This window comes from Tritonibacter scottomollicae, from assembly GCF_032924845.1.
GTDB lineage: Bacteria > Pseudomonadota > Alphaproteobacteria > Rhodobacterales > Rhodobacteraceae > Epibacterium > Epibacterium scottomollicae.
In genome coordinates this window covers 2,340,023-2,789,125 of sequence record NZ_CP136704.1, presented here as the reverse complement: position 1 = coordinate 2,789,125, position 449,103 = coordinate 2,340,023, and the positions used below count along the sequence as shown (strand labels likewise).

The window sequence follows — 449,103 nt, the reverse complement described above, 5'->3', positions numbered from 1 at the left end:
GTTGTCCGTGACCGCCCCCAGTGACGTAACATCCAGCATCGCGGTATTTGCGCCAGCATCGGTGGGTGCGGATTGAGGACCGGGGGCTGTGATCACCGGCACTTCACTATCCGTCACGGTGACCGTAAAGCTCTGCTGCGCCGCCGCATTGCCCGCCCCGTCAGAGGCATCCATCGTCACCGTGGTCACCCCAATCGGAAAGGCATGAGCCCCGGAAAGAGGCGTGCCGCCAATGGCATAAGTAATGGTTGGCGTGGTGCCGCTATTGTCCGTGACCGACCCCAGTGACGTGACATCCAGCGTCGCGGTATTTGCGCCAGCATCGGTGGGCGCGGATTGCGCACCGGGTGTTGTGATCACCGGCGGCTCTGTGTCGGTGACGCTTATTGAGATATTTAGTGTACCTTCAGTGTAGAATGGAGAAACCGCTGGCCCGGTCGCAACAGCATTGCAGGTTCCGACACCCACCATATTCAGTGTTAACCCAGACGCCGTACACACGCTGGATGTATTGCTGGCCAATGAGGGCGTCACCCCAGACGGTGTCACCAACGCAAGCGGGACAGAGCTGCCTTCAGCTGCCGTGGTCGGTGCGCTACCACTTGAGAAATACGGTGTGTTGGGGCTCGGATCGGCGGCGGACACGTTGTAATACAACGTGATCGAGCTTCCCGTCGTGAGCGTAATGGTACCCGCCGCCGTCACCGATGTGTCACCCGCTGTTGTGGTATAAGTGCCGGTGCAGGTAATGGTCGAATTGAGACCAGCACTTGTGGGAGAGCAGCTAAGCATCGGCCCCACACTATTGGATACACTCACTGCCGAGACCGCGGAATTGTGGGTATTTATCGCCACCGTAAAGGTAATCGTCTCACCAGATCCGGAAAAATTACTCGGTGAAGCTGTCTGGCTGGTTATGTATTGTGCCTGAGCAGGTGCGCAAAAAATGAGCACGACCCACAGTGCTGCCAACTGACTAACGCGCCAGAACGATTGAAAAATCGACATTGATAAATTCACTTATTGTCCTCACCTGAAATCATGCAAGAGTGGCGTGTTGTTTGAGTTGAGCAGTAAAAACCCCAGTGCCGCTTGCCTGCTGATCGTGTTTCATTTTGTGCGTTGGCTCTCTCCCATGACCGATCCGGCACGCTGCATTCGCACACAGCGTTTGGTGGTCCTTGACCAGAGCGGTCGCGCGCAATGGTTCTGAGGAGAGCATTAGAGATCGGCTTGAGAACAGGGCCGCAAGCCTGAAGGCGACCCAAGGCTCCACCTGCGAAGATGCCTTGATCCCAAAACCGAGTATGAATCTTAATTCCGTCCAAACTGACAACCCTGCAAAGCATATGGATCCGCCAATAGCGGAAGCACAAACCAAACAGCCTGTTGTCTGCGCCGACACGGATCTCTCCGCAGGATCATCCCAAGGGTCAGCATCTATGTGGTGCGGCTAATTTTACACCACGTCTTCTCAGACTGTTGCCAGAAAAGCCAAACAGCGTGTGCTATGTCAAAACTGTGGCATCAAAAATTTTCTGACAGTTTTTCGGAGCTGCATTTTTACAACACGAAAGCTATTCAGAATAACTTGACCGAAAGTAGCCGCATATACAGCACTGAGCTAGTCCACTATGAGCGTGCATCAGCGATGAACGATAGGAAAGCGATTTGCGGTTGCAGAAATTCGAAGGTGCAGTCAACTACAGCTATGAGCCGGTCAAGCCCTCGGGCCTTGCTGGCCGCTCCGGCCCTGCAAAGCTCACTTTCTGCGCTGCAACTGGTGCTAGCCGTAGCATTCCGAGCAATGCGCTAGGTCGTCTGAGCGTCTGCTGACGGTGAGAACTCCAGAATTTTCGCACGCGCAGTATCGTTGAACTTGGCGTTCTTTGAGTTTCCGCTAATGGGATGTACCGGCTGCTTCACCCAGCAGGTTAGGCTGAGCCTATTTCACCTGCAGATAGGAGAAGTAGCATGGCGAAGACAGATTTTGACGAGTTGATGTCGATTGGAATCGATATCGGCAAAGATACGTTCCACCTTGTTGGCTTTGACCACGATGGGCAGCGTGTCCCGCGCAAACAGATCAAGCGATTGGCGTTGGTAGCAACATTCGAGAAGCTGCCGCGCTGTATTGTCGGCATGGAGGCGTGTTTGAGCGCCCATTTTGTCAGCCGCACATTACGGCAGATGGGGTTCGAACCTTGGATTATTCCTGCGATCTATGTGAAACCTTTCACCAAGGGTCAGAAGAATGACTACAACGATGCAGAAGCTATTGCCGAGGCGGCGCTTCGGCCCAACTTGCAAACCGTTTCCGAGAAGAGCCAGGAGCAGCTTGATCTACAAGCTCTACATCGCGTCCGGTCGCGGCTTGTGTCTCGCCGGACAGCGACCATCAATCAGATCCGCGCCTTCTTGATTGAACAGAGCATCACTGTTCGCAAAGGTCTGCGCGCTTTGAGGAACTCGTTCGAGGCGATCCTCGCAGAGCGTAAAGGCGAGATATCGCCGCGAATGCGCTCGATTTTGATCGGCCTTTACGGCGATTGGGTGTGGATGGACGACCGCATCGACAAGATGTCGGCAGAGATCGAAGAAATTAGTCGAACCGAAGAGAACTGCGTCAACGTCATGTCGGTGCCGGGCATTGGCCCGATGATCTCGACGGCGATGGTTGCAGCGATCGGTGAAGGAGAAGCGTTTGATCGCGGGCGCGACTTTGCGGCGTGGGTGGGTTTGGTCCCCAGGCAATACAGCACCGGAGGACGAACGGTCCTTGGACGCATATCGAAGCGCGGCAGCAGGTATCTGAGGATGCTGTTCGTTCAAGCGGCGAAGATCATCATGATGCGACCGCATCGTTGGCCGGACTTCAGCTTCGGTGCTTGGCTGGCACGAGCTTGCGAACGCATGCATCGCAACAAGGCCGCCGTCGTCCTCGCAAACAAGTTGGCGCGGATGGCCTGGAGCATTCTGAGACACAAAACGGTGTTTGATGCGCCGAGAGATGAGGTTGCCATCGGCATTTAGCGTCCCAAGGCAATCCAAAGGAGTTCGCGATAGATCGAAAGCATGGAACGGAAATAATACGCCCCCAGAATCTGACAGCCCGAATGGTCATAGTCGACCTGTCCGCTAATGAGATCACGGCGCGTGCGTAACCCCAACAAGGCCACGACCCGCGTGTCGACCAACAGGCCGGATACATATCTGCGACTTCCGAGAACATGCCAGAAATCATTTGCGAATAGCAGCCGGTACATACATTGGGCTGGCTGGCGTCATCCAGTGGCTCGGTTGGGGTGTGACCTTGCTGCGCCCCTGCCGCCGCACCGCCGCAAGGCCGTTCTGAGCCCAGTTCGAGCGATGCTGCACTATGCACGGATGACCAAATGTTGCGCAAAACTGCCGTTGGCGGCGCAGGTCAACTCAGCTCGTTGATTTTCTGCAGTTGCGGACGAGAAGCGTCACTGTTCCGCTAAGCCGCCATCCAGCGCGAAGGTCATGAAAATTCATTGGCGGCCCATAAGCTTTTGAAAAACCGGCCATTCGTTGAAGGTGCTCCCCTGGATGGTTGCCCTGAGATTTCACGCCGAACGCGATGCTAGAACGACGTTGGCGCTATGGGGGAAACGAAGCGCGGAACCATCATACCAAGTTCCGAACCCCTTTAGGATATCGTCGTGCAGTGTCGCTCTGTCAGCGGGGGTCATTGCCGCTATGCGGTCGGCAACCGGAGTGGCCATCATCAATCCGTTCACAAATGCGGACCCATCTTCAGCTTCAAGATCAAGAACAACTTTCTCAACGGCGACCTGCCCGAAACCTGCGCCTTCGAATACAGACCGCATCTCATCGGGATCAGGAAAGCCACAAACGGCACGGATCGCTCCGGTTGTTTCTTCGCCAAAATGCCTGCCAAAGGCGGTAACCTGTGCCTGCATTAAAGGATTTTCCTCCAACCCACGCGCCGTGCAAAACACAGCCTGGCCACCTGGCTTTATGACCCGCAAACACTCGGACAGCGCGCCGAGCTTGTCTGGAAAGAATTGAAGGCCTTGCTGACATATGACAACATCAAAACTTTCATCATCGAAAGGCAGGCGTTGTGCATCTGCCGAATGGAACGTTGCGTCCAGCCCTGCCGAGCGTTCTTTTGCCACTGCCAACATGCCAAGATTGATGTCACCGCCAGTCGCCGTGACACCGGATTGTGCTGCCAGTCGCGCGACAATGCCTGTTCCGCACGCAAGGTCGAGAAGACTGTCGCCGGAGGCAAGGTCGGCGCGCACAATTACGTCGTTGGCCCACGGCGCAAAAATGACGGGTACGAGGTATTCTTCGTATCGTTCGGCCATGTTGCCGCTGAGTTGCCATTCCGTGTTTGTCATGTTCTGCCCCTCTCAGCTCTGAACATTCAAATTTTCTTCGCATTGTCTTTTTGCAGCCATGCATTCTGCCATCAGATGAAGTGAAGGCTGTGTCCTATCTCTGTTGGGTGGCTTCTTCCTGCCAGGCGTCCGCCCTCTGCCGGACTTCATCCGGAATGTCCGCTGCTCTGCGTGTTTCCAGACTCAGCATCACACATTTGAACACTGTTTCAAACGCCGTTGCATCGTCTTCGGACCTTACAAGCCGGTGCCGGAAAGTGATGGATTTGGCACCCATCTCAATGATCGATGTCTCCAGCCGAATTGCATCACCTGCAGACAGCTCGGATCGAAAATCGCTTTCGGCATGTACGACTGCAAACGACAGCCTGCGACCCGAGTGCATGTCACTGGCCGTCAACCCCATCTCTGATTGAATGGCGAAAACACCGTCTGAACAGGCGGCAAAGTATCTCGAAACATTCATGTGACCCAGAAAATCACAATCTGCAGGATCAACGACAGAGCGGAAGGAAGTCATCGCAGCCATCCCATAGTTCCTTTCTGTTTTGGCAGATAGTTTTACACGTAGAAACATCATATGTCATGTTGCGTGCCAGACGATCGTTCAAATGATCGATCTCCTGCGAGACCACAAACAATGGAGAAGGCGATGCCATCCATCGATATCCAAGTTCTAGAAGGTGTATTTTCGGCGGAGGAGAAAGCCGAGATCATCCGAAAGGTGACAGACGCATTTGGCGAAGTCGCGGGTCAGACCATCAGGGCCGGGACGTCCGTCCGCGTACATGAAGTGAGCAGCGGTTCGTGGGGTTACGCCGGAAATATCCTGACAACCGAAGATGCTTTGGAGATGCGCGCACGCGATTGAACGGCCGCTTTCCTTACTGCGACGAAGCAAACCAAGGTTGCTGAAGTTGGTCACACAAGATCACGAAGTGGATCTTTCATAGGTAGCGATGTCGCAATGCGCTTAAACCAGCCATTGGGCGGGCAAGACACAATGACTGGTCAGTCCGCCCTGCCGACCTTCATCCTCCGAAAATGCTGCGCGATGGACGAATGGCCGGTCTAGTGAAGCTGCGGCGCGGCGATCAGCCAGGGATTGAAAGGCCGGTGTGGGCCGTTCACCCCATCAAGGTGGCCCTGCTGCATGGACTTTGCAAAGGTCACTAACTGCGCTTCGCGGTCACTCGTGCCTGATGCAGCATCAACCAGGTCCGCCACCGGCTGCTGAACGGCGGCTTTCGGGGAGCTTTTCTCACTTGCAGCAGAGACTTCGCCGCGCCTGGTTCGAATGTCGCGATTGGGCTGACAGCGGAAATCTAGCGTCTGGAAACTGGTGCGGAAACGCTGCGACACTGCTGCCGCACCGCCGCATGTCGGGTTTGAGCCCAGAGCCACCGATGCTGCGCGGCGCACGAATGGCCGCTGCCCATTTTGGCGTATTTCAGCGCAAATTTGAACCGATCAAGTCAGTAGCGGCCTGTTTCGCTTGCATGTCCGCCAGCATCCGAACGCGCGGTTCATGGCGCTTGCGATACAGAAATCCAGCCCAGAGTGCGAAGGCCCAAGACATCCAGCCCGCGTCGATTTCAATGACGTCACGCAGCCGGGACCCCGATGGCTGCGGTTCGACGGTTAGCGTGTGGCACCACGCCTTGACGCCTGCGCCCTTTTCGAAAGACCTTAGTATCATGGCGTTATCATCGCATTCCAGGACTTCCATGAAGTACGGCTGAGGTGGCAACTTGCCGAACAGCGACACCTGCACAGTGATATTCTGTCCCTGATGCACGCGACCGCTCGGCAAGCCTTCGAAGGTGACAACGCCTTTCATGATCTCTTTGAGAACATCGAGGTCCGTTGCCAACGCCCAGACAACCTTTGCCGGGGCAGCGTATTCGTGCTCTAGGGTCACGGTCTTCATAGAAGCTCCAATAGCCTATTAAGTTTTGCCTGCTTGATAAAACGAAACCGGGCATCGACGCAACGAAGTGGATGGCTTCTTTGTCCGCTCAGCTGACCTTGACCTCCGGTCTCAGTGCCAATTTGGTGTGCTGGCGAGGCGAGCGGCGGGTGAGAGCCCAGAGTGCAAGAGTTCTGCATTGCGGCTAAGGTCTGCTAACGAACAACTCGCAATACAACATTCGAACTTGAGCTGGCGATAAGATCACTCGCCCCGATTTTGTCGTTGAGACGTGTCAACGCTGCTACGTCTTGAACGATACATCTGACCAATGCGTCTAACTCGCCTGACAAGGAAGTCACTTCCTGAACACCTTCGAGAGAAGCCATCCAACTTAGGGTCAGGACACATAGCCAGAAAATGACGGTGGCAGCGAGCGCGATGGCGGACAGAAAGACCTTCGGACACCTGTCGTAGCGAGTTGCGAAGCGTCGCCAGTCCTTGAGCCTTCCGAACATGATCTCGGTTCGGTTGCGGCGTTTGTATCGCCGTTTGTCATACTTGACGGGTGTTTTACGTTGCTTTCTCCCTGGGATGCAGGCGCGTATCCCCTTGTCTTCCAAAGCTTCTCGGAACCAATCAGCGTCATAACCGCGATCCCCGAGCAACCATTCGGCATCCGGCAGGCTGCTTACCAATGCCCGTGCTCCGATGTAGTCGCTGACCTGTCCAGCAGTTACGAACAGGTTGATTGGGCGTCCCTGGCTGTCGCAGATGGCGTGCAACTTTGTGTTCATCCCACCCTTGGTGCGACCGATCAGGTGTCCGCGCCCCCCTTTTTGACGCCCATGCTGGTCGCGGTGCGGTGTACCTTCAGGTAGGTCGCGTCGATCATGACGGTCTTCTCTTCGCTGTGTTCAGCCGACAATCCAACCATCATCTGAGCGAAGATGCCCTTGTCGCTCCATCGTTTTCAGCGGTTGTACAGGGTCTTGTGCGTCCCTCCAGCGCAACCCATTGCGGTTGATGAAGATAATGCCGCTCAACACACGCCGATCATCGACGCGTGGCTTGCCGTGGGACTTTGGGAAGTAGGGCTCAAGACGCGCCATCTGCGCGTCGTTCAACCAGAAGAGATCAGACATGTCACCGCTCGTTTTTCGAACGCTGACTCAAGCCACAAGACGGAAATCAATGGGTCCTGACCCTAAATACAGGGCCTGACAAAGAGGGGTATGCGGGAGTTTTGGTATACTCGCCGAGTCTGGCACAGCTGGAAGAAGGTACATTTGGGGACTATAAATAACAGCCATTACTATTATCACCCGGTCGTTCCACCCAGATGCCAACTTCGGCGCTGGCGGCCTTGGATTTGAAGGCGATGACCGCGACTTCTCATTTGACAAGAATGTGACGGCTCGAATTTACCATATTATGCCCATCATCAGGCCGTAGGCGCAAAAGGGGGGCCGCCGAAGCAGAGACTTGGCCATTCAAGTGGTGCCGCGCTCGCCCGGTGAGTTGATCCGTGTCAGCCGCGCGCCAGGACCTGATCCATATAGGTCATCATCTGCCCGACCTCCTGCTGCAGGTCGCTGATGAAGGCGCGGCTGACCATCGAAGGGGTGGCATAGCCGGGTGTCAGGATCGAAACCCCGGCTGATACCCTTGGCCGGAAACGGCGGATCACCAACTGGTCTGCCTCCGGAGCCTGCAAGATGTGGCTGTATGCGGTGATCATGTCGCAGATCATCCCGCAGGCTCCCGCCGCTACGAAGGTCAACCCCGGCAGAAACGTGCGCAGTTCGAACCGCTTGTTGAAGCGCACGCCCGCCTCGCGGAATACGGTCTCGGTGCGCAGGGCAGTGCCGTGATGGTCGAACAGCGCCGCCATCGGGCGGCCGTCCAGATCCGCTGGTGTGATCACCTCGGCGCTGCGCAAGGGATCACCCGCAGGCAGGATGCAGACGCATTCCAGCTCATAGTTCACCTGGTTGATCGAGGCCCTTGGCGCAGGCGTTTCGGCAAAGCCCATGTCGAACTGCTGCGAGGCGATCATATCCTCGATCACGTCCGACGACCGCATGATGAGCGACACCTGCAGATCGTCCTTGCCAACTAGAAAACGGGTCAGCAGGCGCGGCAGGAACACGCTGGAGGCTGCCGGATGGCAGGCAATCTTCAGTTTGCCGGACTGGAGCGCGCTGACCCGTTCGAGCGTGCGTTCGGTGCGCTCGACCCGGCTCAGGATATCCTCGCATTCTTCCAGAAAGAAATAGGCCTCCGGCGTCGGCGTCAGCTTGCCATGGGTACGCACAAACAGCGCGAAACCCAACTGGTCTTCCAGCGTCTGCACCATGGTGGAGACCGCCGGCTGGGTGCGCCCGACGGTGCGCGCCGCCTGGCTGATGGAACCGGAGCGCATGACCTCGCGAAACGTCGTCAACTGGCGCAGAGAGAGGGGCATTTGGCATAAGCTCAATTGATGGACCTAAAGATATTATCAAATTGATTTTATCCACACTGTCCAGTGTGATGTCCCGAAACCGCACAGACGGCGCAGCAACCGGGGGACACATGGACACATTTGCCAAATATCTGCTGACCGCATTGATCTGCCTCGTGGCACTGGGGCAATTCGTGCAGGTCATCACCCGCTATGTGCTGCAGGTGCCGGTGATGGGGCTGGAAGAAACCATGCTCTATCCGACCCTGTGGCTCTATATCCTCGGCTCGGTGAACGCCTCGCGCGAGAACACCCATATCCGCGCCAACGTGCTGGAGATCTTTGTCACCTCGCAGCGCGGCCACACCATTCTCGCCATCATCGGCGAGGTGATCAGCCTCATCGTAGGTCTGTGGCTGCTGTCCTGGGCCTGGGAGTACACCCGCTACGCCTGGCGGGTCTGGCGTGAGAGCCCAACCCTCTACATCCCGACCTTCTATTCCGACGTGGCCCTGCTGGCCGGTCTTGCCCTGATGATGGTCTACACCGCCTGGCACCTCTGGGGCCACATTCGCAGCCTCAAGTCCGGAGACACAGCATGATCGAGATCGCGCTACTGGCCATTGCCCTTCTGGTGATCACGCTGACCCTGGGGGTGCCGCTGCCCTATTGTTTCGGCGCGGCGCTGATGGTGATGTATCTGATCGGCGACGTCACCATGAAGGGCATGATGCTCTGGGGATTCCAGCAGATGGGCAATCCGGTGCTGCTCGCGATCCCGCTCTTCGTGCTGGCCGGAACGATCATGTCCGAAAGCGGCATTGCCGCCTCGCTGCTGCGTTTCGTCAATGCGTTCATCGGCCATGTGCGCGGTGGCCTCGGTGTCGTGGCGGCGGTGTCCTGCGCCGTTATCGGGGCAATCTCCGGCTCCGGCCTTACCGGGATTGCGGCGATCGGCCCACTGCTGATCCCGGAGATGGAGAAGCGTGGCTACCCGCGGGCCTATGCCACCGCCCTGATTGCCAACTCCTCCATTCTCGGTCTGCTCATCCCGCCCTCGGTCACGATGATCGTCTACGGTTGGGTCACCGACACGTCGATCCTGGCCTGCTTCCTCGCCACGCTTGGTCCCGGCCTGCTGATCATGACCGCCTTCTCGATCATCAACCTGGTGATGTCGCGCAACTTCGATCTGGTGCTGGATGACAAGCCGAGCTTTACCGAACTCTCCGGCGAGGTCGCCCGGCGCGGGTTTCACGCCTTCCCGGCGCTGTTGATGCCGGTGATCATCCTTGGTGGCATCTACGGCGGCATCATGACCCCGACAGAGGCCGCCGCCGTGGCCGTGATCTATGCGGTGCCGGTGGGGTTCCTGATCTACAAGGGCCTGCGCTGGGACAATTTCTTCTCTGCCGGCAAGGAAGCCGCCACTGCCGTGGGCGCGATCATGATGATGATCCTGTTCTCGATGATCCTGAGCCAGATGTTTGTCTACGAAAGCATCCCGCAACAGCTGGTGCAGGGCATCTTTGCGATCACCGAAAACAAGGTGCTGCTTCTGATCCTCATCAACATCCTGCTGTTCCTGGTGGGCATGGTAGTGAATGACGTGACCGCCATCATCCTGATCGCACCGCTGCTGTTGCCGCTGATGCAGGCGATCGGCATCAGCCCGGTGCAGTTCGCCGCCATCATGGGCGTCAACACCGCCATGGGCGGGGTTACGCCGCCCTATGCCTCGATCCTCTATCTCGGGGCACGCATCGGCAAGGTGAAGGTCACAAAGGTGATCCCCCCGGCGATGAAGCTGATCCTGTTCGGTTATGTTCCAGTGGTCTTCCTGACCTCGCTCTGGCCCGATCTGTCGCTCTTTCTGCCGCGCCTGTTCGGCTACGACATCACCCCCTGATCCCTCAAATCGCACGCAACCCGACATTCAGAAATCAACACGGAGGACACCCTATGAAACATGCATTCCTGACCACTGCCGCGGCAGCGCTGATGGCGATCGGCACCCACACGAGCGCCGAAACCCTCAAGATGAGCCATGTGCGCCCGCAGGACACCACCATCGACACCGAACTGCGCGCCTTCGCCGCCGCTGTTTCCGACGCCACCGGCGGTGACCTGAGCGTAAAGCTGTTCCCGGCCTCCGCCCTGGGGGACTATACCACCGTGCAGGAGCGCATCAGCGTCGGTGCCATCGACATGGCGACGCAGCCAGCTGCCACCGCCGCCGACCGCCGCATGCAGATCTCCTCCTTCCCCTATCTTGCGGGCAACTGGGAACAGGCACGCGCGGTCTATGGCCCCGGTGGGGCCGTGCGCGAGGTGATGGCGGAGCTTTACGCCGAGCAGGAGATTACCATGCTCGCCGCCTATCCGGTCTATTTCGGCGGCATTTCCCTCAACGTCGAAAACCCCGCCGCCGGTTCAGTCGAACCCAACGGCATCAAGGTGCGCGTACCTGGTATCAAAAGCTTTCAGCTGACCGGAGAGGCGCTTGGCTACATCCCCGCGCCGATCCCCTTCTCCGAGGCCTTCACCGCGGTGCAGACCGGGGTTGTGGACGGGGTCATCGGCTCTGGCGCCGAAGGCTACTACGCCTCCTTCCGCGATGTGACCAAGACCTACATCCCCGCCAATACCCATTTCGAGGTCTGGTACATGATCATCTCAAACGAGAGCCTCGCCGGCCTGTCGGATGAAGATCAGTCCGCGTTGATCGAGCAGGCTCAGGCCTTTGAGGCGACCCGCTGGGATGTGGCCGAGGCCGACCAGCAGCGCAGCGAACAGCGGCTCGTGGACGAGCTGGGCGCCACCGTGATCAGCCTCAGCGACGCGGAGCTGGCGGCAATGGCGGCCAAGGTGCGTAGCGATGTCTGGCCGGCAGTGCTGGAGGATGTGGGCGCCGACTGGGGCCGCGCGATCCTCGACAAGGTGGCCGCGGCCGCCGAGTGATCCGCGCTGCCCGCGCCTGACCCGCAGGGGACAGGAGACGCAGAGCCACAGTTCGGGCGGGGAGAGAGCGTCCCCGCCCGGCCTCCCCCTTTGACCCCAAGACCTGGAAAACGAGCATGGACAGCGATTACGCGATCATCGGCGGCGGCATTGTCGGCCTTGCGGTGGCCTGGGGCCTGTTGCGGCGCGGGCTGACGGTCACGGTGCTGGACGGCGATGACGGTTCATTTCGGGCCAGTCGCGGCAATTTTGGTCTGGTCTGGGTGCAGTCGAAGGGGATGAAACAGCCCCGCTACGCCCGCTGGTCACAGAGTTCGGCGCGGCTTTGGGCCGAGTTTGCCGCCGAGCTGGAACAGAACACCGGCGACGCGGTGCCGCTGGAGCAGAACGGCGGGTATGACCTGCATTTTTCCGAAGACACGCTGCAGGCGACTGTGGAGAAATACGAAATCCTGAAGGCGGAGCTGGATGGCGACTACCCCTATGATGTGCTTGGCCACAACGCCCTGCGCAAGGAAGAGCCGCATATTGGACCCAAGGTGGTCGGCGCAATCCTGCATCACCAGGACGGCCACGCCAATCCGCTGAAGCTGCTGCTGGCCCTCGCTCGCGACGTGCGGCGCCGAGGCGGGCGGGTCCTGACCGGCAAGACCGTGACCGAGGTGACCCAGCCGGATGGCTTTGAACTTGCCTGCGCCGATGGCACGCGGGTCCGCGCTGCCAAGGTCGTGCTGGCTGCGGGGCTTGGGGCCGCGCGCCTCGGGCCGCAGATGGGGTTCAAGGCACCGATCCGCCCGCAACGCGGGCAGGTGCTGATCACCGAGAAGCTGCCAAAGCTGATCAACCGCCCCTCCCTGATTGCTCGGCAGGTCGATGAGGGCGGCATCCAGATTGGCGCCACCAACGAGGAGGTCGGCCACAACGATGGCGTCACCCAGTCCGGCCTCTCCGGCCTTGCAGCCGAGGCGATCGCTGCATACCCGGCGCTGGCGCGGGCACAGTTGGTGCGCAGCTGGGGCGCGCTGCGGGTGCTGTCACCCGACGGGCTGCCGATCTACCAGCGCAGTGCCGAAATGCCCGGCGCCAGCCTCGTCACCTGCCACAGTGGCATCACCCTTGCTGCCGCCCATGCGATGCTCCTGCCGGACTGGCTGGAGGGCACCGCGGCGGCTCCCGACCTGGAGGTGTTCAGTGAATCCCGTTTTGCCATTTCTTGAGATCGAGGCCAGCAGCGCCCCTCGGGTGGAGGTCCGTTTTGATGGCGCCCCCTTGCTGTTGCCGCTGGGGGCAAACCTGGCCGCTGCACTGCTGGCCGCCCGAATTGAGCGCTTTCGTGACACGCCGGTGTCCGGCGCCCCTCGTGCGCCCTTTTGCATGATGGGCGCCTGTTTCGACTGTCTGGTGGAGATCGACGGCGTGCAGCGACAGGCCTGTATGATCGAGGTTGCCGAAGGGCTTCAGATTGCCCGAGCCGGTAGCCCGGAGGTCCGTCATGTCGCATCGTGATCTTGTCGTCATCGGGGCGGGTCCCGCCGGGATGGCCGCCGCAACCGAGGCCGCCAACGCGGGCCTCAGCGTGACATTGCTGGACGAGCAGCCCCGCGCCGGGGGGCAGATCTACCGCGATGTGGATCATGTGCCGGATCGCCGGGCCGCGCTGCTTGGGCCCGACTATACAGCCGGTCGCGGCCTCACTGTCGCGCTTCGGCGCAGCCCGGTCGAACATGTAACCGGAGCAGTGGTCTGGTCGATCGAGCCGGGATTTTGCCTGTCCTACTCGCGGGATGGGCGCGGCGCGCAGCTGACCGCCGACCGGGTGCTTCTGGCCACCGGCGCGTTGGAGCGACCCATGCCGCTGCCGGGCTGGACCCTGCCCGGAGTGATGACGGCCGGGGCGGGGCAGATCCTGTTGAAGCAATCCGGCGTGCTGGCCCGGTCCGCGGTGCTGGTAGGGGCGGGGCCACTGTTGTACCTGATCGCGGTTCAGATGCTGCGCGCCGGCCAGCCGCCCCTCGCGCTTGTCGAGACACAAACCGGCCGCAACCGCCGTGCCGCCCTGCGCCATCTGGGCGGCGCCCTGCGCGGTTGGCCCTACATGGCCAAGGGGCTGCGGATGCTGGCGGAGCTGAAACGCGGAGGCGTGCCGCGCTACATCGGCGCTCAGGACATCCGGATCGAAGGCGACACCCGCGCCGAGGTGCTGTGTTTCAGCCATCGTGGCCGGACCCGGCGTCTGGCGTGCGAGACCATATTCCTGCATCACGGAGTGGTACCAAATACCCAGGCTGCGCGCGCACTTGGGGTCGCCCATCGCTGGAGTACGCAGCAGCAATGTTTCGTCCCGACGCTGGATTGTTGGGGGCGCAGCGATGTGCCCGGAGTCTTTGTCGCCGGGGACGGCGCGGGCATCGGCGGGGCCAAGGCCGCCGCCCTGTCGGGCCGTGTTGCCGCGCTGGCCATCGCCTGCGACGCGGCGCGCCTTACGCCGGATGAGCGGGACCGGCGGGCCAGACCGCTCAGATCTGCGCGCGCCCGCGAACAGGCCCCGCGCCCCTTTCTGGATACCGCCTATCCGCCCTGCGCGCAGGCGCTGTCGCCAAGGGATGAGACGTTGGTCTGCCGGTGCGAAGAGGTGACCGCCGGTACGGTCCGCGACCATGCGCGCGCCGGATGCCTCGGCCCCAATCAGACCAAGGCCTTTGGTCGCGTCGGCATGGGGCCATGCCAAGGGCGCTATTGCGGATTGACAGTCACCGCCCTTCTGGCCGAGGCAACTGGGCAGACGCCGGACCAGACCGGCTACTATCGCATTCGCCCGCCACTGAAGCCCGTGACCCTGGGTGAGTTGGCATCACTGAAGACCCCACCCGCCACCGGGAAAAACTGAGGACAGACCAATGATCGAACGTATCGAAACCGGCCAGCGCATGAGCAAGATCGTCAAGCACAATGGTGTTGCCTATCTCTGCGGACAGGTGGGCGATGGTGCTACCGTCGCGGAACAGACTCGCGAGTGCCTGTCGCGGGTCGAGGCACTGCTGGAGACCGCGGGCTCCTCACCCGAACAGATCTTGCAGGCTATCATCTGGGTCGCCGACATGGCGGATTTTGCGGAGATGAACGCAGTCTGGGATGCTTGGGTGCCCGAGGGCCACGCCCCCGCCCGCGCCTGCGGCGAAGCAAAACTGGCCCGTCCGGAGCTGAAGGTGGAGATCATCGTCACCGCCGCCTGCTGAGCCCTGGTTGAACTCGTTGCGACCGCCGGGTGTCACCGGCGGGCCTCCGCCATCGCCCGTGCCGCCCCGTTGCCAGGCCGGCACGCTCCGCTACGGTAGGCCCAAGCCCTCGCCACCGGAGACCTTCGTCATGCCCCGTTCAGCCCTGTGTCCGACCCTCGCATTGATTGCGATGATTGCCTTGCCCCTCGCGCCCGCAGCGGCGGAGGAGGCCGGGCACGGGCCGGACTGGCTGGAGGTTACGGATATCACCACCCGGCTGCACATTCGCACTGCGCCTTCGGCCACGGCATCCCATCTGGGCGCGGTTGAAAATGGCACCGTGCTGCGCAACCTCGGCTGCCGCAGCGATTGGTGTCAGGTGGAACTTCCCGACGGCAGCGCGGGCTGGGCCGCCGCGCGGTACCTGCGCGAGGGCATGGGCCCGGATGCGATCCCCGCCCCAGAGCCGAACTATGACGCCACCGGCCGACTTCCCTGCTCGCTGCGCTATGGCCAGCCCACGTTCCAGTGCGATTTCGGCGTCACGCGGATGGGCGCGGGCGACGCCGACATCACGATTTTCTGGCCCGGTGGCAGTGGGCGGCAACTGGCGTTTCGCGAAGGCATCCCAGCGGTTGGCGGGATCGAGGTTGAACGCCGTGGCGACCTCACCGTGATCGAGCTGGATGAGGAGCGCTATGAGATTCCCGATGCCGTCGTGTTCGGAGGCTGATGGTCATGACCCGAGTTGCGTTTCGCGTCGTTGATGAGCTTTGTTGATGGCGTATCCTACCCACCGTTTCAGCTGCAATTCAATGTGGGTCAGAGTGTTCCAAGCTGATAGCTCTCAAAAGAGGCTTTGCAGCTATGACTGTCGGCAGCCGAATGCGGCCAAACTATTCCGTTGGCCGCAATTCAAAATTTCTGAGACGCTCTGGTACCACATGAATTGATTTAGCGTACAAGAGTTTCAGGCTCGCCCGACTAAGTCTGGGTCTTGCAATGCCTGTCGACCATTCGCTGAACCATAGGCGCAAAATGCCAAAAATCTGGTGTTACCATATCCGGTCGCTTTCCTGCGTCATCTAGATAGCGGACGGCAATGATCTGCTCCAAATTCTCATTCTGCTCGAATACAGCGACTTCTTTGGCATCCATCGGGCCGCCCTGAAGGTTGAGCGAATGAACGGAGGCATCTGACAGGCGGCGGAAATACTCAGGCCGTGTCGCACAAAGGTATCGTTTGGCGGCGACATGATAGCGTACGCAATCTGTAATCACGCTGGGGAAAAATCGCTCCAGTACCTCTGCGCCCGCGTCTTCGTGGTGGCGGTCTTCGGTGTCATCCATGGTGAATGTCCCGAATTCACTGGTGAAATGCCCAATGTCATGCAGCAGCGCACCGACGATGATCTCCTCGGGCTGGTCGTTCTGTTCGGCAATCGTTGCCCCCTGCAACATGTGCTGCCCCATGTTCACCGGTTCGCCCAGATACTCTTCATCCCCGCGTCGATCAAAAATGGACCCGATGAATTCCACGATGGTGTCACGGCTCAGGTTGTTGATGTCCGGCTTCATTCTGCGGCCTCCAAGTCGGGTTTGCGGCACAGTGCGTCATAGGTCGACCTCAACCCGTCCTTGTCTGCGTAACACCCCTGCAGCCAGCGCGTACCCTCGCCGGAATAGCCCTTACGAGCATGGAGAACCCGAGTGTTGTCGACAATGAATGCCTCACCGGGGTTCAGGCGGAAGGTGACTTCCATCGCGGTGTCGTCGATGATTTCGCCAAGGCGGCGATATGCAGCGTAGTAGGTGTCCATCTTCTCAAAGGGGACATCTGTTACGGCAGCCAGGGATCGGTTGTTCAACCGCACTCCGATCAGTTCTCCATCGGGGGCAAGTTCGATCATTGGACGGCGTGATGTCAGGCAAACGCCTGCTTCACCGGCATACTCGAAACGGGCGCAGTGATCTGCCAGCACGTTGAAATATGCCTCGTTTTCATCCCGCAGGCGTTGTGCGGCGGCAAAGCCATCCACCACCATGTTCTCTCCGCCCGCAGCCGAGCTTTCGAGACAATAAAGCACCTGCACCGTGGGAACTGGATCACGGTAGGGGTTGTCTGTATGCGCTTGCAGCCCAAGCCCGGTAAAGGCGAGGTTGGTCGGATTGACTTCAGTGCGAACCTCAAAGTGCCGTCCGTAATTGGTTTCCCGCACAAACCCGAACAAAGCGACCAAATCGAACAGGGCGCCGTCTTTCGCCGGGCCATTCACCACTTTGCCAAACCCAAACCTGCTCACCAGCCCTAACCAGTCGCGCAGGGCGGCATCATTCTGAGACAACTGCTCAAAATCCCCGGTGGGAACATTCCCCATCAAGCCTGAATCCCAGGTTTCAGTTATGGGGGGCGTCCATCCGCGCTCAGGACTTTGTTCGACGTCATAGGCATGGGCATCGAGCCAGCCGAGGTCATAAACGACCTCTTTGTTTTCGGGAGCAAACGTGACCATTAGGGTCTGGCCCTGCACGTCGGCAGAGCGAATGGTTGTGTCCGCGGGAATGTCGCGCAGCGAAATCAGACGCTGGCCATTGGCGGCGGCGCGCGTCTCAGCGTCACTTGCGTTATCGCGCAGCCAGATCGCGTGAAAGCGTTTTACAGACTGGCCAGAGGTGAGTGTTAGGTGAGTGCCCGCTGAGGCGACAGTGACTGACATTATGGGGCTGTCCTTGTGATGGCGTATTTATGGCGACACCATCGCGTCTGCATGGCATAAGATCAAATTAACAATAACGTCCCTGAGGTGGCGATCTCCTAATGTCAGTTAGCCCTTTCAAAACACCCCCACTGGAGTGGATACGTGCATTCGAAGCGGCTGCTCGCTGCGGCAGCTTTACGGCGGCGGCGGCTGAAACCGGATTAACCCAATCCGCCATCAGTCAGCGAATTGGTCAGCTTGAAAAGCAACTTGGCACCAACCTGTTCTTCAGGCGCGCACGCGCCATCGAACTGACGGTGGATGGCGAGGCCTGGTTACCCCATGTGCGATTGGCGCTCACAACTCTGCGCGATAGTTCAGAAGCATTGTTTGGCTCGGGGCGCGGGCAGATGGCCATCTCGGCGAGCCAATCGATCATTGAGCTGTGGCTTCTGCCACGTCTTGAGAGGTTGGGCCGTATTGCTGAGGGGCAATTGAGCATCCAAACCATGGTGCTGGGGGCTCATGAAGCGGATGTCGACGATGTCATCCGCATTAGGTACGGCGCGGGCGACTGGCCGCATGATCACAAGTTGAAATTGTTCTCGGAGAAGATAGCCCCGCTCGCCTCGCCTGAATTGGCGGGGCGCGAGGGCCATTGGACGGACTGGCCCCGTATCGCCTGTTCTGGGTCACGCCCAGGCTGGAACAGCTGGGCCACGCGCTTTGGTATTGCAACAACTCCGGTGCCGCATCTGCGGTTCGACACATTCCTGTCTGCCCTTGGTGCCGCACGAGCCGGTATGGGAGTTATTCTTGCATCATTGCCACTTTGTGAAAGGGACATTCGGGAGGGGCGGCTCGTCCGGCTAAGCGACGAAACGATGGATCATCACGAAAGCTATTGGGCAATCGCAGGGTCGGATGCAATCGCCCGGTCCCAATGGAGTGAGCTTGTCAAAGTGCTTGCCTGAAATTCAGCTTCATCTGCATACCGAAGCTGGAGGGTTCGAACGGTTAAGCAACCAGCTGCACGCAAAAATGCCGTTCACTCATCGGATGACCTGATTTGATGAGGCGCAGACTTTATCTTGGTATGAGACGAAACGTTCGGAGTACGACATGTGACCCCGCGACAGGCTGCGATGGCCGCGCAATTTCTGGGACGCTCGGATGCGCGGATCACAGCATCAGTCTATGCTGGATACAGCCCGGAACACTTGCAGGCAGCAGCAGACGCTTTGAAGTTTGACTAGCCTTAGGTTCGACGAACCTCAGAGCATTGTGTGAAAAACAACAAAGGCGCCCGAAGGCGCCTTGTTTTATTGGTCGGAGCGAGAGGATTCGAACCTCCGGCCCCTGCCTCCCGAAGACAGTGCTCTACCAGGCTGAGCTACGCTCCGACCGTGGCGCGTGGATTATACTTGGTCCCGGGCTTTTGCAAGCCCTATTCGGGCGTATTGTCGCCAGATGTTCGCTTCATGAAAAATGAAACATTGAGACCGCTGCTCAGGACCGCGCGGCTGCGCGTTTGCAAAACCGGTGTGTTGGAAGACCGACCGCCACGGGCCTCGCGCAGGACAATGAAAACGCCGCTTGCAATGATGATACCAGCACCAACCAAGGTAAGAAGATCCATGTTCTCGTCAAAGAGCATGACGCCAAAGATCGTCGCCCAGATGATCTGTGAATACTGCATCGGAGCAACAACGGCCGCTTCGCCAAAGGAATACGCGTAGACCAACAAGAGCGTCGCGCAAAATCCAAAAACAGAAATGACGGCAAGCCCAGCCAACTCAGCACCGCTGAGCGGGACATATACAAATGGCAATGTCAGCCCCATGATGACCACTGTCGTCAACATCGGGAAAAGCATCAGCACCACACGCCGTTCCACGTTGCTCAGTTTGCGCAGGATCACCGACTGAAAGGCGTTGCCAAATGCCGCCAGCAATGCGGCGGCATGTCCGAAGCCAAGTTCCGTTTCTCCGGGGCGCAATACGACCATAACGCCAGCAAACCCCACAACGACGGCTGCCATGCGTGGCAGACCGACCTTTTCGCCCAGGATGGGAATGGAGAGAATGGTGATGAGCAATGGGGTCGCGAACAGCAATGCATAGGTTTGGGCCAAGGGCAGCACCGAGAACGCGTAAAAGGCTGCGGCAGGCACCACTGACATCGATAGCGATCGCAGCGCAATCCAGCCTGGGTGCTTTGGGCGCAAGGTGCCAGGGGTGGCGTCGCGGACCATCATCATGGTCAGCAGAGGAAAAGACAGAAGGCTCGAGAAAAAGACAATCTGAAAGGCAGATATTTCAGCGCTGACGTATTTTACGATCACGTCGTGAGTGGAGAAAATCACGTAGGCCAGCAGGGCCAAGATAGCTGCTTTTATATTCATTCTGTCACCGAGATGGCTGAAAGCGGCGTCAAAGCGCCATTCCTATAGCGCTAACGCCGAGGAGGGGCGTCTTGCAAGGGGCTTGCACGGGGCCGACCGGGTTTTGTGAACGGCTGAAAATGCATCAGGCCGGGGAAGATCCCGGCCTGATGAAGTAAAATAGCTATATAATCAGAGGCTTGCGTCGAGGGCGTTCAGAATTGCATCGCCCATTTCCGAGGTGGTGACCGGGGTCACGCCTTCTTCGCCCAGAAGGTCCGCGGTGCGCACGCCATCGGCGAGAACTTTCTCGACGGCTTTTTCCAGGCGGTCAGCCTCTTCGCCCAGATCAAAGCTGTAGCGCAGCGCCATCGCAAACGACAGCACGCAGGCGATGGGGTTGGCCTTGCCCTGACCGGCAATGTCTGGTGCGGAGCCGTGTACGGGTTCATACAGTGCCTTCGGGCGGCCATTCCCCATCGGTGCGCCAAGCGAGGCGGAGGGCAGCATGCCAAGCGAGCCGGTCAGCATTGCGGCGGCGTCGGACAACAGGTCGCCGAACAGGTTGTCGGTGACGATCACGTCGAACTGCTTGGGCCAGCGGCAGAGCTGCATGGCGCCGGCGTCGGCATACATATGCGACAGCTCGACCTCGGGGTAGTCCTTGGCCACCTCGGTGACGACTTCGCGCCACAGGATGCCGGACTCCATCACGTTGGCTTTTTCCATCGAGCACAGTTTCTTGCCGCGACGCATCGCCAGTTCAAAGGCGGAGCGCGCTACACGGTCGATCTCGCTCTCGGTGTAGCGCTGGGTGTTGATGCCGACGCGTTCGTTGCCTTCCTCGATGATGCCGCGTGGCTCGCCGAAGTAGATGCCGGAAGTCAGCTCGCGCACGATCATGATGTCGAGGCCAGCGACCACGTCCTTTTTCAGCGAGGAGAAATCCGCCAGCGCGTCAAAACATTGGGCCGGGCGCAGGTTGGAAAACAGATCCATTTCCTTGCGCAGGCGCAGCAGGCCGCGTTCGGGTTTCACCGAAAAATCGAGCGCGTCGTATTTCGGGCCGCCGACGGCGCCCAGCAGGACAGCGTCGACTTCTTGAGCCTTGGCCATGGTGTCGTCATGCAGCGGGGTGCCGTGGGCGTCATAGGCCGCGCCGCCGACCAGATCGTCGCTCACATCGAACTGAAGGTCGCGCTTTGCGCCATACCAGGTGATGACTTTCTTGACCTCGGCCATGACCTCGGGGCCGATCCCGTCACCAGGCAAAATCAGAATCGATGGGTTGGACATCTCAAAACTCCTTTGACGTATCGCCAAAGGGCGTAGCGGGCTGCTGTCGCCGGGTCAATAATCCGGGCGCAATTATGCTGGGTATCAGGGTGGATCAGCGGCGGATGTCGATCCAGGCCAACCCGTGGCGACTGCCTTTGCCGTGTATGATGCCAGACGCGGCCACCTGAAGCTCTGCCGACGGCAGCGCATAATCCACCCGCATCGGGCCGGTGCTTTCCCAGATGACGGTGTGCTGCAAGCCGTTTTCATCGGTGGGAAGCGTGTCCTGTAGGCGCGGATCGGTCAGGAGGCGGGACAGGGCGTCCTTGTGCCCCTCGCCGCGCGCCGGGTCGTTGTTGGCATCGCCCAGCAGAACAAAGGGCGGGGTGGGACGGGGGCCCAAGGTGCCATCCAACAGGTGCAGCCAGATCAGAAGCTCATCGGCGTTGCGTCGGCCGTTGCGGTCCTCTGGTCCATCAAAGACCGGTGGTGCGGCGTGAAAGCTCATGACCCAGAGAGGCATGTCATCAGGCAGCATGACAGGCACGGCCCAGTGGCTTGTTGATGAAAGGCGCAACATCTTTGCCGTTTCCGCATCAGGGTAGGGCAGCCCGTCTTTTGTCACCGGCATGCGATGATCGGGCACCTCGTGCCACAGCAGCCCTGTGAGGTCGATCGCCTGTTCAGTCGTGATCGGGTATTTCGACAGCAGCGCGATGCCGCTTTGCCCGGTGAAGCGTCCCCAGCCCCAGGCATCTTCCGGCTCTCCCAGGCGACCGTCACCGTCGAGATCGTGGCCAGAGGCGATCCCTGCATTGGGTTTTGGTGCAAAGCGATATGGGTAGTGCTGACCAGCCTCGGCCAGCCGGAGTTGCAGGGCCGCAAGCGCCGCGGTGTCATAGTCCCAGTCGATGCTCTGCAGGGCCAGTATGTCGGCGTCTGCCCTGCGGATCGTGTCGATGACCGCATCAATCTGTGCATTGTCGCGTTGCAGATCCCGCAGCAGCAGCCCCGGCCCCTTGCGGCTCAGGTCTGTATTGAAGGTGGCAAGGCGAATGGTCTCGGCGGTGAGAGCTCCGGGTAGACCCGAGAGCAGAAGCAGCAGCAAGAGGGCTGCCGACCATCTCATACGGCTTGTAGGTTCTTGTCGTGATCAAAGGATCTGCGCTTCTGCTCGATCAGATCTGCCACGCGCAGGCGGGCCATGCCGCGTGTTATCATGCTGGCCGGGATCATGGCCCAGCCGGTCACGCACCAGATCAGCAGTTGCGGATTGCCAAGGAGGGCGGGGTCAAACACGCTTGCGCCCATCTGAATGAGCGCGGGAAGCAGGAAGGGCAGGAGCACCCCGGCGATGATGTGTAGCTTTGCATCACGTTGCAATCGTGTGACCACATCACCTCCGGTAGTGGGGTCAAACAGCGGGAGATTGACCCAAACGTTAAAGGCGCCGCTGGACAGTGGCCAGTTCAGCAAGCGGATCACGATCGCGAAATAGGCAACGCAAAGCAGAGAGATCAGATGCGCAAGCCCAGCCGCGGCCCGCACCAGATCTACCGTATATTGCGGCACGTCAGAGGGCATCATCAGCCGGGTCAGTTGCACAGGCGAATAGGCGAAATCCAGAGCGTCGCCGACCGTGAATGCAAGCTTGTGTACCAGGGCGCTAAAGCCGGTGGGCTGGAACGGATGGCCAGCCAGAATGCTCAACAGGATCATGCAGAGCGCTGCGAAGACAAAGCGGCTGCGGTTCAGTGGAGGCGCATCGCGGAACTCTACAATGCTGGGGCTGTGTGAAGAGTACTCGGCAAAGATCAGGCCACCAGCCAGCAGGGCCATGAACGCCACGATTTCCGGAGATTGCGTCGCTGTGACCGGCAACAGCAATGACGGCAACGCCACGAGAAGCGCCACCAATAATCCGCGAATTGCCGCGCTTGTCATGCGTGCAAGCACTGTTCGTTCCCTTCACCCTGGGGTCTTCCGGTTTTTTGGTGGAATGACCCGGTATGAAGCACCCCAGAATCTGCCAGGTTGCTCTGCCTCATTTTTGCCCCAATCCTGCACGGCGTCGCCTGTTTTCTCAAGCGCAGGGTTAAGGAAATGCATCAAATTTGAATGACCGGCACTCAAGTGGTGCTGACATGCATCAATCTTAATTCGTCAAATCATCGACTTATCGGCGCGCAGGGGGCGGGAGCCTGCTCGCATGGAGCGTAAAAAATGCGCAAGGTCGCCTGTTAGGCAATTGGGCGGAAATGTGCACCGGATCTCTGCGGCGCGCTCATGAAAGTCAAAAAAGGCCGCCCGAAGGCGACCTTTGAACATGTTGATGCTGCTCCGGCAATCAGACCCAGGGACGTTCCTGCGCGGCCTTGGCCTCAAAAGACTGGATCGAATCCGCCTTTTCCAGCGTCAGGCCGATGTCGTCGAGACCGTTCAGCAGGCAATGCTTGCGGAAGGGGTCGACGTCGAACTTGATCACGTCGCCGTCGGAGGTGGTGATCTCCTGCGCTTCGAGGTCGACGGTCATGCGGGCGTTTTCGCCGCGCTCAGAGTCCGACATCAGCAGGTCGACCTGCTCCTGCGGCAGCACGATGGGCAGCATGCCGTTCTTGAAGCAGTTGTTGAAGAAGATGTCGGCAAAGGAGGTGGAGACCACCACCTTGATGCCGAAATCTGCCAGTGCCCACGGCGCGTGCTCGCGCGAGGAGCCGCAACCGAAGTTGTCGCCTGCCACCAGGATCGAGGTTTCGCGGTACTTGGGCAGGTTCAGCACGAACTCGGGGTTTTCGTTGCCCTGCCGGTCGTAGCGCATCTCGTCAAAGGCGTGCACGCCAAGGCCGGAGCGTTTGATGGTCTTCAGGAACTGCTTGGGGATGATCATATCGGTGTCGATGTTGACCAGCGGCATCGGCGCCGCAATCCCGGTGAAGGTTTCGAACTTGTTCATGTGTGTTGTCCTTCAGAGCTCGCGGATGTCGGTCAGCTTGCCGGTGACAGCAGCGGCTGCGGCCATGGCAGGGGACACCAGATGGGTGCGGCCCTTGTAGCCCTGACGGCCCTCGAAGTTGCGGTTGGAGGTGGAGGCGCAGCGTTCGCCTTCGCTCAGCTGGTCCGGGTTCATCGCCAGGCACATGGAGCAGCCTGCCAGACGCCACTCAAAGCCAGCTTCGGTAAAGATCTCGGCAAGGCCTTCTTCCTCGGCCTGGGCGCGGACGAGACCGGAGCCCGGAACCACCATGGCACGCATGCCGTCCTTGACCTTCTTGCCCTTCAGCACATCGGCCGCGGCACGGAGATCCTCGATGCGGCCATTGGTGCAGGAGCCGATGAAGACCGTGTCGATCTCGATATCGGTCAGCTTCATGCCCGGGGTCAGGCCCATGTAGTCCAGCGCGCGTTTCGCGGCCTCGACCTTGCCACCGGCAAAATCTTCGGGTGCGGGCACATTTGCGGTGATCGGCAGCGCATCCTCGGGCGAGGTGCCCCAGGTGACGGTTGGCGCGATGTCTTCGCCGCGGATGGTCAGCACCTTGTCGAAATGGGCGTCATCGTCGGAATAGAGCGTCTTCCACCAGGCGAGAGCGGCTTCCCACTGGGCGCCCTTCGGCGCGTGCGGGCGGCCCTTGACGTAGTTGAACGTGGTCTCGTCCGGGGCGATCAGACCGGCGCGTGCGCCGCCCTCGATGGCCATGTTGCAGATGGTCATCCGACCTTCCATCGACAGTTCGCGGATCGCGTCACCACAATATTCGATGACATAGCCAGTGCCGCCACCGGTGCCGGTCTCGCCGATGATGGTCAGGACAATGTCCTTGGCGGTCACGCCGGGGCTGAGGGTGCCGGTGATCTCGACCTTCATGTTCTTGGATTTCTTCTGGATCAGCGTCTGGGTGGCCAGCACGTGTTCCACCTCGGAGGTGCCGATGCCATGCGCCAGCGCGCCGAATGCGCCATGGGTCGCGGTGTGGCTGTCGCCGCAGACCACGGTCATGCCCGGAAGGGTCCAGCCCTGCTCGGGGCCGACGATATGCACGATGCCCTGACGGATGTCGCTGACCGGGTAGTAATGCACGCCGAATTCACGCGCGTTGGTGTCCAGCGCCGCGACCTGGATGCGGCTGTCTTCGGGCATCTGGTCGGGATTGTCGCGCCCGGCGGTGGTGGGGACGTTGTGGTCCGGCACCGCGATGGTCTTGTCTGGCGCGTGCACCTTGCGGCCCGCCAGGCGCAGACCCTCAAAGGCCTGCGGGCTGGTCACTTCGTGCACCAGATGGCGGTCGATATAGAGCAGGCTGGTGCCGTCCTCGGCTTCATGCGCCACATGCGCATCCCAGATCTTGTCATAGAGTGTTTTGGGGGACATGAGGTCCTCTCCCGTATGTTCGGTAAATGTGCTGGCGTAACTGGTCTGGCAACGCAGCCTTATAGGCGCGCGAGAACCGTGCGGGCGGCACCGAAGAACCGTTCGCGCAAGCGCGCGCGGTCCTGAAGGGCAATTGTCTGAGCCAATACGTGAGTCATGGTGAGTTGAATATAGACGCACCTTCCGACAATCAAGATTCGTTCGCATGCACGCGGAACGTGGCGGGGTGCTTTTCCTTGCATCAAGCCGCGCGCGCGGGACATGCTGGCCGGGAAGGAGGGTCGGAATGGACCAAGACGTACTGCCCGAGGCGATTCAAGGCACGCTGCAATATCTGATCGCGCAGGCGCAGGCATACTGGGAATTGGCAGTGACCCCGGGGTGGCGCCAGAATCAGGTGCTGATTGTTCTGGGGCTCATTGTTGCCGCGATGCTGCTGCGTGGCGTGACCCATGCCCGTTGGGAAAGCTGGGCGCGGTCACGGGAAGGCTGGCCGAAGTGGCGTTTGCGGCTTCTGGTTCAGGTTCTGCGGCGATTGTCGTTGATCTATTTCACGGTCATGTCCTGGGGTGTCTACACCGTGATGCGAGAGGTAACCTGGCCATCGCGCAGTTACCTGATCGGAGCCGCGGCGAAACTTGCGGCCGCCTGGTTGGTCATCGCCTTGGTCTCGCGTTTTATTGCCAACCCAACCTTGCGCAGGCTCGCCACCTGGCTGCTTTGGATCTACGCAACTTTGGCGGTCTTCAATCTTGTGGACGACGCGGCGCAGGTGCTCGATTCCATCGCGTTCGAGCTGGGCTCCGTGCATCTGTCTCTGCTTGTTGTGCTGAAGGCGATCGTGTTGGCGACTGTGATGCTGATGATGGCGCGCATGGGCTCTGGTTTGGCGGAGCGTGGGTTGCGCGGCAATGATGACATCTCTCCGTCGATGCAGGTTCTGGCAGGGAAGGCCGTGCAGGTCCTGCTGTACGGGGTCGCCTTTGTCATCGTGATCCGCTCCATCGGTTTTGACCTGACGGGGCTTGCGGTTCTGTCCGGTGCGGTTGGTGTCGGCATTGGGTTTGGCCTGCAGAAAGTGGTCTCCAACCTCGTGTCCGGGATCATCATCCTGATGGATCGCTCCATCAAGCCGGGCGATGTGATCTCGCTGGGGGAAACCTTCGGCTGGATCAACTCATTGGGCGCTCGTTACGTGTCGGTCGTGACCCGTGATGGCAAGGAATACCTGATTCCTAACGAGGATCTGATTACCTCGCAGGTGGTGAACTGGTCACATTCAAACCGCTTCGTGCGGCTCGATATCAATTTCGGCACCAGCTATGACGATGATCCGCATTTGGTCCGCAAGGTGGCCATTGCTGCCACAATGACCGTTGACCGGGTGCTGGCGCGCGACGGGATGAAGCCTGTGTGCCATATCGTCGGCTTCGGCGACAGCAGCGTGGACTATGTCCTGCGGTTCTGGATTACCGATCCGACAGGGGGGCTGACCAACATTCGTGGCAATGTGTTTCTGGCGCTCTGGGATGCATTCAAGGCCGAAGGCATTTCGATCCCCTTCCCGCAGCGCGAACTGCGTCTGCTCAATGATCGTTTGCCGGTGCAAATGGACGAAGCACCCCCCGAAGATATGGGCGCGACGGGCGCAGAGTCACAGTCGCGCGGCGATGCGGCGAAGCTTGATTGAAAAGCCGCTGCACAGTTGCTACATTTAAGGGGACCCCAGCGCCGGGGGTCTGTCGGCGCGCAGCAAGGAGGACAATGTCCTGGCACCCCAACCTCAGGCGGCAGTTGCCGCCCCGTCCGGAGCAGCCGTGATGGCCGCGTCCGCACCGCAATATTCCAGCGAAGATCTGCTGGAACGCATCCTTTCCTCGCTTGATGAAGACAAGGCCGAAGATGTCACGAAGATTGATCTTCGCGGCAAGACGTCGATTGGCGACTATATGATCGTGGCCTCTGGCCGATCAACGCGTCAGGTCGCCTCCATGTCGGCAAAGCTGGCAGACAAGCTGAAGCATGAATTCGGCATTGGCTGCAAGGTCGAGGGCAAGGATACAGGTGACTGGGTTCTGATCGATACCGGTGATGTGATCGTGCATATCTTCCGTCCGGAAGTGCGCGAGTTTTACCAGATCGAGAAGATGTGGCTGCCCGCAGGTGCAGTCGCCAGTTAAGACGGTCGACACCGAGGCCCGTTGCGGGTCGGGCATTGCCTGACCCCTCTCGGGCTTTTGGTTGCCGGTTTTGCCGCAACTGCCCCTGTTCGCGGGGCAGGTCGGGCAAAGCCCGGTATTCCGATAGCCTAAAGGCCCGGCATCCTGCCTTTCCAGTTTCCCAACGTCAGGACATATCTGCATGCGCGTGCACATCTGCGCGGTCGGGCGTTTGCGCGCTGGGCCGGAAAAGACGCTGATCGAAGACTACCTGCAGCGCTTTGACCGCAGCGGGCGGGCGCTGGGCCTTGGCCCTGCGCGGGTGATCGAGGTCGAGGACAAGAAGAACGCCGGCATGGGCGCCGAGGCGGACCTGCTGCGCAAGGCTCTACCCAAGGGGGCGCTGATCTGCACACTGGACGAGCGCGGCAAGGTGATTTCCTCGCCTGATTTTGCCGACCGACTGGCGGGCTGGCGCGACATGGGGCGGCAGGATCTGGCGCTGATCATTGGCGGTGCGGACGGCATCGACCCCAGTCTGCGGGCAGAGGCGGATTTTGCGCTGTCCTTCGGCAAGATGGTCTGGCCGCATATGATGGTGCGGCTGATGGTGGCCGAACAGATCTATCGCGCGGCCACCATTCTCTCCGGAAGCCCGTATCACCGGGTCTAAACCGCTGGAACCTGACCGCTTCTGTTCAAGGCAGATCGAATACCACCGCCTCCGCGGCCCAACCATCCATATTGCAACGGGCCTGGATCTGCACCTGCGTGGTGCCGTCCGGAAGGGCGACGCCGCTCAGGGCGCGGGTGAAGGGCTGCTCATCAACATGTGGATGCGCCAGGACCCGAAGACCCAGCTCGTTGCCGTCCATGTCCAGGACCCGCCAGCCATCGGCATAATGGTCCCAACCGCTGTCGGGATGCGACAGGGTGACGGAGAAGCTCCAGCTGCCACCGTTCTGGCGGGCGGTAACGTCTTCGATGACGGGGTCATCTGCGAAGGCAGCCTGCGGCACGACCAGGCACAACAGCGGGATCAGGACATATCTCAACATGCGGCAACCTTAGCCGGAGTTTCCGGTGGCTGTCGTCACAATTTGGTGGGGGCGACGGTCTTGGGCTCTGACTGCATCAGGATGCGTCGAGAGCGCGAGATGAACTCCCGCCGGTAGAGCACGCCGAGCGTGACGATGGTGGCGATTATGAGCGCCTCTGCTCCAACGAGCCAGGCCAGGGCAGCCAGCGAGAAATACGTCGCGCGCAATCCGCGATTGAAGCTGCGCGCGGCGGTAATATTGATCTCGGCAGCCTGCCGCGAGCGCGGATAGGCACGCGGGTCGCTGGCTTCGTTTGGCACTGCTGCCATCAAGACGGAGCAATAGCCAAACAGGCGGTGTGACCAGACAAAGGCGAGGAAGGCATTTGTCAGGCTCGCCAGCACCAGAATGATCTTGATCTCCCAGACAAACACCGGCGTTTGCTCCAGCGCCAGATCTTGCGCCACACCCGCGAGCTGTTCGGTGTTGCCAATCAACGCAAGCCCGGCGCCAAGAGCCAGCATCGTCGCGGAGGCAAAGAATGCGGTGGCCTGTCTCAGCGACGAAATCACCTGAGAATCAAATATCCGTGGCGAGCGGGTGACCATCTCTTTCATCCACTCTCGTCGGAAGTCCGCCATGAGAGCAGAGACAGATGGCCGCTTGGGATTGGGGTTTTCGATCCGCCAGCCAATCCAGAACCAACCGGCCGCAAAACAGGTCAGGGCTATGAAATCCCACGTTGAAAACAACTCGAGGCGGTCTAACCATATCATGCTGAGACCCTAGACCAGTCAGTTGGTCCTTGCCAGCGATCAAAAATTGGTAATATTATATTACCAAAGAGGAGAGCCCGCATGGAGATGCCATCCCCCAATGCCGCCATCCTGGCCCGCAAGGACGAGCTGTTGCGCCGGTTGCAGCGTGTGCTGCCCGCCGACGCCATCATCTCGGATGTGGCGGAAACCCGTGCGTATGAGTGTGACGCGCTGACGGCCTACAAATGCCCGCCGATGCTGGCGGTGCTGCCGCGCTCCACACAAGAGGTCGCGGAAGTCTTGCGCATCTGTCACGCGATGGGGGTGCCGGTGGTGCCGCGCGGCGCGGGCACGTCGCTGGCCGGTGGCGCGCTGCCAACGGAGGATTGCGTGATCCTCGGGGTGGCCCGGATGAACGAGGTGCTGGAGACCGACTACGACAACCGCATCATCCGGGTGCAGAGCGGCCGGACCAACCTCAGCGTCTCCGGCGCGGTGGAGGAGGAGGACTTCTTCTACGCGCCTGACCCCTCGTCGCAGCTGGCCTGTGCGATTGCCGGCAATATCGCCATGAACTCCGGCGGCGCGCATTGTCTGAAATATGGCGTCACCACCAACAACCTGCTGGGCGTCACACTGGTGATGATGGACGGCACCGTGGTGGAGATCGGCGGTGCGCATCTGGATGCGGGCGGGCTGGATCTTCTTGGCGTGATCTGCGGGAGCGAGGGACAGTTGGGTGTGGTGACCGAGGCCACCCTGCGCATCCTGCGCAAACCCGAAAGCGCGCGCCCCGTTTTGATCGCCTTTGACAGCAACGAGGTGGCGGGCGCCTGTGTCTCCGACATCATCAAGGCAGGTGTCCTGCCCGTCGCCATTGAGTTCATGGACCGCCCCTGCATTGAGGCCTGCGAGGCCTTTGCCAAGGCGGGCTATCCGATGTGCGAGGCGCTTTTGATTGTGGAGGTCGAAGGCTCCGAGGCTGAGATTACCCATCAGTTGGGATTGATCACCGAGATTGCTCGCCGCCACAATCCGGTGGAGCTGCGCGAGGCAGGTGATGCCGATGAGGCCGCGCGGATCTGGCTGGGGCGCAAATCCGCCTTTGGCGCCATGGGCCAGATCAACGATTACATGTGTCTCGACGGGACCATCCCGGTGTCCTTCCTGCCGCTGGTGCTGCGCCGGATCGAAGAGATGAGCGCAGAGTTTGGCCTCAAGGTGGCCAATGTGTTCCATGCCGGGGACGGCAATATGCATCCGCTGATCCTGTTTGACGCCAACAAGCCCGGCGATCTGGAGCTGTGCGAGGCGCTTGGGGCCGAGATCCTGAAGCTCTGCGTCGAGGTGGGCGGATGCCTGACCGGCGAACATGGCGTGGGCATCGAGAAACGCGACCTGATGCTGCATCAGTATGAGGCCGCGGACATCGAGGCGCAGCTTTGGGTCAAGGATGTGTTCGATCCCAAGTGGCTGCTGAACCCGGCCAAGGTGTTCCCGCTGTCAACGACGGCCGGGCGTCGAAGTGTTGATCTGGCCACGGAGTGAGGCGTCCCTCATCTCCGAGCTGGGGGCTTTGCCCCCAGACCCCCAAGGATATTTGGAAAAAGATGAAATGATGACACCGCAGAGCGAGGCTGAGCTGGCCGAGATCATTGGAGGCGCGACTGGGCCTCTGTGCATTCAGGGTGGCGGCACCCGGGGGATTCATGGTGATGGCGCGGTGCTGAGCACGCGCGGCTTGTCCGGGGTGACGCTCTATGAGCCGGAGGCCCTGACGCTGGTGGTGCAGGCGGGAACGCCGGTGGCGGAGGTGGAGGCGCTGTTGGCCACTGAGGGCCAGCAACTGGCGTTTGAGCCGATGGACCACCGTGCCCTGATGGGCACGTCGGGTGAGACGACGATGGGTGGTGTTTTTGCGGCCAATATCTCTGGTCCTCGGCGCATTCAGGCCGGGGCCGCGCGGGATTTCCTGTTGGGGGTGCGGTTTGTCGACGGGCAGGGCGCAGTCCTGTCCAATGGTGGTCGGGTGATGAAGAACGTCACCGGCTATGATCTGGTGAAGTTGATGGCGGGCGCGCATGGCACGCTGGGGGTGCTGACCGAGGTGTCTCTGAAGGTGCTGCCGGTGCCAGAGGTGACCGCGACGCTTGCGCTGCGCGATGTGGACCTTGCGAAAGGTATCAAGTCGCTGTCTGCGGCGCTCGGATCGCCCTTTGACGTCACAGGGGCCGCATATGACCCCGAGGTGCAGACCGCATATGTGCGGCTGCAGGGGTTTGAGGCTTCGGTTGCCTATCGCGCCGGGGAGTTGGCCCGCACGCTGGGAGGTTTGGGCGCGGTCGAAATGCTCCCCGACAGCGCGGCGCTGTGGCGGGATATTCGCGATGTCAGACCCTTTGCCGATGCGGCGGGCGATGTCTGGCGGATCTCGGTCAAACCCACCGATGCTGTGGATCTGATCCCGGCGCTGGGCGCAACCCGCACCCTGTGTGACTGGGGCGGCGGGTTGATCTGGGCGCTGATGCCTGCGGGCTGCGATGTGCGGTCCATGATGACGGTGCCGGGCCATGCCACGCTGGTGCGGGCTGGAGCGCGCGCGAGCCTGCCGCGCTTTCACCCCGAGCCTGCGCCACTGGCCGCGATCTCCTCCGGGCTCAGAGCTCAGTTCGATCCAAAAGGGATCCTCAATCCGGGGTTGATGGGATAACAAGATGCAAACCACATTTACCGAAGACCAGCTCCGCGATCCGGGCACTCAACGTGCCAATGAAATCCTGCGCTCCTGTGTGCATTGCGGGTTCTGCACCGCCACCTGTCCGACCTATCAGGTGCTGGGGGATGAGTTGGACAGTCCGCGCGGGCGCATTTACCTGATCAAGGACATGCTGGAAAACGAGCGGGTGCCGGATGAAAAGACGGTCAAGCATATCGACCGCTGCCTGTCTTGCCTGGCCTGCATGACCACCTGTCCGTCAGGTGTGCATTACATGCATCTGGTGGATCATGCGCGCGCGTATATCGACAAATACTACAAGCGACCTTTCAGTGACCGTGCGCTGCGCTGGGTGCTGGCCCGCATCCTGCCTTATCCGGGGCGCTTCCGGCTGGCCTTGCTGGGGGCGAAACTGGCGCGCCCCTTCAAGGGGCTCATGCCGGATGCCCGTCTGCGGGCGATGCTGGAGATGGCGCCAAAAGTGATCCCGCCGGTCAGTCGCAACGATGATCCGCAGAGCTTTGCCGCCGAAGGCAAACCGGTAAAGCGCGTGGCGCTGATGACGGGCTGCGCGCAAAAGGCGCTCAACACCGATATCAACGACGCCACCATCCGCCTGCTGCGCCGATTGGGCTGTGAGGTGGTGGTGGCAAAAGGTGCGGGCTGTTGCGGCGCGCTCACCCATCACATGGGGCGCGAGGACGAAAGCCACGCGACCGCGGCAAAGAACATCCACGCCTGGATGGCGGAGAAGACGGGCAAGGGGCTGGATGCGATCGTCATCAACACCTCCGGCTGCGGCACCACGGTGAAGGACTACGGTCATATGTTCCGCAACGATGCGCTGGCGGCGGACGCCGCGACCGTCTCGGATCTTGCGATGGATATCTCAGAACTTCTGATGCAGCTCGACCTGCCGGAAGGCGCGGACCAAGAGCTCACGGTCGCCTATCACGCGGCCTGTTCGCTGCAGCATGGCCAGCAGATCAAGACCCACCCAAAGACCTTGCTGAAGCGTGCCGGTTTTACGGTGGTCGAACCCGCCGACAGCCATCTGTGCTGTGGCTCCGCCGGCACCTACAACCTGCTGCAACCCGAAATCTCGGCCCAGTTGAAGGCCCGCAAGGTGCGCACGCTTGAGGCCAAATCGCCCGATCTCATTGCGGCGGGCAACATCGGCTGCATGATGCAGATCGGCTCCGGAACCTCACTGCCAATCGTGCATACGGTGGAGCTTTTGGACTGGGCGACCGGTGGCCCGAAACCGCCGGCGCTGCAGGCGGATCGCAGCGCGCCTTCGGTTCCGATCTTGCGCTGAGCTGCCGCAACCGGCATCACAAAGGGGCGCATGGAATCGCCGCCGCGCGCCCAAATTTTGCCCCAGGTGCTGGCTACTCTGCTGCATGTGGGATGTGGAGTGTGCCTGTGCTGCCTTTCAAGCAATTGATTTCAAGCGCTTTGTTCTGCGCGCTGTCCGGCCTTGCGCAAGCCGGATCAGATCTGCGCGCCGATGACAGCCGTCTCAAAAGCCTGGAGACCACAGATGCGGGCCGCGACTGGGAAGCGGTCGGACGGCTGGATCGCCTTGGCGAGGGGTTTTGCACCGGGGCGTTGATCGCGCCCGATCTGGTGCTGACGGCGGCGCATTGTCTCTATGATCGCGATACGCTGGAGCAGATCGACGCGACCTCGATCGAGTTTCTGGCCGGCTGGCGCAACGGGCGGGCCTCGGCCTATCGCTCCGTCAAACGGGCGGTGCTGCATCCTTCCTACGTTTACGATGGCACGCTTTCGGCGACGCGGGTGCGCAACGATATCGCCTTGCTGCAACTGCAGCGCCCGATCCGCAACACCACTGTGACCCCGTTCGAAACCGATGTGCGCCCCCGCAAGGGCGCGCGGGTCGGGGTGGTGTCTTACGCGCAGGACCGATCCGAAGCGCCGTCGTTGCAGGAGGTCTGCACCGTGATGGCACGTCAGGACGGCGTGCTGGTGATGTCCTGCGATGTCGATTTCGGCTCCTCCGGCGCGCCGGTGTTCTCCTTTGAGGGCGAGCGGCCGCGCATTGTTTCTGTGGTGTCGGCCAAGGCAAGGGTGGAGGGCAATCCGGTCTCGCTCGGCGCCTCGCTGGCCGATGAGCTGGCATTGCTGGAAGCCCAGCTGACTGGCACCCATGTGGGCAGCCAATTGCCGCATGGGGTCAGCCGGGTGCAGGTGGGTGAACCCCGCCGCCGTGACATGGGCGCAAAATTCATCTCAAACTGAGGGGGCAGCCTCTTGAAACTGCGGAGCCCCTTCATAAATCGGAGGGTGTCTGGGGCGCCACTGATTGGGTCCCGGCGCAGAACCGCCCGTCCCGTTTGGGAGGGCTCCATAGCAGTTATCGCTCAACGATGAGGATGAACCATGCGTACGTTTGATTTTGCTCCGCTGCACCGCGCAACCGTTGGTTTCGACCAGATTGCCGACCTGATGGACCGGGTGATGAGCTCGGATATCCAGCAGCCCAGCTACCCCCCTTACAACATCGAAAAGACTGCGGATGATGCCTATCGCATCTCCATTGCCGTGGCCGGATTCTCGGAAGAGGAACTGAACGTCGAGGTGAAGGAACACGCGCTGATCGTCTCCGCCCGCAAGGGTGAGGAGAGCGAAGCGCGCAGCTATCTTCACCGTGGCATCGCGACCCGCGCATTCGAGCGCCGCTTTACCCTCGCAGATCACGTGCGCGTCGAAGGCGCCAGCCATGCCGATGGCATGCTGCACATCGACCTGGTGCGTGAAGTGCCCGAAGCCCTGAAACCACGCCGGATCGAAATCGCCTCGGCCAATGGATCGCGGCCGAAGGAAATCGCCTCGACCGTGAACTGATCCCTCCCGGGGCGCTTGCGCCCTGTTATCTCGCCCCCGGTGCCTTTGCCGGGGGCGATTTTATTGTTGGGTTTGCGCGTCCTTACCACGCGGTAGGTTGTGCGGCGGCACGACGCCTGCCTTAATGGCGGCATGAACACATCTCCCCCTCAGACCACCCGGTTCCAGTTGATCCGCAGCGCCTGTCGCCTGTTTGCCGCGCATGGCTATGCCGGGGCGTCGATTTCGGCGATCGCGCGCGAGCTGGGCCTGAGCAAACAGGCGCTGCTGCATCATTTCGGCAGCAAGGACGCGCTTTATGCATTGGCGGTGGAGCAGACGGCGGCGGAGATGGTGCAACTCCTGTTCGACGCGATGCAGGATGACCGTCCGCCCGAGGATCAGCTGGAGGCGTTCTTTGCCGCCTTCATGGCGCAGATGCAGGCCGACCCGGCGCCGACCCGTCTGCTGATCCGCGCGATGCTGGATCACGCCGCGCTGCCAACCGCCAAGGCGGGACCATCGCTTCATACGCTGTTCGAGGGGCTGGTGGCGACGGTGCAGGCCACGCAACGCTGGCAGGACGCGGGCATGCCGCGCGCGCTGGTCGTGGTGACGCAGCTTCTGGGGGCCGCCTCCCTCATGGAGACCACCGGCACCTCGCTGGAGGTAATGTTTGGCCGCGCCGCCCATGATGGCGCGCGCGACCAGAATGCGGTGATACTGGCAGAGCTTGTCTCAGGCACCCTGCGCGGCTGAACCGGGCCTCGTCCGCACCTCATGCGACAGCAGATAGGCGCTGGCCACCAAGATCAGCGCGGTGCCGAGCCACATGTTGCCGTCCGGCAGGAAGCCAAACACAAGCGCCCCAAGGCCGACGTTGAACAGAAGTTTCAGATGGTCGAAGGGCTGCAGGAAGGCCGCATCCGCCAGCGTATAGGCCCGCACCAACGTATGCTGCGCCAGTGCCGTCAACAGCCCGGCCCCGATCACCAGCCAGAGCGTGCCCTCGGGCAGAGTAAAACCGCTGCCGGCCGCAAGCAGCGCATTGGCGGGACTCAGCAGCAGCAGCAGGTAGATCGTCACTGTCTCGGTGCTGTCGCGGTGGGTCAACTGCTTGGTCACCACCGAACTGGCAGCCCAGAGGGCCGCTGCCGCCACCGGCAGAAGTGCCGCGATCTGAAAATGATCCGACCAGGGCGACAGGATCACCATGCCGCCGATGATGCCGACAATCACCGCGCCCCAGCGCTGAAGCGAGACCTCCTCGCGCAGGACCAGCCCCGCGCCGATGGTGACAAAGAAGGGCGACAGCAGGATCAGGGCGATGGCCTGCCAGATCGGCACATGCGCGAGCCCCAGTGTCCAGAGCTGCACGCCGCCAACCGCCAGCGCCACACGCAGGACATGGGCAAGGATTTGCCGCGTGGTCAGAACAGCCAGCCGGTTGCGCCAGATCCACGGGATGTAGAACAGCAGCGCGATCAGATATTGCCAGAAGGTCACCGTGGGGGCCGATGCGCCATGCAGCATGGTGGCCGATTGCAGCCCAATGTTGACTAGCGCAAAACAGGCTCCGGCGAGGACCATCAGGCCAGCCGCCTTGAGCGGGGTGGGGAGGGTTTGAGTCATCTGCGTTTCGTCCTTTCCTCAGCACGCATGTGACCCAAGGCAGACGAACAGACCCAGACTCCCCCTGTTCACAGGCGGCGGCACGGGTCTCTCCATTCTCTTCCATCCGGACTGTGACCGTCGGCCCCGGAATTGCGCCGGGTCTGCTGACACCTTCGCCATGGGCAAAGGCCGCTCGTGGGCTGTAACCACCGGTAGGGAGTTTCACCCTGCCCTGAGAATAGGGCTTCGTACCCTTGCCAGCGCGCAAAACAAAGCCCCTTCGCGCCCGTTCTCCCGTGTTTTCCGATCGACCCTTCTTCTAACCGGCAATATCCTGGGGTGAATGGACCGCAAGGCAATAGGGGCAAGGCCCTTGATAAACACGTCTCGAAACAAAAAGAGGGGCCCGCCCGGGCCCCTCCAATGTCAGATCGTGATCGAGGTGTTATTCGACCTTGAAGGACCAGAACATGGTTTCGCCAGAGCTGTCGTCGACGCCGTCGTTGTCGGTGGAGACCCAGGCTGTGCCGTCTTCCAGGATCGCGAGACCTTCGACCTTGTCGAGCACATAACCGCCGGTGGATTTCAGATCCGGCAGCAGGTCGCGAACCTCTTCCTTGGTCACAACCGGCAGCTCACCGCCGAGCGGAGCAGGTACCATCTCGGAGAGGGCGACGCGGTAGATTTTCTTGGTGACCGCACGGTGATCGTTCTGGTTGTCGCGTTCGATGATGTAGACGTAGTCACCATGGGCGGTGATCTCGGAAAGACCCACCCAGCCGGTGTCCGGCTCGGCCTTGGGGTAGTGCACCGCGCCCCATTCCTTGGTCTCGATATTGTAGGAGACCAGTTTCACGAGGTTCTTGGGGTCGTCCTTCCATTCGCGCTGAACGGCCATCCACAGGGTGTCGCCCACCTTGGTGATGCCTTCAAAGCCAAAGCGCTTCTCGACGTTCATCAGGGCCGGCGGGATGGTGATCTCGCCCTTGTTGGTCTTGATCAGACCGTCCTTGGTGACGTGGTAGATCGCATGCGGAATGGCGCGCTCGGTGCGTCCTTCGGAGGCGACGTAGAAGCCGCCGTTGCCGTCCAGCGTGATGCCTTCCAGGTCCAGTTTCTGCGCCGCGTCACCGTTGGCGCGGTGGATGCGGATCACATCGATGATACGGGCAGGGGTCTGCGACGGGTCGATCTTGAAGATCGAGGGCTGGAAGCCATAAAAGCTGTCGTTCACCGCATAGATCATGCCGTCAGCATCCGCCACCATGCCGGAGATCGCGCCCCAGCCGGTCAGCTCGTCCATGCCTTCGGAGGTCAGATGCGGGTAGACCGCGGGCGCGTCCTGCTGTTCAAACAGCATGACATGGGCGCGGGCGCCACCGTCCTCGATCAGGTCTTTTTCATTGGCAGAGACCAACAGACCCCGCTCTGGGATGGTCACATAGCCTTCGGGACCGGTGCCGGAGGGCAGCAACTGGGTCAGGACCGGGTTGGCCGGATCGGTGACATCATAGACCCCAACAACAGACGCGCGCTCGGCGCCGACAAAGACATAGGGCGTGCCGTCAAACTCGCCAAAGGTCACCGATTCCGGCTCGACACCCTTGGCATCGGAGCGTTTGTCCGGGTAGTGGCCGATCTGGATGATCGCGTGTTCGAACTCGACGCCGGAGTCATAGACCACGGTGCCATCCTTGTTGAAGATCGTCCAACCGCGCGACCCGCCGTTGTAGTCCCCTTCGTTGGCGGTGGCAAAATGAGTGTCGTCGATCCAGGTCACCGCGTCGGGCTCGCGCAGGCGGCCTTTCTGGCTCTCGGTGAAGATCATCGCGCCGCGCTCGTCGGTGGCGTCAATCCCGTCGAGATCAACAGCCCCCGCGGAGAAGTGGTCGAGCACGTCGCCTTCCTTGGAGACGACAACCATGTGGTTGTTTTCCTGCAGGGTGATGACGGTTTCGCCAAGGCCATTGATGGAGACATATTCCGGCTCGGGATCAGACCCGGCGATCTCGGCCAGACCGGTCAGGTCGACCATCTTCATCGATGCACAGTCGAGACCGCCGTCCGTTGTGTTGACCATCACGAGGTTGCCGGCGGGCAGTTGTGGAATCACGCCGTCGTTCAGGTCTTCGTCACGCTCGTTCTCGATCGCGACTGAGAGGAAAGCGCCGTCCTTGGATTTGGCAAGCGAGTCGGGCTGGCCGCCGATGTCGCAGGCGCCGAGCTCTGCGCCGGTGGCCGTGTCAAAGGCCATCAAACGGCCGGAGGGCTGGGTGTAGCTTTCCGAGGTGTTGACGCCAACATAGGCGATGGCGCCGATGACCGCGACCGAGGTCGGCTCACCGGGTAGCGCGATGTTGCCCTTCGGGGCCGGTTTGGTCGCGTTGGAGATGTCGATCAGGCCAAGCGCGCCCAATGGGCTGTCGGTATAGACCAGCGTCATGCCATCGGCGGTGACGTCGATGATCTCGGGTGAGCTTTCGCGTGTGGTGTCTTCGCCCTCGGCCATGTTCTTGACGACGGGGAAGGAGGCAATGCGATTGAAGGATTGATCTGCCTGCGCAAAACCGGTGGTCAGCGCGAGAGCAGATGTAAGGCACACAAGGCGCATGGACATCGGCAGCTCCTGGAATTTGAATATCAGTGCCTTGGCATTGCCGACGAGTCACAAAACATTTGTGACAGATTTTTATAGATTTGGTGATCTCCCGGTAAGGAGCGCTTCACCAGTTGCGCCTAAACTATCTCCAGTATTCCGCATGAAATCCGCGTATCGGTAAGGGGGGCGCCGCGATGGGCATGGCGATTTTGCACCAGATCGACGGCCAGCTCGTAAAAGGCAGCTTTGGCACGGTTTTCGCCCGAAAAGCGGCGTTGATGGACAAGTTCTACGAGTGTCTCTTTCTGGAGATACCGGATGCACGCGCCCTGTTCACCAAGGATTTCTCGCGTCAAAAGGACATGTTCGCACAGGTGCTGGCCTCCGCTATGAAAAGCCTCGGCGACGGCAGTGATCTGGCTTCATTGGTGGACAGGGTACTGCTGCAACACAGACATCTCGGCCTGACCGCCGGTCACATGTACATGGCGCAGCGAGCCTTGTTGATGGCCTTTCGCAAGGTGCTGCGCGATGAGCTGACGGCTGCGGAACTCTCGGCCTGGAATGCGGCCCTGCGGCGCCTGTGCCAGAGTTTGGCGGCGGGGATCGAGACCCCCGCCACCTGAGCAGGCGTCCTCAGACGGCCATGCAGAGGTATTTCATCTCGAGATAATCCTCGATGCCGTGGTGGCTGCCTTCGCGGCCCAGACCGGATTGTTTCACACCACCGAAGGGCGCAACCTCGGTGGAGATGATGCCGGTGTTGATGCCGACGATGCCATATTCCAGCGCCTCGGCCACCTTGTAGACGCGGCTCAGGTCCTTGGCATAGAAGTATGACGCAAGGCCAAAAATGGTGTCATTGGCCATCTCGATCACCTCGTCCTCGCTCTCGAACTTGAACAAAGGCGCCAGAGGGCCAAAGGTCTCGTCCTGGGCAAAGGCCATCTCGCGTGTCGCGCCGGTGACGATGGTGGGCTCAAAGAAGGTGCCGCCCAGCTCGGACGGATTGCCGCCGAGGATGACCTCCGCGCCCTTGTCTTTGGCGTCGGCGATATGGTCCTCGACCTTTTTCACCGCCGCGGTGCTGATCAGCGGGCCGAACTGGGTGCCGTCGTCCAGACCGTCGCCCACCTTCATCGCCGCAACTGCCTCTTTCAGCTTGGCGGCGAAGGCGTCGTAGATGCCGGCCTGCACGTAGATCCGGTTGGCGCAAACGCAGGTCTGGCCGTTGTTGCGGAATTTGCACATGATCGCGCCTTCGACCGCTGCGTCGAGATCGGCGTCATCAAACACGATGAAAGGCGCGTTGCCGCCCAACTCCATGGAGCATTTCATCACCTGATCCGCCGCCTGCCGCAGCAGGATGCGTCCGACGTTGGTGGAGCCGGTGAAGGTCAGCTTCTTCACGATGGGGTTCTCGCAGAACTCCTTGCCGATGCCCGCCGCATCCGAGGCCGGAAGGACGCTGAACACGCCTGCGGGCAGGCCAGCGCGCTCGGCCAGAACCGCCAGTGCGGTGGCCGACAGCGGTGTTTCGGAAGCCGGGCGCGCCACGAAGGCACAGCCTGCCGCCAGCGCGGGGCCTGCCTTGCGGGTGATCATCGCATTGGGGAAGTTCCACGGCGTGATCGAGGCGGCAACGCCGATCGGTTGCTTGATCACGGTGATCCGTTTGTCCCGCTGATGGCCGGGAATGGTCTCGCCATAGATGCGCTTGGCCTCCTCGGCGAAGAACTCGATGAAGGACGCACCATAGGCGATCTCGCCGCGCGATTCCGCCAGGGGTTTGCCCATTTCGGCGGTCAGGATCACTGCCAGATCCTCCTGGTTCGCCATCATCAGGTCGAACCATTTGCGCAGCACGCCCGCGCGCTCCTTGCCGGTCCACTTGGCCCAGTCCTTCTGCGCGGTATTGGCCGCCTTGATTGCCTCGCGCGCCTGCATGCGGCTGACGTCTGCGACCTGGGCGATCACATCGCCACGCGCCGGGTTGGTCACCTCAAACGTGCCCTCGCCATCGACAAAAGCGCCGTTCACATAGGCGCGGGTTTCCAGAAGGGAGGGATCCTTCAGGAGCGATTTCAGGTCCGTCGTTGCATCGAGCATCTTATCCTCCGCAAATTCGTGTCTCGCAAATGCAAAGCACTTGCGCCTAATGTTGTCCAGTGACAGCGATAAGTCCAGAAACTTAACACATTAAGAGATTAGCATGGAACTCGACGATGCCTACGCAAACGGAGCCTATATTGAAGGGGCTTCAGATTACCCGCCGCGCTGGGCGGCTTCTGCCGAGGACTTCCGCAACAGCCTGCACGAGCGCGCCTGTCTAGACCTGCCATATGGCGATGGAACGCGGCATCGCTTTGATTTGTTCCTGCCGGAAGAGCCCCCCAAAGGCGTGTTTGTCTTTGTGCACGGGGGCTACTGGCTGAACTTCGATAAATCGAGCTGGTCACATCTCGCTGTGGGGGCGCTGGCCAAGGGGTGGGCGGTAGCGATGCCGTCTTATGACCTTTGTCCGGATGCCACGATTGCCGAGATCACGCAGCAGGTGGCGCAGGCGGTGCAGGCCATTGCGCAGGAGGTCGAGGGCCCCATCGCACTGGCCGGTCATTCCGCCGGCGGCCATCTGGTGGCGCGGATGCTCGACAGGTCGGTGCTGCCCGATGAGATCGGCGCACGCATCCGGACCGTGGTGCCGATCTCACCCCTGTCGGATCTGCGCCCCTTGCTGCGGACCTCGATGAACCAGAAATTCGGCATGACGGCCGAGGAGGCCGCAGCCGAAAGCCCGGTGGAAATGCAGGACCGTCACGCGGCCGAAGTAACGGTCTGGGTCGGCGGATCGGAGCGTCCGGCCTTTCTCGATCAGGCGATCTGGTTGGTGGAAGCCTGGGAGGCGGATCACGTCATCGCCTTTGATAAGCACCATTTCAACGTGATCGAGCCGCTGGCCGATCCCGACAGCGATCTGGTCGCGGTGATCACCGGCTAAGTCGCGCGCCGCGCGGTGTCGGAGGGCGGCTCCGCGCGGAATACCGACAAAATATGCTTGCCTCAGCGCTGATTCCGCCTCATCTTCCGGGCGGAACCTGCGATGGCGTCGCGCGTGGGAACACCCATGGGTTCCACATCCAAAACATCCTGAACGCCGGGATCTTCTTTTTTGAAAAGGAGGGTCCAGCATGACTGCTCGTCCTGAATTCTATCGCTTTCACAACGGTGAGAAGGCGCCGCTGCAATTTGCCGTGGCCGAATATGAGGCTCGCATCGCCGGGCTGCGTCGCATCATGTCTGATCTTGGGGTGGGGGCCGCGGTCTTCACCTCCATGCACAACATCTCTTACTACTCCGGCTTCACCTATTGCGCCTTTGGCCGACCCTACGGTTTGGTGGTGACAGCGGAACAGGCGGTCACCATCAGCGCTGGCATCGACGCGGGCCAGCCCTGGCGCCGTTCCTTCTGCGACAACATTACCTATACCGACTGGCAGCGCGACAACTTCTGGCGCGCGATCCTGTCGGTGACCGGTGCCGGGGCCACCATCGGCTACGAGAGCGACCATCTGACCCTGCTGCAAAAGGGCAAGCTGGAGCATTTCCTCAAGCCGTCATTCGTGGTGGATCTTTATGAGCCCACCATGGTGCAGCGGATGCACAAATCCGCCGCCGAACTGGAGCTGATCCGTGCCGGCGCGGCGGTGGCGGATGTCGGCGGCTATGCCATCCGTGATGCGGTCAAGGCGGGCGCGCGCGAGATCGACGTGGCCATGGCGGGCCGGGACGCGATGGAACTGGACATCGCCACGCGCTTTCCGGATGCGGAATACCGCGACAGCTGGGTCTGGTTCCAGTCCGGCCTCAACACCGATGGCGCCCATAACCCGGTCACCGCCCGCAGGCTGCAGCGCGGCGATATCCTGTCGCTCAACACATTTCCGATGATCTCGGGCTACTACACCGCGCTGGAGCGGACGATGTTTGTCGAGGAGGTCGATGCCGAGAGCCTGAAGATATGGCAGGCCAACGTCGCCGCGCATGAATATGGTATGTCGCTGCTGCAACCGGGGGCCAGCTGCGCCGAGATCACCAACAAGATCAACGACTTCTTTGAGGAGCGCGACCTTCTGCAATATCGCACCTTCGGCTATGGTCACTCGTTTGGCGTGCTGTCGCACTATTATGGGCGCGAGGCTGGGCTGGAACTGCGCGAGGATATCGACACGGTGCTGGAGCCGGGCATGGTGATCTCTATGGAGCCGATGCTGACCCTCGCCGAGGGTCAGCCGGGTGCCGGAGGTTACCGCGAGCATGACATTCTGATCGTCACTGAGGATGGCAACGAGAACATCACAAAGTACCCCTACGGGCCGGAGTTCAACGTGGTTGGCTGACGTCGCGGCTCCTGAAACAGCTTGACCGGCACGCGCGGGACCTGCATCCAACGCGTGCCGGTGCTTGGAGCTGTGACGCTCCTCGGGTCGCGTTGGAATTTTGGCCTAGGTCATTGTTTTTGGGCGCAAGACGTCCGACATTGTGCTCAGGTGTACGGAGTGTGAAGGGGGCGACATGGCCTATGTGAAGTGGATTTTCTTTCTGACCTTCTGGCTTTTTGTCGGTGGTTTCCTGCACTACACCCTGCCGCAAAATGACGTGGTGCGCATCGTCAACACCTATGAGGAGCGCAAGGAGCTCGGCGATTGGACCCGCATGTTCTGGTCGACGCCCGATACGCAGAGCGCCGGCCTGTCAAACCGGGATGTGCAGTTCATTCAGGCGGTGCGCCCGAATGGTCGCGCGATCGTCTATCGGAATGAGGATACCGGGTGGAGCTGGCCGCCCTATTTTAAATTCGATACGGCCAATCTCTACACCGAGGCAAACGACGCGATCTCAACCAAGGATAAACCCGAGTGGGTGCGTATCATGCACTACGGGTGGCGCAGTGAGCTTTTGTCTTCCTTTCCCAATGCAGTTTCCATCTCGCCAGCGACAGGGCCTGATGACAAGCCAGTCAATTGGATCTCCATCATCATACTGGTGCTGCTGGCGGCGATTTTCTGGGCTATTCTTGTGCGCCTGCGCAGGTTCAAACGGAACCGTCTCGATCCCCTTTTCGACAACGTCGAGGACGGGTTCTACGCGGCCGGAGATGCCATTGACGACCGCACGCGTGGCGTGCGTCGCTGGTTCCGGCGTAAACCCTGACACGGCGACGACAGCGCACCCAAAACGCGAATGTTGCAGTACGATTTGCTCAAAATTATTGAAGGTCCAACCGAATTTTATTGAGGACTTATCGGCTGGAAACCTGCGTGACATAAACCTCTGGTAAGGGCAGGGGGCTACACTCCGTCGGTGTGAAACGCACCTAATTTCGGAGAGAAACCATGAAGACGCTGCTGGCCACTCTTGGCCTCGTAACTCTGTCCTGGACACCTATGGCTCAGGCGGCGGAACCGCTTGTGGTCGGTGTGGAAGACACCGAATATCTGCCGCACTACAATTGGGATGGAGAGACTTATTCCGGCTTTGGCGCGGATATTCTGAACCGATTTGCCGCGGATGAGGGGTACGAACTGACCTTCCGCGCACTGCCAGTTTCGCGCCTGATGCAGGCGGTGATAAACGGTGATGTGGACCTGAAATACCCTGACAATGCCTATTGGTCGGCTGACCTTAAGGAGGGCACCGACTTGGTTTACTCCGAGCCTGTGGTCGAAGCGATCGACGGTGTGATGGTCGAACCCGCAAACAAGGGAGCTGGGGTCGAGCAGATCAAACGCTTGGGTATCGTTTTGGGGTTCACCGCCTTTGCTTGGTTGGATCGGATCGAAAGCGGTAGCGTTGCTCTGACGAAAAATTCCAGCCTCACCGGAATGGTGCGTCAGGCGCTCGCGGGTCGTATTGATGGTGCCTATGCCAATCTTGACGTCGTGCGTCACGTGCTTGTGGAGCTGGGGCACGAACCCGATGCTCTCGTCTTTGACGAAAGCCTGCCGCATTCCGTGTCGAACTATCACCTCTCCACAAGCACGCATTCAGATGTCGTCGCTGCCTTTGATGCTTGGATGGATGCCAACCCCGAGGTTATCGCGGAGCTGAAGGCGAAACACGGGCTGAACTGAGGCCTGCCACTCTGCGGCGGCGTGATGCTGCACGGGAGCGTTGGCGAGGCACTACGTGCCTCTGCCTCAGTCCGCGAACAGGTGCGGCGTGCGTGCGACTTCCAGCGCGGTCTCATAAGGCACGTCGAGGAAATGCGCTACTGCGGTGGCGTTTTCACTCTCAGACGCGCGCTCCATGACGGCCCAATGTCGCGCGAACCCTGCATCGCGGATCTGATCGATTTCGCTGGCGATGTCATTGCGTATTGTCGGTAGCAGCCGCTCCAACATCGCCTTTGGGGCGTGCTGTCCAGCGAGGCCGACCCGATGGGCGTGGCCGATCAGATAGTCATCGGAAAAACTGCAGTCTATTCTGAGTAGCCGCGCATGAGACCGGTCTGAAAAGAAGTCATGCATGAGATCCAACGCTGATGGATCCATGCAGATGATCAGGCGATCCGTCTCATAGTAGTCAAAGAGCATCCGCGTGAGCGCCCGGCGATGGCGCGTGCGCTTCTCCAGCGTGCGTTGTATCCCGCCCAAATCCGGCAACGGCGTGGTCTCTTCGTGAAACAGATACTCGATCGCCGGTGTATTGGTCAGTTTGCGGATCTGGTCCAGCATGCGCTTGGCCACATGCCATTTTTTGCAGGTCAGGATCAGCAGCTCTCGCTCGCGGCCCAGGCTGCTTTCGGTTTCCCAGAAACGGGGCGCAAACCGTTGTCCGGTGCGGCCCCGTGCCGACAGGAACTTGTAGAGGTTCGCGCCTTCGTTTGAGATCTGAAATTCCACATCACGGGCCGCATACAGCCGTCCCAAGCGGGTTTTCAACTCCTGCGCATCTGAACTGATCTTGCGGGCGAACAAAAAATCCTGACGCAGCAGAAGGTCGTAGTGGTCGTTGTGAAAGTTCACGGGCATGCCGTAGTCGCTGAACATCAGAAATGTCAGGGTGCGGCATTCGATTTCATCTTCGGGGATCAAGTGACGTACGAGTGTCTGAAAAAAAGTCTCGTCCGGGATCCAAGTTGAGGCGAAGAAGCGCGTCACGTCACGTCGCTTGCGCACCATTTTCAGGATCGCTTCGACGGTGCGGCGGCGCAGGCACCACCATTGGCTGCCAATCTGGACCTCGATGTCGGCAGGCACGTCTCGGGTCAGCCCGAGCTTTTGCTGCAGTTCATAGGCAAGGTAGAACAGGCGCGGCTGGCTGCGCTCGTTGAAATAGTGTCGATAGATCAACCGGTCATCTTTCATGCCGGTTTTGATCCAGTCGCTTTCGAAAAAATCAAAGCTCTCAACGAAATCCTTGTCATTGCGGTCAAGAAAGTCACGCGCATATTCGGCGGTCTTGATCGCCATGCAGTCGCCAGAGAGCATGTAGAAATGGGTGGCGCGCGGGAACGTCTCGACCGCGGCCTGCAGGGTGTTCAGTGTGGCGCGCACCAGCGACCATTCCCCCCAGCCGCATTTGACCCTGCGTCGGGCAAAGGTGACGTTGGGGTTGTCCGCCAGCGCGGTTTGGATGGCGCTATAGTCCTGCGTTCGGGCGCGCGCGTCGAAATGAATTGCCATGTAGTCGCCGGTCGCAGTGAGACGCTCGGCCTGCTCGATGATCGCAGCCGGGTCTTTGTGGCAGAGCAGAATATAGGCGATTTTTGCCATCTTCGGGATGCAATACCCTGTTTTATAGGATTGTTTCCTTGATAAAGAGGAAACTGGCGTGAATAAACCAGATTGTTTTGCAATTGCGGCCAGAGCGGGCATTCTGGCCCCGAATGAAGAGCGAAGGACAGCGAAAGATGGGATTTCCCGGCACCTGGATGACGGAGAGCGAAAGCGTGGTCTATCGCGTGGTGCCCAAATGCGCCTGCTCTACCATTGGCCAGATCATGTTCTATTCCGATCACGGGCGCTTTTTTGACGGCGATATCCACGATTCCACCGCCGGGCTGCACAAATGGGCGCAGGAGGACAGCAAGCCGCTGATCGAGGCCAATGTGACATCGCACGGCGCTTATGCCTTCACTTGCGTGCGTAACCCCTACACTCGAATACTCAGTTCGTTTTTCGACAAGATCTGCGGCATTCAGCGCAACGGACGGCGCTACCGTGGCAACCTGGTGCCCAAGCTGATGTATGAATATGGCATCGAGGTCGGCGGCGAGGATGGCAAGCAGGAGTTTGACCAGATCAAGAGCTTCCGTCGGTTTCTGCTATTTGCCCGCGACACCATCCGCTGGAGGCGCCCGATGGATCCGGACATTCACTGGTCGGCGGCTTCGGGGCATGTGTCGACCTTCATCGTGAACGGCGGGCGCTACGACAAGGTGGTCTGGACCGAGAAATTCAACGACGGCATGCAGGAGGTGCTGGATGCCATCGAGACACCGCATCAGGTGGATCTGGCCTCGATCCCGCGCTTCAACGAGAGCGAAGGCCATGGCCCAAAGCGCGCGCATCCGGTCGAGGACTATTTCGACGATCTGTCGATGCATCTGGTCTACGAGATCTACAAACGCGATTTCGAATTGTTCAAATATGATGTCGAGAACCCGGGCAACAAGCTGCCCATCGGCGAGATTGATCTCGACGAGATCCACGCCAAGCTTGGCGACTGACGGAACTATGAGATCAGGGCGCAGGGGAGGCTCCCGCCCGGCTTGCGATCATTGGAAATGATCTGACCCGGTTGGGCCGGGCGCCGGGCTGGCGCCCGGCGCGGTGCTTGAGGCATCTGTTGCGGTGCCAGTGTAAAAGCCTGCGTTTGGGGCAGGTGGGAAGAGCGGGATCTGCTGAGAAGCGGTTCAGGGGCGGGTCTGCCCTGAACGCGCCTTGTCCAGTTTCGTGAAAGCTGGGCGCGTCAAGGGTGAACCGCGCCTGCGCGCGGCGGCAGGACCGCCCTTGACCCGGGTCGCTGCTGTTGCGGCTCCCAAGGTATCGATGGCAAGACGTCGGACACAAAAAAGGCCCCTGCGACATGACAGGGGCCTTTGATCTTTTGGGTCGGGGTTATTCGTCCTCGGGCACCTGACGCACCGCGCCCTTGGCCGCCGAAGTGGCGAGCATGGCATAGGCCTTCAAGGCGGTGGAGACCTTGCGCTTGCGTTTGACGACCGGCTTCCAGCCCTTCTCGTCCATCGCGGCGCGGCGGGCGGCCAGGGTCGCCTCATCCACTGCCAGGTTGATCGTGCGGTTGGGGATGTCGATCTCGATGGTGTCGCCCTGTTCCACCAGGCCGATGGTGCCGCCCTCGGCAGCCTCGGGCGAGACATGGCCAATCGACAGACCGGATGTGCCGCCCGAGAAACGGCCATCGGTCAGGAGCGCGCAGTCTTTGCCAAGACCTTTGGATTTCAGGTAGGAGGTCGGGTAGAGCATTTCCTGCATGCCGGGGCCGCCACGCGGGCCTTCGTAGCGGATCACCACCACGTCGCCGGCGTTGACCTTGCCGGTCAGGATGTCATTCACCGCCTGATCCTGGCTTTCGCAGACGTAGGCTTTGCCGGTGAACTTCAGGATCGAGGCATCCACACCGGCCGTTTTCACGATGCAACCATCGAGCGCGATATTGCCGAACAGGACCGCAAGGCCGCCGTCCTGGCTGAAGGCGTGTTCCTTGGCGCGGATCACGCCGCCGGCGCGGTCGGTGTCCAGCTCCTTGAACCGGTTCTCGGTCGAGAAGGCCTGGGTGGTGCGCACGCCCCCGGGGGCGGCCTTGAACAGGGAGACCGCGTCGGGGTTGTCGGCGACGGTGATGTCCCATTTGGCGATCGCCTCGCCCATCGAGGCCGTGTGGACCGTCGGCACATCGGTGTGCAGCAGGTCTGCGCGGGACAGCTCGCCCAGAATGGAGAAGATGCCGCCGGCGCGGTGCACGTCTTCCATGTGGACGTTCTCGGTATTGGGCGCGACCTTGCACAGGCAGGGCACCCTGCGGCTGAGCCGGTCGATGTCCTGCATGGTGAAATCGATCTTGCCCTCATGGGCGATCGCCAGCAGGTGCAGCACCGTGTTGGTGGAGCCACCCATGGCGATGTCGAGGCTCATGGCGTTTTCAAACGCTTCGAAGGTGGCGACTTCGCGCGGCAGCAGGCCTTTTTCCTCGCCCTCGTAATGGCGCTTGGTGATCTCGACGATCTTGCGCCCGGCCTCAAGGAACAGGTGCTTGCGGTCCGCGTGGGTTGCCAGGGTGGAGCCATTGCCCGGCAGCGCCAGACCCAGCGCCTCAGCCAGGCAGTTCATCGAGTTGGCGGTGAACATGCCCGAACACGACCCGCAGGTGGGGCAGGCGTTTTCCTCGATGTGCAACACTTCCTCGTCGGTCAGCTTGTCGCTGGCGGCGGCCACCATCGCATCGACCAGATCGACCTTTTTGGCATCAAGGGATTCGATGTCGATCTTGCCCGCTTCCATCGGTCCGCCGGAGACGAAGATCACGGGGATGTTGAGCCGCATTGCGGCCATCATCATGCCGGGAGTGATCTTGTCGCAGTTGGAGATGCAGACCATCGCGTCGGCGCAATGGGCGTTGACCATATATTCGACGCTGTCGGCAATCACCTCGCGCGAGGGCAGGGAGTAGAGCATGCCGTCATGGCCCATGGCGATGCCGTCATCCACCGCGATGGTGTTGAATTCCTTGGCCACACCGCCAGCGTTTTCCACCTCGCGGGCCACCATTTGGCCCAGATCCTTGAGGTGGACGTGGCCGGGCACAAATTGGGTGAAGGAGTTGACGATGGCGATGATCGGCTTGCCGAAATCGCTTTCGGTCATGCCTGTGGCGCGCCACAGGCCGCGGGCGCCGGCCATGTTGCGACCGTGGGTGGAGGTTCTGGATCGGTACATCGGCATTATGCTGGTTCCCTATATTTTTGCCCACAGGGACACTATTCGCGCAGTAAAGGCAACATGTCGGGGCGGTTTGAGGTCACGAAATTACTCTTGCGGCGGGTCTCGCGTGGTTATTGCGAAACCGGGTGTGGATCGGGCTCTGCGGTCCTTGGTGCCGCTGGGCGCAGCAGGTGGGTCACGGCCAGTCCCATCAAGAGCGCCCAGAAGGGGGCGCCTATACCAAGGAAGCTGACACCGGAGACGGTCATCATGAAGGTGATCAGCGCCGCCTCGCGCCCCCGGCTGTCGGCCAATGCGGCCGAGAGGCTGTTGCCGATGGTTGACAGCAGCGCCAGCCCGGCCACGGTAGCAATCAGCGCCTTGGGTGCGATCAGGAACAGGCTGATCACCGTCGCGCCGCCAAGTCCCACCAGACAGTATAGCACACCGGCAACCACGCTGGAGAGATAGCGGCTTTTTGGGTCCACGTCCGCCTCTGGTCCGGCGCAGATGGCGGCGGTGATGGCGGCGAGGTTGAAGGCAAAGCCACCAAAGGGCGCGAGGATCAGCGAGGCCAGGCCGGTGACGGTCAGGCTGGCGGAGACAGGCGGCGTGTAGCCCGCCCCGCGCAGGGTGACGACGCCGGGCATGTTCTGCGAGCACATGGTCACGATATAGAGCGGCAGGCCAACGCCGATCAGAACCGGCAGCGAGAACGCGGGCGCCACGAACTCTGGCAGGGCAAGGCTCAGGTTCAGCGCTTCGAGATCGCCAAACGATCCGGCCCAAGCGGCCCAGAGGCAGCCGACCAGCAGCACTGCGGGAATGGTGTAGCGCGCAAACCAGATCCGCCCAGCCAGGAAGGTCGCCCCCATGAGACCCACCAGGGCCACATCGGTGCCAAGAGCGGTGAAAGCCGAGAGGCCGAACTGGAACAGGATTCCGGCCAGCAGCGCATTGGCCAGCGCATCCGGGATCAACCGGGCCAGCCTTGCAAACCAGCCGGTGAGACCGGTAAGGGTCAGGAGCGCGCCGCAAAACAGGAAGGCACCGACGGCCTGCGACAGCGGCACGCCGTTGAGGCCCGTGGCCAGCAGCGCGGCCCCCGGCGTGGACCAGGCGGTGAGGATCGGCATGCGGAACCACAGCGACAGGATCAGGCTTGTCAGCCCCATGCCCAAACCCAGCACCACCAGCCAGCTGTTGGCCTGCGCCTGCGTCGCGCCCACCGCCTCGATGGCCTGAAAGATGATGGCGACAGAGCTGGTATAGCCCACCAGCACCACGATCGCGCCCGCCGCCAGATGGGAGAGTTTCAGTCGGCTCAGCATGCGGGTTTTCCTCGGGCAATGGCTGGGATAGGTGTTGTGCGTTATAGCGCACGATACAGGTTGTGCGCTATAACGCACAAGCCCTCATTTTGGGGATGCCCAGCGGGCAGCAAAGGTTCGGGAAGACGGGATGGCTACGGTATGAGCGACGACAGTATCACCTTGAACTTGCGGGAAATCCGCGCGGCCTCGGGGTTGAGCCTGTCGCGCGCCGCCGAGGTTACCGGCGTCAGTAAGGCCATGCTGGGTCAGATCGAACGGGGCGAATCAAGCCCGACGATTGCCACCCTGTGGAAGATCGCCAAGGGGTTTCATCTGCCGCTCACCGCGCTGATCGACGAAGGCTCCCGTCCCTCTGGCATCGGGGGCGAGGTCTATCGGACCGTGCAGTTTCCCGGCAGCATCACGGTGAAGATCGTCTTTCCCTTTGACCCCAACTTGGGGGCGGAGACCTTTCACGTCAGCCTGAAGCCAGGGCAAAGCCACGAATCGCAGCCACATGACAGCGGCGTCACCGAAGAGGTCTTTGTGCTGGAGGGGGCGATGGAGGTGCTGCGTGACGGTGATTGGGTGGCGCTGGAGCCGGGGCAGGGGCTGCGCTTTGCCGCCGACCAGCCACATGGCTATCGCAGCCTGCACAGCGGCGCGGCGTTCCTGAACATGCACCACTATCGCCACGCGGCGGGGTTGCGCGCGGCCGATTGACGCCACCGGCTTGTCCTGCCCCTACCGCAGAGCGTACCACTGGCGGCAAGGCAATTTGATCCGGGACATTTGCAATATGGATAAAGACACCCTGCGCGGCAGCCTGCTGATGGCTCTGGCCATGGCCGCTTTTGCGATCGAGGACATGATCATCAAATCGGTAGCGGGCGCGATGCCCACGGGGCAGGTGCTGATCGTCTTCGGCCTGGGCGGCATGGCGATCTTTGCCGTCGTGGCGCGTGCGCAGGGGTCTTCCTTGTGGCACCCGGGCTTTTGCACGCGCCCGCTGCTGTGGCGCTGCGTCGCGGAGGTGGCGGGGCGGCTGTTCTTCACCCTGGCGATCGTGCTGGCACCGCTGTCGCTGGCCTCCGCCATTCTGCAGGCCACACCGCTGGTGGTGACCGCAGGCGCAGTAGTGTTCTTCGGTGAAAAGGTCGGCTGGCGGCGCTGGCTGGCGATCTGCGTCGGCTTTGTCGGTGTGCTGATGATCCTGCGTCCGGGCATGAGCGGCTTCGAGGCGACCTCGCTTCTGGCGGTGGCGGGCATGCTGGGCTTTGCCGGGCGCGACCTGGCCACCCGGGCGGCGCCCAAAACCATGAGCAACGCCCAGCTTGGGATCTTTGGCTTTGCCATGCTGGTGATCGCGGGTGTCATCCTGCTGGCCTGGACGGGGGGCGCGGTTTGGCCCACGGGCCAGCAAAGCGGCGCGCTGGCAGTTGCGATCGCGGTGGGTGTGCTGGCCTATATGGCGCTCACCGGGGCGATGCGCACCGGCGAGATCTCTGTCGTGGCGCCGTTTCGCTACTCGCGGTTGGTATTCGCGATGGCTCTGGGGGTTTTGGTCTTTGGCGAACAACCCGACCTGATGACCATCCTCGGGTCGGTGGTCGTCGTGGCAAGCGGCATTTTCACCCTGTTGCGCAGCCAGAAAACGGCCTGAGAGGGCAGCTGGGAGGGGCGCAGGTGGCACAGGTCCCGTGATTTGTGTCGCAGGTGATCTTGCGCCCGCCTGCATGGCGACTTACATCTGCGCCCCATGGCCCAAGCAAAGACAGACCCGAACTACAAAGTTATTGCCGAAAACCGCCGTGCGCGGTTTGACTACGCGATCGAGGAAGACCTCGAATGCGGCATCATGCTTGAAGGGTCGGAAGTCAAATCCCTGCGGGCCGGTGGCTCCAATATCGCCGAATCCTATGCGGCGGTGGAAGAGGGCGAACTGTGGCTGGTGAACTCCTACATCGCCCCCTACGCGCAGGCGAAATCCTTCAAGCATGAGGAACGCCGCCGCCGCAAGCTCCTAGTCTCGCGCAAGGAAATGGCGAACCTGTGGAATGCGACCCAGCGCAAGGGCATGACGCTGGTGCCGCTGGTGCTGTATTTCAACCACCGCGGCATGGCGAAGATCAAGATCGGTATCGCCAAGGGCAAGAAGAACCACGACAAGCGCGAAGCGGCAGCCAAGCGCGACTGGTCGCGGCAGAAGCAACGCCTGCTGAAGGATCACGGCTGAGGCCGATCCGCGAAGTTTGGGACACTCTTGACGAAGAAAAGGCCCCGTTTGGGGCCTTTGTTCTGTTTGAAACCGATCTTTCCGACGCGGAGACCGTTCAGGTCATCGCCCGCAAATCCGCGATCATCTTGTCGATATCTCCGCCGTTGCGGTCGATAATTGCACCGATTTCCGTGCGCTCTGTCAGCAGCAGGTTCACGCCTTCGATGAACATGTTGAAGAACAGGTCCTTGCCGGAGCGGTTCGACACATGGAACGTCACCTCGAAGGGCGATTGTCCCCGCAGATAGGCGACGCAGGAAACCTCGTACCACTTCTTAACTTTTTTCACGCCGGTCACTTCCAGGCGGCCACCGATGAACTCACGGAACCGGCTGCCATATTTCTTGGCGATGTAGCCCTGGAAAGCATCGGAGAAGGCGCGTTTTTGGGCCGAGCTTGCCCGGCGCGCGTCGACGCCCATGGCGTAGGCTGCAATGTAGGAGGTGTCGCTGTAGCGCTGGAAAATGCGCTCGAAGTCGCCATACATCGACCGCTCGCTCTTGCCGGATGCGATCACCTTGTTGATGTCGGTGACGAGGCGCGTGATCAGATTGGATGCGGAGCTTTCATTGAGCGCAAAGGCCGGAAGCGCAGCAAAGGACGCCCCTATGGCACCCAGAGAAGCAAGGAATTTACGGCGAAGCATGGTTTAGAACCCTCCGGTATCTAGTTCGAACGGATCGATTTCAGAGCCGGCATCTTCCTGGCCCAGCTCGAACCGCCGGTTTTGCAGGTAGATCTGGCGACCCTGCGCATAACTGTCAGCGCTCTCGTAGAGAATCGAGTCGATCGTGTCGGAATATGTACCGCGATTTCCCAGTTGGTCCACGATCTCTGCCGGAATTTGCAGGTCTTCGGCGGGATTGTTCTCAAGCTGGCTGAGCGGATTGGTGAAAAAATCAACAACAATGCCCACGGCATCGCGGGTGGTTGAGGGCCCATAGGCGGGCAATTCCACATATGCGCCTTCGCCGGCACCCCAGACATGCAGGGTTTCTCCAAAGTCGGTGCGAGCTTCCGCCATCTTGAAGTCAGACGCCGGGTCGCCAAGGCCCCCGATGCCCAGCACCGTATTCACCGCAAACCGACCAAGCGCCTGTCCCGCGCCCTTGATGTTGCCTTGCAGCAGGTAATTCACTGCATCGCCGGGCTTTGACAGGTTTTCCGCGAAATTTCCGAAGGCCGTCACCATGTCCGGAGGGACGACCGCGACATATCCTTTTGACGCCGGACGGAATGCATATCGGTCCAGCCCCTTGTTGAACTGGTGAACCGAACGATTGGTATTTTCGTAGGGATCGAAGATCTCTCCCGCAGCTTTCGCGGCCGGATCCTGCGTGGCACAGGCGGAGGTCAGTACCGCAGTGGAAAGGACCAACGCAGTTGCGGATTTTTTCAACAAAGCAATCATGTCTACCAATTCTTCAGTTGCGGTCGGCGCACGGGCCCCCGTCACCTAGGGGTCACTTAGCAATCTCTGCGGTTCTTCCCAGCCCATAACCACAGCAAGACCAAATTATGTGACAGATTTGGAACATATGCCAGTCACTCTTTGAAAAGGGCTTCGGGGCTTTATAAGGGGATCAGGGCACGCTCTACTAGGACGATATGAAGAATACATTTGCAAATGCTGGCCGGGACGAACTTCTGGCGATCCGCCGCCGGAGCCGAGGCCTTTTTTGGGCGGTCGCGCTGCTGAGCGCTTTCGTGAACATGCTGATGCTCACGGGGCCGCTCTATATGATGCAGGTCTATGACCGGGTATTGGGCAGCCGGTCCGAAGCCACATTGTTGGCGCTGACTCTGTTGGTGGTCTTTCTCTACGGCATGATGGGACTGCTGGACGCGGTGCGCGGTCGGATCATGCGGCGGGTTGCGGCCCGGTTTCAGGCTGGTCTGGACCGTCGCGTCTTTGATGCAATGATCCGACGTTCGGCGGTGTCTGGTGATCCCGAGGCGCAGACCGGGCTCAGTGATCTTGAGAGTATCCAGAAGCTGATTGCTTCCCCTGTCGTCATGGCGGGGTTCGATCTACCTTGGACGCCGATCTTCCTGGCGGGCATCGCACTTTTTCACCCCTGCCTTGGGATACTGGCGATTTGTGGCGGTGGCGTGCTGATTGCGATTGCGGTGATCAATCAGATCCTCAGCACGGCGCCTGGCAAGGCTGCCATGGTCAGCGGACATCAAGCCATGGTGCAGTCCGAGGAAATCCGCACCGAAGCCGAAATGACTCAGGCCATGGGAATGCGGCAGGCGGCCTTTCAACGCTGGCGCGTGGCGCGCGACAAGGCGTTGGCCGACAGTGTTTCCGCATCGGATGTGACGGGCACTTTTGGCACTTTGACAAAAACGCTGCGCCTGTTCCTGCAATCCGCGATGCTCGGTTTGGGGGCCTATCTGACACTGCAGGGCGAGGTCAGCCCCGGTGCCATGATCGCCGGGTCTATCCTTCTGGGGCGCGCGCTGTCCCCGATCGAGGTTGGGCTGGGGCAATGGCCGCTGGTACAACGAGCCCGGAAGGGCTGGCAGAACCTCGAGAGCTTCTGGGCAAGACACCGCCCGAAGCCGCGCGCACAGCGCTGCCGGAACCGCGCGCGTTGCTCGAAGTGGAGGCGATTGCCGCCACGGCGCCGGGCGAGTCGCGCCCTCTGCTGCGCAATGTCACCTTTCGGGTCGATCCCGGCGAAGCGATCGGGGTGATCGGCCCGTCGGGCTCCGGCAAATCCACTCTGGCGCGGGTTCTCACCGGGGCCTGGCGCACGGCGGCTGGAACCGTGCGCCTCGATGGGGCGGCGCTGTCGCAGTACGATCCTGCAGTGCTGGGCGATCACATTGGATACCTGCCGCAACGGGTGCAGCTCTTTGACGGCACGATTGCGCAAAATATCGCGCGCCTTGCCGAAACGCCCGATGCCACCGCGGTGGTGGAGGCGGCCAAATCTGCGGCTGCGCATGATATGATCGTCAAGTTGCCCGACGGCTACGACACCCGTGTGCGTGCTGGTGGCGGACGTCTCTCTGGTGGTCAGATGCAGCGTATCGGTCTGGCGCGGGCCTTGTTTGGTAAACCGGCCATCGTGATTCTGGATGAGCCCAACTCGAACCTCGACAATGAAGGGTCCGTCGCACTCAACAATGCAATCAAACGGCTGAAGGCACAGGGGAAATCGGTGCTCATCATGGCGCACCGTCCAGCGGCCATCCAAGAGTGCGACAAGCTATTGGTTATCGATCAGGGCACCATGACCGCCTTTAGCCCCAAGGATGAGATCCTGCGCAAGATGGTGACCAATCACCGCGACATTCAGCAGGGCGGCACGGCCCGCCCGCCTCAGGGTGCAGCCGGTGGCGGAGGAGCGACGCGATGAACGAGGCGAAAGACAGCAGTTGGCCGGTGCGCGGCGCTCTGTTGGTTGGAGTACTGGGGATCGCTGTGCTTCTCGGCGGGTTTGGCACCTGGGCGGCGTTTTCCAACATTGCCGGTGCGGTTGTGGCCTCCGGTCAGATCGAGGTGGATCGCAATCGACAGGTTGTTCAGCACATCGACGGCGGTGTGGTGGCAGACATTCTGGTGGATGAGGGCGATCTGGTGGCAGAGGGGCAGACCTTGTTGCGTTTGGATCCTGCCGATTTGCGGTCGGAACTGACCATCACGGAAGGTCAGCTGTTTGAGCTGATGGCCCGTCGCGGGCGGTTGGAGGCGGAGCGTGACGAAGTAGACGACATCACGTTCTCAGAAGAACTGTTGCAGCTGGCCCAGACCCGGCCGGAGGTCGCGGAGCTGGTGGAGGGGCAAAGCCGCCTGTTCGAGGCCCGGCGCGAATCGGTACGTCGGGAAGTCGAGCAGCTTGAAAAACGCGCCTCGCAGATCGAAAATCAGATTGTCGGGATTCAGGCGCAACAGGCTGCCACCCGCGAGCAATTGCAGCTGATCAAAGAGGAGCTGGGCAACCAGCAATCGTTGTTTGATCGCGGGTTGGCACAGGCTTCGGTCGTCTTGAACCTACGCCGCAACGAAGCCAATCTGCAGGGAACGCTGGGCGAGCTGATTGCGTCGGAGGCGCAGGCCGAAGGGCGGATCACAGAGCTGGAGATCGAAACCCTGAAGCTGAACACCCAGCGCCGCGAAGAGGCCATCACCCGCGTGCGCGATCTGCGCTACCAGGAACTGGAATTGATCGAGACGCGGCGCTCTTTGCGGGACCGGCTCAGTCGTCTTGAGATCACCGCGCCGGTGTCCGGCATTGTCTATGGCATGACGGTTCGAACGCCGCGCTCCGTGATCCGGCCGGCCGACCCTGTGCTCTACCTCGTGCCACAGGATCGCCCGCTGGTGATCGCGGCACAGGTGGCCCCCACGGACATCGACCAGCTCCATGTGGGGCAATCCGTGTCCATCCGACTGCCCGCACTCGATCAGCGGCAGACGCCGGAGCTCTTCGGCGCGGTCACTCTGTTTTCGGCGGATGCGTTCCGTGATGAGGCGACGGGACGATCCTACTACCGTGCTGAAATCGAACTGAACGAAGGCGAAATGGACCGTCTGCCCGGCGGCACAGTGCTGATCCCGGGCATGCCGGTCGAGAGCTATATCCGCACTGCAGACCGTTCGCCGCTGGCCTATCTGGTGAAGCCGCTGGCCGACTATTTCGTCAAGGCCTTCCGCGAGCGCTAAGGGCGGCGCGCAAACCATGGCCGAGCCGCCGCAATTGCCTCTTTCCCGAAGGAACCTTCCGCTGTAGCGTCCGCGGCAAAGACAGACGGACACTGGCAAAGGAGCCCGACCATGAGCGTTGACGCGAAACTTCAATCCCTCGGCCTGACACTTCCCGACGCCCCGGCGCCTGCGGCAAATTATGTGCCCTTCGTGGTCTCGGGCAACATGGTCTATGTCTCCGGTCAGATCTCGGCGGACGAGAATGGTCTGATCACTGGCACCTTGGGCGATGATCTTGACGTGGACGCGGGGCAGGCGGCGGCCAAGCGCTGTGCCTTGTCTTTGCTGGCTCAGGTCAAAGCCGCCTGTGGTGGCGACCTTGGCAAGCTGAAGCGGGTGGTCAAGCTGGGGGCCTTCGTGAATTCCACAGCCGATTTCACCCAGCAGCCGCAGGTCGTGAATGGGGCCTCTGATGTTCTGGTTGAAATCCTTGGTGACGCAGGGCGTCATGCACGCTCGGCTGTCAGCGCGCCTTCGCTTCCAATGGGAGTCGCGGTCGAGATCGACGGTATTTTCGAAATCGAGAGCTGATCTGATGTCGACACCGGCTCTGCCTGCAGCATTTCTGCAGCGCCCAATCGCTCACCGTGCGTTGCATGGACAACAGGAACACTGCCCCGAGAACAGCCGCGCTGCGATCCGCGCGGCGGTCGAGGCAGGCTATGGGATTGAGATTGACCTTCAGCTTTCGGCGGACGGTCGGGCGATGGTTTTTCATGACGAACAACTGGAGCGTTTGACCGACGCGGCGGGGCCAGTGCGCGCGCGCACGTCAGCTGAGTTAGAGGCGATCCCGCTCAAGAACGGCGATGGCGAGTGCATTCCAACGTTTCGCGAAGTGCTGGATATTGTCGCCGGGCGTGTCGCGCTCTTGGTGGAAATCAAGGATCAAGACGGTGGGATGGGGCCCAATGTTGGCCCGTTGGAGGCCGCCGCCGTTGCCGATCTGGCCGGTTATGACGGGCCGGTGGCCCTGATGTCGTTCAACCCGCACAGCATCGCAGAGGTTGCCCGGCTTGCGCCTCATTTGCCGCGCGGTCTTACCACCTGCGCCTATGATCCGCAGGAGTGGGCACCGCTTGCTGCTGAAGAGTGTGACGCCCTGCGCGCGATCTCCGATTTCGACCGTGTCGGCGCCTGTTTCATCAGCCACGAGGCGCGCGATATCACCCGTGCCCGGGTGCAGGCCCTGCGGGCAGATGGTGTGCCGATCCTCAGCTGGACCATCCGCTCACCCGGCGAAGAGGCTGAAGTGCGCCGCTTCGCCGACAACGTGACGTTTGAAAATTATCTTTCTGCTCTAGGCGCTTGATCGGGCGTAACCTGCGCCCAAATAAGGGGGAGGCAGTGAGAGGCGGAATGGATCAGGCGCAAATTGAAATTCAGGTGCTTGGCAGCCTGACGCAAATCGATGCGTCGGACTGGGACGCCTGCGCCTGCCCCGAAGCTGCTGAGGGCAGACGCCCCGATGATCCCTTTACCACCCACCGGTTTCTGAGCGCGCTGGAGGTGAGTGGCTCTGTCGGGCCGGGCACCGGCTGGCAGCCACAATACCTGGTCTGCTACCTCGACGGGCAGATGATTGCCTGTGCGCCGCTCTACGCGAAGGGCAACAGTCAGGGCGAATATATCTTCGACCACAACTGGGCGCATGCCTATGAGCGGGCAGGCGGCCGTTACTATCCAAAGCTGCAGATTGCTGTGCCCTTCACTCCGGCGACGGGGCGGCGCTTTCTCGTGCGACCTTGCTACGAGGAAATCGGCGTGTCGGCCCTGGTGCAGGGAGCGGTGCAACTGGCGACGGATAATCAGTTGTCCTCGATGCACGTGACCTTTTGCACCAAACGGGAGGCAGAGATCGGCCGCGCGCTTGGTCTGATGCCGCGCAGCACCCAGCAGTTTCACTGGTTGAATGACAGCTATGAGAGATTTGACGATTTTCTTGCGGCGCTTTCCTCGCGCAAGCGTAAGAACATCCGCAAGGAACGACGCCAGGCGCAGGGTTTTGGCGGGACCATCGAAACCTATACTGGCGCGGATTTGCGGCCGGAGCATTGGGATGCCTTCTGGCGGTTCTACCAGGACACGGGCAGCCGCAAATGGGGCACGCCCTATCTGACCCGTGAGTTCTTCGACATCGTACATCACACGATGGCGGATGATATGGCTCTGGTGTTGGCTGAACGGGACGGTGCTCCGGTGGCGGGGGCGCTGAACTTCATCGGACATTCTGCGCTTTATGGCCGATACTGGGGGTGCACCGAGCATCACCCCTGTCTGCATTTTGAGCTGTGCTACTATCAGGCGATCGACCTTGCCATCGAGATGGGCCTCGCGCGTGTCGAGGCAGGCGCGCAGGGCGAACACAAGCTGGCCCGGGGCTATCTGCCGACCGAGACTTCCAGTCTGCACTGGGTGGCAGACCCAGGATTTCGCACTGCGATCGAACAGTATCTGGACGCGGAAGGCGCCGCCGTGGACGAGGAAATCGAAATCCTCACCAGCTATGGCCCTTTCAAGAAAACCCAAGTGGAGGAACAAGAATGACAGAAAAGCTCTCCGAAGAGACCCGTGGACCACTTCTGAAGCCGTTGTTTGATACCGGATGGGAGATGGAGGACGGACGGGACGCGATCCGCAAGACGTTCAAGTTCTCCAACTTTGTCGAAGCCTTTGCCTTCATGACCAAGGCGGCGATCTGGGCCGAGAAATGGGACCATCACCCGGAATGGAGCAACGTCTACAATACTGTGACGGTGGTGCTGACCACTCATGACGTGGACGGGCTGAGCACCTTGGACGCCAAACTTGCCCGCAAGATGGATGGTCTGGTCTGAGCGGTGCAGGTCGAGGCAATAAAGCTGAGGCGGGCCATTGGCAGGGCCCGCCTTAGGTCATCTGTTGCAGCAGCCCCCGGTTGCGGTCGACACGGGCCGCGGCGCTTTGGGACAGCTCGCCGTATGGCAACGCATGTTGAGCAAAACGGCGGTCAATAGAGCGGCAACGTCTCCGTCGCACGCCACATCTTCTGTAGCCGCTTGTGGTCAAGACCGACGCCGGCCTCTTTGGCCTTGATCAGCTCATTCGCGATATGATGCTCTGGCGAAGCGGCATCCATGTCTTTCATCAGATCTTCAAGCCGATCCCGCACAGCGCTTGCATCGCGTGCGGCAACCATGGAATCCAGTAGTTTTTTCAACTGCTTGAGAAACGCTTTGGTTTTCTTGGATGAGAACATCACCTGTGTGAACTCTGCCGTTGCCCGTAGTTTGCGCAGGCTCTTGCGGAAACTGTCGCGGGCCTGACTGTCCAGGCGTTTCAGCGTCTCACCATGTTTCAGGGCCTGGTTCAGGCGCAGTTCCAGCGTTTCATGGCAGAGAGCTTCCAGCTTCTCCTGACTTCCCGCAGCCGGGCGCCAGAACTCGGGATCACTCATATCACGGCCTCGCGCCATCATTTCGACGACCCGCTCCCCTTCAAGGAGCTCGCGCAGGGCAGCACGCTCGCTGTTAATCCGTTCCAGCGCCCGCACCTCCAGCGACTGCAGCGCTGTATTGTCGGGCAATGCCACCCGTGCAGGGGTCAGCGTATCCTGCCACAGCAGGTACAGATCGCGCAGGCGGGTGACCTCCGCGCTGAGCCATCGCGCGTCGTCCAGCAGCGCCTTGTTATGATCGGGGGGCAGCAGCGGTCGGAACAGGGTCAACCCGCTGCGCAACCGCCTGAGCGCAACGCGCAAGGCCTGCGCGCTGTCAAAGGCATCGTCTCGCGCCACAAAGGCGCGAGCGGTGTCGATTTCTTCCATGACCTCCGCCATGATGCTGGCGGGGTGGTTCGCAGGGCTATGCGGATCAGTCATTCGTCTGTGTTCAAGGCCTTGGCTGTATGGGCAGAAGTGCACTGTGACAGATTACAGCGCATCCAGCAGCCCTTCGCCAGCAGACACTTCACAGGTACCCGGACTTTCTTCGAGGTGCAGGATTTTTACCTCACCATCTTTTACCACCATGGCATAGCGTTTGGACCGACCGATCAGACCAGCGGGTGGTGCGTCAAACCGCATGCCGATGGCGTCTGTAAATGTGCATTCCGCGTCCGCTAGCATGGTGATGCCTGCGTCCGCAGCGCCGGTGGCCTCGCCCCATGCTTTCATCACGAACGGGTCATTGCCTGCGATACAGATGATTTCGTCGATGCCCTTGGCCGCCAGCTGATCCTTGGTACGGATGAAGCTCGGCACATGCGCAGAGTGGCAGGTGGGGGTGAACGCGCCGGGTACGGCAAAAATCGCCACCGTGCGCCCGGATGTCAGATCTTGGAGTGCGACCGGTTCAGGGCCTTCCTCTCCGATCCGGGTCAGTGTGGCGGCGGGCAGCTTGTCTCCAACGGATATCATCGGGCGGTCCTCTCTGTGGTTTTCGAACGGGCTCACGACGGGTTTGGGCAATTGCGTCACGACAGCCCCTGCATGTAGTGTCCCGCGCAGACGGTATAAGAACTGCATCAGGAGACAAGAGGGCACATGACTCATATCGCGGTGATTGGCGCGGGCCAGGCAGGGGCGTCCCTGGTGGCAAAGCTGCGCAAGAGCGGGTTTGACGGTGATATTACCCTGATCGGGGCCGAGGAGGCATTGCCCTATCAGCGCCCGCCGCTGTCCAAGGCCTATCTCTTGGGAGAGATGGAGGTGGAGCGCTTGTTCCTGCGCCCCGAGAGCTTTTATGCGGAGAACAACATCACACTCCGCCTTGGCGCCAAGGTGGACGCGATCGACCCGGCGGCAAAGACCATTCGCATCGGCGAGGAGATCATCGCCTATGACCAGCTGGCTCTGACCACCGGCTCGCATCCGCGCCGCCTGCCGGTCTCCATTGGTGGGGATCTGGGAGGCGTGCATGTCGTGCGCGACCTTACTGATGTTGATGCCATGGCCCCGGCGGTGACCGACGGTGCTCGCGCGTTGATTGTGGGTGGAGGATATATCGGACTGGAGGCGGCCGCAGTCTGCGCCAAACGCGGGGTGTCGGTGACTTTGGTTGAGATGGCAGACCGCATCTTGCAACGAGTCGCAGCCCCCGAGACCTCGGATTACTTTCGCACGCTTCACACCGGCCACGGCGTCGACATCCGCGAAGGTGTCGGCCTCAACCACCTTGAAGGCGAGGACGGCACGGTGACGCGCGCGGTGCTGAGCGATGGCAGTACGCTGGATGTGGATTTCGTGGTGGTTGGCGTCGGCATCGCTCCGGCCTACGAGCTGGCAGAGGCCGCAGATCTTGAGATCGAGAACGGCATCCGCACCGACGCACATGGCCGCACCTCTGATGCGTCGATCTGGGCCGCCGGCGATTGCGCCTCTTTTCCCTATAAGGATCACCGCATCCGGTTGGAAAGCGTGCCCAATGCCATCGACCAAGCGGAAGTGGTGGCCGAAAACATGCTGGGTGCGGAAAAAACCTACGTTGCCACGCCTTGGTTCTGGTCTGACCAGTATGATGTGAAGTTGCAGATCGCCGGTTTGAACTCTGGGTATGACAATGTGGTCACCCGTCAGGGCGAGGGCGCTACGATCTCTTTCTGGTACTACACCGGCGACCAGCTGGTGGCGGTCGACGCGATGAATGACCCCCGTGCCTATATGGTGGCGAAACGTCTGATCGAAGCGGGCAAAACCGCAGACAAGACCGTGGTGGCCAACCCGGATGCGGACCTGAAGCCGCTTTTGAAAGCGTGAGGATTATTGCTGGCGATTTCCGCGGTCGCGCTCTTGCGGCCTTGGGCAAAGGCGATGCGGCTGCTCATCTGCGCCCGACCACGGATCGGGTGCGCGAAAGCCTGTTCAACGTGCTGTCTCATCGGGTCGAGTTCGAGGAGGCGCGTGTGCTGGACGTTTTTGCCGGCACCGGCGCGCTGGGGCTCGAAGCTCTATCGCGCGGCGCGGCTGCGGTTGCGTTTGTGGATGATGGGCGCGTGGCGCAAGGGTTGATCCAGAAGAACATCGACATCTGCCGCGCCAAACCGCACTGCCACCTGCACCGCCGGTCCGCGCTCAAGCTTGGCGACAATCCTGACCCGTCATTTGATTTGATCTTCCTCGATCCCCCATATGGCAAGTCACTCGGGCAAAAGGCGTTGACCGCGCTCAGTCTGGGCGGCTGGATTGCCCCGGGCGCGCTTGTGGTCTGGGAAGAAAACGCGCCGATGGATGCGCCCGAAGGCTTCATGCTGGAGGATACTCGCAAATATGGCGACACGCATATCACGTTGCTTTGGGCGCAGCATGAGGCGCGCTCTTAGATAAACCTCAGATGCGCCTGCGGTGACAGTCGACCCGGCGCTGCAGTCTGCATGGAGGATCCGCATGCCCACGACCTATCCCAGACCTGCGCTGGTGATCTTTGATTGTGACGGAGTTCTGGTGGACAGCGAGCGGGTGTTCAACGCGGTGCTCGCGCGCAACCTGGCGGGCCATGGTCTGACCCTCGACACAGATCAAAGTATGACCACATTTGCGGGTCTTGCCATGCCGGAGGTTGCAGCCAGTGCAACCCAGATGGGGGCCACCTTACCGCAGGATTGGATCGACGAAGTCTATGGTGAGGCCTATCAGACCTTGCGTGACGGCGTGCCGCTGATCCCCGGCGTCATGGAGGTCATCGCCCGTCTCGATCACGAAGGTATCCCCTGCTGCGTTGTGTCCAACGGGAGCGAGGAAAAGATGCGGATTACACTCACGCCGCATGGTCTCTGGGATCGGTTCCACCCCAACGCCATGTTTTCGGCCCATACGCTGAAGGTTGCTAAACCTGACCCGGGCATTTTCCTTGCGGCGGCCGCCCATTTCGATGTGCAGGCGCGGGATTGCGTTGTGATCGAGGACAGCGCCACGGGTGCGCGTGGGGCAGCCAGGGCGGGCATGCAGTGCTTCGGCTACGCCGCGCATGACAACGGTGCCGCACTTGTCGCCGAGGCGGCAGAAGTCTTCCACGACATGAAGGATCTGGCGCGCCGTCTCGGCCTGAGCTGACGCGCGGGGTCATCTGAGAGAGGTGGCTGAGCCGACTGGTCGCGTAGTCGGCAGACAGGGGCAGGAGGGGCCTCGCCCTCCGCCTTGATCAGTCGTTCTTATAGGTCGGGTGGAACAGCCCGGCAGGCGACAGGGTGAAGATATCCACCCCATCCGCCGTCACACCGACAGAATGTTCGAACTGCGCCGACAGTGATTTGTCGCGGGTCACGGCGGTCCAGTCATCTGCCAGTACCTTGGTTTCGGCGCGGCCCAGGTTCAGCATCGGTTCGATGGTGAAGAACATGCCTTCTTCCAGCACCGGCCCGGTGCCTGGACGACCATAGTGCAGCACGTTGGGCGGTGCGTGGAACACCTGACCCAGCCCATGGCCGCAGAAATCGCGCACCACGCTCACCCGCTGGCTCTCGGCATAGGACTGGATCGCATGGCCGATGTCGCCAAAGGTATTGCCGGGCTTCACCACCTCGATGCCCTTCATCAGCGCATCATGGGTGATCTGGATCAGCCGTTCGGCCTTGCGCGGCAGCTTGCCCGCCACATACATGCGGCTGGTGTCGCCGAACCAGCCATCGACGATCACGGTGACGTCGATGTTGAGGATATCGCCATCCTTCAGCTTCTTGTCGCCGGGGATGCCATGGCAGACCACATGGTTGATCGAGATGCAGCTCGCGTGCTGATAGCCCTTGTAGCCGATGGTGGCCGAGGTCGCGCCCGCGTCCTCCACCATCTGGGTGATGATGCGGTCAATCTCGCCCGTGGTCTGGCCGGGGAAGACATGCTGGGCGATCTCATCAAGAATCTTCGCCGCAAGCGCACCGGCTGCGTGCATGCCCGCAAAATCGGACTGATCGTAGATGCGGATACCGTCTTTGGTGGTGCGGCCGTTCTTGGATCTCATCGGGGCATGCTCCGTCGCGTGTCGTTTGCCAGCTATTTAGGGGTTTCCACCGCAAAGGGCCAGAGGCGGCAGGGGTCTTTGTCGGAACCTTCGCCAGGGTCGCGCGTTTTAGGGCGAGAAATACATAAAGAAACGCCAAAAGGGACGCGCAATGGAAAGTTTAAACACACTTATGCAGACCGAGATCTACGACGGCAAGGCGCTGACGGATCTGGTCACGCTGGAATTTCTGGCCCAGCTCCTCGGCAATGTGCTGGCGGCTGCGTTTATCCTCATTGTCGGCTTCATTGTTGCGAGTTGGGCAAAGCGGCGTGTCGTTGCCCTCAGTGACAGCCATATGCGTCTCGACAACACTCTGTTCCACTTCCTCGGCAATGTGGTTCGTTACATCATTCTGGGCTTCGCTCTACTGTTCGTGCTGAACACATTCGGCGTTCAGACGACCTCCATCATCGCTGCCATCGGTGCGGCGGGCCTGGCCATCGGTCTTGCCATGCAGGGCGCGCTGTCGAATGTGGCGGCGGGCGTGATGATCATCCTGTTCCGCCCCTTCAAGCTGGGTGATTTCATCGACGTGAACGGCGAGATGGGCACGGTGAAGGAGATCAGCCTGAACAATACCGTCATCGCCAGCCTGTCCAACGTGAAGGTGATCATCCCCAATGCCGAGGTCTGGGGCAATACGATCTCCAACTATTCCGTCTACGACACACGTCGCGCCGAGTGGAGCTTTGGCGTGGGCTACGGCGCAAATCTTGCGCTGGCCGAACGCACAATCCGCGACACCATCATGGCTGATGACCGCTCGCTCAGTGATCCGGAGCCGTTTATCCAGGTCAATAACCTGAACGATAGCTCTGTCGATTTTCTCGTTCGGGTCTGGGTCAATTCTGCGGATTATTTTCAATATCAGGCGGATATGAAGCGCAAGGTGAAGGAAGCCTTGGACGGTGCCGGTGTGGATATTCCTTTCCCGACACGTACTCTCGTGCAGCCCGACAACCCGCAAGACGAAGAGCGCGACGCGGCATAATGTTATTCGGTCATCCCGCGAAGGGGTGGCCGACTTCCACACCATCGGGGGTGATCTGGGTTCCGATGACCAGCCGTTCGACGCCCCGTGCCTGCGCTGCATCGAATTCAGCTGCGTAGGTCGGGTCAATGTCGGAGGCCAGCTGGAAACCTGTGCAATCCGTACGTTGCACCAGATAGAGCATCACCGCCCGATGACCGGCGTCTGCCATTTTGGCAAGCTCTCGCAGATGTTTTGCTCCGCGTGTGGTGACACTGTCAGGGAACTCGGCCAGCCCGGGTTTGCGCGAGAGCGTCACGCTTTTGACCTCGACATAGGCATCGGGCAGGCTGTCGCCACTCAGTAGGAAATCGATGCGGCTGTTCTCGCCATATTTCACTTCGGCCCGCAGGGTGGAATAGGCGGCGAATTCTGCAATCTTGCCGGCCTCCAACGCGGCCTTGAGGGCACGGTTCGGCACCGACGTATCGACACCGGTGAAATGCCCGTCCGCATGTTCCACCAGTCGCCAGCCGTATTTCAGCTTTTTCTTCGGGTCGTCATTGGGTTCCAGCCAGATCCGCATGCCGGGTTCTGCCAGTCCCATCATCGAGCCGGGGTTGGCGCAATGGGCGGTCACTTCGCGCCCGTCCTCCAGTCGGCAATCAGCCAGGAAGCGTTTGTAGCGTTTGATCAGCGTGGCGGGGATCAGGGGCGTTGGAAACTGCATGCCACCGGTCATGCGCCAGAAAGCGCCGCCTGTCAAAGCCGGGACCGTGCCGGGCGCGCGAACGTGGTTGCACCGGCTGTCGGGGAAGCTATCCTCTGGCGGAGCCTCGAAAAACACATCCGCATGAAATTCAGGAGACGCGCCATGCCCAATCCCACCGCTGCAATGCTTGTGATCGGGGATGAAATTCTGTCGGGGCGCACGCGCGACTCCAACATGTATTTTCTCGCCGGAGAATTGAACAAGCTCGGCGTCGACCTGAAGGAAGTGCGCGTGGTGAGCGATGAGGCCGACGCCATCGTGGCCGCGGTTACGGATCTGTCGAACGGCTATGACCATGTCTTCACATCCGGTGGTATCGGCCCAACGCATGACGATATCACAGCCGATTGTATCGCCCGTGCCTTCGGGGCTGCGATCGACGTGCGAGCAGATGCCCATGCCATCCTCGAGGAGCATTATGCCAAGACCGGTGCGGAGCTGAACGAGGCGCGTCTGCGCATGGCCCGTATCCCTGATGGTGCGACGCTGATCGACAATCCGGTGTCCCGCGCGCCCGGCTTCACACTGAACAACGTGCATGTGATGGCAGGGGTGCCTGCGGTGTTTCAGGCCATGGTGGCCACGGTCCTGGCGACACTGGCAGGGGGGCAGCCGCTTCTAAGCCAAACCCTCCGCGTGGACCGGGGCGAGGGCGAGATCGCGGCGATCCTGTCCGCGCTGGCCGAGAAATACAGCGACCTGTCGATCGGCTGTTATCCGTTCCAAATAAACGGAGCTTTTGGCGCCAATGTGGTGGTGCGCGGCACGGAGGGCGCGCGTTTGGATGCGGCGATGACTGAACTGGCACGGGATCTTGGCCTGTGAGCACCACCGCGGTGACCGATCCGAAGTATTACGACGTGGTGGAGGCGACATGGCCGTGTCTGCGCAAGGAAGAGCTGGGCGCCATCACCCTGCGCGTGGGGGCAGGCGGTGGCAGCCGCGTTTCGGCCGCAACTGCCGAGGCCGAGGTCAGCGACGACCAGATCGCCGAGGCAGAGGCCGCCATGCAGGCGCTCGACCAGCCGCGCCTGTTCATGATCCGCGATGGGCAGGTCGATCTTGACGCTCAGCTCGATCGTCTCGGTTATGTTGTGATGGATCCGGTGGTGCTTTGGACCTGTGCGCCCTCTGTGCTGACGGATGTGCCGATCCCGCGTGTCACCACGTTTGATGTTTGGGAGCCTTTAGCGATCCAGCGCGAAATCTGGGAGACCGGCGGCATCGGCCCCGCGCGCCTGGCGGTGATGCATCGGGCCGTGGCGCCAAAGACGGCCTTGCTGGGGCGCTGGGACGACAAGCCTGCGGGGGTGGCCTATGTCGGGCTGCACGGTGACATAGCCATGCTGCATGCGCTTGAGATCCTGCCGCATCAGCGCCGCAAGGGCATGGGCGTCTGGATGATGCGTCAGGCCGCCGTCTGGGCAGAACAGCACGGAGCGGCGGAACTTTCTGTTCTCTGCACGCGCGCCAATGTCGCTGCCAACGCGTTATACAGTGGCCTCGGCATGACGGAGGCCGGAGGCTATCACTATCGGATCAAACATTGACCAGCAGTCGCCGGAGGAGGGCGCCCGCATGACACAGATAAAAGAACCCACCGCGCTCGACCTGCCGATGACGGACCCGCTGCCACCTGAAACGCAGAAGTATTTCGACATCTGTCAGGATAAGCTGGGCATGGTGCCCAATGTGCTGAAGGCGCATGCGTTTGACGTTGAAAAGCTCAATGCCTTTACCGCCATGTACAACGACCTGATGCTGGGCGACAGCAAGCTGACGAAGCTGGAGCGGGAAATGATTGCCGTCGTCGTCTCCTCCATCAACAAGTGCTTCTACTGTCTCGTCGCGCATGGGGCCGCGGTGCGACAATTTTCAGGCGATCCGCAGCTGGGCGAGATGCTGGTGATGAACTACCGTGTGGCGCCGCTGGATGCACGGCAGCGCGCGATGCTGGATTTCGCCGCAAAGATGACGCGCGCCAGTGCTGAGATCGAAGAGGCTGATCGCGAGGGTTTGCGCGTCAACGGTTTCGATGATCGCGACATTTGGGATATCGCCAATGTGACGGGTTTTTTCAACATGACCAACCGTGTCGCCAGTGCCACCGCAATGATGCCCAACGCTGAATACCACGGGCAGTTCCGTTGAGCCTGCGGCGGCTTCTCCCTGTTGCGCTGGCGCTTGGACTTGGTGGGCATGCGGCACTTGCTGCGCCGATCCAGATCCCGCTGCCTGACGGCGAGGAGCTGCTGCGCGAACAGGAAACGCCACTTGATACGCTGCTTATTCCCACCGGACCGGTTGCCGGGGATGACGTGCCGGCCCGCGCGCTGGAAGGGCGCGTTTATCGGCGCAGCTGGCGGGTCAGTGGCGATTGGAGCACGCTGCAGGTTCTTGCGCCGATCCGGAGCGCGCTGCACGAACAGGGATTTGAGACCATCTACAGCTGCACGGCGCGCGCCTGCGGCGGGTTCGGATTTCGGTTTGGAATCGAGGTGATCCCGGCACCGGACATGGCGGTGAACCTCTCGGATTATGAATTCCTGTCAGCCCAGCACCCGGAGACAGGCGCGGCGGTGTCGTTACTGGCCTCCCGCACCGCCGGATCGGTCTATGTGCAGCTGTTGGAGCGGTATGACCCGGCACATCGCGTGCGTCCCCCCTCGCTTCCTGAGGCGTTGTCGTCGCCAGATGCCGAGAGTTCTGACGATGTGACAGATGGCAATACCGCCCTTTCGGCATCAGCAGAGCAGGCCCTGCTGATAGACGCCGTGAAGAAGGGCGGCAGCCTGTCTACCGGTGCGATCAAGGACCTGCTGGTGTTGCAGGGACATGTGCCGCTTCTGGATCTTGATTTCGATACTGGCTCGACCCAGATGGGGGAAGGGCCGTTTGATACGCTGGAACAGCTGGCCACATTCATGCGCAGCAACCAGAGCGCCGTGATCCTGCTGGTGGGGCATACCGATACGGTTGGTGCGTTGGATGGAAATATCGCGATCTCACGCCAACGGGCCGCCAGCGTGCGCGCGCGGCTGGTCTCCAAGTATGAGATTGCCGGGGATCGCATTCAGGTCGCCGGGGCTGGCTTTATGGCCCCGCTGGCACCCAATACCACCGAGGCTGGGCGCGAAATCAATCGCCGGGTGGAGGCGGTCCTGGTTCAGCCGTGAACGCCCCGGTCTCAGGCCAACAGGATCCAGACCGCGACACCAAACAGCATCAGGGCGAACCCTTTGTTCAGCAGTCGCGCTTGTCCGAGGCTGGAGAAGACGGTGCCAAGCCGATCACCGACCAGCGTCCAGACTGTAAATGCCAGCAAGTTATTGAGTGTGAAGACGGTTGTGATCAGGATGACCAGCCCAGCGTTCTCCCGATCCGAGGGCGGCAGGAACTGGGTGAATATCAGGGCGATGATGACATAGGCCTTTGGATTGAGAATCAGCAGCATCACCCCATCACTGAACCGGGCCGAGGACGCCGCTATGGTGACGCCGGTGTGGCTGGCCTGCAGGAACCGCCAGGCGATCCACAGTATATAGAGGCCACCCAACAGTTTCAGAGTGCCAAACACCGCTGGCGCCTGCGCGATGATCGTCAGGCTGCCAAAGCCGATCATCAGGGTGATGCCCCATGTTGCAAGGTGATATCCGGCCGAAGCCGCCAAGGTGCCACTCGCCCCAAACCGGGCTCCCGCCGCGGCAAAATACAGGTTGCCGGGACCGGGGCTATAGGCCAGCGGGAACAAGAACATCAGCAAGGCAAGTATCATGATGGCTCTCCTCGGGGGGCAGGATGTGAGCCCTAGAGATGTACGGCAATTCACTTCTATCGCGACCCGAAGCCTGCGCATCGGAGGCACCCGACAGACGTTCTGCCCCTCGCGGAAGGCGCAAGGGGCAGAACGTCTGGCAGGGCCGTGAATGGCTGTGGGGTCAGCGGGGCAGAACCGGGGCGCGCCCTACCAGGTTTCCATGCCTTTCTGAGCAAAGGCATGGACGAGGAAATCGATAAAGGCGCGCACCTTCGGTTGGGTGAAACGGCCCGGCGGGTAGACGGCATAGACGCCAAGGGTTTCGACCGGCAGCGCGGGCATGACATCTTCGATCAGCCCCTCGGCCTTGGCCTCGGCATAAAGATAGCTCGGCAGATAGGCGATCCCGAGACCGGAGATCGCCGCGTTCAGCAGCGATTGCCCGTCGTTGACCGACAGCCAGCCGGTGGAGCGCACCTGGCGCTTCTCGCCGGAGGGGGCGGTCAGCTTCCAGACGTTGCCGCTGGACTGGTTGGAGTAGTGCAGGAGCTTGTGTTCGTTGAGGTCGTCGATCTTCTGCGGGCGACCGTATTTCTCAAGGTATCCGGGCGAGGCCACCATCCGCTTGGTGGTCTCGGTCAGCTTGCGGGCCCGCAGGGAGCTGTCTTCCAGCTCGCCAATGCGCAGCGCCATGTCGAACCCTTCGGAGATCAGCTCCACAAAGCGGTTGTTCAGCACCATGTTGACGGTGATGTCGGGGTAGTCACCGAGAAACTCCGACAGCACCGGCGACAGGTGGTTGACGCCGAAATCGGTGGCGACCGAGATCCGCAACAGTCCCGAGGGCGCGGTCTGCATGGAGGTCACCAGGGCATCCGCCTCGCCGGCGTCGTTCAGCACCCGACGGGCGCGGTCATAATAGGCGAGACCGATTTCGGTGGGCGACACGCGGCGCGTGGTCCGGTTCAGGAGACGGGCGCCGAGGCGGGCCTCGAGGCTGGACACATGTTTGGAAACCGCCGACTTGGAGATGCCCATCCTCTTGGCGGCGTCGGTGAAGCCACCCTGATCCACCACATTGGCAAAGGCTTCCATCTCGGTCAGTCGGTCCATTTCACAATCCTCGTCGCACATTCTGTCTTGCGTCCTTCCTGCGGGGGAATTCGGGCAAGAACGGGGCGGGCTTGGGATAATTGCAGGGTTTTCGCCGGATCGTTCAGGCTGGGGAAACAAGCGATGTGCAACAGTTCGCTCCACACCGAAGCCTTGTGAGATGCGGGCAGGGTATCATGAGAGGTCATTGAAAACACGAGGACTCCTGCCATGCTGACCTGCATCATCCGCTACCAGATCGACCCCACGAAACAGGCGCAGTTCCGCCAGTATGCGCAGACCTGGGGGCAGGCCATTCCCCGCAATGGTGCAGACCTGATCGGCTATTTCGCCCCGCATGAGGGCTCCTCGACACTGGCCTATGGCATCTATTCGATACCGTCTCTGGCCGAATATGAAGCCTATCGCGCGCGTTTGGCAGCCGATCCGCTGGGGCGGCAGAACTATGAATTTGCGCAGGCGGAAAAGTTCATTTTGCGTGAAGACCGCAGCTGGCTCACACTGGCCTCGGCACCCCATGGCACCACAGGAGAGGCACAGTGATCGCAGTCATATTCGAAGTCATCCCGGCGGAGGGCAAACAGGACGCCTATCTGGAACACGCCGCCGCGCTCAGGCCGCTGTTCGAGGGTATGGAAGGGTTCATTTCGGTGGAGCGGTTCCAGAGTCTGACCACGCCGGGTAAGCTGCTGTCGCTGTCGTTCTGGGAAGATGAGGACGCATTGGCGCGCTGGCGGCAGCTGGAGAAGCATCGCGCGGCACAGAGTAAGGGGCGCGACGGCTATTTTGCCGACTACCGCCTGCGGGTTGCCGGGGTGATGCGTGACTATGGCATGACGGAGCGCGCGCAGGCTCCGGCAGACAGTCGCGCCCTGCATGACAGCTGAAAGGTGGTCGGCAGACCTCCCGCCAGTCGGGGTTGCATTCAAATGCCACCCTCCTGTTGGGCCGCGCAGCGCGCCTGCGGCGCGCTGCGGTCGCGGGGCACGCCAACGGTGCGGCTGACCTGACCGGCGCCGGGTCAAGGGCCGCATCTGCGGCCGTGCCGCAGGCACGGTTTATCCTTGAGGCGGCAGAGGTCTCGTAAACTGCAAAAGGCGCTTCAGGAGCAGATCTGCCCCTGAAACGCCTCTCAGCGGATTTTCCTTCATCGCGCAGCGATGCCCGGCCCAACGCCGCCAGCCGGTTCCGGCAAAGCCGGGGCAGGCGCGGGGGCGGGAGCCCCACCGGCCGTATTGCTGCGACCTTTCCGGCTCAGGCGGCCTTTCGCTCGTGACGACCTTCTTCGATCTCTTCGACAATCTTTGCTACAAAGGCGTCGAGATCGTCGGGTTGACGACTGGTTACAATACCTGCGTCCGCCACGACTTCGGCATCCTGCCATTTGGCGCCTGCGTTGACGATATCGGTCTTGATCGACCCGTAAGAGGTCATATCGCGTCCTTTGACGATCCCGGCTTCGGCCAGCACCCAAGGCGCATGGCAGACCGCGGCGATCACTTTACCTTCGTTGTGGAAATCCTTGACCCGCTTGATCACATCCGCCTCGACCCGCAACAGGTCGGGATTGATCTGGCCACCTGGAATGACCAGCGCGTCGTAGTCGAAGGTATTGGCGTCCGCTATCTTCAGGTCGGCTTCGGCCTCACCCTTCCAGTCCGGGCCTTCCCAGCCCTTGACCGGCTTGCCGTCCAGGGTGGCGACATGGACCGTGGCGCCCTTGGCGCGCAGCTGGTCGCGCGGCACTTCAAGCTCGGATTTCTCAAAACCATGCGTCGAAATGATGAGGACTTTTGCGTCGGAAATCTTTGGCATGTCGTGTCCTTTCCTATCTGCGTTGAGATCGCGTCACCGCGGTCTCGTCACCCAGAAAACGAAGCCCCGCCCAGATTGTTCCGGACGGGGTCGATCTTAGATCGGCTGACGCGACGTGAAGCGTCTAGAGTGTCGCCGCCAGGCGAGTGCCCTGATTGATGGCGCGTTTGGCGTCCAGCTCGGAGGCCACATCGGCCCCCCCAATCACATGGGGCGTGATGCCCTTGGCCTCCAGCGCATCCGCCAGAGAGCGTTCGCTGACCTGCCCGGCACAGAGCACGATGGTATCGGCGGCGATCACGGTGGGATTGTCCCGCGTCTCGCCAAAGCTCACATGCAGGCCCGCGTCGTCGATGCGTTCGTAGTTCACGCCGCCGACAAACTCGACCTCCTTCATCTTGAGCGCGGCTCTGTGGATCCAGCCGGTGGTCTTGCCGAGCCGCTTGCCATGGCGTTCGGCCTTGCGCTGCAGCAGGGTGACCTGACGGGCGGGGGCTTCGGGCTGGGGGCCTTCAGGAGCCAGGCCGGAGCGATGCTCCGCAGGGTCGGTGACCCCCCACTCGCGCATCCACAGCGGCAGGCTTTCGGTGGGGCTCTCGCCTTCGTGCAGCAGGTATTCGGAGACATCAAACCCGATGCCGCCAGCGCCGATCACGGCCACCTTATCGCCCACGGGTACCTTGTGGCGCAGCACGTCGATATAGCTCACCACGGACGCGTGGTCCTGTCCCGGAATGCCCGGATCGCGCGGCAGGACACCGGTGGCGATGATCACCTCGTCGAACCCGCTCAGGTCCTCGGCACCGACCCGGCGGCCCAGCTGCAAGGTGATTCCGGCCTTGGCGACCATGGTGCGGTACCAATCCACCAGCCCCCAGAACTCTTCCTTGCCGGGGATCTGCTTGGCCATGTTCAGCTGGCCACCGATCTCCTCGGCGGCATCAAAGAGCGTCACCGCATGCCCCCGTTCCGCCGCCGCCAGCGCGGTCGACAGGCCCGCAGGTCCGGCACCGACGATGGCGACGGATTTTGTCACCTCGGCCTTGTTCAACACCAGCTCGGTTTCATGGCAGGCGCGGGGATTGACCAGACAGGAGGTCAGTTTGCCACCGAAGGTATGATCCAGGCAGGCCTGATTGCAGGCGATGCAGGGCGCGATCTCGGTCCCGCGCCCCTCTGCGGCCTTGGCCACGAAATCTGCATCTGCCAGCATCGGGCGCGCCATCGACACCATGTCGGCGCAGCCCTGCGACAGCACGTCTTCGGCCACCTCCGGCGTATTGATACGGTTCGAGGTGATCACTGGGATCGACACATGACCCATCAGCTTTTGCGTGACCCAGGCAAAGGCTGCGCGCGGCACCGAGGTGGCGATGGTCGGAATGCGCGCCTCATGCCAGCCGATGCCGGTGTTGATGATGGTGGCGCCCGCAGCCTCCACCGCCTTGGCCAGCTGCACCACCTCCTCGAAGGTCGAGCCATTTGGCACAAGGTCAATCATCGACAGGCGGTAGATCAGGATGAATTCGCGCCCCACGGCCTCGCGTACCCGGCGCACCACCTCGATCGGCAGGCGCATGCGGTTTTCATACGACCCGCCCCAGCGATCCTCGCGCTTGTTGGTGTGGGTGACGAGGAACTGGTTCAGGAAATATCCTTCGGAACCCATGATCTCGACGCCGTCATAGCCGGCCTCCTGCGCCAGACGGGCGGCGTTCACGATATCGGAGATCTGCTTCTCGATACCCTCCTCGTCCAACTCCGCCGGCGGAAAGGGCGAGATCGGCGATTTCACCGGGCTGGGCGCGACGCATTTCGGCCCGTAGGAATACCGGCCCGCGTGCAGGATCTGCATCGCGATCTTGCCGCCAGCCTCATGCACCGCAGATGTGACCACCGCATGATTGGCGACATCCTTTTCCGTGGTCATCATCGCCGCCCCCGGCAGCACTGATCCTTCGAGGTTCGGACCGATGCCGCCAGTGACCATCAACGCCACGCCGCCACGGGCGCGCGCCGCGTAGAATTCCGCCACCCTTGGCCAGTCGCGGGTCTCCTCCAGCCCGGTGTGCATGGAGCCCATCAACACCCGGTTCTTCAGCGTGGTGAAGCCCAGATCCAGCGGGGCCAGCAAATGTGGGTACGCAGCCATGACACTCTCCCTCCATGTCCGTTGGGCCACCGCACGGCGGCCCCTTTGGGCGACAAGATCGCGCGGCTGCAGCGGATTGTCACCCGTCAACGCGGCGTCACCCCCTTGCGTGCCCCGGCGGCACACGGTCTAAGGTGGCGACACCTGGATCAACGCGGAGCCCGCATCTGATGAGCAAGACGCCCCCTAAAGCCTTCAGCGCCGCGCAAATTGCCGCGCTGCCCTATCGCCCCAATGTCGGCGTGATGCTGATCAACGGCGCGGGCGATGTTTGGGTCGGGCAACGCATGGACCGGCACAAGGAGGCCTGGCAAATGCCTCAGGGGGGCATCGACAAGGGCGAAGATGCCCGCGCCGCCGCCCTGCGCGAGCTGGAAGAAGAAACCGGCGTCACGCCCGAGCTGGTGGAGATCATCGCCGAAAGCGACGGCTGGTTGCCCTATGATCTGCCGCAAGAGGTGGTGCCGCATTTCTGGGGCGGCAAATACCGTGGTCAGGAACAGAAATGGTACCTGATGCGCTTTGTCGGGCAGGACGCGCAGATCAACATTCAAACCGACGATCCCGAATTCTCCGCTTGGTGCTGGCAGCCGGTCGCCGAGCTGGTGGAAAAGGTCGTCCCCTTCAAGCGAGAGGTCTATGCCCGTGTGGTCGAGGAATTCAAAGCGCATCTCTAAGGCGCTGCTGTCGGGTGCGCTGGCCCTGTTCTGTGCCACGCAGGCACAGGCGCTCAGTTGTCTGCCGATGGGGCCCGGGGACGTCTACCGGATCGTCTCCAAGAGCGAGGACCCCTTCGTGATCATCGAGGGTCGTGTAACCTTCGACGAGGCGCTTTTGCCGACATATTCCGAGGCTGCCCCGCAGGCGACCAAAGAGCCGGTCGAAATTCCGGCGCAGGTTTCCGGGCTGATGCTAGGGGATCGCATGTTTGATCAGCCGGTTGAGGGCGAAATCACCCTGGAGGCGCATTGCCTGGGCCCCTGGTGTGGCGCGTTGGTCTCAGACGCGCGCTACCTGTTCTTTGCCCGCCAGCAGGAGGGCCGGGTGGTGGCGGTGGTCGAACCCTGCGGCGGGTTCTTCTTTGATGCGGAAGATGGCAGCGCTGGCGATACCGTGCTGCAATGCCATCGGGGCCGGGCCTGTCCGTCGAAACTGCCTGATACCCTGGAGGGCGCGCAGCAGGTGCCCGCCCTCGATTAGAGTCTAGCGGGCCGCGATATTCGGCGCAGGGGCCGCAGTGTGCGCGGCGGACGCTTGCGCAGGGTGCGGGGATTTCTGTTGCCCCAGCCAGACACTGAACAGCGCAACCAGCGCCCCGGCGGCTTGCAGCGCGGTGAAGCTCTCTCCTGCAAATAACGCCCCAAGGGTTACAGCCGTCAGCGGGCTGAACACCCCAAGGAGCGAGATCTGCGCCGGGGCGATGCGCCCAATGCCGCGGAACCACAGGATATAGGTCAGGGCGCCGCCGATCAGGCTCATGTAGGCCAGCCCGAGCAGGTTGCCCGCGGTCAGGGTCGGCCAGGCTGGCAGGGCGATGATTGCCACCGGAATCAGCAGCAGCCCCCCGGCGGTCAGTTGCCAGGCGGTAAAGGTCAGCGCCGGCACACCGGGCTGCCATTTGCGGGTCAGCACCACGCCGGTGGCCATCGACAATGCGCCGCCCAGACCCGCCACCACGCCAAGCGGATCGAGCGTTGCTTCCGGCCCCAGTACCAGCAGCCCGACGCCGACAATGCCGAAGAGCGCCGCTGCCACTCCCTTGCCATGGATCCGGGTGCCCAGCAGTGCTCCGGACAAGCCGAGCACAAACAGCGGCTGCACCGCGCCAAGCGTCGCCGCCACCCCGCCGGGCAGGCGATAGGCCGAGAGAAACAGCAGCGCCCAGAATACCGAGAAATTGAGCGCGCCCAGCACGAAGATCTTTGGCAGCAAGGCCAGAGGCGGCAATTGCCGAACGAACAGCAAGAGTAAAAGGCCCGCTGGCAGGGCGCGCAGCAGCGCCACCAGATAAGGGGACTCGCCGGGCAGGAAGGTGGTGGTCACGATATAGCTGCTGCCCCATATCGCGGGCGCAAGCGCCGCCAGGGCCAAGTCTTTCGAGGGAATCATGGTGGGCTCCTATATATCTTGACGTCGAGGTAATGCGATAATGCTTCGACGTCAAGATAACCTCGTAGATTGACCTCTGCCCCACCACGTCACATTACTGCGGCATGGATCATGTGGAATTTATATTGGATCAGTGGCGCCGCGAACGCCCGGACCTCGATGTGACGGCGATGGGAGTGGTCGGTCGGGTGGGCAGATTGAGCCTCGCCTATCTGAAACCGATGGAGAAGACCTTCGCCCGCTTTGGCCTCAACGCGGCCAAGTTCGACGTGCTTGCCACTCTGCGGCGGGCCGGGGCGCCGCATTGCTTGTCTGCTGGCGCATTGATGAAGGCGACGATGGTGGCCTCTGGTACCATGACCAACCGGATTGACCGCCTTGAGGTGGACGGGTTGGTCAGTCGCACCACCAACCCCGAAGACAGCCGTAGCTTTCTGATCGCCTTGACGCCCGAAGGGCGCGCGCTGATCGATCAGGTGGTGGAGGCACATGTGGCCACCCAGGCCGACCTGATCGAGGGGCTTTCGGCGGAGGACGTCGCGCAACTCAGCGCGCTGTTGGCCAAGGCCCTGAACGCATTGGAGAGCAACTGAGGGGCAGCTGCTCTCCTGACATCTTGAGGGGAGGGGCTGGCCCAGCCCGGAGCGCTAGAAGTCTTCGTAGTAATTGAGCGCCGCGCTGCCCTCGCTGCCGTGGGCCGTCGGTTTACTGGGCGTTGCATCACTGCTGTTGTCCGAGGTGTCCCAGCCCTCGTCAACGTCCCAGCTGTCGTCGGCATGGGCGGTTGGGGCCGGGGGGGACGTCCGCGCAGTGGGGGCCGCTGGTTTGCCCGCAAGCCGGAAGTTCGCCACCACGCCGCCCAGTTCGGATGCATCGCTGTCCAGCATCTGGCAGGCAGCGGAGGCTTCTTCGACCATGGCGGCATTCTGCTGCGTCACCTGATCCAGCTGCACCATGCCTGTGTTGATCTCTTCGATGCCGTTTGACTGTTCCGCCGCGCCCTCGGCAATGCCAGAAATCAGCTGCGAGATATGGTTCACCCGCTTTGTGATCGTCTCCAGCGCCTCGCCGGCCTTACCGACCAGATCGACGCCTTGATCGACCTGCTTGGAGCTTTCACCGATCAGCGCCTTGATCTCCATCGCGGCGTCGGAAGACCGCTGTGCTAGACCGCGCACTTCGCTCGCGACCACGGCAAAGCCACGCCCGGCCTCGCCCGCCCGGGCTGCCTCGACCCCAGCGTTGAGCGCCAGCAGGTTGGTCTGAAAGGCGATGTCGTCGATCACAGAAATGATCTGTTCGATCTTTTTGGAGGACTGCTCGATCTCGGTCATGGCGGTGACCGCATTCTGCACCACCTGACCGCTCACTTCGGCCTCTTGCTTGGCCTCTCCTGTGATCTGTTCGACGCTGCGCGCGCCGTCTGCTGCCGATTTGACGCTGGCGGTGATCTCTTCCAGCGCAGCGGCTGTTTCTTCCAGTGTTGCAGCCTGACTTTCGGTGCGATGCGACAGATCATCCGATGACTGATTGATCTCCGCGGCGCCGTTGCGAATGCGCTCGATCGCGGTCACCACCTGACCAAGTGTATCGTTGAGCTTGGTCACGGTCGTGTTGAAATCGGTACGCAGTTTCTCGTGCTCGCCGGAGAAGGGCGTATCTATCGTGGCCGAGAAATCCCCCTGCGACAGGCGCAGAAGACCTGTGCTGAGATTTTCCACGACGACCTCCTGCTCGCGCTGCTGTTCGGCGCGGCCCTCTTCGGCGGTGCGCGCCACGCGCAAGTCATCCTGCAGCGACAGCAGCGCCTTGCCGATGTCGCCAATCTCGTCGCCGCGCTGCGCCTCGGCAACTTCGGTTGAGAGATCGCCAGCAGCCACCGTGTTCATACCCTTGGAAATATGATGTAGCGGTCGGGTGATCGAGCGCGCGATACGCCAGCCGAAAACGGACATGACCCCACATATTGCCAGCCCGATCAGAGCCAGCATCCAGGCTTGCTGGCGCAATGGCGCCATGATGTCAGTGACGTCTTGTTCCACAACCAAGGCCCAGTTGGCGACGTCCAGACCAAGAGGCTGCGAATAGGCATAAACCGGATGACCCGAGATCCCGGTTGCAGCATCCAGAAAGTGGCGCTCGCCATCGAGCGCCAGCGCCACCTGTTCATTGTCCGGCAGCGCCTCGAGAACTTGGAAACCGTCTTCAAACCGGGACGTGGTCCGCGTTTTCCGGTCTGCGCCCAGAAGGTAGACCTGCGCGGTTTCGCCAAGGCCGTCGGCGTTGTTGGTGATCAGACCCAAAAGATCAACCGGCACCTGCAATGCAACCACACCAAGTGGCGTGCCATCCTGGGCCGAAACCGGGGTGGCCAGGAAGGCGGCCGCCGCTCCGTTGCTGGGGGCATAGGGTTGCATATCGGCAAAGATCACCTCGCCGACCTCTGCTGCATTCGCCGAACGGAACGCCTCTGCCAAGTTGGAATTCGCATAGCTGCCATCGATCAGATTTGTGGCGTAGTCCATTTCTTTGAAAACGGAGTAGACAATGTCGCCCGCTGGGCTGATCAGGAAAGCATCATAGTAGCCCTTGGTCTCGATCAGCGTGCGAAGCCCGGTATGAAAGGTTTCATGGGCATCATGATAGGTCGCGTCCCCGTCCGCTCGCAGTAATTTATGCTTCTCGCCGGACGGGTGGCTGTTGTCCGCGATGTAAGCGCGTTGCAGCGTGGTGTCCGCGTCAGATCCCAACGCGGCCCAGCTCTCTTCAAAGGCAGCCAGGGCTGAGGTTGTGGCAGGAGAGCGCGCCAGCGACACTAGGTCCGCCTCTATCCCGTTCATCATTCGACGGATTGATGCACTTCTGTCCGCCAGCAAGGACGCCATTTGGCGCTCTGTGGTGTCTTTGGCAAACCCCCTGAATGCCAAGAGCGAAGCAGCGATCAGTAGAGCGCCGGTAACAGCACAAAAGCCTGCGAAGAAGAGGGGCAGCTTGCGAGAAATCTTTATGGTGTTGGTGCGAAACATGGTGCGATCCTGTCGGAGTGGCGTAACCTGCAGGATAGAAGGCGCTGGCACCATTTAAGATTTCGCAAATATGTGGGAGGCTGCATGTCTTTTGGGCACAACCTGGCTTTTGCGGCAGTTTTTTGTGCGTCTTTCCCGCCAGTGGTGGCCGGTTCTCGCAATTTATTGTTTTTCAATGGGATAGGTGATTCGTTTCGGTGGGTGAGATCCCGTCCCTCCTCAGGTTCTCGAAATCACATTGCTGGGGGTTGAATTGATTTTTTGAATACAAGCGAGGGTGTAGCGGATCGAAGCGGGAGGGGCGGGGGCGAGCAAAGCCCGCCCCGCCATTTGAAATAGCCAAAAACGGATCAGGCGTTGATCAGGCCTTGGGCTTGCAGCAGGCTACGCATATCAGTCTTGGGACGCGGCCCGATATGACTGATGACCTCTGCGGCGCAGGTGTTGCCGATGCGTGCGCAGGTCGCAAGGTCACGGCCCGAGGCAAGACCGAACAAGAACCCGGCTGCAAATTGATCCCCTGCGCCGGTGGCGTCCACAGGCACGACCTTGGTCACGGGGATGTCGATGCGGCCTTCCTCGCTGACCACTGTCACCCCGTCGCCAGAGCGGGTGCAGACCACCAAGGGGCAGATGGCCGAGGTCTTTTGCAGCGCCTCTTCGAGGTCATCGGTCTCGAACAGGGATTTGATCTCAGCCTCATTGCCGATCACGAAGTCCAGTTCGCTTTCGATCAGCTTCAGGAAATCCGCGCGGTGACGTTCGACGCAGAAGGGATCGGAGATCGCGATGCCGGGCTTGCCGCCGCCGGCCTTGCAGTCCCGCGCGGCCTCCATGAAGGCTGTTTTGCCCTTGTCCTTGTCGAAGAGATAGCCCTCGAGGAACATGATCTGCGCCTGTCCGGCCACCTCATTGGGCACGTCGTCGGAGCTGACTTCCGAGGAAATCCCGAGGTAGGTATTCATGGAGCGTTCGCCGTCGGGCGAGACGAAGATCATCGTGCGCGAGGTCGGCAGCTCGCCGCCTGCGACGGGGGCATTGACGAAATCGACACCCTCGTCCTGCATCGCGCTGGCGTAGAACCGGCCGATGGCGTCGTCATGCACCCGGCCGATGAAGGCGGAGGTGAGGCCAAGCGCCCCGGCCCCGGCGATGGTATTGGCGACCGAGCCGCCGGGCGTTTGCACCCGGTCCTTCATCGCGGCAAACAGCACTTCGCTGCGATCCCGCTCGATGAGCTGCATGATGCCCTTTTCGATCCCCATATGGTCGAGAAAGCTGTCATCGCATTGCGAGATCACATCGACAACGGCGTTGCCGATGCCCACGAGTTGATAGGTCTTGGTCATAAAGTTTTGTCCTCGTACTGACAGAGGTCTCGGATGATGCAGGTGGGGCACATGGGTTTGCGCGCCTTGCAGTGATAGCGGCCGTGCAGGATCAGCCAGTGATGGGCGTGGAGCTGGAAATCGACGGGGATGTTGTCCTCGATGGCACGCTCCACCGCGTCCACGGTCTTGCCCGGCGCGATGCCGGAGCGATTGCCGACGCGAAAGATATGGGTGTCCACAGCCTGCGCCGGATGGCGCCACCACATGTTCAAAACCACATTCGCGGTCTTGCGGCCGACGCCGGGCAGGCTTTCGAGCGCGGCGCGGGAACAGGGCACCTCGCCGCCGTATTGCTCGACCAGAATGCGCGAAAGCTTGATGACGTTCTTGGCCTTGTTGCGGTAGAGGCCGATGGTCTTGATATGCGCGATCACGCCCTCTTCGCCCAGATCCAGCATCTTTTGCGGCGTGTCGGCGATCCTGAACAGCTCCTTGGTGGCGCGGTTCACACCGGCATCGGTGGCCTGCGCCGACAGCGCCACGGCCACGACAAGCGTGTAGACATTGACGTGATCCAGCTCGCCCACGGGGGCTGCATCGGCATCCTGAAACCGCGTGAAGATCTCGCGGAGGGTATGATAATCGAGTTGCTTGGCCATCGGGCGCTGTTGTGCCTGCTGGGGCGCGGGGGCGCAAATCAAAAACACCGGGCATTTGTCCGGCCTTTGCGGGTGCGGTGCAAAAGTCGCGGTTTCACGTGCCGCTGAGGGGAACGCCGGAGGGGTTGCGCTGCGCCTTGCGCATCGCGGGGGGCGGGGGCCGCGCCTTGCAGGCGCGGCCCCCGCCCGGCCCAACGCTTTGGACGGTGGCTTTGCCACAGGTCAAAGGGGCGGGAGGGCTACGGTCGTGTGGCAAGACATTAGGACAGCACAGCTGCCCTAATGTTTCGCGCGCGAAACAATGGGTCAGGACAGGCACCACTTTTTATGGGCGTTGCCGGTGCACCGACCGCATAAATCTGGCTGCGACGCAACAGCGGCCACCGCAGGAGGCTACGGTGTCCCCAAGCCCGCGCTGTGGTCGCTCAGGAAGGCTTCGGGATCGTCTACCTCCTGCAGCTTGCGGCCCTTGATCCACCAGAAGCGATTGCCGACGTTGCGCAGGAACTGCCGGTCATGGCTCACCAGCAGGCAGGAGGCGTCATGTGCGACCAACTCGGCTTCCAGCGCCTCCTGTCCCTCGATGTCCAGATGGTTGGTCGGCTCGTCCAGCAGATAGAAATTGGGCTCCCTCAGTCGCAGCAGCAGCATGGCCAGCCGGGCTTTCTGGCCGCCCGACAGGCTGTCGATGCGCCGTTCCTGCATCTGGATGTCGATGCCGGCCCCGGCCAGGACTCCACGGGCGCGCTGGTCGCCAATGGCGCTTTGTGCCGTCACCATGGCAAGCGGCGTGTCGGGGCCGGGCAGTTGGCTCAGCTGCTGATCCGAATATGCCGGAACCAGCGAGGCGGCACATTTCACCCGGTCATCCACGCCGCTCAGAGCGTCTGCGATCATCCGGATCAGCTGCGTCTTGCCAGCCCCGTTCTGACCCAGCAGAACAACCCGGTCGCCCCGACACAGCCATTTCTGCCCGGTCTTGTACAACAGTCGTCCGTCCGGTGTTTCCACCGCGATGTCGTCCAATGTGATCAGGGCCCGCGCGTGGGTGCCGCTGTTCGCCAGTTTGATATCGCCCGCCGATCGCTCCCTGTGCGCCGGTTTTGCCGCCTCCTCCAGCCTGTCGGCGCGGTCGCTCAACTGGCGGGTCTTGGTCAGCAACAGGTCGGAGCCGGAGTTGAGGCCGACGTTCTTCAACTTGGACGCCTGACGGCGCAATTGTTTGGCCTTGTTCAGATCATTGGTCAGACGTCGGGCATCTGCCGCATCCGCCTCGTCCAAAGCCGCGCGAGCGGCTGAAAAAGGCAGTTGGAACACGCGGGAGGCCTCCGCGCGCAGGAACAGGGTGCGGTTGGTCGTGGCATCCAGAAACGCGCGATCATGCGAGGTGATCACCACCGGCACGTCGCGGGGCAGCGTTGCCAGCCAGGCCTCGAGAAGGGAAATGCGGTGGAGGTCCAGGTGGTTGGTGGGCTCGTCCAGCAGCAGCAGATCCGGCTCACAAACCCAAGTCGCCGCCAGCATCGCGCTGCGCTGCCAGCCACCGCTGAGATCTGCCAGCGGGGTGTGAAAATGCGCGTAAGGGATTTGCAGCGTGTCCAGCACGACATCCACGCGCCAGCCTTCGTATTCGGCCTGCTCGGCCGGAAGCGCGGCCAGAACCCAGTCATATAAACTGTGCGACAGGGCCTCGGGCGGGACATCCTGTTTGACATGGCCGACCCGCAGGCCACGGGCGCGGGTGATCTCGCCGCTGGTCTGCTCCCGTTCGCCGGACAGGCAGGCCAGCAGAGTGGATTTGCCGCGCCCGTTGGCAGCCACCAGACCGATGCGGTCGGATTTGGAAATAGTCAGGGTGAGGTCGGCAAACAGCGGCTCACCAAGGGTCACGCCCAAAGCGTTTGTATTGAGAAGGGACATCTGAAACTCGGATCAAAAGGGTATGGCCGCAGCGCGGCTATGAGCAGACCTGTGATGAGAGTGTTCTCGAGGTCAGCCCTGCAAACGGATTTACAGGGCGAAACGGGGACCATGCTGAAGTCGGCGGATGATACGCATGTTCAGCTGATGCCCTCCCATTGTTGCATGTGACCTTTGCCCCCAGAATAGGAGGCCTTGAAAATCTTGGCAAGTGTCTTGTCCGATCATGTCGGAGCCAGCCCGGTCATGCCCGTGATCCCCTGAAATCGCAGGTTCCGGGTCGCGCCGAGGCGGGGGGCTCGCTACGGTGGAGGAAACATGATGACGGATGATCGGGGACAGCAACCATGCAACGGGATGAACAGGCCTATCACTACGGGGTGATCCGCCGCGCCATCGAGTTGATCGATGCCGGTGGCGCAAACCTGTCGCTGGAGGAGCTGTCGGCCCAGATGGGCATGAGCCCGGCCCATTTCCAGCGTGTTTTTTCCGCCTGGGCCGGGGTCTCGCCCAAGCGCTACCAGCAGTATCTGCGGCTTGGCCACGCCAAATCCCTGCTGCGCGAGGAACTGCCCCTGCTGGAGACCGCGCATGCGGTGGGCCTGTCCGGCTCCGGGCGGCTGCACGATCTGTTCCTGCGCTGGGAGGCGATGAGCCCGGGTGAATATGCCCGTCGGGGCGAGGGGCTGACGGTGCGTTGGGGCTGGTTCGACAGCCCCTTTGGTGCGGCGCTGGCGATGGGCACCGAAAAGGGGCTTTGCGGTCTGGCCTTTGCCGCCGAAGTGGGCGCGGATCAGGCGTTGGCGGACATGCGGGCGCGCTGGCCCAACGCGGCTTTTGTCGAGGATGGGGGCGCCTTGCGCGCGCCGGTGGAAGCGGCCTTTGCCCGCAAGGGAGAGGCGCGGCTGCATCTGATCGGCGCGCCGCTGCAGATCAAGGTTTGGGAAGCACTGCTGACCATCCCCGAGGGCAGCGCCACCACCTATGGCGAGATTGCCGAGGTGATCGACAGCCCCCGCGCGGTGCGCGCCGTGGGCACCGCGGTGGGGAAGAACCCGCTGAGCTGGCTCATCCCCTGCCACCGTGTGTTGCGCAAGGGCGGTGCGATGGGGGGCTACCACTGGGGGCTGCCAGTCAAACGCGCGATGCTGGCGTTCGAGGCCGCGCGCGCAGATGCCGCACATGAGAGCGCCGCGTGAACATCCGCGCGATCAGGGTCCGCAGTGGCAACAGCAGCGCCTTGCGGCGGGCCTGTCGCAGCGCGGTCTGATGCTCGGCGGTGGCCTGCCAGGCCTCCTCTCGTTCGATCTCATAAGTGGTGCGCGGGCGGCGTGGCGTGTCCCAGCGGTCGAGGCCGAGGGTGACAAGGACGATCCAGTCGTAGGACAGCATGGGAAATCTCCTCTGCGGGCTGTGTGATGCCCCATCAAAAGCAGAGTACTGCTGACACCCTGTTGTCAGTGGTGCGTGCTAGAGTGGCAGCAGGATGTCACTCGACATGCCACCCGCCCTGCCACCGGAGGTTCCCATGACCCGCAGCAACCGGCTGTTCGAATTGATCCAGATCCTGCGCGCCGCCGCGACACCGATGCGGGCCGAAGATCTGGCGGCGCAGCTCGAAGTCTCCAAGCGCACGATCTATCGCGATATTGCCGCGCTGCAGGCGATGCGCACGCCGGTCGAGGGCGAGGCGGGCATCGGGTATATGCTGCGCAAGGGCTATGATCTGCCGCCGCTGAACTTTGACGAGGAAGAGATCGAGGCGCTGCATGTGGGATTGGCGATGCTGATGCGCACCGGCGACGGTGCGCTGCAGCAGGCCGCCGCGCGGGTCGGGCGCAAGATCTGCGACGTACATGCCAGCGCTGAATGGCTGCAGGTCGCCCCCTATGGCGCGCCGCTGGATGATCCCGACAATGGCTGCGTGTCCAAGGCGATCCTGCGACAGGCGGTCCGCAGCGCACAGAAGTTGCGTCTGGTCTATGTCAATGAAGCCGAGGAACAGAGCGAACGGATCCTGCGACCGCTGGCACTGATCTATCACGTGGACTGCACGCTGCTGGCCGCGTGGTGCGAATTGCGCCATGGATTTCGCCATTTCCGCACGGATCGTATGCTGGCTGCGGATCTGCAGGATGACCATTTTGTCGAAGAAGCGCCGCTCTTGAGAAAACTCTGGCAGGAACAAGAACGCGATACGTTTGTTTATAACCTGTAATGTGGCTTGGCCGAGCGGGGCGAGAGGTGCGCGGCAATCCGCCGAACGCGCGGGGGGACCGCTTGCTGTGCCGGTCGATGCATACAATATCTACACGTAACGTCTCACTCTGGGGCTGACCCCAGATACGTTGCGAGACAGGTTTGAGGAAGAAAAGGTAGACTGTAATGTCTTTTGCAAAACTCCCCGCCCTTGGCGTTCTGGCCGCTGCCGTGGCGCTGAGCGCCTGTGACGATCCCGCCTCCTATGGCGCTCCCGGCGGAACGAACCGCTCTCAGAACGGGGCCATCATTGGTGGTTTGATCGGCGCGGGCCTCGGTGCAGCGACGTCGGATGACGACAAGGCAGAAACCATCATCGGTACGGCTGCGGTGGGGGCGCTGGCAGGTGGTCTGATCGGACGCCAACTGGACAAGCAGGAAGCGGAACTGCGCCAAAATCTCGACAATGACTCGATTTCCATCGTGAATACTGGCGACCGTCTGATCGTGTCGCTGCCCAATGATCTGACCTTTGCCACCGACAGCTCGGCGATCTCTTCCCTTGTACGCAGCGATCTGCGCAAGGTGGCGGGCAGCTTGCAGCGTTATCCTGGCAGCGTGGTGCAGGTGATCGGTCACACCGACAGCGACGGCGCGGCTTCCTACAACTATTCCCTGTCCGAGCGCCGCGCCAATGCGGTGGCGGACGAGATGGCTGCTGGCGGCGTGTCCTATAGTCGTATGCGCATCATCGGTCGCGGTGAGGAGCAGCCGGTGGCGAGCAACCTGACTGGCGAGGGCAAGGCCCGCAACCGCCGCGTGGAAATCGTGATTATTCCGCAGGCAACCTGACGCCATCCATTCAGACACGGGAAAGAGGCTGCGCTTTGTGCGCGGCCTCTTTTCTTTTGGCGCCTTAAGATCCGTGCCCTGTGAAGCAACGCACAGGGCGTCTGCGGTGACAGGTGTTGGTTTGCACGCTGGCGCACCCTAGCTTTGTTTGTGACACAGCACATACTACAGGAGAACGACCATGGCCGACCCCGTATTGCTTATTCTGTCCGGCTCTCTGCGCAAGGAGGCGACCAATCGCAAGCTGGCCCGCGAGGCCGCGCGACTGTTCGGTCCCGCCGAGGTGGTCGAGGGCGATCTGAACCTGCCGCTCTATGACGGTGATGTGGAGGCCGCATCTGGCATCCCGGCGGAGGTGCAGATGCTGGCGGATCAGATCGCGCGGGCGGATGCGGTGGTGATCTCCACCCCGGAATACAACAAGGGGCCCTCCGGCGTGTTGAAGAACGCGTTTGATTGGGTCAGCCGCACCGAGGGCACCCCTTGGCAGGACAAGCCGGTGGCGGTGATGTCAGCGGCGGCGGGGCGCGCCGGTGGCGAGCGGTCGCAGATGATCCTGCGCAGCTTTCTCGTGCCGTTCCGCCCACAGGTTCTGCCGGGGCCCGAGGTGCATTTGGCCGGGTCGAGCAAGGAGTTCGATGACGCCGGGCGACTGACCAGCGAGATCTACACCAAGACGCTGACCGAGCTGATGACGCAGCTCCGCGCGGCAGCCACCACTGCCCGATAGGGTTGGAAACAGCGCGGGAGGGGCTCCCGCCCCTTTGACGGTGCCCCTGGCGGGACCCCACAAAGCGTTGGGCCGAGCGGGGGCCGCGCCCGCAGGGCGCGGCCCCCGCTCCACCGCGATGCGCGAAGCGCAGCGCAACCCCTCTGGCGAAGGCGGCGCGGCGGTGTGACAGGTCAGAGGTTGTCCGTGACCCGAAACCCTTCCGGGATGGCGTCGTGCCCCTCCAGCAGCAGATCGGCCATCACCTCGGCGATCTTCGGCGCCATGCCGAAGCCGATCTTGAAACCACCATTGGCAATGAAATGCCCGGCGCGCCCGGGGTAGGCGCCCAACATCGGCGCGCGGGAGCGGGCGCGGGGCCGCACCCCGGCCCAGCGGTCTAGCACACCCACACCCGCTAGCTGCGGCATCGCGGCGACCGCTCGGGCGATCACGTCGTCGAGCTGGCTGTCGGTCTCATCGGGGCGGCCAAACTCCCGCTCGCTGGTGGAACCGATGGCCAGCGTGCCATCCGCATGCGGAATGATGTGCAACCCGTCCGCGTAGAGCTGCGGCACCGCGCCGGCATCATGGGCCAGGAGCGCGGCCTGCCCCTTGACGCCGCCCCCCACAGTGCGCGGTGATAGTGCGTTCAGCTCCAACAGCCCCTGATAGCCGGTGGCATGCAGCACAAGCCCCGCCTCCCGGCCATCGCCGCTGACCTCAACGCCACCGGCACGCAGCGCGGCCACCAGCGCGGCGCAGGCGCGGCGGGGGTGCATGCGGGCCGAGAGCGTGTCGTGGATCACCTGACCCGTGGCGCTGGGCGGGCACCAGTCGCCGAAGTCCGAGGCTGGTCGGACCTGCCAGGTCGCCTTGCCCTGCCACAGCTCCGCCGCAGTCTGGCACCGTGCCTCGGCCAGCTCCAACGTGCGCGCATCGGCGATCGGTTGCAGGCGGCCCAGGCGGCCATAGCCTGCCGACACGCCGCCCGTCGCCTCGACATCCTGCCAGAAGGCCTCGGCCATCAGCAGGCTTTCAAGCTGGAACGCCTTTTTCGGGTTCCAGTTTTCCGGCACATGCGGGGCGAGGGCACCGACGACACCACCGCTGGACCCCGCGCCCGGTCCGGCGGGGTCGATCACCTGCACCCTTGCGCCGCGCCGGTGGCAGATCCAGGCGATCGACAGGCCAAAGATCCCGGCTCCGCGCACCGTAACATCGACCGTGATATCAGCAGTTGCCATTTCTGTGACCTTTCGTCAGGTTCGCCCTCGTACCACGCTCCACCTAAAGGAAATCGCGATGGCAGACCAGCAGGCACGGCTGAGCTGGCGTGAGGGGGATCTGCCCGTCTCCGACCAGTTTGATGACCCTTATTTTTCATTGCACAACGGCCTGCTGGAGACCGAGCATGTGTTCCTTGCGGGCAATGATCTGCCGGCGCGGTTCGCTCCCGGGTTTCACATTGCCGAACTGGGCTTTGGCACCGGGCTCAACATGCTGGCGGCCTGGCGCGCCTGGGAGGAGAGCGGGCAGACCTCGCCGCTGCGGTTCACCAGTTTCGAGGCCTTTCCGATGGTGCCTGCCGACATGGCCCGCGCGCTGGAGGCCTTTCCGGCCATCACGCCATGGGCGGAGCGGTTTCTGGCGCAGTGGCGCGGCGGCGGGCGTTGTGATCTTGGCAACCTGCAGCTGGAGGTTGTCATCGGCGACGCACGCCTGTCGCTGCCAGAGTGGACAGGGCAGGCGGACGCCTGGTTTCTGGACGGATTCTCACCCGCCAAAAACCCGGAGCTGTGGCAGGAAGACCTGATGCAGGCGGTGGCGGATCACACCCGTCCCGGCGGCACAGCGGCGACCTATACCGCGGCTGGATTTGTCCGTCGCGGGCTGGAAGAAGCAGGTTTCACCGTGACGCGCACACCGGGATTTGGACGCAAACGACATATGACGCAGGCAATTTTGACGCGCGAATTGAAAGGCTGAACCATGGATCAGGTCATGGCCAAGAACGACACCAAACTGGGCATTCTGTTGATGATCGGGGCCACCATCGTCTTTGCCCTGCAGGACGGGGTCTCGCGCCATCTGGCGAGCGAATACAACGTCTTCATGGTGATCACCATTCGCTATTGGTTCTTCGCTGCCTTTGTTATCGCGCTGGCGCTGAAGCAGACCGGCAGCCTCCGGGCCGCCGCGCAGACCAGCCAGAAGGGGGTGCAGATCTTCCGCGCCTTTGTGCTGGTGGCGGAAATCTGCGTCATGGTGCTGGCCTTCACCGTGCTGGGACTGGTTGAAAGCCACGCGGTCTTTGTCTGCTACCCGCTGCTGATCGCGGCGCTTTCCGGACCTATTCTGGGCGAGCAGGTGGGCTGGCGACGCTGGGCGGCAATCGGGGTGGGCTTTCTCGGGGTGCTGATCATCCTGCAGCCGGGATCGGGCGTGTTCCAGGTGGCGGCCCTGATCCCGCTGCTGGCGGCGTTGATGTTCGCGCTTTACGGACTGCTGACGCGTTACGTGGCGCGGCGCGACACCACCGCCACAAGTTTCTTTTACACCGGCGTCTACGGCATGCTGTTCATCACGCCCCTGGGCCTGTGGTGGTGGGAGCCGATGACCGCGCCGGACTGGGGCTGGATGGCCACCCTCTGCGTGACCGGCGCCCTGGGGCATTGGCTGCTGATCAAATGCTACGAGATGGCCGAGGCCAGCGCCGTGCAGCCCTTTGCCTACATGCAGTTGCCCTGGGCCGCGATGATCGGGCTCACGGTATTTGGCGAGGACATGCGCACCAATGTGGTGATCGGCGCCGGGCTGGTGGTGGCGGCGGGTCTATTCACTTTTTGGCGCGAAAACCTGAAGCGTTCGGCCCGCTAGCTCGCGCGTAAACGGCACCGGCAGGGGTGTCTGCCCCAGTCGGGCGCGGTAGACCGGCAGGCTCTCGGTGACCCGCATCACGTAGTTGCGGGTCTCGTTGAAGGGGATGTGCTCGATCCAGTCGATCACATCGACCTCCGCGCTGCGCGGGTCGCCGTAGCGCTCCATCCAGGCGGTCGGACGGTGAGGCCCGGCGTTATAGCCTGCGGCCATCAGCACCACATTGCCGTCGAAGTCGCCCGCCAGTCGCGCCAGATAGGCGGCACCGAGCGTGGCATTGTATTGCCAGTCCTCGGTCAACCGTGCGGTTTTGTGATCGTCGATGATGTCCAGCTCGCGGGCCACCAGCTCGGCGGTGGCGGGCATCACCTGCATCAATCCGCGCGCGCCCACATGACTGATGACCACCGGGTCGAACTCGCTTTCCCGCCGGGCGATTGCCAATACCATCTCGGACGCCATCGGAAGACTCATCTGGGTGACCGGGTGCAGCGGGTAGTAGGCGCCCGCCAGTTCCAGCCCATCTTGGGCCGCACGTTTGGAGATCATCACTGCCAGATGTGGCTGCTCACGATCCACCGCCATCTGCCCCAGTTGCAGCGCTTCATCCGGCGGTAGGGTTTCAACAAGATGGGTCAGGAAGCGTTCACCGAGCGACAGGTCGCCCGCCTCCAGCAATGCAATGCCCGCCTTGTAGACCGAGGAGGTAAGGAACGGCGCACCCTTCCAATCGGGCGCGTCCGGCGTGGTCAGACGCGGGTCAAAGCCGCGCCCCAGCGCCTGTGCCGACAATAAACCATAGTAGGAGCTCTGGAATTTCGCCCCCAGTCGATAGGCCGCGTGGGCCTTGTCGATCTCGCCCATCTGCGCATAGGCGCGGCCCAGCCAGTAACCGGCGCGGCCCACAGAGATCGGGCTTTCGACTGCCGCAAGGAAGCGGGTGAAGTGATAGACCGCCAGTTCGGCGTCATCGAGTTTGCGCAGCGCCACATAGCCCGCGATCCATTCATTGTCGGCGTAGCCATAGCCATCCTCGGGGCTGGCAAAATGATAGGCGGCCAGCTTGTAGGCGCGGGTGTTGTCATTGTCGCGCATCAGTTGACGGGCAAAGTCGCGGCGCCGGGTCAGCCATTTGGACGGCTCTCCCAGAGCCTCTGCCGAGGTGGAGCGCTCCAGCATCATGGCGATGGCGTCATCCTGCCGCCGCTTGGCATCACGCCAGGCAAAGCGGTCATAGGCGAGGCCAGAGTCATCCTGCAGGCTGTCGGGCACCGCGGCAATCGCCGCATCGACGCCATTGGCCTGATCCTGCAGCGCGATGCGCGCCTCGGCCAGCTTGCGGGCACCTGCGCTGACCAGATCCAGCATGCGGCGGGAAGAAACCTTGTGCCCGTCCCACAACAGCCGGGTCAGCCGGGCCTCATGATGTTTGGCCAGGAGCGATTTGTGACGGGCGAGGAAGTCGGTCTGGGTTTCGTCCGTCATGGCCATGCTGCGCCAGGCGCGGATCAACTCGGCCTGTCCGGCCTCGGTCTGGCCAGAGGCAATGAGCGCTTCCCCGAGGCTCAGCGCGCCTTCGGGGGTCTGGGCTTGGCCATCCTCGCCGTAAAACGCCAGAATGGTGGCCTGTCCGGCCTTGGCGATCGCCTCTTCGCTCTGGCGGCGCAGGTATTCCATGCCAGGCCAGTCGGCGCGGCGCTCAATAAAGGACATCACCTGGCGCGCCGATCCCTTGCCAGCCCGCAAATGGTGCCATTGGATCACGTCGTGCGGGATGGAGCCTTCCTCGCCAGCGTCGATCAGCGCCTCCTGCCACTGGCCGTCGCGCATCAGCGGCAGCGCGGTTTCCAGCCCGCGGGCCAGGGCAGGGGCACCAAAAAGGGTCGCACAAATCAGCAACGAGCAGGCAAGTCTGCGTGTCATCTCTTGCATTTTCCAGCATTCCGGGGATACAGCCTGTGACGATAGTGCGTGTGGACCCGGGTGCAACTCAATTTCCCGCCAGCACGTGCGTCCGGGCAAGGAATTGCCCGCAAGAAAATCTCGAATTGGAGCGTTCCCATGTTCACAGGCTCTATGCCAGCCCTCGTCACCCCGTTTCGCAATGGTGAGTTGGATCTGGATACGCTCAAACACTTGGTGGAATGGCATATTGCCGAAGGTTCGACCGGGCTGATTCCCGTCGGCACCACTGGCGAAAGCCCCACCCTGAGCCATGAAGAGCATGAACTGGTGATCAAGGTGGTGGTGGAAACCGCCGCAGGTCGCGTGCCGGTGATTGCCGGCGCCGGGTCCAACAACACCGTCGAGGCGATTCGTTTTGTCGAGTATGCCGAGCGAGTTGGTGCGGACTGCGCATTGGTCGTGACCCCCTATTACAACAGGCCGACTCAACGTGGCATGATCGCGCATTTCACCGCGCTGCATGACTGCGCCGATATTCCGATCATCATCTACAACATCCCGCCGCGCTCGGTGGTGGACATGACCCCTGCCACCATGGGTGAGCTGGCAAAACTGCCGCGCATCATCGGTGTCAAGGATGCCACCGGCAAGCTGGAGCGCGTCAGCCAGCAGCGGGCCTCTTGTGGTGCGGATTTCATCCAGCTGTCCGGCGAGGATGCCACCGCTCTGGGCTTCAACGCCCATGGTGGCGTCGGCTGTATCTCGGTCACCGCAAACGTGGCGCCAAAGCTCTGCGCCGAATTCCAGGCGGCGACGCTGGCGGGCGACTACAAGACCGCGTTGGAGTATCAGGACCGCCTGATGCCTCTGCATGAGGCGATCTTTATCGAGCCGGGCCTGGTGGGTGCGAAATACGGCATGTCGAAGCTGGGTCTGTGCTCCGAGGAAGTGCGCTCGCCGCTGACCGGGCTTGAGGACAGCACCAAGGCGAAGATCGACGCGGCCATGGTGCATGCCGGTCTGCTCTGAGCTCTTCTCTTTCGTCGTCTGATACCAGCAGCCCCGGTTCGTCCGGGGCTGTTTGCGTTTTGGCAGATCTCCCATCTGGTCGACAGGCCGGACAGCGCCTGAGCCTCCCCCGGGAGGGCGCTGTCCTCAGCCCTGCAGTTGCAGGGCCGCCGCCAGATGTCGGGTCTTCTCCGGGTTGCGGATCACATAGACTTTCGTGATCCGCCCCTCGCGGATTTCCAGCGCGGTGGCCTGCACCAGCCCTTCCGGTTCCAGGCTGAGGATCGCAGGCAGCCCGTTCAGCATGGCAAACCGCCAGCGCGGCGGCAGATGTGCGCCGGACTTGCGCGCCAGCCCCTCGGCCAATCGCATGACCTTGGCGCGCCCGTAGATCGGGTTCAGGGTTGCCAGAACCTTGCCGCCGCCATCGCTGACCAGCTCCACATCCTGCGCCAAGAGCTGCGTCAGCGCCGCCATGTCGCCGGTCTTGGAAGCGCGAAAGAAGGCTTCGGTCAGGGCGCGCCCCTCTTCGGGCGGGACAGATGTGCGGGGACGCTCCGCCTGCACGTGGCGGCGCGCGCGTGACACCAGCTGGCGACAGGCGGCAGGGCTGCGATCAAGCGCCTCGGCCACCTCGTCGTGGCTGTTGCCAAACACGTCATGCAGCAGAAACGCGGCGCGTTCCAGCGGGGTCAGCCGCTCCAGCGCCAACAGCAGCGCCACCGAGACATCATGGTCCAGCCGCTCGGTCGGATCCTCGGTCAGCAAGGGTTCCGGCAGCCAGGCGCCGGTATAGGACTCGCGCTTCACCCGCGCCGATTTCAGCTGATCGAGACAGAGCCGCGTCACCACCCGCACCAGATAGCCGGTGGCATCGCGGACCTCGTCCTGCGGCGCGGACTGCCAGCGCAGGAAGGCCTCCTGCAGCACGTCCTCTGCATCCGCAACGCTGCCCAGCATGCGGTAGGCGACCGCGAACAAACGCGGCCGCGCGGTCAGGAACACATCGGCTCCCATATCCTGTGGCTTGTGGCTCACGCGGCGTTGGTCTCCTTGGTCACAGGATGCGGCGTGCGAAAGCCGATGGCAATGCGGTTCCAGGCGTTGATCGCGCCGATCAGCAGCGTCAGCGCCACCTGTTCTCGTGGCGAGAACTGCGCCTCCACCAGCGCGTAGTCTTCATCGGGGGCGGCCGTCTCCGCCACCAGGGTCAGCGCCTCGGTCCAGGCAAGGGCGGCCTGTTCGCGCGCTGAGTAAAGAGTGCTTTCGCGCCAGGCGGGCAGCAAATGCATGCGGTCCTCGCTTTCGCCCATCTTGCGGGCGTCATGGGTGTGCATGTGGATGCAGAAGGCACAGCCATTGATCTGGCTGGCACGCAGCTTCACCAGTTCGATGATGGTCATGTCGAGGCCGGAGGCCTTCAGCAGCTCTTCCTGCTCCATCATCGGTTTGAAGAGATCACCGGCAGCGGCAAACTGGTCGAGACGTTGGGTCATGGGTCCTGTTCCTTTCTCAGTCAGAGGGGACGCAAACAGGACGAGCCAGCCCCGCGCGCTGTGACACGCGGGGTGAGATTTTTCAGCGTTTGCCGTAATAAAGCCCGACCACATGTTCGGCTTCGGCAAAGAACAGCCAGCGCGTGCAGGCGACACCGATGATATGGGACAGCACGGCAAGGCCCGCGAGGGCGTGTTTCAGCGCCAGTCCACCAACCGGCAGCGCCAGGCACAGGAGCGGCAGCACGATCGCCAGCACAAAGCCGATCACCCGCAGCCGGGTGGCATGCTTGCGGCCGAGCTGATGCACAAATTCGCGCAGCAGGTAATTGGTGCCAGTATGGGGCGGCTCAAGCGCGCGCACCTGACCACCGGTGCCGAGGCCGGTGGCGCTGGCCATCGTCGTGCCGGAGCTGTCAAAGGCGCGATCCCCCTGATGCCAATGGGCCAGCAGGGTAAGCCCGGCGAGCACCAAAAGCCCCGTTGCCTTGCTCTCTTGCCCGGCCAGCAGGGCGCCCCCGGCAAGCGACAGGGTCAGGAACAGCGCCGGGGTCAGCGGGATCATGTTCCAGCGCGGCACGGTCCTGAGCTGGGCGTAGATCATCGAGGTGGTGAAGACGGTGGCGATGCTGAGCGCTGCGCCAAGCGCGCCGATGAGCGGCCAGTGGGTTTCGAGGAAGATCGCCCCAATAGCGTAGAGGCCCATGGTCAGCAGAGCCGCCACCGCGCAGCAGCCCTCACGCGAGAGCCAGCTGCTGCGCCATTGCGAAAACGCTTTCCATGCCCGTTCTGGACGTCCGAGGTGCAAGGTGGAGGCCAAGAGCCCGCCCACTGCCAGTGCATAGGCGATGGCGTAGAATACAAAGGCCACCCAGCCGGTGACCGCAGGCAGGCCAAGGCCGAGGGAGAACAACAGGCCGAAGCCAAGCCCGGAGAGGGTGGTGAAGGCGATGACGGAAGGGGCCGGGTGCATCAGTTCTGTCCTCCGGGCAGTTTGTCCAAGGCGCGGTCGAGCCAGCCGAGAAAGCCTCCCGCCTCTTCGGTGACGGGGGCCAGCAGGGGCGCGAGGAGGTCGATGTCGCCCGCGCCCTGTTCCATGCCCTGCGCGGCGAGCGTGTCCTTGGGGCGGGGCGGCAGGTATTTGTTCACCGGCTTGGTGCCCTGTTCGGGCATCAGGTCCATGCCGCCGCGCTCCGCGACCAGTTGCGAGACATCCGACGTCGGGTCGCCGAGATCGCCGAAATGGCGCGCGCCGGCGGGGCAGGTGCGCACGCAGGCGGGCACGCGGTCCTCTTCGGGCAGGTTTTCGTTGTAGATCCGATCCACGCAGAGGGTGCATTTCTTCATCACCCCGGCGGCAAGATCGAGTTCGCGCGCCCCGTAGGGGCAGGACCAGGCGCAGAGGCCACAGCCGATGCAGTCGCTCTCGTTGACCAGCACGATGCCGTCTTCCACCCGTTTGTAGCTGGCGCCGGTGGGGCAGACGGTGACGCAGGGGGCATCTTCGCAGTGCAGGCAGGATTTCGGGAAGTGGATCAGCTGGGCGGCGGGGGCGGGGTCTGTGCCGCAGGCCTCTGGCTGTACCTCGTAGGAATGCACACGGTTGAGGAAGGTACCCGAGGGATCGGCGCCATAGGCGTCCTGATCGGAGAGCGGCGCGCCGTAGTTTTCGGTGTTCCAGCCTTTGCAGGAGATCACGCAGGCATGGCAGCCGACGCAGGTGTCGAGATCGATCACCAGACCCATCTTGCGGGTGGTTTCGGTGGGGAGGTCGGTCATCGGGTCGGGCCTCCGTCTGTGAGGTGGGTGCAGGACCGGGGCGCTGCCCCGGACCCCGAGGTATTTTCAAAAAGATGAAAGGGTTTGGAGGTCATTTGCCGACCTTCCATGTGAGGGTGCCGGGGCCTGCGCCGACCGGGGAGGCTTGGGGAGGGGTCTCGGGCTGGCTTTGGGTGAGGTCCTTTGGCGGGGCGGCTTTTTCCAGTTTGACCTTGAGGTCGAACCAAGCGGCCTGTCCGGTAACGGGATCGGAATTGGCCCATCTGAGCCCGTCGCCCTTTGGCGGCAGCAGCTCGTGGATCAGGTGGTTCATCAGGAAGCCCTTGGTGGCCTCGGGGGCATCTTCGGTGAGGGCCCAGGCGCCCTTGCGTTTGCCGATGGCGTTCCAGGTCCAGACTGAGTTTTCATTGAGGGCTGCCATTTCCATCACGGGCACGGTGATTTCGCCATGAGGAGAGGTGACGCGGGCCCAGTCGCCGTCTTCAAGCCCTGCGTCCCGCATCAGTTTGGTGGGCACATAGAGCGGGTTGTGGCCATGCAGCTGGCGGAGCCAGGCGTTCTGGCTGCCCCAGGAATGATACATCGCCATCGGGCGCTGGGTGAGGGCGTTGACGGTGAAGCCGTCGTTGCCTTGTTGGTCGGTGTCGTACCAGATTGGCAGCGGCGTCATGGTGTTTTGGATGCGGGCGCGCAGGTGGTCGGGGGGCTGACGCTCGCCGTGGCCTTCGGCGGCCAGCTGGAACTTGCGCAGCGGCTCCACATATAGCTGGAACAGATAGGGTTGCGGCGCGTCGAACAGGCCGAGCTCCACCGCCCAGTCCTGATAGGCCATGTTCCAGGGTTTGTAGTAGCTGGCCTCTTCGGGGATGTGTTTGAGGAAGAAGCCGCCGTTCTCGATATAGCGGTCGAGCTGGTCCGGGTTGGGATCGCCGCGTCCTGTTTCGGTGCCGTCGCCGCGAAAGCCCGCAAGCGGGCCGATGCCGGGCTTGCGCTGGTGGTTGACGATATAATCGGCGTAGTCGTGATATTTTGCGCTGCCGTCCTCATTGGTGAAGCCGGGCAGCTTCATCCGGTTGGCCAGGTCCACCAGCACGGATTGAAAGCCACGCACGTCGCGGTCCGGCTCCACCACTGGCCAGCGGATCGCATCCGCCGCGCCGTCCGCCTCGCAGATCGGGCGATCCAGGAGCGAGATGCAGTCGTGGCGTTCCAGATAGGTGGTGTCGGGCAGGATCAGATCGGCATAGGCGACCATTTCTGAGCTATAGGCATCCGAGTAGATGAGATGCGGGATGACATAGTCGCCGTTTTCGTCAGTGTCGGTCAGCATCTCCATGACACCTTGGGTGTTCATCGAGGAGTTCCATGCCATGTTCGCCATGTAAAGGAACAGCGTGTCGATCTTGTAGGGGTCACCTGCATGGGCGTTGGAGATCACCATATGCATCAGCCCGTGGCTGGACATCGGGTTCTCCCAGGTGAACGCCTTGTCGATGCGGGCGGGGCTGCCGTCATTCAGCAGCGCCAGATGCTCCGGGCCCTGCACGAAGCCCAAGTGCGGGCCGTCCAGCGGTTTGCCCGGCGTGACGCGGCAGTGGGGCGGTGGATGTGCGGTGGCGGGTTTGGGATAGGGCGGTTTGAAACGAAAGCCGCCGGGGACCTCCACCGTGCCCAGCAGGATTTGCAGAACATGCAGCGCCCGGCAGGTCTGAAAGCCGTTGGCATGAGCGGAGACGCCGCGCATCGCATGCATGGAGACGGGCCGGCCGCGCATGGTCTTGTGGGTCTCGCCACGGAAATCGGTCCATTCACGGTCCAGCTCGAACGCTTCGTCAAAGGCGACGCGGGCGATTTCGGCAGCGATGGCGTGGATGCGCGGGGCAGGAATGCCGCAGCGCTCTGCCACCGCCTCCGGGGCGTAGTCGTCTGACAGATATTGCTCCGCCATCAACCGGAAGACCGAGACATGGGTGACATCGCCCATCTGGAAACTGCCATTGAGGTCGGGGCGCACGCCATGCATGTCGAAGGGTGCCAGCTGGCCGGTCTTACGATTGATCACCAGCGGTGCGCCGTGATCATCGCGCAGGAACAGGCCGTAGTCGGCGCTGTCCTTGTCCTGGTTTACCAGCACCGGCGCGTTGGTGTAGCGGCTGAGGTAGTCAAGGTCGATCTTTCCCGCCTTCATCAGCACATGCACCAGCGACAGGATGAAAAGGCCATCAGTGCCGGGGGTGATGCCGACCCAGTCGTCGGCCACAGCGTTATAGCCGGTGCGGATCGGGTTGACGCCGATCACCCGTGCGCCGCGTGCCTTGATCTTGCCGATGCCCATCTTGATCGGGTTGCTGTCGTGATCCTCGGCAACGCCAAACAGCAGGAACAGTTTGGTATGATCCCAGTCGGGCTGGCCGAACTCCCAGAAGGCACCACCCATGGTGTAGATGCCCGCCGTGGCCATGTTGACGGAGCAGAACCCGCCATGCGCCGCGTAGTTGCAGGTGCCAAAGTTCTGCGCCCAGAAGCTGGTGAAGCTTTGCGATTGGTCACGCCCCGTAAAGAACGCCAGCTTTTCGGGGTGATCCTTGCGCAACGGCTCCAGCCAGCCCTGCGCGATGTCGAGTGCTTCGTCCCAGGAGATTTCCTCGAATTCGCCGGACCCGCGCGGGCCCACACGTTTCAAGGGCGCGCGCAGACGGGAGGGGGCGTTGTGCTGCATGATCCCGGCAGAGCCCTTGGCGCAGAGCACGCCCTTGTTGACCGGATGGTCGCGGTTGCCCTCGATGTAGGCGACCTTGCCCGCCTTCATGTGCACATTGATGCCACAGCGACAGGCGCACATGTAGCAGGTCGTCTTGCGGATCTCGTCAGAGACCGGCGGCGAGGTGTCCACCTCGGGTTGCTGGAATGTCATCTGGCCTCCCTTCAATTTCGCCCCTCAGGTCAAAAGCGTGATCCCTGTCAGTATGACCCCGGCAATAAACAATGTTTCGACAATCAAGAGCGCGATGGCAGCACCGCCGACAGAGAGCACCTGCTTGAGGTTGCTCTTCATGCCGACGGCGGCAATGGCGATCAGCAACAGCCAACGCGAGCAGGCGCTGAGGAAATCGCTCAGCGCGGGCGGAATGAGACCGAAGGAATTGAGTGCGGCCAGCGCGATGAAGGCGATGACGAACCCGGGCAGCAGCGGGGGTTGCTTGCCATCCGACGGTGCCTCTAACCGGCTGCGGATCATCAAGGAGGCCACCAGCACCACCGGCGCCAGCATCGACACGCGGATCAGCTTGACCAACGTTGCGGTGTCGCCGGTCTCCTCAGAGATGGAGAAGCCCGCGCCGACCACCTGCGCCACATCGTGGATAGTGCCGCCGAGGAAAACCCCGGCCTGGATGTGGTCGAACTCCATGAATCGGGCGAGGATCGGATAGGCGATCATAGCAACAGTCGACAGGACGGTGACGCCCATGACGGTGAAGATCAGCCGCTGTTCGCTGCGTTCGTCGCGCGGCAGGATCGCGGCGATCGCCATCGCTGCCGACGCGCCGCAGATCGCCACAGATCCGGCTGTCAGCAGGGCAAAGCGCCAGCCGTGGCCGAAGAACCGCGCGATCAGGAGGCCAAAGCCGATGGTGGCCACCACGCCGCCCGCGGTCAGCAGGATCAACGGCAGGCCAAGGCCCGCCAGCACCATCATCGACACCCGCACGCCCAGTAACGCCACGCCGAGCCTAAGCAGCGTTCGTGCTGAAAACGCCACGCCGGGCACGGTGCGCCCCTCTTCGCCAAGGAAGCTGACCGCAATCCCCAGAAGCAGCGCCAACAACATCGCAGGGGTCGCGTAATGCTCTGCCAGAAACTGTGCGGTGACCGCGACGATGATCGAAACTGCAACGCCGGGAAAAAGCGCCTTCGCGGAGATACGAAAGGTCTGGATCGTGGAAGACAGGCGGGCGGGCAGGAGGGTGTCGGTCAAGGGATGGCCTTCGGGATGTAATGTGCGCAAGCGCAGGTAGGGAATTGGTGTATCATTTGTGTAGCAATTTGCGCCGCCCTCGCAAGGTGAACCAATTGGCTAATTTACCTGCCATAAGTGGTAGTTCTGTTCTGCGTTTTTGAAAAGAGGAGGACATTTGTTTCGCCTCTCATTGGGTGTCAGCGATCAATGCGCGCGCGTGCATGGCGATCTGGCGTTCCTCTTCTGCGGGCACGATCCAGGCGGAGGGCTGACTGTCTGCGAAGGTCAGGCAGGCGGCGTTTTCGGCATTGCGGTGCGGGTCCGGGACGCAGCCGAGCCATGAGAACCCGTCTAGAATCCGCGCCCGGATGGCGCTGGCATTTTCGCCGATACCGCCGGTAAAGGCGATGGCGTCACAGCCGCCCATGGCTCCGATCAGGCTGTGTCCATGCCGGATCGCCCAATAGCAGAAATGCGCGATGGCAAAGCGTGCCTCCGGGGTGTCGGCCTCCTCCAGCGCGCGCATGTCGGAAAGCCCGCCGGACAATCCGGCAAGGCCGGATTTGCTGTTCAGCAGGGTCTTGGTCTGTGTGAGGCCGATCTCCTCCACCAGTCGCAGGGTCGCATTGGCGTCCAGCGTGCCGACCCGCGTGCCCATCGTCAGGCCTTCGAGTGGGGAATAGCCCATGGTGGTGGCCACTGACTGACCGTGCTCAATGGCGCAGATGGAGGCGCCATTGCCGAGGTGAAAGGCCAGCAGTCGTGTGGGCAGTGGCGTGCCGGAGATCTCCGGCAGGCGACGACACAGCGCCGCATAGGACAGCCCGTGAAATCCGTAGCGGCGCAGCCCCAGCGCCTCGGCCTCGGGCGGCAGGGCGTAGCGTTGCGCCACCTCCGGCGCAGTGGCGTGAAAGGCGGTGTCGAAACTGGCATATTGCGGCACTTCGGGTGCGAGATGGTCGAGGGCATCAATCGCGGACAGCGCATGTGGGTTGTGCAAAGGGGCCAGTGGCACGCAGGCGGCAATCTGCGCGCGGACCTCGGGTGTGATACGTGTCGGGGCGGTCAATTGGGTGCCGCCATGGACCACGCGGTGGGCGACCACGCGCAGCGCTTCAGGGCCGATGCCGTCGTGTGCCAGCCGCGTTAGCACCGCCGACAGCGCATGGCGATGATCGGGCAGGGCCACGGCCTCGCCTTCAGCGCCAATGCGCAGCTGGCCGGCACCGCCGATGCCATCAGCGACACCGCTGAGCCGTTCTTGCAGCTGCGCATCGAAGACCGCGAATTTCACCGACGACGAGCCGGTGTTCAGCACCAGAATATCCGATGGCGCGGTCATAGCGCCACCTTCAGAATGTTCAGCGCTGCAAGCGTGGCCAACAGGATCACCACCTTGCGCCGGAACCCGGCCGGATTCGCGCGCGCAAACCCCTGGCTGCCAAGCCAGACCCCTACGCCGAGAATGGGAAAGGCCATCAGCGCCGCCACTGCCGTCTCGTCAGTGACCAGCCCGTGCGCCGACATGGTGGGTAGCGCCATCAGGTCGATGCCGGTCAGAAATACGATCATGGTGGCACGAAAGCTGGCGGGGCTCATCGCCTGCGCCGACAGGAACGCCGCCGTGGGCAACCCGCCGACCCCGGCGGCATTGGCGGTGCCGGAGATCACGCCGACCCCGGTGTGACCCAGCGCGCCGATGGGGCGTTTGAGTTGCCAGCCGCTGAGCAGGATCAGGCTGAGCAGCAGGATCAGCGCCGAGACTGCCAGCCGCGCCTGCATGGGATCAAGCCGCGCCATGATCGCCACGGCGGGGATGACCGCCAGCGCCGCGCCCAACAACAGCGCGCCTGCCCGGCGCCAGTCCACATGGGCGCGGATGCCGCGGGCCTGAAAGGCAGTCATGGCGATTTCGCAGGAAAACACCACCGGGATCAGTGGCAGCGGGTTGGTGGTCAGCGCCGCCAAGACGATGAAGATGGCGGAAAAGCCAAAGCCGGAATAGCCCCGGATCGCCGCCGCGCCCAACAGCGCGGCCGCAAGGAACAGGCCCTGTCCAGTGGTCAAGTCAAAGGGCAGGGCCAGCGTCATTGGCGTCAGGCGCCTTCCTGCGGGCGCATGTCATCGGCGGAAATGCCCGCGACCTCAACCGGGTTCTTCATCGCATCGCGACGGAACGGCTCGCCCAGTTCCTGGTTGATCAGCGCCTCGATCAAGGTGGTGATGCCGTTCTTCTGGTCCTCGATGGCCTGATGCAGGGCGGAGGTCAGCTCGTCCATGCTTCGGGCGACAACGCCCTTGAGGCCGCAGGCATTGGCGATCCCGGCGTAGGTGACCTTGGTGTCCAGCTCGGTGCCGACAAAGTTGTCGTCGAACCACAGGGTGGAGTTTCGCTTTTCCGCACCCCATTGGTAGTTGCGGAACACCACCTGGGTGATCGCGGGCCATTCCTCGCGACCGATCGCGGTCAGCTCGTTGACCGCAATGCCGAATGCACCGTCGCCGGCAAAGCCCACAACCGGCGTGCCCGGGCAGCCGATCTTGGCCCCCATGATGGCGGGCAGGCCGTAGCCGCAGGGGCCAAAAAGACCCGGTGCGAGGTATTTGCGCCCCGCCTCAAACGACGGGTAGGCGTTGCCGATGGCGCAGTTGTTGCCGATGTCGGACGAGATGATCGCCTCTTTCGGCAGGGCGGACTGGATCGCGCGCCAGGCCATGCGCGGGCTCATCCAGTCGGGCTTGTCGGCGCGGGCGCGCTGGTTCCAGCTGGTGCCGGGATCGTCGTCCTCGTGATCCATCGAGGCCAGCTGCTGTGCCCAGCGGGATTTGGTCTCGGCGATCTTGGCCTTGCGGGCGTCGCGACCGGCGTCGCCCGCAGTGTCAGACAATTGGCCCAGGATGCCGGTGGCCACCTTGGCCGCATCGCCGATGATGCCGACTGATACGGTCTTGGTCAGGCCGATGCGGTCCGGGTTGATGTCGACCTGGATGATTTTGGCCGCCGCGGGCCAATAATCCATGCCATAGCCCGGAAGGGTCGAGAACGGGTTCAGACGGGTGCCGAGGCAGAGCACCACATCGGCCTCCTTGATGAGGTCCATGCCCGCCTTGGAACCGTTGTAGCCCAGAGGACCCGCAAACAGCGGGTGCGAGCCAGGGAAGGCGTCGTTGTGCTGGTAGCCGACGCAGACCGGCGCATCGAGCCGTTCCGCCAGCGCCATGGAGGCGTCGATGCCGCCCTTGGACAGCACCACACCGGCGCCGTTCAGGATCACCGGGTTTTTGGCGTTCGACAGCAGGTCGGCGGCTTGCGCAAGGGCGCTTTCGCCGCCGGCGGGACGTTCGAACTCGACGATGGCGGGCATCACCACGTCGATGACCTGAGTCCACATATCGCGTGGGATGTTCAGCTGTGCCGGGGCGGAGGCGCGCTTGGCCTGCATAATGACGCGGTTCAGAACTTCGCACACGCGGGACGGGTCGCGAACCTCTTCCTGATAAGCCACCATGTCCTCGAACAGTTTCATCTGCTCGACCTCTTGGAATCCACCCTGACCGATGGTCTTGTTGGCGGCCTGCGGGGTGACCAGCAAGAGCGGCGTGTGGTTCCAATAGGCGGTTTTGACGGCGGTGACGAAATTGGTGATGCCGGGGCCGTTCTGGGCGATCATCATCGACATCTTGCCCGTCGCCCGCGTGTAGCCATCGGCCATCATGCCGGCGCTGCCTTCATGGGCGCAGTCCCAGAAGGTGATCCCGGCCTTGGGGAAGAGGTCGGAGATCGGCATCATGGCAGAGCCGATGATGCCAAAGGCGTGTTCGATGCCATGCATCTGCAGGGTTTTGACAAAGGCTTCTTCGGTGGTCATGCGCATGATGCGGTCTCCCGTTTGCCCGGCGGTCCGATGCGGCCGGCGCTGATCGTCTTTATTCCGGTTTAGGCGGCGCCGGAACGCGGCGTTAGGGCCAGTTCTCCGGTGCCGTAGCTCCAGCGGCTGGTCTGCCCGGGATTGGGGCTGAGCAAAGGCCGTGATAGCGGGGGGCTCCCGCCCGTCCTCCATGGTCCTGGCGGACCATATCGTCCCGTTGGGCCCTGCGCGGTGCATCTGTGATGCGCCGTCGAAGGGGCGGGAGCGCCCCCCTTGCCGAGGTGCTCACGGGCGGGCGTTGCGGATTGCCTCTGCCACATGGGCCACCCCTTGCGGGATGCGCTCGCTGGCGATGGAGGAATAGCCGAGCCGGTAGAAATTATGTCGCCGGGTCTCGGTAGAGAAGAAGGGCGCGCCGGGTTCGATGATCACGCTGTTGGCGCGCAGGTCTTCGGCGGCGCGGCCCATGTCGACATGCGCTGGCGCCTGCATCCACAGCGACGAGCCACCGTAGAGGCTGCGGTTTGCAGGGATCAAGCCGTGGCTGGAGATCGCCTCCTCCAGCACCGCGCGCCGTTCCTGCAGCACCCGCGCCATGCGGCGGATCTGCGCGTCGTAGTGACCCAGTGATAGGAAATAGGCCACCGTGCGCTGGATATGACCGGGCGGGTGGCGCAGCACATTGGCCCGCAGCGCGCGGGCCTGACGGATGAAGGGCTCCGACCCCACGAGGTAGCCCAGCCGCAGCCCCGGAAACAGCGATTTCGAGAAACTGCCGAGGTAGATCACCCGCCCGTCGCTGTCGATCGACTTGAGCGCGGGCGAGGGCGGCGCGCGAAAGGACATCTCGAATTCGTAGTCGTCTTCGACCACGATGGCGTCGATCTCCTTGGCGCGGCTCAGCAGCGCCTTGCGTCGCGCCATCGGCATGGTGGCCGTGGTCGGGCTCTGATGGCTGGGGGTGGTGAAGATCACATCCGTGTCCGCCGCGATCTGTTCCGGCGGCAGGCCGTCGCTGTCCACCCCGATTACATCCAGCGCGCAGCCGGTGTGGCCCAGCTGGTCGCGCAGGGTGTAGTAGCTGGGATCCTCGATCGCCGCCTTGCGCCCCTGCTGCAATAGCAACTGGACCACGATCCAGAGCGCGTTTTGCGCCCCCAGCGTGATCAGGATCTCCTCCGGGCGGGCGATGATGCCGCGGCGCGGCAGGGTGTGGCGGGCGATATATTCGATCAGCAGCGGGTCGTCCTGGTCGAAGTAGTCGCCGGTCATGGCGGCAAAATCCTTTTGCCCCAGTGCCCGCAGCGCACAAAGCCGCCAGTTGGCATGGTCGAACAGCGTGGCATCCGCCTGCCCGTAGATGAACGGATAGCGGTAGCTGCGCCAATCCTTGGGCTTGCGCGGGGTGTCGCCACCGGTGAACTGGCGGGTGATGGTGCCGGCCCAATCGACTGTTTCCTGCCCCTTTTCGGTCGGCGAAAAGGAGGGCGGCACCGGAGCGGTTCCAGAGACAAAAAAGCCCGACCGTCCCCGCGCGGTCAGGTAGTCGTTGGCCACCAGTTCCGTATAGGCCAGCGTCACGGTGATGCGGCTGACCCCGAGATGGGCGGCCAGCTTGCGCGAGGAGGGCAGCTTTTCTTCGGCGCGGAACCGACCCGAGAGGATGCCGGCGGCGATCATCTCCTGGATCTGCGCCTGCAGCGTGCCCTGTGCGTCCGGGTTGAGGAAAAAGGTTTCGACGGAAATAGCCATCGCCAGAGCCTATTCTGGACTTATGTGCAAAGCAATCTGGACCGTGCGGATGCGGGCAGGTTTTTGCGTCGGCGCCAATTCCTGCCGCAAAGACAGCGGGGTAGGCGGGCAGACCTGGCGGTATGGATTGCCGCTTGCGACATGCCCTATAAAACCATAAAACTAGTTTTATCGAATCGAATGAGGAGATCCGACATGGATCCATCACTTGCCGCGCAGGGATTTTCTGCGATGGGGTCCGAGGCCCGCCTGGAGGTGCTGCGTGTCCTGGTACGCGCCGGGGAAGCCGGGTTGACGGTCGGAGAGATCCGCGACCGCACGGGCATCGCCGCCTCGACATTGGCGCATCACCTGAAATTCCTCGCCGCCGCCGATGTGGTGGCGCAGGAAAAAGCCGGGCGCAGCACGATTTGCCGCGCCAATTTCACACATCTCGAACGCCTTGCGGGCTTCATCCTCAGCGAATGCTGTCAGGATGCGGATGCAGGGCTTGCCGGAAGGGTTGCCAACGATGGCTGATACATCTGTTTCACAACGTCCGGCACGCATCGCTTGGAGCTGGCTGCAAAGCCCTTGGACCATCGGGGCGCTGATCCTGCTGGCGGTGGCGGTGCTGGATATGGCGAATTTCGTCCCCGTGCTGAGCTTTGCCGCCGCTGCACTGCTGTCGACCTCGAAGTACATTCTTTTTGCGGTGACACTGCTGGCCTATCTCAAGGCCACCGGGGCCGAGGCGCTGGTGGCGCGGGCCTTTGTCGGGCGCGAAACACGGATGATCTTTTTTGCCGCGCTCCTGGGCGGGCTGGCGCCGTTCTGTTCCTGCGAGGTCATTCCCTTCATCGCCGGGCTTCTGGCGCTGGGCGCACCGCTTGCGGCGGTGATGGCATTCTGGCTGTCCTCGCCCCTGATCGACCCGCCGACGCTGCTGATTACAGCTGCGGCGCTGGGCTGGCCCTTTGCGATCGCCAAGGCAGTGAGCGCGGTGGCGCTGGGCCTGTTCGGCGGCTTCATCATCAAGGCGCTGCGCAGTGGTGGGCTGTTTGCCCAGCCGTTGAAAAAAGCGCCGGTCAAAAGCTGCTGCGGCAGTGGCACGCCCAAGATTGAGCAGCAGCCCAACTGGAGGTTCTGGCAGGAAGAGGATCGCCGTGCGACCTTCCGCAAGGAGTTCATTGAGAACGGGCTGTTCCTGCTGAAATGGCTGGCCTTCGCCTATGTGCTCGAGGCGCTGCTGGTGACTTACGTGCGCCCCGAGTGGATTGCCTCGCTGGTGGGTGGCGAGGGCATCGTGCCGATCGCCACGGCCGCGTTGGTGGGCATGCCGGCCTATCTGAACTCCTATGTCGCGCCGCCGCTGCTGGCGGGGTTGATGACCCAAGGCATGAGTGCTGGCGCGGCGCTGGCCTTCATGGTGGCGGGCGCGGTCAGCTCGATCCCGGCGATGGCGGCGGTCTGGTCGCTGGTGAAACCGCGGGTGTTTGCGATGTATCTGGGGCTTGGGGTCTCCGGCGCGATCCTGTCGGGGGTGGTGTTCCAGATGATCTGACGGGACGGCTCGGCGGGCCGCGCGCCTTCGGCGCAGGAGCTGCCGAGATGGCTCTGAGGGGCAGGTCTGCCCCTCAGAGCCGTTTTCCATTTTGGGATGGGAAAGCGCGTCAAGGACAAGCCGCCCGAACGGGCGGGGCCTTTCGGCCTCCCTGACCCGCATGTGCTGTCAGCGGGCTGCCATATGGGCAAGGTTGGCGCGCACCATGGGCCATTCGGCGGCGGTGATCGAATAGACGGCGGTGTCGCGGAGGGTGCCATTGGGCAGGATGCTATGCGCCCGCAGAATGCCGTCGAGCTTTGCGCCAAGGCGTTCGATGGCGGCGCGGCTCTGGCGGTTCAGCACATGGGTGCGAAACTCGACCGCGATGGCGTCCTTTGTGTCAAACGCATGGGAAAGCATCAGCTGTTTGATCGCGGTGTTGAGGCCGGTGCGCTGCACTGATTTTCGATACCAGGTGGAGCCGATCTCTGCCCGGTGATTGGCCTGGTCGATGTTCATGAAGGTGGTCATGCCCACCGCGCGGCTTGATGCGTCGAGGATGGCGAAGGGGACCATGCTGCCGGCCTCCTGCAAGGCCAGACGGCGGCTGATTTCGGCCGCGATCCCGTCGGGCGCGGGCACGGCGGTGTACCAGAGGCGATGCAGTTCGCCATCGGCTGCGGCCTCGGCCAGATCCGGCGCGTGATCGTGGGACAGGGGTACGAGGCTTGCGATCTCGCTCTGCAATTGGGTCGGGGTCATCCACATGGGCCTGGCCTTTCGAAAGAATATCTCTCCCGTCCAGATGCAGAAAAGGTGGCCCCATCTAAAGGGCCACCTTTCGCAATTCTTGCCGATCCAATTTGCGAGATCAGCCAAAGACCGTGGTCAATGCCTTGTCCACCGCATCGGTGATCTGGTCGATGTCGTCTGCGGTGGCGATCAGCGCGGGGGAGAAACACAGCGTGTTGTTGCGCCCCGGCACCGACCGGTTGGTGACGCCGATGATCACCCCGTGGTTGCCGCATTCGGCCACCACTTTTTGGGCCAGCGTCTCGTCCACCGGCTCCTTGCTGTCGCGATCCGAGACCAGCTCGACGCCGAGGAACAGCCCCTTGCCGCGGACATCGCCGATGACCGCGTGTTTTTCCTGCAAGGCCTGCAGGTTGGACATCATGCGCGCGCCCATGGCGGTGCAGTTTTCCAGCAGGTTCTCGTCCTCGATGATGCGCATGTTCTCCAGCGCCGCCGCCGGGCCTGCGGTGCAGCCGCCAAAGGTGGAGATGTCGCGGAAATAGTTCATCTTGTCCGACGGGTCGTCCTTGAACAGGTCAAAGACCTCCTCGGTGGCGACCATGCAGGCGATGGCCGCGTAGCCGGAGGCGACGCCCTTGGCCATGGTCACGAAGTCGGGCTTGATGCCGTAATGCTGGTAGCCGAACCAATGGGTGCCGGTGCGGCCGATGCCGCAGACCACTTCGTCGATGTGCAGCAGCACGTCATATTGCTTGCAGATCTCCTGCACACGCGGCCAGTAGCCCTCGGGCGCCTCGATTACGCCACCGCCTGCGGTGACCGGCTCCAGGCAGAGCGCACCGACAGTGTCCGGGCCTTCACGCAGGATGACCTCCTCGATCAGGTTGGCGGCGGCGATGCCGAACGCCTCACCGGACAGATGTTCCAGCCCCAGCTCGTGCTTGCGGTATTCCATGCAATGCGGCACGCGCACAAAGTCCGGCGCGAAGGGGCCGTATTGCGCGTTGCGCTCGTCCTGACCGCCTGCGGACATCGCCGCCAGGGTGGAGCCGTGGTAATCACGGTCGCGGTAGAGGATCTTGGTTTTCTTGCCGCCATACTTCTTATGCGCGATCTGGCGCACCATCTTGAAGGCTTTCTCGTTCGCTTCCGAGCCGGAGTTGCAATAATAGACCCGCGACATGCCGGGCATCTTCTCGATCAGCTTCTCAGCATAGAGCGCGCCGGGGACCGACCCCGCTGCTTGTGCGAAATAGCACATCTTCATCATCTGATCGTAGACCGCCTTGCAGATGCTTTCGCGGCCATAGCCCACGTTGACGGTCCAGACCGCGCCGGACACCGCATCGAGCCATTCCTTGCCGTTTTGATCCCAGACGCGCATGCCCTTGCCCTCGACAATGATGCGCGGATCGGAGGATTCAAACGGCTTGTGCTGTACCAGATGGTGCCAGACATGCGCCTTGTCGGCGTCGATCACATGGCTGAGGTCGTTATCGGTGAACGTGCCGTGCATGACATGTTCCTTTCATTCTGGAAAAGCGGTGAGAATCGTCCGGCTGGCGGACACACTCTGTCCTTGAACAGCAAAGGACAATTCCGCCATTCGGAATAGGTCCAGTTGACCCTGAGGTTTGAGGCCACAGGTCCGGGCTGCAATTGTGACAGGGAAGATGAGTGCGAAAGAACGTTTGTGCTGCGCTGTGCTGCTTGAGCACATACGTGCGAAGGGTCACAGTCGGTGCGACACACAGGGGCTCTGGCGATGATGACCGGCTGGGGCAGATCGGTAAGGGGGCCGGAACGATGGTGGAATTCACGATGATGGTCGCCCCGAACGGGGCGCGACGGGGCAAGGGGGATCATCCCGCGCTGCCGGTGACAACGGCTGAGATCGCCGAGACCGCGCGGGCCTGCCATGTGCTTGGCGTGCAGACCCTACACCTGCATGTGCGGGACGGTGAGGGCGTGCATTCGCTGGATGCCGGGCGCTACCGCGCGGCCATCGCGGCGGTAGCAGAGAGCGCACCCACCATGGGCGTGCAGATCACCACCGAAAGCGCTGGTCTTTTTGACGTGCCCGCACAACTGGCCTGCCTTGAGGCGCTGCGCCCGGCGGCGGCGTCTGTATCGGTGCGCGAGATGGCACGCGATGCCGGACTGGCGGCGCGGGTCTATGCGCTTTGTGCCGAGGCGGGCACTGAGGTGCAGCACATCCTCTATTCACCCGCCTGCGTGGCGCAGCTCAAGGCATGGTATAAGGAGGGAACTGTGCCGCTGCAGATGCGTGACGCGATCTTGGTGCTTGGCCAATATGCCACCAGACAGCCCGCACGCCCCGCGATGCTGCCTGCGTTTCTGAAGGAGATCGCGCCGTTACAGCTGAGGTGGACCCTCTGTGCCTTTGGTCCCGAGGAACACGCCTGCCTGCTGGCCGCCATCACGGCGGGAGGACAGGTCAGGATCGGCTTTGAAAACAGCCTTGGCGCACAGGATGCCGCGCCATGGGCGGACAATGCAGCTTCGGTCACGGCTTTTCTCAACCTGGCAGAGGCGCAGGGTCATCGCCTTGTTCCACTGGCCGCTACCCCGGACACAACCCTGCGAGATTTCTCATGAGCCATGTCTTTCCCCGTCACAGCACATCCGACCTGCCCACCGCCGTCGCGGGCGAGGGCTGCTACCTCATTGACGCCAATGGCAAACGCTACTTTGATGGCTCTGGCGGCGCGGCGGTCTCCTGTCTGGGGCATTCCGATGCTGCGGTGATCGAAGCGGTCAAGGCGCAGGTTGAGACGCTGGCCTTCGCCCACACTGGATTTATGACATCGCAGCCGGCAGAGGCTTTGGCGGATCTGTTGATCTCCAACGCGCCCGGCACGCTGGACCGGGTCTATTTTGTCTCCGGCGGGTCGGAGGCCACGGAGGCGGCGATCAAGCTTGCCCGCCAGTATCATCTCGAACGGGGGGAGCCGCAGCGCCGTCATCTGATTGCGCGGCGGCAGAGCTATCATGGCAATACGCTTGGTGCGCTGGCGGCGGGGGGCAATGCGTGGCGACGGCAGCAATTTGATCCGCTGCTGATCGGCGTGTCGCATATCGCGCCCTGTTATGAATATGTGGACCGCACCGAGGGCGAGAGCAGCTTTGACTACGGCCAACGGGTGGCCAATGAACTGGAGGCGGAAATCCTGCGGCTGGGGCCGGAGACGGTCATGGCCTTCATGGCGGAACCGGTGGTCGGGGCGACCCTGGGTGCGGTGCCGGCGGTCGACGGCTATTTCAAGCGTATCCGCGAGATCTGCGATCAATATGGCGTGTTGCTGATCCTGGATGAGGTGATGTGCGGCATGGGGCGCACCGGGCACCTGTTTGCATGCGAGGCGGATGGGGTCGCGCCAGATATCCTCTGCATCGCCAAGGGGCTTGGCGCGGGCTACCAGCCCATCGGGGCGATGCTGTGTTCGGCGGCGATCTACGATGCCATCGCGAGTGGCTCGGGGTTCTTCCAGCATGGTCACACCTATATCGGTCATCCGGTGGCGACTGCGGCAGGGCTGGCGGTGGTGACCCAGATGCAGGAACGCGATCTGGTTGCCCGCTGCGCCCGCATGGGTGAGGTGCTACAGGCGGCTCTGGTCGACCGGTTTGGTCAGCACCCTCATGTCGGGGACATCCGGGGCCGCGGCCTGTTCCGTGGTTTGGAACTGGTGGCGGATCGCGACGACAAGACTCCGTTTGATCCTGCGCGGGGCTTGGCCGCGCGTGTGAAAAATGCAGCGCTGGAAGCCGGTTTGATCTGTTATCCGATGGCTGGCACGCGGGATGGTCGCAACGGGGATCATATCCTCTTGGCGCCGCCGTTCATTCTCAGTGAGGCGCAGATCGGTGAATTGACCGATAAGCTGTCAGATGCGCTTGGTCGGGCCTTGTCAGCAGGGTGAGGCCGTTGTGCGACCTTTAAGCCGGGAGGGTCAAATGCGCAGGTGAAGGCAGGGCTGGATTGTACTTGCAACGCTGGCAACCATTGCACCTTGGCGGGCCTTGGTTTCAATATGCGGCCAAAGCGGAATGCGCCACCGGTCACGGTCGGGGCGAGAGCAAAAGGACGATGACCATGAGCCAATATTCACAAACGCCCGGAGCAAATATTGCAGAGGTGATCTGTGATCTGCGCAGCGACACCGTGACCCGCCCGGATGCTGCCATGCGCGCGGCGATGGCGGCAGCAGAGGTCGGTGATGACGTTTATGGCGAGGATCCAAACGTCAATCGGCTGGAGTCAGCTCTGGCCGAACGCTCCGGCAAGGAGGCGGCGCTGTTCCTGCCCACCGGCACCCAGAGCAACCTTGTCGCCCTGCTGGCCCATTGCGGGCGCGGCGAGGAGATCCTCACCGGGCGCGGCTATCATGTCTACAAATACGAGGCCGGCGGCGCCTCGGCGCTGGGCGGGATCGTGCTGGATCCTCTTGGAGTGTCCGAGGATGGCGGTCTGCGCCCGGCGGATATTGCAGCGGCGGTGAAAGAAGATGATTCCCATCATCCGATCACCCGCCTGCTGTCGCTGGAAAACACCCACAACGGCAAGGCGGTGTCTCTGGCGCGGCTGGACGAGTGCATCGCACCAGTACGGGCTGCCGGGCTGTCGGTGCATCTGGATGGTGCGCGGGTGTTCAACGCGGCGACAGCATTGGGCTGTGAGCTGACGGAGATCGCCGGGCGCTTTGATACGGTCTCGATCTGTCTCTCGAAAGGGCTGGGCGCTCCGGTGGGCTCGGTTCTAGTGGGGCCTGCGGATCTGATCGACCGGGCCCGCCGCTGGCGCAAGATGGTCGGCGGCGGCATGCGGCAGGCCGGTGTTCTGGCCGCAGCGGGGCTGCATGCGTTGGACCACAACGTGGCGCGACTGGCCGAAGACCATGCCCGGGCGGAGGCCCTGGCCTCCGCCCTGCGCGACCTCGGGGCAGGATCTGTGGAGCAGGATACCAACATGGTGTTCTTCACGCCCTCAACGGGCGAGAATGTCGCGCTTGGCATGGCGCTGGCCAAACAGGGCGTGGTGATCTCCGCCGGGGGCACGGGGGCAATCCGCATGGTGCTGCACAAGGATGTCACCGACGACGGGTTTGCCGCCACTCTTGCAGGGCTCAAGGCGCATCTCAGCTGAGGTTTTGCGAGCTGTGATGGGGAGGGTCTCCCGCCCCCGGTTGATGCAGCACAGCTGCCCCGCCCGGCGTTGGGCCGGGCGCCGCGCCTGTGGCGCGGCGCGCATCGCGTGCCCCTTGGGCACGCGATGCCACCCCCAAGGGGGTGAGATCGCCAGATCGTAAACGCGCGGGAGCGTCTCCCCAGCCTGAGCCAGATACGGCCCGGGGGCAGTTGCCTAGATCTCCTTGCGCGCCCGGAGGGCTGCGGAAATCGTTCCGTCATCGAGGTAGTCCAGCTCGCCGCCGATCGGCACGCCCTGCGCCAGCGAGGTCAGCTTCACCCGTCCTTCCAGCTGGTCGACGATGTAATGCGCCGTGGTCTGACCGTCGATGGTGGCATTGAGCGCCAGGATCACCTCGCTCACCGCTTCGGTTGCCACCCTGTCCACCAGCCGCGGGATGCGCAGATCTTCCGGCCCCACCGCGTCCAGCGCAGAGAGCGTGCCGCCCAGCACGTGATAGCGGCCCTTGAACACACCGGCGCGCTCCATCGCCCAGAGATCGGCCACATCCTCCACCACGCACAGCTCGCCATTGGCGCGGGTCTCATCCTCGCAGAGCGCACAGATGTCGCTGGTGCCCACGTTGCCGCAGTTCAGACACTCGCGCGCGGTCTCCGCCACCCGGCTCATGGCGTCTGCCAGCGGTGTCAGCACCAGCGCGCGCTTGCGGATCAGATGCAGTACCGCGCGCCGGGCGGAACGCGGGCCCAGCCCCGGCATCTTTGCCATCAGGGCGATCAACGCCTCGATATCACTCACGTCATGCTCGGCCATGGAATTGTCCTGTTCTTCTTATGTTCGAGTAGTGCGCATCATCCGCCGCAGTGCAAGCCCCATGTCGTATACGCCCCGCATATCACATGGGCCTATTACATGAAAAAAGGCGACCCAAAGGCCGCCTTTCGTTCGTCTGAGCGCAGCGGATCAGAACGGCAGCTTCATGTCCTTTGGCAGGCCGAGGCCTTCGGACAGCTTGGTCATCTCATCCTGCGCGCGTTCGGCCGCCTTGGCCTGCGCGTCCTTCACCGCGGCGAGGATCAGGTCCTCGACCACTTCCTTGTCGTCGCCGTTGAAGATCGATGGGTCGATGTCGAGCGATTTCAGATCGCCTTTTGCAGATGCGGTTGCCTTCACAAGGCCCGCGCCCGCTTCGCCCACCACCATGATGTTATGCAGCTCGTCCTGCATTTCACCCATCTTGGATTGCATTTCCTGGGCTTTTTTCATCATCCCGGCCATATCGCCGAGGCCACCTAGGCCTTTGAACATATCCTATCACTCCTGATGTCAGGTTTGCCCTGTTAGATACGTGCGCCACCCCGCGCAGGCAAGGGCAAAGCCCAAATGCAGGCCGCAAACCGCAGTCCATTTGGGCCGGTTCAGCTCATGGGCGTGCGAAACCGGCTGCGATACGCCCCGGGGGTGAGGCCGGTGATGGATCTGAAGGCGCGGGCAAAGGCGGGCACATCACGGTAGCCCACGTCCCAGGCGATCTGGGCGATGCTGGCCTGGCTGCGCTCCAGCGCGCCGCGTGCCTTCTCGACGCGCAACGCTTGCAGGTAGCTCGCGGGCGGGGTGCCGGTGGCGGCAGTGAACCGCCGCACGAAGGAGCGTTCCGACAGGCCGGCCACAGTCGCCAGCACTGGCACCGTGAGCGCGGTGCCAAACTGTTGATCCATATGCCGCTGCGCCAGCAGCACCGCCGCATCGCCATGCTGACGGGGTGGGGCGAAGGTGGAATAGGCCCGCTGCTCCCGCCCGCCGGGGTCGACCAGCAGGTGACGCGCCAGACGCGAGACCATCTCGGCCCCGTACCAGCGTCCGGTCAGATGCAGGCCGAGGTCGGTCCAGGCCATCAATCCGCCAGCGGTGATCACGTCGTGGTCGTCCACGAGGATATGCTCCGGTGCGAGGCGCACATCCGGGAAGCATTGGCGAAACTCCTCCTCCAGTGCCCAATGGGTGGTCGCGGGACGCTGGGACAGAAGCCCCGCCTGACCCAGCCAGAATGCCCCCGCGCAGACCGAACAGGCCAGCGCCCCCTGCGCGTGCTGTTGCACGGCCCAGGCGACCAGCGGATGATCGGGCACGGGCCGTGTGCCTTCGATGGAGGGGGCGAATACGAAAGCCGCCACTGGCGCCTGCGGGAGCGCGTCCGGTGCAAGAACGCGCACATCCAGCGGTGTGCATGTGGGATCCAGTCTTGGAACCAGCGCAAAGAGATCCTGCAGCCCCCAAAGCGCCGCGCGCTGCGCACCCGGCGCGTCCAGCAGGATGATCGGTAGGTTTGGCGTATTTTGCATGATGTTCGGCATATGCGCCAAGTGCAGTGGTAGTCAACCTGCGCCAATCTCGCCGGGACAGATCAGACAAAGGAGTATGACCATGCCAAGGACGGCACTGATCCTAGTGGATATCCAGAACGATTATTTCCCCGGTGGCGACTGGGAGCTGCACAAGATGGACCCGGCCAGCGCCAATGCGGCGCGCCTGCTGGCGGCGGCACGGGTGAACGGTGACCCTGTGGTGCACATCCGACACGAGAACCCGTCGTCCGAGGCGCCGTTTTTCCGTCCTGGCACGCCGGGCGCTGAAATCCATGCCTCAGTTGCGCCCATCGAGGGCGAGAGGGTGCTGACCAAGCACCGGCCCAACAGCTTTTATGAGACGGGTCTGCTGGAGCTGCTCCGCGACGCCGGGGTGGAGGCCGCTACCCTCTGCGGTGCGATGAGCCAGATGTGCATCGACGCCACCGCCCGCGCTGCGGCGGATCTGGGGTTTGCTGTGACCGTGGTCGAGGATGCCTGCGCCGCCCGCGCCATGGAGTTTGGCGGTGTCACGGTCCCGGCTGAACAGATGCATGCCGCGTTCATGGCCCCCTTGGCGATGAGCTACGCGACGGTCACGCAGACCGCCGCCCATCTCGCATAGGGCGAGCAGACCACGGCTGCCCGTCCAGCCCCGCGAAATCTACGCCGAAGCCTTCGCGGGGCTGATCTCATTCCTCAAACGGGTCCCATTCGTCCTCGACCTCGGGCAGGGCCTCGGCCTGCACTTCGGCCTCCAGCTCCTCGGGGGTGCGGATCTTGGTGATCTTGGCGCTGGGAAAATTCTTCAGAACCGCCTGCACCAGCGGATGGGCCGAGGCCTCCTTGCGCAGGGCGTTTTCGGCTGCATCCCGCAGCTCCGCAATGGTCGGCGCGTCACCGTCCGAGGCGATGGAGACCACCCAGCGGCTGCCGGTCCAGTTCTGCAGCGCCGTGCCTAGGCGGGCTGCCAGATCTTGCGGAGCCTTCGCAGCAGGGGTGAATTCGATCCGCCCGGGTTGGTAGGACACCAGCCGCACGCCGCCTTCGACCTCGACAAGCAGTTTCACGTCGCGGTGTTTGCGGATCAGCTCGATCACATGTTCAAAACTCGGATACCGCGCCAATGCACTGTCGAGGCGCGGGGCCACTGCGGCGGCCTGCCCGCCACCTGCCGACATCGTATGCCCGCCATTGGGTCCACCGCCGGGGGCGCCCTGCGGCGGGGCGGAGGCGTAAGCCGGAGCCCCGCCCCCCCCGCCCGCTGCAGGCGACCCCATGCCCTGCATGGGGTGTCCGCCGCCTGGACCCGGCGGCGGAGGCGGCGGTGTATCCTGCAGCTTGCGCACGAGTTCTTCGGGCGAGGGCAGGTCGGCGACATGGGTCAGGCGGATGATCGCCATCTCTGCCGCCATCATCGCATTGGGTGCGGCGGCGACTTCTTCCAGCGCCTTCAAGAGCATCTGCCACATGCGCGTCAGTACCCGCATCGGCAGGCGGCTGGCCATGTCCTGACCTCGCGACCGCTCATCCGGGCTGATGGTTGGATCGTCGGCGGCATCGGGCGTGATCTTCACCACCGAAACCCAATGGGTGATCTCGGCCAGATCGCGGAGCACCGCCATCGGGTCGGCGCCCTCGGCATATTGCCCGGACAGCTCCGTCAGTGCCGCCGCCGCGTCGCCGCGCAGGATCATGTCCATCAGATCCAGCACCCGGCCCCGGTCGGCCAGCCCCAGCATCGCCCGGACCTGTTCCGCCGTCGTCTCACCCGCACCATGGCTGATCGCCTGATCCAGCAGGGAGGTCGCATCGCGGGCCGAGCCTTCGGCGGCGCGGGTGATCAGCGCCAGCGCATCCTCGGCGATTTCGGCACTCTCGGCCCCGGCGATCTTGCGCAGCAGCGCGATCATCACCTCCGGCTCGATCCGGCGCAGGTCAAACCGCTGACAGCGCGACAGCACCGTCACCGGCACCTTGCGGATCTCGGTGGTGGCAAAGATGAATTTCACATGCGCCGGTGGTTCCTCCAGCGTCTTCAACAGCGCGTTGAAGGCGGAGGTCGACAGCATGTGCACCTCATCGATGATGTAGATCTTGTAGCGGGCCGAGGCGGCGCGATAGGCGACGCTGTCGATAATCTCGCGGATGTCGCCAACCCCGGTGCGCGAGGCGGCGTCCATCTCCATCACGTCCACATGGCGCCCCTCCATGATCGCCAGGCAATGCTCGCATTTGCCGCAAGGCTCCGTGGTGGGGCCGCCGGTACCGTCCTCGCCGATGCAGTTCATGCCTTTGGCGATGATCCGCGCGGTGGTGGTTTTGCCGGTGCCGCGAATGCCGGTCATGATGAAGGCCTGAGCGATGCGATCCGCGGCAAAGGCGTTCTTCAGCGTGCGCACCATGGCGTCCTGACCAACCAGATCGGCAAAGGTCTCGGGCCGGTACTTGCGTGCCAGAACCTGATATTGTCCGCCTTGCGGGGCGGGGGCGGTCTCGGGGCTATGCTCGCTCATGAGGGCCTTTCGGATGGTCTTTGAGGGGCGCTGCCCGGATTCGTGGACGGCGCCGAAATGATCCCGTGCAAACTAAGCGGCACCGCGCGCTTCGTCCACCGCTGTTGCGCGGCCTGCGTGTTTCAAGGCGCACACTGAGCAGGGTGAATCCGGCCGCGTGCAAAAAAGGCTACCGATCAGCTGCTTGCCGAGGCTATGGTATCTTGTACTGTATCGCGGGTTTAGGGTCGCGCCTCCCGGGGGGGAGATTAAATGGTGAGTGCTTCTGAACTGCAGCCGCACCCGGCTGCGCAACCTCTTGTGCTTCATGCGCTGTCGATTGGTGACGGCATTCTTGCGCTCAGCCAGGCACCTGGGGCAGGGGGCGATTACGCTGGTGATCTTCGACTGATCGGAGAATGGAAACCCTCGATCGTAATCTCGATGACCACCCGCGTGGAGCACGTCATCCTGGGGGTCGAGAATATCGGCAGCGATCTTCAGGGGCTCGGCAGTCGTTGGTTCCACTTGCCTGTGGATGATTTTCAAACCCCTGGCGATGACATGCAGGATCGCTGGGCCGATGTCAGCGCGTTGGCGCGTCAGGCGATGTCGGGTGGCGGTCGAGTGCTGGTGCATTGCAGGGGCGGCTGCGGGCGCTCCGGTATGGTTGCCCTGCGATTGATGATCGAGAGCGGGGAGCGCCCGGATGCAGCATTGGCACGATTGCGGGCGCAGCGCCCCTGCGCTGTGGAAACCGATGCGCAGTTGATCTGGGCCCAAGGGCCGCGCAGCGCCCCCTAGTCGCGCGATGGCAGCTGTAGCTGATCGGCAGGGCTGGATGTTCGCGTGGAGCGGCAGGCGCTCTGGCCGGGTCGCGGGAGGTTACATCGGTACAATGGTTTCGGCGCGTGTCAGGCTGAGGGGCCGGGCTTCACCAAAGGCGCGCGGCACCTCTGCCGCACTGCGGGCCGGCAGATCGGCCATGTCCGGCGACAGCATGGCATCGGCAAACCGGTCCAGTGTTTCGGTCTCGGTGCTCGCCGAGACATCACAGAACACCCGGATGCGATCATGACTGGCGGCGAACCGCGCCGGACAGGCTTTTTCACAGCCGTCGAGCTGGCTATCGCCCGAAATCTCAAAATCGTCACGGGTGACGGCTCGTGCGCGGTCAAGCGCTCCGGCAAGGGCGCGCAACATACGCTCTGCCGCCGGGCAGGGGCGGCCCAGATGCATACAGGTTGTCGCCACAAAATCATGTGTCTGTTCGGGATTTTCCATCAAAGTGCCCTCCGCACAAAGTATCATGTCGGGGCGGTGCGGCAGGAGAGACCGTTGGCAGCGGGGATGCAGTGAACCTGCGGTGTGCCATCAGACCTCATCCAGGACACCCCGCCCGGTTTCAGGTTCTTTCGGTGATGGCAGGTCTCCTGACTTGCGGGTCGCTGCGTGCCGGTCCTTCCCGGTCCAACTGGCCGCCTTGGCCTCTGGAACCAGTGGTCACACCGGGTTGCTCGCCGCTTACAGTTGCGGGGGCAGTCATGGACTTGGGTCTGGGTCTGTTGCCCATCGCCTCACCATGTTCCCTTTTCATTCCAAACAGCCAAAGCGGGCCAGTTGGAAACCATCACCAATATGGGTAGCGAGCTGCCCGCCGAGTCGTCAACGATGTTATCGCTGCAGCTGCATAATACTCGCACGCAGGCGGGCGAGAGATACGGCGGGGTCTTCTAAACACAAAACCCCGCCAATGGCGGGGCTTCGTGAAGTGAGAGGTTGGACATCGACCCAAGCGGGGCTCGTTGTGGCTGCTTCCTTCCGGACCTGACCAGGTTGGCGAGGCGCTTGCCCGCGCCAACCCCTCGAATCCCGATATAGGGAAATGATGGAATGATGACAACCCGGCGCCGTGGGATTCCTGGTAGCTCTGCCGTGTCCGTTCAGAGATCCAGGGTCAGCGACAGGAAGCCGCTTTCCATCGCCGTGGCACTGGCGGCGACGTGGTCCGGCAACTCGTAGAGGAAACTGCGTGCGCCGGGGCCGGTGATGGCGACCGCCTGCACCCCTAGGTCAGGACGGAGCTGCCAGGGGTAGGGAAGTGTTGCCAGCGGGTCCTTTTGCACTGCACCGGTCACATAGGCCGTGACCGCATCCCGGATCATCATCGGCGCAAGTTGCAAGGTCGGAGCGTCCCCCAGCATGCGAAAGTTGCCCCCGCCACTGCTGCGATAGCTGTTGTAGGCAACGGCAAACAGTTGGTCCTGTCGCAGGGGCGACCCATTCCAGCGCAGGTTTCGGACACGTCCCGGCGCATCGCTGACCGGTCGCCCATCCGCATCAAAACGCGCGGGGGCGGTTGGGTCGATCTCATACTCCAGCCCAAAAATCACATCGAAATTATGCCCCGCACGATCCGGGTTGGCCAGCAGGGTCCCTGGCATATCCGGGGTGAGCTGATTGAACAGCCCGGCCGACATTTCCAGCCAGTCCGTCAGCTGGGCACCGCTGACAATCACGCAGCGCAGCTCGTTCGGGTAGATATAAATGTCGGCGACATGGCGTCGGGACACCTTGCCAGCTGGTACATGCGTATAGTTAAGCGGCCCGGCCCGCCCGCCGAACTTTGCCGGCGCCACAGCGGAAAGAAGCGGCAGCCCAGCATGCGGTGAAGCTGCGAGAAGTGGGCGAACCGCAGCGGCCTGCGCTTGTGCCGTCAACGCCAGAGCCCGATCCTCTCCAAAGAAGGTGAAGTAGGAATGATGCGGCTTTGACAAGGTGCCAACCGGGGTTGCCATATCGGCGCGGGTACGGGTGTGCGCCGTGGCAAGGCCTGCGACCATCTCTGGCGCTTCGGGCACGAGCGGCTGCAGACCTTTTGACGAACGGGTGCTCACCGCGCGCAGGTCACAGGTCGCATGCTGCACCTGCCAGCCGTCCGCGGTCTGCTCCAGAAACAGATCCACCACGCCGAGGTGAGAGCCGCTGGAGCCGGGCATCACAACAGGCACGCCCAATCCGTCCTCGGAACCATTGGCCGAAGGCAGCAGCAGATGCGTGTGCCCGCCGACCGCAGCATCGAGGCCTGGCAAGTGTGAGAGCGGGCGCAGGGCGTTCTCCATACCGCGCGCGGCCTGGGCTGCCGCAAGCCCGGTATGCGCCAAGGCGATCACCACGTCAGCGCCCGCTGAACGAAGCGTTGCAATGGCGGTGCGGGCGCTGTCGACCATATCGTCGATGCGCACACGCCCCGCGAGGTGGTCGGCATCCCACAACAGGGTTTGCGGTGGCAGGACGGAGAACAGGCCGACGCGCACCTCGGGCGCATCCGCCGCAGCGCCCGGAATACGGCGCGACAGGATCAGGTGCGGTTCCACATGCAATGCAACGTCAGGCGCGCAGGGGTGTACGTTGCTGCAAATCGCAGGGCACGGCAGCGCGCGCAATGCGCGGTTCAGCGTGTCCAGGCCAAAATTGAACTCGTGATTTCCCAGTCCGACTGCATCATAGCGCAGTATACCAAATGCGTGGATGGCAGGCGGAGGTGCGTCGGGGTTTGCGGCATCAGTTTCCGCCAGTGGTGAGCCCTGAAGCCAATCGCCATTGTCGACAAGCAAGTCGATGCCGCCTTCTGCCGCCACTTCGGCACGCGCCTGGGCGATCAGACTTCCAGTCCGGCTCAGACCGATGCCCGGATGAGGGGTGTCCGCATAATAATCATGGCCAAGGAGGTGACTGTGTACATCAGACGTCGCAAGCAGTCGGAGGCGCGCTGGCACCTCTGTCACGTCTTCATCGGCCCCATTCGTCCCTGTGGGGCCTTGGTCGGATCCAGTCATCATGCGCCATTCATCGCCAGTCGTCGGCACCGTTTGCCACCATGTCCGGGGCGTTCCGGGGCTTCTCGAATTAGTTAACGTCGAGAAGAGCAGGCTTAAGCGTTGCGCGGAACCCTCACGTCGCGCTTTTTTCGAGTTTTTGTGAAGCGTGGCATTTTTGCTTGAGTCGCTTCGGGGAATGCGGCATCGCCTGTGTAAAACACCGTGTTATCGCCGTTGCCTCGTATCGAGGCAGGGCGCGAGAACCCGGTGTGACATGCAAACAGCGAGGCAGGTATGAAACGGGCAGAGCAAGTCACATTCGGCGGTAGCGGCCTGGATCGCGCAGCCCATCTGCGGACCGTTCCCGAAGAGCTGGATCGGATATGGTCGACAGCGGAGGCGTTGGTTATGCTCTTGTGGCGGGGCAAGCCGCTTTGTCTGCATGATACCGGACAGGATCATGCGGCGGGGTTAGCGTTTCTGCCGACCAGCCACCCGCTGGTGGCGCAGCGGCGGGCGGAGGCGCTCTTTCTCGGGCGCGGTGCGCAGGCCGCGGGGTATTTTGCGCTCGATCTGGGAGAGTGGGAGCCGGAAGAAACCGACTTGTCTACGCTTGATACGTTTCTCGATCCCAGCGAACAGCGTCACCCTGATCTGCCATCGACCCATGTTTTTGCAGAGCTGCGGGCCGTGATGACACGGCTTACACCGCGAGAGGCGGAGCTGGCGGCGACCGCGAAGGCCTTGCTGGGTTGGCATGCAACACACGGGTTTTGCGCCTGCTGCGGTGCGGCCAGCCGGGTCGAGCAAGCCGGGTGGCAGCGTCGGTGCCCAAGTTGTGGCGCCGCCCATTTCCCGCGCACTGATCCCGTGGTGATCATGCTGATCACGCGGGGGGATCGCGTGTTGCTGGGCCGTTCACCTGGCTGGCCAGAAGGGATGTATTCGCTTCTGGCAGGGTTCGTCGAGCCGGGGGAGACGCTGGAGGCCGCCGTGCGGCGCGAGGTTCTGGAAGAATCCGGCATCCAGGTTGGCGACGTCGGGTATCTTGCAAGCCAGCCGTGGGCATTTCCCATGTCATTGATGTTCGGCTGTCACGGCGTGGCCCTGAATGATGAAATCGCCATTGATCCGTCAGAAATCGAAGATGCGATCTGGTTGACCCGTCAGGAGGTCATGGATGCGATCGCCGGCGACCATCCAAAAGTGCGCGCGCCACGCAAAGGTGCAATTGCGGGGTTTCTATTGGAAAACTGGGTTGCGGACACACTCGGGTAACCGACATAGTTTAGGAATGTTTGACGGTCGCACTTGCGGCTGGTTGTATCGTTACGGAGCTCCATCGCTTATGCATTTCGAAACCAAAGAAGACACAGATTGCCCGATCCAGGACCTGTTCGTGGCAATTTCGGATTTTGAAAGCTTCGAACGCTCCGCGATTCGGCGTGGTGTTGATGTGCAACGCCATGGCGACACTGCCGCGCCACGCGACGGGTTGTACTGGGATGTCACTTTTAACTTTCGCGGGTCAGAACGCCGGGTACGGATTGATGTCGCCGACTACGACGTTCCGAACACGATTTCCTTTGCAGCGGTCGGGAACGGCATGAGCGGTGATCTGAAGGTGGACTTGATGGCGCTGTCTGCGCAACGGACGCGGATGACCGTCCGCGTGGACCTGAAGCCCAAGACACTGGCGGCACGCCTTTTGCTGCAATCGCTAAAACTGGCGCGGAACAAGTTGAACCGCAAATTCCGCACGCGCGTGGCCGAATTTGCAAGGCAGACCGAAGAGCGTTTGGCCCGATCTGCTTGATGTGCAAAAGAAAACACCCCGAGCGTGCAGAGCGACCTGCGCTTAGGGCAATCGATGTCCTCGCGAGATCAGATTTCGGAGCTTGGGAAACAGACCGGTTTGAGCCAGCAGTAAGCTATATTTGTAAGCATTTTTTACGCCTTTCCTCGGTATACTAGAGCATTTGTTAAGTAGCTTGCCTCAGGGTCGGAGCATGGACGGCACGGCCTGAGGAAACAAAAATGTACCGCTTGTTGGACTGCATCACGCAGGAACACCACTATGGTCTTGTCGCGGTCGCGGCCCTGATCTGTATCGTCGGCTCGGCCCTGTCCGCGCATATGTCAACAAGGTTGACCCAATGGACCGGAAAACGGCGTCTGGTGCAGCTGCCCTTGGCCGGTTTGGTCACGGGTGCCACAATCTGGTCGACCCACTTCATCGCGATGCTGGCCTATGAGCCGGGCTATGACCACGCATATGAGCCGGTACTGACCGGGGTGTCGCTTCTGGTCGGAGTGTTGGGCTCGCTAGCCGCCAACGCGGGGCTCGCCTTCGCGCGCGGTGCGGTTGGACCGATCTTGGCGGGCGCGGTCGTTGGGCTGACAGTCTCGGCGATGCACTACGTGGGGATGCAGGCCTATCAGCTGCCCGGCACCATCGACTGGCGCTTGGGAACCGTCGTGGTGTCAGTGCTTCTGGGCATCGGGTTCGGGGCGGCGTCCTATTGGGGGATCGCCAGACAGCGGAGCGGACTGCGCGGGCGGATTTTGCCTGCGCTGCTGATGTGCGTAGCGATCTGTCTCATGCATTTCACCGGCATGAGCGCGATCGAAATACGCCTGGATTCTGCTGTCGAGGTGCCGCCAAAGGCCATGTCTGAAGCGGCAATGGCGATGCTTATCTTCGGGGTCACCGGGATCATCCTGCTGATTGCGGTCGCCTCCGCCAGCATCGAGGTGAATATGGAGGACGAGACCCGCAATCAGCTGCAACTTGCGGCGATGCATGATCCGCTGACCGGCTTGCGCAATCGCATGTGGCTTACCCGCAGGCTGGAAGCCCTCAAACTCCGGCTGAACGAGAACGAAGTCGCACGGGTTGCCATCATGACCATCGACCTCGACCTCTTTAAGGAGGTGAATGATGTCTATGGCCATGCTGTTGGCGATACCGTGCTGATGCAGGTCTCGCAACGCCTGACCCGGCAGCTGAGCGAGGGGGAATATCTTACCCGAATTGGGGGCGACGAGTTTGTGGCCATAAAAGAGGGCTTTCGCCGTATCGAAGAGGTGCTGAGCTTTGCCGAGCGTCTGCATGCTGAGATCATCGAGCCGATTGATCTTGAGGAGGTCTCGCTGCGGGTCGGTGCGTCCATCGGAATTGCCACGACGCTGGAGGATGGCCGCGATCCCGAAGGTTTGCTGTATAAGTCCGATGTCGCCATGTATCGGGCCAAATCAGAACCGGACACGCCCATCTGCACGTTCAACGCAGAGATGGATCGCAGTAGTCGTGAAAAGACCCAGATGGTGCATGATCTACGTCTGGCACTTCAGGGGGATGAATTCGAGCTGGTCTATCAGCTGCAGAATGCGCTTGAGACGTTGGCGCCCGTTGGGTTCGAGGTGCTGCTGCGCTGGAACCACCCGGTGCGTGGTCGGATTGCGCCGGATGAGTTTATTCCGGTCGCAGAAGAAACCGGGCTTATTCGCGATATCGGCCGATGGGTGCTGCGCGAAGCCTGCCGTGAAGCCGCCAATTGGAGTCGCCCCTTCAGTGTTGCCGTGAACGTGGCGCCACAACAATTGGTGCAGCCGTCCTTCATCGAGGACGTGATGGATATCCTGATGGAAACCGGCGTCAGCGCAGAGCGGCTGGAGCTGGAGATCACGGAGGCAAGTATCATCGACGATCAGGCGCATACCCTAAAGGTCATGCACAAGCTCAAGGCGCTTGGTATCCGCATTGCCATGGATGATTTCGGCACAGGGTATTCATCGCTTGCCACGTTGCAGGCCTTTCCGTTCGACAAGATCAAAATCGACCGCAGCTTTGTGCAGGATGTGCACAAGGACGCGCAGCGGGCCGCTATCGTACGCTCAACCCTGCTTCTTGGCGCGGCGCTGGACATTCCGGTACTCGCCGAAGGGGTCGAGGTCGAAGACGAGCTGCACTTCTTGCGCGGCGAAAGCTGCGCCTCCGTGCAGGGCTTTTACTTTGGTCAGCCTATGACACGCGATGATATGCGTTTGATCGCCTGCGAGCAGAATGAGGATACTGAGACGGCGACGCATGTGGCCTGACGCCTTTGTTTAAGAGGACATCGGGCCTGATCTGAATGTGGCTTGGTCTTCACATCCTGTCCACATCCGGCATGCGCGGTTGCGCCAGGCTGGCGGGAGGCCTGCACTCGGAAATTGGGCCTCGCGCGGGCCTCCTGCGTCGTTGCAGATCGCACTCACAAGAGCCGATGTCACTGAGGGTTCGGCGCGCGCTACAGGACCGTCAGTCCAAGTTGGCCCAGCAGATCAGCGGCCTGTCGCTTTGAGATCACGGCTCCTGCGAAACGTCGGGCATCTGTGAGCTTTACACCACCCAGATCGGCGCCGCGTAGGTCGGCACCCTCGAACCGGCACTCAGGCAGATGGGCATCGCGCAGCGAACTTGCCTCGAAAACAGCATCACGGAAGTCACAGCCTCTGAGGTCGGCCTCCGTGAAATCCACGTCCTTCAAGGTTGTTTTGCGAAAGGACAGCTTCGGCAGGATCGCAAATCGCAATAGCACCGCTTCCAGTCGAAGCCCGAGCGTACGTGCATCGGTGAAATCCGCGCCTGTCATCTTGCATTGGCGCAGTCCGGCAGAGGTCAGCGTCGCTCCTCTGAAGTCGGTGTTGCTGAAATCTCCGCCTTCGATTTCGGCCTCCTGCAGGGAAGCGTCGATAAAGCTGCTGCCACCAGCCCGGCAGTTGGCGAAACCGGCCTCCTCAAGCTGTGCGCCATTGAAGGATACTCGGCTCAGGTTGCATCGCACGAATTGCCAGCCGGAGCATTCAAGCCGCGCCAGATCAAGTTCGGAGAGATCACAGTCTTCGAGGCGCGCGACCTCGCCGGTCTCTACGATGCGCTCCAGGTCGGAACGTCGGAGATTTTGATTGGAGACTGTCGTTTCGGTTTCCATGTCATGCCTAACAGCTCTACCGCGCCGATTGGATTTGCCGCTCCATTTCTGGAGGCAGTCCGGTCAACGGATCTGATCGGCAGGGTAGACGCCAAGAACCTCTATGTTGGTGGTGAAATAGGCCAGTTCATCCATCGCACGCTTGACGTTCTCGTCCTCTGGATGGCCGTCAATGTCGGCGTAGAACTGTGTCGCTGTGAAAGAGCCGCCGACCATATAGCTTTCCAGCTTGGTCATGTTGACGCCATTGGTCGCAAAGCCGCCCATGGCCTTGTACAGAGCGGCGGGAATGTTGCGGACCTGAAAGACAAAGCTGGTGATCATGCCCTTGTCGCCACGTCGACTGAGATCAGCTGTGCGGGACATTGTCAGAAAGCGCGTGGTGTTGTTGCCCTGATCCTCGATGTGGCGCGCCAACACGTTGAGGCCGTAGATCTCGCCCGCCAACTCCGAAGCCAGCGCGGCATGGGTCACATCGGCGCGTTCAGAGACTTCGCGTGCGGCACGGGCGTTGTCGGGACTGACCCGGCCGCGAATGTCATGCTCGCGCAGGAAGCCCGCGCATTGCGGCAGCAGGACCAGATGGGAATGGGCCTCCTTGATATCCTCCAGCGTCGCACCGGGCACGCCAAGCAGGTTGATGTGAACCCGCACGAAAGCCTCATCAATGATCCTCAACCCGGAATGCGGCAACAGCCGGTGAATATCCGCAACCCGCCCATATGTGGTGTTTTCCACCGGAAGCATCGCAAGTTCCGCTTCGCCGGAGCGGACAGCATTTATCGCATCCTCGAAACCACGGCAGGGCAGCACCTCCATATCGGGGCGCTTGTTGCGGCAGGCTTCGTGGCTATAGGAACCAAGTTCGCCTTGGATCGCGATTTTCTGTCTCATGGTTGCGTCATCTTTGCAAAAACTTGAGGAAATGGTCGTTTAGTCGCGGTGTCTATACCTTGCCAGTTGTCAGGGGAACCCTTACACAGCCTGCAAGACAGCTGAAATGGACTCGCTATCATGTTTGACACGATGACACTCACCAAAGCGACTGCAGGCTTTTGCGGCGCGTTCCTTGTGTTCCTCTTGGGCAAATGGGTTGCCGAGGAGCTTTACCACGTTGAAGCACACGGCGAGGCGTCCTACGTCATCGAAGTGGCCGATGCTGGCGCTGCGAGCGACGAACCCGAAGTGGACTTTGCAACGCTGATGGCTGAGGCAGATGTCGACAAGGGTTCCAAAGTGTTCCGCAAGTGCTCGGCTTGCCACAAGGTTGATGGCACCGACGCAACGGGTCCGCATCTTGACGGAGTCGTCGGTCGCGACATCGCGTCGATCGGTGGATTTAGCTATTCTGGCGCGCTGGTCGGGCTCGAGGGAGCTTGGACGCCAGAAGAGCTGAACGAATTCCTGACCAAGCCTTCGGCCTATGCCTCCGGCACAACCATGTCCTTTGCAGGTCTGAAGAAAGTTGGTGATCGGGTAGATCTGATTGCCTATCTTGAAAGCTTGGGGAACTGATCGGATCAGTCTCTAAATCCAGTCAGAATATCGGAATATTCTCAAAAGGCCGCAGCTTCTGCTGTGGCCTTTTTGCATTCGGATGTGGCGCATGAATTGCACCACCCAAGTCGCGCCGGATTCCAAGGCCATTGGGTGGTGGTGGTATTGAAATGCTTCGTTGCTGCGCCACATCGGCGGTGATCTGCTTTCAAATCAATGCGAGCGCGCATTCTCGGCTTGAAAACAACAGGTCCGGACATTTAGCTTCGACGGTAACAGAACAAGGCACCGGGACCACAGAGCCCCGATGAAGAGGTGCCGCATAAGAAGGGTTAGGCAGATGACGATCAGACGCGTGCATGTGACGACAACAGTGACTGCGAAATCCCGCGACCGATCATGGATCAAGCCTCTGGCCAGTGCGGCGCTCCTGTCTGCCGCGGCGCTCCTGACCTCCGCGGTGACCGCCCGCAGCGCTGACGAGACGGATGTGATCACCAGTCATGGCTATTCCTTCTATGGTAACCTCGACTACCCGGCAGATTTCACCCATTTCGACTATGTGAACCCGGAGGCCCCGAAGGGCGGCGAGCTGGCGATTCCCTTCATCGGCACGCTCGACAGCATGAACCCCTATTCGGGTAAGGGCCGGGCGCACGCGTTTTCCGTCTACCCTTATGAGAGCCTGCTGGCCGATGCCGCGCCTGCGGATAAATACGGCCAGTCCTACTGCCTGCTGTGCAAAAGCGTGGAGTACCCGGAGGACAAATCCTGGGTGATCTTCCACATGCGCCCGGAGGCAAAGTTTTCTGATGGCACGCCGGTCACCGCCCATGACATCGCCTTCAGTCATAACCTTCTGCTGGATCAGGGGCTGAAATCCTATGCCGACGCGGTGCGCAAACGTATCCCGAAGGTGGAGGTGATCGACGATCACACCATCAAGTTCTACTTCGCCGACGGCATCTCCCGGCGCAGCCTGATCGAGCAGGTGGGCGGGGTGCCGGCCTGGTCGAAGAAATGGTTTGATGAAACCGGCCAGAAGTTGAGCGAGAACTGGATTGAAGGCCCGCCGGGCTCCGGCCCCTATATCATTGACGAAATCGACCTGTCCCGCCGTCTCGTGCTGAAACGCAATCCGGACTACTGGGGCAAGGATCTGCCGGTGAACCAAGGGCGGCACAACTTTGACACGCTGCGGGTGGAGATCTTTGCCGATGACACCGCTGCATTTGAGGCGTTCAAGGCGGGCGAATATACCTTCCGCGCCGAGGGCGACAGTAAGAAATGGGCCAGCGGCTATGACTTTCCCAAGGTCGACAGCGGTGCGGTGAAGCTGGAGGAACTGCCCAATGGCGCGCCGCCCAGCCCCTCAGGCATCATCTTCAATCTCGCGTCGCCGGATTTCCAGGATAGGCGCGTGCGAGAAGCACTGGCGCTGGCCTTCAATTTTGAATGGTCCAATGAAAGCCTGCTCTATGGCCTGTTTGAACGCCGTGCCTCCTTCACCCAGAATTCGCCATTGATGGCCACAGGGGTGCCGGAGGGCGCGGAGCGCGCGTTTCTCGACAGCCTCGGCGATCTGGTGCCGTCGGAGATGCTGGAGGAAGAAGTCTATGTGCCCGTGACCTCCGAGCCGTCCCGCCTGTTCGACCGCCGCAACGCCCGCAAGGCCGCCGCGCTGCTGGAAAAGGCCGGATATCCCGTTGGTAGCGATGGCAAGCGGGTGACGCCGGAAGGCGCGCCGTTTGAACTGGACTTCCTGTTCTCCTCGTCGTCTTCGCCAACCACGCGCGGGGTGATGGAGAATTTCGTCAACAACCTCGAAAGCCTTGGCGTCGCTGTGAACTTCGAGGTGGTGGACACCGCCCAATACACCAGCCGCGAGCGTGCGCGGGATTATGATCTGGTGGTGGACTCCTATACCTCCTTCCTTGGTACCGGCACCGGGTTGGCGCAGCGTTTCGGCTCTGAGGCGGCGGAATACTCGCTGTTCAACCCCGCCGGGTTGGCCTCGCCGCTGATCGACAGCATCATCGAGGAATCCCTCCGGGCGGAGACCCGCGAAGAGGAGGTCGCCATCATGACCGCGCTCGACCGGGCGCTGCGGCACGAATTCATCATGATCCCGCTGTGGTACAATCCGGATCATTGGGTGGCCTATTACGACCAGTTCGAGCACCCGGCGGTAATCCCGCCCTACAGCCTCGGGTATCTGGACTTTTGGTGGTATAACGAGGACAAGGCCAAAGCGCTGCGCGATGCTGGCGCGCTGAGGTAACTCCCTGATGCTCAACTATATCCTGCGGCGCCTTCTGCTGGTGATCCCGACGTTGATCGGGATCATGGTGGTGAACTTTGCGCTGGTGCAATTCGTCCCCGGTGGTCCGGTCGAACAGATGATCGCGCGGCTTGAAGGCGGCGGCGATGTCTTTAGCGGCTTTTCCGGGGCGTCCAATGACGCGGGCGCCGAAACCGTCGGTCAGGCCGAAAGCCAATATGCCGGGGCCCGGGGCCTGCCGCCGGAATTCATCGAGGAACTGGAGCGTGAATTCGGCTTTGACAAGCCGCCGCTGGAACGCTTCCTCAACATGCTGTGGAGCTACGTGCAGTTTGATTTTGGTGAGAGTTATTTCCGCAATATCAGCGTTATAGATCTGGTATTGGAAAAGATGCCGGTGTCGATCTCGCTGGGCCTGTGGTCGACGCTGATCGCCTACATGATCTCAATCCCGCTTGGCGTGAAAAAGGCGCTCCGCGATGGCAGCCGCTTTGACAGCTGGACCAGCGGCGTCATCATCGCGGCCTATGCGATCCCCGGCTTTCTGTTTGCGATCCTGCTGCTGGTGCTGCTGGCGGGGGGCTCCTACTGGCAGATCTTCCCACTGCGGGGGCTGACCTCGGAAAACTGGGAGAGCCTCAGCCTGATGGGCAAAATCGGTGACTACTTCTGGCACATCGCCCTGCCTGTGCTGGCCTCCACCATCTCGGCCTTTGCGACGCTGACGCTGTTGACGAAGAATTCCTTCCTCGACGAAATCAAGAAGCAATATGTGATGACCGCCCGCGCCAAGGGTCTGACCGAAAACCGGGTGCTTTATGGGCATGTGTTCCGCAACGCGATGCTGATCGTGATCGCGGGGTTTCCGGGCGTGTTCATCTCGATCTTCTTTTCCGGCAGCCTGATCATCGAGACGATCTTCTCGCTCGACGGGCTGGGCCGTCTCGGGTTCGAGGCCGCAGTGGCGCGGGATTACCCGATCGTCTTTGGCACGCTGTTCATCTTTGGCCTTATGGGGCTGGTTGTGGGGATCCTGTCGGACATCATGTATGTGCTGGTTGATCCGCGCATCGACTTTGAAAAGCGGGAGGGCTGAGGCGTGATCTTTGACCGACCTCTTTTGAACTGGAACCCGACCGCGACGGCGGGAGGCGGGCGCGGGATGTCCCGTCTCGTGCCCGGACACGACTCACTTCGGACACAAACCCAGAGGGAAACCTGACGTCATGGCTCTCTCTCCCCTCAACCAGCGCCGCTGGAACAACTTCCGCCGCAACCGCCGCGCGCTCTGGTCGCTGCGAATCTTTGTGGTCCTGTTTGGCCTGTCGCTCCTGGCCGACGTGCTGGCCAACGACAAGCCGATCTTGGTGAATTACCGCGGCGACTACTTTACCCCGATCTGGAACTTCTACCCGGAGACCGACTTCGGCGGCGATTTCCAGACCGAGGCGGTCTATCGCGATCCAGAAGTGCAATGCCTGATCGCGTCGGGTGGCAGTCTTGATTGTTTTGATGCCCCCGAGGACATCCTTGCGCAGATCGACGCCGGGGCCTACGCGGGCGAGGATTTTGTCGAGGGCTGGTCGCTCTGGCCGCCAATCCCCTACAGCTTTGACACGCCGGTGAACCGTTCTGGTGCGGCGCCGCTGCCGCCCAACTCCCAGAACTGGCTGGGCACTGATGATACCAAGCGTGACGTGCTGGCGCGGGTGATTTACGGATTTCGCCTGTCGATCGTCTTCACCCTGATCGTCACGGCGGCGGCCAGCCTCATCGGCGTTGTTGCCGGTGCGGTGCAGGGCTTTTTCGGCGGCTGGCTGGACCTGATCTTCCAGCGCCTGATCGAGATTTGGTCGGCGACGCCCTCGCTGTACGTCATCATCATCATGTTCGCGATCTTGGGGCGCGGTTTCTGGCTTCTGGTGTTCCTGATGATCCTGTTCAGCTGGACCGCGTTGGTGGGCGTGGTGCGGGCCGAATTCCTGCGCGCCCGCAACCTGGAATATGTCCGCGCGGCCAAGGCATTGGGCGTGGGCAACATGACCATCATGTTCCGCCACATGCTGCCCAACGCGATGGTGGCGACGCTGACCATGCTGCCCTTCATCGTGACCGGCACCATTGGCACGCTGGCCAGTCTCGATTTCCTCGGTTTCGGTCTGCCGTCCTCGGCTCCGTCGTTGGGCGAGATGACCTTGCAGGCCAAGCAGAACCTGCAGGCGCCCTGGCTTGCCTTCACCGCCTTCTTCACCTTTGCCATCATGCTCTCGCTTCTGGTCTTCATCTTTGAGGGCGTGCGGGATGCGTTTGATCCGAGAAAGACCTTTTCATGACGTGTGCAGACATGAGGTTTGAGAACCGTTCGGCAACCGGCCGGGGCAGGCAAGGCCAATGACGCAGTCCCCCATCCTTCAGGTCAAGGACCTGCGCGTTGCATTCAGTCAGGACGGCCAGTTGACCGAGGCGGTCAAGGGCGTCTCCTTCTCGCTGTCACGCGGTGAGACCGTGGCGCTGGTGGGCGAATCCGGCTCCGGAAAATCCGTCTCGGCGCTCTCCACCGTACAGCTCTTGGGCGACAGTGCGCATGTGTCCGGGTCAGTTACCTACGACGGGCAGGAGATGATCGGTGCAAATGAGCGCACCCTGCGACAGGTACGGGGCAATGACATCTCTTTTATCTTTCAGGAGCCGATGACCTCGCTCAACCCGCTGCATACTATCGAAAAACAGCTGGGAGAGGCGCTGGCGCTGCATCAGGGCGTGATGGGCGAGGACGCCCGTGGTCGCATTCTCGACCTGCTGAACAAGGTCGGCATCCGCGACGCCGAAAGCCGCCTTGGCGCCTATCCGCACCAGCTGTCGGGCGGGCAGCGCCAGCGGGTGATGATCGCCATGGCCTTGGCCAACAAACCCGACGTGCTGATCGCGGACGAGCCCACAACGGCGCTTGATGTGACCATCCAGGCGCAGATCCTGGACCTGCTGGCCGAGCTGAAAGAAAGCGAGGGCATGGGGCTCTTGTTCATCACCCATGACCTGTCCATCGTACGCCGCATCGCGGATCGGGTCTGCGTGATGAAATCTGGCGAGATCGTCGAAGAAGGCCCTACGGCGGAGCTGTTTGCCAATCCCAAGCACGCCTACACGCAAAAGCTGCTCGCCGCTGAACCTTCGGGGCGACCGGGGCCGGTGCCGCAGGACGCGCAGGAGCTGGTCTCGACCAAGGACCTCAAGGTCTGGTTCCCGATCCAGCGCGGTTTTCTGAAACGCACGGTGGGACATGTGAAGGCGGTGAACCCGATGTCGCTCTCGGTTCGGGCGGGAGAAACGCTTGGGATCGTGGGGGAATCCGGGTCCGGCAAGACCACGATGGCGCTGGCGATCATGCGGTTGATCGCGTCCGAAGGCGAGGTGCGCTTTCAGGGGCAGGATCTGCGCCAATGGTCGACGCGCAACCTGCGCCGTCTGCGCAAGGACATGCAGATCGTTTTTCAGGATCCCTTCGGCTCGCTCTCGCCCCGGATGACCTGCCAGCAGATCATCTCCGAAGGGCTGGCGATTCACGAGGTGGACCAGCACCGCAAACCGCGCGAACTGGTGGCAGAGGTGATGGAGGAGGTCGGGCTCGATCCGGCGGCCATGGACCGCTACCCGCATGAGTTTTCCGGCGGCCAGCGCCAGCGCATCGCGATCGCCCGCGCCATGGTGCTGCGCCCCAAACTGGTTGTGCTGGATGAGCCCACCTCAGCGCTTGACATGACGGTGCAGGTGCAGATCGTCGACCTTCTGCGTGACCTGCAGGCGCGTTACGGGCTGGCCTATCTGTTCATCAGCCACGACCTCAACGTGGTGCGTGCCATGTCGCATGAGATCCTGGTGATGAAGGCCGGGGATGTGGTGGAGCAGGGCCCATCGGAAGAGGTCTTTGCCAACCCGCAACAGGAATACACGCGGCATCTGTTGTCGGCGGTGACAGGGACGCCTTAGAACGCGGGTCGCCCTCGGCTGAGCTATGATGTGTCGAACAGTCTCGCAGCTGCGCCCTGGACACGGCGCCAAGGGCAGGGGGGAGGCTCCCGCCCGTCCACGCTGCATTGAAAATGCAGCCCGTCCCGTTGGGCCGGGCGCCGCTGACGCGGCGCGGGACCGGCTGCAGGCGTCAGATGGCCGAGCTGTGGCCCGCCTTGCTGAGATCGTAGGCGTCGAAATGGCGCGCGATCATTCGGGTCAAAGGCTTTCCCTCTGATCGGATGCGCAGGCCATCCGCCGACACGTCCAGCATGTCCGGGAAGGCGGCGGCGACATCGCGATACATCGCGCTCAGTTCGGCTTGGGTAATCGCAAACCGGGACAAGATGTCGTCGGATGAGATCGCGAAATCACACATCAACGCCTCGATCAGGCGGCCACGCAGCCGATCCGCGGCGCTGAACATATGACCGCGCGTGGTTGCGAACTGCCCGTCTCGCACTGCCTTTGTATAGGCGGAGGTGGACGGCGCGTTCTGTGCGTAGCCCTGCGGGAAGCGGGAGATGGACGATGCGCCAAGCCCGACCAGCACGTCGGCCCGGTCGTCTGTGTAGCCCTGAAAGTTGCGCCGCAGGTTGCCGGTGCGCTCTGCCATCGCCAGCCCGTCATGCGGGGCGGCAAAGTGATCGATCCCGATCTCGCGGTAGCCATCCCAGAGGAACAACCGCCGCGCGGTTTCGAACAGCTTCAGGCGGTCTTGTGGCGTGGGCAGGCTGTCGGTCGGGATCATGTTCTGCCGCCGCGCCATCCACGGCACATGAGCGTAGCCATAAAGAGCCACCCGATCCGGCGAGAGCGACAGAAGTTTCTGCACGCTTTCGGTCATCGACATGACGGACTGATGCGGAAGTCCGAAGAGGATATCGGCGTTAAGGCTGGCAATGCCGCGCGCGCGGATCATCTCGACCGCGTCATGTGTCAGATCGAAGGACTGAATGCGGCCAATGGTCTCCTGAATGTCCGGATCAAAATCCTGAACGCCAATGGAGGCGCGGGTCATCCCCGCTGTCGCCAGCGCATCGAGACGCGCGGCGTCGATCTCGTTCGGGTCGATCTCCACTGAAAATTCGCCACCCTTGGCCATCGGCACCACGGCAAAGATCGCCTCGGCCAACTCTGTCATCAGATCCGGCGTCAGCAGTGTCGGCGTGCCGCCGCCCCAGTGCAGGCGCGACAGGGTCACCCCCTCGGGCAGGTGTTGCGCCAGCAGGGAAAGTTCCTGCTTCAGCACCTCCACATAGGCCCGCACGGGAGAAGCCGATTGCGTGCCCTGCGTGCGGCAGGCGCAGAACCAGCACAGCCTCCGGCAGAATGGCACATGCACGTAGAGGGAGATCTCTGACCCGGGCGTGATCGAGCCGATCCAGGATGCAAAGCGGTCGGCACTCACGTCATTGTTGAAGTGAGGCGCGGTGGGATAGCTTGTGTAGCGGGGCACCTTTGCGTCGAATAGTCCGAGCTGGGCCAATTGAGATTCCTGTGTCATGCGCATAAGGTAGGGGCGACCGAAAGTTTCGGCTTTGACACAGATCAACCAGAGGCGCGCATGACCCTTGCAGAGTACAAATTGACCGACTGCGCGGATTGTCCGATTCGCCATCGGGCTGTCTGCGCCCGGTGCGAGAGCGACGAATTGGAAGCTTTGGATGCGATCAAATACTATCGCAGCTATGAAGCTGGCCAGGCCGTGATCTGGTCAGGCGACCAGATGAATTTTGTCGGATCCGTCGTCTCTGGCATCGCGACTTTGACCCAGACGATGGAGGACGGGCGCACCCAGATGGTGGGGCTGTTGTTGCCAAGCGATTTTGTGGGGCGACCGGGGCGCGCGGGAGCGGCGTATAACGTCGTCGCCACGACAGACGTGGTCATGTGCTGCTTTAGAAAGAAACCTTTCGAGGATCTGCTGGCGAAGACACCGCATATCGCGCATCGCCTGCTGGAAATGACGCTGGACGAGCTCGATGCGGCGCGTGAGTGGATGCTGGTGTTGGGTCGTAAGACTGCGCGCGAAAAGATCGCCAGCCTGTTGTCGATCATCGCGCGGAGAGATGCGTCTCTCAGCACCGATCCATCCTCCGGCGCAGTGAGCTTTGATCTCAAGCTGACGCGGGAGGCGATGGCGGATTATCTCGGCCTGACGCTGGAAACGGTCAGTCGGCAGATTTCGGCGCTGAAGAAGGCTGGCGTGATCTCGCTGGAGGGCAAGCGGCATGTGACAGTGCCAGATATGCGCCGCCTGATCGAGGAAGCGGGTGATGACAGTGATGGTGGGTTGGTCGGCTAAACGTCCGCTGCCCGCTCGGCGAATTGTCGGACCTGTTTTGTTGAGGGCGGCTTAGTCGAGGGCGGCCAGGTTCTCGAAACCCGCTGAACAATGGAGGTTCTGCTCTCGTTCGTGAGGCCAGCGCGCTGACTGCACTATTTCGCGGCCGCGCAGACCCAGCACCCGTGGGATGCTGAATTGCGTGCCCGTCGAACCGCTGCGGGATGGCAACGGTTCGGTCAGCCGAGGGGCGAAAGGCCACCCCAACGAGATGGAGCGCCTGAAACGCACGGGGATGCAGCCGCAAGCCGCGCGCGCCCGGCTATCAGGGTCAATGTGCCATCAGCACCGGCAGCTGCGCGTGTTCCAGCATATTGCGGGTGGTCCCGCCCAGGATCGACTCGCGGAACCGAGAGTGGCCATAGGCCCCCATCACGATCAACTCTGCCTCGGTGTCGGTCGCGTGACGGCTGAGCACATCCGAGACCCGCGGCAAGGTCTTGCTGAGCACATCAATCTCGCAGGCCACGCCGTGTCGCGCCAGCATCTGGCACAGCAGACCACCCGGATCAGACCGTTCCGTGCCATGTTGCGGCGGGTCAATCACCGCGATCCGCACCAGATCTGCCGCCTGCAGGACAGGCAAGGCCTTGCGCACGGCAACCAACGCTTCAATGCTTTCGTCCCAGGCTACGACCACGGTCTTGGGAGACGCCGGCAAGCTGCTGTTCTCCGGCAGGACGAGGACCGGCGTGCGGGCATCGAACAGCGCCGCTTCGACGATCGGTTCCACTTCCGGTCCCTGACCATCACCGTAGGGCAGCTCCATCACCACAAGATCGCTGAAGCGTGCGTGATGTGCCATGACGCGGGTAATGTCGCCGAGCGGAGTGATCGCGTTGGAGATTGTGTAAGGCACATCGGTGGCTTGCAAATGTCGGGTGGCGGCTGCTTCGGTGGCCTGCATATCTTCGCGCGCGCGCTCGATCATTGTGTTGATTGCAATCGCATTTGCGCCACCGTCGTAATACCCGACTCTGGTGCGGTCGACGCCGAGGCACAGCACATCGAGATGGCCGTCATTGCGGCGCACCATAGCTTCGGCCTGATCCAATGCGGTTGTGGTGCCATCGGGCGTGGTGCGGACGGTGAGAATTGTTTTGTATGTCATGGACTGACCCTTTCCCAAATCAAATGGTTCCGGCGAAGGAGTGTGGCATTGCAACAGTCGCGTGCCAGGTTTTCCCCATGAGGTGACATGACACATCCCATAGGAGAGCATCTTGATGCAGATCAATGTTTTAGAGTGATGGCTCTGGCATCAGAGTCTTAGAAAACAACGCCCGACCTCTGCCTGCATGGGATGTGAAAACGGGTGAACCATTCAAAGGGGCATGAAATGTCTAATTATCTCAAGCTGTTAGTGCTTGGCGTATTGACGATCTTCTTCATGGTCGCCGCCGGCTACGCCAGAGATCTGGCCTATCAGGTGCATGCTGTGATTCTGATGTGCGTCGCAGCGGGGCTGTTTCTGGCAACCCTGCGCAAGACGGATGAACCGGTTCCAGTTCCGGTAACTGGAGAATATCTCGACGGAGTTGTGCGTGCGGGTGTTGTCGCAACCGCATTCTGGGGCGTGGTCGGGTTCCTCGTGGGGACCTTTATCGCGTTTCAGCTCGCCTTTCCGGTATTGAATTTCGACTGGTCCGAAGGGTTTGCGAACTTCGGTCGCCTGCGGCCACTTCACACCTCGGCGGTGATTTTCGCCTTCGGTGGCAACGCGCTGATCGCGACGTCCTTCTACATCGTGCAGCGGACGTCCGCGGCGCGGCTCTGGGGCGGCAATCTGGCGTGGTTTGTGTTCTGGGGGTATCAGCTGTTCATCGTGCTGGCAGCCACCGGTTACCTGCTGGGCGGCACGCAATCCAAGGAATATGCGGAGCCTGAATGGTATACCGACTTGTGGCTCACAGTGGTCTGGGTCGCATATCTGGCGGTCTTCCTGGGCACGATTATTCGCCGCAAGGAGCCGCATATCTATGTGGCGAACTGGTTCTTCTTGGCGTTCATCGTGACCGTGGCCATGCTGCATGTGGTCAACAACCTGACCATTCCGGTGTCGATCTGGGGTTCCAAGTCGGTGATCGTCTGGCCGGGTGTGCAGGATGCCATGGTACAATGGTGGTATGGCCACAACGCGGTGGGCTTCTTCCTGACGGCGGGCTTCCTTGGCATGATGTACTACTTCATCCCGAAGCAGGCCAATCGTCCGGTCTACAGTTACAAACTGTCGATCATCCACTTCTGGGCGCTGATCTTCCTTTATATCTGGGCCGGTCCGCACCACCTGCATTACACGGCCCTGCCTGACTGGGCTTCGACCCTTGGCATGGTGTTCTCGATCGTGCTGTGGATGCCCAGCTGGGGCGGCATGATCAACGGTCTGATGACGCTGTCGGGCGCCTGGGACAAGCTGCGCACCGACCCCGTTCTGCGGATGCTGGTGATTTCGGTCGGTTTCTACGGCATGTCCACGTTTGAGGGTCCGATGATGTCGATCCGCGCCGTGAACTCGCTGAGCCACTACACCGACTGGACCATTGGTCACGTGCACTCTGGTGCGTTGGGCTGGAACGGTATGATCACCTTTGGTGCGCTTTATTACCTGACCCCGGTTCTGTGGAAGCGCGAGCGCCTCTACTCCCTGAGCCTGGTCAGCTGGCACTTCTGGCTCGCCACCATCGGCATCGTGCTCTACGCGGCGTCCATGTGGGTGACTGGTATCATGGAAGGCCTGATGTGGCGTGAAGTGGATGCAAACGGCTTCCTCGTGTGGTCCTTTGCCGACACCGTTGCTGCGAAGCTTCCGATGTATGTGATGCGTGGTTTGGGCGGGGTTCTGTTCCTCTCCGGGTCGCTGGTCATGTGCTACAACCTCTGGATGACCGTTCGTCGGGCGCCGGCCAAAGAGGCCAGCCTGTCCGTCGCGGTCCCGGCTGAATAAGGAGGGCCGGAGAGATGGCAATTCTCGACAAGCATAAAATCCTCGAGACCAACGCGACGCTTCTGCTGATCTGTTCCTTTCTCGTTGTCACCATCGGTGGCCTGGTTCAGATCACCCCGCTGTTCTATCTGGAAAACACCATCGAGGAGGTGGAGGGCATGCGTCCCTACACCCCCCTCGAACTGGCGGGGCGTGACATCTACATCCGCGAAGGCTGCTACGTCTGTCACAGTCAGATGATCCGCCCGATGCGCGATGAGGTCGAACGCTACGGTCACTATTCGCTGGCGGCGGAGTCGATGTATGACCACCCGTTCCAGTGGGGGTCCAAGCGGACCGGGCCGGATCTGGCCCGCGTCGGCGGTCGCTACTCTGATGACTGGCATGTTGATCACCTGCGTGACCCGCAGTCGGTGGTGCCGGAATTGGTGATGCCGAAGTATGACTTCCTCGAACGCACCCGCGTTGACGGAAAATACATCGGCGATCTGCTCGCCACAAATGCCATCGTCGGCGTGCCGTATACGGACGACATGGTAGAGCAGGCTCAGCGTGACTTCCTGGCACAGGCGGACCCTGATCGTGACTATGACGGGCTGCTGGAACGCTATGGGGAGAACGTCAATGTGCGTAACTTTGACGGTCAGCCCGGTGTCTCGGAGGCAGATGCGCTGATCGCCTATTTGCAGATGCTCGGTACGTTGGTCGATTTCTCGACCTTCACGCCGGACGCAAACCGTTAAGCGGAGGATAGAGCCATGGAAACATATTCCCTGCTGCGCCAGTTCGCTGACAGCTGGATGCTGCTGTTCCTCTTCCTGTTCTTCGTGGGTGTCATCATCTGGGCCTTTCGGCCCGGATCGACCAAGGCCTACGAGGACACAGCCAATATCCCCTTCCGCAATGCGGACAAGCCGGCGACCGAGAGCGCCGCTCAATCGGAGGCCCAGAAATGAGTGATACGGGCAAAGACAACAAAGTCGAAATCCAAGAAGGTGATCCCAACACCACCGGCCATGAGTGGGACGGCATCACGGAGTTCGACAACCCGATGCCACGCTGGTGGCTCCTGGTCTTCTACGCCACCATCGTCTGGGCGGTTGGCTATACCATCGCCTACCCCGCGTGGCCGATGGTCAGCGAAGCAACCTCTGGCATGCTGGGCTGGTCCTCGCGCGCCAAGGTCGAAGCAGAGATCGCTGCGGTTGAAACCGCGAACGCGCCCATCAACGCAGAGCTGGAGGCGCTGGAACTGGCCGCGATCCCGGGGCATCCGGAGCTTGAGGGCTACGCCGTTTCTGCTGGGTCTGCTGTGTTCAAGACGTGGTGCGCCCAGTGCCACGGCTCCGGCGCGGCGGGGGCCAAGGGCTATCCGAACCTGCTGGATGATGACTGGCTTTGGGGTGGTACCATGGAGGATATCCACACCACCGTCTCCTACGGTATTCGCAACGAGGAAAGCGACGACGCGCGCTACTCCGCGATGCCGGCCTTTGGTCGCGATGAGCTGCTGGAGAAAGAGCAGGTCAGCCAGGTGGTCAACTACGTGATGTCGCTGTCGGGCACGCCTGATGATGCCTCCGAAGTACAGGCCGGTGCAGTGGTGTTTGAGGAAAACTGCACTGCGTGTCACGGCGAGGATGCGTCCGGCGACATCTATCAGGGCGCGCCGAATCTGAAGGACGCGATCTGGCTCTATGGCGGTGACTACGACACCCTCTACGAGACGGTGTGGAACTCCCGCTTTGGCGTGATGCCGAACTGGGACACACGTCTGAGCGAGGCGGAAATTCGCGCGGTCAGCGCCTATGTGCACCAATTGGGCGGCGGCGAGTAATCGCGCGAGATTGTCCAAACGTAAATGACCGGCCGCTCCCATCGGGGGCGGCCTTTTTCGTTGCTGTCGGCGCCGGTGATAGCGTCGAAAACGCGCCTGGATTGATTTGCATCAAGGCGACGGTACCCGACTGCTGGCAAATTTGACCTAAGACGGGGTCAGGCCATGGTTGGGAAGACTATCGTGTCAGGTCTGAACCCCGCTTCGTCTCGCCCCCAATTTGAGGGCGGGCGCGTCTGGCACCGATCCCCTGCTTGTTTGTGCGTTTCCCGGGAGATCGGTGCCAATACGTCTCTCAATATCATCGTGTCTCTATTTGCACGGCGCTGCCATGGGCTCGCAAGGCTTGGGCGGTGTGACCAGAGGGGACCGAAGCGCCGTCAGCCGGCGCCACACACGCCGCAGCAGGCCGGGGGCCGCGGGCGGAGTGCTGTAGGCCTCGGGCAGTGGGCGTTGTGGCAGATCGCTGTGACGGGTCGCGTTCAGCATCGTACGAGCATAAATATCAACTAACATGGGCGCTCTCCTTTTCGGCGGATCCACACGCTGGATCTGCGCTCATACTTGCCTGATGGCCTTGGTTATGCGAGTCAGGAAGAAATCCAACATGTAAGGATGGCTTACATATGCAATGGCGTGACATGCCCTCGCTTTCCGCTCTGCGCGCTTTTGCGGTCTTTGCCGAAAGCGGCACGCTGCAACAGGCTGGCGTGGCTTTGAACGTCAGCCACGCTGCGATCAGCCAGCAATTGCGGCAGCTGGAGGCGCATATGGGCGTGCCGCTGCTGGATCGCTCTGGACGGGCGCTGCGTCTGACGGTCGAAGGCGAGCAGCTGGCACAGGCATTGACGCTGGGGTTCGGTGCCATTCGGGTCGCGGTGCAAGATCTGACAACGCGCGGGGCGGGGCAGCCGCTGCATGTCACCTGCACACCGATGTTTGCGACCCATTGGTTGATGCCGCGACTGGCTGGTTTCCGACAGGCCTACCCGGCAGTGGATCTGGTCATCGACCCCACTGGCGAGGTGGTGCAATTGACGCCGGGCGGGATCGACGTGGCGCTGCGCTACGGGCATGGCAACTGGCCGGGCCTTGAGGCCGAGATGCTGCTGCCCTCGCCAATGGCGGTGGTCGCTGCGCCCGGGCTGCTGGACCAGCGGCGCGTGAACCGGCCTGAAGATTTGCTTGATCTGCCCTGGCTCGAGGAGATTGGCACCAACGAGGCCTCCGTCTGGCTGCGTTCACGCGGGGTTGAGGACGGGCTGAAGGCGGGACGAGTCGTGTTGCCGGGAAACCTTCTGATGGAGGCGCTGCGAGGCGGGCAGGGGGTCGCCGTCTCGGTGCGCGATTTCGTCGCGCCGGACGTCAAGGCAGGCCGGCTGATCGAGCTTTTCCAAGAAGAACAAGGGCGTGGCTACCATATCGTGCACCGTCCCGGCGTGTTGCGCCCCGGTGCGCGGCATTTCGTCAACTGGTTGCGCCGAGAGCGGGCATCTACCGCTTTGAGCTGACTGCACAAACCGAGTGCGGTCTCCCGGCTGGCCGCGCGACTTGTGCGAAATGCACATTTGGGATGCGATTTTTGATCCACGTCAAAGTCTCGACCCGCGGCCTCTGGGAGAACACAATCAGACCTGTCACAGGATCGGAGCCAGAAGTTGAGCGATTCGAGCCAAACCCCCAGCCTCTATGCCGCGCGGGAGCCTATCTTTCCTCGCCGGGTGTCGGGAAAGTTCCGCACTCTCAAATGGGTGATCATGGCGGTCACCCTGGGTATCTACTATCTGCTGCCATGGATACGCTGGGATCGCGGCCCTGAGTTGTCGGATCAGGCGGTGTTGCTGGATCTGGCCGGGCGGCGGTTCTATTTCTTCTGGATCGAGATCTGGCCGCACGAATTCTACTTTGTTGCCGGCCTGCTTATCATGGCGGGCCTTGGGTTGTTTCTGTTCACCTCGGCACTGGGTCGCGTCTGGTGTGGCTATGCATGCCCACAGACTGTCTGGACTGACCTCTTTATCTTGGTGGAGCGCTGGATCGAGGGCGACCGAAACGCCCGACTGCGCTTGCATCGGCAGAAAAAACTGGACTTCAAGAAGATCCGCCTGCGGCTGACCAAATGGGTGGCCTGGCTGTTTATTGGTCTCGCCACGGGCGGGGCCTGGGTCTTCTACTTTGCCGACGCGCCGACCTTGCTGCAGGATCTGGTGACCGGGCAGGCGCACCCCGCAGCCTATACCACCATGGCAATCCTGACTTTCACCACGTTTTTCTTTGGCGGGTTTGCCCGCGAGCAGATCTGCATCTATGCCTGCCCCTGGCCCCGCATCCAGGCTGCGATGATGGACGAAGACACGCTGACCGTTGGCTACCGCGACTGGCGGGGCGAGCCACGCGGCAAGCATCGCAAGTCGGAAGAGGCGGAAAACCTGGGCGATTGCATCGATTGCATGGCCTGCGTCAATGTCTGCCCGATGGGCATCGACATCCGCAAGGGTCAGCAGATGGAGTGCATCACCTGCGCGCTCTGCATTGATGCCTGCGACGACATCATGGACAAGGTGGGCAAGCCGCGCGGTCTGATCGACTACATGGCACTGTCGGATGAGACAAACGAACGTGCGGGCAAGACACCGCGCCCTGTTTGGAAGCATGTCCTGCGCCCCCGCACCGTGATGTACACTTTGCTTTGGGGCGGCGTGGGGTTGGCGCTGGTGTTTGCGCTGTTCATCCGCGCTGACATCAACATGACCGTGGCTCCGGTTCGCAATCCGACCTTTGTGACCTTGTCGGACGGCACCATCCGCAACACATATGACGTGCGTCTGTCGAACAAGAATGGCGAGGCCCGGATGTTCGAGCTGTCATTGGTCGGCGATCAGTCGTTGGCGGTCTCGCTCGAGGGCGAAGAGGGTGTTACGGTTGAGGTGCCCGCCGATACCGCCAGCCTGCAGCGGGTCTACGTCACTGCACCGCGGGGCACGGCACCTGCTGAGGCGGATACGACCGCTTTGCGGCTTTGGGTCGAGGACCTGAGTTCGGGCGAGCGCGCCTATCGCGACACCACATTCAACGGGCGGGGGAACTGACCCATGACCACTGAGACACCGGCGAAGCAGCGTGAATTTACCGGCAAGCACATGCTCGCTCTCTGCGTCGGCTGCTTTGGGATCATCATCGCGGTGAATATCTACATGGCGGTGAGTGCGGTGCGGACATTTCCGGGGTTGGAAGTGAAGAACTCCTATGTCGCCAGCCAGGAATTCGATATCCGCCGCGCGGCACAGGAGGCGCTGGGCTGGTCGGTCTACGCTTCCGCCGTCGGGGATCGGGTGAAGCTGGAGATCACGGATCGCAACGGCGCACCGGTGGAGGCGGCCTCCCTGACCGCAACGCTGGGGCGCGCGACCCATGTCAAAGACGACCAGACACCTGCGTTCGTCTTTGACGGGGATGCCTATGTTGCCCCGGCGAAACTGGCGCCGGGCAACTGGAACATCCGCATGGTTGCGCGGGCCGAGGACGGCACTGAATTTTCCCAGCGCGTGATCCTGCATGTGCAGAAATGAAACCAATGCTGATGCTGAAGGCTGACGAACGGGTACGTCCCCTGTTTGGATGGGGTGTCTTCAGCGACCTGCCATGTGAGAGTGTGTTATGACCACCGTGCTGCGCCATCAGACTGCCGTGTGCCCCGGCTGCGTGGCGGCCCCGTCCGAGGCGGTTGAGACTGCCCCGACCGAGGCGCGCCTCGCCATTTCCCTGCCCACGATCCATTGTCAGGCCTGTATCGCTACGGTCGAGCGCGGCCTGTCACAGACGCCCGGAGTGCGCTCCGCGCGCGTCAATCTGACACTGAAGCGGGCATTGGTGGAGGCCGAGCCGGAGATGTGCGCCAGCGACCTGATCCCGGTCTGTGAGGGCTTGGGCTTTGAGGCGCACGAACTTGATCTCGCGGCCCTTGCCGCGACAGAGACCAATCGCGCTGGACGAGAACTGCTGTTGCGGCTGGCGGTCGCGGGCTTTGCCTCGATGAATGTGATGCTACTGTCGATCTCGGTCTGGTCCGGGGCGTCGGATGCCACCCGCGATATGTTCCACTGGATCTCGGCCGCGATCACCTTTCCCGCGATCCTCTATTGTGGTCAGCCGTTTTTCCGCAGCGCCTGGAGCGCGCTCCGAGCACGGCGCCTCAATATGGATGTGCCGATTGTTCTGGCACTGTTGCTGGCGTTGGTGACTTCGCTGTGGGAAACCTCGCTGTCGGGAGAGCACGCTTATTTTGACGCGGCGCTGACGTTGACCTTCTTCCTGTTGGCGGGCCGCTATCTCGATCACCGCACGCGTGCGGCGGCGCGGTCTGCCGCCGAAGAGCTCTCCGCGCTGGAGGTGCCCCGCGCCTGGCGTCTGGACGCTCGGGGGCAGGAGGAAGAAGTCTCGGTTGCGGATCTGGCCATCGGTGATCTGATCCGCGTGCGACCGGGCGGCCGCATGCCGGTGGATGGCGAGATCGTGGAGGGGCGCTCTGAACTGGATAGGTCTTTACTGACCGGGGAAACCCTGCCGGTTCTGGGCGAACCCGGCGCGCAGGTTTCCGCAGGGGAGGTCAACCTGACCGGCCCGCTCACCATTCGCGCCTTGGCAGTCGGAGAGGAGACCTCGCTGCATCGTATGGCCGATCTGGTGGCCATCGCCGAGTCGGGCCGTTCGCGCTATACTTCACTGGCCGACAGCGCCGCAAAACTCTATGCGCCGGGGGTGCATATCCTCTCCGCACTCGCTTTTGTGGGCTGGTATCTTTACACGTTCGACATGCGCACGGCGCTGAACATCGCCGCGGCGGTGCTGATCATCACCTGTCCCTGTGCGCTGGGGCTGGCGGTGCCAGCGGTGACCACGGCAGCTTCTGGGCGGCTGTTCCGCGCCGGGCTGCTGGTCAAACATTCCACCGCACTGGAACGGCTGGCACAGGTCGACACGGTGGTGTTCGACAAGACTGGCACCCTGACTGCAGGCACGCCCGAGGTGGTGAACCTTGGCGATCTTGACGCCGATCAACTGTCTGTGGCGCTGGCACTGGCCGAAGGGTCTTCGCATCCGCTGGCACTGGCGCTGAGTCGTTCGGCGCGTGAGGCAGGCGTAGCAGCAGCCCCCGTGCAGGATCTGCAAGAGGTGCCCGGCTACGGCACCGAGGCGACGCTGGCGGGCGTGCGCGTGCGTCTGGGCCGCGCGGCCTGGGTCGGGGCAGAGGCGCAGCTGACGCAAACCGCGACCTGGCTGGATCTGGGCGCGGGCGTGCCGCCGGTGGCTATCCGCTTTGCCGACGCCCTGCGCCCCGGTGCCGCAGAGGTGGTGAGCGCCCTGCAGGACAGCGGCAAGAAGGTGATCCTGCTATCTGGTGACACAACGGCGGCGGTGGAAGACATGGCCAATCGCCTCGGTATTCAAAACTGGGTGGCGGACGCGCTGCCCGAAGACAAGGCCGCGCGGGTGGCGCAACTGACCGAGGAGGGCCGCAAGGTTCTGATGGTCGGTGACGGGCTCAATGATACGGCCGCACTGGCCGGCGCGCATGTGTCGATCTCTCCTGCCTCGGCGCTGGACGCGGCGCGGGTGGCCTCTGATATCGTTTTGCTGGGCAAGGATCTGACCCCGATCGCCGAGGCCTGCGGCGTGGCGGAACGTGCCACCCGGCGCATCCGCGAGAACTTTCGCATCGCCACGCTTTACAATATCATCGCGGTGCCGCTGGCGATTGCTGGTCTGGCGACCCCGCTGATTGCGGCGCTGGCGATGTCTACCTCTTCGATCACCGTGTCTCTCAACGCGTTGCGCCTGCGCTGAGGGGCAAAGGAGCTCCACATGACCGTCCTGTCCTATCTCATCCCGATCTCCCTGATCCTTGGCGGGGCAGGGCTGATCGCGTTTATCTATACCGTGCGCTCTGATCAGTATGATGACCCGGAAGGGGACGCGCGGCGGATCCTGAGCGACGAATGGGATGATCACCCCAAGCCGTGACAAGCGGGCGGGCGACTGCCCTGCCGCAACAAGCGCAACGCGTTCGAGGGTTTTCCTCAGCGCCAAGACACAAAAAGGGCCCGATGCCGTGATCGCGGCACCGGGCCCAATTGTCGTTACGCATCTTGAGCGCGCTCGCAACCACCGAAACAGGCGCTCCGGTGGGCTGCGCATTTCGTCAGGTCACGATGCCGGACCCAGAGTTTCACAGGTCACATTGCGCGAGTTCAGGCGACGGCAGGCAAGCGCTGCACCCTCCTTGGTCATACCGAGGAAGTTGGCGTCAAATCCACGCGGGTTCTGTACGACCTTGCGCAGGGACCCATCGAGCGTTTCCATCTCTGCCAATGCGGTGCGCAGCAGAACCTTTTCCGCCTGGAAACGGTTGGGGTAGCGACCGACGTTGATGCCCCAATAGCGCCCTCCGGAGGTCGAGAGGCGTGTCACGACAACGGGCTCTTCCTCGACTGAGGCGACCTGGGTCTCCAGCGACGACGGGCGGACTTGTGGACGTGGGCCGGTGTAGCGACGTTGGGTTGGCGTTGGTGCGGACACAGCCTTGGCAACAGCGGTGCTGATCTCGGCTTTGAGAGCGTCCTCACCCTCGATGTCCGACTGCCGACTGTCAGGGCGGGCAACCGGCTGAATGGCGGAGACCTCCGAGACTTCGGTAACCTCAAGAAGCGCGCTGGTGATCCCGGATTGCAACGCGTCCGTGTCCAGTGCTGCCACTTGGATGTCTTCGACCTCTTCGGTGGCGTCCTGTTCGGGCACGACGGCTTCAGCCACCAACATTGCAGGATCAACCTCCGGAACGGGGCGGGCCCGAGGACGCAGGGTTTCCGAAATTACACCACTGACGCGAATGGTCTTGCCTGCAAGGCCATGGCTGTCTTCCTCTGCAAGACGGACCCCCAGGCCACTGTTGCCCGTGTAAGGCGGCAGCGACGGTTTCTGCAGTTTCGCGTAGGCCGGGGCCCGGCGGAAGCCGAGGTCGAGAAGTTCAGCGATCTTGGCGTTGCGTGCTGCAGTCGAGGTGCCGCCAAAGACGGTGGCTATGATGCGTTCGTCGCCGCGTTTTGCCGAGGACACGAGGTTGAACCCAGCGGCGCGGGTATAGCCGGTCTTGATCCCGTCAGCACCTCTGTAGGCAGCCAGAAAGCGCCGGTTGGTGTTGTAGACCACCTTCATTCCCGCATTGGTCGATCTGCGCGAGAAGAGGTTATAATATTCGGGATAATCATAGAGCATATGGCGCCCAAGAAGCGACATGTCCCGGGCCGTTGACAGGTGCCCGCTGGCGGTGAGGCCATGGGCGTTCTTGAAGGTGGTGCGCGTCATGCCCAGGGCCTTGGCCGTGCGGTTCATGCGGCGGGCAAAGGCGGCTTCGGAGCCAGAGATCGATTCGCCGATGGCGGTGGCCGCGTCGTTGGCGGACTTTACCGCTGCGGCACGGATCAGGTAACGCAGTGCGATCTTCTGCCCCCGGCGCAGGCCCAGCTCTGAGGGCGGCTCTGCCTCGGCGTTGCGAGAGACGGTGATCATCGTGTCGAGGTCGATCTCGCCGTTCCGTACCGCCTCAAAGGCGATGTAGAGCGTCATCATCTTGGTCAGAGAGGCGGGATGCAGCCTGGTGTCGGCGTTGCGCGAATGCAGCACCTCGCCGGTGCGCGCGTCCATCACCATCGCCGCATAGGGCGCGGCCCGCGCCACTTCGGGCTGCAGGGCCACCATGCCGACGGCAAGCGCCAGTCCCTGAGCGGCCCGCCTGCATGCGCGCGTCGCTGTTTTGAGAATCGTTTGTCCTGCGTTTCGACGTTTCACGCGATCAAGACCCGCCCAAAAGGAGGAGGGACGACCGCCATCGACCTGAAAAATCACTGCCATGTCTGCCTCGTGTCGCCGGTTTTCCGGCTGACCTTTTGTCTGCTCTGATAAGCGTATCATAGCTGGTATGCTGACGAAACCAGTTGTGAAGGAACAAAATACGCCACGCGTCGTTCTGCGATATGCAGACGTTTTTGTGTGACGAGATGTAGTGGTTTGCAGCAGCCCGTTCGCTATATTCAGAGGCGCGACATCGCGGAGGGCGCGTAATTTTCTGTCACAGGCTACCGTGCTCGGCAGCAGTCTAGGCCATGTTTTCCTAACAGATGAGGCCTTCTGACCACAATAGTGAACAAACGGTTAACAGGAATCGCCCGGATCGGCGGGAGTTAGCCGAGGCGCGCGACAAGCGAGGGCAACGCGCCCAGATTCGGAATTTCGTGAAACCTGGCGCTGTGAGCGGGGGCTTCGGCGTGTTCGACCTCCCACACCAGACCGTGAGGCACATAGACGCCATGACCGCCGGCCTCGACCACGGGGACCACGTCCGAGCGCATGGAGTTTCCGGCCATCAGCGCATGTTCCACCCCGTTGCCGTGTCGATTGAAGATGTCGACATAAACCTGCGGCGTCTTTTCCGAGACGACTTCGACGGCGTCGAACAAATCACCCAACCCCGATTGCGCCAGCTTGCGCTCCTGATCCAGCAGATCGCCCTTGGTGACCAGCACCACGCGGTAGTCCTCGGCCACGGCCTCGACCGCAGTACGGGCATGGGGCAGCAGCTCGATCGGGAAGGACAACATCATCTGCCCGGCTTCCAGAAGTTCCTTGATGACCGCGGCAGGCACGCGCCCCTCGGTGACGTCGATCGCGGTTTCGATCATCGACAGGGTAAAGCCCTTGACTCCATACCCATAGGCGCCAAGCTTGCGTTTTTCTGCGTCCAGCAGCTTGCGCTCCAGGGTGTCGGGACCCATGTCATCAGGTGTGTGATCCATCAGCAGTTCGGCAAAGCGGTCCTGAGTGACGCGAAAAAAGCGTTCATTGTGCCAAAGTGTGTCGTCAGCATCAAAACCGATAGTGGTGAGCGCGCGTGACATTATCCTGACCTCAATCTCTTTTCCTTACTGTCTCTTCCTCTATATAAGCCGGTGAAGAACGCAGATGCACGACTGGAAACTTACGATCCCATGCTAAAGCACCCCGTGATGATGTCGGACAATCCGGATGACGAGAGCGACCTTGGTGTTCTGACCAAGACCCGCCCGCGGACGCAGCGGCCGCCGCGCTACAAGGTGCTGCTGCTCAATGACGACTACACACCGATGGAATTCGTTGTCATCGTGCTGGAGCGGTTCTTTGGCCTCAATCACGCGCAAGCCTTTGAAATCATGCTGACTGTGCATAAAAAGGGTCTCGCCGTTGTAGGTGTGTTCAGCCATGAAGTGGCAGAAACCAAGGTCGCGCAGGTGATGGATTACGCCCGGCGCCACCAGCACCCTCTGCAGTGCACAATGGAAAAAGACGACTGATCGCGCCCCCTGCGGAACAGTCCATGAAAGGTCCAAACCGATGTCCCAACGCCTGAGCCTTGCGGTTCAATCGGGCGATTTCGCCGTTCCTGAAACGGGACGAATCGCCGTTTTCCATCCGCGTGAAGGCCATGACCTTTCTGCGTTGCCACAGGCGCAGGTGGAGATCATCCAACCGTTGAAGCCAGAGTTCGACAGCTGGACCAGTCGCGGTTTCGCGTGCAGTGCCGAGGGAGATGCGGATGCACGCTACGCGGCGGCGGTGGTGTTCATTCCACGTGCCAAGCCGCAGGCGCGACAGTTGGTGGCTCAGGCGGCGGCTGTGACGGACGGGCCGATTCTGATCGATGGGCTGAAGACAGTCGGCATCGATTCCATGTTCAAGGAATTGAAGAAGCACACCACGCCCTCGGCTGCGCTCTCCAAGGCGCACGGCAAGGCGTTCTGCATCGACGGTAGGCTGGACCTGTCAGGCTGGATCATGGGCGCGCAAGAGATTGCTGAAGGGTATGTTACCGCACCCGGTGTGTTCTCGGCAGATGCGGTTGATCCGGCCTCGCGCCTGCTGGCGCAGGCGTTGCCCGCCAAACTGGGCAAGGAGATCGCCGATCTTGGCGCCGGATGGGGGTATCTGGCAGCACAGGTCCTGACCCGTGACAGCGTCGCAACGCTGCATCTGGTGGAGGCCGACCATGTTGCGCTGGCCTGTGCGCGACGCAACATCGATGATGCGCGCGCACAGATCCACTGGGCGGATGCCCGTGATTGGGGCGCCAAGGGCAGTCTCGATGCGGTGGTGATGAACCCGCCGTTCCATACCGGTCGCGCGGCAGAGCCATCGCTGGGGCAGGCATTCATTGCCAATGCGGCGCGGCTGCTGAAACCGTCGGGGCAGCTGTGGTTGGTGGCCAATCGGCATTTGCCATATGAGACCACAATGGATGAGCTCTTTGCCACTGTGGAAGAGGTCACGGGCGACAACCGCTTCAAGATTCTGCGTGCAGCGCGCCCCCGCCGAAGCCGCTAAATATCGAGGTCTCGCCGACGCTCTATGCGCCGTGCAAAACCTGTTCTATTCTCCGTTTCTTCCGGCTATCGTCGCCGGGACGCGTGGCCCTGACCGGGCCGCCGATCTGCAACCTGGCCCAAGGAACAGGCGCGACGCCTGACGCAAGCAAGGATCTTTCCCATGAGTTTTTCCATCTCCGGCAAAACCGCCATTGTGACCGGCGCGGCCAACGGCATCGGTCTGGCGATCGGGCGGCAATTTGCGCGCGAAGGCGCCAATGTTATGTTTGTGGATCATGATGAGTCTGCGCTGTTGCAGGAACTCGGCAGTGATGTGGAGGACAGCAATATCCGGCACTTTGCCGGGGATTTGCGTGAACGCCTGACCATCGCCAATCTGCTGTCGGCGACGATCGACGCCTTCGACCGGATCGACATATTGGTCAACGGGGCCCGCAGGGTCGTCCCGAGTGACCCACTCAACCCCGATGATGACAGTCTGGACTTCCTGCTGAATCAGAACCTGATGTCCACACTGCGCCTATCGCAACATGTGGCGAAGCGGATGATCCGTCAGGGCGAAGAACGCGACGACGAAGGCGCCAACGGGGCTATCATAAACCTGTCGTCGATCGCCGCCCGCCGCACCCACCCGGACCTGATGGGCTATTCCGTGACCTCTGCCGCGCTGGACCAGATGACCCGCTCGCTGGCGGTTTCGCTGGCACCGCACAAGATCCGGGTGAACTCCATCGCCTTCGGGTCGGTGATGAGTGCCTCGATGCAACTCACACTGAAGGGCAACAGGTCGCTGCGTCAGGACATCGAGGAGCACACGCCCCTGAACCGCATCGCGCCGCCAACCGAGTTGACCGAGACGGCGCAGTTCCTGGCCTCCGAGGCCTCTGGCTTCATGACCGGACAGGTGCTGACGCTGGATGGTGGCCGCACCCTGCTTGATCCCGTCACCGCGCCGGTGCATTGAGGGCGCGACCCGAATTTCGATCCCATTCAGGAGGCCCAGATGGCGGAGAACACGACAGAGATGCGTGCGGAAAAGGCACGCGCGGCGGCCTGGTTCCGCGAGTTGCGTGACCAGATCGTCGCCAGTTTCGAGGGGCTGGAGGACAGCCACGCCGAGGGCCCTTTCACAGAGATGGACGCGGGCCGGTTTGATGTGTCCGAAACCAAGCGCACAGCTGAAGATGGATCGGACGCGGGCGGCGGTTTGATGAGCGTGATGCGCGGCGGTCGGGTGTTCGAGAAGGTCGGGGTCAATATCTCCGAGGTGTACGGCACCCTTGGGGAGCGTGCGCAGAATGCGATGGCCGCACGTAAGGGCCTGCCGGGCATGAAGGATGATCCGCGCTTCTGGGCGTCGGGGATTTCGCTGGTGGCCCATATGCGCAACCCGCATGTGCCTGCGGTGCATATGAACACCCGGATGTTCTGGACGCCGCATGGCTGGTGGTTCGGCGGTGGTTCTGACCTCAATCCCTGTATCGAATATGCCGAGGACACCACGCATTTTCATGGCGTGCAGCAGGCGCATCTCGATCCGCATGGCGGCGATCTCTACCCGCGACTGAAGGCCTGGGCGGACGAGTATTTCTACATCCCGCATCGGGGCCGTGCGCGCGGTGTCGGGGGCATTTTCCTCGACGATCACAACACTGGTGACTGGCAGGCGGATTTTGCGCTGATCCAGGACATCGGCCGCGCCTTCCTGCCGGCCTATGTGCCACTGGTGGAGGCGCGTCGCGGCATGGCGTGTGATGATGCGGACAAGGATGCGCAGCTGATCCACCGGGGGCTCTATGCGGAGTATAATCTGGTCTATGATCGCGGCACCAAATTTGGTCTGGAGACCGGTCATGACGCCAACGCGGTGCTGATGAGCCTGCCACCCCTGGCAAAGTGGGTTTGATTGTCGCATCGGTGTAATCCCGCGCATTCTGCTCGGTTGGGGCGTGTCGGCCTCATTCTTCGTTGAAGAAACTGCCTGCCTTCGGCTCTATGAAGGCAGGCAGTGTTCTTTGGCAGGTATAAGATGACATTCCGTCGCATTTTTGGATTCGGACTTTTGGCTGTACTCACGGCCTGTGGCAGCACAACGCGCGAACCGGTGCCGCCACCGCCGTTGGAGGGGCAGGTTGAGCGGGTGATCGACCCGGTGTTCTCCCGAGCCTATGCGGCGCTGGCGACCTTTCCGAAATACGGCGACAATGACCCCCACGATTGGGACATGCGAGAGCCCTGGGCCTATCCGATCCATGGTATCGACGTGGCCCGCTATCAGGGTGATATCGATTGGAGCGCAGTGCGCGGGGCGGGCGTGTCCTTTGCCTGGATCAAGGCGACCGAGGGCGGCGATCATTTGGACCCGGAGTTCAAGTCGAACTGGCGCGGCGCCCGTCGCGCGGGGATGCGGCGCGGGGCCTATCATTTCTACTACTTCTGCCGCACACCGGAAGAGCAGGCGCGCTGGTTTATCCGAAATGTCCCCAAGGAGGCGAGCAGCCTGCCGCCGGTGCTGGACATCGAGTGGAACCATGCCTCGCCCAGCTGCAAACGGCGTCCTTCCGGTGCCGAGGCCCGGCATGAGGCCGAGCGGTTCATCAAGAAAATCACCGCCCACTATGGCCGCCGCCCGGTGGTCTACACCACGGTGGATTTCTACCGCGACACTGACATCGGTCGGCTGAAGGGGGTGGATTTCTGGCTGCGCTCGGTGGCCGGGCACCCGGAGCAGGTCTATCCGGGTGCGCATTGGGCGTTCTGGCAATATACCGGCACTGGGTCGGTGCCGGGGATCAAGGGCAATGTGGACCTGAACGTCTTCGGTGGCGGTGCCGAGAACTGGCTGCAATGGCTGGGCTATCGCAAGTATCTGCCACTTGAGGCGCCCGCAGGCGGCGAGGCGCAAACGGTGGCGGTGTCGAACTAGGCTGCAAGGACACTAGGAGGTTTTGCGCTCCGCTTGCGCGGAGCGCCGCCCCTGCCGGGCCCAACGCTTTTGGGGGAGCCTCTGACTCATCCACAAAGGGACGGGAGCGCGCCCGCCAGCCGAAACCCGACAGCACTGAAGGCGGATAGGCGTTGTCGCGGTATGGTCGGCCTCGATCCGGGGTCAAGTCGAGCCCGTTGCGATTCGCAGGCGGTTGGTCTCCCGGCTGATCAGCCTCCGCGCGCGAACTTTGGGAGCTGCCAGCTGGACACATGATTGACCATGTGATGCGCGAAAAATCCTTCACCTGATTTGATGCCAGCACCGCCCGGGCGAAGCGGCATAGACGCCGCGCAAGCTCTGAGGCTGTCTTTGATGTTTTTGCCGCGCCATGTTTGGCGAAAATGCACCAGCGGAAGCCGCACAGTGGCCGGGTCGGGCCGGGCCACAGTTAGAAGGCCAGCTCATTTGACTGCCAGCTTCAGTACATTGAGTTCAATCAACGCATGCCGTCGCAGGGGCGTGCCCCGAACGTGCTGGCCGGTCAGTCTCGCGGGCGTCGGACGCGCGGGCCCCGGCGTCAGTGGCTGAAAAAACCGTCGCCCGCCCGCGCCCGCAGCGCCTCGCCCATGCCGCGACCGAGGTCAGCGCCATCCTCTATGGCACAGCTCTGGTCATCCGCCAAAGCCTCGGACCCATCGGGGCGCAGGATTTGGCCGCGAAGACGCAAGGTCCCGCCGGACAACTCTGCCAGCGCCGCGATCGGGGTTTCGCAAGACCCATCAAGCGCGGCAAGGAAGGCCCGTTCGGCAGCCAGCCGTAGGCTGGTCTCGGCGTGGTGGATCGCCTCCAGCATGGTGGCGGCTGTCACATCGTCGCTACGCCGTTCGATGCCGATGGCGCCCTGTGCCACTGCGGGGAGCATGTCTTCAACCTCGATGGGGGTCGCTGGGACCTCTTCGGCCATGTTCAGGCGGCGCAAGCCGGCCATGGCGAGAAACGTGGCGCTGGCAACGCCGTTGTGGAGCTTCTGCAGGCGGGTCTGCACATTGCCGCGAAACTCCACCACCTGCAGGTCCGGACGACGGTTCAGAAGCTGCGCACGGCGCCGCAGGGAGGACGTGCCCACCACCGCGCCGGTCGGCAAATCGCCAATGCTGCGGATCCCGGGTGAAACAAAGGCATCGCGCATGTCCTCGCGCGGCAGATAGCAGTCCAGCATCAGCCCCTCAGGCTGCTCTGTCGGCATGTCCTTCATCGAATGCACGGCCAGGTCGATGGCGCCGGAGGTCAGCGCCTCTTCGATTTCCTTGGTGAACAGACCCTTGTTGCCGATCTCCTTCAGCGGCCGGTCCGCGTCGATCATGGCCCGGTTGTCGCCGGTGGTCTTGATCACCACGATGTCAAAGGCCGCGGGCTCCAGCTCAAAGGCACGGGCCAGCCGGTCGCGGGTCTCATAGGCCTGGGCCAGCGCCAGCGGCGAGCCGCGAGTGCCGATCTTCAGGGGCGAAGCGGGAGAGGGCAGGGTCAGGTTCATGGGCACAGGATTAATCGCGACATTATGCCGTGGCAAGCACTCGACGCGCGAAGAGGGGCGAGCCTTGACAATTTGCCGCTGAGGCTAGACCTCAGGGGGACCGCAACGAAAGGGGCAGAGCATGGGCCAACAGAAGACGATCCTGCGCGCATTGGCAGGCGAAACACAGGATGTGCCGCCAATCTGGATGATGCGTCAGGCGGGCCGCTACCTGCCCGAGTACCGTGCGACGCGGGCGCAGGCCGGTGATTTCCTGAGCCTGTGCTACAATCCGGAACTGGCCGCCGAGGTGACGCTGCAGCCGATCCGCCGATACGGGTTCGACGCGGCGATACTGTTCGCGGATATCCTTCTGGTGCCGCAGGCGCTGGGCGCGGATCTGTGGTTCGTGACCGGCGAGGGCCCGCGGCTGTCCACCATCACTTCGGAAGCGGATTTTGCCAAGCTTGGTCCCGCCAGCGATGTGCACGAGACCCTGAACCCGATCTACGAGACCGTACGCATCCTGTCGCGGGCGCTGCCGTCTGAGACTACACTGATCGGCTTTGCCGGCGCGCCCTGGACCGTGGCCACTTATATGATCGCCGGTCGCGGCACCCCCGATCAGGGGCCCGCGCACGCGCTGAGAATGGAGAATACCGCCCTGTTCGAGGCACTTCTGTCGCGCATCACGCGAGCCACCATCGCCTATCTGTCCGCCCAGATTGAAGCGGGCGCTGAGGTGGTGAAGATATTCGACAGCTGGGCCGGATCTCTGAAGGGCGACGCGTTTGAGAAATACGCGCTGGAGCCTGCCCGCGAAATCACCGCGGCGCTGAAGGCGCGCCATCCCGGCATTCCGATCATCGGTTTCCCGCGCGAGGCGGGTGAGAAATATGTCGGCTTCCACGCCGCCAGCGGTGTGGATTGCGTGGCGCTTGATAACTCCGTGGACCCGGAATGGGCAGCGGCACATGTGCAGGTGGATGGCTGTGTGCAGGGCAATCTTGCGTCGCGTCACATGGTCACTGGGGGTGACGAGCTGGTGACGGATACGCGCCGGATCGTGAAAGCGTTTTCCAAGGGGCCGCATATCTTCAACCTCGGTCACGGGATCACGCCGGATGCGGATCCCGAGAACGTGCAGCTGATGATAGACACCGTGCGCGAAGGCGCGGTCGGGTAGGTTTGGCAACCTATTTGGCGTAATCCAGCGGAGCGCGGGCCTGTCGGCCCGCGCGCAGATGTTTGGGGGGAGTTCGACGGGGCGATGCCCCCTCAAACTCCCCCCGAGCGGTTGCGCCGCGAGGCCTCAATCATACGACGGAAAACGCTGGGCGAGATCTTCGAGGATCTCGGCGCGATTCTGATCCCGGGCGGGCACCGGCCCCGGCGTGGAGGTTTTCCTGTCAAAACGTGGTGCCGGGGCAGCCTGCAGATGACCGCCTTGGCTGATCCAGGTGTTGCGGTCATTCATCGGGTCTAGCGCAGCCTCTGATGGGGACAGCACCGGTGCGACACAGGCATCCGAACCTTTAAAAAGCGCCGTCCAGTGATCGCGTGGGTGTTCAGCAAAGCGCCCCGCAAGGCGGGCGGTCAGTTCGGGCCAGAGAGGTCTTGCGAATTGTTGGGCAAAATCCGTGTCCTGCGAAAGGCCCATCCTGTCGAGGAAGATTGCGTAGAACTTCGGCTCCAGACACTGCACCGAAATGTGCCCGCCGCCGCGGCAGGCGTAGGTGCGGCTCCAATGTGGGCCGTCGAGCAGGTTCTCGCCGCGCCTGTCGCCAAAACCGCCCGCCTGACGGATCGCCATCAGCAGGTTCATCATATGCGCAGAGCCATCGTAGATCGCCGCGTCGACCTCGGCGCCCACGCCGGTACGCGCGGCGCGCAGGAGACCCGCCAACATCCCGGCGACAAGGTAGAGCGCGCCGCCCCCGATATCGCCCACCAGTGTGGGCGGCGTCAGGGGCACATCGCCCGGCGCTGAGGCGGACCAGAGCGCGCCCGACAGCGCGATGTAATTGAGATCATGGCCCGCCTGTGCAGACCGCGCACTGTCCTGCCCCCAGCCTGTCATGCGGCCATAGACCAGGCGCGGGTTCAGCGCCTTCATCTCCTCCGGTCCAAGGCCGAGCCGTTCCATCACGCCGGGGCGGAAGCCTTCGATCAGCCCATCGGCGGTGGCGATCAACGCGCGGGCAGTGCGGGCGTCATCGGCGTCCTTGAGGTCCAGCGCAATGGAGGATTTGCCGCGATCCAGCAGCGAATGCTCCGGCATCCCGGGGGTCACACCGCCGCCCTTGCGGTGGATGCAGATCACCTCGGCGTCCAGATCGGCGAGCATCATGGCGGCAAAGGGCGCCGGTCCCAGCGCCTCAATTTCAATGATGCGGATACCGTCGAGCATGGCTGTTCTCCTTATGGAGCTTGGGGGGAAGGACGCCGTCCATTCGCGCAATTTGAGGGCCGGTCTGTCAATCGCGCCTGGTCTCGTTGACGCGGCGTTACTGCGTTTGCTGCGGCAGCGCGATGTCCGTGCTTAGTCGTGGGTGCCGTCCATGGTCCTTGGCAGTTGCTGCCAAATGGGGCTAGGTGTGAACAACCCAGAGTGAGACAGAGGGAGATGCGCCATGCAGATGAGTGATCAGAAGGAAATTGCGGCGGATCCCGCCCGTGTGTACGCGGCTCTTCTGACCGCGGACGTGTTGCAGGCCTGTGTGCCGGGCGCGCAAGACGTGACCGGCTCGCCCGAGGAGGGATACGAGGCCAAGGTGACCCAGAAGGTTGGGCCCGTAAAGGCGACGTTCACGGGCAAGGTGACGCTGTCGGACATGGTTGAGAACGAAAAACTTACCATCACCGGTGAGGGCAAGGGCGGTGCGGCTGGTTTTGCCAAGGGCGGCGCTGTGGTCACGCTGACGCCGAGCGAGACCGGTACACTACTCTCCTATGATGTGGACGCAAAGGTGGGCGGCAAGCTGGCGCAGCTTGGCAGTCGGATCATCGACGGCTTTGCCAAAAAGATGGCGGATCAGTTCTTTACCAACCTGCAGGACACACTGGCCCCCGAGACAGCCGAGGCTGCGGATGAGGAGGGCGCTGACGCGGGTGCCGAAAAGCAGGGCTGGTTCAAATCGCTCACGGGTAAAAAGTCCAGCGACGACGGATAACCTGCGGCGACTGCAGGGAATTGCTGCGGGTGAGTTCAAGACTGCACCCATGCACATGGGCCTGCGCGGGGATTGGGGGTGGTCCCGCTACCCTTGCGCCGTTACCACTAACATAATGCGTGAACTGTTTTGTTCACCCGTCATCTGTCCCTATACGCGCACTATCCGAACCGGAGGCCGCATGAGCACCATCCTGTCCATTTCCGATCTGCGAAAGTCCTACGCAGGTGGGTTCGAGGCGCTGAAAGGCGTGAACCTCGAGATCGAGGAAGGCGAAATTCTTGCGCTCCTTGGTCCCAACGGCGCTGGCAAGACCACTTTGATCTCAACCATTTGTGGCATCACCACGGCGACCTCCGGCAGTGTGACCGTTGGGGGGCACTGCATCGAGACGGAGTATCGCGCGGCGCGCGCCATGATCGGTCTGGTGCCGCAGGAAATCAATCTTGAGCCCTTTGAGACCGTGTTGAGCACCGTCAGGTTTTCGCGCGGTTTGTTCGGCAAGCCAAAAAATGAGGCGCTGATCGAGGACATCCTCAAGAAACTGTCGCTCTGGGACAAGCGCAGCAGTCAGATCAAGGAGCTCTCCGGCGGTATGAAGCGCCGGGTCTTGATCGCCAAGGCGCTGAGCCACGAGCCGCGGGTTCTGTTCCTCGACGAGCCGACAGCAGGTGTTGATGTGGAGCTGCGCAAGGACATGTGGGAGGTGGTGCGAGAGCTGCGCGAGAGCGGCGTCACCATCATTCTCACCACCCATTACATCGAGGAAGCGGAGGCCATGGCCGACCGCGTCGGTGTCATTGCGGGAGGAGAGATCCTGCTTGTGGAGGAGAAATCCGACCTGATGGCCCGCATGGGCAAGAAGGAGCTGCAGGTGATGCTGACCGAGCCGATCAGCACGGTGCCGGCGGCGCTTGCGGAACACGACTTGAGGTTGGGCGCCGATGGGCAGTCGCTGGTTTACACATATGACGTGACGGCCGAACGCACCGGCATCACTGCGCTGTTGAACGATGTGGCGGCGGCGGGGCTGGTGCTGTCGGATGTGGCGACGCGACAGTCGAGCCTCGAAGACATATTTGTCGATCTTGTTTCGGGAGAAGACGCATGAACTGGACAGCTGTTGCCTCAATCTACAAGTTTGAAATGGCGCGCTTCTTCCGCACGTTGGCACAGAGTTTCCTGTCGCCAGTGCTGTCAACCTCGCTTTATTTCGTGGTCTTCGGTGCCGCCATCGGCAGCCGGATCGATCAGGTCGAAGGCGTGTCCTACGGGGCCTTCATCGTGCCGGGGCTCATCATGCTGAGCGTGATCACCCAAGGCATCTCCAACGCGTCCTTCGGGATCTACTTTCCAAAGTTCATCGGCACCGTCTACGAGTTGCTGTCGGCGCCGGTGAACTTCCTCGAAATCGTGTTGGGCTATGTGGGGGCGGCGGCCACCAAGGCGCTGTTCATTGGGGTGGTGATCCTGGCCACGGCGCATCTATTTGTCGACATCACCATCCTGCATCCGCTGGCGATGGTACTGTTCCTGGTTCTGACCTGCGTGAGTTTTTCGTTGCTGGGGTTCATCATCGGGATCTGGGCGAAGAACTTTGAACAATTGCAGCTGGTGCCGCTGTTGATCATCACGCCGCTGATCTTTCTGGGGGGCTCGTTTTATTCGATCTCGATGCTGCCGCCGGTGTGGCAGACGATCACCCTGTTCAACCCGGTAGTCTATCTGATTTCGGGGTTCCGCTGGGCCTTCTTCGGGGTGTCGGATGTGCCCGTGGGCTTCAGCCTCTTGGCGATCGCTCTGTTCACTGGCCTGTGCCTTGCAGTGATCGGCTGGATCTTCCGCACCGGCTGGCGTCTGCGGTCGTGATCTTGCGCGGGCGGGGCGGCTCCCGCCCGGCGCGCCTGCATTGAAATGCATCCCCGCCCGTTGGGCCCGGCGCCGCCCCCTCCCTGAGGGGGCGGCGCGGTTGCGTTCGGACGCAGGACGGGCGTCATGTCCTCAGCCGGAAATGCGCGGGGCGCGTCGCCAGACGTTGCATAATTACCCGCCGGATGCCGCCAAAGGTAACATCGCAAGAATTCCTCCGTGCCGATACCTTGTTTCCGGGGGGTGGGCATTCTACATCGGCGCCATGAGTATCAGATTGCCCTTCAAGAAACGCCCGCCCACCGTGGCGGTTGTGCGCCTCTCCGGAGCCATCGGCATGACCGGCCGTGGCAGCCTCAATGACACCACATTGGCGCCGGTGCTGGAGCGCGCGTTCAAGAAGGGCAAGCCCAAAGCCGTGGCGCTTGAGATCAACTCTCCGGGTGGCAGCCCTGTGCAAAGCGCGCTGATCGGGGCCCGCATTCGCCGTTTGGCCGAGGAGCACGACGTCCCGGTTATCGCTTTTGTCGAGGATGTGGCGGCGTCGGGCGGCTATTGGCTGGCGGCAGCCGCGGACGAGATTTTCGCCGATGCCAGCTCTGTTGTGGGATCCATCGGAGTGATCTCTTCCGGATTTGGGGCGCATGTGTTCCTGGATCGTCAGGGATTGGAGCGGCGGGTTCACACGGCAGGTGAGAGCAAGAGCATGCTCGACCCATTCCGACCGGAAAACGAAGAGGATGTGGCGCGCCTGAAGGTGCTGCTGAATGACATCCATACGAATTTCATCGACCACGTGACCGAACGGCGCGGGCAGAAACTGTCGGGTGAGGAGAAGCTCTTCACCGGCGAAGTCTGGCTGGCGCGACGCGCTGAGGCGCTGGGTCTGATCGATGGGATCGGTCACTTGAACCCCGTGCTGGAGGCGCGCTTTGGCAAGAAGGTTCGCCTGCGCCGCTATGGTGTCAAAAAACCGTTCCTGAGCCGCTTTGGCCTGTCGCTGGCCAATGATGCGCTTGGGGCGGTCGAGGAACGCGCGCAGTTCGCGCGGTTTGGCCTCTGACGTGATTTTCAAGATTGTATCCTTGTTTCTAGTGGCCATGGCCGTCCTGGCCATGTTCGGACGTTTGCGTTTCCCGGGACAAAAGAAACTCAAATCAGCCCGCTGCCCGTCCTGTGGACGTTTCAGGATCGGCAAAAGCGGCTGTGACTGTGGACGAGGAGGTCCCAAGACATGATGCCCTGGCTGTTTTCTGCCCTAGGCCTGGTAATCCTGTTGCTGGCGGGTGATGCGCTGGTGCGTGGTGCCGTGAACCTGAGCCTGCGGATTGGTATCCCCGCGCTGATCGTCAGCCTGACCATCGTTGCTCTTGGCACATCTGCGCCGGAACTGCTGATTGCGGTGCAGGCGGTACATGAGAACGCCGATGGCATCGCACTGGGCAACGTGGTGGGCTCGAACACCGCGAATATCCTGCTGGTGCTGGGGTTGCCTGCAATGATGCGCGCCCTGCACACCAGCGAGTGCAACACGCGCAAGAACTACATCTTCATGATTGCCGCGACGGTGCTGTTCATCGCGCTGGCCTTCTTTGGCACATTTACCTGGGTGTCCGGCGTGATCCTGCTGCTGGCCCTGTTTGCGGTGTTGTTTGTCGCCTTTCGCGAGGCACGAGCCCATCGCGCCGCGGGGGTCGAGGACGACCTTGAGGACATCGAGGAAGCCGATCCCAACATGCCCTACTGGCGCATCGGGATCTATCTCGTGCTCGGCTTGGCCGGGCTGCCGCTCGGGGCGGAGCTGCTGGTCGAAAACGCCACCATCATCGCCCGCATGTATGGTCTGAGCGAGACTGTGATCGGGCTGACGCTGGTGGCCATTGGCACCTCCTTGCCGGAGTTGGCAACCACGGTGATGGCGGCCCTGCGTCGTCAGGCCGATGTGGCGCTTGGCAATGTGATCGGGTCGAATATGTTCAACCTGCTGGCGATTATTGGCCTTACCACATTTATCGGGCCAATTTCAGTCGATCCTGCGTTCTTGGAGTTCGATCTGTGGGTGATGCTGGCGTCATCGCTGATCATCATCCCCTTTGTGTTCTTGCGACAGGACATCACGCGCCTCTGGGGTTTCGTTCTGACGGCGCTTTATGTGGTCTACATGTGGTTGCTGCTCTAAGTCTGGTTCAAAGCAAAACGGACTAAGGGGACGGACATGCGAGCACTGGTGACTGGCGCAGGGAAACGTCTGGGAAAAGCAATCGCGCTTGCCCTGGCCGACGACGGGTACGATGTTGCGGTGCACTATGCGTCCTCCGAGCAGGCGGCGGTGAATGTCGTCGCTGAGATCGAGGCGCGCGGGCGGCGGGCCATTGCCCTACAGGCGGACCTGTTGCAGGACGCGCAGACCGAAATGCTCCTGCCCCGCGCGGCGGAGATGTTGGGTGGGCCGATCACATGTCTCGTGAACAATGCGTCGATCTTTGAAGCCGATGATCTGGCAGGCATGACCCGTAACAGCTGGGATCGCCACATGCAGAGCAATCTGCGCGCCCCTGCGCTGCTGTTGCAGGCGCTTGCGGCTCAGGACCTGCCAGACCTCAGGGATGCAGCCGGAGAGCCGCTGTCGGCGGCCGTCGCCATCAACATGGTGGATCAGCGCGTGCGCAAGCTGACGCCGCAATTCATGAGCTACACACTTGCGAAATCCGCGCTTTGGACACTGACACAAACAGCGGCCCAAGCGTTGGCGCCGCGGATCCGTGTCAATGCCATCGGGCCGGGTCCGACACTGGCTGGCCCCCGTCAGACGCCGCAGGACTTCGCTGCGCAGCGTGGCGCCACGCCGTTGCAGCGCGGAGCGGGAGAAGCGGATATCACGGCTGCCCTGCGATATCTGGTGACGTCTCCTGCCATTACCGGCCAATTGATCTGTGTCGACGGGGGGCAACATCTGGCCTGGCAGACCCCGGATGCGCTGCTGCCGGAATAGTTCAAAATTCCGGGGTGCAGAGCGGCAATCGTGCTGAAGTCGTTCCAACTTATGCACGAGAGATGGGACCGTCACACAAGCGTTACAGAAACTCTAATACTTTCAATCATTTGCAGGGTGTATATGGAAATATTGAAAAAAATCAGCCCCTTGACGGTTCGCTTAAAATTTAGGCAATTCAGCGAAGTCGCCAAATCTAAAAGGAAATTCCAAACAAGCCCAAAGTTATCAGAGCAGTTATCCACAGGAACGGTGGATTCATCACAGCTTGAAATCCACGCCCGAAGATTGCAGCGGTGACGCCAGAATCATATGTCAGATACCATGGATGAACCCAGCGCAGAATCGCCCGGCCCTGCCGAGGTCCCCCGTACCGGCTACGGGGTAATTCAGGACTACCTGCGGACGCTCGACTCCTCGCCGGGGGTCTATCGGATGCTGGATAGCGAAAGCCGCGTGCTTTATGTCGGCAAGGCCCGCAACCTGCGCGCCCGGGTGTCGAACTATTCCCGTCCCGGTCACAGCCCGCGCATCGAAAAGATGATCTCGCTGACCGCGACGATGATGTTCCTGACCACCCGGACGGAGACTGAGGCGCTGCTGCTGGAGCAGAACCTCATCAAGCAGCTGAAGCCGAAGTACAACGTGCTGCTGCGCGATGACAAAAGCTTTCCCAATATCCTTGTCGGCAAGACCCATGACTATCCGCAGATCAAGAAGCATCGCGGCGCGCGCAAGGAGAAGGGGAGCTATTTCGGCCCCTTCGCCAGCGCCGGTGCCGTCAATCGGACGCTCAATCAGCTGCAGAAGGCGTTTCTCCTGCGTAATTGTTCCGACAGCATGTTCGAGGCCCGCTCACGTCCCTGCCTGCAATATCAGATCAAGCGCTGCTCCGGCCCTTGCGTCGGGCTGATCTCGCGTGAGGAATACGCCGAAAGCGTGCGTGATGCCGAACGCTTCCTGTCGGGCCGCTCAACCAAGATCCAGGAGGAGCTGGGCGAGCAGATGATGGCGGCCTCCGAAGCGATGGAGTTTGAGCGTGCCGCTGCCCTGCGGGATCGGATCAAGGCGCTGACGCAGGTGCAGTCGGCCCAGGGCATCAACCCGCGCGGCGTCGCCGAGGCCGATGTGATCGGCCTGCATATGGAGGCCGGGCAGGCCTGCGTGCAGGTCTTCTTCATTCGTGCCAATCAGAATTGGGGCAATCAGGACTTCTATCCGCGCGTTTCGGCGGACATGTCCCCGGCCGAGGTCATGGAGGCCTTCATCGGCCAGTTCTACGACAACAAGGATGTGCCGCGGCAGTTGATCCTGTCCGACGACATCGAGAACACCGACCTGATGAGCGAGGCCCTGGGCAACAAGGCCGACCGCAAGGTGGAGATCGTGGTGCCGCAGCGGGGCGAAAAGACCGAGCTGGTCTCTAGCGCCGTGCGCAACGCCCGCGAAAGCCTCGCCCGTCGCATGGCCGAGAGCGCCACGCAGGCGAAACTGCTGCGCGGCCTTGCGGATGCCTTTGGACTGGAGGGGCCGCCGCAACGGATCGAAGTCTACGACAACTCTCACATTCAAGGCACCAACGCGGTGGGCGGCATGATCGTGATGGGCCCCGAGGGGCTGATGAAGAACGCCTATCGCAAGTTCAACATCAAGGGCGACGAGCTGGTCCCCGGCGATGACTTCGGCATGATGAAGGAGGTTCTGAACCGCCGCTTCTCACGCCTGCTGAAGGAAGACCCGGACCGCGATAAGGGCATGTGGCCCGACCTGCTGCTGATCGATGGCGGTGCAGGGCAGGTTTCGGCGGTGGCGGAGATCATGCAGGAGCATGGGGTGATGGACATACCCATGATCGGTGTGGCCAAAGGCGTGGATCGCGACCATGGCAAGGAGGAGTTCCACCGCCCCGGCGAGAATGCCTTTGCCCTGCAGCGCAATGATCCGGTGCTCTATTTCATCCAGCGGATGCGCGACGAGGCGCACCGGTTTGCGATTGGCACGCACCGCGCCAAACGGGCCAAATCCATGGCCGCCAACCCGCTGGACGAGATCCCTGGCGTCGGCGCCCGGCGCAAGAAGGCGCTCTTGACTCATTTTGGCAGTGCCAAGGCAGTGAGCCGGGCCAATCTGTCGGATCTGAAGGCGGTCGAGGGGGTCTCGGGGGCGCTGGCGGAAACCATCTATAACTATTTTCAGGACCGCTGATGAGACCGGTTCAGGATTGTGGGGCGCTGCCCCTCAAACTCCCCGAGATATTTGGCAAAAGGTGAAGGGCCAAGTGGCGGTTCGGGACGAATTGACCCTTCCCGACCCGCGCGGCAGCCTGTAGGTATGCGCTCATGATCTGGAATTTACCCAATGTCCTCACAGTCCTGCGGTTGCTGGCGGCGCCAGCACTGGCAGTGATGTTCCTGTTCTTCTCGCGCCCGCATGCAGATTGGTTTGCGCTGATCCTGTTTGTCAGCGCGGCAGTCACTGATTGGTTCGACGGCTATCTGGCGCGCAGCTGGAAGCAGGAGACCAAGATGGGGGCGATGCTCGACCCGATCGCCGACAAGGCGATGGTGGTGATCGCGTTGATGATCCTGGTGGGCTATGCCACCTCGCATTGGACGGCTTGGCTGGTGCTGCCTGCGACGGTCATCCTGTTCCGCGAGGTCTTTGTCTCGGGCTTGCGTGAGTTCTTGGGCGACACGGCGGGCACGCTGAAGGTGACCAAGCTTGCGAAGTGGAAGACCACGGCCCAGATGATTGCCATCGCGACCTTGTTCTCTCAGGGCATCTTTGAACATCATCTCGGCATGGGTGGCTTTGGCATGGATCGCCAGATGGTGCAGGATGTGCTGTCCGGCGCGGTCGAAGATACACAGGGGCTGCGGTTTTATTACGAGGGCATGGTCTGGTCCGGTCGGCTTGGGTTGTGGCTGTTGTGGATTGCCGCTGCGCTGACGCTGATCACCGGCTTTGACTACCTGAAGAAGGCCCTGCCACACCTGAAGGAGACGCGCTGATGGAGGTTCTGTATTTCGCCTGGGTGCGCGAGCGCATCGGCCTGCCGAAAGAGCGCGTTGAGACGTCTGCCGTAACCGTTGCGGAATTGGTCGAGGAACTGAAGGCGCGCGAAGAGCGCTATGCTGCCGCCTTTGCCGACCTTTCCGCCCTGCGGGTGGCGCTGGACCAGGAGCTGGCGGAGTTTGATGCGCCGCTTGCGGGCGTACGTGAGGTGGCCTTTTTTCCACCAATGACCGGAGGCTGAGGCCATGCGGGTCGCTGTGCAGGAGGCGCCCTTCGATTTCGGTGCAGAAGCCGAGACCTTTGCCCGCGGGGCGGGGGGCGCCGGGGCCGTTGTGACGTTTACTGGCGTGGTTCGAGAGGCCGACAGCGGCGCCATGGCGTGTATGGAAATTGAGCATTACCCCGGCATGACGCAAAAGGCGCTGGAACAGATCGCAACAGAGGCGATCAGCCGCTGGGATCTGACGGATGCGCTGGTGATCCACCGCTACGGGCGGCTTGCGCCCGGCGCGCAGATCATGATGGTCGCCACCGCCGCGCGCCACCGCGTCGCCGCCTTTGATGCGGCGGAATATCTGATGGACTACCTGAAGTCCCGCGCTCCGTTCTGGAAGAAGGAAATCCTTCGGGACGGCAGCGCCGACTGGGTTGCGGCAAAGGATGCCGATGAGGACGCGCTCCGTCGCTGGTGAGACGCCGTTGCAGGCCGACCAGTGGAGAGGCGCTATGAGCCGTGACGCCCGGCCGCTTTCTATCCCAAGTTTTATATCGCTTCCTGATCCCGACGAGGGAGGCTCCCGCCCGTTGCAACTGCATTGAAAATGCAGCCGCGCCCGTTGGGCCGGGCGCCGCGCCTGCGGCGCGGCGGGGCCGACTGTGCCGAAGGGGCGTGCAAATGCTCCGGTCCTTCAATGAGGGGGCGGAATGGCTGCAATTCTCGCCTGGGGCGAGGCCAGCTTCAAAAGCTATGGGTGCGCAGCTAATCTGGCTCGATCATCATGGCACATTCGCGCCGATGCTGAGCTTAGTTCGGCGTCGGCTCTGAGGAAGCGCGCTGTATTCCATCGCGGGTCTCGGGCAGTGCGGGGGTGTCTTGGCTGAAAATGTTGATCCAGCCCGCGCCCCGGCGTTGCCAGATGGAGCTGACGAACATCACCTCCGGGCTCTGGCGGCCAGTTCGCTGAAACGACGCGCGATAGCTGAGCAGGCCGTGGCCCGCCCCCAGTGCCCGCGCCTGCAGCTCAGTAAGGTCGTAGGCCTCTACTGTGGGGCCGTGGTGTAGTTGTGCGCGGTGGTCGGCTCGATCTGCGAACCCGCTCGAATAGACCCCGAGAAAACTATGGCAGAGCAGGGCGGCATCAGCATCGGCATCCCCCCGGACCAGCGCGTCCCAGACTGCCCGCTCACAGGCGGATAGCTCTTGCCGCAGCACATCGGGGTCCTGAAGAGCGACCACGCGGGTCAGCCCGCGCCATGCAGCTGATTGCGCAGCTCTTCCGCCTCGTGACGCGCCTCGCGCAGCCCATCCATGGCGGCGCGCAGCTCGGCCTCGGTCTGGCTCAGCTGGTTGGTCAGTTCAGCTTCGCGCTGCTGCAGGTAGGTGATCGCCTGATCGCGGGTCTCTTCCGCCTCGTGCAGCTCCTGGCTCATGCGGTCCAGATCGGCCACGTCGCTCTGCCGCACACGGGTAAAGCGATGCATGAGCCAATTGGCAAACCATCCCATCGCAAAGGCGACAAAGAGGATGATGGCTGTCGTGAGGATGAACTCTGTTCTGTTCATTATCCGTCGGTCTCCTCGTTGGTGCCGGCGTCAGTGGAATCGGCTTCGGCGTCGTCAGACTCTGCCGTATCGTCTGTCTCTGGGGCTGCGTCGCCGCCGCTGGCCTCGGGCAGTTCGCTTTCAATCAGGCGGAACTCGATGCGGCGGTTTGCCTCTCGGCCCTCTTCGGTGTCATTTGTGGCGATAGGGGTGTCTTCGCCATAGCCCTTGGCGACAAAGCTACCGGTCAGAATGCGCCGGGCGCGCAGTGCGTTCAGCACCGATTGCGCCCGTGCCTGGCTGAGGTTCTGGTTCATTTCCTCGCGGCCCTGACTGTCGGTGTGGCCCTGGATTTCCAACGGGATTTCGCCACATTGCTGCAACAGCTTGGCGATCTTGTCGATCACGCGGGCGCTGTCGGCGGCGACGGTGGCAGAGCCCGGTTCGAATGCGATCTTGTCCGCCCGCTGGATCGCGGCCAGTTCGGCCTCGCAGAGGGCGGGTGCCATCAACCGGTCTTCTGGCTCGGGAGGCGCCTCATAGGTGATGTCCAGCTCGTAATCCTCGGCCTCGCCCAGCTTGGCCGACAGCATGCGCGAAATCTCGGCGCTGGCGTTTTCCAGATGGGTCATGCCGCGCACGGTCACCAGATCCGGTGTCACGGTGACTGCGCCACGTTCCAGCTGTGCCAGCGCATCCAGTGCGGCCAGCACGCGGATCGGCCAGGCAGCTGGCAAATCGGGCACGTTGCGGGTGGCCAGATGGATGGCACCGGTGCCAAACCGGGCCTTCGCGTAGCTGTCAACGGTGCGCCGCTGGGCATCATCGCTCAGTCGCCCGCGCAGCTGTACCTGTCCTTCGGGGCTGAGGGTGGCGGAAAACTCCGGGGTGGCATCGGATGTCTGTTCCTCGGGTTCCGGCAGCACGGCGTGCAGCACGAAGACCTGCGGCAATGCATTCTCCAGCTCGCCCACCACATGGTCGAACCTTGCTTGCGCCGTGCCTTGTGCGGCCACCAGCGTCACCTCGCCGTTGGAGTAGGTGATCGAGCCCTGACCGAGCTCTTTGAGTGCCGAAAGGCCGACCTCAACTGCACGAGACCAACTGGCCGACGGGACGCCAAGGCCAATGGTGCATTCTGTCTCCACCCGCAATTCGGCGTCTTTTGCGGCTTTCAGAATACGGCGACGGCTGTCTTCGCTCTCGGCCGAACAGGCGTCAAAACGCCCCCCTTGCGGGCCGAGGACATAGCGCAGGGTGAACGGAGAGATGACCGGGCGCGGGGCGGCGATATCAAGTGTGACATGCACATTCGGGGGCAGCATCCGGTTCAGCTCGGTTTCCAGCTGTTCCTTTGCCTCTGGGCTGTCCGCAATGGCGGTGATGCGCACCGCGCCCGCCTCGACCGAGATCTTGGTCCGCGGCAAAAGCGCCAGTGCCTTCAATGCATAGGCCATCGCGTCGGCCCAGCCTTTGGGCATCGGATGGTCGGCTGTTTCGACAAAATCGGTGACCTGCGGAGTGCCGCGAATGGCGCTCAGGCGCTTGATCAGCGTGGCGTGATTGCTGGCGGCAGGGATCAGGCCGATGATTGAAATGCCTGCATCGTTGCGCAGGATTTCGGTCGAAAACCGGGGCGGCGCGATGCCCTTCGATGGGGTGATTTCCATCATGTCGATGATCCGCGTCGCGTCGACCACTGCACCCACACGCGAAATCGCAGTAAATCGCTTGGCCTCGTCCGGGGCCACGCCTGAAAGCTCTACCCGCAACCCATCCGCGACCACTTCGGCCCAGGACAGTCCGGCCTCGTCGAGGGTGCGGCGGACCACGATTTCCGAATTGTCCTCCAGTGCGGTCGCTGCAAACCCCGCCACCACCAGACTAAGACCGGCTGCACCGGCAAAAGCGGCGGTAGAGAGCAGAAGCGAAGATAAGCGCATGAGGTAAGGAATTCCGGCAGTTTTGATGTTAACGGTCTTACAAGGGCACCCGCGAGGGATCAATCACAAGGCAGCGCGCAGTCAGGCAAACAGAGCCAGACCAAGGAATATGAGCGGAATCAAGCCGGTGTCACGGTTGAGGCGAAACAGGGAAAGCAACCTGTCGTTGTTTTCCGCATCAAAGGCGCGCAACTGCCACGTCATGTGCCAGCCCATCGCCCATGGGGCACAAAGTGCCAGAGCAAGCGCCAGAACCGATCCTGCGGGCTGCACCGCCATGAGGATTGCCAGTCCCATCAGGCTGACGGTGGCCACGATAAAGCGGCGCAGCCAGGTCGGAGAGCGCTCCCCAAACAGCCGCGCGGTGGATTTTACCCCGATCAACGCGTCGTCCTCGGTGTCCTGATGGGCATAAATGGTGTCATAAAACAGCGTCCACGCCATGCCCGCCACATACAGCACCACCGCAGGCCACTCCAAGCGACCACTATGGGCAACCCAAGTCAGCATCGCGCCCCAGTTGAAGGCCAGGCCAAGGAAGATCTGCGGCCACCAGGTAAAGCGCTTGGCAAAGGGGTAAATCGCCACCGGGAACAGCGCGAGGATGCCCATGGCAATGGCAGCCTGATTGAAGGTCAAAAGTATGCCGAAGGCCAGCAGACACTGCAGTGCCATCCAAGTCAGAGCGCCCTTTACGGAGACCTGGCCGGAGGGAATGGGGCGAGAGCGCGTGCGCTCCACCCCGCCATCGATGTCGCGGTCGGTGATGTCATTCCATGTACACCCCGCCCCGCGCATCAGCCACGCACCCAGTCCGCAGCCGACAAAGATCCACAAATCCTCCCAGCGCGGATTCTGCCCTGCGATCATGGCCAGCGCCAGCCCCCACAAACAGGGCAGCAACAACAGCCAGGTGCCGATAGGGCGGTCGGCGCGGCTCAGGCGCAGATAGGGGCGGGTCCACGCTGGGGCATAGATGTCGACCCAATTGTCTTTTACCGCATCCGCGACACGTCCATCTGGTGTTGGCGACTGGCCTTGCATATGTAGGACCTCATGAATGCTAAAGTCAGACTGTATGTAGATCACCCCTTGGGGGCAGGGCAAACGGTTCCTCTGGACCGCGATCAGGCGCATTATCTCTTTGGGGTGATGCGGCTGGCCGTTGGCGCGCGGGTGGCGCTGTTCAACGGGCGCGACGGGGAATGGCAGGCCGAGGTGGCCGAGGCGAGCAAGCGCAGCGGCGTGTTGAGCTGTGTGGAACAGTCCAAACCCTTGCAGGTGCCGCCCGACCTCTGGCTGATCTTTGCGCCGATCAAGAAGGCACGCACGGATTTCATCGTCGAGAAGGCCGCCGAGATGGGGGCTGCGCGAATCTTGCCGGTGGGGACAGAGTTCACCAATTCCGAACGAATCCGCCAAGACCGCCTGCAGGCCCACGCGGTGGAGGCCGCAGAGCAATGCGGCGGCACCTATGTACCAGAGGTCGCGGATCTGCAGAAGCTCTCCGGCCTGCTGGATCACTGGCCCGCCGAACGTCAGCTGATGTTCTGTGACGAGGCCGAGGTGGGGCAGCAGTTGTTTCTGGATGTGACACAGGGCGAAGGTCAGGCCTGGGCGATTCTCATCGGGCCGGAGGGCGGGTTCTCGCCCGCCGAACGCAAGCGCCTGCACGGAATGGCACAATCGCATGTGGTCAGTCTCGGCCCGCGCATCCTGCGGGCGGATACCGCCGCAGTGGCCGCGATGACCCTGTGGCAACAGAAACTCGGAGACTGGTAAGATGTGGCGCGCCGCAGAGCCTTCTGACCTCGGTTGGATCGAGGCACTGCTGTTTGCCCATATCGAAGGGTCGATGTTCCTGATCGGCAACCTGCGTACCCACGGGTTTACGTCGAGCCATCCCAATGGGCTGACCCTCTGGGCGCGGGAGGGGCGGGACGGGGTGTTTGGCATCACCAACGCAGGCTCGGTCCTGATGATGGCGCCGGGCTCTACGCCAGAAGACTGGCATGCTGCGGGCCAGCTATTGTGCGGGCGCGACGTGACGGCGGTGCTGGGCAATGCCGCGCAGGTGCGGGGTTTTCTGGCCGCCAATGGCCTGCAGGATCATCCACGCCAGCTGGACAGCGATGATCCGGGCTTTGTGCTCGACATGGCGGATCTGCAAGTCGAGGTCCGCGCCGGCGAGGACATCATCCCTCTGGGAGATGCGCCGCGCGCCCTGGTCGAGGAGTGGCGCACTGCCTATGAGATCGAGGCGCTGAACATGGCACCGGAGGCCGCCCGCAAAAAGGCCGCGAAAGATATCGCGACCTTCATTGCCAATGACAGCCACCGGGTGTTGCTGGCAGAGGGGCAGCCGGTGGCAATGAGTGGTTACAACACCGCGTTTGACGAGGCGGTGCAGGTGGGCGGGGTCTACACGCCGCCTGCGTTGCGCGGAAAAGGCTACGCGCGCCGCGTCGTCGGTCGGCATATGGCGCAGGTGCGCGCTCGCGGCGCGAGGCAAGCGGTGCTCTTTGCCGCCAGCGCAGCCGCCGCGCGTGCCTATACCGCCGTTGGCTTCTGCCCGGCAGGGACATTTGCATTGGTTCTGTTTTCCAAGCCTGCGCAGATACGCGCAGCCTCTGTGGAGGGACGCACATGAATTTTATCCGACCGGAGGCGCGCGCTGCATTGTGGCGCTGGCGAGAACTTCTGGGAGCTTTGGCTCTGTTGGCGCTGGGGCTGCGCTGGGCGCTTGGTGGGGTTGGTTTTATCCAGATGACCGGCTGGGCCTGTGTCGCGCTAGCGGTGATTCTCGGCGTGGTCGGTGCGCAGAGGATGCGCTTCCGGCTCGGCTCAGGTGGGCCGGGGGTGGTGCAGGTCACCGAAGGCCAAATCAGCTATTTCGGGCCTCTTACTGGCGGTGCGGTCGCCCGTTCAGAGATCGAAACGCTACGGCTCGATCATACCGCACGGCCCTCGCACTGGGTGCTGGAGCAGCCCGGTCAGCCGCCGCTGGCAATCCCGGTCACGGCGACCGGAGCGGAGGCGCTGTTTGATGTCTTTGCCAGCCTGCCGGGGTTGAAAACAGAACGCATGCTGAGTGAACTACATCACAAAGGTCCTCACCAGGTCGTGATATGGCAGAGATCACCGGAGCCGCGCAGCCTGCACCGCCTGCATTGACACCGGGCGCGTTTCGCAGCACCAGTTTAACCTCGGGCTTCGGGCCCTTTGTCAGAAATGCCACGCCTGCCTTTGGCGGCGACCTACGAAGGGGGCCTACCCATGTCCATTCCCCAGTCCGGCGGCGGACCGATCGAAAGCCATGCGCAGCTGGCGGAATATATGGAAGCTGGCTGCAAGCCCAGCGATGACTGGCGCATCGGCACCGAGCACGAGAAATTCGGCTACTGCAAGGACACGCTGGCGCCGCTGCCTTATGCGGGGAAACGCTCCATCCAGGCCGTTCTGGAAGGCCTGCGCGACCGTCATGGCTGGGATCCGGTCACCGAGGGCGACAAGCTGATTGGCCTGACCAAGGGTATGGGCAATGTCAGCCTGGAGCCGGGTGGCGCGCTTGAACTGTCGGGCGCACCGCTGGAGACCATTCACGAGACCTGTGACGAGGTGAACACTCACCTGCGCGAGGTGAAGGACATCGCCGATGAGATCGGTGTCGGCTTCATCGGTCTGGGCGCGGCTCCGATCTGGCAGCATGACGAAATGCCGCTGATGCCCAAGGGGCGCTACAAGCTGATGAACGACTACATGGAGCGCGTCGGCACCATGGGGCGGTCGATGATGCGCCGCACCTGCACGGTGCAGGTGAACCTCGATTTCGCCTCCGAGGCGGACATGGTGCAGAAACTGCGCGTGGCGCTTGCGCTACAGCCGGTGGCCACGGCGCTCTTTGCCAATTCGCCTTTCTTCGAGGGCAAGCCCAACGGCATGAAATCCTGGCGCAGCCACATCTGGCGGCATCTGGATGATGCCCGCACCGGCATGCTGCCGTTTGTCTTTGAGGACGGCATGGGGTTCGAGCGCTACGCCGACTATGCCCTCGATGTGCCGATGTATTTTGTCTATCGCGACGGCAAATACATCGACGCGCTGGGCCAGTCCTTCCGTGACTTCCTGAAAGGCCAGCTGCCGGCACTGCCGGGTGAAACGCCGACGCTGAGCGATTGGGCCGATCACCTGACCACCGCCTTTCCGGAGGCACGGATCAAGAAATACATGGAGATGCGCGGCGCCGATGGTGGCCCCTGGCGCAGGCTCTGTGCGTTGCCGGCGTTCTGGGTCGGTCTGATGTATGACCAGAGCGCACTGGATGCGGCCTGGGATCTGGTCAAGGGCTGGGATGCGGAAACCCGCGAGGCGCTCCGCGTGCAGGCCGCCATCGGCGGGCTGCAGGCCGAGGTCGGCGATGTGAAAATGCACGACCTGGCCCGGGAGGTGCTCGCCATCGCCGAGGGCGGCCTCAAGGCGCGGGCCCGTCAGGGGGCCGGTGGACTGGTGCCGGACGAGACCCATTTCCTCAATGCGCTGAAGGAAAGTGTCGAGAGCGGCAAGGTTCCGGCAGACGAGCTGCTCGAGCGTTACAACGGTGACTGGAACGGCGATCTGAGCCGCATCTACGCCGACTACAGCTACTGAGGGACCGCGTCAGCCGGACCGCGCAGTCAGACCGAGAAGGGGGCGCCGCTGAGACGCCCCTTTTTGCTGCGCGCTGGGGAAGTGCGGCGCCCGCGAGGCGTGTGGGCGCCGTGAGGGTGGCTGGCGCGCAGATTGCGATCCTGATGCGCGCGGCGGATCTTTCCCCGCAGCCTGCGCTTGCCCGCTGTTCACCGGCGCCTTAAACGCGCGTCTTCACACGCTCCGAAAGGTACTGTCATGGGCAATTTCTTTATCTCTGCATTTGAAAAACTTGTTGGTCTTGTTGTTGTGCTGCTGCTGCTCGCGGTGGCGGTGGGCGCGGTTTTCGCCCTGTTGGAGCCGATGGGTGGTGGTCTTCTGCCGGCGCTTCTGGTGCTGGTCGGCGGCTCGCTCTACGTCATCCTGATCGGCGGTTCGCTGTATCTGGCGCTGGGGATCTACAACAACACCAAGCGCACGGCCGAAGCGGTCGAGCGTCTGGCCGCAAAGTAAGTCGCATCCCGAGCGGTGCGGCACCTGAGATCTAAACGACAAACCGGCGGCAGAAATCTCTGCCGCCGGTTTTTATTTGTGAGCCGTGAGTGGCGGGCAGCAATTACTGCAGCAGTTCGGCCGGTTCGGCGCCTTCGATTTCGTCCCAGTTCACATCGGCCTTCTCAATGTAGCCCGGGATGTCGGTGACCCAGCGTTCCTGAATGTCCTTGGACAGGTTCAGATACAGCACGTCATCGACGATCTTCCACTGGTTCGGGTCGCCATCGAACTTGAAGCCCATCGCGGCACCAAAGGCGCAATAGCCGCCATAGGCCGGGACATAAGCTTCCGGGTTGGCCTCGAACAGCGCCTTGTTCTCTTCGGACGCGAACCAATAGGTGGCCTCGTCATGAGTGGTGGTCAGCTTGTAGCTGCCCTTGTTTGCCTCGCCTTCGGTGAAATAGGCCACCGGGTCGTAGCCCTGCATCGCGAGGCCGGTGGAGGAGGCGTTGATCTCGACACCTGCTGCCAGTGCGGACGTTGCCAGGGCAACGGAGAGGGCGATGCCGCCCAGGAAAGAAGTGGTCTTGGTCATCGGTTTGAACCTTTCAATCAGCCCGGGCGAAAATGCACCCGGTGTGGAGGGGGACTATGAACAGATGTTCGAAATCCGGACTTGGTGTGGTGGGTGAGTGCCGCCACGATGCTGATCTGGGGAGGCCGCGCATCACATGCAAAACAACTCCTTTTGTCTGTGCAGAAACGCGGAATACCCCTGCGCAGGTGCGGTGAAACGATCCCGTGAGCCAAATGTGAAACGCCCCGCCGGATGGGGCGGGGCGTTTGAATTCAACAGGTTGTTCGGGATTCGGGTCGCGCTACTTCTGACCGATCTTTGGCTCGGTGCCAGCGCGCAGCCGTGCGATATTGTCCTTGTGGCGCCACAGGATCACTGCCGCGAGAGCAACGGCGAGAAATATGACAGGCTGGTAGCCGAGCAACAGACACCACAGCGGAGCGCTCACCGCCGCTGTCAGCGCGGCCAGCGAGGACATCCGGCGCAGCAGCGCCATGGCCAGCCATGTCAGACAGCAGGCGATGCCGACGGGCCAGGCGAGCGCCAGCATCAGCCCGAGGAAGGTCGCCACCCCCTTGCCGCCTTTGAACCCCAGCCAGACCGGAAAGCAATGGCCAACAAAGGCCAGAAGCCCGGCCAGCTGTGCCGCATCCTCGCCCGCCAGATCTCCGGCCAGCGCGCGCGCCAGCAGGACTGCCACGGCGCCCTTGCCGCCATCAAGGATCAGCGTCGCCGCCGCCGCTGCCTTGCTGCCGGTGCGCAGCACATTGGTGGTGCCAATATTGCCCGATCCGATCTCGCGCAGATTGCCAAGACCAAAGGTCTTGGTGACCACCATGCCAAAGGGGATGGAGCCGAGAAGATAGCCGAGTGCGCCCCATAGGAGCAGGAGCGGCAGGGCGGTCTCGATCACGGGCAGCATCAGTTGTCCTTTCGGTAGACGGGTTCACCCGCAACATAGGTCGCCAGCACCCGACCTTGCAGACGCTGGGTGTCAAAGGGCGTGTTCTTGGATTTCGACTGCAACTTGAACCGGTCCAGCACCAGCGGCGCGTCCGGGTCAAACAACACCAGATCCGCGGGCGCGCCGTCGCTCAGACGCCCGGAGGCAAGGCCAAGCCGCTTGGCCGGGTTCAGCGACATGGCGCGGAACAGGGTTGGCAGGTCCAAAAGCTCCGCATGATAGAGCCGCAGGGCCGCGGGCAGCAGCGTTTCCAGCGCCACCGCACCTGCGGCGGCTTCTTCAAACGGCAGACGCTTGCTCTCTTCGTCTTGCGGCGTGTGCATCGAGGAGATCACGTCGACCAATCCGGTCCGCACCGCCTCCACCACTGCAAGGCGGTCGTCCTCGGAGCGCAAGGGCGGCTTCACCTTGAAGAAGGTGCGGTAGTCGGCCACGTCCAGCTCGTTCAAGGTCAGATGGTGGATCGAGGTGCCAGCGGTGATGTCGAGCCCGTTGGCCTTGGCCCGTTCCAGCGCGGGCAGGGCGCGGGCGGTGGTGATCTGGTCGGCATGGTAGGCGGCACCGGTCATCTCCAGCAATGCGATGTCGCGGTCCAGCCCCATGCGTTCGGCCATCGGCGACACCGAGGGCAGCCCTCGGAGGGCGGCGAACTTGCCGGAGGTCGCGGCGGCGCCTGCGGACAGGCCCGGCTCCTGCGGATGGGCCATGACCAGCGCGCCGAGGCTGCGCGCATAGGTCAGCGCGCGCGAGAACACCTTGGTGCTGGTCACCACATGATCGCAGTCGGTAAAGGCCACGGCACCTGCATCCATCAGCAGGCCGATCTCGGTCATCTCGCGCCCGTCGCGACCCTTGGTCAGCGCGGCCATCGGCAGCACATTCACTGGCGCGTCGACCTGAGCGCGGCGGGTGACGAACTCCAGCGTCTCGGGGCTGTCGATGCACGGGGTGGTGTCGGGACGGGTCACGATGGTGGTGACGCCGCCCGCCGCTGCCGCAAGCCCTGCGGACTTATAGCTTTCCTTGTGCCGCTCGCCCGGCTCGCAAACCTTGACGCCAATGTCGACGATCCCCGGCGCAAGGCATTTGCCGCCGCAGTCCACCACCTGCACATCAGCCGCCGCGAGGCCATGGGCGGCGAGGATCGTCTCCACACCCTCGTCGCCGTTGGTCCGGGCAACGATCTGGCCGTGCCGTGTGAGAAGGCTGCCAAGATCATCTGTCCCCGCCTCCGGATCGATCAGGCGCGCATTGATGAAGAGAGTGGACATCTATCGGTTTCTCCGTTGTCGCGGGTATTGAGCCTTCGCCTGAATATCGCACAAAAGCCGGTAGACCTTATGGCCTTCGGAAATGCGTTCAAACCCGATTTTAAACGATACCTCTTGACCATCGCGTCTATCGACCCCGGTGGCGAAGTACACTGTTTGCAGAGCGCCATCGACAAGCGCAATCTCGTTTTCCGTCGATATGGGGTACGTGTCCAGCCGTCTGTGCAAAAGCGGAACCGCGGTTGCGATCATGGCGCGTTTCTGGGTCAGCGTGTACCAAGTGTATTTTTGCAGGTAGGGCGGCCAAACAGTCGCGCCCGCAATCATACTGAGCCCGGCAGCGAGGAAAGGCAGCCCGAGCATCCATAAAAGCACCTTGTCCATAGATACCATGATCGTGATCGTGAACCAGGCGCTACCTGAGAAGACCAATCCAAAGACGAACATCGTGATGGTGCGCGCGGCCAGTGTGAAACCGGGCACCGGCTGTCCCTGCCAAGGAACGGTTTCGCCCGGCTCAAGAATGCCGTCCCATCCATCGCGCGCCGTCATCAAATGCCTCCCCCAAATGTCGCAAGGCGACCGATCAGGCGGGCCTGGAGCTGAGAGACACCAGTGCCCAGACGCCTCCGGGTGGCCGGCATCAGGTCTGAGAGAAATAACCGGCGATATATGATGGCATGGCCGCAGGAGGCCGGGCTGGTATCAGTCATCTCCGCCTCACCGAAGCAGAAGAAAAAGAACCAGCGCAAGCAACAGTCCCATCACGATTGCAAAAAGCGTACTGCCTATACGCCGGGCCCGGTTGCGGGCCTCGCGCGGGGCGACGCGCAGCTTGGGTTGGGCAGCGTCACTTCGCAGCGACGTTCCCGCGCTCCAGTCGGTCCGGGATTCCCCAAGACGCGCTACCAGTGTCAGGCTGTCGGCCGGTGTCAGCCGGGTCTCCGCGCCATCAAACGCGCGGGCGCGCAGCACCAGCACCCAGCCCGTGATCCCGTCAAGCGCCATGCCATGCTCGGACAGATCCGCCTCGGGCACGCCGAGCCCCTCGCGCAGATATCCCAGCAATCCCAGCCCTTCGAGATCCTCAACCGGGAAGATTTCGGCCTGCTCCATGTCGAGCTCCGCAAGGCCCAGCACCTGCGCCAGCGCACCGTCTTCCTCGCGCAGGAACCGGGCCTGCTCGGCGGGCATGTCGAGGGCAAAGACCAGCACCTGATCGCGCGCGCCTTTCGGGATTTCGATCACATCCACCATCGCTCAGGAGGCCTCCGCCTGCCGGGCACTGCGCAGGTTGCGGGCCAGCAGGTCCATCGCGGCCATGCGTACGGCGACGCCCATTTCCACCTGCTCCTGGATGACGGAGCGTTTGATGTCGTCGGCGATGGTGCCGTCGATCTCGACACCGCGATTCATCGGGCCGGGGTGCATGACGATGGCGTCCGGTTTCGCCTGTGCCAGCTTGTCGGCATCCAGGCCGTAGCGGTAGAAATACTCGCGTTCGGACGGGATAAAGCCGCCGTCCATCCGTTCCTTTTGCAGGCGCAGCATCATGACCACATCGACGTCCTTCAGGCCTTCGTGCATGTCGTCGTAGATCTCCGCGCCGAATTCGGCAAATTGCTGCGGTACCAGCGTCGGCGGGCCGATCAGGCGGATGCGGTTCTCCATCTTGCCCAGCAGGATCAGGTTCGAGCGCGCCACGCGGCTGTGCGCGATGTCGCCGCAGATGGCGATATTGAGCCGGTGCAGCCGCCCCTTGGCGCGCCGGATCGTCAGCGCATCCAGCAGGGCCTGGGTCGGGTGCTCGTGGCGGCCATCACCGGCGTTCAGCACCGCGCAGTTCACCTTCTGCGCCAACAGATCCACTGCGCCGGAATGCGGATGGCGCACCACCAGCAGATCCGGGTGCATCGCATTCAGCGTCATCGCCGTATCGATCAGCGTTTCGCCCTTTTTGATCGAGGAGGCCTGCATCGCCATGTTCATCACATCGGCGCCAAGACGTTTTCCCGCCAGCTCGAAACTGGCCTGCGTGCGGGTGGAGTTCTCGAAGAACATATTGACCTGGGTAAGCCCCGCCAGCGCATCAGAGTGCTTTTCCGTCTGGCGGTTCAGCGTCACGTAATCATCGGCCAGATCCAGAATGGCGGTGATCTCATGCGGGCGAAGCGGCTCTATCCCGAGGAGGTGGGGCTGGTCGAAAGAGGGGGGCTGCATGGGCGAACTCCGCGCTGTTTCGGCCCTTATAGGAGGGCGGCGCTTTTGGGGCAAGCGGTGGGCGCGCTCGCCGACCAGCGCGGAGTGTGGCGGAGGGTGGGATTTGGATATTTGCAGGAAGCTGAAAGCGTTAAAGGGGCGTTTTCCTTTGTGACGCAGGGGGCTACTGTAGCCGGATGGAATCGGAGCTGGATTATTGGGGCGCCAAGGCGCTGTTGGATTGGCAGGTGGAGCTTGGCGCCACCGAGGCCATGCTTGACGCGCCCATTGATCGCTACGGGTTGCAGGATCAAAAACCCAAGCCTGCGCGCGCCAGCGATGCGCCGCCCCCTCCGGTGCGGCCAAAGAAAATCGACCCGATTGCCGAGGCAACCAAGGCCGCGCGCGCCGCAGATGCGCTGCCCAGCCTGCGCGCGGCGATGGAGGCATTCGAGCATTGCGACCTGAAGCGCGGCGCGCGCAATCTGGTGTTTGCGGACGGTCAGGCAGGCGCGCGGGTGATGATCATCGGCGAGGCGCCGGGGCGGGACGAGGATCTGGAGGGCAAGCCCTTCGTGGGCCGTGCCGGGCAGCTTTTGGACAAGATGCTGACGGCCATCGACCTCAGCCGTGACAAGAACGTCTATATCACCAATGTGCTGCCTTGGCGGCCGCCGCAGAACCGCGACCCGCTGCCAGCGGAAATCGCCATGCTGGTGCCCTTCGTCGAGCGTCACGTGGCGCTGGCGCAGCCGGATGTGCTTGTTTTGATGGGCAATATCTCCTGTCAGGCAGTGCTGGGCAAACGCGGTATCACCCGCCTGCGCGGCACTTGGGCTGAGGCATGGGGCAAGCCGGTGTTGCCGATGTTCCACCCCGCCTACCTGCTGCGGCAAGCACCGGCAAAGCGGCAGGCCTGGGCGGATCTGCTGGAGTTGCGCGCCCGTCTCAACAGTCTGAACTGATCCTTGCGGCCCGATCCCTAGAAAAGGACCCACGCCCATGAAAATCCTCGCGTTTTCCGACCTGCATCTGGTCGAGGAGCTGGCCGCCGATCTGGTCTCGGCCAGTGTCGAGGCTGATCTGGTGATTGGCGCCGGGGATTTTTGCAACACGCGGCAGGGGTTACCACGTGCGATGGAGATGCTGGCCGGCATCGCCGCACCGATGGTGGTGGTGCCCGGCAATGCCGAAAGCGCCGAGGAGCTGCGCGGCTGTGCGCTGGCCTCGATGACCGTTCTGCACGGGCAGGGCGCCGAGGTGGAGGGGCTGCGGATCTTTGGCCTTGGTGGCGGTATTCCGGAAACGCCCTTTGGCGACTGGTCCTTTGATCTGTCGGACCGGGCGGCGGCGCGCGAACTGGCGCAGGCGGGCGAGATCGACCTGTTGGTGACCCACTCGCCGCCCAAAGGGGCGGGCGATACCACCTCTGCGGGGTTGTCGATCGGGTCCGACAGCATTCGCGCCGCCATCGAGACTCTGCAGCCCAAGCTGGCCGTCTATGGCCATGTGCATGACTGCTGGGGGTATCGCGGCCAGATCGGTGCCACGCAATGCGCCAACCTCGGCCCGACGCCGAACTGGTTCGAGGTTGCGCCATGATCGCGCTGTCGACGCTGGTGGCCTTCGTCCCGGCTGCCCTCGCGCTCAATATTACCCCCGGAGCGGACATGATGTTCTGCCTGGGTCAGGGGTTGAAATCCGGCCCGCGCCCGGCCGTGGCCGCCAGTCTCGGCGTGGCGGCGGGCGGCATGGTGCATGTGGCGCTGGCGGGTCTTGGGGTGGCTGCCGTGGTCGCGACGCAACCGGGGTTGTTCGACATCATCCGCTGGGTCGGTGTGGCCTATCTTCTTTATCTGGCGTGGGGTGCGATCATGCATCCGGGTGGACCCGAGGCCCCGGGGCAGGCGGTGCCAGCCAGACGTGCATTCCGCGCCGGGTTGATGGTCAGCCTCACCAATCCGAAGGTGATCCTGTTTGTGCTGGCCTTCGTGCCGCAATTCATCCACCCCGAGGCCGGATCGGTTCTGGGGCAGTTTCTGATCTTCGGGGCCATCATCGGATTGGGCGGCGTGCTGATCAACGGCGGCGTGGGTGTCTTTGCCGGCCGCGCCCGCAGCCTGTTTGCTGGCGGTGGCGCTGCCGCGCGCTGGATGAGCCGCATCACCGGCGGCATATTTGCAGGCCTCGCCCTGAGGCTCGCGTTCTTGGAAAGGGCCTGACAGCCATGTCCCGTATCGACGACAGCAAGGACTTCATCCCGGTCCGTATTGCCATTCTCACCGTTTCCGACAGCCGCAGTCTTGACGAGGATCGCTCCGGTCAGGTGTTGGTGGACCGGCTGCAGGCGGCGGGTCACAGCCTTGCAGATCGCAAGATCCTGCCGGACGAGCGGGACGAGATCGCAGGCCAGCTGCGCGCTTGGTGTGCTGACCCGCAGATTGATGTGGTGATATCCACCGGCGGCACCGGGCTGACAGGGCGCGATGTGACCGTGGAGGCGCACCGTGATGTCTATGAGAAGGAAATCGATGCCTTTGGCACCGTGTTCACCATCGTGTCGATGCAGAAAATCGGCACCTCGGCGGTGCAAAGCCGTGCCACGGGGGGCGTCTCACAGGGCACCTATCTCTTTGCATTGCCCGGCAGCCCCGGCGCCTGCAAGGACGCCTGGGACGAGATCCTGCTCAAACAGCTCGATTTCCGTCACCGTCCCTGTAATTTCGTCGAAATAATGCCCAGGCTTGACGAACATTTGCGACGGAAGTGATCCGGTGGCACGTATAAAGACGTAGTATAGACAAACCGTGCTATGGTCGCATGTGGCTCCGTGACCTCAGGCCAAGGCGAACGGAAGAGGATTTTCTATGCGATTTCTGCGACATAGCGTGATGGGATTGTTCCTGCTCGGACTGGCGGCAGCGCTGGCGCTGTTCGCGGTGCAGATGATCACATCCGCCGTGCAGCAGAGCCTGTCCGAGGAACGCCGTGCACCGCCCGCGCGCGAGCGTGTTTTTGCGGTCAATGTGGTCACTGCGACATTGGGATCAGAACGTCCAGAGTTGGTGGGGTTTGGCCGTGTCGAAAGCCGCCGCACGCTGGAGCTGCGGTCGGCCGTGTCCGGTCGGGTGATCGGGCTGGCGGATGGGTTCCAAGACGGCGGCAGAGTGTCCGCAGGCGATATTCTGGTGGAGATCGACAAGGCGGATGCCCGTGCTGCGCTGGAGCGGGCCGAGGCGGACCGAATGGATGCACAGGCCGAAAGCCGAGATGCCGGGCGGGCCCTGGGCCTTGCGATGGACGAACTGGAAACAGCCCAGATGCAGGCGGAACTTCAGCAGCGCGCCTATCAGCGTCAGGTAGACCTGAAAACCCGTGGCGTCGGGACCGAAGCGCTGGTGGAGGCGGCGGAGCTGACCGCCACGCAGGCCCGCCAATCCGTGTTGACCCGCCGCCAAGCCGTCAGCCAGGCCGAGGCGCGGGTGGATCAGGCCCAGACGTTGGTGGCACGCGCACAGATTGCGCTCGACGAGGCGCAGCGCGATTTCGAGGACACCACCGTCACCGCGCCCTTCACCGGAACTCTGCAATCTGTGACGCTGGTGGAGGGCCGTCTGGTTTCCGCCAACGAGATCCTGGCACAGCTGGTGGATCCGGACCGGCTGGAGGTCGCCTTTCGCGTCTCCACCACCCAATACGCGCGGCTGCTGGATGACGCGGGCGGTCTGATCCCGGCGGAGGTCACGGTAACGCTGGACGCGGCAGGTGCGGGGATCAGTGCAGAAGGCACGCTGGCGCGCGCCAGCGGGGCCGTCGGGGATGGTCAGTCCGGGCGGTTGATCTATGCCCGGATGGACAAGGCCGCTGGTTTCAAACCCGGCGATTTTGTTACCGTCACCGTGCGCGAACCGGCCATTCCCGGTCTTGCACGTCTGCCCGCCTCTGCGATGGATTCACGCCGGACGGTGCTGGCGCTTGGCCCGGATGACCGGCTGGAAGAGCTGCAGGTGGAGCTGGTGCGCCGTCAGGGGGATGATATCCTCGTGCGGGGCGAGGGTCTTGCGGGCAGGCAGGTGGTGACCGGGCGCACGCCGCTCTTGGGCGCGGGCATCAAGGTGCGGCCACTGTCCCAGGGTGCCGACAATGCCGCAATCGCCGAGCCGACCCTGATCGAGTTGACCGAGGAACGCCGCGCCCGCCTGAAAGCCATGGTGACCGACAATGGCCGCATGCCCCGCGAGGTGAAAACCCGCATGCTGGCACAGCTCGACCAGTCCCGCGTCCCTGCGACGCTGGTGTCTCGCATCGAACAGAACAAGGGGGGCTGAGGCCCGGCCTTCGCCCCATTACATCGTCCCGCCCGCCGCGCTGAAGCTGCGGCGCGACAGCCACAGGTGAATTCTCATGGCGACGTCTCCGATCCAGAAGGCCAGCGGTATCCTGAGCTACTTCACCCGCCACCGCACGGCGGCGAACCTGCTGCTGATGCTGCTGCTGATCCTCGGCGCGGCGGCAATCCCCAACATGCGGGCACAATTCTTTCCCGATGTGATCGTCGAATCCGTCGATGTCAGCGTGGTCTGGGAGGGCGCCGGTCCCGAGGATGTGGACAGCGCCATCGTGCAGGTGCTGGAGCCAGCGCTACTGGCCGTCGACGGGGTGGAGGAGACGCAATCCTCCTCCCGCGAGGGGCGCGCGGTGATCGACATCGACTTCGAACCGGGCTGGGACATGGCCCGCGCCACCGATGACGTGCAGAATGCGGTCGATGCGGTCACCACCCTGCCCGAGGACGCCGAGGACCCGGAGGTTGAACGCGCAATCTGGCGTGACCGGGTCACCGATATTGTCATCACCGGCCCGGTTGGCGCGCAGCAACTGGGGCTTTTGGCGGACGAGCTGATCCTGCGGCTCTTTGAGGTGGGCGTCACCCGCACCACCATTCGTGGCGTGGCCGCGCCGCGCACCATCGTCGAGGTGCCGTCCAACCAGCTCATTGCCCATGACATCACCATGGCCGAGATTGCATCAGTGATCGCCGCCGAGGTGGAGATCAATCCGGCGGGCGAGGTTGAGGGCGCCAATGCCCGCGTGCGCACCGGCACCCAGAAACGCACGCCCGAGGAACTGGAGGCGGTGGTGCTGCGGTCCGAGGCGGACGGCTCGGCGCTGACCATTGGCGATGTGGCCTCTATCCGGGTTGAAGGCGTGGACCGTCAGCGCAGCTATTTTGTCGGCGAAAACCGCGCCATGTCGATCCGTGTGGACCGCTCTGACAAGGGCGACGCGATCAACATCCAGCGCCAGGTCGAGGAGGTGGTGGCCGACATGAACCTGTCGCTGCCGCAAGGGGTCGAGGTGTCCCTGATCCGCACCCGCGCCGAGGCGATCACCGGGCGGCTCGACATCCTCGTCGACAACGGGCTGATGGGGCTCGGGCTGGTGCTGATCCTGCTGTTCCTGTTTCTGAATGCGCGCATCGCCTTCTGGGTGGCGGCGGGTATTCCGGCGGCGATGTTTGCCGCCATTGCGCTGATGTATCTCGGCGGGCTGACGATCAACATGATCTCGCTCTTCGGTCTCATCATCACGCTGGGGATCGTGGTGGATGACGCCATCGTGGTGGGCGAACACGCCGATTTCCGCGCCCGCCGATTGGGCGAGCCGCCGATGGTCGCTGCGGAAAATGCCGCCCGGCGCATGGCAATGCCGGTGTTTGCCGCCACGCTGACCACCGTCATCGCGTTTTTCGGGCTGGTGTCGATCGGGGGGCGCTTTGGCGAGCTGATCGCCGACATTCCGTTCACCGTGATCGCGGTGCTGGCCGCGAGCCTGATGGAATGTTTCCTGATCCTGCCCCACCACATGGCCCACGCGCTGACCCACACGCAAGAGCAGCATTGGTACGACGCGCCGAACCGCGTGGTGAACCGAGGCTTTCGCTGGTGCCGCGACCGGCTGTTCCGCCCGCTGATGGTGGGGGTGGTGCGTGCCCGCTACGTGGTGGTTGCCGGGGCATTTGTCCTGCTGGCCAGCCAGATGGCGCTGTTTATCAAGGGCGATGTCACCTGGCGGTTCTTCAACGCGCCGGAACGCGCCTCTGTTTCGGGTAACTTCGCCATGGTCGAAGGGGCCACCCGCGCCGACACGCTGGCGCAAATGCGCGAGTTCCAGCGCGCGGTGGAGGAGCTTGGCGCCGAGTACGAGGAACGCCATGGCCGCAATCCGGTGGATTTTGTGATGGCGGAGGTCGGTGGCAACACCGGTCGCGGTCTTGCAGGCACCGACACCAAGGACCGTGACCTGTTGGGCGGCATTGCGATCGAACTGATCGACGCCGATCTGAGGCCCTATTCCAGCTTTGCCTTTGTGGGCGAGCTGCAGGAACGGGTGGTGCAACTGCCTCTGACCGAGGTGGTCTCCTTCCGCGGCTGGCGCTCCGGTCCCGGCGGCGATGCGCTCGATGTGCAGTTCTACGGCGCCGATGTCACCACGCTGAAGGCCGCTGCCGAGGATCTCAAGACCGCCATGACTCGCTATCCTGAGGTCTCGGCGGTGGAGGACAACCTCGCCTATGACAAGGAGGAGCTGGTGCTCGACCTGACCCCGCAGGGGCAGGCGCTGAACTTCACCATCGAAAGCCTCGGTCAGGCATTGCGGCGCCGTCTCAACGGGATCGAGGCCGCCACCTATCCCGACGGGCCGCGCTCCGCCCAAATCCGGGTGGAGCTGCCGGAGGGAGAGCTGACGGCGGATTTCCTCGGTCGCACCCAGATGCGCGCGCCCTCGGGCATCTACGTGCCTCTGGCCGATATCGTCACCGTCAGCCAGCGCACCGGGTTTTCGACCGTCAGGCGCGAAAACGGCGTGCGGCTGATCTCGGTGACGGGCGACATCTCCGAGGATGATCCGGTGCAGGCCGAGGCCATCATGACTGCTCTGGAAACCGAGATCCTGCCGAAGATCGCCGAGGAGCGGCAGGTCGAAACCCGTCTCTCCGGCCTCAGCGAACAGGAGGACGAGTTCCTCACCGATGCGCGCAACGGTTTCGTGCTTTGCATGGCAGGGATCTACCTGGTGCTGTGCTGGGTTTTCTCCAGCTGGACCCGGCCCGTGGTGGTGATGGCGATTATTCCCTTCGGCCTGGTCGGCACCATCTGGGGGCATCACCTGTGGGAGCTGCCGATGAGTATGTTCACGGTGGTGGGGCTGTTGGGCATGACCGGCATCATCATCAACGACTCGATCGTGCTGGTCTCCACCATCGACGAATACGCCACAGAACGCGGGCTGGTGCCCTCTATCATCGACGGCGCGGCGGACCGGCTGCGTCCCGTGATGCTCACCACCCTGACCACGGTTTTGGGGCTGGCTCCCCTGATGTACGAATCCTCGCAACAGGCGCAGTTCCTAAAGCCTACAGTGATCACGCTGGTCTATGGCCTCGGTTTTGGCATGTTCCTGGTGCTGCTGGTGGTGCCGGCATTGGTGGCGATCCAGGCGGATATCTCCCGCCCGATCCAGTCGCTGAAAAGGGCGCTGGCGGCGGGGGAACACGCCGGTGCGCGCCGTCTGCGGCTGCTGATGGGGCTGAGTGGCGCGGCGCATCTTGGCTGGCTGGCGGTGACGCTGGGCCAGACCATGGCCACCGGCATCCTGCCTGCAGCGTTCCGGCAGATGCTGCCGGACCTGGCCGATATGGACCCGGTCCGCGCGGCGCTCGTGCTCTGTCTGCTTGGTTTTGCGGTGCTGTCGTTCCTGACCTATGTGATCGGTGCGATGGGGGCGCTGCGCGGCTCCTGGCGCCAGCGCGCCTGAGCCAGCCGCGCCAGCTCCGCCACCCGGTCCAGAAGGTCGAGGCCAAGCGCCTCGATCCGCGCCACTGGCACCCAGCGGGCCTCCAGCGCGTCATCATCGGGCACCGGCTGGCCGGATACATAATGACACAGCGTTGCCACCAGGAAGTACTGCCCGCCAACCACACCATCCGCATCGCGTGGAATCACATCCAAGGTCATCAGCTGCGCGCCTGGCTCTGCGATCACGCCGGTTTCTTCCTGCAACTCTCGCGCCGCGGCTTCGGCGGCAGTCTCGCCCAGCTCCACATGGCCGCCGGGAAAGCCCCAGGTCCCTGCGTTTGGCGGGTTCCTACGCTTCACGAGGATCACGCAATCCTCCCCCTCTACATGCGCACAAACCACCCCAAGGGCACCAAGGATCGGGCGACGTGGCGGGGCTGTGGGGGAGGTGGTCATCTGGACGGGCCTTCTGTCGAGAATCTGTCGGAGCAGGGGGCGGCGGCGACATCGATGCGGCATGAATTCAGACGCTTAGCCTGATGTGCAGCCCCGGATGTCCACCGCATGAGATGTTCCCAGCACCGTAAAGCGCAGAGCGGAGCGGTCAACCGCAACCGGGCCGTCACGTGCAGGCAAAAGCTCTGCCTCAGCCACCAATTCAGATCCTTCGCGCCAGGATTTGGTTTCGGTGGCCACCAGGGCTGCGCCCCCGCCCTCGATCACGGCGTATTCTTCCGCGCCGGCGGAGGGCATGGAAATCCGGGCCGATACCTTCATGCCATAGGGGGTCGGCGACAGGTGGCAGGTGACACCGCGCACCCTTGCCTCGGACGCGGAGTATGGTCGGGCCGCCAGCGCAGCGGCAATCGCCGGGTGGCGACCGGCCGCAAGATCGGCACGGTGATCAAAGCGCAATTCGGAAGGAATGCAGACATCCTTGCACAGGCCCAGTTCCATGCGCCCCTTTAGACGGATCGGCTTGCCGGGGCTCTTGGGCGTGATCTCGATCGGCAGCACCAACTCGTCGTGATAGCCAATGGTGCGCATGCCCGAGGTCAGGAAAACCTCTGGCGTTGGCCATGTAATGCGCAGATCGGCGACGTTCCGGGAGCCTTGCCAGTGAAATTGGGGCGGAATGCCCGCATCGCCCGGCGCGCGCCAATAGGTCTTCCACCCGTCTTCAAGTCGCAGATGCAACGCACCGAGATAGCGCCCGTCCGCAGTCGGGCCGCCATCCAACACGTTGATCGTCGCCACATTGTCCCAGTTGTTGCCGGCCATCGATGGCACGGCACCAGAGGTCAAAGACGCCAGCGCCAGTGCGGCAGACGCCAGAAAAGATCGCAGATTTACACTCATGTCAAAGCTATCGCCGGAGGCTCCGTAAAAGCCAAGTCACATCCGGGCGAGGCTACCGTAATGTCACCGAAACGTGACAGGCGGCGGCGGCGAAGGGGGGCAGGGCGGAGGGTTGCAACTGCTGTTTCCGCGCGTCATGCTGGGTGCAAAGGCCGCGCGCCGCAACAGAGGCAGTCATATGGAACTGACAGGTAAGTTGCTGATCGCAATGCCGGGAATCGGCGATCCCCGGTTTGACAACTCGGTGGTATTGCTGTGTTCGCACGGGGATGAGGGGGCAATGGGCTTGATCATCAACAAGCTCGCCCCGGGTGTTGTTCTGAAATCGCTGTTTGACCAGTTGGAGATAGAGACGCGGCCCGCCGCAGGACACACGCCGGTCTATTTCGGCGGCCCGGTGGAAACCCAGCGCGGGTTCGTGCTGCATTCCGATGAATACATTTCCACCGTGAATTCGCTCCCGATCAAACCGGGGGTCTCGATGACCGCCACACTGGATGTGCTGGAGGAAATCGCCGAGGGGCGCGGCCCGGAGCAATATCTGGTGATGCTTGGTTATGCCGGTTGGGGGCCAGGGCAGCTGGAAGACGAGATTGCCCAGAACGGCTGGCTCACCGCAGATGCGCAGCCGGAGATGATCTTCTCCGACACCGCCGATGACAAATGGGAGGCGGCCCTGGCCAGTATCGGCGTGACGCCGCTGAACCTGTCGATGGACGCGGGGCACGCCTGAGCAGGCCCTGACGCAAGACGGTAAATCTGAGGCGCCCGACAAGGCCGGGGCGCTCCCGCCCGTCGCATCTGCATTGAAAATGCAGACACTCCCGTTGGGCCGGGCGCCGCTGGCGCGGCGCGGGAGCCATCCTCCCCTTCATCTTTTCAGAAATATCTCGGAGCGCGAGGCAGAGCCTCGCATCAAAGAGCGGTTCCAGGTGCAACCCTACCGTGGGGCCGCCGCCCGTCGCAGCCGGTCGTTGATCGCGACGCCCAGGCCAACCTCTGGCACCGGTGCCACGGCGATCGGCATGCCCCGCGCATCCAGCGCATGCAGGTGACCAAACAGGTTTGCAGCCGCCTCCGCAAGATCTCCATGTTCAGAAAGGTTGAGGTCAAAAATGCCGCGCCCAAAGCCCAGGGAGACCTCGCCCGGGTCATACTCCGTCGCGTTCAGTCGCACGCTGGCATTCGGGGCATAATGCGACAGCAACTGTCCCGGTGCGGTCAGCGGGTCCATTGCATCGCGATCCGCGACGGGGTGGCCGAGCACCGACCTGATGTCCTCCGCCGCCAGACCACCGGGGCGCAGCAGCACCGGCATATCGCCCGCCAGCCCAAGGATGGTGGATTCCACGCCGACAGCGCAGGGTCCATCATCCAGGATCGCGGCGATCTTGCCGCCCAGGCCGACCCGCACATGTTCGGCAGTGGTTGGACTGATCCGACCCGACGGATTGGCCGAAGGTGCGGCCACCGGACCATCCACTGCGGCCAGCAAGTCGCGTGCGCAGGCTTTGGCCGGCACCCGCACTGCCAGAGTCTGAAGCCCGGCAGTCACTAGCGGTGACACGTCATGGCCCTCCCGCAGAGGCAGCACCAGCGTCAGCGGACCGGGCCAGAAGGCCGCCGCCATCGCCTCGGCCCAATCATTCCATTGCACCAGCTTCTGCGCCGCGGCCACATCTGCCACATGGGCGATCAGCGGATTGAACGAGGGGCGCCCCTTGGTGGCATAGATCGCCGCCACGGCCGCGCCATTGCGCGCATCGGCGCCAAGCCCGTAGACCGTCTCTGTCGGAAACGCCACCAGCTGACCGGCCCGCAGCAGTGCGGCGGCGTGATCAATGCCCGCACGCGAGGGCGTCAGCGCCTCGGTCTCTATTCTGGTCTCGCTCATCGGTGCATGTCCCGGCGTCATATTCCGTTTGGTCGCTCCGTCACATGGCTCCTGACGCGGCGTTCTGATTGCGCGGACACCGGAGCTGTTTACCTAAATGACCAAGGCACAGTAGATAACGGGTAGCGGACCGGATGCCAAGGTACTCCGCACCCCGTCGATGTGCTCCGTATGAGACGCCCGCCCGATCACAAGAGGTCCCGCCCGATGAGCTACCGCGCCCCCGTTTCCGAATATCAGTTCCTGCTGCAGGATATCCTCGGTTACCAACAGATCACCGCCACCGACCGGTTTGCCGAGGCAGATTCCGATGTGGCCAGCGCCATCCTGACCGAAGCGGGCAAGATGTGTGACGAGGTGCTGGGCCCTTTGCAGCGCAACGGCGATCTGGAACCGGCGCGGTTGGAAAACGGGGTGTTGCGGACCTCCTCCGGGTTTGGTGACGGCTACAAGGCCATTGCGAGTGGCGGCTGGGTCGGCATGAGCGCAGACCCCGAGTATGGTGGCATGGGGCTGCCGATGTCGCTGACCACCGCCGTCAACGAGATGATGTCCGGCGCCTGCCTGTCGCTGCAACTGGCGCCCCTGATGAGCCAGGGCCAGATCGAGGCGCTGGAACATCACGCCTCGGACGCGATGAAAGATGTCTATCTGCCCAAGCTGATTTCCGGCGAATGGACCGGAACCATGAACCTCACGGAGCCGCAGGCAGGATCTGATGTGGGCGCGCTCTCGTCTAAGGCAGAGCCGAACGGTGACGGCACCTATGCGGTCAGCGGTCAGAAGATCTATATCTCTTGGGGTGACAACGACTTTGCCGAAAACGTCTGCCATCTGGTGCTGGCGCGATTGCCGGACGGGGTGGCGGGCACCAAGGGGATCTCGCTGTTCCTGGTGCCCAAGTACATTCCGGACGAGAACGGCAATCCCGGCAAGGCGAATGACCTCAAGGTGGTCAGCCTTGAGCACAAGATGGGCCTGCACGGCTCTCCCACCTGCGTGATGCAATATGATGGCGCCACCGGCTGGCTAGTGGGCAAGGAACACGGTGGCATGGCGGCGATGTTCACCATGATGAACAATGCCCGCCTTGGTGTGGGCGGGCAGGGCGTCGGCGTCGCCGAAGGGGCCTATCAGCACGCGCTGACTTATGCGCTGGACCGTAAACAGGGCAAGACGCCGGTCGAGGGCGGAACAGGTACCATTGTCGACCACGCCGATGTGCGTCGGATGCTGATGGAGATGAAGGCGGATGTTTATGCGTCGCGTGCCATCATGCTGGCCTGCGCCGGTGCCATCGACATGGGCACTGCAACCGGCGAGGCGGAGTGGAAGACCCGCGCCGCGTTCCTGACGCCGATCGCCAAGGCCTTTGGCACGGAAACCGGCATCCGTGTGGCAGAACAGGGCGTGCAGGTGCATGGCGGCATGGGGTTCATCGAGGAAACCGGTGCCGCGCAGTTCTACCGCGACGTCCGCGTGACGGCGATCTACGAGGGCACCAATGGTATTCAGGCCATGGATCTGGTGGCACGCAAGATGATGGACGGCGGCGAGATGGCGCATCGGCTGATCGACGAGATCGAGGAACAGGCCGAACGGGCCCGCCCCACCCATCCCAATATGGCCGAGGCGGTCTGGCAGGCCTGCGAAACCCTGCGCGAAGCCACCGAATGGCTGGTCGAGGCGGACATGCAGGATCGCTTCGCCGGAGCAGTGCCCTATCTGATGGCCTTCGCGCGGGTTCTGGGCGGCCACTACCACCTGGCCGCAGCCCTCGCCGACAAGGGCGGCGCGCGCGAGAAACTGGCGCGTTTCTACATCAAGCGGATGCTGCCCCAGCACGCGGCCTATCTGGTGCATGCGCAAGAGGGCGCGGCAGGCGCCTTTGCCCTCACCGCCGAAGAACTGGCGGGCTGAGTCAATGGCCTCTGTTCCCGAAGTCGCCCCGCGCACGCCCTGGCAAGAACCGCCCGCAAAGGGAGAGGCCATCGAGGTCGCCGAAGGTGTCCTGTGGATGCGCTTGCCGCTGCCGATGAAGCTCGACCACGTCAATGTTTATGCGCTGGATGAGGGCGATCATTGGACCGTGGTGGACACCGGCATGTCGTCAAAAACGACCCGCCGCATCTGGGAACAGCTGATGGCCGGGCCCTTGGGCGGCAAGCCGGTAGGGCGCGTGGTGGTGACCCATCATCACCCCGACCACATCGGCAATGCGGGCTGGTTCCAGTCCGAACATGGCGCGGAACTGGTGACCACCCGCACCGCCTGGCTGTTTGCGCGCATGCTGACGCTCGATGTGCAGGAGGAATGGCCCGAGGAGACTCTGGCCTATTACCGCAGCGCCGGCATGGACCCGGACACCTACGCCACGCGCAAGGCAGAACGGCCCTTCAACTTCTCCGACACGGTCTACCCGATGCCGCTGGGCTTCACCCGGGTGCAGCAGGGCGATGTGTTCCGCATGGGCGGGCGCGACTGGGACGTGCATATGGGCAATGGCCACGCGCCGGAGCACGCAACATTCTGGAGCCGGGACGACAATCTGGTGCTGACTGGCGATCAGGTGCTGTCGTCCATCAGCCCCAACATTGGCGTCTATGCGACTGAGCCCGAGGCCGATCCGCTGGCCGAATGGCTGGAAGCCTGCGAGCGGCTGGCGGCGCTGGCCCGTCCCGACCATCTGGCGCTGGGCGGTCACAAGCTGCCCTTCACCCGACTGCCACTGCGGATGCGCCAGCTCATCGACAACCATCATGGTGCGCTGGAGCGACTGCTCGACCACCTCGATACCCCCAAAAGCGCCGCGGAGTGTTTCCCACCCCTGTTCAAGCGCAAGATCGGCCCCGGCGAATACGGCCTCGCGCTGGTGGAGGCGGTGGCCCATGTCAATCACCTCTACCGCACCGGCCAGGTCTCGCGCACGCGGCGCGATGATGAGGCTTGGGTTTACCAACGGCGTTAAGCCTGCCACCTTGGTTGAAACTTTGACGACCCGGGGATTTTCCAATGGATGACAAGATTTCAACCAGCGCCGAAGTGGCAGAGGCGGCGGCGCTGCCCTGCCATCGCGAGGTTCACACCGATCCGGATGCGCCTGAAGCGCTGAAGGATGTCCCCGCACCTATGCAGAAGGTGCCGTCGCCGGAGCAGAAGAGCCCGGCGCGTTGGGCCTATGAACGCATGATCCTTTATATCCAGAACTTCGAAAAGACGCTGGATGGCGAACACGAGGTCGCCATGGGCTTTGCCGGCGGTGATGCCGGCGTGCTGCGGATCGAAGGCATGGGGTATTTCGACCCGGACATCGTGACCTTTTACGGCAGCGATTCGCGGGGGGCCAAAACGCAGTTGGTGCAGCATGTGAGCCAGCTCAACGTGATCTTGCGGGCAATGCCCAAACCCAAACCGGAAGAGCCAGCCAAACGCATTGGCTTCCGTCTGGTGGCAGAACTGGAAGATGTGGCCTGACAACCGTTCCCAATGAGGTGCCACGAGACAAGGCATGCTCAAACGGCTCTGCTTTGTTGCGCATCGCGCGACGGGGCAGGGTCCGTTGCCGGCGGATGAGCGGCACCTGAACGAGAATTTGAAAAGCCTTGTCATGCCTATGGCCCGTTGCAGCCCCATTGCGTCTGTGGCGCGATAGGGGTGGTGACAGCGGTTTGGAAATCCAGTATCACCAGCTTCAAGTGAACAGATGCGAACAGGATCTCGAGAAATGGCTGAACACAAGCACGGCAGCATGGACTATAGCGTTCAGGAAAAAACCTATGCGGGTTTCATGACCTTTGTGACCCGCGTTACCATCGCTTTGGTGGTCTTTGCGCTGTTCCTGGCAGTTTTCGCCACCTGACCCGATCCATAGCACCGGAGCTTAGCTGCATGCGGACGCCTATCCTGATTCTTGCGCTCTGCGCAGCTCTCGCGGGGTGCGCGGCACCTCAGCGCCCGGATGCTGACCCGGACACAATTGCGCGCGTCGCCTATCGTGACGCGGGCAACCCGTCGATGTCGCTGGTCACGGTGGTCAACAACCGGACCGGGCAGGGCGGGCATACGGCGCTTATGGTCAATGCCTCCGAGCGGGTGATCTTTGATCCGGCCGGATCGTTTTATGCCGATGTGGTGCCGGAGCGTCAGGACGTGCTCTACGGTATCTCGCCGAGTGTCTTTCGGGCCTACCGCAGCGCCCACGCGCGCTCGACCTTCCATGTCGTTACACAGACTGTCGAGCTGACGCCGGCGCAGGCCCAGACGGCCTATCAGTTGGTCACCACCAACGGGCGGGTGCCGGGGGCCTTCTGTGCCAATGCAACCTCTTCCATTCTGCGACAAATTCCGGGTTTCGAGGGCATCGACGTGACCTATTATCCGGTCAAGCTGCAGGAACAGTTTGCACAGGTGCCCGGCGTGGTGACGGACAAATACTACGAAGATGACAGTGATGATCTGCAATCCGGCCTTGCGGCGGGGAATGTCACCTTGAATGCCGAAGCGGACTCGTGACGCATCTGACCTCGCAGGCCTCAGGGCGGGCGTTGATCTGAGAGACCTGATTTTGTGATCCGGGCGCTGGCAACAGCGCCCTTTTCTATTGGCCGCGCGCTGATTTGAATGCCAGTCACTGAAATTAGCGTGACCGCAGAGGTTGGCCCAACCGTTTAGCCAAACAGATACATCAGCGACCAGAGGCTGCAGGCACCGGTGATCATGGCGAGCAGCACGTTCTTGGAAAACACGGCGACTGCAAAGGTCAGGGCCGCAGCGGCAAAGTGGATAAGGCTCGGTTCGCCATCCGTGGGCGCAGGCCAGACCACCAGCGGCGCTACCAGCGCGGGAATGATTGCAACGGCTGTATAGCGCAGGTGGCGCATCAGCCAGTCCGGCATCGCCTTGTTGCCCACCAAGCCGATGAAGGCAAATCGCAGCGCGTAAGAGCCAATCGCCAGCCCGACGATCACGATCCAGAGTGTGCTGCGGTCAAATGTCATCTCTGTGCCGTTCATCCTTCGGCCTCCTCCGTGCGTGCCGTGCGACGCTCAAACCACAGCTCGGCCTGCGCACCCGCCATCATGCCTGCCAGCCCTGCGATGATCAGGCCCAGATTATAGGGCATCAGGGCTGCCGGAAGTGAAACCGCGCAGGCGGTGAAACAGGCCACTACATGAGCTGGCGTGCGCAGCATCGGGCCGATCATCGCAAGGAAGGCGATCGGCAGGACAAAATCCAGTCCCAGGCTGTCGGGGATCGACGCGCCAACCAGCGCGCCGGTGATGGTGGCCGCCATCCAGGCGGGGGCCACCAGCCCGTTGGTGCCAAAGAAATAGGCCATGCGCTCGGATACGCCCCAGTCCGCGCGACGCTCGAATTCGATCATCGACAGCGCATAGGCCTGATCCACCGTAAGATAGGCCGCACAAGCGCGTTGCCACAGTGGAGCGCCACCCAGATATGGCGTCAGCGAGGCCGAATACATTGCCACCCGAAGATTGACCGCGAGTGCAGAGACCAGCACGATCAGGGTCGGAGTCTGTTCCTGCATCAGTTGCAATGCGGTAAACTGCGCCGATCCGGCAAACACCGCCAACGAGAAAGACGTGGCCTCAAGCACGTTCAGGCCTGCCTCGGCGGCAAGGACGCCAAACAGCAGTCCAAAAGGCCCGGAGACCAGAACAAAGGGCGCGCTGTCGCGCATGCCCTTCCAGAAGGCGGATTTCACGGTGGAGATTGTCATGGCCGGGCCTTAGGTTACGTGACACATGGCTACGAGGGTTGGAGGAACTTGGCAATTGTCAAAGCTGCAAAAAAAGTCTGGGTACCTGATCGCCCCCGCTCCCGGCAACCCGCGGCTGACCCGTGCGGTGACCGGTACCGATCATCTGGGACAGCAAACCGAGATCGCGGTGGTCGAGGAGCGCCCGCTCACGATCTACCTCAATCGTCAGGAAATCGTCACCGCAATGACGATCGGTGACTACCCGGGGTATCTGGCGCTTGGGTTCCTGAAAAATCAGGGCATGCTGTTGCCTGACGATGTGGTGACCCGTGTCGATTACGACGAAGAAGTCGAAACCGTGGTCGTACGCACCGAGATCGAGACCTCGCATGAGGAAAAGCTGCAGAAGAAGACTCGCACCTCCGGCTGCGCCGTGGGCACGGTCTTTGGTGACATGATGGCGGGACTTGAGAACGTGAGCCTGCCCGCGACCCCGGTCAAGACCTCCTGGCTTTATGCGCTGGCGCATGAGATCAACCGTACGCCCTCGCTCTATCTGGAGGCGGGGGCCATTCATGGCACAGTGCTGTGCCATCAGGATCGTCCGCTGGTTTATATGGAGGACGTGGGCCGCCACAACGCGGTGGACAAGATCGCCGGCTGGATGCTCTCCGAACGCGTCGAGGCGGCGGACAAGATCCTCTATACCACCGGGCGGCTGACCTCGGAAATGGTGATCAAGACCGCGATGATGGGCATTCCGGTTCTGGCCTCGCGCTCAGGCTTTACCGCCTGGGGCGTGGAGATCGCGCGGCAGGTTGGATTGACACTGATCGGCCGCATGCGCGGACAGAGGTTTGTCTGTCTGGCAGGTGAGGAGCGGCTGCTGCGGGATGTGGACCCAAAGGCAATGCCGGAAGAAGAGCGCAAACATCGCAGGAAAAGCGCGCAATGAACGGGGCGGGCAGGGGCGCACCTCGGGGCCATCGAGGCCCACTCGGCGCGCGTCGCGGCGATACCGCTCTGGGCGCACGCCGCAAGGGAGACATGACATGACCCAACCTCTCGGTGTGATCCTCGCCGGTGGCCTCGCCACGCGGATGGGCGGGGGCGACAAGGGCCTGTTGCGCCTTGGCGGGCAAAACCTGATGTCGCGTGTGATCGACCGGCTGTCGCCGCAGGTCTCCGGGCTGGCGCTGAACGCCAATGGCGATGCGGCGCGGTTTGCGGATCTGGGCCTGCCGGTGATTGCCGACAGTATCGAAGGTTTTGCCGGACCCTTGGCGGGGGTGCTTGCTGGCCTCGATTGGGCGGCGGAGGAGGGCGCGGATGAGATTGTCACAGCTGCAGCCGACACGCCGTTCTTTCCCACCGATCTGGTGGCGCGGCTGGATGCGGCCTCAGACGGGCAGGCGCATCCGCTGGTGCTTGCCACCACACCCAAGAGCGGCGCGGAGGTGTTGAAGTCCGGTGGCAAGAGCCGTGTGAACCGCCACCCGACCTTTGGCCTCTGGCCGGTGGCCTTGCGTGATGATCTGCGTGCGGCGCTGCAGGGCGGCCTGCGCAAGGTGGTTTTGTGGACCGATCAGCACAATGGCCGCGAGGCGTTGTTCGAGGCGGAGCCGTTCGATCCCTTCTTCAACGTCAACACGCCGGAGGATCTGGCTCAGGCCGAAAATCTGGCTCAGACAGGGGCGCGGTTGTGATGAAACTCTACGGTGTCACCGGCTGGAAGAACAACGGCAAGACCGGCTTGATGGAGCGGTTGGTGGCGGAGTTCACGGCGCGCGGCCTGACGGTTTCCACCCTCAAACATGCCCATCACGCCACGGATGTAGACCAGCCGGGCACCGACAGCTTTCGCCATCGCACGGCAGGCGCGGCGGAGGTGGTGCTGGCCTCGCCGAACCGCGTTGCCATCATGCAGGAGCTGCGCGGCGCGGCTGAGCCGTCGCTGACCGAGTTGCTGGCCCGCATGCGCCCGGTGGATCTGATCCTGATCGAAGGCTTCAAACGCGAGCCCCACCCGAAGATCGAGGCGCATCGCACCGAGGCTGGAAAGCCGCTGATTGCGCCTGATGATTCTACCATCCGCGCGGTGGCTTCTGACACGCCGCTGACGCTGGATCGCCCGGTGTTTGATCTGGACGACACCGAGGGGGTTGCCGATTTCATCGCTGTGGAGCTGGGCCTCTGACACCCTTTGACACCTTTGCCATGGTGGACTGGTCCGGCGGCAATGACACCGGCGCCCGCCCGCGCAAGGATGCGATCTGGGCCTGTGTGGTGCGACAGGGGGTGGCTGAGGATCCGATCTATCTGCGCAATCGCGCCCGGGCAGAGGACTGGCTGGCGACGCTGATCGAGGGTGAGCTGACCGCCGGGCGCAGGCTGGCGCTGGGGTTTGATTTTCCCTTCGGGTATCCAGCGGGCTTTGCGGAGGAGTTGACCGGCAGGCCGGAGCCGCTCGCCCTGTGGCGCTGGTTTGCAGAGCGTGTCGAGGATGCGCCAACCGGCAACAATCGCTTTGATATTGCAGGCATGCTGAATGAACGCTGGGGCGGCAACGGGCCATTCTGGGGGAACGGGCTGAAGCGCGACATAACCGGGTTGCCGCGTCGCAAGACCTTCTATCATAACCCTTTTCCTGATCGTCGGCAGGTGGAACATCGCGCCAAGGGCAGTTTTACCTGCTGGCAGATGTCCGGTGCGGGCTCCGTCGGCGGGCAGGTGATGATGGGGCTGCCGGTGCTGCATCGCCTCCGCGCGCGGTTTGCGCCCCATATGGCGGCCTGGCCGTTCGAGCCGCTGGACGCACCGGTGGCGCTGTTGGAGATCTGGCCGACGTTGCTGGCAGGACCGGCACCGGAGGGCTGGATCAAGGATGCCTGGCAAGTGCACCGCGTCGCACTGGACCTCGCCTCCCGCCCTGTGGCAGACCTGAGGCAGATATTGACCGTGACCGCCCCTATCGCATTGGAAGAGGGCTGGATTCTCGGCGTGGAGCCTGACCGATGACCCTAACCCCGCCCCCTCTCAGCAACGACTGCTTCGCCCTGCCGCAGGGGGTGGATTGGACGCCGGTCGATGACGCGCTGGCGTTGTTGCGCGACCGGCTGGGTCCGGTGACCGGGGCAGAGCGCGTGGCCTTGGCCGAGGCGCTGGGGCGGGTGCTGGCAGAAGACGCGGTGGCGCTGCGCTCCAACCCGCCGCAGCCGAATACGGCGGTGGATGGCTACGGGTTTGCCGGTGAGCGAGCCGAAGGCGCACATATGCTGCCGTTGATCGCGGGACGCGCGGCGGCGGGGGTGCCGTTCGATGGTGTGGTGCCAGAGGGCCAGGCGATCCGCATCCTGACCGGCGCGGCCTTGCCCGAGGGGGTCGACACTGTGATCCTCGAGGAAGATGTGCGCACGGATGGGGAGCAGATCGCCTTTAACGGGCCGCTCAAACAGGGTGCCAATACGCGCAAGGCCGGCGAAGACGTGGCGGCGGGCGATGTGATCCTACCCATGGGCCGGGTGGTGACACCGGCGGATCTGGCGCTGGCCTCGGCCACCGGGCTGTCACAGCTTGTGGTGCGCAAACCCTTGCGCGTGGCCGTGGTGTCCACCGGAGATGAGCTGGTCGAGCCGGGGCAGCAAGCGGGACTGGGTCAGATCTATGACGCCAACCGACCGATGCTGCTGGCACTGATGCGGCAGTTCGGGTTTGAGGCCGTAGACATGGGCCGCATCGCCGATGACCGCGAGACCCTGCGCTCGGCGCTGGATGATGCGGCGTTGCGAGCGGATGTCATCCTGACCAGTGGCGGTGCCTCGGCGGGGGATGAGGATCATGTTTCGACCCTGTTGCGGGATGCAGGCGCGATGCAAGAATGGCGTATTGCGCTGAAACCGGGCCGTCCGCTGGCACTTGGCATGTGGGATGGCACGCCGGTCTTCGGCCTGCCGGGCAACCCGGTAGCGGCGCTGGTCTGCACGCTGGTCTTTGCTCGCCCGGCGATGGGGCTGATGGCAGGTGCGGGCTGGGCTGCGCCGCAGGGCTTTGACGTGCCTGCCGGATTTGCCAAGCGCAAGAAGCCGGGGCGGCGTGAGTATCTGCGGGCGCGGATGCGGGACGGGCAGGCAGAGGTGTTCAAGTCCGAGGGCTCCGGCCGCATTTCAGGCCTCAGCTGGGCCGAGGGGCTGGTGGAATTGCCCGACGGTGCGGCAGAGATTGCACCGGGTGACCCGGTGCGGTTCATCCCATACGCAAGCTTTGGCATGGGCTGAGGCTTGGCCGCTGGGGCGGGGAGGCTCCCGCCGAGCGCGGCGGCATCACAGATGCCACCACCCCCGTTTGGGCCCGGCAGCACGCCTTGCAGGCGCGCTGTGGGTGGCGAGACAGGCGAGGTTATCGATCACCTGTCCGGAGGTGTTTCACGCGCCCGAAGGGCGCGCGGCCCAACGGGAGGGACGGCATTTTCAATGCAGGTCCGACGGGAGGGAGCCCTCCCCCTATCCGGGGTCCGAGTGCCCTCCACGGTGGGGTCACAAGCCGCGGGCAAACACGTCGTTCTGATAGGCTTGATCGTCGATGCGGAAATCACTTGTCCCGATCCGGCTGAACCCCTGCGCCAGATAGAAGGCGATCGCCGGGGTGTTCTCGGAGTTGGTGCTCAGCCAGAGGGTGGAAGCGCCGTCCTCTCGTGCAGCCTCCATGCCGGCGTGAAGCAACGCACGGCCAAGACCTCTGCCGTGGTGGCGCGGCTGGACGTAGAGCGAGGCGACCTCGGTCTGGTGATCTCCCGCCACCGGATCAGGACTGTCCCGCAAAAGACGGATATAGCCGTCGATGCCATCCCGGTTCTGCGACACGATCAGCGTCTGGCGCTCGTCCTTGATCCGGTCCAGCATGCGTGCAGCCGTAAAGTCCGCCAGCACATGGTCGGCAAAATAGGCCGAGATGCCCTGACGCAGGTAGGTGCCGATCCAGACCTCGAGCGACAGGGCCGCGAGGCTGGAGGCATCCGATGCCTTGGCCCGGCGCAGGCTGGGCTCCGTCACGGCGCATGCCTCTGAAGGGAAACCCCCAGCCACGGCCCGGTTCAGTCGAAGGTGCCCGCCACCCGGCCCAGCAGCATGAAGGCGCGGGCGGTGCGGGTGTCGCTCAGGGCGGAGATTTCCGCATCCGTGGCCTCGGCCTCGAAACGGGTGAACATCTGGTCGAAGCAGCGCAGGAAGTGATGGGCACTGTCGCGAAACAATGGATCCTGCTTCATCCGCGCCGACGAAAGCGCCAGCGAGGAGCGATCACGCACGCCCCCAAGGGCGGCGACCGCGCGACCACGGGCGCCATTGGCGAACTGGCGCCAGATATCGGGACGGGCCCGGTCCGGGCGCAGGTCATCCATATAGATGCCCTCCTGGCTCAGCAGCGTCAGCACGTCCTGGGCCGCGCGGATCACCTGTGCGGTATTCCGGTCCTTCAGCGCCAGACGCAGCGACACAAACCCTTCTTCGTCCTCCGCCGATTCCGGGAAGTTGAGGGCGCGCACAAAGTGCTCATTCGAGAGCGGCGGCGACAGGTCTTCGGCCGAGGTGCCCAATTCGAGCGAGCCCTGTTCCGTCACGGCTTCCATCGCCTTTGACGGGATGGCCAAGCGCGTCGGCGCGCCACGGGTGGACTGAAAGGTGGCCAGCACCGTTTCCGTCTTGCGTGCAGTTTCTGCGATCTCGTCCAGCTTTTTGGTGACCGAGGGTTCTGTCACGACCGCCGCGGCCTGCGTGTGTGCCAGATACATGTGGCGCAGACTTGAGATCGCCCCGTGCAGACGCTCGGTCTCCTCACGCATGCTCCGGGCAGAGCGCAGGGCAATGGCGGCCACCAGCAGCATCAGCACCGGCAACATCACCGCCAGAATGCGCACCAGTGGCGCATTCCACTCGGTCGCGAGAGCCATCTCCGGGGCCATGAGGTAGACGGCCCCGACCACCAGCAGCCACAATACGCCAAGCGCCATCGCAACAACTTCGGCCAGACCCAGCGACATGCGCGGGCTGCTTTCCAGTTCCGGCAATGCCAAACCGGACTGCCCGTTGGCGGCCGGCTGGTCCTTTTGACTGACGTCGCTGGTCATTGTCTGCCCGCTCTGTTGCTTTGGAATGCCTGGCGTTGTCTCAGGCGTAGTCGATCTTGAGGATCTCGTAGGACCGCACTCCGCCGGGCGTGCGCACATCCACACTGTCGCCTTCTTCCTTGCCGATCAAGGCGCGCGCGATGGGGGACTTCACGTTCAGCAGGCCGGCCTCAATGTTGGCTTCATGCTCGCCGACGATCTGCCAGGTCTTTTCCTCGTCGGTATCTTCATCGACCAAGGTGACGCTTGCGCCGAATTTGATCGCGCCGGACAGCTTGGCCGGGTTGATGACATCGGCGAGCGACAGCACGCCTTCAAGTTCCTTGATGCGGCCCTCGATAAAGGACTGCTTTTCGCGCGCGGAGTGATATTCGGCGTTTTCCGACAGATCCCCAAGTTCACGAGCTTCGGCAATGGCTTGGATGATAGCGGGGCGTTCCACGCTCTTGAGGGTTTTCAGCTCCGTTTCGAGGGCCTGAAAGCCCGCAGGCGTCATCGGGATCTTTTCCATGGTCTTGTCCGCTTTCGTGGTTCGTTCTTTTATTGTTTCATGTCTTATGAACGCCGCCGCCCCGCCGCAAGGAGCAGCGGGGCGAACCGTCGTGTTGGCAAATACCTGACCCAATCGCGGACGCAATTGCAAGGGGGGCTGCAATCCTTGTGCAGGGTTTTGCTGGCTGTTGCGGGTGTTTAACGCAGCCATGCCGCGCGCAAGGGCAGCGGGGCGGACAGGCTGGGCTGACGCGGGTGATTTGTACGATGGCGTCGACCAAGGCCGAAATCACGCAGCCCGCGTGGACCCTGGGCGGCCAGAAACAGCAGATCAATCATATTGAACGAGCTCATATTCCACCCCCTCCTCGTCGTGAAAGTAGAACCGCCGTCCCGGTTCGTAGTCGCCGTGGTTCATGGGCGCATATCCAGCCTCCTTTACGGCGACCTCTGCGGCATCAAGATCATCGACGATCACGGCCAGATGGTTCAATGCGCCCTTGGTGGAATACGGTTTCGGGGCTTCCGCCAGCTCTTCGGCCGGGGAGTAAAGCGCGAGGTAGCTGGACTTTGATCCCACATGCACGGTGTAGCCGCCGTTCAGTGCCGGGCCCTGCCAGCGGATATGCCATCCGAAGATTTTCTCCATCCATGCGGCGGTCTTGTGCGGATCACTTACACAGAGATTCGCGTGTTCGAGCGTTGCGGTCATGGCTGTGGTTCCTTTCGATTTTGCTTGCCCGTGACCTTGGTAATTTCTAAACCTAACTTTAGCTCAAGAGGCTTTTTTGACCGACGCGCAATTTTTTCCGCTTGGGCTTCGCTGTGCGGCGAGGGCGACACGACGCGACAAGACAGGAGGCACATATGCCCGCATCACATGGACTGTCGATCGGATATCTGGCGGAGCGCACCGGCCTCGCGGTCTCGGCGATCCGCTACTACGAGGCGCAGGGCCTGCTGGAACCCTGGCGCAATGCCGGCGGCCAGCGCCGGTTCCACCGCGCCGACATAAGGCGGCTGAGCTTCATCATGATCGCACAGAAATTCGGCTTCACCCTGCCGGAGATCCGCGAGCAGCTGCAGAGCCTGCCCAACAAGCGCACCCCCACCAAGGACGACTGGTCGCGTCTGTCGGCCGGGTTCCGCACCCATCTGGACGCGCGAATCGCAACCCTTGAGAAACTGCGCGATGATCTGGATGGTTGCATCGGCTGCGGTTGCCTGTCGCTGCCCACCTGCGCGCTCTATAATGCGGAGGATAAGGCCGCAAAAAACGGGCAGGGACCGCGTTATCTGATGGGGGATCGACCCGAAACTTGACACTCCTGTCGATTAACGCCGTTATTTGCGCTTCGGGTGACGAAATCCGGCGCGCCCTATGTCGCATTTCCGGGTCTTTCAGGGATCCTACGTAGGGTATGGATTGACCTCTCCATGCTGCAACCGCTAAGCAACCGCGCAAGAATGTTGCGCCCAACCGCCAGCGCATGCCGCATGCGCCCACCAGCCAAGGACCAGACGCGCGGGTCCGTACGATAGCCAAGGAGCACCTCGAATGGCCGAGATTGAACGCGAAGCAATGGAATACGACGTTGTGATCGTCGGGGCCGGTCCCGCCGGTCTGTCGGCCGCGATCCGTCTAAAGCAACTCGACGCCGATCTGGACGTCGTGGTGCTGGAGAAGGGATCCGAGGTCGGCGCGCATATCCTGTCCGGCGCGGTTCTGGACCCCTGCGGTCTGGACGCGCTGATGCCCGACTGGAAGGAAAAGGGCGCGCCACTCAATGTCGCCGTCAAGGACGACAATTTCTACATGCTGGGCGAAGCGGGCCAGATCCGCATCCCCAACGCGCCGATGCCGCCGTTGATGAACAACCACGGCAACTACATCGTCTCCATGGGCAATGTCTGCCGCTGGATGGCGGAACAGGCCGAGGAGCTGGGCGTCGAGATCTTCCCCGGCATGGCCTGCTCTGAACTGGTTTATGGCGACAAGGGCGAAGTCAAAGGCGTCGTTGCCGGGGTCTTTGGCCTTGAGGAAGACGGCTCTTACGGTCCCAACACCGAGCCAGGCATGGAGCTGCACGGCAAATACGTCTTCCTGTCCGAGGGCGTGCGCGGGTCGCTCTCCAAGGAAGTGATCGCCAAATACGGTCTGGCTGATGGCAAGGAAGTGCAGAAATACGGCCTCGGCATGAAGGAAATCTGGGAGATCGATCCCGCCAAGCACAAGGAAGGCTCCGTCACCCACACCATGGGTTGGCCGCTGAATTCCAACGCGGGCGGCGGGTCCTTCATCTATCACCTTGATAACAATCAGGTCTATGTGGGCTTCGTGGTGCACCTCAACTACAAGAACCCGCATCTCTACCCCTATATGGAGTTCCAGCGCTTCAAGCATCACCCGATGGTGGCGGAGCTGCTGAAGGGCGGCAAGCGCGTGGCCTATGGTGCCCGCGCCATCACCGAGGGCGGCTATCAGTCGATGCCGAAGCTGACCTTCCCGGGCGGCGCGCTGTTGGGCTGTGCTGCTGGCATGGTCAACGTGCCGCGCATCAAGGGCAATCACAACGCCATGCTCTCGGGTAAGGCGGCTGCGGAGTCCGCCTATGCGGCGATCCAGGCGGGCCGCGCCTCGGACGAGCTGACCGGCTACGAGGACGACGTGCGCGATGGCCCCATCGGCAAGGACCTGAAGATGGTTCGCAATGTCAAGCCGATGTGGTCCAAATGGGGCCTCACCGCGTCGCTGGCGCTGGGTGGCTTCGACATGTGGACCAACAACCTCTTTGGCCTGTCTCTCTTTGGCACCCTGGGTCATGGCAAAAACGATGCCGAGGCGACGGAACCGGCCGAGAAGCACAAGACCATCGACTACCCGAAACCGGATGGCGTGTTGTCCTTTGACCGGCTGACCAACGTGTCCTTCGCGGCGACCAATCACGAAGAAAGCCAGCCCTGCCACCTGCATCTGGGCAACAAGGACACGCCGATCTCCGTGAACCTGCCCAAATACGACGAACCGGCGCAGCGCTACTGCCCGGCGGGTGTCTATGAAGTGGTCGAAAAGGACGGCAAGGCAGAGTTCGTGATCAACTTCCAGAACTGTGTCCACTGCAAGACCTGCGACATCAAGGACCCGAGCCAGAACATCAACTGGACCACGCCACAGGGTGGCGACGGGCCGAACTACCCGAATATGTGACGGGCAGATTTGCCATGATGATCGTTTTGATGGGGCGGCCTGCGGGTCGCCCCATTGCGCATTGAGAATCCGGGGTCTACGCTCGCCTCCAGTTTTCTTGTGATCATGCTGGGGAGGCCCCTTCGTGCCAGTATCCTATCTTCGTTCCCTGACCTGCGCAGCAGCGCTTCTTCTGACCACGGGCCCGATGGCCGTGGCGGACGGGCTGGCTGGGTCCTATCTGGCCGGGCGGGCGGCGACTTACGATAGCGACTTTGCCGCTTCGGCCAAATATTACACCCGTGCGCTGGTCCGCGATCCGCAGAACGTCACGCTGATGGAAAACCTCGTCTACGCACAATTGGCGCTGGGGGATGTGAAATCCGCACTGCCGGTGGCGCAGCGGATGTGGGGCGCAGGCGTGCGCAGCCAGGTGGCCAATATCGTCATGGCGGGCAATCTCGCCCTGCAGGACGACTACGATGGGCTACTGGCCCGCGATTCCGAACAATTTGAAATCAGCCCGCTGGTCGATGGGCTGCTGGACGCATGGGCCTATATGGGCCAGGGGGCGGTCTCGCAGGCGCTGGAGCAGTTCGACGCGGTCGCACAGCAAGATGGGCTGCGCTTCTTTGCCATGTATCACAAGGCCTTGGCGCTGGCCTCCGTCGGCGATTACGAGGGTGCGGAAGAGCTCTTTGCCGCCAACGAGGGCCAACTGGGCCGGTCATCCCGCCGGGCCGCGATCGCGCGCGTGCAGGTGCTGTCGCAGCTGGGGCGCAGCGAACAGGCATTGGAGGTGCTCGTCGAGAGTTTCGGCGAAGGGTTCGATCCGGCGCTGAGCGATCTGGCCGACCGACTGGCTGCCGGAGAGACTGCAGCGTTCTCCATCGCCCCGACGCCGCGCGATGGTATGGCGGAGGTCTTCTTCAGCCTCGGTCAGGCCCTGTCGGGCGAGGCGGCCAATGACTACGTGCTGATGTATGCGCGGATGGCCGCGACCCTTAGCCCGGCGCATGTGGACGCCATTCTGCTCAGCGCCGGTCTGCTGGATCAGATGGGACGCTACGAGCTGTCGATTGCCACCTACAAACAGGTGCCGCGTGATCACCCCGATTTCCATGCCGCCGAACTGGGCCGCGCCGAGGCCCTGCGCCGGTCCGCCAACCCGCAGGCCGCGGCCGAAGTGCTGGAGCAGCTGGTGCGCGACTTTCCGCAGCACATCGCGGTGCATATCGACCTCGGCGATCTGATGCGCCAGCAGGAAGATTATGCCGGTGCAGTCAAAGCATATGATCGTGCGCTGGAGCTTAGCCCGGAGGGGGCGAACAATCGCTGGTTCCTGCTCTATGCGCGCGCCATCTGCCACGAACGTCTCAAGAATTGGGATGCGGCAGAAGCCGACTTCCGCGCCGCGCTGGAGATCGACCCGGACCAGCCGCAGGTGCTCAATTACCTCGGCTATTCGCTGGTGGAGCGGCAGGAGAATCTCGACGAGGCGCTGTCGATGATCGAACGCGCCGTCGCCGCACGTCCAGATAGCGGCTACATCGTCGACAGTCTCGGGTGGGTGCTTTACCGGCTTGGCGACTATGAGGCGGCAGTTGGTCACCTGGAGCGCGCGGTGGAGCTGATGCCGGTGGACCCTGTGGTGAATGACCATTTGGGCGATGTCTATTGGGCCGTTGGGCGCAAGCTGGAGGCAGAGTTTCAGTGGAAGCGCGCGCTGTCCTTCGTCGACCCCGATGACGCGGATGCCGAGGCCGATCCAGAGCGCATCCGGCGCAAGCTGGATGTCGGTCTGGACGTGGTGCTGGCCGAAGAGGGGGCGCAGCCCCTGCAGGTCGCCAATGACGACAGCTGAGGTCTTTGCCCCGGCCAAGATCAACCTGACCCTGCATGTGACCGGTCGCCGCGCGGACGGGTATCATCTGCTCGACAGTCTCGTGGCATTTGCCAATGTCGGCGACCGGTTGCGGCTGACCTCCGGCGCGGATTTATCGCTGTCTGTCACCGGACTGTTCGCCAGGGGCGTGCCCGAAGACGGGCGCAATCTGGTCTGGCGTGCGGCTGAAGGGGCGGGTTGGCGCGGCCAGATTGATCTGGAGAAGAACCTGCCGCATGGGGCCGGCATTGGCGGTGGCTCATCCGATGCCGCGGCGCTGCTGACCGCACTACAGGGGCAGGGGGTGCCTGTGCCGGCAGACTTGCTGCTGTCTTTGGGCGCGGATGTGCCTGTGTGCATGGCAGCACGTGCTGCGCGCATGCAAGGCATCGGGGAGGAGATCATCCCCGTGTCCCTGCCGAAGTTGCCAGCATTGTTGGTCAATCCTGGTGTCGAGGTGCCGACAGGCGCTGTGTTCTCGGCGCTGGAAGAACGTGAAAATACCGCCATGCCCGCCGATATGCCGCTGTTCGACGGTGTCGAGGATTGCGCCGAATGGTTGGCGGCGCAGCGCAACGATCTGGAGCCTGCCGCCCTCACCGTCGCCCCGCTGATTGAGCGGGCGCTAGGGGATTTGCGCAGCTCGCGCGATGCGTTGATGGCGCGGATGTCGGGCTCTGGCGCGACCTGTTTCGCGCTCTACCCAAGCCTGAAGGCCGCGCATTTCGCTGCCTATGAGATCGGCGCAGAGCACCCCGACTGGTGGTGCGTGGCCACGGAGCTCGGATAGTTTCCAACGACATCCCCTGCCGCACAGAGCGCGGGGATGTCTGGCTGATCGGCCTCTCGGATCAATGCAGCCGCGACACCACGTAATCGGCCAGATCAATCAGCATCGTGCGGATCGGGTGCTCTGGCAGGGCTGTCAGTGCGGTCTTTGCCTTTTCGGCCCAGGCGACGGCATCCACGCGAGTGGCCTCCAGCGTGGCGTATTTCGCCATCAGCTCCAGCGCGTGTTCCAGATCGCCGTCCTGCTGGCGCCCCTTGGCGATGGTGCGCTCCCAGAAGGCGCGCTCCTCATCCGTAGCCTGCGCGATCGCCTTGATCACCGGCAAGGTCAGCTTGCGCTCGCGGAAATCATCGCCGACATTCTTGCCGGTTTTTGCCGCATCACCCTGATAATCCAGCAGATCATCGGCAATCTGGAAGGCGATACCCAGCGCGTCACCATAGTCGAACAGCGCCTGCACCTGCGGCTCGGGCGCGCCTGCGATGACACCGCCCACTTCGGTCGCGGCGGAGAACAGCGCCGCCGTCTTCCCACGCACCACCTGCAGATAGATGTCTTCGGTGGTGCCCAGGTCGGTGGCCGCCGTCATCTGCAGCACTTCGCCCTCGGCAATCGTGGCCGAGGCATTGGCGAGGATATCCAGCACCCGCAACGATCCGGTATCCACCATCAGCTGGAAGCTGCGGGCAAAGAGGTAATCCCCAACCAGGACCGAGCTTTTGTTGTCCCACAGCAGGTTGGCGGTGGGCCGCCCCCGGCGCTGCGCGCTCTCGTCGACCACATCATCATGCAGCAGCGTCGCGGTATGAATAAACTCGACCGTTGCTGCCAGTTTCAGATGGTGATCGCCCTCGTAGCCACACATCCGCGCCGCCGCCAACGTCAGCATCGGGCGCAGACGCTTGCCGCCTGCCTCGACCAGATGCGCGGTCACCTCGGGAATGCGGGGCGCATGTTTCGACGCCATCCGCTCGCGGATCAGCAGGTTCACGGCGTCCAGCTCCTCGGCGAGGGTGGCAGCCAGCATTTCATGGGGTTTCTGCGTCATCACCTGGTTCATCACATTCCCGACTGATAGGCTCGACAAGACCCCGGTCTTGCCCTTAGATCCATGATATGAAGGAACTTTTGCGCAGCACAGACCCTACGGTCATCGCCTTTGCCTCCGCTCTTCTCGACGGAGAGGGTATAGACTGCTTTGAAATGGACGTAAATATGAGCGTGCTCGAGGGTGGCATAGGAATTTTCCCCCGCCGCCTGTTGGTGCATCCCGATGACCTGGAGGATGCGCAGGTGGTGATGCGCGACAATGATCTGCCGGTGTCCGACCGTGGCTGATGCGGTTGGGTTTACCGACGCGGAGCTGAGCGCGGACGGTTTTCTCGGCGGAAAAATCACGCTTTTACAACCCCGATCCGGGTATCGCGCGGGGGTGGACCCGGTGTTTCTGGCCGCCGCGGTCAATGCCCGGGCTGGGCAGCGGGTTCTGGAGCTTGGCTGTGGCGCTGGTCAGGCGCTGCTGTGTCTGGGCGCGCGGGTGCCCGATCTGGCGCTCAGCGGGGTGGAGCTGCAGGCGCCTTATGCGGATCTTGCGCGTCGAAATGCCGCCGCCAACGCGGCGTCAGCCCGCATCTGGACCGCCGATCTGACTGCGCTTCCGGCAGAACTGCGCCAGCAGAGCTTTGACCATGTGATTGCCAATCCGCCCTATTATCGCGCCGGGGCTCATAGCCCCGCCCAGGATGCAGGTCGGCGCACGGCACTTGGCGAAGGCACGCCGCTGGATCTCTGGTTCGAGACGGCAGCGCGGCGGCTGGCCCCCCGAGGGTACCTGCATATGATTCAGCGGGCAGATCGTCTGCCCGACATGATCGCGGCCGCGCGCGGGCGGCTTGGCTCCCTCGAGGTCTTGCCCTTGGCCCCGCGTGTCGGGCGCGCGGCTGAGTTGGTGATCCTGCGGGCCCGCAAGGGCGGACGAGGTGACTTCTGCCTGCATCCCCCGCTGATCCTGCATGAGGGTGCGGCGCATGAACGGGACGGCGAGGATTACAGTGCGCCGGTGCGTGCGATTCTACGCTCCGCAGCGGAGCTGCCTTGGCCCGGCAGCTGATACGGTGGCCGTGGAACAAGGTGGTCGTGACAATTTGCGCTGGTGTTGTGGTCGGCATGTGAGAATTCGGACAGGACCTGCCTAATCGCCCGCCAGTATAGGCGGGAACTAGCCAAAAGTTACAAATTGTCCAAAAGAACCATGCCGAATTGTGCGCCTGCAGCGTGACAGGTTGAAAGAAGCATGCTCCAATCCCCATGTAGATTACTCAAGCTTTGTAGAAGGAGGAATGACATGAGCCTCAGCTCGCATCTCAACCAACTGAAGAAGAAGCACGAGCATCTGAGCTTTGAAGTAGAACGAGCAGAGAAATCCCCGGCCACCGACCGAATGCACATCAAATCCCTTAAAAAGGAGAAGCTGCGCCTGAAGGATGAGATCGAACGCCTCCATCACGCCTGATGGCAAGAGCGGCGCGGGGGCGACTGCACGTCCAGCACCGTCCCCGGCGCCAAGTCCCGTAAGCCCTCCGTGGTTTAACGCGATCCAGGGGCAAAATTTGACCCCGAGACAGCCAAGGCCCTGCAATCCGCAGGGCCTTTATTTATTTCAAAAGTTGGAAACTGCTGCCGGCCTACCGTAATGTGCGATTTATCGATGGTTTCACGCGCGCGGTGCCCGATGCGCGTGCGGCCAGCAATGCACCGCCGGTGATCAGCGCTGTTGCCAGTGCCAACCCCCATGAGGGGGCCGCGATCCCTGCAGCGACCAGAATCAAGGTCGACAAAAGAGGCGCCGCGTAGGAGCTGGTCCCCAACATTTGAATGTCCCCCTGCTTGACCCCGATGTCCCAGACATAAAACGCCAGGCCGACGGGTCCGAGGCCGAGCAACAAAGCAGAGGTCCAGCCAAGCGCGCCAATGGGCCAGACGGTATCTTCCACCAGCAGGTGCAGCAGTCCGGAGGCGACCGCGCTCAGAAGGCAGAACACCGCGACAGATGCGGTCGGGGCGCTGCCCAGCAAGCGAGAGCCGACAGAATAGCTCGACCAAAACACCGCACAAAGCAAGGCGAGGCCGTAGCCTGGCAGGTGTTGCGCTTGAAAGCCGACGCCGCCGCCCGTGATGATGCAGGCCGCCCCGGCAAACCCCAATAGCGCGCCGACAGAATGCCCCAGGCGCAACCGCTCACCCGGAAGGAGGCCGGAAAACAGCACGATCAGCAGCGGCCAGAGATAGGCGATCAGACCGGCCTCCGCAGCCGGTGCCGCGCGCAGGGCAGAGAAGTAAAGCGCGTGGTACCCGAACACCCCGATGGAGCCAAAGGCATAGACCCGCAGTGGCACCCGGCACAGCTGCGCCCAGCTGCCGGTCACTTGCACCCAGATCAACCCGATAATACCGCCAATGGTGAAACAGATCGTGTTCAGCAGCAGCGGTGGCGTCGGGCTGGACCCCACAGTCAACAGCGCCAGAAGCGCCCAGAGCAGGACGGCGACAAAGCCGATGGTGGTGGCGCGAGTGCGGGACATTTTAAGTCAGAGATCCTTGGCGGGGATGATGTCGAAATCGTCCCACATATGCGCAGTTTTCTCAATTTCTGCAAAGAACCATTCGCGAAAGGCTTTGATCTGTGGGCGGTCCTTGGTGCTTGGCAAACACAGGAAACGGAAACGCGCATCGGTTTCGATGGCGACCTTGAAGGGCGCCACGAGGCGACCTTCCTGTACGTCCTTGATGATCATCGGGCGTCGTCCCAGCGCCACGCCCAGACCGGCGCAGGCCGCATCAATGGCATGATCAGCGTTGGAAAAATGCGTGCCGGGGCCGGGGGTGAACTCCCATCCAACGGCGCGGAACCACGTCGGCCAATCGCAGGGCGGGGTGAGAAAACTGATGCTGTCATCGTAAATCAGCGGCGCGTTGCGCAGGCTGTCCGGGGTGGGGTATTGCGCAAAAAGCTCTGGCGTCATCACCGGCGTCAGCCATTCGGCGCGGGCCTCCTGCGAGACCAGCCCTTCGTCATCGCCATAGCCGAATCGAATTGCGACATCGACACTGTCACGCCGCAGGTCGACCCTGCGCAGGCCGGCTGACAGGCGCAGGTCGATCTCCGGATGGCTTCGGGCAAATTCATAGAGCCGCGGTGCCAGCCATTTTGCCGTCAACGCAGGCCCCGCCGTCACCGTGAGCGAGGTGGTGTCCAGCACACGCCGGGCCTGCTGCCAGGCTGCGGCCAATGCCCGAAACCCCTCATCCGCGCCCGGCGCCAATGCGGTTCCGGCCTCCGTTAGCTCCACCGCGCGGTTCAGGCGGCGAAACAAAGGCGCCCCCAAGTGCTCTTCCAGCGACTTGATCTGAAACGACAGGGCGGCCGGTGTGACATTCAGTTCGTCCGCAGCCTTGGCAAAGGACATATGTCGCGCCGCAGCATCAAAGGCGCGCAAAGCGGTGAGTGGGGGCAGGTTGCTGGACATGTATCACTCAAGAATAATTTAATTGAAGGTCTCAAAACTCTCGTTTGTCGTCAATGCTACAAATGCGCATATTGATGTCACAACAGAGACGCTAAACCGAAAGGTGGCCAGGATGATTGAATATGCTGCGACAACCGAAGTGAAACAGGGCATGGCCCGGGCTCACGAAGCGCGTGCGCAGGTCCTGCGCGACGCGATCTCATGGATCTTTGCTCGCCGCCGGACTTCGGCCCCGGGCATCCGGGTTTCCCGCTGGGCCTGAGCGCGCGCGAGCTCAATGCAGGCACTTACGGGATGAGATAAGGGCCGGCTCGAGATGAGCCGGCCCTTGCTGTACCTGATGTCGTCGAAATCAGCCGTCAGGAGAAGAACTGACCGCCGTTCGCCGAGATGGTGGAGCCGTTGATGAACGATGCCTCGTCCGAGGCGAGGAAGCCCACGCAGCGGGCGATTTCTTCGGGCTCACCCAGACGCCCGGTGGGGATCTGGCCGATGATCGCGTCGCGCACCTTTTCCGGCACCGCCATCACCATTTCGGTGGCGATATAGCCCGGGCAGACTGCATTGGCGGTGATGCCCTTGGCCGCACCTTCCTGTGCCAGCGATTTCACGATGCCGAGGTCCCCGGCCTTGGTCGCGGCATAGTTCACCTGTGCGAACTGGCCCTTCTGACCGTTGATGGATGAGATCACGATCACCCGGCCAAAGCCGCGCTCTCGCATCCCCGGCCAAACGGGGTGTACGGTGTTGAATACCCCGGTCAGGTTGGTGTCGATCACTTGCTGCCATTGCTCGGGCTGCATCTTGTGAAACGGTGCGTCGCGCGTGATGCCTGCGTTGGCGACCACGATATCGATGGGGCCAAGATCGGCCTCGACCTGCTGAATCCCGGCCTTACTCTCCTCATAGCTGGCCACGTTCCACTTGTAGGTCTTGATTCCGGTTTCTTCGGTGAACTGCGCAGCCGCTGCGTCATTGCCGGCATAGGTCGCGGCAACATTGCAGCCCTGTGCCTTGAGCGCTTTGGAAATTGCGGCGCCGATACCGCGTGATCCGCCGGTAACAAGGGCAATACGAGCCATATGAGAGTTCCTCCAACTTCTTTACTTCACTTGTAATCTTATTGCACGCGAGGTGATTGCGTAGCAATAAAATTTCATCACCAACGTGCTGCACCATCCTGATGCCGCACGCTGGCCGATGAGGTAACACTAAACCGGAGATTGTAACGTGAGAACGAAAAAGAAAAGGGCGCCCGAAAGCGCCCCAAGTCTTGCTGATATTCTAGTCACTTAATCTGCGTTGTCCCGGGTTCAGGGCCGTTCAACACACATAGCGACGCCCATGCCGCCACCGATGCAGAGCGTGGCAAGACCCTTCTTGGCGCCGCGGCGCTTCATCTCGAACAGCAGCGTGTTCAGTACGCGACACCCGGATGCGCCGATCGGGTGGCCGATGGCGATGGCGCCGCCGTTCACATTGACGATCTCGGGGTTCCAGCCCATGTCCTTGTTGACCGCACAGGCCTGCGCCGCGAAGGCCTCGTTAGCCTCGACCAGATCCAGATCATCCACGGACCAGCCAGCTTTATCCAGCGCTTTGCGGGACGCGTAGATCGGCCCCACACCCATGATCGACGGGTCCAGACCAGCAGTGGCATAAGAAGCGATGCGGGCCAGTGGCTCGATGCCACGCTTTTCGGCCTCATCAGCGCTCATCAGCAGGGTGGCGGCGGCACCGTCGTTGAGGCCGGAGGCGTTGGCTGCGGTCACCGAGCCGTCCTTGGTGAAGGCGGGGCGCAGTTTCTGCATTGCGGCCATGGTGGCGCCGTGGCGGATGTATTCGTCCTGATCCACGGTGATGTCGCCCTTGCGGTGCTTGACGACAAAGGCGGCGATCTCATCGGCGAATTTGCCCGCCTTCTGCGCCGCCTCGGCCTTGTTCTGCGAGGCGACGGCGAATTCATCCTGCATATCGCGGGAGATCTGCCATTTTGCGGCGACGTTCTCGGCGGTCTGGCCCATGTGGTAGCCGTTGAACGCATCCCACAAGCCGTCGCGGATCATCGTGTCGATATACTGCATGTCGCCCATCTTGTGACCGGCGCGCAGGTTGGCGGCATGGGGGCTGAGGGTCATGTTTTCCTGACCACCTGCGGCGACGATTGACGCATCACCAAGCTGGATGTGCTGGGCCCCGAGTGCGACGGCGCGCAGGCCGGAGCCGCAGACCTGGTTGATGCTCCAGGCGGCGCTTTCCTGCGGCAGGCCAGCGTTGATATGGGCTTGGCGGGCAGGGTTCTGCCCCTGAGCGGCGGTCAGCACCTGGCCGAGGATGGTTTCCGAGACCTCGGATTTGTCGATGCCGGCGCGGGCCACCACGGCCTCCAGCACGGCGGCGCCCAGGTCATGGGCGGGCGTGTTGGCGAACGCGCCGCCAAAGCTGCCGACGGCGGTGCGCGCGGCGGATGCGATTACTACGTTGGTCATTCGGTCAGTCCTCTGCATGTTCTGCGGAAACGCCGACGCGGTGGGGTGCTTAAGCGTCACCCGGCTTGTGCGACGTCTCCTCCCTTCCGCCATGGAATAGCCCAACCGTGCACCTGCAGCAACTGTTCCGAGTGCGGCAGCGTAACACCCGCGCAAAAAGGCGGCGTTGCACGGCATGGGCTGTGATGGTTCAGACACCGCTCCCAGACGGCACAGACCGCTGGTCGCATAGGGTGCAGATCAGGGACGCCTTAGACCCATCCAGAATAACAGAATGGGTCTGACGCGTTCAGGGCAAGAGTCGCGAATCGGTGCTTGGGGCGACCTCAGGCGCGGGCGCGCGCGTCGTTTTCCGCCTGCCAGGGTGGGGTGATTGTCGGAGCACCATAGAGGAAGCCTTGCAAGCAATCGGCACCCGCCTCGATCAGGAATTCGGCGTCCTCTTGTCGTTCGACGGATTCGGCAACGATGAACATGTCGAACTGCTTGGCGATCGCGATCAGGGCGCGGATCACGGCCTGATTGTCGTGGTTTGCATGAACGCCCCGGACAAACTGCCCGTCGATCTTCACCGCATCGAAGAAGAACTCGCGAAAATGTCCGATTGCCGTGGTGCCGGCGCCGAAATTATCCAGTGCAAAGGCAATGCCGTGTTGCTGCATCTGGTCCATGAAGTCGATCACCAGCTCTGGTGCCGCCATTGCGGAGGCTTCGGAAATCTCCAGCACCAGCCGTTCGCCAAGGAATTCGCTGTTTTCGAGAAAGCGTTCCAGTACCTTGTTCCATTGGCTGTAGCCGATGGAACGGGCGGACATATTGACGGACATGCGCACGTTTGGATTGCGCTGCAGTACCCGGAGGCTCTGCTCCAGTGCCAGACAGTCGAGCTTGCGCCCCAACTCGCGCTCTTCGATCACGCTCATGAATTCCCGTGCCGGGATGATGCGGCCCGTGGCGTCCATCACGCGGATGTAGCCCTCGTAGAAGGCGATCATGTCTGTCGCGTGGCTTTGTACAATGGGCTGATAGGCCAGAAGGGTCTGGTCGTGTTTGACCGCCTCCGCCACCATGTCCACGACGTTGCGATCCCGGGCCACTACGGCTGCAGAGAGCGGGTTTTCCGCCCCTTCCGGGATGTCGGTTTTCCAGAAATGCCTTTTCTTCACCTTCAAAACCCCATCGGTTTGCGGCGACCGGGCGGTTGTGGACGCCGATCGAGTTGTCCAATGACCCTACAATCTTCCAAAAGAGTTGCATGGGGATTAAGAACGGCATTTTATCTAGCTGCCCTCTCGCGGGACGAGAGGGCAGGGCAGTTGCAGTCAGGAGCCTGCCACCAATGCACCGATCACGGCGCGGGCACTGTCGGAATTCCAGTCCGCTTCGCCCCGCAACCGGGCGATTTCATTGCCTTCTGGGTCCAGAATGACGGTGATCGGCAGGCCCAGCACCGCCATGTCGCGGGCTACGGCGCCCTTGGGGTCCTGATGGCGCGGCAGGTTGGTCACGCCGATCTCGTCAAAGAACTTCTTGATTCCGGCGGGATTGTTCCGCCCCGTCGCCAGCGTCAGAACTTCGAAATTGTCGCCGCCGAATTCGTCCTGCAGGGCCGAGAGCATCGGCATTTCCTTGCGACAGGGCGGGCACCAGGTGGCCCAGAAATTCACCAGCACATATTTGCCTTCATAGTCAGACAGATGCGCCTGACCGGCATCATCTGCCAGCTCGAAAGCCGCATCAGAGGCCGGTTTGGCCTCGCTGTGGAAAACCAATTTCTGCATGTCGCCCTCGCGCAGGGCCTCGACGGTGCTCAGATCGGCGGCGAAGGCGGCATTTGCACCGAGGGCAAGGGCCATATAAAGGGAAAGCTGACGAACAAGACGCATAGTATCTCCAGGGTTGGGCCATGACAGACAAGACCTCGAACCAGATGTGGGGCGGCCGCTTTGCCGCCGGACCGGACGCGATCATGGAGGCGATCAACGCCTCGATCGGGTTCGACCAGCGCATGGCAGCACAGGACATCGCGGGCTCTCGGGCTCATGCGGCGATGCTCGCCGCGGCCGGTGTGATTACGGATAATGATGCCGAGGCGATCCGTGAAGGCCTGCTCACCGTTTTGTCAGAGATTGAAAGCGGTCAGTTCCAGTTCTCTACCGCGCTGGAAGACATCCACATGAACGTGGAATCGCGCCTGAAGGAGATCATCGGCGAACCGGCGGGCCGTCTGCACACGGGCCGCTCGCGCAACGATCAGGTGGCGACTGACTTCAAACTCTGGGTGCGCGACCAGCTGGACGCCGCCGCCAAGGGGCTGGAGGCTCTGATCGCCGCACTGGTCGACCAGGCCGAGGCGGGAGCCGACTGGGTGATGCCGGGCTTCACCCACCTGCAGGTTGCACAGCCGGTGACCTGGGGCCACCACATGATGGCCTATGTCGAGATGTTTGGCCGTGATCTGTCCCGTGTCCGCGATGCGCGCGCCCGGATGAACGAATCGCCGCTTGGCTCTGCCGCGCTCGCCGGGACCTCCTTTCCGATCGACCGCGACATGACCGCCAACGCCTTGGGCTTTGACCGCCCCACCGCCAACTCGCTGGATGCCGTGTCGGATCGCGATTTCGCGCTGGAGTTCCTGTCCGTCGCCTCGATCTGCGCCATGCACCTCAGCCGCTTTGCCGAGGAGCTGGTGATCTGGTCGTCGGCCCAGTTCCGTTTTGTGACCCTGTCGGACCGCTTCTCCACCGGCTCCTCGATCATGCCGCAGAAGAAGAACCCCGACGCCGCCGAGCTGATCCGCGCCAAGGTGGGCCGGATCTTTGGCGCCAACACCGCGCTGATGATGGTGATGAAGGGGCTGCCGCTGGCCTATTCCAAGGACATGCAGGAAGACAAGGAGCAGGTCTTTGATGCCGCCGACAACTGGATGCTGGCGCTGGCGGCGATGCAGGGCATGGTCAAGGACATGAGCGCCAACCGCGACAGTCTCGCGGCGGCGGCTGGGTCCGGCTTCTCCACCGCCACCGATCTGGCGGATTGGATGGTGCGGGTGCTGAAAGTGCCGTTCCGCGATGCCCACCATGTGACCGGCGCGCTGGTGGCGATGGCCGAGTCGCGCGGCGTGGATCTGCCAGATCTCAGCCTTGAGGACATGAAAAGCGTGCATGACGGCATCACCGAGGATATCTTTACCGTGTTGGGTGTGGAGAATTCGGTGAATTCACGCACGTCCTACGGGGGCACCGCGCCCATTGAAGTGCGCGCGCAGGTCGCCCGCTGGAAAGAGATCCTGGGCTGAGGCCCGCCTTTAGGAGACCCCTATGACCCGTGTTCTGATTGCTCTCGGTCTTGTTCTGTCGCTCACCGCCTGCGGTGTGGACGGCGAGCCCGTGCGCCCGAGCCTGAATGCGGGTCTCGGGATCTCTGGCAGCGGCGTCCATCTGGGCGGCGCGGTGGGGGTCAGCAAAGGCCCCGTTTCCGTGAGCATCGGCCTATGATCCGCACTGCATTGATCCTGTGTCTGGCCGTTGTGGCAGGCTGCGACCACGCTGGAGCGCCCCTGAAAGAACGCTCGGAGCCAACAGAGCCGGGCATTCATATCTCGGGCGAAGCCCGCGTGGGCGTTGTTCTGGGCGACTGACATGGCCTGCCTCGCGTCCTGCCGGTAACGATGAACCACCGCCATCCCTCTCGGTAAAACGGCAGGTCCAGCCCGCAGCGGCTGCAAAGACTGTACCCGCACATTGGAATCATTTGCCCAAGGGTCTGTTTTTGCCCTAAACGCGGGCCATGGATCATTTTCTCTATCGCGATGGCGTTTTGCACGCCGAAGATGTCCCCGTAGCCGAGATTGCCGCTACGGTGGGCACGCCGTTCTACGTCTATTCCACCGCGACGTTGCTGCGCCATTTCCGCCTGTTCGATGAGGCATTGGAGGGCACCGACCATCTGGTCTGCTACGCGATGAAGGCGGCCTCCAATCAGGCCATCCTGAAGACGCTGGCCGAGGCGGGCGCGGGCATGGATGTGGTGAGCGAGGGCGAATACCGTCGCGCCAAAGCCGCAGGCGTGCCGGGCGACAAGATCGTCTTTTCCGGTGTTGGCAAGACGGCTGACGAAATCCGCTACGCGCTGAGCGGCGGCATCCGCCAGTTCAACGTCGAGTCCGAGCCGGAGATGGAGGTGATCAACGCCGTCGCATTGGAGCTGGGAACGACCGCGCCGATCACCGTGCGGGTGAACCCGGATGTGGACGCCAAGACCCACGCCAAGATTGCGACCGGCAAGTCCGAGAACAAATTCGGCATCCCCATTGCGCGCGCCCGCGAGGTCTACGCCCATGCCGCCAGCCTGCCGGGGCTTGAGGTCATCGGGATCGACGTTCACATCGGCTCTCAGCTCACGGATCTCGACCCGTTCCGCCTTGCCTATCAAAAGGTTGCGGAGCTGACGCAGGCCTTGCGCGAGGATGGCCACGACATCCGCCGTCTCGATCTTGGGGGCGGGCTGGGCATTCCCTACACGCGATCAAATGAGGCCCCGCCGCTGCCGGTCGAATACGGCCAGATGATCAGGGAAGAGCTGGGCCATCTGAACTGCGAGATCGAAATCGAGCCGGGACGGCTGATTGCCGGCAATGCGGGTTTGATGGTGTCCAAGGTGATCTACGTGAAACACGGCGAAGGTCGCGATTTCCTGATCCTCGACGGTGCGATGAATGACCTGATCCGCCCCGCGATGTACGAGGCCTACCACGATATTGTGCCCGTCACCGAAGCCACGCCCGGCGTTGAGCCGCAGCCTTATGATATCGTCGGTCCGGTCTGCGAAAGCGGCGACACCTTTGCCAAGGCGCGGCTTATGCCGCCATTGGAAGCGGGGGATATGGTCGCCTTTCGCAGTGCCGGGGCCTATGGCGCGGTGATGTCGAGCGAGTATAACTCCCGCCCGCTGATCCCCGAGGTTCTGGTGCATGGCGATCAATTTGCAGTCATTCGGCAACGCCCGACCTTTGACGACATGATAAATCGCGATACCATCCCGGAGTGGCTCTGACCGTCACGGCAGTCCCGACCGCGCATGTGAAGCCACACATGCGGTCGGGCCTCCGGGGGCACTGGCCACACGACAGGCGGCCCCGTCTTTGCCGGGCCGCGCGCGGAGGCAGAGCGGTATGACCGAGCACATCCCCCCCGACACAGCTGTCGAGGAGCACCCGACCCACAGCACGGCGGCGCTGGCACCGCTGCGCCGTGCATTGGCGTTTACGCGTCTGGGTATGGTGGCAGAGCGGATCTGGCGCGCCTTCTGGCCGCTGGCCACGATCCTGTTTCTGGCGCTTGGTCTGGTGCTGCTGGGGATACTCGACTGGATCCTGCTGGAGGCCGTCTGGACACTGGCTGTTCTGGTGGCAACAGGCGCCGTCGCCGCGCTGATCTGGGGAGCATGGCGTTTTCGCTGGCCGACTCGGCACGAGGCGCTGTTGCGACTGGACGAGACCCTTCCGGGCCGCCCGATTGCGGCGATTCTGGACACCCAGGCCTCCGGTGCGCGGGATCCCGCCTCCATCGCGCTGTGGCGCGCCCATCAGGATAGAATGGCAGCCCGCGCGGCGCAGGCCGAGGCGCCGGCGCCCAACCTGCGCATCGCGGATCGTGACCCCTATGCCCTGCGCTACGTGGCGCTTCTGGTGCTGGTGACCGGGGCGCTGTTCGGCACTGCGTGGCGCACCGGGTCGGTCGCTGATCTCATGCCGGGCAGCGGCACCGCGGGCCTCTCGGGGCCGACGTGGGAAGGCTGGGTGGAGCCGCCGCGCTATACCGGTCTGCCAACGCTTTACCTCGGGGATATGACGGACCCGTCGCTGCGCATTCCCGACAACAGCCAGATAACCCTGCGGTTTTATGGCGAGGTCGGTGATCTGACCCTGGCCGAGACCATCTCCGGCCGCACCGGAGAGCTGCCCTCTGCCTCCGAACCCGAGCAGAGCTTTGTGGTGACGCAGGCGGGCAATCTGACCATCGACGGCCCCGGCGGGCGCGATTGGCAGATCGAGGTGATCGAGGATGAAGCCCCGCGCGTGTCCATCGCCGGGGAGCCGGACCTCTCCGCAGATGGCACCCTGACGCTGCCATTCAGCGCCTCTGATGATTACGGCGTGGTGGGGGGCAGTATCGTGATCACGCTTGATGAGGACGCGTTGGACCGCCGCCACGGCTTGGCCACCACGCCCGACCCCCGCGCGCCTGTCGAGCTGGCCTTGCCCCTCTCCCTGACAGGGGACCGCCGTCTGTTCAGCGAGGCGCTGGTCGAGGAGTTTTCGGCGCACCCTTGGGCGAATATGCCGGTAACCTACAGCTTCAGATCCGAGGATGCGGCCGCGCAGCAGAGCACGCCTGCAACCCTGTCCGCGCCGCTGACCGCCCGGCGTTTCTTCGACCCCATGGCGGCGGCCCTGATCGAACAGCGCCGCGATCTTCTCTGGGCGCGCGCCAATGGCTCACGTGTGGCGCAGATCCTGCGCACACTCACACATCGGCCCGAGGACGTCTTTCACGACATGGGCAACTACCTGCAACTGCGCACCATTCTGAAGCGGCTGGAAGGCTATACCACCGAGGCAGAGCTGAGCGTCGCGCATCAGGACGAGATTGCAGCGGCTCTCTGGGCTCTGGCGAACCAGCTTGAGGATGGCGATGTCGGCGACGCGCTGGCGCGCATGCAACAGGCCCAGGAACGTCTGAGCCAGGCAATGCGCGATGGTGCCAGTGACGAGGAAATCGCGCGCCTCATGCAGGAGCTGCGCGAGGCAACGCAGGATTACATGCGCCAATTGTCGCGTCAGGCCCAGTCCGAGGCAGAAGGGGAGGACGGGCGCGAGAGCCGGGACAACGCCATTCAGCTCAGCCAGTCGGATCTGCAGGCGATGATGGACCGCATTCAGGACCTCATGGAGCAGGGCCGCATGGCTGAGGCAGAGCAGGCGCTGCGCGAGTTCCAGCAGATGATGGAGAATATGCAGGTCACGCAGGGCGAGGCCGGAGAGGGCAGCAATCCCGGGCAGGAGGCGATGGAAGGGCTCGCGGATACATTGCGCGAACAGCAGGGCCTCTCCGACCAGGCATTCCGCGACCTGCAGGAACAGTTCAATCCCAATGCGCAACGTGGCCAGAGCCAGGGCAACGAAGGGCGCAATGGTGGCCTTGGTCGCGGCGACAGCCATGAGGGCGGCGGCGAAGGGGGCGAGGGCAGCGATGGCCAGTCCCCCGGCCAGCAGCAGGGGCAACAGCAGGGCGAGGGTGGACAGGGATCGGCCGGTGGCAACAGCCCCGAGGATCTGGCGCAGCGTCAACAGACCCTGCGCAACGAACTTCAACGCCAACGTGACGGCCTGCCTCTGGGCGGCGCCGAGGGCGAGGCCGCGCGCGACAGCCTGGATCAGGCCGGTCGGGCCATGGAGGGCGCCGAGGAGGCCCTGCGCGGAGGCGATTACGCCGAAGCCATCGACCGCCAGTCCGAGGCCATGGAGGCCATGCGCGACGGTATGCGGGCATTGGGCGAGGCCATGGCAGAGCAACAGCAGCAGGGCCAGCAACCCGGCACTCAGCAAGGGCAGGGCAATCGACAGGGCAACGCGCTCGACCCTCTGGGCCGGGATCGTGGGGGGCAGGGCGGTGATACCTTGCGCTCGGATACCATCGGCAACGGGCAGGCCTATCGCCGCGCTTGGGATCTGCTGGAGGAAATCCGTCGCCGCGCCGGCGAACGTGAGCGCAGCGAAGGCGAACGCAACTACCTGCAGCGGCTGCTCGATAAGTTTTGATGCGGAGATGCCGACGCAAAAGCCGCGCAACCCGGAAGGGGATGCGCGGCTTTGCTCCGTGGTCTTGATCGCGTTATTCTGCGGCCAGCGCCTTGGCTTGCGTATCCAGCCACAGCCTCCACTGATCCACCCAGGCCACGTAGCCGCTGATATAGGGATCGGCCTGCGGCAGCCGCTCGGCGATCAGCGGCGCATTTGTGTAGACGAGGATCGCCGCCACCATCAGAAGAATCACCAGCAGGAACCCCCGCGAAAACCCGCTCTTTCGCGGGGCGGGGCGCTCCGCGTCCACGGGCGGTGGCGCAGCTTTCGCCTCTCCGGGGCCGTTGGTGTTGATCTCTTCGATATCTGGCAACAGGCCGCGGCGGGATGTGACCTCCGGCGCGGGGCGGTCGGGCGGCGGTGACGGTTGTCCCTGCATCCGCGCCACGCGATCCTGTGCTTCACGGGTCCGCCGGGCGGTTTCATCTTCGGCCGGGGTCTCAAGACCCAGCTCCGTCTGGGTTTCAAGCCCCTCTCCACCAGACCGCAGGGCTTCCTCGCGCATCGCCTCTTCGCGCAACACGCGCGAAACCTCCGGATCGAGCCGCCGCCGTGGCGCCGCCTCTGCGGTTGCCGGAGGCGGGACCGCCATATGAGACGGCGCCTCTGCCGCGTCGTCCTCTTCGTCGCCCTCTTCGTCGTCGTCATCCGAACCGTCATCCGCGGCATTGGCGGGGCTGTCCGCAACCACGGAGGGCTCCTCCTGCGGCGCCTCGGAGCGCGCAGTCTGTACCTCCGGCTCTGGCGTGGGCGGCCAGGGGTCTTCTGGTTCCGACTCGGGCACTTCCTGCGGGGTGGGGGCTGGCTGTGGCTCAGGCTGTGGTTCAGGGATTGGCTGTGGTTCCGGGGCGGGCTGCTGCTCTGGCTCGGCTGGCGGAACAGGGTCCGGTTCACGTTCTGGCGCGGGAGAGGGCGCGGCCTGCACCGGTGCGCTGTCCTCTTCCGGGGCTGCTTCCGCCTGTGCCTGCATCTGAGCGGAGGGTTGGAACCAGGTATCGCCGCAATTGGAGCATTGCACATCGCGCCCGTCGTCCGGGATCACGTCCTCGGGCACCTCATACTGTGCGCCGCAATTGGGGCAAATGAGTCTCATCCGGTCTCCTTGGTGGGCCTTCTGACCGCGAAAAAGTGAATTCACCCGTAATCATAGTAACTTCCTGAAAGGCAAGAAAGAGCCAATCCCCCCGCAGATGGCAGTTTGAGCCCATCTGAGCGACCTGCGCACCATTGAAACTGCCGCAATGCTCGTGCAAAACATCGCGATGGAACGCGGGACGACCGCAATACACCGGGCTGGGATGCAATCGTGATCGAACTCGAAGATGTGGGCTATAACTATGGCGGGGGAGAGCTGTTCAGCAACCTCTCGGTGCAGCTGGCGCCCGGCTCGTTCCACTTTCTGACCGGCCCCTCCGGCGCGGGCAAGACCACGTTGCTGAAGCTCTGCTACGGCTCCCTGACCCCCACCGCGGGCCGGGTGCGCGCCTTCAACATGGACGTGAAGGGGTTGGATCGCGACCAGATGGCCTACCTGCGCCGGCGTGTCGGCGTGGTGCATCAGGACTGCCGCTTTCTCGATCACCTGCCGGTGGTGGAAAACATCGCCCTGCCGCTGACGGTCTCGGGACGCGGGCTGACCGAAGAGCAGGCCAACCTGAAAGAGCTGATGAACTGGGTCGGCCTCTCCGAACGGATGGACGCGCTGCCCCCGGAGCTTTCGGGCGGCGAGCGTCAGCGGGCGGCACTGGCCCGCGCGGTGATCCTCAGCCCCGATGTGATCATTGCCGATGAACCCACCGGCAACGTCGACTGGGAAATGTCGCAGCGCCTGCTGCGGCTGCTGGTCGAGCTCAACCATATGGGCAAGACGATCCTTGTGGCGACCCATGACCTGCCGCTGATCCGTGCCGCCAAGAACCAGGTGCAGGCGCGGGTGCTGCGATTGACGAACCGACAGATCGTCTCGGCGGGAGCGGACCTATGAACGCGCTGCGGGCCCTTGTCATCGGCGATGCGCAGGCGGACCGTGTGGTGCCGCCTTCGGGCTTTACCGCCCAGCTGACGCTGTTTGTCTCCGGCGCCATGGCGTTTCTCTGTGTTTTTGCGCTGGCCCTGTCGCTGGCCTCTGGCCGGGTGGCCACACGCTGGTCGGACGAGCTGGCCCGCGCCGCGACCCTGCGCATCAATGCCCCTGCCGAACAGCGCGTCGCCCAGACCGAGGCGGCATTGCAGATCCTGCGCCAGACCCCGGGCGTGGCCAAGGCCCGCGCCCTGACAACGGACGAACAGGCCGCGCTGCTGGCGCCCTGGTTCGGGGCGGGGATCCCGCTTGATACCCTGCCGGTGCCGCAGCTGATCGAGGTAACAGAAGACGATCCCGGCTATGATGCCCAAGGTCTGCGCCTGCGCCTGCAGGCCGAGGTGCCAGGCGCGGTGCTGGATGACCATGCCCGCTGGCGGCGCCCTCTGGTGGAGGCCGCGATTGCCCTGCGCCGTCTGGGCGTGGTGTCGATTCTGCTCATCGGCGGGGCCATGGGCGCGATGATCACGCTGGCCGCCAATGCTGCCCTGGCCGCCAATGCGCAGGTCATTGAGGTGCTGCGGCTGGTGGGCGCGCAGGACAGCTACATCGCCCAGGCCTTCGTGCGTCGCTTCACCCTGCGCGCCCTGACCGGGGCCGCCGCGGGGGTGGCTCTTGGCATGATCGGGGTATTCCTGATGCCCGAAGCCTCGGAGGAGGGCGGTTTCCTCACCGGGCTGGGCTTTCAGAGCTGGCGCTGGCTGCTGCCGCTCATCATTCCGCCAGTCGCGGCGACAGTGGCCTTTGTCGCCACCACCCGCGCGGCCCGCAAACGTCTCGGAGAACTCGCGTGACCCTTGGTTTTCAATATCTGCGCTCGCTGCTCTACATCTTTCAGATCTATGTGGCGATGCTGGTGCTGGGCATCGTCTTTGCGCCTTATGCACTGCTGTCAAAGAACGGCGCGCGCCAAGCCTGCAAGACCTACGCCCGCTGGGCGATCTGGTCGGCGCGCTGGATGGTTGGCATCCGCTCCGAGGTGCGCGGGACCGTGCCCACGGGCGAGGTCATCATCGCCGCCAAGCATCAGAGCTTTCTCGATATCCTGATTATCTTTAACGCGTTGCCGCAGGCCAAGTTCATCATGAAACGAGAGCTGATGTGGACGCCGATCATCGGCGTCTATGCCAAGCGTCTCGGCTGCATCCCTGTTGATCGCGGCAAGCGCGGTGCGGCGATCACCCAGATGGTGCAGGATGTGGCGCGAGAGTTTTCCGAGCCCGGCCAGCTGGTGATCTACCCACAGGGCACCCGTGTCGCGCCGGGCGCGCAGAAGTCCTACAAGGTCGGCAGCGGCGTGCTCTACGTCGGACTGAAGCAGCCTTGCGTGCCGGTGGCGACCAATGTGGGTCTGCTGTGGCCGCGCAGCGGCATTCTGCGCAAACCGGGCTTGGGCACGGTGGAGTTTCTCGACCCGATCCCGCCGGGAGAGCCGCGGGACGTCTTTATGACCGAGCTGGAAACACGCATTGAAGCCCGGTCAGATGCATTAATGGCAGAACTGGGATTTGACAAAGATGAACTTCGTCGCATCGATTGAGGACCTTGAGGCGCTCTACGGGACACCGGGAGCGCCTTCTTTACGAAAAGTGGCGCGGCAGATGACGCCGCTCTATCGCAAATGGATCATGGCTTCGCGTCTGTGCATGCTGGCCACTGTCGGCCCCGAGGGCACCGACGACAGCCCGCGCGGTGATGACGGCCCGGTGGTGCTGGAGCTTGACCCCGGCACGCTGGCGCTGCCGGATTGGTACGGCAACAACCGCATCGACAGTTTGCGCAATATCCTGCGCGACGGGCGGGTGTCCCTGATGTTTCTGGTGCCGGGATCAAACAATGTGGTGCGGGTGAATGGCACCGCCAAAGTGACCGCCGACCTTGACCTGCTGCAGCGGTTTGACAAAGCGGGCAAACTGCCGCGCACGGTCATCGTGATCTCGATCCGGGAAATCTACAGCCAATGCGCCCGCGCCCTGATGCGGTCTCGGATCTGGACCTCTGGCAATGAAAGCGACGGCCTGCCCTCGATGGGGGACATCCTCGCCGAGCAGACGGCTGGCGAAGAAGGCGGTCACGCTTACGATGAGGAATGGGCGCCACGTGCGGCACAGACCATGTGGTGATGCGTGACTACTGGAGCGGTGCGGAGCGCAGCAAAGGACGGTTTGGCGCCGCGAACATGAGAATGCTGCCTGCGCTATCACCCCAATCGGGAAAGGCGAAATGCGCAATCCCCCACCGCTCCGGGGAGTACACCGCCCCCAAGAACCACCCTTTGGAGAGGGCCTCATCGCCCATTTTGGCCATAGGATCATAAGCCAGTTGTGGGAAATCTACGCTGACGATTTCCTCAATCAGTGGCAGTAGGGCCTCCGCATCTTGGTAAAGAAGGGGGTGTGGGTCGAAGGTGGAAATCTCACACCGCCGCTTTTCGCGTTCAACTAAGCTCATAGATTGAGGATCAATCCAAGCTTTTCCCCCCAAAATATCATGTGTCCTTGTCAGCCCCGACAGCAGCGCGTCGGGACTGTCTCCGGTCAGTATGGGGGCAAGACAGATACCATAAAACAGTTCGGCAATACGTTCCGCGCGTGATTGCTTTGGCCAGATCTGCGATGCCGCGCCAAGCCCTATCGCAAACCCTGCGACGACGATCCAGAACAGAATGCGTTTCTTCAAAACACAGCCCCAAAAATCCGCCGGTGACCTGTTTTGGCCACCAGTGCGCTTGCCTCAGCTCATCAGCAACTCGCCCACAAGGATCTGCGGACGGATGTTGGTGAAATTGGCCACATCATCAATGATCACGCCGCCCTTGTCCCCCATGGCCGTGTCGAGGGCCTCCTGATCGGGAAAGGTGATCGTGGCGATCAGCAGGTAAGGAGGAGGCACATCCGGGCCACCGGCCAGCCCGCGCGAGGCCTCGACCGTTTCCATCAGATCTCCCCAGTGTTCCTCGATCAGGGGCAGATGGGTCTCGGTGTAATAATCATAGTCAAACGTCGCCTCGTCGGAGGCGGGGTAGAGCACTTGCAGGCTGATGGTCATTGGCATGTCTCCTGAGTAGGACGCAAACGGCCCGCCAAGAGGCGGGCCGCTGGTGATGGACGCGCCAGGGCGCGTTGCCCGAGTTGGGCTTAACTGTGGATCGCGCCGTCGCCGCAGGCAAGGGCGGCTTCGCGTACGGCCTCGGAATAGGTCGGGTGTGCGTGGCAGGTCAGGGCCAGATCCTCGGCAGAGGCGCCGAATTCCATCGCTACGCAGATCTCGTGGATCAGGTCGCCGGCGCCGGGGCCGATGATCGCTGCGCCCAGAATCCGGTCTGTTTCCTTGTCCGCGATCAGTTTGACAAAACCGCCCTCGGCCTGATGCACGGCCTTGGCGCGCGCATTGCCCATGAACATGAACTTGCCGGTTTTGATCTTGCGGCCCTCGGCCTTCAGCGCGTCCTCGGTGGCACCCACGGTGGCGACCTCAGGCGTGGTGTAGACCACACCCGGAATGACACCATAGTTCACATGGCCATGCTTGCCCGCGATCACCTCGGCCACCGCCATGCCCTCATCCTCGGCCTTATGCGCCAGCATCGGGCCCTCGATGACGTCGCCGATGGCATAGACGCCTTTGATATTGGTGGCCCATTGCGCGTCGGTGGCGATCTGGCCGCGTTCGGTCATCTTCACACCCAGCGCATCAAGGCCGAGGCCCTCGGCATAGGGTTTGCGACCCGTGGCAACCAGCACCACATCAGCGTCGAGGGTCTCTTCCTCGCCGCCTTTTTTCAGCTGGTACTTGACCTTGCCCTTGGTCTTGGTGGTCTCGACGCCCTGCACGGCGGCGCCCATGATGAAGTTGAGACCCTGCTTTTCCAGGATGCGCTTGAAGCCGCGCTGGACGTCCTTGTCCATGCCGGGGCAGACCGCATCCATATATTCGACCACGGTGACCTCGGCGCCGAGGCGCGCGTAAACCGAGCCCAGCTCCAGACCGATGACGCCTGCGCCGATCACGACCATTTTCTTTGGCACCTTGGGCAACTCCAGCGCGCCGGTGCTGTCGACCACGATGCCCTTGGCGTTGTCCACCTCGACGCCCGGCAGGGCGGAAGGAACGGAGCCGGAGGCGATCACGATGTTCTTGGCCTCATGGGTGTCGTCGCCGACCTTGACCTTGCCCGCCTCGGGGATCGAGGCCCAGCCTTTCAGCCAGTCGATTTTGTTCTTCTTCATGAGGAACTCAACGCCGCCGGTGTTCTGACCGATGACATCATCCTTGTAGGATTTCATCTGATCCCAATCGACCGAGGGGCTTTTGCCCTTCAGGCCCATGGCGCCGAAGTTATGTTCTGCCTCATGCAGCATATGGGTCGCGTGCAACAGCGCCTTGGAGGGGATGCAGCCCACGTTGAGGCAGGTGCCGCCAAGGGTTTCGCGGCCTTCGACGATGGCGGTCTTCAGGCCCAGCTGGGCGCAGCGAATGGCGCTGACATAGCCGCCGGGGCCTGCACCGATGATGATGACGTCATAGGATGCCATGGGTCATGTGCTCCTTTGGAGTTGAGCGGGGAGGGGGCGCTGCCCCCGGCCCAAATGGGCCTCCCCCGAGGTATTTGTGAAAAGATGAAGATGCGCCCGATAATGTCCAGAGCGAATTTGTTCGATCTGAAGGATCATCACAGCGCCTCGACGATGGTGATTGGGGTTCCGTTTGGAACAAGCGACCAGATTTCGCGCATCTCGGTATTCGTGACCGCGATACAGCCGTCGGTCCAGTCCCGCATCAGGTGCAGTGCGCCCAAGGCCCCCCAGCCGTTGGGCAAGCCGTGGATCATGATATTGCCGCCGGGATCGCGCGCGGCGGCATTGGCTGCGGCCTGGTCTGCGGCATTGGGGTAGGAGATATGCAGGCTCAGATGCGCGACGGAGTTTGGATTGCGCCAGTCGATTTCATAGCGGCCTTCGGGCGTGCGTTCATCGCCCTCGGACTGTTTGTGACCTGCGGGTGCAGCGCCAAGCGAAATATCGTAGCTGCGGATGGTTTTGCCCGCACGGCGCAAGTGTAGCGCGCGGGTGGATTTGATCACAAGGATCTCATCTGCCTGTTCGTGGGCTTCGGCCATCGTCGGCGGTGTGCCCGAGCCCGCGCGCGCCATCAGCTTGGTATAGCCGAAGGTGGCCACGCCAAGCCCAAGAACGAGCACGGTCGCCCGCAGGATATGCCGGGCAAGTCTCACAGCAGGGCGGCCACCAGCATGGCGGCTGTCGCCAGATACCCCGCCGCCCAGATGAAGCTGCGCCAGGGCACCCAGCCAAAGGCATAGGCCGGGATGTAGAGCACACGCGCGCCGAGGTAGGCAAAGGCGCAGACGGTGGTGACCGGGGAGGAGGCTTCGGTCAGAGTAACCACCACGCAGGCAATCGAGAAGAGGATCAGCCCCTCAAAGTGGTTGTTCATCGCGCGATAGAGCCGTGCGGTGCGTTTGGAGACCTGATCCTGCAGATCGCCGCCAAGGCGGTCGCGGTCGCGCGGCGACAGGGTCTTGCCCTGGCCGAGTTCCAGGTTGGCCGGCACTGCCATCAGGGCGATCTGGATGACCTGCAGGAGTGCGGCGAGGGTGAGAGCAGTGAGTTCGGGGGTCATTTTACCTCGACATATCGCGAAATAGCTCTGTCAATTCTTGTGCAGTCATTTGCTGCTTTCCACTTGCCCGGCATCGCCGGGCAGCGCCCGACCCTCCCCACGGGAGGGCGCTGCCCTGATGTTGCTTACAGATCCATCAACAACCGGCGGGGATCTTCCAGCGCTTCTTTGACGCGCACGAGGAAGGTCACAGCGCCTTTGCCGTCGACGATGCGGTGGTCATAGGACAGCGCCAGATACATCATCGGGCGGATTTCCACCTTGCCGTTGATCGCCATCGGGCGGTCCTGGATCTTGTGCATGCCGAGGATGCCGGACTGCGGCGGGTTCAGGATCGGCGAGGACATCAGCGAGCCATAGACGCCACCGTTGGAGATGGTGAAGGTGCCGCCTTGCATTTCCGCCATCGACAGCTTGCCGTCACGGGCGCGCGCGCCTTTCTCGGCGATCGCCTTTTCGATACCGGCAAAGGACATCGCATCGACGTCGCGGATCACTGGCACCACAAGGCCGGTTGGCGTGCCAGCGGCAATGCCCATATGCACGAAGTTCTTGTAGATGATGTCAGTGCCGTCGATCTCGGCGTTGACTTCCGGCACTTCCTTCAGGGCGTGCGCGCAGGCCTTGGTGAAGAAGGACATGAAGCCCAGTTTCACGCCGTGCTTCTTCAGGAACAGGTCTTTGTACTCGTTGCGCAGTGCCATGACCTCGGTCATGTCGACCTCGTTATAGGTGGTCAGCATCGCGGCGGTGTTCTGGCTGTCCTTCAGGCGACGGGCGATGGTCTGGCGCAGGCGGGTCATCTTAACCCGTTCTTCGCGCGAGGCATCATCGGCAGAGACCGGTGCGCGCGGCGCGGCCGGAGCCGAGGTGGTCGCAGCAGGTGCGGATTTCGCTGCGGAAATCGCGCTTGCGACGTCTTCTTTCATGATGCGGCCATCGCGGCCCGAACCCTTGACCTGATCCGCGGAGAGACCGGCTTCGGCCATCGCCTTTTCCGCCGATGGCGCATTTGCGACGTCCTTGGACGCGGCGGCAGGCGCTTCAGCGGCCGCAGGCGCAGCAGCCGGGGCCGCCGCTGCCGTTGCGCCAGCGCCTGCAGAGATCACGCCCAGCTTGGCGGACGCCTGCACGGTTGCGCCTTCTTCGGCGCTGATCTCGGTCAGGGTGCCTGCAGCGGGGGCGGGCACCTCGACAGAGACCTTGTCGGTTTCCAGCTCACACAGCATTTCGTCCTGCGCGACGGTGTCGCCGACCTTCTTGAACCAGGTGGAAACGGTCGCCTCAGAGACGCTTTCGCCCAGGGTGGGCACCATCACGTCAACGGCGGCCTCTTCGCCGCCCGATGCGGCGGCAGCGGGAGCCTCCTTGGTCGCAGCCTTGGGTTCCGGTGTTTCCTGCCCGGCCTCGCCAGCGGCAGAGATATTGGCCAGCAGGGCATCAACGCCAACGGTTTCGCCTTCCTTGGCGACGATCTCGGCCAGGGTGCCGGCCGCCGGGGCGGGGACCTCGACCGTGACCTTGTCGGTTTCCAGCTCGCAGAGCATTTCGTCCTGCGCCACGGCATCGCCGGGCTTTTTGAACCAGGTGGCGACCGTTGCTTCGGTCACGGATTCGCCCAGGGTGGGCACGCGCACTTCGGTGGTCATGATTTCAATCTTCCTCAGATGCTCAGCGCTTCGTTCACAAGCGCCGCTTGTTGGGCTTTATGTTCGCTGGCCAGACCCGTTGCGGGTGAGGCCGAGGTGGCACGACCGACATAGGCCGGACGGGTATGTTTTGCTTTGATGCGGGTGAGAACCCATTCGATGTTGGGCTCGATAAAGGTCCAGGGACCCTGGTTCTTGGGTTCTTCCTGACACCAGACCATCTCCGCGTCCTTGAACCGCTCCAGCTCCTTCACCAGGCTGATCGCCGGGAAGGGATAGAACTGCTCGATGCGCATGATGTAGACATCGTCGATGCCGCGGGCGTCGCGCTCTTCCAGCAGATCGAAGTAGACCTTGCCGGAGCACAGCACGACCCGTTTGATCTTCTTGTCCTCGACCAGCTTGGTCTCGGACGCACCGGTTTCGGCGTCATCCCACAACACGCGGTGGAAGGAGGAGCCGGTGGTGAACTCATGCGCCTTGCTGACGGCCAGCTTGTGGCGCAACAGTGATTTCGGCGTCATCAGCACCAGCGGCTTGCGGAAGGTGCGGTGCAGCTGACGGCGCAGGATGTGGAAGTAGTTCGCGGGCGTCGTACAGTTTGCCACGATCCAGTTGTCCTGACCGCACATCTGCAGGAAGCGTTCCAGACGCGCGGAGGAGTGCTCCGGCCCCTGACCCTCAAAACCATGCGGCAAGAGGCACACAAGACCGGACATCCGCAGCCATTTGCTCTCGCCCGAGGAGACGAACTGGTCGAACATGATCTGCGCGCCGTTGGCGAAATCGCCAAACTGCGCTTCCCAGAGCGTCAGCGCGTTGGGTTCCGCCAGCGAATAGCCATACTCAAAGCCCAGAACCGCATATTCAGACAGCGCCGAGTCGATGACCTCGTATTGGGACTGACCCTCACGGATGTTGTTGAGCGGGTAGTAGCGTTCCTCGGTGTCTTGATTGACGATGCCGGAGTGACGCTGCGAGAAGGTGCCGCGGGTGCTGTCCTGACCGGACAGACGCACCGGATAGCCCTCGGAGAGCAGCGAGCCGAAGGCCAGCGCTTCACCGGTGGCCCAGTCAAAGCCTTCACCGCTGTCGAACATCTTTTTGCGCGCATCAAGGAAGCGACCGATGGTCTTATGCACCGGGTAGCCCTCGGGCAGGGTGGTCAGACCCTTGCCGACTTCCTCAAGCGTCTCGGGCTTGATGGCGGTTTCGCCACGCTGATAATCCTCGTCCTTGCGATCAAGATGCGACCAGCGCCCATCCAGCCAATCGGCCTTGTTGGGTTTATAGGTCTTGCCGGTTTCAAACTCCTCATTGAGGTGCGCCTGAAACGCCGCTTTCATGTCCTCGATCTCGCCCTCGGGGATCAGACCGTCCTTCACCAGACGTTCCGTGTACAGGCTCAGGGTCGTCTTGTGGCCCTTGATCTTCTTGTACATCAACGGGTTGGTGAACATCGGCTCATCGCCTTCGTTGTGACCAAACCGGCGGTAGCAGAAGATGTCGATGACCACGTCCTTGTGGAACTTCTGGCGGAACTCGGTTGCGACCTTCGCCGCATGCACCACCGCTTCCGGATCGTCACCGTTGACGTGGAAGATCGGGGCTTCGACCACCAGCGCGTTGTCGGTGGGGTAGGGCGAGGAGCGCGAGAAATGCGGCGCCGTGGTGAAACCGATCTGGTTGTTCACAACGATATGCATGGTGCCGCCCGCGCGGTGTCCGCGCAGACCGGAGAGCGCAAAGCACTCGGCAACCACGCCCTGACCCGCAAAGGCCGCATCGCCATGCAACAGGATCGGCATAACTGCCGTGCGGTCCTTGTCGTTGAGCTGGTCCTGCTTGGCGCGGACCTTGCCCAGAACAACCGGGTTCACCGCCTCCAGGTGCGAGGGGTTCGCGGTCAGCGACAGGTGGACCTTGTTGCCGTCGAACTCACGGTCCGAGGAGGCGCCGAGGTGATATTTCACATCGCCAGAGCCATCCACATCTTCAGGTTTGAAGCTGCCGCCCTGGAATTCGTTGAAGATCGCGCGATATGGCTTCTGCATCACATTGGCCAGAACCGACAGGCGGCCCCGGTGGGGCATGCCGATGACGATATCCTTGACGCCCAGACTGCCGCCACGCTTGATGATCTGCTCCATCGCGGGGATCAGGCTCTCACCGCCGTCCAGACCAAACCGCTTGGTGCCCATGTATTTGACGTGCAGGAACTTCTCAAAGCCCTCTGCCTCGACCATCTTGTTCAGGATCGCCTTGCGGCCCTCGCGGGTGAAGCGGATTTCCTTGTCATAGCCTTCGATGCGCTCTTTCAGCCATGCGGACTGCTCCGGGTTGGAGATATGCATGTACTGCAGCGCGAAGGTGCCACAATAGGTCCGCTTCACGATGTCCACGATCTGGCGCATCGGCGCGACCTGCAGGCCCAGCACGTTGTCGATGAAGATCGGGCGATCCATGTCGGCGTCGTTAAAGCCGTAGGTCTTCGGATCCAGCTCCGGATGCGCCGTCGCAGCGCGCATGCCCAGCGGATCCAGATCAGCGGCCAGATGGCCCCGGATGCGATACGCGCGGATCAGCATGATGGCGCGGATCGAGTCCAGCACCGCGCGCTGGATCGCCTCGTCAGAGACCTCAACGCCCTTTTCCTTCGCCTTGTCCGCGATCTTCTTGCCAGCCGCCTTGGCCTCGGCCGGGGCGGGCCATTCACCGGTCAGCGCCCCGGTCAGGTCGTCTTCCGGTGCGAGGGGCCAGTCCTTGCGCGCCCAGCTGGGGCCTGCGGCTTCGGCTTTGACATCCGGTTCAGCGTCGCCCATGGCGCGAAAGAACTCGGCCCATGCAGCATCCACCGCATTGGGATCATTGGCGTATTGGGCATAAAGCTGCTCCAGATACTCCGCGTTGTGCCCCTGCATGAAGGAGGACGCATGGAAGATGTCGTTGGGGCTCTGTTCGGTCATTTGAGTGCCTCATATGGGTTTGGACCGTAAGCGATCAGCCTGTTGTCTGGGACTGAAAGCCCGAAAGGGCGAAATGTTCCGTGCCAAGGTCTTGGCGGATCTTGCGGCGAAGGCGGCCAGAGGGCCGCATCGGCAACAGGATCCCTGTGTCTGCACTGCAAGCGCAGAAGCGGGGTGGGCGCAAAGCGCCCGCCCCTCAGATCATCTGGTGATCTTTTGCTATATGACGGATGCGGTTGCATCAGCCGTTTGCGATCGCTTTCTGAACCGCTTCGCCCAGAGTGGCCGGGCTGTCGGCAACAACGATGCCTGCGGATTTCATTGCTTCGATCTTGTCATCTGCGCCGCCTTTGCCGCCGGCGACGATCGCGCCCGCGTGGCCCATGCGGCGGCCCGGAGGCGCCGTGCGACCTGCGATGAAGCCTGCGATCGGCTTCCAACGGCCTTTTTTCTTCTGCTCGGCGATGAATTCCGCCGCTTCTTCTTCGGCAGAGCCACCGATCTCACCGATCATGATGATCGATTGGGTCTCAGGATCGTCGAGGAACATGTCCAGCACGTCGATATGCTCGGTGCCCTTGATCGGGTCGCCGCCGATACCCACAGCCGAAGACTGGCCGAGACCGATGTCAGAGGTCTGCTTCACGGCCTCATAAGTCAGGGTGCCGGAACGGGACACAACACCGACCGAGCCACGCTTGTGGATATGGCCGGGCATGATGCCGATCTTGCAGGCGTCGGGGGTGATGACGCCGGGGCAGTTGGGGCCAATGAGACGCGACTTGGAGGATTCCAGCGCGCGCTTCACTTTCATCATGTCCAGAACCGGGATGCCTTCGGTGATGCAGACAATGAGTTCCATTTCGGCGTCGATCGCCTCAAGGATGGAATCAGCGGCAAACGGCGGCGGCACGTAGATCACGGAGGCATTGGCCTCGGTCACATGCTTGGCTTCATGCACGGAGTTGAAGACCGGCAGGTCGAGGTGGGTCTGACCACCTTTCCCGGGGGTCACGCCGCCAACCATCTTGGTGCCATAGGCGATGGCCTGCTCGGTGTGGAAGGTGCCCTGAGAGCCGGTGAGACCCTGACAGATAACTTTGGTGTTTTCGTCGATGAGGACTGCCATGATGTCCTTTCCTTTCGATTATGCGGTTTGTGCCTCGGCGGCACGCGCCGCGCTGTCGTCGGTGAGCGCCCGATCCGCAAAGGTGACCCGCACAAGCCGTGCGCGTCCCGAGATCAGGCGAAGGAGGTGCAGGGGCAGGGCGCGCAACTCGGCCATGCCCCGCAGGCGTTTTTGTTTACGGTAGAGTGCACCTTGGGGCTTGCGCTGCGCATGGCCCAGAAAAGTGCCCTCTTCAGGAGGGGTGTTGCCCTGTGTGACGAGGGCAGGCGTGATCTGATAAGGCCGAAGTGAATTGGCCAAAGGAGAGATGAGCGGATTGAACAACAGCTGATCGATCGAGACCGCAAATGGACGTGACGCCAGCAGCGCCTCGGCCCCCTTGCGCGTGACCAGATAGCCCGCAGATCCGGGGTTGCGCGACAACATCGGCGCCACCTGTCGTCCCAGGTGCTGCGCGATGGATGTGCCCAGCATCACCTTGAGGCTCTCACTGCGCCAGAACTCCAAATTCACCAGCTCGCAGCCTTGCGGCCACCAGCTCAGATCTTCGGTCCATTGGCGCAACTCCGGCGAGATGAAGACGTCATCCTCAAAAATGAGGGCAACATCCGCATCCGACGCCAGAAACTGCTCCCAAACCTTGGCGTGGCTCAGGGTGCAGGCCATGTTGCCATGGGCAAACACCCCCCAGGGGCCAAAGCTCTTGCACTGCTGCAACAGCTCCGCTTCCGAGGTTTCGGCCAGATCCACGGCCTCGACAAACTCAGCCTCTATACCCGCCTCCGCCAGCGTCGCACGCATCTGCGCATGACGCCCTTTGGCACGGGTCAGAGAGATGATATAAGTCGAAAGCTTCATCGGGTTCAGTATCTCTGCTCAGATCACACTATGGCTGCCGGCCGACGACCATGAAATCTGCGGGCGGGTGAGGCCCTGACAGATGACTTTGGTGTTATGGTCGACGGGGACTGCCATCTTGGAAGTTTCCTTAGAGAAATTTGTGTTTCGCCGCGCCGAGCGGTGCGCTCAGCAATTTGCGATCAATCCACTTTCATGCCTTCCGCCAGCGTCCACGTGTTTTCACCGTCGTTGCAGGACACTGGTCGACCCGTTGAAAGTGATTGTTCACGCATTGCTTCAATGTCTGGCCCGTTAGGGCATGAGATTTTGATCGGTTCACGTTGTGACAAGTCTGGCGGTGTCTGCTCACTCTCGAGGGGCGCGTTTCGGACGCATCCGGCGAGTGAAGCAACAAGGAACAGAAAGCAGACGCGAGACATCAGCCCTTCACCGCTTTCACGATTTTCTCGGCCCCATCGGATAGATCATCCGCGGCAATCACGTTCAGGCCGGAGGTCGCGATGATCTCTTTGCCCTTCTCGACGTTGGTGCCTTCCAGACGCACAACCAGCGGCACCTCTAGGCCCACCTCTTTCACGGCCGCGATCACGCCTTCTGCGATCACGTCGCAGCGCATGATGCCGCCAAAGATGTTCACCAGGATGCCTTTGACGTTCTTGTCGGAGGTGATGATCTTGAACGCTTCGGTCACTTTCTCTTTGGTGGCGCCGCCGCCCACATCGAGGAAGTTCGCAGGCTCGGCACCATACAGCTTGATGATGTCCATGGTGGCCATCGCCAGACCCGCGCCGTTCACCATGCAGCCGATCTCACCGTCGAGCGCGATGTAGTTCAGGTCGTACTTGGAGGCTTCGAGCTCTTTGGGGTCTTCTTCGGTCTCGTCGCGCAGGGCGGCGATGTCGGCGTGGCGGTAGATCGCGTTGCCGTCAAAACCGACCTTGGCGTCCAGCACCTTGAGGTCGCCCGCGTCGCTGACGATCAGCGGGTTGATCTCCAGCATCTCCATGTCCTTCTCGATGAAGGCTTGGTACAGTTGACCCATCAGCTTGACGCACTGCTTGACCTGCGCGCCCTCAAGGCCGAGCGAGAATGCAACGCGGCGGCCGTGGTAGGCCTGATAACCGGTGGCCGGATCAACAGAGAAAGACAGGATCTTCTCCGGCGTCTCGGCGGCGACCTCTTCGATGTCCATGCCGCCCTCGGTGGAGCACACGAACGACACGCGCGAGGTCACGCGGTCCACCAGCAGCGCCAGGTAAAGCTCGGTCTGAATGCCGGAGCCCGCCTCGATGTAGATGCGGTTCACTTTTTTGCCGGCCGGGCCGGTCTGGTGGGTCACAAGCGTGCGGCCCAGCATTTTCTTGGCTTCTTCGGCGGCTTCTTCGACCGATTTGGTCAGGCGAACGCCGCCTTTGTCACCGGCGTCGGCCTCGTTGAAAGAGCCCTTGCCGCGACCACCTGCGTGGATCTGGGCTTTCACGACCCAAAGCGGGCCGTCCAGCTCGCCGGCTGCGGTTTTGGCTTCGTCGGCTTTCAGCACCACGCGCCCGTCGGAAACCGGAGCGCCGTAGCTGCGAAGGAGGGCCTTGGCCTGATATTCGTGGATGTTCATGAGAAACTGTCCCGTCTGGCTGCAATTGTCCCTTGCTAGTACGCCTATATCAAACAGGAGGTTAAAGGCTTTTCTGTTACGAGAGCGATAAATGATGAAGTTTTTCCGATTTTGTGATCACAGGGTTGAGGCGTGTGATCACATATCGAAAGCGACTAAATTTTAGCGATTCGCGCAATCCTTGGCGGCGCGTTTCGGCTTTGCTGCAGCGCGTCAAGAGCCTTCCAGCGACTGGAGGTCATTCTGTTTCATCCCGCATCCATGACCTTGTCCGAGGCTGAGCGGGCTGTCTTGGAGTGATCGGTAGCGGTGTGGGCGAGGCGCAAGTCTGACTATGGTCCACCGGGTGTGGCGCCGTTCTCACAAGGGGCCGATCCCGCCTTAGGTTTGCGGCAGGCGATAGACGTCGACCTCACGTTCGCAGGTCGCGTCGATTGTGCGGCGGTCAAACACCATGCCAAGCTTTTGCATGATACGTGCCGAGGCGCTGTTCCCGCGCTGAGTGATGCTCACGATATCTGTGAGCCCCAGTCTGTCCGTGCCAAAGGCCAATGCGGCCGCAGCCGCTTCGCTTGCGTAACCTTGCCCCCAGCTTGGTCTTGAGAACCGCCAGCCGATCTCGACGGCGGGCAAGACCTCCGGCAAGAAGTCGGGTCGGGAAAATCCGGTGAACCCGATCAGATCACCAGTTCCCTTGGATTGAACAGCGAACAGTCCAAAGCCGCGCTCTGCCCATTGGGTCTGAAAGGATGTGATGTTCGCTGCCGCTTGGTCTGCCGTCCGGGTCGCGCCATTGCCGATGTAGCGCATGACCGCCGGATCACCGCAGATCGCTGCAAAAGGGGCGTGATCTTCGGGCGTCCAGCCTCGGAGCAGCAGGCGCTTTGTGTTGAGTTCGGGCGGTGTCATGGCGTGGTTTAAGCATGTAGAGCGACCGCAGCAAAGCGCGCAGTGCACACATGTCTTCAGGCGGGCGGGCGGTCTGGCGGCGCCGACATCTGCCATGAAACGAAAAAAGCGCCCCGTGTGGGACGCTTTTGATTTTTGAAATATGTGCGGTGTTTATGCCAGCGAGCTGTCGATGCCCTTGCAGGCCTCGACGAGGCCTTTCACGGCTTTGACGGATGCATCGAACATTGTCTGTTCGTCCGCGTTCAGCTTGATGTCCACCACGCGCTCGATACCACCAGCACCGATCACGGTGGGCACGCCGACATACATGCCGTTGAGGCCCAGTGCACCGTCCACATATGCGGCGCAGGGCAGCACGCGCTTCTGGTCTTTCAGATAGGCTTCGGCCATCTCGACCGCCGAGGTTGCCGGGGCGTAGAAGGCAGAGCCGGTTTTCAGCAGGCCAACGATTTCTGCGCCACCATCACGGGTGCGCTGTACGATGGCGTCCAGCTTGTCTTGTGTGGTCCAGCCCATCTGCACCAGGTCGGGGAGCGGGATGCCGGCGACGGTGGAGTAGCGCACCGACGGCACCATGGTATCGCCGTGACCGCCCAGAACAAATGCGGTGACGTCTTTCATGGAGACTTTGAATTCCTCGGCGAGGAAGTGACGGAAGCGTGCGGAATCCAGCACACCTGCCATGCCGCAGACTTTTTCATGCGGCAGGCCGGAGAATTCGCGCAGCGCCCAGACCATCGCATCGAGCGGGTTGGTGATGCAGATCACAAAGGCGTTCGGCGCGTTGTCGCGGATGCCTTCGCCAACGGATTTCATCACCTTGAGGTTGATGCCCAGCAGGTCGTCGCGGGACATGCCCGGCTTGCGCGGAACACCTGCGGTGACGATGCAAACGTCGGCGTCTGCGATATCTGAGTAGTCCTGCGTGCCCTTCAGGCTGGCGTCAAAGCCCTCGGAAGGACCGGATTCGGCAATGTCCAGCGCTTTGCCTTCAGGGGTGCCTTCGGCAATGTCGAACAATACGACGTCGCCAAGTTCCTTGAGGGCTACGAGATGCGCGAGGGTGCCACCGATCTGACCTGCGCCGATAAGGGCGATTTTGGGTCGTGCCATGGGATAATCTCTCCGGTCCGGTTGATTTCTGACCAGATGCCTAAGACGTTCGGTTCCGCTTCGCAAGTGTTCTGCGTTGCAGCATCCGCGCGGTCTGAGCCTGTTTTACGTTCGTTTGCGACAATCCTTGCAGTTTTAGCGAAGGATGCTTTGGATATTGAACAGGCATGCACGTCTCGCACGCCGGTTCGGTATTGCCGTGACCGTGGCCTGCGGAGCGGATGTCAGCAGTCATTTCCTGCGGTTGCCGGTCCGACAAAGACGTGGACCGGCGAATCAGGGTGCGCGAAAGGGATACGGTGCTTTTGCGGCGCAGGCCGGTGCATTTCGATGCCCGCCTTCAGCCAGCCTGGGCCCCGGATATCCAGGGGCCCGGATATGCGTCGCGTGTCCTGCGGGACGGAACGCGATAGATCAGGCGTCAGTATCCATCACGGGCAGCGCTTCGGCCAGGATTTCGTAGGACTGTCCGGAGGCCACGAGGCAGGTCATGCCGTTCGGATTGGTGACAGTAATCGTCCAGGATCCCGTCTCGTCAGAGGCAAAGGTCTCCATGACCATGCCCTGTTGACCCATGCCGATGCTCTGGCGGCTTTCGCCATATTTCTCGGCCAGGCGCTGAACGACCATATCGCGCGGTGCGCAATTCTGGCTTTGAGCGGCCGCCATCTGGGTGGTCAGCACAAGGGCGAGGCCCGCGGAGAGTTTCAACAGCGTCTTCTTCATAGGTTTTACCCCTTTCGGAACGGCGTCCCCAGCAGGGGGCCGAATGGGCACCCCGGTGACCTGGGGTGGACCGGTTTTGGTGACGAAATCATGACGACGAACCCAAGGTTCGCGGGGCGCCAGATGGTAACAGTCTTCGAAAAGAGGGCGCCGGTAGGACTCAGAGTGCCATAGAGGTCCAAAGAACTGGTTAATCGCGCGTTCTCTTGTGAAATCAAAGGTTTGAAAATGTGAATGATGGAGGGTGATGGATGATTTCTGCATTGCGGCGAGATATAGCTTGAAATCAACGGCATGTGATTGTAGCGATTTGGGTAATATTATGTCCCACTCAATCCTCTTGGAGGCTGCCCCCATGGACCCGCGCTCCCGCCCCTGTCGTTCTGTTCTCTACATCCCCGGCTCCAAGCCGCGCGCATTGGACAAGGCCCGTACTCTGCCCGTTGATGCGATCATCTTTGATCTCGAGGATGCGGTATCGGTGGAGGAAAAAGACAATGCGCGCGCCACGCTGGCAGAGGCGCTGACGCAGGGTGGCTATGGGCCGCGGCTGAAGATCGCGCGGATCAACGGGCTCGACACCGCATGGGGGCGTGCGGATGCAGAGGCGGCGGCTCATATGGGATGTGACGCGATCCTCTTGCCGAAGGTGTCTTCGCCGGCTGATCTGGACGCGCTGGCAGAGATCACAGGTGACGTGCCGCTCTGGGCGATGATGGAAACGCCGCGCGGCATGCTGAACGCGGGCGCCATCGCCGCACATCCCAGGCTGCAGGGCATGGTGATGGGCACCAATGATCTGGCCAAGGACATGCAGACCCGGTTCCGCGCCGACCGCCTGCCGCTGATGCCGGGCCTCGGGCTGTGCCTCCTGGCGGCCAAGGCCGAGGGCAAGGTGATCGTCGACGGGGTCTACAACGCCTTCAAGGATGACGCGGGGCTGGCGATGGAATGTGAGCAGGGCCGCGACATGGGCTTTGACGGCAAGACACTGATCCACCCGGCGCAGGTGGACGTTGCCAATGCCGCCTTTGCCCCCTCAGAAGCGGAACTGGATCTGGCTCGCCGTCAGATCGCCGCGTTCGAGGCCGCAGAGGCCGCGGGCCAAGGGGTCGCCGTGGTAGAGGGCAAGATCGTCGAGAACCTGCATGTGGTGACCGCACGTGAAATCATCGCGAAAGCGGATGCAATTGCCCGGATCTCCGGCTAGTCGTTGAGGCAAGCACCCGTCTGACGTTGGAGAAAGACATGGCACTTCTGATATTTGGCATCATCCTGTGGTGGGCCGCCCACCTGTTCAAACGCCTCGCCCCGGCGCAGCGCGCACACCTCGGCACGAAGGGCAAGGGACTGGTGGCGCTGGCTCTGCTGGCAAGCGTCGTGCTGATGGTGATCGGCTATCGCGGCACGGAGTACATCCACGTCTGGGCGCCGCCGTCCTTCCTGGTGCATGTGAACAATTCCCTGATGGTGCTGGCGCTGTTCTTTACCAGCCCCGGACCGCGCAAGGGGCGGCTGTTTCGCAAGATGCGCCACCCGATGCTGTTCGGCTTCTCGCTCTGGGCGGTGGCACACCTGCTGGTCAACGGCGATCTGGCTTCTGTCATCCTGTTCGGCGGGTTGCTGGTCTGGGCCGGGGTCGAGGTTCTGGCGATCAATCGCGCCGAGCCCGAGTGGAAGCCGGGCCCCAAGGGCACCACTGGCAAGGGGCTGATGTTCCTGGCGATTTCCTTCCTGCTGGTCGGTGTGATCGGCTATATTCACGGGCTCATCGGGCCCTCACCATTTCCGGGGTAAGACATGAAACTTTATCGATTCCTGAGCGAGGATGACACTTCGGCCTTCTGTCACAAGGTGACGGATGCGCTGAACAAGGGCTGGGAGCTATACGGCAGCCCGACCCAGACCTTTGACCCGGTCAAGGGCATCATGCGCTGCGGCCAGTCGGTGGTGAAAGAGGTGGACGGCACCTACACCCCCGACACCAAACTGGGAGCGCACTGACATGGCCAAGACCAACCGCGGGCGTTTCTTCGAGGACTACAGGCTGGGTGAGGTGATCCGCCACGCGGTGCCACGCACCGTCTCGGGCGGCGAACGGGCGCTCTATCATGCGCTCTACCCGGCCCGGCATGCGCTCTATTCCTCGGATGAATTTGCCCGCTCGGTTGGTCTGGTCGCTGACAAAAAAGGCGCGCCGCTGGATGATCTGGCGGCGTTCCACATCGTCTTTGGCAAGACTGTGCCGGATATCTCGCTCAATGCGGTGGCGAACCTTGGTTATGCCGAGGGGCGCTGGCATCTGCCGATCTACGCAGGCGATACGCTGCGCGCCGAGAGCGAGGTGATCGGCCTCAAACAGAACTCCAACGGCAAGACCGGGGTGGTCTGGGTGCGCACGCGGGGGCTCAACCAACGCGATGACTGCGTGCTGGAGTATGTGCGCTGGGTCATGGTGCGCAAGGGCAACCCGGAGGCAGAGGCGCCCGAAACCCACGTGCCGGAATTGCAGCCAGTGTTGACGGCGGATGATCTTGCCCTGCCTGCGGGGCTGGATTTTTCGACTTATGATTTTGAACTGGCGGGCGAGCCGCATCGCTGGGGCGACTACGCCATCGGCGAGCAGATCGACCACGTCGATGGCGTCACGGTAGAGGAGGCCGAGCATATGCTGGCCACCCGCCTGTGGCAGAACACCGCCAAGGTGCATTTCGACAGCACCGCGCGCCCTGATGGCACACGGCTGATCTATGGCGGTCATGTGATCTCCATGGCGCGGGCGCTGTCGTTTAACGGGCTGGCCAATGCGCAGATGATCGTCGGGCTCAATGGCGGCGCGCATGCAAACCCCTGCCTGTCGGGCACCACCATACGGGCCTGGTCCGAGGTGCTGGACAAGGCGGAAACCGCAGCGCCCGGGGTGGGGGCCATCCGGTTGCGGCTGGTGGCGACATCGGGGGGCGCGCCGTTCCAGCTGAAGGGCGAGGACGGGAAATACCTGCCGGAGGTTCTGCTGGACCTCGATTACTGGGCCTTGATGCCTCTGTAGTGGGCGGGGCCGCGTTGTTGGAGGGGCCGCGCTGTCTCTTCGGGGCGTTTGGCTCTCATCGCCGCATCTTGGTGGGGCAAGACTGCAAAGCTTGGGTCTGGCGTGGTGACATCTGCGCGAGGCTGCAGTCGCAGCATGGCTTTGATCTTGCCGAGAGGTCCGCGTCGCCGCAGTCTTTACCTCATGCGTCGCCTGTTAGTCACAGCTCTGTGTGGTCTTTGTAGCCTGATACCGGGTGGCCTGCGCGCGTGTGACCTGGCGCTGGTATTAGCGGTGGATGTGTCCGGATCCGTCGATCCAAAGGAATACCGGTTGCAGATGGACGGGCTGGCCCGCGCACTGCGGGATCCCCTGATCAGCGAAGCGCTGGTGCAGGCCCGTGCCGAAGTGGCCCTGGTGCAATGGAGCGGCACATCACGGCAGGTGGTGTCGGTGCCCTGGACCTCAATTCCCGATTTCGCCGCGCTCGACGCCTTTACGCAGGCGGTGGAGGACACCTCGCGTAAATGGCGCAATTACTCGACCGCGATCGGCGAGCTGTTGGGGTATGTTCTGCCTATGTTTGACGCGGTGCCGTCCTGTCAGCGTCGTGTGGTGGATGTTTCGGGCGATGGCCCGTCAAACGAAGGGATCAACCCGGAGACGCTGCGGTCGCGGCTGACTGCTGCTGGTGTCACCGTGAATGCCATCGCGATCGAGGCCAGCGAGGAGGATCTGGCCGCCTATTTCTTTGAGCATGTGATCCACGGTCCGGGCGCCTTTGTGGTCTATGCGGCGCGTTTCGAAGACTACCCCGAACAGATCCGCAAGAAGCTGCTGCGCGAAGTCGTGAAGCAGACAGCAACCCTTTCGCGCTAAAAGCACATGCGACTCACTGAGGGTTTGCGAGTTTGTTTCTGACTATTCCGCTAGGGATACAGTTTGTGATCACAGCGATCTGGCTTGTGATCACAAGGTGAAGAAATTGCAACAAACTGCGACGATAACAGGTGATTTTTACCACTCGTTTGCGTGACAGTGCGCAAAAATAAGCTAAAACGAGACCAGCTAACCGGAAAGGAGCCAACATGGCCGATGTCAATCGGGGCAATCGCCCGCTTTCGCCGCATTTGACCATCTACCGCCCGCAGCTCACCTCCCTGTCGTCAATCATGGTGCGTATCACCGGGATTGCGATGCTGGGGGCCTCGCTGCTCGTGGTGTGGTGGCTGCTTGCCGCTGCAACCTCCGAGAGCGCCTTTGCCTTCATCGACGGGCTGTTGCGCAGTGTGCTGGGCAATATCGTCCTGCTCGCGGCGACTTGGGCGATCTTCTATCACATGCTGGGCCGTCTGCGCCACGTGGTCTGGGACTTCGGCTACTGCCTCGAGGTCGCGATCTCGGAGAAGATGGGCATTGGCATGTTCGTCGGTGCAACCATCCTGACCGTCCTTGTGGCGATCGTGGTGTAAGGAGCAGAGACATGAATTATCTGACCGACCGCAAACGTGCCGAAGGGCTTGGTGCAGGACGTGCGGGCACGCATCATCACTGGCAGATGATGGTCAGCTCCATCCTTCTGGTGGTGCTGGTTCCGGCCTTCGTGATCACCTTTGGCCTTGGCCTCGGTGGCACCTACGAAGAGGTGCTGGCCTATTACGGACGCCCTGTCCCGGCGATCATCACCGGCCTCACCCTGGTCGTGGGCATTGTCCACCTGATGCGCGAAACATTGGTCGCGGTTGAGGACTACATGCACGGGCTAGCCGAAAAGCTGACGCTGATTGCAGTGTCGGCCTTTTCCTACACGATGATTGCCGCGGGGCTCTTTGCCCTCGTCAAACTCGCCCTGTGATCCGGCGGTAAGGAACAAAGACGATGACAGCAGCATATGAATATGAAACCCACGATTATGACGTGGTGGTTGTCGGTGCTGGTGGCGCAGGTCTGCGCGCCACGCTCGGCATGGCAGAACAAGGCCTGCGTACGGCCTGTGTGACCAAGGTGTTCCCGACCCGCTCGCACACGGTTGCAGCACAGGGTGGCATCGCGGCGTCGCTGGGCAATATGGGCCCGGACAGCTGGCAGTGGCACATGTATGACACCGTCAAAGGCTCCGACTGGCTCGGTGATACCGACGCGATGGAATACCTCGCGCGCGAGGCCCCCAAGGCGGTCTATGAGCTGGAGCACTACGGCGTGCCGTTCTCGCGGACCGAAGAGGGCAAGATCTATCAGCGTCCCTTTGGTGGCCACACCACCGAGTTTGGCGACGGCCCGCCGGTGCAGCGCACCTGTGCCGCGGCTGACCGGACCGGCCACGCGATCCTGCACACGCTCTATGGTCAGAGCCTGAAGAACAACGCTGAATTCTACGTCGAGTATTTCGCCATCGACCTGATCATGTCCGACGATGGGCAGTGTCAGGGTGTGGTGTGCTGGAAGCTTGATGACGGCACCATGCATGTGTTCAACGCCAAGATGGTGGTGCTGGCGACCGGCGGTTATGGCCGCGCCTATTTCTCGGCAACCTCCGCCCATACCTGCACCGGCGACGGTGGCGGCATGGTGGCGCGCGCAGGCCTGCCGCTGCAGGACATGGAATTCGTGCAGTTCCACCCCACCGGCATCTACGGCTCCGGTTGTCTGATCACCGAAGGCGCACGCGGCGAAGGCGGTTACCTGACCAACTCCGAAGGTGAGCGGTTCATGGAGCGCTATGCGCCCAACTACAAGGACCTCGCACCGCGCGACTATGTCTCGCGCTCGATGACCATGGAGATCCGCGAAGGCCGCGGTGTGGGCGCAGACGGCGATCACATCCACCTGAACCTCAGCCACCTGCCCGCCGAGGCACTGGCAGAGCGTTTGCCGGGGATTTCCGAGTCTGCAAAGATCTTTGCGGGCGTGGACGTCAACAAGGAGCCGATCCCGGTTCTGCCCACCGTGCACTACAACATGGGCGGCATTCCCACCAACTACTGGGGCGAAGTGCTGAACCCGACCGAAGACAACCCGACCGGCGTTGTTCCCGGCCTGATGGCCGTGGGCGAGGCGGGCTGTGCCTCTGTGCATGGTGCCAACCGTCTGGGCTCCAACTCGCTGATCGACCTGGTGGTCTTTGGCCGCGCGTCGGCCATTCGTGCGGGCAAGGTGGTGGACCCTGAGGCGCCGAATCCGGTGCTCAACCAGGCCTCCATCGACAAGGCGTTTGATCGCTTTGATGGTTTGCGCAACGCCAAGGGCGGCACGCCGACGGCGGAGCTGCGTCTGGAAATGCAGCGCACCATGCAGGCGGATGCCGCGGTGTTCCGCACCGACAAGACCCTCAAGGAAGGCGTCGAGAAAATGGGCGCGATTGCCGCCAAGCTCGACGATCTCCATGTCACCGATACCTCGCTGGTGTGGAACTCCGACCTGATGGAGACGCTGGAGCTGACCAACCTGATGCCCAATGCGCTGGCGACCATCGTCGGGGCCGAGGCCCGCAAGGAAAGCCGCGGCGCGCATGCGCATGAGGATTACTCCACACGCGATGACGAGAACTGGCGCGTGCACACCGTGGCCCGTGTCGAGGGCAACGAGACCACGCTCAGCTTCCGTCCGGTCATCACCGATCCGCTGACCAGCGAAGGCGAGGGCGGTATCAGCCTGGAGACCATCGCGCCCAAGGCCCGGACCTTCTAAATGAGCTCTGCGCCTCCCCGGATCTTATGCGTCGGCACGCATCACAAGACGGGCACCGTCTGGATGCGGCGTGTCTGGCGTTTGATCGGGGAGGCGCTCGATATTCCTTTTGTGCCGGTGCATAACCCGGCGAAATGGGACAAAATTCCCGCAACCGGTCGGGTCATTGTGGTGAACTGGGCCAGTGCCTTTGCGCCGGACTTGTTCGAGCAGCCGGATGCTCGGTTTTTGCATATCATTCGCGACCCGCGCGATGTTCTGCTGTCTGGCGCGCGCTATCATGAGAACAGCCCCGGTCGGCAGGAACGGTTTCTGCATGGCCCCCGCGACGATCTGGGCGGAAAGAGCTATCAGCAACACCTGCAGGCCTTGCCCACGCAGGAGGCAAAGCTGGATTTCGAGATGCAGAACATGCATCTGCAGGTCGTGAAAGAAATGCTGGCCTGGCCCTATGGGCATGCCCGCGCCATGGACCTGCGCTACGAGGATCTGATCGAGGACCACGACTGCGCGCTGTTCATCGGCGTGCTGCGGTTCTTCGGCTTCGATCAGGCCGAGATCGAGGTGGCCCGGCAGATCTACTACGACAATTCGCTCTTTGGTGGCCTGTCCCCCGACGGCGGCACCGGGCGTACGGCAACGCATGTGTCCTCGGGCAAGGCGGAGCAATGGCCTGCGAAACTGCCGCGAAACACCGCGGAGCGCTATCTGGAGCGTCACGGCGATGACCTGATCGCGCTGGGATATGAACGCGACACCTCCTGGTTGGCGCGCCTTGCGCCTGTGGAGGAGACCGCCAGCGATGATGGCGACGGCCTGACAGCACCACAGCAAAGCGAGAATGTCGCATGACCGTTGCTGTTGCACTGATCTCTGCGCCGCGCCGATGTGGCCCTGCCGCGTTTCATCAGCCTGCCGGATTTCGACGGGGAGGCCTTGATGTGACCTCCCGTCCCAACCCTATGCGCAAGTCTTGCGCCAGAAATGACGCCCGGAGCATTCCGGGTCCAGCCCTCTACCCGTCCGTGCTGCCGCTGGCAGCGGCGTCGGGCAGCTAAGCAAGGAGACACGATCATGGTCGAATTCGCACTTCCGAAAAACTCCAGGATCACCACGGGGAAGACGTGGCCCAAGCCCGAAGGCGCGACCAATGTCCGCAAGTTCCAGATCTATCGCTGGAACCCGGATGACGGGAAGACGCCGCAGGTCGACACCTATTTCCTGGACATGGACAAATGCGGTCCCATGGTTCTGGACGCGCTGATCAAGATCAAGAACGAGATTGATCCGACGCTCACCTTCCGCCGGTCCTGCCGCGAGGGCATTTGTGGCTCCTGTGCGATGAACATCGACGGCATCAACACGCTGGCCTGTATCTATGGCCTCGATGAGGTGAAGGGCGATGTGAAGATCTACCCGCTGCCGCATATGTCGGTGGTGAAGGATCTGATCCCGGACCTTACGCATTTCTATGCCCAGCATGCCTCGATCATGCCGTGGCTGGAGACCAAGACCAACCGCCCCGCCAAGGAGTGGAAACAGTCGATCGAGGACCGCAAGAAGCTTGATGGTCTGTATGAATGCGTGATGTGCGCGTCCTGTTCGACCGCGTGCCCGAGCTACTGGTGGAATGGCGACCGCTACCTCGGCCCCGCCGCGCTGCTGCACGCCTACCGCTGGATCATCGACAGCCGTGACGAGGCCACGGGCGAGCGTCTCGATCAGCTGGAAGATCCGTTCAAGCTTTATCGCTGCCACACCATCATGAACTGCGCCAAGACCTGCCCGAAGGGTCTGAACCCCGCCAAGGCGATCGCGCATATCAAGGAAATGATGGTCGAGCGCACAGTTTGATCTGAACAGTTTGATCTGAACGGTTTGATCCGAACAGTTTGATGTGTGCCGCAAGGCCACGTGATTTGCCCCGTAGCCGATTGGCTGCGGGGTTTTCTTTTGTGCTCTGATATGCAGAGCAACCGTCAGCGGCCCCCGTGTCTGGGGGGGGGCGGTGTAGCCCCTCCTGTGGGGAGGGGCAGGGGGCTGTTCGGCCTGTCGGCCAAACGGGGCCTCCTCGTCGATATCAAAAATAGGCGGCCGCCCATTGGGGCGGAGGATCGGATGGGGGATGAACCCCATGCCCGAAAATGAGCTCGGATCGGACCCAGCCTGCACCCAATGAGGGGGTGGTCTTTGGCGGGCCGGTCTCCTGTGGTCAGTGTGTCGCGACGGCAGCAGTCTCGCACAGTGACCTGAAATCACCGTCAACCGAGCGCACGCCGGGGGCGCAACATGGGCGTGATCGGCAAGGGCAGAGTGGCGGGTCGATCAAAGGGTTGAGACCTGCGATGGGTGCTTGCAGAAAGCGCATAGCGTCGTTGCAAATCTGTAGGATGCGGCAGTGCAGCATCGGGCATAGATTATGGCCCGAGGGAGGCGACGACACTGATATGATGAGACACATCCGATGACCGACCTGATTTCCATTCCGCAGATCCCCTCCGAAGCCGCCGTTGCCGCGCCTGTTGATGCGCTTGCCGTGCTGGACGAGGCCTGGGCCTACTACACCCCCGAAGCGCCCGTCGTGACCCGAGAGTTCGAAGCGCAGGACGCTGTGTTCGCCTACTATGAAGCGGCCTGAACGCGCGCAGACGAACTGATGCGGCGTTGCGCTTGAACCGCGCGACGCCACTGGATAGATGCAGGTCATGCCGGTTCTCCTGATCCTCCTGCTGCTGGGCACGCTGACCTACCTGTACTGGCAGCGAAAAACCACCACGCTGACCCGTGACTGCCGCTGGCGGCGCAACCGCAGTTCTGATGGCTGGCACTGTGCCTATTGCGGTGCGGTAGAGGCAGGCGAGGGCGCCCCAGTCGATTGCAAACGAAACCAGCCCCGCCGCTGACGCAGCCGGTTTGCAGGCGGCAGGATTTGTGGGTTTTTGAATACGACCCTGTCCCTGATCTGCCATGCACAAAACAGATATCTTACTTGCAGAAATTGGTGCTTGATCGACTCGGGTTTTTGCCTGATACGCGCGCTCAAGACGCCAACGCACGCGCCTCTGTCGAAAGGGTTCAGATCCCTAGGGTTACGTAGCGACGGTAACGTCTCTGATGGAACTGAGCGGTCATATATGGCCGGGTCTTTTGGAGATGACCATGAATGTAAATGTGACCGGACCGGATGTCCGCGACGACGCGCACCCTGTCCCCCGCCACCTCACCTACATTGCCAACACCTGTTTTGAGCGCCCGACGCTGGTCATCGACAGCGAGTCGGTGGCGCGTCAGTACATGGGGCTTGCCCGTGGTCTGGGCCGTGCCCGCATCCACTATGCGGTGAAGGCCAACCCGGCGCCTGAGATCCTGCGCCGGCTGTGCGCGCTGGGCTCGAACTTTGATGCCGCCAGCCGCGCCGAGATTGAGATGTGCCGCGCCGCCGGGGCCGCCGCCCATCGCATCACATTCGGCAATACCATCAAGAAACCCGCCGACATTGCCTTTGCCCATGGGCTGGGCATCACCCACTACGCTGCCGATGCGGTAGAAGAGCTGGAAAAGCTGGCCGAACATGCGCCCGGCGCCCATATCTGCATTCGCATTCTGGTCGAGAGCTCCTCTGCCGACTGGCCGCTGAGCCGTAAGTTTGGCTGCGCGCCGGAGATGGCGGCGGCGCTGATGGACCGCTGTGTGGCACTGGGACTGGTGCCGCATGGGCTGTCGTTCCATGTCGGCTCGCAGACCCGCCAGCCGGAGATGTGGGAGCCGATCCTCGATCAGGTGGCGGATGTCTGGCAGGGCGCGCGCGCCGCGGGGCATGACCTGAAGCTGTTGAACATCGGCGGCGGATTTCCAGCGGGCTACCGCAGCGCGGTGATGGCGCCACAGGACTATGCCGCCGCGGTGATGACACGCGTGAATGCGCGCTTTCCCGATGCCGCCGAGGTCATGGCAGAGCCGGGACGGGGGCTGGTGGCCGAGGCGGGTGCCATTGCCGCCGAGGTAATGCTGGTGTCGCGCAAACACGACAGCGACCTGCACCGCTGGGTCTATCTCGATATCGGCAAGTTCTCCGGTCTGGCCGAAACCATGGACGAGGCGATCCGCTACAGGATCACCACCGACCGGGATCACGAGACGATGGGCGCCTGCGTGCTGGCTGGCCCCTCCTGCGACAGCGTCGATGTGCTCTATGAAAAGCAGCCGGTGCAGCTGCCGCTGGGGCTGAAATCCGGGGACCGCGTGGTGATCCATTCCTGCGGAGCCTATACGTCGACCTATGCCACGGTCGGCTTCAACGGGTTTCCGCCGCTGGATGTGGTGGTGATCTGACCCAAGCAATCTGAATTGGCTTGAAATAACCGCGTCGGGATCTCGTCCCGGCGCGGTTCATCTGTTTGACAGGGCAGGGTGACAGCAGGTTAATGGCCGCTGATGACCTCAGACGCTTTTTGGCTGAGGGCAGCGCCCGACCGGGTGGGGCAAAGCCCCTGCCTTGGGGCGGGCGGGGGCTGTCCGGTCTGTCGACCGGACACTGGGATTGCGTCTGATCCCATGGCCTTTTCCAATACCGAAACGCAGGGAGACCACCAAAGAATGCCCGACGCCCATTTCCCCATTCCTCACGATGCAGAGGCCCGCCGCGCCGTGCCACCGGTGATCTGCTACCCCAACGAGACCCTGCCGACACCGAACCTGGACCTCTATCGCAGCGCGCGGGTGGGCGCAGAAAAGATCGCCGAGGTCACCGTGCCCCCGCGCGAAGCCGCCACCTTCGAGGTCGCCGCCGGGCAGTTTTTCCGCATCTCCTCCATCGAGGGGCCGCAGGTGGGGGACCTGAACCTGTGGAACCGCAATGATATTTCCGAGCGGTTCTTCTCCGGCAAGACCCGCGCCCTGCATGGCACCCATGTCACCACCGGAGAACGTCTGTGGTCGAACCTGCCGTCCATGCGGCCGATCGCGACGATCATTGCTGATACTCTGGAATGGTACGGGATCGACGCCTATGGCGGCTCCGTACATGACGTGATCGGCACGCGGTGCGATCCCTACACCGGCAACCTGTTGCAGGGCAGCCAGTACCATCACTGCTGCCATTCCAATCTGACACGGGCGCTGGCGGATCACCTCGGGGTGTCGCTGGCGGAGGCGGAACCGCATGTGCATGATGTGCTCAACGTCTTCATGTGCACTGGCTTCACCCGGGACACTGGCCAGTATTTCATGAAAGCCAGCCCGGTGCGCCCCGGGGACTATCTGGAAGTCTTTGCCGAGATTGACCTTTTGGGCGCGATGAGTGCCTGTCCGGGGGGCGATTGCTCGGCAGAGCATTCCAGCGACAGCGCCGCGTGTCATCCTATGCTGGTGGAGGTCTTCGCCCCAGCGGAGGGCGCGCTGGACGGTTGGCAGAGCCCACCGCTGAATGGCTATGACCGCAGTCACGGGCGCTGAGATGTGAAAAAGGGCCGCCCGGAGGGGCGGCCCTTTTGATTCTGTGTCCGGCAGGGGCTGGTGAGTGGAGCAGCCCCGGTCCGGCTATCAGGCAAAGGCGGCGGCGAGGGCGATTTCAACCATCTCGCCAAAGCTGCGTTCGCGGTCTTCGGACGGAAGCGCCTCGCCGGTCTGCAAGTGATCAGAGACGGTCAACACGGCAAGCGCGCGACGTTGATACCGCGCAGCCAATGTGTAGAGCTCTGCCGCTTCCATTTCGACGCCGAGGATACCATGGCGAACCATCTGTTCGTTGAGGTCAGGTCGTTCGTCATAGAACACGTCGGAGGAGTAGATCCCGCCCACATGCGGGGTGAGACCCTGTGCCTCGGCGGCCTGCACCGCATTGCGAGTCAAAGACCAATCGGCTGTCGGCGCAAAGTTCACGTCCTTGAAAATGGTGCTGGAGGGCGTGTTCACGCTGGCTGCCGACATTGCGATAATGACATCGCGCACCTTTACGTGAGGTTGCATGCCCCCACAGGATCCGATGCGGATCAGGGTTTGTGCATCAAAATCCCGGATCAATTCGTTAGCGTAGATCGACAGGGACGGCATTCCCATGCCGCTGCCCTGTATCGAAACCCGATGTCCATTCCATGTCCCGGTAAACCCGAGCATGCCGCGGACTTCGTTGACAAGGCGCACATCGCTCAGAAACGTTTCCGCCGCCCATTTCGCGCGGTAAGGATCCCCGGGCATGAGGACGGTCTCGGCGAAATCGCCTTTCTCTGCTCCAATATGAACTGTCACTTATTAATACCTCGGGTCAGATTTCGAGGTCGGAAATGTCGACACCATTTTTGAGTGCAGCGTGGACCCAATGCGGTTTGCGGCCACGGCCTGTCCATGTTTCGTCTGGATTTTCCGGATTACGGTATTTCGGACTTGCTTTGGATTTACGCACAGCACCCTTTGCCGGGTTGGCGAAAACTTCATCCAGAGAGAATCCGTATTCTGCGGCTGCTTGTTCCGCAGCTTTCAAGGCTTCGGTGCGTTCGCGCACTTCGGCATCTTTCAGTGCTTTTTCAACATCTTTATGCAGTTGAAGCAGCTCTTTTCGGGACATTTCGGTGAGGTCGATGGACATAGTGTTACTCCGTAGAATTCAGCCACGGCAAAAATTCCGGGCTGATGACCCTATTAGCCCGAAATTAGGATGCTGTTCAGCATCTATTTTTCATTAACTGTATTTTTTGGCGAAATTCAGCGTAGCGAATTAAACTGATGTGTCTGTTTTCGCAAGTTCAACGATATCCTGCATGATCGCGTTCAGCTCGAAGTTCTTTGGCGTGTAGACCCGCGCGACGCCCATCTGCAAAAGCATTTCTGCGTCAACATCCGGTATAATTCCCCCTACAATAACCGGGATATTTTCCAATCCGGCGCCGCGAAGTTGCGTCAGGGTGTCTTTCACCAGCGGCAAATGACTGCCGGACAGAATCGAAAGACCGACGACATGGGCCTCTTCCTGACGCGCAGACGCGACAAGCTCCTGCGGGGTGAGGCGAATGCCGTCATATGTAATGTCCATTCCGCAATCGCGGGCGCGAAACGCAATTTGCTCTGCGCCATTGGAATGACCGTCCAGGCCGGGCTTTCCCACCACGAATTTCAATCTGCGCCCCAATTGATCGGAGACCGCGTTGACCGCTTCGCGCAACTCGTCCAAGCCTTCGGTCTTGTTCGAGATCGAGGCCGAAACGCCGGTGGGGCCGCGATAGGTGCCATAGACCTTGCGCATCTCTTCCGCCCATTCGCCGGTGGTGACGCCCGCCTTGGCGGCCTGCACGGAGGCAGGCATGATGTTATCGCCGTCACGCGCAGCTTGGCGCAGGGCCGCGAGGGCGGCGGCCACCTCTGCCGAGTCGCGGCTTGCGCGCCAAGCGTTCAGGCGTGCGATCTGATCGGCCTCGGCAGCGGGATCGGCGGTCATGATGCCGCCATCCTCGGTCTGCAGCGGCGAGGGCTCGCCCTCTGTCCATTTGTTGACGCCGACCACCACGGTCTCGTTGCGTTCGATCCGGTTCAGCCGTTCGGCGTTGGAGTCCACCAGCCGCGATTTCATGTATTCGATCGAGGCCACCGCGCCGCCCATGCTGTCGAGCGTCGCCAGTTCTGCACGGGCGCCCTCCTTCAGGGCTTCGACCTTGGCATCGACCACCGGGTTGCCATCAAAGAGGTCGCCGTATTCCAAGAGGTCGGTCTCATAGGCCAGGATCTGCTGCATGCGCATCGACCATTGCTGGTCCCAGGGACGCGGCAGGCCGAGCGCCTCGTTCCAGGCCGGCAGCTGCACCGCGCGGGCGCGGGCGTTTTTTGACAGGGTTACGGCAAGCATCTCGATCAGGATGCGGTAGACGTTGTTTTCCGGCTGCTGTTCGGTGAGGCCCAGCGAGTTCACCTGCACGCCGTAGCGAAAGCGGCGGAACTTCGGATCCTCGACACCGTAGCGGGTGCGGCAGATCTCGTCCCAGAGGTCGACAAAGGCGCGCATCTTGCACATCTCGGTCACGAAGCGGATGCCGGCATTGACGAAGAAGGAGATGCGGCCGACCAGCGCCGGGAAATCCTCCGCTGGGACACGGGGCTGCAGCTCGTCCAGCACCGCCTGCGCGGTGGCCAGCGCAAAGGCCAACTCCTGCTCGGGCGTCGCGCCCGCCTCCTGCAGGTGGTAGGAACAGATGTTCATCGGGTTCCACTTGGGCACGTTCTCGTAGCAGTATTCCGCCACATCCGCGATCATCTTGAGGCTGGGGGCAGGGGGGCAGATATAGGTGCCGCGGCTGAGGTATTCCTTGATCAGGTCGTTTTGCACCGTGCCCTGAAGTTTGGAGACGTCGGCGCCCTGTTCCTCTGCCACTGCAATATAAAGGCTCAGAAGCCAGGGCGCGGTGGCATTGATCGTCATCGAGGTGTTCATCTGTTCCAGCGGAATTTGATCGAACAGGCTGCGCATGTCGCCCAGATGGCCGACCGGCACGCCGACCTTGCCCACCTCGCCACGCGCCAGAACGTGGTCGCTGTCATAGCCGGTCTGGGTCGGCAGGTCGAAGGCCACCGACAGGCCGGTCTGCCCCTTGGCAAGGTTGGCGCGATAGAGCGCATTGGAGGCCGAGGCGGTGGAGTGGCCTGCGTAGGTGCGGATCAGCCAGGGCCGATCCCGGCTGGGGGCCTCTGGGCGATTGTTCTGCATCTGCGACATGGTGGGCCTCGTGAATCACGTTTGGGTAATTTTGTTTCGTCATGTGGATGTAAACTGGAATTATGCAACCTTGTCAATTCGCCGCGTTGCGGCAATTTCTGCGTTGCGACTTTTGCACCTGCAGAAGGCGCGCGGTTCCAGTTGTGTCGCGGCGCGTGCAGGGTAAGACTGCGAGCATGACGCAGACCGTGGAACTTCCTCTTTGGGCCTTTGTGCTGATCCTGCTGTTCGCGGCGGTCACCTTTGCCTCGCATTTCCTGTTTCCATCGGTGCGCTGGTTCTTCCGGCGGCGGTTGGAGCGGGCGGTGGCGCAGCTCAACCAGCGGCTGGAGCGGCCGATCGAACCGTTCAAGCTGGCGCGGCGTTACGACATGATCCAGCGGCTGATCTATGATCCGCAGGTGGCGCAGGCGGTGTCGGACCACGCGGCGGCGCACGGCATCCCGGAGAACGTCGCGTTCGAGGACGCCCGCCGCTATGCGCGCGAGATCGTGCCGTCGTTTTCCGCCTTCACCTATTTCAGCTTTGCCATCCGGGCGGCGCGGCTGTTGTCGAATGCGATCTATCGGGTGCGGCTGGGCAGCTATGACGAGGGGCTTCTGAAGGCGATCGACCGCGACGCCACCGTGGTGTTCGTGATGAACCACCGCTCCAACATGGACTACGTGCTGGTGACCTATCTGGTCGCCAAACGCTCGGCCCTGTCCTACGCGGTGGGGGAATGGGCGCGGGTCTGGCCGCTGAGCCTGTTGATCCGTGCGATGGGGGCCTATTTCATCCGTCGCAAATCGCAAAACGGCCTCTACCGGTCGGTGCTGGCGGCCTATGTGCGGCTGGCGACGCGGGCGGGGGTGACGCAGGCGATGTTTCCCGAAGGCGGCCTCAGCCTGACAGGTGCGCTGGCGCCACCGAAGCACGGGCTGTTGAAGTATATCGTCGATGGCAGCGCCGAGGTGAGCAAGGACGTGGTCTTCGTGCCGGTGGCGCTGAACTACGACCGGGTGCTGGAGGACAAGATCCTGACCAAGGCCGCCCGCACAGGAGAGCGGCGCTTTCGGGCCCGGATCGGCACGGTGATGCTGCGGCTCCTGCGCCATTTGTGGTTGTGGATGACCGGGCGCTACCAGCACGCCGGTCAGGCCGCGGTGAGCTTTGGCCGCCCGCTCAGCGTCAGCGAATTGCCTGCGGGCGAGGGGCAGGACCGGGCGCGGATACTCTCTGCCGAATTGATGCGCCGCATCGGCGAAGTTGTTCCCGTACTGCCGGTGCCGATGGTCAGCTACCTGTTGTTACAGCGGGGCGCGATGAGCGAGGCCGCGCTGGTGCAGGCGCTGGCGGAGACGGTGGCGCGGATGCCGCAGGCCTCCATCCATATGCCGGAGCATGCGCATGGGGCCGCGGTGCAAAGCGCGGTGATGCAAATGCGCCGCCGTGGGCTGATCCGCACCACGGGCGGCGTCATCACCCCGGAGCTGAGCCAGATCGACCTGTTGCGGTTCTACGCCAATTCCATCGCTCATCTGGTGCCCATCGCGCTGGAACCGCCCTCGGATCCCGGCGAGAGTTCTGCGAGTGCGAAGGCAAATGCTGCATCCGCTGGGTCATAAAATTACAAATAGTGCACAAATGGGGTTGCTATATTACTCAGTCGTTTTTACTCCTTAGGAGAGACGGCACGATTCTGCATCGCAGAATGCTTGCGCCGACATAGATCCAGACCAAGGGAGGCCGGCATGGCTTTGGACACGCAGGACGGCATCATGACCTACGACGCACCGCAGAAAGATCTCTATGAAATGGGGGAAATCCCCCCGATGGGCTATGTGCCTCAGAAGATGTACGCTTGGGCGATCCGCAAGGAACGCCATGGCGAGCCGGATACGGCGATGCAGCAGGAAGTGGTGGATGTGCCTGCGCTCGACAGCAACGACGTGCTGGTTCTGGTGATGGCGGCGGGCGTGAACTACAACGGCGTCTGGGCCGCGTTGGGTCAGCCGATCAGCCCCTTTGATGGCCACAAGGCCCCCTATCACATTGCTGGATCGGATGCCTCGGGCATCGTCTGGGCGGTGGGCGACAAGGTGAAACGCTGGAAGGTCGGCGATGAGGTGGTGATCCACTGCAACCAGGATGATGGCGATGACGAGGAATGCAACGGCGGCGACCCGATGTATTCTACCAGCCAGCGGATCTGGGGCTACGAGACGCCCGATGGGTCGTTCAGCCAGTTCACCCGCGTGCAGAGCCAGCAGCTGATGCCGCGGCCCAAGCATCTGACCTGGGAGGAAAGCGCCTGCTACACGCTGACGCTGGCCACCGCCTACCGGATGCTGTTCGGCCATGAACCGCATGACCTGAAGCCCGGCCAGAACGTTCTGGTCTGGGGCGCCTCCGGCGGGCTGGGCTCCTACGCGATCCAGCTGATCAACACCGCCGGGGCCAATGCGATCGGGGTGATCTCGGACGAGAGCAAACGCGAGTTTGTGATGTCGCTGGGCGCCAAGGGGGTGCTGAACCGCCGTGACTTCAACTGCTGGGGGCAATTGCCCACCGTGAACACCCCGGAATACGCCGAATGGTTCACCGAGGCGCGCAAGTTCGGCAAGGCGATCTGGGAAATCACCGGCAAGGGCAACAACGTCGACATGGTGTTCGAACACCCGGGCGAGGCAACCTTTCCGGTGTCCACCTTCGTGGTGAAGAAGGGCGGCATGGTGGTGATCTGCGCCGGCACCTCCGGGTTCAACTGCACCTTCGACGTGCGCTATATGTGGATGCATCAGAAGCGCCTGCAGGGGTCGCATTTTGCCCACCTGAAGCAAGCCTCGGCGGCCAACAAGCTGATGATCGAGCGGCGTCTGGATCCCTGCATGTCCGAGGTCTTCACCTGGAAGGACCTGCCGGCGGCCCATATGAAAATGCTGCGCAACGAACACAAGCCCGGCAATATGTCGGTTTTGGTTCAGGCCCCGAAGACCGGGTTGCGCACGCTGGAAGAGGTCATTCACGGCTGAGACGCCACAGGTTTAAACGCAATTGCCTGCATGTCACTCGACCGCCTCGCGGTCGGGTGATTTGTGCTATCTTAATACGATCTGATTAGGCTGGTCGGAGCGTTCTGCATTGGGGCGCGCGGGCCTTGTGAATTGAAGTCGAGGGGAGGGCGTTCATGACGTGCTTAATAAGTCGGGAGAGATCCCGGTCCCTGCCTATTTGCAGTGGCGATCAATCTGCCCCGGTCACATGAGCGAGCATTGCGTTATCGCGCTTTATGGTTTGAAATCGTGGTGTTGACCCGTCTCTTGTCTGGTTGGAGGAGTTCAAATGTTGCCGATTTGGCTGAATTTACCCGAGGATTCAATTTGAGTGACAGACAGCCGCTATTCTTCGACACGGCCAACGCAAAGATCCCGTGACGACGCGTCTGAGAGTATCTTTCGAGAGTGAGTGCAAGACTGAATGCCAAGACGTCAAAAGTTGAATGCAATTCTCGAAATGATCGAGAGTTCTGCCAATCTCGAAGAGATTGGTGCGGTGATGACACAGCTTCGAAATCTTCTCGAGGTCGATCATGTATTTTACCGTTGGGTGGATCGGTCCGACGGTATGAGTGGCTGCTCGACATTGCCGCGCGCCTGGCAGGATCGCTATTCGGAGATGGGGTATCATCGGGTCGATCCAGTGGTGATTGGCTGTTACAAAGCCGTTCATCCCGTGGATTGGCGGGATCTTGATTGGTCGTCGCGTTTGGCCGCGGCCTATCGTCGGGACGCTCTGGCCTTCGGTCTCGGCAATCAGGGCTTTAGCGTGCCAGTGCGCGGCCCATCGGGGCAATACGCCGTGTTCAGCATTACCAAGACCTGTGATGATGTGAGCTGGGACAAGTTCACTCGGCAGTACTGCCGGGACCTGATCCTGGTGGCGCATTATGTGAACCGGCGGGCGCTTGATTTCGAAGTCTCGTTCCGCGCGCTTCCAGAGCAGCCCCTGTCGATGCGCGAAACCGAGGCGTTGAGCTTGCTGGCGGAGGGGCATAGCCGCGCCCGCGCGGCCGAGACGCTGGAGATTTCCGAACATACCTTGCGGGTCTATATCGAAGGCGCGCGCGGCAAGCTGCAGGCGCAAAACACCACCCATGCGGTGGCCCGCGCAATCTCCATGGGGCTGATCGCGGGCTGAGTGCTGCGGCAGGCCTGCCACGGTGAGTGCGGCTGAGCGAAAGAACCGAACAGCCAATGGGTCGATGCCACTGGTGCCCTCTGATCTGCGGATGTAATGTCGCGCCATGACACAGGCCACGACCCCGGCGCCCGCGCTGCAATTCTCCGATGATCAGGCGCAAGCCTTTGATGCACTGACCGAACAACTGCGCAAGGCGGGGGTCGATCTGGGCGAAGATCTGCTGCATCCGCCGCGTGGCGAGACCGGCGTCAGCGCCGTGATCGGCAAGGCGGGGTCCGGCAAAACACTGCTTCTGGCGGAGTTCTACAAGGCGCTGGCGGCCGCGGGGGTCGAGGTGGTCTCAGGCGATTATGAGAGCCGTAAGAAGAGCGAAGACAAACGCACGCTGGCGATTCTCGCGCCCACCAACAAGGCGGCCAGCGTGCTGCGGTTGCGCGGGGTGCCCGCAACCACCATTCACCGCATTCTTTACACGCCGGTCTATGACCCGGAATACGAACGCATCGCCGACTGGCTGGCGGGCGAGGGCGAGCAGCCCGAGATCGAAGGCTTGCCCGAAGACGCGCTGGCGCGGGCTGCGGCATTTTACGCCAAGAACAAATCCATGCCTGGTGCGCTGGCGGCGGCGGGTCTGCGTGGCTCGGACTTCATCACCGGCTGGAAGCGGCGCGAAGAGCCGCTGGATATCGGCTTTGTCGATGAAGCCTCGATGCTGGACAACCGCCAGTTCGAGGATCTGAAGGAGATTTTCCCGACGCTGGTGCTGTTTGGCGACCCGGCCCAGCTGGCGCCGGTCAATCAGTCCGGCTCCATGGTGTTCGAGGACCTGCCCGAGGACCGCCAGCTGATCCTCAACCGCATTCACCGGCAGGAGGCGGACAACCCGATCCTCGATCTGGCGCATGCGCTGGCCGACCCGCAGCTGGGGTTTGAGGATTTCGAACGCATGGTCGAGGACAAGGCGCGGCAGGATGATCGCGTGGTCTGGGGGCAGCGGGTGGAGGTCGACCTGATGGCGCGCTCGCCGGTGCTGGTCTGGCGCAACAACACCCGCATCCGGCTGATCAACGCCTTTCGCGCCGTGCATGGCGCGCCGGAGGATCAGCTCCTCGAAGGCGAACCGCTGATCTGCGACGGGTTGGAGCTGCCGTTGAAACACCGCAAGAAACGGCTGGATCTGGAGGCGCGCGGCCTCATCAAGGGCGCGCAGGTCATCTACCTCGGCCCCGGTCGCAAGCCCGGGTTTTCGCGCCTGCATGTGATGGGCGCAGAAGATCCGCAGGTCTCGGCCGCCTCGATCGTGAAGATCGAGAAACCCGATGAGGAAGAGCCGTTCATTCCCTTCGCCGCCCGCATGGGGGCGACCTTTCTGCATGGGGCGGCGGTGACGATCCACAAGGCGCAAGGCAGCCAATGGGACACCACGCAGGTCTTTGCCCCCGACATCTATGCCGCTGCCCGCATGGGGCGGGTGGAGGCGGGGCAGCCCTTGTGGAAACGTCTGGCCTATGTGGCGATCACCCGCGCGCAGGAGCGGTTGATCTGGGTGGTGCGCAACCGATTGGCCAAACCCACCGGCGCGCTGCGCGTTGATGATTTGCGTCAGGTGGCGGCCCCCACACTGACACTGGAAACCCAGGAAGAAGAGGCCCCGGTATGACAAAATCCATCCTCATCACCGGCGCCAGTTCCGGTATTGGCCGCACAGTCGCGGAGCTGTTCCTCGCGGAGGGCTGGGTGGTCGGCCTGTTGGCACGGCGTTCAGAGGTGCTGGCGGAGATCGCCGCGGGGCATCGCCGTGCCGTGGTGCTGCCTGCGGATGTCACCGAGCCCGCGCAGGTCGAGGCAGCGTTTGATCGCTTTTGCGCGGAGGCCGGGTCTCTGGATGTGCTGTTCAACAACGCCGGTATCTTTACACCGCCGGGCACCATCGACGAGATCGCGTTGGAGGATTGGTTCCGGGCGGTGAATGTGAACCTCAACGGCATGTTCCTCAGCGCCCGGGCGGCTTTTGCCCGGATGCGGGCGCAGCAGCCGCAGGGGGGCCGTATCATCAACAACGGCTCCATCGCGGCGCATGTGCCACGGCCCAAGAGCGTGCCTTATGCGGCCACCAAGGCGGCGATCACCGGGCTGACAAAATCCCTGTCGCTGGATGGGCGCGCCTTTGACATCGCCTGCGGTCAGATCGACATCGGCAATGCCCGCACCCCGATGGTCGAAGACCTGGCGCGGCGGCAGGCAGAGGCCAATCCGGACACGGCGCCAATGGATAGTTTCGACGTGGCCGATGCGGCGCGCTCTGTGCTGCATATGGCGAACTTGCCGCTGGAGGCCAACGTGCAGTTCATGACGGTGATGGCGACCAAGATGCCCTATATCGGGCGCGGCTGACCGTTGAACTGGCGCCGCCGTGGCGGCGGCGCTCCCGCCCGTTTACCCTGCGCCTGACGGCACCTGGCCTCCGGTTGGGCCGGGCGCCCGTACTTACGCATGGGCGCGGCGGCGTCCGGGATCAGCGGTCGCGCAAAAGCTGGAACCCGGCGGCGGCGCCCCAGCCGGAGATCGCGGCGATCAGCAGCGCCAGCAGGCCATAGATGGCGGGTTGTTCGCGCGAAAGGTTGAACAGGAACCGTTCCATCCCGACCTTGTTCACCTCGATCACCGTTTCATACTGCGAGACCACCTGACCCGCGCGGGTCAGGAAGATCCGGGTCTGATACTTGCCCTCGATCAGGTCTGCGGGCATGCGCAGCGCCGTGCGGAACAGGGTCTGTTCATCCAGGGCAACCGCGTTTTCCTGCAGCGTGTAGAACCCCTTGTTCTCACGGATCCGCATCAGCGACTCGGTAAAGGCCTGCGACCCTTCGACCGTGGAGCCCACAGAGCGGATCGCGCGCTGGATGGAGACCTTGTGGCGCAGATCCTCGGTATCGCTCAGCGCCTCTTTGAACGGGGCGGAGGTTGCCACGGCGTAGAAACTGGGCGCGGAATCGACGACAACGCCTTCGGTATTGATCCAGATCCCCAGCTCGCGTTCCTTGCGCCGCACCATCACGGGTTCACTTGGGCCGGATACGGTGACCACCACCTCCAGCGGCGCCTGTGTCGGGATGGGGGTTTCGCGCTTCACCGCGCCAAAGATCAGGATCTCAGAGCCGTCAAAGGTGGCTGTGATGGCGACACGGTCCTGGCTGAGACCGAGCACGACCTCTTCGGCGCTGACATATGTCGCCAGCACGATGGACCAGACGGATAGGAACAACAGGCGCAGGGGGGACATCAGTTGGCCTCCCTGATCGGGTTCAACGAGTAGATCTCGCTGGGTTCCAGAAGCAGGTCCAGCGCCAGTTTGGCGCAGACGAGGATGACCAGCAGTGCCAGCAGGATGCGCAGCTGCTCTGCCTTCAGCAAGGTGCCGATGCGGGTGCCGAACTGCGCGCCGATGACGCCACCGACCAGCAGCAGCACCGCCAGTACGATGTCCACCGTCTGGTTGGTGATGGCATGCATCATGGTTGTGGCTGCGGTCACGGTAATGATCTGGAACAGAGAGGTGCCGACCACGACCTTGGTCGGCATCCCCAGCAGGTAGATCATCGCCGGCACCATGATGAAGCCACCACCGACCCCCATGATCGCGGTCAGCATCCCCACGAAGACCCCCACAGCCACCGGCGGAATGACAGAGATATAGAGACCCGAGGTGCGGAACCGCATTTTGAAGGGCAGTGAATGCACCCAGCCGCGCTGCTTGCGCTTGGGCGGAGCGCCGCGCTTGGACTTACGCAGGGCGTTGACGCTTTCGATGAACATCAAACCGCCGACGATCCCAAGGAACACCACGTAGCAGAGGGTGACGAACAGATCGACCTGTCCCAATGATTTCAGGTAGTTGAAAATCGCGATCCCGGCGATTGCGCCGATCAGCCCTCCGGCCTGCAACACAGCGCCCATCTTCAGGTCCACGGTGCGGCGACGCAGATGCGCCAGCACGCCAGAGACCGAGGAGGCCACGATCTGATTGGCCCCTGTCGCCACCGCCACCGCAGGCGGGATGCCGATGAAAAACAACAGCGGCGTCAGCAGGAAACCACCGCCCACCCCGAACATGCCCGACAGCACGCCAACCATGCCGCCCAGTCCCAGAATGAGGAACGCGTTCACGGCCACTTCGGCGATGGGGAGGTAAATGTTCATGGCCCTGAATAGTCTTTTATTGGCGGGTGAAACACTAGGATGCTGCTGTGCAGCGTTCACGAGGCTGGGTTTTCATGAAGTGTAGAACAGGGAGATTTTGAAAGCGACTGCCTGTGAAAGAAAAACCCCGTCGCGCACTGATCTGAGGCGAAGGCGCTACAGAAGGGCGGGGCGGACGGGCACAGATGCGGCGCAAACCAAAACGCCCGACCTATTGGCCGGGCGTTCCAGGTTTTCAATCAATGTCTCTCAGGCGCAGGTGTCAGCGTTCCTTGACGTAGGGCTGGCCACCGGCGCGCGGTGGGATTGCCTTGCCGACAAAACCTGCAAGGATCACCACGGTGAGGATATAGGGCAGGGCGTCCATCACCTGCACGGGGATCGACACGCCACCGAGCTGGATGCTCTGGAACCGCAGGGCCACCGCTTGCAGCAGGCCGAACAGCAGGCAGGCGCCAAGCGCGTGCCAAGGCCGCCACTTGGCAAAGATCAGCGCCGCCAGCGCGATATAGCCACGCCCGGAGGTCATCTCCTTGACGAAACCCGCCTGCAGGCCGGTGGCGAGATAGGCCCCGGCGATACCGCAGAGCACGCCCGCGATGCCGATTGCGGCAAAGCGCAGGCCACGCACGGAGACACCGGCGGTGTCGACCGCGGCGGGGTTTTCGCCCACCGCCCGCAGGCGCAGGCCAAAGCGGGTGCGGAACAGGATCCACCAGGTCAGCGGCACCGCCAGAACGGCGACATAGACCAGGATGGAATGACCGGAGATCAGCTCGGAGTAGAGCTGCTGGATCACGTTGGCTTCTTTGATCAGCTCGCTCAGCGGTCGGTCGGCGGCCTCGGCCTCGGAGGGGCCGATGGCGAAGGGCAGCTCGATCCCGTTGAAGCGCCCTTTGGTGAACAGCGACGGCGTGCGGCCGCCCTGCTGAAACCAGCTTTCGGCAATCAGCACCGTCAGACCGGAGGCGAGGAAGTTGAGCGCCACGCCGGAGATCAGCTGGTTGCCGCGGAAGGTGATCGAGGCCAGACCATGCAGGCCGGAGAGCAGCATGGAGGAGCCGATCCCGGCCAAAAGGCCAAGCCAGACATTGCCGGTGACGGCGGCGACGGCGGCGGAAAAGAACGCCGCCATCAGCATCTTGCCCTCAAGGCCGATGTCGAAGATGCCCGCACGTTCGGAGAACAGACCGGCCAGACAGGCCAGCAGCAGCGGGGTCGCCATGCGCACGGTGCTGTCGAGCACCTGGATCAGGGTCAGGAAATCCATCAGGCGTTCTCCTTCCGGAAGGCGAGGAAGATCTTCTCGATCGGGATGCGCACCATATTGTCGAGCGCGCCGGTAAAGAGGATCACCAAGGCCTGAATGACCACGATCAGCTCGGACGGGATATTGGTCCAGAGCGCCAGCTCGGCGCCGCCCTGATAGAGGAACCCGAACAGGATCGCCGCGAGGAACACCCCAAACGGGTGGTTGCGGCCCATCAAGGCCACCGCGATCCCGATGAAGCCGGCGCCCTCGGTTGCGTTCAGCACCAGACGTTCGGCCTCGCCCATGACGTTGTTGGTGGCCATCAAGCCGCAGAGCGCGCCAGAGATCAGCATGGTGATCATCACCGTGCGCACCGGCGAGATGCCCGCGTAAACCGCGCCGCGCTCGGATTTGCCGAGGGCGCGGATCTCATGGCCGAGCGGCGTGTGCCAGATCAGTCCCCAGATCACCACACAGGCGGCGAGGCCGACGAACAGCGTCACATTGGCCGGAGCGGATTTGGAGAACTCTATGCCCAGCGGCGCTAGGATCTCGTGCAGCGAGGGCAGCTGTGCGGTTTCGGGGAACTTCGCCGTGGCCGGGTCCATCGCGCCCTTGGGCTTCAGCACGCTGACAAGCATGTAGTTCAGCACCGCTGCCGCGATGAAGTTGAACATGATGGTGGTGATGACGATGTGGCTGCCGCGCTTGGCCTGCAGATAGGCCGGGATCGCCGCCCAGGCTGCCCCAAAGAGACCGGCCCCAACGGCTGCGACCATCAATGCGATCGACCAATGCGGAAAGGGGATGTAGAGACAGACAATCGCCAGCCCGAGGCCGCCGATCATTGCCTGTCCTTCGCCGCCGATGTTGAACAGCCCGGCATGGGCCGCCACTGCCACCGCAAGGCCGGTGAACAGGAAGTTGGTGGCATAATAGAGCGTGTAGCCCCAGCCGTAGGTGGACCCCAGCGCGCCGGTGACCATCAGGTCCAGCGCCTCCATCGGGCTTTCGCCGATCAGCAGGATCACGATTGCGGAGATTATCGCGGCCAACAGCAGGCTGATCACCGGGATCAGCACCACATCGGCCCATTTAGGCATCTTTTCCATTTACGCGGCCTCCCCCGCGACGCCGGCCATCAACAGGCCGAGTTCTTTTTCATCGGTCTGATCCGCGGGGCGTTCGCCCATGATCTTACCGTCAAACATCACTGCAACCCGGTCGCTGAGCGACAGGATCTCTTCCAGCTCCACCGAAACCAGAAGGATCGCCTTGCCCTGGTCGCGCAGCGCCATGATCTGCTGGTGGATAAATTCGATGGCGCCGATATCGACGCCACGAGTCGGCTGGCCGATCAGCAACAGGTCGGGATTGCGCTCAATCTCTCGTGCCACCACGATTTTCTGCTGGTTGCCGCCGGAGAAGCTCTTGGCCGCCAGCCAGGGATTGGGCGGGCGCACGTCGAATTTTTCCATCTTGGCGGCGGTGTCGGCGCGCAGGGCGGCGTTGTCGAGGAACAGGCCCTTTTGGTATTCCGGTTCCCGGTGGTAGCCAAAGCCGACGTTCTCCCAGGCGTGGAAATCCATGATCAGGCCTTCACGCTGGCGGTCCTCCGGCACATGGGCGATGCCATCGTGACGCCGCGACCGCGCGTCGGACCCGGCACCGGACAGGGGCAGGGGCTGGCCGTTGATGCGAATGGCACCGGTGCCCTCGCGCATGCCGCCGAGCACCTCCAGCAGTTCCGACTGGCCATTGCCGGCCACGCCTGCGATTCCTAGGATTTCGCCCGCGCGCACGGTGAGGTCGATGTCCTTCACCCGCTGTACCCCGGCGCTGTCCACCACGGAGAGCTTCTCGATCTCCAGGATCGGCTTGCCGGGGGTGGCGGGAACCTTGTCCACACGCAGCAGCACCTTGCGGCCCACCATCAGCTCTGCAAGCTGTTCCGGGCTGCTTTCGGCGGTCTTCACGGTGGCGGTCATCTGGCCGCGTCGCATCACCGAGACGGTGTCGGTATATTCCATGATCTCGCGCAGTTTATGCGTAATCAGGATGATGGTTTTCCCTTCCGAGCGTAGCCGGTCGAGGATGCGGAACAGCTGGTCGGCCTCCGCCGGGGTCAGAACGCCGGTGGGCTCGTCGAGGATCAGGATCTCCGCCTTGCGGTAGAGCGCCTTGAGGATCTCGACCCGTTGCTGCATGCCAACGCCGATCTCGTCGATGCGTTTGTCGGGATCAACATATAGCTCGTATTCCTCCTCCAGCTCCTTCAGCTCCTTGCGAGCACGGGAGAGGGAGGGCATCAGCAGGCCGGAATCCTCGGCGCCGAGCACGATGTTTTCCAGAACAGTGAAGTTCTCGACCAGCTTGAAATGCTGGAACACCATGCCGATGCCGGCAGAGATGGCGGCGAGGCTGTCGGGGATTTCCGTGCGGGTCCCCTTGATCCAGATCTCGCCTTTGTCGGCCTTGTAGAACCCGTAGAGAATGCTCATCAGCGTGGATTTGCCCGCGCCGTTTTCACCGATGATCCCGTGGATGGTCCCGGGTTCAACGCTGATGGAAATGTCCTTGTTCGCCTGGACTGGGCCAAAGGCCTTTGAAATGCCTTTGAGTTCGATTGCTGGTGCCGTCATCGGGGCTCCCCTGTCACCTCATCGCCGGTTCATCCGGATGCAGCCCATTCAGACTGCATGTTATGATCTCATAAGAAGAGGACCGGGACGGGAAAAACCAAACCCGGAGGACACGCGCGGCGCGACCTCCGGGCCATATGCAAACGCCCCGCTCGCCGGGCTGGACTGCCATGGGCGAACGGGGCGCGGATCATGTCGATCAGAAGTTCAGAACCGGGCAGCTGTCGTCGCTGGCGTAGTTGTGTACTTCGATGTCACCGGCGATGATCTTGGCCTTTGCGTCTTCGACGGAGGCCTGCATCTCTTCGGTGATCAGATCGGCGTTGTTGTCATCCATCGCGTAGCCGACGCCGTTGTCAGCCAGGTCGAGGGTGATCTTGTCCACTTCGAGGTCCGCACCATCCTTGAGGATGTTGTAAACCGCGACGTCAACGCGCTTCAGCATGGAGGTCAGAACCTTGCCCGGGTGCAGGTGGTTCTGGTTGCTGTCGACGCCGATGGACAGGATGCCCTCATCCGCGGCGGTTTGCAGAACGCCCACGCCGGTGCCGCCAGCCGCGGCATAGATCACGTCCGCGCCCTGAGAGATTTGCGCCTTGGTCAGCTCGGAGCCTTTGACCGGGTCGTTCCAGGCCGCCGGGGTGGTGCCGGTCATGTTGGAAATGACGGTCGCATCCGGGTTCACGGCTTTGACGCCTTGCGCGTAGCCGCAGGCGAATTTGCGGATCAGCGGAACATCCATGCCACCGATGAAACCAACGGTGCCGGATTCGGACGCTTCGGCTGCCAGCATGCCCACAAGGAAGGAGCCTTCGTGCTCGGAGAAGCTGACCACATGCACGTTGGGGGCGTCGACCCAGCCGTCGATGGTGACGAATTTGGTGTCCGGATAGTCACCGGCCACATCGGCCAGCGGGGCGCTCATGGCAAAGCCGGTGGTGATGATCGGGTTGGCACCGGATTCGGCAAAGCGACGCAGCGCCTGCTCGCGCTGGGCTTCGGACTTCATTTCGATCTCGAGGTACTTGCCGCCGGTCTCATCCGCCCAACGCTTGGCGCCATTATAGGCGGCCTCGTTGAAAGATTTGTCGAACTTGCCGCCAAGGTCGAAAATAAGCGCCGGGTTGGCCAGAGCCGCGCCCGCTGTCAGCGCGACTGCTGCTGCCGCGCCCATGAGCGATTTCATCAGGGTCATTCAGTTACTCCCAGTTTTTCTTTTTCTGCCCCGCGTGGCGGGCGTGTCCGTTCGAAAAGGTGGAGCGATTTAGCCTCTTGCGCTCGGCCTGGGTCAACATTTTTTTGACCACCCGGTCGAAAAACAGCATCTTTCCTTAGGGAAACACGCGTTTCATGAGCAAAGCATCCGCCGCTGCCGCCTCTGGTCGCGGATAATAGGCCTTTCGAATCCCGACAAGGCCGAATCCGCAAGTGGAGTATAGCGCCTGAGCGGCGGTATTGTCTTGTGCGACCTCAAGAAAAGCATCCTCGACCCCACGTTCTGCTGCCTTGGCCATCCAGTCCGCCATCACCTGTCGGGCACGGCCCTGGCGCTGGTGATCCGGATGGGTGGCGATGGTCAGAAGCTCTGCCTCGCCTGCGACCTCGCGCACAACTGCAAAGGCCCGTGCATCCCCCGTGAGATAGGTGAAGCGGTCGGCCAGAAGGTCGGCGAATTCTTCGGCGGACCAAGGGCGTGACTGGGAAAAGGCCGCCGCATGGGTCGCGGCGAGCGCGTTGGGGCTGCGGCTCTCAGTCATCCAGAAGCGCGGGCGGCGTGTCCCGGGAGGGGGCGGCATCGGCCTCGCGCAGATAGAGCGGCGCCGGGGGCGGCACGTCAACCCGGCCAAGGCGGGTGGCGGCCACGCGGCTGATGGCCTCGGCCACCGGGTAGCGCGCTGTCGCGACAGTGCCCGCGCAAAGGGCCGCGACCTCTTCAGCACGGTGGCCGAGGCAGGTCGGCTCTGCGCCTGCGGGAATATCTGACGGCAGCGTGTCGAGTGTGCAGTGGCCGGGCTGTGATCCGGTTAGCGTTCCGAACACCTGCACATAAAGCCCCTCGCGTCGGGCATCGAGGCTGGAGACCACGACACCTGCGGTGCCAAAGGCCTGCGCCTCAAGGCTGGAGACGCCAATGGCAGGCACGCCCAGCCCCAGCGCCAGACCGCGCGCGGCAGAGACGGAAATGCGAATGCCGGTGAAATTGCCGGGGCCGATGCCCACGGCGACCGCGTCAAGGTCAGCCCAGGTGGCGCCGCCTTCGGCGAGTGTCTCTTCCAGCAGGGGCATCAGCCGTTCGGCCTGACCCCTGGCCATGTCCTCCTGATGCTGGACCAGGATCTCAGTCCCACGCAGCAAGGCCACCGCGCAATGGGGGGCGGAGGTATCAAATCCCAGGATCAGGGGCGCGTCAGAGGGCATTTCGGGTCAATCGCTGTTGTCGGTGGCTGCGGGTAGGAAGTCTTTGGCAGAGCTTCCGGTCTGTGGCAAGCCACCGGGCAGATGCGCCGAGAGACGATCCGACAGGGGGGATCGACCCGCGTGCCCGTGCGTCGTCAACGACTGCGTCATATGCTTTGCGTGGCAGGGCGCGAAACGTAAGCTGCGCCCCGCCACGCTGACGGAGGTCTGAACGGAGCGTGCGGTGCCTCAGACGGCGACCGGGCGCACCTCGGTCACTTCGGGGATGTAGTGGCGCAAGAGGTTCTCGATGCCCATCTTCAGTGTCAGTGTCGATGACGGGCAGCCGGCGCAGGCGCCCTGCATGTGCAGATAGACAACGCCGCGGTCAAAACCGTGGAAGGTGATGTCGCCACCATCCTGTGCCACTGCGGGGCGCACGCGGCTGTCCAGCAGTTCCTTGATCTGATTGACGATTTCGCCGTCTTCGCCGGTGTGTTCGGCATGGCCGGAGGCCTGCTGGCCGCCTTCGTCGATCACCGGCTGGCCGGATTGGTAATGCTCCATCACAGCGCCAAGCACGGCGGGTTTGATGTGATCCCACTCAATCGAATCGTCTTTGGTGACGGTCACGAAGTCATTGCCAAAGAAGACGCCGGTGACGCCGCTCACGGCAAAGATACGCTGCGCCAGAGGCGACTTCGCGGCGGCCTCGGCTGAGGGGAAATCAGCGGTGCCAGCGTCCAGAACAGTCTGGCCGGGCAGGAATTTCAGGGTCGCCGGGTTCGGCGTGGATTCGGTCTGGATAAACATCTCGGTTCTCCGTCAGGCTGGCCTGGTGCGTGTGTAGTGCATATGCGCGCCCGACCGGGGTCTGTCAAGTTTTGGAATGATTCTAAATTAGCGGCTGCGGTGCGAATTGCAAGGCATCCGCACCAGTTGGGCACGTCAGATCACGACGCAAGGGATGTAACAGGCGCAAACCTCTGGTGTTGCGCAGGTTTGCGATGTGGGGCTCTGGGCGACCGTCGCTGGTGGCAACAGGCTATGTTTGAGCGCGTTGAAGGCCGTCAGGTGATGGCTTCCAGCTGTTCTTTCGACATGTCGCCGGGAACGATGGTGATCGGAAAGGGCAGGGAGCCCGCTGTCCGTGTCAGCTGGGTGACGATCGGGCCAGGCCCCTTGCGGTCGCTGGCGGCCCCAAGCACCAGAATGCCGACTTCGGGGTCCGCTTCGATTTGGGCCAGGATTTCGGGGACGACCTCGCCCTCGCGGATCACCAGTTCCGGATCGACGCCCTGCCGGTCGCGCATCCATTTGGCGAAGACCTCGAAATGGGCATGGATGCGTTCGCGGGCTTCCTCGCGCATGACTTCACCAACGCCGATCCAATGGTTGAACTCATCCGGAGGAATGACCGAAAGAATGACCACGCCTCCCCCGGTGTTGGCGGCGCGCATGGCGGCAAAACGCATGGCGTTCAGACATTCGCGGCTGTCGTCGAGGACGACCAGGAACTTGCGCATTAAAACCTCTGCTGTCGTGTCCGAAGCATATTGGCCGATGCAACCACCCCGCGCAATAGATCTGTGCGGGTGCGATGTGTCGCATCCGCACAGATGATCTGGCAGGGGCGCTGCTGTAGCTGTGGTCGCGCGGCTGTGGGTCAGTGGCCGGATTTGGCCCAGTCCCAGTACATCTCGCGCACCCGGCGGGTGATGGGGCCGTGCTGGTAGGTGACATCATCAAAGGCGGTGACCGGGGTGACCTTGGACATGTTGCCGGAGGTGAAGACCTCATCCGCCGCCTCGAAATGCGCATAGGTCAGCACGCATTCATGCACGGTGATTCCATCGGCGCGCAGGTTGCTGATGTGGCGCGCGCGGGTGATGCCCGACAGAAAGGTGCCATTGGCGATCGGGGTGAAGACCTCACCGTCCTTGACCATAAAGATGTTGGCGGTGGCGGTTTCTGCCACATTGCCCATCACGTCGCAGGTCAGCGTGTTGGTGAACCCTTTGGCGCGGGCCTCGCGCAGCATGCGGGCGTTGTTGGGATAAAGGCACCCAGCCTTGGCATTGACCACCGAGGATTCCAGCACCGGGCGGCAGAAGCTGGTCCGCGTGAGCGTGGCGGAAGCGGCTTCGGCGGGCATCGGGATTTCTTCGAGGCAGAGCGCGAATTGCGTCGCCTCCGGGGCGGGGGCAATCAGGGTCTGGTCGCCCTCGGTGGCCCAGTACATCGGGCGGATGTAGACCGCACTGTCGGCGGAGAACCCGGACAGGCCCTCGCGGGTGATCTCGACCATCTGATCGGCGGGAACCGTGGCAGCCATCATCAGCGCTTCGGCCGAGGCATTGGCGCGGGCGCAGTGTTTGTCGAGGTCGGGGCTGACGCCATCGAACCAGCGCGCGCCGTCAAACACGGAGGACCCGAGCCAGGCGGCGTGGTCTGCGGCGGACATGATCGGCACATCGCCGTCGTGCCACTGGCCGTTGAAATAGGTGCGGATCGTTTTGCCGACAGCCATGGGAACCTCGGATCTGGGAATGCGGATTGGATACGATCGGGACGTTATGCGGCGGGCCCGGCAAGGTCCAGAGCCAATGCCGCCTCGTGTCCGTTCCGCTCCTGCGCGTGTTATTCGTCGTAGCTGACCACCAGGTGATCGGTCAGCGGGTAGGACTGGCACGACAGCACAAAGCCCTTGGCGACCTCGTCATCCTCCAGCGCGTGGTTGGCGGCCATCTCGACCTCGCCTTCCAGCACCCGACAGCGGCAGGTGGAACAGACGCCGGCGCGACAGGACCACGGGGCATCCATGGCGTTGTCCAATGCCGCTTCTAGCACGCTGGTATTGCGATCCAGCGTCACCGAGCGGGTGGCCCCATCCAGCGTGATCGCGGCGGTGACCGGCGCGCTGGCGGCAGCATTTCCGCTGGCGGCTTTTTTCGCAGCACGTCCGGGCTGGTTGGAGGCGAAGAGTTCGAACTTGATCTGCGCGTCCGAGAGGCCCGCCGTGCGCAGTGCCTCGGCAATGCCAAGCATCATCGGCTCGGGCCCGCAGATGAACGCGGTGTCGATACTTTGGATCGGAACCCAGCGCTCAAACAGCTGGGCGCATTTCTCCTGGGTGACCAGGCCGGTGAAGAGATCCACCTCCTGCGCGTCGGCTTCCAGCACATGGATCACCGACAGACGCCCCATGTAGCGGTTTTTCAGGTCCTCGATCTCCTCGCGAAACATGATCGAGTTGATGCCTTTGTTGGCGTAAACCAGCGTAAAGCGGGACTGAGGTTCAGCCTGCAGGGTGGTTTTCAGGATCGACAGCACTGGCGTGATGCCGGAGCCACCAGCAAAGCCGAGGTAGTGTTTTTCGGCAGCCGCGTCGAGATCGGTGAAGAACCGCCCCTGCGGTGGCATCGCCTCGACCGTGTCGCCCACCTTGAGGTCGGTATTGGCCCAGGTCGAGAAGGCGCCGCCATCGACCCGTTTGATGCCGACTTGCAAGACGCCATCTTCCTTGCCCGCACAGATCGAATAGCTGCGGCGCAGCTCGGTTCCGTCGAAATCGCGGCGAAAGGTCAGGTATTGGCCTTGGGTGAAGTCGAACTCAGCCGCGGCGCCATTGGCGGGCTTCAGCGTGAGCACCACCGCGTCGCGGATGGTGTGCTTGATGTCGGTGACTTCGAGCGGGTGAAAGCGGGCCTGCGCGCGGGTCATCAGCGAGCCTCCTCAGATGCATTTGAAATAGTCGAAAGGTTCCAAGCAGGCGGTACAGCGCCAATGGGCCTTGCAGGGGGTAGAGCCGAACTGGCTCACGCGGGTCACATCGGGGCTGCCGCAGCGCGGGCAGTGGTCGGGGCCGCCAGCGGGGGAGGGGGGCGCGATGCCGTATTCCTCCAGCCGGGCGCGGCCTTTGTCCGACAGCCAATCGGTGGTCCAGGGCGGGGCGATCTGGGTCTTGATCTCCACGCGCTCAACCCCGTGGGCGGCCAGCGCGGTTTCCACATCCAGACGAATGATCGAGGTCGCCGGGCAGCCGGAATAGGTGGGCGTCAGGGTGACGATGAGTCCGTCATCGCTCCACTGCACATCGCGCACGATGCCGAGGTCGACGAGGGAAATTACCGGGATTTCCGGATCGGGCACCGCGTCGAGCCATTCCCAGATCTGCGCGAGAGAGGGCTGGTTGGATTGCGTGTCGGTCACGATGAACCTCCGGTCCGGCCGATAGGCCGGGCCACGCCCATGCCGGAGGCAGACTGCCAGTCTGACCCGCCCCCCACGGGGCGGGCGTTCCCCGCCCACCCCGCCGGGCCGGACGTGGCCCTCTGGGCAAAAGGACAGGGCAGCAAAAACATCACCACGTCGCTCCCGGATAGGCGCGCTGCATCCATTGCATGGTGGTCAGCAGGTGCCCGAGGTGTTCGGTGTGCATCTTGCCATCACGGCCACCACCACGGGCGCGGCGAGCTTCGGGGAGTGTCAGAGTTGCCTCGCCCAAAACACGGGCGAGTGTTTCATCGAACTCCGCACGCAAACTCGCGGGATCGGGGGCAATTCCGGCCTCGGCCAGCATTGTATCCACTGCGTCGGTCAGGAACATCTCGCCCACGTAAGGATAGAGGTAATCAAGCGCGGCTTGCATCCGCGCATGGCTTTCCTCGCTGCCGTCCCCCAGCGCCACCACGGTCTCGGCAGAGCGGTCCAGATGGTAGGTCGCTTCTTTCACCGATTTGGCGGCAATTGCGGCGACACGTTCATCGGTAGACTGAGTTAGCGCCCGCAGCTGCAGAACGTGCCACGCATCAAACACGAACTGCCGCATCAGGGTCTGGCCAAAATCGCCGTTTGGCATTTCGACCAGCAGCAGATTGCGGAAGTCCCAGGCGTCGCGCAGGAAGGCCAGATCATCTGCGGTCTTGCCCTCGCCCTGCACCTCTGCCGCGAGGCCGAGCCACATCTGGGTCTGACCGATCATGTCGAGCGCAGTATTGGCCAGCGCGATGTCCTCTTCCAGCACCGGGGCATGGCCGCACCATTCGCTGACGCGGTGGCCGAGGATCAGCGTGTTGTCCCCCATCCGCAGCAGGAATTCATAAAAAGCAGCGTCGCGCGACATCACATCGCCCCCACGTCATCAGGAATGTCGTAGAAGGACGGGTGGCGGTAGACCTTGCTTTCGGAGGGCTCGTAGAGCGGGCCTTTTTCCGAGGGTGAGGAGGCGGTAATCTGCTCTGCCTCGACCACCCAGATCGACACGCCCTCATTGCGGCGGGTGTAGACGTCGCGGGCGTTCTTGATCGCCATTTCCGCGTCGGGCGCATGCAGGCTGCCGACGTGACGGTGGCTGAGGCCATGCTGGCCGCGAATGAAGATTTCCCAAAGGGGCCATTCGGTTTTCATGTGGGGGGTCCTCCTGATCGGGGGCAAAATCTGCGGTCTTTTGCTATTCGGCGGCGACTGCGCTGCAACGCGCGCTGCGCCAACGGGTGGCGGCGGGCAGGTGGCTCCAGCCGAACGCATGGTCACTGTCGCCGTGGGTGTTCAGATGCTGCAACCGGGCCATGGCCTCATCGACGGTGGGGCGTCTGCCCGGCTCAACGTGCCACATGGCAAAATGCATGCTGTCCAATACGTTGAACCATTCTTCGCGACGCTGGTAGAACTGGCGATGCACCGTGCCCCAGACAAATGTCTCAAGCGCCTCTACCCCATCCCAGACCGAAACATTCACGATGACGCGCGGATCATTCATGACCCGTGTTTCGGTGGCATTGCCGCTCTCATCAATGTGGCGCCATTGAAAGCCTTTGCTGCGTTCGGCGATGCCGTTGACCAGATCGAGGGCGTTCATGAAGTCCGCAACGCGATCATCGTCAGCGTCATGTTTCAGTCGGGCAATGTTGATTTCTGCCAGATGCATCATTCCGCCGCCATCTTGCGGGCACGTTTCTTGGCGGCATGCGCCATCATGCCCTCGCGCACCCAGGCACCATCGTCCCAAGCCTTATTGCGGGCCGCCAGACGGTCGGTGTTGCAGGGGCCGTTGCCCTTGATGACCTCAAAGAACTCCTCCCAATCGGGTTCGGAGAAATCGTAGCCGCCCTTTTCCTCGTTCCACTTGAGGTTTTCGTCCGGCACAGTCAGGCCAAGGTATTCTGCCTGCGGTACGGTCTGGTCGACGAACTTTTGACGCAGCTCGTCATTGGTGTTCATCTTGATCTTCCACGCCATCGACTGCGCTGAATGGACCGAGTCCTTGTCGGAGGGGCCGAACATCATCAGCGCCGGATACCAGAAGCGGTTGAGCGCATCCTGTGCCATCGCCTTTTGTTGAGCATTGCCCTGCGCCATCTTCATCATGATGTCGAAGCCCTGACGCTGGTGGAAGCTCTCTTCCTTGCAGACGCGGATCATGGCGCGGGAATAGGGGCCAAAGGACGTGCGCTGCAACGGCACCTGGTTCATGATCGCTGCACCATCGACCAGCCAGCCCACCGCGCCCATATCGGCCCATGTCAGCGTCGGGTAGTTGAAGATCGACGAATATTTCATCCGCCCGTCCAGCAGCATCTCGGTCATCTCGTCGCGCGAGATGCCCAGCGTTTCCGCCGCGCAATAGAGGTAGAGCCCGTGGCCCGCCTCGTCCTGCACCTTGGCCAAGAGGATCGCCTTGCGTTCCAGCGTCGGTGCGCGGGTGATCCAGTTGCCCTCGGGCAGTTGGCCGACAATTTCGGAATGGGCGTGCTGGCCGATCTGGCGGATCAGCGTCTTGCGGTAGCCGTCGGGCATCCAGTCCTTCGGTTCGATCTTCTCGCCCGCGTCAATACGCTCCTGAAAGGCGCGGTCCTCAGGGCTCATCTCGTCAAGGGATTGCACTCCCGTGCCGGTCGATTTGACCATCTGCGCGTACATGGCTGGCTCCTCCGGTTGTAACCCGAATAACTTGGCAAAGGCCGGACCTGGATCTGTCCGTCTGACCTTAATCTAGGCCTCCGTGCGATTCGGCTCAAGTCAAATGTAACCGAAATAGTCACATTTGTGAAAATGTGTAACGCATGGCTGGGTGGGCATGTCACCCGACCGCTATCACACCGTAAAAGCTGGCAATTTGCAGCGGTTTCGAGACTCGGCCGTGTCGTCTCGGCCATGATGGAAGACTGGGGGTGAGTCGCGAACGCGCCATGCCCTGTCTGCAATTCTGAGTGGAAGGGGCTGCAAGCTGGCTGAAATGGACAATATTCTGCGTATCGGAGGGGCTTGTGGCTACTGGGGAGACGACGCACAGGCCACGTCACAGGTGTTGGCGGCAGGTCATCTGGACGTTCTGGTCTATAATTACCTGGCTGAGCAAACGATGGCACATCTTGCCAGAGCGCGGGCGCGCGAGGCGAAGTCCGGCTATATCGCGGCGTTCATTCACGATGCTCTGACCCCAAACCTTGCGCAGATTGCCCGTCAGGGGGTGACGGTCATCGCCAACGCGGGTGGTATGAACCCGCAGGCGTGCGCGACGGCGGCGGAGGCCGCGATAGACCGTGCCGGGCTCGCCCTCAGGGTGGCGGTGATCACCGGCGACGACCTGACGGCGCGGGCACAACAGATGGCAGCTGAGGCACCACGTGACATTCACACGGGCGCGCAGTTCCCCTCAACCGAGACCATCGCCAGCATCACCGCCTACCATGGCGCGCTGCCCATTGTCGCGGCGCTGGAAGAGGGTGCGGATATCATCATCACCGGCGGCTGCGCGGGCAGCAGCCTGACATTGGCGGCGGCGATCCATCACTTCGGCTGGTCCAAGGGGGATCTGAACTACCTCGCGGGCGGCAGCCTCGCCGGGCATGTGCTGGAATGCGGCGTGCAGGCGACCGGCGGCACCTTCACCGATTGGGAAGAGGTCGCGGACGATATCGAAAGTCTGGGCTATCCGATTGCCGAGATCGCGGGCGACGGCAGCTTTGTCGTGACCAAGCCCGAGGGGACCGGCGGGCTTGTGAGTTGCGGCACGGTGGGCGAGCAGATCCTCTACCAGATCGGCAACCCCCGGGAGTATGTGTTGCCGGATGTGATCTGTGATTTCTCCGACGTGAGGCTGGAGCAGATCGGCCCTGACAGGGTGCAGGTGCTGGGCGCGCGTGGTCGGAGTGAACCCGGCACCTACAGGACCTGCGTGGCCTGGGCGAATGGGTTTCGCACCGGGGAGTATTTCACCTTTTATGGCGCGGATGCGGAGCGCAAGGCGGAGCGGTTTGCGGAGGCGACACTGGCCAGAGCCTCCGCCCAGCTTGCGGCGCGCGGCATGGCGCCCTTCACGCAAAGCAGTGTCGAGATCCTTGGCGCCGAGAGCCAGTTCGGCCTGTTGCGCAGCAGTGAGGCTGCGCGCGAAGTGGTCGCCAAAGTGGCGGTGCGTCATCCGGACGCCGCCGGAGTTCTGACCTTTCACAAGGCCGCCAACGGGCTTGGGATGGCTGCGCCGCCGGGTCTCAGCGGGTTTGTAGGGGGCGGTCCGCGCCCTGCGCCAGTGCTGTCGCTGTTTTCCTGCCTGACGCCAAAATCTGATGTGCCACTGATGGTCCGGATCGGCACGCAGTTGGAGCGAAAGGTGTCGGTGCCTGCGACGGGGGTGGAGCAGAGCGACCAACTGCCCGCGCCGCATGCAGCGCCGAAACCACCTGTGAAAAAGGGGCCGGTGGTGACCGTCCCATTGTCCCGGCTGGCCTTTGCGCGCAGTGGCGACACTGGCGACATGGTCAATATCGGGGTGATCGCCCGCCGTCCTGAACAGTTGTCTTGGATCTGGGCGGGGCTGGATAGGGAGCATCTGGAACGGGTGTTTGGTCACGTTCTGGCGAAGGGGCAGATCACGCGCTACGTTCTGCCCGGTATGTCGGCAATGAACATCACGCTTACCGGCGTGTTGGAGGGAGGGGCCGCGTCCTCCTTGCGCAATGATCCGCAGGGCAAGGGATTTGCGCAGCTGCTGCTTGCCGTCCCCTTATTGGTAGATTGGTCGCTGCTGGGGGCCGGTGGCGCGTAACACGCGTTGCTTAGACCGAACGGGAGGCTGGAGACGCCGTCGTCCTGGCGCGCAACTGCCCGACCGATGCGTGTCTGTCCCGTAACTGATCGGTTCCACACTCAGGCCGTCGTGCCACGGTGTCCGCCTGCGCGGTCTTCTGGCCATCCCCTTGCGGCCTGAGTTGCCAAGCCTGTCCTTGCTGCCGTAAGCAGGCACACAGGCAACAGGAGACGGGCATGGCCGGGCAGACGGAGACGCTGATTGCAGCGATCCTCGAGGATATCGACGCCGGGCGGTTGGCGCCGGGACAGGAGATTGACGAGGCCGCGTTGGCCAGCCGCCATGGCGTGTCGCGCACGCCGATCCGCGAGGCCTATATCCAGCTCGAAGCCTTCGGCCTGATCCGCCGCCTGCCGCGCAAGGGGGCGGTGTTGTTCAAGCCGACGCTGGAGGAATTCCTCGCCATCCAAGAGGTGCATGCGCAGCTGGAAGGGCAGGCGGCAGGACTGGCGGCGCGGCGCATTTCGCCTGCGTTGCGCGCCCGGCTGGAGGCGGCTGTGACCGCCTGCGAGGCGCATGCGGCGGAACAGGGCGACAGCGATCCGGACGGCTATTACCAGCTGAACCTTGTGTTTCACGAAACCGTGGCGCTGGGCGCGGCCAATCCGTTTCTGGTCGAAATGATCAAGACCAATGCCCGCAAGCTGATGGCCTATTATCGCGCCCGCTACCGCTATCCCGGCGCCATTGCGCAATCGGCGCAAGAGCACCGCGAGATCGCGACGCTGATCCTGTCGCATGACCGCGATCGTGCCGAGGCCGCGATGCAGGCGCATGTGCTATTTGATCAGGTCACGGTGATGGATCTGCTGGCAGCCTTGGGTTAGCCGACGCGCGCAGCTTCGAAAAACCGTGCGATGGCTTCTGCCAGGGCCGGTTGGTCGGCCTGTTCCTGAAGGCTGTCGAGGGCGCGGGCGTGCACTTGGGGCTCCATGTCAGTGCGCAGCTCTTCGGTCAGGGCGCAGATGAAGTCATGGGTCATTTCCGGATGGTGTTGGGTGGTGGCGATATGGCGCCCCAGCGTAAAGCCGGTGCTGTGCCCGTCGCGGGTCATCAACGGATCGGCCCCTTTCGGCAATTCGTGCACATATTCCACGTGAGAGCCGTAGATTGAGACCACATCCGGCAGCTCAGCTGCCCACTCCGGGCGCGCAACAAGGTGATTCTCGGTGCGCCCGTGCACCCAACCGCCGGGCAGATCGTCGACGCGTCCGCCCAGGGCGAGGGCAATCGCCTGATGGCCAAAACAGGCTCCGAACAGCGGTATTTTGCGATCATGGATCTGCCGGATCAGCGCCAGAAGCCGGTCCACCCAGGGCGCGCCAGAGCGGGTGGAGGCGGGGCTGCCAGTGATCATCACCCCGTCATAACGGCTTATATCTTCGGGAAAAATATCGTCCTTCACCGCGAAAACGTCACAGGACCAGTGGGGCCGCGCCATCTGCACCAGCGCGGTGAACTTTGCGCCATCTTTCGGGTGCCTGTGTGCAAAGGCGCTGTCGTCCGTATTGGTCATCAAAATCGCAATGCGCATGTTCAGGCTTCCCATATGCATATTTACAGTGCTTAATAGTATACATGTGAAGCAAGCCAAAGGAAGCCCCGCCATGACGATCTGGACCCCGACCGATGATGGATACGTGGACCTGTCGAGCCATGACGCCTTTGCCGGTGGTGCGCCGCATAACACCTTTGCCCGGCTCCGGCGTGATGACCCGCTGCATTGGACAGACTACCCGGACGGGCAGAATTTCTGGTCGGTCACGCGCTATGACGACATCACCAGAATGAACAAGAACACGGAGGTGTTTTCCTCGGCGCGCGGCATCCGCATGGAAGACCAGACCTACGAGGAATACCTCGCGCGGCGCACCTTTCAGGAAACCGATCCGCCCGACCATTCACAGGTGCGGATGAAACTGCTGAAGGCGTTTTCCAAGACCACCATGGCGCAATATGAGGACGACATCCGCGCCCTCTGCGCCGAAATTTTAGATGCGGCACTGGCAAAAGGCACCTTTGACGCCACCAAGGAGATCGCCCGGCAATTGCCGATGCGGATGCTGGGGCGCGTGGTGGGCCTGCCGGATGCGGATCTGCCGTGGCTGGTGGAGAAAGGCGATGCGTTGATCGCCAATACCGACCCGGATTTCACCTCGCATGTGCTGGACAAGATGGACACGGATGAATTCCGCATGATGCCCTTCAACTCTCCGGCGGGTGCCGAATTATACATCTACGCCAAGGAGTTGATGGAAGCGAAGGAGAAGGCGGGCGACACCTCGGGCGTGCTCAACATGATCCTGCAGCCGGCCCGCGACGGATCGGTCATTACCGAAACCGAGTTTCGCAATTTCTTCTGCCTGCTGGTGGCGGCGGGCAATGACACCACGCGGTATTCCATCGCGGCTGGAATTCAGGCGATGTGTCATCAGCCGGAGCTTCTGGCGCAGATGCAGGCGGGCGGCGCGGTCTGGGAGACGGCGGCGGATGAGATCATCCGTTGGGCGACGCCCGCGCTCTATTTCCGCCGCACCGCGACGCAGGATGTAGAGATGCACGGCAAGACCATCCGCGAAGGCGACAAGCTGCTCTATTGGTTCATCTCCGCCAATCGCGACGACAGCTATTTTGACGACCCGTTCCGGGTGAACCTGATGCGCAATCCCAACCGGCATCTGTCCTTTGGCCAGTTCGGCCCGCATGTCTGCCTTGGTATGTGGCTGGCGCGGCTGGAGGTCACTGTTTTGTTTCAGGAGCTTGCCAAGCGGATCAAGTCCATTGAGCCAGCCGGTGCGCATAAATTCCTGCGCTCGAATTTCGTCGGCGGCATCAAGGAATTGCCGGTTCGGGTGGAAGCCGCGTAGGCTCAACAGAAGACCCGTTCGGGCGGTCGCCCGGACAGCGCCCGACCTCCCCCATGGGAGGGCGCTTCGCACCCACCCGAGGTCGGCCACTGCCCTCTGTTGGGACCCAATCTGGGCCAAGACGCACGCCAAAGATGCGCAGGCCGCCAACAGGAAAGGAAGCCAAATGAAAACCCGCCTGCGTGCGCTTTTCTGCGACCATCTCAGCATCATGCGCGGAAAATACCTGCCGCATTCCAAGATCGGAGACGATAACACCCGGTTCTGCCGCTCCGTCTTTGGCACGCACTACGACCGCGATCTGCTGGATGCGCCGGGGTCGATGGTGAAACAGGGCCTGCCGGATATGGAACTGCGTTGGCGCGGCGAGGAGATCCGCGACAGCTGGCATGCCTCGACCAAGATCGTGTTGGGCGATCTCTATGACGATGCGGGCGAGCTGCTCACGCTGTGTCCGCGGGGCGCGTTGAAGCGCGCGGTGGCGGGCTGGCAGGCCAGGGGGCTCACTCCCAAGGTGGGGATCGAGCTGGAGGCCTTTGCCCTGCAGCCGGACGACTATGGCCGGTTGGTGCCCTATGATGCGCCGGGTGGCGTGGTCTATGGCACCGGACCGTTTGCGGACCCGTCGCGGTTCAATGACCGGATCTGGGCGATGGCCGATGAGATGGGCTTCTCGCTCGATATGATCACCGCCGAGTTTGACAGCCCGCAGTTTGAATACACGCTGACCTTTGGCGATGCGGTGAAGGCAGTGGATGACATCGTGTTGTTCCGTCTGATGGCGCGGGAGATTGCGCTGGAATATGGCATCGTGCTGACCTTCATGCCCAAGCCGGTGGCGCAGGCCGGTGGCTCCGGCATGCATGTGAACCTGTCATTCACCGATGAGGCTGGCGGCAATGCGCTGTCCTCCGGGCCGCGTGGTGGGCCGGAGCACATGAATGATCTGGCACGCGGCTGCCTTGCCGGGTTTCTGCATCACCACAAGGGCTTGGCGGGTTTGATCGCGCCCACCGCCAACAGTTATATGCGCTTGCAACCCGGCAGCCTGTCGGGCTTCTGGCAGAACTGGGGCGGCGATCATCGCAATGTCACCACCCGGATCAGTTCCGAGGGCGGTGCAAAGGCGCGGCTGGAACATCGGATGGCGGATGCCTCGTCGAACCCCTACACCACGGTGGCCGCGCTGTTGCAGGCGGCGCTTCTTGGGGTGGAGCAGGGCTATGCGCTGGGGCCGATGGAGACTGGCGACGGGTTTGACCGCACGGATACCCGCGAAAGCACCGCAATGACGTTGAAGGGCGCGGTGGCGGATCTGGAGAAAGACGTCGCGCTGACACAGGCCGTAGGGCCGGATCTGATCGCCAACCATGTCTACATGAAACAGAAAGAGGTCCGCAAAACCCGTGATCTGGAAGGGGATGCGCTGCGCGATTTTTACGTATATTTCGTCTGACGGATTGTCTGAACTGAGACACAGATAGTGGCTCTTGCGCAGGCCCGCTGTGGCCTGCGCTTGCTTTTTGGCGCGCGGCAGCGCCAGAGTGTCGGCACAATCAACTCAGGCGAAATGAGCAGAACATGTCTGATACAGAAGTGGCGTCGACAGCGATGACGTCAGATGCAGCCCCGCTGGTGACGCGGGAGGTCGCAGCCACATGCCTTGGCGTGAAGGTGCCGCAGTCACCCTTCTTGACCGAGACGCGGATCGAACGGATCAACGCGGCGCGCTATGAGGGCCAGGAAATTGCCGGAGCCCTGCATGTGGTGCGTGAAGACGACCGGGTGCTGGAGGTCGGAGCGGGCCTTGGCGTGGTGGGTGCGGTGATCGCGATGAATGCCAGGCCCGAGAAAGTGCTGTCCTTCGAGGCCAATCCGGAGCTGGTGCCGGTGATCACGGCCCTGCACGAGATGAACGAGCTGGGCGGTCGGGTGGAGCTGCGCAATCAGGTGCTTTTCGCCGGGGCGGGCCGCCCAGAGACGATGGAATTTCACCTGCGCAACAGCTTTCTGGGTTCTTCACTGCTGAACGAGGGGGGGCGGCCCTCGCGGGTGGTTGAGATCCCGACCGTGGATCTGGCCGAGGTGGTGGCAGAGCTACAACCGACCGTGCTGGTGATGGATATCGAGGGCGGCGAGCTGGCGCTGCTGGAGGCGATGGATCTCAGCCCCTTCCGCGCCATCGTGATCGAATTCCACCCGGAGGCCTATGAGGTCAAGGGCATGCGCCGCTGCAAGACGATCCTGCGCGAGGGTGGTTTTCAGAAGATCGAAGATGTCTCCAGCCGCACTGTCTGGACCTGCATTCGCGAAGATGCGGTGTCCTGAGCCACAGGCGCGACCGCGCCGCGTCAGCGGCGCCACCGAAAGATGCGCGCCCGAAGCCAACGGCTTCGGACGCGCCATGGTATCCGGTGGCCTCCGCGCCCCAATTGGGCACGGAGGCGGTGGCGCCCGGACGCCGTGTCAGCTCACCGCCGCAAAGCCTGCATCAAGCGCCGAGAGGATCTGGCTCACGTCCGCCTCGGTCAGCACCAGTGGCGGCGACAGGATGATGTTCGGGCCCGAGACCCGCACCATGGCGCCGTTCTGATAGGCGACCTCCTGGATGGTGTTGATGGTCTTCTTGTCGATGGTAGCCTTGGTGGCACGGTCGCTGACCAGCTCCAGCGCATTCATCAGCCCATGGCCACCGCGCACGTCGCCGATCAGGCCATAACGTTCTTGTAGTGCCGCCAGCCCCTCATGTACCTGTGCACCGCGCGCCGCCGCATTTGTGGGCACATCGAGCCGTTTGGTCTCTGTCAGGCAGGCCAGCGCCGCCGCAGCCCCAACCGGATGGCCGGAATAGGTGTAGCCATGGCCGATGGCGGCCTTGCCACTCTCATCCTTTTCAAACACCTCGACCAGACGTTCGGAGATCATCAGAGCGCCGAAGGGGAAATAGCCATTGGTGATCGCCTTCGCCGTGCACATCATGTCCGGCTGCACACCCCAATGCCGCGATCCGGTCCAGGAGCCGCAGCGGCCAAAGGCGGTGATCACCTCATCCGCGATCAGCAGGATGCCATGCTTGCGGCAGATCTCGGCCACCCCGGGCATGAAGCTTTCATGTGGCGGGATCACGCCCCCGGCGCCTAGGATCGGCTCCATGATGAAGGCCGCAATCGTGCCGGCGCCCTGAAAGGCGATCTCATCCTCCAGCGCGGACAGACAGAGCTGCGCCAGCCGCTCCGGGTCGGTTTCATTGAAGGGGTTGCGATAGGTATAGGGGGCTGGGATGTGGTGGCAGCCTGCCAGAAGGGGTTCATAAGCGGTGCGGAAATTGGCGTTGCCGTTGACCGATGCACCGCCAAAATGGGTGCCGTGATAGCCCTTCTTCAGGCTCAGGTATTTCACCCGGGACGGCTCCCCGCGCACCTTGTGATACTGCCGCGCCAGCCGCAGGGCGGTTTCCACCGAATCGGAGCCGCCGGAGGTGAAGAACGCGCGGCTGAGACCGTCGGGGGCAAAAAACGTCCGTAGCTCTTCGGCCAGCTGGATCACCTGATCGTTGGTGGTGCCGCGAAAGATTGAATAATAGGGCAGCACATCCAGCTGCGCGGCGATCGCGTCCTTCACCGGCTGACAGGAAAACCCGAGGTTCACGTTCCACAGGCCGCCCACAGCGTCGACCACCTCATGCCCGTCCACATCCTTGATGCGCACGCCGGAGGCGCCGGTCACGATGGTCGGCGGATTGGCGAGGCTGTCGCCGGGATGGGCCATCGGGTGCCACAAGCTGCGGGCATTGTGTTCTTTCAGGAAATTGGCGTCAGGCTGATGTGCGGTCATGGGGCGGACTCCTTGTCGCGGCGCGGCGCTCAGGCCGCGATGTCGGTGGGAAACTCGGGCGGGCAAGCGCCGCCGATACGTTCGGTAAGGGCCAGACCGGCCAGACGCAGGGCGCGGGGAATGGCGGTTTTCTGATCGTCGCTCATGCGGGAGGTCGGCGCGGCCACCGCCAGCGCCCCCAGCACCACTTGGTCCGGGCCAAAGATCGGCACCGCGTGGGAATGCACCTCCGCCTCGTAGCCGCCGATGGATTGCGCCAGCCCGCTGCGCTGGATCGCTGCCAGCTCGGCGCGGATGGCGACCGGGTCGGTTTGGGTCTGGGCGGTGCGCGCCTCCAGTGGTTGCGCCAGCACGGCGTCGACAAAGCCCGGATCGGCAAAGGCCAGCACCGCAAGGCCGGAGGCTGTGCCGTGGAAGGTCAGCACCTCGGCGTCCTCCATCATCACCTTGGTGGCATTGCGCGGCGCATAGGCGTGGCTGAGGGATGCGAGCTGGTCCCCCTGCAACAGTGACAGGTGGGTGGTTTCGCCGGTTTCCTCGGACAATTCCCGCAGCACCCGGCGCGACGCCGACAGGATCGGCACGCTGGCCTCGCGCAGTGCTGCCAGCCGCAACACTTGCGGGCCAAGGCGGTAGGCGCGGTCGCCATCGACCTGTTCGACGAATCCCGTCGCCTGCAATTCGCTCATCAGCCGATAGACCGTCGCCTTGTTCATGCCGGACAGGCGCGTGAGGTCGCTCAGCCCGATCACCAGCCGCCCGTGGTTGAAATGGGTCAACAAATTCAGTGCTTTGGAGACGGTTCCCATGGGTGGTCGCAATCCTGATCTGCCAGATTTCTCAGCGCCTCTGCCCCTGAGTGGAAGGCGCTCTTTCATTTTTGTTGACAGATTGACCCCATGGCTGTCAATCTAAATTCAAACCAGCGGTTCGAATAATGAACCGACAGCGGCGACTACATGCGAAGATCAACCGAGCGGCGGACAACGTCGCCATTTGACCAACGGCAACTTGAATGGCGAACAGGGAGACAGCCAATGACCGTGACATCTGTACTCAAGGGATGTGTGGCCGCAGTGGGCCTTGCACTGACAGCGGGAGCCGCTCTGGCGGAGTATCCCGAAAAACCCGTGAACTTCATCGTGCCCTGGCCGCCCGGCGATCTTGAAGACGTGCTGACCCGCATGATCGCCGAGGATTTCCAGGAGGAATACGGCGTCGCTGCCGCGGTGGTGAACAAGCCCGGCGGCGGTGGCGGACCTTTCCCCGGTGCCATCGAGGTCGCCAATGCGCCGGCTGACGGCTATACGGTGGGCTCCTTCGTGATCGGCGTGCCGGTGATGGGCCATCAGATCGACATCCCGCCGCTGACGCCGGAGAAATTCGACCCGCTTGGCATTTTCCTGACCTATCCCTTCGTCATCGCGACCTCGGGCGATGCGCCCTATTCCTCGATGGAGGAGCTGGCAGCGCATGCGCAGGAGAATGACGTGGTGCTGGGCCATTTCGGCGATGTGCTGACGCCGACGCAGGTCACCAAGGCCTATGCCAAATCCGCCGGGTTCGAGTGGGGCGCGGATGCTGCCTTTGATGCGCTGGACTGCAATACGCTGGCCTCGGGCGATGCGGATGTGATCAACACCACGCTGCAACTGATCCTGCCTTGTCTGGACGATGTGAGGGTGCTGGTCTCCATCACCGACAGCCGCATCCCGCTGGTGCCTGACGCGCCGACCATTGGCGAGTTGAACCCGGACCTGGACATCGCGCTGTGGAATGGCCTGTTCGTGACCAAGGACACACCGCAGGACGTGCGCGATAAGATCGTCGCCGTGGCGCAGAAGACCGTGATGAGCGACCGCGCACAGGCGGTGGCGGCGGAAACCGGCGCGCTGGTCTATTGGCAGGATGCGGACACCAGCACCGCCCGCGTGGCCAATGACATCGAGACGATGGCGCGGATCAGCACCGCGCTGGAGTAACCTCCCCGAGCCTTCCGCCGGTGCCATCCCGCATGGTCCGGCGGATTTTTCGGCCTCATCTTCTGCAGACCTCTGCCCCCCTCCTTCCCAGCCAGAGACCCCAATGCAAAGCGAACGCGAACGCAGATTTGCCGGCCCGCGCCGGGGACAGCTCTTGTTTGTGCTGTCGTTCCTGATCCTGTCGGTGCTGCTGTTGTCCCAGATCACTCAGCAGACGGCTTGGGTGAACAAGACCGGCCTTTTTGCCCAGCCTCGGTTCTGGCCCGCGGTGGGTGTCGGCGGCATGGTCTTTTGCACCGCGCTGCACCTGTGGCGGCTGCCGTTCCGCCGTATCGAGCGCGCCGACCTGCGCGAGGCGCTGCGCTGGGTGGCCGCGCTGGAATATGCGCTGTGGTTCATGGTCTACGTGATGCTGGTGCCGCTGATCGGCTACCTGCCGATGACGCTGATCTTCGTGCCGCTGTTGGCCTGGCGGATGGGGTATCGCAGCGCGCAGATGATGGCGATCAGCGCCGCGTTTGCGGTGTTTATCGTGCTGTTCTTCAAGGGTGTTCTGGCGGTGCGTATCCCCGGGGCGGTGCTCTATGACTATCTGCCGGATGCCTGGCGCAGCTTTGCCATCCTCTATCTCTGAGACTTTTTCCAAGGAAGACGCGCGCGCATGGACCTGATCCTTTCTGCCCTCGACATCCTGATGCGCTGGGACGTGGCGCTGGCACTGCTGGCGGGGTCGGTCGGCGGCGTGCTGATCGGCGCCATCCCCGGTGTCGGACCGGCGGTTGCCATCGCGATCCTGCTGCCTGCGACCTTCTCGCTTGATCCCATCGTCGGGCTGACGGTGCTGTTGGGCATCTATGGCTCGTCCATGTATGGCGGGGCGATCCCGGCGATCCTGATCAACACGCCCGGCACCGCCGTCAACGCGCTGACCACCTATGACGGCTATCCGATGACCGCCCGGGGCGAGCCGCGCCGCGCCCTCAGTCTGGCCTATTCCGCCAGCTTCTTTGGCGGCGTGTTCTCGGTGATCTGCCTGATCCTCTTTGCACCTGTACTGGCGAAAATCGCGCCGCTGTTTGGTGCCCGGGAAATCTTCCTCGCCGCGCTTCTGGGCCTGCTGCTGGTGGTGGTTGCGCACCGGGGACAGGCGCTGATTGCGGGGGCGCTGGCCTGTCTTGGGATCTTTCTCAACACCATCGGCATGGAGCCGGTAAAATACACCCAGCGCTACACATTCGGCACTGATGCGCTCGGCTCCGGCATCAACCTGATTGTGGTGGTGCTGGGGCTGTTTGCGATCTCGCAGGCCTTTGTGCTGCTGACCGACGAGGACGAGAAAATCCGCCTCACCAAACTGCGCGGCGGCATGTTTCAGGGGTTGCGAGAGCTGGCGCGCCACCCGCGTGTGGCGACGGTTTCGGCGGGCTTTGGCGTTGTCATGGGCATGATCCCCGGCGTCGGCGAGTTCACCGCGCAGTTCATGTCCTACACCTACGCGCAGAAATCCTCGAAACGGCCGCAGGATTTCGGGAATGGCTCTTCCGAGGGGCTGATCGCCGCCGAGACCGCCAACAACGCCGTGCCCGCCGCCGCCATGGTGCCGCTTCTGGCGCTTGGCATCCCGGGCGAGGCGCTGACGGCGATGATGCTGTCGGTGTTCTACGTGCACAACGTGGTGCCGGGGCCGGGGTTGTTTCAGAACCAGATGGATTTTGTTGTAGCCCTCTATCTGGCGCTGCTGATCCTCAACGTGCTGGTGCTGATCTTCCTCCTGGGCGCGACCAAATCGCTGATCCAGGTGGTGCGCATACCCAACCGTTTTCTCGGCGTGGGTATCCTGACCCTCAGTTTCGTCGGGGTCTATTCCCTGCGAAACTCTGCCACCGACTGTTTTATGGCGGCAGGCTTTGGCCTGTTTGGCTTCGTGCTGAAGCGTCTGCAGCTGCCTGCGGTGCCGATCATCCTCGGCATGGTGCTGGGCGGCATCATGGAGGTGAAGCTGCGCGCCGCCATGGCGCGGGTGAAGACGCCCTTTGATTTCATTGATCGCCCGGTGGCGTTCATCCTGTTTTCCATCATCATTATCGTGCTTGCGACGCATGTCCTGCGCATCCGCAGGGAAGCGCGCGAGCTGAAGGAGGCCGAATGGCAGACCAAGACCGCATCAACACGCTTCGGCGCACTTCTGTTGCGCCGCAGAACCTCTTTCTTGAAGGAGCATGGACGGAAGGTGAGGGCGCGCCATGCGAAGCTGCTTCGCCGATTGACGGATCTGTTCTGACCACATTGGCCACGGCCACGGCAGCCGATGTGGATCGCGCTGTGGCCTCCGGGCGGCGGGCGTTCGAGGATGGCCGCTGGTCAGGGCTGGCCCCGGCCGCGCGCAAGAAGGTGCTGCACCGGATTGCAGATCGGATCGACGCTGAGGCGCTGGCGCTCACGGTTCTGGGCGTGCGCGACAATGGCACCGAGTTCAACATGGCGCTGAAGGCCGAGGCCGGATCGGCGGCGGGAACCTTCCGCTACTACGCTGAGGCGCTGGACAAGGTCGCAGGCGAGGTCGCCCCCACCGCGCCAGATGTGCTGGGGTTGGTACAGCGCGCGCCGGTGGGGGTGGTCGGTGCAATCGTGCCGTGGAACTTCCCGCTGATGATCGGCGCATGGAAGCTGGCGCCAGCCCTGGCGATGGGCAATTCCGTGGTGTTGAAACCGGCAGAGACCGCGTCGCTGTCGCTGCTGCGGCTGGCAGAGATCTGTTCAGACTGCGGCCTGCCCGATGGGGTGCTGAACGTGGTGACCGGCCCCGGTGCGGTGACCGGCGCGGCGCTGTCCGAGCATATGGATGTGGATGTCCTGGTCTTCACCGGCTCTGGTGCCACGGGGCGACGCTTGCTGGAGGCCTCGGCGCGTTCGAACCTGAAACGCTGCTATCTGGAGCTGGGGGGCAAGTCGCCCAACATCGTCTTTGCGGATGCCAAGGATCTGGACCACGCGGCCAAGGTCTCGGCCATGGGGATTTTTCGCAACTCCGGCCAGGTCTGTGTGGCGGGCTCGCGCCTGCTGGTCGAGGCGTCGATCCACGATGAGTTCGTGGCGCGGATTGTCGAACATGCCGAGGCGTTGAAAGTCGGCGATCCGCTGGATCTGGGCAGTCAGATCGGGGCGGTGAATTCCGAAACCCAGTTGGCAGCGAACCTCGATCACGTGGCGCGCGCGGTGACCGAGGGCGGCGATGTGCGCTGTGGCGGCGGGCGTATTCTGGCGGAGACCGGCGGCACCTATATGGCGCCAACTGTGGTGACAGGCGTGCGCGAACAGTCGAGCCTGTTCCAACGCGAGGTTTTTGGGCCGGTTCTGTCGGTGACAGCCTTTGAGGGCGAAGACGAGGCGCTGCGGTTGGCCAATGCCACCGACTATGGCCTTGCTGCCGGGGTCTGGACGCAGGATCTGTCGCGGGCGCATCGCTGTGTTGCGGGCATTCGGGCGGGCGTGGTGCATGTGAACACCTATGGCGGGGCCGACAATACGGTGCCCTTGGGCGGGGTTGGTCAGTCCGGCAACGGGCACGACAAATCCCTGCATGCGCTGGACAAATACGTCGATTTGAAAACCGCCTGGATACAGCTGTGACGGGAGCGCGATCCTAGCTGCGCGAGGACCGCGCGGCCTCCGGCGGAGGTATTTGAAAAAAGATGAAGACGGGCGCGGGAGGCGCTTGCGGGGAGGATGAGATGAGCGGTGAAAAGACGATCCTTGTGGCCGGGACCTGGGACACCAAGGATGATGAGCTGTCCTATCTGTCGGAGGTGATCCGGGGGCAGGGCGGTCAAGTGCTCAGCATGGATGTGAGTGTTTTGGGCGACCCCAAGGTGCCCACGGATGTGTCAAAACAGGAGGTGGCCGAGGCGGCGGGCAGCTCCATTCAGGTCGCCATTGACAGCGGGAATGAGAACACCGCGATGCAGATCATGGGGGCGGGCTCGGCCCGGCTGGCGTTCGATCTGTGGCGGGCGGGGCGCATTCATGGTGTGATCGTGTTGGGTGGCACCATGGGCACTGATCTGGCGCTGGATTTATGTGGTGCGCTGCCGCTGGGGGTGCCGAAATATGTGGTCTCGACGGTGGCGTTCTCGCCGCTTCTGCCGCCGGAGCGCATTCCGGCCGATGTGCAGATGATCCTCTGGGCCGGGGGGCTTTATGGGCTCAATGATATTTGCAAGGCGTCGCTCAGTCAGGCGGCGGGTGCGGTGCTGGGTGCGGCACGCGCGGTGGAGACGCCGCGGTTCGAGCGGCCGATGGTGGGGATGACGTCCTTTGGCAAGACGGTGCTGAACTACATGGTGGCGCTGAAGCCGGCGCTGGAAGCGCGTGGCTTTGATGTGGCGGTGTTTCATGCCACCGGCATGGGTGGGCGGGCCTTCGAGAGCCTCGCGGGTGCGGGCGCCTTTGCTGCGGTGATGGATTTTGCACCGCAGGAAGTGAGCAATCATCTGTTTGGCGGTCTGTCGGCGGGCGAGGGGCGGATGACCCATGCGGGCAAGGCCAGCGTTCCGCAGATGGTGGCGCCGGGCTGCTATGATCTGGTGGATTTTGTCGGCTGGCAGGAGATGCCTACTGCATTGCAGGGACGGGAGTGTCATGCGCACAACCGTTTGCTGACCGCGGCCATGCTTGAGGCGGGGGAGCGGCGCACGGTGGCGCGCGCGATCTGTGAAAAGCTGGCAGGTGCGACGGGGCCGGTTGCGTTTTTCCTGCCCACCGGGGGCTGCAACGAATGGGACCGGGCTGGCGGAGAGTTGCATGATGCGGAGGGGCTTGCCGCATTCTGTGACGAGATGCGCGGCGCTGTGCCGGAGACGGTCGAGTTGCAGGAGCTGCCCTGTCACATCAATGACAGGGACTTTTGCGAGGCGGTGCTGGCGCAGTTCGACGCCTGGTTGGCGGCTGGCGTGATCTCCCGGTAACGGCCGGAGCGCCCGGACTGGCCATCGAGGCCACCCCGGGCGCGATGTCTTCCCATTGGGGAAGACATCAGGGGCTGGACCTTGCAGGCGGGCTGGGCAACAGTCCCGCCGTGTTTTCGCCATTGAAGGACGCCGTGATGGCATTTGATCCAGATCCGCAAGACCCCAGCCATCGTCTGATATCCGATCCCGGCTGCCAGCAGCTTGTGGGTTACGACACGCGCTTCGATGCCACCGGGGCCTGCAGGGTGACGCTGGAGGTGGGGGCACAGCATCTCAATCGACACGGCATCCTGCATGGCGGTATGGTGGCGACCGTGATGGATGTGGTCTGCGGCAACACCGCGGCGCAATATTTCGATCCTGAGGGGCACGCTGCAGTGGTGACTGTGGCGCTGAACCTCTCCTACATTGCGGCGACCGGGCCGGGTCCGGTGACCGCTACCGCCGAGGCGACAGGGGGTGGCAAAAGCACCGCCCATGTGACGGGAGAGCTGAAGGATACCGAAGGGCAGTTGTTGGCAACGGCAACGGGGATCTTCCGCCGGATCCGCAAGCGCTGATGCGCCGGGCCGTATGGCCCGGCGCCCGGCCCAACGGGGCGGCAGGCATTTTTAATGCAGGCCGGACGGGCGGGAGCCTCCCCCCCCCGGCGGGTCAGGCTTGATTGGTTTTTCTCAGTCTGCGGTCAGGACGCAGTTTAGGACCCGGTCGCGGCGGCGCGGATGTTGCGGATGTTGTCGCCATAGACCTGCGGCGTGTCGACGGAACCGCCGCGGAACACCGCAGAGCCCGCCACCAGCACATCGGCGCCTGCCTCGGCCACCAGCGGTGCCGTGGTGGTGTCGACGCCCCCGTCGATCTCGATATGCACCGGGCGGTCGCCGATCATCTGACGCAGGGCGCGCACCTTGCTGGTCATATCGATGAATTTCTGCCCGCCAAAGCCCGGGTTCACCGTCATCACACAGATGAGGTCGGTGAGATCCAGCAGATGCGCCACCGCCTCGGCCGGGGTGCCGGGGTTAAGCGCCACGCCTGCCTTCATGCCGGCACCGCGAATGGCTTGCAGGGTGCGGTGAATATGCGGGCCGGCTTCTACATGGGCGGTGAGCACATCTGCCCCTGCTTCGGCATAGGCATCGATATAGGGATCGACCGGCGCGATCATCAGGTGCACGTCCATCACGGTCTTCACATGCGGACGGAACGCCTTCACCGCGGCCGGGCCAAAGGTGAGGTTGGGCACAAAATGCCCGTCCATTACATCCACATGCACCCAGTCGGCGCCCTGGGCCTCGATGGCCTGGATCTCCTGGCCGAAATTGGCGAAATCCGCCGACAGGATGGACGGGGCAATCTTGATGGAACGGTCAAAGGTCATCGGCGGGGATCCTTGGCAGGGGAGCAGGGAGGTGTGAGTCTGTAAAAACTGCGCGCGGTATAGCGCCTAGGGCCGCTGCTGCACAGGGTGAGTCTGCGCCCGCCCGAGCGGATGACCCAGAGCCCCGCGCCATCCACGCGATAGAAATGCGGAGCAATGGGGCCAGATGCGCGGATGCGGCTGTCGCCGAAATCTTACCGCTGTGTCACGAAAATCGGGGCAAGTTACAAAAGTTTTATATCGATGACACAAATGATTTGGTGATCATGCGTAGGCAGTCGCGGAACCAAAGGGGGCCGCACGTGCTGCGTATCAACAAACTGACCAAGAGATTCGGCGACAAAACGGCTGTGGACGCCGCGACGCTCGATATCGACAAACCCTGCATGCTGGGCATCATCGGACGCTCGGGTGCTGGCAAATCCACTCTGCTGCGAATGCTCAACCGTCTTGGCGATGCGACCGAAGGGTCGATCACCTTTGAAGGCCGCGACATCACCAGGCTGAAGGGCAAGGACAAGCGCGCCTGGCAGTCGGATTGCGCGATGATCTTTCAGCAGTTCAATCTGGTGCCGCGCATGGATGTGGTGTCGAACGTGTTGCACGGAACGTTGAACCACCGCTCCACGCTGGCGACCATGTTCAACCTCTATCCGATGTCGGACATCCACAAGGCGATCGACATTCTCGACCGTCTGGGCATCGCCGATCATGCACCGAAGCGGGCCGAGGCCCTGTCCGGCGGGCAGCAACAGCGTGTCGCCATTGCCCGCGCCCTGATGCAGGACCCCAAGATCATTCTTGCGGATGAACCCATCGCCTCGCTCGACCCGATGAACGCACAAACCGTGATGGAAGCCCTGCGCCGCATCCACGAGGAAGACGGCCGCACCGTGGTTGCAAACCTGCACACGCTGGATACGGCGCGGCGCTACTGCGACCGGGTGGTCGGCATGCGCGACGGTCGCATCGTCTTTGATGGCCTGCCGGAGCAGCTGACCACCGGCGTTGCCCGCGAAATCTACGGCGCGGGCGCGGATTTCTCCGAGGCCGCCACCTCCACCGCAATCGAAACCCTGGAGCAGACAGAGGCGGTTCGCACCGCCGAAGCCTACGTCTGACCCTGACCCCTTTCATCATCCCGGGGCCAGTATGGTGTCGGGCCAACCCACAACCGGAGTATTCCACGATGAAACACCTGATCCTTGCCGCACTGGCCTCCACCGCCCTGACCACACCCGTCATGGCCGACGACATCTCTGAATTCCGCATTGGCATCCTCGGCGGCGAGAACGCCCAAGACCGTCTGAACTCCAACGAATGCCTGCGCGCCAAGACAGAAGAACTGCTGGGCGTTGAAACCAAGCTGTTCGCCCCTGCCGACTACAACGGCGTGATCCAGGGTCTGCTGGGTGGCACCATCGACATGGCATGGCTGGGTGCATCCGGCTACGCAAAGACCTATCTCTCCGACCCCGAAGCGGTTGAGCCGGTTCTGGTCAAGGTCAACGTGGATGGCGGCTACGGCTACTACTCTGTTGGTTTCGCGCATAAAGACAGCGGCATCGAGGCACTGGAAGACGTCAAGGGCAAGGTCTTCGGCTTCGGTGATCCGAACTCCACCTCCGGCTACCTGATCCCCTCCATCGAGATCCCGCAGGCCACCGGCTCCACCATGCAGTCCGGCGACTACTTCGGCGAAGTGAAATTCACCGGCGGCCACGAGCAGACCATCGTTGCGGTTGCGAACGGCGACATCGACGCAGGCGTGACCTGGGCCGACGGTCTGGGCAACTGGGAAGACGGCTACAACTCCGGCGCGCTGCGCAAGGCGGTTGATGCCGGCCTGATCGACATGAACGATCTGGTCCAGATCTGGCAGTCCAAGCCGATCCCCGAAGGCCCGGTTGTGCTGCGCAAGGCCCTGCCCGAGGACGTCAAGGTCAAGATGACCGCGCTGATGGCTTCCATGCCGGCGATGGACTACGACTGCTACTATTCCGTGGCAGCGGGTGAATCCAAAGGCTTCCAGCCGATCTCCCACGACGCCTACGAAGTCATCATCGAAGCCCGCAAGCTGAAGTCCAACTAAGCGCGCGTTTCCATGTCTTCGCGGGGTTCGGATCACGATCCGGGCCCCGCATTTTTGGCCCCTGGTCTGCGGCTGTCCCGCAGCGGACCCGGAACAGGGCCACACCCATGACCCAGGACGAATTTAATGGCTGATCTGACCGCTCACGCCCCCAGAACGGTGGATGAGATCCGGACGCAATATGCCGATCTCACCCGACGCAAGCGCCTCTATGGCGGGGTGCTTCTGGCATTGTTTATCGCGCTGATGGTGGCGGGCTTCCGCACCGCCGATGACCGCAACGCCGGCTCTTTTGCCGACGGCTACCAGCGGATCTTCGACTACCCGGCCGAGGTGCTGTCCGAAGCGGCAGAAAAGGCGGCGGAACTGCCCGGCCATATGGTGCATTTCTTTCCCGCCCTGATCGAGACCCTGAACATTGCCGGGGCTGCCACACTGTTGGGGGCCATCTTTGGCATTCTGCTGTCGCTGTTGTCGACACGCGGCATGGCACCCTGGCCAGCGCTGATCCCGCTGTTTCGCCGGATCATGGACATCTGCCGCGCGATTCCGGAAATCGTGATTGCGCTGGTGCTGATCTTTCTGCTGGGCGGTGGTCCGGTTCCTGCAATGATCGCCATCGCCGTTCACACCGCCGGCGCATTGGGAAAACTGTTTTCCGAGGTGAACGAGAACGCCTCCCTGAAACCCGTCGAGGGGCTCAGTTCTACCGGGGCCTCCTGGGCCCAACGCATGTGGCTCGGGGTGATCCCTCAGGTGGGTCCGAACTACGTGTCCTATGCGCTTTTGCGATTTGAAATCAACATTCGCGCCTCTGCGATCCTGGGCTTCGTGGGCGCCGGAGGCATCGGCTACGAGCTGAAGAACTCCATGTCCTGGGGGCAGGGCAAATACGACGAGGCAGCAGCGATTTTTGTTCTGCTGTTCGCAACCATTGTTGTTGTCGACCAGATCTCCGGTTCGGTGCGCGATCGCCTGACCCACGGCAACCGGAAAGGGGCCTCCGCATGACCACCATGGACCTCAACACTGGCCCGCTGAAGGGGCAGATGGACAAGCTGTTCCTGAAGAAGAAGCTGATGAACTTCGGCCTGCCTGCGGTCGTGCTGGCCTATTTGACCTATGTTTTCTTTTCCTTCGATGTGCTGGGCCTGTGGGAACGTGCATCAATGGAGAACGCCCGCACTCTGGTATCCGACACCTACAGCTACAAAACCCATGTCACCCGCGACAATCGCACGGGCGACGTGACCTATGCGGTTGAGGGCGAGCGCAAGGGCGAATACCCGGAGGGCATGAGCCCGGACTGGGTGACCCCGGCGGCTGCGGCGGGCGGAACAACGGTGATCGACCTGACCGGCGGCCATGTGGTGCGCTTTGGTCCCGAGACCATCGAATACGATATTCCCGGCTACGGACTGGTCTCCGCCACCCCCTCGCGCAGTCAGGGCGTGCAGGCGGTGCTGCCCGAGGGCGAGGTGCCTGACTGGATCAACCTCTCCAAGAACCGGCTGGCGATCACCACCGATGCGGGGCGCCTGTCGGTAACCCGGAATCGCTCTGAAGTGTTTCGCTATTTCCTGGGGTGGGAATTGTTTTTCTTCACCCTCGACAGCCCCTATCACGGGGCCGGCATCGGGGAGTTGGCCAGTCGCGCGGTTTCTGGGGAGGCTGGCGCAATCTGGAACGACTTCTGGAACAACAAGATGTGGCGGCACAACGATGTGGCCTGGGCCATCGGCGAGACCATCCTGATGGCGTTCCTTGGGACGTTTGGCGCGGGTCTGGTGGCACTGCCGCTGGCATTCCTCGGTACGCGAAACTTCATGCCGATCCGGGTCATACGATTTGCGACGCGGCGGGTGTTTGATTTCGTGCGCGGAGTGGACTCGCTGATCTGGACCGTGGTGCTGGCGCGCGCATTTGGCCCCGGCCCGATGACCGGCGCGCTGGCAATCCTGATCACCGATACTGGCACCTTCGGCAAGATCTTCTCTGAGGCGCTGGAAAACGTCGATGAAAAACAGATCGAGGGCGTCGCCTCCACCGGTGCCAAGCCAATCCAGCGCTACCGTTTCGGAGTGATCCCGCAGATCACGCCAGTGCTTCTGTCGCAGCTGTTGTATTTCCTCGAATCCAACACCCGCTCGGCCACCATCATCGGTGCAATTACTGGCGGAGGCATCGGTCTGCTGCTGACCCAGGCGATCATCACCCAGAAGGACTGGGAAGAGGTGAGCTATTACATCGTGCTGATCATCCTGATGGTGATGATGATGGACTGGTTCTCCGGCTGGCTGCGCAAGCGACTGATCAGCGGCAGTGAGGGCGGGCACTGATATGTCGGCCTGATCTCTGGGCAGGGCTGACCCCTGTCGCATCAAGGCCCTCACCCGTTCCGGGTGGGGGCTTTTTACGTCTTCCACAGATGCGAAACCCATGGCCTGACGAGCGGCGGTAAATTATACTTTGTCTAGTTGTATATTGAATCTCGACAAGTTCCGCATGGGCCAGTCAAGGCCGGACCCTTGCAGACGGAAAGCAGGCAAGACATGGCAAAACTCTCTCCGACAGAGCCGGTGATCCACCCCGGTTGCGACGTGGCGCACAGCAGCTTCGGGGCCTATACGGAGATCGGCGCAGGCACCCGCGTGGCCAACAGTCATTTCGGCGACTACAGCTATTGTGACCGCAGCTGTGACATCGCCAATGCGGAGATCGGAAAATTCGCCAATATCGCCAGCTTCACCCGTATCGGCGCCACTGATCACCCGATGGAGAAGGCCTCTCTGCATCATTTCCTCTATCGCTCGGCCAGCTACTGGGAGGATGCGGAGGATGATGCGGAGTGGTTTGCGCACCGCAAGAGCCGCCGCTCAAGCATTGGGCACGACACATGGATCGGCCATGGAGCGATGATCAAGCCGGAGGTGACCATCGGTCACGGGGCCGTGGTTGCGTCGGGGTCCGTGGTGACCAAGGATGTGGCGCCCTACACCATCGTGGGTGGCAACACAGCGCGGTTGATCCGGCGGCGCTACCCGGAACCGGTGGCGGAGCGGATGATGGCGCTGGCCTGGTGGGAGTGGGATCATGCGTCCCTGCGAGCGGCGCTGCCGGATTTCCGGGCGTTGGGGGCAGAGGCCTTTCTGGAGAAGTACGAATAACGGACGGCGCAACGCGGGGACGGGGGCGCTCCCGCCTCCGCAGGTGCCTTGCCGGCGGCAAGCCCCCTTGGCGGAGTTGGGCCCGGCCGCGCGTCCCCCTTGGGGGGCTGCGCGGCGCAGCGATCCGGCGCCGGGCGGGAGCAGCCCGTCGTGCGGTCGCGTCAGTCGTCGCCCACCGTCAGCGTCACCCGGTCACCGGCAAACCAAGTCCGCCCGAACTCGATCGGCACACCCTGCAAATCGTCTGAGATCCCCGTGGTGCGCAGGATCGGCGCACCTTCCGATGTGCGCAGGTGCAGGGCTTGCGTTGCGGTTGCAAGCTTTGCGGTGATCCGGGTTTCGCGACGGGTATAGTCCTCGACGCCGCAGGCTTTCAGCGCGGCGGTGATAGACTCATGCGCCTCCAGAGCCTCCATGATGCCGGGCAAGCGGTCTGCCGGAAACACCGTCCGCGCCAATGCGACCGGATGGTCATCCGCGTAGGACAACCCCTCGTAAACCACCACCGGCGCCCCGGGCTCCAGATCCAGGGCATCGGCTTCGCGCCCATCGGCGGCCAGCACCTCCAGCCGCAGCACTTTCTTGCTTGGCGCGCGGCCCGCGCGGCGGATGTTCTGGTGAAAGCGAATGCGCTTGCCGACCGGATAGTCAGTGGGTTTCGCCGCCACAAACACGCCCGCACCCCGGCGCGCATGCACCAGACCCTGCTGCGCCATATCCGCCAGCGCCCGGCGCACCGTGTGGCGATTGACGCCAAAACGCTCGGCCAGCTGTGCCTCTGCGGGCAGCTTGGTGCCGGTGTCGTAGCGCCCCTGGGCGATGTCATCGGTCAGGGTGATGGTGATCGACTTCCAGACCGGAGTGCGAGAGGGGGATTTTGCCATGTCATCAAACCTTCACGATCAGGTGGCTTGCGCCGCTGAGGGCGACTCATGTAGTATTTGTCTAGTTGTATAGGACATGTAGACAATCCTGCCAAGGGGCGACCAGAGACATGACACAAGAAATAGCGCCAGAGGCACGCAAAGGCTGGATGAGCCTTTTGGCCTCGGCAGCGGAGGGCCGCCTTGTCGCGCTCTTCGACACATTGGAGGCGCAGCCTGACCACGACTGGCTGCGCGCGCCGGAAACCGGCGGCGTGATGGTGCGGGGGCGGACCGGCGGCACCGGCGCGCCTTTCAACCTCGGGGAAATGACGGTGACTCGCTGCACGCTCAAGATTGCCGACGGCACCGTCGGGCATGGTTATGTGCAGGGTCGCAGCAAGCGGCAGGCGGAACTGGCCGCCAAGCTGGACGCGATGATGCAGACCGAAGCCGCTGCCGAGGTCGAGGACAAGATCCTGACGCCACTGCGCCAGGAGAAAGCTGCCGCCCGCGACGCCCGCGCCGCCAAGGCCGCCGCGACCAAGGTTGATTTCTTCACCATGGTGCGAGGAGAGGACTGATGACCCAACTCGATATCTATTCCGGCGGTTTTTCCGATCCCGCAGTGGCCGCGGCGCATGGCTTTCGGGCCGCGATGGACGTAATGGCGCGTCCGGGTGAGATCCGCACCCTGACCGGCGGCGAAGCGCCAGAGGGCCTCGGCGTCGCGGCCGCCAGCCTGCTGCTGACCCTGTGTGATCCGGAAACCGGCATTTATCTGGCGACGGATGTGGACAGCGCGGGCTTGCGCGGCTGGCTGACCTTTCACACCGGCGCGCCGATTGTCCCCGCAGCGGAGGCGGATTTTGCCGTTGGCGGCTGGGCCGCACTGATGCCGATCGATCAATACCGCATCGGCACCTCGGAATACCCGGACCGCTCCGCCACGCTGGTGGTTGAGGGGGGCGATTTGGCCGCCCCGAATGCGCGTCTCACCGGGCCTGGCATCAAGGACAGCGCCCAGATGTACCTGCCCGACGTGGCCCTGATGCAGCGCAATTCCATGCTCTACCCGCTTGGGGTGGATTTCTTTTTCACATCCGGATCGCAAGTGGCTGCCCTGCCACGGTCGAGCCAGATCCAGTCGGAGGGCTAAGCGCATGTATGTAGCCGTAAAAGGTGGCGAACGCGCCATCGACAATGCCCATGCCTGGCTGGCGGAGGAGCGCCGTGGCGACACTTCCGTCGCCGAGCTGTCACTGGCCCAGATCCGCGAGCAGCTGAAGCTGGCGGTGAACCGCGTGATGGCCGAAGGCTCGCTCTATGATCCCGACCTTGCGGCGCTGGCGATCAAGCAATCGCGCGGTGATCTGATCGAGGCGATTTTCCTGATCCGCGCCTATCGCACCACGCTGCCACGCTTTGGCACCTCACAGCCCGTGGAGACCGCCGACATGGCCTGCGACCGTCGCGTCTCGGCCACCTTCAAGGACGTGCCCGGCGGGCAGGTGCTTGGCCCGACATTCGACTACACCCACCGGCTGCTGGATTTCAAACTGGCCGCCGAAGGAGAGCTACCCGAGGCCCCCAGTGGCACACCACGCCGCGAGCCGACCCCGCATGTGACCAGCTTCCTGCGCGGCGAGGACATCATCGAGGAACAGCCAGACAGCGATGCCACGCCCAAGGATATCACGCGCGAGCCGATGTCCTTCCCGGCGGATCGCGCCACCCGTTTGCAGACTCTGACCCGGGGCGACGAGGGGTTCATCCTCGGCATGGCCTATTCCACCCAGCGGGGCTATGCGCGCAACCACGCCTTTGTGGGCGAGCTGCGCATCGGCTCCGTCGCGGTGGAGATGGACATCCCCGAGCTGGGCTTTGCCATCGAGATCGGCGAGGTGGAGCTGACGGAATGCGAGACGGTGAACCAGTTCAAGGGCTCCAAGACCGAGCCGCCGCAGTTCACCCGGGGCTATGGTCTGGTGTTTGGCCAGACCGAGCGCAAGGCGATTGCCATGGCGCTGGTGGACCGGGCGCTGCGCTGGCGCGAGCTGGGTGAGGACGACGTCGGCGCCGCCGCGCAGGACGAGGAATTTGTCCTCAGCCATTGCGACAACATCCAGGCGACCGGCTTTCTCGAACATATCAAGCTGCCGCATTACGTGGATTTCCAGTCCGAACTGGAACTGGTGCGCAAGCTGCGCCGCGAGGCCGAGGCCGCGCGCACTGAGGCCCAGCAAGCGCGGGAGGCGGCGGAATGAAGCACTCCATCATGAGGGCAGAGACTGCCTGGGCGGGCGTGCATGTGCCTGCCGGGGGGCAGGCAGGCGCAGCCCGGGCCGCAAGCGCCCCGGGCGAGAGAGCCGCACCCTTGTTCACCCATTCCCGATCCCTTCGAGCGACCGAAAGGACTCGATATGTCTGACTACAACTTTGCCTACCTCGACGAGCAGACCAAGCGGATGATCCGTCGCGCGATCCTCAAGGGGCTTGCCATACCCGGCTATCAGGTGCCCTTTGCCAGTCGCGAGATGCCCATGCCCTACGGCTGGGGCACCGGCGGCGTGCAGGTTTCCGCCGCGGCGCTGACGCCGGATGATACCCTCAAGGTGATCGACCAGGGCGCGGATGACACCACCAATGCGGTCTCCATCCGCAAGTTCTTTGAACGCACCGCCGGCGTGGCGACGACGGAGGAGACCGAAAAGGCCTCGATCATCCAGACCCGCCACCGCATCCCGGAAGCCACCCTGCGCGACGACCAGATCATCGTCTATCAGGTTCCGATCCCCGAACCCCTGCGCTTTCTGGAACCGCGCGAGACGGAGACCCGCAAGATGCATGCGCTGGAAGAATACGGCCTCATGCATGTGAAGCTCTATGAGGACATCAGCCAACATGGCTCCATCGCCACCTCCTATGCCTATCCGGTGAAGGTGGAAGGGCGCTATGTCATGGATCCGTCTCCCATTCCGAAATTCGACAACCCCAAGATGGAAATGGCCGCGATCCAGCTCTTTGGTGCGGGGCGGGAGCAGCGTATCTACGCGGTTCCCCCCTACACCAAAGTGGTCTCCCTCGATTTCGAGGACTACCCGTTTGAAGCCACCAAGGCCGACCATGCCTGCGATCTCTGCGCCGCCGAGGACAGCTATCTCGACGAGGTCATCATGGATGATGCAGGGGGGCGGATGTTTGTCTGTTCCGACACTGATTATTGCCGCGCGCGGCGCGAGGAGGGCCATGTGGGCCGTCTTGGCTCCGACGCACCCCTCACCACCGGACCGGAGGCCGCGTGATGCAATCTCTTTTGCAAGTCAACAACATCCAGAAGATGTACGGCCACCGGATCGGGTGCACCGATGTCTCATTTGATCTCTATCCGGGCGAAGTCATGGGTATCGTGGGCGAGTCGGGCTCCGGCAAATCCACGCTGCTGAACTGCCTTGCCGGGCATCTGGAGCCGGACGCGGGCGAGGTGATCTTTGACACCCGTGATCGCGGCCCGGTCGATACCGTCACCATGTCGGAGCCCGAGCGCCGCATGCTCAGCCGCACCGACTGGGCCTTTGTGCACCAGCACGCCCGCGACGGGCTGCGCATGTCGGTTTCGGCGGGTGGCAACATTGGCGAGCGGCTGATGGCCGTGGGCGACCGCCACTATGGTCAGATCCGCGACCGCGCCGTCGACTGGCTCGACCGGGTGGAGATCGAGGAGAGCCGGGTGGACGACCGCCCCACGGCGTTCTCCGGCGGTATGCAGCAGCGTCTGCAGATTGCCCGCAACCTGGTGACCGGCCCGCGTCTGGTGTTCATGGACGAACCCACCGGTGGGCTTGATGTCTCCGTACAGGCGCGACTGTTGGACCTGCTGCGCGGATTGGTGCGCGAAATGGGGCTGTCGGCGATCATCGTTACCCATGACCTCGCCGTGGTACGCCTGTTGGCGGATCGCCTGATGGTGATGAAATCCGGCCATGTGGTGGAAACCGGCCTCACGGATCAGGTGCTTGATGATCCGCAACACGCCTATACTCAGCTTCTGGTCTCGTCCGTGCTGCAGGTGTGAGCAATGTTCCGTGCCTGCGCGATGATACAAGTTGCACGCGACAGCATTCTCTTCTTCCGTTGGAAAGGCTGGCTATGACCGCTTCTCACACTCCCATGATCGACATTCAAAATGTCTGCAAAAGCTTCACCCTGCACAATCAGGGCAGCGCCACCATTCCGGTGATGGAGGGCGCGACGCTCTCTGTCAGCCCTGGCGAATGCGTCGGGCTGGTCGGCGCCTCGGGCGCGGGCAAATCGACCCTCATGCGGCTCATTTACGGCAATTACCTCGCGGCCTCCGGTCATATCCTGATCGGCGGGCTGGATGTGGCGCAGGCCGAGCCGCGTGAAATCCTGGAACTGCGCCGCAAGACGCTGGGCTACGTCAGTCAGTTCCTGCGGGTGGTGCCACGGGTCTCCACGCTGGATGTGGTGGCAGAGCCGCTGCTGTCCGTCGGCACCCCGGTGGAAAAGGCGCGCGACCGCGCCGCATCGCTGCTGGCGCAGCTCAATATCCCCGAGCGTCTGTGGAGCCTCAGTCCCACCACCTTCTCCGGCGGGGAACAGCAGCGGGTGAACATCGCGCGCGGATTTGCCTATGACTATCCGGCGATGCTCTTGGACGAGCCCACCGCCAGCCTCGATGCGCAGAACCGCGCCACCGTGCTGGGCCTGATCGAGACCGCCAAGGCACGCGGTGCGGCGATCATCGGCATCTTCCACGACGAGTCCGCGCGCGAACAGGTCTGTGATCGGTTCATTGATGTGTCGGCCTTCTCTCCCAAGGTCGCCGCATGAGCGTGTCTGCCGACATCAGCCCCGCCAAAGGACCGGTGATCGCGGTTGTCGGCCCTTCGGGTGTCGGCAAGGACAGCGTGATGAGCGGCCTTGCGGTCGCCGATCCACGCCTGCGCAGCATGCGCCGCGTCATCACCCGCGCGCCCGACGCGGGTGGTGAAGACTATCAACCGGTGTCCGAGACCGAATTCGAAGCGCTGGTGCAGGCGGATGTTTTTGCCTTGCACTGGCGCGCGCATGGGCTGCGGTACGGCATCCCGCGCGACATCGAGAAACTGCGCATTGGCGCGTCCGGCGTGCTGGTGAACCTGTCGCGTGCGGTGCTTCTGCAGGCGCAGGAGGTGTTTGACGACTTTCGCGTGATCTCCGTCACCGCCGACCCGGAGGTGCTGGCGCAGCGCTTGGCCGGTCGCGGGCGCGAGGATGCCGAGGAGGTGCAGCGCCGTCTGGCCCGCGCCAGCCTCGCTCTGCCGGACGGGCTGCGACAGGTCTATGAGGTGGACAACAGTGGCGCGCTTTGTGCCGCCATTGTCCAGGCTCAGGCGATCATTCAGGCCGAGAGGGCATAGCGTTGGATCAGGTGAAAGCGCCCATCCTCTGCCTCGCCCATCAGTGCCAAGTCGTTGATCACGAAGGGCTGAGGCAAAAGCGGCGCCAGCTCGGACGCGAGGTAATCCTCGACCGCGGGAAGATCGCCCTTCGGCAATTTTCCGGTGAGGGTGATGTGAAAGCGGAACTGGTCCAGCACGTAGGGGTAGCCCCATTCGACAAGGTTTGTGTCCTGCTCGGCACTGAGGCCCGCCGCGCGGCGTTTCGCGACCTCGCCCTCTGGTGCCGGCGCGCGAAAGGCATCCAGCTCGGTCACGCAGGCCGCTGCCAGTGCGTTCAGGGCGGTGACGTCCCCAACCGGGCGCAGCGCCAAAAACCGGCCCAGCCGGTCGATCTGCAACCCGTCCAGCGTGACGGGCGTACGGGTGGCTGCCAGCGCGGCGCAGGCGGCGCGCAACTGCGCCTCATCGGTGCCCGTCGCCAGACGCATCGGCGGTTTCATCGTCGCATGCAGCCCGTATTTGCGCGGCGTTGCGGTGATTGCCGCCACATCCAATGCACCGGCCTCGGGGGGGGCGGCCTCACGGCCCGCTTCCATATCCCAACCGAGCCAGCCGGTTGCCCATTTGCTCCAACCCGCATCGGCGGGCGGAGCGTAGTAAATCGCGTATCGCGTAAATGTCACATTGGCCTCCTAAGACGTGGGCCTTCTCTAGCTCGAAAGACGTGAAATTCAGATGACACAAGAGTTGATCCTTGCCAATGCCACGCTGATCCTTGCCGGTGAAACCCGCAGGGGCAGTGTCAAAATCACCGATGGCCTGATCGCCGAGATCGCCGATGGCAGCGCCGTGCCCACCGGGGCGATGGACCTGGAGGGGGATTACCTCAGCCCCGGCCTGATCGAGCTGCACACAGACAATCTGGAGCGCCATATCGAGCCGCGCCCCGGTGTCGACTGGTCCCATGCTGCGGCATTGGTGGCGCATGATGCGGAGCTGGCCTCCACCGGTATCACCACCGTATTTGATGCCATGCGCGTCGGGTCCATCCCGAGCGGCAAGGGGCGCTATGTGAAATATGCCCGCCAGTTGGCGACCGAGATGCTGGAGCTGCGCGCCAGGGACATGCTGAAGATCAGTCACTTCCTGCATTTGCGCGCAGAGGTCTGCTCGGAAACCCTGGCCGAGGAGCTGTCTGAATTCACCGACGAGGATCGTGTTGGCCTGGTCAGCCTGATGGACCACACGCCAGGCCAGCGCCAGTTCCGCGACATCGCCAAGCTGGAGCAATATGTAAAGTCCAAGCGCGGCATGTCCGATGAGGAGTTCATCACCCATGTGGCCAACCTGAAGGACCTGCGCGCCCGTTTCGGCGATGCGCATGAGGCCGCCACCGTGGCCGAGGCAGCACGCTTTGGCGCGGTACTGGCCAGCCATGACGACACCACCGCCGAGCAGGTCGCGACCTCGGCCGGTCACGGCATCCGTCTGGCCGAGTTCCCCACTACGGTGGAGGCCGCACGTGCCTGCCACGCGCATGGTATTGCGGTGATGATGGGCGCGCCGAACCTCATGCGGGGGGGATCCCACTCCGGCAATGTTGCGGCGAAAGAGCTGGCGGAGCTGGAACTTCTGGACATCGTGTCGTCGGATTACATCCCGGCAGCGCAGCTGCAGGCAGCGGTGAAGCTGGGCGAAATCTGGGGTGATCTGGCCCGTGGTATGGCGACGGTGACCTCGGCTCCGGCGGCCGCGGTCGGGTTGACGGATCGCGGTGTGCTGGAAGTCGGCAAGCGCGCCGATCTGATCCGCTTTGCCATTGGCGACGGCACCCCGATGCCGCGCGCGGTACTGTCTCGCGGTCAACGCATCGCCTGATCCTGCGGGATCGGCGGGCTGCAAAGCGGAGCGCGTCCCCCAAAAGGGGCCGCGCGCAGTGTTGGTAGTTTGGAAAGCCGCCAGGCGACGCTTTGGTCGCGTATGAAGGGCCTTGTTGCGGTGACGCTAGATATCAGCGCGCGTCGGTCTGGTTACGCCCATAAAAAGTATCAGACATGCTGCCGCATTGTTTCGCGTGCGAAACAATGCGGCAGTCAGATTGACCTGTCCTGGGTGTTGCGTTTCGGCGCAGAGGGAGCACTCCCGCCCCTTTATGGTTGAGGCAGAGCCTCCCCCAAAAGCGTTGGGCCGAGCGGGGGCCGCGCCTGCGGCGCGGCCCCCGCTCCCCCGCGATTTGCAAAGCAAAGTGCAAAACCTGAGAGCCGCGACAGCGGCTCTCCTTTGAGGTTGAAAGTGGGTGAGTTCGAAAATAGGCGAGTGCGAAGGTGGGCTTCGAAGGGCCGGTGCGTTTAGCCGGCGCGATAGAACATGTAGCGGCCTTCGGGAATGCCCGCCGGTCCGTCGACCTCGGTGAAGCCCACCAGCGGCTGGCCGGAGATGATCAGACCGCCCGTTGCCATCACCTGAGAAAGCGCTGGCGACAGTTTCGCCGCCTCGGCCACGTCCTTCTCCTTGACGCCAAAGCCCAGATCGTAATGCGCCAGCGCCAGACGGTGTCCGCCCTCGGCCAGTCGGGCCAGCATCGGCTCCGCTTCGCCTTGCAGGAAGTTCTCCTCCGGCGGCACGCAGGATGGATGGCATTGCAGCACCCGGTCGATGACCCAGATGCGCCGTTCGGCCAGAACCTCGCGCAGGTGGTCATAGGTGCGCCCGTTGCCCAGTCCGAGGTCGAGCACATCACCGGCAACGTCGGAAATCGCCTCCGCAGCCCAATTGAGCCCGTCGCGTTGGGCGGTGAGGCGGCGCAGCATGCTGTCCAGTCGGCTCATCTCAGCTGATCCTTTCGTTGAAGCGCCAGGGATGCGCGGGACCGGCCAGCAGGCGGGTCAGGAGGGTTTCGCAGAACTCCCACACCTGATCATCATGCACAAGGTGATGTGTCAGCAGGCCCAGCGGCTCTGCGCGATCCTGCGTACCGGCGCGCCGGGCCTCAAGGTGTGCCACCAGCCGCGCGAGGATCTCATCTTCGGCGGCCAGACCCCGGCTGCCCTTCCAGTCGATCGGGTCCACATGAGTGTTGATCTGCATCAGCCCCGGCGCAGCCTGCACCCGTTTGCGCGGTCCATAGGTGGAGAGCGCGGCAAAGCCCAGGCCCGCCAGCCAGGGCAGCATCGCGGGCGAGATCCGGTTCCAGGGCGGTACGAACATCGGCTGCAGGGAGGCTCCGAACAGCTGTTTCAGCCGCTCCATGCCGTCTTCGGCATCCGCAAGCGCCTGATCCACTGGCCGGGTGCTCGGAAATTCGCATTTCTTCTTATCGGCACCGGCGTGGTTTTGATGGGCCCAGCCATGCACCACCGGCACCAGATGGCTCGATTGCTGCACGGATGACACAAGATCACCCACCGCGCCTTCGGGGATCACCGCAAGATGCACCGGCAGATCAAGCTGCGTGGCCAGGGCCTCCAGCCGGACCAGCGCGTCGCTGGGGGCGATCGCATCGTCATCCCGCCACCAGAGCGGCAGGCGCAGGTCCTGCGCGGTCCAGTGTTCCAGCTCCGCGTCCAGCGCGTTCCAGCCGTGTGTCATCCGATCTCCCCCGTTTGCGCTCAAGCGCGCTGCCTCCCCAGCAGCGATGCCGCAATCTCCACGCTGCGGCGCGCCCCGTCAAATTCAAACCCGTCAAGGCTGCGTTGCGTGTCCTGCATGACTTGGTGCAGGGCGGCGCAGAGGCGATCCGGGGTGAGGGTAGCGGCGGGTTCGACCGCAAAGCCGGGCAGGGGAGCGAGGCTTCGGGCGCGCAGGGATTGCTCTACCTCCTTGCCCGCATCAAAGGGCACCAGCACCGCAGGGGTGCCCGATTGCAGCAGGTCGAGGGTGGTGTTGTAACCGCACATGCTGACCGAGGCCGCTGCATGGGGCAGCATGGCGCGGAAATCGGGGCGGGCCGGTTCCAGAAGGGCGGGCGAGTTTGGGTCCGATAGCTGAGTGATGCGCGTCGCCGCATCTGATCCGCCGACCAGAATGCGCCAGATATGGTCCGGCATCGCCTTGGCCGCCTGTACCGCGCAGGCATAGAGCGCATCCCCCACGCCGCCGCCACCGGCGCTGACGAGAATCTCCCCCTTGCCGGCGCCCTCCGGATGGGGCGTGGCAGCCGGGGGCGCAACATAGCCGGTGTAGTGCACCTTGCCCGCCAGCAGGTCGGAAACCGGCCAGCTGGTGTCCAGCGTGGTGGCTTTTGGGTCCGAATGCACCAGCACGCCGTCGTAGTAGGCTGCGATCATGGCGTCTGCGTCCTCGGCCTTTTTCGGCTTTGAGGGCGGGGCAAGAATGTCACGGATCGAGGACAGCACCAAGGGGCGGCGGGGCAGGTCCTTGGCGGCCTCCAGCAGGGCGCGGAATTCAGCGCGCAAGGAGCGGCGGCCGAAGGGATAGAGTTCGGTGATCAGCACATCCGGCTGCAACGCTTGCAGCAGGGTATTCAGGTGATTGCGGCGAGCGCTGTGGTAGGCGTCATCGGCCACGGCGCCGTCCTTGTCCAGCAGGCGGGCGAAGTCCACGCCGTCAGAGCGCAGCGGCGGCAATTGTTCGAAGGCAAGCCCGTGGGTGGAGAGTTGCGGTGCGGGGAAGCCGCCAGAGGCGACGGTGACGTGATGGCCAGTCTCGACAAAGGCCCGCCCCAGCGTCAGCGCGCGGGACAGATGGCCGGTGCCCAACAGATGCGTGACAACGATCAGGACATTCATGACGTGCGCTTTTCCAACCTGACGGGCTCGTGCCAGGGGGTCAGCACGGCCCCGTCGACCTCCACCACGAACAACCGGTTGCGTTTGACCTGAAACGGCGCCGGGCCGTCGAAATTCCAGCTATGGGCGCGGGCGAGGATCATACGCATGATGCCGATATGACAGACCGCGACGCTGTCGCGCTCCAGGCAGGCGATCCAAGGGCTTAGACGGTCCCAGACCTCCGCCGGGGTTTCGCCGCCGGGGGGGCGATAGTCCCAGCCCCAGTATTCGATGTCGCGAAAGCCGCTGCCTGGGTCGGCGCGCAGGCGGGTTCCGTGCTGGCCCTCCCAGTCGCCCCAGTTCATCTCGATCAGGGCGGGAGAGGTGCGCGGGGCACGGCCCGTGACCAGACGTGCGGTCTCTTCGGCGCGCTGCAGCGGGCTGGACCAGAGGTCGGCCTCTTGCCAGTCCTTGGGCAGGGCCTGGGCGGCCAGTTCCGCGCGGGCAGTGTCATCCAGCGCGATGTCGCTGCGGCCCTGGATGCGCCCGGCGCGATTCCAGGCGGTATGGCCATGGCGCAGGAGAGCGAGGCGGATCATGCCGGATGATCCAGCAGCGGCGTCAGCGCTGACCACAGCGTGTCGCGTGCGGCGGGTCTGAGGTGGCGCGTGGCGATATGATCCCGCGCCCGCCGCCCCAGATCGGCGCGCCCTGCTGCGCTGTCGAGAAGGCGCGCAACCTCCTCCGCCAGCGCCCCCGCACCGGCGTGCGGGGCGGGGTAGGCGCCGGGCAGCAGCACGTCGCGCAGGCCGGGGCGGTCCTGCGCCACCGCCGGCAGCCCGTGCGATTGGGCTTCGAGATAGACCATTCCGTAGGCCTCATTGACACCGGGCCATAGGAACAGCGAAGCGCTGCTGTAGGCCTCTGCCATGGCCGCGGCATCGAGCTGACCGAGGAAGCGCACGCGATCGCCAAAGGGGGCGACAAGCGCCTCGACCTCGGCGCGCGCGGGGCCGTCGCCCGCAATTTGGAGTTGCCAGTCGACCGCGCGCCCTGTTGATGCCTTGGCATCAAGTTGGCGCAGTGTCTCGGCGATAAGCGCATAAGAGGCCAGCTTGTCCCCCTGCCGCATCATCCCCGCCGCCAGCATCGGCCCGTCCAGCGTGCCGGGGTCTGGCAGATCGCTGCGCGACAGGAAGGGGCGCAAATGTACCAGCTGCTGATCCCCGGCGCGATCCCGTTCCAGCGTTTCGCGGTCCTGATCGGTCAGGTAGAAGATCACCGCCGCCTGATCCGCGGCCGCATGGGCGGCCTGGGCAAATTCGGCCCACGGCCCGATCAGCCGTTTGGCCGCGCGGGTGCTTTCGATCTGGACGTAAGGGATGTCGCGGGCGGCGGCCACGACGGGGCCGATCAGGTCGGGCGCCTTGTAGTAATTGTGATAGGTGACCCAGAGGTCGATCCGGGGCAGTTCCTCGACCAGGCGGCCCACCTCATCGGCGGCGCGCTGTTGCAGGATCTGCTGGTGGACCGGGTCGCCAAGCTTGTCGTGCAGGCGCAGGTCAGAGGCCAGCACGACCTCCGCGCCGCCCTCCTGCAGCAGCCGCATCAGGCTGCGGCCCATGGCCCGATCACCGGAGGGCGTGGCGTGGCTGGGGGCCTTCATCGGCGCGTAGAAGGCAACGCGGTGCTGTGTCATTCTGCGGTCCCGAGCATGGCCGACAGGCGCGTGTTCAGCTGCGCGATGCCGGGGGGCATGGTGAACTCCGCACGCAGGCGCGCCAATGCGGCATCCGCCATGCGGGTTGCCTCTTCCGGGGCGTGGGCAAAGCGCAGCATGGCATCGGCAAGGGCGGCGGGCGCGTCATCGGACAACAGCCCATGGGTGCCGCTTTCGATGAACTCCGGGATGGCGGAGACCGGGGTGGAGAGGATCGCCAGCCCCTGCGAGGCGGCCTCCATCAGCACGTTCGGCAGCCCGTCGCGGTCGCCATCGGCAGCCACGCGAGAGGGCAGCACAAAGAGATCGGCGGCGCGCATGGCGGCGATCACCTCGGGCTGGTCGCAGGCACCGCGCCAGGTGATGCGGTCCGCAACACCTGCATCCTCGGCCATGCCCTGCAACAGATCCCTCAGGCCGCCGCCACCGATATGGGTCCAGTGCCAGTCCAGGTCTGCGGGTAGCAGCGCCAGCGCGGCGATCAGCCGGTCAAAGCCCTTTTTCTCCACCAGCCGCCCCACCGACATCATATGAAACGGGGCATCGGGCGTGCGCGGGATACGCTGCGGCGGCGCGGGAAAGCGGGACAGGTCGAGGCCGTGATAGATCAGGTCCACCGGGGTCCCGTCGGAGAGGTCCTGCAGGTGTTTTGCACCAAAGCCGGTGCAGGTGGCACCGAAGGCTGCACCATGGGTCTCGGTCTTGAGCTTTTCACGCAGCTCCCATTCGGGCGAGGTCCAGATGTCCTTGGCATGCGCGGCAAAGCTCCACGGCAGGCCGCGCATGATGGCGGCGTAGCGCGCCACGGAGGACGGCGTGTGCAGGAAATGCGCGTAAAGACCACGGACCTCGGCGGGCAGTTCGCAGGCCAGCACGCAGGCCTGACCAAAGCGGCGAATGCGGTTGTGGCTGGGATCGCGCCGCAAATCCGCGCGCCAGACCGCGTAAGCGGTCGCATAGCCGGGCAGGGTGCGCGCAGTTTCTCGCGCGCGGGCGACGCGGGCGGGGGCATCGTGCAGATATTCCGGCAGGTAGTGTACCGGCGCCTGCAGGCGGTCGTGCAGCGGATGGGTCTTGGTGTCGGTGGGATGGCGTAACGACCAGATTTCAAAGGGTTGGCCAGCCTCTTCGAGCGCCACCAGCTCCTGGGCGATGAACGTCTCGGACAGGCGCGGCCAGCCCTTGACCAGCACGGCAAGCGCCGGGCGATGTGATGTCATTCTGCGGCCTCACGCGGCAATTGGTGCAAGAGAGTGTCGACGCGCCCGGTCACGTAGTCGAGCCCGTCCAGAAGCCCGTCGGAGATCGCCTGCGACGGGCGGGGTTGCCGCTCCAGCGCACGAATGGCACCGATCATGGCCTGCGGCGTCCAGCCGTCGCGGGTTTCGTCAAGCATGGTGACAAGTCCCAGTTCTTCGGCGCGGCTGGCGCGGATCCATTGTTCGAGACGCGGCGTTGTGCGCGGCACGATCACCGCCGGTTTGTCGAACGAGAGAACCTCGCAAAAGGTATTGTAGCCGCCCATGCAGATCACCCCCTGCGCGCCTGCGAAGAGCGTTTCGATCTCGCTCTCGAAGCCGACGGCGGTGACGCGCCCGTCCAGTGCGGCCACACGATCCTCGAAGGCCGCGCGTGTCTCGCCGGACAGGAACGGCCCGTAGACCAGCACCGCGCGCGGCATCAGATCGGGGTCACGTTCGTAGGCGGAAATCGCAAGGTCCACCATCATGGCGCCATCGCCACCGCCGCCCGGAGTGATCAGGACATAAGGTCGCTCGGGCGGTTCGCCCACGGTGCCAAGATCGCGGCGCAGGTATCCGGTCCAGTGCATCCGCGCCTGAGCCGCCGCGCTCAGATCAAGCCCGGCGGTGGGGTCGTAGACATCGCGCAGCCCGTACACCCAGATTTCATCGTAGAATTGTTCCGCCGCCGCCAGGGCGCCCTTGCGATCCCATTCGGCGCTGAGCACCTCGGGTTCGTCCAGCACGTCGCGCAGGCCGAGCACCAGCTTGGCCTTGCCCTGCTGTTGCAGCAGTTCAAGCGTGGGCAGCAGCTCGCCGCGAAAGCCGCAGGGTTCCTTGTCCACGACGAGGATGTCCGGGGCAAACTGTTCGGCGGTGGAGCGGATCAGCCCGGCACGCAGTTCGGTGGTTTCCTCGATATTCATGCCCATGGTGCGGCTGGCGTAGGACCCATCGGAGCGTTTGATGACGCCGGGTAGACGCATGTGATCGACCCGGTTCGGGAAAGCAAAGCGCCCCGCCACCGGCGAGCCGGTCAGGATCATCGCAGAGGCGGTGCGATCCGCAGAGGTGATCGCGGCGGCCAGGGCACGAGAGCGGCGCAGATGTCCCAGCCCGAAGGTGTCGTGGCTGTAGAACAGGATGCGCGGTCCGCGTCCCGAGGGGCCCAATCGGGCGGGGGTGCTGGCGCTCATAGGGGGACTCGCTTGCAAGTGGGGGCCGGGCGTGGTGATGGGCGGTGTCCTCCTGCGGAGGTGGTCCCATGCCACGAGGCGGCGTGGCGCCGCGTCGGGAGGGATGTGCAGCACCCGGATCGGGTGATGCAGTGCGTCTTGGCCATATTCCGCCCCAACGTCATGCGGGCGCACTCCTGATCAGCGGCGGAGCGCGGCCGGATTTCCCATGCCTCTGCGCCGGGTCTGCTATGGCGCGGTGAACACGCAGCGCCGACAACCCGAGCAATTAAACACGGGTGATATAGCTTGGCTGGCGCGCTCATGCAATCAAACCAATGAGATCCGGGCGTCATCCGATACGCAAAAGCGATACTTGCCGCCCGTTTTTGCCTAATGTGGTGAGAAAATCACCCAAGGAAAGGGGACGCGACGCATGCCAAGCCTGATGATTGTTCTACGCGCGTGGCTGTTGACGGCCATGATGAGTCTGCTTGTCGTCGGGGCGGCGCAGGCGCAGGACAGTGTTGCCGTCGAGGGGGATGGACTGGCAGAGGCCATCCGCCAAGCCTCCGAGGCCGGGGTTGGTGTGGTGATCCTGGACGGTCGCGGGCGTCCGCTGAGCGAAGCCGCTGCGCGCGCGGACGCCGAAGCGGAGATGGCGACGGAGCCTGGCGTCATGGGCGGCGCATCGACGATGATGAAGGCCCAGACCGAGGTGCGCGATTTCCGGGCCAAGCTCAACGAGCGTCTGGCAGCGCTGCCCAACTCCTACAATGAGATGGCCTATATCCTGCGTGCCACCAGCCCCGACGGGCGCATCATGACCTTTGTCGAGGTGGTGATTGTTACCACGGTGCTCCTGCTGATCGGGCGCTGGCTGTCGACTGAAATTTACGGCAAGCGGCTGATCAAGCGCTTCGTGGTCAGCCGGATCGAAGACGCGCCAGAAGGCTACGCTGGCAAGATGCCCTTCCTGCTGATCCGCTTTGGCGCCGGTCTGGGCGCGACGCTGTTCGCGATGATCTTCGCGCTGCTGGTGACGCTGCTGGTCTTTGGAGCATCCGGTGATGTTTCGGTCGAGTTCACCTCGCTTGCGGTCTATCTGACCTTCTTTGCCGCGCGCACCCTCTCTGATCTGTGGCGCATGGTGCTGTCGCCTTATCTCAGCCAGTATCGTATCCCGTCGCTAGGGGACCGGGAGGCGCGGCGGCTTTATTTCTGGCTGTCGGGGTTGGCGACCTTTGATTTCGCCGCGGTCATGGTTGCAACCTGGGTGCAGGACTTCGGCCTCAACTACAACATTTACGCGCTGACCTATGCCATTCTGATGCTGGCGTCTTCTGTGCTGGCGATCCTGCTGGTGCTGTTCAATGCCCGGGCCATCTCCGGCGCGATCATGGGCTCCGGCCCGCGTGCTGCCGTGGCCTGGCCGATCCGCCTGTTGTGCTGGATCTGGGCGCCGCTGGTGATCCTGTATGTTGCCTTCGGCTGGCTGGCTCTGACCTTTGATCTGGTCCTGGAGAACCCAAGCCCGGTGCCGCCCACTATGGGGCTGTTCGCGGTGATGACCTCGATCTTGGTGGTCTACGGACTCACCAATTATGTGATCGAGCAGTTCGGCACGCACCGTCGGGTTGTTGTAGCGGAGACGGCCTCCGATGACTGGGATGATCGCGTTGACGAGGGCGGGGCCCCTGCGCATGAACGACCAAAGCACCCGATCGCAACCTTTCGGGATCTTGCCCGCCGGGCGGCTGGCATATTGGCGTTTCTCGTCGGTGCGGTGTCGCTGATCTATGTCTGGGATCCCGAGTTCTCGCTGCAGGATGCTCCGCGGCTGGACCGGGTGATCGACGTGCTGGTGATCCTGTTCATCGGCTATCTGGTGTTCCATGTCGCGCGCATCTGGATCGACAGCAAGATCGAAGAGGAAACGCAGGATCAGCCGGAAGGGGAGCTAGGGGATGAGGGCGGTGGCAGCAGCGCCAGTCGGCTGGCGACCCTCTTGCCGCTGTTCCGTGGGGCCATTTTGGCCGTGGTGGTGGTGACCATCATCCTGATTGTGCTGATGGAGATCGGCATCAATGTCAGCCCGTTGTTCGCCGGTGCCGGTGTGGTGGGGCTGGCAGTTGGCTTTGGCTCGCAGACCCTGGTGCGCGATATCTTCTCGGGCGCTTTCTTCCTGATCGACGATGCCTTCCGGCGCGGCGAATACATCGACATCGGCAGCGTCAAGGGCACGGTGGAGAAGATCTCGGTGCGCTCGTTCCAGCTGCGCCATCACCTGGGCGCCCTGCACACCATCCCGTTTGGCGAGATCCAAGTGCTGACCAATTACTCTCGCGACTGGGTGATCATGAAGCTGCCGCTGCGGGTGACCTATGACACCGATGTGGAGAAGGTGCGCAAGCTGATCAAGACCCTCGGCAAGGAGCTGTTGCAGGATGAGGTGATCGGCCACAACTTCATCCAGCCGCTGAAGTCGCAGGGCGTGATCGAGATGCAGGATTCGGCGATGATCATCCGGGTGAAGTTCATGACCAAACCCGGTGATCAGTGGCTGGTGCGCAAGAAGGTGTTCCAGGAGATCCGTGACCTGTTCGAGCGCGAAGGCATCAAGTTCGCCCACCGCGAGGTCACCGTGCGCGTGGTCGACGACAGTGGCGAGAAGGTCGCCCCGGCCAAGCGCGATGCAGCGCTTGGGGCGGCGCAGGCGGCGATCGAGGATGATCTGATGGATGCCAATGATGGCGGCGGCGACGACCGCTGACGCTAGCGCAGAAGGCATGCCGGGGGCGCTCCCGCCTGCCATGCTGAATGCGCAGGTGCCCTGCGCCTCGCTGGCAGTTGGGCCAAGCGCCGCGCGCGCCCCGAATGGGGCGCGCGCGGCGCGGGTCGCTTCGGGCTTTGCCCGAAGCGAAACATCGCTTGATCCTTTGGGATAGGTCGGCAGGCTCAGAAGTGGGGTGCGGGCCAGTCGGCGGCGTGGGTGCCGCTCGGGGTGGCGGGCAAGCTCCAGCCCATGTGGCAGCCCGCGAGCGACAGAGGCGCGCGCAGGCGGCGGGCAGGCCCCCAGCCGCTGTCCTCATGATCGTTGTAATCAGCCTCATCCGCCGATGTGATCTCCCTCCCGGCCGGCGACTTGGGCAGGGTGACCAGCTCCTCGGCCATGCGGGCCAGCGACAGGCGGGCCACGGCGGTGTCCGCACCGCGGGCCGCTTGTGTGAGCGCAGTCAGTACAGCCGCCGCCATCATGTATCCGGTGGCGTGGTCCAGGGCCTGTACCGGCAGTGGCGTGGGTTTGTCGGCCCCGGCCCAGACACGGCCCGCATCGGCAAGGCCCGAACTCATCTGCACCAGGCTGTCAAATCCGCGCCGTCCCGCCCAGGGGCCGGTCCAGCCATAAGCGTTCAGCGTCACCTCCACCCGGTTGGGGGCGATCGCGTCGCGGGTGGCGATGTCCAACCCCAGCGCATCCAGCGCACCGGGGCGGTAGCCATGCACCAGCACATCGGCGCGGGCCAGCAGCACCTTCAGCCGCTCGCGGCCTGACGTCCCGCGCAGGTTCAGCTGCGCCATATGCTTGCCCAGGGTGATGTCCTGCAAGACGCCCGGCTCGTCCCAGCCCGGCGGGTCGATCCGCAGCACATCGGCGCCGAACCCGGCCAGCGTGCGGGTGCTGACCGGACCGGCCAGCACGCGCGTCAGATCGAGCACCCGCAGCCCCGCCAGCGGCCGGGCGAGACAGGCGGCGGGGCGGTCGCGCAGCACCACGCGGCGGGGTTTGATCCAATCCACCAGCGGCTCCTGCGCCACCGCCTTGCCCTGCGGATGCGCCATCCAGTCGGCGCGGCTGCGCATGGCAGCAGCGACACCGCCGGCCTCGACGACCGCGCGCTCCAGTGCATCGCCGTCCCAGCGTGCCACCGCCGCGGTCACCGCATCGCGATCCTCGGTGCAGTCCAGCACCGAGAGGGCGGCTGCGCGGTGGTGCGGCAGGTTGGTGTGCAGGCGGATCCAGCCATCGGCACAGGCATAATCCCCGGCGATCAGGTCCCAGAGCGCGGGCATCTCCCAGCCCTCGGGACGGAAGGAATAGCCAAACCACAGGGACGCCAGCCGCTGGTCCACCGTGACCTCCGGCGCTGTCGGCGCGAGGTTCAGCGCGGCGATCAGATCGGCCAGCGCCAGACCCACCGCCCCAAGCGCGGCATTGGCCAGTTCCGAGACCGCATAGACACTGGGGCGGTGGCCGGTGCCGGTGATGTGGTAGCGATCAGCAGCCGGGAGAGAGCTGAGAAACGTCATTGCTGATAGGGGTCCAAACTGTCGCGCAAACCGTCGCCGAGGAAGTTGAAGGCCAGCACCACCACGATGATCGGCAGCATCGGGATCGCGGTCCAGGGGTAGATCTCGATATTGGCGAGGTTCTGCGCGTCATTGAGCATCACGCCCCAGCTGACTGCGGGCGCGCGCAGTCCAAGCCCGAGAAACGACAGAGCCGTCTCGCCCAGGATCATTGCCGGGATCGACAGGGTGGCCGAAGCGATGAGGTGGCTCATGAAATTGGGCAATAGGTGCTTCTTGATCACCCGGCCCGACGAGGCTCCCATCATCTCGGCGGCGCGGACGTATTCCTCTTCGCGCAAGCTGAGGAATTTGGCCCGTACCGAGCGCGCCAGCCCCGGCCAGTCCAATATGCCGAGGATGATCGAGATGATGAAGAACACCGCCACCGGAGACCAGGTGGAGGGCACCGCGGCGGAAAGCGCCAGCCAGAGCGGCAGCTCCGGCAGGCTGCGCAGGATCTCGATCACCCGGTTGATGACCCAGTCGATCTTGCCGCCGAAATACCCCGCCACCGAGCCAAAAAAGATGCCCAGAACAAAGGACACGGTGATGCCGATCAGACCCACCGTCAGCGACAGTTGCGCGCCAAACAGGATGCGGCTGAAGATGTCGCGGCCCAGCCGGTCAGAGCCCCAGAGGAACAGCGTAGCGCCCTCGGGGGCGCAGAACAGATGGGTATCGGCGCGGATCAGCCCGGCGAGTCGATATTCTGCCCCCTCGCAGAAAAACTCGATCTGCCGGGGATTGTCATAATCGGGCTTCACCACCCATTGAAAGGTCTCAAGATCCGCCTCCGAGGTCAGCGGATAGATGAACGGGCCGAGGAATTCCCCCTCGTGAAACAGGTTCACCGATTGCGGCGGCGAATAGAGGTGTTCGGCATCGCGTTCGTTTGGTCCGTAGGGGGCGATGAAGCCGACAAAGGGCAGCATCACATAACAGAACAACAGGAACACGCCGGAGATCAGGCCCAGACGGTGAGTTTTGAACTTACGCCAGATCAGCACCCAGTTGGGGGCGTCGAGATCCTTGCGTTCCAGCTCGCGGATCGAGGCGTTTGCATCATAGGGCGCATCGTCGACGTAGCGGCCATCGGGGTATTCCTGGCTCATGTATCGCGGCCCTCATAGCGGATGCGCGGATCCAGAAGAACCAGCAGCACGTCGGAGATCATGGTGCCGATCAATGTCAGCAGCGCCACGAACATCAGCACAAAGCCCGACAGGAACATGTCCTGCGATTTCAGCGCCTGCAGCAAGACCGGGCCGATGGTCTGCAGACCCAGCACCACCGAGACCAGAACCGAGCCTGAGACCATTGCGGGCAGCAGGTTTCCGATATCGGCCACAAAGGGGTTGAAGGCCACCCGCAGCGGATATTTCGCCAGCATCCGCGAGGGGCGCATGCCCTTGGCCACAGCGGTCTCCACATAGGGTTTGCCCAGTTCGTCGAGCATGTTGGCGCGCAGGCGTTGCATCATGGCCGAGGCCCCGGAGGTGCCGATCACGAAGGTCGGCACGATCAGGTGGATCAGGATTGATTTGACCTTGTCCCAGCTCATCGGTTCACCCTCGAACTCCGGTGCCATCAGCCCACCGATGGGAAGGTCGAGGTATTGATGCCCGTAGTAGAACAGGATCAGCGCCAGCAGAAAATTCGGGGTGGCCAGACCGAGATAGCCGATGAAGGCCGCCGTATAGTCGATCATGGTGCGGGACTTGGCGGCCGCCAGAACGCCCAAGGGCAGCGCCACCATATAGACAAACAGCACGGCCGCGAGGTTCACCAGCACGGTGAGCCAGAGGCTGTCGCCGACGATCTCGGACACCGGGCGGTCGAATTCGAACGACCAGCCAAAGTTGCCCTGCAGCATGCCGGAAAACCCGTGCGGGCCGGGCAGCATGCCCATCCAGATGAAGTACTGCTGCCAGAGCGGCTTGTCCAAGGCGTATTCGCGGCGCAGGAATTCGGCCTTGGCGACGCCCGCCTCCTGACCGGTGGCGCGCAGCTCCGCGATCTGGTTCGACAGGAAATCCCCCGGTGGCAGGTTGATGATGAAGAACACCAGGACCGAAACCAGCAGCAGGGTCAGCAGCATGGTGCCGAACCGGTAGATCGCGTAGCGGAGGATTTGCATCAGCCTTCGCCATCCTCAAAGAAAAACTCATCCATCCGGTGCACGCCGAAATGCGCCCCCGGATCCCAGGCCCAGATCGCGGTCTTGGGTACGTTGCGCAACCGGTCGGAGACCACCACCGGCTGCGGCGCACCTGCGACCAGACCGATGGCAAAGACATTGTCAGCGTGAATCTGCAGCATCTCGCGCCAGGCCTCGGCGCGCATGGTGGCATCCGTGGCGAGGTTCCAGTCGTGCAGCAGCTCCATCAGGCGCTCACCGGCGGGCAGATCGGGGGCTTCACCCACGGAGCCACCCGTCTGATAGAACTGACCCCATTTCGGCCAGGACAGGAACACCTGATCGGTGGGGGCGAGATAGGCGGGCGAGGTATAGCTTTGCGGCAGCCCGTTGTCCCAGCCGTACCAGACCGAGGCCATGGTGGTGCCGGAAAACACCCGGTTGCGCAGGATGTCGCGGTCCAGCGGGCGCATCACCAGTTTCACGCCCACGTCGCGCCAGTCATCGGTGATGATCTGTAACGCGTTCTCCACCTCCTGGCGTTCGCCGGCGGTCTCGATCACCAGCTCCATCGGGCGGCCATCGGGCAGGCGGCGGATGCCGTAGCCGTCCCGTTCGACCAATCCGGCCTCGTCCAGCAGCGTGTTTGCCAGATCCGGGTCATACTGCGCCCAGGCATCGCGCAGGCTCTGGTCGAAGAACGGGCTTTGCTCCAGCACCGTCATGGCGCCGGGTTTTGCCAGTTTGAAATAGAGCGATTTGTTGATCGCGGCGCGGTTTATGGCCACCGACAAGGCCCGGCGCACGCGCACGTCGCGCAGGGTCTGGCGCCAGACCTCATCGCCGGAGTTGAGGTTGGGGTAGATGGCGATCTGCGAGGCGGTGCCGGAGGACCAGAGCTCGGTGCGATAGCCGCCATTGGCCTCGCCTTTGCGCAGGATCGGGATATCGCGGAAATCTAGGCCCCGCGCCTGCAGGTCGGCCTCGCCCGCGTTGGATTTGGCCGCAACCAGCCCGCCGGAGACGATCTCCATCTCCACCGTGTCGATATAGGGCAGCTGCAGACCGTTCTCGTCGATGCGGTGGTAATAGGGGTTGCGCACGAACTGATGGCGGATCTTCTTGCCGGCGGTGGCGTTGAGCCAGGGCTGCAGAGTGGGCAGGTCCGGGTTGTCGAACTTGTCCATATTGTCGCGCTTGTTGTGCAGTGCGGCCCAGCTCTTGACGCGGGCGTAGTCGATTTCCTCCTGCAGCGCTTCTGGCTCGGCAAAGTCCTTGTGGAACTGCTTCAGATAGGCGGAGGGGCGATAGATGAAGGGCGGCGCGGCCTGCGCCAGAACCTGCAGAAAGCTGGGGTTCGGCCGGCTCCATTCAAAGACAACCGTGGAGGCGTCCGGGAATGTCACCTCTGGCAGCTCGTCTTCGACGCGGACGAAATCCGGCGGGCCGGTGGGGTTCAGCTCGGCGTTGTTGGCGATGTGTTTCCACCAGTATTCGAAATCGGTCGAGGTGAATGGATCGCCGGAGGACCACTTGTGCCCCTCACGCAGGTTCAGGGTGAAGATACGGTTGTTTTCATTCTCGAAGCTTTCGAGGATGTCGGGCACCAGGTCATAGGCCTCATTGTAGCCCACCAGCCGGGCATAGCCGTAGACCACCATCTGGCGGATGTCCTTGGAGCGGGTGACCATGGTGTTGAGCGTGCCGCCCTGAACGCCGGGCGTGCGCCCCTTGGCGGCGACGTTCACTACCAGTGGTTCTGCCGGGACACGCTCGGACACGGGGGGCAGGTCACCGGCCTCGACTTCATGGCTCCAAAAGGCGCTTTCCTGCAGGGCGGGCTGGGCAAGGGCGGCAAGCGGCAGCGCCACGGCGAAGGCCAGCGCGGAGGTGAGGAAAAGCGGGGTTCGGGCGTTAAACATGGCAGCGCACCTTATGTCCGGGGTCCAGTGGCATCAGCGGCGGCGCGTCCTGTCCGACAAAGCGGAAGGCCTCCGGCCAGCTTTCGGGCGCACCGGCGCCCTGAGCCACGAGTTTGAGGTTGATGGGCCGGTCCACGTCCGGAATCGGCTGAGCGGCGATCAACGCCTTGGTATAGGGGTGTTTGGGGTCATGAAACAGCACTTCCGGCGGGGCTTGCTCGACGATCAAACCCCGGCGCATCACTGCGACCTCGTCTGCGATGCGGGCGACCACGGCGAGGTCGTGACTGATGAAGAGATAGGACAGCTGGCGGGCGTCGCGGATGTCTTCCAGCAGGGTCAGGATCTGCTCCTGCACCGAGACATCCAGCGCCGAGGTCGGCTCGTCGCAGACCAGCAGCTTCGGGTCGAGCATCAGCGCACGGGCGATCGACAGGCGCTGGCGCTGGCCGCCGGAAAACGCATGCGGAAAGCGTGTCAGCATATCCACGGGCAGGCCGACCAGACGCAGCATCTCGGCGGCGCGGGCCTTGTGCTCGGCGCGGTTGCCGATGCCGTGGATCTCCAGCGGTTCGGCCAGCGTGTCGAGGATACGCTGGCGTGGACTGAGCGAAGAATACGGGTCCTGAAACACCATCTGCGCCTGTTTCTGAAACAGGCGGCGGAGGGCGCGATCCATGTCATGGACCTTCAGCGGTGCAGCACCGGGGGCATTGCGAAACAGGATCTCGCCGCCGGGGTCCACCGTCTCGGCGCCAAGCGCGATGCGGGCGGCGGTGGTCTTGCCGGAGCCACTTTCGCCGACGATGGCCAACGTCTTGCCGCGCGGCAGGGTCAGGTCCACGTTCTCGCAGGCGCGCACCAGCGTCGGTTTGCTCCAGCTCTTGCCGGACCGCATGGTGAAGGTCTTGGTGACGTTGCGCATCTCCAGGATCAGATCCTCGGTGCCGTCGCGCAGGGGGCAGATTGCCTCGGGGATCTTGGGGGCGGCGTTGAACAGGTGCTGGGTGTAGGGATGGGCGGGCGCGCGCAGGATCGGCTCGGCGGGGCCAGCCTCCATCACGCGGCCCTTGTGCATCACCACCACCTGTTCGGCCATATTGGCCACCACGCCGAGATCATGGGTCACCAAGATCATCGCCATGCCGGTTTCCTGCTGCAGCTCCTTCATCAGCCCCAGCACCTGTGCCTGAGTGGTCACGTCAAGCGCCGTTGTCGGCTCGTCGGCGATCAGCAGGTCAGGCTTTGCGACCATGGCCATGGCGATCATCGCGCGCTGGCGCATGCCGCCCGAGAGTTCAAACGGATAGGAGCGCCAGGTGCGCTCCGGGTCGGGAAAGCCGACGCGCTCGAAGCACTCCAGCACCTCGCGCTTGGCGTCGGCCTCGGAGGTGGAGCGATGCAGGTGGATCACCTCGACCACCTGATTGCCGATCCGGTGCAGTGGCGACAGCGAACGCATCGGTTCCTGAAAGATCATCGCGATGCGGTTGCCGCGCACGTCGCGGCGCATCTGCCGTTCGCTGATACGCGCCAGATCAAGGTCGCCGTCGCTGCCGCTCAAGATCATGCGGCCCGAGTGCAGGCGCGCGGTGCGCGGCAGAATGCGCAGCACGGCGCGACAGCTGATGGTCTTGCCAGAGCCGCTCTCGCCGACAAGCGCCAGCGTTTCGCCGGGGTTCACCGCGAAATTCACATTCCGGACAACCGGTGTGTCCTTCCCGAACCCAATACTGAGATCTTCAACCGACAGAAGGGGGCGCATTCAGATGCTCCCGTCATGCGGCCGCTGCGCAGGACTTGTGATGAGTGTTCTCCCTAGTTTTTCGCCATACCTTCGCGCGGGCAGGCCCTTGTAGTCAAATGTCATTTGCCCAACGGCCACCGTCTCAGAGTGAAATGTGACACTGCGGCCCATTCCCGCGGCGCAGCGGGGCGACGACACGGCTGATAGGGCGCGGTTGCAACACTAACGCGACAAACCGCGTGCCGGTTCCGCCGCGTCTGGCGCCCGGCGTGGGGCGCGACATGCGGTGTGGGCGCGGCGCCATGCGCGTTTTGCGCAGGCCCTTGTGCCTGGACGTGACGTTTCTTCTCTCCGACGGTGCTCATCCTGTAGCCTGTGGTCAGACTCAAACATATCAGCAGGAGATCCGCATGATCTTTTTCGATTGTTCCACCGCTCCCAATCCGCGTCGGGCGCGGATGGTGCTTGCCGAAAAGGGTCTCACCCCGGAGGTGCGTGAGATCTCCATCGCGAAGGGCGAACAGCTGAGTGCTGAGTTTCGCGCCATCAACCCGCACGGCATGGTGCCAGCGCTTGAGCTGGACGACGGCACGCTGTTGACCGAGAACCTCGGGATTGCGGCCTATGTGGAGGCGCTACAGCCAGAGCCGCCGCTGCTGGGCTGCGACGCGCGGGAAAAGGGCCTGGTGATGATGTGGAACGCCATTGTCGAGCAGCAGGGCGGCCTGCCCATCGCCGAGGCACTGCGCAACAGCCATCCGGCGTTTGAGAACCGCGCGGTGCCAGGCCCTTTGGACTGCCCTCAGATCCCGGCGCTGGCGGAGCGGGGCCGGGCGCGAGCAGAGGCGTTTTTTGGTTTATTGGAGGCGCGCTTGCAGCAGGTGCCCTATCTGGCGGGCGAGAGCTTCAGCTTTGCCGATATCACCGCCTTTGTCTTTGTCGATTTTGCCCGCGTTATCAAAATGCCGGTGCCACAGTCGCATGAGGCGACGCTGAATTGGCAGGCCCGTATTGCGGCACGGCCCAGTGCGGCGCTTTGAGTGCCGGCGGCGGGCGGCGTGGCTTGCGCCGACGGACGGGGCGGGGCACTGTGCCTGCGCGCCGGACGTGCGCCTGATTGACCCGAGGGCCTGATGACACCGAAACCGCTGCTGCACCGCGATGATCCCGAGGCCGCGCCCCTGGTGGGCAATATCAAGGTCACCCGTGACGACTGGCTCAACATCGGTCTGGACGTGCTGATCCGCGACGGGGAGGAGCGGGTGAAGGTGTTGGCGCTGGCCGAGGCGATGGGGGTCTCGCGGTCGTCCTTCTACTGGTATTTCAAATCGCGGCAGGACCTGCTGGATGCGCTGCTGACCCGCTGGGAAGAGACCAATACCGCCGGTCTGATCGCCCAGGCGGCGGCGCCAGCAGAGCGGATTACCGGCGCGGTTCTGAATATCTTTCGCTGTATCGCCAACCCGGCGCTGTTCAACACGGCGCTCGATTTTGCGGTGCGCGACTGGGCCCGCCGCTCGGATGCGGTGCTGGCACGGATGCGGGACGGGGATGCGGCGCGGGTGGCGGCGCTGACGGAGATGTTCGCCCGCTACGGATGCGGCGAGCGGGAGGCGGTGACCCGGGCCAAGGTGCTCTATTACATGCAGTTGGGCTATGACATGGCGGAACCGGAGGAGAGCCATGACTATCGTCTGGAGATGACGCCGGAGTATCTCAAGGTGTTCACCGGACAGGCCCCGACCGCAGATGAGTTGGCCGAGTTTTCCGACTACAGCCGACAGTTCTGGCAGGATCTGTCGCGCTGATTATCCCCGTTGCCCAGTGGGCGCGCTGACGCGCGGCAGGTTTGAGCCTTGCCCCCTGCGGGGGGCAAGGCGGTGGCCTCCGGCGGGAGGTATTTTCAAAAAAGGTGAAGGAGGTCAGCCGCGCAGGGCTTCGACCTCTGCCTTGACGGTTCGGGCGGCCTCTTCGCGCACCGGGCCGTAGCCGCGGATGTCCATCGGGGCGGCGAGGATTTGCGCCATTACGTCGGGGGCTTGGGCCGTCGGATGGGCGGCGATATCTTCGATGATGTCCATGAACCAGTCGCGCAGGTCGCGGTGCATCCGGGCCTCGCCGTGGTAGGCGAAGGGGTTGAGCGGTGTCTGCCGCAGGCTCTTTCCCTTGGCCAGCAGGGTCAGCAGTGGTGACATCCATGCCCCCAGCGCGCGTTTGGCGGGGCGGCCACGCGCATCGGTTTTGAAGTTCAGCAGCGGCGGCGCCATGTGGTATTTCACAGTAAAATCGCCGTCAAATTCGCGCTCCAGTTCGGCCTTGAAGCTGTCGGCGCTCATCAGGCGGGCGACCTCGAATTCATCCTTGTAGGCCATCAGTTTGAATAGGCTGCGCGCCGCATGGGTCGTCAGGCTGTCGGCCTGATCGCGGGGCAGGGCGGCGTGCAGGCGAGCCAGCTGGTCGCGATAGTCCTGCGCGTAGGCGGCGTCCTGATACTGGGTGAGGAAGGCGGCGCGGCGGTCGATCAGCTGTTGCAGGGTTTCTTCTTCGGGCGTGTCCTCGGAGTATTGTGCGGCGAGCCGGTCCGGTGCGGCGGCCAAGGTGCGGCCGATGGCAAAGGCCAGCTGGTTTTTCTCGATGGCGACGCCGTTCAGCACGATGGCCTGCTGCAGCGCGCTGAGGCTGACGGGCACCAGTCCCTGCTGCCAGGAAAAGCCCAACATGATGACATTGGCCAACACCGCATCGCCGAGCAGCGTCTCGGCCACCGCATTGGCGTTGAGCGCGGCGACGTTCTCGGCCCCCACCACCGAGGCCACGGCGCGGGCGCGGGCGGGGATGTCGAGGCTGGCGTCGCGGCGCAGGACGATGTCGCCGGTTGGCATTTCGGCGAGGTTCAGGGCCACTTGAGCACCGGCGCGATAATGCGCCGAGGCCTTGGGCGCGGAGGACACCACCGCGTCACAGGCGATGACCGCATCCGAGGAGCCCTGATCGGTGCGCACCTGATGCACGTCTTCGGGGGTCTTTGCCAGGCGGATGTAGCTGAGAACCGTGCCGAATTTCTGCGCAAAGCCGGTAAAGTCGAGCACCGAGGAGCCTTTGCCCTCCAGATGCGCAGCCATGGTGATCAGCGCGCCGACGGTGACAACCCCGGTGCCGCCCACCCCTGTGACCAGCAGGTCGAAGGGCCGTGAGAGCGTGGGCAGCTCTGGTGTTGGCAGATCGGCTGTCAGGCGCTGGGCGTCCAGATCGGCGATCTGTTTCTTGCGGCGCGTGGCGCCTTCGACGGTCACGAAGCTGGGGCAGAAACCGTTGAGGCAGGAGAAATCCTTGTTGCAGCTGGAGAGGTTGATCTTGCGCTTGCGTCCGAAGGGGGTGTCCTTCGGCTCGACACTGAGGCAGTTGGATTCGACCGAACAGTCGCCGCAGCCCTCGCAGACCAGATCGTTGATCCAGGCAAAGCGCTTGGGGTCTTCCATGGTGCCGCGCTTGCGGCGGCGGCGTTTTTCGGTGGCGCAGGTTTGTTCATAGATCAAGAGGGTGACGCCCTTGACCTCGCGCAGCTCGCGCTGAACCAGATCGAGGTCTGCGCGATCATGAAACGAGGTGCCGACGGGAAAGTCACTGCGGGTGAATTTGTCGATGTCATCCGAGATCAGCGCGATGCGGTCCACCCCTTCGGCGCGGCTGGTCTGGGCGATACCCGCAACCGAGACCGGACCGTCCACCGGCTGACCACCCGTCATGGCAACCGCGTCGTTATACAGCACCTTGAAGGTGATATTGGCCCCTGCCGCCACCGCCTGTCGGATCGCGAGCGAGCCGGAGTGATACCAGGTGCCTTCGCCCAGGTTCTGGAACACATGCTTGCCGCCGTTGTATTTCGACGCCACCAGATGCGGCACGCCCTCGCCGCCCATCTGGGCATAGCCTGCGGTGTCGCGGCCCATCCAAGAGGCCATGACGTGGCAGCCGATGCCGGAGTTGGCGGTGGAGCCGTCGGGGATCTTGGTCGAGGTGTTGTGCGGACAGCCCGAGCAGAAATAGGGCGTGCGGGTGGCGCCAGTGATGTTCAGCAGGTTCGGGGGCGTGTCGGTCAGGGCGCGGGCCTTGTCCAGCAGCTTTAGCTCGGGGAAGAACCGGTCCAGACGTTCGGCCACAAGGGGCACCAGCATCAGGGGGCTCAGCTCGCCGACCCAGGGGATCAACGGTTCGCCCGCGGCGTGGTATTTGCCGACCATCTTCTTGGGCTTGTCGCCGGGCCAGTCGTAGAAATACTCCTTGAACTGGCTTTCAATGATGCCGCGTTTTTCTTCGACCACCAGCACCTCTTCCTTGCCGTTCACGAAACGCAGCGCCTCGGCGCGGGCCAATGGCCAGACCATGCCGACCTTGTAGATGTCGATGCCAAGGTCGCGGCAGGTGGCCTCGTCCAGATCCAGCAGACGCAGGGCTTCCATCAGGTCGAGATGGCCCTTGCCGGTGGTGACAATGCCAAAGCGAGCCTCTGGCAGATCATAGATGCGACGGTCGATCGGGTTCGCTTCGGTAAAGGCACGCACGGCCTGCAGTTTGGCGCGGATGCGGGTCTCGATCTCGGGGCTGGGCAGGTCGGACGACCGGATGTGCAGCCCACCGGGATAGTCAGGCAGGTCGGGCAGGGTGAACTGGCGGTCCTTTGGCAGCTCTACCGAACGGCCACTTTCCACGGTTTCCGACACCGCCTTGAAGCCAACCCAGGTGCCGGAGTAGCGCGACAGTGCAAACCCGTATTCGCCAAACGTCAGGTATTCGCCCACATCCGCCGGGTTCAGCACCGGCATGAACCACGACATGAAGGCGACGTCTGACTGATGCGGCATCGAGGAGGACACGCAGCCGTGGTCGTCACCTGCCACCACCAGCACGCCGCCCTTGGGCGCGGAGCCGTAGGCGTTGCCGTGTTTCAGCGCGTCGCCAGAGCGATCAACGCCGGGCCCCTTGCCGTACCACATGGAATAAACGCCCTCGACCTCGCAATCGGGGTCGAGAATGGCCTGCTGCGCGCCAAGCACGGCGGTGGCGCCAAGATCCTCGTTCACCGCGGGCATGAAGTCGATGCCGGCATCCTTCATCCGGTCGCGGGCGCGCCAGAATTCCAGATCGACACCGCCAAGGGGAGAGCCGCGATAGCCGGAGACAAATCCCGCCGTGTTCAGCCCGGCGGCGCGGTCGCGACGGGACTGGTCCAGCATGATCCGGGCCAGCGCCTGGGTGCCGGTGAGGAACACGCGGCCTTCGGTGCGGGCATAGCGGTCCTCCAGCTGGTAAGTCTGAAACGCATGGGACAGCTCGGTCATGATGGCTCCTTAAAGTGGCTATCGGTTGGGGAAATGGATGAAGTGGCTGAAAGTGTAATTCGAAAGATGTGAAAAATCTTGCCAGAGCATGCGGAAATTGGCAGTTATTCGGAAATCTGAACCAGATATTCCGGATTTTGAGGAGCAAAATTTCAACATGATGCAGTTGGATGAACGTGATCGCCGCATTCTGAAGCTGCTGCAGGAAGACTGTCGCATGTCCAACGCAGATCTCGCGGACGCCGTCAGCATGTCTGCATCGGCGTTGTGGCGCAGGGTGCGCGCGCTCGAGGAGGCAGGTGTCATCTCTCGCTACGGGGCCCGCGTGGTGCCAAAGGCCATGGGACTGAAGTTCGAGGCGCTGGTACAGGTCAACCTGACGCGCCACGCGCCCGAACACCTGACGGAATTCATCCGTGCGGTGGAGACCAATCCCCATGTTGTGGAATGTTATGCCACCACGGGGCAGGCGGATTATCATCTTCGTGTGCTCGCGCCGGATTTAGAAGCCTATAATCAGTTTCTCGAAGGTTTCCTGTTCCAGTTGGCGGGTGTTGCAAGTGCGCAGACCCATGTGATCCTGAAGACGGTGAAACGGGACACGCCGGTGGTGCCCTGAGCGGCTGCGCGGCCGCGATGGATTTTTGCCAGATCGGTGGAATTCTCGGTTGTCCGACTCAGTTGTTCACTTTATGTTCTTGCTTGAGTGGTGGCGAAGGAGAGGGGTGACATGACCAAAGTGGCAGTGCTGCTGACGCAGGGGTTTGCGGATTGGGAATACGGGGTGCTGTGTGGCCTCGGGCAGGGTTATTTCGGGCTGGAGATCCGCTTTGTCACACCAGTGCCGGGCGAGGTGACCTCCATGGGTGGTCTGATGGCGCGGGTGGTTGACGGGCTTGACCTGCTGGAGGCCTGGGCGCCGGATGCGCTGGTGGTGATCGGCGGCACGATCTGGGAACGCCCCGAAGCGCCGGATGTCGTCGATGTCCTGCGGGCAGCGCATCAGCGTGGTGCAGTTGTGGCGGGCATCTGTGGTGGCACCCTGGCGTTGGCCCGGGCCGGCCTGTTGAACGCGGTGCGGCATACCTCGAACGATGCGGCCTTCCTCGGCACCCATGCGGACAGCTATGCGGGCTCAGCAACGTATCTGGAACAGCCCACGGCAGTCTCTGATGGACGCGTGGTGACAGCGGCGGGCACTGCGCCCGTCAGCTTTGCCGCCGAGGTCATGGCTGCGCTGGATGTACCGGCCGAAACGGTGCATCAGCTGAAATCAATGCTGGGCGGCGAGCATCGCCCGGGGCATCGTGATGCGGCCTAGCGCCCCCGCCGCGCGTCAGCGCGGCGCTGGGCCCAACGGGGGAGGGGGCATTTCAATGCAACCGACACGGGCGGGAGCCTCCCCGCCGCGGCGCTGTGGCAGACCACCGGCACGGTATGGATCAGAGAGAGACCATCGCCCAGGCGGCAGTCATGCCGATGTATGTCAGATGATGCAGCAGCTGATCGGTGCCCATGGCACGCCAGAACGCGCCCTGGGTCGGGTCCAGCTTGTTACACTCGGTATGATGCGCCTTCCAGTAGTCGATGTTGAAATGGATCAGCCATTCTGCGGCGCAGATCACCGCAATGAACCAGGGCGGGCTGCCGACGATGAACAGGACCACCACCGAGGCCATCGCATGCACGCCTGCATGCTGGGCGCGACCGGGATGAAAATACTGACAGCGGCCTGATAGCATCTTTTTGGTCTGCAGGTAGAAGTCGGCAAACATATGCTTGACCTCGAACAGGCAGATCAGCAGCAGGACGATACCGACATTCTCTGGCAAAACAGATGTTCCTCTTGCAGTTGCAACGTGCGGCGGGCAGGTCACTCGCGGACCTTACGGTGTTTTCTCTATATCGCAAATATCGCATTGGATTGTCTGTGACATAGCTCACAGACGTAACAGGGCCAGCTTTCTAGGCTGCGCCCACGTCATGTCTGCGTCATTGCCTGAGAAGGGCAAACCGCGCTAATCATGGGGAAATCACGTCAATTTCCTTGTTAAACCACGCGGGCCGGTGCCCAGCCGCAAGATCTTCGGAGTCCTTCCCATAGAACGCACGCTTTTCCAATTCATCTGGAAGTACTCCAAGCGTGACCAGCTGATTCTCCTGCTGGTCACCGCCTGCCTGTTTCCGCTGCTCTATCTGACGCTGGAGCTGCCCAAGCGCATCATCAATGACGCCATCGGCGCCCAGTCCTCCACCGTCGAGGTTTGGGGGCAGCAGTTCGACCAGCTCACCTATCTGTGGATCCTATGCGGGGCCTTCTTGCTGGCGGTGCTGGCGCATGGCCTGACCAAGATGCGCATCAACACCATGAAGGGGGTGCTGGCCGAACGCATGTTGCGCCGTTTCCGCTACAGCCTGATCGCCCGTGTCCTGCGATTCCCGCAGCCCTATTTCGAGCGCACCAGCCAGGGCGAGCTTGTCTCGATGATCACCTCCGAATCCGAGCCCATGGGCGGGCTGATGGGAGATGCGGTCAGCCAACCGGTGCTGCAGGCGGGTCAGATGCTGACCATCCTCTATTTCCTGTTTGTCCAAAACCTGTGGTTCGGGCTGGCGGCGGTGGCGCTGATCCCGCTGCAGGGCTGGCTGATCCCAATGCTGCAGCGGCGCATCAACCTGCTCAACAAAAAGCGCATCCAGCAGGTGCGTGCATTGGCCTCCGAGATTGGCGAAAGCGCGGCGGGGGCATCGACCCTGCGCGTCAACGGCGGCTGGCGCTACCGCATGGCGCGGGTGACGGATCGGCTGGGGCATCTCTACGAGATCCGTTTCGACATCTACCAGAAGAAATTCTTCATGAAGTTCCTCAACAACTTCATCACCCAGCTGACGCCGTTCTTCTTCTATGCGGTGGGCGGTTATCTGGTGCTGGAGGGCAAGGTCTCGCTCGGCGCGCTGGTGGCGGCGCTGGCGGCCTACAAGGATCTGGCCTCGCCGTGGAAGGAACTGCTGACCTATTACAACCAGACCCAGGACATGGGGCTGCGCTGGGAGGTGATCCTGGAGCGGTTCGCGCCGCCGGACATGGTGGACGAACGCCTGATGCAGGGCGAGCCGGAGGAGCTGCCGCATCTGGCCGGCGACATCGTACTGGACGGCGTCAGCGTGCGCGACGCCGACGGCAATCTGGTGCTGGAGGAACTCTCCGCGACCTTCCCCAAGGGCGAGCTGATCGGCATTGCCGCCCCGTCGGAAGAGGACCGCCGCGCCCTGGCCGAAGTGCTGACCCGCGAGGTGCTGCCCGCCTCCGGCACGGTGACGCTGGCGGGGTACGGCATTCGCGACCTGCACCAGATGGTGCTTGCCACTCGTATCGGGCATGCGACTTCGCGTCCGGCGCTGTTTCAGGGGTCTTTCGGGGAAAACGTATTGATGCCGCTGCGCATCCGGCCACTGGAAGATCCCACCGATCCGCGGGCGCAGCGCGACGCGATCCGGGCGGGCAACAGCGCCGATCCGTTTGGGGTGAACTGGGTCGATCCGACGATCGCCGGTTTTGAAAAGGCTGAGGAGCTGCGCGACTGGTGGCTGCGCATCGTCGAGGGCATTGGTTCGGACACCGCGCTTCTGCGGCGCGGCATGGATCAGGTTTTTGTGAGCAGTGAGCATCCACAACTGGCCAATGCGCTGGTCAAACTGCGCCCAAAGGTGCAGCAGGCCCTGATGGACGCCGGGCTGGATGCCTTTGCCCATTTCAACAACCGTGAATATTACAACCCGACGCTGCCGGTGGTGGAAAACCTGCTTTATGCGACGCGCTCTGTGCCCATCACCTTTGAACTGCTGCGCGACCAACATGACTTTTTGCAGACCGTGCGCCGCATTGGACTCGACACCGATCTCGTCAACCTGGCGCAGGACGTGCTGGAGATGCTCCGGCAGATCTTCGGCATGGATGGTACGGTGCATCCCCTCTTCCGCAAGCTGGGGCTGGAAGCATCGGATTATGAGGCGGCATTGCAGCTGTTGCAGAAGGTGAAATCCAAGGGCGCGGAGGCGCTTGACCCGGAAGAGCTGGCGCAGATGATGATCGTGCCTTTCTCGATCTCTGCCGAGGCGCTGGGACCGGCCTTCAGTACCGAGATCGAGGATCGCATCCTGTCCTTGCGTGACAGTCATGGGCGTGAATTGCTGGACACGCTTGATGACATCTTCGTGCCGCTCAGCAAGAGCGAATTTGCCCCCGGTTTCACGGTGTTGGAGAATGCCATCTTCGGCAAGATTTCCGACAGCGCCGGGGCGCGCGTCGAGGATCTGCGGCGCGCTGTCGCCGAGGTGATCGACAAGGCAGGCGTGCGCGAAATGGTGGTGGAGCTGATCTTCGAGCTGCCGGTCTCCGTTGGCGGCCAGGGGTTGGGGCAGAGCTTTGCCGAGCCGCTGGCCTTCTGCCGGGCCTCAATCAAACGCCCGGACATCCTGATCCTCGACAGTGCCTTGGCCAGCTTTGATCGCGACACCCGCCGGGCGATGCAGGACAACCTGCGGGACCTGCTGCCGGACACCACGCTGATTTTCCTCGAACCTGCCTTTCGCGACCCCGACCGGTTCGATCACTACTTCGAGATGCGCCAAGGCCGCCTGAAGGACGAACGTGCCGATGTGCGTGAGGCTGTCGATGAGGACAGCGCCGCGGCGGCGGACCTGTCGCGCAAGTTGCGCGCCTTGGAGAGCACCGAACTGTTCTCCGGTCTCAATCGTCGTCAGCTGCGCCTGCTGGCCTTTGGGGCGCGTTGGTTCGAGGCCACGCCGGGCACGGCAGTTTTCCACAAGGATGATGCGGCCACCGACGGCGCTTATATGATCATCGAAGGGGAGGCGGGGCTCTACCTGCCGGCCGAAGACGAGGGCGCGGAGGGGCAACTGATTGCCAAGGTCGGCCCCGGCCGCCTGGTGGGCGAGCTGGGCCTGATCCGCAAGGAACCCCGCGCCCTGTCGATGATCGCCGAAAGCGACCTCACCTGCCTGCGGATCGGTGAGGAGGAATTCCTCGCGGTGGTGGAGAACGACGCCAACACGGCCTTCAAGCTGCTGCAGGTGGTTGCGGGCTACGTTTCCAGTTAGCCTGCAGGCAGGTGATCTGCCGATCCGACCGCGCCCGATGGTGCGGCGGATCGGCGCGATATTTTCAGGGAGAGAGCATATGAAATTGTTTCGGTACCGCACGGCGGACGGGGTGAAGCCGGGTCTGATGGATGAGTCGGGCGTGGCGCGGGATCTGTCGATCCACGTGGGAGATGTGACGCCGGAGACGCTGAACCCGTCGGTGTTGGCCGGGATCCGGGCGCTGGATGCCAGCGCCTTGCCGGAGCTGTCGGGCGAGATTGACTACGCCCCCTGCATCGGTTCGGTGGGCAAGTTCCTCTGCATCGGACTCAACTATTCCGATCATGCGGAAGAGGTGGGTGCAACCGCCCCCGAACACCCCATTCTTTTCATGAAAGCAAATTCATGCATCGTCGGGCCGAATGACGAGATCCGCATTCCAAGGGGGTCGACCAAGACAGACTGGGAAGTCGAGCTGGGCGTTGTGATCGGAACTGCGGCGAAATACGTCACTGTGGAAAGCGCGCTCGATCATGTTGCGGGGTACTGCGTCGTCAATGATGTCTCAGAGCGGGATTTTCAGATGCAGCTGACCGGACAATGGACCAAGGGCAAGAGCTGCGACACTTTTGGCCCGATCGGGCCGTGGCTGGTGACGGCTGATGAGGTGGCTGATCCGCAGGCGTTGGCTCTGTCCTGTGACGTGAATGGACAGCGGATGCAGACCGGAAACACCGACAAGATGATATTTTCGGTGGCCGAGGTCATCAGCCACCTGAGCCAGCTGATGACGCTCCACCCGGGCGATGTGATCGCAACGGGCACGCCTCCGGGTGTCGGGATGGGGCAAAAGCCCAATGCCATCTTCCTGCGCGATGGTGACGTGATAGAACTTGAAATTCAAGGGCTTGGGCGTCAGCGACAGCCTGTGCGCGCGGACGACTGATCGCAGAAGAAGGCGAGACCCGGTCGGTGTTTTCCGGGTCTCAGCGGCAATAGATTTCGTGCAGGCTCTCGAGGATTTTGGTCGCCGGTCCGTCGGCCAGCGAATAATAAACTGTCTTTCCAGAACGGCGTGCCACCACCAGGCGGTCTTCGCGCAGGCGTGACAACAACTGGCTCACGGCGGCCTGCCGTTTATCCAGCAGCTCTTCGAGGGCGCCGACCGAGAGTTCCTTTTCCCCGGCCAGATAGCACAGGATCATCAACCTCCCCTCATGCGCCAGGGCTTTCAGCAGTGCTGAGGCTTCCGATGCGTTATCCGCCATGGAGGCTACAGGCATGTCCAGTGTGTCAGTCATCATATAGGGTCTTCTTTCGCAGCCGTCTGGATTCCTGGGGAGCAGGAAGGAATGCATCAGAACAATCACTGACGCTTAATAGAGTAAGGCCACGGATCTCCGTGGCCTCGCAAGAGTTTCGATAAAAATTTATTCTTTTTAGCAAACCTTTGCTTACGCTTTTCTTCTCGCCCTCACTTTATATAGGGAGGCGGTTGGTGTGTTTTCAACCCTTGGCAGGTGGTGCGCCGCCCTCAAATGCATTGCCGTTCGCGTAATCACAGGGCGCTTCCTGCATGTTCAGATGCAGGTCATCCCCGGTGAAGGGGTGGGCGCGGGCCAGGTCCTCGTCGACGTCAATACCCAGGCCCGGCGCGTTGGGTGGGGTGATATAGCCGCCCTCGACTGTGATGCTGCTCTTGATGAGCGCGCTGTGGAATGGGGTCTCGATACATTCGGCCATGAGGATGTTGGGGATCGAGGCGGCGAACTGGATGTTGGCGGCCCATTCAACCGGTCCGGCGTAAAGATGGGGCGCCATCTGCGCGTTGAAGACCTCCGCCATGGCGGCGACCTTCTTCATTTCCCAGATGCCACCGGCCCGACCCAAGGCGGGTTGCAGGATCTCCGCGGCACCCGCGCGCAGGATGGCGCCAAATTCCGCCTTCGTCGCGAGCCGCTCTCCGGTGGCCACCGGGATGCGCACGCCACGGGCGACACGGGCCATGTCCTCGACCATGTCGGGAGGCGTGGGCTCTTCGAACCACAGGGGGCTGTAGGGCTCCAGGGCCTGGCCGAGGCGGATGGCACCGGCGGTGTTGAACTGGCCGTGGGTGCCAAACAGCAGGTCGGCGCGGTCTCCGACTGCCGCGCGGATGGCCTTGCAGAAGGCAACCGACTGGGAGATGTCGGACATTGCGGGCATATGGCCGCCGCGGATGGTATAGGGACCGGCGGGGTCGAATTTCACTGCCGTATAGCCGCGCGCGACCGCATCGGCGGCGGATTCTGCAGCCATCTCGGGCGAGGTCCAAAAGGCGCTGATGTCATGCTCGGGCAGCGGGTAGAGGTAGGTATAGGCGCGGATGCGATCGTTCATGCGGCCGCCGAGGAGCGCATGCACCGGGCGGTCCCGCTGCTTGCCGAGGATGTCCCAGCAGGCGATTTCCAGCCCCGAAAACGCGCCTATGACGGTGGGGTCGGGGCGCTGGGTGAAGCCTGAGGAATAGGCACGGCGGAACATCAGCTCGATGTTTTCCGGGTTTTCGCCCTGCATGTGGCGGCCAAAGACATCTTCGATCACGGCGGTCATGGCCTTGGGCCCGATGGTGGACGCGTAGCATTCGCCCCAGCCGGTGATGCCGGTGTCGGTGGTGACTTTGACGAGGATCCAGTAGCGCCCGCCCCAGCCGGGGGCCGGGGGCGCGGTGATGATGATGTCGAGGTCCTGGAGTTTCATGTCTCTCGGTCCTTTGAGGCTTGGCAATCGGGTGGAGGGGGAGCGCGCGCCGGGGCCATCGAGGCCCCGGCGCGCGCGGGTCCGGGCCAACGGGCCCGGATCCCGGCGTTCTGGTGCTGGTCTCAGCGGTTGAACAGGATCACATTGCGTTTGGCGCTGCCGGTCTTGGTGTCGGCGATGGCCTCGTTGATCTCCTCCAGCGACCAGCGGCCGGAGATCAGCTCGTCAAGTTTCAGACGGCCCTGCTGGTAGAGGTCGACGATCCAGGGCACATCGCGCTGGATCACCACATCGCCCATCTTGGAGCCCTGCAGTCCCTGACCAAGGGCGGCCATGACCACAGGTTCATACTGCGCGGTCTGCCCGGAATGCGGCATGCCGATCATCACCGCGCGTCCACCAGGGCCAAGGTAGCGCGGCGCCTGGTCATAGGCGGGGATGGCGCCGACGGTGATCAGCACCACATCGGCGCCCTTTCCGCCAAGCGCCTTGTATGCGCCGCGCCAGGGTTTGGCCTCGGTCGCCAGCACCCCGTGAGTGGCGCCAAATTCGCGCGCAATTTCCAGCTTCTCCGGGCTCATGTCCACGGCCACAATGCGGCGGGCACCTGCGATGCGCGCGCCCTGAATGGCGTTGAGACCAACACCGCCGGCACCAATCACCACCACGTCCTCGCCGGCGCGCAGCTTGGCGGCGTTCACCGCGCCGCCGATGCCGGTGATGACGCCGCAGGAGATCAGCGCTGCCACCTCCTTGGGCAAATCGGCAGGGATCTTGACGATCTGGCGGGCGCTGACCACCACCTTTTCGGCAAAGGCGCCGCATGCCATGGCCTGAAGCAGGGGCTGGCCCGCTGCGGTGGACAGCGGCCCATCAAGACCATCATAGGGCGTGGTGCAACTCACTGGCTGGCCACCGGCGCAGGTGGGGCAGCTGCCGCAGGCGCGGATCAGCGTGACGATGACGTCATCGCCGTGGTCGAACCCTTCCACACCAGCGCCGATAGCGGAGATGCGCCCGGCGGCCTCGTGCCCGTAGACGGCGGGCAGGTGGCCACCCCAGGCGCCTTCGGCAAAGGAGATATCGCTGTGGCAGATGGCAACCGCGTCCAGGGTGACTTCAACCTCGCCCTGTCCGGGAGGCGCGATCTGAATGTCATCGAGTGTCAGTGGTGCACCAAATGTGTGGCACACGGCGGCTTTGATGGTTTTCATGGTCGGTCTCCCCGTCGTTCTTGTTCAGGGTGACGTTGCCCACTGGGCACTGCAATGTGGAAAGCGGCGCGGATCTGTCGGTTTTACGCCACGGCATGTCAGGAGAGTGCAGCGGTGATGCATCGGGATTGCCGCCTTGGACACTCCGCCGGCTGTCTGTTGGGTGCCGGTTGCGGGGTGTGGCGTGACGGCGCTATCGGGTGAACGGAAGGGCAATTTGGTCGACCAGTTCTGCCAGTGGACCGGGCTGCGACAGGAATGGCGAATGCGAACTTTCGAGCATATGTACATCCTTCTGCGGCCAGTCGGCGCACATGCTGCTCTGATATTCCGGCGGGATGGTGCGGTCCTGAGTACAGCGGATATAGGCCTTGGGCAGCTCCGCCCAGGCCGACGGCACGGTAAGCGGCGTGGCCTGTGGCGGGATCGGCTGCGCGCAGAGGTGTTCCAGCGCGAAGGAGACCGCTTCGGGCGGGCAGTCGTGATAGAACAGCTCCGGCGCGGCGTTCGGGCGGATCGTGTAACTGTGGCCGTCGTCCGATTTCACGGCGGCATCGCCGATGGTCTGGCGTGGACCCGCCTTGCGCATGTCGATCAGGGAGAGGCCGGAGACTGGCACATAGGCGCAGAGGTAAATCAGGGCGCGCGGACGTGCGTATGCCACAGCGCCGGTGATCGGAAAGCCGGCCCAGGAATGGCCGAGGACAATGGTCTCGGGCGTGATGTGATCTGCGACGGCCCGGCAGGTCTCATCAAGCGTCACGGTTTCAGGCGCGCGGTCATCGCGGTGGCCGGGGAGGTCTATGGCGCGCACAAAATGACCACGGGCGGCCAGCGCCGGGGTCAGGTCGCGCCAGCACCATGCTCCGTGACAGGAGCCGTGAACGAGAAGGATATCAGCCAATGTGTCCAACCTCTTGCAGGAATTGAGTGAGCCGCGCGCCGTAGGCTTCGGGCTGGTCGATGGGGGGCACGTGGCCGCTGCGCCGCATCAGCGCAAACTGCGCGCCGGGGATCAGGTCGATGGTTTCACGCACCAGATCGGGCGGGGTAGAGCCATCCTCTGACCCGGCGATGCCAAGCGTGGGCAGGCGGAGGCCGGAGGTGGGCGTGTAGAAATCGGTGCCCGCCACCGCGGCGCAGCAGCCAAGGTAGCCTTCGACACTGGTGCCTTCGACGATCGCCTCCGTCGGGGCATGGGCACCGGACTTCAGATAGGCGCGGGGAAACCAGCGCTGCATGGTTTCGGCGCCGATGGCGGCAAGGCCATCGGCGCGGATCGCCGCCATCCGGCGCTGCCAGATCTCCGGCGTGCCGATCTTGGCGGCGGTGTTGGACAACACCAGCGCGCGGATCAGGTCGAGCCGTTTCACCGCCAGTCCCTGCGCAATCATGCCGCCGATGGACAGGCCGACAAACAGGCTGTCGCGGATCTCGCAGAACTCCATCAGCCGTTCCGCGTCGCGCACCAAAGCGCCCATCGAATAGGGGCCCTCGGGCACCGAAGACCCGCCATGGCCGCGCAGGTCGAACGTCAGAATACGCAAGCCGTCGGGCAGCGTCGGGATCACCCGGTCCCAGATGCGCTGGTCGGTGCCAAGCGCATGCACAAGGACCACGGGCGGCGCCTTGGCAGGGCCATGCAGGGTGTAGTTCAACTGGACATCGCCAAGGTCTGCGAGGGGCATGGGCGGGCTCTTGCTATCTGTTGCCGCGCGACCATAGACAGATGCGTCGCGAGAGGCCAGCGATGGGAGAGGCGAAGGGGGCTTCCCCTTCGCGCTCACCGGAATGTTGCCGGTTGAAGGACCACTCAGGAGAAGCGGCTGAGTGCCTCGACAAAGGTATCCCGGTCCACATTGCCGCCGGTGGCAACAGCGATCATCGCATCGCCTTCGATCTGGTCGCCATGGAACAGCGCGGCGGCGAGGGCGGCAGCACCACCGGGTTCCAGCACGATCTTCAGCCGTTGGAAGGCAAGCGCCATGGCGTGCTGGGCTTCGGTGTCGGTGATGGTGAGGCCGGGCCCGCAAAGGCGCGACAGGATCGGCCAGGTGATCTCGCCCGGGGCCAGGGTCAGGATGGCGTCGCAGATGGAGCCAGTGGGGGCGGCGTTGCTCTCGATCCGGCCCGAGGCCTGCGAACGTGCCACATCGTCGAAGCCTTCTGGCTCTGCCGGGCGCACACGCAGCCCCGGCGCACGGTCCTGCAGGGCCAGCGCGATGCCCGAGGTCAGTCCGCCACCGCCGCAGCAGACCAGTACATCGCCTTGGGTGACGCCCTGTTCGGCGGCCTGTTCGGCGATCTCCAGCCCGGTGGTGCCCTGGCCCGCGATCACTTCCGGCTCGTCATAGGGTTTGATGAGGGTGAGGCCGCGGCTCTCGACCAGCGGCGCGGCGGCGGCTTCGCGGCTTTCTCCAGCTGCGCGATCATAGAGCACCACTTCGGCACCCAGGGCGCGGGTGTTGTCGATCTTGAGCCGGGGCGCATCAGCGGGCATCACGATCACCGAAGGCGCGCCATGGGCCTTGGCCGCCGCGGCGACACCCTGCGCGTGGTTGCCCGAGGAATAGGCGATGACGCCGCGTTTGCGCAGGTCGGGGTCCAGAGCCGACAGCGCCGCCCAGCCGCCGCGGAACTTGAACGATCCGGTGTGCTGCAGGCATTCGGCCTTCACGAACAGGCGCCGACCGGCGATCTCGTCAAGGAAGGGCGAGGAGAGGAGCGGCGTGCGGCGGGCGTGGCCCTTGAGGCGCGCGGCGGCGGCCTCGATCATGGCGAGCGTGGTCATTGGGCGTCTTTCAATACATCGTGGATGAGGGCGAGGGCGGCCGGTTCGTCAAGGAAGGGGATATGGCCGCGATCCGGCAGTTCCACGGCGCGCAGGGCGGGCAGGCGGCGCTGCATCTCGGCATAGGTCTCTGCCGACAGGATATCGGAGTGTGCCCCCCGGATGACCCCGGCGGGCAGCCCGTCGAGGGCGGCAAACCACGGCCAGAGGCTGGGTTTCTCCTCCATCTCGGCCAGGGCAGCAGCCTGGGCCAGCATGGCATCGCGCAGGCGGGCGTCATAGCGTAGCTCCAGCCCGTCCGGCGTCTCTTTGTAGAAAGTCTGCGCCTCTTCCAGCCAGCGTTGCGACGGAACGCCGGGGAAGGCTGGCGCCATCACGGCCTCCAGCGTCTGGGCGGCCTCGGCATGGGTTTTCGCGGAAGGGCGGCGACCGAGGTAGTCGAAGATGCGGCCCAGACCCTCCTCGGCGATATCGGGGCCAACGTCGTTGAGGATCACCGCCGACAACCGGTCGCGGGCGGTACCGGTTATCGCCATCGCCACCAGCCCGCCGCGCGAGGTGCCAAGCAGGGCCGCGCGAGCCAGCCCGAGGTGGTCCATCAAGGCGATCACATCCCCGGCCTCGGTCAGGATGTTGTAGCTGGACGGATCTTCGGCATAATCCGACCGCCCGCGCCCACGCAGGTCCAGCAGGATGACGTGATAGGCAGAGAGATGCGGCAGCGCATAACGGAAATCCTGCCCGTCGCGGGTCAGGCCGGGCAGGCAGATCAGCGGCAGCCCGTGGCGATTGCCGTGGGTCTCATAGTAGAGCGACAGCCCATCTGGGGTGGTGAAACGGCTCATGAAGATGTCTTTCTCAGGTGGTGTAGCGGGCAGTGCATCAGGCGGTGGCGGCGATGTCCGGGATCGGGGTCAGGTCGCTCAGGACATGCGCCGGGCGCCAGGGCAGGCGGTCCACCGGCTCATCCGCGCGATTGACCCATGCGGTGGTGAAGCCATAGCCGGTGGCGCAGCCCGCGTCCCAGCTGTTGGAGGAGACAAACAGCACCTCGGGCCGTTCATCGCCAAATCGCTGGCCGACCAGATCATAGACGGCCGCCGCGGGTTTGAAGATGCCGACGCTTTCGACCGAGAGCACATCATCGAGCATGTCGCCAAGCCCGGCGGAGTCCACAGCCCCGGCCAGCATCTGCGGCGACCCGTTCGACAGGATGGCGGTCTGATAGCCCGCGTCCTTGAGCGCGCGTAGCATCGCGGGCACCTCCGGGTAGGCGGCAAGTTCCCAGTAAAGGTCCAGCAGCCGTTGGCGCAGGGCGGGCTGAGCATCAAGACCGGCGGCCTCCAGCGACCAGTCAAGGCCGTCCTGCGTGACCTGCCAGAAATCCGTATGCGCCTCGGTGACGGCGCGCAGCCAAGTATATTGCAGCTGTTTCAGCCGCCAGGTTCGTGCCAGTGTCGCCCAATTGTCCGAAAGCTGCGGGAATTCCGGCTCTGCTGCGGCCTGTCGGGCGGCGGCGGCGACGTCGAACAGCGTGCCATAGGCGTCGAAAATGCAGGTCTTGATCGTCATTTGGAAGGCCTCCGTGTTGGCAGCGAAACTGCCACAAGCGGGGCCGGGTTCAATGGGCTAAATTGTGTTGGTACGGGTTTACTCTGCTGCCATGAGCGTTAGGGTGGCCTCTTATCATTCGGGCCCTCGGCCCAAAAACACACCTGAGAACCCGAAAGGGGGTCATCATGACCGCGGTAAAAAATGGCGACACGGTTCGCATCCACTACACCGGAAAGCTGACAGACGGTACCGTCTTTGACAGTTCCGAAGGGCGTGATCCGCTCGAATTCACTGTTGGCGCCGGCCATGTCATCAAGGGCATGGATGATGGCATGCTGGAGATGGCCGAGGGCGATTCAAAGACGCTGGAGATCGCTTGCGAGGACGCCTACGGGCCGATCAACCCCTCTGCCCGTCAGGCCGTGCCCCGCGAGGGCATCCCGGAGGACATTCCGCTGGAAATCGGCACCATGCTGCAGATGCAGACCCCCGAGGGTCAGGTGCTGCCGGTGACCGTGGTCGAAGTGGACGAGACCAATGTGACGCTTGATGCCAACCACCGTCTGGCGGGCCAGGATCTGGTCTTTGACGTGGAGCTGGTGGCGATCGCCTGAGGGCGGACCACGGCTGAAAACGCGGGCCGGCGGGGGAGATCTCCCGCCCGCTCGCAGACGCGAATACGCGTCCCTCCCGGTTGGGCCGGGCGCCGCGCCTGCGGCGCGGCGCGGTCCGTTGCGCCAGTGTTGGGGCCCTTAGGGGGCCAAACTGTCATGTGATCGGGGCATCAAAACCACCCAAAACTTGTCTAAATTGCGCGACGCATTTTCGAGGCGACCCGAGGCGTCTTCATCTGGTGTTCATTTCTCCCGGCGACGCTTGCGCCAGCCCTGCTGCATCTTTGGGGCGGTGGGTGGAAAAGTTAAAACCGGAGTTTTAAAATATGCGTAATCTGCTTCTCAGCACTGTTCTGACCATGGGTGCCACCATGGCGCAAGCTACTGAATATTTGAATGTTTTCACTTGGGATGGATATGTTCAGCCGGATGAGGTTGCCGCCGTCAACGACATCCTTGCGTCCGAAGGCTATGATATTGAGGTTCGCGTGCTGGACACTCTGGCCGAAGGTCCGGAGCAGATGTTTGACGTGATCCGTTCAGGCGATGTGGATGTCTCTTTCCTGACGCTGAACTACATCAACATGGAAGGCTTTCCGTTCTCCAACCTGCTGCAGCCGATCGACACGTCCTCGCCCCGTCTGAGCAATGCCGAGGCACTTCTGCCGGAGCTGAGTGCGATCCCGATGGGCATGTCCGACGCCGGTCCGCTGTACCTGCCGTTTGGCGGTGGCTCCTACGGGATCTGGGCCAATGACGACGTGGTTGCAGAGCATCCGACCTCGGTTGCGGATCTGCTGAAGCCCGAGTGGAAAGGGCAGATCTCGCTGACCTCCGGCCAGGTGCAGCCGAATGTGGCATTGGCGTTGATGTCCATGGGGCAGTCGCCCTTTGCGGTGCAGGATGCCTCCGGTGACCGCAAGAAAATGGCGGCGCTACAGAAAGCCGATGGTGAGTTGCAGCAGACGATGAACGCGCTGCACGATCAGGTCGGCTTCTTCTGGAGTGCAGGCCCGGAATTCCGCGACGACCTGGCCTTTGTGGCCTCCTACGGTCCCGGTGCAGCGGCTCATGTGGCCTCCGGTGGGAACTGGAGCATCGTGAACTTCGACGAAGGCAACACCGTCTGGCTCGACACCATCAACTTTTCCAAGAAGCTTGAGGGTAAAAAATTGGAAGCGGCCGAGATCTTTGCCAACTACTTCATCGGCAAGGACGTGCAGGAGCGCATCGTGAACGGTCTTGGCATGGTGGCGGCGACCACGCAGGTGGATGCGAATCCGATGCTGGATGACAACCCGGAGTTCTTTGCTGAAGAGCTGTTCTGGCCGCCTTATACCAAGCTGGCCAACAACGTGATGAACATGTTGTCCAAGCGGGCGTCGGAAGCGGGTAGCTGACCGAAACCGCCAGTGTGAAAGCTAGAAGAGAGGGGGGGCGCTGCGGCGCCCCTTTGTCGTGGTCGTGGACAGGGAGGCGAAACGCTGTCGCTAGCAACGTCGTCTGCACGGTGCGGGATGCGGCGGGCCCTGCGCCGACCGTCAGTGCTGCAGCAGCAGTGAGATACTGCGGGCTGCGCGCTGCGCAAAACGGCTTAGATCCGCGGGATCGGTGCCCGCCCGCACCCGCAGACCCAGCGAATGCAGTGTGGCAGCCGCCAGTTCAGCTGCGGACTGACGGGTGTCCTCCGTCGCGTCTGGTGCCAGGTGGTTAAGCAGGCGACGGAACTGAGCGTCAGTCTGCGTGACCCGCTGCATCAGTCGGCTGCGGATCTCCGCATGCAGGGGGGCGGCTGCGACGGCGGTGGAGAACACGAGGCAGCCGCGCGCCTGCTCAAGGGGCTCGTCACGATAGATTGTAAGCATCGCCATGTAGATGGCCCGTAGCGCCTCTTCCGGCGTGGCATCGCGCGGGATCTGCCGTGCCAGATCGCCCTGCACACGGATGACAAAATCATCCATCGCGCGTAGGAACATCGCTTCCTTATTTCCAAAGGCGGCATAGAGGCTGGGGCGCACGAGGCCGGTGGCCTTTGAAAGGTCATCCAGCGAGGTCGCCGCATAGCCCTTCCGCCAGAAGGTCTCCATGATTGTCTGGCGCACCGCACGTTCATCGAACTTACGCGGGCGGCCCCGACCGCGTGTCTGCCCCACCTTGCTCATTCGGGGAAGTCCGCCCCGTGCATCACATCGCAGAAATGCGGCTGGTGAAAGCCTGGCACATGGCGATGGGCCACGTCGGCACCAAAATTATGCATCGCTGTCATGGGCTTGGCTTTGTAGATCCGGGTGAGTGCTTGTTCCATGGCCTTTTTGAAACCGAGACGGGGGTAGGCGTCAAGCACCTGTTCCATCACCTCCGGGGTGATCTGATCATGCGGGATGACGCCCACATCCAGACCTGCGCCGATCTGCACCAGCGCGGCCTCGGGTGATTTTTTCTGCGGGATCGAAAATGTGGTGTGCAGCGCAATCGCGTCCCAGACCCGGTCGATGCGCGATTGTTCGACGTTTTGCGCTGCTAGGAAGGAGGCGGCGGCTTCGGCGGCGTCCACCTCAAACCGGTCATCCGCCATATATTGCTCGGTCAGGCCGAGGTCATGCAGCATGGCGGCGATGTAAAACAGCTCCGGATCATGTTGCATGCCTGTTGCCCGAGCGGTGAGGGCGCCAAAGACAAATGACCGGCTGACGTGGTTGTAGAGAAACGGATCGCTGGCCATCCGCGCCATCTCCTCGGCAGCGGTGCAGAGCGCGGTGTCGGGCGGGGTCACAAGGTCGGTGAGAAGCATCTGAGATATCCTGATTAAGACGGCTTCTCTTTTATTATGCGATTCGGTACAAAATAAAAGAACCCAAGCTCAAGATGACCTGAGGCAAAAAGAAAAGGCGCCCCGAAGGGCGCCTTAACTGTCTGATATGTAATATTAAATCAGATGTGGTCTTGCTGCGGCATGCCGAGGATATGAAAGCCGCCATCGACGCGGATGATCTCGCCGGTGGTGTAGGCGCCGGCGTCCGAAGCCAGATAGACCGCTGTGCCACCGACCGCTTCCAGCGTCGCATTGGACCGCAAGGGGGCGTTCTGCTCGGTGTGCTTATAGGTCTTGCGCGCGCCGCCGATGGCGGCACCGGCTAGCGTTTTCATCGGGCCTGGGGAGATCGCATTGACACGGATGCCATCGGGACCGAGGTCGTTGGCCAGATAGCGCGTGGTGCTTTCCAGCGCGGCCTTGGCCACGCCCATCACATTGTAGTTCGGGGTCACCCGGTTCGAGCCGCCATAGGTCAGCGTCAGCATGGTGCCACCGCCGTTTTCCTGCATCATCGGATAGGCACGACGGGCCACCTCGATGAAGGAATAGGCGGAGATATCCATCGAGTTCTTGAAGTTGGCGCGGCTGGTGTTGATGAACCGGCCGGTCAGCTCCGTCTTGTCGGAATAGGCGATGGCGTGAACGATGAAATCGATCGTCGGCCAGCGCGCGCCCAGCTGTTCGAATGCGGTGTCGAGCGACGCATCGTCGGTCACATCCACATCCACCATGAAATCGCTGTCGACCGAGGCCGCCAGCGGCTCCAGACGTTTGCCGAAGGCCTCGCCCTGATAGGTGAAGGCCAGCTCGGCCCCGGCCTCATGCATCGCCTTGGCGATCCCCCAGGCGATGGAGCGGTCATTTGCCACCCCCATGATCAGGCCCCGTTTGCCGGCCAATACTCCTGTCACGTTGTCAATCCTTGTACTTGCTGAGAACCATGGACCCATTGGTGCCGCCAAAGCCGAAGCTGTTGGTCATGACACTGTCGAGCCCTGCGTTTTCAACATATTGGGTCGCCACTTCGCCGTCCTCGATACCCTCTGCGAGGGTTTCGACGTTGATCGAAGGGGTGATGAAATCATTGTCCAGCATCAGGAGGCTGAAGATCGCCTCCAGCGCGCCTGCCGCACCCTGCGCGTGGCCGGTCATCGACTTGGTGGAGGAGATCGGCGGCACCTGACCGGCGCCAAAGACGCGGCGGGCGGCTTCGACCTCGCCCACGTCCCCAACCGGTGTCGAGGTGCCATGCGCGTTGATATAGGAGACCTTGCGACCTTCGGGCAGGGTCTGCAGGGCCAGACGCATCGCGCGCTCGCCGCCCTCGCCAGAGGGGGCCACCATGTCGTGCCCGTCGGAGGTGGCGGCAAAGCCGGTCACTTCGGCATAGATCTTGGCACCACGCGCCAGCGCATGCTCCAGATCCTCCAGCACCACGATGCCGCCACCGCCGGAGATCACAAAACCATCGCGGTCCTGATCGAAAGCGCGGGAGGCTTTTTCCGGCGTGTCGTTAAACTTCGAGGACATCGCGCCCATGGCGTCGAACAGGCAGGACAGGGTCCAGTCCAGTTCCTCGCCGCCACCGGCGAACATCACGTCCTGCTTGCCCATCATGATCTGCTCTGCGGCATTGCCGATGCAGTGCAGCGAGGTGGAGCAGGCAGAGGTGATCGAATAGTTGATGCCCTTGATCTTGAACGCGGTCGCCAGGTTGGCGGAGATCGTCGAGGACATGCATTTCGGCACCGCGAAGGGGCCGATGCGCTTGGTGGCGCCGGTCTTCAGCACGGTCTGATGCGCGGTCAGCATCGAGGAGGTGGACGGCCCGCCGGAGCCTGCGATCAAGCCGGTGCGTTCGTTCACCACCTGATCCTCGCCCAGACCGGAATCGGCAATCGCCTGTTGCATGGCGATATGCGCATAGGCGGCGCCGGGGCCCATGAAGCGCAGGGTGCGCTTGTCCACGTGTTCGGCGGGGTTGATTTTCAGCGTGCCTGCAATCTGGCTGCGGAACCCATGTTCCGCCATCTCTTCGCTGGCGGTGATGCCGGACTTGCCGGCCTTCAAGGAGGCAATGACCTCTTCGGCAGTGTTCCCGATGGAAGAGACGACTCCCAGACCGGTGACGACGACGCGACGCATGATGCGTACTCCTGTGTACTCGTGTGAAAGGGGGCTGGCCCCGTTCCTGTGCCCGTGTTCCTGTCGTGGCGACCCGCGGTGCGGATCAGCTCTCGGAGAGGGCCACTTTCATGTCCTTGACCTGATAGATCACCTCACCATCCGCTTCCACGATCCCGTCTGCGACGCCCATGGTCAAGCGGCGGGTTTGCAGGGCTTTGGTGAAATTGATGCGATAGGTCAGCATTTTACGCTCCGGGCGCACCATGCCGGTCAGTTTGACCTCGCCAACGCCAAGCGCATAGCCACGCCCCTGCCAGCCGCGCCAGCCCAGGTTGAAGCCGGTGAGCTGCCACAGGCCATCAAGGCCGAGGCAGCCGGGCATGATCGGGTTGCCGGGGAAATGGCACTCGAAGAACCACAGGTCCGGGGTGATGTCGAATTCCGCGATGATATGGCCCTTGCCATGCTCACCGCCGTCGCTGCTCACCTCGGTGATGCGGTCCATCATCAGCATCGGGGGCGCCGGCAACTGTGCATTGCCGGGTCCAAACAGCTCGCCTCTTGCGCATTTGAGCAGGTCTTCCTTGTCAAAGCTGCTGGGATATTGGGCCATGTGCGGGGCAACTCCTGCCTGTGGGTCTCAAAATAGGTTCAACGACCCCATTAGCACCGCGTTTACATGTCCTGCAAGGGCAGCGCGATGCTGCATGTGCGAGGGTGAGGTGAGGTTTTATCCGGTCTGTGCCGGAAGAACGGGCGGCTGTCTTTGCAAATCGGATTGAAAACGGGCAGTATTCTGCCATATAGAACGCCAGTGGATGTGAACAGTAGGAAGGTGATCATGACGCCGACCCATGAAGAGAACGCCAACAAGTGGCTGATGGAGGCGGGCCTGCGCCCGACCCGCCAGCGCGTGACGCTGGCCTCTCTGCTGGTGGGCGATGGCCAGCACCGTCACGTCACCGCTGAGAGCCTGTTTGATGCCGCCAAGGACGATGGTGCAGCCGTGTCACTGGCGACGGTCTACAACACGCTGCGTGCCTTTTGCGAGGCGGGCGTGCTGCAGGAGATCACCGTTGATGGCTCCAAGAGCTACTTCGACACCAATGTGCATGACCACCCCCACTACTACTGGGAAGGCGAGGGCCGCGTCAGCGATGCCCCGTCCGAGGAGCTGGTGATCCAGTCCCTGCCGCAGCCGCCCGAAGGGATGGAGATCGCCTCGGTCGATGTAGTCATCCGTCTGCGTAAGAAGTAAGCACCTCAACTTTCTGAAGAATTTCCTGTCAGAGCCGAGGTGAGCGCCGTCATGGCCTGTGCGGTGGGCGAGCCGTCCGCCGGTGTCGCATGGCAGGTCAGCACCACTGGTTCCCGGGCATGGGTATCGCGGATCGGACGCGCGACGAGCGGCATGCCGTCGTAGGTGAGGTCGCCGGGCGGAAGGCTGTAGGCCAGTCCGATCCCTTCGCCTCGGGCCGCCAGACTGCGCAGCAGCTCCAGCGATGCGGCCCGATGCGCCACCTCCGGCACCAGTCCCAGTGCTTTGAACAGCCGCATCATATGGGCGATCGACAGGCCCTCACGCGACAGGATCAGCGGCGCCCGGGCCAGTTCGGCAAGGCTGATATCCTCCTGCGCGGCCAGCGGGTGATCTGGTGGCATCAGCGCCTTAGGTGTGATGTGGTGCAGGTCCTGCCGGGTGAAACTCGAATCAAGTCCGAGGTCATAGGTCAGCGCGAGATCGCAGCTGCCCGCCCTGAGGGCCGTGATCAGATCCTCAAAGTGACCCTCAATGATATCGAGCCGGACCTGCGGCAGAGTGGCGCGCAGGGTGGCGAGGGCGCGTGGCAGCAGGAAGGGCGCAAGGTCGCTGAAACAGCCGATGGTCAGGTGCTGTGCGGCCTGAACGGCGGTGCCTGCGCGCTCCAGCTGGGCCGCCTGCACCAGCAGCGCCTCCGCCCCCGTGACAAAATCGCGCCCCTGCGGTGTCAGTTCCAGCGGCGCGCCCTTGCGGCGCAGGAACAGCACCCGGCCCAGATGCGCTTCGATCCGCGACAGCGCCGCCGACAGTGCCGGCTGGCTGACATGCAGGGCGGTCGCCGCGCCCGACAGACTGCCGTGATGGGCAATGGCGGTGACATATTCATAGTGGCGTAGTGTCAGGTATAACATCAGCGGAATGGTATCTTAGAAAGATATGATTTGAAACTATGTACGCCGCCTGAGACGGTCAGAAGAACAGATAGTCAGAGGGAGTAGGGACATCATGGTACATCCGTTGCTGAGCGAAGATCAGGTCGAGGCCTACCAGCGCGACGGCGTGGTGATGATAAAGGGGCTGTTTCGCGATCAGGTGGAGCTGCTGCGCAAGGGGGTGGCGGCCAATATGGCGGAACCCGGTCCCTATGCCTCCAATAACGACAAGCAGGGCGAAAGCGGTCGTTTCTTCGATGACTACTGCAACTGGACCCGCATTCCGGAGTTTGCCGCCGCCATTGAGGCCTCGCCGGTAGCGGAGGTGGCCGCGGATCTGATGGGTTCGGATCTGGTGCAGATGTTTCACGACCATGTGCTGGTCAAGGAGCCGGGCACCTCGATGGCGACCCCCTGGCATCAGGACGGACCCTATTATTTTGTCGAGGGTCAGCAGACCGTCAGCTTCTGGTCGCCGCTCGACCCGGTGCGGAAGGCGAGCCTGCGCTGCGTGGCCGGATCTCATCACTGGGAGAAGGAAGTGCTGCCCACCCGCTGGGTCTCGCAAGAGGGTTTTTTTGCCGATGAAGGGCAGTACATGGCGGTGCCGGACCCGGACGCGGAGGGCATGCGGGTGATGGAGTGGGAGATGGAGCCCGGCGATGCGGTGGCGTTTCACTTTCGCACCCTGCACGGCGCACGCGGCAATACCTCTGACATGCGCCGCCGGGCGTTCTCTTTGCGGCTGGTGGGGCAGGATGCGCGGTATGTGGAGCGTCCGGGGCCGACCTCGCCGCCGTTTCCGGGCCATGACATGACCCCGGGCCAGCGTCTGCGCGAGGATTGGTTTCCGTTGTTGTTGCAACGCTAGGGACGCGGGGCAGGGGGCGTTGCCCCCTCGGCGCCAGGGCGCCTCACCCCCGAGGTATTTGGGGAAAAGATGAAATTGACAGGCGAGGGGCCTGCACCGTTTTGTTCATAGCTCGGCCGGAGGTCAGTTTCGCGGATGCGGGGTGTTCAGAACCACTGGCCGGGCTCCATCAGGCCGAGGTCGAGGAGCTGGCGCGAGTGCCATTCAAACGGCGTGGAGTTGTGCCATTTGAAGCTCTGGATTTCGAATGTGGAACCGGGGTTGCGCTTCAGCGCCTTGGCGGCGCGAAAGGAGCAGATCGCTGCGGTCAGGTTGTGGTGCCATGGGCAGGCGTAGGTATTGTATTCCTGTTCGTTGAACGTGTGATCGGCGCGCAGCTGCAAGCCTTTCCTGGCGCGAAACAATGCGATGCGGTCGATCTTGCGGCTTGCGTCGGGGATGTGTTCCTCGTGTCGCCAGCGGATGCCGCCGAAGAAATCCAGCTGCCGGTCGCGCGGATCACCGGTAATGGGGTCCTTGCGTCCCTGCGCATAATAGCCGGAGCGATCCAGGCAGGCGTCCTCGATCGAGACCGCGTTGGGGTGGGTCTCCAGATCGCCGGCATAGAGGTCGATCACATAGGTCAGCATCGCATCGCGCCGTTCCTCCGCGTGGAAGGTCAGCATCTCGGTTACTGTGCGCGACTCGCAAAACGGGTAGAAGAGGTATTCGGCGTTATAGCAGTAATAGAGCCAGCAGCCCGGGCTGGCCGCCGCGATCACCCTGTTGACGCCTTCCACTACCGCCTCGGCCGGGCCGCAGTCAAAGGGCACGCGATGCACCCTTTCCGCCACGTCGCCGGGCAGGTCGAAAGCATTGGGCATCAACGCCACTACGGCCTTGAAGCCGCAATCCAGGTGATGACGTAAGCTGGTGCCGATCTCCACCTCATCCTCGACGAAGATTAGCGCCACCGGTCCTTTGGCGAGCACCGATTTGCCGGTCTGCAGGAAATCCTCCAGCGAGGCATAGATCATCGGGCCTGTCCTTCTGCTCCGCCCCGGTTGTGCCCCGGTGCCTTGTCTGGTGTTCGCGGGTAAAATCGGGTAATTGCCCTGCCATTGCAAGCGGCCACAATTCGCGCTATGCGCTGCCGCTGTTCTTTCGCCTTGCTCCCCGTCGCTAGAAGGTAGCCCCGCCATGACCGCGCCCAAGAAGCTCTATATCAAGACCTATGGCTGTCAGATGAACGTCTATGACAGCGAACGCATGTCGGAGGCGCTGGGCGGTCAGGGCTATGTGGAAACGCAATCCCCCGACGACGCGGACATGATCCTGCTGAATACATGCCACATTCGCGAAAAGGCGGCCGAGAAGGTCTATTCCGAGCTGGGCCGCTTCAAGGGGCTGAAGGCCGATAAGCCGGATCTGAAGATCGGAGTGGCGGGCTGTGTCGCCCAAGCCGAAGGCGAGGAAATCATGCGCCGCCAGCCGCTGGTGGATCTGGTAGTTGGTCCGCAGAGCTATCACCGCCTGCCGGAGATGGAAGCCAAGGCGGGTGCGGGTGAAAAGGTGCTCGACACCGATTTCCCCGAGGAAGACAAGTTCGAGCAGCTGAAACGCCGCCCCAAGGCCAAGCGTGGCCCCACCGCATTTCTTACCGTGCAGGAGGGTTGTGACAAATTCTGTGCCTTCTGCGTGGTGCCCTATACCCGCGGTGCCGAGGTGTCCCGCCCGGCTGACCGCATCCTGCGCGAGGCGGAGGATCTGGTGGAACGCGGCGTGCGCGAGATCACCCTGCTTGGGCAGAACGTCAACGCCTATCACGGCGCGGGTGCCGACGGTGACACGACGCTGGCGCAGCTGATCTGGCAGCTTGACAAGATCGACGGGCTGGAGCGCATCCGCTTCACCACCTCGCACCCCAACGACATGATGGATGATCTGATCGAGGCGCATGGCACCTGTGCCAAGCTGATGCCCTATCTGCATCTGCCGGTGCAGGCGGGGTCGGACAAGATCCTGAAGCGGATGAACCGGGCTCATACAGCCGAGAGCTATCTGCGCCTGATCGAGCGCATTCGGGCAGCGCGGCCCGATATCTTGATTTCCGGCGATTTCATCGTCGGCTTTCCCGAAGAGACCGAAGCAGATTTCCAGGCCACGCTCGATCTGGTGGAACAGGTGAAATACGGCACCGCTTATTCGTTCAAATACTCCACCCGTCCGGGCACACCGGCTGCAGAACGTGCGCAGGTGGACCCGAAGGAAGCCGACGACCGGTTGCAGCGGCTGCAGGCCCTGCTGACCCGCCAGCAGCGCGAGGTGCAGGACAGCATGGTGGGCCGCGAGGTTGGCGTGCTGTTCGAAAAGCCCGGGCGCTTTGCAGGTCAGATGGTGGGCAAGTCCGATTATCTGCACGCGGTTCATGTGGCTGACTGCGATGCCGCCGTGGGCGACCTGCGCCGGGTGCGGATCCTGTCCTCCGGGACCAACTCGCTGGCTGGCGAGCTGATCGGCTGAGCGCGATAGCGGCTGCGTAGGCGGACTAGGCGTCTGGTTGATGTGCAGCCCGCGCACAATTCAGGTGTTGAAGGCTGGGACCGCCAGAGCGCTGTGCGACTCGGTGGTGGCGGCTGGGCAGAACTTACTTTCACATTCTGAAGGGCTGGCGGCCTCATTGATCGCGGTGCGTCAGCAATAAGTCGCCAAGTGCGGGACTGTTTCGCATGCGCGCTGTGAACGCCGCGAAATTCCCCATGGAGTGGCCTCATGTTCAGGGAAAATTAGTGTAAATTAGGGACATACATAAGACACGGAAGGTTCAGAAAGGATCATTCCCAAGTGGGCCAATTGAAGGATGCCTGTTGTGTTTAATCGAATATTAAGCAAAGCCTGTGCGCCTCTTGCCTGCGCCGCGACCGTCGTTTCGCTCGCTCTGGCCGCACCCGTTGCCGCGCAAGAGACCGCCCCGCTGCGTGGCGAACGATATGTCCCAACCATCTGGGTTGATCCAGACGGGTGTGAGCACTGGGTCATGGATGATGGTGCCGAGGGCTACATGACCACGCATATGACACCGGACGGTAAACCTGTTTGCCGCCGAGGTCAGCTCTGCGGCATGATGCCGACCGATCAGTTCTTTGCCACCGACGGCAGCGCCATTAATGCCGCAGGGCGCAAGCGCCTTCAGGAGTGGTTTAAGTCCACGATGCCGGGGACCCGTTACTTTGTCGTCGCCGGTCATACCGACAGCCGTGCCTCGGATGAATACAATATGGCCCTCTCCAAGCGTCGCGCCGACGCGGTGGCGCAGGTTGGTCGTTCGGTCGGGGCGCGTATCAGGGACATCCGGGCCTATGGCGAGCGCAGTCCACGCGTTCCCAATCGTGGGGCTGCCAACAGGGCGCAGAATCGCCGAGTCGAAATTTACTGCGTAAGCCGCTGAGGGAGCTGGAGTATGAAGATTATCAAAGGGGTCTCAGTGATCACGCTCGGGCTTGTGCTTGCAGCATGTGGCGATGTGTCTGACAAGACCCGCGATCAGAACTTTTTTGACGGTGGTGATGGCGACCTTGCCGGTCTGACGGCGGGCATATGGGTTGATCCGCAGGGGTGCGAACACTGGATCGTCGATGATGGCGTAGAGGGCTATCTGGATCCGCGCATGACTCCGGACGGCAAGCCGGTCTGCAACAGTGAGTTGCCGCGCAATGTTGCGGTCGGCCCCTTCAAGAGCGGGTCGTTGTTCACCGACCCGATTTGATCCGATTGCTTTGGCAGATGTCCAGGCGGTGCCTCACGGCGCCGCCTTTTTCGTGCTGGGCGGGTCTTTTGCGCGGTGCCTTGCCGGTCCAATGTAGCAGTTGCGTGAAATCCGGCGTTTCCCAGTGGGCTAGCCCTTGCGCGGGCGCGCGCGGAGATGCAGACTGAAGGTGCAATTTGACAACAGGAGAGCCGTTTGGCCACTAGTGTTCTGCCCCCGTCCTCCGAGCACGCCCCAGCACCCGAAGTGCTGCTGGAATTTCCTGACAACCGACTTCTGATAGAGCTGTGCGGCGAGTTCGACCGTCACCTCGCCGAGATCGAGCAACGCCTGGGCGTGCAGATCATCCGGCGCGGCAACCAGCTGATCGTGCATGGCGATCCTGAGCTGTGTCAGCAGGCTGCGGAGTTGCTGTCTTTGCTTTATGAACGCCTGGAGAGCGGGCGTCCGGTTGAGCGGGAAGACATTGATCGCGAGCTGCGTCTGGATCGTTCGGATGAGGAGGCTGCGGCCTCTGGTCCAGACAGCCAGATGGAGATGTTCACCGGCGGCAAGGTGGAGATCAAGACCCGCAAGAAACTGGTCGAGCCACGGACCGACGCGCAGAAGGCCTATGTGAAGAACCTCTATGAAAACGAGATGGCATTCGGCATCGGGCCCGCGGGCACCGGCAAGACCTATCTGGCAGTGGCCGTGGGCGTGTCGATGTTCATCCAGGGCCATGTGGACAAGATCATCCTCTGTCGGCCTGCTGTTGAGGCGGGAGAGCGGCTGGGCTTTTTGCCCGGTACGCAGGAGGAAAAGGTCGATCCCTACATGCAGCCGCTTTACGACGCGCTGAATGATTTCCTTCCGGGCAAGCAGCTGGCCAAGCTGAAGGAAGAAAAGACCATCGAGATCGCGCCGCTGGCCTTCATGCGCGGGCGCACGCTGTCGAATGCCTATGTGGTACTTGATGAAGCGCAGAACGCCACCACCATGCAGATGAAGATGTTCCTGACCCGTCTGGGTGAGGGCTCTCGCATGGTGATCACCGGCGACCGGACTCAGGTCGACCTGCCGCGTGGCGTGCAATCCGGGCTGCAGGATGCCGAACGTTTGCTGGCGCCGATCCCGAAGATATCGTTCAATTATTTCACTGCCAAGGATGTGGTCCGCCACCCGCTCGTGGCCGCGATCATCGAGGCCTATGACAAGGACGAAATGACGGGGTGATCTGCCTGGTCTGACACTCGTCCTGTCGCCGGATTGGGTGGTAGGGGCCGACGCAGGAGCCTCCGGCGGAGATATTTATGAAAAGCTGAAGTTGGGCCAACGCGTAAGGTCGAGCGGCAGGGCAGCGCTTTCGGCATGCTGTGCTGCGCCGTCCAGTGGTCTTTGTTCAACGGCCCCCCGGCGCACTTCGCGTTAGAGCAACCGCCCCTAGCACCGGCGGGACGGCGGATGTTCGCCGCCTGGGCTGCGCTTGCTCGCCACTGACTGCGAGATCGGTCAGGCGCAGCGGGCGGATGACGGTGCTGGCGGGATCTGTCAGTGCGGCGTCGCATCTTCGGTGCTTTTGTTCCGATTAAGGTCGAGGTAAGGCGGGGTGATGATACTGGATGTTGTGATCGAAGATGGCCGCTGGGAAACAGTGGCGCTGGAAAAACAGGCGGAGGTCGCGATCGCGGCCACGCTGGACTGTCTGGGTCTCGGGGGCGAGGACTGGGAGGTTTCCATTCTTGGTTGTGATGACCCGCGCATCGCCGAGCTGAACGCGGACTTTCGTCAGAAGTCCAAAGCCACTAATGTCCTTAGCTGGCCGGCGCAAGAGCTGGCCGCCGAGGAGGCGGGCGCGACGCCGCGAGAGCCGGAGATGGATTTCATGGGAGATGCGGCGTTGGGCGACATCGCGATCTCATATGACACCTGCATGGCCGAGGCGGCCGCAGCGGGCAAAGATCCGCTGCATCATGTGCAACATTTGCTCGTTCACGGAACGTTGCATTTATTGGGCTATGATCACATTCGTGACAGCGACGCCACGGTCATGGAAACATTGGAGGTCAGGATACTTGGCAAACTGGGTATTCCTGACCCATATATCTTGGAGGACGGGCCGTGAGCGGCCACTTTGGAATGGAACAATGGGCGATATAGAAGGCAGTTCTAACGCAGCGCAGAGCGCGCTGCAGGACATTGAAGCGATGGAACCAACGTTGAACGGGGCGGAGACGCCCGGGTTCCTGAGTAAGATTTTCGGGAGTTTTTCCCAAACCACCGAGGATGACGCGCCGGAGCAAGATGGCGGTGAAATCCTCGCGGACCCTCCACCGGGCATGATGAACCTCCGCCGGCTGCGGGTCGAGGATGTCGCAATTCCGACCGCCGAGATTGATGCCGTGCCCGTGACGATCGCACGCGAAGAGCTGGTGCAGATGTTTCGTGACACTGGTTTCACCCGCGTTCCGGTCTACGAAGGCACACTCGACACGCCACTGGGATTTGTGCACCTCAAGGATTTTGCCCTGACCTATGGCTTCGATTGTGAGCGCGAAGGGTTTGATCTTGCCAATATGTTGCGGCCGCTGCTCTTCGTGCCGCCGTCCATGCCGATTGGTGTCTTGCTGACAAAGATGCAGGCAGAGCGCCGCCATATGGCGCTGGTGATCGACGAATATGGTGGCGTCGACGGCCTGCTGACGATCGAAGACCTGATCGAGCAGGTGGTCGGCGAAATCGAGGATGAGCACGACAGCGGAGAGGATCAGACCTGGGTGCAGGAAAAGCCCGGCTGTTATGTTGCGCAGGCCCGTACACCGCTGGTCGAGTTCGAGAGTGAGATCGGCATTCCGTTGACCCGTCACGAAGATGTGGATGGCGAGGAAATCGATACCCTCGGCGGGCTGGTCTTCATGCTCTCGGGACGCGTGCCCGCGCGCGGCGAGGTGATCCAGCATCCAGAAGGTCCGGAGTTCGAGGTGGTCGATGCTGATCCCCGCCGGATCAAGCGCCTGCGTGTGCGCCTGCCCGGTATCGTCGCGGAATGAGTTTGCCGCCCGCGCTTGGTCGGTTTGGCCCCTATGGGCTGGCCTTTGGTGCGGGTGCGCTGATGGCGCAGGGATTGGCGCCTGTGTCCGCGGTCTGGACGACGCCGGTGGCATTGCTGATCGTTGCGCTCTTGTTCTTGCGCTCGGACCAGCCGCGTCGCGCAGGCGGGATAGGCTGGCTGTTTGGCTGCGGCTATTTCGGTTTTGGTCTCAGCTGGATCATGGAGCCGTTTCAGATTGACGCGGCCACATTTGGCTGGATGGCGCCCTTTGCGTTGGTGCTGATGGCGGCAGGTTTGGCATTGTTCTGGGCGCTCGCCTTCTGGGCTGGCGCAAGGATGTCTCGCGGTGATTGGCGGGTGTTTGCGTTGGTGGCCACATGGAGTTTGGCCGAGCTGGCCCGTGCCTATGTTCTGACGGGCTTTCCGTGGGCGGGTTTTGCGCAGCTGGCATTTCCACGCGATCTGGTCTTGCGGGCGGTGCCCTGGGTTGGATCGCATGGGTTTGCGGTGCTGCTTTTGCTGGCGGTGCTGCCTTGCGTGCTGCTGGCCCGGCGTCCCCTGTTTGCAGTGCTGCCCATCGGCCTGATGGTGATTGCGTCAGGCTGGCTGCCCGATGGACGTCCGTTTGGTGGCAATCTGCCGCTGACCAGCCAGACCGTGCGTCTGGTGCAGCCCAATGCGCCACAGGCTGAAAAATGGTTGCCCGAGAAACGCTGGATGTTCGTGCAGCGGATGCTCGATTTTACCGCCGCCGCTCCGGCCCAGGCCGGAAGCGGACGTCCGGATCTGGTGATCTGGCCAGAGACGGCGATCCCCACCTTGCAAAACTACATCGACGAGGTGCGCCCGGCATTGGTCGAGGCCGCGCGAGGGGCAGAGGTGATCTATGGCATCCAGCGCGAGGAAAACGGGCGCTACATGAATTCTGCCGTGGTGATGAGTGCGGAAGGTGAGGCGCTCGACATCTATGACAAGGTGCATCTCGTGCCCTTCGGCGAATACATGCCGCTCCCGAAGCTATGGGAGAGGTTCGGCGTCTTCGGCCTCGCCTCCCGCGCTGCCGGTGGCTATGCGCCCGGGACGCAACGGCGGCTGCTGGACACGATCGCAGGCCGGGCGCTGCCGCTGATCTGCTACGAGGGCGTGTTTGCGCAGGATGTGAATGCCACGCCCTCTCGGCCGGATTATCTGGTTCTGATCACCAATGATGCGTGGTTCGGCAACTACTCCGGCCCCTATCAGCATCTCGTTCAGGCACAGTTGCGCGCCGCCGAGCAGGGTTTGCCGATGCTGCGGGCTGCAAATACCGGCGTCTCGGCGGTCATCGATCCCTATGGTCATGTCCGGGACAGTCTTGCGCTCAATACCGCAGGCTACCTTGACGCACGCTTGCCCCGCCCCTTGCCGCCGACGCTCTACAGTCGCAGTGGCGATTGGCCGGCGCTGTTCGTTTCCCTGCTGCTGCTTTGTGTCGTCAGTCTGCCACGGCTGGGCATGAACCGGCGGCGAACACTTGCTTAATCTGTTGAAGCTATAGATTGACCCAAGGAGTGAGCGCGCCTACTGCGTTCTACATCGCCGCCACAACGGCTTCCTGACGTGGCGGACTTCATTTAGCGGAGCACATCTCTTATGAGTCGAAATAACTACACCTTCACCTCGGAGTCCGTATCCGAGGGTCACCCGGATAAGGTCTGCGACCGGATTTCCGATGCCGTCCTCGACGCGCTGATCGCCGAAGAGCCGGAGGCGCGCGTTGCCGCAGAGACCTTCGCCACCACCAATCGTGTGGTGATCGGGGGTGAGGTTGGCCTGGCGGACCAGGACAAGCTGAAGGACTACATGGGCAAGATCGACGAGATCACCCGCGCCTGCATTAAGGACATCGGCTACGAGCAGGACAAGTTTCACCACGAAACGGTTGAGATCACCAACCTGCTGCACGAGCAATCCGCCCATATCGCGCAGGGTGTCGACGCGGCTGGCGACAAGGACGAGGGGGCGGGCGACCAGGGCATCATGTTCGGCTTTGCCACCGATGAAACCGATGCGCTGATGCCTGCGCCGATCCAGTTCTCGCATGCAATTCTGCGTCGCCTTGCCGAAGTGCGCAAGAACGGCACCGAGCCGGCACTTGGTCCGGACGCCAAATCGCAGATCTCTGTGCGCTATGAAAACGGCCAACCGGTCGAGGTGTCGTCGCTGGTGCTGTCGACACAGCATCTGGACGAGACACTGACCTCCGCCGACATCCGTGCCATGGTAGAGCCGTATATTCGCGAGTCTCTGCCCGAGGGCTGGCTGACCAACAACACCGTCTGGCATGTAAATCCGACCGGCAAGTTTGTGATCGGCGGTCCCGATGGTGATGCGGGCCTGACCGGGCGCAAGATCATCGTGGACACCTATGGTGGTGCCGCACCGCATGGCGGCGGCGCGTTCTCCGGCAAAGACCCGACCAAGGTGGACCGCTCTGCAGCCTATGCCGCGCGCTACCTGGCCAAGAACATCGTGGCTGCCGGTCTTGCGCATAAATGCACGCTGCAGCTTTCGTATGCGATTGGTGTGGCTGCGCCGCTGTCGATCTATGTGAACACTCATGAGACCGGTGTCGTGCCGGACGAACAGATCGAGCTTGCCGTGCGCAAATGCATGGACCTGACACCGCGCGGCATCCGCACGCATCTGGGTCTTAACAAGCCGATCTATCAGCGCACCGCCGCATACGGCCACTTTGGTCGTGCACCGGAGGACGATGGTGGCTTCTCATGGGAGCGCACTGACCTGACCGGCGCGCTGAAGGGCGCGGTCTGAGCGCGGCACTTCAATCACGTCACGCAGAATCACGGGCGGGGGAACCCCTCGCCCGTTTTTGTATCGGCCATCTGGAGCAGATCTCGCGCAGGTCCGCCGGACTGGCCGATGCAACTGACAGGTATTGCCCGCCGTTGCGCGAGGCCCGCCCGCGCTGTCTATGACAGAGAGGCCGCGCGAGCTGGGCCGCTCATATGCTCATCTTTGCCTAAGTGATATCGCAGGGCCGTTCTGTTGATCTCTTTTTCTTGAACTGCAGAACGGGTTTGCTCCTTATACCCTTCGCCCGCTATTCAAGGGGGCGTAGCAGATCGGGCAAGGGGGCCAATATGGCGATACTGGGATACAAAACGGGGCCAGTCAGGGCGTTGCTGAGCCTCGCGGCCTTGATCTTGGCCGCGCCGGCATCGGCACTGGACGACGGGGCGGGCCGTCTGTTCGTGGATGGCAGCACGCTGTCCTTTGATACCGAGGCGGTTGCGGACGACCAACCCGGCGAGATCGTGATTTCCGATATCGACCTGTTCCGCAGCCTTCTGCAGGAACATCCGGACGTCAGCACGCTGCAGCTTAACTCCAGTGGTGGCAGCATTTACGCCAGTTCTGAAATCGCGTGGATCGTATCGGATTATGGTCTGAACACGCAGGTGGATGGTGAATGCGTCAGTGCCTGTGTCGACGTGTTCCTCGCAGGCGCGCGTCGCGAAATGACGCTGGGCTCGAAGATTGGATTTCATCGCCGTTCCTGGTCGCCGCAGGCGGTAGAAGGCTACTATGAAGATCTGCGCGAAAGCCGTGGCTGGGCCACACCGTTCGTCTTTGGATCCTGGATCTACACCGACACGCAGCGCGAGATGTTTGAGTACCTCAGCTACATGGTCGACAACGGCGTAGAGCCGGGATTTGCGATCCAGACGTTGCAGGTAGACTCGGGTGACGAATGGTATCCCACCCGCATGCAGCTGATCGAGGCAGGGGTGTTGCGTGACGAAGCGCCCTGAGCGCACCGGTCGGGGTCATTTGCGCTGCCCGCCGCAGGCGGGGCAGGGGGGAGGCTATCGCAATGTATGAACAACGGCATGTGCCGCCGCTCTCGCGCCCTCGCTTTCTGCGCCGCCTGTGGTGGCATGTCCTGACTGCGGTCATGCTGCTGGCCGTTTCGGTCTTTGCAGGTGCAGTGGCGCTGATGCATCTTGAGACGCTGCCCTTGTCCGAGGCGATCCTGCATGCAAGCACGCTGATCAGTGGGTTGGGACTGGCCGAGATGCCCCGGACGGGGGCGGGGCGTCTCTTCACCAGTCTGTTCGCGCTCTACAGCGGGTTCGTGGCTTTGGCTGTGTCCGGGATCATGATTGCGCCGGTGGCGCATCGTATGCTGCATTGTTTTCATTGGGACGGCGAGGATGCCACGGGATCACGCCGCACCGGGCCGTCCGACTGAGCGTCGCCGGTGTCGTGCCGCTTGACCTTCGCGACTGACTGCGGCAGAGGGGGGCGCCTTGCGTGGCCGTCGATGGCGCGTATTTCAGTGAGTTTACCAGAGGAAACCCGCCCCAGATGTCCGATGACAACGCCCGCACTGCTTTCACAGAGGCTGGAACCGGCCTTGATGCTGAGGGCAAACATGCCTCCGGTGCGCCTTGGCGGAACTTCTATGGCCGCTTCAAGGGCAAGCAGCTGAAGCCAAATCAGGTGCGTGACCTTGATGAGATGCTGCCCGGTCTGAGCCCGGGTGCGGTGGGGTGGGATGAAAACCCCGACCGGCTTCCGCTCGATCTTGAGGCGCTGTTTGGCGGGCGTGACGTCTGGCTTGAGGTTGGCTTTGGCGGTGGCGAGCATCTGGTGCATCAGGCCACGGCAAATCCGGACGTGGGCATCATTGGCGCGGAGCCCTATGTGAACGGCATTGCCATGCTTCTGGGCAAGCTGCGCAAGTCATCGGTCGAAAATGTGCGTGTTCACCCGGGGGACGCGCGGGATCTGATGGATGTATTGCCCGCGCAGAGCTTGTCGCGTGCCTTCCTGCTCTATCCGGACCCTTGGCCAAAGGCGCGTCACCACCGGCGCCGGTTTGTGACCCAAGAGCATTTGGCGCCGCTGGCCCGTGCCCTGAAACCCGGTGCGATCTTCCGCGTGGCGACGGATATTCCCGACTATGTGCGCCAGACGCTGGAAGAGGTGCCGCAGGCCGGATTCGAATGGCTGGCTGAGGGGCCGACCGACTGGCGCCAGCCATGGCAGGACTGGATTTCCACCCGCTACGAACAAAAGGCCCTGCGTGAGGGGCGCACGCCGCACTACCTCACCTTCCGCCGCACGGGGTGAGTTCGTGCCGCTCGCAACCGTTCGGCCATCGCCAACTGGAGAGCTGTACCACAAAGAGGGAAGCCTCCCGCGCGCCTAATCTGCATTGAAAATGCAGCCTGGCCCCTTGGGCCCGGCAGGCCGCGCCAGAGGCGCGGCCTGCGTCACCGCACTCTACAAGGGCGCGTGCGCCCCTCAAGAGGCGGCCAGACGGTCGGACAAGGCGCGCTTGGTGATGGACGACAGCGCCGTCTTGCGCTAACAGCCTTGCGACCGACTGAGAAGAGGAACCGCCCATGTCCGGACACGGCACGCCCATTCCGATGACCTCCCGCCGCGCCAGCCCGCTGAAAGGCGAGGCCCATGTGCCCGGCGACAAGTCGATCTCGCACCGTTCGTTGATCCTTGGTGCCATGGCCGTGGGCGAGACAAGAATCTCCGGCCTGCTCGAAGGCGAGGACGTGCTGGATACTGCCAAGGCGATGCAGGCCTTTGGCGCTGAGGTCACCAACCACGGCGGCGGCGAATGGTCCGTCTTCGGCGTTGGCGTCGGCGGTTTTGCCGAGCCGGAGAATGTCATCGACTGCGGCAACTCCGGCACCGGCGTGCGGCTGATCATGGGCGCCATGGCAACTTCGCCGATCACTGTGACCTTCACCGGCGATGCCTCGCTGAACAAGCGTCCTATGGCGCGAGTGACCGGTCCGCTGGCGCTGTTCGGGACCCAATCCGTGGGCCGCGAAGGGGGCCGCCTGCCGATGACCATCGTCGGCGCCGCAGAGCCGGTGCCGGTGCGCTACGAGGTCCCGGTGCCCTCGGCGCAGGTGAAATCGGCGGTGCTTCTGGCCGGGCTGAATGCACCCGGCAAGACCGTGGTGATCGAACGCGAGGCCACCCGCGATCACTCCGAACGTATGCTGGCGGGCTTTGGTGCCGAGATCACCACCGAGGACACCGACGAAGGTCGCGTCATCACCCTCACCGGTCAGCCCGAATTGCAGCCGCAGGTGATCGCTGTGCCGCGCGACCCCTCTTCCGCCGCCTTCCCGGTTTGCGCCGCGCTGGTCACCCCCGGCTCGGACGTGCTGGTGCCGGGCATCGGCCTCAACCCCACCCGTGCGGGCCTGTTTTACACGCTGCAGGATATGGGAGCGGATCTCACCTTCGAGAACCCACGTGAAGAAGGCGGCGAGCCGGTGGCCGATCTGCGGGCCAAATACTCCCCCGACATGACGGGCATTGACGTGCCGCCCGAGCGCGCGGCCTCGATGATCGACGAATATCCGGTGCTCTCCGTCGTGGCCTCTTTCGCAACCGGCACCACCATGATGGCGGGGGTGAAGGAATTGCGCGTCAAGGAAAGCGACCGCATCGACGCCATGGCCCGCGGGTTGCGCGCCAATGGCGTCACCGTCGAGGAGGGCGCGGACTGGTGGAGCGTCGAGGGCTGTGGCCCGGATGGCGTCAAGGGCGGCGCCACCTGCGAGAGCTTCCTCGACCACCGGATCGCCATGTCGTTCATGGTGATGGGCATGGGCGCGCAGGCGCCGGTCTCGGTGGACGATGGTGGCCCGATCGCCACATCCTTCCCGATCTTCGAACGCCTGATGAGCGATCTTGGCGCCCACATCAGCCGCGACAACACGTGAGCCCTTTCATCTTTTCAGAAATATCTCGGGGGTGAGCGCCTTTGGCGCGAGGGGGCAGCGCCCCCTGTGACCAGACCAGCCACAAGGAGAGACATCATGGCCTTTACCATTGCGATCGACGGTCCCGCGGCGGCGGGCAAGGGCACCATCTCGAAGGCGGTGTCGGATCATTTCGGCTATGGGCATCTGGACACCGGTCTGCTGTACCGCGTGGTCGGCGCGCGTATGCTGGACGGAGCGGAGCCGGTCGCGGCTGCCGAAGCTCTCGAGGTCGTGGATCTGGAGCGCGACGACCTGCGCACCGCCGAGGTGGCGCAAGCCGCCTCCAAGGTGGCGGTGATCGCCGGGGTGCGTGCCGCTCTGGTGGACTTCCAGCGTGCCTTTGCCCGTCGCTCCGGCGGCGCGGTCATGGACGGGCGCGACATCGGCACGGTGATCTGCCCGGAGGCGGAGGTGAAGCTGTTCGTGACCGCCAGCGCCGAGGTGCGCGCCACGCGGCGGTTCCTGGAACTGACCGGCAAGGGCAGCATCATCACGCTGGAGGAGGTGCTGGCGGATGTCCGCGCCCGCGACGAGCGTGACATGAACCGCGCCGAGGCGCCCTTGAGGCCGGCAGAGGATGCCGTGACCATCGACACCAGCAGCCTGAGCATTGAAGAGGCCATCGGCCAGGCCGTTGCGGTTGTCGAAGCCCGTCAAAAAGGCTGATATCTCGCAACGAATGGCATGAGGCCTGAGCGGCGCCCCAAGCGGGGCGCCGTTGTTTTTTCACGATCTGTAGGGGCAGGGGTTGCAGTCGTAGGCTTCGATGTCTACCTAAGTCTCGACGTCGAGATAAAATAACTTGAACGATCCGGTTCAGTTGTTAAATGACTGCATGCGAGACACACTGAAAGGACCTTCCCGATGTTTCTGGATAAGCTGAACTGGCGCTATGCTGCCAAGAAGATGGACCCTGCCAAACCCGTGCCGGAAGACAAGGTCGCCCGGATCGTCGAGGCGGTCCGCATGGCCCCCACCTCCAGCGGCGTGCAGCCGTTCGAGCTCTTCGTGATCCGCAACACCGCTCTGCGCGAGGCGATCCGGCCGGTGGCCTGGGATCAGGCGCAGATCACCGACGGCTCGCATCTGTTGGTCTTTGCCGCCTGGGACAATTACACCGAGGCGCGCATCGATGCGGTGGTCGAGCAGATGGTGGCAGAACGTGGCGATTCCGACATGCTGCAGGGCTATTTCGCTAACCTCAAGGAGATGCTGTTGCCGCGCTCGGCAGAGGTGAACCACGCCCATGCGTCCCATCAGGCCTATATCGCACTGGGGTTCGCCCTTGCCGCGGCGGCGGAACTGGGCGTCGACAGCACTCCGATGGAGGGGTTTGACCCCGACCAAGTGGACGAGATCCTCGACCTGAAATCCAAGGGGCTGCGATCCAAGGTGCTGCTGCCATTGGGCACCCGCGCCGAAGAGGGCGACTGGCTGCTGCCGATGCCAAAGGTGCGCAAAACCAAGGCGGCGCTGGTCACCGAAGTCGACTGATCTGCGCGAATGCGCGCCGGACGAAGAGGGGGGCGGAGCCAAGAGGCTCTGCCCTTTTTCATGGCTGGCTGGCGGTCGACCGCCGCGGCGCGGCACTTCGGATCAGTCGAACGTGATCTAGTCGAGCTTCCTTGCATCAAACTCTGCAACCCGCTGCGCTGAGGGGCGCGCTTCGCAGCGTTCGATCCACGCCTTGATGGCAGGATGCTCGGCGGCTTCGTGATTGAACCAGGTGAAGGGCGAAACCAGCAACAGGTCGGCTGCCGTGAACGTGTCGCCCATCAAAAAGGGCGCATATTCGAGGGCATCGGCCAAACGGCGGGTCATGTCTGGCACGCCCCTGAATGTGGCATCCAGAATCGGGTGTGACAGGTCCGCAGCGCCGCAGACGATGACCGGTTCAACCACATTGCCGTACCAGGCCAGCCAGCTGAGATAGCGTCCGCGCAGCGGATCACCGGCAACTGGTCCCGCGCCTGCACTTGGAAAAAGATCGGTGAGATAGAGAATGATGGCATTTGATTCCCAGATCTCGACACCTTCGTGAACCAGCAACGGCACTTTGCCTTCGGGATGCGGGTTCGCAGGGTCGTGCCCGCCGGTCCCATCCTGCCGCGTGACTTCGACGATGCGAATGTCGATCTGGGACCAGATATCCAGTTCATCTATCAGGCGGACAATGCGCGACGACCGCGAGCGCGGCGAATGATACAGGGTGAGCATGGTGGCGACTTCCTTGTTTGGTTTGAATCGGAAGTCGGATATACAGAGAACATACTGTCAGTTTCCGTCAGGAAGTCATGAGCCGACCCGAACGTCTTTTCCGCTTGATGAATGCCTTGCGCGTTTTACCCAAACCTGTGACCGCAGCCCGGCTGGCACTTGAAACCGAAGTGTCGGAACGCACCCTCTATCGAGATATCGACAGCCTTCGGGCGAGTGGGGCCCTGATTGATGGCGCGCCGGGGCTTGGCTATACGCTGACCGAAGATCCGGCCTTGCCGCCGCAGACGTTTGACCGGATCGAGATGGAAGCGCTGGTGGTGGGCTTAAGCGACGTGCGCCAGCGCGGTGATGCGCAGCTGGCTCAGGCAGCAGAATCCGCGCTTGCCAAGATCGCCGCGACCATGCCGGAGCGCTTGCAGCGTCAAATCGTTCACGCAACACATATGGTCTATCGCTATCAGGCGCCGACCACCGTGGCGCCGGATATGTCCCGGATAAGGACGGCATGCTGGGACGAATGCGCGCTCGACATTTGTTACCAAGATGCAGCTGGCGCGATCACGCATCGGCGGGTCTATCCGCTGGCGATCGTGTACATTGATCGGGGTGCCGCGCTACTGGCATGGTGTTGTTTGCGGCAGGAGTTTCGAAAGTTCATGATGTGGCGCATGGAAACTGCCGAGCCGACCGACGAGAGCTTTCGGCCAAACCGGGTCAGGTTGTTGCGTGATTATATCTCCCAGATGTCGAAGGCATACTCCGAAGATGCGCCGCGCAAAGCGTGACACTGTTCGAGCGTGGAGAAATGCATTCGGGGTGCTTTGCCGCCCTGCACGATGCCGGGCACGAGCCCCCTTGCCAGCAAGGCCAAAACCGCCTATAAACCGCCCTGTCAACAGAGATGCGTAAACGCACCAGGACAGTCGGAGCAGGGTCGGGGCATACCTCGGCCCTTTGTGTTTGTTTGTTGCTCCCGCACTGTCAGCGATTCGCGTCCTGAACCGACCAACCCTGTTCAGACCGGTGGAGACAACCACACGGCCAGCAAAACTCTGTAAAGGAAACCTGAGACCACATGGCTCAAACAACATCGATGGAGGAATTCGAAGCCCTCCTGCAAGAAAGCTTCGAAATGGACACCCCCGAAGAGGGTTCCGTAGTCAAAGGCAAGATCATTGCCATTGAGGCCGGTCAGGCCATCATCGACGTCGGCTACAAGATGGAAGGTCGCGTCGAACTCAAAGAATTCGCAAATCCCGGCGAAGCGGCTGAAGTCACCGTTGGCGACGAAGTCGAAGTCTACCTGCGCGCGGCTGAAAACGCCCGTGGCGAAGCTGTCATCTCCCGCGAGATGGCGCGCCGCGAAGAAGCATGGGACCGCCTGGAAAAAGCATACGCAGACGATCAGCGCGTCGAAGGCGCGATCTTCGGCCGCGTCAAAGGCGGCTTCACTGTCGACCTCGGCGGCGCCGTGGCCTTCCTGCCCGGTTCGCAAGTCGACGTTCGCCCCGTGCGCGACGCTGGCCCGCTGATGGGTCTGAAGCAGCCGTTCCAGATCCTGAAAATGGACCGTCGTCGTGGCAACATCGTTGTGTCCCGTCGCGCAATCCTCGAAGAGTCCCGCGCCGAGCAGCGTGCCGAAGTCATCGGCAACCTGTCCGAAGGCCAGGCTGTCGAGGGTGTGGTCAAGAACATCACCGAATACGGTGCGTTTGTTGACCTGGGCGGTGTTGACGGGCTGCTGCACGTCACCGACATGGCATGGCGCCGTGTGAACCACCCCTCCGAGATCCTCGCCATCGGCGAGACCGTCAAGGTTCAGGTGATCAAGATCAACAAAGAGACTCACCGTATCTCCCTCGGCATGAAGCAGCTGCAGGACGATCCGTGGGATCTGGTTGGCGCCAAGTACCCGCTGGCCTCCGTGCACAAGGGTCGCGTCACCAACATCACCGATTACGGTGCATTTGTTGAGCTGGAGCCTGGTGTCGAAGGTCTGGTCCACGTCTCCGAGATGTCCTGGACCAAGAAGAACGTGCACCCCGGCAAGATCGTTTCCACCTCGCAGGAAGTGGACGTCATGGTGCTGGAAATCGACGGCGCCAAGCGTCGCGTTTCCCTTGGTCTCAAGCAGACCATGCGTAACCCGTGGGAAGTCTTCTCCGAGACCCACCCCGAGGGCACCGAAGTCGAAGGCGAAGTCAAGAACATCACCGAATTCGGTCTGTTCATCGGCCTCGAAGGCGACATCGACGGCATGGTTCACCTCTCCGACCTGTCCTGGGACGAGCGCGGCGAAGAAGCCATCCAGAACTACCGCAAAGGCGACATGGTTTCGGCCGTTGTCTCCGAAGTGGACGTCGAGAAGGAGCGCATCTCGCTCTCCATCAAGGCACTGGGCGGTGACAAGTTCGCAGACGCCATCGGCGGCGTGAAGCGTGGCTCCATCGTGACCGTGGAAGTGACCGCGATCGAAGACGGTGGCATCGAAGTGGAATATGAGGGCATGAAGTCCTTCATCCGCCGCTCTGACCTGTCCCGTGACCGTGCGGACCAGCGCCCCGAGCGCTTCTCCGTTGCGGACAAGATCGACGTGCGCGTCACCAACATCGACTCCAAGACCCGTCGTCTGGGCCTGTCGATCAAGGCACGCGAGATCGCAGAAGAGAAAGAGGCCGTCGAACAGTATGGTTCCTCCGACTCCGGCGCGTCCCTCGGCGATATCCTTGGCGCGGCACTGAAGAGCGAGTAATCTCTCTTTAGATCGACATTAAGAAGCCCCGCAGGAGCAATCCTGCGGGGCTTTTTTGCGTTCGATGCCTTGGGTCGAGGGAGGTTCGAGGTGTGGCGCCTCGAGCGGAGGCGCCACCAGGAGGTCCTAGGACGTCTTAGTGCGCGAGCATCTCGTGCAGGATGTCCTCGCCGCTGAGGTCGGCGGGGTAGTAGGTCGGCCAGTTGGTCAGCTCTTCCAGGACCTTGGCGCGGTCGTCACCCCAGTAAAGATGGTAGTGACCGACGGTTTCCGGCGCGATGTGGTGGTCGCTGAACTGGATGAAAGCGGGGGCCGCCTCAGCGCCGCTGTCTTTCTTGAAGATATAGCGCACGCCACGGTTGCCCTTCTTGTAGTTCAGGATCTCGTAACCGTCGGACACATATTCGCCGCCATAGCTCTCGCCGTTAGCGGTGAAGGTCACGGTCTGCCCGTCAAAGCTGATCGCGTCCACATCGGTGGCGTAGCCGGTGTTGTAGTAGGCGCGATATTCTTGAGCGGTCTTGTCGCCATGCTCCGCCTTATGCGCCATCACCGGATCCAGCGTGCCATCCGCAAGATAGGGGTAGACCGATTGCCAGTCGCCCTGCCAGTCGGCGAGGGTGCGGGGCTGGATCTGTGCGTCGTCGAAATAGCCCTTGTAGACCTGCTCGTCATGTTTGTGCGCGTGGTCATGATCGTGGTCGTGGTTGCTGCCAGCGGAAGCCGGGGCGGCGAGGCACAGGGTGGCGGAGGTCAGAAGCGCCAGCGCGCTGCGGGACAGGGATGTCATCTGAAAGGTCCTTTGATTCGGTATGTAATAACGTAACAGTTATTGAAGGTGGTGACGCGCCGCAAGAGGGGGCGGGCAGGCGGGCGGGTGCTCCGGCCGTTAGCCGAAGACCGACCAGCCGGTGGCTTGGGCAAACCGCTCCACTGCCAGCGTGCCGAGCTTGGAGTTGCCGTGCCGGTTCAGCCCCGGCGACCAGACGGCGATGGAGGCCCGCCCCGGCACGATCACCAGGATGCCGCCGCCCACGCCGCTCTTGCCCGGTAGGCCAACACGATAGGCAAAATCGCCGGAGCCATCATAATGTCCGCAGGTCAGCATCAGCGCATTGATCCGCCGTACTCGGTCGCGCGAGATCATGCTGGGCAGATCCGGGGAGCCGACGAGGAAGCGCCCTGCCATCGCCAGCTGATGCGGGGTCATTTCGATGGCGCATTGGTGGAAATAGGTGCCGCATGTCAGCTCAGGGCTATTCTCGAAATTGCCATGGGCCGCCAGGAAATGCGACAGCGCCATATTGCGGTCGCCGTGCTCGGTCTCGGAACGGGCCACCGCATCGTCGATATGGATATCATCGTCGCCGGCAGCGGCGCGCACAAAGCGCAGGATCTCGCCCAGCACCTCGCGCGGGGCGTTGCCGGCGAGGATTGCATCGGTCACCACCAGGGCTCCGGCGTTGATGAAGGGATTGCGCGGAATGCCGTGTTCATGTTCGAGCTGCAGGATCGAGTTGAACGGCAGGCCCGACGGTTCGCGCCCGACGCGACGCCAGAGATCCTCGCCCAGACGTCCCAGTGCGAGGGCGAGGGTGAAAACCTTGGACACCGACTGGATCGAAAAGCGCCTGTGCGAATCTCCCACCGCAAAGCTGCGCCCATCCGCCAGCGCCACCGCCATGCCAAACTGGTTCGTGTCGACGGAGGCAAGCTCCGGGATGTAGCCTGCGGCCGTTCCACGCTCCGTTTCCGCCTGCATGTCGGTTGCGATCTGCTGCAATATGCCTTCGAAATCCATGATACCTGCGTCCCGGTGCCTCATCCCATCCTTTGACCAGCCATAGGCCAGCCCGGAGGCGGAGGCAAAGTCTGTTTCCGCTCACATCCTGTTTACGTTGGCATGAGACAAAGGGCGGTGATGAAGCTCGGTGTCGCCTATAGCGGTGGACCTGTGCAAGGCACGCGGCCGAGGCGTTCAAGACCTGACCTGACACGACTAGTGGAGAGACCGATGCGCTATATGATCCTGACCCTTGTGATGCTCTCAGTCGGAGCGTGTTCGGGGACCATTGATCGTGATCATATGGGCATGAACATGTCGCGGCAGGGCGAGAATTACGCGATCTCCGGACGCTATGGGCCAGGTTGGTCCGAGAGTGATATACGCAGTGAGGCCGAGGCTGCCTGCCGCGCCCGGTCGATGCGGCTCAGCCGATTTGAAGGCCAGCCCTATTCCAAGGCACGTGGGACACAGTTTTCGGCGAAATGCAGTTCCAAGCATTGAGGCGCGGTCCTGTTAAGGCTTCCGAATCAATGACTTTGCTGCCGCAGCATTTTCGCGGTCGCGCCTGAAACTTGGGCAGGGCGGGACTAATGGACGCAGAAATGCGGTGTATTCTCTGCCCTATTTGCCCCTGACACGCGGATTTCAGCCATGAGTGCTTGCCTAACCTGTTTCCGCAGAACAACTTTCTTCCTATAGTTAATCTACCCTATGTGTCAGACACGGGCTTTGGGAGGGCCATTACATGATCCGTTCGGAACTGATCCAGAAGATTGCAGACGAGAACCCGCACCTGTATCAGCGGGATGTGGAGCGGATCGTCAACACGGTCTTTGAAGAGGTCACCACCGCCATGTCGCGTGGGGATCGGGTTGAACTCAGGGGGTTCGGCGCCTTCTCGGTGAAGAAGCGCGACTCGCGCGTGGGCCGCAACCCCCGCACCGGAGAGACGGTCCATGTGGAGGAGAAGCACGTGCCGTTCTTCAAGACGGGCAAGCTGCTCCGGGATCGATTGAACGGAAAAGAAGAGTAAATGCGTTACATCCGCTATGCAGTCTGGGGCGTTTTGGCCGTGGTTCTGGTCTCCGTGTGCCTCGCCAACCGCGGTCTCGTGAACCTGAAGCTGATGCCAGAGGCCCTCGCGGAGCTGGTGGGGTTCAACCCAGCGATCACACTGCCCTTGTTTGTTGTGGTTTTGGGCGGGCTCGCCCTTGGTGTGGCGCTTGGCTACGTGCTGGAATACCTGCGCGAGCACAAGCATCGCCGGGAGGCCCGCGTGAAACACGGTGAGGTGAAGAAACTGTCGCGCGAGGTGAAGCGCCTCAAGCGCCAGAAACACGAAGGCAAGGACGAAGTGCTGGCGCTTCTCGACGATGCCTCCTGACATGACTGCGATCCGGTCCAAGATCTGCGGCATGAAGACGCCCGAGGATATCGCGGCGGCGGCTGAGGCCGGCGCGGCCTATGTGGGGCTGAACTTCTTTGCCAAATCCGCGCGTTCGGTCAGCATCGCCCAAGCGGCAGTGCTGGCATCGGGCGCGCCGGTGGGCTTGGCGAAGGTTGGCCTCGTGGTTAATCCGACGGACGCGGAGCTGGATGCTATCACCGGCGCGGTGCCGCTCGACATGATCCAGCTGCACGGCGCCGAAAGCCCCGAGCGCGTGGCCGAGGTCAAGGCCCGCTATGGCCTGCCAGTGATGAAGGTCATTGGCGTGGCAGAGGCGGCGGATCTCGACCCCATCGACATCTATTCCCAGGTCGCTGATCAGATCATGATCGACGCCAAGGCCCCCAAGGGCGCGGTGCTGCCGGGCGGCAACGGCGTGGCCTTCGACTGGCAGCTGCTGGCGGGCAAGAAATACTGGCAGGCGCCCTGGATGCTGGCCGGTGGGCTGACGCCGGACAATGTCGCCGAGGCGATCCGCAAGACCGGCACCCGTCAGGTCGATGTGGCCTCCGGCGTTGAAAGCGCGCCCGCGCAGAAGGACCCGCAGCTGATGCAGGCCTTTGTGGCGGCCACGCGCGATCTCTGACACGCGCCTCAGGCGTTTGGTCTCCCGCAATAGGACCCAATCCAGCGCAGCAGGCGCAACCAGCGCAGGCGGCGCTTGCGCCTGTGATAGGAGCGGAGCCGCCGGCGGGCGAGGTCGCGCTCCCGTTCCCAGCTGCTGACGAGGGGAGGCGGAGAATGGGACTGCAGGTGTGCGCACATCCGATGACCTTTCATTTTTGCCAAGGTTCTTGCAGTCTCAGGTACGAGGCCTGCCCCGTTAAGCGGGTGTTTTTGCAAGGAGGCTTTCATAAATGAAACATGCTCCGTCTCTGGATGATCTCGAGCTGTTTGCGCTGGTGGGGCAGGCAGGTGGGCTGGCGCCGGTGTCGCGGCAGCGCGGTGTGAGCGTGCCGACGCTGAGCCGTCGCATGAGAGCGCTGGAGGGGCAGCTCGGCTGGCAGCTGTTCGAGAGGGGGCCGCAGGGCTATAGACTGACGGCGCGCGGGCGCGCGCTGCTGGACGAGACCGAAGGCCTGCGGGCGGAGGCGCGGCGGGTGCGGCAGCTGGCGGCGGAGCCAGCACCGGTGGAGGTGCGGATCACCGCGGGCAGCTGGACCTCGGCCTATCTGGCGGCACAGCTGCCGCGGTTCTGGCAGGTGCAGGCGGGTTGGCGGCCCTCCTTCCTGGAGGCTTCGGCTCGACTGGACATTGCCCGGCGCGGTGCGGATATCGGCATCCGCAACCAGCGACCGCAGCAAAGCTGGCTGGCGGGACGGCGCACGGCACGGATCAGCTATGCGGAATACGCGCTGCGTGACAGCGTGCAGGGCTATGTGGCGTTGCGGGAAGGCGCGGTGGAGACGCCCAGTTCGGCCTGGGTGCGGGCGCAGCATGGCGAAGACATCACGGTGACCGCCAGCACGCCGCGGATGCTCGCGGATCTGGCCTGTACCGGAGCGGGGCGTGTGGTGCTGCCGAGGTTTGCAGCTCTGTTGTTCCCGGTGCTGCAGCAGGTGAGCCCGGAGATCGGCGCGCTGGCGCATGAGGAATGGCTGGTGAGCCACCACGAGGCGCGCCACGACCCGCCCCTGCGCGCCGCGCTGGACAGTCTGGCGGCGGTGTTGACGGATCCGGATCTGCGGAGGGGTCTTGTCGCGCCGGATTGAAGCGAACAGCAAGAGCGTGATGGGACAGGGCAAACGGGCCGGGCGGCTCCCGCCCGCTCTTGTGCCCCCTTGTCAGGGGACCCGTCGATCCGTTGGGCCAGGCGCCGCGCGCGCCCAACGGGCGCGCGCGGCGGGTCGCGTAAGGCTCTGCCTGACGCGAAAACCCTTCTCGAGCCGGGCTTTCGGCAGCATGTACGGTGAATTTACCGAGAAACCTGTTTCTCTTGCCCTAAATGCGCTTTAGAACCAGCGCATACGGAAGACGGAGACAACCCCATGGCCGATGATCTCATCAACAGCTTCATGAACGGACCGGACGAGAATGGCCGTTTTGGCATCTTTGGCGGCCGCTTTGTCAGCGAAACGCTGATGCCGCTGATCCTGTCGCTCGAAGAGGAATATGAACGCGCCAAGGTGGACCCGGACTTCTGGGCCGAGATGGACGATCTGTGGAAGCACTACGTTGGCCGCCCCAGCCCGTTGTACTATGCGGAGCGCCTGACCGAGCATCTGGGCGGCGCCAAGGTCTACCTGAAGCGGGACGAGCTCAATCACACCGGCGCCCACAAGGTGAACAATGTGCTGGGTCAGATCCTGCTGGCGCGGCGCATGGGCAAGACACGCATCATTGCCGAGACCGGTGCCGGCCAGCACGGTGTGGCCACAGCCACCGTCTGCGCCAAGTTTGGTCTGAAATGCGTGGTCTACATGGGCGCTCATGACGTGCGTCGCCAGGCGCCCAACGTGTTCCGTATGCGTCTGCTCGGCGCAGAGGTGATCCCGGTGACCTCCGGTCGCGGCACGCTTAAGGACGCGATGAACGACGCCCTGCGCGACTGGGTGACCAATGTGCGCGACACGTTCTACTGCATCGGCACGGTGGCGGGTCCGCACCCCTATCCGGCCATGGTGCGTGACTTCCAGTCGGTGATCGGCAAGGAGGTGCGCTGGCAGCTGGCGGAGCAGGAAGGCGAAGGCCGTCTGCCTGATACGTTGATCGCGGCGATCGGTGGCGGCTCCAACGCCATGGGCCTGTTCCACCCGTTCCTTGACGATCCCAGCGTCAACATCATTGGCGTCGAGGCCGGCGGCAAGGGCGTGGACGAGAAGATGGAGCATTGCGCCTCGCTCACCGGCGGTCGTCCAGGCGTGCTGCATGGCAACCGCACCTACTTGCTGCAGGATGACGACGGGCAGATCCTCGAAGGTTTCTCGATCTCTGCAGGTCTCGATTATCCGGGCATCGGGCCGGAGCATTCCTGGCTGCATGAAACCGGGCGCGCAAAATATGTCTCCATCACCGACAAGGAGGCGCTGGAGGCGTTCCAGCTCTCCTGCGCGATGGAGGGGATCATTCCGGCGCTGGAACCGAGCCACGCGCTGGCCCATGTGACGAAGATCGCCCCCGAGCTGCCCCGCGACCATATCATCGTGATGAACATGTGCGGGCGCGGTGACAAGGACATCTTTACCGTGGCGCGTCACCTCGGATTTGACATGTCCGACACCGAGGAAGGCCGCGATCTGGAGGAGTGACCTCCGCGCAGCTGAGCGCCGACAATACACCGATAAAAAGGCGCGCCCCGTGGGGTGTGCCTTTTTTTATATGGCGATGCTCTAGTGCTGTGGAGCCGAGAACACTCGGCAAGGACCGCTTTCTTAACGGCATGTTATAGGCTTGTACCCCATTCTGAGGCTGTTTTTTAACTGGTTTCAGGTTCTCCCATGCAGGATACGACTTTGCAGGCAGTGCAGGAGCTGCAGCTTGCCGCTGATCATTTGTGGACGATCATCGCAGCGGCACTGGTGCTGATGATGCAACTGGGGTTTCTGCTCGTCGAGGCCGGGATGTCGCGGTCGAAAAACAGCATTAACGTCGCGCAGAAGAACATCACCGACTTTCTGGTCTCCGTCAGCGCATTCTATGTGCTTGGCTTTGGGCTGATGTTCGGCACCTCGCGGACGGGTTGGTTTGGTACGGATACCTTCGCGATCAAGCAGGCGGACGACTGGCATTATACCTTTTTCGTCTTTCAGGCGGTGTTCGCAGGTACGGCCGCGACAATCATGTCCGGGGCCGTCGCTGAGCGGATGCGCTATGGGGTCTATGTTGCCGCGGCGCTGTTCATCGGGTTGATTGTTTACCCGATCAGCGGCCACTGGGCTTGGGGCAACCTGTTGAACGGTGAGAACCCGGCCTATCTGGCGGACAAGGGCTTCATCGATTTTGCCGGCTCCACCGTGGTGCATTCGGTTGGCGCCTGGGTGGCGCTGGCTGGCATTGTGGTCTTGGGTGCGCGGATCGGCAAGTTCAATGCGGACGGCAAACCCAACCTGCTGCACGGTCACAGCTATGTGTTGGCCACGGGGGGCGCGATCATCCTCTGGGTGGGGTGGATCGGGTTCAATGGGGGCTCCACCACCGCAGCCAGTCCAGACATTGCCCACATTGTGCTGAACACGTTGCTTGCGGCTTGTTTCGGCGGCGTGATGGGCATTCTGACAGGGAGGGTCATTGATCCCGTGAATATTCCGCACCGTCCGATCAATGGCAGCCTTGCAGGTTTGGTTGCGATTACGGCCGGGTGCGATGCTGTTACTGTGCAAGGGGCTGTGATCATCGGGGCAGGGGCTGGCATGCTGGTCGTGGCCTCGGAATGGGTGATGGAAAACATTCTGAAGCTGGACGATGTCGTGGGCGCCGTGTCTGTGCATGGCATCTGTGGTGCGTATGGGACGATTATTTTTGTCTTTTTTGCGCTGCCGGGCAAGCTCGCACTCGACACACCCGGCGCGCAGGCGATGGTGCAATTGGAGGGCGTGGCGATCATCTTTGCTTGGGCTTTTGGTCTGAGCCTCGTGTTCTTCAAGGTGATTGATCTTGTGGCTGGAATTCGTGTGCCCGAAGAAGATGAGATCATCGGCCTGAACAGCACCGAACATGGCGCCACTCTGGGTACTGGGGCTCTGCAGAAGCAGTTGGAAGCGATGACGAAGAACGGAGTCGATCTGACGCGCCGATTTGATGAATCCGCCGGGGATGAGGCGGCGGAGCTGGCCGGCCTGTTTAACCCCTTCATCGATCAGATACACGCTCTGGTGTGTGATATCCGCGACAACGCCCGCAAGATGAAACAGTCCTCGTCCGGGCTGGAAACGCTGTCCAGTTCCTTTCGAGAGGGCGCGGCGCGGACGGGGGAGTTAACCGGAAGTGTCAGCGAAAGCTCAACCGAAGTGGTGGGACAGGCGCGCAGTAACCGTGCGCTTGCAGAGAAAATCCTTGCGGAGATGACGACGATATCGACCAGCGCTGAGGGTATGTCGGGCGAGGTAACCGCCGTTTCGGACGCGATTTCGGATATGATGACGTCGATCAGCCATATTTCACAAAACGCCAGCTCGACCAGCGGCGTGACCCATGAGGCCAACCAGCTGTCGGGCGACGCGGTCGAAACCATGCAAGCCTTGTCCAAAGCCTCCGAGGAAATCGAGGCTGTGGTCGGGCTTATTCAGAAGATAACCATGCAAACCAATATGCTGGCAATCAATGCGGCGATCGAGGCCTCGCGGGCCGGGGATGCGGGCAAAGGATTTGCCATCGTCGCGGCACAGGTGCGCAGCCTGGCTGCAGAAACCGATATGGCTGCCGAGGAAATCCGAAGCCGGATCTCCAATATGCGATTGCAGTCGGATGATGCCTCTTCTGTCATTTCCGGGATCAAGGAATTGATGAAGGCAATTCATTCCTCGGTCGAGGGCATCACCACCGAAGTCGACTCGCAGCGTCGTGTCGCGGGGCAGGTTTCCGAACGCATGGCCAACGCCTCCAGCAAGGCCAAGTCCGTTGCGCGATCCATCGAGGATGTGCGGCAACAGGCCGACAGTGTGCGCAGCAACGCAACACGCAATGAGGAGCGCCTGTCGCAGAACGCTCACACCGCCACGATCCTGCAGAATGACGCCCGACAAAGCGCGGAGCAATCCGGCGTGCTGGCGCAGGAAGCCAACGCCATCAATACGTTGTCTGACAAGCTGAGCGCCTCTGTGGCGCAGTTCGATCTGGACAGCGCCGAAGACAGGCAGGATGCGGATTGGTCGGCAGAAGAGCTGCGTAGATCCCCTGCTGCGCCTCCGGGGCACAGCGAAGCGTCATAGGGCGAAACAGGCCACATTTTGCCAAGTGGGCCGCCCGCGTGGGGCGGCCCACTGTCAAATATGAGTGCTCAGCCTTCGTGCAGGACCGTCTCAAAGCCTTCGAACTGCGGGGCACCCAGAATGGGGCTTTCGCCGTCACGCTTTCCGGCGCCGCGGTGGGATGCGCGGAACTGGTCGGACTTCGTCCAGGCCTCAAAATCCGCGCGGGACTCCCAGATCACATGGCTGGAGTACAAAGTGTGATCGTCATGCTCGGGGCCTTTTAGCAGGCGAAACTCACGAAACCCCTGCATCTCGCGCAGGCGGCTTTCGCGTTCTCCCCAGATGGTTTCGAAATCGGTTTCGCGGCCGGGGCGAATTTTGAATCGGTTCATGGCGATAAAGCTCATGTGGCAGTGTCCATTCTTGCAGATGTGTGTGGAGCAAAGCTGGCTGATGCAACGCAAGCGTTCGGCTGGCCGATGCCCTGACCTACGCCAAGAGGCCGGCCGCCTTCAAGTCAAACGCCGCTCAACCCGGCCTGGGCGTCGGCGAGGGTCTGCGCGTTACTTGAATTTATCCAGCAGCTTCTGCATTGGCGAACGGGCGTCCTCGGCAGGGGCCGCTTCAGGGGCGGGCGGTGTTGCGGCTTTGATCTCAGCCGCTTTTTCCGGCGCGGCTTGCGGGGATGACTGTGTCCGCTTGGCAGGTTTGCTGCCCTCGGTTCCGGTCGAGCTTCGCGGTGGTGCGACGCGCAGGGCGACCGCGTTCATGAACTTGCCGCTATCCCCAAGGGCGAGCGAGCGGGCGCCGTCGGCGATGCCGCGCAGGAGGTCGTCGAGCCAGCCCTGATCCGCTTTTGGGAAGTCGCGCAGCACGTAGCCTGCCACAGCGTCCTTATGCCCCGGATGGCCAACGCCCAGACGGACGCGCCCGTAGTCCGCCCCGATATGAGCATGGATCGAACGCAACCCGTTGTGACCGGCGTGGCCGCCGCCCTGTTTCACACGACATTTCCCCGGTGCCAGATCCAGCTCGTCATGGAACACCATCACATCGGCTGGTGTGAGTTTGAAGAACCGCAGTGCTTCGCCGACGGACTGGCCGGAGTTGTTCATGAAGGTCTGAGGTTTCAGCAGAATGGCCTTTTCGCGACCTATGCTTCCCTCGCTCAGCTGTCCCTGAAACTTGGCCTTCCACGGTGAAAACCCATGATCCGCCGCGATCTGGTCCAGCGCCATAAAGCCGATATTATGGCGGTTGCCCGCATATTTCGCGCCCGGATTGCCGAGGCCGACGAAGAGTTTCATGATGTGCTCCGCTGGTTCCTGTTGGTGCAGTGATGCCTGTTTTGTCGGCAAGAATCCAGTGTCGGCAGTCGGCTTCCTTTCGCGCGAGTTCTGCCACAAATTGGTCCAATACGTTTGTCAGATCTTGCGAAGGCTGTGCCGTTTGTGCGGTATGGTGTGGGGATTTAGGGGCAAGAATTATGTTTAAAGTACTTTTGAAACGGGACCAACGCGACTGCACGAATGGCTCTCGGGGTCGAGCGCGGGGCGTTGCGGCGCTCCTCATCGGCACAGTTGTGGCTGGCTGCGCGGTGGAGCCGGGGCCGTCGGTGCCCACTAAGACCGGAAGCTCCGTCTTTGAAGCGCGCCAGTCGTTGGCGTTTTGTGCGCCGCAGGGGCCGAAGGGCGGAAAGGCGGCGGTGACGTCCAGCTATATCGCCTCGATGATCTTTCTCGGTATTTTGCCCGGCGCAATCGCTGCGGCGAGCGGAGAGGAACACACCCGACGTCATGGCGCGATTGATGCGGTGGATGATTGTCTGTCGGAACAAGGGTTTGAGCGTCGCGAGCTGACCGCGCAAGAGGCTGTCGCGATCAAACAGCGAGACCGCTACGCGCGCGATCAGCTTCTGACGCATCTCGTCAACGGCGGCGCATTGGCAACCTACGACGGCCCGTGAGGCGACCTCAGAAGGTGGCAAGCGGTTGTGGGTCTGCCTGCCGCGTCGCCGCCGCATGCAGCAGGTCTGACACCTGAATAGTCGGCACATAAAAACGGGCCCCGCGAGGGACCCGTTCTGTAAAATCGTCAGCCCGGAATGGGCGAGATCTTATTCTTCTGCAGCCGCTTCCGCTTCTTCGGCTTCGTCCTCGGCTTCATCGTCCGCGGATTTCAGGCCGGACGGGGCAGAGACATTCGCGATCACGAAGTCACGGTCGATGGTCGGCTTGGAACCCTGGGGCAGGGTGACGTCGGAGATGTGGATCACATCGCCGATGGCCTTGCCTGCGAGGTCGACGGTCAGTTTTTCCGGAATGTCACCGGCGGTCACAACCAACTCGACTTCGGCGCGGACAACGGTCAGGACACCGCCACGCTTGAGGCCAACACATTCTTCTTCGTTGATGAACTCAACGGGGATGAACAGGTTGATCTTCGAGGTGCGACGCAGACGCATCAGGTCGAAGTGGGTCGGCAGGTCTTTGACGATGTCACGCTGGACGTCGCGGCAGATCACGCGAACATCGTCGTGGCCTTCAACCTTGAGGTTGAACAGGGTCGACTTGAAGCGGCCGGCTTTCAGCTTTTTCAGCAGTTCGTTGTAGGGGATCTGAATCGCCAGCGGATCCACGTCACCACCAAATACAACTCCAGGAACCAGATGCGCACGGCGTGCAGCGCGAGCGGCGCCCTTGCCCGTCCCCGCGCGTTCCTGGCATACGAGATCAGGAATCTCATTCGCCATTTTTATTCTCCATATATAATCGGGGGTGCCTCCAAGGCTGTCACCCCGCGTGAAGCCGCTCTGTTAGACGGAAAAGCCCTGTTTGGAAAGCCCTAAACTGCCGCTTTTGCCTGTCTCGGCGCCAGTTTCCCGTCAGACTCCATCAGACGTGCATGAAGGTCGAATTCTGCCGCGCGCGCCACGCGCAAGCGCGCACGGGTCTGCTCTGACAGATCCGTGGGCACCTGTGGTGATACGTTGCGTGGTTCGAAGGTGATTCTCTGCTCGAACCGGTCACTCAGAAAGGTTTCCAGTCGGTCCCAACGTTCGTAGGCGAACAAATGGTCAATCAGAAGCCGTCCGCCGCGCCCGCTGAGCATGCGAAGCTGGCTGCCGATCTGGGTACAAGGAGGAGGGGCCTCGGAGAGGAGCGCCTCGACAAATTCTTCGAACGTTAGGTGGCCAGAATATTCCGGTTTGTCCCTGATCTCGTCACGCGTGCGATACTTATACCAGCTGCGGATCTGGTCCTCGGGCTCGCGCAGCACCGCAAAGCTCTCCAGGGCGACGTCGAACGTTTCGCTGATGAACGGGCGGACCTTGCGGTGAAAGCGCTTGGTAGAAATATGCTTGCGGGCACCGCGAAACACGATGTCCGCGTGCGGGCGCAACGCCTGCTCTATGGCGGTGGTCCCGGTTTTGGGAATCGCGACAAATGCGAGAGTTTGGGGCGTGAAGATCAGCATGTTCATTGGCATAGCCCTGCCGAGACCGATGGACCAGATCTGTAGCGGTACAATTTGCCGATTGTGGCGCCGTGCGCACTGTGCATCCTCACGCGCATGGAATTTTTTACGGATATGCGCACCAGCGCGGTGCATGGGCGGGCCTTTGCTGTCATGGGGTTCTGTGTCGGAGCCTTCGCAGCCTATGCGCCGCAACTGAAGTCACAGGCGGGATTGGGCGACGCCGAATTTGGTCTGGCACTTCTTGTCGGGGCCGTGGGGGCCGTTGGCGCGATGTGGCTGGCGCCGCGGGTGGATCGAAGGCTTGGTCCGGCAGCCATGGTGATTTGCGCGCTGATGTTGGCCGCAGGGTTTCTGTTGCCGGGGTTGGCGTACAGCTGGGTCACCTTTGCAGCGGCCATGTTCGTGGCCTCCGGTGCCGCTGGTCTGCTGGACGTGGTGATGAACGCGCGGCTCAGCGGGTTGGAAGCCCGCACGGGACGGTCGCTGATGAACCTCAATCACGGTTTGTTTTCGCTGGCCTATGCGCTGGCCGCGTTGGTGGCCGGGCTGGTACGGGAGGCTGGTGTGCCGCCGATTTGGTGCTTTGCGGGAATTCTTGCGGTGTCGGCACTGCTGGCGCTTGGCATGCGCGATGCGGTGCCATCAGATCGCACTGGCGAAGAGGATGGCACATCATCTGCGGCGTTGCCGGGGCTGATGGTCGTTCTGGCAGGGGTGATCGTGTTGATCGCCTTCACCGCGGAACAGGCGACGGAAAACTGGTCTGCCCTACATCTGGAGCGCGCCTTTGGAGCCAGTGCCGCCGAAGGTGCGATCGGGCCGGCGATCCTTGGTCTGACTATGGGGATCGGGCGTTTGTCCGGACAGGAGGTGGTGCGCCGTATTGCCGAAGGCAAGCTGATGCAGATCGCGGCAGCACTCGCGGCTTTGGGGCTCTTGCTGGCCGCTTTCGCGCCGGTGCAGGGGCTGGCCTATGCAGGGTTTGCAATTCTTGGGCTGGGTGTGTCGGTCATTGGCCCAACTGCGTTGGCCTGGGTGGGGAAGACGATCCCATCCCGACTGCGCGGTGCCGCGATTTCGCGCATGGTGATGATTGGCTACTGCGGTTTTTTTATCGGCCCGCCGGTGATCGGTTTCATGGCGGAAGCTTTTGGATTGCGGCTGGCCTTGGCTATGATGGGCGGAATGCTCCTGTGCATCACCGCCATTCTGGTGCCCGCCCTGCGGGCCTCGGCGCGCAGGGCTGGTGTGGTGGCCTAGGTCTGGGCGTTCAGGCCCAGCGACCAGTGAAATCCTCTGGCACCATAAGATTGTGTCGTCCAAGATGGCTGACAGATTTCTCGCCGCAGAGTGCCATCGAGGTGTCCAGTTCCTTGTGGATGACCTCCAGCGCTCGGGTGACGCCCTGTTGCCCCATGGCGCCAAGCCCGTAGACAAAGGCGCGCCCGATCATCGTGCCGGTGGCGCCAAGCGCCAGCGCCTTCAGCACGTCCTGGCCGGAGCGAATGCCGCTGTCCAGATGCACTTCGACCTGGTCGCCGACCGCATCCATGATCCGGGGCAGCATGCGAATCGATGACAGTGCGCCATCCAGCTGGCGGCCACCGTGGTTGGACACAGTAATCGCATCCGCACCAACCTTGGCGGCCATCTTGGCATCTTCCTCATCGAGGATGCCCTTCAGGATCACCTTGCCGCCCCACATCTCCTTGAGCTTTTCGATCTTGCCCCAGTCGAGCGAGGGGTCGAATTGTTCGGCGGTCCAGGCACCGAGTGATGAGGCATCGGAAATGCCTTCAACATGGCCGACAATATTGCCGAAATTGCGCCGCTTAGCGCCCAACATTTCGATCCCCCAGGCCCATTTGGTCATCAGGTTCGCGATGGTCCGCGGTGTCAGCTTCGGTGGCGCGGAGAGGCCGTTCTTCAGATCCTTGTGACGCTGACCGAGAATCTGCAGGTCGAGGGTGATCACCAGAGCCGAGCAATTGGCGGCCTTGGCGCGCCCGATCAGGCGGCGCATATAGTCCTCGTCCTTCATCGTATAAAGCTGGAACCAGAAGGGCTTGGTGGTTGTCTCGGCCACCTCTTCGATGGAATTGATTGACATTGTCGACAGCGTGAAAGGCACGCCGAAGGCTTCTGCGGCACGGGCGGCCTTGATCTCGCCATCGGCGGATTGCATGCCGGTCAGCCCCACGGGTGCCAAGGCCACAGGCATGGCCACCTCCTGTCCGATCATTCGAGAGGCGGTGGTGCGGCCGGCCATGTCGACAGCCACGCGTTGACGCAGACGAATTTGCTCGAAATCGGTGGTGTTGTCGCGAAAGGTCTGTTCGGTCCAGGAGCCACTCTCGGCATAATCGTAGAACATCTTTGGCACACGCCGCGCGTAGATGCGCTTCAGATCCTCTATATTGGTAATAACGGGCATGAATAAACTCCTCGACGTGCGCGCGACTGGTAATGTTTTCTTACCAATCTGGCGCTGGCATGGCAAGCGAGGCCGTCGTAATCTTGCATTTACGGTTTTGTGCAAGTTTATTGATGGACACCTGCCGGAATCGCGATGTCATGATATGCGGACCGGACACCTGCGAAGCTTCTGGAGAATTGCCGGAGTTTCATGAGCTGACCAGTGCGCAGCTTTGAATTTATGCCGCCCCGCGTGCAGAGCGCTCGGGGTCGTTTCTTGATTTTAGACCTGATGCGTGTCCTGCCTGGAATTTATCCATGCAGACAGGGCCTAACGGCTGCGGCATCTTCTGGAGGTAGAAGCAACGTGAAGGTTGTGTTCATATCGAATCTGGACGACGGGGATATTGCCGCCCTGGTTGTCCGTGCTCCGCGTGTGCCTTCGCATCGCGTGTCCAAGTGTCGTTGTCCACTGTGTCCCGAAGCCGCGCCGCAGAGACCGTCATGACACTGCGTCCCGAGGATCCATTGGTGCCCGAACGCGCGTCAGATGACCCGTCCTATCGTGACCTTCTCATCGAGTTGGAGCGGGAGAGGGAACGGAGCGCGGAGCTGGAATCACAGCTGGAGCGCAAGTCCCAGTCGTTGCGCCGCGCCAATGGATCGCTGGTGGCATTGGCGCGACAAGTGGACCGGATGGTGAAGGAACGCACAGAGGACCTCGCACGTGATCGGGCCGAGGCAGAGGCGGAAAGCGCTGCCAAAACACAGTTTCTCGCCACCATGAGCCATGAGATCCGTACGCCTCTGAACGGAGTTCTGGGTATGGCTTCGGCTCTGGCGGATACCACGCTGGTCGAGGAGCAGGCGCAGATCCTTGATGTCCTGCGCGAGAGCGGGCGCCTGTTGCTCAGTATTGTTGATGACATCCTTGACCTGTCGAAGATTGAGGAGGGCAAGCTGGAGCTGGAGCGTCTGCCTATCGACGTGGTGGATCTTCTGGATGCGGTCTGTCGCCAGTTTCAGCCTCGAATGGAGGCGAAGGGGCTGGATTTCACCCGCCTTTATGGTGGTGCGCTTTCATCCGGCGGGACTTGGGTGAATATCGACCCGACCCGGTTTCAGCAGGTGCTGACAAATCTGCTGTCCAATGCGGCGAAGTTCACTGATCGTGGCGCGATCACCCTGACAGCTGATTTGACGGACCATCAGGACGGCACGCTGATCTTGTCGGTGACAGTGCGGGATACCGGTGTCGGCTTGTCGCAGGCGCAGGTCGAGAGATTGTTTCAGCCCTATGTGCAGGCCGATGCCAGCGTGCATCGCAACCATGGTGGAACCGGACTGGGCTTGGCGATCTCGCGCCAGATCTGTCTGCGCATGGGCGGTGAGCTGGAGTGCCGAAGTGCCAAGGGCGAGGGGAGCGAATTTTGCGCGACCTTCCGCGTGTCGCGTGCCACGCCGCTGGAAAAGACGCCTGAACCGGATCAGAAGGCGGATGTGGACGTGATCGCCCGGCGGCGCTGGCGGGTCCTCGTGGCAGAGGACAATCGCACCAATCGCATGGTGCTTCACCATATCCTGCGCCACCATGATCTCGATCTTCTTTGGGTCGAGAACGGCGAGCAAGCGGTGGAGGCCTGTCGTCGGGTCGAGCCCGATCTGGTGCTGATGGACGTGAATATGCCGTTGATGGATGGGGTGACTGCAGCCGGGCAGGTCCGGGCCGAGGAACGTGCACAGGATCGCAACCCGGTACCGATCATTGCTGTGTCGGCGAATGCGCTGGTGCATCAAGTCAGGCATTATCTTGAGAGCGGTATGAACTACCATGTGGCAAAGCCGATCCGTAAGGACCGCCTGCTTCGCGTGATGGCGCAGGCCTTGCTGGATGCTCCAATCGTCGAAGATAGCGCTTAAACTTCGTCCCCGAGCGGCGCTCAGCAGCAGAAATACAAAACGGCGGCCCGCTAGACCGCCGTTTAGCATTCTGTGTCAGGACGCCGGGGTCAGCCCGCGTGTGCGCCATCCGCAAGTGATTTCACGAAAGCGAGCACCTCAGACGCGGATTTTCCGGCGCCAATTTCGGCAACGATGGCGCTGCCGACCACGGCGCCGTCAGAGATCGACGCAATGGTCTGCGCGCGCTCCGGTGTTTTGATGCCAAAGCCTACGATCACGGGCAGGTCGGTCGCCGCTTTGATGCGCGACACCTCTGGGCCAACATCCGATGCTTCGGCCTCTGCCGCACCGGTGATGCCGGTGATCGAAACATAATAGACAAAACCGGAGGTGTTTTGCAGCACGCGGGGCAGGCGGGCGTTGTCGGTGGTGGGGGTAGCCAGCCGGATGAAGTTGAGACCCGCTGCCTGGGCAGGCAGACACAACTCGCTGTCTTCCTCGGGCGGCAAATCTACCACGATCAGCCCGTCGATGCCTGCAGACTTGGCATCGGCAAGGAATGTCTCCACACCGCGAGAATAGATCGGATTATAGTAGCCCATCAGCACGATCGGCGTTGTGTCGTCCTCTTTGCGGAAGTCGCGCGCCAATTGGAGCGTGCGCTCCAAAGTCATGCCGCCTTCCAGCGCACGTTGCCCGGCAAGCTGAATGGTCGGGCCGTCGGCCATCGGATCGGTGAACGGCAGGCCGAGTTCGATGATGTCTACGCCAGCGCCGGGCAGGCCTTTGACCATTTCCAACGAAGTGTCATAGTCTGGGTCGCCCGCCATTACATAGGTGACGAAGGCCTTTTTGCCCGCTGCAGACAGTTCGGCAAACTTGGCGTCGATACGTGTGGTGGGACGGGTCATGTGCGGGCCTTCTGAGATCTCTGTTGCTTGGTTTGATGTGCCGAAACTTCCCGGCAAAATCAATCCCGACGAGACCTCAGCGCGATGTTTAACTTTAGGTCGCCTTGGAAAGCTCAGTTTCTTGCGCGATGTCGCAGGGGGACGTGAAGGCGCAAGTTGATGGCGTTGAGGCCTGGATTCTGGTCGCCGATTGAGGCGTTGGAGATATGTGTGAATGCCAGTGTCAGACGACGCCCGCCGCGCAGCTCGCGCCCGATTCCAACGAGCGAGCGGATCTCGAAGGTAGATCCGAGATCATTGGCTTTTTCTCCTTCGAAGAACGCGCCCGGCATCACGCTGGCCTCGATAAACCAACGCTGTCCCAGGTCGCGCTGGGCCTGAAGGCCGCCGCCGAGGAAAATGTCACCTGTTTCATGCACCTGTGCGGTGACACCAAGGCCCGCATCAAACCCGAGCAGGCGCCAGTCTCGCGTGCCGAGGTAATCGGCTGAAAGATAGGCGCCATCGTCGGCCTGTTCCGAAAGGAAGTCGGCATGCCCGAAGCCGAAAACAAGCTCCTGAGCCTGTGCTACAGATGTGAAGAGCAGAGACGGGAGAAGGGCAAACGTGGTTACAAGTCTGCGCATGAGATCCTCGCGAACTGGGGCTGCCGACGCGTGGCGCATCGGCCTGCGGGTTGCGTGAAATCAGGATAAAGGAATGTGACAGCTATGTGTCAACTGTTATGAGCCGCCTGCTCAGACGCTGTGCGCTTGCGAAAATGGCAGATAGAGCCTAAGTGCTGGCTCCCAAATGGCATCAGGAGGCCGGTATGGGCTTTAAAATGGGAATCGTGGGTCTGCCGAACGTCGGCAAGTCGACCCTGTTCAACGCACTGACCAAGACCGCATCGGCGCAGGCGGCAAATTTTCCGTTCTGCACGATCGAGCCGAACGTGGGCGAGGTGGGGGTTCCCGACGCCCGATTGGAGAAACTGGCCGGGATCGCGCAATCGAAATCGATCATCCCGACGCGGATGACGTTTGTCGATATTGCAGGCCTTGTGAAGGGCGCCTCCAAGGGCGAAGGGCTGGGCAATCAGTTCCTCGCCAATATTCGCGAAGTGGACGCGATCGCCCATGTTTTGCGGTGTTTTGAGGATGGTGACGTCACTCACGTGGATGGCCGCGTCGACCCGGTTGCAGACGCTGACACCATCGAGACCGAGCTGATGCTCTCCGACCTTGAAAGCATCGAAAAACGCCGCGCCAACCTGGTGCGCAAACTGAAGGGCAACGACAAGGAGGCCCAGCAGCAGGACCGGCTGCTGGCCGCCGCGCAGGCGATGCTGGAAGACGGCAAACCGGCCCGGCTGGTGGAGGTGGACGCGGACGACCAAAAGGCCTGGACGATGCTGCAGCTTCTGACCACCAAACCGGTGCTTTATGTCTGCAATGTCGGTGAGAGCGAGAGCGTTGACGGCAACGCCCATTCCGCCAAAGTGGCAGAGATGGCGGCGGCCCAAGGTAACAGCCATGTGATCATTTCGGCGCAGATCGAAGAGGAAATCAGCCAGCTGGAATCGGAAGAGGCGCAGATGTTCCTCGACGAAATGGGGCTGGAGGAGGCGGGTCTCGACCGTCTGATCCGCGCAGGCTACGAGTTGTTGCACCTCGAGACCTATTTCACCGTCGGCCCCAAGGAAGCCCGTGCCTGGACTATCAAGACCGGCACGGCCGCGCCCCAAGCGGCTGGTGTGATCCACGGCGATTTCGAGAAAGGCTTCATTCGTGCCGAGACCATCGCCTATGATGATTTCATCGCCTGTGGCGGCGAGGGCGGTGCCAAGGAAGCGGGCAAGATGCGCGCAGAGGGCAAAAGCTACATCGTCAAGGATGGCGACGTGCTGCACTTCCTGTTCAACACCTGACCGGCGCGCTCTGAACCGAATGGTCTGCAATGCCCGTCTTTGAAAAAAGGCGGGCATTTTGCTGGTACTGGTGTTTCGCCTCGCCGAACGCGGCAGGCGCTTGAGTTGCCGCTAACACATTGCTACACCCATCCGATTATTCAGTGGTAGGGATAACAATGACAACAAAACTCATCATCGACACGGATCCCGGCATCGACGATGCCATGGCGATTTTCTATGCCGCCGCCGCCCCGGATATCGAGCTTCTGGGCCTGACGACGATCTTTGGCAACGTGACCACCAAGACCGCCACCCGCAACGCGTTGCGCCTGCTGGAGGCAGCAGAACTGGACCTGCCGGTGGCCCATGGCGCCGAACAGCCGCTGGTGCTGCCGCCGTTCGAGCCCTCTGCTCATGTGCATGGTGATGAGGGCTTTGGAGAAATACCCGCCGCCACGCCCAAGGGCGCCGCTGTGGCCGAAGACGCCGCCGATTTCCTGATCCGCATGGCGCGGGAGCACAAAGGCGAGCTGGTGGTGTGTCCTATCGGGCCCTTGACCAACATCGCCGTCGCCATCCAGCGTGACGCGCAATTCGTCAAGAATTGCAAACGGATCGTCATCATGGGCGGCTCGCTCGAGGCGGGCGGCAACATCACTCCTCACGCCGAAGCCAACATCTACCACGACCCGCATGCGGCGGAAGTGGTGTTCGCCGCGGCTGCGGGCAAGGTGGTCATGGTGGGCTTGGATGTAACGCTGAAGATCCTCTGCAGGCCCGAGGATTTCGACGCCATCAAGGAGCGTTCGCCCGATCTAGGCGGCATGCTCAAGGAGATGAGCGTCTTCTACATCAAGTTCTATCAGGAAGTTGCAAACCTCAATGGCTGCTCCCTGCACGATCCGGCCGCAGTGATCGCCTGCACCCATGCAGAGCTGTTTGAGACGCGCGTGGTGAAGGTCACGGTGTCGACCGAACAAGAAACATCCGGCGAGACCCGCGTTGCAGAAGATGCTCGCGGCGACACGCATGTGGCGATGGGCGTTGATGCGGAGGCTGTGAAATCCCTCTTTCTCAAGCGCTTGTCACTTCTTCCCTGACATTGCATCTCTTCAGCGGAAGGTGATCCTTTCGCTGAAGAGGCCCGCGATTTTGTCGATTTTGTCGACCAAGCGATCTTCAAAGCTTCGCTAATTTACGGTACGAAGCCTGTCGTTTTTTGACGGGGGCGTATCCTCGCGTTCTTCAGGCCTTTTCTGAGTCGGATCGTGTCATAGCCACCCGCTCCCTAGCATCCATCTGATCTTTGGCAGGCCGCGGCACTAAGTCCGCGTGCCGACGTGATCGCTTACCTGTCCGGCGTTTCTAAGGGCGCCCATGGCTGTTGCAGGTGGCATGCAGTTTCATGTTCATGACGCCCTTCGTTCGGCTGTTCAGGCGCCCACGCCTCACTTTTTCACCGCGAGGCTGGCCGCCGTGTGCTGCGCTTTGCGATATGTTGCTTCACTCATGACGGTTCTCTTTTCACCATGATCGGCGGGCAAGCTGGCCAGCCTCTGCACGACGGTGCCTCTATCGCGTCAGCGCTTCTGCTTCTGTAGGGCATTTCAGGGACCTACGTGGCCCCAATGGAGCCACGGTCCCCTCAACTGTGCGGTACGTGTCCCTTGGGAGCGTCCTGCGATGGAGGGAAACTATGCCGCCCCAGATGCGCAGACCATCAATGCAGGAGGTGCCGTGGCTCTCCGAAAAGACCAGCCCTCAGACGCTGCAATTGCGCTTCATTGAAAAAGTTGAGGTTGCTCATTGATCATATCTGCTTGAGCAGTCTCAAGCATGCCAATTGGCAAAAAACAATGAACTTTGAGTTTGAAAGATTTCTCAATGGGGCAATTGACGGCTGGGGGTTGTGTGAAATATCAATTTTTAGGTGCATAAGTAATCAACTTTAGATTGTTACTGTTAGTGTGATCTTAAATCGCCGTCTTGGGCAACTTCTTAAATGGAACTGGCAGACATGACGTTCTCGTTCGGATATTTGATTGCGACATTCCTTGGGCTAGGACGCCGCAACGGCCAGACCTGTCAACGCGCTCACCTGATATCCAGGCTGACGCGAAACTGTCTCCCGACGCTCATTGCCGTGATGGCCTGGTTCACGGCAGCGGTGCCCGTGCAGGCGCAGTACAACGATTGTCCTCCACTCAACAACCAAGGCGCCGCCGGTGGAAAAGTCTTTTTGGACCTGACTCTTGATGAATGCACCTACGACGATCCTCCGTGGAGCTCGGATATGATCCAAATAGAATTTAACGCGGCGGGTGGCGTATTCAATATCGGCTATTTCGAAGCTGTCCCGCCAAACGCCACCTCGTTCGGAACCGTGGTATTCGAAGGTATTACGCTTATGGAGGGCTTGCCACTAATCACTACCTCTTGCTCAGGGGCCGGAACCACGCTCGACTGTGATCTGTCGGGCACCTTCGACGGGTCCCCTATCAGCGCAACTGCGTCAGCTTCGGACGGCTCGGTGGGGTCATCATCGCCCGCCAACGCGGCGCCGACGGCGAATGCGGGCGCGGATCAGTCGAAGACCTCGGGCACGGCGGTCACCCTGGATGGCAGCGGCAGCAGCGACAGTGACGGCACGATTGCAAGCTACGCCTGGAGCCGCACGGGTGGCACGGGGACAGCGGGCAATGCGGTGCTGTCGGATGCGACTGTGGTCAACCCAAGCTTCACGGACGCCTCGCTGACCTCGAATGACGCGGCGGTGACGCATATCTTCGCGCTGGTGGTGACCGATGACGACGGCGCAACCTCCGTGGCGGACAGCGTGACGGTGACGATCACACCGCCCGCCAACGCGGCGCCGACGGCGAATGCGGGTGCGGATCAGTCGGAGGTCTCGGGCACGGCGGTGACGCTGGACGGCAGCGGCAGCAGTGACAGTGACGGCACGATTGCAAGCTACGCCTGGAGCCGCACGGGCGGGACCGGCACGGCGGGCAACGCGGTGCTGTCGGATGCGACTGTGGTCAACCCAAGCTTCACGGACGCCTCGCTGACCTCGAACGATGGGGTGGTGACGCATATCTTCGCGCTGGTGGTGACTGATGATGATGGCGCCACCTCGGTCGCCGATAGCGTGACGGTGACGATCACACCGCCCGCCAACGCGGCGCCGACGGCGAATGCGGGCGCGGATCAGTCGGAGGTCTCGGGCACGGCGGTGACGCTGGATGGCAGCGGCAGCAGCGACAGTGACGGCACAATTGCAAGCTACGCCTGGAGCCGCACGGGCGGGACCGGCACGGCGGGCAACGCGGTGCTGTCGGATGCGACGGTGGTCAACCCAAGCTTCACGGACGCCTCGCTGACCTCGAACGATGGGGTGGTGACGCATATCTTCGCGCTGGTGGTGACTGATGATGATGGCGCCACCTCGGTCGCCGATAGCGTGACGGTGACGATCACACCGCCCGCCAACGCGGCGCCGACGGCGAATGCGGGCGCGGATCAGTCGGAGGTCTCGGGCACGGCGGTGACGCTGGACGGCAGCGGCAGCAGCGACAGTGACGGCACAATTGCAAGCTACGCCTGGAGCCGCACGGGCGGGACCGGCACGGCGGGCAACGCGGTGCTGTCGGATGCGACTGTGGTCAACCCAAGCTTCACGGACGCCTCGCTGACCTCGAACGATGGGGTGGTGACGCATATCTTCGCGCTGGTGGTGACTGATGATGATGGCGCCACCTCGGTCGCCGATAGCGTGACGGTGACGATCACACCGCCCGCCAACGCGGCGCCGACGGCGAATGCGGGCGCGGATCAGTCGGTGGTCTCGGGCGCGGCGGTCACCCTGGATGGCAGCGGCAGCAGCGACAGTGACGGCACAATTGCAAGCTACGCCTGGAGCCGCACGGGCGGGACCGGCACGGCGGGCAACGCGGTGCTGTCGGATGCGACTGTGGTCAACCCAAGCTTCACGGACGCCTCGCTGACCTCGAACGATGGGGTGGTGACGCATATCTTCGCGCTGGTGGTGACTGATGATGATGGCGCCACCTCGGTCGCCGATAGCGTGACGGTGACGATCACACCGCCCGCCAACGCGGCGCCGACGGCGAATGCGGGCGCGGATCAGTCGGAGGTCTCGGGCACGGCGGTGACGCTGGATGGCAGCGGCAGCAGCGACAGTGACGGCACAATTGCAAGCTACGCCTGGAGCCGCACGGGCGGGACCGGCACGGCGGGCAACGCGGTGCTGTCGGATGCGACGGTGGTCAACCCAAGCTTCACGGACGCCTCGCTGACCTCGAACGATGGGGTGGTGACGCATATCTTCGCGCTGGTGGTGACTGATGATGATGGCGCCACCTCGGTCGCCGATAGCGTGACGGTGACGATCACACCGCCCGCCAACGCGGCGCCGACGGCGAATGCGGGCGCGGATCAGTCGGAGGTCTCGGGCACGGCGGTGACGCTGGACGGCAGCGGCAGCAGCGACAGTGACGGCACAATTGCAAGCTACGCCTGGAGCCGCACGGGCGGGACCGGCACGGCGGGCAACGCGGTGCTGTCGGATGCGACTGTGGTCAACCCAAGCTTCACGGACGCCTCGCTGACCTCGAACGATGGGGTGGTGACGCATATCTTCGCGCTGGTGGTGACTGATGATGATGGCGCCACCTCGGTCGCCGATAGCGTGACGGTGACGATCACACCGCCCGCCAACGCGGCGCCGACGGCGAATGCGGGCGCGGATCAGTCGGTGGTCTCGGGCGCGGCGGTCACCCTGGATGGCAGCGGCAGCAGCGACAGTGACGGCACAATTGCAAGCTACGCCTGGAGCCGCACGGGCGGGACCGGCACGGCGGGCAACGCGGTGCTGTCGGATGCGACTGTGGTCAACCCAAGCTTCACGGACGCCTCGCTGACCTCGAACGATGGGGTGGTGACGCATATCTTCGCGCTGGTGGTGACTGATGATGATGGCGCCACCTCGGTCGCCGATAGCGTGACGGTGACGATCACACCGCCCGCCAACGCGGCGCCGACGGCGAATGCGGGCGCGGATCAGTCGGAGGTCTCGGGCACGGCGGTGACGCTGGATGGCAGCGGCAGCAGCGACAGTGACGGCACAATTGCAAGCTACGCCTGGAGCCGCACGGGCGGGACCGGCACGGCGGGCAACGCGGTGCTGTCGGATGCGACGGTGGTCAACCCAAGCTTCACGGACGCCTCGCTGACCTCGAACGATGGGGTGGTGACGCATGTCTTCACGCTGGTGGTGACCGACAATGATGGCGCCACCTCGGTCGCCGATAGCGTGACGGTGACGATCACACCGCCCGCCAACGCAGCGCCGACGGCGAATGCGGGCGCGGATCAGTCGGAGACCTCGGGCACGGCGGTGACGCTGGATGGCAGCGGCAGCAGCGACAGTGATGGCACAATTGCAAGCTACGCCTGGAGCCGCACGGGCGGGACCGGCACGGCGGGCAACGCGGTGCTGTCGGATGCGACGGTGGTCAACCCAAGCTTCACGGACGCCTCGCTGACCTCGAACGATGGGGTGGTGACGCATGTCTTCACGCTGGTGGTGACCGACAATGATGGCGCCACCTCGGTCGCCGATAGCGTGACGGTGACGATCACACCGCCCGCCAACGCAGCGCCGACGGCGAATGCGGGCGCGGATCAGTCGGAGGTCTCGGGCACGGCGGTGACGCTGGACGGCAGCGGCAGCAGCGACAGTGATGGCACGATTGCAAGCTACGCCTGGAGCCGCACGGGCGGGACCGGGACGGCGGGCAATGCGGTGCTGTCGGATGCGACGGTGGTCAACCCAAGCTTCACGGACGCCTCGCTGACCTCGAACGATGGGGTGGTGACGCATGTCTTCACGCTGGTGGTGACCGACAATGATGGCGCCACCTCGGTCGCCGATAGCGTGACGGTGACGATCACACCGCCCGCCAACGCGGCGCCGACGGCGAATGCGGGCGCGGATCAGTCGGTGGTCTCGGGCGCGGCGGTCACCCTGGATGGCAGCGGCAGCAGCGACAGTGACGGCACAATTGCAAGCTACGCCTGGAGCCGCACGGGCGGGACCGGCACGGCGGGCAACGCGGTGCTGTCGGATGCGACTGTGGTCAACCCAAGCTTCACGGACGCCTCGCTGACCTCGAACGATGGGGTGGTGACGCATATCTTCGCGCTGGTGGTGACTGATGATGATGGCGCCACCTCGGTCGCCGATAGCGTGACGGTGACGATCACACCGCCCGCCAACGCGGCGCCGACGGCGAATGCGGGCGCGGATCAGTCGGAGGTCTCGGGCACGGCGGTGACGCTGGATGGCAGCGGCAGCAGCGACAGTGACGGCACAATTGCAAGCTACGCCTGGAGCCGCACGGGCGGGACCGGCACGGCGGGCAACGCGGTGCTGTCGGATGCGACGGTGGTCAACCCAAGCTTCACGGACGCCTCGCTGACCTCGAACGATGGGGTGGTGACGCATGTCTTCACGCTGGTGGTGACCGACAATGATGGCGCCACCTCGGTCGCCGATAGCGTGACGGTGACGATCACACCGCCTCTCGACACGGAGCCCCCAGTCATTGACGAGATTGCGGATGTCGCGGTGGACACAGATTCCGGGGTCAATACGGCCTCGGTCGCGCTTGTCGCAAATGTCGCCGACAATTCCGGTGAAGTCATAGCCGCCGACTTTTCGATTGATGGCACAGTGGTTGCCAGTCCGCATGATTTCTCCGTCGGCACAACGCAGGTGACCGCGACGGCGCAGGACAGCGCGGGCAACGCGGCGACACCGCAGACTTTCGAGGTGACGGTCACTGACACGACACCGCCCGAAGCTCCGGTTGTCGCAGCCCCGACCACAAGGTCGGACGGCCGAGCAGAGGTGGCCGGCACTGCCGAGCCGCTCAGCACTGTCACCGTTACCTTTCCTGATGCAAGCGTCGAGACTGCCGCGGCGGGCCCCGGTGGTGTCTTCGAGGTCGTGTCCGCGACGGCCCAAAGCTCAGGCGAGATCAAGATTGTGGCCGAGGATTCCGCCGCAAACAGATCGGAGACAACGACCATAGCCTATGTTGGTGATGATACACGGCCAACACTCACCATCAGCGCGTTGACCGGGCCGAGCAACGGAACATTCAGTGCCGCGATCACCCTGTCCGAGGCGAGCACAAATTTCGATGCCAGCGATCTTACACTGACAAATGCCAGCGCAACTATGACTGGATCAGGAACGCAGTACTCCGTCGTCCTGACCCCGGATGCGGATGGCACAGTTGCTGTCTCAGTCGGCACAAACAGGTTCAGCGATGCCGCCGGAAATGGCAATGAGGCGTCAAACACGTCGAGTGTCGAGTACGACGGCACTGCCCCCACGGTCAGCATCACCGGGGCGCCGGAGGTTTTGGCGGGGGCTTCCTTGATAAACGTGAACGTCACATTCTCTGAAAGCGTAACAGGCTTCGTCGCTGACGATATCACCACCACAAACGCAAATGTGGTCGGCCTAAGCGGCAGTGGTCCGGATTATGTGGCGACCCTTCGCGCATTCGGGACCGGGGCCGTCGGGATCACCGTTCCCGCCAATGTGGCCGTGGACGCGGCTGGCAACGGCAACCTGGAGTCCAATGCGGTTACGATCGAGGATCAAACAGTCGAACAAACACAGCGCCTTATTGCCTCGTTCATGCAAAGCCGGGCCAATCAGTTGATCAGCAATCAACCGGATCTCGTGCCCTTCCTGTCGGGGAGCAAGCAGGCGAGCTTTGGCCTGATGGCAACACGGGGTGTCGGCAATTTCAATGTGGCGACGGGGACGAAGTATCCGGTCTGGGCCCAGGTGAAAGGGGCGTGGTCAAGCAGTGGTGATAGCGATAGCACCTATGTCTTCGGCGCGTTTGGCGTTCATCGGGCGATCAGTAAGAACGTGTTGCTCGGTGCGACGCTGCAATTCGACCATATTGCTCAGGACACCGGAGCCTCCACGGTCAGCGGAACCGGTTGGATGCTTGGGCCTTATTTCGTCGCGAAGAGTTCAAACCATCCGCTGTATTTCGAAGGGCGGCTTCTTTACGGCGAAACGACGAACGACATTTCTCCCTTCGGCACATATGAGGATCGGTTCTACACGACCCGTATGCTTGCCAACCTGAAAGTTGCGGGCGACCTGTCCATGGGCACCACGATCCTCAGCCCGTTTCTGGATGCCTCTTACTCGACGGAGGATCAGCACAGCTATGTAGATACCCTGGGCAACACGATCCCCGGACAAGACTTCAAGCTGGGCCAGGTCGAGGTCGGTCTTGATTTCAGCCAGATGCTTTCGGTGAACACGGGTGAGTTGGAGCTGTGGGGCGGGGTCTCTGGCATCTGGTCCTACAGCAACGGCACGGGATCGGTAACGACCGCGGATCCGGCGTATGAGGGCGGCCGCGCGCGGGTCGAGCTGGGGTTCAATCGCCAGATCACCGCCGGGCAAAGTGTCATGGGGGCCGCCTTTTATGACGGCATCGGTGCAGCCGGGTTTGAAAGCTATGGGTTGAGCCTGGGCTACCAGTTGCAATTCTAGGCATCTCTGCGGAGCGGGGGGCGCCAAGCGCGGCCCCGCCCGTGAACCAGATCGTGGCGGCAAGCACACCTTGGCGTACTCCAAGCACGCAGGCGTCGAACCGGGAGGGCAAAATGGTGGGTAGAACGACGTCGAACCAACGTTCTATGCTGATGAGGCAAAGACCCGAAGCGATTTAAATGCAGCCTTGTACCGAAGCGCATATTAGGGCTCTTCGGATGAGGCAAAACAGACGCAGTCTTACGTCAAACTACGAAAAGAGGATGTCCATGCCAGACCCGACGAATTTGACCGCAGCGGATTTTAGCCCGCTTGAAGGGAACACTGTAAAGGTTGAGGCCGACGGCATCGGGATCGAAGCGACGCTGTTGGAAATCACGACGGGGGGAAGCGCTTTGCGCGACGGCGGCGGTTTTGCACTGCTGTTTCAGGGGCCTGTCGAACCTAGTCTGCCACAGGCCACCTATCAGGTTTCGCATGCTGCCATTGGGACGCAGCAGCTCTTTCTCGTGCCGGTCGCCAAAACCGAGGCCGGTTATCAATATGAGGCGATTTTCACCTGATCGCTTTGGCGTCCGTCGACCGGCGTAGCAGGTCATAGACACCTTTGTCCTCGACGGTGACAAAGCCCAAGCGGTGGTAAAGCGCCATCGCTGGGTTCGCTTTTTCGACGTGGATGCCGACTGCTTTGTTTGCGGCAGACGCTTCGTCCATCAGGTCGCGCAGAATAGCGCCGCCGATACCAGCGCCGCGATGGGCGGGCAGTAGGGCGATGTCGATGATGCGGTGCTCGCTTTGCCAACGCTCAAGATAAAGACGGCCTATTGCTTCGCCTGATCGCTGAATGATCAACCAAAGCGCGTCGGGGTAGTGGGCCTGATAATGCTCGTGCTGCGCGCGAAATTGCATTGAAATGAAGGCGTGCTTTTGGTCTTCATTCCACGGGGTAAGCGCCAGTTCCTCTTCGCGGGTTGAACGGTAGACCTGCGCGAGAAACTGCATATCACGCGCGGTCATCTCTCGGAGTGAGATCCCCAAGGATGCCGCGTGTGTCAAAGCCGGTATCAGCGTTGCCGATTTAAGGGTCATGGGTGCTTCCGACTGTAACGCTTTTCCACCGGATGCTGCAGCATTCGGGCCATGATTAGCCACGCGACGGATAGATGCCCTGAAGCGCGATGATGAAGTTCAGCGCAAGATAGGGCTGCATGTTGTCATGCGCCTGATTGCCGCCTGATGCTTGAAGTGTCTCATCTGCAAGCGGCACGAGATTGGAGGTGCCAGCGGAATAGAGGGCGTCGCCGCGTCCACCAGTTGCAGAAAGCGATGTCGCATTCGATGGCACAGCCTCGCCACCCGGAGACAGATTTGCGCGCACCGGGTGATTGTGCGACGGTATCTGACTTTCGTTCAGCGTCACGGTCGAAGACCCTAATTCTTCACCCAGCCTTCGTGCGGTCAAACCGGGACCGCGCCCTTGTTCCATCGGCGCTCGGCCCTTCATATTGGGAAGGGCGGTGGTGTTTCTTCCATCGCCGCCATAGACTGTACCGATCAGCGAAAACAACGCAGTGTTGTTTGCAATGGGCAAAAGTTGCCCGTCGCAGAATGCCCAGCCTCTGGGCGCGAAATCACCTGCAAAAATGCGGATTTCGGCAATAAAAGGTTCTGACATGCCTTATATCTCCTAACTACGGCTGGGGTAGACGCCGAACAGTGCAATAATGAAGCTGACACAGAGCGATGGCATCATGTTGTTGTGGCTACGCGAGCCGCCTGAATTCGTTGTCGCGTTATGGGCGAACGACGTGTCTGGCGATGCATTGCTATAGAATGTCGTCCCAACGCCCTGGGCGACGACCTTGCCTTGCGGCGATTGATCGGTGGCAAGTTCGGTGTTGGCCAAGAAGTCATGAGTGTGGCTTGGCAACTGATTTGTGGTCAGCGTGACATGCTCTGCGCCACTTTTGCTCCCCAAGCGGCGTTCGCTCAGACCGGGTCCGTGCCCCTTGTGAATAGGGATTCTGCCGCGCATATCGGGCAGACCGAATGTGGTGCGACCGTCTCCGCCGTAGATCGTTCCCAAGAGGGAAAAAAGCGCGTCGTTCTGTGAAACCGCAAGCAGTTGCCCGTCGCAAAAGGCCCAGCCGCGTGGGGCGAAATTCCCCGCAAACATGCGAATCTCACCTACATATGGTTCAGACATGGAATAATCTCCGGTATCTTAATTGCGCGAGGGGAATAGGCCGTGCATTGCTATGCAGAAGTTCAGCGTCTGATAGGGCTGCATGTTATTGTGGGCTTGTCCTCCGCCAGACGCGGCCACAGTTGCGGACGTCAGCGGCGTCATGTTGGCGGCCTCAGCGTCGCGATAGGCGGCGTCTGGTAGCACCTCCGCCGCCAGCACATGATCGGTCGGAGACCCGGACTGCGCCTGGCTCGCCGAGCTCATCGCCGCGTGGGTATGGGTCGGAATTTCCGTCTTGGACAGCGCTACGCTCTCCTGGCCGGATCTGGCGCCCAGTCGGTAGTCGCTGTCTCTGTGAATCGGTGTGCGGCCCCTCAGATCGGGCAGAGCAAAGGTGGTGCTACCATCCCCGCCGTAGGTCGTGCCAAGCAGTGAGTAAAGCGACTGGTTCTGGTTGATCGGCAGGAGTTGCCCATCCAGAAACGCCCAGCCCCGTGGCGCAAAATCAAAGCCGAACATGCGAACTTCGGCAAGAAAGGGTTCGGACACGAAATTCTCCTTTAATAAACTGTCGGCGCGTTCAATTTATGGCGATAAAACACCGATATCTATTATCAACCATGCGTTGCGTAAAAAATAAAGCAAGGAAAAAAGAAAATTTAGTTGGACTGAACAGTTTAGATTTCGGCTTTTGATGGGACTTCACTTTTATCGATGACTCTATGCGAAGCGCCTATCTGGGCGGTGCCGAATGCGTTTAAGGAGTTGATGAGGGCGATGCCGACGTTAAATTCTGCGGCCTGCCTGTCTGGGCTTAACGAGCGATGCGCGCGACAAGGGGCCAGAGGCATCGCATTTTCGCCGCGCGCCTGTTTTGTGTGTGGTAGCATGAGCCGCGCATCCAGATCGCGTGACCAAGGCAGCAGGTCGCGCTCATGGTACCATTGCGGTGGGGGCGGCGCCTTCTTTTTGGATCGTGAAGGGGGTGTCGCCTTCTCCGTGTAGGGAGGGCTGACGCGCCGCCTCTAAACTGAAAATGCAGCCTTGAATGCCGCTAGGGCGTCTTCCTCAACACCTGAGGCAAACGCCTCCATCGCGACGGGGCCGGTGTAGCCCATCGCGTTCAATGCGCGGGCTATGCCGGGATAGTTGATTTCCCCGGTTCCGGGTTCAAAGCGGCCCGGTACGTCCGCAACCTGGATCTCGCCGACCCAGGGCAGGCACGCCTGGCAAAGCTCGATCAGATTCCCTTCGCCGATCTGCGCATGATACAGGTCCAGATTAAGGCGCAGTTCCGGCCGGTTGATCGCAGAGACCAGTGCCAGAGTGTCTTCCGCGCGGGCAAATGGGACGCCTGCATGGTCAGTCGGCAGGTTGAGGTTTTCGAGCGTGAAAACCACCTCCAGCTCTTCTGCAAGGTCACAGATGCGATTGAGCGTATCCAGCGCCTTCACCCATTTGAGCGGCGTTGCGGTCTCAGCTTGTTTGGGGCGTCCGCCGTCGCCAAGTCCGGTGCCGTGCAGGTTCAATCGCTGGACGCCGAGCCGTTTGCCAACAAGGGCGGCCTCTCTTGCCGACGCCAGTAGCGTGTCAGCGCCATCGTCGTCCGCCAAGCGCCCGTCCAGATAGCCGTTCATGATCGAGAACGTCGCACGCGACTTTGCCAGAGCTGCGATGTCGTGATCGGCCCAGTTCCACAAGCCGACCTCGAACCCCATCTCGTCAAGGCGCGCGCAGCGCCAGTCTATCGGTCTGTCGCGCCAGAGCATTTCCGCGCAGGCGGCAAGGGTAAACGCCATGCCTCACGCCTCCGACAGGAACGGGGCCACCTCAACTGGCCGTCCTTCCGCCAAGGACCGATTGGCCGCCTCGGCCAGTGCCAGCGCGTTGACGCCGTCCTGGATTGTTGCGGGCACAGCCTTTCCATCCACGACGGCATCTACAAAGGCGGACCATTCGATGGAGAAGGCGCGCATGTAGCGTTCGAGAAAGAAATACACAGGTTTTGCCGAAGTGACGCCCGCGCTGGTGGATTTCACGACGGTGTTTTCCAGTTCGTTGTCGGCGGCCAGTGCGCCGCCAGAGCCCAGAACCTCAACCCGCTGATCGTATCCGTATGGAGCCCGGCGAGAGTTGCGGATCGTGGCGATCCGGCCGTCGGCGTAGGATAGCACGACGACAGCTGTGTCGATGTCCCCAGCTGCGCCGATTTCGGGGTCAACCAGGCAGGAGCCATGTGCTGTCACGGTCGTCGGCATGCCAAACAGAAACGAGCACATGTCGAAGTCATGAATCATCATGTCGCGATACAGCCCGCCGGATACCTTGATGTAGCTGACGGGCGGCGGGGCAGGGTCGTAGGATGTAACCGAGAGCAGCTCACTGCTGCCGATTTCTCCCGCATCGAGTGCTGCCTTGAGTGCTGAGAAATTCGGATCGAACCGACGGTTGAAGCCCATCATCATGGGTTTGTCATGATTGGCGGCGGTTGCGGACACTTGCAGCGCGCGCTCCAGCGACAGGTCAATCGGTTTCTCGCAAAAGATCGCCTTGCCAGCCTTCACGCCGGCTTCGATCAGGTCGGAGTGGGTGTTGGTCGAGGACGCGATCAGAATGGCGTCAATGCTGGTGTCGGCGAGGATGTCGTCGGCGCCGCGGGCCTCAATGCCATGGTCCTGTGCCAGAGCTTCCGCAGCCTCTTGCATGACGTCGGTGACCGCGACCAGCTCAGAGCGCGGATCCATCTTGATCGAAGCTGCGTGGACCTTGCCGATGCGACCGGCCCCGAAAAGAGCGACTTTCATATGCGTATTCCTTTCGTGGAAAAATCAGAGAGTGACGCGGCGGCCTTCGCGGGCCGATATGTCGATAGCGTGAATGATGCGCTCGAATTCCAGAGCGTCGGTGAAGCTGGGGAACGCGTCCGTGCCAGCGGTGATGGCGCGCAGGAACGTGGCCACCTCGGCGGTCTTTAGGTCGCCAAATCCCAGCTGATGGCCGGGTGCTGGGCAGAAGCTATCATAGGGTGCATGCTCCGGGCCCGTCAGGATCGTACGAAAGCCCTGCTGCGATTTTGGGCCGTCATTGGTGTAGAGCTGTAGCTCGTTCAGCCGTTCCTGACTGAAGGTGAGCATGCCTTTGGTGCCGTGCAGTTCCCAGTCAAGCTTGTTCTTGCGGCCCCAGGCGGAGCGAGACGTGCAAACTGTTCCCTGCGCGCCCGTCTTGTAGCGCAGAATGGCAGAGGCGGTATCTTCATTCTCAACTGTGCCACGGCCTGATCCATCGGGCAGGGGGCGGGTGTCATGGATGATCTGTGTGTCGGCAATCAGGCTCTCGATCTCGCCCATCAGAATATGGGACATGGAGACGAGATGGCACCCGAGGTCCCCCAGCGCACCAAGGCCGGCGTCCGCGCGTTTTGCGCGCCAGGTCCAGGGCAGATCGGGGTCAGCCTGGTAGTCCTCATCCACCCAGCCACGAAAATGAACCGGCTTGCCGATCACACCTTCACTGATGAGGCGACGCGCATGGGTGATGGCCGGATTATGGATGTAATTGTAGCCCACCATGGTGCGCACACCTGCGGCGCGCGCGGCGGCCTCCATCTCCTCTGCGTCGTCGATCGTCAGGGCGAGGGGTTTTTCGCAATGCACGTGTTTGCCCGCGGCAATGGCGGCCAGTGCCATTTCCTTGTGGAGGGCGTTGGGGGTCGTGATGGAGACGATGTCGACGTCGGGCGCAGCCATCAGCGTGCGCCAATCGTCGGTGGCGACATCAAAGCGAAACTGTGTCGCGTATCGCCTCGCATTTTCGACGGGCGTGTCACAGAGCCTTGCAAGCCGCACCGGCGGCACATCCCCAAAGACAGCTTCTGCGGCGCGATAGGCCAAGGCATGAGCCTTGCCCATGAAGCCTGTTCCGATCAAACCAAGGCCTAGAGACATGTTTCCCTCCGTTATGGAATTTTAATTCCAATTTCGGTGATGCGGGATTAGAGTGTCTCTGTCAAGCGAGAGGGGTGTAAATGATAGAACGCGAACCGCAACCAGAGACGCCGGAAAATGTGACGCAGACCATCGCGCGTCTGGATCATGTCATGGACACATTGCCAAAGCGGCTACGGCAATGTGCGGTCTTTACCCGGCATCACCTGCATCTCATTGCTGTGTCGACGGTCTCTGACATGGCGTCGGCATCTGGTGTGGCGCCGTCTGCTTATATCCGCTTTTGTCAGGCGGTCGGCTTCTCCGGGTATTCCGAAATGCAGACCCTGTTTCGGGCGCAATACACCAGTTTTCGGCCGGACTATGAGCAACGGCTTGCGCAGTTGTCACCTGATGTGTCTCAGGGCAGTGGTGAGCTGTTGGCCGAGTTTGCGGAGTCAGGGCATCAATCATTGATCGGTGTCGGTAATTCTGTTGCAAATGAAGGGCTTGCGAGGGTCGCGTCCGGTATGGCGCAGGCGCGTATTGTTCATCTTGTCGGCCTGCGGCGGGCATTCGCAGTGGTCAGTAACATGTCCTATCTTCTCGGTAAGTTGGACGTTCCAGCCGTGCTTCACTCCAACATCGGCAATCTACATGCCGGGCTTGTGGCCGGGAGTGGGGATGTGATGTTTGCCATTACATTTGCGCCGTTCTCTGAGGAGACGATCACGCAGGCGCGTGCTGCAGCGGAGCGAGGTGTGAAGGTCTATGGGCTGACCGACGCCGACGACTGTCCGCTCTTTGATTTCGCCGCGGAGGTGCTGGTCGTGAAGGAGCACGAAGTAGCAGGGTTCCGGGCGCTCAATGCATCCATCACGCTGACCACAGCGCTGTCGGTTTTGGTTGGCGCGCAGCGCGCGAAAACTTGACACGGAGCCTCGAAAACGGAATGAATGTTCCATAGGTGTGATTCGAGATTGAAGCGCATCGACCGGTGGGAGGCCGGTCTGGAGGAGGCCCGTTTGCGTGAAGGCATCGGATATCGGGCTAAGAGCCGGCTTGACCGGTCAACTGTCTAAGGGAGGATAAATTGAAAACACTTATCAAAACTGCTGTTGCTGCTGCCAGCTTCGCACTGGCTGCCCCAGTTATGGCGCAGGACATCATCGTGGTCGCGCATGGTCAGGCCAACGATCCATTCTGGTCGGTCGTCAAAAATGGTGTCGAAAAAGCTGCTGCCGATACGGGTGCCAGCGTGGATTTCCGTTCGCCGGAGACGTTCGACATGGTGCAGATGAGCCAGCTCATCGATGCTGCTGTGAATCAGGAACCTGACGGCTTGGTGGTTTCGATCCCGGACGCGGATGCGCTGTCGCCGTCGATCCGTCGTGCGGTCGAGGCTGGTATCCCGGTCATTTCCATGAACTCCGGCTCGGATGTGTCCAAGGATCTCGGTGCGCTGCTCCACGTGGGGCAGGACGAATACACGGCGGGCAAGGCCGCCGGCGAGAAACTGGCTTCGATGGGCGGTACCGTTGGCATCTGTGTGAACCAGGAAGTGGGCAACGTCGCGCTCGATCAGCGTTGCCAGGGTTTCTCTGACGGGTTCGGTGGTTCTGTCGAGGTGATCCCGACCCAGAACGACCCGGCCGAAGTCGAGGCGAAGGTGAAGGCGGCGCTGGAATCCAACCCCGACATCGACACCGTGATGGGCCTGGGTGCATCGCTGGTGGGTGAGCCTGCCGTCCGTGCCGTGGCTGCCGTGGGCCGCACGGGTGAGGTGAACGTGGCGACTTTCGACCTGTCGGCCAGCTTCCTGGAAAGCGTGGCCAAGGGCGACGCGGCCTTTGCTATCGACCAGCAGCAGTTCCTGCAGGGCTACCTGCCGGTGTCCTTCCTCGCGCTCAACGCAAAGTTCGGCCTGATCCCGGGTGGCAACGTGCCGTCTGGCCCGAACCTCATCACGCAGGACAAGGCGTCCCAAGTGGTTGAGCTGAGCGCCCAGGGCATCCGCTAACCCACTAAGGCACAATGCTGAATCGCTGAAGGGGCCGTGGCGCAAATGCCGCGCCACGGCCCCTCTTTGTCTCAAGGAGGAGCACGCCATGGCCGACGCGGCCCAAACCGTCGATGACGAACGCCTGAAGAAAGAAGGGCTTGGTGCCAGGTTGATGAAGCGCCCCGAGCTTGGCGCGATCGCCGGTGTCATTCTTGTCACCACTTTCTTTTTGATCACCGCAGACAGCAGCATGTTCACGCTGTCCGGTATCATGAACTTCATGACCCCTGCGGCGCAGCTGGGCATTCTCGCCATCGGTGCGGCGATGCTGATGATCGGCGGCGAGTTCGACCTGTCGATCGGCTCCATGGTGGCCTTTGCGGGTCTGATCTTTGGCGCCTGCGTGGTGACGCTTGGGCTGCCGCTGATCTTGGCGATCCCGCTGACGCTGGCCGTTGCGGCTGGCCTTGGGGCGCTTAACGGTACAATCGTGCTGAAGACCGGCCTGCCGTCCTTCATCGTGACACTGGCCTTCCTGTTCATCCTGCGCGGCGCCTCGCTGGTCGGGTTGAAACTGGCCTCCGGCGGCTCCACCCAGCTGCGCGGCGTGCGCGACGCGGTCGAGGGCGACTGGCTGGCGCCGATGTTCTCGGGCGATGCTTTTGGTCCTGTCTTTGCCTGGCTGGCACAAGTCGGGGTGATCGACACCTTCAAGAACGGCACCCCCAAGGTGCCCGGTATCCCGGTCGAGATCCTGTGGTTCGTGGCGCTGGCATTGGTGGCAACCTACGTGCTGCTGCGCACGCCACAGGGCAACTGGGTGTTTGCCTCCGGCGGTGATCGCACTGCGGCCTCCAACTCCGGTGTGCCGGTGCGCAAGGTGAAGATCTCGCTCTTCATGGTGACCGCAATGTGTGGCGCGCTGGTCGCGATCATCACGGTGATGGATGCCGGATCGACCGATGCGCGGCGCGGCTTCATGAAGGAGTTCGAGGCCATCATCGCAGCGGTGATCGGCGGCTGCCTGCTGACTGGCGGCTATGGGTCTGCCATCGGGGCGTTCTTTGGCGCCATCATCTTTGGCATGGTGACGATCGGGCTGACCTACACCAACTTCGATCAGGATTGGTTCCAGATCTTCCTGGGCGGCATGCTTCTGATCGCGGTGCTCTTCAACAACTACATTCGCAAGCGCGTGACGGGGGAACGCTGAGATGACCCAGGACACGACATTCCACCACGGTGACCCGCAGGGCACGACCCAGCCGATCATCAAGATGCAGAACATCGAAAAGCACTTTGGCAACATCATTGCGCTGGCGGGCGTCAGCTTTGATGTGAGGCCGGGCGAATGCCACTGCCTGCTGGGCGACAATGGGGCTGGCAAGTCGACCTTCATCAAGACGATGTCAGGTGTACACAAGCCCACAAAGGGCACCATCACCATCGACGACCAGCCGATGAATTTCGACAGTCCGCGCGATGCGATGGAAGCCGGGATTGCCACCGTCTTTCAGGATCTGGCGATGATCCCGCTGATGAGTGTGACGCGGAATTTCTTCATGGGGCGTGAGCCGGTGAAAGGACGCAAACCCTTCCGCCGCATGGATGTTGACATGATGAACGAGACCGCGGTGGAGGAGATGCGCAAGATGGGCATCAACCTGCGTGGTCCCGATCAGGCGGTGGGGACGCTGTCGGGCGGTGAACGCCAGACGGTGGCGATTGCCCGCGCGGTCTATTTCGGCGCGCGGGTGCTGATCCTGGATGAGCCGACATCGGCGCTGGGCGTGCGGCAGACCTCGAACGTGCTGGCGACCATTGACCGGGTGCGCAAGCAAGGGGTGGGGGTGGTCTTCATCAGCCACAACGTACGGCACGCGCTGGCGGTCGGGGACCGCTTTACCGTGCTCAATCGCGGCAAGACGCTGGGCACGGCGGAACGGGGCGACATCACGCCCGAGCAACTGCAGGACCTGATGGCGGGTGGCCAGGAAATGGCGCAGCTTGAAGGCTCGCTCGGGGGCACCGTCTGATGGCAAAGGATCTGGACCTCATCACCATCGGGCGGTCGTCTGTCGACCTTTACGGCGCGCAGGTCGGTGGTCGTCTTGAAGACATGCGCAGTTTCGAGAAATACGTCGGCGGATCGCCCACCAATATGGCGACGGGCACTGCCCGGTTGGGGCTGCGCTCGGCCCTGCTGACCAAGGTCGGCGACGAGCATATGGGCCGCTTCCTGCGCGAGGAACTGGTGAAGGAGGGCGTCGACGTCACCGGCGTTCTCACCGATCCGGAACGGCTGACGGCGCTAGTGCTGCTGGGCATTCGCGATGAGGACCAGTTCCCGCTGATCTTCTACCGCGAGAATTGCGCCGATATGGCGCTGAGCGCACAAGACGTGGACGAAGGGTTCATCTCCCGGGCGCGGGCGGTTGTGGCCACCGGCACCCACCTCAGTAATCCGCGTACCGAGGCAGCAGTGCTGAAGGCGCTGGAACTTGCCCGCAAACACGGCGCACAGACCGCGCTGGACATTGATTTCCGCCCCAACCTCTGGGGGCTCTCCGGACATGGCGACGGTGAAAACCGCTTTATTGCCTCAGCAGCGGTGACGGAAAAACTGCAATCCACCCTGCATCTGTTTGACCTGATCGTCGGCACCGAAGAGGAATTCCACATCGCAGGCGGCACCACCGACACGGTCGCAGCACTGCGGGCGGTGCGCGCGGTCTCGGGTGCGACGCTGGTGTGCAAGCGCGGTGCCGATGGCGCGGTGGCCTTCACCGGCGCGATCCCGGACAGGCTGGACGAGGGCCAAAGCGGCCCCGGTTTTCCTATCGAGGTTTTTAACGTGCTCGGCGCGGGCGATGGCTTCATGTCCGGTCTTCTGAAGGGCTGGCTCGACGGCGTAGACTGGCCCACCTCGCTCAAATACGCCAATGCCTGCGGGGCCTTTGCCGTCAGCCGTCATGGCTGCACCCCCGCCTATCCCAGCTGGGAAGAGCTGCAATTCTTCCTCCAGCGCGGCGTGGTGGAGAAAGCCTTGCGCAACGACACCGCGCTGGAGCAGATCCACTGGTCCACCACCCGCAAGCGTGACTGGGACGACCTGCGGGTCTTTGCTTTTGATCACCGCATGCAGATGGAAGAGATGGACGGCGCCACGCCCGACCGCATCGGCGCGTTCAAGGAGCTCTGCCTCAGGGCCGCCGTTGCGCAGGCCGCAGGCCGCCCCGGTCACGGCATCCTCTGCGATGGCCGCCTTGGCGCGCGCGCGCTCTATGCGGCAGCGGGGCAGGGGCTTTGGGTCGGCAGGCCGGTCGAATGGCCCGGCTCGCGCCCCTTGCGGCTGGAACCGCAGGTGGGCGAGGATGCAGGCGGGCTGAAGGAATGGCCCGGCGAACATGTGGTCAAATGCCTGTGCTTCCCGCATCCTGACGATGACGACGCGATGTGGGCCGACCAGATCGCCACCATCACCCGCGTGTTCCAGTCCTGCCGCCGCAACGGGCTTGAGTTCCTGCTGGAGGTGATCCCCTCCAAGGTCGGCCCCGTTGACGATAAAACCACGCCAGATGTCATCCAGCGCGTGTACGATGCCGGCATCTACCCCGATTGGTGGAAGCTCGAACCCTTCCGCTCCGAGGCCGCATGGGCTGCAAGCTGCGATGCGATCGAGCGCAACGACAAACGCACTCGTGGTATCGTGGTGCTGGGTCTGGACGCACCGGAGGACGAGCTGCGCGAGAGCTTTGCCCTCGCCGTGCGCTTCCCGCTGGTCAAAGGGTTTGCCGTCGGGCGGACGATCTTTGGCGATGTGGCCCGCGACTGGTTTGCAGACCGCATTGACGACGACAGCGCGGTGGCGCGCATGACAGAGAATTACGCCCGGCTTTGCGATGTCTGGGCGCAGGCACGCGCACGCACAATGGAGGCGGCACAATGAGCACGATCCGGCTAACCGCAGCGCAGGCGATGGTGAAGTATATCGCCGCACAACTGAACGAGGAGGGCGAACCCTTCCTCGCCGGGATCTGGGCAATCTTTGGCCACGGGAATGTGGCCGGTCTGGGCGAGGCACTGCATGGCGCGCGCGAAGAATTTCGCACCTATCGCGGCCACAATGAGCAGACCATGGCCCATGCGGCGATTGCCTATGCCAAGCAGTCCGCGCGCAAGCGGGCGATGGCGGTCACCTCCTCCATCGGCCCCGGTGCCACCAATATGGTGACGGCGGCGGCGCTGGCGCATGTGAACCGGCTGCCGCTGTTGCTGATCCCCGGCGATGTCTTTGCCAACCGGGGCCCCGACCCGGTGTTGCAACAGATCGAGGATTTCGGCGATGGCACCACCAGCGCCAATGATTGTTTCAAACCCGTCACGCGTTATTTCGACCGCATCATGCGCCCCGAACAGTTGCTGACCGCCCTGCCGCGCGCCTTTCGCACTATGACCGACCCGGCAGACTGCGGCCCGGTCTGTCTGTCGTTCTGTCAGGACGTGCAGGCAGAGGCCTACGACTGGCCCGAGGCCTTCTTTGCGCCGCGCGTCTGGCAAACCCGCCGTCCCCGCCCGGATGAGGGCGAGCTGGCGCGAGTGGCCGACCTGCTGAGAGCGGCAAAATCGCCGGTGATCGTGGCCGGGGGTGGCGTGCATTACGCGGACGCCTGCGCCGCGCTGCAACGCTTTGCCGAGGCGCATCAGATCCCGGTTGTCGAAAGCCAGGCGGGCAAATCCGCCCTCGCGTGGGATCATCCGCTGAACCTCGGCCCCGTGGGAGTGACCGGTGCGGGGTCAGCCAATGAAGTCTGCGCCGGGGCCGATCTGGTTCTGGGTGTGGGCACAAGGTTTCAGGATTTCACCACCGGATCGTGGAACCTGTTTCAGAACCCGGATCGCACGCTCGTCTCGCTCAATGTTGCCGCCTATGACGCAATGAAACATGGCGCAGAGCCGCTCTGCTGCGATGCCCGCGTCGGGCTGGAACTGCTGGGGGCGGCGCTTGGCGATCTGCAATTCGCCGCCCCCTCCGCCACCCTCAAGGAGGCGTGGTTCGGCGCGGTTGACCCGCTCACCGCCGCCCCGCGCGAGGACATCCAACTGCCGACCGACCAGCAGGTGATCGGCGCGGTGCAACGGGCCTCCGGTCCCGACACGGTGGTGATGTGCGCCGCGGGCACCATGCCGGGCGAGCTGCACAAACTCTGGAAAGCCCCGCGCCCCGGGGCCTATCACATGGAATACGGCTATTCCTGCATGGGATATGAGATCGCCGGCGCCATGGGCATCAAGATGGCGCAGCCAGAGCGTGATGTGGTCTGCATGATCGGCGACGGCAGCTATATGATGGCCAACTCGGAACTGGCGACGGCGGCGATGCTGGGCATCGACATGACCGTGGTGATCACCGACAATCGCGGCTACGGCTGCATCAACCGGCTGCAAATGGGCACCGGCGGGGCAGAGTTCAACAACCTCCTCGACCATTCCCATCACGTGACACCGTCCAACATCGACTTTGCCGCCCATGCCGCATCCATGGGGGCGGCGGCCGTACATGTCAGCAGCATCGCAGAGCTGGAAGAGGCCCTGAGCCGCGCCAAATCCGCCAAAGGGCCATTTGTGGTGGTGATCGACACCGACCCCTACCCCTCGACGCCCGATGGCGGCCATTGGTGGGACGTGGCGGTGCCCGAAGTGTCCGAGCGGGCCGAGGTGCGCGCCAAACGCGCCGAATATGAAAAACAGATCAAGGCCCGCGCGCTCAACTGACGCCCGTGGCCTGCCTTTCCGGGGTGCGTCCTCCCGCACGTCGGAAAGGCCCCAATTTTGGATCAGGCGCTGACATGCGCCCACAACGAAAGACACCGTCCATGAGCGTCAAGATCGGCATCTCCCCCATCGCATGGCAGAACGACGACCTGCCCGACCTCACCGCCGCCTACACGATGGAACAGGCCCTGAGCGAAGCGCGCGAGATCGGCTATACCGGGGTCGAACGTGGCCGCCGCATGCCCCAGGACACCTCAGGGCTGCGCAAGTATCTGAACGAATACGACATTTATCTCTGTGGTGGCTGGTGCTCGGGCAACCTCTTGGTGAATGACGTCGAGACCGAAAAAGCTGCCATCGCAGAGCAGGTCGAACAATTCGCCGCTTTGGGCGCGCCCTGTCTGGTCTATGCGGAATGCTCCAACACCGTGCAGGGCGACCGCACGACCGCGGTGAACAACCGCTCCAAGCTCGCGCGGGACGAGGTGCGCGCCTATGCGGCCAAGCTCTCTGAGCTGGCCAAGTGGATGACCGACAAGGGCCTGCCTCTGGCCTATCACCACCACATGGGGGCCTTCATCGAGGATCAGGAGGATATCGACTGGTTGATGGAGGCCAGCAGCCCTGAGGTGACGCTCCTCTATGACACCGGGCATCTGGTCTTTGGTGGCGGCGATCTGCTGGGCACGCTCGACAAATGGGGCGACCGCATCCACCACGTCCACTACAAGGATCTGCGCGCCAATATCGCTGCGCAGGCCCGCACTGAGAGCTGGTCCTTTCTGGATGCGGTCATCGCCGGGGCCTTCACCGTGCCGGGGGATGCCGAAGGGTCCATCGATTTTGCCGCAGTGACCGAACGTCTGGCCCAAATGGGCTATCAGGGCTGGATCGTGGTCGAGGCCGAGCAAGACCCCGCCAAGGTCGCGCCCTATGCGGCCTCAAAACTGGGCTATCAGACCATTCGCGACCTTTGCGCGCGCTATGGGCTAGAGGTTACGGGTTAATCCCCGCGACCCAACAACAGGAGGCAAGAACCATGAGCGATCTGCTGCGAAAACCCTTTGGCATCCATGGCGAGGTGCATCGCATCACGCCCGAAAGTGCAGGCTGGCGCTACGTGGGCTTTGCCCTGCACCGGCTGCGCGCGGGCGAGAGGGTGGCTGATGTCACCGGCGACCGCGAGGTGATCCTCGTGATGGTGGAAGGCAAAGCCAACCTGACCGGCGCAGGCCAGGACTGGGGCGAGCTGGGCGAGCGTATGTCAGTCTTTGAGAAAACCCCACCCCATTGTCTTTATCTACCCAATGGCAGCGACTGGAGCGCCGAGGCCACCACCGATTGCACCATCGCGGTCTGCTCCGCACCGGGCAAGGGCGGCCATGCGGCACGCCGGATCGGCCCCGATGGCATCACCCTCACAGAGCGCGGCAAGGGCACCAACACCCGCTACATCAACAATATCGCGATGGAGAACGAGGACTATTGCGACAGCCTGCTGGTCACCGAGGTCTTCACCCCCGCCGGCCACTGGTCGTCCTTCCCGAGCCACCGCCACGACGAGGATGACTTCCCCCGGATCACCTATCTTGAAGAGACCTATTATCACCGCCTGAACCCAGCGAGCGGCTTTGGCGTCCAGCGCGTCTATACCGATGACGGGCAGCTGGATGAAACCATGGCGGTCGCGGATGGCGATGTGGTCCTGGTGCCGCGCGGCCACCACCCCTGCGGCGCGCCATATGGGTTCGAGATGTATTACCTCAACGTCATGGCCGGCCCCTTGCGCAAATGGCGCTTTGTCGCCGCGCCAGAGGTCGAATGGATCATGGAGCGCGACAGCTGACGGCGCACACAGGCTTGGGTGGAACAGAAGCTTCCGCCATGTGAGCCTGCGACGCGCGCTGAGCGGGCGCGCGTCGCAGGTCAATCATAGGGTCAGAAACCGGAACTGTGTCAGTGAAGCGGAGACCACCTGCGTGGCGTCGTCTTGCCGCCCCGGCTGAGGGGGCGGCGGAGCAACGCGCTGCGGCAAAAAACTCCGCGGATAATCCGGAGTTTGCTTGCCGACCCAACCGAAACGACGCTACCGTCTCGTTTCATCATGAACGCGACACATCACCCTTCATCTGACAACGAACAGCGCGAAGAGACTTCTATCGGGCCCCGGTTGACCGTTGAATTGTTTGTACAGCCGGGATTCTCCCATTTAGAGCTGTCGTCGATCATCGCTGTCTTGGACGCTGCCAACACTCTTGATGCGGGCAATTGGTTTTCGTGGTGCATCACCTCGGACTCGCCCGGTATCGTTGCAAGCAATTCCGACCTGCTGGTGCGCGCAGATCCTGCGATCGGTGTCCAATACCTCAAGGATGTGCTGTTCGTCGTCGGGGGGCATAACTACGGCGGTGGGAGTTGGTTGGCACGGATTCGGGCCATGCAGAAACTGCGCCGTCCGGCGTTTCTGTTGTCCGAGGCCGCAACCTCTTATATCCGGCGCTCTGCACCACTTTCAGGGCCAGCAACCACACATTGGCTTGATGTGCGCACGTTGCGCGAGGCTGGCGATTATCCGACGGTCAGCAATCGGTTGGTTGAAGACAATGCGGGAATTCTCACCTGTGCCGGTCGCTCACATACCGCTGAACTTGTCATTCGGTTCCTCTCGCAATTCTTGTCCCCGCAGCACTGCGCAGAGTTGGCGAGCATTTTGATGATCGATACCGCGCGGGGCTATTCGGGTGAGCAGCCCAAGGGAGCCGCGCGCAATACCAACCTGTTGGAGGGGCGCCTGGTCAAGGCCATGGCGGTCATGGAAGAGTGTATTGAACACCCGTTGCCGACAGCAGAGATCGCGGAGCGGGCAGGGGTGTCGGTGCGCCACCTTGAAAGACTGTTCCTTGCACATCTCAACACCACACCCGCAAAGCACTACATGCAGTTGCGGCTGAAGCTCGCAAACAAGCTGATCACCGATACCAACCTTCCGATTGCGGAGATCGCATTTGCCAGCGGCTTTGCGTCTTCGACATCGTTGTCGCGTGCTTATCGGCGTGAATACGGGATGACGCCCTATCAGGTGAGGGCGCGGGATCGTGCGGGGGCCAGCCTGCGCGGCGCATGATCGGAGTTGGCCGCGCGGCGTGAGGCTGAACGGGCTCCAGCTGCCATGCTTCGGGTGGCACATGCCCACACAAGGCTTTGAATTCAGTGCAAGCATTCGTATTGATTGCAAGGAACACAAGTCAGGCGCTGTGTGTATCCACTGAAATTGGCTGGCAAAGGATAGAGACATGAAGGCAAACCCGATCTCCCCGACGATTCCACTGGATCAGGACGGTGTGCACCATGGGTTTCTGAAACTGCCCTACAGCCGCGACGACAGCGCCTGGGGTTCGGTGATGATCCCGATCACGGTGATCCAGAACGGGGCAGGAAAGACCGCGCTATTGACCGGGGCCAACCATGGCGACGAATACGAGGGCCCCGTGGCGCTGCAAGAGCTTGCGGCCACCACGCGCGCAGAGGATGTGACCGGGCGGCTGATCATCGTGCCCTATTTCAACTATCCCGCTTTTCGCGCCAGTGCGCGGACCTCGCCCATCGACAGGGGCAACCTGAATCGCGCCTTTCCGGGCCGCCCCGATGGCACGGTCACCGAAAAGATCGCCGATTATTTCCAACGCAAGTTGCTGCCGATGGCAGATGTGGCGGTGGATTTCCACTCTGGCGGAAAAACGCTGGATTTCGTCCCCTTTGCTGCCGCGCATATCCTTGAGGACAAGGGCCTTCAGGAGGCCTGCTACGCCGCGATGCAGGCCTTTAACGCGCCCTATTCAGTGCAACTGTTGGAGATCGACAGCGAAGGCATGTACGACACTGCCGTCGAGGATATGGGCACGGTGCTGGTTACCACGGAACTGGGCGGCGGTGGCATGTCCACGGCGCGCAGCAATGCCATTGCCAAGAAGGGTCTGCGGAATGTGTTGATCCATTTTGGTATTCTGCAGGGCGAGATGCAGATCGATCCCTCCGTGACCCTCGATATGCCGGATGGGGATTGTTTTGTGTTCAGTGAGCACGACGGTCTTTTTGAGATCATGGTCGATCTTGGCGATCATGTGGAAAAGGATGATGTGGTCGCGCGCGTCTGGTCGCCGGATCGCACCGGGCAGGCACCGTTAGAGTATCGCGCGCGCCGCGGTGGCGTGCTGATCAGTCGCCATTTTCCGGGCATGATCAAATCCGGCGACTGTGCCGCCGTGATTGGTGTGGTCGAAGACTGACATGCATCTGGATCAGCGCGACCTCGAAATTCTCCGCATTCTGTCCCGCGATGGCCGCATCACCAAGGCGGCGCTGGCCGATCAAGTGGGCTTGTCGCCCACTCCCTGCTGGGAACGCCTGAAGAAGCTGGAGAAGGCCGGGCTGATCGAAGGCTATAACGCCCGCATCAACCTCAAGAAAATCGCCCCGCACGTCACCGTTTTTGTGGCTGCCGAACTGACCGATCACACCGCTGCCAGTTTTCAGTCCTTCGAGGCGGCGATGCAGCGCTATGATGAGGTCGTGGCCTGTTGGGCGCTGGGCGGTGGCTTCGACTATCTGTTGCAGATCGTCACCTGCGATATCGACGCCTATCAGCGATTGATTGATGCGATGCTGGATGCGCGCATCGGTCTGAGCCGCTATTTCACCTATATCGTGACCAAACCGGTAAAGGGGGCAGGTGTGCCGCCTTTGGAGATACTACTCAACGGCAGGTGAATCCTCTGCCTGCCGGGCAAACTTCAGTCACATCTTCTGAAAGGAACCCTGCACACTCCGTGGTAGAATTTCAGGAGGAGCAGACATGTCGTTAACGGCCCTGTCCGCGCGTGCGGAGATCAATGACAAATCGCTGGTGCGCTCATTTTCCTACATAAACGGGAAATGGTGCGCTTCATCCAACGGTGAGGTTGTCGCCGTTCATGACCCCGCCACCGGTGATGTCATAGGTGATGTGACCGCAATGACGGCAGAAGATTCCTCTGCCGCGGTGGATGCGGCGCATGCGGCGTTTGCCAGCTGGGCGCTGATGTTGCCGCAGGACCGTTGCGCCATCCTGCGCCGTTGGTTCGAGCTGATGATCGAACACAAAGAGGACCTTGCCCGGCTGATGGTGCTTGAGCAGGGAAAACCCTTGTCCGAGGCACGCGGCGAGATCGACTACGGCGCAGCCTTCCTTGAATTTTATGCCGAGGAATCCAAACGCCCCAATATCGAGGGCGTCACCAGCCATCTGCCGGATGCTGAGGTTGAGCTGTGGCGCGAACCGGTGGGCGTGGCCGCACTGATCACGCCGTGGAATTTCCCGTCCGCGATGCTGACGCGCAAGGCCGCGGCGGCGCTGGCGGCGGGCTGCACGGTGGTGGCACACCCCTCAGGCGAGACTCCATTCAGTGCGCTGGCGTTGGCGGAGCTGGCCGAACGGGCAGGCATCCCAAAGGGTGTCTTCAACGTGGTCACTGGCAAAGCCCCGGTGGTAGTGGAGCCTTGGACGCGGGATGCGCGGGTGCGGGCCTTGTCCTTCACCGGGTCCACCGAGGTGGGCAAGCTCCTGTATCGTCAGTCCGCCGAGACGGTTAAACGGCTGGTGATGGAACTGGGAGGCCATGCGCCGGTCATTGTCTTCAAGAATTGCGATCTGGATCGCGCTGTCGCCGAGACCATGAAGGCGAAATTCGCCACCTCCGGGCAGGATTGCCTCGGCGCGAACCGCATCTTTGTTGAGCGCGACATTTATGATGAGTTCTGCACCCGCTTTGTGACCGCCACGCAGGCGCTTACTGTGGGGAAAGGGATTGATGATCCCGACATTGGCCCCTTGATGAACGAAAAAGCGGTGCAAAAGCAGGAACAACATGTGGCCGACGCGCTGGAAAAAGGCGCCACATTGGCCTGCGGAGGCAATCGTCACCCGCTGGGGCCGCTGTTCTATGAACCGACCGTGTTGACTGATGTGCCTGCAGATGCGGCCATCCTGCACGAGGAAACCTTTGGCCCGGTCGCGCCGATCACGCCGTTTGACACCGAGGATGAGGTGATCCAGCGTGCGAACGACAGTGAATATGGCCTTGTCGCCTATGTGCACAGCCACGACCCGCGCCGGATCTATCGCCTGAGCCGCGCGTTGCAGTTCGGCATGGTGGCGGTCAATCGCACCAAGGTCACCGGCGCGCCGATCCCCTTTGGCGGCACCAAACAGTCCGGCATGGGGCGCGAGGGCGCACGGCTGGGCATGGAGGAATTCACCGAGATCAAATACGTCTGCCGCGACTGGGCGTAACCCTCGGACCACGCGAGATTTTCCACCCCGCGGGTGGAGCACGGAAATAGGAAGGACACGAAATGCTGAAGAACGATCAACTGGACCAATGGGACCGCGACAACTTCTTTCACCCCTCGACCCATCTGGCGCAGCACGCGCGCGGTGAGAGCGCAAACCGGGTGATCAAGACCGCCTCCGGCGTCTTTATCGAGGACCGCGACGGCAACAAGCTCTTGGATGCCTTTGCCGGGCTTTACTGCGTGAACGTCGGCTATGGCCGTCAGGAGATTGCCGAGGCGATCGCCGATCAGGCGCGCGAGCTGGCCTATTATCATTCGTATGTGGGACACGGCACCGAGGCGTCTATCACGCTGGCGAAGATGATCCTGGATCGCGCGCCCAAGAATATGTCGAAGGTCTATTTCGGCCTTGGCGGCTCCGACGCCAATGAAACCAATGTCAAACTGATCTGGTACTACAACAACATCCTTGGCCGCCCCGAGAAGAAAAAGATCATCTCGCGTTGGCGCGGCTATCACGGTTCCGGGCTGGTCACCGGCTCCCTGACCGGGCTTGAGCTGTTCCACAAGAAATTCGACCTGCCCGTCGAGCAGGTGATCCACACCGAGGCGCCCTATTACTTCCGCCGCGAGGATCTGAACCAGACCGAAGAGCAGTTCGTGGCCCATTGCGTGGCCGAGCTGGAAGCGTTGATCGAGCGTGAAGGCGCAGACACGATTGCGGCCTTCATCGGTGAGCCGATCCTGGGCACCGGGGGTATCGTGCCGCCGCCCGCAGGCTATTGGGAGGCGATCCAGACAGTCCTGAAGAAACACGACATTCTTCTGGTTGCGGATGAGGTTGTCACCGGCTTTGGCCGTCTTGGCACCATGTTCGGCTCTGACCATTACGGCATCGAGCCCGACATCATCACCATCGCCAAGGGCCTGACCTCGGCCTATGCGCCGCTTTCCGGCTCCATCGTTGGTGACAAGGTCTGGAAAGTGTTGGAGCAGGGCACCGATGAGAACGGCCCCATCGGCCACGGCTGGACCTACTCCGCGCACCCCATCGGCGCGGCAGCGGGTGTTGCCAACCTGAAACTCATCGACGAGCTGAACCTCGTGAGCAATGCTGGCGATGTCGGCGCATACCTCAATGCCACCATGGCAGAGGCGCTGGGCGAACATGCCAATGTCGGCGATATACGCGGCGATGGCATGCTCTGCGCGGTTGAATTTGTCAAAGATCGCGACAGTCGCACCTTCTTTGACGCGGCTGACAAGATTGGCCCGCAGGTCTCCGCCAAACTGCTGGAACAAGACAAGATCATCGCGCGTGCCATGCCACAGGGCGATATCCTGGGCTTTGCGCCGCCCTTCTGCCTCACACGCGCCGAGGCCGATCAGGTGGTCGAGGGCACTGTGCGCGCGGTGAAATCCGTGCTGGGCTGATCTGCGGTTTCGACCCTGGTCTGATGTCAGAAAAACCGCCCACGCCCTTGGCGTGGGCGGTTTAGTCTATGCGACCCATGGGTTGCAGTTGATGTTTGAGGGGCGTGCGGTGTCTTGTTGTTGCGCCTCAAATATTCGGCTTTTGGTTTTTAACCGCTATTAACCGTTCTCCCCTATGGTTCTCAAAGCGGCATTCCGGTCTGCAGTAACGCTGCCTCCGGGGTGCCGCAGCGAAGTGTGGTTGATCCGGGGCGGGTTGGTGTCCCCTGTCAGGGCTGCCGCCCATTTGGATGTGAGCCCATGCAGTGCAGTGTGAAAGGGGGCGTGCGGAAATAAGATGACAACTTATGTCGTAACAGCCACCAACTATCAGGACCCTGCGTTCTGGTCTGCAATCGTGGAAGCGAGCAGCGGTCACACGCTGGATTTCAGTACCCTGCCTTCGGGGTATGAGCTGAGCATTGATGCTGAGGCCCATACGATCTCGATCTGGAATGGGTCCTCTTGGTATCGTGTCGGCGAAAGTGGGAATGCTGGTACTGATGCAACGCTGGGCAGCCCGACAAGTATTCAACATTTCACCACGATTGTCGGAACCGACGGTGGCGACTATGTCGAGGCGTCAGATAACGACGATAACCTGTTCGGAAACTCCGGCGATGATACCCTTTCGGGTGATCAGGGCGATGACACAATTCATGGCGGGGCGGGCAACGACATCCTTGCAGGAGGTGATGGACGAGACAGTATCGTCGCGGGAAGCGGGAATGACTCGATCTATGGGGACAATGCCTGGGCAACCTTGGGATCTGCCGCGTCGGGTCCGGGGACGACCCCGACAACTTTGACGGTTACAAATTCAGCTGATGGCCCGATTGAACTGTGGTGGGTCGATACCAGCGGTCAGCTGCAATACTACGCAACGATTGAGCCTGGCGATACGTGGAACCAGAGCACCTTTGAAGATCACAACTGGGAGCTGCGGCATCCGGATGGCTGGTATCTCGAAATGATCGAGGGTGGCAGCAATCTTACGGTGGATTTTGGTGCTGAGGGTTTGAGCGACACCGTGATGGCTGGCGATGGGGATGATCTGGTCCTCGGAATGTACGGTGACGATGTTCTCTATGGTGAAACGGGGCGCGATACCATTCACGGGGACTATGGGAACGATACGATCTGGTCCGGCGCCGATGCTGACAGTGTGACCGGCGGAGAGGGCGATGACTACCTGTCAGGGCAGGAAGGCGACGACACGATATATGGCGGTGCTGGCGCTGATACGCTGGTCGGGGGCGCGGGAAACGATCAACTGAAGGGGGATGCAGACGCTGACACTTTTCAGATCTTCGACAACTCTGGTGACGACACCATTCTGGGTGGCGAAACGGGAACCGATGATGATGCAATCGACCTGTCTGCTCGCAGCAGTAGCATCAATGTTGGCTATACCGGCAATGAGGCGGGCATTATTCAAGGTGGCGGGGATACCGCCTATTTTCAGGAGATTGAGCGACTTCGGCTGACCGATCACGATGACAGCCTCGACGCCAGCGCAGCCTCGTCCGGCGTGAATGTGGACGCCGGCGCCGGAGATGACACGCTGACCGGTAGCGGTGGTGACGATACGCTCACGGGAGGCGATGGGGACGACCGTTTTGTGATGACGACGTCCGGCGGAGCTGACACCGTATCTGACTTTGATGTAACGGATGATGACGCGGATGGCTTCTACAACGATCAGATCGATGTCAGCGGCCTAACCGGCGGCTCCGGATTGGGGGGGCTTGTCACCGCGGCCGATGTCGTGGTTACCGATGACGGGTTTGGCAATGCGACATTGACCTTCCCTGGGGGGGAGCAACTGGTTCTCACTGGGGTTGCCCCGAACCAGATCAATACACAACCTCAGCTCCATGCAGCGGGTATCCCCTGTTTCACACCGGGTATTCGTGTTGCAACGTCACGCGGTGCTGTGCCTGTCGAGGAGGTCCGCGTCGGCGACCTGTTGCAGACGGCAGACAATGGGTTTCAGCCGGTGATCTGGATCGGGCGACGGGACTTGAACGCGCTGGAATTGGCTGAAAAGCCACATCTCCGCCCCCTTCTGATCCGCCCCGGTGGTCTCCTCGCAAACGAACGCCCGCTTCTGGTGTCTCCACAGCATCGGTTTATGCTGAACCGTCGACGGCTTGGCGATCTAGGCTCCATGCATGAGGCCTTCGTGCGGGCCCGATTGCTGGAAGGCCTGACCCCGGCCTCTGTCGAGGTGACTGAAGGGGCTGCTGCTGTCAGCTATATCCACCTCATGACAGAGCATCATCAGGTCATCTTCGCCGAAGGTGTTGCGACCGAGACGTTTTGGCCGGGACCAGAGGCGTTGCGTGGTATCTCAGCCGAAGGCCGCAGAGAGTTGTTCGACCTGTTTCCCGAACTTTTCTTGGCCAATAACCTCTGCGGAAAGCTCGGTCGACATTACGTGGCCGAGGCCTACTGCCAACTCGCTCGGGTGGATCTTGGACGTGGTGACTTGAAGGCGCTGCATGGTCGCACGGCGGCTTGAAGCGATGTGCCGGCACTACTGTGCAGCGAGGCGCCGCAAGTAGCTGCAGGTGACGCGAATCGCGGCATCCATATCCGCATCGGACGCATATTCTTCCGGACAATGGCTCACGCCATCCTTGCATCGTACAAAAAGCATCGAAATGTCGCATAGATCGGCCATCGCCGAGGCATCATGGGTCGCCCCCGAAGGCAGGCGTGGGGCATTGATGCCCTCGTCCGTTGCCGCCGCCTCGAGACAGGCCATCAAGTCGGGATTACAGGGCACTGCCGCCTGATCGTATGTGCGTGAGATCGCAAAGGACACGCCGCGCGCGTTGGCGATTTCCGTGCCAAGCACCTGAGCGGAGGCGGCAAACTCCGTGCGAACCTGATCCGAAAGAGCGCGCACTTCCAGTGTGAGTTGGGCTTCTCGCGGGATTGCGTTCACGACGTCTGGCTTCAGGGAGAGGGTGCCAACTGTGGCGCGAAGCCCGTCGATCTGGCGGGCCGCATCATGGACGCGGGTGATGAACTCTGACGCCGCCACCAATGCATCACGTCGGCCATTCATCGGCACAGTGCCTGCGTGGCCTGTCTCGCCGCTGAAGGTCACGGTGTTGCGCTCAATGCCGCAGATCCCGGTGACGATACCGCAGGGGGCGTCGCTTTGCTCCAGAACTGGCCCTTGTTCGATATGTATCTCGAGATATGCGCGCACCGCGTCTTGCGCGCGCTGTTGCGTGGTGACTGCTTCCGGGGTCCCGCCAAAATCCGACAACGCGGACTGCAAGCTGACGCTGTTTGCATCCTGCATGTCCAAAACGGACGGGTCGAACCGACCGGACAGCGCGCGTGGACCTATGAGAGCAGTCGGGAAGCGAACGCCTTCCTCATCAGCGAAGGCTAGGACCTCGACCGGGAAGGGCAGTTCAACCCCCTCAGAGGCCAGACGTTCCAACGCAAGGCAGCCGATCAAGACCCCCATGATGCCATCGTAGCGACCGCCCTCACGCACGCTGTCTTGATGCGATCCGATCAGCACGGCCGGTCCATTGGCAGCAGACGCGCTGGATCCAACCAATGTTGCCGCAGCGTCCAGTCGCGGTGTCAGTCCGGCCTGCCGCATCCAGTCACTGATGTGTTCCAATGCGCGCGCATGCTCAGGGGTGTAGGGGAGGCGGGTCACACCGGGGCCTGCCGTGCTGCATTGTGCGATTTTGCTCAAGCGATGCTGCGCTTCTTGTCCCCAGCTCATCTGTGACCTCGTAATTTATCGTGATTAATTAGAGGTCTATCCCCGGAACGCTTTCCCGTCTATATTTTTATCATGATAAAAGAGCGCCAATCTATGAGCATAAAAACATCATCCTCAGGTCAGCCAAAACGCTCACGCCCGGTGCGCGTTGCGGATGAAATCAAGACCTGGGTGGTAGAGCGAGATCTCCAGCAGGGCGACAAGCTGCCCAACGAAACCGAGATGATCGCGCAATTCGGCGTCTCCAAGGGCACCGTGCGCGAGGCCATGCGCATTCTCGAAGCGCAAGGCCTGATCGTCACCCGTACCGGGCCCGGTGGCGGCAGCTTCGTCGACAAAGTCTCTGCCAGGCGCGCCCGGTCGCTGTTGGCGAATTATTTCTACTTTCAGAATCTGTCGATTGCCGACATCTACCAGATGCGCCGGGCGCTGGAGCCTGAGCTTGCAGCGAGCCTTGCGGGCCAGCTGAGTGATGCACAGCTGACCGAGATGGAGGTCCTTGCGGCGCGCTATCCGGAACCGGCGCAGTCGGCAGAGGAGGAGAAGGAGCAACATGTCTCCTCACTCGAATTCCATGCGCGGTTGGCGGAGTTTTCTGGCAATGCGCTGTTGGGATTTGTGATTTCCTTCATGGCGCGGGTGCTCACTGATATGACCATCTATCGCAAACTCTACGAGCCACCGAACCCGGAACTCTGGCGGCGCGGGCGCGAGCATCAGATGCAATTGGTGACAGCCCTGCGCGATGGCGATGCGGGGGCTGCGCGGCAGATCATGGCCTCGCATATGCAGGGCGCCGAGGAGCAGATGCAATCGCAAGAAGCGCAACTGGCGCGGCGTTTTATTGGCGAGCAGCGTTAGCTGGCGTCCGGCAGCACCGCGCGGTAGCGATCCTTCAAGACCGGAACCTCTGTAAGCCAGTCGTAATAGGGCGAGCGATGCGCCCGCAGGCACAGGGTACGCAAGGCGGGTAGCGGGTCGTCGCTATAATCGATTCTCAGGTCCAGCGGCGGGCGCTCCGGTGACAGCACCAAAAGGGCTGCGGATTGCAGCCCGCGCGCATCCCCCCCAACCGTTGCGGCGGCATCCAGAACCGCCAGCATCCGGTCAGATAGCGTGGCATACTCGCCCTCTGCGGCCTCATGCATCGCCATCAAAACCTGAGGCCCTGCCAGCATATTGCCAGCGATCGCCAGATCGCGATCTGTCATATGGCCTGCGTAGTTTACGCTCTGCATGCCGGTGAACCCGCCAGTGTCACCGCAACGATCAAGTGCCAGCAATTGCCGGTGACCACGCCCCGGATCTGCATCTGTAACCTGCGCCACCGCCGCTTCTGCCCGGTCTCCGCTATACATCCGCCGCAGCACGTCATCGCGCCAGAATGTACTGGGTGCGGTCCCCTGAGAGGCCACCAGCCCTGATTCGATATCTCCGCGCAAAACCCAGCCGCCGACGCACAGGCTGCCGGTTGCCGCCGCCGCTGCAAAACTGCCTGTCTCACGGTCATACATCAGGATCGAAAAGGTCATTGTGGTCTCCGGACGGGGGGCTTGCAGGTTTAGGCTTGTATTTATCATGAAAATTTGCGTGGATACAATTAATCATGAAAAATAAATCTCAGCAGAGAGGATCCGACATGAAATTTCTTGAGATGACGCGGCGCGGCGCGATGGCCGCAATGTTCGCGACGACGGCTCTGGCCGGGGTTTCGATGGGGGTGGCACCCGCGGCGGCGCAGACACCGCCGGGCGTGTTGATCGTCGGCCAGATCGCAGAGCCCAAGGCGCTTGATCCGGCGGCGGTGACGGCGGTGAATGACTTCCGCATCCTGATGAACGTTTATGACGGCCTCGTGCGCTACAAGGACGGCGCGCTGGAGGTGGAGCCTGCACTGGCCACCGACTGGAGCATTTCCGAGGATGGCACCGAATATACATTTACGCTGCGCGAGGGCGTATCCTTCCACGATGGCAGCGCCTTCAATGCCGAGGCGGTGGTGTTCAACTTCGAGCGGATGCTCAATGAAGACCACCCCTTTCACAACACCGGCCCGTTCCCGCTGGCCTTCTTCTTCTCCGCCGTGGAGAGCGTCGAAGCGGTCGATGACTTGACGGTGAAATTCAAGCTGAACGCGCCCTATGCGCCGTTCCTGTCCAACCTTGCCTATCCCACAGGCCTGATCGTGTCGCCCGAGGCGGTCAAGACCCATAGCGCGGAGTTTGGCCGCAACCCCTCCGGCACCGGCGCATTCAAATTTGCCGAGTGGCGCTCGAACGAGGCCGTGGTGGTTGAGAAAAACCCTGATTACTGGGATGGCGCGGCAGAGCTGGACGCGGTGGTCTTCCGCCCGATCACCGATGCCAACACCCGCACGGCAGAAATGCTGGCCGGTGGTATTGACCTGATGGTCGAGGTTCCGCCGGTGGCGCTGTCGGAATTTCAGGGCGATGCTTTCACCGTGCATGAACAGGCCGGCCCGCACGTCTGGTTCCTGATCCTGAACGCCAAGGAAGGCCCCTTTGCCGACAAGCGCGTCCGCCAAGCGGCGAACTACGCCATCAACAAATCCGCGATTGTGAACGATGTGCTTGAGGGCACGGCTGAGGTGGCCGCAGGCCCGACCCCGCCCGCCTTTGCCTGGGCGTATAATGAATCGCTTGAACCCTATCCCTATGACCCCGACAAGGCGCGTGAACTCTTGGCCGAGGCGGGTGCAGAAGGGGCGGAGCTGACGTTCTATGTGACCGAAGGCGGCTCCGGCATGCTCGACCCTATCGCCATGGGCACCGCCATTCAGGCCGATCTCAATGCCGTGGGGCTGGATGTGAAGATCGAAACCTACGAGTGGAACACCTTCCTGGGCGAGGTTAATCCGGGGCTGGAGGGCAAGGCCGACATGGCCGAGATGGCCTGGATGACCAATGACCCGGACACATTGCCCTTCCTTGCGCTGCGCACGGATGCATGGCCTGACAAGGGCGGCTTCAACTCCGGTTATTATTCCAACCCGAAGGTGGATGAGCTTTTGGAAGCGGCCCGCGTTGCGACCGATCAGGACGAGCGCGCCAAGCTCTATCAGGAGATGCAGACCATCGTGCAGGAAGATGCACCGTGGGTCTTTGTCGCCAACTGGAAGCAGAACGCGGTGACCTCGGACCGGGTGGGGGATTTTGCCCTGCAGCCCTCGTTCTTCCTGCTGCTCGATGATGTGACCAAGAACTGATGAGAGGTTTCGGATCGGGCTTTGCCCGATCCGACCCGCGCGCGCCCCTGCGGGGCGCGCGCGGCCCCCGTTTCCCCGGAGTTTCTGCTGAAGCCTCCCCGGAAATACGCTCCCCCCAATCGGCAGAGCAGGAAGGCACGCCATGACTGGCTATATTGTAAAAAGGCTCATCTCCGCGGTGCCGGTCCTTCTGGGGATCTCGGTCATCGTGTTTCTGATCATGGCGATGATCCCGGGCGACCCGGCTACGGCGATCCTTGGCTCCTATGCGACGCCCGAGAATGTGGAGAAGCTCAATCGCGATCTCGGTCTCGATAAGCCCTTGGTGCAGCGGTACTTTATCTGGCTTGGCAATATGTTGCAGGGCGATTTTGGCCGCAGCTTCTCGCTCAATCGCGCGGTGCTCGATGAGGTACTGGAGCGGTTCAATGCAACACTGGTGCTGGCGGGCACATCCTTTGTGATCTGTTCGATCCTTGGCGTTGCGGCAGGTGTCGTCTCGGCGGCGCGCCAATACGGGCTGGCGGATAAGGCGATTACATTTGCGGTGCTTTTGGGCATTTCGATCCCGTCGTTTTTCCTCGGCATGATGATGATCCTGATATTTGCGGTGAACCTGCGCTGGTTCCCGGTGTCCGGCATGTGGCCGATCTACGGCGCGCGGGATCTCTCGGCCCTTGTCAGTCATCTGACCCTTCCAGCCATCGCGCTGGCGGTGGTGGCCACCGGCGTCATCGCCCGCCTGTCGCGTTCCGCCATGCTGGAGGTCCTGCGACAGGATTTCATCCGCACCGCCCGCGCCAAAGGCGTGCATGAGCGCAGCGTGATCTGGCGCCATGGTCTGCGCGCGGCGATGGTGTCGATCATCCCGGTGCTGGGCATTCAGGCCGGGTTTGTGCTCTCGGGTGCGGTCTATATCGAGATGGTGTTTCAATGGCCCGGCGTCGGGCGCATGCTGGTCGATGCCATCCTCAAACGCGACATCCTGTTGGTGCAGGGCGGCGTGGTCTTTGTGGCTGCCTGCTATGTGCTGTTCAACATTGCCGTTGATGTCGCCCAAAGCCTTCTGGACCCGAGGATCAAAGCATGAGCTTCCTGCGTCTTTTGTCTCGCAACCGTCTCGCGCTGGCGGGGCTCATCGTGATGTCCGTGGTTGTGCTGCTGGCGGTGCTGACACCCATTTTGCCGCTGCCCGACCCGGATGTGACCAACACGGCAGAGCGGTTCAAGAAACCCTTCAGCGAAGGGGCGTTGCTGGGGACTGACCACCTTGGCCGGGATCTCGCGAGCCGCCTGATGTGGGGCACGCGACTGTCGCTGGCGGTGGGCTTTGCGGCGGCGGTGGCGGCGGCCACCATCGGGGCTGCCATTGGCGTGATCGCTGGGTTTTACGGCGGGCGCGTGGACAATGTGATCATGCGCGGCGTCGATATGTTGATGGGCTTTCCCTATATCCTGCTGGCGCTGGCGATTGTCGCCGCGCTTGGTCCGGGGCTGATGAACGCGCTGATCGCGGTGGCGGCTGTCAACATCCCCTTCTTTGCGCGCAACATTCGCGGTGTCACCGTGGGTATTGCACATAAGGAATTTGTTGATGCGGCGCGGCTGTGCGGTATGTCGAATGCCCGCATTATCGTCACCGAGGTGGTCCCGAATGTGATCCCGGTGATCGTGATCGCCATGTCTACCACCGTCGGCTGGATGATCCTTGAGACGGCGGGTCTCAGCTTCCTCGGCCTTGGCTCACAGCCGCCGCAGGCGGATCTGGGTTCCATGCTGGGGGAGGCGCGCTCGGCGCTGATTACCAATCCGCATACCTCAGTGGTGCCCGGTGCGATGATCCTTGTGATCGTGATGGCGATCAATCTTCTGGGCGACGGCGTGCGCGACGCCCTTGATCCGCGTCTGAAATCCGGCGCGCTTAGCCGCCCGATGCCCACCACCATGGTGCGCCGCACAGACCCCGTGCCGCAGCCCGAAGGCGACGGCATCCTGAGCCTGCGTGACCTGCAAACCCAGTTCCACGTCAAAGATCGCATCTACAAGGCCGTGGGCGGAGTGGACCTCTCGGTAAGGCCGGGCGAATGCCTTGGTATCATTGGTGAAAGTGGCTCTGGCAAGTCCGTGACGGCGCTGTCGATCATGGGGCTGGTGTCCTCGCCCCCTGGTGTCATCACCGGCGGTGCCGTGCATTACAAGGGCGAAGACCTGATCGGTGCCCCCTATGCGACCCTGCGCCGTCTGCGTGGTGATCGTGTGGCCTATATCTTTCAGGATCCTCTGGCGACGTTGCACCCCCTTTATACAGTTGGTGCGCAGCTCATCGAGGCGATCCAGTGCCATCATCGCACCAGCACCTCCGATGCCCGCGCCCGCGCTATTGAGTTACTGAAATCCGTGCGCATTCCCAATGCCGAGGCGCGCGTGGACAATTACCCGCACGAGATGTCGGGCGGCATGCGTCAGCGGGTCGGCATCGCCATGGCGCTGGCCAATGACCCGGAGGTCATCATCGCGGATGAACCCACAACCGCGCTCGACGTGACGGTGCAGGCGCAGATCCTTGCGCTCCTGGATGATTTGCGGCGCGAGCGGGGCTTGGCGATCATCTTCATCACCCATGATTTTGGCGTGGTGGCGCAGCTCTGTGATCGGGTGGCGGTGATGTATGCGGGCCGCATTGTCGAGGAAGGCCCCACCGATGCCATCCTCAATGCGCCCGCCCATCCCTATACCGCGCGGCTGATGGCCTGCGTGCCGGAACTGGGCGAAGGCAGGCGCCAATTGGCAGCCATTCCCGGTCTGCCGCCGGTGGTGGACAAACTGCCCGCAGGCTGTGCCTTTGCTGATCGCTGTCCCAAGGCCGCAAGTGCCTGTCGCAGTGGGGATATTGCGCTTGGTGCCTTGGGGCCTGCTCGCAAGATCCGCTGCATCGATCCTGAAATCCCAGTGCAGGAGGCCACGGCATGAGCGCGGCACTGAAACTCACCGACCTCAGCAAGACCTTCCCGGTGGGCAAACGCCTGTTTGGCGCACCCAAGGCGGGCGTCAAGGCGGTGCAGCCGCTCTCGCTGACGGTGGAAAAGGGCGAAACCCTCGGCATCGTGGGGGAGTTGGGGTGTGGAAAATCCACATTGGCGCGGATGCTGGTTGGTTTGCTGCCGCCCACCACCGGCCAGATTGAGATCGACGGCGCGCCGCTTGATAACGCGGACCCGGCCACCTTTGGGCAGAAGATCCAATATGTCTTTCAAGACCCGATCAGCAGCCTCAACCCGCGCAAAACCATCCGCCAGATCATGGACGCGCCCCTGCGGCATCTACACGGCATGGACGCCAAGGCGCGCACCGCCCGCACTGCAGAGATCTTTGCCGCGGTGAACCTGCGCGAGGAGTTTCTCGACCGCTACCCGCATGAATTCTCCGGCGGACAGGCGCAGCGGATCGGCATTGCGCGCGCCTTGGCAGCGGAGGCGCGCATCCTGATTCTGGACGAGCCTGTCTCAGCGCTGGATGTCTCGGTGCAGGCGCAGGTGCTCAATCTGCTCGCTGATTTAAAGAAGAAATTTGGCCTGACCTATATCTTTATCAGCCATGATCTTGCGGTGGTGGAGGCTGTGAGCGATCGGGTTGCGGTGCTGTACTTTGGCTCTGTGGTGGAGGTCGGTCCAGCGGATCAAGTCTTTGCCGCCCCGCGCCATCCGTACACCAAGCTACTCGCTGACAGCGCACCTGTCGTGGGGCGCCCGCTTGCTGCGCCAGAAGCCAAGGAGACCGAATTGCCAGATCCGCTCAATCCACCACTGGGCTGTGCTTTCCGTGCGCGATGCCCCCGTGCGACGGAAGTTTGCGGCGTCGCTCCGCCGCCCCTAGAAACACATGATGATCGCGTGGCGAGCGCTTGTTTCTATCCCTATTGAACGTTGCCATGGGTTAGAAAACCGCATGTTGGGGCTCAGTCAGACTCGACGAAGGCTTCGCAATCTATGTGTTTGGATGAAGAATGCGAATGCTCAGGTATTTTCGCATAGGATCTTGATAGATCATTAGGGCTGGCATTCCCGGGCTGAGATCGCTTCCTCTCGCCCACTAACCCGGCTCCATGATCCGGGCTGGATGGATGTGGAACCGGTGCGCAACTCAGGCGTCGCCAAGCGGTGCAGCTCACTGTTGGTCGAGTTGTAGATGGGAGTTCCTGTGGAGACGCGGCTGACGCAGGTTCGCCGGGTGTTAGCTTTGGCGACTGACGCACGCAAACTCTGCCATCTTGTAGGCGCGCATGCGGTTGAGATACGGTCAAGGTTATGCCCCCCCCCCGTTGCGAATGTCTTGTGTCGATGTAGACGGACCCCGCCTGATTGCGACGGTTTGTCTGTTTCTGGATCGAAGGTCGCGATTGCTGATTTAGATCCTGCTCTGAGGGCGGTGTTTCGTCTCTGCGCGTGGTCAGGCCTCGAATGGCCAGGGACCGGGGAACAGGCCCGTCGGGATGACCTCTGAAACCAGTCCTGCTCCGGGTTGGTCGAGCCATCGATGGACCGTCACGGCGCCCGGTTCGAGCACCAACTGCGGGGCAGACCCGGTCCGATGATCGGTCAGCACCGCGTGGCAGGTCGCGGGGGCGATCTGACAGGTTACGCGACCGATTTGGCCGGTCACCGCGCGGTGGACGTGGCCGGACAGCATGCGAACCGGCCCTCGATGCGCCCCAAGTCGCGCGATCATCGCAGCACCGTTGCGCAGATTGTCCGCATCCATAGCGGGAAGCCCTGCATGCATGAAGGGGTGATGCGTGGCCACGATGGCCGGTTGATCGCCGATGGCGGTCAGCGTTGTGTCGAGAAAATCCATGCCCTCCTCGCACAGCATCCCATGATGAGCGCCTTCCAACAGAGTATCGAGGCCGATCACCGAGAAGGCGCCGAAGTCCCGCACCCAATGCACGGGACCTGTGCTGGGCATCCAGGGCGCATCCGAAAGCGCCGCGCGCATCGGTGCGCGCTGATCGTGATTGCCGGGAATGGCAATCCACGGCAGGGCGAGGTCGTCCATGATCGACAGGAAATGCGCGTATTCCTCGGGCGTGCCATGATCGGTCAGATCGCCGGTGACGATGGCACAGTCGATCCCCTCCCACAGTGGCAGCTTCGCGTTGATCGTCTCGACCGCGCGGCGCAGTGCCTGTGCCGTATCCGAATGCCCGCTGACCAGGGTACCGGGCGCAACGATATGAGTGTCGGTAATCTGAATGAACCCATGTATCATGCGGCCATCTCCATCGGCAGAACCAATAGAGCCTCAGGTGGGATAGACAGGCGCACCTCGTCTCCGGGCTTTGGTGCGCTGAGCCCCGCATGCAGCATAAACAGCGGCCCGGCCATTACGCCGGACAAGGCGATGCGGTAATGCGTGCCGAGAAAGGTCACGGTCTCGACACGGCCAGTGATCGGGCCTTGCGGATCGATGCTGATATCCCCGGCACGGACCAGGACCTGCTGACCGTCGCCCGCCTGAGGCAGCGTCAGAACACCCCCCGGAAGATGCATTTGAGCGCGCTCTATGCGCCCCTCCAGAGGCATCGCATCGCCGACGAAGCGGGCCACAAAGCCGGTCGCGGGATTGCGGTAAAGCGCCTCGGGCGTGCCGATCTGTGCAACCTGGCCCTGGCTCATTACGGCCACGCGGTCCGCGATGGCCATTGCCTCGTCCTGATCGTGGGTCACGAAGATCGCGGTGATCCCGAACTGGCGCAACAGCAGCGCCAACTCGTCGCGCAGGTGGTTGCGCAGCGCGGCGTCCAACGCCGACAGCGGTTCGTCCAGCAGCAGAACCCGAGGACGCGGCGCCATCGCGCGCGCCAGCGCGACGCGCTGCTTCTGACCACCCGAGAGCGCGGTGACTGCCCGGTCGGCATAGGGCTCCAGCCGACACAGGCCAATGACCTCGTCTACCCGCGCGGCAATTTCCGCCTTCGGAAGCTTCTGCATCTTCAGGCCGTAGCCGATATTGCTGCGCACCGACATGTTCGGAAACAACGCATAGGACTGAAACACCATGCCGATCTTGCGGCTTTCGACGGATTGATGTGTCACGTCGTCGCCGTCAAAGACGATTGAGGCACCGGGGTCCGGTATCTCCAACCCCGCGATGATGCGCAGCAGGGTGGATTTGCCGCAACCGGACGGTCCAAGCAGCGACAGGATCTCGCCCTTGGCGATTTCCAGATCAGTGGGCAGCAAGGCCTTCGTGCCGCCGGGGAAGGTCTTGGCAATATTGGTGAGTGTCAAAGTCATTGCATGATCCTTTGTGCGCGGGCGCTGGCCCATTGCATGGCCATCAGAAGCGGGACGATCATCACGAAGAAGACCAGCGTGTAGGCCGAGGCCACTTCGAGCCGCATCGAGGCATAGCTGTCGGCAAGGCCGACGGGCAGCGTCTTGAGGTAGGGTGTGTGCAGCATCCACGTCAGGTTGAACTCGCCGATCGACAGGGTCACCACGGTCAGCGCACCGGCAAGGATGCCGGGCATGGCGTTGGGCACCACGACGTCGACAAAGCGTCGTGCCGGGCCTGCGCCAAGGCTGGCTGCCCCTTCCTCAAGCGTTCTGAGGTCGATGGCGGCCAGAACCGACAGGACAGAACGGACCATGAAGGGCAGCGTGTAGAGGACATGCCCCACAAGGATGAAGGTCCAGCTGGTGCGGAACCCTTGAACGGTCCCGTACAGCTGCAGTAGCGCCAGCGCCAACGCGAGGCCCGGAATGGCCAGCGGCAGTGAGATGAATTCCTCCAGAACGCGGGTGATCCGGCCCGGGTTGCGCGCCAGCACATAGGCCGCAGGCACCCCGATGACGAGCGTCGCCGCCAGACAGGTCAGTGCCAGCCAGATCGACAGGAAGATGCTGTCGGAGTACAGCTCCCAGACTTGAACGATCCATTTCAACGTCAGGCCCGAGGACAGGCCGCGGAAGTAATTGACCGTCAGCCCGGCCAGGATCGACTGGATGATCGGGATCAGAAGGAAGGCGCAGGCCAAAAGCGTGACGGCAAGCGGGACGTGGCGGGTTATAGGTCTCATCATATCAGCCCCCCGCCGCGACGGCGCCGCCAGAGAAGCTGCGCGCGATCAATAGCATCGCCCAGGTCACCAGCCCCAGAACGACCGACAGAGCCGAGGCCATGGCGATGTTCGCCGACAGGGTGAATTCGGTGTAGATCACCATCGGCAGCACGTCGATGTCGGTGGCCAGCGTAAAAGCGGTGCCAAAAGCCCCCATGGCGGTCGCAAAGGCGATGGCCCCGGCGGCGATCAGCGCAGGCGCGAGCGCGGGCAGCAGCACATCCGTCACGATCCGCCAGGGCGATGCACCGAGCGTGCGCGCGGCCTCTTCCAGCGCGGGGTCGATCTTTTCCGCTGCGGCCATGACGGTCAGCAACACCCGTGGGATCGAGAAATACAGATAGCCCAGGAACAGCCCTATGATCGAATAGGCAAAGACCCAGTACCCGGGCAACAGTTGGTTCACCAGGCCTTGGCGCCCGCCCAGCAGGATGATCATGAAGCCCACCACGACGCCGGGAAAGGCCAGCGGCAAGGTCAGGATCGACAACAGCACGTTGCGCCCAGGAAAGTGGTTGCGCACTAGGTAAAGCCCCGCTGTGGTCGAAATCGCCAGAGCTGCAACCGTAACAGCGAGCGAGACGACGACAGTCTGGCCCAGCGTCGACAGGTAGCGCGGGGTTTGCAGGATTTGCAGATAAATCCCCCAGCCTGCCTCGCTTTCGCCTGACGCTAGGATCAACCGACCGAGCGGGATCGCCAGAAAGGCTAGGGTAAAGATCGCCAAGGGCAGCAGGCAAAGCGATATGAAGTGTCGCTGTGTCATGAATGGTCCGATTTGAATAGGGCCGAGCAGGGAAAGGCCCCTGCTCGGCTGGCTGAGTGCCGTTACTTGACTTCGTTCAGGTAACGCTCGCCAAAGGCGGCCTGTGCGCGCTCCATTTCGGCGTAATCCACCGCGACGGCGCGTTCGTAGTCGGAGGCCGGCAGGAACTTCTCGGCCACTTCTGCGGGCAGCTCGACCGGGCGAGCAGGCTGCAGATAGGCGTTGGTCCAGATCGCCTGGCCCTCATCCGACAGGATGAAATCCAGAACACGCTTGCCGGCATCCGGGTTGGGCGCGTCGGCCACGAGGCTCATGACATAGGGCACGCGGACCGAGCCTTCGCAGGGAAGCACGAATTCGAAGTTGCCGTCCTCTTCATACTTTCCGCGATAGGCGTTGAAATCGTAGTCGAACAGGATCGGGATTTCGCCCGACACCACGCGTGCATAGGATGTCTGCTTGGGCACGATCGGATCATTTTCGGCCAGGGTGTTGAAGTACGCGATGGCCGGATCGAAATTGCCAAGATCGCCGCCATTGGCGAGGTTCACCGCCACTGCACCGGCATAGCCGACGAAGGCCGATGACGGGTCAAGGTATCCTACCATGCCACGATATTCAGGCTTGGTCAGTTCGGCCCAGCACTGCGGGACGGGCGCGCCGGCCAGCGCGTCGACGTTCACGAACATCCCCAGCGTACCGTAGTGAATGGCGAACCAGTTGCCCTCTGGGTCCTTCAGGCCCTCGGGAATGTCGTCGAAGCCTTCGGGTTTGTAGGGCTGAACGACCCCTTCGGTGGCTGCCTTGATGCCGGTGGTGACGCCGTAATAGGCCACGTCGGCCACTGGTGCGGCGCGTTCAGCCAGAAGCTGGCTCAGGGTCTGGCCAGAGTTCTTGTTGTCATGCGGCATCTGGATGTCGAGCTTGTCGTCGATGGCTTCAAGCATCGAAGCCCAGTCGGCCCACTGCGGCGGGCAGTTGTAGCAGATGGCATCCTCGGCCAGCACCGGCGCGGCGATGGCGGTTGCGAAAAGCGCGGTCAATACAGTATGTTTCATGGGTTCATCCTTGTTTGAGATCGGTCTCGAGCGAGTGAACTGACGGCGGCCAGGTGGCACCCTGGTCGTCGTCGCGGAATTCCGGGCGGGGCGGCGCAAGCGTAGCGCCCGCACGGAAATTGAAAGGCAAGGGCGGCTGCTTTGCGCAGTCCTTGCCTTGGATCAGGTCCAGAAGGGTCTGCGCGGCCTGACGGCCAATTGCGTCCGGCGCGGTTTCGATCGTGGCGAGGGGCACATCAAGCAGCCGCCCGATCTCGATCCCGTCGAACCCGACAACTGACAAATCCTGCGGCACCTTCTTGCCTCGCAGGCGCACAGCCTTCTGCACGGCGATGGCCAGGAAATCGTTGGAGGCAAATATCGCCGTCAGCCCGTCCAACTTCCCAAGGAGAGTGGCCAGCAGTTCGGGTGTGTTGGCCTCTGCCTCGCTCAGCTCGATCAGCGCGGGGTCTGGCAGACCACATGCCCGGCAAGCGTCGCAAAACCCCGTATAGCGGTTGCGCGACCGGTCCGAACTGGAGAACCTCAACGCCAGAAAGGCCGTGCGCCTGTGACCCAGATCGGCAAAGCGGCGGGCCACCTCGCGCGCAGCTTCGAAATTGTCGACATGTGCGGTGGGCAGGCCATCAATCGGATCGTGGAACATCAGCGACAGCGGGATGTCACGCGCACGCGCCCGGTCGAGCGCTGCGCTGCGCTCCGGCGCGACCATGGTCAGCACCAGGCCCTCGACGCCTTTGTCCAGAAGGGTCGAAATGGCCGCACAATCTGCCTCACCGTCGTAGTTCGAGCTTGCGATTAAAAGCTGGTAGCCGGTCTTGCTAAGAGCCTCCTGCACGCCTTGGACGGCTTCGGCAAAGACCGGGTTGGCCAACGAAGGCACAAGGCAGCCGATGGTCATGCTGCGGCTGCTTTGCAACGCACGCCCGATTGCGCTGAAGGAAAATCCCAGTTCGCGCGCTGCCTCCTCGACCCGTCGGCGTGACTCGGCGCTGGTGGGCCCGGATCGGTTCAGCACCCGGCTCGCCGTCGCAATGCCGCAGTCGGCCTTCCGCGCGACGTCCTTGATAGTGATCTTCTGCCTTGAGCTCACGTGCGTCATCCGTGTGAAAACGTTTCCACACGTCTGCTAAAGGACATTCGTCACAAGAGTATGACAGCGAAGTTTGGACACCGAACCACCTCACCCAGTGGCCAAGATCGCCGGAAACGTCACCTGCGCGCTGATCAGATTTGGTCGCGAGTAACTTTTTTGTGGAGGATCAGCACCAGCAAAGGGGCGCCGATCAAAGAGGTGTAAATGCCAGCGGGCATTAGGGCTGAGGGGGCGAATATGCGTGTCGCTATATCGGCGAGCGTGACCAATCCAGAACCGCAAGCTGCTGCCGCGACCAAGCTGACCTGTCCCCGCCCCATTTTTCGCGCAAGTGGGCCTGATACAAACGCGACAAAGCTAAAAGTACCGGCCAACGCCACCATAGCCGAAGCGAGAAGAGCCGCGCTCAATAGAAGGAGGGGGCGCAATCGGTGGATTGCAAGACCCCAGCCACGCGCCGGGTCATCACCGAATTCCAAGCGGTCAAGGGAGTGGGATGCGGGCAGTAAGACGAGCGCGCCTACCACGAGTGCGAGAGCGGCAATCTGAACCTCTTGCCAGCCCATAGCGTTAAGGGACCCTGCGAGCCATGCCATAGCCTGTCCTGCTGCCGCGTCGCCAGCCCGGATCAACAGGATGCTGAGAGCGGCGGAGCAGGTGATGCCAACTCCAATCCCGTAGAGGATCAACCGGCGTGGATCGAGGCCGGCCCTACGAGAAAGCGACAGCACAAAAATCAAAGCCGTGGCCAACACACCTCCGCTCAGCGCACCCAGCATTGTGACCACACCGGCAAGTTGGGCTGCCACCCCACCCAGCGCCGCACCCTGAGAAACCCCGATGATATCGGGCGAAGCAAGCGAATTGCGCAGCAATGACTGAAACACCGCGCCGGCTAAGCCCAGGCCCGCGCCTATAAAAAGCCCCGCGAGGGCGCGCGGCATTCGCAAATGCCACAGCAACACATCTTCCTCAGGTCCGGCGCGTAGGCTCACCAGAAGCTGATCGGGCGAAAGCCAAAGTCGCCCTGCGGAGAGCGCGAGCATGAACAGGCCAAACAGGGCGGCGATGCCAAGTGCGGTTTTCATATCCGTTTCCCCAGAATTTTCGAAAGCAGGACCATAAATGCGGGGCCGCCGATCACGGCCAGAACCAGTCCTATCGGAACTTCCGAGGGGCGCGCAGCGACGCGGCCAATTGTGTCACACGCCAGCACAAGTATAGCCCCCATCGGACCGGCAAACGCGAGGGTGGTGCCAAGACTGGCTCCGGAGATTGCGCGCGCGATATGCGGGATTACGAGGCCGACAAAGCCGATAGGCCCAGCCAATGCAACGGCGCCCCCCGACAGAAGCGTAATGGCGACAAGGGCGAGGGTTGCGACCAATGCGGGATGCACCCCAAGACCGGATGCAATATCCCCCCCAAGCGCCATTGCGTTCAGACCTCGGCAGGAGATAGCTGCAAGTCCAATGCCACACAGAAGGAATGGTAAAACAAAAGTTAGGGTCTCAAAATCAGTTTGCCCGAGCGCTCCCACCATCCAAAACCGATAAAGTTCGCGACTTTCGGTTTGCAGGAGGACAATGGCTGCAACCAGAGACAAGCACAGGCTGCTGATTGCAGTACCCGCAAGGGGGAGCCGGATTGAGAGGCCACGACCAACCGTCGATTTTGTGCCACCCGCCAGCAGCCATACTGTCAGCGCCGCAAGGCCTGCGCCTAGGCTGGCGGTGAGGGTCAGGATTGATGTGGGCTGCGGTCCAAGGCTCCAGGTCAACAAAACCACAGAGAGAGCAGCGCCAGCATTGACCCCCATCAGCCCCGGATCTGCCAGCGGATTGCGCGTGAGGCTTTGCATCAGCACACCCGCAATGGCGAGGGCAGCACCACAGGCCGCAGCGGTGAGGGCACGTTGTAGTCGTAGGCCACGCACCAACGCATGCAGTGGGTCGGAGGCGTCGAAGTGAATTAGGGCATGCCAGACCACGGCGGCTGGTACATCTCTTGCACCAAAGCTCAGGGATGCGATCATCCCCAGCCCGAGGGCCGTCAGGCAAAGACTGCCTTGAAGAGGGATCGCGATTTTGGAGCGAGAGACTGAGCCGCGCAATACCAGAGAACCTGTCTGACAATTCTTGAGAGGGAAGCTGGCGAAAGCTGGCCGCGCCTGAGTGAACCAAAGGTGTGGTGCGGTCAAGCAAGATGGCAGCGCAGGTGTGGCTGGGCAGGGCTTGACCCGTGCTGTGTCGCCACGTAGCCCTTACCCGTTCCCAGCCAGCGCAAGACTGCGCATCGCCAGGTCTGCTTGATGCTTCATTGGGAACGGCTATGCGGATCTTTATCTTCCTATTTTTATCGCTCGCGGCTTCTGCTCAGGCTGCAGATTTTCCGGTTCGGATCGAACACGCCTATGGCGAGACTCTTGTGCAGGCCGCGCCTCAACGCGTGGTTTCCGTTGGGTATCATGAGCAGGATTTCCTTTATGCACTGGGGGTTGCGCCGGTTGGCGTGCATGAGTGGTTTGGCGGGCACGCTTATGCGACATGGCCTTGGTCAGAGCCTGCCCGGTCTGAGCTCGTCGCGATGCCGGAGGTGCAGAGGGGGTTTGAGATCGACCTTGAGTGGGTGTTGTTGCAGCAACCGGATTTGATTGTCGCAACATTTGCGCCACTGGATGAGCGCACCTACGCGATGTTGTCGCGTATTGCGCCAGTGGTGGGGCCGCCCGCAAATTTCCCGATGTGGGGGGCACCTTGGGAGGAGGAGCTGCGATTGATTGCGGCGGCGACGGGGAAAGTGTCGACCGCAGAAAAGATCATAGCCGATCTGGATCAACGTATATCGGCAATTGCGGCACAACATCCGCATCTGCAAGGGCTGAGCGGCACGGTGGCGCATTTTGCCGGGGGGCAGATCGTGGGGTATCGATCTGAGGATGGCGGCAATCGTTTGTTGCACCGTCTGGGAGTGGAGACCCCAGCCACGTTTGACCAGATGGCCGGGCCGGGGGGCAATTTTACAGTCAGCCCGGAGCGGATCGATCTCTTCGATCTCGACGTTGTGCTTTGGCTGACGGATAAACCGGCGCGTGCAAAGATCGAGAGCCTACCGGGCTATGACGCATTAAGGATCACGCGGGAAGGGCGGTCTATTTGGGCAGATGAAACGCTGACCGGCGCGCTCAGCTTTCAGTCGCCATTGTCGATAGAATGGGCGCTGGATCAACTGGTCCCGGCATTGGTGGCTGCGACAGATGGCAGTCCAAACACTGAAGCGACAGAATAGTCCCGTCGAAGTCATGAGATGCGTTGACCGCATAGGGATAGTGCAATAGCACCGGCTCAACCGAGGCGCGGAAACGATATCCCACCAAGGCAGTCCTGAGGGCATGCGTGCCCTGAAATGCAACTGCCACTGGCCCGGTATTCTCCCACTCTTGCGACCTTGTCGTGGAGACACCCAGTCGGCTTGATTGAGACTGGATCGAAATGACCAATAATTCTATCACTCGCGCCCGCCCGCGCGTTTCCAAACTGGTGCTGTTTATGGGTACCACTTTGTTGAGCAGCGCAGCGTTTGCGCAGGACACGCCAATTGTACTGGACCCTATCGTGGTGACGCGCGCTGATGAGGCGTCGCCACTGTCGGGTGGTACCGGATATACAGCGGAAGAAACCACCGCAGGTTTCAAGGGTGGGGTGCCACTCGTTGAGGTTCCGCGTTCGGTCTCCGTGGTCACCGCACAGGAAATCGCCGACCGTGCGCCCGTGCAGATTGAGGATGCGCTAGCTTATACGCCGGGTGTCAGTGCCTCCAATTGGGGGGTGGATGATCGATACGATCAATTCACCATCCGTGGTTTTGACACCGGGTCGAAGGGGATCTACCGCGACGGGCTGATCCAGAAGAGTATCAACTTTTCTGGTTTCAAAACCGACCCGTGGATGGTGGAACGCATCGATGTGCTGCGTGGTCCGACCGGTGTCATGTATGGCCCGGGCGAGGCTGGCGGGATGGTCAATATCGTCAGCAAACGTCCGCGGTTTGAAACATTCGCCGAAGGGCGCTTGCAATATGGCTCTCATGACACTGCACAGGCAGCGATTGATCTGGGCGATAGCAATGCCGCAGGGACCCTTGCCTGGCGCTTGACGGGGCTCATGCGCAATGGCGGCAATGAGGCGAAGGACGCACAGGATGACC

430 protein-coding genes, 1 tRNA gene, 1 other RNA gene, 2 pseudogenes and 3 riboswitches (2 of these 437 only partly in view) are annotated in these 449,103 nt (G+C 62.4%); of the genes and pseudogenes, 240 read left to right on the top strand and 194 right to left on the bottom strand.

Annotated elements, in window-relative coordinates; genetic code table 11:
- Positions 1–471: the beginning of an HYR domain-containing protein gene (locus R1T40_RS13915; protein WP_317384551.1), read on the bottom strand. It extends 4,008 nt beyond the left edge of the window; 471 of the gene's 4,479 nt are visible here — the first part of the coding sequence; the start codon lies at positions 469–471; its stop codon lies off the left edge, out of view.
- 1,503 nt (positions 472–1,974) lie between these two features.
- On the opposite strand from R1T40_RS13915, the gene R1T40_RS13910 reads away from it, so the two are divergent.
- Positions 1,975–3,033 (top strand): IS110 family RNA-guided transposase, encoded by a 1,059-nt coding sequence (locus R1T40_RS13910; RefSeq protein WP_317384550.1) that lies wholly within the window; start codon positions 1,975–1,977, stop codon positions 3,031–3,033.
- Between the two features lie 557 nt (positions 3,034–3,590).
- On the opposite strand, the gene R1T40_RS13905 is transcribed toward R1T40_RS13910, so the two are convergent.
- Complete coding sequence (locus tag R1T40_RS13905; RefSeq protein WP_106165158.1) at positions 3,591–4,394, bottom strand: methyltransferase domain-containing protein; 804 nt, start codon at positions 4,392–4,394, stop codon at positions 3,591–3,593.
- Positions 4,395–4,488: 94 nt separating this feature from the next.
- On the bottom strand, positions 4,489–4,974 hold the full coding sequence (locus R1T40_RS13900; RefSeq protein ID WP_317384549.1) for an acyl-CoA thioesterase: 486 nt from the start codon (positions 4,972–4,974) through the stop codon (positions 4,489–4,491).
- Between the two features lie 72 nt (positions 4,975–5,046).
- Here R1T40_RS13900 and R1T40_RS13895 point away from each other — a divergent pair, with 72 nt between their 5' ends.
- Positions 5,047–5,265, top strand: coding sequence for a tautomerase family protein (locus tag R1T40_RS13895; protein ID WP_317384548.1), 219 nt, complete (start codon positions 5,047–5,049; stop codon positions 5,263–5,265).
- Positions 5,266–5,465: 200 nt separating this feature from the next.
- Here the strand turns inward: R1T40_RS13895 and R1T40_RS13890 are convergent, their stop codons facing one another.
- The 5 genes from R1T40_RS13890 to R1T40_RS13870 all read right to left on the bottom strand — a co-directional run bounded on the left by R1T40_RS13890 (position 5,466) and on the right by R1T40_RS13870 (position 8,770).
- On the bottom strand, positions 5,466–5,756 hold the full coding sequence (locus tag R1T40_RS13890) for a hypothetical protein (protein ID WP_317384547.1): 291 nt from the start codon (positions 5,754–5,756) through the stop codon (positions 5,466–5,468).
- An 88-nt stretch (positions 5,757–5,844) separates the two neighbouring features.
- A complete protein-coding gene (locus R1T40_RS13885) occupies positions 5,845–6,324 on the bottom strand; it encodes an SRPBCC family protein (protein WP_317384546.1) in 480 nt (159 codons plus the stop codon).
- Positions 6,325–6,518: 194 nt separating this feature from the next.
- A complete protein-coding gene (locus tag R1T40_RS13880) occupies positions 6,519–7,121 on the bottom strand; it encodes an IS5 family transposase (protein WP_317386984.1) in 603 nt (200 codons plus the stop codon).
- A 99-nt stretch (positions 7,122–7,220) separates the two neighbouring features.
- Positions 7,221–7,448, bottom strand: coding sequence for a transposase (locus R1T40_RS13875; RefSeq protein WP_317384545.1), 228 nt, complete (start codon positions 7,446–7,448; stop codon positions 7,221–7,223).
- Positions 7,449–7,834: 386 nt separating this feature from the next.
- Positions 7,835–8,770, bottom strand: a complete 936-nt coding sequence (locus tag R1T40_RS13870) for a LysR family transcriptional regulator (protein ID WP_317384544.1) — start codon at positions 8,768–8,770, stop codon at positions 7,835–7,837.
- 110 nt (positions 8,771–8,880) lie between these two features.
- On the opposite strand from R1T40_RS13870, the gene R1T40_RS13865 reads away from it, so the two are divergent.
- From R1T40_RS13865 to R1T40_RS13830, 8 genes are all read left to right on the top strand, one after another.
- Positions 8,881–9,351, top strand: a complete 471-nt coding sequence (locus R1T40_RS13865) for a TRAP transporter small permease (RefSeq protein ID WP_317384543.1) — start codon at positions 8,881–8,883, stop codon at positions 9,349–9,351.
- Positions 9,348–10,658, top strand: coding sequence for a TRAP transporter large permease (locus R1T40_RS13860; RefSeq protein ID WP_106161300.1), 1,311 nt, complete (start codon positions 9,348–9,350; stop codon positions 10,656–10,658). Before R1T40_RS13865 ends, R1T40_RS13860 begins: the two co-directional genes overlap by 4 nt.
- Positions 10,659–10,711: 53 nt before the next feature.
- Positions 10,712–11,710 carry a TRAP transporter substrate-binding protein DctP gene (gene dctP / locus R1T40_RS13855; RefSeq protein WP_317384542.1) on the top strand — a complete coding sequence of 333 codons (999 nt, stop codon included), beginning with the start codon at positions 10,712–10,714 and terminating at the stop codon, positions 11,708–11,710.
- A gap of 116 nt (positions 11,711–11,826) precedes the next feature.
- Entirely contained in the window at positions 11,827–12,927 is a 1,101-nt protein-coding gene (locus R1T40_RS13850) for an NAD(P)/FAD-dependent oxidoreductase (protein WP_317384541.1), read from the top strand.
- On the top strand, positions 12,914–13,216 hold the full coding sequence (locus tag R1T40_RS13845; protein ID WP_317384540.1) for a 2Fe-2S iron-sulfur cluster-binding protein: 303 nt from the start codon (positions 12,914–12,916) through the stop codon (positions 13,214–13,216). The genes R1T40_RS13850 and R1T40_RS13845 overlap by 14 nt, the downstream gene beginning before the upstream one ends.
- Positions 13,203–14,597 carry an FAD/NAD(P)-dependent oxidoreductase gene (locus tag R1T40_RS13840; RefSeq protein WP_317384539.1) on the top strand — a complete coding sequence of 465 codons (1,395 nt, stop codon included), beginning with the start codon at positions 13,203–13,205 and terminating at the stop codon, positions 14,595–14,597. The genes R1T40_RS13845 and R1T40_RS13840 overlap by 14 nt, the downstream gene beginning before the upstream one ends.
- Positions 14,598–14,607: 10 nt before the next feature.
- Complete coding sequence (locus R1T40_RS13835; protein WP_317384538.1) at positions 14,608–14,946, top strand: RidA family protein; 339 nt, start codon at positions 14,608–14,610, stop codon at positions 14,944–14,946.
- 130 nt (positions 14,947–15,076) lie between these two features.
- The gene (locus R1T40_RS13830; RefSeq protein WP_317384537.1) at positions 15,077–15,661 is read left to right on the top strand and encodes an SH3 domain-containing protein; all 585 of its coding nucleotides are present in this window, start codon (positions 15,077–15,079) and stop codon (positions 15,659–15,661) included.
- A 251-nt stretch (positions 15,662–15,912) separates the two neighbouring features.
- Here R1T40_RS13830 and tmpB read toward each other — a convergent pair whose 3' ends face one another.
- Positions 15,913–16,506: a (R)-1-hydroxy-2-trimethylaminoethylphosphonate oxygenase gene (tmpB, locus tag R1T40_RS13825; RefSeq protein ID WP_317384536.1), complete on the bottom strand. Its 594-nt coding sequence runs from the start codon at positions 16,504–16,506 to the stop codon at positions 15,913–15,915.
- A complete protein-coding gene (tmpA, locus tag R1T40_RS13820; RefSeq protein ID WP_317386983.1) occupies positions 16,503–17,648 on the bottom strand; it encodes a 2-trimethylaminoethylphosphonate dioxygenase in 1,146 nt (381 codons plus the stop codon). The genes tmpB and tmpA overlap by 4 nt, the downstream gene beginning before the upstream one ends.
- Before the next feature lie 98 nt (positions 17,649–17,746).
- Here tmpA and R1T40_RS13815 point away from each other — a divergent pair, with 98 nt between their 5' ends.
- Positions 17,747–18,601, top strand: coding sequence for a LysR family transcriptional regulator (locus R1T40_RS13815; protein WP_317384535.1), 855 nt, complete (start codon positions 17,747–17,749; stop codon positions 18,599–18,601).
- A 352-nt stretch (positions 18,602–18,953) separates the two neighbouring features.
- Here R1T40_RS13815 and R1T40_RS13810 read toward each other — a convergent pair.
- The 7 genes from R1T40_RS13810 to leuC form a co-directional block, all read right to left on the bottom strand.
- Positions 18,954–19,030 (bottom strand) — tRNA-Pro (locus R1T40_RS13810).
- Between the two features lie 44 nt (positions 19,031–19,074).
- Positions 19,075–20,031: a DMT family transporter gene (locus R1T40_RS13805; RefSeq protein ID WP_106161319.1), complete on the bottom strand. Its 957-nt coding sequence runs from the start codon at positions 20,029–20,031 to the stop codon at positions 19,075–19,077.
- 171 nt (positions 20,032–20,202) lie between these two features.
- A complete protein-coding gene (leuB, locus tag R1T40_RS13800) occupies positions 20,203–21,306 on the bottom strand; it encodes a 3-isopropylmalate dehydrogenase (RefSeq protein WP_317384534.1) in 1,104 nt (367 codons plus the stop codon).
- Positions 21,307–21,400: 94 nt separating this feature from the next.
- Positions 21,401–22,417, bottom strand: coding sequence for an endonuclease/exonuclease/phosphatase family protein (locus R1T40_RS13795; protein WP_394804994.1), 1,017 nt, complete (start codon positions 22,415–22,417; stop codon positions 21,401–21,403).
- Positions 22,414–23,244, bottom strand: a complete 831-nt coding sequence (locus R1T40_RS13790; protein WP_317384532.1) for a hypothetical protein — start codon at positions 23,242–23,244, stop codon at positions 22,414–22,416. The genes R1T40_RS13795 and R1T40_RS13790 overlap by 4 nt, the downstream gene beginning before the upstream one ends.
- Before the next feature lie 391 nt (positions 23,245–23,635).
- Entirely contained in the window at positions 23,636–24,241 is a 606-nt protein-coding gene (leuD, locus tag R1T40_RS13785) for a 3-isopropylmalate dehydratase small subunit (RefSeq protein ID WP_106161327.1), read from the bottom strand.
- A 12-nt stretch (positions 24,242–24,253) separates the two neighbouring features.
- The gene (gene leuC, locus R1T40_RS13780; protein WP_106161329.1) at positions 24,254–25,657 is read right to left on the bottom strand and encodes a 3-isopropylmalate dehydratase large subunit; all 1,404 of its coding nucleotides are present in this window, start codon (positions 25,655–25,657) and stop codon (positions 24,254–24,256) included.
- 286 nt (positions 25,658–25,943) lie between these two features.
- Between leuC and R1T40_RS13775 the strand changes: the two genes are divergently transcribed.
- From R1T40_RS13775 to rlmH, 3 genes are all read left to right on the top strand, one after another.
- A complete protein-coding gene (locus R1T40_RS13775; protein ID WP_317384531.1) occupies positions 25,944–27,347 on the top strand; it encodes a mechanosensitive ion channel family protein in 1,404 nt (467 codons plus the stop codon).
- A 130-nt stretch (positions 27,348–27,477) separates the two neighbouring features.
- The gene (gene rsfS / locus R1T40_RS13770; RefSeq protein ID WP_106161333.1) at positions 27,478–27,837 is read left to right on the top strand and encodes a ribosome silencing factor; all 360 of its coding nucleotides are present in this window, start codon (positions 27,478–27,480) and stop codon (positions 27,835–27,837) included.
- A 181-nt stretch (positions 27,838–28,018) separates the two neighbouring features.
- Positions 28,019–28,489 carry a 23S rRNA (pseudouridine(1915)-N(3))-methyltransferase RlmH gene (gene rlmH, locus R1T40_RS13765; protein ID WP_317384530.1) on the top strand — a complete coding sequence of 157 codons (471 nt, stop codon included), beginning with the start codon at positions 28,019–28,021 and terminating at the stop codon, positions 28,487–28,489.
- A gap of 25 nt (positions 28,490–28,514) precedes the next feature.
- Here rlmH and R1T40_RS13760 read toward each other — a convergent pair whose 3' ends face one another.
- Positions 28,515–28,874 (bottom strand): hypothetical protein, encoded by a 360-nt coding sequence (locus R1T40_RS13760; RefSeq protein WP_317384529.1) that lies wholly within the window; start codon positions 28,872–28,874, stop codon positions 28,515–28,517.
- Between the two features lie 35 nt (positions 28,875–28,909).
- Complete coding sequence (locus R1T40_RS13755; RefSeq protein WP_106161339.1) at positions 28,910–29,632, bottom strand: DUF599 domain-containing protein; 723 nt, start codon at positions 29,630–29,632, stop codon at positions 28,910–28,912.
- An 81-nt stretch (positions 29,633–29,713) separates the two neighbouring features.
- On the opposite strand from R1T40_RS13755, the gene R1T40_RS13750 reads away from it, so the two are divergent.
- The 6 genes from R1T40_RS13750 to R1T40_RS13725 all read left to right on the top strand — a co-directional run bounded on the left by R1T40_RS13750 (position 29,714) and on the right by R1T40_RS13725 (position 35,939).
- Positions 29,714–31,162: an FAD-linked oxidase C-terminal domain-containing protein gene (locus tag R1T40_RS13750; RefSeq protein ID WP_317384528.1), complete on the top strand. Its 1,449-nt coding sequence runs from the start codon at positions 29,714–29,716 to the stop codon at positions 31,160–31,162.
- A 70-nt stretch (positions 31,163–31,232) separates the two neighbouring features.
- Positions 31,233–32,324 carry a glycolate oxidase subunit GlcE gene (gene glcE / locus R1T40_RS13745; protein ID WP_317386982.1) on the top strand — a complete coding sequence of 364 codons (1,092 nt, stop codon included), beginning with the start codon at positions 31,233–31,235 and terminating at the stop codon, positions 32,322–32,324.
- A 4-nt stretch (positions 32,325–32,328) separates the two neighbouring features.
- Positions 32,329–33,648: a glycolate oxidase subunit GlcF gene (glcF, locus tag R1T40_RS13740; RefSeq protein ID WP_317384527.1), complete on the top strand. Its 1,320-nt coding sequence runs from the start codon at positions 32,329–32,331 to the stop codon at positions 33,646–33,648.
- A gap of 101 nt (positions 33,649–33,749) precedes the next feature.
- The gene (locus R1T40_RS13735; protein WP_317384526.1) at positions 33,750–34,595 is read left to right on the top strand and encodes a trypsin-like serine peptidase; all 846 of its coding nucleotides are present in this window, start codon (positions 33,750–33,752) and stop codon (positions 34,593–34,595) included.
- 141 nt (positions 34,596–34,736) lie between these two features.
- Positions 34,737–35,201 carry an Hsp20 family protein gene (locus tag R1T40_RS13730; RefSeq protein WP_106161349.1) on the top strand — a complete coding sequence of 155 codons (465 nt, stop codon included), beginning with the start codon at positions 34,737–34,739 and terminating at the stop codon, positions 35,199–35,201.
- Between the two features lie 132 nt (positions 35,202–35,333).
- Positions 35,334–35,939 (top strand): TetR/AcrR family transcriptional regulator, encoded by a 606-nt coding sequence (locus tag R1T40_RS13725; RefSeq protein ID WP_317384525.1) that lies wholly within the window; start codon positions 35,334–35,336, stop codon positions 35,937–35,939.
- Here R1T40_RS13725 and R1T40_RS13720 read toward each other — a convergent pair.
- Both R1T40_RS13720 and R1T40_RS13715 read right to left on the bottom strand, forming a co-directional pair.
- Positions 35,919–36,812 (bottom strand): DMT family transporter, encoded by an 894-nt coding sequence (locus R1T40_RS13720; RefSeq protein WP_317384524.1) that lies wholly within the window; start codon positions 36,810–36,812, stop codon positions 35,919–35,921. The two genes, R1T40_RS13725 and R1T40_RS13720, sit on opposite strands and share 21 nt — an antisense overlap.
- Positions 36,813–36,902: 90 nt before the next feature.
- Positions 36,903–37,038, bottom strand: a riboswitch (FMN riboswitch).
- Positions 37,039–37,239: 201 nt separating this feature from the next.
- The gene (locus R1T40_RS13715) at positions 37,240–39,411 is read right to left on the bottom strand and encodes an esterase-like activity of phytase family protein (protein ID WP_317384523.1); all 2,172 of its coding nucleotides are present in this window, start codon (positions 39,409–39,411) and stop codon (positions 37,240–37,242) included.
- 176 nt (positions 39,412–39,587) lie between these two features.
- Between R1T40_RS13715 and R1T40_RS13710 the strand changes: the two genes are divergently transcribed.
- Positions 39,588–40,019, top strand: a complete 432-nt coding sequence (locus R1T40_RS13710; protein ID WP_317384522.1) for a globin — start codon at positions 39,588–39,590, stop codon at positions 40,017–40,019.
- A 10-nt stretch (positions 40,020–40,029) separates the two neighbouring features.
- On the opposite strand, the gene R1T40_RS13705 is transcribed toward R1T40_RS13710, so the two are convergent.
- Positions 40,030–41,502, bottom strand: coding sequence for an NAD-dependent succinate-semialdehyde dehydrogenase (locus R1T40_RS13705; RefSeq protein ID WP_317384521.1), 1,473 nt, complete (start codon positions 41,500–41,502; stop codon positions 40,030–40,032).
- Between the two features lie 103 nt (positions 41,503–41,605).
- Here R1T40_RS13705 and R1T40_RS13700 point away from each other — a divergent pair, with 103 nt between their 5' ends.
- The 4 genes from R1T40_RS13700 to R1T40_RS13685 all read left to right on the top strand — a co-directional run bounded on the left by R1T40_RS13700 (position 41,606) and on the right by R1T40_RS13685 (position 45,524).
- Entirely contained in the window at positions 41,606–42,391 is a 786-nt protein-coding gene (locus tag R1T40_RS13700) for an alpha/beta hydrolase (protein WP_317384520.1), read from the top strand.
- Positions 42,392–42,581: 190 nt separating this feature from the next.
- Positions 42,582–43,790, top strand: coding sequence for an aminopeptidase P family protein (locus R1T40_RS13695; RefSeq protein WP_317384519.1), 1,209 nt, complete (start codon positions 42,582–42,584; stop codon positions 43,788–43,790).
- A 175-nt stretch (positions 43,791–43,965) separates the two neighbouring features.
- A complete protein-coding gene (locus R1T40_RS13690) occupies positions 43,966–44,604 on the top strand; it encodes a DUF1523 family protein (protein WP_317384518.1) in 639 nt (212 codons plus the stop codon).
- Positions 44,605–44,786: 182 nt separating this feature from the next.
- Positions 44,787–45,524, top strand: a complete 738-nt coding sequence (locus R1T40_RS13685) for a substrate-binding periplasmic protein (protein WP_317384517.1) — start codon at positions 44,787–44,789, stop codon at positions 45,522–45,524.
- A 66-nt stretch (positions 45,525–45,590) separates the two neighbouring features.
- Here the strand turns inward: R1T40_RS13685 and R1T40_RS13680 are convergent, their stop codons facing one another.
- Positions 45,591–47,168 carry a DUF5928 domain-containing protein gene (locus R1T40_RS13680; protein WP_317384516.1) on the bottom strand — a complete coding sequence of 526 codons (1,578 nt, stop codon included), beginning with the start codon at positions 47,166–47,168 and terminating at the stop codon, positions 45,591–45,593.
- 137 nt (positions 47,169–47,305) lie between these two features.
- Here R1T40_RS13680 and R1T40_RS13675 point away from each other — a divergent pair, with 137 nt between their 5' ends.
- Positions 47,306–48,124: a sulfotransferase family protein gene (locus R1T40_RS13675; protein WP_106161371.1), complete on the top strand. Its 819-nt coding sequence runs from the start codon at positions 47,306–47,308 to the stop codon at positions 48,122–48,124.
- Positions 48,125–48,515: 391 nt separating this feature from the next.
- Here the strand turns inward: R1T40_RS13675 and ilvD are convergent, their stop codons facing one another.
- Together ilvD and R1T40_RS13665 are read right to left on the bottom strand one after the other, a co-directional pair.
- Positions 48,516–50,360 (bottom strand): dihydroxy-acid dehydratase, encoded by a 1,845-nt coding sequence (ilvD, locus tag R1T40_RS13670; protein WP_317384515.1) that lies wholly within the window; start codon positions 50,358–50,360, stop codon positions 48,516–48,518.
- Between the two features lie 110 nt (positions 50,361–50,470).
- On the bottom strand, positions 50,471–51,670 hold the full coding sequence (locus R1T40_RS13665; RefSeq protein WP_317384514.1) for a benzoate/H(+) symporter BenE family transporter: 1,200 nt from the start codon (positions 51,668–51,670) through the stop codon (positions 50,471–50,473).
- Between the two features lie 141 nt (positions 51,671–51,811).
- Here R1T40_RS13665 and R1T40_RS13660 point away from each other — a divergent pair, with 141 nt between their 5' ends.
- The 3 genes from R1T40_RS13660 (at position 51,812) to smpB (ending at position 53,888) form a co-directional block, all read left to right on the top strand.
- Positions 51,812–52,375, top strand: a complete 564-nt coding sequence (locus R1T40_RS13660) for a helix-turn-helix domain-containing protein (RefSeq protein WP_106161377.1) — start codon at positions 51,812–51,814, stop codon at positions 52,373–52,375.
- Positions 52,376–52,451: 76 nt separating this feature from the next.
- A complete protein-coding gene (locus tag R1T40_RS13655) occupies positions 52,452–53,315 on the top strand; it encodes a DMT family transporter (RefSeq protein WP_317384513.1) in 864 nt (287 codons plus the stop codon).
- A gap of 96 nt (positions 53,316–53,411) precedes the next feature.
- Entirely contained in the window at positions 53,412–53,888 is a 477-nt protein-coding gene (gene smpB, locus R1T40_RS13650) for an SsrA-binding protein SmpB (protein ID WP_106161381.1), read from the top strand.
- A 97-nt stretch (positions 53,889–53,985) separates the two neighbouring features.
- On the opposite strand, the gene R1T40_RS13645 is transcribed toward smpB, so the two are convergent.
- Positions 53,986–54,576: an MlaC/ttg2D family ABC transporter substrate-binding protein gene (locus tag R1T40_RS13645; RefSeq protein ID WP_106161383.1), complete on the bottom strand. Its 591-nt coding sequence runs from the start codon at positions 54,574–54,576 to the stop codon at positions 53,986–53,988.
- Positions 54,577–54,579: 3 nt separating this feature from the next.
- Positions 54,580–55,341 (bottom strand): MlaA family lipoprotein, encoded by a 762-nt coding sequence (locus tag R1T40_RS13640; protein WP_317384512.1) that lies wholly within the window; start codon positions 55,339–55,341, stop codon positions 54,580–54,582.
- A gap of 197 nt (positions 55,342–55,538) precedes the next feature.
- On the opposite strand from R1T40_RS13640, the pseudogene R1T40_RS13635 reads away from it, so the two are divergent.
- The 6 genes and pseudogenes from R1T40_RS13635 (at position 55,539) to R1T40_RS13610 (ending at position 61,487) form a co-directional block, all read left to right on the top strand.
- A pseudogene (locus R1T40_RS13635) lies at positions 55,539–57,301 on the top strand (type I secretion system permease/ATPase).
- On the top strand, positions 57,298–58,608 hold the full coding sequence (locus R1T40_RS13630; protein WP_317384511.1) for an HlyD family type I secretion periplasmic adaptor subunit: 1,311 nt from the start codon (positions 57,298–57,300) through the stop codon (positions 58,606–58,608). The pseudogene R1T40_RS13635 and the gene R1T40_RS13630 overlap by 4 nt, the downstream one beginning before the upstream one ends.
- Before the next feature lie 111 nt (positions 58,609–58,719).
- Positions 58,720–59,181 carry a RidA family protein gene (locus R1T40_RS13625; RefSeq protein ID WP_106161391.1) on the top strand — a complete coding sequence of 154 codons (462 nt, stop codon included), beginning with the start codon at positions 58,720–58,722 and terminating at the stop codon, positions 59,179–59,181.
- Between the two features lie 4 nt (positions 59,182–59,185).
- A complete protein-coding gene (locus R1T40_RS13620; RefSeq protein WP_317384510.1) occupies positions 59,186–59,962 on the top strand; it encodes a glycerophosphodiester phosphodiesterase family protein in 777 nt (258 codons plus the stop codon).
- A gap of 47 nt (positions 59,963–60,009) precedes the next feature.
- On the top strand, positions 60,010–61,197 hold the full coding sequence (locus R1T40_RS13615) for a GNAT family N-acetyltransferase (protein ID WP_317384509.1): 1,188 nt from the start codon (positions 60,010–60,012) through the stop codon (positions 61,195–61,197).
- The gene (locus R1T40_RS13610; RefSeq protein ID WP_106161397.1) at positions 61,194–61,487 is read left to right on the top strand and encodes a 4a-hydroxytetrahydrobiopterin dehydratase; all 294 of its coding nucleotides are present in this window, start codon (positions 61,194–61,196) and stop codon (positions 61,485–61,487) included. The genes R1T40_RS13615 and R1T40_RS13610 overlap by 4 nt, the downstream gene beginning before the upstream one ends.
- A gap of 152 nt (positions 61,488–61,639) precedes the next feature.
- Here R1T40_RS13610 and R1T40_RS13605 read toward each other — a convergent pair whose 3' ends face one another.
- Entirely contained in the window at positions 61,640–62,509 is an 870-nt protein-coding gene (locus R1T40_RS13605; protein WP_317384508.1) for a CHAD domain-containing protein, read from the bottom strand.
- Between the two features lie 51 nt (positions 62,510–62,560).
- Entirely contained in the window at positions 62,561–63,046 is a 486-nt protein-coding gene (locus R1T40_RS13600; RefSeq protein WP_317384507.1) for a peroxiredoxin, read from the bottom strand.
- 126 nt (positions 63,047–63,172) lie between these two features.
- On the opposite strand from R1T40_RS13600, the gene R1T40_RS13595 reads away from it, so the two are divergent.
- The 3 genes from R1T40_RS13595 (at position 63,173) to R1T40_RS13585 (ending at position 65,677) form a co-directional block, all read left to right on the top strand.
- Positions 63,173–64,384 (top strand): NAD(P)/FAD-dependent oxidoreductase, encoded by a 1,212-nt coding sequence (locus R1T40_RS13595; RefSeq protein WP_317384506.1) that lies wholly within the window; start codon positions 63,173–63,175, stop codon positions 64,382–64,384.
- Positions 64,381–64,947 carry a 16S rRNA (guanine(966)-N(2))-methyltransferase RsmD gene (gene rsmD, locus R1T40_RS13590; protein ID WP_317384505.1) on the top strand — a complete coding sequence of 189 codons (567 nt, stop codon included), beginning with the start codon at positions 64,381–64,383 and terminating at the stop codon, positions 64,945–64,947. The genes R1T40_RS13595 and rsmD overlap by 4 nt, the downstream gene beginning before the upstream one ends.
- Before the next feature lie 64 nt (positions 64,948–65,011).
- Positions 65,012–65,677 (top strand): HAD family hydrolase, encoded by a 666-nt coding sequence (locus R1T40_RS13585; RefSeq protein ID WP_317384504.1) that lies wholly within the window; start codon positions 65,012–65,014, stop codon positions 65,675–65,677.
- Between the two features lie 88 nt (positions 65,678–65,765).
- Here R1T40_RS13585 and map read toward each other — a convergent pair whose 3' ends face one another.
- A complete protein-coding gene (map, locus tag R1T40_RS13580; protein ID WP_106161407.1) occupies positions 65,766–66,581 on the bottom strand; it encodes a type I methionyl aminopeptidase in 816 nt (271 codons plus the stop codon).
- Positions 66,582–66,732: 151 nt separating this feature from the next.
- Here map and R1T40_RS13575 point away from each other — a divergent pair, with 151 nt between their 5' ends.
- Entirely contained in the window at positions 66,733–67,614 is an 882-nt protein-coding gene (locus tag R1T40_RS13575; RefSeq protein WP_106161409.1) for a mechanosensitive ion channel family protein, read from the top strand.
- A 10-nt stretch (positions 67,615–67,624) separates the two neighbouring features.
- On the opposite strand, the gene sfsA is transcribed toward R1T40_RS13575, so the two are convergent.
- Entirely contained in the window at positions 67,625–68,323 is a 699-nt protein-coding gene (gene sfsA, locus R1T40_RS13570; protein ID WP_317384503.1) for a DNA/RNA nuclease SfsA, read from the bottom strand.
- 144 nt (positions 68,324–68,467) lie between these two features.
- On the opposite strand from sfsA, the gene R1T40_RS13565 reads away from it, so the two are divergent.
- From R1T40_RS13565 to R1T40_RS13550, 4 genes are read left to right on the top strand one after another with little or no spacing between them, the layout of a single operon-like run.
- Positions 68,468–69,190, top strand: coding sequence for a competence/damage-inducible protein A (locus R1T40_RS13565; RefSeq protein WP_317384502.1), 723 nt, complete (start codon positions 68,468–68,470; stop codon positions 69,188–69,190).
- Positions 69,187–69,915, top strand: a complete 729-nt coding sequence (locus R1T40_RS13560) for a GNAT family N-acetyltransferase (RefSeq protein ID WP_317384501.1) — start codon at positions 69,187–69,189, stop codon at positions 69,913–69,915. Before R1T40_RS13565 ends, R1T40_RS13560 begins: the two co-directional genes overlap by 4 nt.
- 28 nt (positions 69,916–69,943) lie before the next feature.
- Positions 69,944–70,516, top strand: coding sequence for a peroxidase-related enzyme (locus tag R1T40_RS13555; protein WP_317384500.1), 573 nt, complete (start codon positions 69,944–69,946; stop codon positions 70,514–70,516).
- Positions 70,513–71,541, top strand: coding sequence for an OmpA family protein (locus tag R1T40_RS13550; protein ID WP_317384499.1), 1,029 nt, complete (start codon positions 70,513–70,515; stop codon positions 71,539–71,541). Before R1T40_RS13555 ends, R1T40_RS13550 begins: the two co-directional genes overlap by 4 nt.
- Before the next feature lie 11 nt (positions 71,542–71,552).
- Here the strand turns inward: R1T40_RS13550 and R1T40_RS13545 are convergent, their stop codons facing one another.
- Both R1T40_RS13545 and R1T40_RS13540 read right to left on the bottom strand, forming a co-directional pair.
- Positions 71,553–72,140: a LysE family translocator gene (locus R1T40_RS13545; protein WP_317384498.1), complete on the bottom strand. Its 588-nt coding sequence runs from the start codon at positions 72,138–72,140 to the stop codon at positions 71,553–71,555.
- Between the two features lie 189 nt (positions 72,141–72,329).
- The gene (locus tag R1T40_RS13540; RefSeq protein ID WP_317384497.1) at positions 72,330–73,235 is read right to left on the bottom strand and encodes a LysR family transcriptional regulator; all 906 of its coding nucleotides are present in this window, start codon (positions 73,233–73,235) and stop codon (positions 72,330–72,332) included.
- A 210-nt stretch (positions 73,236–73,445) separates the two neighbouring features.
- Between R1T40_RS13540 and R1T40_RS13535 the strand changes: the two genes are divergently transcribed.
- Positions 73,446–73,778, top strand: a complete 333-nt coding sequence (locus R1T40_RS13535; protein WP_317384496.1) for an NIPSNAP family protein — start codon at positions 73,446–73,448, stop codon at positions 73,776–73,778.
- Positions 73,775–74,122 carry an antibiotic biosynthesis monooxygenase family protein gene (locus R1T40_RS13530; protein ID WP_317384495.1) on the top strand — a complete coding sequence of 116 codons (348 nt, stop codon included), beginning with the start codon at positions 73,775–73,777 and terminating at the stop codon, positions 74,120–74,122. The genes R1T40_RS13535 and R1T40_RS13530 overlap by 4 nt, the downstream gene beginning before the upstream one ends.
- Positions 74,123–74,489: 367 nt before the next feature.
- Here R1T40_RS13530 and R1T40_RS13525 read toward each other — a convergent pair whose 3' ends face one another.
- Together R1T40_RS13525 and R1T40_RS13520 are read right to left on the bottom strand one after the other, a co-directional pair.
- The gene (locus tag R1T40_RS13525) at positions 74,490–75,050 is read right to left on the bottom strand and encodes a type 1 glutamine amidotransferase domain-containing protein (protein ID WP_317384494.1); all 561 of its coding nucleotides are present in this window, start codon (positions 75,048–75,050) and stop codon (positions 74,490–74,492) included.
- Positions 75,051–75,174: 124 nt separating this feature from the next.
- Complete coding sequence (locus tag R1T40_RS13520; protein WP_317384493.1) at positions 75,175–77,202, bottom strand: NADPH-dependent 2,4-dienoyl-CoA reductase; 2,028 nt, start codon at positions 77,200–77,202, stop codon at positions 75,175–75,177.
- Positions 77,203–77,372: 170 nt separating this feature from the next.
- On the opposite strand from R1T40_RS13520, the gene R1T40_RS13515 reads away from it, so the two are divergent.
- Both R1T40_RS13515 and R1T40_RS13510 read left to right on the top strand, forming a co-directional pair.
- Positions 77,373–77,879: an RNA pyrophosphohydrolase gene (locus tag R1T40_RS13515; protein WP_317384492.1), complete on the top strand. Its 507-nt coding sequence runs from the start codon at positions 77,373–77,375 to the stop codon at positions 77,877–77,879.
- Positions 77,842–78,402: a hypothetical protein gene (locus tag R1T40_RS13510; protein ID WP_317384491.1), complete on the top strand. Its 561-nt coding sequence runs from the start codon at positions 77,842–77,844 to the stop codon at positions 78,400–78,402. Before R1T40_RS13515 ends, R1T40_RS13510 begins: the two co-directional genes overlap by 38 nt.
- A 3-nt stretch (positions 78,403–78,405) precedes the next feature.
- Here R1T40_RS13510 and R1T40_RS13505 read toward each other — a convergent pair whose 3' ends face one another.
- Positions 78,406–79,311, bottom strand: coding sequence for a DMT family transporter (locus R1T40_RS13505; RefSeq protein WP_317384490.1), 906 nt, complete (start codon positions 79,309–79,311; stop codon positions 78,406–78,408).
- Positions 79,312–79,415: 104 nt separating this feature from the next.
- Between R1T40_RS13505 and R1T40_RS13500 the strand changes: the two genes are divergently transcribed.
- Complete coding sequence (locus R1T40_RS13500) at positions 79,416–79,904, top strand: MarR family winged helix-turn-helix transcriptional regulator (RefSeq protein WP_317384489.1); 489 nt, start codon at positions 79,416–79,418, stop codon at positions 79,902–79,904.
- Positions 79,905–79,958: 54 nt separating this feature from the next.
- Here the strand turns inward: R1T40_RS13500 and R1T40_RS13495 are convergent, their stop codons facing one another.
- From R1T40_RS13495 to R1T40_RS13480, 4 genes are all read right to left on the bottom strand, one after another.
- On the bottom strand, positions 79,959–82,337 hold the full coding sequence (locus tag R1T40_RS13495) for a methyl-accepting chemotaxis protein (RefSeq protein ID WP_317384488.1): 2,379 nt from the start codon (positions 82,335–82,337) through the stop codon (positions 79,959–79,961).
- Positions 82,338–82,687: 350 nt separating this feature from the next.
- Positions 82,688–83,686 carry an adenosine kinase gene (locus R1T40_RS13490; protein ID WP_317384487.1) on the bottom strand — a complete coding sequence of 333 codons (999 nt, stop codon included), beginning with the start codon at positions 83,684–83,686 and terminating at the stop codon, positions 82,688–82,690.
- Positions 83,683–84,327, bottom strand: a complete 645-nt coding sequence (nth, locus tag R1T40_RS13485; protein ID WP_317384486.1) for an endonuclease III — start codon at positions 84,325–84,327, stop codon at positions 83,683–83,685. Before nth ends, R1T40_RS13490 begins: the two co-directional genes overlap by 4 nt.
- A gap of 393 nt (positions 84,328–84,720) precedes the next feature.
- Entirely contained in the window at positions 84,721–86,247 is a 1,527-nt protein-coding gene (locus R1T40_RS13480; RefSeq protein WP_317384485.1) for an ABC-F family ATP-binding cassette domain-containing protein, read from the bottom strand.
- Positions 86,248–86,594: 347 nt separating this feature from the next.
- Between R1T40_RS13480 and R1T40_RS13475 the strand changes: the two genes are divergently transcribed.
- Positions 86,595–87,446, top strand: a complete 852-nt coding sequence (locus R1T40_RS13475; protein WP_317384484.1) for a bifunctional helix-turn-helix domain-containing protein/methylated-DNA--[protein]-cysteine S-methyltransferase — start codon at positions 86,595–86,597, stop codon at positions 87,444–87,446.
- Here R1T40_RS13475 and R1T40_RS13470 read toward each other — a convergent pair.
- Positions 87,382–87,639: a hypothetical protein gene (locus tag R1T40_RS13470; protein WP_106161444.1), complete on the bottom strand. Its 258-nt coding sequence runs from the start codon at positions 87,637–87,639 to the stop codon at positions 87,382–87,384. The two genes, R1T40_RS13475 and R1T40_RS13470, sit on opposite strands and share 65 nt — an antisense overlap.
- Positions 87,640–87,775: 136 nt before the next feature.
- On the opposite strand from R1T40_RS13470, the gene R1T40_RS13465 reads away from it, so the two are divergent.
- The 3 genes from R1T40_RS13465 to R1T40_RS13455 all read left to right on the top strand — a co-directional run bounded on the left by R1T40_RS13465 (position 87,776) and on the right by R1T40_RS13455 (position 90,028).
- Positions 87,776–88,465 carry a helix-turn-helix transcriptional regulator gene (locus R1T40_RS13465; protein ID WP_317384483.1) on the top strand — a complete coding sequence of 230 codons (690 nt, stop codon included), beginning with the start codon at positions 87,776–87,778 and terminating at the stop codon, positions 88,463–88,465.
- A gap of 167 nt (positions 88,466–88,632) precedes the next feature.
- A complete protein-coding gene (locus R1T40_RS13460) occupies positions 88,633–89,298 on the top strand; it encodes an OmpA family protein (RefSeq protein WP_106161448.1) in 666 nt (221 codons plus the stop codon).
- Between the two features lie 181 nt (positions 89,299–89,479).
- The gene (locus R1T40_RS13455; protein WP_317384482.1) at positions 89,480–90,028 is read left to right on the top strand and encodes an NADPH-dependent FMN reductase; all 549 of its coding nucleotides are present in this window, start codon (positions 89,480–89,482) and stop codon (positions 90,026–90,028) included.
- 173 nt (positions 90,029–90,201) lie between these two features.
- Here the strand turns inward: R1T40_RS13455 and R1T40_RS13450 are convergent, their stop codons facing one another.
- On the bottom strand, positions 90,202–91,254 hold the full coding sequence (locus R1T40_RS13450; RefSeq protein WP_317384481.1) for an NAD(P)/FAD-dependent oxidoreductase: 1,053 nt from the start codon (positions 91,252–91,254) through the stop codon (positions 90,202–90,204).
- 58 nt (positions 91,255–91,312) lie between these two features.
- On the opposite strand from R1T40_RS13450, the gene mnmD reads away from it, so the two are divergent.
- Together mnmD and R1T40_RS13440 are read left to right on the top strand one after the other, a co-directional pair.
- Entirely contained in the window at positions 91,313–91,996 is a 684-nt protein-coding gene (gene mnmD, locus R1T40_RS13445) for a tRNA (5-methylaminomethyl-2-thiouridine)(34)-methyltransferase MnmD (protein ID WP_317384480.1), read from the top strand.
- 15 nt (positions 91,997–92,011) lie between these two features.
- Positions 92,012–92,887 carry a DMT family transporter gene (locus R1T40_RS13440; RefSeq protein ID WP_243394898.1) on the top strand — a complete coding sequence of 292 codons (876 nt, stop codon included), beginning with the start codon at positions 92,012–92,014 and terminating at the stop codon, positions 92,885–92,887.
- Here R1T40_RS13440 and R1T40_RS13435 read toward each other — a convergent pair.
- Positions 92,843–94,810 carry a lytic transglycosylase domain-containing protein gene (locus R1T40_RS13435; protein ID WP_317384479.1) on the bottom strand — a complete coding sequence of 656 codons (1,968 nt, stop codon included), beginning with the start codon at positions 94,808–94,810 and terminating at the stop codon, positions 92,843–92,845. The genes R1T40_RS13440 and R1T40_RS13435 overlap by 45 nt on opposite strands.
- A gap of 138 nt (positions 94,811–94,948) precedes the next feature.
- On the opposite strand from R1T40_RS13435, the gene dapA reads away from it, so the two are divergent.
- A complete protein-coding gene (gene dapA / locus R1T40_RS13430; protein WP_106161458.1) occupies positions 94,949–95,821 on the top strand; it encodes a 4-hydroxy-tetrahydrodipicolinate synthase in 873 nt (290 codons plus the stop codon).
- A 126-nt stretch (positions 95,822–95,947) separates the two neighbouring features.
- Here the strand turns inward: dapA and R1T40_RS13425 are convergent, their stop codons facing one another.
- From R1T40_RS13425 to pdxR, 10 genes are all read right to left on the bottom strand, one after another.
- On the bottom strand, positions 95,948–96,838 hold the full coding sequence (locus R1T40_RS13425) for a sigma-70 family RNA polymerase sigma factor (RefSeq protein WP_317384478.1): 891 nt from the start codon (positions 96,836–96,838) through the stop codon (positions 95,948–95,950).
- Positions 96,835–97,296 carry a carboxymuconolactone decarboxylase family protein gene (locus R1T40_RS13420; RefSeq protein ID WP_317384477.1) on the bottom strand — a complete coding sequence of 154 codons (462 nt, stop codon included), beginning with the start codon at positions 97,294–97,296 and terminating at the stop codon, positions 96,835–96,837. The genes R1T40_RS13425 and R1T40_RS13420 overlap by 4 nt, the downstream gene beginning before the upstream one ends.
- An 82-nt stretch (positions 97,297–97,378) precedes the next feature.
- A complete protein-coding gene (locus R1T40_RS13415; RefSeq protein WP_317384476.1) occupies positions 97,379–98,269 on the bottom strand; it encodes a dimethyl sulfoxide reductase anchor subunit family protein in 891 nt (296 codons plus the stop codon).
- Entirely contained in the window at positions 98,269–99,075 is an 807-nt protein-coding gene (locus R1T40_RS13410; protein ID WP_317384475.1) for a 4Fe-4S dicluster domain-containing protein, read from the bottom strand. The genes R1T40_RS13415 and R1T40_RS13410 overlap by 1 nt, the downstream gene beginning before the upstream one ends.
- Positions 99,076–99,166: 91 nt before the next feature.
- On the bottom strand, positions 99,167–101,989 hold the full coding sequence (locus tag R1T40_RS13405; protein WP_317384474.1) for a molybdopterin oxidoreductase family protein: 2,823 nt from the start codon (positions 101,987–101,989) through the stop codon (positions 99,167–99,169).
- Between the two features lie 24 nt (positions 101,990–102,013).
- The gene (locus tag R1T40_RS13400; protein WP_317386981.1) at positions 102,014–103,024 is read right to left on the bottom strand and encodes a YeiH family protein; all 1,011 of its coding nucleotides are present in this window, start codon (positions 103,022–103,024) and stop codon (positions 102,014–102,016) included.
- A 196-nt stretch (positions 103,025–103,220) separates the two neighbouring features.
- On the bottom strand, positions 103,221–104,375 hold the full coding sequence (locus R1T40_RS13395; protein WP_317384473.1) for an acetate/propionate family kinase: 1,155 nt from the start codon (positions 104,373–104,375) through the stop codon (positions 103,221–103,223).
- On the bottom strand, positions 104,372–105,124 hold the full coding sequence (locus R1T40_RS13390) for a TSUP family transporter (RefSeq protein WP_317384472.1): 753 nt from the start codon (positions 105,122–105,124) through the stop codon (positions 104,372–104,374). The genes R1T40_RS13395 and R1T40_RS13390 overlap by 4 nt, the downstream gene beginning before the upstream one ends.
- Before the next feature lie 5 nt (positions 105,125–105,129).
- Entirely contained in the window at positions 105,130–106,908 is a 1,779-nt protein-coding gene (gene xsc / locus R1T40_RS13385) for a sulfoacetaldehyde acetyltransferase (protein WP_317384471.1), read from the bottom strand.
- Positions 106,909–107,187: 279 nt separating this feature from the next.
- Positions 107,188–108,654, bottom strand: a complete 1,467-nt coding sequence (gene pdxR / locus R1T40_RS13380) for a MocR-like pyridoxine biosynthesis transcription factor PdxR (RefSeq protein ID WP_317384470.1) — start codon at positions 108,652–108,654, stop codon at positions 107,188–107,190.
- Positions 108,655–108,849: 195 nt separating this feature from the next.
- Here pdxR and R1T40_RS13375 point away from each other — a divergent pair, with 195 nt between their 5' ends.
- Positions 108,850–109,173: an ArsR/SmtB family transcription factor gene (locus tag R1T40_RS13375; protein WP_317384469.1), complete on the top strand. Its 324-nt coding sequence runs from the start codon at positions 108,850–108,852 to the stop codon at positions 109,171–109,173.
- Entirely contained in the window at positions 109,166–110,197 is a 1,032-nt protein-coding gene (locus R1T40_RS13370) for a permease (protein WP_106161479.1), read from the top strand. The genes R1T40_RS13375 and R1T40_RS13370 overlap by 8 nt, the downstream gene beginning before the upstream one ends.
- A gap of 168 nt (positions 110,198–110,365) precedes the next feature.
- On the opposite strand, the gene R1T40_RS13365 is transcribed toward R1T40_RS13370, so the two are convergent.
- Complete coding sequence (locus tag R1T40_RS13365; protein ID WP_317384468.1) at positions 110,366–110,947, bottom strand: GNAT family N-acetyltransferase; 582 nt, start codon at positions 110,945–110,947, stop codon at positions 110,366–110,368.
- Positions 110,948–111,050: 103 nt separating this feature from the next.
- On the bottom strand, positions 111,051–112,451 hold the full coding sequence (locus R1T40_RS13360) for an aminotransferase family protein (RefSeq protein WP_106161483.1): 1,401 nt from the start codon (positions 112,449–112,451) through the stop codon (positions 111,051–111,053).
- Positions 112,452–112,741: 290 nt separating this feature from the next.
- Between R1T40_RS13360 and R1T40_RS13355 the strand changes: the two genes are divergently transcribed.
- From R1T40_RS13355 to ltaE, 3 genes are all read left to right on the top strand, one after another.
- A complete protein-coding gene (locus R1T40_RS13355; RefSeq protein ID WP_317384467.1) occupies positions 112,742–113,554 on the top strand; it encodes a BKACE family enzyme in 813 nt (270 codons plus the stop codon).
- A complete protein-coding gene (locus R1T40_RS13350; RefSeq protein ID WP_317384466.1) occupies positions 113,551–114,879 on the top strand; it encodes an aspartate aminotransferase family protein in 1,329 nt (442 codons plus the stop codon). The genes R1T40_RS13355 and R1T40_RS13350 overlap by 4 nt, the downstream gene beginning before the upstream one ends.
- Positions 114,880–115,052: 173 nt before the next feature.
- Entirely contained in the window at positions 115,053–116,102 is a 1,050-nt protein-coding gene (gene ltaE / locus R1T40_RS13345; protein ID WP_317384465.1) for a low-specificity L-threonine aldolase, read from the top strand.
- Positions 116,103–116,318: 216 nt separating this feature from the next.
- Here the strand turns inward: ltaE and recR are convergent, their stop codons facing one another.
- From recR to R1T40_RS13330, 3 genes are all read right to left on the bottom strand, one after another.
- Complete coding sequence (gene recR, locus R1T40_RS13340) at positions 116,319–116,918, bottom strand: recombination mediator RecR (RefSeq protein ID WP_106161489.1); 600 nt, start codon at positions 116,916–116,918, stop codon at positions 116,319–116,321.
- A 150-nt stretch (positions 116,919–117,068) separates the two neighbouring features.
- On the bottom strand, positions 117,069–117,413 hold the full coding sequence (locus R1T40_RS13335; protein ID WP_106161491.1) for a YbaB/EbfC family nucleoid-associated protein: 345 nt from the start codon (positions 117,411–117,413) through the stop codon (positions 117,069–117,071).
- Between the two features lie 110 nt (positions 117,414–117,523).
- Positions 117,524–118,447, bottom strand: coding sequence for a GlxA family transcriptional regulator (locus R1T40_RS13330; RefSeq protein WP_317384464.1), 924 nt, complete (start codon positions 118,445–118,447; stop codon positions 117,524–117,526).
- Between the two features lie 82 nt (positions 118,448–118,529).
- Between R1T40_RS13330 and R1T40_RS13325 the strand changes: the two genes are divergently transcribed.
- Positions 118,530–119,075 (top strand): cysteine hydrolase family protein, encoded by a 546-nt coding sequence (locus tag R1T40_RS13325; protein ID WP_317384463.1) that lies wholly within the window; start codon positions 118,530–118,532, stop codon positions 119,073–119,075.
- A 67-nt stretch (positions 119,076–119,142) separates the two neighbouring features.
- Here R1T40_RS13325 and R1T40_RS13320 read toward each other — a convergent pair whose 3' ends face one another.
- Positions 119,143–120,966: a DNA polymerase III subunit gamma/tau gene (locus R1T40_RS13320; protein ID WP_317384462.1), complete on the bottom strand. Its 1,824-nt coding sequence runs from the start codon at positions 120,964–120,966 to the stop codon at positions 119,143–119,145.
- Between the two features lie 252 nt (positions 120,967–121,218).
- Between R1T40_RS13320 and R1T40_RS13315 the strand changes: the two genes are divergently transcribed.
- Positions 121,219–121,749 carry a protein-tyrosine phosphatase family protein gene (locus R1T40_RS13315; RefSeq protein WP_317384461.1) on the top strand — a complete coding sequence of 177 codons (531 nt, stop codon included), beginning with the start codon at positions 121,219–121,221 and terminating at the stop codon, positions 121,747–121,749.
- An 81-nt stretch (positions 121,750–121,830) separates the two neighbouring features.
- Here the strand turns inward: R1T40_RS13315 and R1T40_RS13310 are convergent, their stop codons facing one another.
- The 3 genes from R1T40_RS13310 to R1T40_RS13300 all read right to left on the bottom strand — a co-directional run bounded on the left by R1T40_RS13310 (position 121,831) and on the right by R1T40_RS13300 (position 124,787).
- A complete protein-coding gene (locus R1T40_RS13310) occupies positions 121,831–122,229 on the bottom strand; it encodes a hypothetical protein (RefSeq protein ID WP_106161499.1) in 399 nt (132 codons plus the stop codon).
- Between the two features lie 122 nt (positions 122,230–122,351).
- Positions 122,352–122,592, bottom strand: a riboswitch (cobalamin riboswitch).
- Between the two features lie 122 nt (positions 122,593–122,714).
- An RNA gene (ffs, locus tag R1T40_RS13305) (signal recognition particle sRNA small type) lies at positions 122,715–122,813 on the bottom strand.
- A 75-nt stretch (positions 122,814–122,888) separates the two neighbouring features.
- Positions 122,889–124,787 (bottom strand): 5'-nucleotidase C-terminal domain-containing protein, encoded by a 1,899-nt coding sequence (locus R1T40_RS13300; protein WP_317384460.1) that lies wholly within the window; start codon positions 124,785–124,787, stop codon positions 122,889–122,891.
- Between the two features lie 273 nt (positions 124,788–125,060).
- On the opposite strand from R1T40_RS13300, the gene nudC reads away from it, so the two are divergent.
- From nudC to R1T40_RS13285, 3 genes are all read left to right on the top strand, one after another.
- A complete protein-coding gene (gene nudC / locus R1T40_RS13295; protein ID WP_317384459.1) occupies positions 125,061–126,044 on the top strand; it encodes an NAD(+) diphosphatase in 984 nt (327 codons plus the stop codon).
- A gap of 70 nt (positions 126,045–126,114) precedes the next feature.
- Positions 126,115–126,582, top strand: a complete 468-nt coding sequence (locus R1T40_RS13290; RefSeq protein ID WP_317384458.1) for an SRPBCC family protein — start codon at positions 126,115–126,117, stop codon at positions 126,580–126,582.
- A 221-nt stretch (positions 126,583–126,803) separates the two neighbouring features.
- A complete protein-coding gene (locus R1T40_RS13285) occupies positions 126,804–128,867 on the top strand; it encodes a putative bifunctional diguanylate cyclase/phosphodiesterase (protein WP_317384457.1) in 2,064 nt (687 codons plus the stop codon).
- Positions 128,868–129,058: 191 nt separating this feature from the next.
- On the opposite strand, the gene R1T40_RS13280 is transcribed toward R1T40_RS13285, so the two are convergent.
- Positions 129,059–129,742, bottom strand: coding sequence for a pentapeptide repeat-containing protein (locus tag R1T40_RS13280; protein ID WP_317384456.1), 684 nt, complete (start codon positions 129,740–129,742; stop codon positions 129,059–129,061).
- 63 nt (positions 129,743–129,805) lie between these two features.
- Entirely contained in the window at positions 129,806–130,636 is an 831-nt protein-coding gene (locus tag R1T40_RS13275; RefSeq protein ID WP_106161508.1) for a prephenate dehydratase, read from the bottom strand.
- Positions 130,637–130,756: 120 nt separating this feature from the next.
- Between R1T40_RS13275 and R1T40_RS13270 the strand changes: the two genes are divergently transcribed.
- The 5 genes from R1T40_RS13270 (at position 130,757) to R1T40_RS13250 (ending at position 137,507) form a co-directional block, all read left to right on the top strand.
- Positions 130,757–131,257, top strand: a complete 501-nt coding sequence (locus R1T40_RS13270; RefSeq protein WP_317384455.1) for a c-type cytochrome — start codon at positions 130,757–130,759, stop codon at positions 131,255–131,257.
- A 322-nt stretch (positions 131,258–131,579) separates the two neighbouring features.
- The gene (locus R1T40_RS13265) at positions 131,580–133,520 is read left to right on the top strand and encodes an extracellular solute-binding protein (RefSeq protein ID WP_317384454.1); all 1,941 of its coding nucleotides are present in this window, start codon (positions 131,580–131,582) and stop codon (positions 133,518–133,520) included.
- 7 nt (positions 133,521–133,527) lie between these two features.
- Positions 133,528–134,616 (top strand): microcin C ABC transporter permease YejB, encoded by a 1,089-nt coding sequence (locus R1T40_RS13260; RefSeq protein ID WP_106161514.1) that lies wholly within the window; start codon positions 133,528–133,530, stop codon positions 134,614–134,616.
- 130 nt (positions 134,617–134,746) lie between these two features.
- Positions 134,747–135,853, top strand: coding sequence for an ABC transporter permease (locus R1T40_RS13255; protein ID WP_317384453.1), 1,107 nt, complete (start codon positions 134,747–134,749; stop codon positions 135,851–135,853).
- Positions 135,854–135,911: 58 nt separating this feature from the next.
- Entirely contained in the window at positions 135,912–137,507 is a 1,596-nt protein-coding gene (locus R1T40_RS13250) for an ABC transporter ATP-binding protein (protein WP_317384452.1), read from the top strand.
- Between the two features lie 172 nt (positions 137,508–137,679).
- On the opposite strand, the gene hemN is transcribed toward R1T40_RS13250, so the two are convergent.
- Entirely contained in the window at positions 137,680–139,035 is a 1,356-nt protein-coding gene (hemN, locus tag R1T40_RS13245; protein WP_317384451.1) for an oxygen-independent coproporphyrinogen III oxidase, read from the bottom strand.
- Between the two features lie 60 nt (positions 139,036–139,095).
- On the opposite strand from hemN, the gene fnrL reads away from it, so the two are divergent.
- Entirely contained in the window at positions 139,096–139,836 is a 741-nt protein-coding gene (gene fnrL / locus R1T40_RS13240; RefSeq protein WP_106161519.1) for a transcriptional regulator FnrL, read from the top strand.
- A gap of 310 nt (positions 139,837–140,146) precedes the next feature.
- On the opposite strand, the gene R1T40_RS13235 is transcribed toward fnrL, so the two are convergent.
- Positions 140,147–140,986, bottom strand: coding sequence for a universal stress protein (locus R1T40_RS13235; protein WP_317384450.1), 840 nt, complete (start codon positions 140,984–140,986; stop codon positions 140,147–140,149).
- Positions 140,987–141,214: 228 nt separating this feature from the next.
- On the opposite strand from R1T40_RS13235, the gene ccoN reads away from it, so the two are divergent.
- From ccoN to ccoS, 9 genes are all read left to right on the top strand, one after another.
- Entirely contained in the window at positions 141,215–142,819 is a 1,605-nt protein-coding gene (ccoN, locus tag R1T40_RS13230) for a cytochrome-c oxidase, cbb3-type subunit I (protein WP_106161523.1), read from the top strand.
- Between the two features lie 14 nt (positions 142,820–142,833).
- Positions 142,834–143,562 carry a cytochrome-c oxidase, cbb3-type subunit II gene (gene ccoO / locus R1T40_RS13225; protein WP_317384449.1) on the top strand — a complete coding sequence of 243 codons (729 nt, stop codon included), beginning with the start codon at positions 142,834–142,836 and terminating at the stop codon, positions 143,560–143,562.
- A 15-nt stretch (positions 143,563–143,577) separates the two neighbouring features.
- The gene (locus tag R1T40_RS13220; protein WP_106161527.1) at positions 143,578–143,775 is read left to right on the top strand and encodes a cbb3-type cytochrome c oxidase subunit 3; all 198 of its coding nucleotides are present in this window, start codon (positions 143,578–143,580) and stop codon (positions 143,773–143,775) included.
- Positions 143,772–144,656, top strand: a complete 885-nt coding sequence (gene ccoP, locus R1T40_RS13215) for a cytochrome-c oxidase, cbb3-type subunit III (RefSeq protein ID WP_317384448.1) — start codon at positions 143,772–143,774, stop codon at positions 144,654–144,656. Before R1T40_RS13220 ends, ccoP begins: the two co-directional genes overlap by 4 nt.
- Positions 144,657–145,282: 626 nt before the next feature.
- A complete protein-coding gene (locus tag R1T40_RS13210; RefSeq protein ID WP_106161533.1) occupies positions 145,283–146,167 on the top strand; it encodes a LysR substrate-binding domain-containing protein in 885 nt (294 codons plus the stop codon).
- Between the two features lie 147 nt (positions 146,168–146,314).
- Positions 146,315–147,745 carry a cytochrome c oxidase accessory protein CcoG gene (ccoG, locus tag R1T40_RS13205; protein ID WP_317384447.1) on the top strand — a complete coding sequence of 477 codons (1,431 nt, stop codon included), beginning with the start codon at positions 146,315–146,317 and terminating at the stop codon, positions 147,743–147,745.
- A gap of 3 nt (positions 147,746–147,748) precedes the next feature.
- A complete protein-coding gene (locus tag R1T40_RS13200; protein ID WP_106161537.1) occupies positions 147,749–148,225 on the top strand; it encodes a FixH family protein in 477 nt (158 codons plus the stop codon).
- Positions 148,226–148,313: 88 nt separating this feature from the next.
- Positions 148,314–150,500 carry a heavy metal translocating P-type ATPase gene (locus tag R1T40_RS13195; RefSeq protein WP_317384446.1) on the top strand — a complete coding sequence of 729 codons (2,187 nt, stop codon included), beginning with the start codon at positions 148,314–148,316 and terminating at the stop codon, positions 150,498–150,500.
- Positions 150,501–150,518: 18 nt separating this feature from the next.
- The gene (ccoS, locus tag R1T40_RS13190) at positions 150,519–150,677 is read left to right on the top strand and encodes a cbb3-type cytochrome oxidase assembly protein CcoS (RefSeq protein ID WP_106161540.1); all 159 of its coding nucleotides are present in this window, start codon (positions 150,519–150,521) and stop codon (positions 150,675–150,677) included.
- Between the two features lie 183 nt (positions 150,678–150,860).
- On the opposite strand, the gene R1T40_RS13185 is transcribed toward ccoS, so the two are convergent.
- Positions 150,861–152,564 carry a D-alanyl-D-alanine carboxypeptidase family protein gene (locus R1T40_RS13185; RefSeq protein WP_317384445.1) on the bottom strand — a complete coding sequence of 568 codons (1,704 nt, stop codon included), beginning with the start codon at positions 152,562–152,564 and terminating at the stop codon, positions 150,861–150,863.
- Between the two features lie 329 nt (positions 152,565–152,893).
- Positions 152,894–153,607: an HAD family hydrolase gene (locus tag R1T40_RS13180; RefSeq protein WP_317384444.1), complete on the bottom strand. Its 714-nt coding sequence runs from the start codon at positions 153,605–153,607 to the stop codon at positions 152,894–152,896.
- Positions 153,608–153,697: 90 nt separating this feature from the next.
- Between R1T40_RS13180 and clpS the strand changes: the two genes are divergently transcribed.
- The 5 genes from clpS to R1T40_RS13155 all read left to right on the top strand — a co-directional run bounded on the left by clpS (position 153,698) and on the right by R1T40_RS13155 (position 157,994).
- Entirely contained in the window at positions 153,698–154,039 is a 342-nt protein-coding gene (gene clpS / locus R1T40_RS13175; protein ID WP_172599694.1) for an ATP-dependent Clp protease adapter ClpS, read from the top strand.
- Positions 154,040–154,079: 40 nt separating this feature from the next.
- Positions 154,080–155,066, top strand: coding sequence for a class I SAM-dependent methyltransferase (locus R1T40_RS13170; protein ID WP_317384443.1), 987 nt, complete (start codon positions 154,080–154,082; stop codon positions 155,064–155,066).
- A 162-nt stretch (positions 155,067–155,228) separates the two neighbouring features.
- Entirely contained in the window at positions 155,229–156,032 is an 804-nt protein-coding gene (locus R1T40_RS13165) for an SDR family NAD(P)-dependent oxidoreductase (protein WP_106161548.1), read from the top strand.
- Positions 156,033–156,071: 39 nt separating this feature from the next.
- A complete protein-coding gene (gene hemF, locus R1T40_RS13160) occupies positions 156,072–156,974 on the top strand; it encodes an oxygen-dependent coproporphyrinogen oxidase (protein WP_317384442.1) in 903 nt (300 codons plus the stop codon).
- Positions 156,975–157,097: 123 nt separating this feature from the next.
- Positions 157,098–157,994: a glycoside hydrolase family 25 protein gene (locus tag R1T40_RS13155; protein WP_317384441.1), complete on the top strand. Its 897-nt coding sequence runs from the start codon at positions 157,098–157,100 to the stop codon at positions 157,992–157,994.
- 580 nt (positions 157,995–158,574) lie between these two features.
- On the opposite strand, the gene hemC is transcribed toward R1T40_RS13155, so the two are convergent.
- Positions 158,575–159,531, bottom strand: a complete 957-nt coding sequence (gene hemC / locus R1T40_RS13150) for a hydroxymethylbilane synthase (RefSeq protein ID WP_317384440.1) — start codon at positions 159,529–159,531, stop codon at positions 158,575–158,577.
- Between the two features lie 121 nt (positions 159,532–159,652).
- Between hemC and hemE the strand changes: the two genes are divergently transcribed.
- A complete protein-coding gene (gene hemE, locus R1T40_RS13145; protein ID WP_317384439.1) occupies positions 159,653–160,696 on the top strand; it encodes a uroporphyrinogen decarboxylase in 1,044 nt (347 codons plus the stop codon).
- 126 nt (positions 160,697–160,822) lie between these two features.
- On the opposite strand, the gene R1T40_RS13140 is transcribed toward hemE, so the two are convergent.
- Entirely contained in the window at positions 160,823–161,920 is a 1,098-nt protein-coding gene (locus tag R1T40_RS13140; RefSeq protein WP_317384438.1) for a CaiB/BaiF CoA transferase family protein, read from the bottom strand.
- A 223-nt stretch (positions 161,921–162,143) separates the two neighbouring features.
- Between R1T40_RS13140 and R1T40_RS13135 the strand changes: the two genes are divergently transcribed.
- The 10 genes and pseudogenes from R1T40_RS13135 (at position 162,144) to R1T40_RS13090 (ending at position 171,251) form a co-directional block, all read left to right on the top strand.
- On the top strand, positions 162,144–162,683 hold the full coding sequence (locus tag R1T40_RS13135) for a CoxG family protein (RefSeq protein WP_106161561.1): 540 nt from the start codon (positions 162,144–162,146) through the stop codon (positions 162,681–162,683).
- Positions 162,684–162,864: 181 nt separating this feature from the next.
- Complete coding sequence (locus tag R1T40_RS13130) at positions 162,865–163,794, top strand: ABC transporter ATP-binding protein (protein ID WP_317384437.1); 930 nt, start codon at positions 162,865–162,867, stop codon at positions 163,792–163,794.
- On the top strand, positions 163,791–164,552 hold the full coding sequence (locus tag R1T40_RS13125; protein WP_317384436.1) for an ABC transporter permease: 762 nt from the start codon (positions 163,791–163,793) through the stop codon (positions 164,550–164,552). Before R1T40_RS13130 ends, R1T40_RS13125 begins: the two co-directional genes overlap by 4 nt.
- Before the next feature lie 265 nt (positions 164,553–164,817).
- On the top strand, positions 164,818–165,615 hold the full coding sequence (locus tag R1T40_RS13120; protein ID WP_106161567.1) for a S49 family peptidase: 798 nt from the start codon (positions 164,818–164,820) through the stop codon (positions 165,613–165,615).
- Positions 165,616–165,786: 171 nt separating this feature from the next.
- The gene (locus R1T40_RS13115; RefSeq protein ID WP_106161571.1) at positions 165,787–166,731 is read left to right on the top strand and encodes a calcium/sodium antiporter; all 945 of its coding nucleotides are present in this window, start codon (positions 165,787–165,789) and stop codon (positions 166,729–166,731) included.
- Between the two features lie 30 nt (positions 166,732–166,761).
- A pseudogene (locus R1T40_RS13110) lies at positions 166,762–167,544 on the top strand (SDR family oxidoreductase); the annotation flags it as partial.
- 324 nt (positions 167,545–167,868) lie between these two features.
- Positions 167,869–169,749 (top strand): excinuclease ABC subunit UvrC, encoded by a 1,881-nt coding sequence (gene uvrC / locus R1T40_RS13105; protein ID WP_394804993.1) that lies wholly within the window; start codon positions 167,869–167,871, stop codon positions 169,747–169,749.
- Positions 169,750–169,883: 134 nt separating this feature from the next.
- A complete protein-coding gene (gene pgsA / locus R1T40_RS13100; protein WP_106161574.1) occupies positions 169,884–170,555 on the top strand; it encodes a CDP-diacylglycerol--glycerol-3-phosphate 3-phosphatidyltransferase in 672 nt (223 codons plus the stop codon).
- Positions 170,555–170,800 (top strand): molybdopterin converting factor subunit 1, encoded by a 246-nt coding sequence (moaD, locus tag R1T40_RS13095; protein ID WP_106161576.1) that lies wholly within the window; start codon positions 170,555–170,557, stop codon positions 170,798–170,800. The genes pgsA and moaD overlap by 1 nt, the downstream gene beginning before the upstream one ends.
- Before the next feature lie 4 nt (positions 170,801–170,804).
- The gene (locus tag R1T40_RS13090) at positions 170,805–171,251 is read left to right on the top strand and encodes a molybdenum cofactor biosynthesis protein MoaE (protein WP_317384434.1); all 447 of its coding nucleotides are present in this window, start codon (positions 170,805–170,807) and stop codon (positions 171,249–171,251) included.
- A 332-nt stretch (positions 171,252–171,583) separates the two neighbouring features.
- On the opposite strand, the gene R1T40_RS13085 is transcribed toward R1T40_RS13090, so the two are convergent.
- From R1T40_RS13085 to ubiA, 4 genes are all read right to left on the bottom strand, one after another.
- Positions 171,584–172,015: a nuclear transport factor 2 family protein gene (locus tag R1T40_RS13085; RefSeq protein WP_317384433.1), complete on the bottom strand. Its 432-nt coding sequence runs from the start codon at positions 172,013–172,015 to the stop codon at positions 171,584–171,586.
- Positions 172,016–172,020: 5 nt separating this feature from the next.
- A complete protein-coding gene (locus tag R1T40_RS13080) occupies positions 172,021–172,341 on the bottom strand; it encodes a hypothetical protein (RefSeq protein ID WP_106161581.1) in 321 nt (106 codons plus the stop codon).
- Positions 172,341–174,263 carry an OmpA family protein gene (locus R1T40_RS13075; RefSeq protein ID WP_317384432.1) on the bottom strand — a complete coding sequence of 641 codons (1,923 nt, stop codon included), beginning with the start codon at positions 174,261–174,263 and terminating at the stop codon, positions 172,341–172,343. Before R1T40_RS13075 ends, R1T40_RS13080 begins: the two co-directional genes overlap by 1 nt.
- Before the next feature lie 81 nt (positions 174,264–174,344).
- Positions 174,345–175,307: a 4-hydroxybenzoate octaprenyltransferase gene (gene ubiA / locus R1T40_RS13070; RefSeq protein ID WP_317384431.1), complete on the bottom strand. Its 963-nt coding sequence runs from the start codon at positions 175,305–175,307 to the stop codon at positions 174,345–174,347.
- Between the two features lie 12 nt (positions 175,308–175,319).
- On the opposite strand from ubiA, the gene R1T40_RS13065 reads away from it, so the two are divergent.
- The 5 genes from R1T40_RS13065 to R1T40_RS13045 all read left to right on the top strand — a co-directional run bounded on the left by R1T40_RS13065 (position 175,320) and on the right by R1T40_RS13045 (position 179,402).
- Positions 175,320–176,045, top strand: coding sequence for a 16S rRNA (uracil(1498)-N(3))-methyltransferase (locus R1T40_RS13065; RefSeq protein WP_317384430.1), 726 nt, complete (start codon positions 175,320–175,322; stop codon positions 176,043–176,045).
- A 1-nt stretch (position 176,046) separates the two neighbouring features.
- On the top strand, positions 176,047–176,913 hold the full coding sequence (locus tag R1T40_RS13060) for a GNAT family N-acetyltransferase (RefSeq protein WP_317384429.1): 867 nt from the start codon (positions 176,047–176,049) through the stop codon (positions 176,911–176,913).
- Positions 176,910–177,437 (top strand): hypothetical protein, encoded by a 528-nt coding sequence (locus R1T40_RS13055; protein WP_106161590.1) that lies wholly within the window; start codon positions 176,910–176,912, stop codon positions 177,435–177,437. Before R1T40_RS13060 ends, R1T40_RS13055 begins: the two co-directional genes overlap by 4 nt.
- A 102-nt stretch (positions 177,438–177,539) precedes the next feature.
- A complete protein-coding gene (locus tag R1T40_RS13050; RefSeq protein WP_317384428.1) occupies positions 177,540–178,910 on the top strand; it encodes a glutamate--cysteine ligase in 1,371 nt (456 codons plus the stop codon).
- 237 nt (positions 178,911–179,147) lie between these two features.
- Positions 179,148–179,402: a hypothetical protein gene (locus tag R1T40_RS13045; RefSeq protein WP_106161594.1), complete on the top strand. Its 255-nt coding sequence runs from the start codon at positions 179,148–179,150 to the stop codon at positions 179,400–179,402.
- A 103-nt stretch (positions 179,403–179,505) separates the two neighbouring features.
- Here R1T40_RS13045 and R1T40_RS13040 read toward each other — a convergent pair whose 3' ends face one another.
- The 6 genes from R1T40_RS13040 to R1T40_RS13015 all read right to left on the bottom strand — a co-directional run bounded on the left by R1T40_RS13040 (position 179,506) and on the right by R1T40_RS13015 (position 184,416).
- Complete coding sequence (locus R1T40_RS13040; RefSeq protein ID WP_106161596.1) at positions 179,506–179,979, bottom strand: YHS domain-containing (seleno)protein; 474 nt, start codon at positions 179,977–179,979, stop codon at positions 179,506–179,508.
- A 283-nt stretch (positions 179,980–180,262) separates the two neighbouring features.
- Entirely contained in the window at positions 180,263–180,883 is a 621-nt protein-coding gene (plsY, locus tag R1T40_RS13035; RefSeq protein WP_394804992.1) for a glycerol-3-phosphate 1-O-acyltransferase PlsY, read from the bottom strand.
- A complete protein-coding gene (pyrC, locus tag R1T40_RS13030) occupies positions 180,883–182,196 on the bottom strand; it encodes a dihydroorotase (protein WP_317384427.1) in 1,314 nt (437 codons plus the stop codon). The genes plsY and pyrC overlap by 1 nt, the downstream gene beginning before the upstream one ends.
- On the bottom strand, positions 182,197–182,748 hold the full coding sequence (locus tag R1T40_RS13025) for an aspartate carbamoyltransferase catalytic subunit (protein ID WP_317384426.1): 552 nt from the start codon (positions 182,746–182,748) through the stop codon (positions 182,197–182,199). It lies immediately after the preceding gene.
- Positions 182,749–182,916: 168 nt separating this feature from the next.
- Positions 182,917–183,453, bottom strand: a complete 537-nt coding sequence (locus tag R1T40_RS13020; RefSeq protein WP_317384425.1) for a hypothetical protein — start codon at positions 183,451–183,453, stop codon at positions 182,917–182,919.
- A gap of 3 nt (positions 183,454–183,456) precedes the next feature.
- Positions 183,457–184,416, bottom strand: a complete 960-nt coding sequence (locus R1T40_RS13015; protein WP_106161604.1) for an aspartate carbamoyltransferase catalytic subunit — start codon at positions 184,414–184,416, stop codon at positions 183,457–183,459.
- A gap of 176 nt (positions 184,417–184,592) precedes the next feature.
- Between R1T40_RS13015 and R1T40_RS13010 the strand changes: the two genes are divergently transcribed.
- From R1T40_RS13010 to R1T40_RS12985, 6 genes are all read left to right on the top strand, one after another.
- Entirely contained in the window at positions 184,593–185,360 is a 768-nt protein-coding gene (locus R1T40_RS13010; RefSeq protein ID WP_317384424.1) for a uracil-DNA glycosylase, read from the top strand.
- Positions 185,361–185,397: 37 nt separating this feature from the next.
- Complete coding sequence (locus R1T40_RS13005; protein ID WP_317384423.1) at positions 185,398–185,997, top strand: metallophosphoesterase family protein; 600 nt, start codon at positions 185,398–185,400, stop codon at positions 185,995–185,997.
- The gene (locus R1T40_RS13000) at positions 185,994–186,617 is read left to right on the top strand and encodes a LysE family translocator (RefSeq protein WP_317384422.1); all 624 of its coding nucleotides are present in this window, start codon (positions 185,994–185,996) and stop codon (positions 186,615–186,617) included. The genes R1T40_RS13005 and R1T40_RS13000 overlap by 4 nt, the downstream gene beginning before the upstream one ends.
- 5 nt (positions 186,618–186,622) lie before the next feature.
- Positions 186,623–187,165, top strand: coding sequence for a molybdenum cofactor biosynthesis protein B (moaB, locus tag R1T40_RS12995; protein WP_317384421.1), 543 nt, complete (start codon positions 186,623–186,625; stop codon positions 187,163–187,165).
- A 97-nt stretch (positions 187,166–187,262) separates the two neighbouring features.
- Entirely contained in the window at positions 187,263–188,723 is a 1,461-nt protein-coding gene (locus tag R1T40_RS12990) for an efflux RND transporter periplasmic adaptor subunit (RefSeq protein WP_317384420.1), read from the top strand.
- 76 nt (positions 188,724–188,799) lie between these two features.
- Positions 188,800–192,213: an efflux RND transporter permease subunit gene (locus R1T40_RS12985; protein WP_317384419.1), complete on the top strand. Its 3,414-nt coding sequence runs from the start codon at positions 188,800–188,802 to the stop codon at positions 192,211–192,213.
- Here the strand turns inward: R1T40_RS12985 and R1T40_RS12980 are convergent.
- Both R1T40_RS12980 and R1T40_RS12975 read right to left on the bottom strand, forming a co-directional pair.
- Positions 192,159–192,650 (bottom strand): NUDIX hydrolase, encoded by a 492-nt coding sequence (locus R1T40_RS12980; RefSeq protein ID WP_317384418.1) that lies wholly within the window; start codon positions 192,648–192,650, stop codon positions 192,159–192,161. The two genes, R1T40_RS12985 and R1T40_RS12980, sit on opposite strands and share 55 nt — an antisense overlap.
- A 75-nt stretch (positions 192,651–192,725) precedes the next feature.
- A complete protein-coding gene (locus tag R1T40_RS12975; RefSeq protein WP_106161619.1) occupies positions 192,726–193,553 on the bottom strand; it encodes a protein-disulfide reductase DsbD domain-containing protein in 828 nt (275 codons plus the stop codon).
- Positions 193,554–193,731: 178 nt separating this feature from the next.
- Here R1T40_RS12975 and R1T40_RS12970 point away from each other — a divergent pair, with 178 nt between their 5' ends.
- Positions 193,732–194,286 carry a YqgE/AlgH family protein gene (locus tag R1T40_RS12970; RefSeq protein ID WP_317384417.1) on the top strand — a complete coding sequence of 185 codons (555 nt, stop codon included), beginning with the start codon at positions 193,732–193,734 and terminating at the stop codon, positions 194,284–194,286.
- A gap of 207 nt (positions 194,287–194,493) precedes the next feature.
- On the opposite strand, the gene R1T40_RS12965 is transcribed toward R1T40_RS12970, so the two are convergent.
- Positions 194,494–195,447, bottom strand: a complete 954-nt coding sequence (locus R1T40_RS12965; protein WP_317384416.1) for an L-threonylcarbamoyladenylate synthase — start codon at positions 195,445–195,447, stop codon at positions 194,494–194,496.
- A 207-nt stretch (positions 195,448–195,654) separates the two neighbouring features.
- Here R1T40_RS12965 and R1T40_RS12960 point away from each other — a divergent pair, with 207 nt between their 5' ends.
- The 5 genes from R1T40_RS12960 (at position 195,655) to R1T40_RS12940 (ending at position 199,959) form a co-directional block, all read left to right on the top strand.
- Positions 195,655–197,367 (top strand): acyl-CoA dehydrogenase, encoded by a 1,713-nt coding sequence (locus tag R1T40_RS12960; protein ID WP_317384415.1) that lies wholly within the window; start codon positions 195,655–195,657, stop codon positions 197,365–197,367.
- Positions 197,368–197,371: 4 nt separating this feature from the next.
- Positions 197,372–198,415: an MBL fold metallo-hydrolase gene (locus tag R1T40_RS12955; RefSeq protein WP_106161623.1), complete on the top strand. Its 1,044-nt coding sequence runs from the start codon at positions 197,372–197,374 to the stop codon at positions 198,413–198,415.
- A gap of 44 nt (positions 198,416–198,459) precedes the next feature.
- A complete protein-coding gene (locus tag R1T40_RS12950) occupies positions 198,460–198,921 on the top strand; it encodes a DUF6173 family protein (protein WP_317384414.1) in 462 nt (153 codons plus the stop codon).
- 250 nt (positions 198,922–199,171) lie between these two features.
- Positions 199,172–199,306, top strand: a complete 135-nt coding sequence (locus R1T40_RS12945) for an aa3-type cytochrome c oxidase subunit IV (protein ID WP_106161627.1) — start codon at positions 199,172–199,174, stop codon at positions 199,304–199,306.
- 29 nt (positions 199,307–199,335) lie between these two features.
- Positions 199,336–199,959 (top strand): hypothetical protein, encoded by a 624-nt coding sequence (locus tag R1T40_RS12940; RefSeq protein WP_106161629.1) that lies wholly within the window; start codon positions 199,336–199,338, stop codon positions 199,957–199,959.
- Positions 199,960–200,114: 155 nt separating this feature from the next.
- Here the strand turns inward: R1T40_RS12940 and R1T40_RS12935 are convergent, their stop codons facing one another.
- Positions 200,115–200,459: an AzlD domain-containing protein gene (locus R1T40_RS12935; protein WP_317384413.1), complete on the bottom strand. Its 345-nt coding sequence runs from the start codon at positions 200,457–200,459 to the stop codon at positions 200,115–200,117.
- Positions 200,456–201,187 (bottom strand): AzlC family ABC transporter permease, encoded by a 732-nt coding sequence (locus tag R1T40_RS12930; protein ID WP_106161633.1) that lies wholly within the window; start codon positions 201,185–201,187, stop codon positions 200,456–200,458. Before R1T40_RS12930 ends, R1T40_RS12935 begins: the two co-directional genes overlap by 4 nt.
- Before the next feature lie 25 nt (positions 201,188–201,212).
- Between R1T40_RS12930 and R1T40_RS12925 the strand changes: the two genes are divergently transcribed.
- The 5 genes from R1T40_RS12925 to R1T40_RS12905 all read left to right on the top strand — a co-directional run bounded on the left by R1T40_RS12925 (position 201,213) and on the right by R1T40_RS12905 (position 205,443).
- Complete coding sequence (locus R1T40_RS12925) at positions 201,213–202,124, top strand: formate dehydrogenase accessory sulfurtransferase FdhD (protein WP_394804991.1); 912 nt, start codon at positions 201,213–201,215, stop codon at positions 202,122–202,124.
- 97 nt (positions 202,125–202,221) lie between these two features.
- Complete coding sequence (gene mobA / locus R1T40_RS12920) at positions 202,222–202,875, top strand: molybdenum cofactor guanylyltransferase MobA (protein ID WP_317384411.1); 654 nt, start codon at positions 202,222–202,224, stop codon at positions 202,873–202,875.
- The gene (mobB, locus tag R1T40_RS12915; protein WP_317384410.1) at positions 202,875–203,366 is read left to right on the top strand and encodes a molybdopterin-guanine dinucleotide biosynthesis protein B; all 492 of its coding nucleotides are present in this window, start codon (positions 202,875–202,877) and stop codon (positions 203,364–203,366) included. The genes mobA and mobB overlap by 1 nt, the downstream gene beginning before the upstream one ends.
- 20 nt (positions 203,367–203,386) lie before the next feature.
- Positions 203,387–204,187, top strand: coding sequence for a molybdopterin guanine dinucleotide synthesis (locus tag R1T40_RS12910; RefSeq protein ID WP_317384409.1), 801 nt, complete (start codon positions 203,387–203,389; stop codon positions 204,185–204,187).
- The gene (locus tag R1T40_RS12905) at positions 204,184–205,443 is read left to right on the top strand and encodes a molybdenum cofactor synthesis domain-containing protein (RefSeq protein ID WP_317384408.1); all 1,260 of its coding nucleotides are present in this window, start codon (positions 204,184–204,186) and stop codon (positions 205,441–205,443) included. Before R1T40_RS12910 ends, R1T40_RS12905 begins: the two co-directional genes overlap by 4 nt.
- A gap of 258 nt (positions 205,444–205,701) precedes the next feature.
- On the opposite strand, the gene R1T40_RS12900 is transcribed toward R1T40_RS12905, so the two are convergent.
- From R1T40_RS12900 to R1T40_RS12880, 5 genes are all read right to left on the bottom strand, one after another.
- On the bottom strand, positions 205,702–206,217 hold the full coding sequence (locus tag R1T40_RS12900) for a GNAT family N-acetyltransferase (RefSeq protein ID WP_317384407.1): 516 nt from the start codon (positions 206,215–206,217) through the stop codon (positions 205,702–205,704).
- Positions 206,218–206,258: 41 nt separating this feature from the next.
- Positions 206,259–207,290, bottom strand: a complete 1,032-nt coding sequence (locus R1T40_RS12895; RefSeq protein ID WP_106161648.1) for a hypothetical protein — start codon at positions 207,288–207,290, stop codon at positions 206,259–206,261.
- A gap of 40 nt (positions 207,291–207,330) precedes the next feature.
- A complete protein-coding gene (gene greA / locus R1T40_RS12890) occupies positions 207,331–207,801 on the bottom strand; it encodes a transcription elongation factor GreA (protein ID WP_106161650.1) in 471 nt (156 codons plus the stop codon).
- Between the two features lie 179 nt (positions 207,802–207,980).
- Positions 207,981–208,136, bottom strand: a complete 156-nt coding sequence (locus R1T40_RS12885) for a hypothetical protein (RefSeq protein ID WP_317384406.1) — start codon at positions 208,134–208,136, stop codon at positions 207,981–207,983.
- Positions 208,114–208,494, bottom strand: coding sequence for a VOC family protein (locus R1T40_RS12880; RefSeq protein ID WP_317384405.1), 381 nt, complete (start codon positions 208,492–208,494; stop codon positions 208,114–208,116). Before R1T40_RS12880 ends, R1T40_RS12885 begins: the two co-directional genes overlap by 23 nt.
- 155 nt (positions 208,495–208,649) lie before the next feature.
- On the opposite strand from R1T40_RS12880, the gene soxR reads away from it, so the two are divergent.
- The 4 genes from soxR (at position 208,650) to R1T40_RS12860 (ending at position 213,644) form a co-directional block, all read left to right on the top strand.
- Positions 208,650–209,105 carry a redox-sensitive transcriptional activator SoxR gene (soxR, locus tag R1T40_RS12875; protein ID WP_106161652.1) on the top strand — a complete coding sequence of 152 codons (456 nt, stop codon included), beginning with the start codon at positions 208,650–208,652 and terminating at the stop codon, positions 209,103–209,105.
- 235 nt (positions 209,106–209,340) lie between these two features.
- Positions 209,341–210,990 carry an electron transfer flavoprotein-ubiquinone oxidoreductase gene (locus tag R1T40_RS12870; RefSeq protein ID WP_317384404.1) on the top strand — a complete coding sequence of 550 codons (1,650 nt, stop codon included), beginning with the start codon at positions 209,341–209,343 and terminating at the stop codon, positions 210,988–210,990.
- 124 nt (positions 210,991–211,114) lie between these two features.
- Positions 211,115–212,833 carry a tetratricopeptide repeat protein gene (locus tag R1T40_RS12865; protein ID WP_317384403.1) on the top strand — a complete coding sequence of 573 codons (1,719 nt, stop codon included), beginning with the start codon at positions 211,115–211,117 and terminating at the stop codon, positions 212,831–212,833.
- Positions 212,820–213,644, top strand: coding sequence for a 4-(cytidine 5'-diphospho)-2-C-methyl-D-erythritol kinase (locus R1T40_RS12860; protein ID WP_317384402.1), 825 nt, complete (start codon positions 212,820–212,822; stop codon positions 213,642–213,644). The genes R1T40_RS12865 and R1T40_RS12860 overlap by 14 nt, the downstream gene beginning before the upstream one ends.
- A gap of 61 nt (positions 213,645–213,705) precedes the next feature.
- Here R1T40_RS12860 and R1T40_RS12855 read toward each other — a convergent pair whose 3' ends face one another.
- Complete coding sequence (locus R1T40_RS12855) at positions 213,706–214,704, bottom strand: polyprenyl synthetase family protein (RefSeq protein WP_106161659.1); 999 nt, start codon at positions 214,702–214,704, stop codon at positions 213,706–213,708.
- Between the two features lie 56 nt (positions 214,705–214,760).
- Between R1T40_RS12855 and R1T40_RS12850 the strand changes: the two genes are divergently transcribed.
- The 3 genes from R1T40_RS12850 to R1T40_RS12840 all read left to right on the top strand — a co-directional run bounded on the left by R1T40_RS12850 (position 214,761) and on the right by R1T40_RS12840 (position 216,156).
- Entirely contained in the window at positions 214,761–214,982 is a 222-nt protein-coding gene (locus tag R1T40_RS12850) for a putative signal transducing protein (protein WP_106161661.1), read from the top strand.
- Entirely contained in the window at positions 214,954–215,754 is an 801-nt protein-coding gene (locus R1T40_RS12845) for a tRNA1(Val) (adenine(37)-N6)-methyltransferase (RefSeq protein ID WP_394804990.1), read from the top strand. Before R1T40_RS12850 ends, R1T40_RS12845 begins: the two co-directional genes overlap by 29 nt.
- 234 nt (positions 215,755–215,988) lie before the next feature.
- Positions 215,989–216,156 carry a YdcH family protein gene (locus R1T40_RS12840; RefSeq protein ID WP_106161665.1) on the top strand — a complete coding sequence of 56 codons (168 nt, stop codon included), beginning with the start codon at positions 215,989–215,991 and terminating at the stop codon, positions 216,154–216,156.
- 172 nt (positions 216,157–216,328) lie between these two features.
- Here R1T40_RS12840 and yddG read toward each other — a convergent pair whose 3' ends face one another.
- Both yddG and R1T40_RS12830 read right to left on the bottom strand, forming a co-directional pair.
- Positions 216,329–217,225: an aromatic amino acid exporter YddG gene (gene yddG, locus R1T40_RS12835; RefSeq protein ID WP_317384400.1), complete on the bottom strand. Its 897-nt coding sequence runs from the start codon at positions 217,223–217,225 to the stop codon at positions 216,329–216,331.
- 6 nt (positions 217,226–217,231) lie between these two features.
- Entirely contained in the window at positions 217,232–218,170 is a 939-nt protein-coding gene (locus R1T40_RS12830) for a transcriptional regulator GcvA (protein ID WP_317384399.1), read from the bottom strand.
- Positions 218,171–218,282: 112 nt separating this feature from the next.
- On the opposite strand from R1T40_RS12830, the gene R1T40_RS12825 reads away from it, so the two are divergent.
- Positions 218,283–218,432, top strand: a complete 150-nt coding sequence (locus tag R1T40_RS12825) for a hypothetical protein (RefSeq protein ID WP_317384398.1) — start codon at positions 218,283–218,285, stop codon at positions 218,430–218,432.
- 97 nt (positions 218,433–218,529) lie between these two features.
- Here the strand turns inward: R1T40_RS12825 and phbB are convergent, their stop codons facing one another.
- From phbB to R1T40_RS12805, 4 genes are all read right to left on the bottom strand, one after another.
- A complete protein-coding gene (gene phbB, locus R1T40_RS12820) occupies positions 218,530–219,252 on the bottom strand; it encodes an acetoacetyl-CoA reductase (protein WP_106161671.1) in 723 nt (240 codons plus the stop codon).
- Between the two features lie 231 nt (positions 219,253–219,483).
- The gene (locus R1T40_RS12815; RefSeq protein WP_106161673.1) at positions 219,484–220,659 is read right to left on the bottom strand and encodes an acetyl-CoA C-acetyltransferase; all 1,176 of its coding nucleotides are present in this window, start codon (positions 220,657–220,659) and stop codon (positions 219,484–219,486) included.
- 326 nt (positions 220,660–220,985) lie between these two features.
- The gene (locus R1T40_RS12810) at positions 220,986–221,825 is read right to left on the bottom strand and encodes an EAL domain-containing protein (RefSeq protein ID WP_317384397.1); all 840 of its coding nucleotides are present in this window, start codon (positions 221,823–221,825) and stop codon (positions 220,986–220,988) included.
- A gap of 156 nt (positions 221,826–221,981) precedes the next feature.
- Positions 221,982–222,545: a TlpA disulfide reductase family protein gene (locus tag R1T40_RS12805; RefSeq protein ID WP_317384396.1), complete on the bottom strand. Its 564-nt coding sequence runs from the start codon at positions 222,543–222,545 to the stop codon at positions 221,982–221,984.
- A 20-nt stretch (positions 222,546–222,565) separates the two neighbouring features.
- On the opposite strand from R1T40_RS12805, the gene argH reads away from it, so the two are divergent.
- The 5 genes from argH to R1T40_RS12780 all read left to right on the top strand — a co-directional run bounded on the left by argH (position 222,566) and on the right by R1T40_RS12780 (position 228,481).
- Positions 222,566–223,957: an argininosuccinate lyase gene (gene argH, locus R1T40_RS12800; protein WP_207796865.1), complete on the top strand. Its 1,392-nt coding sequence runs from the start codon at positions 222,566–222,568 to the stop codon at positions 223,955–223,957.
- Between the two features lie 22 nt (positions 223,958–223,979).
- Complete coding sequence (locus R1T40_RS12795) at positions 223,980–224,156, top strand: hypothetical protein (protein WP_165798072.1); 177 nt, start codon at positions 223,980–223,982, stop codon at positions 224,154–224,156.
- The gene (locus R1T40_RS12790; protein ID WP_317384395.1) at positions 224,153–224,299 is read left to right on the top strand and encodes a hypothetical protein; all 147 of its coding nucleotides are present in this window, start codon (positions 224,153–224,155) and stop codon (positions 224,297–224,299) included. Before R1T40_RS12795 ends, R1T40_RS12790 begins: the two co-directional genes overlap by 4 nt.
- Positions 224,300–224,448: 149 nt before the next feature.
- Positions 224,449–225,714: a diaminopimelate decarboxylase gene (lysA, locus tag R1T40_RS12785; RefSeq protein WP_317384394.1), complete on the top strand. Its 1,266-nt coding sequence runs from the start codon at positions 224,449–224,451 to the stop codon at positions 225,712–225,714.
- 118 nt (positions 225,715–225,832) lie between these two features.
- Positions 225,833–228,481 (top strand): TIGR02302 family protein, encoded by a 2,649-nt coding sequence (locus R1T40_RS12780; RefSeq protein WP_317384393.1) that lies wholly within the window; start codon positions 225,833–225,835, stop codon positions 228,479–228,481.
- A gap of 73 nt (positions 228,482–228,554) precedes the next feature.
- Here the strand turns inward: R1T40_RS12780 and R1T40_RS12775 are convergent, their stop codons facing one another.
- Entirely contained in the window at positions 228,555–229,616 is a 1,062-nt protein-coding gene (locus R1T40_RS12775) for a zinc-ribbon domain-containing protein (protein ID WP_317384392.1), read from the bottom strand.
- A 213-nt stretch (positions 229,617–229,829) separates the two neighbouring features.
- Here R1T40_RS12775 and R1T40_RS12770 point away from each other — a divergent pair, with 213 nt between their 5' ends.
- The 4 genes from R1T40_RS12770 to R1T40_RS12755 are packed head-to-tail and all read left to right on the top strand — an operon-like array spanning position 229,830 to position 232,726.
- Positions 229,830–230,507 (top strand): cell division ATP-binding protein FtsE, encoded by a 678-nt coding sequence (locus tag R1T40_RS12770; protein ID WP_106161683.1) that lies wholly within the window; start codon positions 229,830–229,832, stop codon positions 230,505–230,507.
- On the top strand, positions 230,504–231,397 hold the full coding sequence (locus R1T40_RS12765; protein ID WP_317384391.1) for a cell division protein FtsX: 894 nt from the start codon (positions 230,504–230,506) through the stop codon (positions 231,395–231,397). Before R1T40_RS12770 ends, R1T40_RS12765 begins: the two co-directional genes overlap by 4 nt.
- A complete protein-coding gene (locus tag R1T40_RS12760) occupies positions 231,394–232,143 on the top strand; it encodes a lysophospholipid acyltransferase family protein (protein ID WP_106161686.1) in 750 nt (249 codons plus the stop codon). Before R1T40_RS12765 ends, R1T40_RS12760 begins: the two co-directional genes overlap by 4 nt.
- Positions 232,121–232,726 carry a pyridoxamine 5'-phosphate oxidase family protein gene (locus R1T40_RS12755; protein WP_317384390.1) on the top strand — a complete coding sequence of 202 codons (606 nt, stop codon included), beginning with the start codon at positions 232,121–232,123 and terminating at the stop codon, positions 232,724–232,726. The genes R1T40_RS12760 and R1T40_RS12755 overlap by 23 nt, the downstream gene beginning before the upstream one ends.
- A 7-nt stretch (positions 232,727–232,733) precedes the next feature.
- Here R1T40_RS12755 and R1T40_RS12750 read toward each other — a convergent pair whose 3' ends face one another.
- The 13 genes from R1T40_RS12750 to R1T40_RS12690 all read right to left on the bottom strand — a co-directional run bounded on the left by R1T40_RS12750 (position 232,734) and on the right by R1T40_RS12690 (position 247,211).
- Positions 232,734–233,282: a hypothetical protein gene (locus R1T40_RS12750; protein WP_317384389.1), complete on the bottom strand. Its 549-nt coding sequence runs from the start codon at positions 233,280–233,282 to the stop codon at positions 232,734–232,736.
- A 54-nt stretch (positions 233,283–233,336) separates the two neighbouring features.
- Entirely contained in the window at positions 233,337–233,651 is a 315-nt protein-coding gene (locus R1T40_RS12745; RefSeq protein ID WP_317384388.1) for an EthD family reductase, read from the bottom strand.
- Between the two features lie 89 nt (positions 233,652–233,740).
- A complete protein-coding gene (lpdA, locus tag R1T40_RS12740; protein ID WP_317384387.1) occupies positions 233,741–235,138 on the bottom strand; it encodes a dihydrolipoyl dehydrogenase in 1,398 nt (465 codons plus the stop codon).
- Positions 235,139–235,275: 137 nt separating this feature from the next.
- Positions 235,276–235,836 carry a L,D-transpeptidase family protein gene (locus tag R1T40_RS12735; protein ID WP_317384386.1) on the bottom strand — a complete coding sequence of 187 codons (561 nt, stop codon included), beginning with the start codon at positions 235,834–235,836 and terminating at the stop codon, positions 235,276–235,278.
- Positions 235,833–236,243 carry an MAPEG family protein gene (locus R1T40_RS12730; RefSeq protein ID WP_317384385.1) on the bottom strand — a complete coding sequence of 137 codons (411 nt, stop codon included), beginning with the start codon at positions 236,241–236,243 and terminating at the stop codon, positions 235,833–235,835. Before R1T40_RS12730 ends, R1T40_RS12735 begins: the two co-directional genes overlap by 4 nt.
- Positions 236,244–236,368: 125 nt before the next feature.
- Entirely contained in the window at positions 236,369–237,892 is a 1,524-nt protein-coding gene (gene odhB / locus R1T40_RS12725) for a 2-oxoglutarate dehydrogenase complex dihydrolipoyllysine-residue succinyltransferase (RefSeq protein ID WP_317384384.1), read from the bottom strand.
- 14 nt (positions 237,893–237,906) lie between these two features.
- Complete coding sequence (locus R1T40_RS12720) at positions 237,907–240,858, bottom strand: 2-oxoglutarate dehydrogenase E1 component (protein ID WP_317384383.1); 2,952 nt, start codon at positions 240,856–240,858, stop codon at positions 237,907–237,909.
- 241 nt (positions 240,859–241,099) lie between these two features.
- Positions 241,100–241,987, bottom strand: a complete 888-nt coding sequence (gene sucD / locus R1T40_RS12715) for a succinate--CoA ligase subunit alpha (RefSeq protein ID WP_106161699.1) — start codon at positions 241,985–241,987, stop codon at positions 241,100–241,102.
- 18 nt (positions 241,988–242,005) lie between these two features.
- On the bottom strand, positions 242,006–242,845 hold the full coding sequence (locus tag R1T40_RS12710) for a glycosyltransferase family 25 protein (RefSeq protein WP_317384382.1): 840 nt from the start codon (positions 242,843–242,845) through the stop codon (positions 242,006–242,008).
- A gap of 421 nt (positions 242,846–243,266) precedes the next feature.
- Entirely contained in the window at positions 243,267–244,460 is a 1,194-nt protein-coding gene (sucC, locus tag R1T40_RS12705) for an ADP-forming succinate--CoA ligase subunit beta (RefSeq protein WP_317384381.1), read from the bottom strand.
- 381 nt (positions 244,461–244,841) lie between these two features.
- On the bottom strand, positions 244,842–245,369 hold the full coding sequence (locus R1T40_RS12700; RefSeq protein ID WP_317384380.1) for a GNAT family N-acetyltransferase: 528 nt from the start codon (positions 245,367–245,369) through the stop codon (positions 244,842–244,844).
- A 153-nt stretch (positions 245,370–245,522) separates the two neighbouring features.
- Positions 245,523–246,485, bottom strand: a complete 963-nt coding sequence (gene mdh, locus R1T40_RS12695; protein WP_317384379.1) for a malate dehydrogenase — start codon at positions 246,483–246,485, stop codon at positions 245,523–245,525.
- A 414-nt stretch (positions 246,486–246,899) separates the two neighbouring features.
- Complete coding sequence (locus tag R1T40_RS12690) at positions 246,900–247,211, bottom strand: hypothetical protein (RefSeq protein ID WP_106161711.1); 312 nt, start codon at positions 247,209–247,211, stop codon at positions 246,900–246,902.
- Between the two features lie 355 nt (positions 247,212–247,566).
- On the opposite strand from R1T40_RS12690, the gene R1T40_RS12685 reads away from it, so the two are divergent.
- The 14 genes from R1T40_RS12685 to R1T40_RS12620 all read left to right on the top strand — a co-directional run bounded on the left by R1T40_RS12685 (position 247,567) and on the right by R1T40_RS12620 (position 259,380).
- Positions 247,567–248,421: an HpcH/HpaI aldolase/citrate lyase family protein gene (locus tag R1T40_RS12685; protein WP_317384378.1), complete on the top strand. Its 855-nt coding sequence runs from the start codon at positions 247,567–247,569 to the stop codon at positions 248,419–248,421.
- 38 nt (positions 248,422–248,459) lie between these two features.
- Positions 248,460–249,008: an NnrU family protein gene (locus tag R1T40_RS12680; RefSeq protein WP_317384377.1), complete on the top strand. Its 549-nt coding sequence runs from the start codon at positions 248,460–248,462 to the stop codon at positions 249,006–249,008.
- Between the two features lie 3 nt (positions 249,009–249,011).
- Positions 249,012–249,215 (top strand): DUF1737 domain-containing protein, encoded by a 204-nt coding sequence (locus tag R1T40_RS12675; protein WP_011537137.1) that lies wholly within the window; start codon positions 249,012–249,014, stop codon positions 249,213–249,215.
- Position 249,216: 1 nt separating this feature from the next.
- Positions 249,217–250,260, top strand: coding sequence for a MaoC family dehydratase (locus tag R1T40_RS12670; RefSeq protein ID WP_317384376.1), 1,044 nt, complete (start codon positions 249,217–249,219; stop codon positions 250,258–250,260).
- 135 nt (positions 250,261–250,395) lie between these two features.
- On the top strand, positions 250,396–251,118 hold the full coding sequence (locus R1T40_RS12665; protein WP_317384375.1) for a DUF1194 domain-containing protein: 723 nt from the start codon (positions 250,396–250,398) through the stop codon (positions 251,116–251,118).
- Between the two features lie 209 nt (positions 251,119–251,327).
- The gene (sdhC, locus tag R1T40_RS12660) at positions 251,328–251,711 is read left to right on the top strand and encodes a succinate dehydrogenase, cytochrome b556 subunit (protein ID WP_106161721.1); all 384 of its coding nucleotides are present in this window, start codon (positions 251,328–251,330) and stop codon (positions 251,709–251,711) included.
- Between the two features lie 11 nt (positions 251,712–251,722).
- Entirely contained in the window at positions 251,723–252,094 is a 372-nt protein-coding gene (locus tag R1T40_RS12655) for a succinate dehydrogenase, hydrophobic membrane anchor protein (RefSeq protein WP_106161723.1), read from the top strand.
- A gap of 23 nt (positions 252,095–252,117) precedes the next feature.
- Entirely contained in the window at positions 252,118–253,926 is a 1,809-nt protein-coding gene (gene sdhA, locus R1T40_RS12650) for a succinate dehydrogenase flavoprotein subunit (protein ID WP_106161725.1), read from the top strand.
- On the top strand, positions 253,927–254,778 hold the full coding sequence (locus R1T40_RS12645; protein ID WP_317384374.1) for a hypothetical protein: 852 nt from the start codon (positions 253,927–253,929) through the stop codon (positions 254,776–254,778).
- A gap of 222 nt (positions 254,779–255,000) precedes the next feature.
- On the top strand, positions 255,001–255,780 hold the full coding sequence (locus R1T40_RS12640; protein ID WP_106161727.1) for a succinate dehydrogenase iron-sulfur subunit: 780 nt from the start codon (positions 255,001–255,003) through the stop codon (positions 255,778–255,780).
- A 610-nt stretch (positions 255,781–256,390) separates the two neighbouring features.
- The gene (locus R1T40_RS12635) at positions 256,391–256,564 is read left to right on the top strand and encodes a hypothetical protein (RefSeq protein ID WP_317384373.1); all 174 of its coding nucleotides are present in this window, start codon (positions 256,391–256,393) and stop codon (positions 256,562–256,564) included.
- A 67-nt stretch (positions 256,565–256,631) separates the two neighbouring features.
- A complete protein-coding gene (locus tag R1T40_RS12630) occupies positions 256,632–256,829 on the top strand; it encodes a hypothetical protein (RefSeq protein ID WP_317384372.1) in 198 nt (65 codons plus the stop codon).
- Positions 256,830–257,040: 211 nt separating this feature from the next.
- Entirely contained in the window at positions 257,041–258,258 is a 1,218-nt protein-coding gene (locus R1T40_RS12625; RefSeq protein WP_317384371.1) for a type III PLP-dependent enzyme, read from the top strand.
- Between the two features lie 264 nt (positions 258,259–258,522).
- Positions 258,523–259,380, top strand: coding sequence for an urea carboxylase-associated family protein (locus R1T40_RS12620; RefSeq protein ID WP_317384370.1), 858 nt, complete (start codon positions 258,523–258,525; stop codon positions 259,378–259,380).
- Between the two features lie 87 nt (positions 259,381–259,467).
- Here R1T40_RS12620 and deoD read toward each other — a convergent pair whose 3' ends face one another.
- The 3 genes from deoD to R1T40_RS12605 all read right to left on the bottom strand — a co-directional run bounded on the left by deoD (position 259,468) and on the right by R1T40_RS12605 (position 262,624).
- A complete protein-coding gene (deoD, locus tag R1T40_RS12615) occupies positions 259,468–260,172 on the bottom strand; it encodes a purine-nucleoside phosphorylase (protein ID WP_317384369.1) in 705 nt (234 codons plus the stop codon).
- Between the two features lie 16 nt (positions 260,173–260,188).
- Entirely contained in the window at positions 260,189–260,509 is a 321-nt protein-coding gene (locus R1T40_RS12610; RefSeq protein ID WP_106161735.1) for an H-NS histone family protein, read from the bottom strand.
- Positions 260,510–260,638: 129 nt separating this feature from the next.
- Complete coding sequence (locus R1T40_RS12605; protein ID WP_317384368.1) at positions 260,639–262,624, bottom strand: protein meaA; 1,986 nt, start codon at positions 262,622–262,624, stop codon at positions 260,639–260,641.
- 176 nt (positions 262,625–262,800) lie between these two features.
- Between R1T40_RS12605 and R1T40_RS12600 the strand changes: the two genes are divergently transcribed.
- The 5 genes from R1T40_RS12600 (at position 262,801) to R1T40_RS12580 (ending at position 269,200) form a co-directional block, all read left to right on the top strand.
- A complete protein-coding gene (locus R1T40_RS12600) occupies positions 262,801–264,231 on the top strand; it encodes a 1-acyl-sn-glycerol-3-phosphate acyltransferase (RefSeq protein ID WP_317384367.1) in 1,431 nt (476 codons plus the stop codon).
- Positions 264,232–264,357: 126 nt separating this feature from the next.
- Entirely contained in the window at positions 264,358–265,638 is a 1,281-nt protein-coding gene (gene ccrA, locus R1T40_RS12595; protein WP_106161741.1) for a crotonyl-CoA carboxylase/reductase, read from the top strand.
- Between the two features lie 445 nt (positions 265,639–266,083).
- Complete coding sequence (locus tag R1T40_RS12590) at positions 266,084–266,803, top strand: helix-turn-helix transcriptional regulator (protein ID WP_106161743.1); 720 nt, start codon at positions 266,084–266,086, stop codon at positions 266,801–266,803.
- Positions 266,804–266,909: 106 nt separating this feature from the next.
- Positions 266,910–268,466, top strand: coding sequence for an ATP-dependent DNA helicase (locus tag R1T40_RS12585; RefSeq protein ID WP_317384366.1), 1,557 nt, complete (start codon positions 266,910–266,912; stop codon positions 268,464–268,466).
- Positions 268,463–269,200 carry an SDR family oxidoreductase gene (locus R1T40_RS12580; protein ID WP_317384365.1) on the top strand — a complete coding sequence of 246 codons (738 nt, stop codon included), beginning with the start codon at positions 268,463–268,465 and terminating at the stop codon, positions 269,198–269,200. The genes R1T40_RS12585 and R1T40_RS12580 overlap by 4 nt, the downstream gene beginning before the upstream one ends.
- A 121-nt stretch (positions 269,201–269,321) precedes the next feature.
- Here R1T40_RS12580 and R1T40_RS12575 read toward each other — a convergent pair whose 3' ends face one another.
- The 18 genes from R1T40_RS12575 to paaA form a co-directional block, all read right to left on the bottom strand.
- Entirely contained in the window at positions 269,322–270,089 is a 768-nt protein-coding gene (locus R1T40_RS12575; RefSeq protein ID WP_317384364.1) for a TIGR02186 family protein, read from the bottom strand.
- Positions 270,089–271,006 carry a sulfite exporter TauE/SafE family protein gene (locus tag R1T40_RS12570; protein ID WP_106161751.1) on the bottom strand — a complete coding sequence of 306 codons (918 nt, stop codon included), beginning with the start codon at positions 271,004–271,006 and terminating at the stop codon, positions 270,089–270,091. The genes R1T40_RS12575 and R1T40_RS12570 overlap by 1 nt, the downstream gene beginning before the upstream one ends.
- 262 nt (positions 271,007–271,268) lie before the next feature.
- Positions 271,269–272,276, bottom strand: a complete 1,008-nt coding sequence (locus R1T40_RS12565; RefSeq protein ID WP_106161753.1) for an ABC transporter permease — start codon at positions 272,274–272,276, stop codon at positions 271,269–271,271.
- Complete coding sequence (locus tag R1T40_RS12560; RefSeq protein WP_317384363.1) at positions 272,276–273,370, bottom strand: ABC transporter permease; 1,095 nt, start codon at positions 273,368–273,370, stop codon at positions 272,276–272,278. Before R1T40_RS12560 ends, R1T40_RS12565 begins: the two co-directional genes overlap by 1 nt.
- Positions 273,371–274,900, bottom strand: coding sequence for an ABC transporter ATP-binding protein (locus R1T40_RS12555; protein ID WP_106161757.1), 1,530 nt, complete (start codon positions 274,898–274,900; stop codon positions 273,371–273,373).
- Positions 274,901–275,099: 199 nt separating this feature from the next.
- Positions 275,100–276,095: a BMP family lipoprotein gene (locus tag R1T40_RS12550; RefSeq protein WP_106161759.1), complete on the bottom strand. Its 996-nt coding sequence runs from the start codon at positions 276,093–276,095 to the stop codon at positions 275,100–275,102.
- Positions 276,096–276,099: 4 nt separating this feature from the next.
- The gene (locus tag R1T40_RS12545) at positions 276,100–276,225 is read right to left on the bottom strand and encodes a hypothetical protein (RefSeq protein WP_279327821.1); all 126 of its coding nucleotides are present in this window, start codon (positions 276,223–276,225) and stop codon (positions 276,100–276,102) included.
- Between the two features lie 6 nt (positions 276,226–276,231).
- The gene (locus tag R1T40_RS12540; RefSeq protein WP_317384362.1) at positions 276,232–276,657 is read right to left on the bottom strand and encodes a GNAT family N-acetyltransferase; all 426 of its coding nucleotides are present in this window, start codon (positions 276,655–276,657) and stop codon (positions 276,232–276,234) included.
- Positions 276,650–277,318: a tRNA (adenosine(37)-N6)-threonylcarbamoyltransferase complex dimerization subunit type 1 TsaB gene (tsaB, locus tag R1T40_RS12535; protein WP_317384361.1), complete on the bottom strand. Its 669-nt coding sequence runs from the start codon at positions 277,316–277,318 to the stop codon at positions 276,650–276,652. The genes R1T40_RS12540 and tsaB overlap by 8 nt, the downstream gene beginning before the upstream one ends.
- Positions 277,319–277,546: 228 nt before the next feature.
- Positions 277,547–278,110 (bottom strand): NifU family protein, encoded by a 564-nt coding sequence (locus R1T40_RS12530; RefSeq protein ID WP_106161765.1) that lies wholly within the window; start codon positions 278,108–278,110, stop codon positions 277,547–277,549.
- 257 nt (positions 278,111–278,367) lie between these two features.
- Entirely contained in the window at positions 278,368–278,823 is a 456-nt protein-coding gene (locus R1T40_RS12525; protein ID WP_317384360.1) for a universal stress protein, read from the bottom strand.
- 140 nt (positions 278,824–278,963) lie between these two features.
- On the bottom strand, positions 278,964–279,827 hold the full coding sequence (locus tag R1T40_RS12520) for a branched-chain amino acid aminotransferase (RefSeq protein WP_317384359.1): 864 nt from the start codon (positions 279,825–279,827) through the stop codon (positions 278,964–278,966).
- A gap of 110 nt (positions 279,828–279,937) precedes the next feature.
- Positions 279,938–281,020 (bottom strand): 2Fe-2S iron-sulfur cluster-binding protein, encoded by a 1,083-nt coding sequence (locus tag R1T40_RS12515; RefSeq protein ID WP_317384358.1) that lies wholly within the window; start codon positions 281,018–281,020, stop codon positions 279,938–279,940.
- A gap of 12 nt (positions 281,021–281,032) precedes the next feature.
- Complete coding sequence (gene paaD, locus R1T40_RS12510) at positions 281,033–281,509, bottom strand: 1,2-phenylacetyl-CoA epoxidase subunit PaaD (RefSeq protein WP_317384357.1); 477 nt, start codon at positions 281,507–281,509, stop codon at positions 281,033–281,035.
- A 151-nt stretch (positions 281,510–281,660) separates the two neighbouring features.
- On the bottom strand, positions 281,661–282,422 hold the full coding sequence (gene paaC / locus R1T40_RS12505) for a 1,2-phenylacetyl-CoA epoxidase subunit PaaC (protein WP_317384356.1): 762 nt from the start codon (positions 282,420–282,422) through the stop codon (positions 281,661–281,663).
- A complete protein-coding gene (gene paaB / locus R1T40_RS12500; RefSeq protein ID WP_106161775.1) occupies positions 282,422–282,706 on the bottom strand; it encodes a 1,2-phenylacetyl-CoA epoxidase subunit PaaB in 285 nt (94 codons plus the stop codon). The genes paaC and paaB overlap by 1 nt, the downstream gene beginning before the upstream one ends.
- A gap of 43 nt (positions 282,707–282,749) precedes the next feature.
- Entirely contained in the window at positions 282,750–283,229 is a 480-nt protein-coding gene (locus R1T40_RS12495) for a DUF3291 domain-containing protein (protein ID WP_106161777.1), read from the bottom strand.
- A complete protein-coding gene (gene paaA / locus R1T40_RS12490; protein ID WP_317384355.1) occupies positions 283,226–284,218 on the bottom strand; it encodes a 1,2-phenylacetyl-CoA epoxidase subunit PaaA in 993 nt (330 codons plus the stop codon). The genes R1T40_RS12495 and paaA overlap by 4 nt, the downstream gene beginning before the upstream one ends.
- Before the next feature lie 316 nt (positions 284,219–284,534).
- Here paaA and R1T40_RS12485 point away from each other — a divergent pair, with 316 nt between their 5' ends.
- Both R1T40_RS12485 and R1T40_RS12480 read left to right on the top strand, forming a co-directional pair.
- A complete protein-coding gene (locus R1T40_RS12485; RefSeq protein ID WP_317384354.1) occupies positions 284,535–286,343 on the top strand; it encodes an acyclic terpene utilization AtuA family protein in 1,809 nt (602 codons plus the stop codon).
- Between the two features lie 218 nt (positions 286,344–286,561).
- A complete protein-coding gene (locus R1T40_RS12480) occupies positions 286,562–287,212 on the top strand; it encodes a GntR family transcriptional regulator (RefSeq protein WP_317384353.1) in 651 nt (216 codons plus the stop codon).
- Here the strand turns inward: R1T40_RS12480 and R1T40_RS12475 are convergent.
- Complete coding sequence (locus R1T40_RS12475; RefSeq protein WP_317384352.1) at positions 287,209–287,919, bottom strand: type 1 glutamine amidotransferase; 711 nt, start codon at positions 287,917–287,919, stop codon at positions 287,209–287,211. The genes R1T40_RS12480 and R1T40_RS12475 overlap by 4 nt on opposite strands.
- A 73-nt stretch (positions 287,920–287,992) precedes the next feature.
- Between R1T40_RS12475 and R1T40_RS12470 the strand changes: the two genes are divergently transcribed.
- The 3 genes from R1T40_RS12470 to R1T40_RS12460 all read left to right on the top strand — a co-directional run bounded on the left by R1T40_RS12470 (position 287,993) and on the right by R1T40_RS12460 (position 291,580).
- The gene (locus tag R1T40_RS12470) at positions 287,993–289,252 is read left to right on the top strand and encodes a cytochrome P450 (protein ID WP_317384351.1); all 1,260 of its coding nucleotides are present in this window, start codon (positions 287,993–287,995) and stop codon (positions 289,250–289,252) included.
- Positions 289,253–289,418: 166 nt separating this feature from the next.
- Positions 289,419–290,708: a glutamine synthetase family protein gene (locus R1T40_RS12465; RefSeq protein WP_317384350.1), complete on the top strand. Its 1,290-nt coding sequence runs from the start codon at positions 289,419–289,421 to the stop codon at positions 290,706–290,708.
- Between the two features lie 125 nt (positions 290,709–290,833).
- On the top strand, positions 290,834–291,580 hold the full coding sequence (locus tag R1T40_RS12460) for an FkbM family methyltransferase (RefSeq protein WP_317384349.1): 747 nt from the start codon (positions 290,834–290,836) through the stop codon (positions 291,578–291,580).
- Positions 291,581–291,718: 138 nt separating this feature from the next.
- Here the strand turns inward: R1T40_RS12460 and R1T40_RS12455 are convergent, their stop codons facing one another.
- On the bottom strand, positions 291,719–293,086 hold the full coding sequence (locus R1T40_RS12455) for an aspartate aminotransferase family protein (protein ID WP_317384348.1): 1,368 nt from the start codon (positions 293,084–293,086) through the stop codon (positions 291,719–291,721).
- Positions 293,087–293,115: 29 nt separating this feature from the next.
- Positions 293,116–293,895 carry an IclR family transcriptional regulator gene (locus R1T40_RS12450; RefSeq protein WP_317384347.1) on the bottom strand — a complete coding sequence of 260 codons (780 nt, stop codon included), beginning with the start codon at positions 293,893–293,895 and terminating at the stop codon, positions 293,116–293,118.
- 228 nt (positions 293,896–294,123) lie between these two features.
- On the opposite strand from R1T40_RS12450, the gene R1T40_RS12445 reads away from it, so the two are divergent.
- From R1T40_RS12445 to R1T40_RS12420, 6 genes are all read left to right on the top strand, one after another.
- Positions 294,124–295,068 (top strand): tripartite tricarboxylate transporter substrate binding protein, encoded by a 945-nt coding sequence (locus tag R1T40_RS12445; RefSeq protein ID WP_317384346.1) that lies wholly within the window; start codon positions 294,124–294,126, stop codon positions 295,066–295,068.
- Positions 295,069–295,171: 103 nt separating this feature from the next.
- Positions 295,172–295,702: a tripartite tricarboxylate transporter TctB family protein gene (locus R1T40_RS12440; protein WP_317384345.1), complete on the top strand. Its 531-nt coding sequence runs from the start codon at positions 295,172–295,174 to the stop codon at positions 295,700–295,702.
- 27 nt (positions 295,703–295,729) lie between these two features.
- Positions 295,730–297,349, top strand: coding sequence for a tripartite tricarboxylate transporter permease (locus R1T40_RS12435; RefSeq protein ID WP_317384344.1), 1,620 nt, complete (start codon positions 295,730–295,732; stop codon positions 297,347–297,349).
- The gene (locus R1T40_RS12430) at positions 297,232–298,698 is read left to right on the top strand and encodes an aldehyde dehydrogenase family protein (RefSeq protein ID WP_317386979.1); all 1,467 of its coding nucleotides are present in this window, start codon (positions 297,232–297,234) and stop codon (positions 298,696–298,698) included. Before R1T40_RS12435 ends, R1T40_RS12430 begins: the two co-directional genes overlap by 118 nt.
- 101 nt (positions 298,699–298,799) lie before the next feature.
- Positions 298,800–300,032: a Tm-1-like ATP-binding domain-containing protein gene (locus R1T40_RS12425; protein ID WP_317384343.1), complete on the top strand. Its 1,233-nt coding sequence runs from the start codon at positions 298,800–298,802 to the stop codon at positions 300,030–300,032.
- Positions 300,033–300,169: 137 nt separating this feature from the next.
- A complete protein-coding gene (locus R1T40_RS12420) occupies positions 300,170–300,595 on the top strand; it encodes a PaaI family thioesterase (protein ID WP_317384342.1) in 426 nt (141 codons plus the stop codon).
- A gap of 137 nt (positions 300,596–300,732) precedes the next feature.
- On the opposite strand, the gene rpe is transcribed toward R1T40_RS12420, so the two are convergent.
- Entirely contained in the window at positions 300,733–301,416 is a 684-nt protein-coding gene (gene rpe, locus R1T40_RS12415; protein WP_106161804.1) for a ribulose-phosphate 3-epimerase, read from the bottom strand.
- A gap of 302 nt (positions 301,417–301,718) precedes the next feature.
- On the opposite strand from rpe, the gene phnC reads away from it, so the two are divergent.
- From phnC to R1T40_RS12390, 5 genes are all read left to right on the top strand, one after another.
- A complete protein-coding gene (gene phnC, locus R1T40_RS12410) occupies positions 301,719–302,537 on the top strand; it encodes a phosphonate ABC transporter ATP-binding protein (protein WP_106162303.1) in 819 nt (272 codons plus the stop codon).
- A gap of 68 nt (positions 302,538–302,605) precedes the next feature.
- Positions 302,606–303,508 carry a phosphonate ABC transporter substrate-binding protein gene (gene phnD, locus R1T40_RS12405; protein ID WP_106161806.1) on the top strand — a complete coding sequence of 301 codons (903 nt, stop codon included), beginning with the start codon at positions 302,606–302,608 and terminating at the stop codon, positions 303,506–303,508.
- Positions 303,509–303,634: 126 nt separating this feature from the next.
- Positions 303,635–304,519, top strand: a complete 885-nt coding sequence (gene phnE, locus R1T40_RS12400; RefSeq protein WP_317384341.1) for a phosphonate ABC transporter, permease protein PhnE — start codon at positions 303,635–303,637, stop codon at positions 304,517–304,519.
- On the top strand, positions 304,516–305,847 hold the full coding sequence (gene phnE / locus R1T40_RS12395) for a phosphonate ABC transporter, permease protein PhnE (protein WP_317384340.1): 1,332 nt from the start codon (positions 304,516–304,518) through the stop codon (positions 305,845–305,847). The genes phnE (R1T40_RS12400) and phnE (R1T40_RS12395) overlap by 4 nt, the downstream gene beginning before the upstream one ends.
- Before the next feature lie 213 nt (positions 305,848–306,060).
- Positions 306,061–306,675 (top strand): LbetaH domain-containing protein, encoded by a 615-nt coding sequence (locus R1T40_RS12390; RefSeq protein ID WP_317384339.1) that lies wholly within the window; start codon positions 306,061–306,063, stop codon positions 306,673–306,675.
- A 161-nt stretch (positions 306,676–306,836) separates the two neighbouring features.
- Here R1T40_RS12390 and phnF read toward each other — a convergent pair whose 3' ends face one another.
- Entirely contained in the window at positions 306,837–307,559 is a 723-nt protein-coding gene (gene phnF / locus R1T40_RS12385) for a phosphonate metabolism transcriptional regulator PhnF (RefSeq protein ID WP_106161814.1), read from the bottom strand.
- Positions 307,560–307,669: 110 nt separating this feature from the next.
- Between phnF and phnG the strand changes: the two genes are divergently transcribed.
- The 7 genes from phnG (at position 307,670) to phnN (ending at position 312,961) form a co-directional block, all read left to right on the top strand.
- Positions 307,670–308,122: a phosphonate C-P lyase system protein PhnG gene (phnG, locus tag R1T40_RS12380; RefSeq protein WP_106161816.1), complete on the top strand. Its 453-nt coding sequence runs from the start codon at positions 307,670–307,672 to the stop codon at positions 308,120–308,122.
- Complete coding sequence (gene phnH, locus R1T40_RS12375; protein WP_317384338.1) at positions 308,122–308,697, top strand: phosphonate C-P lyase system protein PhnH; 576 nt, start codon at positions 308,122–308,124, stop codon at positions 308,695–308,697. The genes phnG and phnH overlap by 1 nt, the downstream gene beginning before the upstream one ends.
- Positions 308,698–308,701: 4 nt before the next feature.
- Positions 308,702–309,805: a carbon-phosphorus lyase complex subunit PhnI gene (locus R1T40_RS12370; RefSeq protein ID WP_317384337.1), complete on the top strand. Its 1,104-nt coding sequence runs from the start codon at positions 308,702–308,704 to the stop codon at positions 309,803–309,805.
- Between the two features lie 156 nt (positions 309,806–309,961).
- Positions 309,962–310,843, top strand: a complete 882-nt coding sequence (locus R1T40_RS12365; RefSeq protein WP_317384336.1) for an alpha-D-ribose 1-methylphosphonate 5-phosphate C-P-lyase PhnJ — start codon at positions 309,962–309,964, stop codon at positions 310,841–310,843.
- Positions 310,843–311,613, top strand: coding sequence for a phosphonate C-P lyase system protein PhnK (phnK, locus tag R1T40_RS12360; protein ID WP_106161824.1), 771 nt, complete (start codon positions 310,843–310,845; stop codon positions 311,611–311,613). Before R1T40_RS12365 ends, phnK begins: the two co-directional genes overlap by 1 nt.
- 74 nt (positions 311,614–311,687) lie before the next feature.
- Positions 311,688–312,392: a phosphonate C-P lyase system protein PhnL gene (phnL, locus tag R1T40_RS12355; protein ID WP_394804989.1), complete on the top strand. Its 705-nt coding sequence runs from the start codon at positions 311,688–311,690 to the stop codon at positions 312,390–312,392.
- Entirely contained in the window at positions 312,389–312,961 is a 573-nt protein-coding gene (gene phnN / locus R1T40_RS12350) for a phosphonate metabolism protein/1,5-bisphosphokinase (PRPP-forming) PhnN (protein WP_317384335.1), read from the top strand. The genes phnL and phnN overlap by 4 nt, the downstream gene beginning before the upstream one ends.
- Here phnN and R1T40_RS12345 read toward each other — a convergent pair.
- The gene (locus tag R1T40_RS12345) at positions 312,943–313,626 is read right to left on the bottom strand and encodes a DUF1045 domain-containing protein (protein ID WP_317384334.1); all 684 of its coding nucleotides are present in this window, start codon (positions 313,624–313,626) and stop codon (positions 312,943–312,945) included. The two genes, phnN and R1T40_RS12345, sit on opposite strands and share 19 nt — an antisense overlap.
- Positions 313,627–313,678: 52 nt before the next feature.
- Here R1T40_RS12345 and R1T40_RS12340 point away from each other — a divergent pair, with 52 nt between their 5' ends.
- Positions 313,679–314,821: an alpha-D-ribose 1-methylphosphonate 5-triphosphate diphosphatase gene (locus tag R1T40_RS12340; protein WP_317384333.1), complete on the top strand. Its 1,143-nt coding sequence runs from the start codon at positions 313,679–313,681 to the stop codon at positions 314,819–314,821.
- Positions 314,822–315,291: 470 nt separating this feature from the next.
- On the opposite strand, the gene R1T40_RS12335 is transcribed toward R1T40_RS12340, so the two are convergent.
- Genes R1T40_RS12335 through R1T40_RS12305 form a run of 7 tightly spaced genes read right to left on the bottom strand, consistent with a single transcriptional unit; the run spans position 315,292 to position 321,830 of the window.
- Positions 315,292–315,771, bottom strand: coding sequence for a class I SAM-dependent methyltransferase (locus R1T40_RS12335; protein WP_317384332.1), 480 nt, complete (start codon positions 315,769–315,771; stop codon positions 315,292–315,294).
- 1 nt (position 315,772) lies between these two features.
- Positions 315,773–316,531 (bottom strand): polysaccharide deacetylase family protein, encoded by a 759-nt coding sequence (locus tag R1T40_RS12330; RefSeq protein ID WP_317384331.1) that lies wholly within the window; start codon positions 316,529–316,531, stop codon positions 315,773–315,775.
- A gap of 20 nt (positions 316,532–316,551) precedes the next feature.
- Entirely contained in the window at positions 316,552–317,691 is a 1,140-nt protein-coding gene (locus tag R1T40_RS12325) for a glycosyltransferase family protein (RefSeq protein WP_317384330.1), read from the bottom strand.
- Entirely contained in the window at positions 317,688–318,272 is a 585-nt protein-coding gene (locus R1T40_RS12320; protein ID WP_317384329.1) for a histidine phosphatase family protein, read from the bottom strand. Before R1T40_RS12320 ends, R1T40_RS12325 begins: the two co-directional genes overlap by 4 nt.
- The gene (locus R1T40_RS12315; RefSeq protein ID WP_317384328.1) at positions 318,269–319,372 is read right to left on the bottom strand and encodes a glycosyltransferase family 4 protein; all 1,104 of its coding nucleotides are present in this window, start codon (positions 319,370–319,372) and stop codon (positions 318,269–318,271) included. Before R1T40_RS12315 ends, R1T40_RS12320 begins: the two co-directional genes overlap by 4 nt.
- Positions 319,369–320,613, bottom strand: a complete 1,245-nt coding sequence (locus tag R1T40_RS12310) for a glycosyltransferase (protein ID WP_317384327.1) — start codon at positions 320,611–320,613, stop codon at positions 319,369–319,371. The genes R1T40_RS12315 and R1T40_RS12310 overlap by 4 nt, the downstream gene beginning before the upstream one ends.
- Positions 320,610–321,830: a glycosyltransferase family protein gene (locus R1T40_RS12305; protein WP_317384326.1), complete on the bottom strand. Its 1,221-nt coding sequence runs from the start codon at positions 321,828–321,830 to the stop codon at positions 320,610–320,612. The genes R1T40_RS12310 and R1T40_RS12305 overlap by 4 nt, the downstream gene beginning before the upstream one ends.
- Before the next feature lie 415 nt (positions 321,831–322,245).
- Here R1T40_RS12305 and R1T40_RS12300 point away from each other — a divergent pair, with 415 nt between their 5' ends.
- Positions 322,246–324,582 carry a mechanosensitive ion channel family protein gene (locus R1T40_RS12300; RefSeq protein ID WP_317384325.1) on the top strand — a complete coding sequence of 779 codons (2,337 nt, stop codon included), beginning with the start codon at positions 322,246–322,248 and terminating at the stop codon, positions 324,580–324,582.
- A gap of 185 nt (positions 324,583–324,767) precedes the next feature.
- On the opposite strand, the gene R1T40_RS12295 is transcribed toward R1T40_RS12300, so the two are convergent.
- Genes R1T40_RS12295 through R1T40_RS12275 form a run of 5 tightly spaced genes read right to left on the bottom strand, consistent with a single transcriptional unit; the run spans position 324,768 to position 331,986 of the window.
- Positions 324,768–326,120 carry a CoA transferase gene (locus R1T40_RS12295; RefSeq protein ID WP_317384324.1) on the bottom strand — a complete coding sequence of 451 codons (1,353 nt, stop codon included), beginning with the start codon at positions 326,118–326,120 and terminating at the stop codon, positions 324,768–324,770.
- Positions 326,117–327,274: an ABC transporter permease gene (locus tag R1T40_RS12290; protein ID WP_106161852.1), complete on the bottom strand. Its 1,158-nt coding sequence runs from the start codon at positions 327,272–327,274 to the stop codon at positions 326,117–326,119. Before R1T40_RS12290 ends, R1T40_RS12295 begins: the two co-directional genes overlap by 4 nt.
- Positions 327,271–328,299: an ABC transporter permease gene (locus tag R1T40_RS12285; protein WP_317384323.1), complete on the bottom strand. Its 1,029-nt coding sequence runs from the start codon at positions 328,297–328,299 to the stop codon at positions 327,271–327,273. The genes R1T40_RS12290 and R1T40_RS12285 overlap by 4 nt, the downstream gene beginning before the upstream one ends.
- On the bottom strand, positions 328,299–330,221 hold the full coding sequence (locus tag R1T40_RS12280) for an ABC transporter substrate-binding protein (RefSeq protein WP_317384322.1): 1,923 nt from the start codon (positions 330,219–330,221) through the stop codon (positions 328,299–328,301). The genes R1T40_RS12285 and R1T40_RS12280 overlap by 1 nt, the downstream gene beginning before the upstream one ends.
- Positions 330,214–331,986 (bottom strand): ABC transporter ATP-binding protein, encoded by a 1,773-nt coding sequence (locus R1T40_RS12275; RefSeq protein WP_317384321.1) that lies wholly within the window; start codon positions 331,984–331,986, stop codon positions 330,214–330,216. The genes R1T40_RS12280 and R1T40_RS12275 overlap by 8 nt, the downstream gene beginning before the upstream one ends.
- A gap of 392 nt (positions 331,987–332,378) precedes the next feature.
- On the opposite strand from R1T40_RS12275, the gene R1T40_RS12270 reads away from it, so the two are divergent.
- Both R1T40_RS12270 and R1T40_RS12265 read left to right on the top strand, forming a co-directional pair.
- Positions 332,379–333,008 carry a glutathione S-transferase family protein gene (locus R1T40_RS12270; RefSeq protein WP_317384320.1) on the top strand — a complete coding sequence of 210 codons (630 nt, stop codon included), beginning with the start codon at positions 332,379–332,381 and terminating at the stop codon, positions 333,006–333,008.
- Positions 333,009–333,101: 93 nt separating this feature from the next.
- Positions 333,102–333,776 carry a TetR/AcrR family transcriptional regulator gene (locus R1T40_RS12265; protein ID WP_317384319.1) on the top strand — a complete coding sequence of 225 codons (675 nt, stop codon included), beginning with the start codon at positions 333,102–333,104 and terminating at the stop codon, positions 333,774–333,776.
- A gap of 114 nt (positions 333,777–333,890) precedes the next feature.
- Here R1T40_RS12265 and R1T40_RS12260 read toward each other — a convergent pair whose 3' ends face one another.
- Positions 333,891–337,307, bottom strand: a complete 3,417-nt coding sequence (locus tag R1T40_RS12260) for an indolepyruvate ferredoxin oxidoreductase family protein (RefSeq protein ID WP_317384318.1) — start codon at positions 337,305–337,307, stop codon at positions 333,891–333,893.
- Between the two features lie 160 nt (positions 337,308–337,467).
- Between R1T40_RS12260 and R1T40_RS12255 the strand changes: the two genes are divergently transcribed.
- Both R1T40_RS12255 and R1T40_RS12250 read left to right on the top strand, forming a co-directional pair.
- The gene (locus R1T40_RS12255; protein WP_106162304.1) at positions 337,468–337,926 is read left to right on the top strand and encodes an Lrp/AsnC family transcriptional regulator; all 459 of its coding nucleotides are present in this window, start codon (positions 337,468–337,470) and stop codon (positions 337,924–337,926) included.
- Between the two features lie 111 nt (positions 337,927–338,037).
- Entirely contained in the window at positions 338,038–338,628 is a 591-nt protein-coding gene (locus R1T40_RS12250) for a type 1 glutamine amidotransferase family protein (protein ID WP_317384317.1), read from the top strand.
- A gap of 121 nt (positions 338,629–338,749) precedes the next feature.
- Here R1T40_RS12250 and R1T40_RS12245 read toward each other — a convergent pair whose 3' ends face one another.
- The gene (locus R1T40_RS12245; protein ID WP_106161868.1) at positions 338,750–339,139 is read right to left on the bottom strand and encodes a DUF3307 domain-containing protein; all 390 of its coding nucleotides are present in this window, start codon (positions 339,137–339,139) and stop codon (positions 338,750–338,752) included.
- Positions 339,140–339,374: 235 nt separating this feature from the next.
- Here R1T40_RS12245 and R1T40_RS12240 point away from each other — a divergent pair, with 235 nt between their 5' ends.
- On the top strand, positions 339,375–342,428 hold the full coding sequence (locus R1T40_RS12240; RefSeq protein ID WP_394804988.1) for an ABC transporter transmembrane domain-containing protein: 3,054 nt from the start codon (positions 339,375–339,377) through the stop codon (positions 342,426–342,428).
- 79 nt (positions 342,429–342,507) lie between these two features.
- Positions 342,508–343,356: a fumarylacetoacetate hydrolase family protein gene (locus R1T40_RS12235; RefSeq protein ID WP_317384316.1), complete on the top strand. Its 849-nt coding sequence runs from the start codon at positions 342,508–342,510 to the stop codon at positions 343,354–343,356.
- 40 nt (positions 343,357–343,396) lie between these two features.
- Here R1T40_RS12235 and R1T40_RS12230 read toward each other — a convergent pair whose 3' ends face one another.
- From R1T40_RS12230 to R1T40_RS12195, 8 genes are all read right to left on the bottom strand, one after another.
- A complete protein-coding gene (locus R1T40_RS12230; protein WP_106161872.1) occupies positions 343,397–343,714 on the bottom strand; it encodes an ArsR/SmtB family transcription factor in 318 nt (105 codons plus the stop codon).
- Positions 343,715–343,916: 202 nt separating this feature from the next.
- Entirely contained in the window at positions 343,917–345,149 is a 1,233-nt protein-coding gene (locus R1T40_RS12225) for a mandelate racemase/muconate lactonizing enzyme family protein (protein ID WP_317384315.1), read from the bottom strand.
- Between the two features lie 122 nt (positions 345,150–345,271).
- A complete protein-coding gene (locus R1T40_RS12220; protein WP_317384314.1) occupies positions 345,272–346,363 on the bottom strand; it encodes a Zn-dependent alcohol dehydrogenase in 1,092 nt (363 codons plus the stop codon).
- 193 nt (positions 346,364–346,556) lie between these two features.
- Entirely contained in the window at positions 346,557–347,267 is a 711-nt protein-coding gene (locus R1T40_RS12215; RefSeq protein ID WP_317384313.1) for an alpha/beta fold hydrolase, read from the bottom strand.
- On the bottom strand, positions 347,260–348,051 hold the full coding sequence (pcaD, locus tag R1T40_RS12210; RefSeq protein WP_317384312.1) for a 3-oxoadipate enol-lactonase: 792 nt from the start codon (positions 348,049–348,051) through the stop codon (positions 347,260–347,262). The genes R1T40_RS12215 and pcaD overlap by 8 nt, the downstream gene beginning before the upstream one ends.
- Before the next feature lie 125 nt (positions 348,052–348,176).
- Complete coding sequence (locus R1T40_RS12205; RefSeq protein WP_317384311.1) at positions 348,177–349,154, bottom strand: threonine ammonia-lyase; 978 nt, start codon at positions 349,152–349,154, stop codon at positions 348,177–348,179.
- Complete coding sequence (locus R1T40_RS12200) at positions 349,151–349,999, bottom strand: alpha/beta fold hydrolase (RefSeq protein ID WP_317384310.1); 849 nt, start codon at positions 349,997–349,999, stop codon at positions 349,151–349,153. Before R1T40_RS12200 ends, R1T40_RS12205 begins: the two co-directional genes overlap by 4 nt.
- Before the next feature lie 37 nt (positions 350,000–350,036).
- Entirely contained in the window at positions 350,037–350,726 is a 690-nt protein-coding gene (locus R1T40_RS12195) for a haloacid dehalogenase type II (RefSeq protein ID WP_317384309.1), read from the bottom strand.
- A gap of 167 nt (positions 350,727–350,893) precedes the next feature.
- On the opposite strand from R1T40_RS12195, the gene R1T40_RS12190 reads away from it, so the two are divergent.
- The gene (locus tag R1T40_RS12190) at positions 350,894–351,322 is read left to right on the top strand and encodes an FKBP-type peptidyl-prolyl cis-trans isomerase (protein ID WP_106161888.1); all 429 of its coding nucleotides are present in this window, start codon (positions 350,894–350,896) and stop codon (positions 351,320–351,322) included.
- Between the two features lie 326 nt (positions 351,323–351,648).
- The gene (locus tag R1T40_RS12185; RefSeq protein WP_317384308.1) at positions 351,649–352,722 is read left to right on the top strand and encodes an ABC transporter substrate-binding protein; all 1,074 of its coding nucleotides are present in this window, start codon (positions 351,649–351,651) and stop codon (positions 352,720–352,722) included.
- Positions 352,723–352,863: 141 nt separating this feature from the next.
- Here R1T40_RS12185 and R1T40_RS12180 read toward each other — a convergent pair whose 3' ends face one another.
- The 5 genes from R1T40_RS12180 to fabA all read right to left on the bottom strand — a co-directional run bounded on the left by R1T40_RS12180 (position 352,864) and on the right by fabA (position 356,877).
- A complete protein-coding gene (locus R1T40_RS12180; RefSeq protein ID WP_317384307.1) occupies positions 352,864–353,484 on the bottom strand; it encodes a TetR/AcrR family transcriptional regulator in 621 nt (206 codons plus the stop codon).
- Entirely contained in the window at positions 353,481–354,113 is a 633-nt protein-coding gene (locus tag R1T40_RS12175) for an HD domain-containing protein (RefSeq protein WP_317384306.1), read from the bottom strand. Before R1T40_RS12175 ends, R1T40_RS12180 begins: the two co-directional genes overlap by 4 nt.
- A gap of 140 nt (positions 354,114–354,253) precedes the next feature.
- On the bottom strand, positions 354,254–355,048 hold the full coding sequence (locus tag R1T40_RS12170) for an enoyl-ACP reductase FabI (protein ID WP_317384305.1): 795 nt from the start codon (positions 355,046–355,048) through the stop codon (positions 354,254–354,256).
- Positions 355,049–355,052: 4 nt separating this feature from the next.
- Complete coding sequence (gene fabB, locus R1T40_RS12165; protein ID WP_317384304.1) at positions 355,053–356,282, bottom strand: beta-ketoacyl-ACP synthase I; 1,230 nt, start codon at positions 356,280–356,282, stop codon at positions 355,053–355,055.
- A gap of 85 nt (positions 356,283–356,367) precedes the next feature.
- Positions 356,368–356,877, bottom strand: coding sequence for a bifunctional 3-hydroxydecanoyl-ACP dehydratase/trans-2-decenoyl-ACP isomerase (gene fabA, locus R1T40_RS12160; protein WP_106161900.1), 510 nt, complete (start codon positions 356,875–356,877; stop codon positions 356,368–356,370).
- A 228-nt stretch (positions 356,878–357,105) separates the two neighbouring features.
- Between fabA and irrA the strand changes: the two genes are divergently transcribed.
- The gene (irrA, locus tag R1T40_RS12155) at positions 357,106–357,522 is read left to right on the top strand and encodes an iron response transcriptional regulator IrrA (RefSeq protein WP_317384303.1); all 417 of its coding nucleotides are present in this window, start codon (positions 357,106–357,108) and stop codon (positions 357,520–357,522) included.
- 5 nt (positions 357,523–357,527) lie between these two features.
- Here irrA and R1T40_RS12150 read toward each other — a convergent pair whose 3' ends face one another.
- Positions 357,528–358,436 (bottom strand): LysR family transcriptional regulator, encoded by a 909-nt coding sequence (locus tag R1T40_RS12150; RefSeq protein WP_317384302.1) that lies wholly within the window; start codon positions 358,434–358,436, stop codon positions 357,528–357,530.
- 94 nt (positions 358,437–358,530) lie between these two features.
- Here R1T40_RS12150 and R1T40_RS12145 point away from each other — a divergent pair, with 94 nt between their 5' ends.
- On the top strand, positions 358,531–359,328 hold the full coding sequence (locus R1T40_RS12145) for a phytanoyl-CoA dioxygenase family protein (protein ID WP_317384301.1): 798 nt from the start codon (positions 358,531–358,533) through the stop codon (positions 359,326–359,328).
- A 146-nt stretch (positions 359,329–359,474) separates the two neighbouring features.
- Here R1T40_RS12145 and R1T40_RS12140 read toward each other — a convergent pair whose 3' ends face one another.
- Complete coding sequence (locus R1T40_RS12140; protein WP_317384300.1) at positions 359,475–360,344, bottom strand: hypothetical protein; 870 nt, start codon at positions 360,342–360,344, stop codon at positions 359,475–359,477.
- Positions 360,345–360,507: 163 nt separating this feature from the next.
- Between R1T40_RS12140 and miaB the strand changes: the two genes are divergently transcribed.
- The 14 genes from miaB (at position 360,508) to R1T40_RS12070 (ending at position 374,407) form a co-directional block, all read left to right on the top strand.
- The gene (miaB, locus tag R1T40_RS12135; protein ID WP_317384299.1) at positions 360,508–361,830 is read left to right on the top strand and encodes a tRNA (N6-isopentenyl adenosine(37)-C2)-methylthiotransferase MiaB; all 1,323 of its coding nucleotides are present in this window, start codon (positions 360,508–360,510) and stop codon (positions 361,828–361,830) included.
- Positions 361,831–362,167: 337 nt separating this feature from the next.
- Complete coding sequence (locus tag R1T40_RS12130) at positions 362,168–362,755, top strand: OmpA family protein (RefSeq protein WP_394804987.1); 588 nt, start codon at positions 362,168–362,170, stop codon at positions 362,753–362,755.
- Positions 362,756–362,767: 12 nt separating this feature from the next.
- On the top strand, positions 362,768–363,073 hold the full coding sequence (locus tag R1T40_RS12125) for a hypothetical protein (protein WP_106161910.1): 306 nt from the start codon (positions 362,768–362,770) through the stop codon (positions 363,071–363,073).
- Positions 363,074–363,268: 195 nt separating this feature from the next.
- Entirely contained in the window at positions 363,269–364,288 is a 1,020-nt protein-coding gene (locus tag R1T40_RS12120) for a PhoH family protein (RefSeq protein ID WP_317384298.1), read from the top strand.
- Positions 364,289–364,664: 376 nt separating this feature from the next.
- Complete coding sequence (gene ybeY / locus R1T40_RS12115) at positions 364,665–365,177, top strand: rRNA maturation RNase YbeY (RefSeq protein ID WP_317384297.1); 513 nt, start codon at positions 364,665–364,667, stop codon at positions 365,175–365,177.
- Positions 365,178–365,199: 22 nt separating this feature from the next.
- On the top strand, positions 365,200–366,102 hold the full coding sequence (locus tag R1T40_RS12110) for a hemolysin family protein (protein WP_106161913.1): 903 nt from the start codon (positions 365,200–365,202) through the stop codon (positions 366,100–366,102).
- The gene (lnt, locus tag R1T40_RS12105) at positions 366,099–367,625 is read left to right on the top strand and encodes an apolipoprotein N-acyltransferase (RefSeq protein WP_317384296.1); all 1,527 of its coding nucleotides are present in this window, start codon (positions 366,099–366,101) and stop codon (positions 367,623–367,625) included. Before R1T40_RS12110 ends, lnt begins: the two co-directional genes overlap by 4 nt.
- Before the next feature lie 54 nt (positions 367,626–367,679).
- Positions 367,680–367,728, top strand: a riboswitch (SAM-SAH riboswitch).
- Positions 367,729–367,736: 8 nt separating this feature from the next.
- Positions 367,737–368,918, top strand: a complete 1,182-nt coding sequence (gene metK, locus R1T40_RS12100) for a methionine adenosyltransferase (RefSeq protein ID WP_317384295.1) — start codon at positions 367,737–367,739, stop codon at positions 368,916–368,918.
- 329 nt (positions 368,919–369,247) lie between these two features.
- Entirely contained in the window at positions 369,248–369,919 is a 672-nt protein-coding gene (locus tag R1T40_RS12095; protein WP_317384294.1) for a COG3904 family protein, read from the top strand.
- Positions 369,920–369,981: 62 nt separating this feature from the next.
- Positions 369,982–370,359 carry a hypothetical protein gene (locus tag R1T40_RS12090; protein WP_317384293.1) on the top strand — a complete coding sequence of 126 codons (378 nt, stop codon included), beginning with the start codon at positions 369,982–369,984 and terminating at the stop codon, positions 370,357–370,359.
- Positions 370,360–370,475: 116 nt separating this feature from the next.
- Positions 370,476–371,243: a tRNA (guanine(46)-N(7))-methyltransferase TrmB gene (trmB, locus tag R1T40_RS12085; protein ID WP_317384292.1), complete on the top strand. Its 768-nt coding sequence runs from the start codon at positions 370,476–370,478 to the stop codon at positions 371,241–371,243.
- Between the two features lie 275 nt (positions 371,244–371,518).
- The gene (gene aroA / locus R1T40_RS12080; protein ID WP_317384291.1) at positions 371,519–372,871 is read left to right on the top strand and encodes a 3-phosphoshikimate 1-carboxyvinyltransferase; all 1,353 of its coding nucleotides are present in this window, start codon (positions 371,519–371,521) and stop codon (positions 372,869–372,871) included.
- A 96-nt stretch (positions 372,872–372,967) separates the two neighbouring features.
- Positions 372,968–373,579 (top strand): (d)CMP kinase, encoded by a 612-nt coding sequence (cmk, locus tag R1T40_RS12075; RefSeq protein WP_317384290.1) that lies wholly within the window; start codon positions 372,968–372,970, stop codon positions 373,577–373,579.
- Between the two features lie 198 nt (positions 373,580–373,777).
- A complete protein-coding gene (locus R1T40_RS12070; protein WP_317384289.1) occupies positions 373,778–374,407 on the top strand; it encodes a nitroreductase family protein in 630 nt (209 codons plus the stop codon).
- Between the two features lie 117 nt (positions 374,408–374,524).
- On the opposite strand, the gene R1T40_RS12065 is transcribed toward R1T40_RS12070, so the two are convergent.
- A complete protein-coding gene (locus R1T40_RS12065; protein ID WP_317384288.1) occupies positions 374,525–375,130 on the bottom strand; it encodes a glutathione S-transferase family protein in 606 nt (201 codons plus the stop codon).
- A gap of 77 nt (positions 375,131–375,207) precedes the next feature.
- On the opposite strand from R1T40_RS12065, the gene R1T40_RS12060 reads away from it, so the two are divergent.
- Together R1T40_RS12060 and rpsA are read left to right on the top strand one after the other, a co-directional pair.
- Positions 375,208–375,918, top strand: a complete 711-nt coding sequence (locus R1T40_RS12060; RefSeq protein WP_106161922.1) for a helix-turn-helix transcriptional regulator — start codon at positions 375,208–375,210, stop codon at positions 375,916–375,918.
- A gap of 290 nt (positions 375,919–376,208) precedes the next feature.
- Positions 376,209–377,885 (top strand): 30S ribosomal protein S1, encoded by a 1,677-nt coding sequence (gene rpsA, locus R1T40_RS12055; protein ID WP_106161923.1) that lies wholly within the window; start codon positions 376,209–376,211, stop codon positions 377,883–377,885.
- Positions 377,886–378,021: 136 nt separating this feature from the next.
- Here the strand turns inward: rpsA and R1T40_RS12050 are convergent, their stop codons facing one another.
- Positions 378,022–378,675, bottom strand: a complete 654-nt coding sequence (locus R1T40_RS12050) for a metal-binding protein ZinT (protein ID WP_317384287.1) — start codon at positions 378,673–378,675, stop codon at positions 378,022–378,024.
- Positions 378,676–378,774: 99 nt separating this feature from the next.
- Complete coding sequence (locus R1T40_RS12045) at positions 378,775–379,686, bottom strand: glutaminase (protein ID WP_207796868.1); 912 nt, start codon at positions 379,684–379,686, stop codon at positions 378,775–378,777.
- Positions 379,687–379,899: 213 nt separating this feature from the next.
- On the opposite strand from R1T40_RS12045, the gene R1T40_RS12040 reads away from it, so the two are divergent.
- From R1T40_RS12040 to amt, 7 genes are all read left to right on the top strand, one after another.
- Positions 379,900–380,172 (top strand): hypothetical protein, encoded by a 273-nt coding sequence (locus R1T40_RS12040; protein WP_317384286.1) that lies wholly within the window; start codon positions 379,900–379,902, stop codon positions 380,170–380,172.
- 244 nt (positions 380,173–380,416) lie between these two features.
- Positions 380,417–380,704 carry an integration host factor subunit beta gene (gene ihfB, locus R1T40_RS12035; protein WP_106161927.1) on the top strand — a complete coding sequence of 96 codons (288 nt, stop codon included), beginning with the start codon at positions 380,417–380,419 and terminating at the stop codon, positions 380,702–380,704.
- The gene (locus R1T40_RS12030) at positions 380,705–381,055 is read left to right on the top strand and encodes a lipopolysaccharide assembly protein LapA domain-containing protein (protein WP_106161928.1); all 351 of its coding nucleotides are present in this window, start codon (positions 380,705–380,707) and stop codon (positions 381,053–381,055) included. It abuts the gene before it with no gap.
- 1 nt (position 381,056) lies between these two features.
- Positions 381,057–381,704: a phosphoribosylanthranilate isomerase gene (locus tag R1T40_RS12025; protein ID WP_317384285.1), complete on the top strand. Its 648-nt coding sequence runs from the start codon at positions 381,057–381,059 to the stop codon at positions 381,702–381,704.
- A gap of 271 nt (positions 381,705–381,975) precedes the next feature.
- On the top strand, positions 381,976–382,830 hold the full coding sequence (locus tag R1T40_RS12020) for a LysR family transcriptional regulator (protein ID WP_317384284.1): 855 nt from the start codon (positions 381,976–381,978) through the stop codon (positions 382,828–382,830).
- A 276-nt stretch (positions 382,831–383,106) separates the two neighbouring features.
- Complete coding sequence (trpB, locus tag R1T40_RS12015) at positions 383,107–384,366, top strand: tryptophan synthase subunit beta (RefSeq protein ID WP_317384283.1); 1,260 nt, start codon at positions 383,107–383,109, stop codon at positions 384,364–384,366.
- A gap of 189 nt (positions 384,367–384,555) precedes the next feature.
- A complete protein-coding gene (gene amt / locus R1T40_RS12010; RefSeq protein ID WP_317384282.1) occupies positions 384,556–386,985 on the top strand; it encodes an ammonium transporter in 2,430 nt (809 codons plus the stop codon).
- Between the two features lie 68 nt (positions 386,986–387,053).
- Here the strand turns inward: amt and R1T40_RS12005 are convergent, their stop codons facing one another.
- Complete coding sequence (locus tag R1T40_RS12005) at positions 387,054–387,374, bottom strand: antibiotic biosynthesis monooxygenase family protein (RefSeq protein WP_317384281.1); 321 nt, start codon at positions 387,372–387,374, stop codon at positions 387,054–387,056.
- Positions 387,375–387,530: 156 nt separating this feature from the next.
- The gene (gene pth, locus R1T40_RS12000; protein WP_317384280.1) at positions 387,531–388,274 is read right to left on the bottom strand and encodes an aminoacyl-tRNA hydrolase; all 744 of its coding nucleotides are present in this window, start codon (positions 388,272–388,274) and stop codon (positions 387,531–387,533) included.
- Between the two features lie 179 nt (positions 388,275–388,453).
- Here pth and R1T40_RS11995 point away from each other — a divergent pair, with 179 nt between their 5' ends.
- The gene (locus R1T40_RS11995) at positions 388,454–388,933 is read left to right on the top strand and encodes a hypothetical protein (RefSeq protein ID WP_317384279.1); all 480 of its coding nucleotides are present in this window, start codon (positions 388,454–388,456) and stop codon (positions 388,931–388,933) included.
- A 150-nt stretch (positions 388,934–389,083) separates the two neighbouring features.
- Here the strand turns inward: R1T40_RS11995 and R1T40_RS11990 are convergent, their stop codons facing one another.
- A complete protein-coding gene (locus R1T40_RS11990; protein ID WP_106161935.1) occupies positions 389,084–389,719 on the bottom strand; it encodes a 50S ribosomal protein L25/general stress protein Ctc in 636 nt (211 codons plus the stop codon).
- A gap of 92 nt (positions 389,720–389,811) precedes the next feature.
- On the bottom strand, positions 389,812–390,450 hold the full coding sequence (locus R1T40_RS11985) for a hypothetical protein (RefSeq protein ID WP_317384278.1): 639 nt from the start codon (positions 390,448–390,450) through the stop codon (positions 389,812–389,814).
- Positions 390,451–390,540: 90 nt separating this feature from the next.
- Between R1T40_RS11985 and R1T40_RS11980 the strand changes: the two genes are divergently transcribed.
- Positions 390,541–391,707, top strand: a complete 1,167-nt coding sequence (locus R1T40_RS11980) for an MFS transporter (RefSeq protein ID WP_317384277.1) — start codon at positions 390,541–390,543, stop codon at positions 391,705–391,707.
- Positions 391,708–391,717: 10 nt separating this feature from the next.
- On the opposite strand, the gene R1T40_RS11975 is transcribed toward R1T40_RS11980, so the two are convergent.
- Positions 391,718–392,881 (bottom strand): alpha-hydroxy acid oxidase, encoded by a 1,164-nt coding sequence (locus R1T40_RS11975; RefSeq protein ID WP_317384276.1) that lies wholly within the window; start codon positions 392,879–392,881, stop codon positions 391,718–391,720.
- Between the two features lie 485 nt (positions 392,882–393,366).
- Here R1T40_RS11975 and R1T40_RS11970 point away from each other — a divergent pair, with 485 nt between their 5' ends.
- Positions 393,367–394,782: an ATP-binding protein gene (locus R1T40_RS11970; RefSeq protein WP_317384275.1), complete on the top strand. Its 1,416-nt coding sequence runs from the start codon at positions 393,367–393,369 to the stop codon at positions 394,780–394,782.
- An 89-nt stretch (positions 394,783–394,871) separates the two neighbouring features.
- Here the strand turns inward: R1T40_RS11970 and trpA are convergent, their stop codons facing one another.
- A complete protein-coding gene (gene trpA / locus R1T40_RS11965) occupies positions 394,872–395,675 on the bottom strand; it encodes a tryptophan synthase subunit alpha (protein ID WP_317384274.1) in 804 nt (267 codons plus the stop codon).
- 113 nt (positions 395,676–395,788) lie between these two features.
- Positions 395,789–396,301 carry an acyloxyacyl hydrolase gene (locus tag R1T40_RS11960; protein WP_317384273.1) on the bottom strand — a complete coding sequence of 171 codons (513 nt, stop codon included), beginning with the start codon at positions 396,299–396,301 and terminating at the stop codon, positions 395,789–395,791.
- 185 nt (positions 396,302–396,486) lie between these two features.
- On the opposite strand from R1T40_RS11960, the gene ychF reads away from it, so the two are divergent.
- The 4 genes from ychF (at position 396,487) to R1T40_RS11940 (ending at position 406,743) form a co-directional block, all read left to right on the top strand.
- Complete coding sequence (gene ychF / locus R1T40_RS11955) at positions 396,487–397,584, top strand: redox-regulated ATPase YchF (protein WP_317384272.1); 1,098 nt, start codon at positions 396,487–396,489, stop codon at positions 397,582–397,584.
- A 158-nt stretch (positions 397,585–397,742) separates the two neighbouring features.
- Complete coding sequence (locus R1T40_RS11950) at positions 397,743–398,666, top strand: nucleoside hydrolase (protein ID WP_317384271.1); 924 nt, start codon at positions 397,743–397,745, stop codon at positions 398,664–398,666.
- A gap of 1,193 nt (positions 398,667–399,859) precedes the next feature.
- A complete protein-coding gene (locus tag R1T40_RS11945; protein ID WP_317384270.1) occupies positions 399,860–406,180 on the top strand; it encodes a PKD domain-containing protein in 6,321 nt (2,106 codons plus the stop codon).
- A gap of 269 nt (positions 406,181–406,449) precedes the next feature.
- Entirely contained in the window at positions 406,450–406,743 is a 294-nt protein-coding gene (locus R1T40_RS11940) for a DUF6916 family protein (protein WP_317384269.1), read from the top strand.
- On the opposite strand, the gene R1T40_RS11935 is transcribed toward R1T40_RS11940, so the two are convergent.
- The 7 genes from R1T40_RS11935 to R1T40_RS11905 all read right to left on the bottom strand — a co-directional run bounded on the left by R1T40_RS11935 (position 406,736) and on the right by R1T40_RS11905 (position 412,312).
- The gene (locus tag R1T40_RS11935; protein WP_317384268.1) at positions 406,736–407,332 is read right to left on the bottom strand and encodes a GNAT family N-acetyltransferase; all 597 of its coding nucleotides are present in this window, start codon (positions 407,330–407,332) and stop codon (positions 406,736–406,738) included. The genes R1T40_RS11940 and R1T40_RS11935 overlap by 8 nt on opposite strands.
- The gene (locus R1T40_RS11930) at positions 407,325–407,855 is read right to left on the bottom strand and encodes a phage tail protein (RefSeq protein ID WP_317384267.1); all 531 of its coding nucleotides are present in this window, start codon (positions 407,853–407,855) and stop codon (positions 407,325–407,327) included. Before R1T40_RS11930 ends, R1T40_RS11935 begins: the two co-directional genes overlap by 8 nt.
- A gap of 12 nt (positions 407,856–407,867) precedes the next feature.
- A complete protein-coding gene (locus tag R1T40_RS11925) occupies positions 407,868–408,386 on the bottom strand; it encodes a phage tail protein (protein ID WP_106161947.1) in 519 nt (172 codons plus the stop codon).
- An 18-nt stretch (positions 408,387–408,404) separates the two neighbouring features.
- Positions 408,405–408,917: a phage tail protein gene (locus tag R1T40_RS11920; protein WP_317384266.1), complete on the bottom strand. Its 513-nt coding sequence runs from the start codon at positions 408,915–408,917 to the stop codon at positions 408,405–408,407.
- A gap of 476 nt (positions 408,918–409,393) precedes the next feature.
- Positions 409,394–410,167 carry a TIM barrel protein gene (locus R1T40_RS11915; RefSeq protein WP_317384265.1) on the bottom strand — a complete coding sequence of 258 codons (774 nt, stop codon included), beginning with the start codon at positions 410,165–410,167 and terminating at the stop codon, positions 409,394–409,396.
- A gap of 3 nt (positions 410,168–410,170) precedes the next feature.
- Complete coding sequence (gene iolG / locus R1T40_RS11910; protein ID WP_317384264.1) at positions 410,171–411,172, bottom strand: inositol 2-dehydrogenase; 1,002 nt, start codon at positions 411,170–411,172, stop codon at positions 410,171–410,173.
- 24 nt (positions 411,173–411,196) lie between these two features.
- Positions 411,197–412,312: a Gfo/Idh/MocA family protein gene (locus R1T40_RS11905; protein WP_317384263.1), complete on the bottom strand. Its 1,116-nt coding sequence runs from the start codon at positions 412,310–412,312 to the stop codon at positions 411,197–411,199.
- 80 nt (positions 412,313–412,392) lie between these two features.
- Here R1T40_RS11905 and R1T40_RS11900 point away from each other — a divergent pair, with 80 nt between their 5' ends.
- The 14 genes from R1T40_RS11900 to R1T40_RS11835 all read left to right on the top strand — a co-directional run bounded on the left by R1T40_RS11900 (position 412,393) and on the right by R1T40_RS11835 (position 430,395).
- The gene (locus R1T40_RS11900; protein WP_317384262.1) at positions 412,393–413,223 is read left to right on the top strand and encodes a MurR/RpiR family transcriptional regulator; all 831 of its coding nucleotides are present in this window, start codon (positions 412,393–412,395) and stop codon (positions 413,221–413,223) included.
- Positions 413,224–413,384: 161 nt separating this feature from the next.
- Positions 413,385–414,311 (top strand): sugar ABC transporter substrate-binding protein, encoded by a 927-nt coding sequence (locus R1T40_RS11895; protein ID WP_106161953.1) that lies wholly within the window; start codon positions 413,385–413,387, stop codon positions 414,309–414,311.
- Between the two features lie 88 nt (positions 414,312–414,399).
- Positions 414,400–415,506 carry an ABC transporter permease gene (locus R1T40_RS11890; protein ID WP_106161954.1) on the top strand — a complete coding sequence of 369 codons (1,107 nt, stop codon included), beginning with the start codon at positions 414,400–414,402 and terminating at the stop codon, positions 415,504–415,506.
- Position 415,507: 1 nt separating this feature from the next.
- On the top strand, positions 415,508–416,329 hold the full coding sequence (locus tag R1T40_RS11885) for an ATP-binding cassette domain-containing protein (protein WP_317384261.1): 822 nt from the start codon (positions 415,508–415,510) through the stop codon (positions 416,327–416,329).
- On the top strand, positions 416,329–418,242 hold the full coding sequence (locus R1T40_RS11880; protein WP_317384260.1) for a bifunctional 5-dehydro-2-deoxygluconokinase/5-dehydro-2-deoxyphosphogluconate aldolase: 1,914 nt from the start codon (positions 416,329–416,331) through the stop codon (positions 418,240–418,242). The genes R1T40_RS11885 and R1T40_RS11880 overlap by 1 nt, the downstream gene beginning before the upstream one ends.
- On the top strand, positions 418,239–420,068 hold the full coding sequence (iolD, locus tag R1T40_RS11875) for a 3D-(3,5/4)-trihydroxycyclohexane-1,2-dione acylhydrolase (decyclizing) (protein WP_317384259.1): 1,830 nt from the start codon (positions 418,239–418,241) through the stop codon (positions 420,066–420,068). The genes R1T40_RS11880 and iolD overlap by 4 nt, the downstream gene beginning before the upstream one ends.
- 101 nt (positions 420,069–420,169) lie before the next feature.
- Positions 420,170–421,075 (top strand): myo-inosose-2 dehydratase, encoded by a 906-nt coding sequence (gene iolE / locus R1T40_RS11870; protein ID WP_317384258.1) that lies wholly within the window; start codon positions 420,170–420,172, stop codon positions 421,073–421,075.
- A gap of 32 nt (positions 421,076–421,107) precedes the next feature.
- A complete protein-coding gene (iolB, locus tag R1T40_RS11865) occupies positions 421,108–421,914 on the top strand; it encodes a 5-deoxy-glucuronate isomerase (protein ID WP_317384257.1) in 807 nt (268 codons plus the stop codon).
- Positions 421,915–422,058: 144 nt separating this feature from the next.
- Complete coding sequence (locus tag R1T40_RS11860) at positions 422,059–423,192, top strand: GlxA family transcriptional regulator (RefSeq protein ID WP_317384256.1); 1,134 nt, start codon at positions 422,059–422,061, stop codon at positions 423,190–423,192.
- A 169-nt stretch (positions 423,193–423,361) separates the two neighbouring features.
- A complete protein-coding gene (doeB, locus tag R1T40_RS11855) occupies positions 423,362–424,354 on the top strand; it encodes a N(2)-acetyl-L-2,4-diaminobutanoate deacetylase DoeB (protein ID WP_317384255.1) in 993 nt (330 codons plus the stop codon).
- Position 424,355: 1 nt separating this feature from the next.
- On the top strand, positions 424,356–424,835 hold the full coding sequence (locus tag R1T40_RS11850) for an Lrp/AsnC family transcriptional regulator (RefSeq protein WP_317384254.1): 480 nt from the start codon (positions 424,356–424,358) through the stop codon (positions 424,833–424,835).
- 85 nt (positions 424,836–424,920) lie between these two features.
- Positions 424,921–426,396 carry an NAD-dependent succinate-semialdehyde dehydrogenase gene (locus tag R1T40_RS11845; RefSeq protein WP_317384253.1) on the top strand — a complete coding sequence of 492 codons (1,476 nt, stop codon included), beginning with the start codon at positions 424,921–424,923 and terminating at the stop codon, positions 426,394–426,396.
- 62 nt (positions 426,397–426,458) lie between these two features.
- Complete coding sequence (locus R1T40_RS11840; RefSeq protein WP_317384252.1) at positions 426,459–427,832, top strand: aspartate aminotransferase family protein; 1,374 nt, start codon at positions 426,459–426,461, stop codon at positions 427,830–427,832.
- 337 nt (positions 427,833–428,169) lie between these two features.
- Complete coding sequence (locus R1T40_RS11835) at positions 428,170–430,395, top strand: Hint domain-containing protein (RefSeq protein WP_317384251.1); 2,226 nt, start codon at positions 428,170–428,172, stop codon at positions 430,393–430,395.
- 15 nt (positions 430,396–430,410) lie between these two features.
- On the opposite strand, the gene R1T40_RS11830 is transcribed toward R1T40_RS11835, so the two are convergent.
- On the bottom strand, positions 430,411–431,631 hold the full coding sequence (locus tag R1T40_RS11830) for a M20 family metallo-hydrolase (RefSeq protein WP_317384250.1): 1,221 nt from the start codon (positions 431,629–431,631) through the stop codon (positions 430,411–430,413).
- A 93-nt stretch (positions 431,632–431,724) separates the two neighbouring features.
- Here R1T40_RS11830 and R1T40_RS11825 point away from each other — a divergent pair, with 93 nt between their 5' ends.
- Positions 431,725–432,492 (top strand): FadR/GntR family transcriptional regulator, encoded by a 768-nt coding sequence (locus R1T40_RS11825; protein ID WP_317384249.1) that lies wholly within the window; start codon positions 431,725–431,727, stop codon positions 432,490–432,492.
- Here the strand turns inward: R1T40_RS11825 and R1T40_RS11820 are convergent.
- Positions 432,489–433,163 (bottom strand): DUF1028 domain-containing protein, encoded by a 675-nt coding sequence (locus R1T40_RS11820; RefSeq protein ID WP_317384248.1) that lies wholly within the window; start codon positions 433,161–433,163, stop codon positions 432,489–432,491. The two genes, R1T40_RS11825 and R1T40_RS11820, sit on opposite strands and share 4 nt — an antisense overlap.
- A gap of 107 nt (positions 433,164–433,270) precedes the next feature.
- On the opposite strand from R1T40_RS11820, the gene R1T40_RS11815 reads away from it, so the two are divergent.
- The 4 genes from R1T40_RS11815 to R1T40_RS11800 all read left to right on the top strand — a co-directional run bounded on the left by R1T40_RS11815 (position 433,271) and on the right by R1T40_RS11800 (position 438,777).
- On the top strand, positions 433,271–434,857 hold the full coding sequence (locus R1T40_RS11815) for an ABC transporter substrate-binding protein (RefSeq protein ID WP_317384247.1): 1,587 nt from the start codon (positions 433,271–433,273) through the stop codon (positions 434,855–434,857).
- A 142-nt stretch (positions 434,858–434,999) separates the two neighbouring features.
- Complete coding sequence (locus R1T40_RS11810; protein ID WP_009178249.1) at positions 435,000–435,947, top strand: ABC transporter permease; 948 nt, start codon at positions 435,000–435,002, stop codon at positions 435,945–435,947.
- Complete coding sequence (locus R1T40_RS11805) at positions 435,944–437,827, top strand: dipeptide/oligopeptide/nickel ABC transporter permease/ATP-binding protein (protein ID WP_317384246.1); 1,884 nt, start codon at positions 435,944–435,946, stop codon at positions 437,825–437,827. Before R1T40_RS11810 ends, R1T40_RS11805 begins: the two co-directional genes overlap by 4 nt.
- Positions 437,824–438,777: an ABC transporter ATP-binding protein gene (locus R1T40_RS11800; RefSeq protein WP_317384245.1), complete on the top strand. Its 954-nt coding sequence runs from the start codon at positions 437,824–437,826 to the stop codon at positions 438,775–438,777. The genes R1T40_RS11805 and R1T40_RS11800 overlap by 4 nt, the downstream gene beginning before the upstream one ends.
- Positions 438,778–439,303: 526 nt before the next feature.
- On the opposite strand, the gene R1T40_RS11795 is transcribed toward R1T40_RS11800, so the two are convergent.
- The 8 genes from R1T40_RS11795 to R1T40_RS11760 all read right to left on the bottom strand — a co-directional run bounded on the left by R1T40_RS11795 (position 439,304) and on the right by R1T40_RS11760 (position 446,932).
- Entirely contained in the window at positions 439,304–440,122 is an 819-nt protein-coding gene (locus R1T40_RS11795; RefSeq protein WP_317384244.1) for a phosphodiesterase, read from the bottom strand.
- Complete coding sequence (locus R1T40_RS11790) at positions 440,119–441,150, bottom strand: ABC transporter ATP-binding protein (RefSeq protein ID WP_317384243.1); 1,032 nt, start codon at positions 441,148–441,150, stop codon at positions 440,119–440,121. Before R1T40_RS11790 ends, R1T40_RS11795 begins: the two co-directional genes overlap by 4 nt.
- Positions 441,147–441,938, bottom strand: coding sequence for an ABC transporter permease (locus R1T40_RS11785; protein WP_317384242.1), 792 nt, complete (start codon positions 441,936–441,938; stop codon positions 441,147–441,149). Before R1T40_RS11785 ends, R1T40_RS11790 begins: the two co-directional genes overlap by 4 nt.
- 1 nt (position 441,939) lies before the next feature.
- Positions 441,940–442,743 carry an ABC transporter permease gene (locus R1T40_RS11780; RefSeq protein WP_106161974.1) on the bottom strand — a complete coding sequence of 268 codons (804 nt, stop codon included), beginning with the start codon at positions 442,741–442,743 and terminating at the stop codon, positions 441,940–441,942.
- Positions 442,744–442,805: 62 nt separating this feature from the next.
- The gene (locus R1T40_RS11775) at positions 442,806–443,801 is read right to left on the bottom strand and encodes an ABC transporter substrate-binding protein (protein ID WP_317384241.1); all 996 of its coding nucleotides are present in this window, start codon (positions 443,799–443,801) and stop codon (positions 442,806–442,808) included.
- 4 nt (positions 443,802–443,805) lie between these two features.
- Complete coding sequence (locus R1T40_RS11770; protein WP_317384240.1) at positions 443,806–444,903, bottom strand: LacI family DNA-binding transcriptional regulator; 1,098 nt, start codon at positions 444,901–444,903, stop codon at positions 443,806–443,808.
- 125 nt (positions 444,904–445,028) lie between these two features.
- Positions 445,029–445,985, bottom strand: coding sequence for a FecCD family ABC transporter permease (locus tag R1T40_RS11765; protein WP_317384239.1), 957 nt, complete (start codon positions 445,983–445,985; stop codon positions 445,029–445,031).
- On the bottom strand, positions 445,982–446,932 hold the full coding sequence (locus R1T40_RS11760) for a FecCD family ABC transporter permease (protein WP_317384238.1): 951 nt from the start codon (positions 446,930–446,932) through the stop codon (positions 445,982–445,984). Before R1T40_RS11760 ends, R1T40_RS11765 begins: the two co-directional genes overlap by 4 nt.
- Positions 446,933–447,228: 296 nt before the next feature.
- Between R1T40_RS11760 and R1T40_RS11755 the strand changes: the two genes are divergently transcribed.
- Positions 447,229–448,185 (top strand): ABC transporter substrate-binding protein, encoded by a 957-nt coding sequence (locus tag R1T40_RS11755; protein WP_317384237.1) that lies wholly within the window; start codon positions 447,229–447,231, stop codon positions 448,183–448,185.
- 203 nt (positions 448,186–448,388) lie between these two features.
- Positions 448,389–449,103: the 5' portion of a TonB-dependent siderophore receptor gene (locus R1T40_RS11750; protein WP_317384236.1), read on the top strand. The gene runs 1,421 nt beyond the window's last position; 715 of the gene's 2,136 nt are visible here — the first part of the coding sequence; it begins with the start codon at positions 448,389–448,391; its stop codon lies off the right edge, out of view.

What these genes read in the sequence shown, in the direction of transcription:
- R1T40_RS13910 (WP_317384550.1), top strand. Translation starts at nt 1,975, where the DNA reads ATGGCGAAGACAGATTTTGACGAGTTGATGTCGATTGGAATCGATATC.
- R1T40_RS13905 (WP_106165158.1), bottom strand. Translation starts at nt 4,394, where the DNA reads ATGACAAACACGGAATGGCAACTCAGCGGCAACATGGCCGAACGATAC.
- R1T40_RS13900 (WP_317384549.1), bottom strand. Translation starts at nt 4,974, where the DNA reads ATGATGTTTCTACGTGTAAAACTATCTGCCAAAACAGAAAGGAACTAT.
- R1T40_RS13895 (WP_317384548.1), top strand. Translation starts at nt 5,047, where the DNA reads ATGCCATCCATCGATATCCAAGTTCTAGAAGGTGTATTTTCGGCGGAG.
- R1T40_RS13885 (WP_317384546.1), bottom strand. Translation starts at nt 6,324, where the DNA reads ATGAAGACCGTGACCCTAGAGCACGAATACGCTGCCCCGGCAAAGGTT.
- R1T40_RS13875 (WP_317384545.1), bottom strand. Translation starts at nt 7,448, where the DNA reads ATGTCTGATCTCTTCTGGTTGAACGACGCGCAGATGGCGCGTCTTGAG.
- R1T40_RS13870 (WP_317384544.1), bottom strand. Translation starts at nt 8,770, where the DNA reads ATGCCCCTCTCTCTGCGCCAGTTGACGACGTTTCGCGAGGTCATGCGC.
- R1T40_RS13865 (WP_317384543.1), top strand. Translation starts at nt 8,881, where the DNA reads ATGGACACATTTGCCAAATATCTGCTGACCGCATTGATCTGCCTCGTG.
- R1T40_RS13860 (WP_106161300.1), top strand. Translation starts at nt 9,348, where the DNA reads ATGATCGAGATCGCGCTACTGGCCATTGCCCTTCTGGTGATCACGCTG.
- dctP (WP_317384542.1), top strand. Translation starts at nt 10,712, where the DNA reads ATGAAACATGCATTCCTGACCACTGCCGCGGCAGCGCTGATGGCGATC.
- R1T40_RS13850 (WP_317384541.1), top strand. Translation starts at nt 11,827, where the DNA reads ATGGACAGCGATTACGCGATCATCGGCGGCGGCATTGTCGGCCTTGCG.
- R1T40_RS13840 (WP_317384539.1), top strand. Translation starts at nt 13,203, where the DNA reads ATGTCGCATCGTGATCTTGTCGTCATCGGGGCGGGTCCCGCCGGGATG.
- R1T40_RS13835 (WP_317384538.1), top strand. Translation starts at nt 14,608, where the DNA reads ATGATCGAACGTATCGAAACCGGCCAGCGCATGAGCAAGATCGTCAAG.
- R1T40_RS13830 (WP_317384537.1), top strand. Translation starts at nt 15,077, where the DNA reads ATGCCCCGTTCAGCCCTGTGTCCGACCCTCGCATTGATTGCGATGATT.
- tmpB (WP_317384536.1), bottom strand. Translation starts at nt 16,506, where the DNA reads ATGAAGCCGGACATCAACAACCTGAGCCGTGACACCATCGTGGAATTC.
- R1T40_RS13815 (WP_317384535.1), top strand. Translation starts at nt 17,747, where the DNA reads ATGTCAGTTAGCCCTTTCAAAACACCCCCACTGGAGTGGATACGTGCA.
- R1T40_RS13805 (WP_106161319.1), bottom strand. Translation starts at nt 20,031, where the DNA reads ATGAATATAAAAGCAGCTATCTTGGCCCTGCTGGCCTACGTGATTTTC.
- leuB (WP_317384534.1), bottom strand. Translation starts at nt 21,306, where the DNA reads ATGTCCAACCCATCGATTCTGATTTTGCCTGGTGACGGGATCGGCCCC.
- R1T40_RS13795 (WP_394804994.1), bottom strand. Translation starts at nt 22,417, where the DNA reads ATGAGATGGTCGGCAGCCCTCTTGCTGCTGCTTCTGCTCTCGGGTCTA.
- leuD (WP_106161327.1), bottom strand. Translation starts at nt 24,241, where the DNA reads ATGAACAAGTTCGAAACCTTCACCGGGATTGCGGCGCCGATGCCGCTG.
- leuC (WP_106161329.1), bottom strand. Translation starts at nt 25,657, where the DNA reads ATGTCCCCCAAAACACTCTATGACAAGATCTGGGATGCGCATGTGGCG.
- R1T40_RS13775 (WP_317384531.1), top strand. Translation starts at nt 25,944, where the DNA reads ATGGACCAAGACGTACTGCCCGAGGCGATTCAAGGCACGCTGCAATAT.
- rsfS (WP_106161333.1), top strand. Translation starts at nt 27,478, where the DNA reads ATGGCCGCGTCCGCACCGCAATATTCCAGCGAAGATCTGCTGGAACGC.
- rlmH (WP_317384530.1), top strand. Translation starts at nt 28,019, where the DNA reads ATGCGCGTGCACATCTGCGCGGTCGGGCGTTTGCGCGCTGGGCCGGAA.
- R1T40_RS13760 (WP_317384529.1), bottom strand. Translation starts at nt 28,874, where the DNA reads ATGTTGAGATATGTCCTGATCCCGCTGTTGTGCCTGGTCGTGCCGCAG.
- R1T40_RS13755 (WP_106161339.1), bottom strand. Translation starts at nt 29,632, where the DNA reads ATGATATGGTTAGACCGCCTCGAGTTGTTTTCAACGTGGGATTTCATA.
- R1T40_RS13750 (WP_317384528.1), top strand. Translation starts at nt 29,714, where the DNA reads ATGGAGATGCCATCCCCCAATGCCGCCATCCTGGCCCGCAAGGACGAG.
- glcE (WP_317386982.1), top strand. Translation starts at nt 31,233, where the DNA reads ATGACACCGCAGAGCGAGGCTGAGCTGGCCGAGATCATTGGAGGCGCG.
- glcF (WP_317384527.1), top strand. Translation starts at nt 32,329, where the DNA reads ATGCAAACCACATTTACCGAAGACCAGCTCCGCGATCCGGGCACTCAA.
- R1T40_RS13730 (WP_106161349.1), top strand. Translation starts at nt 34,737, where the DNA reads ATGCGTACGTTTGATTTTGCTCCGCTGCACCGCGCAACCGTTGGTTTC.
- R1T40_RS13725 (WP_317384525.1), top strand. Translation starts at nt 35,334, where the DNA reads ATGAACACATCTCCCCCTCAGACCACCCGGTTCCAGTTGATCCGCAGC.
- R1T40_RS13720 (WP_317384524.1), bottom strand. Translation starts at nt 36,812, where the DNA reads ATGACTCAAACCCTCCCCACCCCGCTCAAGGCGGCTGGCCTGATGGTC.
- R1T40_RS13715 (WP_317384523.1), bottom strand. Translation starts at nt 39,411, where the DNA reads ATGTCCATGCGCCTTGTGTGCCTTACATCTGCTCTCGCGCTGACCACC.
- R1T40_RS13710 (WP_317384522.1), top strand. Translation starts at nt 39,588, where the DNA reads ATGGGCATGGCGATTTTGCACCAGATCGACGGCCAGCTCGTAAAAGGC.
- R1T40_RS13705 (WP_317384521.1), bottom strand. Translation starts at nt 41,502, where the DNA reads ATGCTCGATGCAACGACGGACCTGAAATCGCTCCTGAAGGATCCCTCC.
- R1T40_RS13700 (WP_317384520.1), top strand. Translation starts at nt 41,606, where the DNA reads ATGGAACTCGACGATGCCTACGCAAACGGAGCCTATATTGAAGGGGCT.
- R1T40_RS13695 (WP_317384519.1), top strand. Translation starts at nt 42,582, where the DNA reads ATGACTGCTCGTCCTGAATTCTATCGCTTTCACAACGGTGAGAAGGCG.
- R1T40_RS13690 (WP_317384518.1), top strand. Translation starts at nt 43,966, where the DNA reads ATGGCCTATGTGAAGTGGATTTTCTTTCTGACCTTCTGGCTTTTTGTC.
- R1T40_RS13685 (WP_317384517.1), top strand. Translation starts at nt 44,787, where the DNA reads ATGAAGACGCTGCTGGCCACTCTTGGCCTCGTAACTCTGTCCTGGACA.
- R1T40_RS13680 (WP_317384516.1), bottom strand. Translation starts at nt 47,168, where the DNA reads ATGGCAAAAATCGCCTATATTCTGCTCTGCCACAAAGACCCGGCTGCG.
- R1T40_RS13675 (WP_106161371.1), top strand. Translation starts at nt 47,306, where the DNA reads ATGGGATTTCCCGGCACCTGGATGACGGAGAGCGAAAGCGTGGTCTAT.
- ilvD (WP_317384515.1), bottom strand. Translation starts at nt 50,360, where the DNA reads ATGCCGATGTACCGATCCAGAACCTCCACCCACGGTCGCAACATGGCC.
- R1T40_RS13665 (WP_317384514.1), bottom strand. Translation starts at nt 51,670, where the DNA reads ATGCTGAGCCGACTGAAACTCTCCCATCTGGCGGCGGGCGCGATCGTG.
- R1T40_RS13660 (WP_106161377.1), top strand. Translation starts at nt 51,812, where the DNA reads ATGAGCGACGACAGTATCACCTTGAACTTGCGGGAAATCCGCGCGGCC.
- R1T40_RS13655 (WP_317384513.1), top strand. Translation starts at nt 52,452, where the DNA reads ATGGATAAAGACACCCTGCGCGGCAGCCTGCTGATGGCTCTGGCCATG.
- smpB (WP_106161381.1), top strand. Translation starts at nt 53,412, where the DNA reads ATGGCCCAAGCAAAGACAGACCCGAACTACAAAGTTATTGCCGAAAAC.
- R1T40_RS13645 (WP_106161383.1), bottom strand. Translation starts at nt 54,576, where the DNA reads ATGCTTCGCCGTAAATTCCTTGCTTCTCTGGGTGCCATAGGGGCGTCC.
- R1T40_RS13640 (WP_317384512.1), bottom strand. Translation starts at nt 55,341, where the DNA reads ATGATTGCTTTGTTGAAAAAATCCGCAACTGCGTTGGTCCTTTCCACT.
- R1T40_RS13630 (WP_317384511.1), top strand. Translation starts at nt 57,298, where the DNA reads ATGAACGAGGCGAAAGACAGCAGTTGGCCGGTGCGCGGCGCTCTGTTG.
- R1T40_RS13625 (WP_106161391.1), top strand. Translation starts at nt 58,720, where the DNA reads ATGAGCGTTGACGCGAAACTTCAATCCCTCGGCCTGACACTTCCCGAC.
- R1T40_RS13620 (WP_317384510.1), top strand. Translation starts at nt 59,186, where the DNA reads ATGTCGACACCGGCTCTGCCTGCAGCATTTCTGCAGCGCCCAATCGCT.
- R1T40_RS13615 (WP_317384509.1), top strand. Translation starts at nt 60,010, where the DNA reads ATGGATCAGGCGCAAATTGAAATTCAGGTGCTTGGCAGCCTGACGCAA.
- R1T40_RS13610 (WP_106161397.1), top strand. Translation starts at nt 61,194, where the DNA reads ATGACAGAAAAGCTCTCCGAAGAGACCCGTGGACCACTTCTGAAGCCG.
- R1T40_RS13605 (WP_317384508.1), bottom strand. Translation starts at nt 62,509, where the DNA reads ATGACTGATCCGCATAGCCCTGCGAACCACCCCGCCAGCATCATGGCG.
- R1T40_RS13600 (WP_317384507.1), bottom strand. Translation starts at nt 63,046, where the DNA reads ATGATATCCGTTGGAGACAAGCTGCCCGCCGCCACACTGACCCGGATC.
- R1T40_RS13595 (WP_317384506.1), top strand. Translation starts at nt 63,173, where the DNA reads ATGACTCATATCGCGGTGATTGGCGCGGGCCAGGCAGGGGCGTCCCTG.
- R1T40_RS13585 (WP_317384504.1), top strand. Translation starts at nt 65,012, where the DNA reads ATGCCCACGACCTATCCCAGACCTGCGCTGGTGATCTTTGATTGTGAC.
- map (WP_106161407.1), bottom strand. Translation starts at nt 66,581, where the DNA reads ATGAGATCCAAGAACGGCCGCACCACCAAAGACGGTATCCGCATCTAC.
- R1T40_RS13575 (WP_106161409.1), top strand. Translation starts at nt 66,733, where the DNA reads ATGGAAAGTTTAAACACACTTATGCAGACCGAGATCTACGACGGCAAG.
- sfsA (WP_317384503.1), bottom strand. Translation starts at nt 68,323, where the DNA reads ATGCAGTTTCCAACGCCCCTGATCCCCGCCACGCTGATCAAACGCTAC.
- R1T40_RS13565 (WP_317384502.1), top strand. Translation starts at nt 68,468, where the DNA reads ATGCCCAATCCCACCGCTGCAATGCTTGTGATCGGGGATGAAATTCTG.
- R1T40_RS13555 (WP_317384500.1), top strand. Translation starts at nt 69,944, where the DNA reads ATGACACAGATAAAAGAACCCACCGCGCTCGACCTGCCGATGACGGAC.
- R1T40_RS13545 (WP_317384498.1), bottom strand. Translation starts at nt 72,140, where the DNA reads ATGATACTTGCCTTGCTGATGTTCTTGTTCCCGCTGGCCTATAGCCCC.
- R1T40_RS13540 (WP_317384497.1), bottom strand. Translation starts at nt 73,235, where the DNA reads ATGGACCGACTGACCGAGATGGAAGCCTTTGCCAATGTGGTGGATCAG.
- R1T40_RS13535 (WP_317384496.1), top strand. Translation starts at nt 73,446, where the DNA reads ATGCTGACCTGCATCATCCGCTACCAGATCGACCCCACGAAACAGGCG.
- R1T40_RS13525 (WP_317384494.1), bottom strand. Translation starts at nt 75,050, where the DNA reads ATGCCAAAGATTTCCGACGCAAAAGTCCTCATCATTTCGACGCATGGT.
- R1T40_RS13520 (WP_317384493.1), bottom strand. Translation starts at nt 77,202, where the DNA reads ATGGCTGCGTACCCACATTTGCTGGCCCCGCTGGATCTGGGCTTCACC.
- R1T40_RS13515 (WP_317384492.1), top strand. Translation starts at nt 77,373, where the DNA reads ATGAGCAAGACGCCCCCTAAAGCCTTCAGCGCCGCGCAAATTGCCGCG.
- R1T40_RS13510 (WP_317384491.1), top strand. Translation starts at nt 77,842, where the DNA reads ATGCCCGTGTGGTCGAGGAATTCAAAGCGCATCTCTAAGGCGCTGCTG.
- R1T40_RS13505 (WP_317384490.1), bottom strand. Translation starts at nt 79,311, where the DNA reads ATGATTCCCTCGAAAGACTTGGCCCTGGCGGCGCTTGCGCCCGCGATA.
- R1T40_RS13500 (WP_317384489.1), top strand. Translation starts at nt 79,416, where the DNA reads ATGGATCATGTGGAATTTATATTGGATCAGTGGCGCCGCGAACGCCCG.
- R1T40_RS13495 (WP_317384488.1), bottom strand. Translation starts at nt 82,337, where the DNA reads ATGTTTCGCACCAACACCATAAAGATTTCTCGCAAGCTGCCCCTCTTC.
- R1T40_RS13490 (WP_317384487.1), bottom strand. Translation starts at nt 83,686, where the DNA reads ATGACCAAGACCTATCAACTCGTGGGCATCGGCAACGCCGTTGTCGAT.
- nth (WP_317384486.1), bottom strand. Translation starts at nt 84,327, where the DNA reads ATGGCCAAGCAACTCGATTATCATACCCTCCGCGAGATCTTCACGCGG.
- R1T40_RS13480 (WP_317384485.1), bottom strand. Translation starts at nt 86,247, where the DNA reads ATGTCCCTTCTCAATACAAACGCTTTGGGCGTGACCCTTGGTGAGCCG.
- R1T40_RS13475 (WP_317384484.1), top strand. Translation starts at nt 86,595, where the DNA reads ATGCAACGGGATGAACAGGCCTATCACTACGGGGTGATCCGCCGCGCC.
- R1T40_RS13470 (WP_106161444.1), bottom strand. Translation starts at nt 87,639, where the DNA reads ATGCTGTCCTACGACTGGATCGTCCTTGTCACCCTCGGCCTCGACCGC.
- R1T40_RS13465 (WP_317384483.1), top strand. Translation starts at nt 87,776, where the DNA reads ATGACCCGCAGCAACCGGCTGTTCGAATTGATCCAGATCCTGCGCGCC.
- R1T40_RS13460 (WP_106161448.1), top strand. Translation starts at nt 88,633, where the DNA reads ATGTCTTTTGCAAAACTCCCCGCCCTTGGCGTTCTGGCCGCTGCCGTG.
- R1T40_RS13455 (WP_317384482.1), top strand. Translation starts at nt 89,480, where the DNA reads ATGGCCGACCCCGTATTGCTTATTCTGTCCGGCTCTCTGCGCAAGGAG.
- R1T40_RS13450 (WP_317384481.1), bottom strand. Translation starts at nt 91,254, where the DNA reads ATGGCAACTGCTGATATCACGGTCGATGTTACGGTGCGCGGAGCCGGG.
- mnmD (WP_317384480.1), top strand. Translation starts at nt 91,313, where the DNA reads ATGGCAGACCAGCAGGCACGGCTGAGCTGGCGTGAGGGGGATCTGCCC.
- R1T40_RS13440 (WP_243394898.1), top strand. Translation starts at nt 92,012, where the DNA reads ATGGCCAAGAACGACACCAAACTGGGCATTCTGTTGATGATCGGGGCC.
- R1T40_RS13435 (WP_317384479.1), bottom strand. Translation starts at nt 94,810, where the DNA reads ATGACACGCAGACTTGCCTGCTCGTTGCTGATTTGTGCGACCCTTTTT.
- dapA (WP_106161458.1), top strand. Translation starts at nt 94,949, where the DNA reads ATGTTCACAGGCTCTATGCCAGCCCTCGTCACCCCGTTTCGCAATGGT.
- R1T40_RS13420 (WP_317384477.1), bottom strand. Translation starts at nt 97,296, where the DNA reads ATGACCCAACGTCTCGACCAGTTTGCCGCTGCCGGTGATCTCTTCAAA.
- R1T40_RS13415 (WP_317384476.1), bottom strand. Translation starts at nt 98,269, where the DNA reads ATGCACCCGGCCCCTTCCGTCATCGCCTTCACCACCCTCTCCGGGCTT.
- R1T40_RS13410 (WP_317384475.1), bottom strand. Translation starts at nt 99,075, where the DNA reads ATGACCGACCTCCCCACCGAAACCACCCGCAAGATGGGTCTGGTGATC.
- R1T40_RS13405 (WP_317384474.1), bottom strand. Translation starts at nt 101,989, where the DNA reads ATGACATTCCAGCAACCCGAGGTGGACACCTCGCCGCCGGTCTCTGAC.
- R1T40_RS13395 (WP_317384473.1), bottom strand. Translation starts at nt 104,375, where the DNA reads ATGACCGCGCCATCGGATATTCTGGTGCTGAACACCGGCTCGTCGTCG.
- R1T40_RS13390 (WP_317384472.1), bottom strand. Translation starts at nt 105,124, where the DNA reads ATGACGCTGGCCCTGCCCTTTGACTTGACCACTGGACAGGGCCTGTTC.
- xsc (WP_317384471.1), bottom strand. Translation starts at nt 106,908, where the DNA reads ATGCGCATGACCACCGAAGAAGCCTTTGTCAAAACCCTGCAGATGCAT.
- pdxR (WP_317384470.1), bottom strand. Translation starts at nt 108,654, where the DNA reads ATGGCTATTTCCGTCGAAACCTTTTTCCTCAACCCGGACGCACAGGGC.
- R1T40_RS13375 (WP_317384469.1), top strand. Translation starts at nt 108,850, where the DNA reads ATGGATCCATCACTTGCCGCGCAGGGATTTTCTGCGATGGGGTCCGAG.
- R1T40_RS13370 (WP_106161479.1), top strand. Translation starts at nt 109,166, where the DNA reads ATGGCTGATACATCTGTTTCACAACGTCCGGCACGCATCGCTTGGAGC.
- R1T40_RS13365 (WP_317384468.1), bottom strand. Translation starts at nt 110,947, where the DNA reads ATGTGGATGACCCCGACCCAATTGCAGAGCGAGATCGCAAGCCTCGTA.
- R1T40_RS13360 (WP_106161483.1), bottom strand. Translation starts at nt 112,451, where the DNA reads ATGCACGGCACGTTCACCGATAACGACCTCAGCCATGTGATCGACGCC.
- R1T40_RS13355 (WP_317384467.1), top strand. Translation starts at nt 112,742, where the DNA reads ATGGTGGAATTCACGATGATGGTCGCCCCGAACGGGGCGCGACGGGGC.
- R1T40_RS13350 (WP_317384466.1), top strand. Translation starts at nt 113,551, where the DNA reads ATGAGCCATGTCTTTCCCCGTCACAGCACATCCGACCTGCCCACCGCC.
- ltaE (WP_317384465.1), top strand. Translation starts at nt 115,053, where the DNA reads ATGAGCCAATATTCACAAACGCCCGGAGCAAATATTGCAGAGGTGATC.
- recR (WP_106161489.1), bottom strand. Translation starts at nt 116,918, where the DNA reads ATGGCCGAGCATGACGTGAGTGATATCGAGGCGTTGATCGCCCTGATG.
- R1T40_RS13335 (WP_106161491.1), bottom strand. Translation starts at nt 117,413, where the DNA reads ATGTTCAAAGGCCTAGGTGGCCTCGGCGATATGGCCGGGATGATGAAA.
- R1T40_RS13330 (WP_317384464.1), bottom strand. Translation starts at nt 118,447, where the DNA reads ATGCAAAATACGCCAAACCTACCGATCATCCTGCTGGACGCGCCGGGT.
- R1T40_RS13325 (WP_317384463.1), top strand. Translation starts at nt 118,530, where the DNA reads ATGCCAAGGACGGCACTGATCCTAGTGGATATCCAGAACGATTATTTC.
- R1T40_RS13320 (WP_317384462.1), bottom strand. Translation starts at nt 120,966, where the DNA reads ATGAGCGAGCATAGCCCCGAGACCGCCCCCGCCCCGCAAGGCGGACAA.
- R1T40_RS13315 (WP_317384461.1), top strand. Translation starts at nt 121,219, where the DNA reads ATGGTGAGTGCTTCTGAACTGCAGCCGCACCCGGCTGCGCAACCTCTT.
- R1T40_RS13310 (WP_106161499.1), bottom strand. Translation starts at nt 122,229, where the DNA reads ATGGAAAATCCCGAACAGACACATGATTTTGTGGCGACAACCTGTATG.
- R1T40_RS13300 (WP_317384460.1), bottom strand. Translation starts at nt 124,787, where the DNA reads ATGATGACTGGATCCGACCAAGGCCCCACAGGGACGAATGGGGCCGAT.
- nudC (WP_317384459.1), top strand. Translation starts at nt 125,061, where the DNA reads ATGAAACGGGCAGAGCAAGTCACATTCGGCGGTAGCGGCCTGGATCGC.
- R1T40_RS13290 (WP_317384458.1), top strand. Translation starts at nt 126,115, where the DNA reads ATGCATTTCGAAACCAAAGAAGACACAGATTGCCCGATCCAGGACCTG.
- R1T40_RS13285 (WP_317384457.1), top strand. Translation starts at nt 126,804, where the DNA reads ATGTACCGCTTGTTGGACTGCATCACGCAGGAACACCACTATGGTCTT.
- R1T40_RS13280 (WP_317384456.1), bottom strand. Translation starts at nt 129,742, where the DNA reads ATGGAAACCGAAACGACAGTCTCCAATCAAAATCTCCGACGTTCCGAC.
- R1T40_RS13275 (WP_106161508.1), bottom strand. Translation starts at nt 130,636, where the DNA reads ATGAGACAGAAAATCGCGATCCAAGGCGAACTTGGTTCCTATAGCCAC.
- R1T40_RS13270 (WP_317384455.1), top strand. Translation starts at nt 130,757, where the DNA reads ATGTTTGACACGATGACACTCACCAAAGCGACTGCAGGCTTTTGCGGC.
- R1T40_RS13265 (WP_317384454.1), top strand. Translation starts at nt 131,580, where the DNA reads ATGACGATCAGACGCGTGCATGTGACGACAACAGTGACTGCGAAATCC.
- R1T40_RS13260 (WP_106161514.1), top strand. Translation starts at nt 133,528, where the DNA reads ATGCTCAACTATATCCTGCGGCGCCTTCTGCTGGTGATCCCGACGTTG.
- R1T40_RS13255 (WP_317384453.1), top strand. Translation starts at nt 134,747, where the DNA reads ATGGCTCTCTCTCCCCTCAACCAGCGCCGCTGGAACAACTTCCGCCGC.
- R1T40_RS13250 (WP_317384452.1), top strand. Translation starts at nt 135,912, where the DNA reads ATGACGCAGTCCCCCATCCTTCAGGTCAAGGACCTGCGCGTTGCATTC.
- hemN (WP_317384451.1), bottom strand. Translation starts at nt 139,035, where the DNA reads ATGACACAGGAATCTCAATTGGCCCAGCTCGGACTATTCGACGCAAAG.
- fnrL (WP_106161519.1), top strand. Translation starts at nt 139,096, where the DNA reads ATGACCCTTGCAGAGTACAAATTGACCGACTGCGCGGATTGTCCGATT.
- R1T40_RS13235 (WP_317384450.1), bottom strand. Translation starts at nt 140,986, where the DNA reads ATGACATACAAAACAATTCTCACCGTCCGCACCACGCCCGATGGCACC.
- ccoN (WP_106161523.1), top strand. Translation starts at nt 141,215, where the DNA reads ATGTCTAATTATCTCAAGCTGTTAGTGCTTGGCGTATTGACGATCTTC.
- ccoO (WP_317384449.1), top strand. Translation starts at nt 142,834, where the DNA reads ATGGCAATTCTCGACAAGCATAAAATCCTCGAGACCAACGCGACGCTT.
- R1T40_RS13220 (WP_106161527.1), top strand. Translation starts at nt 143,578, where the DNA reads ATGGAAACATATTCCCTGCTGCGCCAGTTCGCTGACAGCTGGATGCTG.
- ccoP (WP_317384448.1), top strand. Translation starts at nt 143,772, where the DNA reads ATGAGTGATACGGGCAAAGACAACAAAGTCGAAATCCAAGAAGGTGAT.
- R1T40_RS13210 (WP_106161533.1), top strand. Translation starts at nt 145,283, where the DNA reads ATGCAATGGCGTGACATGCCCTCGCTTTCCGCTCTGCGCGCTTTTGCG.
- R1T40_RS13200 (WP_106161537.1), top strand. Translation starts at nt 147,749, where the DNA reads ATGACCACTGAGACACCGGCGAAGCAGCGTGAATTTACCGGCAAGCAC.
- R1T40_RS13195 (WP_317384446.1), top strand. Translation starts at nt 148,314, where the DNA reads ATGACCACCGTGCTGCGCCATCAGACTGCCGTGTGCCCCGGCTGCGTG.
- ccoS (WP_106161540.1), top strand. Translation starts at nt 150,519, where the DNA reads ATGACCGTCCTGTCCTATCTCATCCCGATCTCCCTGATCCTTGGCGGG.
- R1T40_RS13185 (WP_317384445.1), bottom strand. Translation starts at nt 152,564, where the DNA reads ATGGCAGTGATTTTTCAGGTCGATGGCGGTCGTCCCTCCTCCTTTTGG.
- R1T40_RS13180 (WP_317384444.1), bottom strand. Translation starts at nt 153,607, where the DNA reads ATGTCACGCGCGCTCACCACTATCGGTTTTGATGCTGACGACACACTT.
- clpS (WP_172599694.1), top strand. Translation starts at nt 153,698, where the DNA reads ATGCTAAAGCACCCCGTGATGATGTCGGACAATCCGGATGACGAGAGC.
- R1T40_RS13170 (WP_317384443.1), top strand. Translation starts at nt 154,080, where the DNA reads ATGTCCCAACGCCTGAGCCTTGCGGTTCAATCGGGCGATTTCGCCGTT.
- R1T40_RS13165 (WP_106161548.1), top strand. Translation starts at nt 155,229, where the DNA reads ATGAGTTTTTCCATCTCCGGCAAAACCGCCATTGTGACCGGCGCGGCC.
- hemF (WP_317384442.1), top strand. Translation starts at nt 156,072, where the DNA reads ATGGCGGAGAACACGACAGAGATGCGTGCGGAAAAGGCACGCGCGGCG.
- R1T40_RS13155 (WP_317384441.1), top strand. Translation starts at nt 157,098, where the DNA reads ATGACATTCCGTCGCATTTTTGGATTCGGACTTTTGGCTGTACTCACG.
- hemC (WP_317384440.1), bottom strand. Translation starts at nt 159,531, where the DNA reads ATGAACCTGACCCTGCCCTCTCCCGCTTCGCCCCTGAAGATCGGCACT.
- hemE (WP_317384439.1), top strand. Translation starts at nt 159,653, where the DNA reads ATGGGCCAACAGAAGACGATCCTGCGCGCATTGGCAGGCGAAACACAG.
- R1T40_RS13140 (WP_317384438.1), bottom strand. Translation starts at nt 161,920, where the DNA reads ATGCTCGACGGTATCCGCATCATTGAAATTGAGGCGCTGGGACCGGCG.
- R1T40_RS13135 (WP_106161561.1), top strand. Translation starts at nt 162,144, where the DNA reads ATGCAGATGAGTGATCAGAAGGAAATTGCGGCGGATCCCGCCCGTGTG.
- R1T40_RS13130 (WP_317384437.1), top strand. Translation starts at nt 162,865, where the DNA reads ATGAGCACCATCCTGTCCATTTCCGATCTGCGAAAGTCCTACGCAGGT.
- R1T40_RS13125 (WP_317384436.1), top strand. Translation starts at nt 163,791, where the DNA reads ATGAACTGGACAGCTGTTGCCTCAATCTACAAGTTTGAAATGGCGCGC.
- R1T40_RS13120 (WP_106161567.1), top strand. Translation starts at nt 164,818, where the DNA reads ATGAGTATCAGATTGCCCTTCAAGAAACGCCCGCCCACCGTGGCGGTT.
- R1T40_RS13115 (WP_106161571.1), top strand. Translation starts at nt 165,787, where the DNA reads ATGATGCCCTGGCTGTTTTCTGCCCTAGGCCTGGTAATCCTGTTGCTG.
- uvrC (WP_394804993.1), top strand. Translation starts at nt 167,869, where the DNA reads ATGGATGAACCCAGCGCAGAATCGCCCGGCCCTGCCGAGGTCCCCCGT.
- pgsA (WP_106161574.1), top strand. Translation starts at nt 169,884, where the DNA reads ATGATCTGGAATTTACCCAATGTCCTCACAGTCCTGCGGTTGCTGGCG.
- moaD (WP_106161576.1), top strand. Translation starts at nt 170,555, where the DNA reads ATGGAGGTTCTGTATTTCGCCTGGGTGCGCGAGCGCATCGGCCTGCCG.
- R1T40_RS13090 (WP_317384434.1), top strand. Translation starts at nt 170,805, where the DNA reads ATGCGGGTCGCTGTGCAGGAGGCGCCCTTCGATTTCGGTGCAGAAGCC.
- R1T40_RS13080 (WP_106161581.1), bottom strand. Translation starts at nt 172,341, where the DNA reads ATGAACAGAACAGAGTTCATCCTCACGACAGCCATCATCCTCTTTGTC.
- R1T40_RS13075 (WP_317384432.1), bottom strand. Translation starts at nt 174,263, where the DNA reads ATGCGCTTATCTTCGCTTCTGCTCTCTACCGCCGCTTTTGCCGGTGCA.
- ubiA (WP_317384431.1), bottom strand. Translation starts at nt 175,307, where the DNA reads ATGCAAGGCCAGTCGCCAACACCAGATGGACGTGTCGCGGATGCGGTA.
- R1T40_RS13065 (WP_317384430.1), top strand. Translation starts at nt 175,320, where the DNA reads ATGAATGCTAAAGTCAGACTGTATGTAGATCACCCCTTGGGGGCAGGG.
- R1T40_RS13060 (WP_317384429.1), top strand. Translation starts at nt 176,047, where the DNA reads ATGTGGCGCGCCGCAGAGCCTTCTGACCTCGGTTGGATCGAGGCACTG.
- R1T40_RS13055 (WP_106161590.1), top strand. Translation starts at nt 176,910, where the DNA reads ATGAATTTTATCCGACCGGAGGCGCGCGCTGCATTGTGGCGCTGGCGA.
- R1T40_RS13050 (WP_317384428.1), top strand. Translation starts at nt 177,540, where the DNA reads ATGTCCATTCCCCAGTCCGGCGGCGGACCGATCGAAAGCCATGCGCAG.
- R1T40_RS13045 (WP_106161594.1), top strand. Translation starts at nt 179,148, where the DNA reads ATGGGCAATTTCTTTATCTCTGCATTTGAAAAACTTGTTGGTCTTGTT.
- R1T40_RS13040 (WP_106161596.1), bottom strand. Translation starts at nt 179,979, where the DNA reads ATGACCAAGACCACTTCTTTCCTGGGCGGCATCGCCCTCTCCGTTGCC.
- plsY (WP_394804992.1), bottom strand. Translation starts at nt 180,883, where the DNA reads ATGCTGCCCGTGATCGAGACCGCCCTGCCGCTCCTGCTCCTATGGGGC.
- pyrC (WP_317384427.1), bottom strand. Translation starts at nt 182,196, where the DNA reads ATGTCCACTCTCTTCATCAATGCGCGCCTGATCGATCCGGAGGCGGGG.
- R1T40_RS13025 (WP_317384426.1), bottom strand. Translation starts at nt 182,748, where the DNA reads ATGACGGCGCGCGATGGATGGGACGGCATTCTTGAGCCGGGCGAAACC.
- R1T40_RS13020 (WP_317384425.1), bottom strand. Translation starts at nt 183,453, where the DNA reads ATGGTGGATGTGATCGAAATCCCGAAAGGCGCGCGCGATCAGGTGCTG.
- R1T40_RS13015 (WP_106161604.1), bottom strand. Translation starts at nt 184,416, where the DNA reads ATGCAGCCCCCCTCTTTCGACCAGCCCCACCTCCTCGGGATAGAGCCG.
- R1T40_RS13010 (WP_317384424.1), top strand. Translation starts at nt 184,593, where the DNA reads ATGGAATCGGAGCTGGATTATTGGGGCGCCAAGGCGCTGTTGGATTGG.
- R1T40_RS13005 (WP_317384423.1), top strand. Translation starts at nt 185,398, where the DNA reads ATGAAAATCCTCGCGTTTTCCGACCTGCATCTGGTCGAGGAGCTGGCC.
- R1T40_RS13000 (WP_317384422.1), top strand. Translation starts at nt 185,994, where the DNA reads ATGATCGCGCTGTCGACGCTGGTGGCCTTCGTCCCGGCTGCCCTCGCG.
- moaB (WP_317384421.1), top strand. Translation starts at nt 186,623, where the DNA reads ATGTCCCGTATCGACGACAGCAAGGACTTCATCCCGGTCCGTATTGCC.
- R1T40_RS12990 (WP_317384420.1), top strand. Translation starts at nt 187,263, where the DNA reads ATGCGATTTCTGCGACATAGCGTGATGGGATTGTTCCTGCTCGGACTG.
- R1T40_RS12985 (WP_317384419.1), top strand. Translation starts at nt 188,800, where the DNA reads ATGGCGACGTCTCCGATCCAGAAGGCCAGCGGTATCCTGAGCTACTTC.
- R1T40_RS12980 (WP_317384418.1), bottom strand. Translation starts at nt 192,650, where the DNA reads ATGACCACCTCCCCCACAGCCCCGCCACGTCGCCCGATCCTTGGTGCC.
- R1T40_RS12975 (WP_106161619.1), bottom strand. Translation starts at nt 193,553, where the DNA reads ATGAGTGTAAATCTGCGATCTTTTCTGGCGTCTGCCGCACTGGCGCTG.
- R1T40_RS12970 (WP_317384417.1), top strand. Translation starts at nt 193,732, where the DNA reads ATGGAACTGACAGGTAAGTTGCTGATCGCAATGCCGGGAATCGGCGAT.
- R1T40_RS12965 (WP_317384416.1), bottom strand. Translation starts at nt 195,447, where the DNA reads ATGAGCGAGACCAGAATAGAGACCGAGGCGCTGACGCCCTCGCGTGCG.
- R1T40_RS12960 (WP_317384415.1), top strand. Translation starts at nt 195,655, where the DNA reads ATGAGCTACCGCGCCCCCGTTTCCGAATATCAGTTCCTGCTGCAGGAT.
- R1T40_RS12955 (WP_106161623.1), top strand. Translation starts at nt 197,372, where the DNA reads ATGGCCTCTGTTCCCGAAGTCGCCCCGCGCACGCCCTGGCAAGAACCG.
- R1T40_RS12950 (WP_317384414.1), top strand. Translation starts at nt 198,460, where the DNA reads ATGGATGACAAGATTTCAACCAGCGCCGAAGTGGCAGAGGCGGCGGCG.
- R1T40_RS12945 (WP_106161627.1), top strand. Translation starts at nt 199,172, where the DNA reads ATGGCTGAACACAAGCACGGCAGCATGGACTATAGCGTTCAGGAAAAA.
- R1T40_RS12940 (WP_106161629.1), top strand. Translation starts at nt 199,336, where the DNA reads ATGCGGACGCCTATCCTGATTCTTGCGCTCTGCGCAGCTCTCGCGGGG.
- R1T40_RS12935 (WP_317384413.1), bottom strand. Translation starts at nt 200,459, where the DNA reads ATGAACGGCACAGAGATGACATTTGACCGCAGCACACTCTGGATCGTG.
- R1T40_RS12930 (WP_106161633.1), bottom strand. Translation starts at nt 201,187, where the DNA reads ATGACAATCTCCACCGTGAAATCCGCCTTCTGGAAGGGCATGCGCGAC.
- R1T40_RS12925 (WP_394804991.1), top strand. Translation starts at nt 201,213, where the DNA reads ATGGCTACGAGGGTTGGAGGAACTTGGCAATTGTCAAAGCTGCAAAAA.
- mobA (WP_317384411.1), top strand. Translation starts at nt 202,222, where the DNA reads ATGACCCAACCTCTCGGTGTGATCCTCGCCGGTGGCCTCGCCACGCGG.
- mobB (WP_317384410.1), top strand. Translation starts at nt 202,875, where the DNA reads ATGAAACTCTACGGTGTCACCGGCTGGAAGAACAACGGCAAGACCGGC.
- R1T40_RS12910 (WP_317384409.1), top strand. Translation starts at nt 203,387, where the DNA reads ATGGTGGACTGGTCCGGCGGCAATGACACCGGCGCCCGCCCGCGCAAG.
- R1T40_RS12905 (WP_317384408.1), top strand. Translation starts at nt 204,184, where the DNA reads ATGACCCTAACCCCGCCCCCTCTCAGCAACGACTGCTTCGCCCTGCCG.
- R1T40_RS12895 (WP_106161648.1), bottom strand. Translation starts at nt 207,290, where the DNA reads ATGACCAGCGACGTCAGTCAAAAGGACCAGCCGGCCGCCAACGGGCAG.
- greA (WP_106161650.1), bottom strand. Translation starts at nt 207,801, where the DNA reads ATGGAAAAGATCCCGATGACGCCTGCGGGCTTTCAGGCCCTCGAAACG.
- R1T40_RS12885 (WP_317384406.1), bottom strand. Translation starts at nt 208,136, where the DNA reads ATGAGCTCGTTCAATATGATTGATCTGCTGTTTCTGGCCGCCCAGGGT.
- R1T40_RS12880 (WP_317384405.1), bottom strand. Translation starts at nt 208,494, where the DNA reads ATGACCGCAACGCTCGAACACGCGAATCTCTGTGTAAGTGATCCGCAC.
- soxR (WP_106161652.1), top strand. Translation starts at nt 208,650, where the DNA reads ATGCCCGCATCACATGGACTGTCGATCGGATATCTGGCGGAGCGCACC.
- R1T40_RS12870 (WP_317384404.1), top strand. Translation starts at nt 209,341, where the DNA reads ATGGCCGAGATTGAACGCGAAGCAATGGAATACGACGTTGTGATCGTC.
- R1T40_RS12860 (WP_317384402.1), top strand. Translation starts at nt 212,820, where the DNA reads ATGACGACAGCTGAGGTCTTTGCCCCGGCCAAGATCAACCTGACCCTG.
- R1T40_RS12855 (WP_106161659.1), bottom strand. Translation starts at nt 214,704, where the DNA reads ATGAACCAGGTGATGACGCAGAAACCCCATGAAATGCTGGCTGCCACC.
- R1T40_RS12850 (WP_106161661.1), top strand. Translation starts at nt 214,761, where the DNA reads ATGAAGGAACTTTTGCGCAGCACAGACCCTACGGTCATCGCCTTTGCC.
- R1T40_RS12845 (WP_394804990.1), top strand. Translation starts at nt 214,954, where the DNA reads ATGATCTGCCGGTGTCCGACCGTGGCTGATGCGGTTGGGTTTACCGAC.
- R1T40_RS12840 (WP_106161665.1), top strand. Translation starts at nt 215,989, where the DNA reads ATGAGCCTCAGCTCGCATCTCAACCAACTGAAGAAGAAGCACGAGCAT.
- yddG (WP_317384400.1), bottom strand. Translation starts at nt 217,225, where the DNA reads ATGTCCCGCACTCGCGCCACCACCATCGGCTTTGTCGCCGTCCTGCTC.
- R1T40_RS12830 (WP_317384399.1), bottom strand. Translation starts at nt 218,170, where the DNA reads ATGTCCAGCAACCTGCCCCCACTCACCGCTTTGCGCGCCTTTGATGCT.
- R1T40_RS12825 (WP_317384398.1), top strand. Translation starts at nt 218,283, where the DNA reads ATGATTGAATATGCTGCGACAACCGAAGTGAAACAGGGCATGGCCCGG.
- phbB (WP_106161671.1), bottom strand. Translation starts at nt 219,252, where the DNA reads ATGGCTCGTATTGCCCTTGTTACCGGCGGATCACGCGGTATCGGCGCC.
- R1T40_RS12815 (WP_106161673.1), bottom strand. Translation starts at nt 220,659, where the DNA reads ATGACCAACGTAGTAATCGCATCCGCCGCGCGCACCGCCGTCGGCAGC.
- R1T40_RS12805 (WP_317384396.1), bottom strand. Translation starts at nt 222,545, where the DNA reads ATGCGTCTTGTTCGTCAGCTTTCCCTTTATATGGCCCTTGCCCTCGGT.
- argH (WP_207796865.1), top strand. Translation starts at nt 222,566, where the DNA reads ATGACAGACAAGACCTCGAACCAGATGTGGGGCGGCCGCTTTGCCGCC.
- R1T40_RS12795 (WP_165798072.1), top strand. Translation starts at nt 223,980, where the DNA reads ATGACCCGTGTTCTGATTGCTCTCGGTCTTGTTCTGTCGCTCACCGCC.
- R1T40_RS12790 (WP_317384395.1), top strand. Translation starts at nt 224,153, where the DNA reads ATGATCCGCACTGCATTGATCCTGTGTCTGGCCGTTGTGGCAGGCTGC.
- lysA (WP_317384394.1), top strand. Translation starts at nt 224,449, where the DNA reads ATGGATCATTTTCTCTATCGCGATGGCGTTTTGCACGCCGAAGATGTC.
- R1T40_RS12780 (WP_317384393.1), top strand. Translation starts at nt 225,833, where the DNA reads ATGACCGAGCACATCCCCCCCGACACAGCTGTCGAGGAGCACCCGACC.
- R1T40_RS12775 (WP_317384392.1), bottom strand. Translation starts at nt 229,616, where the DNA reads ATGAGACTCATTTGCCCCAATTGCGGCGCACAGTATGAGGTGCCCGAG.
- R1T40_RS12765 (WP_317384391.1), top strand. Translation starts at nt 230,504, where the DNA reads ATGAACGCGCTGCGGGCCCTTGTCATCGGCGATGCGCAGGCGGACCGT.
- R1T40_RS12755 (WP_317384390.1), top strand. Translation starts at nt 232,121, where the DNA reads ATGAACTTCGTCGCATCGATTGAGGACCTTGAGGCGCTCTACGGGACA.
- R1T40_RS12745 (WP_317384388.1), bottom strand. Translation starts at nt 233,651, where the DNA reads ATGACCATCAGCCTGCAAGTGCTCTACCCCGCCTCCGACGAGGCGACG.
- lpdA (WP_317384387.1), bottom strand. Translation starts at nt 235,138, where the DNA reads ATGGCATCCTATGACGTCATCATCATCGGTGCAGGCCCCGGCGGCTAT.
- R1T40_RS12730 (WP_317384385.1), bottom strand. Translation starts at nt 236,243, where the DNA reads ATGACCCCCGAACTCACTGCTCTCACCCTCGCCGCACTCCTGCAGGTC.
- odhB (WP_317384384.1), bottom strand. Translation starts at nt 237,892, where the DNA reads ATGACCACCGAAGTGCGCGTGCCCACCCTGGGCGAATCCGTGACCGAA.
- R1T40_RS12720 (WP_317384383.1), bottom strand. Translation starts at nt 240,858, where the DNA reads ATGACCGAACAGAGCCCCAACGACATCTTCCATGCGTCCTCCTTCATG.
- sucD (WP_106161699.1), bottom strand. Translation starts at nt 241,987, where the DNA reads ATGGCAGTCCTCATCGACGAAAACACCAAAGTTATCTGTCAGGGTCTC.
- R1T40_RS12710 (WP_317384382.1), bottom strand. Translation starts at nt 242,845, where the DNA reads ATGAAGCTTTCGACTTATATCATCTCTCTGACCCGTGCCAAAGGGCGT.
- sucC (WP_317384381.1), bottom strand. Translation starts at nt 244,460, where the DNA reads ATGAACATCCACGAATATCAGGCCAAGGCCCTCCTTCGCAGCTACGGC.
- R1T40_RS12700 (WP_317384380.1), bottom strand. Translation starts at nt 245,369, where the DNA reads ATGACACCGCCCGAACTCAACACAAAGCGCCTGCTGCTCCGAGGCTGG.
- mdh (WP_317384379.1), bottom strand. Translation starts at nt 246,485, where the DNA reads ATGGCACGACCCAAAATCGCCCTTATCGGCGCAGGTCAGATCGGTGGC.
- R1T40_RS12690 (WP_106161711.1), bottom strand. Translation starts at nt 247,211, where the DNA reads ATGAAGAAGACGCTGTTGAAACTCTCCGCGGGCCTCGCCCTTGTGCTG.
- R1T40_RS12685 (WP_317384378.1), top strand. Translation starts at nt 247,567, where the DNA reads ATGGACCCGCGCTCCCGCCCCTGTCGTTCTGTTCTCTACATCCCCGGC.
- R1T40_RS12680 (WP_317384377.1), top strand. Translation starts at nt 248,460, where the DNA reads ATGGCACTTCTGATATTTGGCATCATCCTGTGGTGGGCCGCCCACCTG.
- R1T40_RS12675 (WP_011537137.1), top strand. Translation starts at nt 249,012, where the DNA reads ATGAAACTTTATCGATTCCTGAGCGAGGATGACACTTCGGCCTTCTGT.
- R1T40_RS12670 (WP_317384376.1), top strand. Translation starts at nt 249,217, where the DNA reads ATGGCCAAGACCAACCGCGGGCGTTTCTTCGAGGACTACAGGCTGGGT.
- R1T40_RS12665 (WP_317384375.1), top strand. Translation starts at nt 250,396, where the DNA reads ATGGCTTTGATCTTGCCGAGAGGTCCGCGTCGCCGCAGTCTTTACCTC.
- sdhC (WP_106161721.1), top strand. Translation starts at nt 251,328, where the DNA reads ATGGCCGATGTCAATCGGGGCAATCGCCCGCTTTCGCCGCATTTGACC.
- R1T40_RS12655 (WP_106161723.1), top strand. Translation starts at nt 251,723, where the DNA reads ATGAATTATCTGACCGACCGCAAACGTGCCGAAGGGCTTGGTGCAGGA.
- sdhA (WP_106161725.1), top strand. Translation starts at nt 252,118, where the DNA reads ATGACAGCAGCATATGAATATGAAACCCACGATTATGACGTGGTGGTT.
- R1T40_RS12645 (WP_317384374.1), top strand. Translation starts at nt 253,927, where the DNA reads ATGAGCTCTGCGCCTCCCCGGATCTTATGCGTCGGCACGCATCACAAG.
- R1T40_RS12640 (WP_106161727.1), top strand. Translation starts at nt 255,001, where the DNA reads ATGGTCGAATTCGCACTTCCGAAAAACTCCAGGATCACCACGGGGAAG.
- R1T40_RS12635 (WP_317384373.1), top strand. Translation starts at nt 256,391, where the DNA reads ATGACCGACCTGATTTCCATTCCGCAGATCCCCTCCGAAGCCGCCGTT.
- R1T40_RS12630 (WP_317384372.1), top strand. Translation starts at nt 256,632, where the DNA reads ATGCCGGTTCTCCTGATCCTCCTGCTGCTGGGCACGCTGACCTACCTG.
- R1T40_RS12625 (WP_317384371.1), top strand. Translation starts at nt 257,041, where the DNA reads ATGGAACTGAGCGGTCATATATGGCCGGGTCTTTTGGAGATGACCATG.
- R1T40_RS12620 (WP_317384370.1), top strand. Translation starts at nt 258,523, where the DNA reads ATGCCCGACGCCCATTTCCCCATTCCTCACGATGCAGAGGCCCGCCGC.
- R1T40_RS12610 (WP_106161735.1), bottom strand. Translation starts at nt 260,509, where the DNA reads ATGTCCATCGACCTCACCGAAATGTCCCGAAAAGAGCTGCTTCAACTG.
- R1T40_RS12605 (WP_317384368.1), bottom strand. Translation starts at nt 262,624, where the DNA reads ATGTCGCAGATGCAGAACAATCGCCCAGAGGCCCCCAGCCGGGATCGG.
- R1T40_RS12600 (WP_317384367.1), top strand. Translation starts at nt 262,801, where the DNA reads ATGACGCAGACCGTGGAACTTCCTCTTTGGGCCTTTGTGCTGATCCTG.
- ccrA (WP_106161741.1), top strand. Translation starts at nt 264,358, where the DNA reads ATGGCTTTGGACACGCAGGACGGCATCATGACCTACGACGCACCGCAG.
- R1T40_RS12590 (WP_106161743.1), top strand. Translation starts at nt 266,084, where the DNA reads ATGCCAAGACGTCAAAAGTTGAATGCAATTCTCGAAATGATCGAGAGT.
- R1T40_RS12585 (WP_317384366.1), top strand. Translation starts at nt 266,910, where the DNA reads ATGACACAGGCCACGACCCCGGCGCCCGCGCTGCAATTCTCCGATGAT.
- R1T40_RS12580 (WP_317384365.1), top strand. Translation starts at nt 268,463, where the DNA reads ATGACAAAATCCATCCTCATCACCGGCGCCAGTTCCGGTATTGGCCGC.
- R1T40_RS12575 (WP_317384364.1), bottom strand. Translation starts at nt 270,089, where the DNA reads ATGTCCCCCCTGCGCCTGTTGTTCCTATCCGTCTGGTCCATCGTGCTG.
- R1T40_RS12570 (WP_106161751.1), bottom strand. Translation starts at nt 271,006, where the DNA reads ATGAACATTTACCTCCCCATCGCCGAAGTGGCCGTGAACGCGTTCCTC.
- R1T40_RS12565 (WP_106161753.1), bottom strand. Translation starts at nt 272,276, where the DNA reads ATGGATTTCCTGACCCTGATCCAGGTGCTCGACAGCACCGTGCGCATG.
- R1T40_RS12560 (WP_317384363.1), bottom strand. Translation starts at nt 273,370, where the DNA reads ATGGAAAAGATGCCTAAATGGGCCGATGTGGTGCTGATCCCGGTGATC.
- R1T40_RS12555 (WP_106161757.1), bottom strand. Translation starts at nt 274,900, where the DNA reads ATGACGGCACCAGCAATCGAACTCAAAGGCATTTCAAAGGCCTTTGGC.
- R1T40_RS12550 (WP_106161759.1), bottom strand. Translation starts at nt 276,095, where the DNA reads ATGACCCTGATGAAATCGCTCATGGGCGCGGCAGCAGCAGTCGCGCTG.
- R1T40_RS12545 (WP_279327821.1), bottom strand. Translation starts at nt 276,225, where the DNA reads ATGCTGTTTTTCGACCGGGTGGTCAAAAAAATGTTGACCCAGGCCGAG.
- R1T40_RS12540 (WP_317384362.1), bottom strand. Translation starts at nt 276,657, where the DNA reads ATGACTGAGAGCCGCAGCCCCAACGCGCTCGCCGCGACCCATGCGGCG.
- tsaB (WP_317384361.1), bottom strand. Translation starts at nt 277,318, where the DNA reads ATGCCCTCTGACGCGCCCCTGATCCTGGGATTTGATACCTCCGCCCCC.
- R1T40_RS12530 (WP_106161765.1), bottom strand. Translation starts at nt 278,110, where the DNA reads ATGTTTATCCAGACCGAATCCACGCCGAACCCGGCGACCCTGAAATTC.
- R1T40_RS12525 (WP_317384360.1), bottom strand. Translation starts at nt 278,823, where the DNA reads ATGCGCAAGTTCCTGGTCGTCCTCGACGACAGCCGCGAATGTCTGAAC.
- R1T40_RS12520 (WP_317384359.1), bottom strand. Translation starts at nt 279,827, where the DNA reads ATGGCTGTCGGCAAAACGATCCGCACCTATTTCAACGGCCAGTGGCAC.
- R1T40_RS12515 (WP_317384358.1), bottom strand. Translation starts at nt 281,020, where the DNA reads ATGACCCGCGCGCAGGCCCGCTTTCACCCGCTCGAAGTCACCGACATC.
- paaC (WP_317384356.1), bottom strand. Translation starts at nt 282,422, where the DNA reads ATGTCGCGCGACGCTGCTTTTTATGAATTCCTGCTGCGGATGGGGGAC.
- paaB (WP_106161775.1), bottom strand. Translation starts at nt 282,706, where the DNA reads ATGAAAACCGAATGGCCCCTTTGGGAAATCTTCATTCGCGGCCAGCAT.
- R1T40_RS12495 (WP_106161777.1), bottom strand. Translation starts at nt 283,229, where the DNA reads ATGATGCATCTGGCAGAAATCAACATTGCCCGACTGAAACATGACGCT.
- paaA (WP_317384355.1), bottom strand. Translation starts at nt 284,218, where the DNA reads ATGTACGCGCAGATGGTCAAATCGACCGGCACGGGAGTGCAATCCCTT.
- R1T40_RS12485 (WP_317384354.1), top strand. Translation starts at nt 284,535, where the DNA reads ATGGACAATATTCTGCGTATCGGAGGGGCTTGTGGCTACTGGGGAGAC.
- R1T40_RS12480 (WP_317384353.1), top strand. Translation starts at nt 286,562, where the DNA reads ATGGCCGGGCAGACGGAGACGCTGATTGCAGCGATCCTCGAGGATATC.
- R1T40_RS12475 (WP_317384352.1), bottom strand. Translation starts at nt 287,919, where the DNA reads ATGCGCATTGCGATTTTGATGACCAATACGGACGACAGCGCCTTTGCA.
- R1T40_RS12470 (WP_317384351.1), top strand. Translation starts at nt 287,993, where the DNA reads ATGACGATCTGGACCCCGACCGATGATGGATACGTGGACCTGTCGAGC.
- R1T40_RS12465 (WP_317384350.1), top strand. Translation starts at nt 289,419, where the DNA reads ATGAAAACCCGCCTGCGTGCGCTTTTCTGCGACCATCTCAGCATCATG.
- R1T40_RS12460 (WP_317384349.1), top strand. Translation starts at nt 290,834, where the DNA reads ATGTCTGATACAGAAGTGGCGTCGACAGCGATGACGTCAGATGCAGCC.
- R1T40_RS12455 (WP_317384348.1), bottom strand. Translation starts at nt 293,086, where the DNA reads ATGACCGCACATCAGCCTGACGCCAATTTCCTGAAAGAACACAATGCC.
- R1T40_RS12450 (WP_317384347.1), bottom strand. Translation starts at nt 293,895, where the DNA reads ATGGGAACCGTCTCCAAAGCACTGAATTTGTTGACCCATTTCAACCAC.
- R1T40_RS12445 (WP_317384346.1), top strand. Translation starts at nt 294,124, where the DNA reads ATGACCGTGACATCTGTACTCAAGGGATGTGTGGCCGCAGTGGGCCTT.
- R1T40_RS12440 (WP_317384345.1), top strand. Translation starts at nt 295,172, where the DNA reads ATGCAAAGCGAACGCGAACGCAGATTTGCCGGCCCGCGCCGGGGACAG.
- R1T40_RS12435 (WP_317384344.1), top strand. Translation starts at nt 295,730, where the DNA reads ATGGACCTGATCCTTTCTGCCCTCGACATCCTGATGCGCTGGGACGTG.
- R1T40_RS12425 (WP_317384343.1), top strand. Translation starts at nt 298,800, where the DNA reads ATGAGCGGTGAAAAGACGATCCTTGTGGCCGGGACCTGGGACACCAAG.
- R1T40_RS12420 (WP_317384342.1), top strand. Translation starts at nt 300,170, where the DNA reads ATGGCATTTGATCCAGATCCGCAAGACCCCAGCCATCGTCTGATATCC.
- rpe (WP_106161804.1), bottom strand. Translation starts at nt 301,416, where the DNA reads ATGACCTTTGACCGTTCCATCAAGATTGCCCCGTCCATCCTGTCGGCG.
- phnD (WP_106161806.1), top strand. Translation starts at nt 302,606, where the DNA reads ATGAAACACCTGATCCTTGCCGCACTGGCCTCCACCGCCCTGACCACA.
- phnE (WP_317384341.1), top strand. Translation starts at nt 303,635, where the DNA reads ATGGCTGATCTGACCGCTCACGCCCCCAGAACGGTGGATGAGATCCGG.
- phnE (WP_317384340.1), top strand. Translation starts at nt 304,516, where the DNA reads ATGACCACCATGGACCTCAACACTGGCCCGCTGAAGGGGCAGATGGAC.
- R1T40_RS12390 (WP_317384339.1), top strand. Translation starts at nt 306,061, where the DNA reads ATGGCAAAACTCTCTCCGACAGAGCCGGTGATCCACCCCGGTTGCGAC.
- phnF (WP_106161814.1), bottom strand. Translation starts at nt 307,559, where the DNA reads ATGGCAAAATCCCCCTCTCGCACTCCGGTCTGGAAGTCGATCACCATC.
- phnG (WP_106161816.1), top strand. Translation starts at nt 307,670, where the DNA reads ATGACACAAGAAATAGCGCCAGAGGCACGCAAAGGCTGGATGAGCCTT.
- phnH (WP_317384338.1), top strand. Translation starts at nt 308,122, where the DNA reads ATGACCCAACTCGATATCTATTCCGGCGGTTTTTCCGATCCCGCAGTG.
- R1T40_RS12370 (WP_317384337.1), top strand. Translation starts at nt 308,702, where the DNA reads ATGTATGTAGCCGTAAAAGGTGGCGAACGCGCCATCGACAATGCCCAT.
- R1T40_RS12365 (WP_317384336.1), top strand. Translation starts at nt 309,962, where the DNA reads ATGTCTGACTACAACTTTGCCTACCTCGACGAGCAGACCAAGCGGATG.
- phnK (WP_106161824.1), top strand. Translation starts at nt 310,843, where the DNA reads ATGCAATCTCTTTTGCAAGTCAACAACATCCAGAAGATGTACGGCCAC.
- phnL (WP_394804989.1), top strand. Translation starts at nt 311,688, where the DNA reads ATGACCGCTTCTCACACTCCCATGATCGACATTCAAAATGTCTGCAAA.
- phnN (WP_317384335.1), top strand. Translation starts at nt 312,389, where the DNA reads ATGAGCGTGTCTGCCGACATCAGCCCCGCCAAAGGACCGGTGATCGCG.
- R1T40_RS12340 (WP_317384333.1), top strand. Translation starts at nt 313,679, where the DNA reads ATGACACAAGAGTTGATCCTTGCCAATGCCACGCTGATCCTTGCCGGT.
- R1T40_RS12335 (WP_317384332.1), bottom strand. Translation starts at nt 315,771, where the DNA reads ATGAGCCGACTGGACAGCATGCTGCGCCGCCTCACCGCCCAACGCGAC.
- R1T40_RS12330 (WP_317384331.1), bottom strand. Translation starts at nt 316,531, where the DNA reads ATGACACACGGCTGGAACGCGCTGGACGCGGAGCTGGAACACTGGACC.
- R1T40_RS12325 (WP_317384330.1), bottom strand. Translation starts at nt 317,691, where the DNA reads ATGAATGTCCTGATCGTTGTCACGCATCTGTTGGGCACCGGCCATCTG.
- R1T40_RS12320 (WP_317384329.1), bottom strand. Translation starts at nt 318,272, where the DNA reads ATGATCCGCCTCGCTCTCCTGCGCCATGGCCATACCGCCTGGAATCGC.
- R1T40_RS12315 (WP_317384328.1), bottom strand. Translation starts at nt 319,372, where the DNA reads ATGACACAGCACCGCGTTGCCTTCTACGCGCCGATGAAGGCCCCCAGC.
- R1T40_RS12310 (WP_317384327.1), bottom strand. Translation starts at nt 320,613, where the DNA reads ATGACATCACATCGCCCGGCGCTTGCCGTGCTGGTCAAGGGCTGGCCG.
- R1T40_RS12305 (WP_317384326.1), bottom strand. Translation starts at nt 321,830, where the DNA reads ATGAGCGCCAGCACCCCCGCCCGATTGGGCCCCTCGGGACGCGGACCG.
- R1T40_RS12300 (WP_317384325.1), top strand. Translation starts at nt 322,246, where the DNA reads ATGCCAAGCCTGATGATTGTTCTACGCGCGTGGCTGTTGACGGCCATG.
- R1T40_RS12295 (WP_317384324.1), bottom strand. Translation starts at nt 326,120, where the DNA reads ATGACGTTTCTCAGCTCTCTCCCGGCTGCTGATCGCTACCACATCACC.
- R1T40_RS12290 (WP_106161852.1), bottom strand. Translation starts at nt 327,274, where the DNA reads ATGAGCCAGGAATACCCCGATGGCCGCTACGTCGACGATGCGCCCTAT.
- R1T40_RS12285 (WP_317384323.1), bottom strand. Translation starts at nt 328,299, where the DNA reads ATGCAAATCCTCCGCTACGCGATCTACCGGTTCGGCACCATGCTGCTG.
- R1T40_RS12280 (WP_317384322.1), bottom strand. Translation starts at nt 330,221, where the DNA reads ATGTTTAACGCCCGAACCCCGCTTTTCCTCACCTCCGCGCTGGCCTTC.
- R1T40_RS12275 (WP_317384321.1), bottom strand. Translation starts at nt 331,986, where the DNA reads ATGCGCCCCCTTCTGTCGGTTGAAGATCTCAGTATTGGGTTCGGGAAG.
- R1T40_RS12270 (WP_317384320.1), top strand. Translation starts at nt 332,379, where the DNA reads ATGATCTTTTTCGATTGTTCCACCGCTCCCAATCCGCGTCGGGCGCGG.
- R1T40_RS12265 (WP_317384319.1), top strand. Translation starts at nt 333,102, where the DNA reads ATGACACCGAAACCGCTGCTGCACCGCGATGATCCCGAGGCCGCGCCC.
- R1T40_RS12260 (WP_317384318.1), bottom strand. Translation starts at nt 337,307, where the DNA reads ATGACCGAGCTGTCCCATGCGTTTCAGACTTACCAGCTGGAGGACCGC.
- R1T40_RS12255 (WP_106162304.1), top strand. Translation starts at nt 337,468, where the DNA reads ATGCAGTTGGATGAACGTGATCGCCGCATTCTGAAGCTGCTGCAGGAA.
- R1T40_RS12250 (WP_317384317.1), top strand. Translation starts at nt 338,038, where the DNA reads ATGACCAAAGTGGCAGTGCTGCTGACGCAGGGGTTTGCGGATTGGGAA.
- R1T40_RS12235 (WP_317384316.1), top strand. Translation starts at nt 342,508, where the DNA reads ATGAAATTGTTTCGGTACCGCACGGCGGACGGGGTGAAGCCGGGTCTG.
- R1T40_RS12230 (WP_106161872.1), bottom strand. Translation starts at nt 343,714, where the DNA reads ATGATGACTGACACACTGGACATGCCTGTAGCCTCCATGGCGGATAAC.
- R1T40_RS12225 (WP_317384315.1), bottom strand. Translation starts at nt 345,149, where the DNA reads ATGAAACTCCAGGACCTCGACATCATCATCACCGCGCCCCCGGCCCCC.
- R1T40_RS12220 (WP_317384314.1), bottom strand. Translation starts at nt 346,363, where the DNA reads ATGAAAACCATCAAAGCCGCCGTGTGCCACACATTTGGTGCACCACTG.
- pcaD (WP_317384312.1), bottom strand. Translation starts at nt 348,051, where the DNA reads ATGCCCCTCGCAGACCTTGGCGATGTCCAGTTGAACTACACCCTGCAT.
- R1T40_RS12205 (WP_317384311.1), bottom strand. Translation starts at nt 349,154, where the DNA reads ATGACCACGCTCGCCATGATCGAGGCCGCCGCCGCGCGCCTCAAGGGC.
- R1T40_RS12200 (WP_317384310.1), bottom strand. Translation starts at nt 349,999, where the DNA reads ATGAGCCGTTTCACCACCCCAGATGGGCTGTCGCTCTACTATGAGACC.
- R1T40_RS12195 (WP_317384309.1), bottom strand. Translation starts at nt 350,726, where the DNA reads ATGACGATCAAGACCTGCATTTTCGACGCCTATGGCACGCTGTTCGAC.
- R1T40_RS12190 (WP_106161888.1), top strand. Translation starts at nt 350,894, where the DNA reads ATGACCGCGGTAAAAAATGGCGACACGGTTCGCATCCACTACACCGGA.
- R1T40_RS12185 (WP_317384308.1), top strand. Translation starts at nt 351,649, where the DNA reads ATGCGTAATCTGCTTCTCAGCACTGTTCTGACCATGGGTGCCACCATG.
- R1T40_RS12180 (WP_317384307.1), bottom strand. Translation starts at nt 353,484, where the DNA reads ATGAGCAAGGTGGGGCAGACACGCGGTCGGGGCCGCCCGCGTAAGTTC.
- R1T40_RS12175 (WP_317384306.1), bottom strand. Translation starts at nt 354,113, where the DNA reads ATGCTTCTCACCGACCTTGTGACCCCGCCCGACACCGCGCTCTGCACC.
- fabB (WP_317384304.1), bottom strand. Translation starts at nt 356,282, where the DNA reads ATGCGTCGCGTCGTCGTCACCGGTCTGGGAGTCGTCTCTTCCATCGGG.
- fabA (WP_106161900.1), bottom strand. Translation starts at nt 356,877, where the DNA reads ATGGCCCAATATCCCAGCAGCTTTGACAAGGAAGACCTGCTCAAATGC.
- irrA (WP_317384303.1), top strand. Translation starts at nt 357,106, where the DNA reads ATGACGCCGACCCATGAAGAGAACGCCAACAAGTGGCTGATGGAGGCG.
- R1T40_RS12150 (WP_317384302.1), bottom strand. Translation starts at nt 358,436, where the DNA reads ATGTTATACCTGACACTACGCCACTATGAATATGTCACCGCCATTGCC.
- R1T40_RS12145 (WP_317384301.1), top strand. Translation starts at nt 358,531, where the DNA reads ATGGTACATCCGTTGCTGAGCGAAGATCAGGTCGAGGCCTACCAGCGC.
- R1T40_RS12140 (WP_317384300.1), bottom strand. Translation starts at nt 360,344, where the DNA reads ATGATCTATGCCTCGCTGGAGGATTTCCTGCAGACCGGCAAATCGGTG.
- miaB (WP_317384299.1), top strand. Translation starts at nt 360,508, where the DNA reads ATGACCGCGCCCAAGAAGCTCTATATCAAGACCTATGGCTGTCAGATG.
- R1T40_RS12130 (WP_394804987.1), top strand. Translation starts at nt 362,168, where the DNA reads ATGCCTGTTGTGTTTAATCGAATATTAAGCAAAGCCTGTGCGCCTCTT.
- R1T40_RS12125 (WP_106161910.1), top strand. Translation starts at nt 362,768, where the DNA reads ATGAAGATTATCAAAGGGGTCTCAGTGATCACGCTCGGGCTTGTGCTT.
- ybeY (WP_317384297.1), top strand. Translation starts at nt 364,665, where the DNA reads ATGATACTGGATGTTGTGATCGAAGATGGCCGCTGGGAAACAGTGGCG.
- R1T40_RS12110 (WP_106161913.1), top strand. Translation starts at nt 365,200, where the DNA reads ATGGGCGATATAGAAGGCAGTTCTAACGCAGCGCAGAGCGCGCTGCAG.
- lnt (WP_317384296.1), top strand. Translation starts at nt 366,099, where the DNA reads ATGAGTTTGCCGCCCGCGCTTGGTCGGTTTGGCCCCTATGGGCTGGCC.
- metK (WP_317384295.1), top strand. Translation starts at nt 367,737, where the DNA reads ATGAGTCGAAATAACTACACCTTCACCTCGGAGTCCGTATCCGAGGGT.
- R1T40_RS12095 (WP_317384294.1), top strand. Translation starts at nt 369,248, where the DNA reads ATGGCGATACTGGGATACAAAACGGGGCCAGTCAGGGCGTTGCTGAGC.
- R1T40_RS12090 (WP_317384293.1), top strand. Translation starts at nt 369,982, where the DNA reads ATGTATGAACAACGGCATGTGCCGCCGCTCTCGCGCCCTCGCTTTCTG.
- trmB (WP_317384292.1), top strand. Translation starts at nt 370,476, where the DNA reads ATGTCCGATGACAACGCCCGCACTGCTTTCACAGAGGCTGGAACCGGC.
- aroA (WP_317384291.1), top strand. Translation starts at nt 371,519, where the DNA reads ATGTCCGGACACGGCACGCCCATTCCGATGACCTCCCGCCGCGCCAGC.
- cmk (WP_317384290.1), top strand. Translation starts at nt 372,968, where the DNA reads ATGGCCTTTACCATTGCGATCGACGGTCCCGCGGCGGCGGGCAAGGGC.
- R1T40_RS12070 (WP_317384289.1), top strand. Translation starts at nt 373,778, where the DNA reads ATGTTTCTGGATAAGCTGAACTGGCGCTATGCTGCCAAGAAGATGGAC.
- R1T40_RS12065 (WP_317384288.1), bottom strand. Translation starts at nt 375,130, where the DNA reads ATGCTCACCCTGTATCATTCGCCGCGCTCGCGGTCGTCGCGCATTGTC.
- R1T40_RS12060 (WP_106161922.1), top strand. Translation starts at nt 375,208, where the DNA reads ATGAGCCGACCCGAACGTCTTTTCCGCTTGATGAATGCCTTGCGCGTT.
- rpsA (WP_106161923.1), top strand. Translation starts at nt 376,209, where the DNA reads ATGGCTCAAACAACATCGATGGAGGAATTCGAAGCCCTCCTGCAAGAA.
- R1T40_RS12050 (WP_317384287.1), bottom strand. Translation starts at nt 378,675, where the DNA reads ATGACATCCCTGTCCCGCAGCGCGCTGGCGCTTCTGACCTCCGCCACC.
- R1T40_RS12045 (WP_207796868.1), bottom strand. Translation starts at nt 379,686, where the DNA reads ATGGATTTCGAAGGCATATTGCAGCAGATCGCAACCGACATGCAGGCG.
- R1T40_RS12040 (WP_317384286.1), top strand. Translation starts at nt 379,900, where the DNA reads ATGCGCTATATGATCCTGACCCTTGTGATGCTCTCAGTCGGAGCGTGT.
- ihfB (WP_106161927.1), top strand. Translation starts at nt 380,417, where the DNA reads ATGATCCGTTCGGAACTGATCCAGAAGATTGCAGACGAGAACCCGCAC.
- R1T40_RS12030 (WP_106161928.1), top strand. Translation starts at nt 380,705, where the DNA reads ATGCGTTACATCCGCTATGCAGTCTGGGGCGTTTTGGCCGTGGTTCTG.
- R1T40_RS12025 (WP_317384285.1), top strand. Translation starts at nt 381,057, where the DNA reads ATGACTGCGATCCGGTCCAAGATCTGCGGCATGAAGACGCCCGAGGAT.
- R1T40_RS12020 (WP_317384284.1), top strand. Translation starts at nt 381,976, where the DNA reads ATGAAACATGCTCCGTCTCTGGATGATCTCGAGCTGTTTGCGCTGGTG.
- trpB (WP_317384283.1), top strand. Translation starts at nt 383,107, where the DNA reads ATGGCCGATGATCTCATCAACAGCTTCATGAACGGACCGGACGAGAAT.
- amt (WP_317384282.1), top strand. Translation starts at nt 384,556, where the DNA reads ATGCAGGATACGACTTTGCAGGCAGTGCAGGAGCTGCAGCTTGCCGCT.
- R1T40_RS12005 (WP_317384281.1), bottom strand. Translation starts at nt 387,374, where the DNA reads ATGAGCTTTATCGCCATGAACCGATTCAAAATTCGCCCCGGCCGCGAA.
- pth (WP_317384280.1), bottom strand. Translation starts at nt 388,274, where the DNA reads ATGAAACTCTTCGTCGGCCTCGGCAATCCGGGCGCGAAATATGCGGGC.
- R1T40_RS11995 (WP_317384279.1), top strand. Translation starts at nt 388,454, where the DNA reads ATGTTTAAAGTACTTTTGAAACGGGACCAACGCGACTGCACGAATGGC.
- R1T40_RS11990 (WP_106161935.1), bottom strand. Translation starts at nt 389,719, where the DNA reads ATGGCGAATGAGATTCCTGATCTCGTATGCCAGGAACGCGCGGGGACG.
- R1T40_RS11985 (WP_317384278.1), bottom strand. Translation starts at nt 390,450, where the DNA reads ATGAACATGCTGATCTTCACGCCCCAAACTCTCGCATTTGTCGCGATT.
- R1T40_RS11980 (WP_317384277.1), top strand. Translation starts at nt 390,541, where the DNA reads ATGGAATTTTTTACGGATATGCGCACCAGCGCGGTGCATGGGCGGGCC.
- R1T40_RS11975 (WP_317384276.1), bottom strand. Translation starts at nt 392,881, where the DNA reads ATGCCCGTTATTACCAATATAGAGGATCTGAAGCGCATCTACGCGCGG.
- R1T40_RS11970 (WP_317384275.1), top strand. Translation starts at nt 393,367, where the DNA reads ATGACACTGCGTCCCGAGGATCCATTGGTGCCCGAACGCGCGTCAGAT.
- trpA (WP_317384274.1), bottom strand. Translation starts at nt 395,675, where the DNA reads ATGACCCGTCCCACCACACGTATCGACGCCAAGTTTGCCGAACTGTCT.
- R1T40_RS11960 (WP_317384273.1), bottom strand. Translation starts at nt 396,301, where the DNA reads ATGCGCAGACTTGTAACCACGTTTGCCCTTCTCCCGTCTCTGCTCTTC.
- ychF (WP_317384272.1), top strand. Translation starts at nt 396,487, where the DNA reads ATGGGCTTTAAAATGGGAATCGTGGGTCTGCCGAACGTCGGCAAGTCG.
- R1T40_RS11950 (WP_317384271.1), top strand. Translation starts at nt 397,743, where the DNA reads ATGACAACAAAACTCATCATCGACACGGATCCCGGCATCGACGATGCC.
- R1T40_RS11945 (WP_317384270.1), top strand. Translation starts at nt 399,860, where the DNA reads ATGATCCAAATAGAATTTAACGCGGCGGGTGGCGTATTCAATATCGGC.
- R1T40_RS11940 (WP_317384269.1), top strand. Translation starts at nt 406,450, where the DNA reads ATGCCAGACCCGACGAATTTGACCGCAGCGGATTTTAGCCCGCTTGAA.
- R1T40_RS11930 (WP_317384267.1), bottom strand. Translation starts at nt 407,855, where the DNA reads ATGTCAGAACCTTTTATTGCCGAAATCCGCATTTTTGCAGGTGATTTC.
- R1T40_RS11925 (WP_106161947.1), bottom strand. Translation starts at nt 408,386, where the DNA reads ATGTCTGAACCATATGTAGGTGAGATTCGCATGTTTGCGGGGAATTTC.
- R1T40_RS11915 (WP_317384265.1), bottom strand. Translation starts at nt 410,167, where the DNA reads ATGGCGTTTACCCTTGCCGCCTGCGCGGAAATGCTCTGGCGCGACAGA.
- iolG (WP_317384264.1), bottom strand. Translation starts at nt 411,172, where the DNA reads ATGAAAGTCGCTCTTTTCGGGGCCGGTCGCATCGGCAAGGTCCACGCA.
- R1T40_RS11905 (WP_317384263.1), bottom strand. Translation starts at nt 412,312, where the DNA reads ATGTCTCTAGGCCTTGGTTTGATCGGAACAGGCTTCATGGGCAAGGCT.
- R1T40_RS11900 (WP_317384262.1), top strand. Translation starts at nt 412,393, where the DNA reads ATGATAGAACGCGAACCGCAACCAGAGACGCCGGAAAATGTGACGCAG.
- R1T40_RS11890 (WP_106161954.1), top strand. Translation starts at nt 414,400, where the DNA reads ATGGCCGACGCGGCCCAAACCGTCGATGACGAACGCCTGAAGAAAGAA.
- R1T40_RS11885 (WP_317384261.1), top strand. Translation starts at nt 415,508, where the DNA reads ATGACCCAGGACACGACATTCCACCACGGTGACCCGCAGGGCACGACC.
- R1T40_RS11880 (WP_317384260.1), top strand. Translation starts at nt 416,329, where the DNA reads ATGGCAAAGGATCTGGACCTCATCACCATCGGGCGGTCGTCTGTCGAC.
- iolD (WP_317384259.1), top strand. Translation starts at nt 418,239, where the DNA reads ATGAGCACGATCCGGCTAACCGCAGCGCAGGCGATGGTGAAGTATATC.
- iolE (WP_317384258.1), top strand. Translation starts at nt 420,170, where the DNA reads ATGAGCGTCAAGATCGGCATCTCCCCCATCGCATGGCAGAACGACGAC.
- iolB (WP_317384257.1), top strand. Translation starts at nt 421,108, where the DNA reads ATGAGCGATCTGCTGCGAAAACCCTTTGGCATCCATGGCGAGGTGCAT.
- doeB (WP_317384255.1), top strand. Translation starts at nt 423,362, where the DNA reads ATGAAGGCAAACCCGATCTCCCCGACGATTCCACTGGATCAGGACGGT.
- R1T40_RS11850 (WP_317384254.1), top strand. Translation starts at nt 424,356, where the DNA reads ATGCATCTGGATCAGCGCGACCTCGAAATTCTCCGCATTCTGTCCCGC.
- R1T40_RS11845 (WP_317384253.1), top strand. Translation starts at nt 424,921, where the DNA reads ATGTCGTTAACGGCCCTGTCCGCGCGTGCGGAGATCAATGACAAATCG.
- R1T40_RS11840 (WP_317384252.1), top strand. Translation starts at nt 426,459, where the DNA reads ATGCTGAAGAACGATCAACTGGACCAATGGGACCGCGACAACTTCTTT.
- R1T40_RS11835 (WP_317384251.1), top strand. Translation starts at nt 428,170, where the DNA reads ATGACAACTTATGTCGTAACAGCCACCAACTATCAGGACCCTGCGTTC.
- R1T40_RS11830 (WP_317384250.1), bottom strand. Translation starts at nt 431,631, where the DNA reads ATGAGCTGGGGACAAGAAGCGCAGCATCGCTTGAGCAAAATCGCACAA.
- R1T40_RS11825 (WP_317384249.1), top strand. Translation starts at nt 431,725, where the DNA reads ATGAGCATAAAAACATCATCCTCAGGTCAGCCAAAACGCTCACGCCCG.
- R1T40_RS11820 (WP_317384248.1), bottom strand. Translation starts at nt 433,163, where the DNA reads ATGACCTTTTCGATCCTGATGTATGACCGTGAGACAGGCAGTTTTGCA.
- R1T40_RS11815 (WP_317384247.1), top strand. Translation starts at nt 433,271, where the DNA reads ATGAAATTTCTTGAGATGACGCGGCGCGGCGCGATGGCCGCAATGTTC.
- R1T40_RS11810 (WP_009178249.1), top strand. Translation starts at nt 435,000, where the DNA reads ATGACTGGCTATATTGTAAAAAGGCTCATCTCCGCGGTGCCGGTCCTT.
- R1T40_RS11805 (WP_317384246.1), top strand. Translation starts at nt 435,944, where the DNA reads ATGAGCTTCCTGCGTCTTTTGTCTCGCAACCGTCTCGCGCTGGCGGGG.
- R1T40_RS11800 (WP_317384245.1), top strand. Translation starts at nt 437,824, where the DNA reads ATGAGCGCGGCACTGAAACTCACCGACCTCAGCAAGACCTTCCCGGTG.
- R1T40_RS11795 (WP_317384244.1), bottom strand. Translation starts at nt 440,122, where the DNA reads ATGATACATGGGTTCATTCAGATTACCGACACTCATATCGTTGCGCCC.
- R1T40_RS11790 (WP_317384243.1), bottom strand. Translation starts at nt 441,150, where the DNA reads ATGACTTTGACACTCACCAATATTGCCAAGACCTTCCCCGGCGGCACG.
- R1T40_RS11785 (WP_317384242.1), bottom strand. Translation starts at nt 441,938, where the DNA reads ATGATGAGACCTATAACCCGCCACGTCCCGCTTGCCGTCACGCTTTTG.
- R1T40_RS11780 (WP_106161974.1), bottom strand. Translation starts at nt 442,743, where the DNA reads ATGACACAGCGACACTTCATATCGCTTTGCCTGCTGCCCTTGGCGATC.
- R1T40_RS11775 (WP_317384241.1), bottom strand. Translation starts at nt 443,801, where the DNA reads ATGAAACATACTGTATTGACCGCGCTTTTCGCAACCGCCATCGCCGCG.
- R1T40_RS11770 (WP_317384240.1), bottom strand. Translation starts at nt 444,903, where the DNA reads ATGACGCACGTGAGCTCAAGGCAGAAGATCACTATCAAGGACGTCGCG.
- R1T40_RS11765 (WP_317384239.1), bottom strand. Translation starts at nt 445,985, where the DNA reads ATGAAAACCGCACTTGGCATCGCCGCCCTGTTTGGCCTGTTCATGCTC.
- R1T40_RS11760 (WP_317384238.1), bottom strand. Translation starts at nt 446,932, where the DNA reads ATGATCGCATCCCTGAGCTTTGGTGCAAGAGATGTACCAGCCGCCGTG.
- R1T40_RS11755 (WP_317384237.1), top strand. Translation starts at nt 447,229, where the DNA reads ATGCGGATCTTTATCTTCCTATTTTTATCGCTCGCGGCTTCTGCTCAG.